The 446,080-nt window shown below is 67.2% G+C and carries 431 protein-coding genes, 8 tRNA genes, 1 other RNA gene and 2 riboswitches (2 of these 442 cut by a window edge); of the genes, 227 read left to right on the top strand and 213 right to left on the bottom strand.

Features of this window, described 5'->3' with window-relative positions; all coding sequences use genetic code 11:
• Nucleotides 1–1,279, bottom strand: the 5' portion of a protein-coding gene (gene murJ, locus KUV62_RS02690; RefSeq protein ID WP_222602126.1) for a murein biosynthesis integral membrane protein MurJ. The gene continues 269 nt to the left of window position 1, outside the view; 1,279 of the gene's 1,548 nt are visible here — the first part of the coding sequence; it begins with the start codon at nt 1,277–1,279; its stop codon lies off the left edge, out of view.
• Between the two features lie 294 nt (nt 1,280–1,573).
• Here murJ and xylB point away from each other — a divergent pair, with 294 nt between their 5' ends.
• From xylB to KUV62_RS02665, 5 genes are all read left to right on the top strand, one after another.
• The gene (xylB, locus tag KUV62_RS02685) at nt 1,574–3,025 is read left to right on the top strand and encodes a xylulokinase (protein WP_222602125.1); all 1,452 of its coding nucleotides are present in this window, start codon (nt 1,574–1,576) and stop codon (nt 3,023–3,025) included.
• Between the two features lie 729 nt (nt 3,026–3,754).
• A complete protein-coding gene (locus tag KUV62_RS02680) occupies nt 3,755–6,571 on the top strand; it encodes a xanthine dehydrogenase family protein molybdopterin-binding subunit (protein WP_222602124.1) in 2,817 nt (938 codons plus the stop codon).
• The gene (locus KUV62_RS02675; protein ID WP_222602123.1) at nt 6,568–7,089 is read left to right on the top strand and encodes a (2Fe-2S)-binding protein; all 522 of its coding nucleotides are present in this window, start codon (nt 6,568–6,570) and stop codon (nt 7,087–7,089) included. The genes KUV62_RS02680 and KUV62_RS02675 overlap by 4 nt, the downstream gene beginning before the upstream one ends.
• Nucleotides 7,086–8,066: a hypothetical protein gene (locus KUV62_RS02670; RefSeq protein ID WP_222602122.1), complete on the top strand. Its 981-nt coding sequence runs from the start codon at nt 7,086–7,088 to the stop codon at nt 8,064–8,066. The genes KUV62_RS02675 and KUV62_RS02670 overlap by 4 nt, the downstream gene beginning before the upstream one ends.
• A complete protein-coding gene (locus KUV62_RS02665; protein ID WP_222602121.1) occupies nt 8,066–8,803 on the top strand; it encodes a Crp/Fnr family transcriptional regulator in 738 nt (245 codons plus the stop codon). The genes KUV62_RS02670 and KUV62_RS02665 overlap by 1 nt, the downstream gene beginning before the upstream one ends.
• A 134-nt stretch (nt 8,804–8,937) precedes the next feature.
• Here the strand turns inward: KUV62_RS02665 and KUV62_RS02660 are convergent.
• Nucleotides 8,938–9,013, bottom strand: a tRNA-Ala gene (locus KUV62_RS02660).
• 101 nt (nt 9,014–9,114) lie between these two features.
• Nucleotides 9,115–9,435, bottom strand: coding sequence for a TIGR02300 family protein (locus KUV62_RS02655; protein WP_222602120.1), 321 nt, complete (start codon nt 9,433–9,435; stop codon nt 9,115–9,117).
• 107 nt (nt 9,436–9,542) lie between these two features.
• Between KUV62_RS02655 and KUV62_RS02650 the strand changes: the two genes are divergently transcribed.
• Together KUV62_RS02650 and KUV62_RS02645 are read left to right on the top strand one after the other, a co-directional pair.
• Nucleotides 9,543–10,235, top strand: coding sequence for a M48 family metallopeptidase (locus KUV62_RS02650; protein WP_222602119.1), 693 nt, complete (start codon nt 9,543–9,545; stop codon nt 10,233–10,235).
• 60 nt (nt 10,236–10,295) lie between these two features.
• The gene (locus KUV62_RS02645; protein ID WP_261395199.1) at nt 10,296–10,946 is read left to right on the top strand and encodes a GntR family transcriptional regulator; all 651 of its coding nucleotides are present in this window, start codon (nt 10,296–10,298) and stop codon (nt 10,944–10,946) included.
• Nucleotides 10,947–10,950: 4 nt separating this feature from the next.
• On the opposite strand, the gene KUV62_RS02640 is transcribed toward KUV62_RS02645, so the two are convergent.
• The 9 genes from KUV62_RS02640 to KUV62_RS02600 all read right to left on the bottom strand — a co-directional run bounded on the left by KUV62_RS02640 (nt 10,951) and on the right by KUV62_RS02600 (nt 22,331).
• Nucleotides 10,951–12,183 (bottom strand): efflux RND transporter periplasmic adaptor subunit, encoded by a 1,233-nt coding sequence (locus KUV62_RS02640; RefSeq protein WP_222602118.1) that lies wholly within the window; start codon nt 12,181–12,183, stop codon nt 10,951–10,953.
• A 4-nt stretch (nt 12,184–12,187) separates the two neighbouring features.
• Nucleotides 12,188–14,551 carry an ABC transporter permease gene (locus KUV62_RS02635; RefSeq protein ID WP_222602117.1) on the bottom strand — a complete coding sequence of 788 codons (2,364 nt, stop codon included), beginning with the start codon at nt 14,549–14,551 and terminating at the stop codon, nt 12,188–12,190.
• Nucleotides 14,545–15,252, bottom strand: coding sequence for an ABC transporter ATP-binding protein (locus KUV62_RS02630; protein WP_222602116.1), 708 nt, complete (start codon nt 15,250–15,252; stop codon nt 14,545–14,547). The genes KUV62_RS02635 and KUV62_RS02630 overlap by 7 nt, the downstream gene beginning before the upstream one ends.
• Before the next feature lie 59 nt (nt 15,253–15,311).
• Nucleotides 15,312–15,536: a formate dehydrogenase subunit delta gene (locus KUV62_RS02625; protein WP_222602115.1), complete on the bottom strand. Its 225-nt coding sequence runs from the start codon at nt 15,534–15,536 to the stop codon at nt 15,312–15,314.
• On the bottom strand, nt 15,526–16,344 hold the full coding sequence (fdhD, locus tag KUV62_RS02620) for a formate dehydrogenase accessory sulfurtransferase FdhD (RefSeq protein WP_222602114.1): 819 nt from the start codon (nt 16,342–16,344) through the stop codon (nt 15,526–15,528). The genes KUV62_RS02625 and fdhD overlap by 11 nt, the downstream gene beginning before the upstream one ends.
• On the bottom strand, nt 16,341–19,262 hold the full coding sequence (gene fdhF, locus KUV62_RS02615) for a formate dehydrogenase subunit alpha (protein WP_222602113.1): 2,922 nt from the start codon (nt 19,260–19,262) through the stop codon (nt 16,341–16,343). The genes fdhD and fdhF overlap by 4 nt, the downstream gene beginning before the upstream one ends.
• Nucleotides 19,263–19,362: 100 nt before the next feature.
• Nucleotides 19,363–20,883 (bottom strand): formate dehydrogenase beta subunit, encoded by a 1,521-nt coding sequence (locus KUV62_RS02610; protein WP_222602112.1) that lies wholly within the window; start codon nt 20,881–20,883, stop codon nt 19,363–19,365.
• Nucleotides 20,880–21,347, bottom strand: a complete 468-nt coding sequence (locus tag KUV62_RS02605) for a formate dehydrogenase subunit gamma (protein WP_222602111.1) — start codon at nt 21,345–21,347, stop codon at nt 20,880–20,882. The genes KUV62_RS02610 and KUV62_RS02605 overlap by 4 nt, the downstream gene beginning before the upstream one ends.
• A gap of 93 nt (nt 21,348–21,440) precedes the next feature.
• Nucleotides 21,441–22,331: a LysR family transcriptional regulator gene (locus KUV62_RS02600; RefSeq protein ID WP_222602110.1), complete on the bottom strand. Its 891-nt coding sequence runs from the start codon at nt 22,329–22,331 to the stop codon at nt 21,441–21,443.
• A 239-nt stretch (nt 22,332–22,570) separates the two neighbouring features.
• Between KUV62_RS02600 and KUV62_RS02595 the strand changes: the two genes are divergently transcribed.
• The 6 genes from KUV62_RS02595 to KUV62_RS02570 are packed head-to-tail and all read left to right on the top strand — an operon-like array spanning nt 22,571 to nt 28,635.
• Nucleotides 22,571–25,453, top strand: a complete 2,883-nt coding sequence (locus KUV62_RS02595) for a monovalent cation/H+ antiporter subunit A (protein ID WP_222602109.1) — start codon at nt 22,571–22,573, stop codon at nt 25,451–25,453.
• Between the two features lies 1 nt (nt 25,454).
• Nucleotides 25,455–25,802: a Na+/H+ antiporter subunit C gene (locus KUV62_RS02590; protein ID WP_222602108.1), complete on the top strand. Its 348-nt coding sequence runs from the start codon at nt 25,455–25,457 to the stop codon at nt 25,800–25,802.
• Nucleotides 25,799–27,472, top strand: coding sequence for a monovalent cation/H+ antiporter subunit D (locus KUV62_RS02585; RefSeq protein WP_222602107.1), 1,674 nt, complete (start codon nt 25,799–25,801; stop codon nt 27,470–27,472). Before KUV62_RS02590 ends, KUV62_RS02585 begins: the two co-directional genes overlap by 4 nt.
• 2 nt (nt 27,473–27,474) lie before the next feature.
• Complete coding sequence (locus tag KUV62_RS02580) at nt 27,475–27,966, top strand: Na+/H+ antiporter subunit E (RefSeq protein WP_222602106.1); 492 nt, start codon at nt 27,475–27,477, stop codon at nt 27,964–27,966.
• Nucleotides 27,966–28,235, top strand: a complete 270-nt coding sequence (locus KUV62_RS02575) for a K+/H+ antiporter subunit F (protein WP_222602367.1) — start codon at nt 27,966–27,968, stop codon at nt 28,233–28,235. The genes KUV62_RS02580 and KUV62_RS02575 overlap by 1 nt, the downstream gene beginning before the upstream one ends.
• Nucleotides 28,236–28,245: 10 nt before the next feature.
• The gene (locus KUV62_RS02570) at nt 28,246–28,635 is read left to right on the top strand and encodes a Na+/H+ antiporter subunit G (RefSeq protein ID WP_222602105.1); all 390 of its coding nucleotides are present in this window, start codon (nt 28,246–28,248) and stop codon (nt 28,633–28,635) included.
• Between the two features lie 36 nt (nt 28,636–28,671).
• On the opposite strand, the gene KUV62_RS02565 is transcribed toward KUV62_RS02570, so the two are convergent.
• The 8 genes from KUV62_RS02565 to ttcA form a co-directional block, all read right to left on the bottom strand.
• Nucleotides 28,672–29,172, bottom strand: a complete 501-nt coding sequence (locus tag KUV62_RS02565; protein WP_222602104.1) for a SixA phosphatase family protein — start codon at nt 29,170–29,172, stop codon at nt 28,672–28,674.
• Nucleotides 29,169–29,852 (bottom strand): ferredoxin, encoded by a 684-nt coding sequence (locus KUV62_RS02560; RefSeq protein ID WP_222602103.1) that lies wholly within the window; start codon nt 29,850–29,852, stop codon nt 29,169–29,171. The genes KUV62_RS02565 and KUV62_RS02560 overlap by 4 nt, the downstream gene beginning before the upstream one ends.
• Complete coding sequence (argB, locus tag KUV62_RS02555; RefSeq protein ID WP_222602102.1) at nt 29,849–30,742, bottom strand: acetylglutamate kinase; 894 nt, start codon at nt 30,740–30,742, stop codon at nt 29,849–29,851. The genes KUV62_RS02560 and argB overlap by 4 nt, the downstream gene beginning before the upstream one ends.
• A gap of 134 nt (nt 30,743–30,876) precedes the next feature.
• The gene (yihA, locus tag KUV62_RS02550) at nt 30,877–31,530 is read right to left on the bottom strand and encodes a ribosome biogenesis GTP-binding protein YihA/YsxC (RefSeq protein WP_222602101.1); all 654 of its coding nucleotides are present in this window, start codon (nt 31,528–31,530) and stop codon (nt 30,877–30,879) included.
• The gene (locus KUV62_RS02545; protein ID WP_222602100.1) at nt 31,527–32,267 is read right to left on the bottom strand and encodes an MOSC domain-containing protein; all 741 of its coding nucleotides are present in this window, start codon (nt 32,265–32,267) and stop codon (nt 31,527–31,529) included. The genes yihA and KUV62_RS02545 overlap by 4 nt, the downstream gene beginning before the upstream one ends.
• Entirely contained in the window at nt 32,264–34,099 is a 1,836-nt protein-coding gene (yidC, locus tag KUV62_RS02540; protein WP_222602099.1) for a membrane protein insertase YidC, read from the bottom strand. Before yidC ends, KUV62_RS02545 begins: the two co-directional genes overlap by 4 nt.
• A 123-nt stretch (nt 34,100–34,222) precedes the next feature.
• Nucleotides 34,223–35,770, bottom strand: a complete 1,548-nt coding sequence (locus tag KUV62_RS02535) for a GGDEF domain-containing phosphodiesterase (RefSeq protein ID WP_222602098.1) — start codon at nt 35,768–35,770, stop codon at nt 34,223–34,225.
• A gap of 63 nt (nt 35,771–35,833) precedes the next feature.
• The gene (ttcA, locus tag KUV62_RS02530) at nt 35,834–36,718 is read right to left on the bottom strand and encodes a tRNA 2-thiocytidine(32) synthetase TtcA (RefSeq protein WP_222602097.1); all 885 of its coding nucleotides are present in this window, start codon (nt 36,716–36,718) and stop codon (nt 35,834–35,836) included.
• 100 nt (nt 36,719–36,818) lie between these two features.
• Between ttcA and KUV62_RS02525 the strand changes: the two genes are divergently transcribed.
• Nucleotides 36,819–37,355 carry a superoxide dismutase family protein gene (locus tag KUV62_RS02525; RefSeq protein ID WP_222602096.1) on the top strand — a complete coding sequence of 179 codons (537 nt, stop codon included), beginning with the start codon at nt 36,819–36,821 and terminating at the stop codon, nt 37,353–37,355.
• Between the two features lie 4 nt (nt 37,356–37,359).
• Here the strand turns inward: KUV62_RS02525 and yidD are convergent, their stop codons facing one another.
• From yidD to rpmH, 3 genes are all read right to left on the bottom strand, one after another.
• Nucleotides 37,360–37,596 (bottom strand): membrane protein insertion efficiency factor YidD, encoded by a 237-nt coding sequence (gene yidD, locus KUV62_RS02520; protein ID WP_222602095.1) that lies wholly within the window; start codon nt 37,594–37,596, stop codon nt 37,360–37,362.
• Nucleotides 37,593–37,955, bottom strand: a complete 363-nt coding sequence (gene rnpA, locus KUV62_RS02515; protein ID WP_222602094.1) for a ribonuclease P protein component — start codon at nt 37,953–37,955, stop codon at nt 37,593–37,595. The genes yidD and rnpA overlap by 4 nt, the downstream gene beginning before the upstream one ends.
• A gap of 142 nt (nt 37,956–38,097) precedes the next feature.
• The gene (gene rpmH, locus KUV62_RS02510) at nt 38,098–38,232 is read right to left on the bottom strand and encodes a 50S ribosomal protein L34 (protein WP_076623372.1); all 135 of its coding nucleotides are present in this window, start codon (nt 38,230–38,232) and stop codon (nt 38,098–38,100) included.
• Between the two features lie 264 nt (nt 38,233–38,496).
• Here rpmH and KUV62_RS02505 point away from each other — a divergent pair, with 264 nt between their 5' ends.
• The 4 genes from KUV62_RS02505 to KUV62_RS02490 all read left to right on the top strand — a co-directional run bounded on the left by KUV62_RS02505 (nt 38,497) and on the right by KUV62_RS02490 (nt 42,223).
• Nucleotides 38,497–39,252 carry a TVP38/TMEM64 family protein gene (locus tag KUV62_RS02505; RefSeq protein ID WP_222602093.1) on the top strand — a complete coding sequence of 252 codons (756 nt, stop codon included), beginning with the start codon at nt 38,497–38,499 and terminating at the stop codon, nt 39,250–39,252.
• Between the two features lie 12 nt (nt 39,253–39,264).
• Nucleotides 39,265–40,671, top strand: a complete 1,407-nt coding sequence (locus KUV62_RS02500; RefSeq protein WP_222602092.1) for a dihydrolipoyl dehydrogenase family protein — start codon at nt 39,265–39,267, stop codon at nt 40,669–40,671.
• Nucleotides 40,672–40,691: 20 nt separating this feature from the next.
• Nucleotides 40,692–42,074, top strand: a complete 1,383-nt coding sequence (locus KUV62_RS02495; RefSeq protein WP_222602091.1) for a sensor histidine kinase — start codon at nt 40,692–40,694, stop codon at nt 42,072–42,074.
• A 72-nt stretch (nt 42,075–42,146) separates the two neighbouring features.
• A tRNA-Arg gene (locus tag KUV62_RS02490) sits at nt 42,147–42,223 on the top strand.
• Nucleotides 42,224–42,364: 141 nt separating this feature from the next.
• Here the strand turns inward: KUV62_RS02490 and nhaC are convergent.
• A complete protein-coding gene (nhaC, locus tag KUV62_RS02485) occupies nt 42,365–43,840 on the bottom strand; it encodes a Na+/H+ antiporter NhaC (RefSeq protein WP_222602090.1) in 1,476 nt (491 codons plus the stop codon).
• Between the two features lie 402 nt (nt 43,841–44,242).
• Between nhaC and KUV62_RS02480 the strand changes: the two genes are divergently transcribed.
• From KUV62_RS02480 to KUV62_RS02460, 5 genes are all read left to right on the top strand, one after another.
• Nucleotides 44,243–45,682 carry a YfcC family protein gene (locus tag KUV62_RS02480; protein WP_222602089.1) on the top strand — a complete coding sequence of 480 codons (1,440 nt, stop codon included), beginning with the start codon at nt 44,243–44,245 and terminating at the stop codon, nt 45,680–45,682.
• A 78-nt stretch (nt 45,683–45,760) separates the two neighbouring features.
• Nucleotides 45,761–46,984 carry an arginine deiminase gene (locus KUV62_RS02475; RefSeq protein WP_222602088.1) on the top strand — a complete coding sequence of 408 codons (1,224 nt, stop codon included), beginning with the start codon at nt 45,761–45,763 and terminating at the stop codon, nt 46,982–46,984.
• A gap of 66 nt (nt 46,985–47,050) precedes the next feature.
• Nucleotides 47,051–48,049: an ornithine carbamoyltransferase gene (locus KUV62_RS02470; RefSeq protein ID WP_222602087.1), complete on the top strand. Its 999-nt coding sequence runs from the start codon at nt 47,051–47,053 to the stop codon at nt 48,047–48,049.
• 2 nt (nt 48,050–48,051) lie between these two features.
• Nucleotides 48,052–48,987 carry a carbamate kinase gene (arcC, locus tag KUV62_RS02465; protein ID WP_222602086.1) on the top strand — a complete coding sequence of 312 codons (936 nt, stop codon included), beginning with the start codon at nt 48,052–48,054 and terminating at the stop codon, nt 48,985–48,987.
• A gap of 34 nt (nt 48,988–49,021) precedes the next feature.
• Entirely contained in the window at nt 49,022–51,769 is a 2,748-nt protein-coding gene (locus KUV62_RS02460; protein ID WP_222602085.1) for a cation-translocating P-type ATPase, read from the top strand.
• 77 nt (nt 51,770–51,846) lie between these two features.
• On the opposite strand, the gene gltS is transcribed toward KUV62_RS02460, so the two are convergent.
• The 5 genes from gltS to KUV62_RS02435 all read right to left on the bottom strand — a co-directional run bounded on the left by gltS (nt 51,847) and on the right by KUV62_RS02435 (nt 64,163).
• Nucleotides 51,847–53,046 carry a sodium/glutamate symporter gene (gltS, locus tag KUV62_RS02455; RefSeq protein WP_222602084.1) on the bottom strand — a complete coding sequence of 400 codons (1,200 nt, stop codon included), beginning with the start codon at nt 53,044–53,046 and terminating at the stop codon, nt 51,847–51,849.
• 28 nt (nt 53,047–53,074) lie between these two features.
• A complete protein-coding gene (locus tag KUV62_RS02450; RefSeq protein ID WP_222602083.1) occupies nt 53,075–56,182 on the bottom strand; it encodes an efflux RND transporter permease subunit in 3,108 nt (1,035 codons plus the stop codon).
• Entirely contained in the window at nt 56,179–57,309 is a 1,131-nt protein-coding gene (locus tag KUV62_RS02445) for an efflux RND transporter periplasmic adaptor subunit (RefSeq protein ID WP_222602082.1), read from the bottom strand. Before KUV62_RS02445 ends, KUV62_RS02450 begins: the two co-directional genes overlap by 4 nt.
• Nucleotides 57,310–57,561: 252 nt before the next feature.
• Nucleotides 57,562–62,355: a translocation/assembly module TamB domain-containing protein gene (locus KUV62_RS02440; protein WP_222602081.1), complete on the bottom strand. Its 4,794-nt coding sequence runs from the start codon at nt 62,353–62,355 to the stop codon at nt 57,562–57,564.
• Nucleotides 62,352–64,163, bottom strand: a complete 1,812-nt coding sequence (locus tag KUV62_RS02435; protein WP_222602080.1) for an autotransporter assembly complex protein TamA — start codon at nt 64,161–64,163, stop codon at nt 62,352–62,354. Before KUV62_RS02435 ends, KUV62_RS02440 begins: the two co-directional genes overlap by 4 nt.
• A gap of 249 nt (nt 64,164–64,412) precedes the next feature.
• Between KUV62_RS02435 and KUV62_RS02430 the strand changes: the two genes are divergently transcribed.
• Nucleotides 64,413–65,504: an NAD(P)/FAD-dependent oxidoreductase gene (locus KUV62_RS02430; protein ID WP_222602079.1), complete on the top strand. Its 1,092-nt coding sequence runs from the start codon at nt 64,413–64,415 to the stop codon at nt 65,502–65,504.
• A 10-nt stretch (nt 65,505–65,514) separates the two neighbouring features.
• Nucleotides 65,515–66,420, top strand: coding sequence for an NAD-dependent epimerase/dehydratase family protein (locus KUV62_RS02425; RefSeq protein ID WP_222602078.1), 906 nt, complete (start codon nt 65,515–65,517; stop codon nt 66,418–66,420).
• Nucleotides 66,421–67,043: 623 nt separating this feature from the next.
• On the opposite strand, the gene KUV62_RS02420 is transcribed toward KUV62_RS02425, so the two are convergent.
• The gene (locus KUV62_RS02420; RefSeq protein WP_222602077.1) at nt 67,044–68,804 is read right to left on the bottom strand and encodes a DNA polymerase III subunit gamma/tau; all 1,761 of its coding nucleotides are present in this window, start codon (nt 68,802–68,804) and stop codon (nt 67,044–67,046) included.
• Between the two features lie 169 nt (nt 68,805–68,973).
• Between KUV62_RS02420 and KUV62_RS02415 the strand changes: the two genes are divergently transcribed.
• Both KUV62_RS02415 and KUV62_RS02410 read left to right on the top strand, forming a co-directional pair.
• Entirely contained in the window at nt 68,974–69,810 is an 837-nt protein-coding gene (locus KUV62_RS02415; RefSeq protein WP_222602076.1) for a neutral zinc metallopeptidase, read from the top strand.
• A complete protein-coding gene (locus KUV62_RS02410) occupies nt 69,811–70,323 on the top strand; it encodes a protein-tyrosine phosphatase family protein (protein ID WP_222602075.1) in 513 nt (170 codons plus the stop codon).
• 191 nt (nt 70,324–70,514) lie between these two features.
• On the opposite strand, the gene ffs is transcribed toward KUV62_RS02410, so the two are convergent.
• Nucleotides 70,515–70,613, bottom strand: an RNA gene (gene ffs, locus KUV62_RS02405) — signal recognition particle sRNA small type.
• Nucleotides 70,614–70,683: 70 nt separating this feature from the next.
• Nucleotides 70,684–72,660 carry a bifunctional 2',3'-cyclic-nucleotide 2'-phosphodiesterase/3'-nucleotidase gene (locus KUV62_RS02400; RefSeq protein ID WP_222602074.1) on the bottom strand — a complete coding sequence of 659 codons (1,977 nt, stop codon included), beginning with the start codon at nt 72,658–72,660 and terminating at the stop codon, nt 70,684–70,686.
• A gap of 424 nt (nt 72,661–73,084) precedes the next feature.
• Here KUV62_RS02400 and nudC point away from each other — a divergent pair, with 424 nt between their 5' ends.
• A complete protein-coding gene (nudC, locus tag KUV62_RS02395; RefSeq protein ID WP_222602073.1) occupies nt 73,085–74,044 on the top strand; it encodes an NAD(+) diphosphatase in 960 nt (319 codons plus the stop codon).
• 50 nt (nt 74,045–74,094) lie between these two features.
• Complete coding sequence (locus tag KUV62_RS02390) at nt 74,095–74,565, top strand: SRPBCC family protein (RefSeq protein WP_222602072.1); 471 nt, start codon at nt 74,095–74,097, stop codon at nt 74,563–74,565.
• A 7-nt stretch (nt 74,566–74,572) separates the two neighbouring features.
• Here the strand turns inward: KUV62_RS02390 and KUV62_RS02385 are convergent, their stop codons facing one another.
• The 3 genes from KUV62_RS02385 to KUV62_RS02375 are packed head-to-tail and all read right to left on the bottom strand — an operon-like array spanning nt 74,573 to nt 78,095.
• Nucleotides 74,573–75,211 (bottom strand): ATP-binding cassette domain-containing protein, encoded by a 639-nt coding sequence (locus tag KUV62_RS02385; RefSeq protein ID WP_222602071.1) that lies wholly within the window; start codon nt 75,209–75,211, stop codon nt 74,573–74,575.
• On the bottom strand, nt 75,204–76,886 hold the full coding sequence (locus tag KUV62_RS02380) for an ABC transporter permease (RefSeq protein WP_222602070.1): 1,683 nt from the start codon (nt 76,884–76,886) through the stop codon (nt 75,204–75,206). The genes KUV62_RS02385 and KUV62_RS02380 overlap by 8 nt, the downstream gene beginning before the upstream one ends.
• Before the next feature lie 6 nt (nt 76,887–76,892).
• Nucleotides 76,893–78,095, bottom strand: a complete 1,203-nt coding sequence (locus KUV62_RS02375) for an ABC transporter substrate-binding protein (RefSeq protein WP_222602069.1) — start codon at nt 78,093–78,095, stop codon at nt 76,893–76,895.
• 167 nt (nt 78,096–78,262) lie between these two features.
• On the opposite strand from KUV62_RS02375, the gene KUV62_RS02370 reads away from it, so the two are divergent.
• Complete coding sequence (locus KUV62_RS02370) at nt 78,263–78,862, top strand: SAM-dependent methyltransferase (protein ID WP_222602068.1); 600 nt, start codon at nt 78,263–78,265, stop codon at nt 78,860–78,862.
• Nucleotides 78,863–78,890: 28 nt separating this feature from the next.
• Here the strand turns inward: KUV62_RS02370 and KUV62_RS02365 are convergent, their stop codons facing one another.
• From KUV62_RS02365 to KUV62_RS02315, 11 genes are all read right to left on the bottom strand, one after another.
• Nucleotides 78,891–79,583, bottom strand: a complete 693-nt coding sequence (locus KUV62_RS02365) for an HAD-IA family hydrolase (RefSeq protein WP_222602067.1) — start codon at nt 79,581–79,583, stop codon at nt 78,891–78,893.
• The gene (gph, locus tag KUV62_RS02360) at nt 79,580–80,269 is read right to left on the bottom strand and encodes a phosphoglycolate phosphatase (RefSeq protein ID WP_222602066.1); all 690 of its coding nucleotides are present in this window, start codon (nt 80,267–80,269) and stop codon (nt 79,580–79,582) included. The genes KUV62_RS02365 and gph overlap by 4 nt, the downstream gene beginning before the upstream one ends.
• A 43-nt stretch (nt 80,270–80,312) precedes the next feature.
• Nucleotides 80,313–80,867 (bottom strand): thioredoxin family protein, encoded by a 555-nt coding sequence (locus tag KUV62_RS02355; RefSeq protein ID WP_222602065.1) that lies wholly within the window; start codon nt 80,865–80,867, stop codon nt 80,313–80,315.
• 3 nt (nt 80,868–80,870) lie between these two features.
• Nucleotides 80,871–81,572, bottom strand: a complete 702-nt coding sequence (gene rpe / locus KUV62_RS02350) for a ribulose-phosphate 3-epimerase (protein WP_222602064.1) — start codon at nt 81,570–81,572, stop codon at nt 80,871–80,873.
• Nucleotides 81,569–82,501: a CbbX protein gene (cbbX, locus tag KUV62_RS02345; protein WP_222602063.1), complete on the bottom strand. Its 933-nt coding sequence runs from the start codon at nt 82,499–82,501 to the stop codon at nt 81,569–81,571. Before cbbX ends, rpe begins: the two co-directional genes overlap by 4 nt.
• 97 nt (nt 82,502–82,598) lie before the next feature.
• Nucleotides 82,599–83,018: a ribulose bisphosphate carboxylase small subunit gene (locus tag KUV62_RS02340; protein WP_222602062.1), complete on the bottom strand. Its 420-nt coding sequence runs from the start codon at nt 83,016–83,018 to the stop codon at nt 82,599–82,601.
• A gap of 78 nt (nt 83,019–83,096) precedes the next feature.
• Nucleotides 83,097–84,560 (bottom strand): form I ribulose bisphosphate carboxylase large subunit, encoded by a 1,464-nt coding sequence (locus KUV62_RS02335; RefSeq protein ID WP_222602061.1) that lies wholly within the window; start codon nt 84,558–84,560, stop codon nt 83,097–83,099.
• Between the two features lie 66 nt (nt 84,561–84,626).
• Entirely contained in the window at nt 84,627–85,706 is a 1,080-nt protein-coding gene (gene fba / locus KUV62_RS02330; protein WP_222602060.1) for a class II fructose-bisphosphate aldolase, read from the bottom strand.
• Between the two features lie 104 nt (nt 85,707–85,810).
• Complete coding sequence (tkt, locus tag KUV62_RS02325) at nt 85,811–87,796, bottom strand: transketolase (RefSeq protein ID WP_222602059.1); 1,986 nt, start codon at nt 87,794–87,796, stop codon at nt 85,811–85,813.
• Nucleotides 87,797–87,809: 13 nt separating this feature from the next.
• The gene (locus KUV62_RS02320; protein ID WP_222602058.1) at nt 87,810–88,682 is read right to left on the bottom strand and encodes a phosphoribulokinase; all 873 of its coding nucleotides are present in this window, start codon (nt 88,680–88,682) and stop codon (nt 87,810–87,812) included.
• 31 nt (nt 88,683–88,713) lie between these two features.
• Entirely contained in the window at nt 88,714–89,721 is a 1,008-nt protein-coding gene (locus KUV62_RS02315) for a class 1 fructose-bisphosphatase (protein WP_222602057.1), read from the bottom strand.
• A gap of 100 nt (nt 89,722–89,821) precedes the next feature.
• On the opposite strand from KUV62_RS02315, the gene cbbR reads away from it, so the two are divergent.
• Nucleotides 89,822–90,757: a LysR family regulator CbbR gene (gene cbbR / locus KUV62_RS02310; RefSeq protein WP_222602056.1), complete on the top strand. Its 936-nt coding sequence runs from the start codon at nt 89,822–89,824 to the stop codon at nt 90,755–90,757.
• 68 nt (nt 90,758–90,825) lie between these two features.
• Here cbbR and KUV62_RS02305 read toward each other — a convergent pair whose 3' ends face one another.
• The 4 genes from KUV62_RS02305 to KUV62_RS02290 form a co-directional block, all read right to left on the bottom strand.
• The gene (locus KUV62_RS02305; protein WP_222602055.1) at nt 90,826–92,139 is read right to left on the bottom strand and encodes a TRAP transporter large permease; all 1,314 of its coding nucleotides are present in this window, start codon (nt 92,137–92,139) and stop codon (nt 90,826–90,828) included.
• Between the two features lies 1 nt (nt 92,140).
• Entirely contained in the window at nt 92,141–92,671 is a 531-nt protein-coding gene (locus KUV62_RS02300; protein ID WP_222602054.1) for a TRAP transporter small permease, read from the bottom strand.
• Nucleotides 92,672–92,825: 154 nt separating this feature from the next.
• Nucleotides 92,826–93,797, bottom strand: coding sequence for a TRAP transporter substrate-binding protein (locus tag KUV62_RS02295; RefSeq protein ID WP_222602053.1), 972 nt, complete (start codon nt 93,795–93,797; stop codon nt 92,826–92,828).
• A 44-nt stretch (nt 93,798–93,841) separates the two neighbouring features.
• Nucleotides 93,842–95,083 (bottom strand): NAD(P)/FAD-dependent oxidoreductase, encoded by a 1,242-nt coding sequence (locus tag KUV62_RS02290; RefSeq protein ID WP_222602052.1) that lies wholly within the window; start codon nt 95,081–95,083, stop codon nt 93,842–93,844.
• Between the two features lie 165 nt (nt 95,084–95,248).
• On the opposite strand from KUV62_RS02290, the gene KUV62_RS02285 reads away from it, so the two are divergent.
• On the top strand, nt 95,249–95,944 hold the full coding sequence (locus KUV62_RS02285; RefSeq protein WP_222602051.1) for a fumarylacetoacetate hydrolase family protein: 696 nt from the start codon (nt 95,249–95,251) through the stop codon (nt 95,942–95,944).
• A gap of 290 nt (nt 95,945–96,234) precedes the next feature.
• On the opposite strand, the gene KUV62_RS02280 is transcribed toward KUV62_RS02285, so the two are convergent.
• A complete protein-coding gene (locus KUV62_RS02280; protein ID WP_222602050.1) occupies nt 96,235–96,717 on the bottom strand; it encodes a hypothetical protein in 483 nt (160 codons plus the stop codon).
• Between the two features lie 495 nt (nt 96,718–97,212).
• Here KUV62_RS02280 and KUV62_RS02275 point away from each other — a divergent pair, with 495 nt between their 5' ends.
• Genes KUV62_RS02275 through KUV62_RS02260 form a run of 4 tightly spaced genes read left to right on the top strand, consistent with a single transcriptional unit; the run spans nt 97,213 to nt 102,566 of the window.
• Nucleotides 97,213–98,838, top strand: a complete 1,626-nt coding sequence (locus KUV62_RS02275) for a peptide ABC transporter substrate-binding protein (RefSeq protein ID WP_222602049.1) — start codon at nt 97,213–97,215, stop codon at nt 98,836–98,838.
• A 57-nt stretch (nt 98,839–98,895) separates the two neighbouring features.
• Nucleotides 98,896–99,819: an oligopeptide ABC transporter permease OppB gene (gene oppB, locus KUV62_RS02270; RefSeq protein ID WP_222602048.1), complete on the top strand. Its 924-nt coding sequence runs from the start codon at nt 98,896–98,898 to the stop codon at nt 99,817–99,819.
• A 1-nt stretch (nt 99,820) separates the two neighbouring features.
• Nucleotides 99,821–100,756 carry an ABC transporter permease gene (locus KUV62_RS02265; protein ID WP_222602047.1) on the top strand — a complete coding sequence of 312 codons (936 nt, stop codon included), beginning with the start codon at nt 99,821–99,823 and terminating at the stop codon, nt 100,754–100,756.
• 1 nt (nt 100,757) lies between these two features.
• Complete coding sequence (locus tag KUV62_RS02260) at nt 100,758–102,566, top strand: dipeptide ABC transporter ATP-binding protein (RefSeq protein WP_222602046.1); 1,809 nt, start codon at nt 100,758–100,760, stop codon at nt 102,564–102,566.
• 262 nt (nt 102,567–102,828) lie between these two features.
• Here the strand turns inward: KUV62_RS02260 and KUV62_RS02255 are convergent, their stop codons facing one another.
• Entirely contained in the window at nt 102,829–103,470 is a 642-nt protein-coding gene (locus tag KUV62_RS02255; RefSeq protein WP_222602045.1) for a TetR/AcrR family transcriptional regulator, read from the bottom strand.
• 110 nt (nt 103,471–103,580) lie between these two features.
• On the opposite strand from KUV62_RS02255, the gene KUV62_RS02250 reads away from it, so the two are divergent.
• From KUV62_RS02250 to speB, 6 genes are all read left to right on the top strand, one after another.
• Nucleotides 103,581–104,630, top strand: a complete 1,050-nt coding sequence (locus tag KUV62_RS02250; RefSeq protein WP_222602044.1) for a spermidine/putrescine ABC transporter substrate-binding protein — start codon at nt 103,581–103,583, stop codon at nt 104,628–104,630.
• Between the two features lie 9 nt (nt 104,631–104,639).
• The gene (locus KUV62_RS02245; RefSeq protein WP_222602043.1) at nt 104,640–105,494 is read left to right on the top strand and encodes an ABC transporter permease; all 855 of its coding nucleotides are present in this window, start codon (nt 104,640–104,642) and stop codon (nt 105,492–105,494) included.
• Entirely contained in the window at nt 105,494–106,264 is a 771-nt protein-coding gene (locus tag KUV62_RS02240) for an ABC transporter permease (RefSeq protein ID WP_222602042.1), read from the top strand. The genes KUV62_RS02245 and KUV62_RS02240 overlap by 1 nt, the downstream gene beginning before the upstream one ends.
• Entirely contained in the window at nt 106,261–107,286 is a 1,026-nt protein-coding gene (locus tag KUV62_RS22855; RefSeq protein WP_222602041.1) for an ABC transporter ATP-binding protein, read from the top strand. Before KUV62_RS02240 ends, KUV62_RS22855 begins: the two co-directional genes overlap by 4 nt.
• The gene (locus KUV62_RS02230) at nt 107,283–108,011 is read left to right on the top strand and encodes an MBL fold metallo-hydrolase (protein WP_222602040.1); all 729 of its coding nucleotides are present in this window, start codon (nt 107,283–107,285) and stop codon (nt 108,009–108,011) included. The genes KUV62_RS22855 and KUV62_RS02230 overlap by 4 nt, the downstream gene beginning before the upstream one ends.
• A 103-nt stretch (nt 108,012–108,114) precedes the next feature.
• On the top strand, nt 108,115–109,029 hold the full coding sequence (speB, locus tag KUV62_RS02225) for an agmatinase (protein WP_222602366.1): 915 nt from the start codon (nt 108,115–108,117) through the stop codon (nt 109,027–109,029).
• Between the two features lie 198 nt (nt 109,030–109,227).
• Here speB and KUV62_RS02220 read toward each other — a convergent pair.
• Nucleotides 109,228–109,301, bottom strand: a tRNA-Cys gene (locus tag KUV62_RS02220).
• A 291-nt stretch (nt 109,302–109,592) separates the two neighbouring features.
• Between KUV62_RS02220 and KUV62_RS02215 the strand changes: the two genes are divergently transcribed.
• The 13 genes from KUV62_RS02215 (at nt 109,593) to KUV62_RS02155 (ending at nt 123,564) form a co-directional block, all read left to right on the top strand.
• The gene (locus KUV62_RS02215) at nt 109,593–109,916 is read left to right on the top strand and encodes a hypothetical protein (RefSeq protein WP_222602039.1); all 324 of its coding nucleotides are present in this window, start codon (nt 109,593–109,595) and stop codon (nt 109,914–109,916) included.
• Complete coding sequence (locus KUV62_RS02210; RefSeq protein ID WP_222602038.1) at nt 109,913–111,835, top strand: cellulose biosynthesis cyclic di-GMP-binding regulatory protein BcsB; 1,923 nt, start codon at nt 109,913–109,915, stop codon at nt 111,833–111,835. Before KUV62_RS02215 ends, KUV62_RS02210 begins: the two co-directional genes overlap by 4 nt.
• 3 nt (nt 111,836–111,838) lie before the next feature.
• Nucleotides 111,839–113,725, top strand: coding sequence for a glycosyltransferase family 2 protein (locus KUV62_RS02205; protein ID WP_222602037.1), 1,887 nt, complete (start codon nt 111,839–111,841; stop codon nt 113,723–113,725).
• A complete protein-coding gene (locus KUV62_RS02200; RefSeq protein WP_222602036.1) occupies nt 113,722–115,143 on the top strand; it encodes a hypothetical protein in 1,422 nt (473 codons plus the stop codon). Before KUV62_RS02205 ends, KUV62_RS02200 begins: the two co-directional genes overlap by 4 nt.
• Entirely contained in the window at nt 115,144–116,085 is a 942-nt protein-coding gene (locus tag KUV62_RS02195; RefSeq protein WP_222602035.1) for a response regulator, read from the top strand.
• A 13-nt stretch (nt 116,086–116,098) separates the two neighbouring features.
• On the top strand, nt 116,099–118,063 hold the full coding sequence (locus KUV62_RS02190; RefSeq protein ID WP_222602034.1) for an ATP-binding protein: 1,965 nt from the start codon (nt 116,099–116,101) through the stop codon (nt 118,061–118,063).
• On the top strand, nt 118,060–118,428 hold the full coding sequence (locus KUV62_RS02185) for a response regulator (protein ID WP_222602033.1): 369 nt from the start codon (nt 118,060–118,062) through the stop codon (nt 118,426–118,428). Before KUV62_RS02190 ends, KUV62_RS02185 begins: the two co-directional genes overlap by 4 nt.
• Nucleotides 118,421–119,098, top strand: a complete 678-nt coding sequence (locus tag KUV62_RS02180; RefSeq protein ID WP_222602032.1) for a hypothetical protein — start codon at nt 118,421–118,423, stop codon at nt 119,096–119,098. Before KUV62_RS02185 ends, KUV62_RS02180 begins: the two co-directional genes overlap by 8 nt.
• Before the next feature lie 114 nt (nt 119,099–119,212).
• Nucleotides 119,213–119,572: a YqjD family protein gene (locus KUV62_RS02175; protein WP_222602031.1), complete on the top strand. Its 360-nt coding sequence runs from the start codon at nt 119,213–119,215 to the stop codon at nt 119,570–119,572.
• A gap of 9 nt (nt 119,573–119,581) precedes the next feature.
• The gene (locus KUV62_RS02170) at nt 119,582–119,917 is read left to right on the top strand and encodes a phage holin family protein (protein WP_222602030.1); all 336 of its coding nucleotides are present in this window, start codon (nt 119,582–119,584) and stop codon (nt 119,915–119,917) included.
• Nucleotides 119,918–120,045: 128 nt separating this feature from the next.
• A complete protein-coding gene (locus KUV62_RS02165) occupies nt 120,046–120,696 on the top strand; it encodes a protein-L-isoaspartate O-methyltransferase family protein (protein ID WP_222602029.1) in 651 nt (216 codons plus the stop codon).
• 36 nt (nt 120,697–120,732) lie between these two features.
• Complete coding sequence (locus KUV62_RS02160) at nt 120,733–122,139, top strand: TolC family outer membrane protein (RefSeq protein WP_222602028.1); 1,407 nt, start codon at nt 120,733–120,735, stop codon at nt 122,137–122,139.
• A gap of 69 nt (nt 122,140–122,208) precedes the next feature.
• Nucleotides 122,209–123,564 (top strand): hypothetical protein, encoded by a 1,356-nt coding sequence (locus tag KUV62_RS02155; RefSeq protein ID WP_222602379.1) that lies wholly within the window; start codon nt 122,209–122,211, stop codon nt 123,562–123,564.
• A gap of 111 nt (nt 123,565–123,675) precedes the next feature.
• Here KUV62_RS02155 and KUV62_RS02150 read toward each other — a convergent pair whose 3' ends face one another.
• Nucleotides 123,676–124,005, bottom strand: coding sequence for a DUF6280 family protein (locus KUV62_RS02150; RefSeq protein ID WP_007797315.1), 330 nt, complete (start codon nt 124,003–124,005; stop codon nt 123,676–123,678).
• 235 nt (nt 124,006–124,240) lie between these two features.
• Between KUV62_RS02150 and efp the strand changes: the two genes are divergently transcribed.
• Nucleotides 124,241–124,804 (top strand): elongation factor P, encoded by a 564-nt coding sequence (gene efp / locus KUV62_RS02145; protein ID WP_222602027.1) that lies wholly within the window; start codon nt 124,241–124,243, stop codon nt 124,802–124,804.
• A 95-nt stretch (nt 124,805–124,899) separates the two neighbouring features.
• A complete protein-coding gene (locus KUV62_RS02140; RefSeq protein WP_261395187.1) occupies nt 124,900–125,367 on the top strand; it encodes a GNAT family N-acetyltransferase in 468 nt (155 codons plus the stop codon).
• 4 nt (nt 125,368–125,371) lie between these two features.
• On the opposite strand, the gene KUV62_RS02135 is transcribed toward KUV62_RS02140, so the two are convergent.
• The 4 genes from KUV62_RS02135 to KUV62_RS02120 form a co-directional block, all read right to left on the bottom strand.
• A complete protein-coding gene (locus tag KUV62_RS02135; RefSeq protein ID WP_222602025.1) occupies nt 125,372–126,169 on the bottom strand; it encodes a fructosamine kinase family protein in 798 nt (265 codons plus the stop codon).
• The gene (locus KUV62_RS02130) at nt 126,166–126,900 is read right to left on the bottom strand and encodes a YgfZ/GcvT domain-containing protein (protein WP_222602024.1); all 735 of its coding nucleotides are present in this window, start codon (nt 126,898–126,900) and stop codon (nt 126,166–126,168) included. The genes KUV62_RS02135 and KUV62_RS02130 overlap by 4 nt, the downstream gene beginning before the upstream one ends.
• Before the next feature lie 79 nt (nt 126,901–126,979).
• Complete coding sequence (locus KUV62_RS02125) at nt 126,980–128,728, bottom strand: ABC transporter ATP-binding protein (RefSeq protein WP_222602023.1); 1,749 nt, start codon at nt 128,726–128,728, stop codon at nt 126,980–126,982.
• Nucleotides 128,725–129,420, bottom strand: a complete 696-nt coding sequence (locus KUV62_RS02120; protein WP_222602022.1) for a fused DSP-PTPase phosphatase/NAD kinase-like protein — start codon at nt 129,418–129,420, stop codon at nt 128,725–128,727. Before KUV62_RS02120 ends, KUV62_RS02125 begins: the two co-directional genes overlap by 4 nt.
• Nucleotides 129,421–129,562: 142 nt before the next feature.
• Between KUV62_RS02120 and KUV62_RS02115 the strand changes: the two genes are divergently transcribed.
• Entirely contained in the window at nt 129,563–130,762 is a 1,200-nt protein-coding gene (locus KUV62_RS02115; RefSeq protein ID WP_222602021.1) for a pyridoxal-phosphate-dependent aminotransferase family protein, read from the top strand.
• A 16-nt stretch (nt 130,763–130,778) separates the two neighbouring features.
• Here the strand turns inward: KUV62_RS02115 and KUV62_RS02110 are convergent, their stop codons facing one another.
• The 4 genes from KUV62_RS02110 to KUV62_RS02095 form a co-directional block, all read right to left on the bottom strand.
• Nucleotides 130,779–130,967 (bottom strand): hypothetical protein, encoded by a 189-nt coding sequence (locus KUV62_RS02110; protein ID WP_007797338.1) that lies wholly within the window; start codon nt 130,965–130,967, stop codon nt 130,779–130,781.
• A gap of 117 nt (nt 130,968–131,084) precedes the next feature.
• Nucleotides 131,085–132,203, bottom strand: a complete 1,119-nt coding sequence (locus KUV62_RS02105) for a pyridoxal phosphate-dependent aminotransferase (RefSeq protein WP_222602020.1) — start codon at nt 132,201–132,203, stop codon at nt 131,085–131,087.
• Nucleotides 132,204–132,252: 49 nt separating this feature from the next.
• Entirely contained in the window at nt 132,253–132,582 is a 330-nt protein-coding gene (locus KUV62_RS02100) for a DUF1992 domain-containing protein (protein ID WP_222602019.1), read from the bottom strand.
• A 38-nt stretch (nt 132,583–132,620) separates the two neighbouring features.
• On the bottom strand, nt 132,621–133,253 hold the full coding sequence (locus tag KUV62_RS02095; protein WP_222602018.1) for an NAD(P)-dependent oxidoreductase: 633 nt from the start codon (nt 133,251–133,253) through the stop codon (nt 132,621–132,623).
• Between the two features lie 113 nt (nt 133,254–133,366).
• Between KUV62_RS02095 and KUV62_RS02090 the strand changes: the two genes are divergently transcribed.
• Both KUV62_RS02090 and KUV62_RS02085 read left to right on the top strand, forming a co-directional pair.
• Nucleotides 133,367–134,653 carry a lipoprotein-releasing ABC transporter permease subunit gene (locus tag KUV62_RS02090; RefSeq protein WP_222602017.1) on the top strand — a complete coding sequence of 429 codons (1,287 nt, stop codon included), beginning with the start codon at nt 133,367–133,369 and terminating at the stop codon, nt 134,651–134,653.
• Nucleotides 134,646–135,329, top strand: coding sequence for an ABC transporter ATP-binding protein (locus KUV62_RS02085; RefSeq protein WP_222602016.1), 684 nt, complete (start codon nt 134,646–134,648; stop codon nt 135,327–135,329). The genes KUV62_RS02090 and KUV62_RS02085 overlap by 8 nt, the downstream gene beginning before the upstream one ends.
• Nucleotides 135,330–135,343: 14 nt before the next feature.
• Here KUV62_RS02085 and KUV62_RS02080 read toward each other — a convergent pair whose 3' ends face one another.
• On the bottom strand, nt 135,344–135,778 hold the full coding sequence (locus tag KUV62_RS02080) for a DMT family transporter (protein ID WP_222602015.1): 435 nt from the start codon (nt 135,776–135,778) through the stop codon (nt 135,344–135,346).
• Nucleotides 135,779–135,928: 150 nt separating this feature from the next.
• Between KUV62_RS02080 and KUV62_RS02075 the strand changes: the two genes are divergently transcribed.
• The gene (locus KUV62_RS02075; protein ID WP_222602014.1) at nt 135,929–136,345 is read left to right on the top strand and encodes a c-type cytochrome; all 417 of its coding nucleotides are present in this window, start codon (nt 135,929–135,931) and stop codon (nt 136,343–136,345) included.
• 132 nt (nt 136,346–136,477) lie between these two features.
• Here KUV62_RS02075 and KUV62_RS02070 read toward each other — a convergent pair whose 3' ends face one another.
• Nucleotides 136,478–137,068, bottom strand: a complete 591-nt coding sequence (locus KUV62_RS02070) for a TetR/AcrR family transcriptional regulator (RefSeq protein ID WP_222602013.1) — start codon at nt 137,066–137,068, stop codon at nt 136,478–136,480.
• A gap of 98 nt (nt 137,069–137,166) precedes the next feature.
• Between KUV62_RS02070 and KUV62_RS02065 the strand changes: the two genes are divergently transcribed.
• The 3 genes from KUV62_RS02065 to KUV62_RS02055 all read left to right on the top strand — a co-directional run bounded on the left by KUV62_RS02065 (nt 137,167) and on the right by KUV62_RS02055 (nt 139,781).
• On the top strand, nt 137,167–137,457 hold the full coding sequence (locus tag KUV62_RS02065) for a hypothetical protein (protein ID WP_222602012.1): 291 nt from the start codon (nt 137,167–137,169) through the stop codon (nt 137,455–137,457).
• A 6-nt stretch (nt 137,458–137,463) separates the two neighbouring features.
• The gene (locus tag KUV62_RS02060; protein ID WP_222602011.1) at nt 137,464–138,357 is read left to right on the top strand and encodes a serine hydrolase domain-containing protein; all 894 of its coding nucleotides are present in this window, start codon (nt 137,464–137,466) and stop codon (nt 138,355–138,357) included.
• Nucleotides 138,358–138,494: 137 nt separating this feature from the next.
• On the top strand, nt 138,495–139,781 hold the full coding sequence (locus KUV62_RS02055) for a homoserine dehydrogenase (protein ID WP_222602010.1): 1,287 nt from the start codon (nt 138,495–138,497) through the stop codon (nt 139,779–139,781).
• A gap of 259 nt (nt 139,782–140,040) precedes the next feature.
• On the opposite strand, the gene KUV62_RS02050 is transcribed toward KUV62_RS02055, so the two are convergent.
• Nucleotides 140,041–141,213 (bottom strand): acetyl-CoA C-acyltransferase, encoded by a 1,173-nt coding sequence (locus KUV62_RS02050; protein WP_222602009.1) that lies wholly within the window; start codon nt 141,211–141,213, stop codon nt 140,041–140,043.
• A gap of 298 nt (nt 141,214–141,511) precedes the next feature.
• Here KUV62_RS02050 and KUV62_RS02045 point away from each other — a divergent pair, with 298 nt between their 5' ends.
• The 3 genes from KUV62_RS02045 (at nt 141,512) to KUV62_RS02035 (ending at nt 143,504) form a co-directional block, all read left to right on the top strand.
• Nucleotides 141,512–141,862 (top strand): STAS domain-containing protein, encoded by a 351-nt coding sequence (locus tag KUV62_RS02045; RefSeq protein ID WP_410000832.1) that lies wholly within the window; start codon nt 141,512–141,514, stop codon nt 141,860–141,862.
• Between the two features lie 24 nt (nt 141,863–141,886).
• Nucleotides 141,887–142,354, top strand: a complete 468-nt coding sequence (locus KUV62_RS02040) for an ATP-binding protein (RefSeq protein WP_222602007.1) — start codon at nt 141,887–141,889, stop codon at nt 142,352–142,354.
• Between the two features lie 586 nt (nt 142,355–142,940).
• On the top strand, nt 142,941–143,504 hold the full coding sequence (locus tag KUV62_RS02035) for a DUF805 domain-containing protein (RefSeq protein ID WP_222602006.1): 564 nt from the start codon (nt 142,941–142,943) through the stop codon (nt 143,502–143,504).
• Between the two features lie 74 nt (nt 143,505–143,578).
• On the opposite strand, the gene KUV62_RS02030 is transcribed toward KUV62_RS02035, so the two are convergent.
• The 3 genes from KUV62_RS02030 to KUV62_RS02020 form a co-directional block, all read right to left on the bottom strand.
• Nucleotides 143,579–144,949, bottom strand: a complete 1,371-nt coding sequence (locus tag KUV62_RS02030) for a glutamate--cysteine ligase (protein ID WP_222602005.1) — start codon at nt 144,947–144,949, stop codon at nt 143,579–143,581.
• A gap of 67 nt (nt 144,950–145,016) precedes the next feature.
• Complete coding sequence (locus KUV62_RS02025) at nt 145,017–145,541, bottom strand: hypothetical protein (RefSeq protein ID WP_222602004.1); 525 nt, start codon at nt 145,539–145,541, stop codon at nt 145,017–145,019.
• A complete protein-coding gene (locus KUV62_RS02020) occupies nt 145,538–146,260 on the bottom strand; it encodes a 16S rRNA (uracil(1498)-N(3))-methyltransferase (protein WP_222602003.1) in 723 nt (240 codons plus the stop codon). The genes KUV62_RS02025 and KUV62_RS02020 overlap by 4 nt, the downstream gene beginning before the upstream one ends.
• A gap of 12 nt (nt 146,261–146,272) precedes the next feature.
• On the opposite strand from KUV62_RS02020, the gene ubiA reads away from it, so the two are divergent.
• From ubiA to KUV62_RS01990, 6 genes are all read left to right on the top strand, one after another.
• Nucleotides 146,273–147,241 carry a 4-hydroxybenzoate octaprenyltransferase gene (ubiA, locus tag KUV62_RS02015; RefSeq protein ID WP_222602002.1) on the top strand — a complete coding sequence of 323 codons (969 nt, stop codon included), beginning with the start codon at nt 146,273–146,275 and terminating at the stop codon, nt 147,239–147,241.
• Nucleotides 147,242–147,305: 64 nt separating this feature from the next.
• Nucleotides 147,306–149,219, top strand: a complete 1,914-nt coding sequence (locus tag KUV62_RS02010; RefSeq protein WP_222602001.1) for an OmpA family protein — start codon at nt 147,306–147,308, stop codon at nt 149,217–149,219.
• Nucleotides 149,216–149,548 carry a hypothetical protein gene (locus tag KUV62_RS02005; protein ID WP_007797390.1) on the top strand — a complete coding sequence of 111 codons (333 nt, stop codon included), beginning with the start codon at nt 149,216–149,218 and terminating at the stop codon, nt 149,546–149,548. The genes KUV62_RS02010 and KUV62_RS02005 overlap by 4 nt, the downstream gene beginning before the upstream one ends.
• 283 nt (nt 149,549–149,831) lie before the next feature.
• Entirely contained in the window at nt 149,832–150,485 is a 654-nt protein-coding gene (locus KUV62_RS02000) for a histidine phosphatase family protein (RefSeq protein ID WP_222602000.1), read from the top strand.
• Nucleotides 150,486–150,547: 62 nt separating this feature from the next.
• Nucleotides 150,548–151,603 carry a saccharopine dehydrogenase gene (locus KUV62_RS01995; protein ID WP_222601999.1) on the top strand — a complete coding sequence of 352 codons (1,056 nt, stop codon included), beginning with the start codon at nt 150,548–150,550 and terminating at the stop codon, nt 151,601–151,603.
• Nucleotides 151,600–152,730, top strand: a complete 1,131-nt coding sequence (locus KUV62_RS01990) for a saccharopine dehydrogenase family protein (RefSeq protein ID WP_222601998.1) — start codon at nt 151,600–151,602, stop codon at nt 152,728–152,730. Before KUV62_RS01995 ends, KUV62_RS01990 begins: the two co-directional genes overlap by 4 nt.
• Before the next feature lie 146 nt (nt 152,731–152,876).
• On the opposite strand, the gene KUV62_RS01985 is transcribed toward KUV62_RS01990, so the two are convergent.
• The 5 genes from KUV62_RS01985 to coxB all read right to left on the bottom strand — a co-directional run bounded on the left by KUV62_RS01985 (nt 152,877) and on the right by coxB (nt 156,347).
• A complete protein-coding gene (locus tag KUV62_RS01985) occupies nt 152,877–153,677 on the bottom strand; it encodes a cytochrome c oxidase subunit 3 (RefSeq protein ID WP_222601997.1) in 801 nt (266 codons plus the stop codon).
• A gap of 25 nt (nt 153,678–153,702) precedes the next feature.
• Complete coding sequence (locus tag KUV62_RS01980; RefSeq protein WP_222601996.1) at nt 153,703–154,287, bottom strand: cytochrome c oxidase assembly protein; 585 nt, start codon at nt 154,285–154,287, stop codon at nt 153,703–153,705.
• The gene (locus tag KUV62_RS01975) at nt 154,277–154,453 is read right to left on the bottom strand and encodes a hypothetical protein (protein WP_222601995.1); all 177 of its coding nucleotides are present in this window, start codon (nt 154,451–154,453) and stop codon (nt 154,277–154,279) included. The genes KUV62_RS01980 and KUV62_RS01975 overlap by 11 nt, the downstream gene beginning before the upstream one ends.
• The gene (gene cyoE, locus KUV62_RS01970; protein WP_222601994.1) at nt 154,450–155,400 is read right to left on the bottom strand and encodes a heme o synthase; all 951 of its coding nucleotides are present in this window, start codon (nt 155,398–155,400) and stop codon (nt 154,450–154,452) included. The genes KUV62_RS01975 and cyoE overlap by 4 nt, the downstream gene beginning before the upstream one ends.
• Before the next feature lie 68 nt (nt 155,401–155,468).
• Nucleotides 155,469–156,347, bottom strand: a complete 879-nt coding sequence (gene coxB / locus KUV62_RS01965) for a cytochrome c oxidase subunit II (protein WP_222601993.1) — start codon at nt 156,345–156,347, stop codon at nt 155,469–155,471.
• A 187-nt stretch (nt 156,348–156,534) separates the two neighbouring features.
• On the opposite strand from coxB, the gene tldD reads away from it, so the two are divergent.
• From tldD to KUV62_RS01935, 6 genes are all read left to right on the top strand, one after another.
• Complete coding sequence (gene tldD / locus KUV62_RS01960; protein ID WP_222601992.1) at nt 156,535–157,956, top strand: metalloprotease TldD; 1,422 nt, start codon at nt 156,535–156,537, stop codon at nt 157,954–157,956.
• A gap of 102 nt (nt 157,957–158,058) precedes the next feature.
• Nucleotides 158,059–159,306 (top strand): DNA-processing protein DprA, encoded by a 1,248-nt coding sequence (dprA, locus tag KUV62_RS01955; protein ID WP_222601991.1) that lies wholly within the window; start codon nt 158,059–158,061, stop codon nt 159,304–159,306.
• A 147-nt stretch (nt 159,307–159,453) separates the two neighbouring features.
• Nucleotides 159,454–162,174 (top strand): type I DNA topoisomerase, encoded by a 2,721-nt coding sequence (gene topA, locus KUV62_RS01950; protein ID WP_222601990.1) that lies wholly within the window; start codon nt 159,454–159,456, stop codon nt 162,172–162,174.
• A 149-nt stretch (nt 162,175–162,323) separates the two neighbouring features.
• Nucleotides 162,324–162,884 carry a L,D-transpeptidase gene (locus KUV62_RS01945; RefSeq protein ID WP_222601989.1) on the top strand — a complete coding sequence of 187 codons (561 nt, stop codon included), beginning with the start codon at nt 162,324–162,326 and terminating at the stop codon, nt 162,882–162,884.
• A gap of 114 nt (nt 162,885–162,998) precedes the next feature.
• Nucleotides 162,999–163,703, top strand: a complete 705-nt coding sequence (locus KUV62_RS01940; RefSeq protein ID WP_222601988.1) for a CoA transferase subunit A — start codon at nt 162,999–163,001, stop codon at nt 163,701–163,703.
• Nucleotides 163,703–164,329 (top strand): 3-oxoacid CoA-transferase subunit B, encoded by a 627-nt coding sequence (locus tag KUV62_RS01935; protein WP_222601987.1) that lies wholly within the window; start codon nt 163,703–163,705, stop codon nt 164,327–164,329. Before KUV62_RS01940 ends, KUV62_RS01935 begins: the two co-directional genes overlap by 1 nt.
• A gap of 132 nt (nt 164,330–164,461) precedes the next feature.
• On the opposite strand, the gene KUV62_RS01930 is transcribed toward KUV62_RS01935, so the two are convergent.
• From KUV62_RS01930 to KUV62_RS01920, 3 genes are all read right to left on the bottom strand, one after another.
• Nucleotides 164,462–165,154 carry a phasin gene (locus KUV62_RS01930; RefSeq protein WP_222601986.1) on the bottom strand — a complete coding sequence of 231 codons (693 nt, stop codon included), beginning with the start codon at nt 165,152–165,154 and terminating at the stop codon, nt 164,462–164,464.
• Between the two features lie 281 nt (nt 165,155–165,435).
• A complete protein-coding gene (locus KUV62_RS01925) occupies nt 165,436–165,882 on the bottom strand; it encodes a phasin family protein (protein WP_222601985.1) in 447 nt (148 codons plus the stop codon).
• 131 nt (nt 165,883–166,013) lie between these two features.
• Nucleotides 166,014–167,807 carry a PHA/PHB synthase family protein gene (locus tag KUV62_RS01920; RefSeq protein WP_222601984.1) on the bottom strand — a complete coding sequence of 598 codons (1,794 nt, stop codon included), beginning with the start codon at nt 167,805–167,807 and terminating at the stop codon, nt 166,014–166,016.
• A 162-nt stretch (nt 167,808–167,969) separates the two neighbouring features.
• On the opposite strand from KUV62_RS01920, the gene phaZ reads away from it, so the two are divergent.
• The gene (phaZ, locus tag KUV62_RS01915) at nt 167,970–169,229 is read left to right on the top strand and encodes a polyhydroxyalkanoate depolymerase (protein WP_222601983.1); all 1,260 of its coding nucleotides are present in this window, start codon (nt 167,970–167,972) and stop codon (nt 169,227–169,229) included.
• A gap of 65 nt (nt 169,230–169,294) precedes the next feature.
• Here the strand turns inward: phaZ and KUV62_RS01910 are convergent, their stop codons facing one another.
• Nucleotides 169,295–169,834, bottom strand: coding sequence for an adenine phosphoribosyltransferase (locus KUV62_RS01910; protein WP_261395183.1), 540 nt, complete (start codon nt 169,832–169,834; stop codon nt 169,295–169,297).
• Nucleotides 169,835–169,841: 7 nt separating this feature from the next.
• The gene (locus KUV62_RS01905) at nt 169,842–170,465 is read right to left on the bottom strand and encodes a LysE family translocator (protein ID WP_222601982.1); all 624 of its coding nucleotides are present in this window, start codon (nt 170,463–170,465) and stop codon (nt 169,842–169,844) included.
• 388 nt (nt 170,466–170,853) lie between these two features.
• On the opposite strand from KUV62_RS01905, the gene KUV62_RS01900 reads away from it, so the two are divergent.
• A complete protein-coding gene (locus KUV62_RS01900) occupies nt 170,854–171,582 on the top strand; it encodes a hypothetical protein (RefSeq protein ID WP_222601981.1) in 729 nt (242 codons plus the stop codon).
• Between the two features lie 18 nt (nt 171,583–171,600).
• Here KUV62_RS01900 and KUV62_RS01895 read toward each other — a convergent pair whose 3' ends face one another.
• Nucleotides 171,601–172,476, bottom strand: coding sequence for an S-methyl-5'-thioadenosine phosphorylase (locus KUV62_RS01895; RefSeq protein WP_222601980.1), 876 nt, complete (start codon nt 172,474–172,476; stop codon nt 171,601–171,603).
• 256 nt (nt 172,477–172,732) lie between these two features.
• Between KUV62_RS01895 and KUV62_RS01890 the strand changes: the two genes are divergently transcribed.
• Nucleotides 172,733–174,361, top strand: coding sequence for a SulP family inorganic anion transporter (locus tag KUV62_RS01890; RefSeq protein WP_222601979.1), 1,629 nt, complete (start codon nt 172,733–172,735; stop codon nt 174,359–174,361).
• 325 nt (nt 174,362–174,686) lie between these two features.
• Here KUV62_RS01890 and KUV62_RS01885 read toward each other — a convergent pair whose 3' ends face one another.
• The gene (locus KUV62_RS01885) at nt 174,687–175,289 is read right to left on the bottom strand and encodes a flavin reductase family protein (protein WP_222601978.1); all 603 of its coding nucleotides are present in this window, start codon (nt 175,287–175,289) and stop codon (nt 174,687–174,689) included.
• A 28-nt stretch (nt 175,290–175,317) separates the two neighbouring features.
• Here KUV62_RS01885 and KUV62_RS01880 point away from each other — a divergent pair, with 28 nt between their 5' ends.
• Nucleotides 175,318–175,854: a GNAT family N-acetyltransferase gene (locus KUV62_RS01880; RefSeq protein WP_261395181.1), complete on the top strand. Its 537-nt coding sequence runs from the start codon at nt 175,318–175,320 to the stop codon at nt 175,852–175,854.
• Between the two features lie 50 nt (nt 175,855–175,904).
• Nucleotides 175,905–176,654, top strand: coding sequence for an EcsC family protein (locus KUV62_RS01875; RefSeq protein ID WP_222601977.1), 750 nt, complete (start codon nt 175,905–175,907; stop codon nt 176,652–176,654).
• Between the two features lie 423 nt (nt 176,655–177,077).
• Here the strand turns inward: KUV62_RS01875 and ptsP are convergent, their stop codons facing one another.
• The 9 genes from ptsP to KUV62_RS01830 all read right to left on the bottom strand — a co-directional run bounded on the left by ptsP (nt 177,078) and on the right by KUV62_RS01830 (nt 185,499).
• On the bottom strand, nt 177,078–179,312 hold the full coding sequence (ptsP, locus tag KUV62_RS01870) for a phosphoenolpyruvate--protein phosphotransferase (RefSeq protein WP_222601976.1): 2,235 nt from the start codon (nt 179,310–179,312) through the stop codon (nt 177,078–177,080).
• Between the two features lie 49 nt (nt 179,313–179,361).
• Nucleotides 179,362–180,600 carry an aspartate kinase gene (locus KUV62_RS01865; RefSeq protein WP_222601975.1) on the bottom strand — a complete coding sequence of 413 codons (1,239 nt, stop codon included), beginning with the start codon at nt 180,598–180,600 and terminating at the stop codon, nt 179,362–179,364.
• A 110-nt stretch (nt 180,601–180,710) separates the two neighbouring features.
• Nucleotides 180,711–181,169 carry an SgcJ/EcaC family oxidoreductase gene (locus tag KUV62_RS01860; protein ID WP_222601974.1) on the bottom strand — a complete coding sequence of 153 codons (459 nt, stop codon included), beginning with the start codon at nt 181,167–181,169 and terminating at the stop codon, nt 180,711–180,713.
• Nucleotides 181,147–181,791: an SDR family oxidoreductase gene (locus KUV62_RS01855; RefSeq protein WP_222601973.1), complete on the bottom strand. Its 645-nt coding sequence runs from the start codon at nt 181,789–181,791 to the stop codon at nt 181,147–181,149. Before KUV62_RS01855 ends, KUV62_RS01860 begins: the two co-directional genes overlap by 23 nt.
• Nucleotides 181,791–182,225 (bottom strand): DUF1178 family protein, encoded by a 435-nt coding sequence (locus KUV62_RS01850; protein ID WP_222601972.1) that lies wholly within the window; start codon nt 182,223–182,225, stop codon nt 181,791–181,793. Before KUV62_RS01850 ends, KUV62_RS01855 begins: the two co-directional genes overlap by 1 nt.
• 60 nt (nt 182,226–182,285) lie before the next feature.
• Nucleotides 182,286–182,747, bottom strand: a complete 462-nt coding sequence (locus tag KUV62_RS01845) for an NUDIX hydrolase (RefSeq protein WP_222601971.1) — start codon at nt 182,745–182,747, stop codon at nt 182,286–182,288.
• Between the two features lie 38 nt (nt 182,748–182,785).
• The gene (locus tag KUV62_RS01840) at nt 182,786–183,997 is read right to left on the bottom strand and encodes a 3-deoxy-D-manno-octulosonic acid transferase (RefSeq protein WP_222601970.1); all 1,212 of its coding nucleotides are present in this window, start codon (nt 183,995–183,997) and stop codon (nt 182,786–182,788) included.
• 87 nt (nt 183,998–184,084) lie between these two features.
• On the bottom strand, nt 184,085–184,669 hold the full coding sequence (locus KUV62_RS01835) for an HNH endonuclease (protein ID WP_222601969.1): 585 nt from the start codon (nt 184,667–184,669) through the stop codon (nt 184,085–184,087).
• A gap of 434 nt (nt 184,670–185,103) precedes the next feature.
• On the bottom strand, nt 185,104–185,499 hold the full coding sequence (locus KUV62_RS01830) for an excinuclease ABC subunit B (protein WP_222601968.1): 396 nt from the start codon (nt 185,497–185,499) through the stop codon (nt 185,104–185,106).
• Between the two features lie 329 nt (nt 185,500–185,828).
• On the opposite strand from KUV62_RS01830, the gene KUV62_RS01825 reads away from it, so the two are divergent.
• Nucleotides 185,829–186,098 carry an I78 family peptidase inhibitor gene (locus tag KUV62_RS01825; RefSeq protein WP_222601967.1) on the top strand — a complete coding sequence of 90 codons (270 nt, stop codon included), beginning with the start codon at nt 185,829–185,831 and terminating at the stop codon, nt 186,096–186,098.
• Nucleotides 186,099–186,282: 184 nt separating this feature from the next.
• Complete coding sequence (locus KUV62_RS01820) at nt 186,283–186,570, top strand: hypothetical protein (RefSeq protein WP_222601966.1); 288 nt, start codon at nt 186,283–186,285, stop codon at nt 186,568–186,570.
• Nucleotides 186,571–187,080: 510 nt separating this feature from the next.
• Here the strand turns inward: KUV62_RS01820 and uvrB are convergent.
• Entirely contained in the window at nt 187,081–189,279 is a 2,199-nt protein-coding gene (uvrB, locus tag KUV62_RS01815; protein ID WP_222601965.1) for an excinuclease ABC subunit UvrB, read from the bottom strand.
• Between the two features lie 428 nt (nt 189,280–189,707).
• Between uvrB and KUV62_RS01810 the strand changes: the two genes are divergently transcribed.
• The 4 genes from KUV62_RS01810 to KUV62_RS01795 all read left to right on the top strand — a co-directional run bounded on the left by KUV62_RS01810 (nt 189,708) and on the right by KUV62_RS01795 (nt 193,619).
• Nucleotides 189,708–190,019, top strand: coding sequence for an ETC complex I subunit (locus tag KUV62_RS01810; protein WP_222601964.1), 312 nt, complete (start codon nt 189,708–189,710; stop codon nt 190,017–190,019).
• A gap of 458 nt (nt 190,020–190,477) precedes the next feature.
• Nucleotides 190,478–191,494: a tRNA dihydrouridine(20/20a) synthase DusA gene (gene dusA / locus KUV62_RS01805; RefSeq protein WP_261395178.1), complete on the top strand. Its 1,017-nt coding sequence runs from the start codon at nt 190,478–190,480 to the stop codon at nt 191,492–191,494.
• A gap of 77 nt (nt 191,495–191,571) precedes the next feature.
• A complete protein-coding gene (locus tag KUV62_RS01800) occupies nt 191,572–192,393 on the top strand; it encodes a sulfite exporter TauE/SafE family protein (protein ID WP_222601963.1) in 822 nt (273 codons plus the stop codon).
• A 173-nt stretch (nt 192,394–192,566) separates the two neighbouring features.
• On the top strand, nt 192,567–193,619 hold the full coding sequence (locus KUV62_RS01795) for a calcium-binding protein (protein ID WP_222601962.1): 1,053 nt from the start codon (nt 192,567–192,569) through the stop codon (nt 193,617–193,619).
• Between the two features lie 3 nt (nt 193,620–193,622).
• Here KUV62_RS01795 and KUV62_RS01790 read toward each other — a convergent pair whose 3' ends face one another.
• From KUV62_RS01790 to ccmI, 3 genes are all read right to left on the bottom strand, one after another.
• The gene (locus KUV62_RS01790; RefSeq protein ID WP_222601961.1) at nt 193,623–193,850 is read right to left on the bottom strand and encodes a DUF1289 domain-containing protein; all 228 of its coding nucleotides are present in this window, start codon (nt 193,848–193,850) and stop codon (nt 193,623–193,625) included.
• On the bottom strand, nt 193,847–194,323 hold the full coding sequence (ruvX, locus tag KUV62_RS01785) for a Holliday junction resolvase RuvX (protein ID WP_222601960.1): 477 nt from the start codon (nt 194,321–194,323) through the stop codon (nt 193,847–193,849). Before ruvX ends, KUV62_RS01790 begins: the two co-directional genes overlap by 4 nt.
• A gap of 151 nt (nt 194,324–194,474) precedes the next feature.
• Entirely contained in the window at nt 194,475–195,713 is a 1,239-nt protein-coding gene (gene ccmI, locus KUV62_RS01780; RefSeq protein WP_222601959.1) for a c-type cytochrome biogenesis protein CcmI, read from the bottom strand.
• 182 nt (nt 195,714–195,895) lie between these two features.
• On the opposite strand from ccmI, the gene KUV62_RS01775 reads away from it, so the two are divergent.
• Nucleotides 195,896–197,140, top strand: a complete 1,245-nt coding sequence (locus tag KUV62_RS01775; RefSeq protein WP_222601958.1) for a sarcosine oxidase subunit beta family protein — start codon at nt 195,896–195,898, stop codon at nt 197,138–197,140.
• 29 nt (nt 197,141–197,169) lie between these two features.
• Here the strand turns inward: KUV62_RS01775 and KUV62_RS01770 are convergent, their stop codons facing one another.
• Nucleotides 197,170–197,586 carry a hypothetical protein gene (locus KUV62_RS01770; RefSeq protein WP_222601957.1) on the bottom strand — a complete coding sequence of 139 codons (417 nt, stop codon included), beginning with the start codon at nt 197,584–197,586 and terminating at the stop codon, nt 197,170–197,172.
• Nucleotides 197,587–197,810: 224 nt separating this feature from the next.
• On the opposite strand from KUV62_RS01770, the gene KUV62_RS01765 reads away from it, so the two are divergent.
• From KUV62_RS01765 to KUV62_RS01745, 5 genes are all read left to right on the top strand, one after another.
• Nucleotides 197,811–198,035 carry a hypothetical protein gene (locus KUV62_RS01765; RefSeq protein WP_222601956.1) on the top strand — a complete coding sequence of 75 codons (225 nt, stop codon included), beginning with the start codon at nt 197,811–197,813 and terminating at the stop codon, nt 198,033–198,035.
• Between the two features lie 54 nt (nt 198,036–198,089).
• Nucleotides 198,090–198,413, top strand: coding sequence for a sarcosine oxidase subunit delta (locus tag KUV62_RS01760; protein ID WP_222601955.1), 324 nt, complete (start codon nt 198,090–198,092; stop codon nt 198,411–198,413).
• A 100-nt stretch (nt 198,414–198,513) separates the two neighbouring features.
• Nucleotides 198,514–201,552, top strand: coding sequence for a sarcosine oxidase subunit alpha family protein (locus KUV62_RS01755; protein ID WP_222601954.1), 3,039 nt, complete (start codon nt 198,514–198,516; stop codon nt 201,550–201,552).
• A gap of 4 nt (nt 201,553–201,556) precedes the next feature.
• Nucleotides 201,557–202,114: a sarcosine oxidase subunit gamma gene (locus KUV62_RS01750; protein ID WP_261395177.1), complete on the top strand. Its 558-nt coding sequence runs from the start codon at nt 201,557–201,559 to the stop codon at nt 202,112–202,114.
• Nucleotides 202,115–202,228: 114 nt separating this feature from the next.
• Complete coding sequence (locus tag KUV62_RS01745; RefSeq protein WP_222601952.1) at nt 202,229–202,828, top strand: superoxide dismutase; 600 nt, start codon at nt 202,229–202,231, stop codon at nt 202,826–202,828.
• A gap of 204 nt (nt 202,829–203,032) precedes the next feature.
• Here the strand turns inward: KUV62_RS01745 and KUV62_RS01740 are convergent, their stop codons facing one another.
• Entirely contained in the window at nt 203,033–203,899 is an 867-nt protein-coding gene (locus KUV62_RS01740) for a DMT family transporter (RefSeq protein WP_222601951.1), read from the bottom strand.
• Nucleotides 203,899–204,570, bottom strand: a complete 672-nt coding sequence (gene mnmD, locus KUV62_RS01735; protein WP_222601950.1) for a tRNA (5-methylaminomethyl-2-thiouridine)(34)-methyltransferase MnmD — start codon at nt 204,568–204,570, stop codon at nt 203,899–203,901. The genes KUV62_RS01740 and mnmD overlap by 1 nt, the downstream gene beginning before the upstream one ends.
• Nucleotides 204,571–204,617: 47 nt before the next feature.
• Between mnmD and KUV62_RS01730 the strand changes: the two genes are divergently transcribed.
• On the top strand, nt 204,618–205,658 hold the full coding sequence (locus KUV62_RS01730; RefSeq protein ID WP_222601949.1) for an NAD(P)/FAD-dependent oxidoreductase: 1,041 nt from the start codon (nt 204,618–204,620) through the stop codon (nt 205,656–205,658).
• Between the two features lie 155 nt (nt 205,659–205,813).
• Here the strand turns inward: KUV62_RS01730 and KUV62_RS01725 are convergent, their stop codons facing one another.
• Entirely contained in the window at nt 205,814–207,469 is a 1,656-nt protein-coding gene (locus KUV62_RS01725; RefSeq protein ID WP_222601948.1) for an alpha/beta fold hydrolase, read from the bottom strand.
• A 206-nt stretch (nt 207,470–207,675) separates the two neighbouring features.
• Between KUV62_RS01725 and KUV62_RS01720 the strand changes: the two genes are divergently transcribed.
• The 3 genes from KUV62_RS01720 to KUV62_RS01710 are packed head-to-tail and all read left to right on the top strand — an operon-like array spanning nt 207,676 to nt 210,899.
• Complete coding sequence (locus tag KUV62_RS01720) at nt 207,676–208,476, top strand: hypothetical protein (protein ID WP_315901556.1); 801 nt, start codon at nt 207,676–207,678, stop codon at nt 208,474–208,476.
• 1 nt (nt 208,477) lies between these two features.
• Nucleotides 208,478–209,950: a vWA domain-containing protein gene (locus KUV62_RS01715; RefSeq protein ID WP_222601947.1), complete on the top strand. Its 1,473-nt coding sequence runs from the start codon at nt 208,478–208,480 to the stop codon at nt 209,948–209,950.
• 10 nt (nt 209,951–209,960) lie between these two features.
• Nucleotides 209,961–210,899: a hypothetical protein gene (locus KUV62_RS01710; RefSeq protein ID WP_222601946.1), complete on the top strand. Its 939-nt coding sequence runs from the start codon at nt 209,961–209,963 to the stop codon at nt 210,897–210,899.
• A gap of 194 nt (nt 210,900–211,093) precedes the next feature.
• Here the strand turns inward: KUV62_RS01710 and KUV62_RS01705 are convergent, their stop codons facing one another.
• From KUV62_RS01705 to KUV62_RS01695, 3 genes are read right to left on the bottom strand one after another with little or no spacing between them, the layout of a single operon-like run.
• The gene (locus tag KUV62_RS01705) at nt 211,094–211,735 is read right to left on the bottom strand and encodes a GntR family transcriptional regulator (protein ID WP_222601945.1); all 642 of its coding nucleotides are present in this window, start codon (nt 211,733–211,735) and stop codon (nt 211,094–211,096) included.
• Nucleotides 211,732–212,886 carry an acetylornithine deacetylase gene (argE, locus tag KUV62_RS01700; protein WP_222601944.1) on the bottom strand — a complete coding sequence of 385 codons (1,155 nt, stop codon included), beginning with the start codon at nt 212,884–212,886 and terminating at the stop codon, nt 211,732–211,734. The genes KUV62_RS01705 and argE overlap by 4 nt, the downstream gene beginning before the upstream one ends.
• A gap of 10 nt (nt 212,887–212,896) precedes the next feature.
• Nucleotides 212,897–214,093, bottom strand: a complete 1,197-nt coding sequence (locus KUV62_RS01695; RefSeq protein ID WP_222601943.1) for a M24 family metallopeptidase — start codon at nt 214,091–214,093, stop codon at nt 212,897–212,899.
• Nucleotides 214,094–214,514: 421 nt separating this feature from the next.
• On the opposite strand from KUV62_RS01695, the gene KUV62_RS01690 reads away from it, so the two are divergent.
• The 5 genes from KUV62_RS01690 (at nt 214,515) to KUV62_RS01670 (ending at nt 221,198) form a co-directional block, all read left to right on the top strand.
• Entirely contained in the window at nt 214,515–215,615 is a 1,101-nt protein-coding gene (locus KUV62_RS01690; protein WP_222601942.1) for an ABC transporter ATP-binding protein, read from the top strand.
• Nucleotides 215,616–215,737: 122 nt separating this feature from the next.
• Complete coding sequence (locus tag KUV62_RS01685; protein ID WP_222601941.1) at nt 215,738–216,844, top strand: extracellular solute-binding protein; 1,107 nt, start codon at nt 215,738–215,740, stop codon at nt 216,842–216,844.
• 103 nt (nt 216,845–216,947) lie between these two features.
• Nucleotides 216,948–218,636, top strand: a complete 1,689-nt coding sequence (locus KUV62_RS01680; protein ID WP_222601940.1) for an ABC transporter permease — start codon at nt 216,948–216,950, stop codon at nt 218,634–218,636.
• Nucleotides 218,637–218,640: 4 nt separating this feature from the next.
• Complete coding sequence (locus KUV62_RS01675) at nt 218,641–219,831, top strand: ABC transporter permease (RefSeq protein WP_222601939.1); 1,191 nt, start codon at nt 218,641–218,643, stop codon at nt 219,829–219,831.
• A gap of 119 nt (nt 219,832–219,950) precedes the next feature.
• Nucleotides 219,951–221,198 (top strand): PAS domain-containing protein, encoded by a 1,248-nt coding sequence (locus KUV62_RS01670; protein ID WP_222601938.1) that lies wholly within the window; start codon nt 219,951–219,953, stop codon nt 221,196–221,198.
• A 12-nt stretch (nt 221,199–221,210) separates the two neighbouring features.
• Here KUV62_RS01670 and KUV62_RS01665 read toward each other — a convergent pair whose 3' ends face one another.
• On the bottom strand, nt 221,211–221,687 hold the full coding sequence (locus KUV62_RS01665) for a lytic transglycosylase domain-containing protein (RefSeq protein ID WP_222601937.1): 477 nt from the start codon (nt 221,685–221,687) through the stop codon (nt 221,211–221,213).
• Between the two features lie 138 nt (nt 221,688–221,825).
• Between KUV62_RS01665 and KUV62_RS01660 the strand changes: the two genes are divergently transcribed.
• Nucleotides 221,826–222,689, top strand: coding sequence for an SDR family oxidoreductase (locus tag KUV62_RS01660; protein WP_222601936.1), 864 nt, complete (start codon nt 221,826–221,828; stop codon nt 222,687–222,689).
• A gap of 248 nt (nt 222,690–222,937) precedes the next feature.
• On the opposite strand, the gene KUV62_RS01655 is transcribed toward KUV62_RS01660, so the two are convergent.
• The 4 genes from KUV62_RS01655 to KUV62_RS01640 all read right to left on the bottom strand — a co-directional run bounded on the left by KUV62_RS01655 (nt 222,938) and on the right by KUV62_RS01640 (nt 226,501).
• Nucleotides 222,938–223,381, bottom strand: coding sequence for a MaoC family dehydratase (locus KUV62_RS01655; RefSeq protein ID WP_222601935.1), 444 nt, complete (start codon nt 223,379–223,381; stop codon nt 222,938–222,940).
• Between the two features lie 219 nt (nt 223,382–223,600).
• Complete coding sequence (locus KUV62_RS01650; protein WP_222601934.1) at nt 223,601–224,473, bottom strand: TIGR01459 family HAD-type hydrolase; 873 nt, start codon at nt 224,471–224,473, stop codon at nt 223,601–223,603.
• A 72-nt stretch (nt 224,474–224,545) separates the two neighbouring features.
• Nucleotides 224,546–225,418, bottom strand: coding sequence for an aldose 1-epimerase family protein (locus tag KUV62_RS01645; protein ID WP_222601933.1), 873 nt, complete (start codon nt 225,416–225,418; stop codon nt 224,546–224,548).
• Between the two features lie 162 nt (nt 225,419–225,580).
• The gene (locus KUV62_RS01640) at nt 225,581–226,501 is read right to left on the bottom strand and encodes a manganese-dependent inorganic pyrophosphatase (protein ID WP_222601932.1); all 921 of its coding nucleotides are present in this window, start codon (nt 226,499–226,501) and stop codon (nt 225,581–225,583) included.
• A gap of 175 nt (nt 226,502–226,676) precedes the next feature.
• Between KUV62_RS01640 and KUV62_RS01635 the strand changes: the two genes are divergently transcribed.
• Nucleotides 226,677–226,871, top strand: coding sequence for a DUF3072 domain-containing protein (locus KUV62_RS01635; RefSeq protein ID WP_222601931.1), 195 nt, complete (start codon nt 226,677–226,679; stop codon nt 226,869–226,871).
• A 187-nt stretch (nt 226,872–227,058) separates the two neighbouring features.
• Complete coding sequence (locus KUV62_RS01630) at nt 227,059–229,338, top strand: NADP-dependent malic enzyme (RefSeq protein ID WP_222601930.1); 2,280 nt, start codon at nt 227,059–227,061, stop codon at nt 229,336–229,338.
• Nucleotides 229,339–229,377: 39 nt separating this feature from the next.
• Here KUV62_RS01630 and KUV62_RS22660 read toward each other — a convergent pair whose 3' ends face one another.
• A complete protein-coding gene (locus KUV62_RS22660) occupies nt 229,378–230,661 on the bottom strand; it encodes a Hint domain-containing protein (protein ID WP_261395171.1) in 1,284 nt (427 codons plus the stop codon).
• Nucleotides 230,662–231,377: 716 nt separating this feature from the next.
• Between KUV62_RS22660 and KUV62_RS01620 the strand changes: the two genes are divergently transcribed.
• Complete coding sequence (locus tag KUV62_RS01620; RefSeq protein ID WP_222601929.1) at nt 231,378–233,279, top strand: propionyl-CoA synthetase; 1,902 nt, start codon at nt 231,378–231,380, stop codon at nt 233,277–233,279.
• Nucleotides 233,280–233,372: 93 nt separating this feature from the next.
• Here the strand turns inward: KUV62_RS01620 and KUV62_RS01615 are convergent, their stop codons facing one another.
• The 4 genes from KUV62_RS01615 to KUV62_RS01600 all read right to left on the bottom strand — a co-directional run bounded on the left by KUV62_RS01615 (nt 233,373) and on the right by KUV62_RS01600 (nt 235,847).
• The gene (locus KUV62_RS01615) at nt 233,373–234,224 is read right to left on the bottom strand and encodes a 2-keto-4-pentenoate hydratase (RefSeq protein ID WP_222601928.1); all 852 of its coding nucleotides are present in this window, start codon (nt 234,222–234,224) and stop codon (nt 233,373–233,375) included.
• Nucleotides 234,225–234,296: 72 nt separating this feature from the next.
• Nucleotides 234,297–234,680 carry a VOC family protein gene (locus KUV62_RS01610; protein WP_222601927.1) on the bottom strand — a complete coding sequence of 128 codons (384 nt, stop codon included), beginning with the start codon at nt 234,678–234,680 and terminating at the stop codon, nt 234,297–234,299.
• A gap of 114 nt (nt 234,681–234,794) precedes the next feature.
• The gene (locus tag KUV62_RS01605; protein ID WP_222601926.1) at nt 234,795–234,998 is read right to left on the bottom strand and encodes a CsbD family protein; all 204 of its coding nucleotides are present in this window, start codon (nt 234,996–234,998) and stop codon (nt 234,795–234,797) included.
• Nucleotides 234,999–235,085: 87 nt separating this feature from the next.
• Nucleotides 235,086–235,847 carry an NAD kinase gene (locus tag KUV62_RS01600; protein ID WP_222601925.1) on the bottom strand — a complete coding sequence of 254 codons (762 nt, stop codon included), beginning with the start codon at nt 235,845–235,847 and terminating at the stop codon, nt 235,086–235,088.
• A gap of 168 nt (nt 235,848–236,015) precedes the next feature.
• On the opposite strand from KUV62_RS01600, the gene glyA reads away from it, so the two are divergent.
• Nucleotides 236,016–237,311 carry a serine hydroxymethyltransferase gene (glyA, locus tag KUV62_RS01595; protein WP_222601924.1) on the top strand — a complete coding sequence of 432 codons (1,296 nt, stop codon included), beginning with the start codon at nt 236,016–236,018 and terminating at the stop codon, nt 237,309–237,311.
• Between the two features lie 95 nt (nt 237,312–237,406).
• Here the strand turns inward: glyA and KUV62_RS01590 are convergent, their stop codons facing one another.
• Both KUV62_RS01590 and KUV62_RS01585 read right to left on the bottom strand, forming a co-directional pair.
• A complete protein-coding gene (locus KUV62_RS01590) occupies nt 237,407–238,378 on the bottom strand; it encodes an esterase family protein (protein ID WP_222601923.1) in 972 nt (323 codons plus the stop codon).
• A gap of 223 nt (nt 238,379–238,601) precedes the next feature.
• Complete coding sequence (locus KUV62_RS01585; protein WP_222601922.1) at nt 238,602–239,255, bottom strand: redoxin domain-containing protein; 654 nt, start codon at nt 239,253–239,255, stop codon at nt 238,602–238,604.
• Between the two features lie 161 nt (nt 239,256–239,416).
• On the opposite strand from KUV62_RS01585, the gene KUV62_RS01580 reads away from it, so the two are divergent.
• Nucleotides 239,417–240,856, top strand: a complete 1,440-nt coding sequence (locus tag KUV62_RS01580; RefSeq protein ID WP_222601921.1) for an aldehyde dehydrogenase family protein — start codon at nt 239,417–239,419, stop codon at nt 240,854–240,856.
• 333 nt (nt 240,857–241,189) lie between these two features.
• On the opposite strand, the gene KUV62_RS01575 is transcribed toward KUV62_RS01580, so the two are convergent.
• Entirely contained in the window at nt 241,190–241,837 is a 648-nt protein-coding gene (locus tag KUV62_RS01575) for an RluA family pseudouridine synthase (protein WP_222601920.1), read from the bottom strand.
• Between the two features lie 178 nt (nt 241,838–242,015).
• Between KUV62_RS01575 and glpX the strand changes: the two genes are divergently transcribed.
• The 5 genes from glpX (at nt 242,016) to KUV62_RS01550 (ending at nt 247,617) form a co-directional block, all read left to right on the top strand.
• Nucleotides 242,016–242,981, top strand: a complete 966-nt coding sequence (glpX, locus tag KUV62_RS01570; protein WP_222601919.1) for a class II fructose-bisphosphatase — start codon at nt 242,016–242,018, stop codon at nt 242,979–242,981.
• Nucleotides 242,982–243,107: 126 nt separating this feature from the next.
• Complete coding sequence (gene recJ, locus KUV62_RS01565) at nt 243,108–244,853, top strand: single-stranded-DNA-specific exonuclease RecJ (RefSeq protein ID WP_222601918.1); 1,746 nt, start codon at nt 243,108–243,110, stop codon at nt 244,851–244,853.
• A 137-nt stretch (nt 244,854–244,990) separates the two neighbouring features.
• Nucleotides 244,991–245,065, top strand: a tRNA-Glu gene (locus tag KUV62_RS01560).
• Nucleotides 245,066–245,101: 36 nt separating this feature from the next.
• Nucleotides 245,102–245,176, top strand: a tRNA-Glu gene (locus KUV62_RS01555).
• Between the two features lie 152 nt (nt 245,177–245,328).
• Nucleotides 245,329–247,617, top strand: coding sequence for an arginine/lysine/ornithine decarboxylase (locus tag KUV62_RS01550; protein ID WP_222601917.1), 2,289 nt, complete (start codon nt 245,329–245,331; stop codon nt 247,615–247,617).
• Nucleotides 247,618–247,698: 81 nt separating this feature from the next.
• Here KUV62_RS01550 and KUV62_RS01545 read toward each other — a convergent pair whose 3' ends face one another.
• The gene (locus KUV62_RS01545; protein WP_222601916.1) at nt 247,699–248,814 is read right to left on the bottom strand and encodes an FUSC family protein; all 1,116 of its coding nucleotides are present in this window, start codon (nt 248,812–248,814) and stop codon (nt 247,699–247,701) included.
• Nucleotides 248,811–249,284 carry a MarR family winged helix-turn-helix transcriptional regulator gene (locus KUV62_RS01540; protein WP_222601915.1) on the bottom strand — a complete coding sequence of 158 codons (474 nt, stop codon included), beginning with the start codon at nt 249,282–249,284 and terminating at the stop codon, nt 248,811–248,813. Before KUV62_RS01540 ends, KUV62_RS01545 begins: the two co-directional genes overlap by 4 nt.
• 327 nt (nt 249,285–249,611) lie before the next feature.
• On the opposite strand from KUV62_RS01540, the gene KUV62_RS01535 reads away from it, so the two are divergent.
• On the top strand, nt 249,612–251,186 hold the full coding sequence (locus tag KUV62_RS01535) for a sensor histidine kinase (protein WP_222601914.1): 1,575 nt from the start codon (nt 249,612–249,614) through the stop codon (nt 251,184–251,186).
• Nucleotides 251,187–251,241: 55 nt separating this feature from the next.
• A complete protein-coding gene (locus tag KUV62_RS01530) occupies nt 251,242–252,228 on the top strand; it encodes a DNA topoisomerase IB (RefSeq protein WP_222601913.1) in 987 nt (328 codons plus the stop codon).
• A gap of 60 nt (nt 252,229–252,288) precedes the next feature.
• Here the strand turns inward: KUV62_RS01530 and KUV62_RS01525 are convergent, their stop codons facing one another.
• The 4 genes from KUV62_RS01525 to KUV62_RS01510 form a co-directional block, all read right to left on the bottom strand.
• Entirely contained in the window at nt 252,289–252,720 is a 432-nt protein-coding gene (locus KUV62_RS01525; protein ID WP_222601912.1) for a DsrE family protein, read from the bottom strand.
• Nucleotides 252,721–252,804: 84 nt separating this feature from the next.
• Nucleotides 252,805–253,833, bottom strand: coding sequence for a magnesium transporter (locus KUV62_RS01520; RefSeq protein WP_222601911.1), 1,029 nt, complete (start codon nt 253,831–253,833; stop codon nt 252,805–252,807).
• A 336-nt stretch (nt 253,834–254,169) separates the two neighbouring features.
• Entirely contained in the window at nt 254,170–256,929 is a 2,760-nt protein-coding gene (locus tag KUV62_RS01515; protein WP_261395165.1) for a [protein-PII] uridylyltransferase, read from the bottom strand.
• Nucleotides 256,930–256,936: 7 nt separating this feature from the next.
• Nucleotides 256,937–258,127, bottom strand: coding sequence for a penicillin-binding protein activator (locus tag KUV62_RS01510; protein ID WP_222601910.1), 1,191 nt, complete (start codon nt 258,125–258,127; stop codon nt 256,937–256,939).
• 88 nt (nt 258,128–258,215) lie between these two features.
• On the opposite strand from KUV62_RS01510, the gene rsmI reads away from it, so the two are divergent.
• From rsmI to KUV62_RS01490, 4 genes are all read left to right on the top strand, one after another.
• Complete coding sequence (rsmI, locus tag KUV62_RS01505; protein ID WP_222601909.1) at nt 258,216–259,091, top strand: 16S rRNA (cytidine(1402)-2'-O)-methyltransferase; 876 nt, start codon at nt 258,216–258,218, stop codon at nt 259,089–259,091.
• A 19-nt stretch (nt 259,092–259,110) separates the two neighbouring features.
• A complete protein-coding gene (locus tag KUV62_RS01500) occupies nt 259,111–259,566 on the top strand; it encodes a YraN family protein (protein ID WP_222601908.1) in 456 nt (151 codons plus the stop codon).
• Nucleotides 259,567–259,628: 62 nt separating this feature from the next.
• A complete protein-coding gene (gshB, locus tag KUV62_RS01495) occupies nt 259,629–260,564 on the top strand; it encodes a glutathione synthase (protein WP_222601907.1) in 936 nt (311 codons plus the stop codon).
• On the top strand, nt 260,561–261,460 hold the full coding sequence (locus KUV62_RS01490) for an alpha/beta hydrolase fold domain-containing protein (RefSeq protein ID WP_222601906.1): 900 nt from the start codon (nt 260,561–260,563) through the stop codon (nt 261,458–261,460). Before gshB ends, KUV62_RS01490 begins: the two co-directional genes overlap by 4 nt.
• On the opposite strand, the gene KUV62_RS01485 is transcribed toward KUV62_RS01490, so the two are convergent.
• Together KUV62_RS01485 and KUV62_RS01480 are read right to left on the bottom strand one after the other, a co-directional pair.
• Nucleotides 261,430–262,944, bottom strand: coding sequence for a YifB family Mg chelatase-like AAA ATPase (locus KUV62_RS01485; protein ID WP_222601905.1), 1,515 nt, complete (start codon nt 262,942–262,944; stop codon nt 261,430–261,432). The two genes, KUV62_RS01490 and KUV62_RS01485, sit on opposite strands and share 31 nt — an antisense overlap.
• A gap of 77 nt (nt 262,945–263,021) precedes the next feature.
• On the bottom strand, nt 263,022–263,900 hold the full coding sequence (locus KUV62_RS01480) for a glutathione S-transferase (RefSeq protein ID WP_222601904.1): 879 nt from the start codon (nt 263,898–263,900) through the stop codon (nt 263,022–263,024).
• 241 nt (nt 263,901–264,141) lie between these two features.
• Here KUV62_RS01480 and KUV62_RS01475 point away from each other — a divergent pair, with 241 nt between their 5' ends.
• The 6 genes from KUV62_RS01475 (at nt 264,142) to KUV62_RS01450 (ending at nt 270,927) form a co-directional block, all read left to right on the top strand.
• Nucleotides 264,142–265,020: an RNA polymerase factor sigma-32 gene (locus KUV62_RS01475; protein ID WP_222601903.1), complete on the top strand. Its 879-nt coding sequence runs from the start codon at nt 264,142–264,144 to the stop codon at nt 265,018–265,020.
• Nucleotides 265,017–265,853 (top strand): ChaN family lipoprotein, encoded by an 837-nt coding sequence (locus KUV62_RS01470; RefSeq protein ID WP_222601902.1) that lies wholly within the window; start codon nt 265,017–265,019, stop codon nt 265,851–265,853. The genes KUV62_RS01475 and KUV62_RS01470 overlap by 4 nt, the downstream gene beginning before the upstream one ends.
• Nucleotides 265,854–265,908: 55 nt before the next feature.
• The gene (gene coaBC, locus KUV62_RS01465; protein ID WP_222601901.1) at nt 265,909–267,105 is read left to right on the top strand and encodes a bifunctional phosphopantothenoylcysteine decarboxylase/phosphopantothenate--cysteine ligase CoaBC; all 1,197 of its coding nucleotides are present in this window, start codon (nt 265,909–265,911) and stop codon (nt 267,103–267,105) included.
• Nucleotides 267,106–267,198: 93 nt separating this feature from the next.
• A complete protein-coding gene (dut, locus tag KUV62_RS01460) occupies nt 267,199–267,636 on the top strand; it encodes a dUTP diphosphatase (protein ID WP_261395265.1) in 438 nt (145 codons plus the stop codon).
• Nucleotides 267,636–268,682 carry a HesA/MoeB/ThiF family protein gene (locus KUV62_RS01455; protein WP_222601899.1) on the top strand — a complete coding sequence of 349 codons (1,047 nt, stop codon included), beginning with the start codon at nt 267,636–267,638 and terminating at the stop codon, nt 268,680–268,682. The genes dut and KUV62_RS01455 overlap by 1 nt, the downstream gene beginning before the upstream one ends.
• A 223-nt stretch (nt 268,683–268,905) precedes the next feature.
• Nucleotides 268,906–270,927, top strand: a complete 2,022-nt coding sequence (locus tag KUV62_RS01450; protein ID WP_222601898.1) for a M3 family metallopeptidase — start codon at nt 268,906–268,908, stop codon at nt 270,925–270,927.
• 2 nt (nt 270,928–270,929) lie between these two features.
• Here the strand turns inward: KUV62_RS01450 and KUV62_RS01445 are convergent, their stop codons facing one another.
• On the bottom strand, nt 270,930–271,928 hold the full coding sequence (locus KUV62_RS01445; protein ID WP_222601897.1) for a TraB/GumN family protein: 999 nt from the start codon (nt 271,926–271,928) through the stop codon (nt 270,930–270,932).
• A gap of 100 nt (nt 271,929–272,028) precedes the next feature.
• Here KUV62_RS01445 and KUV62_RS01440 point away from each other — a divergent pair, with 100 nt between their 5' ends.
• Complete coding sequence (locus tag KUV62_RS01440) at nt 272,029–272,688, top strand: DUF2161 domain-containing phosphodiesterase (RefSeq protein ID WP_222601896.1); 660 nt, start codon at nt 272,029–272,031, stop codon at nt 272,686–272,688.
• Between the two features lies 1 nt (nt 272,689).
• On the opposite strand, the gene KUV62_RS01435 is transcribed toward KUV62_RS01440, so the two are convergent.
• The gene (locus KUV62_RS01435; RefSeq protein WP_222601895.1) at nt 272,690–273,670 is read right to left on the bottom strand and encodes a DMT family transporter; all 981 of its coding nucleotides are present in this window, start codon (nt 273,668–273,670) and stop codon (nt 272,690–272,692) included.
• Nucleotides 273,671–274,011: 341 nt separating this feature from the next.
• On the opposite strand from KUV62_RS01435, the gene KUV62_RS01430 reads away from it, so the two are divergent.
• The 6 genes from KUV62_RS01430 to KUV62_RS01405 all read left to right on the top strand — a co-directional run bounded on the left by KUV62_RS01430 (nt 274,012) and on the right by KUV62_RS01405 (nt 280,087).
• Entirely contained in the window at nt 274,012–274,305 is a 294-nt protein-coding gene (locus KUV62_RS01430) for a co-chaperone GroES (RefSeq protein WP_222601894.1), read from the top strand.
• A 69-nt stretch (nt 274,306–274,374) separates the two neighbouring features.
• Nucleotides 274,375–276,015 (top strand): chaperonin GroEL, encoded by a 1,641-nt coding sequence (groL, locus tag KUV62_RS01425; RefSeq protein ID WP_222601893.1) that lies wholly within the window; start codon nt 274,375–274,377, stop codon nt 276,013–276,015.
• A 210-nt stretch (nt 276,016–276,225) separates the two neighbouring features.
• The gene (locus KUV62_RS01420) at nt 276,226–277,350 is read left to right on the top strand and encodes a hypothetical protein (protein ID WP_261395160.1); all 1,125 of its coding nucleotides are present in this window, start codon (nt 276,226–276,228) and stop codon (nt 277,348–277,350) included.
• A gap of 107 nt (nt 277,351–277,457) precedes the next feature.
• A complete protein-coding gene (locus KUV62_RS01415) occupies nt 277,458–278,216 on the top strand; it encodes an SDR family NAD(P)-dependent oxidoreductase (RefSeq protein WP_222601892.1) in 759 nt (252 codons plus the stop codon).
• Nucleotides 278,217–278,237: 21 nt separating this feature from the next.
• A complete protein-coding gene (locus KUV62_RS01410; RefSeq protein ID WP_410000827.1) occupies nt 278,238–278,885 on the top strand; it encodes a ribonuclease HII in 648 nt (215 codons plus the stop codon).
• An 89-nt stretch (nt 278,886–278,974) separates the two neighbouring features.
• A complete protein-coding gene (locus KUV62_RS01405) occupies nt 278,975–280,087 on the top strand; it encodes a site-specific DNA-methyltransferase (RefSeq protein ID WP_222601891.1) in 1,113 nt (370 codons plus the stop codon).
• A gap of 120 nt (nt 280,088–280,207) precedes the next feature.
• On the opposite strand, the gene KUV62_RS01400 is transcribed toward KUV62_RS01405, so the two are convergent.
• The gene (locus KUV62_RS01400; protein ID WP_222601890.1) at nt 280,208–281,968 is read right to left on the bottom strand and encodes a vanadium-dependent haloperoxidase; all 1,761 of its coding nucleotides are present in this window, start codon (nt 281,966–281,968) and stop codon (nt 280,208–280,210) included.
• 151 nt (nt 281,969–282,119) lie between these two features.
• On the opposite strand from KUV62_RS01400, the gene KUV62_RS01395 reads away from it, so the two are divergent.
• Nucleotides 282,120–282,998: a DMT family transporter gene (locus tag KUV62_RS01395; protein WP_222601889.1), complete on the top strand. Its 879-nt coding sequence runs from the start codon at nt 282,120–282,122 to the stop codon at nt 282,996–282,998.
• A gap of 80 nt (nt 282,999–283,078) precedes the next feature.
• Complete coding sequence (locus KUV62_RS01390; protein ID WP_222601888.1) at nt 283,079–284,950, top strand: methyl-accepting chemotaxis protein; 1,872 nt, start codon at nt 283,079–283,081, stop codon at nt 284,948–284,950.
• A 94-nt stretch (nt 284,951–285,044) separates the two neighbouring features.
• Here KUV62_RS01390 and aroC read toward each other — a convergent pair whose 3' ends face one another.
• On the bottom strand, nt 285,045–286,145 hold the full coding sequence (gene aroC / locus KUV62_RS01385; protein WP_222601887.1) for a chorismate synthase: 1,101 nt from the start codon (nt 286,143–286,145) through the stop codon (nt 285,045–285,047).
• A gap of 94 nt (nt 286,146–286,239) precedes the next feature.
• Nucleotides 286,240–286,339, top strand: a riboswitch (TPP riboswitch).
• A gap of 37 nt (nt 286,340–286,376) precedes the next feature.
• On the opposite strand from aroC, the gene KUV62_RS01380 reads away from it, so the two are divergent.
• From KUV62_RS01380 to KUV62_RS01370, 3 genes are read left to right on the top strand one after another with little or no spacing between them, the layout of a single operon-like run.
• Complete coding sequence (locus KUV62_RS01380; protein ID WP_222601886.1) at nt 286,377–287,360, top strand: thiamine ABC transporter substrate binding subunit; 984 nt, start codon at nt 286,377–286,379, stop codon at nt 287,358–287,360.
• Nucleotides 287,336–288,877, top strand: coding sequence for a thiamine/thiamine pyrophosphate ABC transporter permease ThiP (locus tag KUV62_RS01375; protein ID WP_222601885.1), 1,542 nt, complete (start codon nt 287,336–287,338; stop codon nt 288,875–288,877). The genes KUV62_RS01380 and KUV62_RS01375 overlap by 25 nt, the downstream gene beginning before the upstream one ends.
• Entirely contained in the window at nt 288,864–289,562 is a 699-nt protein-coding gene (locus KUV62_RS01370; protein WP_222601884.1) for an ATP-binding cassette domain-containing protein, read from the top strand. The genes KUV62_RS01375 and KUV62_RS01370 overlap by 14 nt, the downstream gene beginning before the upstream one ends.
• Nucleotides 289,563–289,665: 103 nt before the next feature.
• On the opposite strand, the gene KUV62_RS01365 is transcribed toward KUV62_RS01370, so the two are convergent.
• From KUV62_RS01365 to petA, 3 genes are read right to left on the bottom strand one after another with little or no spacing between them, the layout of a single operon-like run.
• Nucleotides 289,666–290,454: a cytochrome c1 gene (locus KUV62_RS01365; protein ID WP_222601883.1), complete on the bottom strand. Its 789-nt coding sequence runs from the start codon at nt 290,452–290,454 to the stop codon at nt 289,666–289,668.
• 20 nt (nt 290,455–290,474) lie between these two features.
• A complete protein-coding gene (petB, locus tag KUV62_RS01360) occupies nt 290,475–291,818 on the bottom strand; it encodes a cytochrome b (RefSeq protein WP_222601882.1) in 1,344 nt (447 codons plus the stop codon).
• Nucleotides 291,819–291,831: 13 nt separating this feature from the next.
• Entirely contained in the window at nt 291,832–292,407 is a 576-nt protein-coding gene (gene petA, locus KUV62_RS01355) for a ubiquinol-cytochrome c reductase iron-sulfur subunit (protein ID WP_222601881.1), read from the bottom strand.
• 219 nt (nt 292,408–292,626) lie between these two features.
• Here petA and KUV62_RS01350 point away from each other — a divergent pair, with 219 nt between their 5' ends.
• Nucleotides 292,627–293,286, top strand: coding sequence for an outer membrane protein (locus KUV62_RS01350; protein ID WP_222601880.1), 660 nt, complete (start codon nt 292,627–292,629; stop codon nt 293,284–293,286).
• Nucleotides 293,287–293,384: 98 nt separating this feature from the next.
• On the opposite strand, the gene KUV62_RS01345 is transcribed toward KUV62_RS01350, so the two are convergent.
• From KUV62_RS01345 to KUV62_RS01320, 6 genes are all read right to left on the bottom strand, one after another.
• Nucleotides 293,385–293,681, bottom strand: a complete 297-nt coding sequence (locus KUV62_RS01345) for an alkylphosphonate utilization protein (protein WP_222601879.1) — start codon at nt 293,679–293,681, stop codon at nt 293,385–293,387.
• A gap of 15 nt (nt 293,682–293,696) precedes the next feature.
• Nucleotides 293,697–294,494 (bottom strand): CDP-diacylglycerol--serine O-phosphatidyltransferase, encoded by a 798-nt coding sequence (pssA, locus tag KUV62_RS01340; RefSeq protein ID WP_410000826.1) that lies wholly within the window; start codon nt 294,492–294,494, stop codon nt 293,697–293,699.
• Nucleotides 294,484–295,164, bottom strand: coding sequence for a phosphatidylserine decarboxylase (locus KUV62_RS01335; protein ID WP_222601878.1), 681 nt, complete (start codon nt 295,162–295,164; stop codon nt 294,484–294,486). The genes pssA and KUV62_RS01335 overlap by 11 nt, the downstream gene beginning before the upstream one ends.
• A 77-nt stretch (nt 295,165–295,241) precedes the next feature.
• The gene (locus KUV62_RS01330; RefSeq protein ID WP_222601877.1) at nt 295,242–295,847 is read right to left on the bottom strand and encodes a glutathione S-transferase; all 606 of its coding nucleotides are present in this window, start codon (nt 295,845–295,847) and stop codon (nt 295,242–295,244) included.
• Between the two features lie 119 nt (nt 295,848–295,966).
• Nucleotides 295,967–296,893, bottom strand: a complete 927-nt coding sequence (locus KUV62_RS01325; RefSeq protein ID WP_222601876.1) for a tyrosine recombinase XerC — start codon at nt 296,891–296,893, stop codon at nt 295,967–295,969.
• Complete coding sequence (locus KUV62_RS01320; RefSeq protein ID WP_222601875.1) at nt 296,890–297,603, bottom strand: DUF484 family protein; 714 nt, start codon at nt 297,601–297,603, stop codon at nt 296,890–296,892. Before KUV62_RS01320 ends, KUV62_RS01325 begins: the two co-directional genes overlap by 4 nt.
• 215 nt (nt 297,604–297,818) lie before the next feature.
• Here KUV62_RS01320 and KUV62_RS01315 point away from each other — a divergent pair, with 215 nt between their 5' ends.
• Nucleotides 297,819–298,154 carry an antibiotic biosynthesis monooxygenase family protein gene (locus KUV62_RS01315; RefSeq protein ID WP_222601874.1) on the top strand — a complete coding sequence of 112 codons (336 nt, stop codon included), beginning with the start codon at nt 297,819–297,821 and terminating at the stop codon, nt 298,152–298,154.
• A gap of 39 nt (nt 298,155–298,193) precedes the next feature.
• On the opposite strand, the gene KUV62_RS01310 is transcribed toward KUV62_RS01315, so the two are convergent.
• Nucleotides 298,194–298,889: a winged-helix domain-containing protein gene (locus tag KUV62_RS01310; protein WP_222601873.1), complete on the bottom strand. Its 696-nt coding sequence runs from the start codon at nt 298,887–298,889 to the stop codon at nt 298,194–298,196.
• 322 nt (nt 298,890–299,211) lie between these two features.
• Between KUV62_RS01310 and KUV62_RS01305 the strand changes: the two genes are divergently transcribed.
• Entirely contained in the window at nt 299,212–299,619 is a 408-nt protein-coding gene (locus KUV62_RS01305) for a universal stress protein (RefSeq protein ID WP_222601872.1), read from the top strand.
• Nucleotides 299,620–299,637: 18 nt separating this feature from the next.
• Here KUV62_RS01305 and KUV62_RS01300 read toward each other — a convergent pair whose 3' ends face one another.
• Nucleotides 299,638–300,318: a hypothetical protein gene (locus tag KUV62_RS01300; RefSeq protein WP_261395151.1), complete on the bottom strand. Its 681-nt coding sequence runs from the start codon at nt 300,316–300,318 to the stop codon at nt 299,638–299,640.
• Between the two features lie 75 nt (nt 300,319–300,393).
• On the opposite strand from KUV62_RS01300, the gene KUV62_RS01295 reads away from it, so the two are divergent.
• Both KUV62_RS01295 and tuf (KUV62_RS01290) read left to right on the top strand, forming a co-directional pair.
• Entirely contained in the window at nt 300,394–301,029 is a 636-nt protein-coding gene (locus KUV62_RS01295) for a hypothetical protein (protein ID WP_222601871.1), read from the top strand.
• Nucleotides 301,030–301,272: 243 nt separating this feature from the next.
• Complete coding sequence (tuf, locus tag KUV62_RS01290; RefSeq protein ID WP_222601856.1) at nt 301,273–302,448, top strand: elongation factor Tu; 1,176 nt, start codon at nt 301,273–301,275, stop codon at nt 302,446–302,448.
• Between the two features lie 331 nt (nt 302,449–302,779).
• Here tuf (KUV62_RS01290) and KUV62_RS01285 read toward each other — a convergent pair whose 3' ends face one another.
• Nucleotides 302,780–303,028, bottom strand: a complete 249-nt coding sequence (locus tag KUV62_RS01285; RefSeq protein ID WP_222601870.1) for a hypothetical protein — start codon at nt 303,026–303,028, stop codon at nt 302,780–302,782.
• A 376-nt stretch (nt 303,029–303,404) separates the two neighbouring features.
• Here KUV62_RS01285 and KUV62_RS01280 point away from each other — a divergent pair, with 376 nt between their 5' ends.
• Both KUV62_RS01280 and KUV62_RS01275 read left to right on the top strand, forming a co-directional pair.
• Nucleotides 303,405–304,397, top strand: a complete 993-nt coding sequence (locus KUV62_RS01280) for a zinc transporter ZntB (protein ID WP_222601869.1) — start codon at nt 303,405–303,407, stop codon at nt 304,395–304,397.
• 56 nt (nt 304,398–304,453) lie between these two features.
• Nucleotides 304,454–304,529: transfer RNA gene (locus KUV62_RS01275), tRNA-Trp, on the top strand.
• 180 nt (nt 304,530–304,709) lie between these two features.
• On the opposite strand, the gene KUV62_RS01270 is transcribed toward KUV62_RS01275, so the two are convergent.
• Entirely contained in the window at nt 304,710–305,267 is a 558-nt protein-coding gene (locus KUV62_RS01270) for a hypothetical protein (protein ID WP_222601868.1), read from the bottom strand.
• Between the two features lie 387 nt (nt 305,268–305,654).
• Between KUV62_RS01270 and secE the strand changes: the two genes are divergently transcribed.
• The 4 genes from secE to rplA all read left to right on the top strand — a co-directional run bounded on the left by secE (nt 305,655) and on the right by rplA (nt 307,897).
• Nucleotides 305,655–305,846 (top strand): preprotein translocase subunit SecE, encoded by a 192-nt coding sequence (gene secE, locus KUV62_RS01265; protein ID WP_222601867.1) that lies wholly within the window; start codon nt 305,655–305,657, stop codon nt 305,844–305,846.
• 221 nt (nt 305,847–306,067) lie between these two features.
• Nucleotides 306,068–306,601, top strand: a complete 534-nt coding sequence (gene nusG / locus KUV62_RS01260) for a transcription termination/antitermination protein NusG (RefSeq protein ID WP_222601866.1) — start codon at nt 306,068–306,070, stop codon at nt 306,599–306,601.
• 143 nt (nt 306,602–306,744) lie between these two features.
• On the top strand, nt 306,745–307,194 hold the full coding sequence (rplK, locus tag KUV62_RS01255) for a 50S ribosomal protein L11 (protein WP_007792844.1): 450 nt from the start codon (nt 306,745–306,747) through the stop codon (nt 307,192–307,194).
• Nucleotide 307,195: 1 nt separating this feature from the next.
• On the top strand, nt 307,196–307,897 hold the full coding sequence (gene rplA, locus KUV62_RS01250) for a 50S ribosomal protein L1 (protein ID WP_222601865.1): 702 nt from the start codon (nt 307,196–307,198) through the stop codon (nt 307,895–307,897).
• Nucleotides 307,898–308,011: 114 nt separating this feature from the next.
• Here the strand turns inward: rplA and KUV62_RS01245 are convergent, their stop codons facing one another.
• A complete protein-coding gene (locus tag KUV62_RS01245) occupies nt 308,012–308,272 on the bottom strand; it encodes a DUF2798 domain-containing protein (protein ID WP_222601864.1) in 261 nt (86 codons plus the stop codon).
• Nucleotides 308,273–308,769: 497 nt separating this feature from the next.
• Here KUV62_RS01245 and rplJ point away from each other — a divergent pair, with 497 nt between their 5' ends.
• The 5 genes from rplJ to KUV62_RS01220 all read left to right on the top strand — a co-directional run bounded on the left by rplJ (nt 308,770) and on the right by KUV62_RS01220 (nt 319,545).
• Nucleotides 308,770–309,288 carry a 50S ribosomal protein L10 gene (rplJ, locus tag KUV62_RS01240; RefSeq protein ID WP_222601863.1) on the top strand — a complete coding sequence of 173 codons (519 nt, stop codon included), beginning with the start codon at nt 308,770–308,772 and terminating at the stop codon, nt 309,286–309,288.
• 72 nt (nt 309,289–309,360) lie between these two features.
• A complete protein-coding gene (gene rplL / locus KUV62_RS01235; protein WP_076696776.1) occupies nt 309,361–309,741 on the top strand; it encodes a 50S ribosomal protein L7/L12 in 381 nt (126 codons plus the stop codon).
• Nucleotides 309,742–310,001: 260 nt separating this feature from the next.
• The gene (gene rpoB, locus KUV62_RS01230; protein ID WP_222601862.1) at nt 310,002–314,138 is read left to right on the top strand and encodes a DNA-directed RNA polymerase subunit beta; all 4,137 of its coding nucleotides are present in this window, start codon (nt 310,002–310,004) and stop codon (nt 314,136–314,138) included.
• A gap of 96 nt (nt 314,139–314,234) precedes the next feature.
• Nucleotides 314,235–318,491, top strand: coding sequence for a DNA-directed RNA polymerase subunit beta' (gene rpoC, locus KUV62_RS01225; protein ID WP_222601861.1), 4,257 nt, complete (start codon nt 314,235–314,237; stop codon nt 318,489–318,491).
• Between the two features lie 148 nt (nt 318,492–318,639).
• Nucleotides 318,640–319,545 carry a DMT family transporter gene (locus tag KUV62_RS01220; protein ID WP_222601860.1) on the top strand — a complete coding sequence of 302 codons (906 nt, stop codon included), beginning with the start codon at nt 318,640–318,642 and terminating at the stop codon, nt 319,543–319,545.
• Here KUV62_RS01220 and KUV62_RS01215 read toward each other — a convergent pair.
• A complete protein-coding gene (locus KUV62_RS01215; RefSeq protein ID WP_222601859.1) occupies nt 319,521–320,321 on the bottom strand; it encodes a glycosyltransferase in 801 nt (266 codons plus the stop codon). The two genes, KUV62_RS01220 and KUV62_RS01215, sit on opposite strands and share 25 nt — an antisense overlap.
• 369 nt (nt 320,322–320,690) lie before the next feature.
• On the opposite strand from KUV62_RS01215, the gene rpsL reads away from it, so the two are divergent.
• The 13 genes from rpsL to rplP all read left to right on the top strand — a co-directional run bounded on the left by rpsL (nt 320,691) and on the right by rplP (nt 330,233).
• The gene (rpsL, locus tag KUV62_RS01210) at nt 320,691–321,062 is read left to right on the top strand and encodes a 30S ribosomal protein S12 (protein WP_007118826.1); all 372 of its coding nucleotides are present in this window, start codon (nt 320,691–320,693) and stop codon (nt 321,060–321,062) included.
• Nucleotides 321,063–321,074: 12 nt separating this feature from the next.
• Nucleotides 321,075–321,545 (top strand): 30S ribosomal protein S7, encoded by a 471-nt coding sequence (rpsG, locus tag KUV62_RS01205; RefSeq protein WP_222601858.1) that lies wholly within the window; start codon nt 321,075–321,077, stop codon nt 321,543–321,545.
• Nucleotides 321,546–321,566: 21 nt separating this feature from the next.
• Nucleotides 321,567–323,690: an elongation factor G gene (gene fusA, locus KUV62_RS01200; protein WP_222601857.1), complete on the top strand. Its 2,124-nt coding sequence runs from the start codon at nt 321,567–321,569 to the stop codon at nt 323,688–323,690.
• Nucleotides 323,691–323,777: 87 nt separating this feature from the next.
• Nucleotides 323,778–324,953: an elongation factor Tu gene (gene tuf, locus KUV62_RS01195; protein ID WP_222601856.1), complete on the top strand. Its 1,176-nt coding sequence runs from the start codon at nt 323,778–323,780 to the stop codon at nt 324,951–324,953.
• Nucleotides 324,954–325,134: 181 nt separating this feature from the next.
• Nucleotides 325,135–325,443 (top strand): 30S ribosomal protein S10, encoded by a 309-nt coding sequence (gene rpsJ / locus KUV62_RS01190; RefSeq protein ID WP_007792792.1) that lies wholly within the window; start codon nt 325,135–325,137, stop codon nt 325,441–325,443.
• Nucleotides 325,444–325,455: 12 nt separating this feature from the next.
• Entirely contained in the window at nt 325,456–326,298 is an 843-nt protein-coding gene (rplC, locus tag KUV62_RS01185; RefSeq protein ID WP_222601855.1) for a 50S ribosomal protein L3, read from the top strand.
• On the top strand, nt 326,295–326,912 hold the full coding sequence (gene rplD / locus KUV62_RS01180) for a 50S ribosomal protein L4 (protein ID WP_222601854.1): 618 nt from the start codon (nt 326,295–326,297) through the stop codon (nt 326,910–326,912). The genes rplC and rplD overlap by 4 nt, the downstream gene beginning before the upstream one ends.
• On the top strand, nt 326,909–327,205 hold the full coding sequence (locus KUV62_RS01175; RefSeq protein ID WP_222601853.1) for a 50S ribosomal protein L23: 297 nt from the start codon (nt 326,909–326,911) through the stop codon (nt 327,203–327,205). Before rplD ends, KUV62_RS01175 begins: the two co-directional genes overlap by 4 nt.
• 382 nt (nt 327,206–327,587) lie before the next feature.
• Nucleotides 327,588–328,430: a 50S ribosomal protein L2 gene (rplB, locus tag KUV62_RS01170; protein ID WP_222601852.1), complete on the top strand. Its 843-nt coding sequence runs from the start codon at nt 327,588–327,590 to the stop codon at nt 328,428–328,430.
• 3 nt (nt 328,431–328,433) lie between these two features.
• Entirely contained in the window at nt 328,434–328,712 is a 279-nt protein-coding gene (gene rpsS, locus KUV62_RS01165) for a 30S ribosomal protein S19 (protein ID WP_008883583.1), read from the top strand.
• Nucleotides 328,713–328,715: 3 nt separating this feature from the next.
• Nucleotides 328,716–329,096, top strand: coding sequence for a 50S ribosomal protein L22 (gene rplV, locus KUV62_RS01160; RefSeq protein WP_007792768.1), 381 nt, complete (start codon nt 328,716–328,718; stop codon nt 329,094–329,096).
• Complete coding sequence (gene rpsC / locus KUV62_RS01155; protein WP_222601851.1) at nt 329,096–329,806, top strand: 30S ribosomal protein S3; 711 nt, start codon at nt 329,096–329,098, stop codon at nt 329,804–329,806. The genes rplV and rpsC overlap by 1 nt, the downstream gene beginning before the upstream one ends.
• A 13-nt stretch (nt 329,807–329,819) precedes the next feature.
• Nucleotides 329,820–330,233, top strand: coding sequence for a 50S ribosomal protein L16 (gene rplP / locus KUV62_RS01150; RefSeq protein ID WP_007792765.1), 414 nt, complete (start codon nt 329,820–329,822; stop codon nt 330,231–330,233).
• 95 nt (nt 330,234–330,328) lie between these two features.
• Here the strand turns inward: rplP and KUV62_RS01145 are convergent, their stop codons facing one another.
• Entirely contained in the window at nt 330,329–331,144 is an 816-nt protein-coding gene (locus KUV62_RS01145) for a hypothetical protein (RefSeq protein ID WP_261395149.1), read from the bottom strand.
• Between the two features lie 257 nt (nt 331,145–331,401).
• Here KUV62_RS01145 and KUV62_RS01140 point away from each other — a divergent pair, with 257 nt between their 5' ends.
• The gene (locus KUV62_RS01140) at nt 331,402–332,022 is read left to right on the top strand and encodes a TIGR02466 family protein (RefSeq protein WP_222601850.1); all 621 of its coding nucleotides are present in this window, start codon (nt 331,402–331,404) and stop codon (nt 332,020–332,022) included.
• A 6-nt stretch (nt 332,023–332,028) separates the two neighbouring features.
• On the opposite strand, the gene KUV62_RS01135 is transcribed toward KUV62_RS01140, so the two are convergent.
• On the bottom strand, nt 332,029–332,406 hold the full coding sequence (locus KUV62_RS01135) for a hypothetical protein (RefSeq protein WP_222601849.1): 378 nt from the start codon (nt 332,404–332,406) through the stop codon (nt 332,029–332,031).
• 283 nt (nt 332,407–332,689) lie between these two features.
• Here KUV62_RS01135 and rpmC point away from each other — a divergent pair, with 283 nt between their 5' ends.
• The 11 genes from rpmC (at nt 332,690) to rpmD (ending at nt 337,043) form a co-directional block, all read left to right on the top strand.
• Entirely contained in the window at nt 332,690–332,896 is a 207-nt protein-coding gene (gene rpmC / locus KUV62_RS01130) for a 50S ribosomal protein L29 (protein ID WP_007792750.1), read from the top strand.
• Nucleotides 332,897–332,908: 12 nt separating this feature from the next.
• Nucleotides 332,909–333,139, top strand: a complete 231-nt coding sequence (gene rpsQ / locus KUV62_RS01125; protein ID WP_222601848.1) for a 30S ribosomal protein S17 — start codon at nt 332,909–332,911, stop codon at nt 333,137–333,139.
• A 75-nt stretch (nt 333,140–333,214) separates the two neighbouring features.
• Nucleotides 333,215–333,583: a 50S ribosomal protein L14 gene (gene rplN / locus KUV62_RS01120; protein ID WP_023851005.1), complete on the top strand. Its 369-nt coding sequence runs from the start codon at nt 333,215–333,217 to the stop codon at nt 333,581–333,583.
• Complete coding sequence (gene rplX / locus KUV62_RS01115) at nt 333,583–333,894, top strand: 50S ribosomal protein L24 (protein ID WP_222601847.1); 312 nt, start codon at nt 333,583–333,585, stop codon at nt 333,892–333,894. Before rplN ends, rplX begins: the two co-directional genes overlap by 1 nt.
• Nucleotides 333,887–334,447, top strand: coding sequence for a 50S ribosomal protein L5 (gene rplE / locus KUV62_RS01110; protein ID WP_222601846.1), 561 nt, complete (start codon nt 333,887–333,889; stop codon nt 334,445–334,447). Before rplX ends, rplE begins: the two co-directional genes overlap by 8 nt.
• 11 nt (nt 334,448–334,458) lie before the next feature.
• Nucleotides 334,459–334,764 (top strand): 30S ribosomal protein S14, encoded by a 306-nt coding sequence (rpsN, locus tag KUV62_RS01105; RefSeq protein ID WP_222601845.1) that lies wholly within the window; start codon nt 334,459–334,461, stop codon nt 334,762–334,764.
• A gap of 12 nt (nt 334,765–334,776) precedes the next feature.
• Complete coding sequence (gene rpsH / locus KUV62_RS01100; protein ID WP_222601844.1) at nt 334,777–335,169, top strand: 30S ribosomal protein S8; 393 nt, start codon at nt 334,777–334,779, stop codon at nt 335,167–335,169.
• A gap of 10 nt (nt 335,170–335,179) precedes the next feature.
• Nucleotides 335,180–335,713, top strand: a complete 534-nt coding sequence (gene rplF, locus KUV62_RS01095; RefSeq protein WP_222601843.1) for a 50S ribosomal protein L6 — start codon at nt 335,180–335,182, stop codon at nt 335,711–335,713.
• A gap of 11 nt (nt 335,714–335,724) precedes the next feature.
• Nucleotides 335,725–336,084 (top strand): 50S ribosomal protein L18, encoded by a 360-nt coding sequence (gene rplR / locus KUV62_RS01090; RefSeq protein ID WP_222601842.1) that lies wholly within the window; start codon nt 335,725–335,727, stop codon nt 336,082–336,084.
• 186 nt (nt 336,085–336,270) lie between these two features.
• Nucleotides 336,271–336,849: a 30S ribosomal protein S5 gene (gene rpsE, locus KUV62_RS01085; protein ID WP_222601841.1), complete on the top strand. Its 579-nt coding sequence runs from the start codon at nt 336,271–336,273 to the stop codon at nt 336,847–336,849.
• A 5-nt stretch (nt 336,850–336,854) separates the two neighbouring features.
• Nucleotides 336,855–337,043, top strand: coding sequence for a 50S ribosomal protein L30 (gene rpmD, locus KUV62_RS01080; protein WP_222601840.1), 189 nt, complete (start codon nt 336,855–336,857; stop codon nt 337,041–337,043).
• A gap of 213 nt (nt 337,044–337,256) precedes the next feature.
• Here the strand turns inward: rpmD and KUV62_RS01075 are convergent, their stop codons facing one another.
• From KUV62_RS01075 to urtA, 18 genes are all read right to left on the bottom strand, one after another.
• Nucleotides 337,257–338,045 (bottom strand): amino acid ABC transporter ATP-binding protein, encoded by a 789-nt coding sequence (locus KUV62_RS01075; RefSeq protein WP_315901555.1) that lies wholly within the window; start codon nt 338,043–338,045, stop codon nt 337,257–337,259.
• Between the two features lie 12 nt (nt 338,046–338,057).
• Nucleotides 338,058–339,374, bottom strand: a complete 1,317-nt coding sequence (locus KUV62_RS01070; RefSeq protein WP_222601839.1) for an amino acid ABC transporter permease — start codon at nt 339,372–339,374, stop codon at nt 338,058–338,060.
• A gap of 1 nt (nt 339,375) precedes the next feature.
• Nucleotides 339,376–340,608 carry an amino acid ABC transporter permease gene (locus tag KUV62_RS01065; RefSeq protein ID WP_222601838.1) on the bottom strand — a complete coding sequence of 411 codons (1,233 nt, stop codon included), beginning with the start codon at nt 340,606–340,608 and terminating at the stop codon, nt 339,376–339,378.
• 171 nt (nt 340,609–340,779) lie between these two features.
• On the bottom strand, nt 340,780–341,799 hold the full coding sequence (locus KUV62_RS01060) for an amino acid ABC transporter substrate-binding protein (RefSeq protein ID WP_222601837.1): 1,020 nt from the start codon (nt 341,797–341,799) through the stop codon (nt 340,780–340,782).
• A 200-nt stretch (nt 341,800–341,999) separates the two neighbouring features.
• A complete protein-coding gene (locus KUV62_RS01055) occupies nt 342,000–342,713 on the bottom strand; it encodes an ATP12 family chaperone protein (protein WP_222601836.1) in 714 nt (237 codons plus the stop codon).
• Complete coding sequence (locus KUV62_RS01050) at nt 342,710–343,387, bottom strand: HAD-IA family hydrolase (RefSeq protein WP_222601835.1); 678 nt, start codon at nt 343,385–343,387, stop codon at nt 342,710–342,712. The genes KUV62_RS01055 and KUV62_RS01050 overlap by 4 nt, the downstream gene beginning before the upstream one ends.
• A 2-nt stretch (nt 343,388–343,389) precedes the next feature.
• Nucleotides 343,390–344,451, bottom strand: coding sequence for an RluA family pseudouridine synthase (locus KUV62_RS01045; RefSeq protein ID WP_222601834.1), 1,062 nt, complete (start codon nt 344,449–344,451; stop codon nt 343,390–343,392).
• Entirely contained in the window at nt 344,448–344,825 is a 378-nt protein-coding gene (crcB, locus tag KUV62_RS01040) for a fluoride efflux transporter CrcB (protein ID WP_222601833.1), read from the bottom strand. The genes KUV62_RS01045 and crcB overlap by 4 nt, the downstream gene beginning before the upstream one ends.
• A gap of 133 nt (nt 344,826–344,958) precedes the next feature.
• Complete coding sequence (locus KUV62_RS01035) at nt 344,959–345,984, bottom strand: ABC transporter ATP-binding protein (RefSeq protein ID WP_222601832.1); 1,026 nt, start codon at nt 345,982–345,984, stop codon at nt 344,959–344,961.
• An 11-nt stretch (nt 345,985–345,995) separates the two neighbouring features.
• Nucleotides 345,996–347,228: an MGH1-like glycoside hydrolase domain-containing protein gene (locus KUV62_RS01030; RefSeq protein ID WP_222601831.1), complete on the bottom strand. Its 1,233-nt coding sequence runs from the start codon at nt 347,226–347,228 to the stop codon at nt 345,996–345,998.
• The gene (locus KUV62_RS01025) at nt 347,225–348,448 is read right to left on the bottom strand and encodes a carbohydrate ABC transporter permease (protein WP_222601830.1); all 1,224 of its coding nucleotides are present in this window, start codon (nt 348,446–348,448) and stop codon (nt 347,225–347,227) included. Before KUV62_RS01025 ends, KUV62_RS01030 begins: the two co-directional genes overlap by 4 nt.
• Before the next feature lie 106 nt (nt 348,449–348,554).
• Nucleotides 348,555–349,796, bottom strand: a complete 1,242-nt coding sequence (locus KUV62_RS01020) for a carbohydrate ABC transporter permease (protein ID WP_222601829.1) — start codon at nt 349,794–349,796, stop codon at nt 348,555–348,557.
• Between the two features lie 62 nt (nt 349,797–349,858).
• Nucleotides 349,859–351,211: an ABC transporter substrate-binding protein gene (locus tag KUV62_RS01015; RefSeq protein WP_222601828.1), complete on the bottom strand. Its 1,353-nt coding sequence runs from the start codon at nt 351,209–351,211 to the stop codon at nt 349,859–349,861.
• A gap of 256 nt (nt 351,212–351,467) precedes the next feature.
• Nucleotides 351,468–352,163 (bottom strand): urea ABC transporter ATP-binding subunit UrtE, encoded by a 696-nt coding sequence (urtE, locus tag KUV62_RS01010; RefSeq protein ID WP_222601827.1) that lies wholly within the window; start codon nt 352,161–352,163, stop codon nt 351,468–351,470.
• A 100-nt stretch (nt 352,164–352,263) separates the two neighbouring features.
• The gene (gene urtD, locus KUV62_RS01005; protein ID WP_222601826.1) at nt 352,264–353,004 is read right to left on the bottom strand and encodes an urea ABC transporter ATP-binding protein UrtD; all 741 of its coding nucleotides are present in this window, start codon (nt 353,002–353,004) and stop codon (nt 352,264–352,266) included.
• Nucleotides 353,001–354,239 carry an urea ABC transporter permease subunit UrtC gene (gene urtC, locus KUV62_RS01000; protein WP_222601825.1) on the bottom strand — a complete coding sequence of 413 codons (1,239 nt, stop codon included), beginning with the start codon at nt 354,237–354,239 and terminating at the stop codon, nt 353,001–353,003. The genes urtD and urtC overlap by 4 nt, the downstream gene beginning before the upstream one ends.
• Before the next feature lie 193 nt (nt 354,240–354,432).
• Nucleotides 354,433–356,397 carry an urea ABC transporter permease subunit UrtB gene (gene urtB / locus KUV62_RS00995; protein ID WP_222601824.1) on the bottom strand — a complete coding sequence of 655 codons (1,965 nt, stop codon included), beginning with the start codon at nt 356,395–356,397 and terminating at the stop codon, nt 354,433–354,435.
• Between the two features lie 95 nt (nt 356,398–356,492).
• On the bottom strand, nt 356,493–357,782 hold the full coding sequence (gene urtA / locus KUV62_RS00990; protein WP_222601823.1) for an urea ABC transporter substrate-binding protein: 1,290 nt from the start codon (nt 357,780–357,782) through the stop codon (nt 356,493–356,495).
• 469 nt (nt 357,783–358,251) lie between these two features.
• Between urtA and KUV62_RS00985 the strand changes: the two genes are divergently transcribed.
• The 4 genes from KUV62_RS00985 to KUV62_RS00970 all read left to right on the top strand — a co-directional run bounded on the left by KUV62_RS00985 (nt 358,252) and on the right by KUV62_RS00970 (nt 362,271).
• A complete protein-coding gene (locus KUV62_RS00985) occupies nt 358,252–359,676 on the top strand; it encodes a circularly permuted type 2 ATP-grasp protein (RefSeq protein WP_261395148.1) in 1,425 nt (474 codons plus the stop codon).
• 7 nt (nt 359,677–359,683) lie between these two features.
• Entirely contained in the window at nt 359,684–360,637 is a 954-nt protein-coding gene (locus KUV62_RS00980; protein ID WP_222601822.1) for an alpha-E domain-containing protein, read from the top strand.
• Nucleotides 360,634–361,464 carry a transglutaminase domain-containing protein gene (locus tag KUV62_RS00975; RefSeq protein WP_222601821.1) on the top strand — a complete coding sequence of 277 codons (831 nt, stop codon included), beginning with the start codon at nt 360,634–360,636 and terminating at the stop codon, nt 361,462–361,464. Before KUV62_RS00980 ends, KUV62_RS00975 begins: the two co-directional genes overlap by 4 nt.
• A gap of 84 nt (nt 361,465–361,548) precedes the next feature.
• Nucleotides 361,549–362,271 carry a proteasome-type protease gene (locus KUV62_RS00970; protein WP_222601820.1) on the top strand — a complete coding sequence of 241 codons (723 nt, stop codon included), beginning with the start codon at nt 361,549–361,551 and terminating at the stop codon, nt 362,269–362,271.
• Between the two features lie 290 nt (nt 362,272–362,561).
• On the opposite strand, the gene KUV62_RS00965 is transcribed toward KUV62_RS00970, so the two are convergent.
• The 9 genes from KUV62_RS00965 to KUV62_RS00925 form a co-directional block, all read right to left on the bottom strand.
• Nucleotides 362,562–363,083 (bottom strand): chemotaxis protein CheD, encoded by a 522-nt coding sequence (locus KUV62_RS00965; RefSeq protein WP_222601819.1) that lies wholly within the window; start codon nt 363,081–363,083, stop codon nt 362,562–362,564.
• Nucleotides 363,080–364,135 (bottom strand): CheB methylesterase domain-containing protein, encoded by a 1,056-nt coding sequence (locus KUV62_RS00960; RefSeq protein WP_222601818.1) that lies wholly within the window; start codon nt 364,133–364,135, stop codon nt 363,080–363,082. The genes KUV62_RS00965 and KUV62_RS00960 overlap by 4 nt, the downstream gene beginning before the upstream one ends.
• Before the next feature lie 122 nt (nt 364,136–364,257).
• The gene (locus KUV62_RS00955; RefSeq protein WP_222601817.1) at nt 364,258–364,614 is read right to left on the bottom strand and encodes a chemotaxis protein; all 357 of its coding nucleotides are present in this window, start codon (nt 364,612–364,614) and stop codon (nt 364,258–364,260) included.
• A gap of 1 nt (nt 364,615) precedes the next feature.
• On the bottom strand, nt 364,616–365,002 hold the full coding sequence (locus tag KUV62_RS00950) for a response regulator (protein ID WP_222601816.1): 387 nt from the start codon (nt 365,000–365,002) through the stop codon (nt 364,616–364,618).
• A 9-nt stretch (nt 365,003–365,011) separates the two neighbouring features.
• Nucleotides 365,012–365,881, bottom strand: coding sequence for a CheR family methyltransferase (locus KUV62_RS00945; protein WP_222601815.1), 870 nt, complete (start codon nt 365,879–365,881; stop codon nt 365,012–365,014).
• The gene (locus KUV62_RS00940) at nt 365,878–366,342 is read right to left on the bottom strand and encodes a chemotaxis protein CheW (protein WP_222601814.1); all 465 of its coding nucleotides are present in this window, start codon (nt 366,340–366,342) and stop codon (nt 365,878–365,880) included. Before KUV62_RS00940 ends, KUV62_RS00945 begins: the two co-directional genes overlap by 4 nt.
• Nucleotides 366,335–368,479, bottom strand: coding sequence for a chemotaxis protein CheA (locus KUV62_RS00935; RefSeq protein WP_222601813.1), 2,145 nt, complete (start codon nt 368,477–368,479; stop codon nt 366,335–366,337). Before KUV62_RS00935 ends, KUV62_RS00940 begins: the two co-directional genes overlap by 8 nt.
• A 3-nt stretch (nt 368,480–368,482) precedes the next feature.
• A complete protein-coding gene (locus tag KUV62_RS00930) occupies nt 368,483–368,857 on the bottom strand; it encodes a response regulator (protein WP_222601812.1) in 375 nt (124 codons plus the stop codon).
• Nucleotides 368,854–369,075: an STAS domain-containing protein gene (locus KUV62_RS00925; RefSeq protein WP_315901554.1), complete on the bottom strand. Its 222-nt coding sequence runs from the start codon at nt 369,073–369,075 to the stop codon at nt 368,854–368,856. Before KUV62_RS00925 ends, KUV62_RS00930 begins: the two co-directional genes overlap by 4 nt.
• 251 nt (nt 369,076–369,326) lie before the next feature.
• Here KUV62_RS00925 and KUV62_RS00920 point away from each other — a divergent pair, with 251 nt between their 5' ends.
• Complete coding sequence (locus KUV62_RS00920; RefSeq protein WP_222601810.1) at nt 369,327–370,982, top strand: thiamine pyrophosphate-dependent enzyme; 1,656 nt, start codon at nt 369,327–369,329, stop codon at nt 370,980–370,982.
• Nucleotides 370,983–371,329: 347 nt separating this feature from the next.
• Here the strand turns inward: KUV62_RS00920 and KUV62_RS00915 are convergent, their stop codons facing one another.
• Nucleotides 371,330–371,974, bottom strand: coding sequence for a TetR/AcrR family transcriptional regulator (locus KUV62_RS00915; RefSeq protein ID WP_261395145.1), 645 nt, complete (start codon nt 371,972–371,974; stop codon nt 371,330–371,332).
• Nucleotides 371,975–372,094: 120 nt separating this feature from the next.
• Here KUV62_RS00915 and KUV62_RS00910 point away from each other — a divergent pair, with 120 nt between their 5' ends.
• Complete coding sequence (locus KUV62_RS00910) at nt 372,095–374,137, top strand: NADH:flavin oxidoreductase (protein WP_222601809.1); 2,043 nt, start codon at nt 372,095–372,097, stop codon at nt 374,135–374,137.
• Nucleotides 374,138–374,152: 15 nt separating this feature from the next.
• On the opposite strand, the gene KUV62_RS00905 is transcribed toward KUV62_RS00910, so the two are convergent.
• Both KUV62_RS00905 and KUV62_RS00900 read right to left on the bottom strand, forming a co-directional pair.
• Complete coding sequence (locus KUV62_RS00905) at nt 374,153–375,049, bottom strand: diguanylate cyclase (protein WP_222601808.1); 897 nt, start codon at nt 375,047–375,049, stop codon at nt 374,153–374,155.
• A gap of 130 nt (nt 375,050–375,179) precedes the next feature.
• Nucleotides 375,180–375,254: transfer RNA gene (locus KUV62_RS00900), tRNA-Thr, on the bottom strand.
• Nucleotides 375,255–375,354: 100 nt separating this feature from the next.
• On the opposite strand from KUV62_RS00900, the gene KUV62_RS00895 reads away from it, so the two are divergent.
• Genes KUV62_RS00895 through KUV62_RS00885 form a run of 3 tightly spaced genes read left to right on the top strand, consistent with a single transcriptional unit; the run spans nt 375,355 to nt 377,249 of the window.
• A complete protein-coding gene (locus KUV62_RS00895; protein ID WP_222601807.1) occupies nt 375,355–375,513 on the top strand; it encodes a hypothetical protein in 159 nt (52 codons plus the stop codon).
• A gap of 3 nt (nt 375,514–375,516) precedes the next feature.
• A complete protein-coding gene (gene murA, locus KUV62_RS00890; RefSeq protein WP_222601806.1) occupies nt 375,517–376,788 on the top strand; it encodes a UDP-N-acetylglucosamine 1-carboxyvinyltransferase in 1,272 nt (423 codons plus the stop codon).
• Nucleotides 376,785–377,249, top strand: coding sequence for a DUF2948 family protein (locus KUV62_RS00885; RefSeq protein ID WP_222601805.1), 465 nt, complete (start codon nt 376,785–376,787; stop codon nt 377,247–377,249). The genes murA and KUV62_RS00885 overlap by 4 nt, the downstream gene beginning before the upstream one ends.
• A 16-nt stretch (nt 377,250–377,265) precedes the next feature.
• Here KUV62_RS00885 and KUV62_RS00880 read toward each other — a convergent pair whose 3' ends face one another.
• Complete coding sequence (locus KUV62_RS00880; protein WP_222601804.1) at nt 377,266–377,664, bottom strand: c-type cytochrome; 399 nt, start codon at nt 377,662–377,664, stop codon at nt 377,266–377,268.
• Nucleotides 377,665–377,816: 152 nt separating this feature from the next.
• Between KUV62_RS00880 and hisD the strand changes: the two genes are divergently transcribed.
• The 11 genes from hisD to KUV62_RS00825 all read left to right on the top strand — a co-directional run bounded on the left by hisD (nt 377,817) and on the right by KUV62_RS00825 (nt 385,500).
• Nucleotides 377,817–379,118 carry a histidinol dehydrogenase gene (gene hisD, locus KUV62_RS00875; RefSeq protein ID WP_222601803.1) on the top strand — a complete coding sequence of 434 codons (1,302 nt, stop codon included), beginning with the start codon at nt 377,817–377,819 and terminating at the stop codon, nt 379,116–379,118.
• Between the two features lie 89 nt (nt 379,119–379,207).
• Entirely contained in the window at nt 379,208–379,687 is a 480-nt protein-coding gene (locus tag KUV62_RS00870; protein WP_222601802.1) for a UPF0262 family protein, read from the top strand.
• Between the two features lie 3 nt (nt 379,688–379,690).
• Nucleotides 379,691–380,137: a low molecular weight phosphatase family protein gene (locus KUV62_RS00865; protein WP_222601801.1), complete on the top strand. Its 447-nt coding sequence runs from the start codon at nt 379,691–379,693 to the stop codon at nt 380,135–380,137.
• On the top strand, nt 380,134–380,532 hold the full coding sequence (locus KUV62_RS00860; protein WP_261395141.1) for a ketosteroid isomerase-related protein: 399 nt from the start codon (nt 380,134–380,136) through the stop codon (nt 380,530–380,532). Before KUV62_RS00865 ends, KUV62_RS00860 begins: the two co-directional genes overlap by 4 nt.
• Entirely contained in the window at nt 380,532–381,116 is a 585-nt protein-coding gene (locus tag KUV62_RS00855; protein WP_222601799.1) for a GNAT family N-acetyltransferase, read from the top strand. Before KUV62_RS00860 ends, KUV62_RS00855 begins: the two co-directional genes overlap by 1 nt.
• 94 nt (nt 381,117–381,210) lie before the next feature.
• Nucleotides 381,211–382,095, top strand: coding sequence for a carbon-nitrogen hydrolase family protein (locus KUV62_RS00850; protein WP_222601798.1), 885 nt, complete (start codon nt 381,211–381,213; stop codon nt 382,093–382,095).
• A 96-nt stretch (nt 382,096–382,191) separates the two neighbouring features.
• Nucleotides 382,192–382,410, top strand: coding sequence for a translation initiation factor IF-1 (gene infA / locus KUV62_RS00845; protein WP_007792573.1), 219 nt, complete (start codon nt 382,192–382,194; stop codon nt 382,408–382,410).
• A 66-nt stretch (nt 382,411–382,476) separates the two neighbouring features.
• Nucleotides 382,477–383,055: a Maf family protein gene (locus tag KUV62_RS00840; protein WP_222601797.1), complete on the top strand. Its 579-nt coding sequence runs from the start codon at nt 382,477–382,479 to the stop codon at nt 383,053–383,055.
• A complete protein-coding gene (locus tag KUV62_RS00835; protein ID WP_222601796.1) occupies nt 383,052–384,068 on the top strand; it encodes a ribonuclease E/G in 1,017 nt (338 codons plus the stop codon). The genes KUV62_RS00840 and KUV62_RS00835 overlap by 4 nt, the downstream gene beginning before the upstream one ends.
• Nucleotides 384,065–384,253 (top strand): DNA gyrase inhibitor YacG, encoded by a 189-nt coding sequence (locus KUV62_RS00830; protein ID WP_222601795.1) that lies wholly within the window; start codon nt 384,065–384,067, stop codon nt 384,251–384,253. The genes KUV62_RS00835 and KUV62_RS00830 overlap by 4 nt, the downstream gene beginning before the upstream one ends.
• Nucleotides 384,250–385,500 (top strand): aminotransferase class V-fold PLP-dependent enzyme, encoded by a 1,251-nt coding sequence (locus KUV62_RS00825; protein ID WP_222601794.1) that lies wholly within the window; start codon nt 384,250–384,252, stop codon nt 385,498–385,500. Before KUV62_RS00830 ends, KUV62_RS00825 begins: the two co-directional genes overlap by 4 nt.
• A gap of 187 nt (nt 385,501–385,687) precedes the next feature.
• On the opposite strand, the gene KUV62_RS00820 is transcribed toward KUV62_RS00825, so the two are convergent.
• Nucleotides 385,688–387,076, bottom strand: a complete 1,389-nt coding sequence (locus KUV62_RS00820) for a trypsin-like peptidase domain-containing protein (protein WP_222601793.1) — start codon at nt 387,074–387,076, stop codon at nt 385,688–385,690.
• Between the two features lie 118 nt (nt 387,077–387,194).
• Between KUV62_RS00820 and KUV62_RS00815 the strand changes: the two genes are divergently transcribed.
• Nucleotides 387,195–387,395, top strand: a complete 201-nt coding sequence (locus tag KUV62_RS00815; RefSeq protein ID WP_222601792.1) for a hypothetical protein — start codon at nt 387,195–387,197, stop codon at nt 387,393–387,395.
• Between the two features lie 15 nt (nt 387,396–387,410).
• Nucleotides 387,411–387,866 carry a host attachment family protein gene (locus tag KUV62_RS00810; RefSeq protein ID WP_222601791.1) on the top strand — a complete coding sequence of 152 codons (456 nt, stop codon included), beginning with the start codon at nt 387,411–387,413 and terminating at the stop codon, nt 387,864–387,866.
• 88 nt (nt 387,867–387,954) lie between these two features.
• Here the strand turns inward: KUV62_RS00810 and rplQ are convergent, their stop codons facing one another.
• The 4 genes from rplQ to rpsM all read right to left on the bottom strand — a co-directional run bounded on the left by rplQ (nt 387,955) and on the right by rpsM (nt 390,444).
• Nucleotides 387,955–388,374 carry a 50S ribosomal protein L17 gene (rplQ, locus tag KUV62_RS00805; RefSeq protein WP_222601790.1) on the bottom strand — a complete coding sequence of 140 codons (420 nt, stop codon included), beginning with the start codon at nt 388,372–388,374 and terminating at the stop codon, nt 387,955–387,957.
• Between the two features lie 161 nt (nt 388,375–388,535).
• A complete protein-coding gene (locus KUV62_RS00800; RefSeq protein WP_222601789.1) occupies nt 388,536–389,552 on the bottom strand; it encodes a DNA-directed RNA polymerase subunit alpha in 1,017 nt (338 codons plus the stop codon).
• A gap of 115 nt (nt 389,553–389,667) precedes the next feature.
• Nucleotides 389,668–390,060 (bottom strand): 30S ribosomal protein S11, encoded by a 393-nt coding sequence (rpsK, locus tag KUV62_RS00795; RefSeq protein WP_076696689.1) that lies wholly within the window; start codon nt 390,058–390,060, stop codon nt 389,668–389,670.
• 15 nt (nt 390,061–390,075) lie between these two features.
• Nucleotides 390,076–390,444, bottom strand: coding sequence for a 30S ribosomal protein S13 (rpsM, locus tag KUV62_RS00790; RefSeq protein WP_222601788.1), 369 nt, complete (start codon nt 390,442–390,444; stop codon nt 390,076–390,078).
• Nucleotides 390,445–390,751: 307 nt separating this feature from the next.
• Between rpsM and KUV62_RS00785 the strand changes: the two genes are divergently transcribed.
• Complete coding sequence (locus KUV62_RS00785; protein WP_261395136.1) at nt 390,752–391,135, top strand: BLUF domain-containing protein; 384 nt, start codon at nt 390,752–390,754, stop codon at nt 391,133–391,135.
• A 78-nt stretch (nt 391,136–391,213) separates the two neighbouring features.
• Here the strand turns inward: KUV62_RS00785 and KUV62_RS00780 are convergent, their stop codons facing one another.
• From KUV62_RS00780 to KUV62_RS00765, 4 genes are all read right to left on the bottom strand, one after another.
• Nucleotides 391,214–391,792, bottom strand: coding sequence for an adenylate kinase (locus tag KUV62_RS00780; protein WP_222601786.1), 579 nt, complete (start codon nt 391,790–391,792; stop codon nt 391,214–391,216).
• On the bottom strand, nt 391,789–393,153 hold the full coding sequence (gene secY / locus KUV62_RS00775) for a preprotein translocase subunit SecY (protein WP_222601785.1): 1,365 nt from the start codon (nt 393,151–393,153) through the stop codon (nt 391,789–391,791). The genes KUV62_RS00780 and secY overlap by 4 nt, the downstream gene beginning before the upstream one ends.
• A 110-nt stretch (nt 393,154–393,263) precedes the next feature.
• Nucleotides 393,264–393,734, bottom strand: a complete 471-nt coding sequence (gene rplO / locus KUV62_RS00770) for a 50S ribosomal protein L15 (protein ID WP_222601784.1) — start codon at nt 393,732–393,734, stop codon at nt 393,264–393,266.
• 321 nt (nt 393,735–394,055) lie between these two features.
• Nucleotides 394,056–394,301: an accessory factor UbiK family protein gene (locus KUV62_RS00765; RefSeq protein ID WP_076696675.1), complete on the bottom strand. Its 246-nt coding sequence runs from the start codon at nt 394,299–394,301 to the stop codon at nt 394,056–394,058.
• 96 nt (nt 394,302–394,397) lie between these two features.
• Between KUV62_RS00765 and lgt the strand changes: the two genes are divergently transcribed.
• The 5 genes from lgt to KUV62_RS00740 all read left to right on the top strand — a co-directional run bounded on the left by lgt (nt 394,398) and on the right by KUV62_RS00740 (nt 398,410).
• Nucleotides 394,398–395,285, top strand: coding sequence for a prolipoprotein diacylglyceryl transferase (gene lgt / locus KUV62_RS00760; RefSeq protein ID WP_222601783.1), 888 nt, complete (start codon nt 394,398–394,400; stop codon nt 395,283–395,285).
• Nucleotides 395,282–396,352 carry a class I SAM-dependent methyltransferase gene (locus tag KUV62_RS00755; RefSeq protein ID WP_222601782.1) on the top strand — a complete coding sequence of 357 codons (1,071 nt, stop codon included), beginning with the start codon at nt 395,282–395,284 and terminating at the stop codon, nt 396,350–396,352. The genes lgt and KUV62_RS00755 overlap by 4 nt, the downstream gene beginning before the upstream one ends.
• Nucleotides 396,342–397,097, top strand: a complete 756-nt coding sequence (pgeF, locus tag KUV62_RS00750; RefSeq protein WP_222601781.1) for a peptidoglycan editing factor PgeF — start codon at nt 396,342–396,344, stop codon at nt 397,095–397,097. Before KUV62_RS00755 ends, pgeF begins: the two co-directional genes overlap by 11 nt.
• Nucleotides 397,098–397,242: 145 nt before the next feature.
• Complete coding sequence (locus tag KUV62_RS00745; protein ID WP_222601780.1) at nt 397,243–397,386, top strand: hypothetical protein; 144 nt, start codon at nt 397,243–397,245, stop codon at nt 397,384–397,386.
• Nucleotides 397,387–397,729: 343 nt separating this feature from the next.
• On the top strand, nt 397,730–398,410 hold the full coding sequence (locus tag KUV62_RS00740) for a Hint domain-containing protein (RefSeq protein WP_222601779.1): 681 nt from the start codon (nt 397,730–397,732) through the stop codon (nt 398,408–398,410).
• A 19-nt stretch (nt 398,411–398,429) separates the two neighbouring features.
• On the opposite strand, the gene KUV62_RS00735 is transcribed toward KUV62_RS00740, so the two are convergent.
• Nucleotides 398,430–398,930 carry an Lrp/AsnC family transcriptional regulator gene (locus KUV62_RS00735; RefSeq protein ID WP_222601778.1) on the bottom strand — a complete coding sequence of 167 codons (501 nt, stop codon included), beginning with the start codon at nt 398,928–398,930 and terminating at the stop codon, nt 398,430–398,432.
• Nucleotides 398,931–399,238: 308 nt separating this feature from the next.
• Between KUV62_RS00735 and trxB the strand changes: the two genes are divergently transcribed.
• The 4 genes from trxB to KUV62_RS00715 all read left to right on the top strand — a co-directional run bounded on the left by trxB (nt 399,239) and on the right by KUV62_RS00715 (nt 404,206).
• Nucleotides 399,239–400,243: a thioredoxin-disulfide reductase gene (gene trxB, locus KUV62_RS00730; protein WP_222601777.1), complete on the top strand. Its 1,005-nt coding sequence runs from the start codon at nt 399,239–399,241 to the stop codon at nt 400,241–400,243.
• Nucleotides 400,244–400,508: 265 nt separating this feature from the next.
• Nucleotides 400,509–402,587 carry a bifunctional sulfate adenylyltransferase/adenylylsulfate kinase gene (locus tag KUV62_RS00725; protein ID WP_222601776.1) on the top strand — a complete coding sequence of 693 codons (2,079 nt, stop codon included), beginning with the start codon at nt 400,509–400,511 and terminating at the stop codon, nt 402,585–402,587.
• A 143-nt stretch (nt 402,588–402,730) separates the two neighbouring features.
• A complete protein-coding gene (locus KUV62_RS00720; protein ID WP_222601775.1) occupies nt 402,731–403,033 on the top strand; it encodes a hypothetical protein in 303 nt (100 codons plus the stop codon).
• 120 nt (nt 403,034–403,153) lie between these two features.
• Nucleotides 403,154–404,206: a Hint domain-containing protein gene (locus KUV62_RS00715; protein WP_222601774.1), complete on the top strand. Its 1,053-nt coding sequence runs from the start codon at nt 403,154–403,156 to the stop codon at nt 404,204–404,206.
• Nucleotides 404,207–404,279: 73 nt separating this feature from the next.
• Here the strand turns inward: KUV62_RS00715 and KUV62_RS00710 are convergent, their stop codons facing one another.
• From KUV62_RS00710 to KUV62_RS00635, 16 genes are all read right to left on the bottom strand, one after another.
• Nucleotides 404,280–404,894, bottom strand: a complete 615-nt coding sequence (locus KUV62_RS00710) for a glutathione S-transferase family protein (RefSeq protein ID WP_222601773.1) — start codon at nt 404,892–404,894, stop codon at nt 404,280–404,282.
• Between the two features lie 163 nt (nt 404,895–405,057).
• Nucleotides 405,058–405,134: transfer RNA gene (locus KUV62_RS00705), tRNA-Met, on the bottom strand.
• A gap of 182 nt (nt 405,135–405,316) precedes the next feature.
• On the bottom strand, nt 405,317–406,627 hold the full coding sequence (locus tag KUV62_RS00700) for an ATPase (protein ID WP_222601772.1): 1,311 nt from the start codon (nt 406,625–406,627) through the stop codon (nt 405,317–405,319).
• Nucleotides 406,628–406,747: 120 nt separating this feature from the next.
• Nucleotides 406,748–407,437 carry an SGNH/GDSL hydrolase family protein gene (locus tag KUV62_RS00695; RefSeq protein ID WP_222601771.1) on the bottom strand — a complete coding sequence of 230 codons (690 nt, stop codon included), beginning with the start codon at nt 407,435–407,437 and terminating at the stop codon, nt 406,748–406,750.
• A 42-nt stretch (nt 407,438–407,479) separates the two neighbouring features.
• Entirely contained in the window at nt 407,480–407,977 is a 498-nt protein-coding gene (locus tag KUV62_RS00690; RefSeq protein ID WP_222601770.1) for a prepilin peptidase, read from the bottom strand.
• A 4-nt stretch (nt 407,978–407,981) separates the two neighbouring features.
• Nucleotides 407,982–408,842, bottom strand: a complete 861-nt coding sequence (locus KUV62_RS00685) for a tetratricopeptide repeat protein (RefSeq protein WP_222601769.1) — start codon at nt 408,840–408,842, stop codon at nt 407,982–407,984.
• A gap of 29 nt (nt 408,843–408,871) precedes the next feature.
• Nucleotides 408,872–409,429, bottom strand: coding sequence for a tetratricopeptide repeat protein (locus KUV62_RS00680; RefSeq protein WP_222601768.1), 558 nt, complete (start codon nt 409,427–409,429; stop codon nt 408,872–408,874).
• 20 nt (nt 409,430–409,449) lie between these two features.
• On the bottom strand, nt 409,450–410,421 hold the full coding sequence (locus KUV62_RS00675; RefSeq protein WP_222601767.1) for a type II secretion system F family protein: 972 nt from the start codon (nt 410,419–410,421) through the stop codon (nt 409,450–409,452).
• 13 nt (nt 410,422–410,434) lie between these two features.
• On the bottom strand, nt 410,435–411,400 hold the full coding sequence (locus KUV62_RS00670; protein WP_222601766.1) for a type II secretion system F family protein: 966 nt from the start codon (nt 411,398–411,400) through the stop codon (nt 410,435–410,437).
• A gap of 6 nt (nt 411,401–411,406) precedes the next feature.
• The gene (locus KUV62_RS00665; RefSeq protein WP_222601765.1) at nt 411,407–412,870 is read right to left on the bottom strand and encodes a CpaF family protein; all 1,464 of its coding nucleotides are present in this window, start codon (nt 412,868–412,870) and stop codon (nt 411,407–411,409) included.
• Nucleotides 412,871–412,885: 15 nt separating this feature from the next.
• Nucleotides 412,886–414,118, bottom strand: coding sequence for a CpaE family protein (locus tag KUV62_RS00660; RefSeq protein ID WP_222601764.1), 1,233 nt, complete (start codon nt 414,116–414,118; stop codon nt 412,886–412,888).
• Between the two features lie 210 nt (nt 414,119–414,328).
• A complete protein-coding gene (locus KUV62_RS00655; protein ID WP_222601763.1) occupies nt 414,329–414,994 on the bottom strand; it encodes an OmpA family protein in 666 nt (221 codons plus the stop codon).
• 16 nt (nt 414,995–415,010) lie between these two features.
• Entirely contained in the window at nt 415,011–416,426 is a 1,416-nt protein-coding gene (locus KUV62_RS00650; protein ID WP_222601762.1) for a type II and III secretion system protein family protein, read from the bottom strand.
• A gap of 205 nt (nt 416,427–416,631) precedes the next feature.
• A complete protein-coding gene (gene cpaB / locus KUV62_RS00645; RefSeq protein WP_222601761.1) occupies nt 416,632–417,489 on the bottom strand; it encodes a Flp pilus assembly protein CpaB in 858 nt (285 codons plus the stop codon).
• 214 nt (nt 417,490–417,703) lie between these two features.
• The gene (locus KUV62_RS00640; protein WP_222601760.1) at nt 417,704–417,895 is read right to left on the bottom strand and encodes a hypothetical protein; all 192 of its coding nucleotides are present in this window, start codon (nt 417,893–417,895) and stop codon (nt 417,704–417,706) included.
• Between the two features lie 100 nt (nt 417,896–417,995).
• On the bottom strand, nt 417,996–418,184 hold the full coding sequence (locus KUV62_RS00635) for a Flp family type IVb pilin (RefSeq protein WP_222601759.1): 189 nt from the start codon (nt 418,182–418,184) through the stop codon (nt 417,996–417,998).
• Nucleotides 418,185–418,538: 354 nt separating this feature from the next.
• On the opposite strand from KUV62_RS00635, the gene KUV62_RS00630 reads away from it, so the two are divergent.
• Complete coding sequence (locus KUV62_RS00630) at nt 418,539–419,363, top strand: lytic transglycosylase domain-containing protein (RefSeq protein WP_222601758.1); 825 nt, start codon at nt 418,539–418,541, stop codon at nt 419,361–419,363.
• Nucleotides 419,364–419,423: 60 nt separating this feature from the next.
• Here KUV62_RS00630 and KUV62_RS00625 read toward each other — a convergent pair whose 3' ends face one another.
• The 6 genes from KUV62_RS00625 to KUV62_RS00600 form a co-directional block, all read right to left on the bottom strand.
• Nucleotides 419,424–420,839 (bottom strand): FAD-binding oxidoreductase, encoded by a 1,416-nt coding sequence (locus KUV62_RS00625; RefSeq protein ID WP_222601757.1) that lies wholly within the window; start codon nt 420,837–420,839, stop codon nt 419,424–419,426.
• 119 nt (nt 420,840–420,958) lie between these two features.
• Complete coding sequence (locus KUV62_RS00620; RefSeq protein WP_222601756.1) at nt 420,959–421,786, bottom strand: MBL fold metallo-hydrolase; 828 nt, start codon at nt 421,784–421,786, stop codon at nt 420,959–420,961.
• A gap of 142 nt (nt 421,787–421,928) precedes the next feature.
• Complete coding sequence (locus KUV62_RS00615) at nt 421,929–422,513, bottom strand: GNAT family N-acetyltransferase (protein WP_222601755.1); 585 nt, start codon at nt 422,511–422,513, stop codon at nt 421,929–421,931.
• Nucleotides 422,513–423,775 (bottom strand): M16 family metallopeptidase, encoded by a 1,263-nt coding sequence (locus tag KUV62_RS00610; RefSeq protein ID WP_222601754.1) that lies wholly within the window; start codon nt 423,773–423,775, stop codon nt 422,513–422,515. Before KUV62_RS00610 ends, KUV62_RS00615 begins: the two co-directional genes overlap by 1 nt.
• Nucleotides 423,772–425,163 (bottom strand): threonine synthase, encoded by a 1,392-nt coding sequence (thrC, locus tag KUV62_RS00605; protein WP_222601753.1) that lies wholly within the window; start codon nt 425,161–425,163, stop codon nt 423,772–423,774. The genes KUV62_RS00610 and thrC overlap by 4 nt, the downstream gene beginning before the upstream one ends.
• A complete protein-coding gene (locus tag KUV62_RS00600; protein ID WP_222601752.1) occupies nt 425,163–425,840 on the bottom strand; it encodes an SURF1 family protein in 678 nt (225 codons plus the stop codon). The genes thrC and KUV62_RS00600 overlap by 1 nt, the downstream gene beginning before the upstream one ends.
• Before the next feature lie 172 nt (nt 425,841–426,012).
• Between KUV62_RS00600 and KUV62_RS00595 the strand changes: the two genes are divergently transcribed.
• Entirely contained in the window at nt 426,013–426,681 is a 669-nt protein-coding gene (locus KUV62_RS00595) for a thermonuclease family protein (protein WP_222601751.1), read from the top strand.
• A 154-nt stretch (nt 426,682–426,835) separates the two neighbouring features.
• Nucleotides 426,836–427,081 carry a YdcH family protein gene (locus KUV62_RS00590; RefSeq protein ID WP_222601750.1) on the top strand — a complete coding sequence of 82 codons (246 nt, stop codon included), beginning with the start codon at nt 426,836–426,838 and terminating at the stop codon, nt 427,079–427,081.
• A 4-nt stretch (nt 427,082–427,085) separates the two neighbouring features.
• On the opposite strand, the gene KUV62_RS00585 is transcribed toward KUV62_RS00590, so the two are convergent.
• Complete coding sequence (locus KUV62_RS00585; protein WP_222601749.1) at nt 427,086–427,601, bottom strand: glutathione peroxidase; 516 nt, start codon at nt 427,599–427,601, stop codon at nt 427,086–427,088.
• Between the two features lie 107 nt (nt 427,602–427,708).
• Here KUV62_RS00585 and KUV62_RS00580 point away from each other — a divergent pair, with 107 nt between their 5' ends.
• Nucleotides 427,709–427,978, top strand: coding sequence for a DksA/TraR family C4-type zinc finger protein (locus KUV62_RS00580; RefSeq protein ID WP_222601748.1), 270 nt, complete (start codon nt 427,709–427,711; stop codon nt 427,976–427,978).
• Between the two features lie 285 nt (nt 427,979–428,263).
• Here the strand turns inward: KUV62_RS00580 and KUV62_RS22655 are convergent, their stop codons facing one another.
• Nucleotides 428,264–428,614: a hypothetical protein gene (locus KUV62_RS22655; RefSeq protein ID WP_261395134.1), complete on the bottom strand. Its 351-nt coding sequence runs from the start codon at nt 428,612–428,614 to the stop codon at nt 428,264–428,266.
• Between the two features lie 18 nt (nt 428,615–428,632).
• The gene (locus KUV62_RS00570; protein ID WP_222601747.1) at nt 428,633–430,459 is read right to left on the bottom strand and encodes a M3 family oligoendopeptidase; all 1,827 of its coding nucleotides are present in this window, start codon (nt 430,457–430,459) and stop codon (nt 428,633–428,635) included.
• Between the two features lie 252 nt (nt 430,460–430,711).
• Here KUV62_RS00570 and KUV62_RS00565 point away from each other — a divergent pair, with 252 nt between their 5' ends.
• On the top strand, nt 430,712–431,716 hold the full coding sequence (locus tag KUV62_RS00565; protein ID WP_222601746.1) for a hypothetical protein: 1,005 nt from the start codon (nt 430,712–430,714) through the stop codon (nt 431,714–431,716).
• Between the two features lie 9 nt (nt 431,717–431,725).
• Here KUV62_RS00565 and KUV62_RS00560 read toward each other — a convergent pair whose 3' ends face one another.
• From KUV62_RS00560 to KUV62_RS00545, 4 genes are read right to left on the bottom strand one after another with little or no spacing between them, the layout of a single operon-like run.
• Complete coding sequence (locus KUV62_RS00560) at nt 431,726–433,318, bottom strand: ATP-dependent DNA ligase (protein WP_222601745.1); 1,593 nt, start codon at nt 433,316–433,318, stop codon at nt 431,726–431,728.
• Nucleotides 433,315–434,334: a ligase-associated DNA damage response exonuclease gene (locus tag KUV62_RS00555; protein ID WP_222601744.1), complete on the bottom strand. Its 1,020-nt coding sequence runs from the start codon at nt 434,332–434,334 to the stop codon at nt 433,315–433,317. The genes KUV62_RS00560 and KUV62_RS00555 overlap by 4 nt, the downstream gene beginning before the upstream one ends.
• 37 nt (nt 434,335–434,371) lie before the next feature.
• Nucleotides 434,372–435,343, bottom strand: a complete 972-nt coding sequence (locus tag KUV62_RS00550) for an alpha/beta fold hydrolase (protein ID WP_222601743.1) — start codon at nt 435,341–435,343, stop codon at nt 434,372–434,374.
• Between the two features lies 1 nt (nt 435,344).
• Nucleotides 435,345–435,635 carry an SCP2 sterol-binding domain-containing protein gene (locus KUV62_RS00545; RefSeq protein WP_222601742.1) on the bottom strand — a complete coding sequence of 97 codons (291 nt, stop codon included), beginning with the start codon at nt 435,633–435,635 and terminating at the stop codon, nt 435,345–435,347.
• 123 nt (nt 435,636–435,758) lie between these two features.
• On the opposite strand from KUV62_RS00545, the gene KUV62_RS00540 reads away from it, so the two are divergent.
• The 5 genes from KUV62_RS00540 (at nt 435,759) to KUV62_RS00520 (ending at nt 440,865) form a co-directional block, all read left to right on the top strand.
• The gene (locus KUV62_RS00540) at nt 435,759–436,268 is read left to right on the top strand and encodes a tetratricopeptide repeat protein (protein ID WP_222602351.1); all 510 of its coding nucleotides are present in this window, start codon (nt 435,759–435,761) and stop codon (nt 436,266–436,268) included.
• 29 nt (nt 436,269–436,297) lie between these two features.
• Nucleotides 436,298–439,279, top strand: coding sequence for a helicase-related protein (locus tag KUV62_RS00535; RefSeq protein ID WP_222601741.1), 2,982 nt, complete (start codon nt 436,298–436,300; stop codon nt 439,277–439,279).
• Complete coding sequence (locus KUV62_RS00530; RefSeq protein WP_222601740.1) at nt 439,280–439,654, top strand: RNA-binding S4 domain-containing protein; 375 nt, start codon at nt 439,280–439,282, stop codon at nt 439,652–439,654. It begins immediately after the preceding gene.
• Nucleotides 439,655–439,711: 57 nt separating this feature from the next.
• Nucleotides 439,712–440,050, top strand: a complete 339-nt coding sequence (fdxA, locus tag KUV62_RS00525; RefSeq protein WP_222601739.1) for a ferredoxin FdxA — start codon at nt 439,712–439,714, stop codon at nt 440,048–440,050.
• A gap of 305 nt (nt 440,051–440,355) precedes the next feature.
• Nucleotides 440,356–440,865, top strand: coding sequence for a CarD family transcriptional regulator (locus KUV62_RS00520; RefSeq protein WP_222601738.1), 510 nt, complete (start codon nt 440,356–440,358; stop codon nt 440,863–440,865).
• Between the two features lie 139 nt (nt 440,866–441,004).
• Here KUV62_RS00520 and KUV62_RS00515 read toward each other — a convergent pair whose 3' ends face one another.
• Entirely contained in the window at nt 441,005–442,876 is a 1,872-nt protein-coding gene (locus tag KUV62_RS00515) for a monovalent cation:proton antiporter-2 (CPA2) family protein (RefSeq protein ID WP_222601737.1), read from the bottom strand.
• Nucleotides 442,877–443,055: 179 nt separating this feature from the next.
• Nucleotides 443,056–443,133, top strand: a riboswitch (SAM riboswitch).
• Between the two features lie 62 nt (nt 443,134–443,195).
• Here KUV62_RS00515 and metZ point away from each other — a divergent pair.
• The 4 genes from metZ to KUV62_RS00495 form a co-directional block, all read left to right on the top strand.
• Entirely contained in the window at nt 443,196–444,374 is a 1,179-nt protein-coding gene (gene metZ, locus KUV62_RS00510; protein ID WP_222601736.1) for an O-succinylhomoserine sulfhydrylase, read from the top strand.
• Nucleotides 444,375–444,491: 117 nt separating this feature from the next.
• Nucleotides 444,492–445,583, top strand: a complete 1,092-nt coding sequence (gene folE2 / locus KUV62_RS00505; protein ID WP_222601735.1) for a GTP cyclohydrolase FolE2 — start codon at nt 444,492–444,494, stop codon at nt 445,581–445,583.
• A gap of 161 nt (nt 445,584–445,744) precedes the next feature.
• On the top strand, nt 445,745–445,972 hold the full coding sequence (locus KUV62_RS00500) for a hypothetical protein (protein WP_222601734.1): 228 nt from the start codon (nt 445,745–445,747) through the stop codon (nt 445,970–445,972).
• 96 nt (nt 445,973–446,068) lie between these two features.
• On the top strand, nt 446,069–446,080 hold the 5' portion of the coding sequence (locus KUV62_RS00495) for a TrkH family potassium uptake protein (RefSeq protein WP_222601733.1). Its footprint extends 1,437 nt past the window's final position; only the first 12 of its 1,449 coding nucleotides appear in the window; it begins with the start codon at nt 446,069–446,071; its stop codon lies beyond the right edge, outside the window.

Raw genomic sequence — 446,080 nt, 5'->3', positions numbered from 1 at the left:
CGATGCCCAGCATCAGCACCATGACCCAGCCGGCGACGGTGGTGGCGATGGCCGGGGCGATCCAGCCGATCAGCGGCGCCAGCCCGACCGCGATCACCGCGTTGACCGCCATCGACCACAGCGCGTAGCGAAACGGCGTGCGGGTGTCCTCGCGGGCGAAGAACAGCGGCTGCAGCACCTTCTGCAGCACGAAGGCCGGCAGGCCGAGCCCGTAGATCGCCACCGCCAGCGCGATGGCGGCGCTGTCATCGGCGGAGGTGGCGCCGCGCTCGAACAGCACCGAGACCATCGGCAGCGGGATCACCATCAGTGCCACGGCGGCCGGCACGGTCAGCGCCAGCGCCATCTCCCCGGCGCGGGAGAAGGCATGGCGCGCGCCGCCGTCATCCTCGGCCTTGAGCCGGCGCGACAGGTCGGGCAGCAGCACGATGCCCACCGCGATCCCGACGACGCCCAGCGGCAGTTGGTAGAGCCGGTCGGCGGCGTAGAGCCAGCCCACCGCCTTGTCGAACTGCGAGGCCACCTGCTGGCCGACCAGCAGGTTGATCTGCATGACGCCGCCGGCCAGCGCCGCGGGCACGGCGACGCGCACCAGCCGCTTCATGTCGGGGGTGAGCCGCGGCATCCCGGGGCGCACCTTCACCCCGGCGCGCTCGGCGGCGACCCAGACCAGCGCCAGCTGCGCGATGCCGGCAAACGGGATGGTCCAGACCAGCCACTGGATCACGTCGCCGCCGACCACCGCGCCCACGATCATGGCAATGATGACGAAGATGTTCAGCAGCACCGGCGCCGCAGCGGCGGCGGCAAAGTGGCCGGTAGCGTTCAGCGCGCCGGAAAACAGCGCCGAGAGCGAGATGAACAGGATGTAGGGAAAGATGATCCGGCCATAGCCCACGGTCAGCGCGAAGCGCTCATCGCCGGCGAAGCCGCCGGCAGTGGCCCAGACCAGCGCCGGCATAAAGATCAGCGCCAGCGCGCTCAGGATCAGCAGCACGAAGGCCAGCCCGTTCAGCGCATCGCGGGCAAACAGCAGCGGGTCTTCCTCGCCCTCGTATTTCTTCGAGAAGATCGGCACGAAGGCGGCGTTGAAGGCACCCTCGGCGAAGAAGCGGCGAAACATGTTGGGCAGGCGGAACGCCGCGACGAAGGCGTCCATCACCGGGCCGGGGCCGATATAGGCGAGGATCAGGATCTCGCGTGTGACGCCGAGCACCCGGCTGGCCAGCGTCCAGAAGCCGACGGTGAGGATGCCCGAGATCAGGCGGATGGGTTTCATGTCTGCTCGGGCCCTCGCATGGCCGTTCCTAGGTGTCGGCCTTTGCCAATGGGTAGCCGATCGCGCTGGGTGGAGGAAGGGGGCATCGCGGGATGCCGCCCGGAGATGCGGCAGCGGAGCGCCGGGCCGCCGCCACGCGCGCATCGCCGCTTGACCAGCGCTACCATCGGCGGGCAGAACTCCGCGGGACAACGGGCGCCGTCGTGGCGCGGGCATCAAGACCGGAGGAGGGGCAGGGCGGCGGCGCAAGGGCGCGCCGACCCGGCGGAGACCGTCCGGCGAAAGGGAGAGGTCATGGCTTATCTTGGTATCGATCTGGGGACCTCGGGGCTGCGCGCCCTGCTGGTGGACGAGCGCGGAGAGCCGCTCGGCTCGACCGAGCGCCATTACAGCGCGGCGCATCCGCGATCGGGCTGGTCGGAGCAGGATCCGGCCGACTGGGTTGCGGCGCTCGAGGGGGCGGCGGAGGAGCTGCGCGCGGCGCATCCAGAGTTCGCCGGCCTCAGGGGCATCGGCATCGCCGGGCACATGCACGGCGCCACGCTGCTCGATGCCTCCGGCGCGGTGATCCGGCCCTGCATCCTCTGGAACGACACCCGCAGCCACGAGGAGGCCGCTCGGCTCGATGCCACCGACGGCGTGCGCGCGCTCTCGGGCAATATCGTCTTCCCGGGCTTCACCGCGCCCAAGCTCGAATGGGTGCGTGCCCACGAGCCGGAGAATTTCGCCCGCATCGACAAGGTGCTGCTGCCCACCGCCTATCTCAACCTTTACCTGACCGGCGAGCATTTCGCCGACATGTCCGACAGCGCCGGCACCTCCTGGCTCGACACCGGCGCGCGCGACTGGTCCGAGGCGCTGCTCGCGGCGGGGCACATGCGCCGCGAGCAGATGCCGCGGCTGGTCGAGGGTTGCGAGGCGGGGGGCACGCTGCGCCCGGACCTGGCGGCGCGCTGGGGGGTGAGCCCCTCGGTGGTGGTCGCGGGCGGCGCCGGCGACAACGCCGCCGCGGCCTGTGGCATCGGCACGATGAACGAGGGGCAGGGCTTTGTCTCGCTCGGCACCTCGGGCGTGCTGCTGGCGGCGCGCGACGGCTATCACCCGGCGGCGGAGACGGCGCTGCACACCTTCTGCCACGCGGTGCCGGCGCGCTGGTACCAGATGGGGGTGATGCTCTCGGCCACCGACAGCTTGAACTGGCTGGCGCGCATCACCGGCGCCAAGCCCGCCGAGCTCACCGCGCCGCTGGGCGAGACCCTGCAGGCGCCGGGGCGGGTGCGCTTCCTGCCCTATCTCTCGGGCGAGCGCACCCCGCACAACGATGCCGAGATCCGCGGCAGCTTCACCGGGCTGGGCGCCGACACCAGCCGAGACGACATCGCCCGGGCGGTGCTCGAGGGCGTGGCCTTCGGGCTGCGCGACAGCCATAAGGCGCTGGCCGCCACCGGCCTGCGGCTCGAGCGCCTGATGGCGATCGGCGGCGGCGCGCGGTCGCGCTACTGGCTCAAGCTCATCGCCACGGCGCTCGACGTGACGCTGGAATTGCCCGCGGGCGGCGAGTTCGGCGCGGCGCTGGGCGCGGCGCGGCTTGGCATGGTGGCGTCGGGAGCGGCTGGCATCGATGAGGTGATGACCCCGCCGCAGGTCAGCGAGGAGATCGCCCCGGAGCCCGGGCTGGTCCCTGCCTTCGACGAGGCCTATGCGCGGTTCCGTGCCGCCTATGCCCCGATCCGCGCCATCCAGTGAGCGCGGGCGGTGCCCCTCGGAGCGATGGATCTGCCCCGACCCGGCACCGCGAAGCTCAACCGCGAGCGGATCGCGCGCCGTCCGGCGCTCTCGAAACCGCGCTAACATTATGCAAACCGCATATGTCAAGGCGCTGACATCTCGCGATAATTGCCGGTTCTCGAAGCGGGAGGGGCGTGTCACTGTGCCTGCATTGATGCTTGCCGCTCGGAAGGCTTCTGGGGTTCCTTCGAAAGTTGACCGGCAGGCGAGTTTGGCGGCGGCGCAGGAGTGTGTCGTGTTTCGGGCTGCGTCGCCGCCGACCTGCGCCCGGCCGTTGGCATGGTTTTTCGCCATCGGTGCGGATGAGGTGTGACCTGCAGCGTCGCCGCATGTTGCGGCTGCGGTCGGCGTGTGCCGGTGCTTTGGCATCGGATGCAGGAGTACGAGTGATGGGCCGTCGTGGCCTTCCGGGTCGGACGCGGTCGGTAACGCCCGCGTCCGGGCCGGTCCGTTTTGCGTCTCGGCCCGCTCTTTTGCGTAGCGGCGCAGCCTGTCCCTGCCGCAAAATGCCCTCCACTGTTTCCCTCAGCGCCCCTGTCGCCTCCTCCGTGCAAGGGATCCGTGTCACGTCACTTGACGGTTGAAAAAACACCCGGCAGGCTTCTTGCATGATCTGAACACGATTTACATGACCGCTCTGGATGGGCGGCTATGCGGGTCGTCGGGGTCGTGACGGGAGGAAGAAACATGCCAGCGTTGTCGGCCAGCGACGCGGCGCGGATTTCGCGTCGCAGCTTCCTGAAGACCGCAACAGGCGTGGTTGCGCTGCGCGTCCTCGGCCTGCCGTGCCCCGCCGCGGCGGCGGCGCCAGAGCGCCCTTCGGCGCTCGGACCGGTGCCCGGTGTCGCGGCGCAGCGCGTCGAGGGGCTGGCCAAGGTCACCGGGCAGAAGATCTATGCCCGCGACTTCCACGCGCGCGACATGGCGGGCTGGCCGGATCGGCAATGGCATGCGCTCTACATCCGGGCGCGCAGCACGCAGGAGGCCTTTCTCGGGCTCGACCTTGCGGCCCTACCGCCCGAGGCAACGCCCACGCGGGTGATCCTCGGCAGCGATCTCGATCCCGCGCTGTTTGACGCCGAGGTTCAGTTCAACCGTGATCTGCATGTCGACGACCTTCTGGCGAACAAGACCGAAGAACAGAAGAAGGCCGCCAAGGGCGGCAGCTTCAACCTGCCCGACGGGCTGAGCTTCGACCTGCTGGTGATGCCCGGAACGACGCCGAATTTTCTCGGGCAGGCGGTGGCGCTGCTGCTCTTCGACAGCCTCTCCGGCTATCGCGCGGCGCGAAGGTTTCTCGCCGGGGATGACGGCATCGTGCAGCGCTACGGGCCCGGCGCAGGCCCCGAGGGCACGCCGCTGCCGGATCAGCCGTTCGATCCGCGCACGCTCTACGTCAAGGCGCCGGGCTTCGATTATGCCGGCGTCGATGCCGAAACCTACACCCGCGAGGCCCCCGGCGTGCAGGCCCGCATCCGCAAGTCGCTCGACGCGGCGACCGGTTTGATCCGCCAACCGATCCGGGCCGAGATGCGGGCGATGGACCCGATGTTCATGGAACCCGAGGCGGGGCTCGCCTGGATCGACCCCTCGAGCAACGACATGCAGCTGGTGCTGGGCACCCAGTCGCCCGATGGCGACGTGCGCAACATCGGCAGCATGTTCGGCAGCGCGGGCTCTCCGATTCCGGACCTGCAGGGCGTGACCCTGCACAGCTGCTACCCCGGCGGAGGCTTCGGTGGGCGCGACAGCTCGCCCTTCTCGCTGATGCTGGCGCTGGCGGTGGCCTTCGCGGAGGGCAACCCGGTCCGGCTCGCCTATGACCGGTTCGAGCAGTTCCGCGTCGGACTCAAGCGCCACGCCACCAGCGCCCAAGGCACGCTCTATGCCCATGACGACATGCGGCTCGAGGCGGTGCAGCTTGAGATGAGTTTCGATGGCGGCGGGCGGCGCAACCTCTCGCCCTACGTGGCCTCGCTGGGGGCGCTCTGCGCTGGGGGCAGCTACCGGCTGCCGATGGCCGACATCCACGCCGAGGCACTGCACACCGAGAACATCTCGGGCGGCTCGCAGCGCGGCTTCGGCGGGCCGCAGGCCTATTTCGCCATCGAGACCGCGCTCGACGATCTCGCCGCCGCGCAGGGCTGGGACCCGTTGGCGCTGCGCCGCGCCAACCTGATCGCCGAGGGCGACACCACCGTGACCGGCGGCCCCATCGAGCAATCGCTGAGCCTGCCCGAAATGCTCGACATGGCCGAGGCCCACCCGCTCTGGGCCGAGCGCTCCGCCATCAAGGCCGCGCACGAGGCCGAGGGGCGGAGCTACGGCACCGGGCTCGCCATGTCGCTGCAGGCCTACGGCACCTCGGGCGACGGCATGGTCGCGGCGGTGCATCTGGAGCGCGATGGCACGCTGACGGTGCAATCGGACGCGGTCGACATGGGCAATGGTTCGGCCACCACGCTCGGGGTCACCATCGGGCCGATTCTCGGGGCCAACGCCGCCCGCGTCGAGATGGGCGGCTATAGGCTCTTCCCGCAGACCGGGCTGAGCGATGACAGCAGCAACCCGAAGCGCTGGCACGATCCGATGTGGACGCAGAAGGGCACCGGCTCCTCCTCGGCCTGCCTCACCGGGCTGCACCAGGTGAACACCGTGCAGCAGGTGGCGCAGGCGCTGCTCGGCGGCTCGCTGCTTGTCGCGGCGGCAAAGCTCTGGGGCAAGGGCCCGCTTAAGCCCGAGGATGTGGTCTGGGAACACGGGGCCCTGCGGCCGGTGGAGGGGCCAGGCGAGCCGCTGACGCTGGCGGGGCTGGCCGAGGTGATCCACGATCTGGGGCTGCCCACGGGCGCGCTGGGTCATGCCTATTTCCAGAACCAGTGGGTCGAGGCCGATTACGACACCCAAGGCGGCACGCTGCGCCTGCAGCTCGACGGGCTGGCCTATTACCACGGCAGCAAGACCGCGCCGCAGCCGATCCCGCGCGCCAATGGCCAGTATCCCGCGCCCGAGACGGCGCGCTATTCGCGCTATGTCTGGGCGCCCTGCGTCAACGTGGTGGGGCTGACGCTCGACCGCGCGACCGGGATCGTTCAGGTGGAGAACGTGCTGAGCGTGCTCAATGCCGGCCACATCCACGTGCCCGAGCTGGTCTCGGGGCAGAGTCAGGGCGGCGTGGCGATGGCGATCGGCTACAGCCTGCTCGAGGACATGCCGCCGGGCATGGAGGGCCCCGCCGACGGGCGTTGGAACCTCAACCGCTACCACGTATCTCGCGCTGGCGACGTGCCCTTGAAGACGCGCTACGCGCCGGGCGCGCGGGCGCAGGAGCTGATCATCTTGCCGCCGCCGCCGGGCAGTCCGCGAGTCGGTCGCGGCATCGCCGAGGCGGTGATGTGCTCGATCCCGCCGGCGATCTCCAACGCGCTGCGCGACGCGACGGGCCTGCGCTTCGCCTCGCTGCCGATCACCCCGGAGAAAATCCTCGAAGGGCTTTCGCCATGACCATCCGCCTGACTATCAACGGCATCGGCTTCGAGCTACCCGACAGCCGCGGCAGCGAGACGCTGCTCGATTTCCTGCATGGTGAGCTCAACCTCACCGGCACCAAGCTGTGCTGCGGCATCGGGGTCTGCCGGGCCTGCACCGTGCAGGTGGTCAAGCCGCCAAGCCTCGCGCCGACGCCGACGATCAGCTGCTCCACCGCGCTCTCGACGCTCGACGGCACCCAGGTTTCGACCATCGAGAGCGTCGCCCGCGACGGCCAGCCGGACGCGGTGCAGCAGGCCTTCCTCGACCACTTCGCCTTCCAGTGCGGCTATTGCGCTCCGGGCTTCGTCATGGCGGCGCGGATCTTCCTGTCCGGGCTGCAGGCGCAGCCGGTGCCGCCGGAGAAGCTGGAAGCGGCGATGATGGAGGCGATCGGCAGCCATATCTGCCGCTGCACCGGCTATGTGCGCTATTTCGAGGCGCTGCGCGGGCTGGCCGAGGCGGTCAACGCGGGGGAGGCGATCGAGCTATGAGAACCCTCTTCGTTGCCATCGGGATGGCGCTTTGCGCCCTCGCAGCCCCGGCAAACGCCCAGTCACCGCACGCGGTCTACGGCGCCGCCTGCGCGGCGGCCATCGCTCCGATCCCCGGCTTCGACTGCGCCGAGGGTGTCACCGTGCCGATCACCATCGACGGCATCGAGATCACCGACCGCGCGCCTGCGACCTGCGATCGCCCCGGCCTGCTCGACAACGGGCCGGGCTCGGACGGGCAATGCGTGCCGTTCTCGCGCATCCTGAACCTCTCGACCGAGACCGCGCAGGTCTCGGTGATGTGCCGGCAGAAGCGCTTCCGCAGCGTCGACAGCTCCGCCTTCGACGAGATCGACGTCATCGCCCACAACCCGGCCACCGGCGCGACCTGCTGGTTCCAGGCCAAGGGCGCGGAGGGCGCGCCGGTCAGCGGCGCTTCGGTGCCGTCGCCGACCGACCCGGCCAGCGAGGCTTTCTGGGCCGCGCCGGAGACCGTGGTCGCCGATGGCTGCGGGACGTGCCACGACAACGATCCGTTCATGTACTCGCCCTTCGTCGGGCAGGTCTGGGGCCACGTTCCAAGCAATCCCTTGGGGCCCTATGCCCATGTCGACGCGGGCTTCGGCTTCTCCGACTGGCCGACCCACGAGATGCTGCCGCGCGACAACACCTGCCTTGGCTGCCACCGCATCGGCACCGGGCTGCTGACCCCGCCCGATCCGGCGGCGGAAAAGCCCGGATCCTGCGGGCAGCTGGCCTCCCGGATGACCGGCGCGCCGGTCGCGGGTGCCGATCAGGCGGCGCAGAGCTATCCGCTCAGCCATGCCATGCCGCCCTATTTCGGCCTCTCGGAAGAGGCCTGGGGCGAGATCTATGGCGCGGCTTTGGGGGAGATCCGCTCGTGCTGCGCCGACCCCGTGCAGCCCGCCTGCAACGTCCGCGAGATCCGCGCCTATCTCGAGGGCGACGCGCGTTGATGAAGAATGCCGTGGCCTATCCGCACCTGCTGCGCGCGCCGCTGCTCGCAGACCTGCCGCAGGAGCTGCGCGCGGAGTTTCTCAACCGGTCCGAGCTGCGGATCTGCCAGGAGGTCGAGCTGTTTCTCGAGCAGGGGCAGATGTCGCCGGGGCTGTTCATGGTGGCGCATGGCCGCATCGACGTCGTGGTCTCCGGGCCGGGCGGCGAGCAGACGCGTGTTGCCCATTACGGGCCCGGCGGGATCGTGGGCGAGCTCGAGAGCCTCTCCGCGGAGCCCTGCATCGCCTCGTGCTTCGCGCAGCCCCTGACGACGCTGCTCTTCTGCCCGACCCCGGTGTTCAACGAGTTCATGCGGTTGCCGCTCTTCATCCGCAACCTCGCCTCGGTGTTCCGCGCGCGACTGGCCCATGACAACGCGGTCAAGGTGCTCGACCAGCACGGCTCACTCGAGGAGCGGCTGTTTCAGCGGCTGCGGATCATGTGCGACGGGCGCGACCGGGTGCGCGCCAACCAGGCAGAACTGGCCGAGATCCTCGGCTGCTCACGCCAGAGCGTGAACAAGGCGCTGGGCCGGTTGCGGGCCGAGGGAATCATCGATGTCGCGAAGGGGCAGGTGCGGATCCTGCAGCAGGAGCCCAGCCTCGCAGCGCTGGGCCGTGGCGCAGGCACCGCGCCGGAGATGCCGGAGGGGGCGCCCGAGACTCCGGACGGACAGGGCAAGCGACGGAGCGCCTGAGCCGGGAAGGGCAGGGCGTGGTGGTAGGCGATAGATTGCTGAACCCGTGTCTCACAGCGAACCCGGCAGGAGATCTTCCGGAGGCGTGGGCCTCTTGGCGAAAATGCTGCGGTTCGGTGGGAATACTGGGAATTTGGTGGAGCCTAGGGGGATCGAACCCCTGACCTCTTGCATGCCATGCAAGCGCTCTCCCAGCTGAGCTAAGGCCCCATCTTGTTTGACGCCCTCGGCGTCGTGCGGCGTGATCTACGCAAAGCCGCGGGCGGGTTCAAGGGAAAAAATCACCGCCCGCGACGAAAAATTTCAGAGCCTCAGCTCTCGTCGTCTTCGCTGGCCACATCGGTGATGTCGTCGAGCGAGACGTTGTCGTCATCGTCGTCCTCGAGCACATCATCATCGTCGAGATCGACCTCGACATCATCATCCAGCAGATCATCGCTGTCGTCGTTATCGGCGTCGGGCTTGCGCTTGGCGCCATCGGCCGCGTCCGCGACGAGCATCGCGCGCTTGCCGGTGTCCAGCTCGAGAACCTCGCCCGTGTAGGGGCTGACGATCGGGTCCTTGTTCAGGTCGTAGAAACGCTTGCCGGTGGTCGGGCACACGCGCTTCGTACCCCATTCTTCCTTGGGCATGGGAGATCCCTTTCATCCTGTCCGGTCATGTCGACAATCCGCGCCCTCTGCCATATCAGGGGAGCGGTGTCAAAGGCTTTGGCCGTATTGCATCCGAGGCAGAGCATATGGGGCAGATCACACTTCCTGGCAACCCGCCGATCGCGGTGACCCTGCGCCGTTCGGCGCAGGCGCGGCGCCTGTCGCTGCGGCTCAGCCAGATCGACGGGCGGGTGACGCTGACGCTGCCGCGCCGGGTGCCCGAGCGCGAGGCGGTGGGCTTCCTGCGCGAGAAGGAGGCATGGCTCCGGGGCCATCTCGAGGCGCGCGGCGATGACGCGCGAATCTGCCTCGGCGCGGTGCTGCCGATCGAGGGCGTGATGCGCGAGATCCGCCCCGGGACAGGGCGCGGCGTGGTTCTGGGCGAGACCCATGTCGAGGTGCCGGGCCCCGAAGAGCGGGTCGCCGCGCGGCTTCAGGGCTGGCTGCGCACGCTGGCGCGCGAGCGGTTGGCCGAGGCCTCGGACCGCTACGCCGCAAGGCTCGGGCGGCCCTATACGCGCCTGACCCTGCGCGACACCCGCTCGCGCTGGGGCTCCTGCACCTCCGAAGGCGCACTGATGTATTCCTGGCGGCTCATTCTCGCGCCCCGCGACGTGCTCGATTACGTCGCCGCCCACGAGGTCTCCCATCTTGCCGAGATGAACCACTCCAAGGCGTTCTGGGACACGGTCGAGGCGCTCTACGGCGATTGGCGCCCGCAGCGCCGCTGGCTGCATGACGAGGGCGGCAGCCTGCATCGCTACCGTTTCGGCGACTGAGCCCGTCGCGGCACGAGGGCGATTGACGGCGCCCCGATTTGTGATCACATTACGCGGATCATGAATCCAGCCACCCGCCCCACCGAAATCGTCTCCTCCGCCCATGACCGCGTCTACCGCGGCCTGCGCACCCGCATCATGCTGGGTCAGATCGCGCCTGGAGAGGCGCTGACCCTGCGCGGCATCGGCAAGGAGTTCGAGGTCTCGATGACGCCCGCGCGAGAGGCGGTGCGGCGGCTGGTGGCCGAGGGGGCGCTCAGCATGTCGTCTTCGGGCCGGGTGCAGACGCCGGAGCTGTCCAACGAGCGAATCGAGGAGCTGGCGGCGCTGCGCTCGCTGATCGAGGTCGAGCTGGCCTCGCGGGCGCTGCCACGTGCCCACATGGCACTGATCGACCGGCTGCAGACCATCAACGGCACCATCGCCGAGGTGGTGCGCGACCGCGACGCGGTCGGCTATATCCGCTCCAACCTCGAGTTCCACCGGACCCTCTATTTGCGCGCGCAGGCGCCGGCGATGCTGGCCATGGCCGAAACCGTCTGGCTGCAGCTCGGGCCGACAATGCGGGCGCTCTACGGCCGCCTGCGCCGCTCCGAGGCGCCGCAGTTTCACCGCCTGATCATCGCCGCCCTCAAGGCCGGGGACGAACCGGGGCTGCGGCTCGCGGTGCGCTCCGACGTGACGCAGGGTCTGAAGATGCTGGCGAGCTGAGCGCTCACTCGGCGGCGCGCGGCGCGATGCGCGCGCCGTCAGCGAGATCGGCGGCGGGGTAGAGCACCACGCGGTCGCCCTCTTCCAGCCCCGAAAGCACCTGCGCGGCGCTGCCGTTGCCGGGGCCGAGATCGACCGGCACCTGCTCGGCCCGGCCCTCGCGGGCGCGCAGCACCGCCCAGCCGCCATCCTGGCGGAACAGTGCGCTCTGCGGCACCTGCAGCGTGTCGGCCTCCTCCCAGACCACGATCCGCGTCACCACCCGGTAGCCATGCCCGAGCGCGGCGCGGTCCTCGGCGCTGCCGGTGAAGCGCACCGTGACCTCGACGCGCTGCTCCTCGACCCCCAGCGCCGAGACCTTGGTGCGACCCTGCGGCGCGATCCGAGTGACCTCGCCATCCAGAACCGCATCGCCGCCCCAATCGTCGATCATCACCCTGTCGCCGAGACCGACCTGCACCGCGTCCGAGGAGATCAGCTCGACCACGATCTCGAGATCGGTCTCGATATCGCCGATCTCGAGCACGGCGCTGCCGGCGCCGAGGATGGTCTCGCTCTGTTGCAGCACCCGCAGGATGCGCCCCGAGATCGGCGCCACCAGCGAGATGTCATTGGCGTGGTTGCCCGCCACCGCCGCGGCCAGCCCGAGATCCTCGAAGCTGATGAGCTGGGCGCGGGCATTGGCCAGTTCGGCCTCGCGCATCGCCACCGCCGCCTTGGCGGTCTCGAGCTGGGCCGCCGCCGCACGCGCTGCCGAGCGGGCGCGGTCGAGCGTCGCCGTGCTGACCGCGCCACGCGCCGCCAGCGCCTCGCTGCGCTGGAAGTCGGCCTCGGTGAGATCGGCATTGGCGGCGGCGGCGTTGACCTCGGCCTCGGCCACCTTGAGCGCGGCCCGGGCGGCGTCGAGCAGCGCCATCGCCTGCTCGCGGGTCCGGATATCGAGCGCGTCGGGGTTCACCGGGCGCATATGCGCCACGCTCTCGCCCTGCTCGACCGAGTCGCCCGCCACCGCGCCGACCCTGAGCAGGCGCCCCGCCACCGGGGTCGAGACGACATAGACGTCATGCACCTGCGTGCGGCCCTCCTCGTCGATGGTGACGGTGAGCGGCCCGCGCGTGACCGCGCCGAGATCGACCAGCGCCGGGCGCGGCCAGAATGCCGCCGTGAGCGCGCCGCCGAGCAGCAGCAGGATCAGGCTCCACAGGATCAGGCGGGTGCGGTTGCGGGTGTCTGCCATGTCATCAATCCCGTGTCTTGAGCGCTGCGACCAGATCGGCCCGGTCGACATCGCGTTTCACCAGAAGCCCCGAGACCAGCGCGCCGCCGATCACCACCAGCGCGGCGCTGCCGAAGGTGGTGGCGTGGAACACCACCGGGATGGTGTAGATCTCGGAGGAATAGGCCGCGGCCAGCAGGTAGGAGAGCCCGGCGCCGAGCGCCGCGCCGAACGGTAGGGCGAGCAGGGTGACGATGCCCAGCTCGCCCAGAAGCACATAGGCCGCCTCGCCGCGCGAGAAGCCGATCACCCGCAGCGAGGCGAGATCGCGCAGCCGCTCGGCCAAAGCGATGCGGGCGGCGTTATAGACGATGCCGAAGGTGATCACGAAGGCGATGGCCGACATGATGAACCGGGTCCAGCCGGCGCCCTGGTCCATCAGCTCCTCGAAGGCCTCGCGCGATTCATGCTTCAGGCTCACCCCGGCCACCGTCGGCAGGTCCTTGAGCCAGACATAGACCGCACCCGCCTCGGCCTCGTCGAGCAGCAGCGCCGCGCCCGAGACGCGGCCCGGCTCGCCGAGCGCGCGGTTGAGCCCGTCCAGCGCCATGTAGGCAGGCGCTCCCAGCACCGTGTCGGAGATCGCCGCGACCGGCAGCTGGAGCACCGGCTGCGCTCCCTCGCGCACCTCGACCGTGAGGCTCTGGCCCACCGCGAGATCGAGCTTGCTGGCCAGCGCCCGGCTTAGCACCAGACCCTCGTCGCGCATGGGAATCGGCGCGAGGCCCGGGGTGAGGGCGCGGTAGAGTACCGGGTCGTGGGGCAGGGCGGTGATGCTGCCGCGGTGGCTCTGCCGCCCGTTGCGCAGGATCACCGGGACGTCGCGGCGGCCCTCGACGCGGGTGATGCCGGGATGGCTTTGCAGCTCGAACAGCACCTTGTCGGAGACCGCGTGGGTGAAGGTGACCTGCGCCTCGGAGCGGTCCATCACCTCGAAGCTGAGCTCGATGGCATGGGCGAAACCGGCGTGGATGGTGATCATCCCGACCGAGAGCGCCATGCCGCAGGTGATGCCGACGATGGCACCGGCCATGCGGAAGGGGGTGCGGCTGAAGCGCCGCAGCACCATGCGCGAGGGCTGGTCGAGCCAGGCGGTCAGCCCGCGCCAGCGCCCGGCGCTGGCATAGTCGGCCGGGGTGGGCGGGCGCATCGCCTCGGCCGGGTCGAGGGCGAAGATCCGGCGCAGCACGATGGCGCCGCCGGCGGTGGCCGCCAGCACGCTCACCGCGATACCGATGGCGAAGGCCGCAGGTTCCAGCCGGAAGACAAGGAAGGGAAACTTGAAGAACTGCAGGTAGAGCCCGACCATGGCCCGCCCCGCCGCGACGCCCAGCAGGCAGCCCAGCAGCGCGCCCAGGAGCGCGATGGCGAGCACCAGCTTGAGGTAATGCAGCCCGATCTCGCCGGAGCGGTAGCCGAAGGCCTTTAACAGGCCGATCTCCTCGCGCTCGGCCTGCACCATGCGGGCGATGACGATGTTGAGCAGGAAGGCCGCCACCGCCATGAAGATCGGCGGGATGGCGCGGGCGCTGTCGCGCAGCCCGTCGATCTCTTCCGAGACGAAGCGGTTGGAGAACATGTCTTCGCGCCCGAAAGCGCCGGTCGCGCCGTAGCGGTCGAGCAGGTGGTCGAGCGCACCGAGCACTGGCTGCTCCTCGGCGCCGCGCGCCAGCCCGACCAGCGCCTGGTTGAAAGCGCCGCTCATGTCGAAGGCGGCCTCCATCGCGGCGGGCGACAGCCAGAGCACGCCGAAGCGGCTGTCATCGGGGACCATCTCGCCGGGGGCAGCGGTGTAGAGAAACTCCGGCGCGCGGGCGAGGCCGGTGATGCGGAATTCGCGCAGCGCGCCGTTCATCGTTGCGGTGAGCGTGTCGCCGGGCCTGAGCCCGTGGGCGGCGGCGAAGCTGTCGAGCAGCACCGCCTCGTCGGGGCGTCCGCGCTCGAAGAGTCGCCCGGCCTCGAGCCGGATGGCGTTGAGCGCGGTGTCGCCCTCGTAGGGCAGCGACAGCGCCTGCGCCTGCAGCGGCACCGCCTGCCCGGGTAGGTCGATCAGCGCCGCGCCGCTGACCCGTCCCTCGACGGCGCCGACGCCCTCGAGCGCCGCGATCTGGTGCAGAACGTGGTTCGGAGCGCGGGTCACCGGCGCCACCATGTCGGCCAGCCGGTAGCGCTCGTAATAGCCGCGCCGCGTCTCGTCGAGGGAGCTGACCAGCCCCGACATCATCACCTGCATCATCACGCCGAGCGCCATGACAACGGCGATGGCCAGCGCCTGTCCCTTCATCCGCCACAGGTCGCGGATCAGCTTGCGATCGAGCGGGCCTACCATTCGATCTCCTCCGCGCGGAGTTTGCTGGAGTTGGTCTCGACCGAGCGGATGGCGCCATCGGCGAAGCGGATCACCCGGTCAGCCATGGCGGCGGTGGCGGCGGCGTGGGTGACGATCAGCACCGTGGTGCCGAGGCTCTGGTTGAGATGCTGCAACACGCCCAGCACCTCGCGACCGGTGGTGCTGTCGAGCGCGCCGGTGGGCTCATCGCAGAGCAGCACGTCGGGCTGCTTGGCCACGGCGCGGGCGATGGCAACGCGCTGCTGCTCGCCGCCCGACATCTGGCTGGGGAAATGGCCGCGCCGACCTTCGAGACCCACCAGCGCCAGCGCCTCCGCCGGCGTCATCGGATTGCGGGCGATCTCGGTCACCAGCTCGACATTCTCCTCGGCGGTGAGCGAGGGCATGAGGTTGTAGAACTGGAAGATGAAGCCCAGGTGATCGCGCCGGTAGCGGGTGAGCTGGCGGTCGCTCATCGCGGTCAGCTCGTGCTCGCGAAACCACGCTTGCCCCGAGCTTGGCCGGTCGAGCCCGCCGAGGATGTTGAGAAGCGTGGACTTGCCGCTGCCCGAGGGGCCAAGCAGCACCACGACCTCGCCCGCGGGCAATTCGAGATCGACCCCGCGCAGCGCGTGCACCGCCGAGGCTCCCTCACCATAGGTGCGTGTCAGGGCGTCCGCGCGATACGCGAGATCGGCCATGGCTCTCCCTCCATGGCCGCGAGTCTAGCGGGTTCGCGCTGGCTGTGTCTTGCGCCGGATCAAGCTTTCTCGGCCGGTGCGCGGATTTCCGGCACGGCCTCGATGACCAGCTTGTGCAGCCCTGCGCCGCCGGTTTCCACGTAGTCGAGCAGCTGGGCGCGCATCCGCGGCTCCCAGAAATCGTTGATGTGGTCCGCCACGCCTGAGGCGCCGTCATCACCCGGCTGGGTGGCGAAGAAGGTGGCGATCTGGTTGGCCATCATGACCATCTTTTCAGGCGACATGGGATGCTCCATCGACGATGCGCTCGGGCGCGGCGTAAAGGTCGAAGCCGCCGCCACGGGCAAAGGCGGCCAGCGTGAGCCGGGCCTGCTCGGCCATGCTCAACGCCAGCGCCGTGGGGGCGGATACGGCGATCAGGATCGGACAGCGGGCCAGCACGGTCTTCTGCACCATGTCGACCGAGACGCGGCTGGTCAGAACCATGGCGCCCTCGGAGGCGTCGACATCCTGCCGCGCCAGCGCGCCGATCAGCTTATCGAGCGCGTTGTGCCGCCCGACATCCTCGCGCGCCATGACGATGCCCTTGCCGGGCAGCAGGAAGCCCGCCGCGTGCACCGCGCGGGTCTGGTCGTGCAGCGGCTGGTGGGCGCGCAGCTCATCCGTGGCGCGCGCCACCTCGGCGCGGGTGAGGCTGGGGCCGCCCTCGGGCAGCCGGGGCAGGGGGCGCAGCGCCTGATCGAGGCTGTCGATGCCACAAAGCCCGCAGCCCGTCGGCCCCATCATGGTGCGCTGGCGTTCCTTGAGCGCGCGCCCGCGCTCCTCTCGCAGCCAGAACCGCGCCTCGATGCCGCGCGCATGGGTCACCGCCTCGAACTCGGCCACCTCGCCCGGCTGCGCGATGATGCCCTCGCTCAGCGCAAAGCCATAGGCGAAATCGGCGATGTCGGCCGGGGTTGCCATCATGACGGCCTGCGTGGTGCCGTCGAACACCATCGCCACCGGCACCTCCTCGGGCAGGGAGCGCACGATCGAGCGCGTCCCCTCGCGATGCACCGCCACCCCGGGCCTGCTGGCGCTCAGCCGGCTCATTCCGCCGCCGGAAGGATGCGCCGCGAGCGCTCGGCCTGCGCGGCGTAATCCTCCTGCCAGTCGGTCGGGCCGTTGCTGGGCGAGACCTGCACCGCGGTCACCTTGTATTCCGGGCAGTTGGTGGCCCAGTCGGAATAGTCGGTGGTGACCACGTTGGCCTGCGTGTCGGGGTGGTGGAAGGTGGTATAGACCACGCCCGGGCTCATCTTGTCGGTGACCTTGGCCTTCAGCGTGGTCTCGCCCGAGCGGCTCGCCAGCTTGATCCAGTCGCCATCCTTGAGGCCGCGGTTCTCGGCATCGTGCGGATGGATCTCGAGCAGGTCCTGCTCGTGCCAGACGCTGTTGGCGGTGCGCCGTGTCTGGGCGCCCACGTTGTATTGCGACAGGATCCGACCTGTGGTCAGCAGCAGCGGGAAGCGCGGGCCCGAGCGTTCGTCGGTGGCCACGTATTCGGTGACGATAAAGCGCCCCTTGCCGCGCACGAAGCCATCCACGTGCATCATCGGCGTGCCCTCGGGATGCTCCTCGTTGCAGGGCCACTGCACCGAGCCCTTCTCCTCGAGGAGAGCGTAGGTCACGCCGGCAAAGCTCGGCGTGGTGGCGGCGATCTCGGCCATGATCTGCTCGGGATGGGTATAGGCCCAGCCGGCGCCCATGGCGTTGGCGAGCATCTGGGTCACTTCCCAGTCCTCATAGCCGTTCTTCGGGGCCATCACCTTGCGCACGCGGTTGATCCGGCGCTCGGCATTGGTGAAGGTGCCGTTCTTCTCGAGGAAGGACGAGCCCGGCAGAAAGACATGGGCGTAGTTCGCGGTCTCGTTGAGGAAGAGGTCATGCACGATGACACACTCCATCGCCGCGAGCCCGGCCGCCACGTGGCGCGTGTCGGGATCCGATTGCAGGATGTCCTCGCCCTGGCAGTAGAGCCCCTTGAAGGTGCCCTCGACCGCGGCGTCGAGCATGTTGGGGATGCGCAGGCCGGGCTCGGGGTCGATCTCCACGCCCCAGGCGTCTTCAAAGACTTTGCGGACCTCGGGCAGCTTGACATGGCGATAGCCCGGCAGCTCGTGCGGGAAGGAGCCCATGTCGCAGGAGCCCTGCACGTTGTTCTGACCGCGCAGCGGGTTCACCCCCACGCCTTCGCGACCGATATTGCCGGTCATCATCGCGAGGTTCGCCAGCGACATGACGGTGGTCGAGCCCTGGCTGTGCTCGGTGACGCCCAGCCCGTAATAGATCGCGCCGTTGCCGCCGGTGGCAAAGAGCCGCGCCGCCGCCCGCAGCTCCTGCGCGTTGACGCCGGTGAGCAGCGCGGTGCTCTCGGGGGCGTGGCGCTTGTCGGAGACGAACTCGGCAAAGGCCTGGAACTCGTCCCAGTCGCAGCGCTCGCGGATGAAGGCCTCGTCGTAGAGCCCTTCGGTGACGATGACATGGGCCAGCGCGGTGACCACGGCCACGTTGGTGCCCGGGGTCAGCGGCAGGTGATGCGCCGCCTCGATATGGGCGGATTTCACCATGTCGATGCGGCGCGGGTCGATGACGATCAGCTTGGCGCCCTGGCGCAGCCGCTTCTTCAGCCGGGAGGCGAAGACCGGGTGGCCATCGGTCGGGTTGGCGCCGATGACAAGCGCCACGTCGACCTTCTCGACGCTGTCGAAATCCTGCGTGCCGGCGGAGGTGCCGAAGGTCTGGCCGAGGCCGTAACCGGTCGGCGAATGGCACACCCGCGCGCAGGTGTCGGTGTTGTTGTTGAGGAAAACCGCCCGCGTGAGCTTCTGCACGAGGAAGGTCTCCTCGTTGGTGCAGCGGCTCGAGGTGATGACGCCGAGGCTGCGGCGGCCGTATTTTTCCCGGATGCCGGTCATCTTCTCGGCGGCGAAGGCCAGCGCCTCGGGCCAGCTGACCTCGCGCCAGGGCTCGTCGATGCTGTCGCGGATCATCGGGTTGAGGATGCGGTCCGGGTGCTCGGCATAGCCATAGGCGAAGCGGCCCTTGACGCAGGAATGCCCGCGGTTGGCCTTGCCGTGCTTCCACGGCGTCATGCGCACCAGCTGGTCGCCGTTGAGCTCGGCCTTGAACGAGCAGCCGACGCCGCAATAGGCGCAGGTGGTGACGACCTCGCGGTCGGGCGTGCCGAGCTCGGCAACGCTCTTCTCCTGTAGCGTGGCGGTCGGGCAGGCCTGCACGCAGGCGCCGCAGCTGACGCAGTCCGAGCTGAGGAAATCGTCGCCCGCCGCGCCGGCCGAGACCCGGCTCTCGAAGCCGCGGCCTTGAATCGTCAGCGCGAATGTCCCCTGCACTTCCTCGCAGGCCCGCACGCAGCGCGAGCAGACGATGCACTTGGAGGGATCGTAGGTGAAATACGGGTTGCTCTCGTCCTTCGGCATGTAGCGCGGGTTGGCCTCGCCCACGGGCATGCGCAGCCGCGCCTCCGCCTGGCTGCGGGCGCCGGTGCCGGAGGGATCGTAGTGGTTCTCGCCGGGCGTGTAGCGCACGTCGCGCAGGCCGACCATTCCGGCCATGTCCTGCAGCTCGCAATCGCCGTTGGCGGCGCAGGTCAGGCAGTCGAGCGGGTGATCCGAGACATAGAGCTCCATCACCCCCTTGCGGATCTTCTTCACCTTCGAGGACTGGGTGTGCACCTTCATCCCCGCCGCCACCGGCGTGGTGCAGGAGGCCGGCGTGCCGCGCCGCCCCTCGATCTCCACGACGCAGAGCCGGCAGGAGCCGAAGGCCTCCACCGAGTCGGTCGCGCAGAGCTTCGGGACCTTGACCCCGGCCTCCATCGCGGCGCGCATCACCGATGTCCCCGCGGGGACGGTGACGGAAATGCCGTCGATGGTCAGATGCACCGGCTTGCCCGATTTCGCGGGTGTGCCCATGTCCCGGTCGTCCCAGGGAATGATGAAGTCCTTCATCTCAACGCCTCCCGCATCTTCTTTGGTTCATAAATACCTCGGGGGGTTCGGGGGGCTGGCCCCCCGACCGGTCGCCTTGCCGCAGGCAAGGCGAAACACCTCATTCCGCCGCTTCCCTGACCGCCCCGAACTCCTCCGGGAACAGGCGCAGCGCCGACATCACCGGGTAGGGCGTGAAGCCTCCCAGCGCGCAGAGCGAGCCGTCCTGCATGGTCTCGCAGAGATCGGTGAGCAGCGGGATCGCGCTGGCGTCGCCGGCGGCGATGCGGTCCAGCGTCTCGACGCCGCGCACCGCGCCGATGCGGCAGGGCGTGCACTTGCCGCAGCTCTCCACGGCGCAGAATTCCATCGCGAAGCGCGCCATGCCCAGCATGTCGGCACTGTCGTCGAACACCACCAGCCCCGCATGGCCGATCAGCGCGCCCTGGCCGTCGAACTCCTCGTATCCGAAGGGCGTGTCGAACTGTTCCGGGCTCAGGTAGGCGCCCAGTGGGCCGCCGACCTGCACCGCCTTGACCGCGCGGCCCGAGGCGGTGCCGCCGCCGAGATCCTCGACGATCTGGCCGAGGCTCATGCCGAAGGCGGTCTCGAAGAGGCCGCCATGGCGGACATTGCCGGCGATCTGCAGCGGGATCGTGCCCTTGGAGCGCCCGAGCCCGAAATTGGCGTAATGCTCGGCGCCCTTCTCGAAGATCACCGGCACGGTGGCGAGCGAGATGACGTTGTTGACGACGGTGGGCTTGCCGAAGGCGCCCTCGAGCGCCGGCAGCGGCGGCTTGGCGCGGACCACGCCGCGTTTGCCCTCGAGCGAGTTCAAGAGCGAGGTCTCCTCGCCGCAGACATAGGCCCCGGCGCCGACGCGCACTTCCATGTCGAAGGCGTGGCCCGAGCCCAGCACGTCCGCGCCCAGCACGCCGGCGGCGCGGGCGATCTCGATGGCGCGGCCCAGCACCGCGATGGCGTCGGGATATTCCGAGCGCAGGTAGACGAAGCCCTTCTCGGCGTGGCAGCCGATGCCGGCGATCGCCATGCCCTCGATCAGGCAGAACGGGTCGCCCTCGATGATCATGCGATCGGCGAAGGTGCCGCTGTCGCCCTCGTCGGCGTTGCAGACGATATACTTGCGGTCCGCATGGGCCATGCGAACGGTGTCCCACTTGATGCCGGTCGGGAAGCCCGCCCCGCCGCGACCGCGCAGGCCGGAGAGCTTGACCTCGTCGATGATCTCCTCGGCCTTCATGCCGATGGCGCGGCGCAGGCCCGCGAGGCCGCCAAGGGCCTCGTACTGCGGGAGCGACAGCGGATCTGTGAGGCCGCAGCGGGCGAAGGTCAGCCGGGTCTGGCGCTTCATCCAGTCGAGCTCGTCGGTCAGCCCAAGCGCCTTCTCGTGGCCGTCCTCGAACAGCGCCGAGACATCCGCCGGGGTCATCGGACCGTAGGCCATGCGGCCCTCCGGCGTCTCGACCTCGACCAGCGGCTCGAGCCAGATCATCCCGCGCGAGCCGTTGCGCGCGATCTCGACCTCGACGCCGCGCGTCTCGGCCTCGGCACGGATCGCCGCGACCACCGCCTCGGCGCCGAGCGCCTTGGCGGCGCTGTCCATGGGAACCCAGATCTTCATGCGGCGCCCTCCAGCTCTGCGTCGATACGGGCGACATCGGCCCGGGCGATCAGGCGTTCGCCGACCATCGCGGCAGGCGCGCAGGCGCAGAGGCCGAGGCAATAGACCGCCTCTACCGTCACCCGCCCGTCCGGCGTTGTGCCACCCCAGCCGATGCCGAGCTTGTCGAGCACCGCCTCGGAGAGCGCATTTGCGCCCATCGACTGGCAGGCCTCGGCGCGGCAGATCTTGACCACGTGGCGGCCGGCGGGGGCCTTGCGGAAATCATGGTAGAACGACATCACCCCGTGCACCTCGGCGCGGCTCAGGTTCAGCGTCTCGGCGATCAGCGGCAGCGCCGCCTCGGGGACGTGCCCGCAGGCCTCCTGGATGGCGTGCAGGATCGGCAGCAGAGGCCCTTCGAGGTGCATCTGCGCGTCGATCAGGGCCTGCAGCTCTTCCGATGTCGGGTGTGAGTGGCGCATTCGGGCTTCTCCTCCCATGGATTTCATCGGTTTTGCCAGATCCATGATTTGTGAATCAATATCGCTGTTCCGTCAGTTGATAGTGTTTGGCTATCAAAATGCCGGCCGCGTCAGCCCTTCCGCCTCGTCCAGAAGCGCTTGCAGAACGGGGGTATAGGGCTCCTGATGCGGCGCGATCAGCCCGACGCCCGGCGCCGCGCCCTCGCTCTTGAGCGGCACCACCGCCAGCGGCTTGCCCTCGCAGAGAAACCGCGCGAGATCGTCGGGCAGGATGGTGACCCAGTCGCCGTGCAGGACATTGGCCACAAGCACCACCGTCGAGTTCGATTCGATCAGCGCCGCCGGGCCGATCCCGGCCTCCATGAAATGTCGGTTGATGATGCGGCGGTTCTGCATGTCCGGCGTCAGCAGGCAGAGCCGCGCCTCGCCGAGCGCCTTCCAGCCGATCGGGCCGCCTTGCGCAAAGGGATGATCGGGGCGGCAGACCAGCGTGTAGCTCTCGGCATAGAGCGGGCGGGTGGTCACCCGGCCCAAGGGCTCGTTGTCGAGATAGGTGATGCCGACGTCGATCTCGAGATCGTCGAGCAGCGACAGGATCTCGGCGGAGGCGCGCGACAGCACGGTGAAGCTGACATTCGGATGCCGCGCGGTGAATCCGGTGACCAGCCGCGAGGCCCATGTCAGCGCCGTGGGGATCACCGCCAGCCGCAGGTGGCCGGCAAGGCCCTCGCGCGAGGCGCGCATCTCGTCGCGCAGCCGCCGCGTGTCGCCGACGATCTGCCGGGCCCGGATCAGCGCCCGCTGGCCTTCGGGCGTCAGCCCGCCGAAGCGCGAGCCGCGGCTCACCAGCTTCACGCCGAGCTGTTCCTCGAGTTGGCGGATGCCGGTGGAGAGCGAGGGCTGGGTGATGCCGAGGCTTTCGGCGGCGCGGCCGAAATGCTGCTCGCGCGCGAGGGCGATGAGCATCTCGAGTTTTGCGATCATGTTTGTCTATCGAAAAGGCGCATGGCGATACCTTGCAGCAAATGGATGTGGCCGGCAATCACGGCATGGTGTGGTTCGTCAAGCGAAACAATCTCCAAATCCGGGTGCTGCAAGGGGCGATTTTTGTGCGCAAATATTGAATAGTGGGAAAGAATACATACTAAACATACGACAATAAACGCGAACGCACCCCGTCATCGGCCCGCAGAGGCCCCGGCGGAGAAGACGAAGGAACAGGGATGGTTTCAGGCAGCGGACTTTTGGCCGTCATGGTATTGTTGCCCTTCATCGGCGCCTTGGTGCCGGGGCTGATGATCCGTGCGGGGCGCGACGCATGCGCCACGTTCACCGCCGTTCCAACCCTGTTGGCGCTGGTCTTCCTCGGGGTGCTTGCGCCCGAGGTGATGCAGGGCGGCACCGTGACCGCCCGCATCGAGTGGCTTCCGATGCTCGGGCTGAACGCGAATTTCTTCCTCGACGGGCTGGGGCTGCTGTTTGCCGGGATGATCCTCGGCATGGGCCTGCTGATCACGCTCTACGCCCGGTTCTACCTCTCGGGCGACGATCCGATGGGCCAGTTCTATACCTACCTGCTGCTGTTCCAGGGCGCGATGCTCGGCATCTCGGTCTCGGATAACATCCTGATGCTACTGGTGTTCTGGGAGCTGACCTCGCTGTCCTCCTTCCTGCTGATCGGCTACTGGAAGCACCTGCCCGAGGGCCGGCAGGGTGCCCGCATGGCGCTGACGGTGACCGGCGCGGGCGGCCTCGCGATGATCGCGGGCATGCTGATCCTCGGCAATATCGTCGGCAGCTATGACCTCTCGGTGATCCTGCAGCACGGCGACGAGATCCGCGCCTCGGAATATTACCTGCCGGCGCTGATCCTGATCCTGCTCGGCGCCTTCACCAAGTCGGCGCAGTTCCCGTTCCACTTCTGGCTGCCGCACGCGATGGCGGCGCCGACGCCGGTCTCGGCCTACCTGCACTCGGCGACGATGGTGAAGGCGGGCGTGTTCCTGATGGCGCGCATGTGGCCCGCGCTCGCGGGCACCGATGCGTGGTTCTACATCGTCTCGACCGTCGGCCTCGTCACCATGGTGCTCGGGGCGCTGATCGCGCTCTTCAAGGACGATCTCAAGGCGCTGCTGGCCTTCTCGACGGTGAGCCATCTCGGCCTGCTGACCATGCTGCTGGGCTTCGGCACGCCGATGGCGGCGACGGTGGCAGTGTTCCACATCCTCAACCACCTGACCTTCAAGGCGGCGCTGTTCATGAGCGCGGGCATCGTCGATCACGAGGCCCATACCCGCGACATCAAGCGCCTCGGCGGGCTCGCCAGCCTGATGCCGGCCACCGCGCTGATCGCCGTGGTGGCGGCGCTGTCGATGGCGGGCATTCCGCCGCTCAACGGCTTCATGTCGAAGGAGCTGATGCTGGAAGAGGCGGCGCATACGAACTGGTGGGGCGGCGAGTGGCCGATCATCATCCTTGCCACCACCGGCGCGCTGCTCTCGGTGGCCTATTCGTTCCGCTTCATCGGCCACACTTTCTTTGGCCCGGTGCGCGATGACTACCCGCATCACCCGCACGACCCGCCCACCGGCATGCTGCTGGCCCCGGCCTTCCTCTCGGCGATGGTGGTGCTGATCGGCCTCTTCCCGATGGTCTTTGCCGGCCCCATCGTCGACGTCGCGAGCGCGGCTGTGACCGGGGGCAGGGCGGAGCACGTGCATCTCAAGCTCTGGCACGGCGTGACCCCGGCGCTGTTCATGTCGATCATCGCGGTGGCCGGCGGGGCCTTCCTGCTCTGGCTGCACCGCCCGCTCGACCGCGCCTGGCAGCGCACGCCGCGCCCCGAGGCCAAGGCAATGTTCGACAGCGTCGTTGCGCGCACCGTGCTGGGCGCGCGCTGGCTGATCGAGAGCACGCATAACGGCGCCATCTCGCGCTACCTGGCGATCTTCGTGGTGGCGACGGTGCTGCTGGGCTTCGCTGCCTTCCAGGGTGGCGGCACGCCGGAGCCGACGCGCGAGATGCTCCCTGTCCCGCCGCTGGTCGGCGTGGGCTTCGTGCTGACCATGCTGGCGACGCTGGCCACGGTCTTTGCCCACCGCAACCGCTTCCGCACCCTGATCCTTGTCAGCGTCGTGGGCCTCATGGTCTCGGCGGGCTTCGTCTATCTCTCGGCGCCCGACCTGGCGCTGACACAGATCTCGGTCGACACCGTGACGGTCATGCTGATGCTGCTGGCGCTGCACTTCCTGCCCAAGTACACGCCGCTTGAGAGCCCGCTCTCCATGCGCATCCGCGACGGCGTGATCGCGGTCATTGCCGGGGCCGCGGTGGCCTCGCTGGCCTACAGCTTCCTGCTCACCGACATCAGCCCGATCTCGGATTACCACCTCGCCAACTCCTACAAGGGCGGCGGCGGCACCAACGTGGTCAACGTCATCCTCGTCGACTTCCGGGGCTATGACACCTACGGCGAGATCGTCGTGCTCGGCATCGCCGGCCTGACGCTCTACGCGCTGATGGAGGCGCTGCTCAACGGGCCGGCCTCGCGCCGCCTGCGCAACTGGACCTTCCCGCCCGACCGCTCGCGCGACCGGCACCCGCTGATGATGGTGGTGGCGACCCGCGTGATGATGCCGATCGCGGCGCTGGTCGGCGTCTACATCTTCCTGCGCGGCCACAACCTGCCCGGCGGCGGCTTCGTCTCGGGGCTGGTGATCTCGATCGCGCTGCTGATGCAATACATGGCCTCTGGCTTCGCCTGGACCCAGGAGCGCAAGCGCTTCGAGTATCACGCGATGATCGGCTGGGGTGTCATCATCGCCGGGCTGACCGGCGCCGGCGCCTGGCTTGCCGGGGCGCCGTTCCTGACCAGCGCCTTCGGCTATTTCACCATTCCGCCCTTCGAGGAGTTCGAGCTGGCCACCGCCATGCTGTTTGATCTCGGCGTGTTCCTGACGGTGCTCGGGGCGGTGATGCTGATGCTCTACAGCCTGTCACGGATGGCGCGCTATGCCGGCGAGACGGTGAACCTGGAGCCGATGGACTACGACCCCTCGCGGCGCGTCGACGCTGCGATCGAGGCCGACAAGAAGGACGAGGCATAACATGGAACTTGTCGTGGCAACCACGATTGGCGGCCTGACCGCCGCCGGGGTCTACCTGATCCTGCGGCTGCGGGCCTTCCCCGTCATCCTCGGGCTGACGCTGCTGACCTATGCGGTCAACGTCTTCGTCTTCGCCACCGGCCGTCTGGCCGTGGGCGTGCCGCCGGTACTGAACGATGCCGCCTCCGCCTATACCGATCCGCTGCCGCAGGCGCTGGTGCTGACGGCGATCGTGATCTCATTCGGCATGACCGCCGTGCTGGTGCTGATCGCGCTCGGCGCGGCGCTGGAGACCGGCGACGACAAGGTCGACCTGACCGAGACGCCGCGCGGGGAGGGTGACACGTGAATCACTGGATCATCGCCCCCGTGGTGCTGCCGGCGCTGCTGGCGCCGGTCATTGCCTTCGTCATGCGCCACGACATCACCCTGCAGCGCGCCGCCTCGCTGGCGGGCGCGGTGATGCTGACCGCCATCGCCGCCGGGCTCTTCATGCTGTCGGCCGATGGCAGCGTGCATGTCTACCGCCTCGGCGCCTGGCCTGCGCCTTTCGGCATCGTTCTGGTGCTCGACCGGCTCTCGGCGCTGCTCATCCTGCTGACCTCGGTGCTGGGGCTGATCGTGCTGATGCATTCCGCTGCCAGCGGCTGGGACACGCGGGGGCGGCATTTCCATGCGCTGATGCAGTTCCAGCTGATGGGCATCTGCGGCGCCTTCCTGACCGGCGACGCCTTCAACCTCTTCGTGCTCTTCGAGATCCTGCTGATCGCGTCCTACGGTTTGGCGATCCACAGCGGCGGCAAGGCGCGGCTGAAATCGGGCCTGCAATACGTGATCATGAACCTCGCCGGCTCGAGCCTGTTCCTGATCGCGCTCGGCACACTCTATGCCACCACCGGCACGCTCAACATCGCCGACCTGTCGGTGAAGGTGCGCGAGATCCCGGTCGAGGAGGCGGCGCTGGTGCGCGTTGCGGCGATGCTGCTGATGATCGTCTTCGCGGTGAAGGCGGCGATGTTCCCGGTGCAGTTCTGGCTGCCGGGCACCTATGCCAACGCGCCCGCCCCAGTGGCGGCGCTGTTCGCGATCATGACCAAGGTCGGCGCCTATGCCATCCTGCGGATGCACACGGTGGTCTTCGGCCCCGACGCCGCCGCCATCGGCACGCTGTCGCAGGACTGGCTGCTGCCGGCGGCCCTGATCACCGTGGCCATCGGCGGCTTCGGCGTGCTGGGCTCGCGGCGGCTGATGCCGCTGATCGCCTTCGCGGTGCTGGGCTCGACCGGCACGCTGATGCTGGCGGTCTCGGCCTTCACGCCCTACGCGGCGACGGCGGCGCTCTACTACCTGCTGCACTCGACCATGGCGACCGCGGCGCTGTTCCTCGTGGCCGACCTGCTGCTGAGCCGGCGCCAAAGCGGCGACCTGCTCAAGGCGGCGCCCGCGACGGTGCAGAACGGCTTCCTCGCGGCGCTTTTCTTCGCCGCGGCCATCGGTATCGCCGGCATGCCGCCGCTGAGCGGCTTCCTCGGCAAGCTGCTGGTTCTCGATGCGCTGCGGGTCTCCGATTACACCTGGCTGGTCTGGACGGTGGTGCTGGTGGGCTCGCTGCTGACCATCGTGGGCTTCGCCCGCGCCGGCAGCCTGCTGTTCTGGAAATCCACCTCCGCCGAGTTCGTGGCGCCCGTGCTCGCGCCGGAGGACGACGAGGCGCAACCGCCGGCCAACACCATCGGCCCGATGCTGGCCGCGCCGAGCCTGCTGGCGCTGGCCTCGCTCGCCGGACTCACCATCTTCGCCGGTCCGGTCGCGCGCCACATGGAGGCCACCGCCGCGCAGCTCTTCGATCCCAGCGCCTATGTCACCGCGGTGCTGGTCGACCAGGAGGGCACCAAGGATCCCTCGTCGAAGAAATCCTACGACGACGAGACCGAGGGGGCGGCCTATGGTGAGGCTGGCGCAGAGGATGGCGCCGGTGACGACACAGAGCCCGGCACCGCATCCGAGGAGGGCCACTGACCATGCTGCGACGCGTCTTTCCGCACCCGATCCTGTCGCTGACGCTGGTGATCGTCTGGCTGATGCTGGTCAACAAGGTCACGCTGGGCAACCTGTTTCTCGGCGTGCTGTTTGGCGTCGTCATCCCGGTGATGACCGCGCCCTACTGGCCCAACCGCCCGAAGCTGCGCGCGCCGCTGATGGCCGTCGAATACGCGCTCGTGGTGCTCTGGGACATCATCGTCGCCAATTTTGAGGTCGCCGCGATCGTGCTCTTCAAGCGCAACGACCGGATCCGCTCGCAATGGGTCGTGGTGCCGCTCGAGCTGCGCTCGCCCGAGGCGATCACTGTGCTCGCGGGCACCATCACCATGACGCCGGGCACCGTCTCGGCGACGCTGGCCGCCGATGGCGGCAGCCTGCTGGTGCACGCGCTGCACACCGATGACCCGGATGCCGTTCGGGACGAGATCAAGACGCGCTACGAGCGCCGCCTGATGGAGATCTTCCGATGATCGTCACCTATGCCCTGATCTTCGCCTTCGCCTGTTTCGGCTTCGGCCTGCTCTCGACCATGTGGCGCATGCTGATCGGGCCGACCCAGGCCGACCGCATCCTCGCGCTCGACACCATGGTGATCAACTTCATCGCGCTGATCGTGCTCTACGGCATCTGGCAGGGCACCGCGCTCTACTTCGAAGCCTCGATGCTGATCGCGATGGTCGGCTTCGTCTCAACCGTCGCCCTGTGCCGCTTCGTGCTGCGCGGCGACATCATCGAGTGAGGAGGACCCGATGGACCAAGACCTGTCCCTGCTGGCCGAGCTTCTGGTGGCCTTTTTCCTCGTCATCGGCGGGTTCTTCGCGCTGGTGGGCTCGATCGGCCTGATCCGGCTGCAGAACACCCTGCAGCGCCTTCACGCCCCCACCAAGGCCACCACCGTCGGCGTCGGCGGTGCGCTGATCGGCTCGATGCTCTATTTCCTGCTGATCGAGAACCAGCTCTCGTTCCACGAGCTGCTGATCACGCTGTTCTTGTTCCTGACCGCGCCGATCACCGCGAATTTCATCGCCAAGACCTACATGCAGGACAAGGTGCGCCGGAAGGATCTGCCGGAATCGGGCCGCGACTATGGCTGGGCGCTCTACGATCACCCGCCGGAAATGACGGAAGAGGGCAAGTGAGCCCAGCCCCGGGCCTCCGCGCCCGGGCCACGAGGCTCAGGCCTCGCTTTCTTCGAGCAGCTCGCGCGGGATGACGAATGCCGCGGCACGCCCGGTGGCGGGCTGGAGCTGCGCCCAGTCGTCGATCTCGAACTCCGCCACCAGCGTGGCGCCGGTGGGGTAATCGGCGAAGCGGGGATGGCGTGGCGGCTCGGCCATCAGCTCGTCGGCGAACTCTGCGATGCCGGGATTGTGGCCGACCATGATCACCGTATCGCCCTCGGCCTCGTTCAGGCATTTGAGCATCGCCACCGGGCCGGCGTGATAGAGCCTGTCCTCGTGGCGCGTGGTGGCGTGCACATCGAGCAGGTCGAGCGTTTCGCGGGTGCGGGTGGCGCTCGAGCAGAGCGCCTGGTCCGGCACAAGACCCTGCGCACGCAGCCAGTCTCCCAGCGCCTTGGCGCTCTTGCGGCCGCGCTTGTTCAGCGGACGCTGGTGATCCGCCCCGCCGGACGACCAGTCGGACTTGGCGTGCCGCATGAGGATCAGTCGTTTCATGCGCTCTCTCCCTTGCTGTCGTCCCAGTTTCCCATGAAGGCGGCCATGTGAAAAGCTGCCTGTTGGTCGCGCCTTCGAAGGGGGTGAGACAGCGGGCAGGCGAGTCGGGCGCGGCAGCCCCGTTCGCGACAGCTCCGGCCTTCCACGCTGCGCAGGAAGCGCTGGCAGGCGGGGACATCGTAAGTCGCGCCGGCGCTCAGCGCGCCGACCGGGCAGGCGGTGGTGCAGGGGCGCGCGGTGCAGGTTTCGCAGGGGGAGGCCTGGCCTGCTGGAAGGGCGAGGCGGTCGGGAAGGGCGATGGCGCCGCGGTAGCTGATCATCAGCCCGACCTCGACGTGCGTGTAGAGCCCGATGGGGGAGGGGAAGGCCTCTCCCGTGCGTTCGGCCCAGTGCAGGAAGGGCGGCCAGGGCGGTCCGTCCGAGGGCAGGATGGCGGCGCCACCGAAGCGCTGCGCCAGCCCGCCCAGCACCCGCTCCGACCAGCGGTCGAGCGGGTCCGGAAGGCCGTCCTGGTATTCGGGAGAGCTTTCGAACCGTGTCCAGATGCCCGGCTCGTCGGGCCCGAGCAGCACCAGCGTGCCCGTGCCTTCGGGGGCGCGATCACCGGGATCGGGATGAAATGCCCCGCGCAGGGCGAGGCCGCAGGCGCGGGCCGTCCCGGAGAGCGCCGCGAGGCTCACTCGCGCTCGCGCACCGGCGGAAGGTCGGCGGAGCGGATCAGCGAGCCGGCGCCGTGCTCGGTAAAGAGCTCGAGCAGGCAGGCATTGGGCACGCGGCCGTCAAGGATCACCACCGCGCGCACGCCCTCCTCAATCGCCTTCAGCGCAGTCTCGGTCTTGGGGATCATGCCGCCGGCGATGGTGCCATCGGCGGTCATCGCGCGCACGTCCTCGGGGGTCATGGCGGTCACCACCTCGCCGCTGGCGTTCTTGACGCCCGAGACATCGGTGAGCAGCAGCAGCCGGTCGGCCTTGAGCGCGCCGGCAATTGCGCCGGCGGCGGTGTCGCCATTGACGTTGTAGGTTTCGGTGACCTCGGTACCGGTGGCCACGGGAGCGACGACCGGAATGATGCCGGCGTCGAAGAGATCGCGCAGCACCTGCACGTTCATCTCGATCGGGCGGCCGACGAAGCCCAGCTCGGGATCGTCGGGCTCGCAGACGATGAGATCGTCATCCTTGCCCGAGAGGCCGACCGCGCGTCCGCCCTCGTCCATGATGGCCTGCACGATGCGCTTGTTCACCAGCCCGGTGAGCACCATCTCGACGACCTCGACGGTGGCCTTGTCGGTGACCCGCTTGCCGCGCACGAAATGGCTCTCGATGTTGAGCCGCTTGAGCATGTCGTTGATCATCGGACCACCGCCATGCACGACGACCGGGTTCACGCCCACCTGGCGCATCAGCACGATATCCCGGGCGAACTCGGCCATGGCCTCGTCGTCGCCCATGGCATTGCCGCCGAACTTCACCACCACCACGGCGCCGGTATAGCGCTGCATGTAGGGGAGGGCTTCGTTGAGCGTGCGGGCTGTGGCGATCCAGTCTCGGTTCATCTTTTGCTGCTTCATGTCTAGAAGGCATCCTTCCGATGCGGTCGATTTGCCTTCCTGTGTCCGGGATGACCGCGCGGGACGCAAGATTTTTCGTACGAAAAATCTCTCCGCGCGGCGGGTGGGCGAAACCTCTTCGCGGAAGAGGTTTCTCAGTCGAGCCCTGCGATGATGGCGCGCAGAAGGGCGATGCCGTCGCCTTTCTCGGAACTGGTCAGCACCAGCTCGGGGAACGCCGCCGGGTGCTTGGCGAGCTTCTCGCGCACCTGCGCCAGAACCTTCTCGCGGTCCTTCTCCTTGACCTTGTCGGCCTTGGTCAGCACCGCCTGGAAGGTCACCGCCGAACGGTCGAGCAGGGTCATGATCTCCTCGTCGACCGCCTTCACGCCATGGCGCGCGTCGATCAGCACGAAGGCCCGTCGCAGCGAGACCCGGCCCGAGAGATATTGCTTGAGCAGGCGCTGCCATTTCTCGACCACCGAGACCGGTGCGTTGGCGAAGCCGTAGCCCGGCAGGTCGACGAGGTAGCGCTCGTCTCCCAGCGTGAAGAAGTTGATCTCCTGGGTGCGGCCCGGCGTGTTCGACGCCCGTGCCAGCCCCTTGCGGCCGGTGAGCGCGTTGATCAGGCTCGATTTGCCGACATTGGACCGGCCCGCGAAGCAGACCTCGACGCGGTCATCGGGCGGCAGACCGTCCATGGCGACCACGCCCTTGAGGAAATCGACCTCGCCGGCAAAGAGCTTGCGCGCCGCCTCAAGGGCGTCGTCATCGGGCTCTTCGGCGAGCGGGAAGGGGAGCGATGTCATATCGGGGTAACCTCGTTGCCTGTGGCGATCATGCCGCCCTTCGTGACCCGCGCATAGACCCCGAAATCGCGGTGGCCCCAGCCGGTATGCAGCGCCCGCACCGGCTCGGCATCGCGGGTGCCGGTCTCCGGGCTGGCCTCGGTGGCGCGGCAGCGCTCGATCCGCTCGGTGATTTCGAACTCAATATCGCCGATGCGCAGGCGCTGGCCGATCCAGTCGAACTCGGCCCAGGGGGCGAGCCCGTCGAGGATCAGGTTGCCGCGGAAGCGTTCGATCTGCAGCGCCCGGCCCATGCGCTCCTCGAGGGCGCGCAGGCTGGCAAGGCTGAGGATCGAGAGCTCGGCGCGGCCATTGTCGGCCATACCCTGCGGCGGGGCGGGGACGAGCAGGCGCGGCGCAGGGGCGGTGTCGGGCCAGAGCGGGCGCACCCAACTGGTCAGCGCCGGTCCGTCGCTGCCGGGGGCGATGGCGATATCGGGGCGGTCGGGATGGGAGAGCGCGATGCGGCCGTCGGTCTCGGTGCGGGCGCGGACCTGGGCCAGCGCCGGCCCGTTGGCGACCACGACGAAGTTCTTGCGTGGCAGCCAGCCGAGCTCTTCCGGGGCATGCACGTGCTGAAGCGCCCATGCCCGGTCTCCGGGCATGGGCGCATCCTTATCCAGGATCGCCGTCTCAAGGGGCTCAATGCCGATCCCCTTGATCGGGTAGCGCGCGATCTGGGCGAGCCTTGCGGTCATTTGCCCTTGGCGTCGCCGTCAGCCTTGGCCTTGCGCTTGAAGCCCGACTTGATGTTGCCGAAGACGTCGGGCTTGTAGCCCTGGCTGCGCATGATCAGGTACTGCTGGGTGAAGGTGATCGTGTTGTTGGTGATCCAGTAGACCACGAGCCCGCTGGCGAAGCCGCCGAGCATGAACATGAACACCCAGGGCATCCAGGCGAAGATCATCTTCTGGGTCGGGTCGGCGGGCGCCGGGTTCAGCTTCTGCTGCAGCCACATCGAGATGCCGAGCAGCAGCGGCAGGATGCCGATGAAGATCAGCGCCAGCGTGGTGCCCGGCTCGGGTGCCGCCCAGGGCAGCAGGCCGAACAGGTTGAACAGCGAGGTCGGGTCCGGGGTCGAGAGATCCTGGAACGGGCCGAACCAGGCCGCGTGACGCAGCTCGAAGGCCACGAAGATCACCTTGTAGAGCGAGAAGAAGATCGGGATCTGCAGCAGGATCGGCAGACAGCCCGAGGCCGGGTTGACCTTTTCCTTCTTGTAGAGCGCCATCATCTCCTGCTGGAGCTTCTGGCGGTCGTCGCCGGCCTTCTCCTTGAGCTTCTCCATCTCCGGCTGAAGCTCCTTCATCTTCGCCATCGAGACATAGGATTTGAAGGCCAGCGGGAACAGGATCGCCTTGATGATCAGGGTCAGGCCGATGATCGACCAGCCCATGTTGCCGATCAGCAGGTGCAGCTGGTGCAGCATCCAGAAGATCGGCTTGGTGAGGAAGAAGAACCAGCCCCAGTCGATCGAGTCGATGAAGCGCACGACGCCGGCATCCTCGTAATCGCGGATGGTCTCGTATTCCTTGGCACCGGCGAAGAGCTGGGTGGTGACCTCCTGGGTCTCGCCCGGGGCGAGGGTCATGGTCGGCAGCACCGCCTCGGTCTGGTAGATGTCGCGGCGCTCGTCATACTTCGCGGCCTGCTTGAACGGCGCGCCCTGCTGCGGGATGAGGGTGGTCATCCAGTAGTGGTCGGTGAAGCCGATCCAGCCGTTCTCAGTCACCTGTGTGACCTCGGCGCGGGCGCCCTCGTTCTGGTTGATGTCCATGTCGGGCATGTCGGAATAGCCGATTTCCGTCAGCTTGCCGTCGGCGATCGCAACGACACCCTCGTGCAGGACGAAGAAGTTCTTCTGGTCGGCCGGCTCGCCATGGCGGGCGATGATGCCGTAGGGTGCGGCGGAAACGGTGCCCTCGCTCGCGTTCTCGACCGACTGGGTGACCGAGAACATGAAATCCTCATCGACCGCGATGGTGCGGCGGAAGATCAGGCCCGCCGGGCTTTCCCAGCGCAGGGTGACCGGGCTGTCGGTGCCCAGCGTCTCGCCGGATTCGATCTGCCAGGCGGTGTTGGCGCCCGGCACATCCTCGAGGCCGAGGCCCGAGCCCGGGGCCCAGCCATAGAGCGCGTAATAGGGATTGCTGTCACCGACCGGTTCGAGGATCTGCACGTTGGGCGAGCCCTCGTCGAGGGTGACGGTGTAGTCCTTCAGGATCAGCTCGTCGATGCGACCGCCGGTCAGCGAGATCGAGCCGCCGAGGCGCGCGGTGTCGATCGCGAGGCGCGGGGCATCGACGGTCTCGGCCTGCGCGGGCGCCGCGGCGGTGTCGCTGCCGCCGGTGGTGGCCGAGGGCGCGGCGGCCGGGGTCGAGGCGGTGTCGCCCTCGACGGTCTCGACCGCGTTCGGGCCGGCCTGGTCCTGCAGCTGCTCTTCCGGGGGTGGGAAGAGCAGGAACCAGACGAGGATCACCACGAAGCTCAGACCGGTTGCGATGAGCAGGTTCTTGTTCTGATCGTCCATGCGAAGGCGCCGCCCTGTCCTTGGAAAAGTCACCGCCGGGTTCAACAGGCAGGACCCCCAAAGGTCAAGCCGATTCCGGGTCTGAGGCGGGTTTTGTGACCAGATACGCAACCGGCAAAGGCGCTAGGCGGTGCCGGTGCTGCGTCCGATGTTCTGCGCCGCAGCGACCCGCTCGGCATAGCCGCGGGCCCAGTCGGCGAGCTGGTCGGCGGGCATTGGCCGCGCGATGCCGAAGCCCTGCACGTGGTCGCAGCCGAGCTGCGCCAGCAGCGCGTGCTCGGAGACGCTCTCGACGCCTTCGGCCACCGTCTCGAGGCCGAGCCGGTCGGCGAGGCCGAGCACGGCGGCGAGCATGCGGCGCTGCTCCTCGTCGCGGTCGACCCGGGTGACGAAGCTGCGGTCGATCTTGAGCCGGTGGACGGCGAAGCGGCGCAGCGCGGTGATCGAGGCGTGGCCGGTGCCGAAATCGTCGAGGTCGATCTGGCAGCCGAGCTGCGACAGCGCGGTGATGTTGCGCGCGACAACGCCTTCGGGCGCGTCGGCGATCACCGTCTCGAGCACCTCGACGCCAAGCCGCGAGGCGGGAAGGCCGAAGCGGTCGAGCTCCCATTTCAGGCGGGTGACGAGGCGGGGATTGCGTAGCTCGACATCGGAAAAGTTCACGCTGACCCGGGGAATAGCGAGCCCGGCCTGATCCCAACCGCGCAGCGCCGAGAGGCTGTGATCGAGCATCACCTCGCTCAGCCGGTCGAGCTGGCCGGCCTCTTCGAGCGCGGTGAGGAACTCGTCGGGCGGGACGATGCCGCGTTCCGGGTGCAGCCAGCGCGCCAGTGCCTCGACGCCGCTGATCGCTCCCGTCGAGGTGCAGAGCTGGGGCTGGAACCAGGGCCGGATCTGGCCCTTGGCCAGCGCCCGCTCGACCTCTTCGAGCAGCGTCCTGCGGGCGCGGCGCTGGGTTCGCATGCTTTCTGACCAGGCCCTCACCGCCGAGGGGCCGTTGGCCAGGGCTTCGGTCAGCGCGGTGGCGGCGGCGTCGATCAGCTGGGCGCCGCCGGCATGGCCGCGCAGCCGTGTCGAGCTGCAAAAGCCGATGGCGACGGTGAGAAAATGGGTCCCGCCCTCGGTTTCGGCCGGCTCCTCGAGGGCGCGCTGCATCCGTTCGGCCATCGTCAGCAAGGCCTCGAGATCGAGCCGCAGCGACGGGCCGAGCAGCACCAGGAAGCGCGAGTCGCCGATGCGGGCGACCCGGTCGCCACGGCGCAGCTGCCCGCGCAGGCGCTGCAGCAGGCTCTCGCGCAGTTCCTGCACGGCGCCCTCGCCGGCGCGCCGGCGGATCGCGTCGAGCCCCTCGGCCTCGACCATGATGCAGGCGGTGGCGAGCTTGGCCGCGGTGGCGCGAGACAGCATGTGGTCGGCGAGGCCCTCGGCGGTGGGCGCATCGATGAGATCCGGCAGCGGCCGATCGAGATCGAGCCCGCCGGGCGCCTCCTGCCCGGCGACCGCGTAGAGCACGGGCAGCCCGATCGCGATGGCGATCAGCGAGATCTCACCGCCGATCCAGAACGCCGCCAGCGTCAGCGCCGGCAAGAAGGCCAGCATGTGATTGCCATGCAGCCACCGCGCGAGCCGGGCGTGGTGCCGCATCAGTGCGGCCCGCAGCATCGGTCTCATCGCCTGCCTCCTTCTTGCCGTGGTCGGCAGGGGCAGGACTAGCGCACGGAGGTAACTCCGGACTTAACGCAAATCGGGGATACCGTCGTCTTCGCCGCTTTTCGCAGCGACATCGCGCATCAGCCCGGTGAAATCGAAGAGCTTGGGGTCGAGCATGTGGGAGGGGCGGATGTTCATCAGCGAACGGAACATCACCTGGCGCCGGCCGGGGCTGTTCTTTTCCCATTGGTCGAGGATCTGTTTCACCTGCTGGCGCTGCAGACCGTCCTGGCTGCCGCAGAGATCGCAGGGAATGATCGGGTAGTTCATCGCGCGGGCGAACTTCTCGCAATCGACCTCGGCCACATGCGCCAGCGGGCGGTAGACGAAGAGATCGCCCTCCTCGTTGACCAGCTTCGGCGGCATGGTCGCGAGGCGGCCGCCGTGGAACAGGTTCATGAAGAAGGTTTCGAGGATGTCATCGCGGTGATGGCCCAGCACCACCGCCGAGCAGCCTTCCTCTCGGGCGATTCGGTAGAGATTGCCGCGCCGCAGCCGCGAGCAGAGCGCGCAGTAGGTCCGGCCCTGGGGCACCTTGTCGACGACGATCGAGTAGGTGTCCTGGTATTCGATCCGGTGCGGCACCTGCATGTCCTCGAGGAATTTCGGCAGCACCGTCGCCGGGAAGCCCGGCTGGCCCTGGTCGAGGTTGCAGGCCAGAAGCTCGACCGGCAGCAGCCCGCGCCATTTCAGCTCGTGCAGCACCGCGAGCAGGGTGTAGCTGTCCTTGCCGCCGGACAGGCAGACCAGCCATTTCGGCACGCTGCCATCCTCGCGGCGCTCGACCATGCCATATTGCTCCACCGCCTCGCGCGCGTGCTGCACGATGCGCTTGCGCAGCTTCTTGAACTCGGTGCTCTTGGGAGCGCCATAGAACAGCGGGTGGATATCGTCGGCATCATCGAACATGGGCTGGCAGATACGCGGGGAATGCGTCTCAGGCAAGAGCGCTGCTGGAACGCGGCGGGCCCGGGCGGCGTTGTGCGGGACATGAGCGAAGGAGGATCCCATGAAAACCGCAACCCTGCTGCTCGCAGCAGTCACCGCCACCGGCCTCGCCGCTGGCGCCCAGGCCCAGGACGCGATGGGCGGCGAGTCGCCCGGAGCGCTGGCCATGCTCAAGGACACCAACGGCGCGACCGTCGGCATGGCCGAGCTCTACGAGACCGCCGAGGGCGTCCTGATCCGCGTCGAGGCGGATGGGATCCCGGAAGGCTGGCACGGCTTCCACCTGCACGAGACCGGCGATTGCTCGGCGGCGGACTTTACCTCCGCCGGCGGTCACTACGCGCCGGAGGGCAAGGCGCATGGCCTGCTCTCGGGGGAAGCGCCGCATGCGGGCGACCTGCCCAACGTCTACGCGACGGCCGACGGCCATGTCGCGGCCGACATGGCAAGCACCGCGCTGACGCTTCAGGGCGGCGAGGCCCCGATCCTCGATTCGGACGGCTCGGCCTTCATCATCCATGAAGGCCCCGACAGCTACGGCGACGAGGCGGGGGCCGGGGCGCGCATTGCCTGCGGCATCGTCGAGGCGGCGTCCTGACGCGCTAGTCGCGCTTTCGCGGTTCGGGAACGTTGTCGATTCCCGAGCCGCCCCACGGGTGGCAGCGCAGGATGCGGCGCGCGGCAAGCAAGCTGCCCTTGAACGCACCGTGCTTTTCCAGCGCCTCCATCGCGTAGGCCGAGCAGGTCGGCTGAAAGCGGCAGCCGTGGCCGACCCAGGGCGAGAAGACCAGACGGTAGAACCGCACGGGTAGGGCCACGATATGGGCCAGCGGGCTCACTTCGACGGGCCGTGAATCTTGCGCAGGGCGTATTCCAGATCCTTGATCAGCAGTTCGAACGGGCGCTCGGCGGTGGCATCGCGGCGACCGATCAGCACGTAATCCCAGCCCGGAACGCCCTTCGCGGGCAGCGTCAGCCGCGCGACCTCGCGCATCCGGCGCTTGGCGCGGTTGCGGGCCACGGCATTGCCGACCTTCTTGGAACAGGTGAAGCCCACGCGCACCGTGTCGGAGCCGTCGCCACGCTCGCGCGCCTGCACCAGCATCGCGTTGGCTGGCTGGCGCCGGGCGCGCGCGGCGGCGAGGAACTCGGGCCGCTTGCACAGGGTCTCGATCTTGGCAGGGGTGTCTTCGCTCATTCCAGGGCTTTCAGGTCACGCGTTGCAGGCATTGCCATAGGATCACTGCCGACAGATCACGACGAAAAGCCGCTCCGGACGCATCCGAAGCGGCTTTTCTGTCGATCCATGCGTCCCGCTTCGCCAAGGCGAAGCGTGCGGCTCAGGCGCTGAGCTGCTTGCGACCGCGGGCGCGGCGCGCATTCAGGACCTTGCGGCCCGCCTTGGTTGCCATGCGGGCGCGGAAGCCGTGACGGCGCTTGCGAACCAGGTTCGACGGCTGAAAGGTGCGTTTCATCGCGCTCTACTCCGTTTCTCGGGCAGCCCGGGACGGATTCGCCGGGCCATGTCATTCGAAGCCCGTCCTATAGGGAGGTGAGGGCCGCATGTCAAACCTCTATCGTGCCGGTCTGCAACATTCGGGCGCGGGGCAGGGCGGGTGCCTCTCCATATGTTACAGTTTGGGCGCGGGGAGGTCAAAACCCCGGCTTTCCCGTCACCCGCGATCAAGGCGGCGTGAGAGGGCTGTTGCGATGCGACCGCCTGACGCATCTTGAAGGCCATGACCGACACGCACCAGACCCGAGAGGCTGACATGGCCGAGACGCCGAAGCGCAGCCTGACCCGCCACCTGCCGCTGGCGATTATCCTGATCGTCGCCGTCACCGGCTTCTTCACGCTGCGCGACTACCTCAGCTTCGACACGCTGAGCGACAATCGCGAGGCGCTGCTGGCCCTGCGAGACCAGCATTACCTGCTGATCGCGGGGGGATTCCTGCTCGCCTACATCGCCATCGTCGCCTTCTCGCTGCCCGGCGCGGCGGTGGCCTCGGTCACCGGCGGGTTCCTCTTCGGGCTCGCCGCCGGCACGGTGTTCAACGTGCTGGCCGCCACCGTTGGCGCGGTGCTGATCTTCCTCGCCGCCCGCGCCGGGCTCGGTGCGGCGCTGGCCGAGAAGATGGACGCCTCCGACGGCAAGCTCTCGCGGCTGCGCGAGCGGCTGCGCGAAAACGAGATCAGCGTGATGTTCCTCCTGCGGCTGGTGCCGGTGGTGCCGTTCTTCGTCGCCAACCTTCTGCCGGCGCTGGTGGGCGTGCAGTTCCGCAACTTCGTGCTGACCACCGCCCTGGGAATCATCCCCGGCGCGTTGGTCTTCACCTCGATCGGTGTCGGCGTGGGCGAGGTCTTCGACCGCGGCGAGGCGCCGGATCTGAGCCTGCTCTGGGCGCCGCAGATCCTCCTGCCGCTTTTGGGCCTTGCGGCCCTGGCGGCGCTGCCGATGCTGATCAAGGCCGCGCGCGGCAAGCCTGAGCTTTGAGGGAATAGAGTGATGAAGACGGATCTTCTGGTGATCGGCGCGGGCTCTGGCGGGCTTTCGGTGGCCGCGGGCGCGGCGCAGATGGGCGCCTCGGTGGTGCTGCTCGAGCGCGGCGAGATGGGAGGAGACTGCCTCAATTATGGCTGCGTGCCCTCGAAGGCGCTGATTGCCAGCGCCGCGCGGGCCTCCTCGATGGCCCATGCCGCGCCCTTCGGTGTGGCCAGCGTGACGCCGCAGGTGGATTACGCCGCCGCACAGACCCACGTGGCCGAGACCATCGCCCGGATCGAGCCGATGGACAGCCAGGAGCGATTCGAGGGCTTCGGCGTCACGGTCATCCGCGAGCATGGCCGCTTCATCTCGCCCACAGAGGTGCAGGCGGGCGCCCATGTCATCTCGGCCCGGCGCATCGTCATCGCGACCGGCTCCTCTCCCTTCGTGCCGCCGATTCCCGGGCTCTCTGACGTGCCCTACCTCACCAATGAGACGCTCTGGCAGCTGCGCGAGCAGCCCGAGCACCTCGTGATCATCGGCGGCGGGCCCATCGGGCTCGAGATGGCGCAGGCGCATCGCCGGCTCGGCAGCCGGGTGACGGTGATCGAGGCGCAGACCGCGCTTGGCCGTGAAGACCCGGAGATGGCCGCCATCGTGCTCGAGGAGCTGCGCGCCGAGGGCATCGAGATTCTTGAGGAGACGCAAGCGCAGCGGGTGCGCGGCAGCGCCGGCGCCATCGCGGTCGAGACCTCGGCAGGTGAGATCCACGGCTCGCACCTTCTGGTGGCGGTGGGGCGCAAGGCCAATCTCGCCGGGCTCGGCCTCGACAAGGCGGGGATCGAGACCACCAAGGCGGGCATCAAGATCGACGAGGGGCTGCGCACGACCAACCGGCGCGTCTATGCCATCGGCGACGCGGCGGGCGGGCTGCAGTTCACCCATGTGGCGGGCTATCACGGCGGGCTGATCGTGCGGAACGCGCTTTTCGGCCTGCCGATCAAGGTCAGGCCCGAGATCCTGCCGCGCGCCACCTACACCGCGCCCGAGCTGGCGCAGGTCGGGCTCACCGAGGCCGAGGCGCGGGTCGCATATGGCGACAGGCTCGAGGTCGTGCGGCTGCCCTACCAGCACAACGACCGCGCCATCGCGCAGCGCCAGACCACCGGGCTGCTCAAGGTGATGGTGGTGAAGGGGCGGCCGGTGGGCGCCTCGATTGCCGGTGCGCAGGCGGGCGAACTGATCGGGCTCTGGTCGCTCGCGATCGGCTCGAAGCTCAAGATGAGCGCCATTGCAGGCATGGTTGTGCCCTATCCCACCATCGCAGAGCTTAACAAACGCGTCGCGGGAACCTATTTCTCTCCCCGTCTGTTTGAAAACGAAACAGTGAAAAGAATTGTAAGACTGGTGCAGCGCTGGCTGCCCTGACGGGACAAGCAGTACTCTAGATGCTCAACTCTCTTTCCGGCCGCTTCCTGATTCTCACGACGGTGTTCGTGATGCTGGCCGAGGTGTTGATCTTCGTGCCCTCCGTCGCCCGCTTCCGCGCCGACTATCTCACCGACCGTCTCGAGCGGGCGCAGATCGCCTCGCTGGCGCTGCTGGCCGATGACATGCTCGACCCCGATCTCGAGCGCGAGCTGCTGGCCAATGCCGGGGTCTACAACGTCGCCCTGCAGCGCAATGCCACGCGCGAACTGATGCTGTCCTCGGAGGTCCCGGGGCCGGTGGCCGAGAGCTTCGACCTGCGCGAAGCAGGGCCGGTCGTGCTGATGCACGATGCCATCGCGCGGCTCCTGAGCCCCGAGCCCGAGGTGATCCGGGTTCTGGGCTACCCGTCGCGGCAGGCGGGCCAGCTCATCGAGATCACCATGGAGGCCGGGCCGCTGCGCAGCGCGATGCTCGATTACGGCCTGCGCATCCTGATGCTCTCGGCGGTGATCTCGGTGATCACCGCGCTGCTGCTGTTCCTCGCGGTGCGGCGGCTGCTGGTGCGCCCGATCAAGGGCGTCGTCGGTCACATGATCCGCTTCGCCGAGGCGCCGGAAGATGCGCGCCGGATCATCAAGCCCTCGGCCAGCGTCAAGGAGCTGCGCGAGGCCGAGGAGGCGCTGCAATCGCTGCAGACCCAACTCGCCGCCTCGCTGCGGCAGAAGGAGCGCCTGGCGCAGCTTGGCGGCGCGGTGGCGCGGGTCAGCCATGACCTGCGCAACATCCTGACCTCGGCGCAGCTCTTCACCGACCGCATCGAGATGTCGGAGGACCCGTCGGTTAAGCGCATGGCGCCGAAGCTGGTGGGCTCGATCACCCGCGCGGTCTCGCTCTGCGAGAACACGCTGGCCTTCGGCCGCGCCGAGGAGCCGGCGCCGGTGCTGACGCAGTTCAACCTCGCCGAGCTGGTCAACGAGGTGCTCGAGGCCGAGCGGCTGGCGATCGACGAGCACGACGTTTCGCTGTCGGAGGATATCCCCGCCACGTTGAAGATGCGCGGCGACCCGGAGCAGGTTTACCGCATCATCGGCAACCTCGTGCGCAACGCGCGGCAGGCGATCACCGGCACCGGCCAGCCGGGCGAGATCAACGTCGCGGCCTGGGCGGGCGATACCGAATGGGTGATCGAGGTGACCGATACCGGCCCCGGCCTGCCGCCGAAGGCGCGCGAGCACCTTTTCCAGCCGTTTCAGGGCGGCGTGCGCAAGGGCGGGGCGGGGCTGGGCCTCGCCATCGTCGCCGAGCTGGTGCGCAATCACGGCGGCCAGCTGCGGCTGGCGCGCTCGGACGAGACCGGAACCTGTTTCGAGATCCGTCTGCCGATGGGAGAAATGGGCTGAAGGAAATTTCTCAGAAAAACGCATTTCCCCCCCTTGCGCATCTTCGCGGGTAAGTCTAAACCCCGCCTCCACGGACCGATAGCTCAGCTGGATAGAGTACTTGACTACGAATCAAGGGGTCGGGGGTTCGAATCCTCCTCGGTCCGCCAGTTTCCGGAAAGCCCGCTGCATAGCGCAGCGGGCTTTCTTATTTTCCGGATGTGAAAATAATGACTTAGGCCGCTCTCGGGCGTTGGCGGAGCCGCTGTGAGCGGGCGGGCAGGGGCGTTGCCCTGCCGCGCCGCGGGCGCCTATTCCGCCGCGGCGGCCTTCGGGGTGTCGCTGCGCAGCATGCGCCAGCCCATGACCCCGAACAGGATCGTCACCAGCGGGTTGAGGATGTTGAAGAAGGCGAAGGGCAGGTAATTGACCGTCGCCACGCCCAGCGTCGCCGCCATGTAGGCGCCGCAGCTGTTCCACGGCACCAGCGCGCTGGTCACGGTGGCCGAGTCGCCCACCGCGCGCGACAGCACCACCGGCGCCAGCCCCATCTTGCGGAAGGCGCGCTGGAACAGCTTCCCGGGCAGCACGATGGCGATGTACTGGTCCGAGGCGAGGATGTTGGTCCCGAGCGCCGCCGCCACCAGCGCGCCGATCAGCTTGCCGGTGGTGTCGGCGGCCTTCAGCACCGGCGCCAGCACCCGGTCGAGCGCGCCGATCTTGTCGACCACGCCGCCGAACGACAGCGCGCTCAGAATCAGCCAGATGGTGATCAGCATGCTTTCCATGCCGCCCCGGCTCAGCAGCTGGTCGAGCCCGGGTGAGCCGGTGTCGGAGACGAAGCCCGAAGCCAGCGCCGTCCAGACGCCCTTGATCATCTGCAACGCGTGCGGGAGGCCAGTGTCGTCGGCCGCGGCGGCGACGCTGTCCGGGCTGATGATCACCGCGACGATGCCGCCCGCCAGCGCGCCGACGAAGATCGTCAGGAAGGGCGGCACCCGCGCCACGGCAAGGCCCAGCACGAGGATCAGCGGCACGAAGGGGATGAAGCCGACGTTGAAATTCGCCGCCAGCCCCTCGGTGATGGCGCTGGCATCGAACTCGCCCGGCGCCCCGAGAAGCCAGAACACCACGAGGCAGACCAGCAGGGTGGGGACCGAGGTCCAGAGCGTCTCTATGATGTGGTCGTAGAGCTTGGCCCCGGCGGCGGCGGTGGCGAGGTTGGTGGCATCCGAGAGCGGAGAGGACTTGTCGCCGAAATAGGCGCCCGAGATGATCGCCCCGGCGGTGATCGCCGGGTTCAGCCCCATCTGCGCGGCGACCCCCATGAGGCCGATGCCGATGGTGCCGGCCACCGTCCAGGAGCTGCCGATGACCAGCGCCGTGGCGGCGCAGATCAGCACCACGGTGAAGTAGAAATAGTCCGGCGACAGGATCTGCAGCCCCCAGTAGACCATCGCCACCAGCGTGCCGCTCATCGCCCAGGTGCCGATCAACGCTCCCACTGCCAGCAGGATGAACAGCGCCGTCAGCCCGGTGTTGACGCTGGCGATGGCAGCCTCGCGCATCTCGTCGAAGCTGTGGCCGCAGCGCAGCCCGACCATCGCGGCAATGACCGCCGCCAGCATCAGCGCAATCTGGTTCGCGCCGAGCGCTGCCTCGTCGCCGTAGAGCCCGTAGGCGGCCGCAAGCATGGCGACCAGTGCAACGATCGGGACCAGCGCCCAGAGCATCGTCGGCGCGCGGGGTTCAGGGCGTTCCGTGGCGGGCATCTGTGGGTCGGTCAAACTGTCGGTCTCCGTCTTGCATGGCCCTCCGCATCGCTGCGGACTGCGCCCCGGCGGCCCCGGAGCGCGGCGTCTGGGCGGCGCGGTTCAGAGCGGGTGGGTGTTGCGAATCTACCGACAGTTTCAACGCGCTGGCTATGGCCTCGATCAAATTTTGCGACCTCCAAGGCCCCGACGTGTCGGCGAGATAACGTCTTTTCCCGTTCGCGGTCAGCAAATTAGCGCGCTTGGCGCGGTTTTCGGTTACAACTTAAAGGAGATTCGAGTGTTTACGCTCAGTCAACTTTATATTTATCATGATAAATTGACCTGGATCATGTCGGTGTTCAGATTGGAGAGGTTAAATGCATTCAGAATTAATGATGATTCTATCCCCCAAGACACAACCAGAAAGGTAGGACGATGTCGAAGTTCCGGTTCCCCACCGCCTTCACCATTCTCTTCGTCCTGATCGCAGTTGTCGCAGCACTAACCTGGGTCATCCCCGCCGGTGAATATCTCCGTGAGATGAACGAGGGTCTCGGAGCCATGGCTCCCGTGCCCGGCACTTACGAACAGGTCGAACCCAACCCGCAAGGGATCATCTCCGTGATCCTTGCGCCCATTGCAGGCATGTACGATCCCGGCCTGCTCGGATCCGCCTCCAGCGCAGCCATCGACGTGGCCTTCTTCGTGCTGATCATCGGCGGCTTCCTGATGGTCGTCACCAAGACTGGCGCGATCGACGCCGGCATCGGTGCCCTGCTCAACAAGCTCGAGGGCAAAGAGCACCTGATGATCCCGATCCTGATGCTCGCCTTCGCCTTTGGCGGCACCAGCTACGGCATGGCCGAGGAAACCCTCGCCTTCTATGCCCTGATCATCCCCGTGTTCATCCGCGCAGGCTATGACTCGCTGACAGGTGTCGCCGTGATCATGCTGGGCGCCGGCATCGGGACGCTGGGCTCCACCTTCAACGCCTTCGCCACCGTGGTGGCCTCCCAGGGCGCCGGTATTCCCTTCACCTCGGGCATCGTGCTCCGCGTCGTGATCCTCGCCGCCTCGCTCGCCGCCGGTATCTTCTACGTGATGCGCTACGCCGCCCGCGTCAAAGCCGATCCCTCCAAGTCCGTGGTCGCAGACATGGCCGCCGTCAACCGCAGCCACTTCCTCAAGGCCTCCGCCGAGGGCGATGCCCTCCCGTCCCTGAGCGGTGTGCGCGCCGCGATCCTCGCCCTGTTCGGCCTGACCTTCGTGGTGATGATCTACGGCGTCGTCGCGCTCGACTGGTGGATGGGCGAAATGGCCGGCCTGTTCCTGGCAATGTCCATCGTCGTGTGGTTCGTGTCGAAGTTCGACAAGGGCACCTCCATGGACGAGAAGACCTTCGTCGACACCTTTGTCGAAGGCGCCCGTGACCTGCTTGGCGTTGCCCTGATCATCGGTGTGGCCCGCGGTGTCGTGGTCATCATGGATGCCGGCCGCATCACCGACACGATCCTGCACTCCGCGGAAGGCGTGGTCTCCGGTCTCAGCGAGTTCCTCTTCATCAACGTGATGTTTGGAATCCAGCTCCTGATGTCCTTCCTCGTCCCGTCCTCCTCCGGCCTTGCCACCCTGACCATGCCCATCATGGCCCCGATGGCAGACTTCGCAGGCGTCGGTCGTGACCTGGTCGTCACCGCCTACCAATCGGCAAACGGTCTCGTGAACCTGTTCAACCCGACCTTCGCCGTCGTCATGGGTGGCCTTGCCATCGGACGGGTCTCCTATGACCGCTGGCTGCGCTTCGTGCTGCCGCTAGTGATCGTCCTGGCCGTGATCATCATGGCTCTCCTCAGCGTCGGCGCCGTGATCAGCTGACCTGACCAGATCAACCCGGCGGCCGCGCCAGGCCGTGGCCGCCGACCCCGATCTTTCTAATTCTACGGAGAAATTAAGATGGAATTTGGTGTTCATTCCGAAGTTGGAAAACTCCGCAAGGTCATGGTCTCGCGCCCGTCGCTCGCCCATGAGCGTCTGACCCCCCGCAACTGCCAGGAACTTCTGTTCGACGATGTGCTCTGGGTCGAACAGGCCCGCATCGATCACGCCGATTTCGTCAGCAAGATGAAGGCCCGCGGCGTCGAGGTTTTCGACATCCAGGACGTGCTTGCCGAGGCTTTCGAACAGACCGACGACGCCCGCCCCTTCATCCTCGACCGCCTCATCACCCCCAACCTCTGCGGCCCGGGCCTGGCCCGCTACATGCGCCCCTGGCTGGAAGAGATGGCCCCGCGCGACCTCGCCCGCCAGCTGATGGGCGGCATCATCGTCGACGATCTGCCCGACTCGCAGGTGCGCCGCGATGCCCGCATCACCCTGGGCCACACGGACTTCATCATCCCCGCCGTGCCCAACGCCCAGTTCCAGCGCGATCCCTCCTGCTGGATCTACAACGGGGTCACGGTGAACCCGATGTTCTGGCCGGCCCGCCAGCCGGAAACCCTGTTCCAGCGCACGGTCTACAAATTCCACCCGATGTTCCGCGACGCGGATTTCAAGATCTGGTGGGGCGACAGCGACGAGAACTTCCAGGCCGCATCGGTCGAAGGCGGCGACGTCATGCCGATCGGCAACAAGACGGTCTTCATCGGCATGGGCGAGCGCACCACCCGCCAGGCGGTGACCCAACTGGCCCAGACCCTGTTCGACCAGGGCGCGGTGGAGCGCGTGGTGGCCTGCATCATGCCCAAGTCGCGCGCCGCGATGCACCTCGACACGGTGTTCTCCTGCCTCGACGTCGACAAGGTCACGGCATTCATGGAGGTGGCAAGCCAGATCCGCTGCTTCTCCGGCCGGCCCGGAAATGACGGCAAGACCGTCATCTCGGAGGAAAGCGGCTCGATCTTCGATGTCTACAAGGACGTGATGGGCGTCGAGGACCTGCAGATCGTGGCCACCGGTGGTGACGATTTCCAGGCCGAACGCGAGCAATGGGACGATGGCAACAACGTCGTCGCGCTCGAGCCCGGTGTCGTGGTCGGCTACTCGCGCAACACCTTCACCAACAAGAAGCTGCGCGCCGCCGGTGTCGAAGTCATCGAGATCAACGGCCAGGAGCTTGGCCGCGGTCGTGGGGGTGGTCACTGCATGACCTGCCCGCTGCTCCGCGATCCGGTCTGAACCAACCTTCCCAATCCCAATTCCTCAAACGCGAAAACCGCAATTCTCATATTTCAGGAGGCCGACATGGCTCTTAATCTCAGAGGCCGCAGCTATCTCAACATCGCAGACTTCTCGCAGCGCGAAATGCTCTACCTGCTCGATCTCGCCCGCGACCTGAAACGCGCCAAGTATTCCCGCTCCGAGAAGAAGGCGCTGAACGACAAGAACATCTGCCTGATCTTCGAAAAGACCTCCACACGCACCCGCTGCGCCTTCGAGGTGGCCGCTCACGACCAGGGCGCGCACATCACCTATCTCGATCCGTCGGGCAGCCAGATCGGCCACAAGGAATCGATGAAGGACACCGCCCGCGTGCTCGGTCGGATGTTCGACGCCATCGAGTTCCGCGGCTCCGGCCAGGACATGGTGCAGCAGCTCTCCGACTACTCGGGCGTGCCGGTCTATAACGGCCTGACCGACGACTGGCACCCGACCCAGATGCTCGCCGACATGCTGACCATGGTCGAGAACTCCGACAAGCCGCGCAGCCAGATCGCCTATGCCTACCTGGGCGACGCCCGCAACAACATGGGCAACTCGCTGCTGCTGCTGGGCGCCATGATGGGCATGGACGTGCGGATGATCGCTCCGAAGGACAACCAGAACGAGCCCGAGATCATCAAGATGGCGGAAGAGTGGGCCGAGCAGACCGGCGCCCGCATCACCATCACCGATGACGTCAACGCCGTCGAGGGCGTGGACTTCATCCACACCGATGTCTGGGTGTCGATGGGCGAGCCTGCCGAGGTCTGGGAAGAGCGCATCAAGCTGCTCAAGCCCTACCAGGTCAACATGGACCTGATCAAAAAGGCCAAGAACAAGCAGGTCAAGTTCATGCACTGCCTGCCGGCCTTCCACAACACCGAGACCAAGGTTGGCGCCAGCATCGCCGAGAAGTTCGGTATCACCGAGCTGGAGGTGACCGAGGAAGTGTTCGAGAGCCCGATGAACATCGCGTTCGAGCAGGCCGAGAACCGCATGCACACCATCAAGGCCATTCTGGTGGCCACGCTGGGGGCATGACCATGAGGATCGTTGTCGCTCTTGGGGGCAACGCGCTTCTTCGCCGTGGGCAGGCGCTCACGGCGGAGAACCAACGCGAGAATGTCCGCATCGCCGCCGAGGCCCTGGCCCCGCTGGCAGATGGAAACGATCTGGTCGTTACCCACGGCAATGGCCCGCAGGTCGGCCTCCTGGCCCTTCAGGAAGCCGCCTATACCGAGGTCGACGAGTATCCGCTCGACGTCCTCGTCGGCGAGACCATGGGCATGATCGGCTACATGATCGAGCAGGAAATGGGCAACCTTCTGCCCTTCGAAACTCCGCTCGCCACCGTGCTGACCATGGTCGAGGTTGATGCCGAGGATCCGGCCTTCAAGGACCCGACCAAGTTCATCGGTCCGGTCTATTCGGAAGAGGAGGCCAAGAAGAACGCCGCCGAGAAGGGCTGGTCGATCAAGCCCGACGGCGACAAGTGGCGCCGCGTGGTGCCGTCGCCGGCGCCGAAGCGGATCTTCGAGGTGCGCCCGATCCGCTGGATGCTCGACAATGGCGCGGTGGTGATCGCCGCCGGCGGTGGCGGCATCCCCACGGTCTATGACCGCGAGGGCCATCTCACCGGGGTCGAATGCGTCATCGACAAGGATTTCTGCTCGGCCTTGCTGGCCTCGGAGATCGATGCCGACGTGTTCGTGGTCGCCACCGATGCGGATGCGGTCTTCCTCGACTGGGGAACGCCCGATCAGACGGCAATCCGGCGGGCCACCCCCGACCAGATGGACGCTTATGACTTCCCGGCAGGCTCGATGGGGCCGAAGGTGGAGGCGGCGCAGAATTTCGTCCGCGCCAGCGGCAAGCGTGCCGTGATCTGTGCTCTCAAGGATGTCGCCGCCGCGCTGCGGGGCGAGACCGGAACAACCATCGACCCGGAGGTCGCCGACGTTGAACTGGTCCGCGCGTAAGCGCGGGCCACCCACATTTTAGAAAGATACGAACATGAAAGACCAGACCGCCCAGATTGTTCCCGCCCAAGAGGCCGGCGCCGGAACCGCTGTGCCCTGGACGCGCAGCGGCGAAGACGTCGCGGCCGTCCTGCGCAGTGATGCCGGTACCGGTCTTTCGACGTCGGAGGCGAAGCAGAGGCTCGACCAGCACGGGCCCAACAAGCTTGCCGAGGGCAAGCAGACCTCGCCCCTGATGCTCTTCCTCGTCCAGTTCAAGAACCCGCTGCTGATCATCCTGATGATCGGCGCGGTGATTTCGCTGGCGACCGGCCACCTCGTCGATGCCATCGCCATCGCGGTGATCGTGGTGCTGAACGCGGTGATCAGCTTCTACCAGGAATTCAGCGCTGCCCGCTCGCTCGCCGCCCTGCGCGAGATGGCCGCGCCGCTGGCCTTCGTCAAACGCGACGGCGAATGGGCCGAGATCCCGGCCGCCGACATCGTCCCGGGCGATTTCCTGCGCTTCAAGGCCGGTGACATCATCGCCGCCGACGTGCGCTTCATCGAGGCGGCGCGGCTGGCGGTCGACGAGGCCGCGCTGACCGGCGAATCCGAGCCCGTCGACAAGCACACGCTGGCCATCGACGATCCAGAGCTGACGCTGGCCGACCGGCTCAACATGGGCTTCATGTCGACCAAGGTGACCAACGGCACCGGCATCGGCATCGCCACCTCGACCGGGATGCAGACCGAGGTCGGCCACATCGCCCACATGATGGCCACCACCGAAGAGCCCAAGACCCCGCTGCAGGAGCGCATCGAGAAGCTCTCCAAGGTGCTCATCGCCGCCGCGCTGGGCGTGGTGGCCGTGGTCATCGGCATCGGCATCTTCCACGGCATGAGCCTGTCCGAGATGCTCACCACCGGGATCTCGCTCTCGGTCGCCGCCATCCCCGAGGGTCTGCCGACGGTCGTCACCATCGTGCTGACGCTGGGCTCGCAGCGCATGGTCCAGAACAACGCGCTGGCGCGCAAGCTCTCCGCCGTGGAGACGCTGGGCACCACCTCGGTGATCTGCTCCGACAAGACCGGCACACTGACCCAGAACCAGATGCAGGTGATGCGGCTCTGGGCCGGTGGCAAGACCTGGGAGCTGAGCGGCGAGGGCTTCGACCCCAACGGTGACTTCCTCGACGCCGAGGGCAACGCCGCCGTCATCGCGGACGAGCAGGATCTGGCGCGGATGCTCGAGGTGTCGGTCTACTGCAACGAGGCCGAGCTGATGGTGAAGGACGGCCGCCATGCGGTGCAGGGCAACCCCACCGAGGGGGCGCTGGTCGTCGCGGGGGCAAAGGTCGGCATCAACCGCGATGCGCTGAAGCAGGATCACTATGACATCCTGCAATCCTTCCCCTTTGACAGCACCCGCAAGATGATGAGCATGCATGTGCGCATGCCCGACGGCCGCAAGGTTCTGGTCGCCAAGGGGGCGCCCGACGTCATCATGTCGCGCGCCAAGGGCATCCTGCTCAACGGCGTGATCCAGCCGCTCGACGATGGCATCCGGGCGCAGGTCGAAGAGGTGATCGCCGAGTTCGGCGGCCGTGCGCTGCGCACGCTGGCGGTGGCCTTCCGCTATGCCGAGGACGGCACCTTCGATCCCGAGGATCCCGAGCACGACATCGTGCTGCTCGGCATCCACGGCATCATGGATCCGCCGCGCCCCGAGGTGAAGGTTGCCGTGGCCGATGCCACCTCCGCCGGCATCCGCACGGTGATGATCACCGGCGACCACGCGGTCACCGCGCAGGCCATCGCCGAGCAGATCGGCATCCGCACCTCCGAGGCGCAGACCGTTCATACCGGCCAGGAGATCGACGGCATGGACGACACGCAATTGGCCGAGGTCGCGAAGAACGCCGCCGTCTTTGCCCGCGTGACACCCGAGCACAAGCTGCGCATCGTCAAGGCGATGCAGGCCAATGGCGAGGTCGCCGCGATGACCGGCGACGGGGTCAACGACGCGCCGGCGCTGCGCACCGCCGATATCGGCGTGGCGATGGGCATCACCGGCACCTCGGTGGCCAAGGACAGCGCCGCGCTGGTGCTGCTCGATGACAACTTCTCGACCATCGTCAGCGCCGTGCGCGAGGGCCGCCGGATCTATGACAACCTGCTCAAGTTCGTGCGCCAGGCCCTGACCTCGAACGTCGCCGAGGTCTCGACCATCCTCTTCGCCTTCCTGCTCATGGGCAACGAGCCGCTGATCCCGCTCGCCCCGCTGATGATTCTCTGGGTAAACCTCGTCTCCGACGGGATCCCGGCGCTGGCGCTGGGCTTCGAGGAGGCCGAGCCGGACGTGATGGAGCGCGCCCCGCGCACCCGCGATCACGACCTGTTCTCGGACGGCATGAAGGAGCGCATCCTGATCCGCGGCCTCGCGGTGGGCGGCATCAGCTACTACACCTTCTCGCAGGGGCTGGCGATGGAGCTCGGCTTCGAGATGGCGCAGACCATGGCCTTCGTGACCATCATGTTCGCGCAGCTGTGGCATGTCTTCGATGCCCGCACGACCACGACGCTGTTCCGCAAGTCGCCCTTCGGCAATCCCAAGCTGCTGATGGCGGTGGGGATCTCGCTGGTGCTCTCGGCCATCGCCGTCTACTCGCCCTTCGGCCACTACGTGCTGGGCACGGCGAGCCTGCCGATGCCGATCCTGCTGGCCTGCGGCTTCATCGCGGCGCTGCCGACCTTCATCCTGTCGGGGATCAAGGAGATCTTCGGGTTCAAGTTCCTCTGAGCAGCCGCCCGAACCAAGACAACCAGACCCGGCGCCTCACGCGCCGGGTCTTTTCGTCTCGGGGGGCGAGGGCGCGTCTAGAGCGAGACGAAGAGCTGGATCACCAGCGCATTGGCGAGATCGACGAAGAAAGCCGAGATCAGCGGCAGCACGATGAAGGCCAGCGGCGCCGCACCGTAGCGCTTGGTCACCGACGACATGTTGGCGATGGCGGTGGGGGTGGCGCCCAGCGTGAACCCAACGAAGCCCGCCGAGAGCACGGCGGCGGTATAGTCGCGCCCCATCAGCGGGAAGAACACGAAGAGCACGCCGACCACCGTCGCCAGCACCTGCACCAGCAGCACCGTGGCCAGCGGTCCTCCGAGCCCGGCCAGCGTCCAGAGCTGCATGCTCATCAGGGACATGGCGAGAAACAGCGACAGGCTGAAATCCGACAGCACCGCGAGGGCCGGCGTGCGCGCCGGCCAGGGCAGCTTGGGGCGCAGCAGCGGCACGGTGTTCGACAGCAGGATGCCGGCCATCAGGCAGGGTACGAAGAGCGGCAGGTCGAGCCCGATGGCGGTGAACTCGGCATGAAGCAGGTAGCCGATCATGATCGCGATATGCGCCACGAGGATCGAGCGCATCAGGTTGACGTGGTTCACCGCTTCGGCGGGCTCTGCCTCGTCATCGAATTCGAGACCGACCATCGGGGCGGCATCATGCGGGCCCTCGAGCCGGTTGCGCTCGATGAGGATTTTGGCCACCGGCCCGCCGAGAAGCGCCGCCAGCACCAGCCCCAGCGTCGCGGTGGCGAGCCCCATCTCGGCCATGCCCGCAACGCCTGTCAGCTCGGTGATATAGGGGCCCCAGGCGATCGCGGTGCCATGCCCGCCGATCAGCGCCGCCGAGCCCAGCAGCACCGAGGCGGGCAGGGGCAGGCCGAAAAGCGCCGCACCCGCCAGCCCGACGGCGTTCTGGATCACCAGGAAGGCGACGGTGATCAGGGCGAGGTAGAAAAGCACCTTGCCGGCGCTCATCAGATCCGAGAGCCGGGCGTTGAGCCCGATGGTCGAGAAGAACACCAGCAGCAGGTAATCGCGCCCGCTCAGGTCGAAGTCGATCTCGGTCCCGGTGAACAGGTGATGGAGCAGCGTCAGCAGTGACACGGCCAGCCCGCCGGAGACCGGCTCGGGAATGTTGAAATCGCGCAGGAAAGCGATCTTCTCGGTCAGCCGCACGCCGATGAAATAGACCAGCATGCCGATGGTGGCGGAGAGGAAGGCGGGCACGATCATGTTGCGAATTCCCTTGTCTGGCGATGCCTCACGCTGCCGCGCGGCGCTCGCTGCGGCGGTCGCGCAGCACCAGCATGGAGGGCGTCAGCACCAGTGTCAGCACGGTTGCGAAGATCAGCCCGCCGGCGATGGCGCTCGACAGCTCGGTCCACCATTGCGACGAGGGCGCGCCGACGAGGATCTCTCGGGAGAAGACGTCGAGCGTCACCCCCAGCACCATCGGCATCAGCCCCAGCGCCGTGGTCAGCGAGGTCAGCACCACCGGCCGCAGGCGCTGGGCGCCGGCGCGCAGCGCTGCCTCGCGGGCGGAAGCGCCAGCCGCGCGGATCTCGTTGTAGGTGTCGATCAGAACGATGTTGTTGTTCACCACGATGCCCGCCAGCGCGATCACCCCGATGCCTCCCATGACAATGCCGAAGGGCCGCCCGATGATGATGAGCCCGAGTAGAACGCCGGCCACCGAGAACACGATGGCGCTCAGCACCACGAAGACCTGGTAGAAATTGTTCATCTGGATCAGCAGGATCGCGAACATCAGCGCGATGGCCGCGACGAAGGCGAGCACGAGGAAGGACGACGCCTCGGCCTGCTCCTCGGCCTCGCCGCCCAGCTCGAAGCTGGCACCGCCGGGCAAGGGATCGTCTTCCAGCGCGGCGGTGAGCAGCAGCATCTGGTCGTTGACCAGCAGGCCGGGGGCCACGTCGGCCTCGATGGTCAGGACCCGGCGCTCGTCGGTGCGGCGGATGGTGCCGATGCGGTCGACCGGCGCGAAGCTGACGAAGTTCGACACCGGCGCCTGTCCGGCCGAGGTCAGCACCCGCAGGTTGGTGAGTTCGGAGAGGTTGCGGCTCTCCCGCGGGAAGCGCACGCGGATGTCGTATTCGTCGCTGCTCGCCGGTGGGCGGTAGGTCGAGACGTCGACGCCGCGCGTGAGCAACTGCACCGCCTGTCCCAGCAGCGCGACGCTGGCGCCGTAGCGCGCGGCTTCGGCGCGGTCGACATTGATCGCGAGCTCGACGCCTGGCAGGCTGCGGTCGTCCTCGACATCGCTGAATCCGCCAATGCGCTCCATGACCTCGCGGATATGGCTGACGGCGGCGCTCTGCGCCTCCGGGTCGGACGCGAGCACCCGGATCTCGACCGGCTTGCCCTGCGTGGGGCCGTTTGCCTGGCTCTGCACCTGGATCTCGACCCCGGCGATATCGGCCAGCGCCTCGCGGATCTCGGCGGCGATGACATCGGCCTTGCGGCGCTCCTGCCAGTCGGCCAGCTCGAGATTGATGGTGCCGATCACCTCCTCGTTGCCGAGCTGTGAGTTGAGCGCCGAGCGGGCGTAGATGCCATTGATCTCGTCGAAGCCGAAGAGCCGCCGCTCGACCTGCCGCACCAGTGCATCGCGCTCGTGGATCGAGAAGCTGTCGCGGGCGCGCACCTCGACCTGCAGCGCCTCGGGCTCGACGGCGGGGAAATAGGTGACGCCGCGCCCGAACAGCCCGTAGAGCTGGAACGCACCGAGCAGCACCGCAACCGCGATCAGCAGCGTCACGCCGGGCGCGCGGACCGCGCGGTCGAGCAGGCGGGCATAGGCGCCGGTGAAGCCGGAAAGCGCGCGCGGATCGCCATGCTCGGAGGCGGAAAGCGCGGCCTTGGCGGAAGCGCTGCGCGGCTGGCGCCGTCCGATCAGCCCGCCCAGCACCGGCACGAAGATCAGCGCCATGAACAGCGAGGCGATCAGCGTCAGGATCACCGTGGCGGGCAGGTATTTCATGAACTCGCCCATGATTCCGCTCCAGAACAGCAGCGGGAAGAACACCGAGAGCGTGGTCGCGGTCGAGGCGATGATCGGCCAAGCCATGCGCTTCGCGGCATCGGCATAAGCCTGTTTCGGCGGCGCGCCCTCATGCAGGCGGCGGTCGGCGAGGTCGGTGGTGACGATGGCGCCGTCGACCAGCATGCCGACCACGAGGATCAGCGCAAAGAGCACGATGATGTTGAGCGTGTAGCCGATCAGCCAGATCGTCGCGACGCCAACGAGGAAAGAGCCCGGGATCGCCACCCCCACCAGCACCGCCGAGCGCAGCCCGAGCGCGTAGACGATGACGATCATCACCAGCACCACGGCGGCGATCACGCTGGCCTCGAGCTCGGAAAGCATGGTCTTGATCTGCTCGGACTGATCGGACTGGTAGGTGACCTGCACGCTCTCGGGCCAGCCCTCGCGCGCCGCCTCGACGCGGTCCATGACCTGATCGACGATCTCGATCACGTTGGCCCCCGAGCGCTTGGTGACCTCGAGCGACAGCGCCGGCTGGCCGTTGAAGCGCACGAAGCCCTCCGGGTCCTCGAAGGCCTGCCGGATGGTGGCGATGTCGCCAAGGCTGACCACGGTGCCGTCGCGCACCTTGACCGGCATCGCTTGCAGGTCCGGCAGGGTGGTGATCAGGCCGGGCACCTTGAGCGCCATGCGGCCGCGGCCGATATCCATCGCGCCGGCGGCGATCAGGCGGTTGTTGGCCTGCACCTGCCCGAGCAGCTCGTCGAAGGTCAGCCCGTAGGTCTGGAACACCGTCGGGTCGATCAGGATCTCGAGGAACTCCTCGCGCTCGCCGCCGATCTCGGCCTCGAGCACGCCGTTGATCTTCTCGATCTCGGTCTGAAGCTCTTCGGCCATCCGGCTCAGCGTGCGCTCGGGCACCGGGCCGCTGAGGATGATCGACAGGATCGGGAACATTTCGGTGTTGATCTCGATGAGCTCCACCGTGGTGGCGCTGTCGGGGAGATCGGCATTGGCGCGGTCTCGGGCATCGCGGAGCCGGCCGAGCGCGTCGTCGGCATCGGTGCCGGGCTCGAACTCCAGAAGGACCAGTGCGGCGCTCTCCATCGCCACGCTGCGCATGGTCTTCAGCCCGTCGACCGAGGAGAACTCGCGCTCGAGCGGCTGCAGCAACAGCGCCTCGCCATCCTCGGGTGAGATGCCTTCGACCGCGGTGGTGGCGATGAAATAGGGCAGGGGCACCTCGGGGGCGGCCTCCTTGGGGATGGTGAGATAGGCGTAGCTGCCGAAGCCGATCAGCATCAGCAGCGCGAGCAACACCGCGCGGCTGCGCGAGAAGGCCGCGTCGATGAGGGTGTTCATTGCCCGGGCTCCTCTGCGGGCACCGGCGTCACCTCCTCGCCCTCGACCACGAAGCCCTGCCCGACGACGATGATTTCCGCCGGGTCGGGCAGGCCGGTGGCCCAGACGCCGTCGAGCTCGGAGCTGACCACCTGCACCGGGTGGAAGGCGACGCGGTTGTCCCCGGTCACGGTCTTGACCCCTAGCGTGCCGTCGATGTCGAGCGAGAGGTCGGCACCGGAGAGGAAATGCGCCTCGGTTTCGCCGGTGGGGATGCGCACCCGCGCCGAGATCCCCGAGGGGATCGCGCCGTCAGCGTTGGGCACGGTGATCTCGACGGTGAAGGTCCGGGTCTGGGCCTGTGCGGCGGTGCCCACGAAGCTCACCTCTCCTTCACGGCTCTCGCCGGTGAGGAAACTGACCTCGGCCAGTTGCCCGGTGCGAATGCGGCGCAGCGATTGCTGCGGAACCTCGACGCTGACGGTCAGCGGGTCGTGGTCGATGATGCGCCCGACCTCCATGCCGACCGAGACCACCTCGCCGAGCTCGAGCCCGAGATATTCGATCCGCCCGGCGAAGGGGGCGACGATGTCGGTCTGGTCGCGCGCCTCCCGCGCCGCGGCAAGCTGCGCCTCGGCGGCAGCCAGCGCCGCCTGCGCCTGTGTCACCCGGTCGAGCGTGGCGACGCCGCGGTCGAGCAGGGTGGCGGCATTGTCGTATTCGCGCCGTGCCCGCTCGAACTCGCGCTCAGCGGAGACCAGATTGGCCTGCGCTCGCTCGGTCGAGAGCCGCACCAGCAGCGCGCCCTCGGCAACATCGGTTCCGGGCTCCACGAGGATCTCCTCGACCGTGCCCGACGCCTCGGAGCGGATCATCGTGTCGCGCTTGGGAAGGGCCTGCCCCTCGGCGTGAAAGTAGAGCGTCACCGGCCCCGCCTGCGAGCGCTGCACGGCGACCGAGGGGATGCCGGGCGCGGGCATGGGCTGATCCTCGCCGGTCTGCGCGGGCCGGAAGACCCCGCTCAGCATCCAGAGCGTCAACCCGACGATGATGGCGAGCGCGATCAGCCAGGCGCGGCCGGCCCCGGGATCGTCCTCGAAGCTGAGCTCGGTGCGGGGCGGCGTCTTGGCAGAGGGCGAGGATGTCATCTGAGCGTCGAAGGTCTGGGAAAAGGGCAAAAGAAATGGCGCGGAGCGCTGGCCGGAAGCTTACGCACTGTCTCTGACGGAACCAAGACGCGATGCCCGGCCCGGACGATTTGGCGCAAGCCGGGCAGGAGATTGGCGTGGAGGCGGGGAGGGGGGCTGCAGCGCCCGCGTTGCTTCCGGCTGCTCAAGGGGGCAGACGCGCGGTGCGGCCCGGAAACGAGCGGGGCGGATCCGAAGATCCGCCCCGTGCAATCAGTAGTCTTTCTCGAAATAGATCCCGAGGCCGCTGTCGCCGCCGCTGTCGGCGCTGGCGCGGGCCTTCACGTTTCGATTGATCTGGTAGTTCAGGTTGATCGTCGTCTCGCCGCCGGAATCGACCTCGACGTCGGTGTAGAGATCATCGCTGATATACTTGCCCAGCCGCAGACCAGCATTGCCTTCATCATCGGTGGTGACGTCGAAATCATCGAGACCGAAGCCCTTGCGCAGGTTGCCGACGATGCCTTCGCCGCCCTTGCCCGCCAGCGTATTGACCGCCGCCGCGATGCGCAGCGCCTGCAGCGCCGAGAGGTCGGTCACGTCGCGGCCGAAGAGCAACAGCGCCAGCACCTCTTCCTCGGGGCGCGAGGGGGTCGAGCTGAAGGTCACCTCCGGCTCGGTGGCCTCGCCCTCGATCGACACCGTCACCACGGTGCTCTCGCGCTCGGCGGTGGCCTCGACCTCGATGGTCGGGACGAAATCGCCGGTCAGGCGCAGGATCGCCGTGTCGAGCGTCAGGCGCTGGCCAAGGATGTCGAGCCGACCGCGGATCAGGTCGAACCGGCCGACCGGCACGATGTCCTGTGTGGTGCCAGTGATCCTCAGCGAGCCGCCAAGCTCGGCGTCGAGGCCGCGGCCGCGCACGAAGATGCGCGAGGGAGCCCGGATGTCGAGGTCGAGCGGCAGCGTGTAGGACGAGCCGCCGCCGGAGCTCCGGGTCTCGATCAGGCCGGCGCGAGCGCGGGTCTGCCGCACCGGTCCGGGTTCGGCGAGGTGGGTGAGGGTGAAGCTGCGGCTGCCCGGCCCGAGGCCGGTTTCCGGGATCCGCAGCTCGGCCTGCTCGATGTCGATGCGTCCGCCGATGGTCGGGCCGGTGAGCAGGGGGCCCTGCACGGTGACGCGCCCGCTGGCGGTGGCCTGGTAGAGCCGGCGATCCTCGAGCAGCAGCTCACGCATCCGCACAGTCAGGTCAGCGCTGTAGGGGGCGTTTAGCCCGATCGTGCCGGTGGTCTCGAGCCGTCCGCCGGTGGCCAGCTGGCCGGTGACGTCGAGCCGGACTTGGCCGCCACCGAGGTTGGCGCTGAGGTTGATGCCGTTGAGCGAGATCCCCGGCCCCGGCAGCACCACCTCGGCGCCGCTCACCGTGACGCTGCCCGAGAGCGAAGAGGGCGCCAGCGGCCCGTTCAGGCGCAGGTTCAGCCGCGCCATGCCGGAGAGCAGGTTGGGCTCGGCAATGCGGTTGGCGAGCGACAGCGGCGCATTGCCGTCGATGGCGAGATTGGCGCTGTCGAAGCTCTGCGCCAGCGTGCCCGAGACCGTCGCCTGCGTCCCGCCGGGCGCGTTGATCCGGGTGTCGACCTGCCACGGCCCGTCGCCGCTGCCGCCGATCGTGCCGCTGGCGGTGGCGCGGCCCGGAAGCTGCGGCACGATCACGCCGAGATTGTTCAGCGCCACGTCGAAGCTCAGCGCGCTGGCACCGGACTGGCTCAGCGTGCCGTTCATCGTGGCGGTGATCTGCGAGGTGGTCACGTCGAGCTCTTCGACGGTGATGTTGCCGTCGTCGTCGCGCCGTGCCGAGACCACGGCGCTGCCGCTGCCGCCGACCAGCCTGTCGGCGATTTCGATGCCGGTCGCGAGGTCGCGGGAGTTGAGCGTGCCGTCGGCGCTGAAGGCACCGGTCGCCAGCGTGTAGGCGCCGGAGCCGTCGAAGCTCACCGAGCCGCGCAGGTTCTGCCCGGTGAGCGGCGCATAGGCGGCGAGCGAGCCCACCGAGGCGGTGCCGTCGAAGCCCACGGTGCCGATCTGGCCATCCTCGGTCTTGGTGGCGGTGACGATGCCGCCGGCCAGGGTCTGGCCGGGGCCCCGGGCGGTAAAGTCGAGCGTGTAGGCCTCGGCGCTTTCCTGCAGGTCGCCCGAAACCGAGACGCTGCCCGACATGCCGGGCGCGACCGGGCTGAGGTCGGGCAGGGTGAGGTTGAAGGTGGCGGTGCTGCCATCGCCAACGAGGTTGCCGCTGGCGGTGAGCTGGATGCCCGGACCGTCGACATCGGCACGGCGGATGGTGATGCCCTCGGCGTTGCGCGAGGCGTCGATCTCGGCCCGGGTGGTGCCTTCCAGCAGCCCGTCGACCTGCTGGATGCCGATGGCGAGATCGTTGGTCACCAGCGTGCCGTCGGCGTCGAAATAGCCGGTCTCGAGGGCGTAGGAGCCCTCGCCGTCGAAGCTGAAGGAACCGTCGAGCTCGCGGCCTACAAGATCGGCGAAGGCCGAGAGGTCGCCGCCGGCTGCGGTGCCGTCGAAGCTCACCGTGGCGATGCCGCCGTCGGGGGCCTTGGTGGCGGTCACATCACCGTCGATCTGGGTCTGGGCGGGGCCTGTGGCCGCGATGTTCAGCAGGTAGGCCTCGGCGCTTTCCTCGAGCGTGCCGCGCAGGCTGGCGCGGCCCGAGAGACCCTCGGCGCGCAGGCGCGCGAGGTCGGGCAGGGTGATGTCGAAGCTGGCCGAACTGCCGGCGTCGAGCAGCGTGCCGGTGGCGGTCATTTCGATGCCGGGGCCGTCGACCTCGGCGCGGCGGATGGTGATGCCATCGGCGTCGCGGGTGACGTTGACCTCGGCGTCAGTGGTGCCTTCCAGCAGACCGTCGACCGCGTCGATGCCGATTTCCACATCGCGGGTTTGCAAGCTGCCGTCGGCGTCGAAATAGCCGGTTTCAAGCGTGTAGGCGCCGCTGCCCTGGAAGCTTGCCGCGCCATCCAGCGGACGGCCCGCAATGGCGGCGAAGGCGGCGAGATCGCCCGCCGAGGCGTCGCCGGTGAAGCCCACCGAGACGATGCTGCCTTCCTCGCCCTTGCCGGCGGTGACGACGCCGTCAAACTGGGTGTTGCCCGGGCCCTCGGCCACGAGGTCGAGCGCGTAGGCGTCCTCGCCTTCGTCGAGCGTGCCGGTCAGCGTGGCCGCGCCGCTCATCGACGGATCGACCAGCGACAGGTCGGGCAGGGTGAGATCGAACTTGCCGCTGCTGGCGCCGGTCTGGAGCTGTGCGTCGGCGGTGATGACGATGCCGGGGCCGTCGAGATCTAGATTGCGTAGGAAGGTGCCCTGCTCGGTCCGCGCGGCGGTGGCGTCGAGCGTCAGGTTGCCGGCCAGCAGCCCATCGACCTGCGGAATGCCGGCGGCGAGATCGGTGGCGTTGCCTTCCACGGTGAGATCGAAGCGGCCGGAGACCGGCTCTGCCCGGCCCGTCACGCGCACATCGGCGTCGCCGCCAAGCTCGCGCCCGGCGAGGCCGGAGAAGCGTGCGAGGTCCTGCGCGCGGATCTGCAGATCCGGCTCGATGGCCGGGTCGGCGCCCTGCGTCAGGCCCGAGAGCACCACGTCACCCTGCACGTCGATGCCGGCGCCGGTCAGGTCGATGCCGGTGATCTCGAGCGGCGAGCCTTCCTGCCAGTCGAATTGCAGCGCGCCGGTCATGGCGTCGCCGGTGGCCTCGGCCAGCGAGGCATCGGAGAAGGCCAGCCCCGCCACGTCGAGATTGAGCTGACCGCGCACCGCGCCGGGCAGGCTGCTGGTCTCGTTCTGGGCGATGACGCCGGCGCCGGAGAGCTGGGCGCTCTCGAGCGACATCTCGGGGCGGTCGAGCCCTTCGAGGGCAAGCTCGAGGGTGAACTCGTCGCCGATTGAGGCGTCGTAGAACAGCGACAACGTCGCCTGTTCGAGCAGCGTCTCGTCCTGCGCGAAGGCCAGACGCACCGGGCTGCCGTCTTCCGAAGCGATGCGCCCGGAGAGCCGCAGCCGCTCGGGCCAGCCCTCGGCGCCGATGCGCGCCTCGCCGCTCAGCGAGACCGCGGCGGTCTCGAGCGTCAGCTCGTCGAGCGCGATGGCGCCACCCGTTTCGAGCATGCCGCTGGTGCGCAGAAGCTGGTTGTTACCGAGAAAGGCGCGCTGCTCGACGGGCAGCAGCGGGCGCAGATCGCCCTCGAGATTGGCGGCAAAGCGGTGACCCTGCGCCTCGATGCCTTCAAGCGTGACCTGACCGGCGAAGCGGTCCTCGCCATCGGTGGCGAGCGAGAGATCGGCGGTGAAATCGTCGACCACGCCCTCGCCCTGCACCGCAAGGCGGATTGGCGGCGCGCCGGGCAGGCCCATCTTGGTGGTCAGAAGGCCGCCGGAGCCTTCCTCGAGCACCAGATCGACCAGCAGTTCGCGGCTGTCATTGGCGTAGCTGCCGGTGAAGTTCAGCGCGTCGGTGGGGCCGTCCTGCCGCACCACGGCAAGCTCCACGTTGCCCTCGCCATCGGCAAGCTGCGCCGCGCCCTCGACATTGAGCGTCACCGCCTCGCCCATGATCGGCGCTCCAAGCTCGACGGCGTCGATGGCGAAACGGCCGACATTGACCGAGACCGGCAGGTCGGGCAGCGCGAAGCTGCCGCCGCTGGCCTCGGGGGCCGGCGCGGAGGAGCCGGAGGCGGGCAGGCGGGTCACTTCCAGCCGCTCGGCGCTCAGTTCGTCGACTTGCAGGCGGCCGCGCAGCAATGCCAGGCGGCTCCAGTCGAGCTCGGCATTCTCCAGCGTCAGCCAGATGCCCTGCGCGTCGGCGATGGTCATGCGCTCCATCGTGGCCTGCGAGCTCAGCGCGCCGCGGAAGCCGCGCACCGTCACGCTGGTGCCGTCCGACGAAAGCGCGTTCTCGATCAGGCGTTCAAGCCGGGTGCCCTCGTCATCCTCCTGCGCCGTCGCGGGCAGGGACAGTCCGAGAAGCAGGGAGAGGAGGAGGAGAAAGCGTTTCAAAATGCCTGACCTATGCCGATGTAAAGCTGCACCCCGTCGCCGGTATCGCCCGAGACCGGGCTGGCGAGATCGACCCGGAGCGGGCCGATCGGGGTCGAGTATCGCACGCCGAGGCCGGCGCCCGCGTGCCAGTCGCCCTCGGTGCCGGGGGTGCTGGCCTCGCTGATGTAGCCCGCGTCGGCAAAGGCGACCACGCCCCAGGTGTCGTTGATGTCCTGGCGCAGTTCGGTCGAGAGGCCGAGGAAGCTGCGGCCGCCGGTCTCGTCGCCGTCGAGATCGACGGTGAGTGACTGGTAGGGCTGGCCGCGCACGGTGCCGGCGCCGCCGGAGTAGAACAGGAATTCGGGCTGGGTGTCTTCCAGCTCCGCGCCGACGACCGAGCCAAGCTGAAGCCGGCCCGCGAGCACGGTGCTCTTGCTCTCGCCGAAGCCGTAATAGCCGCGCAGGTCGGTGTAGAGCCGGGCGCCGTGGCCCTCGCCGTCGAGATTGTAGAACGGGGTCAGCTCGGCATCGAGATACCAGCCAGAGGTCGGGTCGAGATCGATGTCGCGCTTGTCCCAGGTCAGCGAGAGCGGCAGCGTGAACAGCAGGAACTCGCGCTCGCCGAGATCATCCTCGGTCTCGGAATAGAGCAGGCCGACCCCGATCTCGCCGGTGAGATCCTCGTTGAAGCGCCGGGTCAGACCGGCCGTCAGCTCGGCGGTGTTGGCCGAGTAGGTCGGCTCGTTCAGGGTCGAGAGCGATGCCTCAAAGAAGGCGTCGGTGTTGGGGCCGAGCTCGGCGATGGCGGCGGGAATCTCGAGCCGCGCGGTGATGCTCGCGTCGAGCGCGTCGCTGCCGGAGGCGCCAATATCGGTGACCTCGCCGTCGATGCGCAGGCGCTCGGCGCCGCCCCAGAGGTTGCGATGCAGCCAGAAGGCGGTGAGGCTCAGCCCCTCGAGCGACGAGATCTCGGCACCGAAGCCGAAACGGCGGGGCTTGTTGTCGACCACGCGCAGCTCGACATCGAGTGTGCCGTCGGGGTTCGGTTCCTCCGCCTCTCGCAGGGTGACGCTGGTGAAGGCGCCGGTCCGGGTCAGGCGGCGCTCGACCTCCTCGAGCTCGTCGGGATCGAAGCGCTCGCCGTTGGGGAAGCCGGCAATGCGGCGCTGCGCGGCGGTGCGCACGGCGCTGTCGTTGACGGTGATCAGCCGTCCGAAGCGCAGCTCGCGGCCGGGGGCGATGCGCATCTCGACATCGAGCTCGCTGTTGCGGTGATCGGCGACCACGTTCTGGTAGGAGATCTCGGCCTTGGCATGGCCGATCTGGCGCCAGCCGTCGATCCCTGCATCGGCGGCATCGCCCACCAGCGAGGCCTCGGCAGTCTCGCCGCGCTTGAAGCCCTCGGGCAGCTCTGTCTCCGGGGCGAGCGGCGCGATCTCGGCGCGACCGAAGGTGAAGGCGGGGCCGCTCTGCACGCTGACCACGACGGTGTCGACGCGGTCCGGGGTCTGCAGGAGCGGGATATCCGCGGCCTCGCGACCGTCGATCCGGATGCTGATGACGCCGCCATAGTAGCCGTTTGCGTAAAGCGTCTCGAGCAGGATGCCATAGTCCGACAGCGCCGCGGCGAGCACGTCCTGCCCGGTCGGCGGCGCATCCTCTGCTTCGGCCTCGACCGAGGCGAGCGCCGAGTTGTTGCGCATTTGCGCGCGGAGGTCCTCGTCCATGCCGGGGGTCGAGAAGTTCAGGTTCTCGAGCGCGAAGGCAGGGGTGGATGCGAGGCAAAGGGCGGTGCCGGAAGCGGCAGCAAAGCGCCGGATGGTCACTGAGGAATTCCTTTCTCGGGCCATGGGGCTGTTCGCCCTTGGGGCGAGATCGATCCACAGTAACCCAGTGCAATCGTGGACGCTAGGGAAGGCAATCGCATCTTACGCCCTCCGCCGCGCTTCTCGCGTGGAACAGGCGGGGAAGCGCCGGGTGTGTGTCTCCTCTGCATCGCTTGCCCCGTCCCCTCGGGCTGTCTATCCCGTTGAGAGGCAAGCTAGTGCTGCAAGACGCAACGTGAAGGAGACGACATGCCCGACATCATCGTGATCGGCGGCGGCATGGCCGGGGTGAGTGCCGCGGCGGCGCTGGCCGCGGACGCCGAGGTCCTGCTGCTCGAGGCCGAGCCGGGAACCGGGCGGCACTCCACCGCGCGCTCCGCGGCGATCTTCATCCGCAATTACGGCAACGCCGCCCTGCGTGCGCTGAACGACCGGGCGGCGGGCTTCTTCGAGGCACCCGACATCGATGTCGAGGCGCCGCTGCTGACGCCGCGCGGCGAGCTGCTGCTCGCCACCGGCGAGGAGCTCGATCTGCTCGAGGAGTATGCCGCCGGCAGCGCCGGGCTCGACCGGCTGAGCGCCGCCGAGGCCGAGCGGCTGGTGCCGATCCTGAAACCCGGTCATTTCGCCGGCGCGGTGCTGGAGCCCGAGGCCCGCGACATCGACGTCGACGCCATGCTGCAGGGCTACCTGCGCAAGTTCCGGGCGCGCGGCGGCGCGCTGCGCTGCAAGGCGCCGGTCTCGGCGCTGAGCCGCGAGGCGGGGCTGTGGCAGATCGTGGCGGGCGGCGAGACCCACGCAGCGCCGGTGGTGATCAACGCCGCCGGTGCCTGGGCGGGCGAGGTCGCGCGCATGGCGGGCGCGCAGCCGATCCCGATCCAGCCCTGCCGGCGCTCTGCCGCGGTGTTGCCGGCGCCTGACGCCCATGAGGTGGGCCTCTGGCCGCTCTTCGGCTCGATCGCCGAGACCTGGTATGCCAAGCCGATGGGCGGCCAGCTCATGGTAAGCCCCGCCGATGCCGACCCGGTGCCGCCGCAGGATGCCTGGCCCGACGACATGGTGCTGGCGGAGGGGCTGCACCGCTACGAAAGCGCGGTGACGGTGCCTGTCACCCGCATGGTCTCGAGCTGGGCGGGGCTGCGCAGCTTCGCGCCGGACAAGACCCCGGTCTGCGGCTTCGACGGCGCCGCGGAGGGCTTCTTCTGGCTCGCCGGGCAGGGTGGCCACGGCATCCAGACCGCCCCGGCGCTGGCCGAGCTGACCGCGGCGCTGGTGGCCGGGCGCGAGGCGTCGGTCGGCGCCGAGAGCCGCGCCGCGCTGTCGCCGGCGCGATTTGCCTGAGGGGGCCGCCATGCGCATCTACGTCACCGGCAGCTCCGGCGTTCTGGGCTGCGAGATCCTCTACCACCTGCGGGCCGCTGGCCATGACGCCACCGGGGTCGCACGGCGTGCCCTGCCGCGGCAGGCGGCGGGGTTGCCGCAGATCTCGACCGCCGATGTGCTCTCGCCCGGCTGGCTGCCGGAGCGCGACACACACGCGAGCATCGTGCATTGTGCCGGGCTCGCCAGCCCACGGGTGCCGTTCGAGAGCTATGCCGATCTCAGTCGCCGCGAGATCGAGCCGCAGGCGCGCTTCGTCGAGGCCCTGCTGGCGCGCGGCTGGCGTGGCCACATGGTCTACGTCTCCTCCGCCGGGGTCTATGGCGACACCGATGCGCTGCCCATCCCAGAAGACGCGCCGCTTAACCCCAAGTCCTACTATGCGCTGCAGAAGATGGCGGTGGAGCAGGCGCTGGTGATGCTCGCCAACCGGCACGGCTTCCGGCTGACCATCCTACGGCTCGCCAATGCCTACGGCTCGCCGCTGGCGGGGCCGGGCTATGGCGTGGTGACGATCCTGCTCAACGCGCTGGCGACGGGCACGCCGTTCAAGCTCTTCGGCACCGGCGAGAGCCTGCGCGATTACATTCACGTCTCGGATTTCTGCGCCGCCGTGGCGCGGGCCTGCGTCGTAGAGTTGCCCGAGCGGGTGACGACGCTCAACATCGGCACCGGTCAGGGCACCTCGCTGGCGGATCTCGTGGCGCTGGTACAGCGGGTGACCGGTCAGGCGCTGGCGCTGGAGCGCGCGCCGCTGGAGAGCGAGCTGAAGTCGAGCGTGCTCGATATCTCGCGGGCCGGGCGGCTGCTCGGGTGGCAGCCGGTCGTGGGCATCGAGGAAGGGCTGCGGCGGACGGTGGAGGTGATGGGCGGCTGAAAGGTGTCTCGCGCCGCCGTGCATCAGTCATGCTGAAAGCACACCTTTGGCAATTCTCACCCTTCGGGCGGGCAGTCTGGTGACGCCAGCACCTAGCTTAAGGGGTTCGGACTTGTCTTGAATCTACGGAGGAGGCCGAACGCAGGACGACCGGTCTGCCGCCTGCCGATCCGAAAACTATGGTCTACGCATCAGCCTCGGAATTTTGGTGATCGATTATATCCTATCGAAGGGTCGTTTGACTGCTCAGATACAATCAATTCCAGCTCCCTAATTGCCACTTCCCGCTTGTCATCACTTTCGAAGAGGATCTCTCGTCGGATCCTAAAATCCATCAGTTCCTCCTTCGTGAATTCAGCTTCGACCGCTCTCTGATCCCAGCTCCCGAAGTATCGGATAGAGTGCCCGTCACCGCCGACATCTTTTCCGATGTAGATCTTCTTGTTTGGAAAAGTGATCCTGTAGACGACGTAGCGAGACTTCTTCGTACCGAGATTTGCATTTGAATTAGTCAAGATCGCGATACACCTAACGATATAGATTTGGCTTTCCCGACATAGCAAACCACCCGGTATAGGCCTACCAGGAAGTGAAGTGCCGATCGGGCATGTGCCCTGCGCCCCTCACTCTTCCTCGAACGGGTCCCACTCGTCCTCAACCTCCGGCAGCGCTTCGGCGGTGGCCTCCTGCGCGGCGGCCTCGGGGGTACGGATCTCGACGATCTCGGCCTTCGGGAAGACGGCCAGTGCGGCCTGGATCAGCGGGTGCTCCGCCGCCTCGGCCTTCATCGCCAGCTCGGCGGCGTGGGCCTGCTCCCAGATCGTTGCCGTGTCGCAGCCATTGACCAGCGACACGCCCCAGCGATTGCCTGTCCAGCGCTGCAGCGCGCTGCCCAAGCGCTGGGCGAGATCGCCGCGGGCGTTGTCGGTGGGGGTGAACTCGATGCGGCCGGGCTGGTAGGCGGCGAGCCGCACGCAGCGCTCGACCTCCATCAGCAGCGTCATGTCACGGTTGGCACGGATCAGCTCGACCACGTGCTCGAAGGTCGGGAAGCGGGCCAGCGCGTGATCCGCCGCCACCGCCAGCACCGCGTTGCCCTGCGTCGCGACCGGGCCAGAAGGCGCCGGATGCGTGGGCTGGACGTGGCCGCCGGTCGCCTGGGCGCCGCCAGCGGCGGGCGCGTGGGCATAGCCGCCACCGGGGCCCGACGGCGGCGGGGGCGGGGTGTCCTGCAGCTTGCGCAGAAGCTCTTCGGGCGAGGGTAGCTCGGCCACGTGGGTCAGCCGGATCACCGCCATCTCGGCGGCCATCATGGCGTTGGGCGCCTGCGCCACCTCGTCGAGCGCCTTGAGCAGCATCTGCCACATGCGGGTCAGCGCGCGCATCCCGAGATTGGCAGCCATGGTCTCGCCGCGGGCGCGCTCGTCGGGCGAAATCGTCGGATCCTCGGCGGCCTCCGGGGTGATCTTCACCACCGACGTCCAGTGGGTGATCTCGGCCAAGTCGCGCAGCACCGCCAGCGGGTCGGCGCCATCGGCGTATTGCTCCGACAGTTCGGTCAGCGCGCCGGGGGCGTCGCCGTACATGATCTTCTCGAACAGGTCCATCACCCGGCCCCGGTCGGCGAGGCCCAGCATGGCGCGGACCTGCTCGGCGGTGGTCTCGCCGGCGCCGTGGCTGATCGCCTGATCGAGCAGCGAGGTGGCATCACGGGCCGAGCCCTCGGCGGCGCGGGTGACCAGCGCCAGCGCGTCGTCGGTGATCTCGGCGCCCTCGGAGCCGGCGATCTTGCGCAGCAACGCGATCATCACCTCGGGCTCGATGCGGCGCAGGTCGAAGCGCTGGCAGCGCGACAGCACCGTCACCGGCACCTTGCGGATCTCGGTGGTGGCGAAGATGAATTTCACATGGGCCGGTGGCTCCTCCAGCGTCTTGAGCAGCGCGTTGAAGGCGCTGTTCGAGAGCATGTGGACCTCGTCGATGATGTAGATCTTGTAGCGCGCCGAGGCCGCCCGGTAGTGCACGCTGTCGATAATCTCGCGGATATCGCCGACGCCGGTGTTGGAGGCGGCGTCCATCTCGATGACGTCGACATGGCGGCCCTCCATGATCGCTTTGCAATGCTCGCACTCACCGCAGGGCTCGGTGGTGGGGCCGCCCTCGCCGTCGGGGCCGATGCAGTTCATGCCCTTGGCGATGATCCGGGCGGTGGTGGTCTTGCCGGTGCCGCGGATGCCGGTCATGATGAAGGCCTGCGCGATGCGCCCGGCCTTGAAGGCGTTCTTGAGCGTGCGCACCATGGCGTCCTGGCCGACCAGATCGGCGAAGGTCTCGGGGCGGTACTTGCGGGCGAGAACCTGGTACTTGGGCGATTGCTCGGACATCTGGGGCCTTCCGGGTGACGGGACCTGCACAAGGTATGCGCGCCGCCGCCAGAGGTAAACCGGGCGCGGCGCGGAAAAGCGGGGTGAACCAAACCGCATCGGCAGGCGTTGAGCGAGTATGGCTCACGGTGGCGTGATGGTCGCGCCACGCCAGTCGGAGGATCGGCCCATGCGGCTCAGGGGTGTCAGACGCAGCAGCAATATCGAGGATCGGCGCGGCAGGGGCGGTGGCGGCATCGCGATCGGCGGGCTCGGGGGGGTCGGCGTGCTGCTGGTACTGGCGATCGGCTATTTCACCGGCATCGACGTGACGCCGATCCTCGAGGGCAGCACGCAGAGCAGCACCCAGCGCGAGATCACCCCGCAGGAAGAGGCGGCGGCGGAGTTTTCCTCGCAGGTGCTCGCGACCACAGAGGAGGTCTGGAGCGAGATCTTCCCCCGCGAGGTGGGTGCGCCCTACGAGCCGCCGGTGCTGGTGCTGTTCTCGGGCACGACCTCGTCGCCCTGCGGCGGCGCCAGCGGCGCGACCGGGCCGTTCTACTGCCCGCTCGACCGCAAGGCCTATCTCGATACCCAGTTCTTCGCGACGCTGTCGCAGCGGCTCGGGGCCGAAGGCGATTTCGCCGCCGCCTACGTGATCGCGCACGAGGTCGCGCATCACGTGCAGGACGAACTCGGCATCCTCGATCAGGTCAACTCGGTGCGTCAGCGCGCCGGCGAGGCGCAGGCCAACGCCATCACCGTGCGGCTCGAACTGCAGGCGGATTGCCTCGCCGGGGTCTGGGCGCATCACGTTGACGGGCTGCTCGAGCCGGGCGACATGGCCGAGGCGCTGAACGCGGCGCGGATGATCGGCGATGATCACCTGCAACGCAGTGCCGGGCGGGTGCCGCAGCCGCATACCTTCACCCACGGCACCTCGGAGCAGCGCGAAAGCTGGTTCGCAAGAGGCTACGAATCGGGCAGCATTGGCGGATGTGACACGTTCAACGCATCGAGCCTCTGAATGACCATCCTCCACGCGCTTCGGGTTCTGGACGGAATTCTCGCCATCTCGCCCCTTCCCGGGGCGAGCGGGGATCTCGTGGGAGACCTGCAGCACGTGGCCGACTGGCGGCCGTCGCTGGTCATCTCGCTGGTCAGTGCCGCCGAGTTCGAGGCCGCGGGCTCCGGCTCGGTGGGCGGCTTCGTCGCGGATCATGGCGCGCGATGGGAGCATCTGCCGATCGTGGATTTCGACGTGCCCTGCGCGCTGTTCGAGGAGCGCTGGCCCGAGGTCAGCCGTGCGGCGCTGCACGCGTTGCAGGGCGGCGGGCGGGTGCTGGTGCATTGCCGGGGGGGCTGCGGGCGCTCGGGCATGGTGGCTCTGCGGCTGATGATCGAGGCGGGCGAGGCGCCCGACGAGGCGCTGGCGCGGCTGCGGAGCGTGCGGCCCTGCGCGGTCGAGACCGAGGCGCAGATGGGCTGGGCGCTGGCGGCCGAGCGCGAAGCGGCGGTGTTCCACCGGCACGGCGACTGAGCCAGGCCAAGAAAATTAGACTGATTTTCTCGGGACCCGCGGCACCTTTTCGCGCAGCGGGATCGTCACGAGGGCGGATCCCGCCTCGCACCGCTAGCGGCGGGCCTGTCTGGGGAAAGATGGCTCGAACCGCCTGCGCGGCGCGCCGCCCCCGGCATGCCTTGCGACATGTTTATCTTGCTCGAGGGCTGAAGTGAGAGGCTGGACAACGACCCAAGCGGGGCTCGTTACGGCTGCTTCCTTCCGGACCTGACCGGGTTGGCGAGGCGCCTGCCCGCGCCAACCTCTCAAGGCGTCATCTAGGATCTTTGTCATGGATTCGCAACCCCGGCCCGCAAAGACCGGGCCGGGGCAGGCGGATCAGAGCGCGATGCGAAACAGCGCGAAGCCCTGTTCGGTGTCGCCGGCATCCTCGAGGTTCAGCCCCGGCACGCTGTCGGCATAGGCGCGGGCGGCGGGGCCGGTCTCGAACAGCACCGTGGTGTCGGGCATCGGCGCAAAGGACCAGTTGCCGTCGGCGCTGGGATTGATCGTGCCCTGCTCGACGATGTAGCGCACGATGACGTCGCGGTTGGTGTCGGGGCCCTCGAAGATGATGGTGTCGCCGGTGCCCGGAAAGCTGCCGCCGCCGGAGGCGCGGTAGTTGTTGGTGGCGATGACGAATTCCATGTCGTCGGTGACCGGTGCGCCGTCGAAGGTCAGGTCCTTGATGCGGTTGGCGTCGTGGGCCTCGAGCTCGCCCTTGGGGCCGAATTTCGACGGCTGCGACAGGTCGATCCTGTAGCTCACCCCGTCGATCACGTCGAAATTGTAGCTCGGAAAATCGGGGTTCAGCAGCGTCGCATCCTGCGCGCCGGGCGCGATTTGGTTGAACATCCCCGCCGAGCGCTCAAGCCAGTCCTTGAGCTGTGCCCCGGTCACCTTCACCGCGCGCACGGTGTTGGGGTAGAGGTAGAGATCGGCGACGTTCTTGATCGCGATGTCGCCCTCAGGCACGTCGGTGTAATACTCCGGCCCGCCGCGCCCGCCAGCCTTGAACGGCGCCGCCGCCGAGAGGATCGGCAGCCCCTCGTGTTCGGTGCCTGCGAGCATCTGCGCGATATACCAGGTCTGGGCGTTCGACACGATCTGCACCGAAGGGTCATCCGCCACCAGCGCGAAATAGCTGTAGAGCGGCGCCGAGGTCTTGCCCACGGCGCGGCGCACATAGGCCAGCGTCTCCTCATGCGCCTGTTCGACGGAGGCCAGCACCTCTGGCGCATCCTCGACCAGCGCGGTGACCGAGCGATCCTCGTTGCGCTGCGAGATCGGGCGCGCCTCGGTGGTGGCCGAGACCACGCGCCAGCCGTTGCCGTCGCGCTCGAGCAGCAGGTCGATCAGGCCCATATGCGAGCCCCAGAAGCCGCCCATCACCGCCGGCTTGCCGTGGATCGTGCCGGCGCCGGCGTCGACGGCGGCGTAATCGGCATAGGTCGGCGAGGGGAAGACGAGGTGGCTGTGCCCGGTCATCACCGCGTCGATCCCGTCGACGCCGGCCAGCGGCACCGAGGCGTTCTCCATGCCGTCCTCGTGATCGGCCGAGCCGATGCCGGAATGGCTCAGCGCGATGACGATGTCGGCCCCCTCCTCGACGATCTGCGGCACCCAGGCGCGGGCGGTTTCGACGATGTCGCGGGCCATCACGTTGCCCTCGAGATGCTTGCGGTCCCAGTTCATCACCTGCGGCGGGGTGAAGCCGATCACGCCGACCTTGATGGGGTGGGCATTGCCGGCCCCGTCGGTGAGCTCGCGCTCGAGGATGACATAGGGCTTGTAGAGCGTCTCGTCCTCGCGCGGGTTGGCGCCGAGGCTCTTCGAGACATTGGCCAGCACGATGGGAAACTGCGCCCCGGCGGTGGATTTCATCAGGAACTCGAGCCCGTAGTTGAACTCGTGGTTGCCGATGGTGCCGGCGTCGAAGCCCACGGCGTTCATCGCGTCGATCACCGGGTGGGTGTCGCCCTCCTTCATGCCGCGCTCGTAGGCGACGTAATCGCCCATCGGGTTGCCCTGCAGGAAATCTCCGTTGTCGAGCAGCATCGAATTGGTGGCCTCGGCCCGCACGCCGTTGATCAGCGTCGCCGTGCGCGACAGGCCCACCGTGTCGACCGGTTTGTCGGAGTAATAGTCATAGGGCATCACGTGCACGTGCAGATCGGTGGTCTCCATGATCCGCAGATGCGCCTGGTTCGCGGCGGCTCTGGCGGAATATGGGTGCAGTGCGATCAAGGCGGAGCCCGCGGCTGTGCCCGCCAGGAACGAACGGCGGGTGAGTTCGGAAGGGGTGAAGCGGGTCATGGGCGGCTCTCCTGCTGATGCGCGATTCGCTTGTGGACCAGTTTTCCAACAGCGAGATCACACGAGAAGACAAAACCATCGCGCTCAACCTTCGGGAGATGAGTTCCGTTGCGGAAGCCCGCCTCCGGAAACAGGTTTGCCACGCCGGGGCGGGCGTGTCATGGGATTTGGTGGGCCGGTCTGGCCGGTCGGGCTGGATCGCCACGGGGACGCCGTGGGAAAGCCTGGGCCGGTTCGGGCGGTCGGTCTGGCTTTTCGGGGGTGCGCCGTGGGACAGCTTGGGTCGCATCGGGCGGTCAGGCTGGAGTTGCGCGGGAACGCCGTCGGAAAGTCTGGGCCGGTTCGGGCGGTCGGAAAGGTTTGCCGGGAGAGAGCGATGGGATCTCTTGGGCGGACGCAACACAGAACAGGGGCAGGGACGATCATGCGACATGCGGAAGAGGTGACATTCGGCGGATCCGGGCTCGACCGGGCGGCGGAACTTCGCGGCGACATTCCGGCGCTGGCGGCGCTGATGCAGGCGCCCGAGACGCGCACGATCGTGCTCTGGCGTGGCAAGGTGCTGATGCAGTCGGACGGGTCCGGCCTCTGCCGCCTGCCGCTCGACCATCCCGTCCTCGGCGAGGCGCGCGGCGAGCCGCTGTTTCTCGGGCGCGATGAGAGCGGTGCCATCTTCTCCCATGACATCTCGGGCTGGGCGCCCGAGGGCGAGGCGCCGGGCGAGGCCGGCTTCCTCGACAGCTCCGAGCAGGTCCACCCGGCCTGTGAAGGCGCGCATTTCGTCGAGCTGCGCGCGCTGCTGACCCAGCTCACCCCGCGCGATGCCGAGCTTGGCGCCACCGCCCGCGCGCTGTTCGGCTGGCACCAGAGCCACGGCTTCTGCGCCCGGTGCGGCACCAGGAGCGATGTCTTCATGGCGGGCTGGCAGCGCATCTGCCCGTCCTGCGGCGCCCATCATTTCCCACGCACCGACCCGGTGGTGATCATGCTGATCACCCGCGGCAATGCCTGCCTGCTGGGCCGCTCGCCGGGCTGGCCGGAGGGGATGTTCTCCTGCCTCGCGGGCTTTGTCGAGCCGGGCGAGACGCTGGAAGCGGCGGTGCGCCGCGAGGTGGTCGAGGAGGCAGGCATCAAGGTCGGCTCGGTGCGCTACCTCGCCAGCCAGCCCTGGCCCTTCCCGGCCTCGCTGATGATCGGCTGCCACGGCGAGGCCGAGAGCGACGCCATCGAGATCGACCCGAACGAGATCGAGACCGCGCGCTGGGTCAGCCGCGAGGAACTGGCGGCGTCCTTCGACGGCTCGAACCCGGCGCTGCAACCGGCAAGGCGCGGGTCCATCGCGAATTTCCTGCTGCGCAACTGGCTTGCGGACCGTCTGGATTGAGGCAAGACTGACCGCCAACACACCCACATTCAGAACGGGGCAGAGGGCAGATGGAATTCACCACCCGCGAGGATATCGAGGCGCCGCTCGAGCAGGTCTTTGCACAGCTCACCAATTTCGAGCAGATCGAGCGCCAGATCATGCGTCGCGGCATCGACGTGCAACGGACCTCTGAGGGCGGCGCCGGAACGCCGCGTGGCATGAGCTGGCAGGCGAGCTTCGCGTTCCGCGGCAAGAGCCGGACCGTCGACGTGACGCTGGCGGAGTACGATGCGCCGAACGCGATCACCTACCACGCGGTGTCGGGCGGGCTCGAGACCGTCACCAAGGTGGATTTCGTGGCGCTCTCGCGCAGCCGGACGCGGGTTGGCATGAGCGTCGAGCTGCAGCCCAAGACGCTGTCGGCGCGGCTCATGGTGCAATCGCTGAAGCTTGGGAAATCGAACCTCGAGAAACGCTTCCGGGTGAAGATGGCAGAGTTTGCCAAGGAGCTCGAGGATCGGCTGAAGCGCGTCTCCTGAGGGCGCTCTAGGCGCCGAGCTCGATCACCCCTCCGCCTGCGGCGCTTGCATCCTCGCGATCATGGGTCACCAGCAGCACCGGCAGGCGCTGGGCTTTCGCGCGGGCGAAGACAAGCTCGCGGATCTGACCGCGCCGCGCCGCATCGAGCCGGGAGAACGGCTCGTCGAGCAGCAGCGCGCGGGGCTCGGCCAGCAAGCTGCGCATCAGCGCCACGCGGGCCTTCTGGCCGCCGGAGAGCGTCGCCGGGTCGCGGTTGGCGAAGCCTTCCAGCCCGATCTCCGTGAGGGCTGCGTCGATGCGGGCGCGCCGGGCGGCGCGGCCGCGCATCGAGGGCGGCAGCCCGAAGGCGAGGTTGCCGCCGACCGAGAGATGCGGAAACAGCAGCTCGTCCTGAAACAGGATGCCGATGCGCCGGCGCTCGGTCGGGAGGTGCGTCACGTCCTCGCCGTCGAGCAGGACGCGCCCCGAGAGACGAAAGGCCGGGTCGAGCGCGCCGGTGATTGCCGCCAGCAGCGTCGACTTGCCCGAGCCCGAGGGCCCCATCACGGTCAGCACCTCTCCCGGCGCGACGCGGGCGTCGAGCGCCATCATTGTCTGGCCGTCGAGCGTGATCGCGAGGTTTTCGAGCCTGAGCCCCTCAGCCATGACGAAGCCCTTTCCGGTTGCGCCAGACCAGCGCCGGGACCAGCAGCGCCAGTGCGAAGGGCAGGAAGGCGGCGGCCGTCTGGGCCAGCGCGGTGACGCCGATCACCCGCCGCGCCCCGCCCGAGGCCAGCGCCACCGCCTCGGTGGTCAGGGTCTGCACCCGTCCGCCGCCGAGCAGCAGCGTTGGCAGGAACTGCCCCACCGAGACCGCGCAGCCCACGGCGGCGGCGGTCAGCACCGGGCGCAGCAGCATCGGCAGGCGCAGGCGCCAGAACACCCGCGCGGCGCTGGCGCCGAGGGCGTGGCCGACGAGGGCGTTGCGCCGGTCCCATCCGCGGTAGGGATCGGCCAGCGACAGGAAGACGTACGGCAGTACGAAGATCACATGCGCCGCGATCACCGCCGCCAGCGTGCCGTCGATCCCGCTCACCAGCGCGAGGATCTGCAGCCCCGGCAGGAAGGCGATCTGTGGCACGATGAGCGGCAGGTAGAGCAGCCAGAGCGCCCGCGCCGAGGGCCGCAGGCCGAAGCGATGCTCGGCCTCGAGGCAAGCCAGCACCAGCGCCAGCGCCACGCCGGTGGCAATGAGCGCGATCAGCGCGGTGTCGCCGGCCGGGGCAAGCAACTGTGGTCCCTGTTTCATCCAGCTCTTGGCGGTGAAGGCATCCGGCAGCATTGCCGGAAAGCCCCAGAAAGCCGCCACCGACCACACGCCGAGCGCCACGAGCCCGAGGAGGATCGCCAATGCCGAGAGCGCGCCGGCGCCGATGGCGAGTGCCCGCACGGGGGCGTCATGGGAGCCACGCGCACCGGTCTCGATCCACGCGCGGCCCATCCGTGCCACCGCGATCTCGCCCAGGCGCCAGATCCCCAGCGCGGCCAGCGTCAGCGCCAGTTGCAGCAGCGCCCCGGCCGCGCCGCGGAGGCGCAGCGCGAGGTCGGGATCGTTCATCCAGCGCAGCACCTGCACGGCGAGCGTCGGCGGCGTGTTGGGGCCGAGGATCATCGCGACGTCGACCACGCTCATCGAGAAGGCCAGCACCGCGTAGACCGGCAGGCGGATCTGCGGGTAGAGCCGGGGAAACACCGTCTTGAGCCAGCCGGCGCTGCGCCCGTATCCGAGGCTGCGCGCGGTGGCGAGGCTCTGGCCCGGACGTAGGGCGGGCAGGGCGGCCAGCGTCATCAAAAGCAGGAAGGGCATCTCCTTGACCACCAGCCCGGCGGTCAGCGACAGGCCCCACGGGTCCTGCAGGATCAAGAGGTCCGGCGGACGCTCCCAGCCGAGAAGCGGCGCCAGCGCGCGGGCGATCCAGCCGGAGGGCGCGATCAGGAAGGCGAGGCCGAAGGCGGCGGCGGCATGCGGCACCGAAAGCAGCGGCGAGAGCGCGCGCTCGAGCCAACGAAAGGACCGCGTGCCCTGCCAGCCGGCGCAGATCAGCACGGTGAGCGCCAGCGCCAGCAGGGTCGCGCCGAGCCCGGTGCCGAGGCTCAGCGCCACGGCACGCGGCAGGCCGGGCCATGCGGCGAGCTCGGAGAACGGCATCAGCCCCGGCTCGACCCGCCCCAGCGCCGGCAGGATGCCGAAGGCGGGCAGGAGCGTGCCCGCCAGCCCGGCGAAGACCGGGCCGAGCATCACCAGCAGCGTCAGGGCCGGGGCGCGCCGGAGCAGGGACATGGGCCTTTACTGCGCGACGCCGTAGCGCGCGGTCCAGTCTTCCTCGAGCTTCACCATCCACGACGGGTGCGGCTCGGGCAGGGTCTCGCCGAGGTCCTCGGGCTTGAGCGTCGCGGGGCCAAATTCGATGCGGTCGAAGAGCAGCAGCTGCTCGGGTTCGAGCGAGGCCACGTCGAGCACGGTGCCGAGCCCCCAGACCTCCGGGTCGGCCATGCGGGCCTGTGCCTCGGGCGAGAGCAGGATATCGGCCACCACCATGGCGCCGGCCTTGGCATTGGCGTTGTAGGGGATGGCGACGAAGCTTGCGTTGCCCAAGGTGCCGCCCTCGTGCACGTGGCTGCGCACGGTGTCGGGCAACTGGCCGTTGGCGATGGCGTTGGAGGCGGCGTTGGGGTTGAAATCGAAGCCGATGTCGATCTCGTTGTCGGCCATCAGCTGCACCAGCCGCGCGCCGTTCTGCGGGTAGGCGCGGCCCTGCCTCCAGAGATTGGGTGTCAGCTCGTCCATGAAGGCCCAGAGCGGCGCGGTGGTGGCCTCGTAATCGGCATCCTCGACCGGGCCTTCGAGGGCCATCATGTCGGGCGAGAACTCGATCAGCGCCTGTTTCAGGAAGGTCGCGCCGAGGAAATCCGGCGGCTGCGGAAAGGTGAAGCGGCCGGGATTGGCCTGCGCCCAGGCCAGCAACGTGGACATGCTGCGCGGTGGCTCTGCGAGGCGGGCGCTGTCATGGAAGAACACCAGCTGCGCCATGCCCCACGGGCTTTCCATGCCCTCGGTCGGGACGGTGAAATCCGCCGTCAGCGCGGTGTTCTCGGGATCGGTCAGGGCGCGGTTTGGCAGCGCTTCGGCCCATGGACCGAAGAGCAGCCCGCCTTCCTTCATCGAGGCGAAGTTCTCGCCGTTGATCCAGATGAGGTCGATGCCGCCGCCGTCGTCCTTGCCGGCGCTCTTCTCGGCCAGCACCCGGCTCACCGCCTCGGCGGTGTCGGTGAGCTTCACATGCTCGAGCGTCACGCCCTGCTCCGCAGCCTGCTCTCCGATCCAGGCGATGAAGTCATTGATCACGTCTGAGCCGCCCCAGGCGTTCCAGTAGACGGTCTGGCCCTCGGCCTCGGCGGTCACCGCGTCCCAGTCGGTCGGGTCGGGATCGGCCAGGGCCGGCATGGCGAGCGTGGCCGCAAGGGTTGCGGCGGCAAGCATGGATTTCATCTGGGATCCTCCCCGGTCGTGCGGTGTTTTTCCAAATTTTCCATAGCTTATGGCAATGGCGCGTTGCTGGCGTCAAATGACTTTCCGGTGGGGAAGGTTACAGTGTCGCGCTTGCAAGGGCGCGCGGGTCGGCTACCTTTTCGGCAGGCCAAGCGGGAGAGGCAAGCATGTGGGAAGAGCGTTTCAACACCGAGGATTACGTCTTTGGCCGCGCCCCGGCGGCCTTCCTGCGCAAGCACGAGGATTGGCTGACGCCCGGCGCAAGCGCGCTCTCGGTTGCCGATGGCGAGGGCCGCAACTCGGTCTTTCTCGCGCAGAAGGGGCTTTCGGTCATCGCGTGGGACGGCGCACCCTCGGCCATCGCCAAGGCGCGCAAGCTGGCACAGGAGGCCGGGGTCGAGGTGGCCTACGAGGTGGCCGATCTAGAAGCGTGGGACTGGCCCGAGGCCGCCTATGATCTCGTGCTCGGGGTGTTCATCCAGTTCGTCGGCCCCGAGGCGCGGGCACGGCTCTTTGCCCGCATGGTGCGGGCGCTGCGGCCCGCCGGCGTGCTGATGCTGCACGGCTACACGCCCAAGCAGCTGGTCTATGGCACCGGTGGGCCGAAGGCGGTGGAGAACCTCTATACCGAGGCACTGCTGCGCGAGGCGTTTGCGGATCTCGAGATCCGGGTGCTCGAAAGCTACGAGGCCGAGCTTGACGAGGGCCACGGACACAAGGGCCTCTCGGCGCTTATCGATCTCGTGGCGGTCAAGCCTGCGGGCTGAGGGCGGCCACACCGGGCGGTCAGGCACCCTAGCAAAGCGCCGCGCGGACCCGGAGCGGCAGATCCGTCGGGGCCAGCGAGGGGACCAGGTCCGCGCCGGCAAAATCCTCGCCCTCGGTATAGACCGACGGCGTCACCAACACGGCGATCCCCGCGGCCTGTGCCGACAGCACGCCGTTGCGGCTGTCCTCCAGCGCCAGGGTCTCTTCTGCGGCCAAGCCCAGCCGCCTCAGTGCCAGCGTGTAGACATCCGGCGCGGGCTTCTTCGCCGCCACCTCGTCGCCCGCCGCGATGACGTCGAAGAGCTCCGCCGCCTCCTTGCCCCAGCAGCAGCGACAGAGCGCCTCGACATTGGGCCGGCTGGTGGTGGTGGCGATGGCCAGCCGAATGCCGCGCGCGCGTGCCGCCGCCATCAGCGCCGCGACCCCGTCGCGCAGGGCAAGCCCGCCCTTCTCTAGGATCTCGACGTAACGCGCCGTCTTCGCCGCGTGCAGCGCCGCGATATCGTAGCCTTCGCCGCTCTGCCCGGTCTCGGCGATAAAGGCGCGCATCCGCTCCTTGCCGCCGGTGGTCTTGAGAAGCCGGCGATAGTCTTCGCGGCTCCAGTGCCATCCCAGCCTTTCGCGCGCGAAGATGTCATTGAAGGCCTGCCGGTGCGCCTCTTCGGTCTCGGCCAGCGTGCCGTCGACGTCGAAGATCAGCGCCCGGAGCGGCGCGCTCATGCCTCGACGGATGCGCCGTGGCGCGCGACGATTTCCGGCAACTGGTCAAAATGGTCGAAGAGATAGGTGTGGTAGAGCTGCTCGACGGGGGTCTTGCGATAGCCCTCGGTATAGAGCGCGATGGGCAGGCCGGCGCGCTGGGCGGTCTCGGCGTCGACCTCGCTGTCGCCCACGTAGAGCGCGGGGCCGCCTCCCAGCGCGTTCACCACGTGGCGCAGCGGCGCCGGGTCGGGCTTGCGCTCGGGCAGGGTGTCGGCGCTCGCAACCGCCTGCATGAAGCGCTCGAGCCCGAAATGGCGCAGCGCGATGCGGGTGGGCGCGCCGGGCTTGTTGGTGCAGAGCCCCATCGGATATCCCGCCGCCTCGAGCCGGGCCAGCGCGTCGACAACACCAGGATAAAGCACGGTGTTGGCGGGCTCACCCTCGTAATGCGCCATGAACTTGGCCAGCAGCCGCGCGTGCTCTTGCCCATCATCGCCTAGCCCCACCGCCTCCATCACCCGGCTGATGAGCACTGCCGCGCCCTTGCCGATGAAGCTGCGCGCCTGCTCGAAGGTGATCTCGGGCAGCCCCTCGTCGCGCAAGACGAGATTGGCGGCGAGGTGCAGGTCGGGGGCGCTGTCGATCAGCGTGCCGTCGAGGTCGAAGACGATCCTGGTGACGGGCGCGGTGGTGGGGGCGGTCATGGGCACTCCTTCCGGCTTGCGTTCTTGCGCTGAGGCGCGCCGGTCAGGCGGGCTTCCACTTGATCGAACATCCCATCGAGGGGATCTGTTCCTTCGGGCCATGCCCGGTCTCGGCGACCTGCTGCATCGCCTCGTAGAGATCGCGGCGCAGGTCGGCGGGGCCGGCCTCCTTGCGCGAGGCGTCGAGCCGGCCGCGATATTGCAGCCCGCCGCCGGCGTCGTAGCCGAAGAAATCCGGCGTGCAGGCGGCTCCATAGGCGCGGGCAACACCCTGGCCCTCGTCGTAGAGATAGGGGAAGGGAAAGCCCTTCTGTTCCGCCATCGTCTTCATGTTGGCGAAGCTGTCCTGCGGGTAGGCCTCGGCGTCGTTGGCGCTGATCGCCACCACGCCGATGCCCAGCGCCTGCAGATCGCGCGCGTCGCGGATGATCCGGTCGAGCACCGCGAGCACGTAGGGGCAGTGGTTGCAGATGAACATCACCAGCGTGCCCTTCGGCCCCGCGATGTCGCGGAACGTGTGGCTGCGGCCGTCCGTGCCGGGCAGCGAGAAGCCCGGCGCGGGCCGGCCGAAATCGCAGACGGGCGGGACGACCGGCATGGCTCAGGCCGCCTTGGCGCGGGCGCCCTCGGCGGCCTCGCGGATGGCGCGCATGTTGGCGCCGTAGACCTCGGGCGTATCGACCGAGCCGCCCTTGAACACGGCGGAGCCCGCGACCAGCACGTCGGCTCCCGCCTCGACCACCAGCGGCGCGGTCTCGGGGGTGATGCCGCCGTCGATCTGGATGTGGATCGGCCGGTCGCCGATCATCTGGCGCACCTTGCGGGTCTTCTCGACGCCGGAATGGATGAATTTCTGCCCGCCGAAGCCGGGGTTCACCGTCATGATCAGCACCATGTCGCAGAGATCGAGCACGTCGGCAACAGCCTCCGCCGGGGTGCCGGGGTTCAGGACCACGCCCGCCTTCACGCCCTGGGCGCGGATCGCCTGCAGGGTGCGGTGGATATGCGGGCCCGCCTCGATATGGGCGGTGATCATGTCGGCGCCGGCCTCGGCATAAGCCTCGATATAGGGGTCCACCGGGGCGATCATCAGGTGCACGTCCATGAAGGTCTTCACATGCGGACGGAACGCCTTCACCGCCGGCGGGCCGAAGGTCAGGTTGGGCACGAAATGCCCGTCCATGACGTCCACGTGCACCCAGTCGGCGCCCTGCGCCTCGATGGCCCGGATCTCGGCACCGAAATTGGCGAAATCGGCCGACAGGATCGACGGGGCGATCTTGATCGAACGGTCGAAGCTCATGCGCATGTCTCCCTTTGCGCGCGGTCCACCTCGAGCCCGCCCCGGAAGACGCGGCTGGCGCGGATGTCCGCCTCCGTGATGGTGCTCAGCGCCGTGGCGTCGAGCGGGCCGTCCGAGGTCTCGAACAGCCGGTTGGCCTGCCGCAGCCGCGCCCGGTCGAGCGCATTGCGGATCGAGCGCGCATTGGCGAAGTGCGGCTGCACGCGTCGCTGCCCGATATACTCCTCCATCGCACGCTTGCCACCCTCGTCAAAGACGTAATTCTGCTCCGCCAGCATGATCTCGGCGATGCTCTCGAGCTCGGTATCGCTGTAATCGGGGAATTCGATGTGATGCGCGATGCGCGAGCGGAAGCCCGGGTTCGATTCGAAGAACCGGTCCATGCGGTCGGCATAGCCCGCCAGGACCACCACGAGATCGTCGCGGTTGTTCTCCATCACCTGCAGCAGGATCTCGATCGCCTCCTGGCCGTAATCGCGCTCGTTCTCGGGGCGGTAGAGGTAATAGGCCTCGTCGATGAACAGCACGCCGCCCATCGCCTTCTTCAGCACTTCCTTGGTCTTGGGCGCGGTGTGGCCGATATACTGCCCCACCAGGTCGTCGCGCGTCACCGTGACCAGATGGCCCTTCCGCACGTATCCCAGGCGATGCAGCAGGTCGGCGATCTTAAGTGCCACCGTGGTCTTGCCGGTGCCGGGATTGCCGGTGAAGCTCATGTGCAGGGTGGGCGTCTCGGTGGCCAGCCCCATCTCGCGCCGCGCCTTGTCGACCAGCAGCAGCGCCGCGGTCTCCTTGATGCGCTGTTTGACCGGCGCAAGCCCGATCAGTGTCTCGTCGAGCTCGCGCAGTACGTCCTTCACGCCCGACTCCTCGTAAGAGGCGGCAAGGTCCACGCTTTGCGGTGTCATCCCCTTGGCTTCGGCATTCATGGGCGGATCCCCTGTCTTCTTCTGGCTGAAAATATCCTGCGGGGGGTCCGGGGGGCGCAAAGCCCCCCGGTCCGGCGTCGGTCATCCCGCACCGGGCTCAGGCGTAGCGCGCGCCCTCGGGTTCGCGCATGGCGTAGCTCTCGATGGTGTAGCGGATCTTGCGGCCCTCGCCCTCCTGCCGCACCACGCGGAAGCCCGGCTCCTCTGCGGGGCGGTTGACGATGAAGCTCATGCGGATCGATTCCCAGCCGGCGCTGGCGTCGAAGGCCAGCACGCGGATGTATTTCGAGCCGTGCTCCTTGCGGCACTCGTTGACCTCGAAGACCACTGCCGCGGCGTCGGGATTGTCGAACATCGGGTGGCCCCACATCTCCCAGTAGCTGTTCCGCGGGTGCGGATCGTCGGTGTATTCCACCGAGACCGCCCAGCCATTGTCGATGGCGTATTGCGCCTGGGTGCGGATGTCGTCGTCGGTGAGGTCCGGGAGAAAGCTGAACTGGCCCTGTCTCAGTCGCATGTCATGTCCTTTCAGGTGATCGGGCTGTTGCCCGTGAAACGCTAGGGGGAGGGGGCGCGGCTGCGCCCCCGCGCGGGCTCACATCGAGACTTCCGGCGTCGGCGCGAAGTCCGGCGCGTCGGTCGAGGCGTAGTCGAAGGTGACGTCCTTCCAGGTGTCGAGCGCCTGCTTCAGCGGCGTGCAGGTACGGGCCGCATCGCGCAGGATGTCCTCGCCCTCGTTCCAGATGTCGCGCCCGGCATTGCGGGCGAAGACCATCGCCTCGAGCGCCACCCGGTTGGCCGTGGCGCCGGCCTGGATGCCGTGCGGGTGGCCGATGGTGCCGCCGCCGAACTGCAGCACCACGTCCTCGCCCAGGTAGGTGAGCAGCTGGTGCATCTGGCCGGCATGGATGCCGCCCGAGGCCACCGGCATCATCTTGTTGAGCGAGGCCCAGTCCTGGTCGAAGAAGATGCCATTCTCCAGCGCCATCGGGTTATATTCCTCGCGGAAGATGTCGTAATAGCCCTTGGTTGTCGCCGGATCGCCCTCGAGCTTGCCGACGACGGTGCCGGCGTGCAGGTGGTCCACGCCGGCAAGCCGCATCCACTTGGCGATGACCCGGAACGACACCCCGTGCGAGCGCTGGCGGGTGTAGGTCGAGTGGCCGGCGCGGTGCAGGTGCAGGATCATGTCATTGTCGCGCGCCCACTTGGCCATCGACTGGATCGCGGTGTAGCCGATCACCAGGTCGATCATGATGATCACCGAGCCCAGCGACTTGGCGAACTCGGCACGCTCGTACATCTCCTCCATGGTGGCGGCGGTGACGTTGAGATAGGTGCCCTTGACCTCGCCGGTGGCGGCGGAGGCGCGGTTCACCGCCTCCATGCAGTAGAGGAACCGGTCGCGCCAGTGCATGAAGGGCTGGCTGTTGATGTTCTCGTCATCCTTGGTGAAATCGAGCCCGCCCTTCAGCGCCTCATAGACCACGCGGCCATAGTTGCGCCCCGAAAGGCCGAGCTTGGGTTTGACCGTGGCGCCGAGCAGCGGGCGGCCATAGACGTTGAGGCGCTCGCGCTCGACGACGATGCCGGTGGCCGGACCCTGGAAGGTCTTCACGTAGGCGGTGGGCAGGCGCATGTCCTCGAGGCGCAGCGCCTTGAGCGGCTTGAAGCCGAAGACGTTGCCGATGATCGAGGCGGTCAGGTTGGCGATCGAGCCGCCCTCGAACAGGTCGAGATCATAGGCGATATAGGCAAAGTACTCGCCCTCGCTGTTGGGCACCGGATCGACCCGGTAGGCCTTGGCGCGGTACTTGTCGCAGGCGGTGAGCCGGTCGGTCCAGACCACGGTCCAGGTGGCGGTGGAGCTCTCGCCCGCGACGGCGGCGGCGGCCTCGACCGCATCCACGCCATCCTGAGGGGTGATCCGGAACAGCGCGATGACGTCGGTGTCCTTGGGGGTGTAATCCGGCTCCCAGTAGCCCATCTGGGCATATTTCATCACGCCCGCGCTGTAGCGCTTCTTGGCGTCGGTGACGGTCTTTGCGTTGTCCAGCATGGTCATCTCCTCCTCTGGATGTCGTCTGTCGGGTGGCGTCTGTGGGTTGGCGCCTGTCAGGGGGCGTCAGGCGGCGTTGGCCGCGGCGATCTGCGGGTCGAGCGCGCCGCTGGCGTAGCGGCTTGCCATCTCGTCGAGCGAGACGGGACGGATCTTCGAGGCCTGCCCGGCGGTGCCGAAGCGCTCGAAGCGGTCGCGGCAGAGCGCGCGCAGTTCCTCCATTGCCGGCGCGTTGAACTTGCGCGGGTCGAATTCCTCGGGCTTTTCCTGCGCGATGCGGCGGTACTGGCCTGTCATCGCCATGCGGCAATCGGTGTCGATATTGACCTTGCGCACGCCCATGCTGATCCCGCGCTCGATCTCCTCGACCGGCACGCCGTAGGTCTGCGGCATATGCCCGCCATTGGCGTTGATCAGGTCCTGCAGCGCCTGCGGCACCGAGCTCGAGCCGTGCATCACCAGGTGGGTGTTGGGCAGCTTCTCGTTGATCCGGCGGATGGTCTCCATCGACAGAATGTCGCCATCGGGCTTGCGGGTGAACTTGTAGGCACCGTGCGAGGTGCCGCAGGCGATGGCCAGCGCGTCGCACTTGGTGGCCATGACGAACTCCACCGCCTGATCGGGATCGGTCAGCAACTGGTCGTGGCTGAGCTTGCCCTCGGCGCCCGAGCCGTCCTCGGCGGCGGCCTCGCCGGTCTCGAGGCTGCCCAGCACACCGAGCTCGCCCTCGACCGAGGCGCCGACCGCGTGGGCGGCCTTGGTGACGCGGCGTGTGATCTCCACGTTGTAGTCGTACGACGCCGGGGTCTTCATGTCCTCCTCGAGCGAGCCGTCCATCATCACGCTGGTGAAGCCGTGGCGGATCGCCGAGAGGCAGGTGGCGTCGTTGTTGCCGTGATCCTGGTGCATCACGATGTGATTGGAGGGAAACATCTCCGCCAACGCCTGCACCATGTGGCGCAGCATGATGTCGCCGGCATAGCTCCGCGCCCCGCGCGAGGCCTGCAGGATGACCGGCGCGTCGCAGGCCTCGGCCGCCTCCATGATCGCGAGGCCCTGCTCCATGTTGTTGATGTTGAAGGCGGGCACGCCGTAGCCGTTCTCGGCGGCGTGATCGAGCAGTTGTCTCAGGGTGATGAGCGCCATGATGTCCTCCCTCTGGTGGCTCTGTGGCCCGATGTCGGGCAAGTCTCCTCCGGCCCGGCGCGGAGGGCACCGGGGCTGTCTGTCTGGTCTGCGGGCGGGGCGCGTCAGGTCATGTCGCGCGCCAGTCTTGCCACTGCTTCGGCGGTGATGCCGAAATGGCGGTAGAGATCGGGGGCCGGGGCCGAAGCGCCGAAACCGGTCATGCCGACAAAGCCGTCCTCGGGCCGCAGCATCAGCTCCCAGCCCTGACGGATCGCAGCCTCGATGCCGATGCGCGGGGCATCGCCAAGCAGCTCGGCGCGGGCCTCAGGAGACGCTTCGGCGAAGAGCTCGAAGCAGGGCGCCGAGACCACGGCCGCCCTGAGGCCGTCGGCCTCCAGCAGCTCGGCGGCGGCAAGCGCGACCTCGACCTCTGAGCCGGTTGCGATCAGCGTCACGTCGCGCTTGCCCGGGTCGCGCAGCAGGTAGGCACCGCGGGCGCTGAGGTTGGCGTCGGTGTGGCGGGTGCGCACCGTGGGCAGCCCCTGACGCGACAGCGCCAGCGTGCTCGGGCGATTGGTCTCGGTAATGGCGAGCTGCCACACCTCGGCGGTCTCGACCGCATCGGCGGGGCGGAACACGAGGTGGTTGGGCATGGCGCGCAGCGAGGCGATGGTCTCGACCGGCTGGTGGGTCGGGCCGTCCTCGCCGAGGCCGATGCTGTCATGGGTCATGACATAGACCACCGGCACCCCCATCAGCGACGACAACCGCATCGCGGGCCGGCAGTAATCGGCGAAGGCGAGGAAGGTGCCGCCATATGGCTTCAGCCCGCCATGCAGCGCGAGGCCGTTCATCGCCGCCGCCATGCCATGCTCGCGGATGCCGTAATGGATGTAGCTGCCGGCATAGTCGCCCGGTGTGACCGGGCGCTGCACCTTGGTCTTCGTGTTGTTCGAGCCGGTGAGGTCGGCGGAGCCGCCCACTGTGTTGGGCAGCGTGCCGTTGATCACCTCGAGCGCCATCTCGCTGGCCTTGCGGGTCGCGACCTTGGGGGCGTCGGTCGAGAGCCGGTGCTTGTAGGCGCAGATCGCGGCGTCGAGGGCCGCGGCATCGGCTGGGCCGTGCGCGGCGCGGAAGGTTTCGGCATTCGGGCTTGCGCTGAGCCGCCGGCGCCACTCCTCGCGGGCGGCGCCGCCGCGGGCCGCCACCGCGCGCCAGCCGTCGCGGACCTCGGCGGGGATCTCGAAGGGCGGGTGCGGCCAGCCAAGCGCCTCGCGGGTGGCGGCGATCTCGTCGGCGCCGAGCGGTGAGCCGTGCACGTTGTGCGTGCCCTGCATGTTGGGCGCGCCGAAGCCGATGATCGTTTTGCAGGCGATCATCGATGGGCGCGGATCGCTGCGGGCGGTCTCGATCGCCGCCGCGACCGCCTCCTTGTCATGCCCATCGACGGAGGCAACGTGCCATCCGGCCGCCGCGAAGCGCGCCGTCTGGTCAGTGGAGGTCGAGAGGTCGGTGCCCCCGTCGATGGTGATCCCATTGTCGTCCCAGAGGACGATCAGGCGGGAGAGATCCAGGTGTCCGGCGAGGTCGATCGCCTCGTGGCTGATGCCTTCCATCAGGCAGCCGTCGCCGGCGATGACATAGGTGAAGTGATCGACCAGATCATTGCCGAAGCGGGCATTCATCATGCGCTCGGCCAGCGCCATGCCGACGGCGGTCGAGATGCCCTGGCCGAGCGGGCCCGTGGTGGTCTCGATGCCCTTGGCGTGGCCGTATTCCGGGTGTCCGGCGGTGCGGCTGCCGAGCTGGCGGAAGCGCCTGAGCTGGTCGAGCGGCATGTCGTCATAGCCCAGCAGGTGATTGATCGCGTAGACCAGCATCGAGCCGTGCCCGGCACTCATCACGAAGCGGTCGCGGTCGGGCCAGGTGTCGTCTCTCGGGTCGACGGTCATGAACCGGTTGAACAGCACGGTGGCGACGTCGGCCATGCCCATCGGCGCGCCGGGATGGCCCGAGTTCGCCGCCTGCACCGCATCCATGGCGAGGGCGCGGATGGCGTTGGCCATGAAGTCCTCGGTGGTGGTGGGGATCGCTTGCTGAATGGTCATCGAAAGGGCTCCTTCAGGCACGCTTGGAATCATGGACGAGGCGCTGCACCATCGGCGTGAAGATCAGCTGCATGGCGAGGTCCATCTTGCCGCCCGGGATGACGATCGAGTTGGCCCGGCTCATCCATGAGTTCTGGATCATCGAGGTCAGGTAGGGGAAATCGATGCCCCGCGGGTTCTTGAAGCGGATCACCACGAGGCTCTCGTCGGCGGTGGGGATCCAGCGGGCGATGAACGGGTCGGAGGTATCGACCACCGGCACGCGCTGGAAATTGACATCGGTCTCGACGAATTGCGGGCAGATGCAGTGCACGTAGGCGTGCATCCGGCGCAGGATGGTGTCGGTCACCGCCTCGGTGGTGTAGCCGCGGCTGGCCTTGTCACGGTGGATCTTCTGGATCCACTCGAGATTGATCACCGGCACCACGCCAATCTTGAGATCGGCCAGCGCCGAGAGGTTGACCTCGTCGTTCTTCACCGCGCCGTGCAGGCCCTCGTAGAACAGCAGGTCGCTGTCATCGGCGAAGGGCTTCCAGTCGGTGAAATGGCCCGGGGGCGTGCCGTGGCGCTCGGCCTCCTTGTCGTCGTGGATGTAGTGGCGGGTGCGGCCGGTGCCGGTCTCGCCATAGGTGTGGAAGATGCTCTCGAGTTCGCCGAGCTCGTTGGCGTCGTAGGAGAAATGCGAGAAGGTCTCGTCGCCAGCGGCCTTGCGGCCATCGAGCTCGGCCTTCATGTCGGCGCGGTTGTAGCGGTGGAAGGCGTCGCCCTCGATCGACACCGCCTCGATGCCCTCGCGGCGGAAGATCTGGTCGAAGGTGGCCTTGACCGTGGTGGTGCCTGCGCCCGAGGAGCCGGTGACCGAGATGATGGGGTGTTTCTTGCTCATGTGTTTTTCCTGCGGTCTTTCCTGACGGGTCTCAGACGCGGAACAGACCGCGATGGCCGAAGAGGGCGGAGACTTCCTGCTCGGGCAGGTCGTGATAGGCGGTGACGCGGTCGACCTTGGTGGCCGAGCCGAAGACGAAGGGCGTGCGGGCGTGCAGGCTCAGGGGGGTCTTGTCGAGGATGCGGGTGGTGGCGTCGGTGGCGCGGCCCTGCGCCTGCTCGACCAGCATGGCGATGGGGGCGCATTCGTAGACCATGCGCAGGCGGCCCTCGGCATAGCCCGGGCGGTCGTCGCGCGGGTAGAGGAACAGCCCGCCGCGAACGAGGATGCGGTGGGTCTCGGCCACCAGCGAGGCAATCCAGCGCATGTTGAAGTTCTTGGCGCGGGGGCCCTCGCTGCCGGCGAGGCAATCGTCGATATAGGCGCGCACGGGCTTCGACCAGTGGCGGTAGTTCGAGGCGTTGATGGCGAACTCGGCGCTCTCGTCGGGGATGGTGAGGCGGGTGTTGATCAGGGTGAAGAGCCCGGTCTCGAGGTCGAGCACGTAATCCTGCACGCCGTCGCCGAAGGTCACCACCATCATGCATTGCGGACCGTAGATGATGTAGCCGGCGGCGATCTGCTCGTGGCCGGGGCGCAGGAAGCTGGGCTCGCCTGCCTCGCCTGCCTCGCGGATCGAGAAGATCGTGCCGATCGAGACGTTGGTCTCGATGTTGGACGAGCCGTCGAGCGGGTCGATGGCCAGCGCCAGACGACCGGCGGGATCGAGCTCGATGACCCGGTCCTGCTCCTCGGAGGCGTACCAGCGGATGCCGGTGCCACGCAGCGCCGCGGCGAAGGCCGTGTCGGCCATGACGTCGAGCGCCTTCTGCTCGTCGCCATCGGCATTGTCGCCCACGGCGGCGGCGAGCTGGCCGGCGAGCGGGCCGCGGGCGATGTGCCTGGCGAGATCGCGGCCGACCCGGCCGATGGCTTCCATGGCGGGGCGCAGGCGGGCCGGGATCGGCGCGTCGGCGGAATAGGGGTTGCGGTCGGTCATCAAGGCCTCCTCCTCCTCGACGGGTGACTGAGACTTGATCTTCCCGATTAGCGCTTGTTAGAAAATTTAAAACTTTTGATCCTGTTTTAGGAAAACCTGAATGCGCAGATTGGCATCGCTGACCTTCAAACAGCTCCGCGCTCTGGAAGCCGTTGATAGAACAGGATCAATTTCACGCGCGGCGGAGGAGCTCGGGCTCAGCGCCCCGGCGGTGCACAGCCAGCTCAAGGCGCTGGAGCAGACCTTTGGCTGTGCCATGCTGTCGCGGGAGGGGGCCGGGCCTTTCTCTGCGACGCCGGAAGGGGAGGCGCTTTTGCTCGCCCATGAGCGCGCCGATGCGGGCTTCCGCCTCGCCCTGCGCCGAATCGATGCGTTGCAGAAGGGCATGGCCGGGACGGTGGTTCTGGGCGTGGTCTCGACGGGGAAGTATTTTGCGCCTGCCATCGTGGCGCGGCTGCGCAAGGCCTGCCCCGAGATCGAGGTGTTGCTGCAGATCGGCAACCGCGATGCCATCATCGGAGCGCTGCAGGACGGCGCGCTGGATCTGGCGATCATGGGCCGCCCGCCGCGCGAGCCGGTGCTCGACGCGCTGTCGCTGGGCGATCACCCGCATGTGCTGATCGCGCCGCCGGACCACCCGCTGGCGGGGGTGCGCGAGATCACGCCGGACGCGCTTCTGCGAGAGACCATCCTGATGCGGGAGCAGGGCTCGGGCACGCGCATCCTCGCCACGCGCTTTCTCGACCGGATCGGCGAGGGCAAGACCTACGAGCGCGCCGAGATGGGCACCAACGAGACCATCAAGCAGGCGGTGATCGCGGGATTGGGGGTGGCGCTGATTTCCTATCACACGGTGGTGGAGGAGCTGCGCAGCGGGCGTCTGGTGACGCTGGACCTGCCGGGGCTGCCGATCATGCGGCACTGGTTCCTGCTGCACCCGGCCGAGGCACCGCTCAGCGGGGCGGCGCGCACGGTCTGGCAGTTCATCGCGACCGAGAAGGACCGCTTCCTGCCGCACTGGCCGCCGGAGGGGTGACCCCCAGGATTTTTCGTACGAAAAATCCTGGGGCCAAGAATTTTAGCTAAAATTCTTGGGCGCGCCGGTCAGCCGGCGGGCCCCTTGCGGATGTTGTCGGGCAGCCAGGTGGCCAACTCCGGGAAGGCGATCAGCACGAAGACCATGACCACCATGATCAGGAACATCGGGATTGCCGCCTTGGCGATGAAGTTCATCTCGTGGCCGGTCATGCCTTGAAGCACGAAGAGGTTGAAGCCGATCGGAGGGGTGATCTGCGCCATCTCGACCACCACCACGATGAAGATGCCGAACCAGATGATGTCGATGCCCTGCGCCCGGATCATCGGCTCGACCACCGCCATGGTCAGCACCACTGAGGAGATGCCATCGAGGAACATGCCGAGAATGATGTAGAACACCAGAAGCGCCATCAGCAGCTCGAATTTCGACAGGTTCCAGCTGGCGATCAGGTCGGCAAGGCCGCGCGGGATGCCGGTGAAGCCCATTGACAGCGACAGGAACGAGGCACCGGCGAGGATCAGCGCGATCATCGCCGAGGTCCGCACCGCGCCCATCAGGCTTTCGCTGAAGCTCGACCAGCTCAGAGAGCCCTGCGTCGCGGCAAGGATCAGCGAGCCGATGACGCCGAAGGCCGCAGCCTCGGTGGCGGTGGCGATGCCCATGTACATGGAGCCGATCACCACGAGGATCAGGCAGATCACCGGGATCAGGAAGCGCGAGTTCTTGAGCTTTTCGACGAAGCTCATCTTCGGCTCGGGATCGGGATTGAAGCCCCTGGAGACGAAGGACATCACCGCCACGTAGCCCATGAACATCAGGGCCAGCACAAGGCCGGGGAAGACCCCCGCCATGAAAAGCTTGGTGACGCTCTCGTTGATGGTGACGCCGTAGACGATCAGCGTCAGTGAGGGCGGGATCATCAGGCCGAGCGTGGCCGCGCCGGCAAGCGTGCCGATCACCATGGTCTCGGGGTAGTTGCGCTTGCGCAGCTCGGGGATCGACATCTTGCCCACCGTGGTCAGCGTCGCTGCCGAGGAACCGGAGACCGCGGCAAACACCGTGCAGCCGACGATGTTGGTGTGCACGAGGCCGCCGGGGAGGCGCGCCATCCACGGGCTGAGGCCGCGGAACATGTCTTCCGACAATCGCGTTCGATAGAGGATCTCGCCCATCCAGATGAAGAGGGGCAGGGCGGTCAGCGTCCAGCTCGAGGACGAGGCCCAGACCTTGGTGATCATGGCGTCGCCCGCGGGGCGCGAGGTGAAGAGCTCCATCCCGACATAGGCCACGCCCATGAGCGCGAGGCCGACCCAGACGCCGGAGCCCAGCAGCAGGAACAGCACGAAGAGGAAGATGGCGATGGGGATCATCTGTTCCATGTCATTCTCCCTGGCTCTGGTCGACGAGATCGGTGGTGATGCCGTGCGATCCGGTGAAGATCAGCCGCACGAGATGATCCCAGAAGGCGATGGCCAGCAGCACCGTGCCGATCGACATCGACAGCTGCGGGATCCAGATCGGCGTGGCGTCGAGCCCCTGGCTGAGCTCGTTCCAGCGGTGCGAGATCTGGTTGCCGCGGATGGCGTACCAGGCGAACCACGTCGAGATCGCGGTGCCCATGCCGAAGCACCAGAGCTCGCCCCACCAGCGGAATCGCCCGAGCGCCGAGAGGAACAGCGACACGCGGATATGGGCGCCGTGGTTCAGCGCGTAGGCGAAGGCGAAGAACGAGGCCGCCGCCATGCAGTAGCCGGCATAGGAGGTGGCGCCGGGAAACACCTGCCCGGTCCAACGCGCCAGCATCTGCAGCACGATGATCGAAAGGATCGCGATCAGGAAGAGCGAGGCGACGATGCCTCCGATGAGATAGAGCGTGTCTAGGATGCGCCTGAGCGCCTTTGCGGCGGCCATGTCCTGTCCCTCACTGTTGGTCGCGGCGCTTTTTTGTCCTGCCGGGGCAGGGATGCGCCTTTGTCTGTCGGGAAGGCCCCTCGGTGGGGGCCGGAACGCACAGGCCCGCGCCGGGGCGGGCCTGTGACCTGTCTTGGCGCTGTCGCGCGCGGGCCTACTCGCCCTTGTAGGCGTCGACGATGGCCTTGCCGTCCTCGCCCGCGGCCTCGAGCCAGTCATTGGTCATGGTGGCGCCAAGCTCCTGCAGTTGGCCCATCAGGTGCTCGGAGGCGCGCTCGACGGTCATGCCGTTCTTCTTCAGCTCGCCAAGCGTGAAGCTGGTATAGTCCTTCGACTTGGCGAGGCCGTCGGCAGCGGCCGTGCTGGCGCAGTCCTCCATCACGGCCTTGGTCTCGTCGGAGAGGTCGTTCCAGGCGTCCATGTTGACGAAGACCGCGTTGCGCGGCAGCCAGGCGTCGACCTCGTAGAAATGCGACAGGTGCTCCCAGACGCCGCGGTCATAGCCGGTGGCGCCCGACGAGATGAAGCTCTCGGCGACGCCGGTGGCCAGCGCCTGGCTCAGCTCGGCCGCCTCGACCTGTACCGGCAGCATGCCGGTCAGCTCGGCCATGCGGGCGGTGGCGGTGGAGTAGGAGCGGAACTTGACGCCCTTGAGGTCGGCGATGTCCTCGATCGCCATGTTGGTGTAGAGGCCCTGCGGCGGCCACGGCACCGAGTAGAGGTAGTGCAGGTTGTCTTCCTCGAGCGCCGAGGCGACGTAGGGCGAGGCGATCTCCCAGAGCTTCTCGTGCTCGTCGAAGGAGGAGACGAGGAAGGGGATCGAGTCGACGCCGTAGAGCGCGTTCTCGTTCTGGTGGGCCGAGAGCAGACGCTCGCCGATATTGGCCTGGCCGGTCATCACCGCGCGCTTGATCTCGGCGCCGCCGAACAGCGAGCCCGACGGGTGGGTGACGATCTCGAGATCGCCGCCGGTGCCCTCGGTCACGCAGGAGGCGAAGGAGGCGCCGACCTCGGAGTGGAAGTTGGTGGCGGCATAGGCCATCGGCATGTCCCACTTCTCGGCCTGCGCGGCAGCGCCGATCCCGGCCAGCGCGGTGGCGGCGAGCAATGTGTTGATGGTCTTCATATTCGGACTCCCTGTTGTTTGTGTTCTAATGTTTTTCTGTGCCTTCAGTGAAACCGATCGGGGGCGTATGGCGCAAGGTTGATGTTCGGTGTGGTGCCAGAGATCAGCTGAGATAGGATGCGCCCGGTCTTCGGACCGCCCGTCAAACCGACATGATCGTGGCCAAATCCCATGTAAGCGCCGCTCACCACGGGGGATTCCCCGATCACCGGCAAGGAATCGGACATCGAGGGCCGGTGGCCCATCCACTCGACGGTCTTTTTCCAGGTCAGGCCGGGGATGGCGGCGCGGATCTGTTTTTCCAGCAGCGCGAAGGGCGCGCGCGAGGGTGGCAGGTCGAGCCCGCCGAGCTCGACGATCCCCGCGAGCCGAAGCCGGCCCTCCATCGGGGTGGCCACGAACTTGCCCGAGGCGATCATCACCGGCGAGCGCGGCATGACCGAAGGCTCGTAGAGCTCGAGATGGTAGCCGCGCTCGGATTCGAGCGGCGGCTTGACGCCGAGCTTGGCGGCAAGCGGGCCCGACCAGACCCCGGTGGTCAGCACCGCGGCGTCGCAGGCGATGGTTTCGCCGCCGATGCGCACGCCGGTGACCGCGCCCTTCTCGCGCGCGATGTCGCTCACCTCGCCGATGATCAGCCGTCCGCCCTGCGACTGCACGTGACCGGCCAAGTCCTTCACGTACTGGCCCGGATCCGCGATCCGGCCGTGATCGGGGAAGCGCGCGGCGCAAGTCATCTGCGGGCCCCAGATCGGATCGTAGTCGCGGAAGGCCTGATCCTCCAGCAGTTCCCAATCGAAGCCGTTCTCCTTGCGCACCGAGAAGCCGAAGGCATCGGCCTCGTAATCGGCGCGGGTGTTGTAGATGAAGACGTAATCACTCGGAACGACCCATTTCTCCGCTCCGGTGCCGGTGGCGAGGGCGAGGTGGTCCGACAGGCTGTCGCCGATGATCGAGGTCGCGGCGGCGGCGCGGCGGCGGGCGCTGTCGGCATTGGCGTGGCTCATGTATTTCATCAGCCACGGCATCAGCCTGGGCAGGTAGGACCACTTGAGAAACAGCGGCTGGTTCGGGTCGAGCAGCATCTTCGGCGCCTTGGTCCACAGCCCGGGGCCGGGCACCGGCATCACCGAGCACGAGGCCAGAACGCCGCCATTGCCGTGGCTTGTGCCCTCGCCGGGGCCGGCCTTGTCGATCAGGATCACGTCATGCCCGTCGCGCTGCAGCCAGATCGCGGTCGAGACCCCCACGATGCCGGCGCCGATCACTGCCACTGTCTTCTTCATCTTGCACCCTCTTGCGGCGACCGTCCCGGCGCCGTCCTTTCCTGTTGCCGGGATCAAGCGCCCCTTCACCGCCCCTGTCAATCTGGGGGCGCGGGGAAAGGGGCTGGTATCCGGAGCCGCTCCGGGCGTAAGCCTTTAGAAACAGCACGAGACACGGGAGTTCGCATGAGCTTTGTCATCCCCCCGATGGAAACAGCCTCCGTCGCCGTTTCCGGCAGCGAAGACCGCTTCCCGGTCCGCCGCATCTTCTGCGTCGGGCGCAACTACGCCGCCCATGCCCGCGAGATGGGGCGCGACCCGGACCGCGAGCCGCCGTTCTTCTTCACCAAGCCCGCCGACGCCGTGGTGGACGATGGCGCGACGATCCCCTACCCGCCGCAGACCGAGAACCTGCATTACGAGGCCGAGCTGGTGGTCGCCATCGGCGCCGGCGGCCGAGACATCGCCGCGGACCGGGCGCTCGAGCATGTCTGGGGCTACGGCGTGGGCAACGATCTCACGCGGCGCGACATGCAGAATGCCGCCAAGGAGCTGCGCCGCCCGTGGGACCTGTCGAAGGGCTTCGACCGCTCGGCGGTGATCGGGCCGCTGGTTCCGGCCAGCGAGATCGGCCATCCCTCGAAGGGGCGCATCAGCCTGTCGGTGAACGGCGAGATGAAGCAGGACGGCGATCTGGCCGAGATGATCTGGCCGGTGCAGGACGTGGTGGCCTTCCTGTCGCAGAGCGTCGCCCTGAAACCGGGAGACCTGATCATGACCGGCACGCCGGCTGGCGTCGGGGCGCTGGTGCCGGGCGACCGTTGCGATGTCGTCATCGAAGGGGTCGGGGAGATCACCACGCTCATCGGTCCGCGCGGCTGACCTGCCGCCTTGGTCGGCGCTTCCCGGCGGCCCGGCCCTTGCGCAAACGGCACGGTCGGACGCCTCCGGCGGGAGTATTTTTGACGAAGAGAAGCCAGGGGCGCCGCGCCCTCGTCTTCTCTGGTTTCAAAATACCTCGGGGGTGAATTGGCGCGCAGCGCCAAGAGGGGGCTGGCCCCCTGACATCCCGGCGGCGGGCCGGAGGGGCGCGGCTCTTGTCTGCGGAAAGGGCGTTCTTCCGGGACGGACCGCGACGCCTTGTGGAAGCGCCGCGATCCGTGGAGCGCGGGTCAGGCCTGCACGCCCTTGCCCGCCGGGGTCTCAGAGCCGGCGTTGCGCGCGGCCGCGTAGCTTTCTGCTCCACGGCTCGGGGTCGCGGCCAGCTCGGTCGCAGGGCCCTCGGCCTCGCCGTTCATGCTGGCAACCAGCAGGCTCTTCATGAAGCTGTCCTGCGCGGCGATGGCCTGGGCGCGGGACGAGGCGAGCGAGTCGGCGCTCTGCTCTTCGCTGTCGGCCTGCGTGGTCTGGGCCGGGCTGGCGGTCTGGGCCGGCGCGTCGGCGCTGGCGGCGCGTTGCGCCCGGCTCGGGGCGGGGCTTTCGCTTGCGCTCGTGCCGGCGCTTTCGGACGCGCCGGTCTCCGGCGCCTCTGCGGTGGGGGTGGTCGTCGAAACGGCGTCAAGCGCGCTGTCTTCGGTCTGGGCAGGCTTCGCTGCCAGCTGCGCCGAAGGGCTGGAGAGGAGGCCCGACGCGGCACCCGATATCATACCTAGCATTCCATAAACCTTTCTGATCGGAACGCTTTTTGCCTGCGGGTGAAGGATGAAAAAAGTTGGGCGACAGATAGACCTTTAGACGCCTCGATCGTTTTTATGCCAACAATCTCGCAGATGCAGCATGATTGTGGGTCAAAAGAGGGCTTTGCGCCGGGTGGGTGCGGGAAAGTTCTCCACCGACGCGCGTTAGGCGTGTGTTGCTAACCGCCTGCCGCGTGCTCCCGTCCGCGAGCCTGAAATCGCGGGAGCAATGGCGGCAAGGACTCGCGCAAAGCGGTTCGAATTTCGTGCTCTGCGCGATTACGTCGCGTTGCCACCCCTTGTCTGCGGGAGCGAAATCGGATGTTGGTCCGCCCCATGTCATCGAGAGTGCAGAATCCTTGGATGCGCTGCTTGCGGCGCGTTTCACGTAATGATTGCTGCATCTTGAATTCAATATACCTTGGCGAGAAGAGGGCGCGGCGCCCTCGACCCCAGAACAGGGAGGCATATGCCATGACGCGATTGACCCGATTGACCCTGACCACGTTCCTCAGCGCCGGCCTCGCCGCCGGCGCCGTGGCGCAGGAGACCCATCCCGAAACCGGCGAGGCGCTGGCCGCGGACCAGACCTTCACCTACCGCATCCTCGACAACATCTCCTCGATCGACCCGCAGATCGTCGAGGACACCGACGGCTCCGACGTGGTGCGCGACCTTTTCGAGGGCCTGCTGAACCAGGACGAGAACGGCGAGTTGGTGCCCGGCGTGGCGACCGACTGGGAACTCTCCGACGACAAGATGACCTACACCTTCCACCTGCGTGACAATGCCAAGTGGTCGAACGGCGATCCGGTGACCGCGGGTGACTTCGTCTATGCCTGGCGCCGCGCCGCCGATCCCGCCACCGCCTCGCCCTACCAGTGGTTCATCTCGCTGATGAAGCTCGAGAACGGCGATGCCGTCGTCGCCGGCGACATGGCCCCCGAGGAGCTCGGCGTCGAGGCGATCGACGACACCACGCTCGAAGTGCGCCTGACCACGCCGCTCCCGTACTTCCCGCAGATGGTGGTGCACTCGACCACCTTCCCTTCGCCGCAGAGCGTCATCGAGGAGCATGGTTCGGCCTGGACCAGCCCCGAGAACTTCGTCGGCAACGGCGCCTACGTGCTGACCCAGATGAACCCGGGCGAATCCATCGTGCGCGAGAAGAGCGAGACCTACTGGGATGCCGAGAACGTCATCCTCGACAAGTCGGTGGCGCTGATCATCAACGACGAGAACGTGGCGCTGACCCGCTACCGCGCCGGCGAGATCGACATGACCGACATCCCCGCCGGCCAGTTCCCGCGCCTGCGTGACGAGTATGGCGAGGAGGCGCACAGCTTCCCGAAGCTCTGCAACTACTATTACAGCTTCAACCTGTCCGAGAGCGGCCCCGAGGCCTTCAAGGATCCCAACGTGCGCAAGGCGCTGGCGCTGGCGGTGGACCGCGATATCATCGTCAACAACGTGATGGCCGGCGGCCAGCCCCCGGCCTACGTATTCACCCCCGAGGCCACCGCGGGCTTCGATGCGCCCGCGACCGAGATGGCCGGGATGACCCAGGCGGAGCGTGACGCCAAGGCCAAGGAACTGCTGGCCGAGGCCGGCTATGGCGAGGACAACCCGCTCAGCTTCAACATGGTCTACAACACCTCCGAGGCGCACCAGAAGGTGGCCGTGGTGCTGTCGCAGATGTGGAAGCAGAAGCTCGGCGTGCAGGCGCAGCTGTCCAACATGGAGTGGAAGGTGTTCCTCGAGGAGCGCGGCAACCAGAACTTCGAGCTGGCGCGCGGTGCATGGTGCGGCGACTACAACGAGGCCTCGACCTTCCTCGACCTGCTGCAGTCCGACTCGGGCTACAATGACGGCAAGTATTCCAACCCCGAGTATGATCAGCTGCTCGCCGAGGCGCTGACCGCCGACGACACCGCGCCGCTCTACACCAAGGCGGAAGAGATCCTCGCCGAGGACATGCCGGTGATCCCGCTCTACCACTACGCCGGCGTCTACATGATCGACGACTCGCTGAAGAACTTCCCGGTGAACAACATCCAGTTCAACTGGTACTCGAAGGACCTCTACAAGGCCGCCGAGTAAACCGACCCGAGCGCCCCTCCCATGCGGCGGGGCGCTCACCCACAGGGACATCCCGACATGCTGATCTACATTCTCCGGCGGCTTCTGGTCGCCATTCCGACCATTGCGCTGCTGGTCATCGCCGCCTTCTGCATGATGCACCTCGCGCCCGGCGGCCCCTTCACCTCCGAACGCCCGCTGCCGCCCGACGTGCTGGCCAATATCGAGGCCCGTTACGGGCTCGACCAGCCGCTGTGGAAGCAGCTCTGGGATTACTTCGCCAACATCGTGCTGCATTTCGATTTCGGTCCGTCCTTCGTCTACAAGGACCGCGACGTGAACGACATCATCGCGACCGGCTTCCCGATCTCGCTGACCTACGGCTCGCTGGCCTTCCTCGCGGCCACGCTGGTGGGCGTCGCGCTGGGGATCGCCGCCGCCATCCGCCACAACACCTGGGTCGACTATTTCGCCGTGAGTCTCGGCATCGCGGCGCAGGCCCTGCCCAACTTCATCATGGGCCCGATCCTGATCCTGACCTTCACGCTCTGGCTCGGCTGGCTGCCCGGCGGCGGCTGGAACGGCGGCCAGTGGCAGTATCTCATCATGCCGGTGATCGCCCTCTCGACCTCTTACATGGGCTCGATCGCGCGCATCACGCGCTCCTCCATGCTCGAGGTGATGAACGCCAACTTCATCCGCACCGCGCGGGCCAAGGGCCTGCCGCAGCGCTCGATCATCTGGCGCCACGCGATGAAGCCGACGCTGCTGCCGGTGATCTCCTATCTCGGCCCGGTCTTCGTCTACGTGCTGACCGGTTCGGTCTTCGTCGACCTGTATTTCTCCACCGGCGGCCTCGGCCAAGCCTATGTGAACTCCGCCCTGACCCGCGATTACGCGGTGCTGCTGGGCGTGACGATCCTCTACGGCGCCCTGACCGTCATCGTGAACCTGCTGACCGACCTCGCCTATGCGTGGTTCGATCCCAAGATCCGGTACTGACATGGCATTCTTCGGAACTTCCCCCAAAGCCGCGGCGCTGGCGGACGAGATCACCGATTTCACCGCCGTGCGGGGCCGGTCGCTGTTTCGCGACGCGCTCAACCGCTTCCTGCGCAACAAGGCCGCCATGGCGAGCCTCCTGATCCTCCTGCTGATCGTCTGCTTCGTGATCTTCGGGCCGTTCTTCTCGCAATGGTCGAATGAGGAGATCGACTGGGTCGTGATGGGCGACGTGAAGGGCATGGGCGGCCCGTCGCTCGAGACCGGGCACTATTTCGGCGTCGACGACCTTGGCCGCGATCTTTTCGCCCGCACCATCCAGGCCACACGGACCTCGCTTCTGGTGGGGCTGATCGGCGCCGCGATGGCGCTGCTTGTCGGCACCTTCTGGGGCGTCGTGGCGGGCTATTACGGCGGCAAGCTCGACAGCATCATGATGCGCTTCGTCGACATCCTGCTGGCGATCCCGCTGACGCTGGTCCTGATCCTGATCCTCGTGGTCGCGGGGCGCAGCTTCACGGCGCTGTTCCTCGGGCTCGGCGCGGTCTCGTGGCTGACCATGAGCCGCATCGTGCGCGGCCAGACGCTGGCGCTGAAGAGCCGGGAGTTCATCGAGGCGGCCCGTGCGACGGGCGTCTCGGAAGGGACCATCATCTGGCGCCACATCCTGCCCAACCTCGCCGGCGTGGTGATCGTCTACGCCTCGCTGCTGGTGCCCGAGATGATCCTCGCAGAGTCCTTCATCTCCTTCCTCGGCCTCGGCATCTCCGAGCCCAACACCTCGCTTGGCCGGCTGATCGCCGAAGGGGCGGGGACGATGGCCTACGGCACGCTCTGGCAGCTGCTCTTCCCGCTCTTCTTCTACGTCGCGCTGATCATCGCGATGTTCTTCGTGGGCGACGGCCTGCGCGACGCGCTCGACCCGAAGGATCGCTGACATGACCGTTCTTTCCGTAAAAGACCTCAAGGTCTCCTTCGACACGCCCGATGGCAAAATCGACGCCGTGAAGGGCGTCTCCTTCGACATCGCGCCGGGTGAATGCCTCGGCATCGTCGGTGAGAGCGGCTCGGGCAAGAGCCAGAGCTTCATGGCCGCGATGGGGCTGATGCCGCCCAACGGGCGCGCCACCGGCTCCGTTCAGCTTGCCGGCAAGGAGATCCTCAACCTGCCCATCGGCAAGCTCAACGCAATCCGCGGGGCGGATGTGGGCATGATCTTCCAGGATCCGCTCACCGCGCTGACGCCGCATCTCAAGATCGGCGCGCAGATGGCCGAGGTGCTGCGGGTCCACAAGGGGCTGCGCGGGGCGGAGGCGCGGGCACACTGCCTCGACTGGCTGAACCGGGTGCAGATCCCCGAGGCGGAGCGACGGCTCGACCAGTATCCGCACGAGCTCTCGGGCGGGATGCGCCAGCGGGTGATGATCGCGCAGGCGATGCTCTGCGAGCCCAAGCTGCTGATCGCCGACGAGCCGACCACCGCGCTCGACGTGACGGTGCAGGCCGAGGTGCTCGACCTGATGGCGCGGCTTCAGCACGAGCTGGGCACGGCGATTGCGCTGATCACCCACGACATGGGCGTGGTGGCGCGGATGTGCGACCGGGTGAAGGTCATGCGCAAGGGCGCCTTCGTCGAGGAGGGGCCGGTGGAGCGCATCTTTGCCGCGCCCGAGCACGAGTACACCCGCAAGCTTCTGGCCGCGATGCCGCGCATCGATGCCGGCGACGCGCCGGGGCAGGTGAGCGGAAAGACGATCCTCGATGTGCAGGATCTGAAGGTGCATTTCGACATCCAGCAGAAGGGCGGGCTGTTCGGGCGCAAGGTGCCGCTGAAGGCGGTCAACGGCGTGAGCTTCTCGCTGCGCGAGGGCGAGACGCTGGGCATCGTGGGCGAATCGGGCTGTGGCAAGTCCACGCTGGCGCGCGCCGTGCTGCAGCTGATCGAGCCTTCTGCGGGCGCGGTCTCGTGGCTCGGCAAGCCCTTGAACAAGATGGACCGCAAGGCGCTGACACGCGAGCGCAAGGATCTGCAGATCGTGTTTCAGGATCCGCTGGCGAGCCTCGATCCACGTCTGACGATCTCCGATTCCATCGCCGAGCCGCTCAAGACCCACCGCCCCGAGATGACCGGGCGCGAGCGCCGCGAGGCGGTGGTGGCGATGATGCAGCGGGTCGGGCTCGATCCGATCATGTACAACCGCTACCCGCACGAGCTCTCGGGCGGCCAGAACCAGCGGGTGGGCATAGCGCGGGCGATGATCACCAAGCCGCGGCTGATCATCTGCGACGAGGCAGTGAGCGCGCTCGACGTCTCGATCCAGGCGCAGATCGTGCAGCTTCTGAAGGAGCTGCAGGCGGAGTTCGGCATGTCGATGCTGTTCATCAGCCACGACCTGTCGGTGGTACGGGCGATCTCGAACCGGATTATGGTGCTCTATCTCGGGCGCGTCGTCGAGCTGGGCGATGCCGGTACGATCTGCGATGCGCCGCGCCATCCCTATACGCAGGCGCTGATCTCTGCGGTGCCGATCCCCGATCCCGAGGCCGAGCGGGCGCGGGCCCGGATCCGCATCCCCGGTGAGCTGCCCTCGCCACTCGATCCCCGCGCCGCGCTGCGCTTCCTGCCGTCGCGGCTGAAGGACGGCGAGGCGGCGGTCTACGTGCCGCGCCTGGATGATGTGGGCGGCGGGCATCTGGTGGCCGAGCACGACCCGCTCGAGCGGCTGCTGGGGCGGGCTGCTGGCTGAGATCAGAGGCCTCGTCGAGAGGCGGGGTCTTCGCCTATAGACGGTCGATCGGTACCCTCGCGCGGAATCAAGGCCGAAGGGCGCCGCGCCATCGCCGGCCCGCCCCCCGGGCTGGCGATTTGGTGACGTTGGCGCTTTGTGTCGAGGTCCTTCGGATCTGGCCGGGATAAATCGAGAGGTTCTGAGCGACGGATCCCCATCCCGCGGGCCGGCGATGGCGCGGCTTGCGCTCAGTTCGAGCGTGCAAGCAGGGCAGGGGCCTTTAGCGCACCGCTTCCTCCGGCAGCTCCGGCACCGCCACCAGCTCCGTCAGCGCCGCCACCTTGTGGAACATTGCCGCCTTCAGCGCGTCGAGGCTCATGTCCTCCGACACCGTGTAGAGGGTGAAAAGCCCGTTCAGCGCGAGGAAGATCACCTCGCCAAGAGCCCGCGCGTCTGCCGCCTCATCGATCAGCCCGTCGCCCTGCAACCGCTGCATCAGCGCCACCACCTGCTCCGAGAGCGCCTGATCAAGCGCGTGATACCGGCGTGAGAACTTGGTGTCGGCGCTCTGGATCGAGAACGCCATCGCCGTGCGCCACATTTCCTTGGTCAGGTAGACCAGCGAGTGATCGTAATAGGTCGCGATCAGGGCGCAGATCGCCTCCCGTGCGCTGCCGGGCGGGGCGGTGACCACGCTTTCGCCCTGATGCAACACCTCCTCGACCTCCATCGACACGATGGCCAGCAGCAGGTCGGCCTTGTGGGCGTAGTAGTTGTAGAGCGTCCCCACCGAGACCTCGGCGCTCTCGGCGATGGCCTCGATCCGGGCCGCCTCGTACCCGTTCTGCTTAAAAAGCGTGCTTGCCGCTTCCAGAATGGCGCGATTGCGTTTCGCTTTCTGTCTTTCGCGAAGTCCGGCCATGAGCGCTCCTGTTGGTCTTCAAAATTAGTATTGACTGTAAAAATGAATGCGCTCAACTTTTTTATGTCACGCGGCCGCCAAGCGCCGCCAAAAACCACAGGAGAGGGTAAATGCTCATCAAACAGACCTGCTCGGTGCTGGCCGTCATGGCCGGCCTCGCCTCCACGGCGCAGGCCGAGGATCTCAACGCGCTGATCTGGTGCGACCATGCCGACCCCGAGCTGCTGCAGCCGTTCGAGGAAGCGCATGACGTGCGCGTCAACGTGAAGGAATACGAGGGCACAGCCGCCGGCCTCACCCTGCTCGAGCAATCGCGCCCCGGCGACTGGGACGTGATGGTGATCGACGCGGTCGATGTCGGCCGCGCGGTGGAGCGGGGCCTGCTGGCGCCGCTGCCGACGGAAGGTCTTTCGACCGACAGCTACTTCCCCGAAGCGGTGCTCGCCGATCACACCACGATCGATGGCACGACCTACGCGGTGACCGAGAAGTTTGGCTACAACACCATCGCCTACAACAAGGCGGCGGTGGATCCCGCCGACATGGAGAGTCTCGATGCGCTGTGGTCGGGCAAGTATGACGGCCGCATCGCCATCTATGACTATTACCTGCCGGTGCTGGGGCTGGTGGGCCTCGAGGCGGGCGTCGCCACCGCCGATCTCGACGCCGCAGCGCTCGAGACCCTGCGCGAGCCGCTGATGAAGCTGGGCGCCGCCTCCAAGCAGGTCTCGGACGTGGTCAGCAGCCAGACCGCGCTCGCCACCGGCGAGGTCGACGTGCTGATCGGCGGCGGCGAGTGGCTGACCGCAGTGCTCAATGCCGAGAACCCCGATCTCGACTGGACCATCCCCGAGGAAGGCGGCCTGCTCTGGGCGCAGTCGCTGGCCATCGTCGAGGGCACCGAGAAGCCCGAGCTGGCGCTCGAGTTCATCAAATACGTGACCTCGCCCGAGGGGCAGGCGCGTCTTGCGACCTCGTCCTGCTACTGGGGGATGCCCGCCAACCAGGCCGCCGGCGACGTGATGAGCGACGAGCAGAAGGCGATCCTGCGCTGGGACGATCAGGCCGATTACCTCGCCCGCGCCCAGCTCTACCCGGTGCCCGATGCCGAGACCGACACGGCGATGCAGGACCTCTGGACCGACATGCTCCAGAACTAAGGCAAGGCCATGAGCATCGAGAGACAGGAAAGACAGCAGGGAGCGGCCTTGGTCGCTCCCGCGCTGCTGTGGACGCTGGCGTTCTTCGTGGTGCCCTTTGCGGCGATGGTGATGATGAGCCTCGCCCATATGGAGGGGCGCGACATCGTGCAGGGGCATGACCTCGGCAACTACCTGAAGATCTTCACCGATCCGTCGCTGCGCCGGGGCATCTTCGTGTCGCTGGAGATCACCGTCGTGGTGACCCTGATCTCGGTGCTCCTCGCCTGGCCGCTGGCCTGGATCATCGCCACGCGGGTACCGCCGCGTTGGCGGCGCATTGCGCTCTTGCTTGCGGTGCTGCCGTTCTGGACCTCTTACGTGGTGCGCTCCTATTCCTGGGCGCTGGTGCTGGGCGAGAAGGGCGTGGTGATGAACGCGCTGGTGGGGCTGGGGCTCTTGGCCGAGCCGGTGCAGATCATGGCGACCCGTGCCGCCACCATCATCGGCTTCGTGCATTTCTTCGTCATGCTGCTGACGCTGACGATCTATTCCAACCTGGTCCAGCTCTCGCCCAACTACGCCCGCGCCGCAGAAGACCTCGGCGCCTCGCGGTGGCAGGTGATCCGGCTGGTGATCCTGCCGCTGACGCTGCCCGGCGTGATGACCGGCGCCTTCCTGACCTTCGTGCTCTGCATCGGCGATTACATCACGCCGCAGATCCTTGGCGGCAACAACGAGCTCAGCCTGCCGCAGTTGATCATGCTGCAGCTCGGGCGGCGGGGGGATTTCCCCATGGCCTCGGCGCTCTCGGTGGTGCTCATGGTGATCGTGACGCTGGCCTATGCCGGCTGCGCCCGCTGGCTCAAGATGGAGCGGCTTTGATGCGCATTCTTTCCTGGGCCTACCTGCTGGCGCTCTTCGCCTTCATCCTGCTGCCGGTGGTGACGCTGGTGATCTTCTCCTTCCAGGACGGACGCCTGCCGGTGCCGCCCTTCAAGGGCGCGACGCTCGACTGGTATCGGGAGATCCTCACCGACCGGGCGCTGATGGAGGCGCTAGGCAATTCGCTGATCGTGGCGCTGCTGTCGTCGCTGGTGGCGCTGGTGCTGGGCTTTCTCGCGGCCTCCGGCCTCGCCCGCGTGTTGCTGCCGGGCACGGTGGTGATGCGCGGGCTGCTGATCGCGCCGATGACCGTGAGCTACCTGATCATCGCGCTGGGGCTCTTGCAGATGTTCAACAAGGTGGGGATCCGGCCCTCGCTGCTGGCCACCGGCATTGGCCACGTGGTGATTAACCTGCCGCTCTGCTTCGCCATCCTCTACGCCGCCATCGGCGAGCACCAGAAGAGCGCGCTGAAAGCGGCGCGCGATCTCGGCGCGAAGGAGTGGCAGGTGCTGTGGTTCGTCGCCGCGCCGATGCTGACCCCGGGGCTGGCCGCCGCATTCTTCCTCGCATTCACCTTCAGCTGGGACGAGTTCATCATCGCCTTCCTGCTGACCCGCTTCGATGTCACCCTGCCGGTCGAGATCTGGTCGATGCTGCGCTCGGGCCTGTCGCCCGCCACCAACGCGGTGGGATCGCTGGTCTTCCTTGTCTCGGTCATCGTGGTGGTGGCGCTCGAACTTACGCTTTTCCGGAAGGGATCGAAATGACCGCGGATGTTCACATCAAGGCCGTCGAGCACCGGTTCAACAGCTTCACCGCGCTGCACCGGGTCGATCTGCAGATCGCGGCGGGCGAGTTCATCGTGCTGCTTGGGCCGTCTGGTTGCGGCAAGACCACGCTCTTGTCGATCATCGGCGGCTTCCTCACGCCTTCGGAAGGGCAGGTGCTGATCGGCGGGCGCGACATGACCCACGTGGCGCCCAAGGACCGTCCCACCACCACGATGTTCCAGGATTACGCGCTCTTCCCGCACATGTCGCTGCGCGACAACGTGGGGTTCGGCCTGCGCATGCGCGGCGTCGGGCGCGCCGCGCGCAACGCCAAGGCGCTGGAGATGCTCGAGATGGTGGGGCTGGCCGACAAGGCGGCGCGCCGTCCGCACGAGCTTTCCGGCGGGCAGCGGCAACGCGTGGCGCTGGCCCGGGCGCTCGCGGTGGAGCCGGATGTGCTGCTGCTCGACGAGCCGCTCGGCGCGCTCGACCTGAAGCTGCGGCGGCAGATGCAGGAGGAGCTGAAGGCGATCCAGCGCCGCGTCGGCACCACCTTCGTGCATGTCACTCACGATCAGGAAGAGGCCATGGCCATCGCCGATCGCATCGTGGTGATGAACCACGGCAAGGTCGAGCATTGCGGCACGCCGGAGGAGGTCTACCTGCGGCCCCGCACGATGTTTTCGGCCGATTTCATGGGCGAGACCAACCGCGTGCCGGTGACGCCGTCCGGCAGCGGCGTCAACTCGCCGCTCGGGCCGCTTGCCATCGCGCCCGCCAAGGGGATGCTCTGCCTGCGCCCCGAGAGCCTCGGCCTTGCGGAGGGCTTCAGCCTCGGCCGCGCCACGCTGGTCGAGGCGGCGTTCTACGGCTCCTATCACCGCTGCCATTTCCGCCCGCTCGCCGCGCCCGACATGCTGCTCACCGCGCACTTGCCGCAGGGCGCGCACCCGGGCTTCGGCGAGGAGGTCGAGCTCTTCGGGCGCAACCCGGTGGTTCTCGCCCCGGAGGCCGCATGACCCGCATCCCGCCCAAGGACTGGTATCGCCAGCGCAAGCTCGACGACGGCATCACCTGGATCGACGAGCCCTACATCCAGGAGTTCTACCGCTGCAACATCTGGCACGTGCGCGGCCGCGACCGCGACCTGATGGTCGACAGCGGCATGGGGGTGGTGTCCCTGCGTGAGTGGGTGCCGCTGGTCTCCGAGCGTCCGCTCGACGCGGTGGCGAGCCATACCCATTTCGACCATATCGGCTGCCATCACGAGTTTCCCTGCCGGCTCTGTCATTCCGCCGAGGCTGAAATCCTCGCCAACCCGACCCGCGCCAGCACGCTGGCCGATCCCTACGTCACCGACGAGATCTTCGACGCGCTTCCCGACGTCCCCTACAGCTCGACCAGCTATGCGGTGAAGGGCGCGCCGGCAACGCGGCTCTTGGAGGATGGCGACATGATCGATCTCGGTGACCGCCGCTTCGAGGTCATCCACACGCCGGGCCACAGCCCCGGCGGCATCGCGCTCTGGGAGGCCGCCTCGGGCGTGCTGATCTCGGGCGATATCGTCTATGACGGGCCGCTGATCGAGGATGCCTATCACGCCGATGCCGAAGCCTACGTGCGCTCGATGCGCCGCTTGGCAGAGCTGCCGGTGCGGGTGGTGCATGGCGGCCATTTCCCGTCCTTCTCGGGCGAGCGCCTGCGCGAGATCGTCACCGGCTGGCTGCGCGAGAAGGGCCTCTGAGCGCGCCCTGAGAACACCCACGGGCAGGCAAGGCGCCGGCCCGACAAGCAAGGAGAATGCGTTGACCGAGCGCAGCCTGAACCAGCCCCTCGGGGGCAACCAGATGCCCCGCACCGGCGGCCCCGCCACCATGATGCGGCTGCCCGCCGCCGAGACCGCCGCGGGGCTCGACGCCTGTTTCATTGGCATCCCGATGGATATCGGCACCTCGAACCGCCCCGGCACCCGGCTTGGCCCGCGCCAGATCCGCGACGAGAGCCGGATGATCCGGCCCTACAACATGGCCACCGGCGCCGCCCCCTTCGAGCACCTGCAGGTGGCCGATATCGGCGACGTGCCGATCAACCTCTTCGATTTGAAGAAATCCGTCGACATCATCACCAAGCATTACCGCGGCATCCTCTCCCAAGGCGCGATCCCGCTGACGCTTGGCGGCGATCACACGCTGACCTGGCCGATCCTGCGTGCGATCAAGGAGCGCCACGGCCCCGTCGCGCTGATCCACGTGGATGCGCATTCCGACACCAACGAGGAGATGTTCGGCGAGACCGTCGCGCATGGCTGCCCGTTCCGCCGGGCCTGGGAGGATGGCTGCCTGATCAACGACAAGGTGTTCCAGATCGGCCTGCGCGGCACCGGCTATGCGGCGGATGATTTCGACTGGGGCCGCAAGCAGGGCTGGACCTGCATCCAGGCGGAGGAATGCTGGTACAAGTCGCTGGCGCCGCTGATGGCCGAGATCCGCGGCAAGATCGGCGATGCGCCGGTCTATCTGACCTACGACATCGACAGCCTCGACCCGGCCTTCGCGCCGGGCACCGGGACGGTCGAGGTTGGCGGGCTGACCACCATGCAGGGGCTCGAGATCATCCGCGGCTGCGCCGGATTGAACCTCGTGGGCTGCGATCTGGTCGAGGTCTCTCCGCCCTACGATCCCGCGGGGAACACCGCCGTGATCGCGGCGAATTTCCTCTACGAGATGCTCTGCGCCCTGCCGGGCGTGCCGCAGGGGCGCTGAGGCTGCTGAAAATATTTGCGGGTCGGGCGGATGTCCGGCTCGCGCGTATTTCCGCATGATGACAGGGGTTTGAGGGAGGGGCAGGGTAGGATGCCTCTGCTGAGGTCTCGGCCTTTCCTGCGTTTCCAGATGTCCGGAAACGCCAAAACCCGCTCGCTTTGCATGCAAAGCAAGGGGTTCAAAACCATCAGGAAGGGATGGAGGCGAGTACCGGAATCGAACCGGTGTACACGGATTTGCAATCCGCTGCGTCACCACTCCGCCAACTCGCCAGAGTGATGCACTCTCTAGGGCCCCGTCGCGGGGGCGTCAAGCGGTTATGGCAGGGGGCACAAGATTCCTCTTCAGGCTGCATTCGCCCTTCACCTGTCCCGCGCTCTGGGGTTAGGCTTCGCTATCGAGTGCCGTGATCAGTCCAAATTTTCCGAAGGCCCGCCCGTCGCGCCAGACCTCTCGTTGCGTCAGTCAAGATTGTGGCGAAAAAAAGAATGTGGAAAACGGTCTAGGGTTGATCTAACCCTTGATCGAAAAGGTTTTTTGCCTGTCGCGAGGAGAGAGCAAGCGTGAGTGATGCATATTCGGCAACGTTGAAACTGCTGCAGGGCAGGTTCATCGAAACGCTTCCCGAGATGCTACGCCCGGTCAAGGAAACGCTGGGCAAGGAAGCCGTCGATCTGTCCGAGATCCACGATCTGCACCGCATTCTGCACGAAGCGGCGGGCAATGCCGGGATGCTCGGTTTCAACGACCTGCACCTGCTGCTCAAGGATGCCCTGAAGATGCTGGAGACGGCGGAAGCCGAGAACCGCACCCTGACCGAAGCCGAGCGCAACGCCCTGATCGTGGCGCTGGCCGGGATCATGCGGGCGCGGGAGGCGGCTCTTTGAGGACCGCTCTCTGTCTGCTCTCCGGGCTGGCCGTCGCACAGATCGGCTCGGCGCTGCCGACGCTGGCGCAGAACGCCTCGGAAGCCACCGCCGCCGCCCCGCGGGCGACCGAAACCCTGCGCCGCATCGTCCGCTTCGACGAGATCGGCTTCGAAACGGGTCTCGAGTTCCGCCAGCTCTCCGGCGACGCGACATTCTTCCTTCCGGCGGCGCGCCCCGAGGCGATCGAGGGTGCGGTGCTGCGCATCGAGCTCGAGCATGGCGAGAGCATGGAGACCGAACGCTTCGTCTCGGTCGCGCTGGCCGATCGCGTGGTCAAGGTGGCGCCGCTCGAGGGCAGCTCCGGGCGCATGACCGTCGAGGTGCCGGTGCCCGAGGGCGCGATCACCGGGGGCTTTCTCAAGGTCACGCTGGCATATTCCGGCGCCCATTCCGAGCAGCTCTGCATCGATGAGCGGGCATCCGGGGATTTCGTTTTCATCCGTCCGAGCTCCGCGCTCGAGCTCTACGTGCGCGGCGGCGAGCTGGAGAGCCCGCTCGACGTTGCCCGGCTGATGCCGCGCGACAAGCGGCTGGTGCTCGACGGGGAGGGGGCGGCGATGCTGCCCTTCGCGATGATGGCCGGTGCGGCCTATGACGCCGAGTTCGGATCGGTGAAGCTTGGCGGCAGCGATGCCGGTGGCCGCGAGTGGACCAGCGGCGCGCTGCTGGCGCTGCCGGACGGGGCGCGCGGCGGCAGTGTCGAGGTCAGCGTGCTCGACGGTCGTCCGGCGCTCGCGTTCGGCGGCAGCGATCCTGCGCTCGGGCTGGCGCTGCTGGAAAGCGAGTGGCAGGATCTGGCGGCGATCGACCGGATCGCGCCGGTCTCTCTCGGCGGCGCGGAAGCGGCACGCTCGCAGATCACCTTCGCAGAGCTCGGCGCGCCGCAGCTGCGTCAGAACGTGGTCGGCAGCTCCACCTTCAGCTTCACCTTTGCCGCCGATGCGCTGCCGGCGGGCACGCTGCCTGAGCGGCTCGAGCTGCTGGTCGCGGCGGCCAATTCCGCTTCCGGGCGCGGGGTTGCGGTGAGCGTCTTTGTCAATGATGCGATGATCGGCTCGCGGCCGCTCGACAGCGCCGAGCCGGAATGGATGGATTTCGCCCTGCCGGCCGGGCTCATCGGCCGCGACAACCAGGTCGACATCCTGGTGCAGCGTCAGGTCGAGGGCGGCGGCTGCCGCTTCGCGCCGCAGGGCTACCCGGCCGAGATCCTGCCGCAGAGCCGGCTGCTCTTGGGCGACGGCAATGCGCCGGGTGACGATTTCTTCATGATGCGGCAGACCTTCCGCGATGGCGTGACGGTGGTGGCCGATCCCGGGGTAACGCAGGAGGCCTGGCCCCTGCTGGTGCCGCTTGCCGGTGCGCTGATCCCCGACACCGCGACGGTGACCGGCGCGGCACAGCTTTCGCAGGTCGACGGGCCGTTCATCTATGTCGGTGCGACCCCGCCTGAGGGCAGCGATCCCGCGCTGCGCTTCGATCAGGGCACGGTCGAGATCCTCGACGGCAGCGGCGAGGTGATGTTCGCGGGCGCCGGGCTCGAGGCGCTGAGCTTCGTGCAGGTCGTCGAAACCGTGCAGGGGCCGGGCATCTGGATCCGCCCCGGCAACGGCCCTGCACCGGAGCCGTCGCGCACGCTGCCGCTGCAGTTCGACCGTGGGCAGCTGGCGATCCTCGACGAGGACGGGCTGGTGCTTTCGGTGGCGCGCAGCCGCGCCGACCTGCTGCAGATCCGCTATCCCGATCAGACCGATCTGCTCCAGCTTCTCGCAAAGTACCGGCCGTGGATCGTCGGGGCCGCGTGGCTGGCGCTGACCCTGCTTCTGATCCGCTTCCTCCAGGGCGTCTACCGGAAGCGCCGGGACAGCTCCGAGGGCTGATCGGTGGCGCTCGACGCGGAAAGCGAGGCCATCGGCAACCTGCTCTACGATCGGGGTATCCTGACCGACGCGCAGCTCGACGAGGCCGAGGACCTGGCAGAGGCCTGGGATCTCGGGCTCGTTGAAGTGCTCCTGGGCAAGCGCTGGCTGAAGGCCGCCACGATCTACCGCGAGCTGGCCTATTACTACGACCTGCCGCTGCTAGATCTCTCGGAGACGCCCGCCGACACCGCCTTGCTGCGCCGCTACGATGTCACCGAGATGACCGAAGCGCAGGTGATCCCGTTCCGCGAGGAGGGCGGCCGGCTCACGGTGGCGACCTCGCGCCCGGGCCCGCTCACCCTGATCCGGATCATCGAGATCTTCGGCAGCGACGTAGACATCGCCGTGGCGACGCGGCTCGACATCTCGCTGGCGCTGCAGACCGCCTTCCGCGAGGAGCAATCGCACGAGGCGGTGTTCGGACTGGCCGAGACCGACCCGGTGATGTCGGCCTCCAAGGTGATCCTGCCGGCGCAGGTGGTGGTGCTCTATGGCCTTGCCAGCCTTTTCCTGCTCGGGCTGGCCTTCAAGCCGGTGCCGACGCTGATCGCGCTGAACCTCGCGATGACGGTGTTCTACCTCGGCAACTTCCTGTTCAAGGCGACGCTGGTCTGGGTCGGCAGCGAGGCGCAGGAGCGCATGTCGCAATCGATCGCCGCGGAGGCGGCGCTGCTGCATGATGACGAGCTGCCGGTCTATACCGTGCTGGTGCCGATGTTCCGCGAGCCCGAGGTGCTGCCGATCCTCACCAACGCGCTGCGCAACCTGGATTATCCACTGGCCAAGCTCGACATCAAGATCGTGCTCGAGGAGAGCGATCACGATACCATCGAGGCGGCGCGCTCGCTCGATCTCGAGGGCGTGTTCGAGATCGTGCTGGTGCCGGCCTCGCACCCGCAGACCAAGCCCAAGGCCTGCAACTACGCGCTGCAGTATTCCCGTGGCGATTTCCTGGTGATCTTCGATGCCGAGGACAAGCCCGAGCCCGACCAGCTCAAGAAGGTGATCGCCACCTTCCGCCAGTCGCCGCCAAATACCGCCTGCGTGCAGTGCCGCCTGAACTATTACAACGCGCAGGAAAACTGGCTGACGCGGATGTTCACGCTCGACTATTCGCTGTGGTTCGACCTGATGCTGCCCGGGCTGCAGCGCCTCGGTGTGCCGATCCCGCTGGGTGGCACCTCGAACCACTTCCGCATGGACGTGCTGCGCCAGCTCAAGGCCTGGGATCCGCACAATGTCACCGAGGATGCCGACCTCGGCATCCGCCTGACCCAGAAGGGCTACCGGGTGGGGGTGATCGACTCGACCACCTTCGAGGAAGCCAACGTCTCGATCCCGAACTGGATCCGGCAGCGCTCGCGTTGGATCAAGGGCTACATGCAGACTTTCCTGGTGCACACCCGGCGTCCGATCCACTTGGCGCGCACCGTGGGGCTCTCGGGCCTGATCGGCTTCGTGTTCTTCATTGGCGGGACGTTCCTTTCGGGCCTGCTGAACCCGATCTTCTGGGGCATCTTCGTGCTCTGGATGATCTTCGGGGCCGATGTCATCGAGCCCTATTTCCCGCCCACCATCCTCTACCTGTCGCTGATCAACCTGCTCGCGGGAAACGCGCTGCTGATCTACCTGACGATGGTCGCCCCGTTCCGCCGGCGCTGGACCTATCTCGCGCCCTGGGGGGTGACGGTCGTGGGCTACTGGGTGCTGATGACCATCGCCTCCTACAAGGCGCTGAAGCAGCTGGTGTCGAACCCGTTCTACTGGGAAAAGACCCAGCATGGCCTGTCGAAGCATACCGCCGCGGAGCTCAAGGCGGCCGGCGACGAGGGTGAGGCCGCGGCATGAGGGCGCTGGTCTGGAAGGTCTCGATCTGGCTGCTGGTGAGCGCGGCGATGCTGGTGCCCATCGCCTGGGTCGAGGCGAACGGCTTCCTGTCCTCCGCGACCATCCAGATGTGGGCCAAGGCCATCGTGATGACCGACGGTCCGGCGGCCTTCAGGGCCACCGATGCCTTCTATCCGCCGCTGCCCTTCTCCGTCGCGCTGGTGATGCAATCGCTGAGCGGTGGCACCGGGATCCCGCTGCCGCACGTGCTGAGCGCGGCGCTGGGCGGGTTGCTGGCGGTAGCCTGGTATTACAACCTGCTCAATCGCGCGGCCTATGACCGGCTGTCGGCGGTGCTCGTGGTGCTGCTGCTGGTGCTGAACCCGATCTTCCTACGCTGTCTGAGCGAGGGGCCGAGCATCATGTTCCTGATCCTCGGGTCCTGGCTCTATTTCCGCGGCCTAGTCAACATCCGCCTGTTCGGCACCGCGCCGGACATGATGAAGGTGGCGCTCGGCCTGCTTGTCGCGACGATGTCGCACGAGCTCGGCGTGCTCTTCGCGCTGGCCTCGCTGCCGGCGCTGGTCCTCGCGGCGCGCCCCAGCCTGCTGGTGGTCTCGCCCACGGGATACCTCGTGTCGATGTTCTTCCCGGTGGCCGCGGCGGTGCTGTCGCTGTTCTTCGTCAGCGCGGTGCTGAAGACCAATTTCTTCGCGGTCCAGCTGCTCTCGCCCGACAGCAGCTGGGCCGGCGCGACCTTCCTGGCGCTCCTCTGCCTGCTGCCGGTGCCGTTGATGGTGATCTTCAGGCTCTTCGTGCAGCCGCGCTTCTCCATGCCGCTCGGCGGGGTGATCCTCACCCTTGTCGGCATGGCGCTACTCAACCGGGTCTATCCGGTCGAGCCCGATCCGATCCTCGTGGCGGCGCCGGCGCTGGGCGCGGCCCCGGTGGCGGCGCGCTGGTGGACGCGCACCTCGCTGCGCTCGACCCCGCTGGCGGCGCTGACGCTGCTCTCGGCGCTGCTCGGGTTCTGGGCGCTGGGGGCGCTGGGCGGGCAGGAGAGCCGGGCCTGGCTGCAAGCCGCAACCGGACGCCCGGTGCCTAACCCTGTGGCAGAGGCGGCACAGGTTGCGGCCTTCCTGCGCGATCAAGACGGCGTCCTGGCGGATGTCGAACGCCATCCCGATCTTGTCGCGGCGATGGGAAATGCAAGGAATTTCATCGCTGCAGGTGATCCGGCCTACGATCGTGTGCTGTTTGGCGGGCGCCCGGCTGGAAACTTCGTTGTCATCGAGGTGGAAGAAAATGCTCCAGTTGTCCGGGATCGCCTGTTGCGAGCGCTACCGGGACTCAAGAATAACAACGATTCGAGATTCGAACTCGTATATGATTCGGGTGGCTGGATGGTCTATCGTCTCAACAGAGCAGGAGACACATAAGTGCGAAAGTTTATCGCGGTCGACGACTCAGAGATCGCGCGCGAACTGATCAAGGCGACGCTGGCTGATTTCGGCTATCACGATGTTTCTTCCTTCGGAAATCCGAAGGAGGCGCTTGAAAGCATGGCCGCGTCCGACGCGGCGGCCGATCTGGTCCTGCTCGACGTGATGATGCCGGAAATGGACGGGGTCGAGCTCTGCGCCCGGATCCGGGCGCTGGAGAAATGGCGCGACGTGCCGATCGTCATGCTCACCAGCCGCGAGGACAAGAGTACCCTGTCGCGTGCCTTCATGGCCGGCGCCAATGATTACCTGACCAAGCCGTTCGACCGCATCGAATTCCAGGCCCGCCTGCGGGCCCAGCTGCGCCTGAAGGCCGAGCTCGACCGGCGCAAGTCGGGGCCGCGCAGCAGCCGTGGCACCCGCCGCGCCCGCGCGCAGTTCTCGCTGCCCGGGCTGCTTGCAGATCGCGACTCCCTTCAGGACGCGCTGGGCCAGATCAGCGAAGACCGGATCGACGCGCTCGGCGTGTTCGCGCTCTCGGTCGATGCCACGGCCCGCAACACGGTGGATTTCAGTTCGCGCGAGCGGCAGGCGATCCTCGCCTCGGTGGCCGAAGCGCTGGCGCAGGTGCGGATGCCGGCCGGCAACATGTTGGCGCATTGGGAAGGCGACACGTTCTGCGGCGTGTCTCTGGTGCATGACGACGATGCCCTGCTGGCCGATGTGCGCGATCTGGCGATGTCGGTGAAGCGCACGCTCGAGGCGATGCCGGGAAAGCTCAAGGGGGCGCTTCCGGGCGTCAGTGTGGGCGTCACCCTGCCGGGGACGGCCGGCACGGTCTCGGAAGCGCTGGGCAAGGCCTTCGGGGCGCTCGAGGAGCAGGGGCAACGCGGCGGCAACGGCATCCGGGTCGCCGGTGCCAGCAGACGCAACCACTAGGGAGAGCCTGCAGATGCCACATCGACTTGCACGCGGTTTCCGGAGCGGCTTCGTCGCTCTCGTTCTGGCGAGCGGTGCGCTTCTGCTGTTCTTCCTGCACTACGACTACCAGCGCACGATGCGCGAGGGCGAGGTGCACCTGACGCATGTTGCCGAGCTCTTCAACGAACACTTCCTGGGCTCTCTCGAGCTGGCGACGCTGCGCGCCGAGACGATGACCAACCGCCTGGCAGGGTTCAATCTCTACCGGGTGCCCGCGCTCGAGGCGGAGCATGGCGAGGGGCTGCGCAGCTTCGTCGAGAATGTCGAACAGATCGCGGCGATGGTGGTGATCGACCACGAAGGCGCGGTGCGCTGGTCCTCGATCGATGGGGTGCTGGGCCTCTACCTCAACGACAGGGATTATTTCCAGGGCACGCTCGAAGGAGGCGGCAACGGCTATATCGTCGGCGCGCCGCTGGATTCCCCGATCACCGGGATGCGGGTGACGCCGATCGCCTGGCCGATCCGCGCCGAGGATGGCTCGGTGCTGGGGGTGATGGCCTCGTCGCTCGAGGCGAGTTATTTCCGGCGCCTCCTCGAAGAGACCCGTTTCGACCCCGCCATGTCGCTCGACATCCGCGCCGAGGACGGCACCGCGGCGTTCATTTCCGAGGGGGCGGAGGTGAGCCAGGAAGGCCGGCTGATCTCGGTTTCGGCGCCGATCCCGGGCACCGGGCTCAAGACCGTTCTGGCGCTGCCGCGGCCGGTGGTGATCCGCAGTTTCGTGCTGCGCGCCGTCGCCTTCACCGCGGTTTTCGCGCTGATCTCCGGTCTTGCGCTCTACGCCGCACTGCTCGCGCACCGCCGGATGCTGGCCCTGCGCAGCAGCCTTGCCCAGATCGAGAGGGAGGCGTGGAAGTCCAAGCGCGCCGCGAAGCAATTCCAGGCGATCTTCCAGAACGTCGATGACGGCATCATCGTGTTCGATGCGCTGGGCGAGTTCCGCACCTCGAACCGCCGGGCGCAGGAGCTCTTCGGGGTCGACAGTGCCGGCGCCGCGGTCGAGCGCTTCCGCGCCAGCGCGCCGATGGAGCTCGACAAGCTCGTCGACAGCACCTCGTTCATCTTCGTGCCCGATGCCGGTGGTCGTGCCGGGGTGATCGGCCGCGAGATCCGCTGCCGCGTCAGCTTCGTCGAAGAGGTCGAGGGCCATACGCTCTACTGCGTGCTCACCGATGTCTCGGCGGAAGAGCGGCTGATCCGGGCCCGCACCGCCTTCGTCGAGACGGTCAACCACGAGCTGCGCACGCCGCTGACCTCGCTCAACGGCGCCATGCGGCTGCTGACCTCGCGCTTCGGGGCCGATCTGCCGCCGAAGGCGCGGCAGCTTCTGGACCTCGCCGAGCGCAATGCCAGCCGGCTGCTGATGCTGGTCAACGATATCCTGACGCTGCAGGCGATGGACCAGGGCCGTCTCGACGTCACGCTCGAGACAATCCGCGCGAACGATATCGCCCGCGAGGCGGTGACCAACATGCAGGGCTATGCCGATGGCTTCGGCGTCGGCCTGATGCTCGAGCTGCAAAACACCGGCGCCTCGGTTCAGGTCGATCCGATCCGCATGCAGCAGGTGATGGACAACCTGATCTCCAACGCCGTCAAATACTCGCCGAAGGGCGAAAGCGTCGAGGTCTCCAGCGTGCTCGACGAGGGCGAGGTGGTGATCAGGGTGCGCGATCACGGCCCCGGCATTCCGGCGGCCGCGCAGAGCGCGATCTTCGAGCGTTTTGCCAAGCCCGTGCACGGCCCGGACACGCAGGCGAGCGGAACCGGTCTCGGACTGGCGATTTCCCGCGAACTCGTGGAGCGCATGGGTGGGACTTTGTCGCTCGAAAGCATACATCAGGATGAAGCCGGTGGTGACCGGGCGCACGGGTCGACCTTCATCGTGCGCCTGCCGCTGGCCCAGATGGATCAACGGAGTGCCGCGGAATGAAAGTTCTGTTTGTCGACAACGAGCCCGATATCGTCACCCTCGTCGAGCTTGCGCTCGATGGCGAAGACGACATCGACCTGACCGCGGTCACCTCCGGCGAGGCCGCGATGAAGGAGATCGCCAGCGGCAGCTTCGACATGTTCGTCTTCGACCTGATGATGCCGCCGCCGGACGGGCGCCAGCTGTTGCGGGCGGTCCGCAGCGATCCGGCCAATGCCGAGACGCCGGTGGTGATGTGCACGGCGAAATCCGACGCCGTCGCCAGTGACGACCTGCGGGATGCCGGCGCCACCGAGGTCCTGCCCAAGCCGTTCGATCCGCTGTCGCTTGCCGACGTGCTGCGCGAAATGCACGCGGATGGCTGAGCTTCGGCGCGGCGCTGTGCCCCTTGCGCTGGGTCTTCTGCTGTTTCCGGCAGCGCAGGCGCAGGCGGCGGCATGGCCGCGTCCGGAGGGGAAATCCTTCCTGTCCTATTCCTACCAGTTCCAGATCAACGAGACGACCGACCGCAACTACTCGTCGCTGTTCTACGAATACGGCGTGACCGACCGTCTGACCTTCGGCATCGATGCCGGGCGCAGCGACGGGTCGGGCGACCTGACGGGGCTGCTCTTCCTGCGCACGCCGGTGGTCTCGACCGATGCCGGCACCTGGATCTCGGTCGAGCTCGGCATCGGGGCTATCGAGATCGAGGACGAGACCTTCGGCGTGCTGCGCCCGGGGATTTCCTGGGGGCGCGGCTTCCAGACGAGGTTCGGCAATGCCTGGGCAGGGATCGAGACCTCCTACGCCTTCCGGGGCGATGGTTCGGAGGAGGGCAAGATCGACACGACCCTCGGCATCAACCATGCCTCGGGCTCGCTGTCGCTGGTGCAGTTCCAATATTCCGCCCCGACCGGCGGCGATGACGGCTTCTCGATCGCGCCGTCGCATGTCATCAAGCTCGATAACGGCTTCTTTCTCGAGCTTGGCGGGGCCTACAAGTTGACCAACGAGGCGGCATCGCTGAAGATCGGGCTCTGGCGCGAGTTCTGAGGCGGCATCCCGCGCCCCAAACTGACGACCCCGTTTGCCGCCATATGTCGGAACCTTTGGCCGGGACTGATCGTTGGCTTGTCAAAGGACACACCGATCAAAGGAGCCAGACCGATGGCCAACACGACGGCAAACACCCCGACCAGCACCGGAGCCTCGACCAGCATGAGCAGCAAGGACCGTGACCTCGACGCCCTGAGCGATCAGATCGCCACCCTCCGCAAGGACCTGTCCTCGCTGACCGAGATGGTCGGCGATATCGGCACCCGCCGCGGCCGCGAGGCCAAAGCCAAGGCGCGCGCCAAGGCCGAGGATGTGCGCGGGCAGGGCGAAGAGATGCTGCGCGACGCCGGTCGCCGCGTCGCCGAGTTCGAAGATCAGGCCATCGGCCAGATCCGCGCCACGCCGCTGCAGGCCGTGGGCATCGCGGCGGCTGCCGGCTTCCTGCTGGGCTACCTGAACTCCCGGAGGTAAGATCAGCTCATGTTCTACGCGCTCGAGCTTCGGCTGCGTCTTCTTATCCGCCGGATCGTCTTTGGAGCGCTTGCGCTGATCTGCGTCATCGTCTCTGCGGTCTACTTCACCCAAGCCGCGCTGGTTGCGCTGGCAGCCCGGTATGACCCGCAAATGGCCCTGCTGATCGTCGGCGGGGGCTATCTCGCGCTGGCCCTGATCCTCGTGCTCATGGCCAGCCGCCGTAAGGTGCCGGCTCCGCCGCCACCGCCGGCAACCAGCCTCGCCAGCCTGCTGGAAGCCTTCCTCGCAGGGCGCGCGGCAGGCACCGCCGCTGGCCGGCGCAGCGATGACGACGACGATTGATGACCAGGCGGGCGCCCCATGCGGGCGCCCGTTTCCGTTGCGACAAATGTGACATCTTCCGACATTGCGACACCCCGGATAGTGTGGCAGAACCTTAAGGGACCCTACTGAACGGAAGAGTTTAGCGGATGACCGATTTCGCCACGCGCCGCCGCATGATGGTGGATACGCAGGTCCGGCCCTCGGACGTTACCAAGTTCCCGATCATCGATGCCATGCTGCGGATCCCGCGCGAGGTCTTCGTGCCGGATTCCGAGAAGGAGGCGGCCTATGCCGGCCGCAACGTCCGGCTCGACCAGAACCGCGTGGTGCTCGAGCCGCGCACGCTGGCCAAGATGCTCGACGCGGTGAACATCGACAATGACGACCTCGTGCTCGATATCGGCGCCGGGCTTGGCTATTCTTCGGCGGTGATCGCGCGCATTGCCGAGGCCGTGGTGGCCGTCGAGGAGGACGAGAGCTTCACCTCCGACGCGCAGCGCCTGCTGATCGAGCACGCCGACAACGTGGTGCTGCACGAGGGCGCTCTTGCCGCCGGCGCCGCCGAGCACGGCCCCTATGACGCCATCGTCATCGAGGGCGGGGTGGCGCAGCTTCCCGAAGCGATCACCGATCAGCTCAAGGATGGCGGGCGCATCGTCTGCCTGTTCATGGAAGGGGCGCTCGGCACCGTGCGGGTCGGCTGGAAGATCGACGGCGCGATCACCTGGCGCTTCGCCTTCAACGCGAGCGCGCCGGTGCTGCCGGGATTCGAGAAGCAGGACGCCTTCGCCCTCTGAAGCGCGGCGTCTAACGCGTCGACAGGGAGGAGGCGGATGGTGCGCAGATCGGTACGAGGGGTCTTGACCGGGCTCTGCCTCGCTCTGGCGGGTGCGGTTCCCGCAAGCGCCGAAACCCTCGCGAGCGCGCTCTCCCGCGCCTACATCACCAGCGGCCTCTTGGATCAGAACCGGGCGGTGCTGCGCGCCGCCGACGAGGATGTCGCGCAGGCGGTCGCGGCGCTGCGCCCGGTGATCGGCTGGACCGGAAGCGTCACCCGCAGCTTCGGCGCGCAGAACGCCGCCTCGACGGCGGGCGTTTGGGTCGACTTCGCCAGCACCACCGCAAGCGCCAACCTGGTGGCCACCCTCGTGCTCTATGCCGGCGGCGCGCGGGTGCTGGGGCTTGATGCTGCGCGCGAGGCGGTGCTCGCGACGCGTGCGGGCCTTGTCGGCGTCGAGCAGCAGGTGCTCTACAACGGCGTCTCCGCCTTCATGGAGGTGCGCCGGTCGCTCGAGACGGTGCAGCTGCGCCGCAACAACGTCCGCGTCATCGGCGAGGAACTGCGCGCGGCCGAGGATCGCTTTGAGGTCGGCGAGGTCACCCGGACCGACGTGGCCACCGCCGAGGCCCGGCTGGCGGCGGCGCGCGGCCTTCTGGCGGCCGCCGAGGGCCAGCTCGCGGTCAATCGGGAGATCTACAACGCGGTGGTCGGCAGCTTCCCCGACAACCCGGTGCCGCCGCAGGGGCTGCCCCGCATCCCCGCGGACGTGGCCACCGCCAAGGCGCAAGCGCTGCGCCAGCATCCCGACATCGTGCAGCTGCGTCACGTTGTGGCCGGCAGCGACATCGCCATCGCCATCGCCAAGGCGCAGATGAAGCCGACGGTGAACCTCGAGGGGCGATGGGGCATGAGCGGCACCTTCGACTCGCGGGATGCCTCGCAGGGCGGTTCGGTCACGCTCGGGCTCAGCGGGCCGATCTATCAGGGCGGCGGGCTGTCCTCCGGGGTGCGGCAGGCGATGGCCAACCGCGATTCCGCGCGGGCGCAGCTCTACACCGCCGGTCAGCAGATCGAGCAATCGGTGGGTAGCGCCTATGCGCAGCTGCGCATCGCGCAGGCCTCGATCGTTTCGACGCAGGAGCAGGTCCGCGCCGCCCGTGTCGCCTTCGAGGGGATTCGCGAAGAGGCCACGCTGGGCGCCCGGACGACGCTCGACGTGCTCGATGCCGAGCAGGAGCTGCTCGACGCGTTGGCGGCGCAGATCTCGGCCGAGGTCGACCAGACCCTCGCGGCCTACGCGGTGCTCGCCTCGATCGGGGAACTGACCGCCGAGCGGCTCGCCCTCGACGTGCCGCGCTACGATCCGGCCGCCTATTACGACCTCGTCAAGACCGCTCCAGCCTCGTCCAGACAGGGCGAAGAGCTCGACCGTGTCCTCCGTGCCCTCGGAAAAAACTAGGCTCTCCGCATCGGTTGTCTGGAATCGCGGAGCGCGGTAGAGTTTTCGCGAGGCAAGAGTGGAAGTTGAATGTCCGACCCCGTCACGAATGTGGAAATCGAGGATGTGCTGTCCTCCATCCGGCGCCTTGTCGCCGATGACGCGCGTCCCAAGGCGGCGCCCGAGGCCGCGCGCGGAAAGCCCGAGCGGCTTCTCCTGACGCCGGCGCAGCGGGTCCCTGACGATCTTCCCAAGCCGGCGGAGCCGCGCAGCCGACCAGCGTCGAGGCCGGCGGCGGAGGTGCCCGCGTCGCAGCCGCAGGCAAGCGCGTCGAGCGACAGCGCCGCCTTTCCGTTCCGCCCGCACCGCGAAGGCCGCCCCGCGCTCGAGCGGCGGGAAAGCCTGACACCGGCATCCGACGCTTCCGATGCCGGCAAGACCGGCCCTGCCGCCGCCGCGCGCCGGCTGACCCTCGGGCTGGCCGCCTCGGATGACGAATTCGAAGAGATCTACGACGACACCGGCGATGCGCCCTCCTTCGATGCGTCCACCTTGCTCGGCAAGCTGGTTGAGGAGGAGCTGGCCCGCGCCTTGGCGTCGCCCGCCACTGAGCCCACTTCCGAGCCCGCCTCCGAGCCGGCGCAAACCGCCGCCACGGAGCCTGAGCCCGCCGAACCGGAGACGGATGCGCTGCTGAGCCGCATCGCCGAGATCGCGGCCCCGGAGCAGCAAGCCGCGCCGCGCGGGCAAGCGCACGAGGCGTTCGACGACGGCATCCCGACCGCAGATGTCCCGCTGCCCGAGCCGGAGCTTCCGGAGATGGTGCTGCCGGAGCCCGAGGCGTCGCCCGAGGTCGAGCCCGATGGTGGCCTGGCAGGCAAGATCGCGGCGCTCGAGGCGATGATCGCGCGCCACAAGGGGCTCGATTCGCCGGTGGCTGACGAGGCAGTGGCCCCGGAGCCCGCCGCAGAGATCACACTGGAGCCCTCTGCAGGGCTGCCGGAAGAGCCCGCGTCGAGCGAGGAACCGCCGCGTGCCGCCTTCGTCCACCGTCCGCAGCGCCCGCTGGAATGGCAGGATCACGTGGCCGAAGAGCCGCAGGATATCGCGCCGGAGCAGCCCGAATGGGCCCAGGCCGCCGTGTTCGAGGAGGTCGCGCCGGGGGGCAAGCCCGAGGCGCTCGTGCTCGAAGGTCCGGTCTGGAAGGGGGCTCCGCGCTCCGAGATCCCGGATATGCCCGGGCTGCCCGATGTCGCCGCCGCCGAGAGCAGCGATGCGCTGCCGGCGCCGGTCGAGCTGTTCGACGAGGACATGCTGCGCGAGCTGGTTTCCGACCTGATCCGGCAGGAGCTTCAGGGCGCGCTTGGCGAGCGCATCACGCGCAACGTGCGCAAGATGGTCCGGCGCGAGATCCACCGCATGGTGACCAGCGAGCATTTCGACTGACGGGGCGTCCGCGCCCCGACCCGCGCCGCAATTCGCATCTCCGAAAAAACCGAAAGGCGCTCCCTTTTCAGGGAGCGCCTTTCGTTCAACGTGCCGAGGGATCGGCAGATATTAGGCTGCTTCGGCGCGATCCGCCGCTGCTGCGGCGTTGCGGCGCTCGCTCTCCTCGCGCGACAGCGCGACCGAGGTGCGAATGCCCTTGCCGACAAATTCCATCAGGCCCTGAACAACACGTTCGTTCGGGTCGATGCCGGCACAGCTCAGAACTTCACGGCCGTCGCGCGACCGCGCCCAGCGGGCGATCTGCTCCGGGCCATTGCCGTATTTCTTGTCGTCGGCGATCGCGTCGTCGAGCGCAGCCAGAACCACGGCCGCAAAAAGCTTGCGTGCGCGGTTGCCCTGTTCGGCATTGAAGGCTGTGCTATCCACGAAATCTTTCATATTTCGACCTTTGATTATTGCTCTTGTCTTTTCCGGCGTGCGTGGCGTTATGAACCATTCCGTTCGATTCGGATACACCACAAACGCATGGCTGACATGCGCTCACATCATTGCTTATTTCTTACGCACTCGACATTCCGCTCCCGGCCGCGCGCGTCGTCTTGCATGGTCGGGACTGGGCAGATATAGGACCGGCCAGACAATCATCAACCTTTGGTCAAGGTCCAGCCTACCCATGCCCAAGATTAACGGTAACGAAATCCGCCCCGGCAACGTGCTGGAACACAACGATGGCCTGTGGGCTGCCGTGAAGGTGGACCATGTGAAGCCCGGCAAAGGCGGTGCTTTCGCTCAGGTCGAGCTGAAGAACCTGCGCAACGGCTCCAAGCTCAACGAGCGCTTCCGCTCCGCCGACAAGGTCGAGCGTGTGCGTCTCGAGCAGAAGGATATGCAGTTCCTCTACGAGGATGACGGCATGCTCATCTTCATGGACACCGAGACCTACGACCAAGTGCAGCTGCCCGCCGACATCCTCGGCGAGCGTCGCCCGTTCCTGCAGGACGGCATGACCATCGTGGTCGAATTCTACGATGCCGAGGCGCTGAACGCCACGCTGCCGCAGAAGGTGGTCTGCAAGATCGCCGAGACCGAGCCGGTGGTGAAGGGCCAGACGGCCGCCAACAGCTTCAAGCCCGCGGTGCTCGACAACGGCGTGCGCATCTCGGTCCCGCCCTTCGTCGGGCAGGACGAGGACATCGTCGTGAACACCGAAACCATGGAGTATTCGGAACGCGCATAACCCGCGCGCCGACCACTCTTGTCCCCGTGCGATCCGGGGGCAGACATGACGAGATGACCAAAGGCCTCCGGCGCAAAGCCCAGGAGGCCTTTTTCATGATCGACCATCTTCTTCAGACGGACCTGCCGCAGGTGGCCAGCCTGCTGAGCGGGCTCAACGCCCTGCATGTCCAGCGGGTGCCGCATCGGTTCCACGCCGAGGCCGACGAGCCGGCCTTGGCTGGGATGCTGGCCCACGAGCTCGATACCGGCGCGGAGGCGCTGGTCTACCGTGCCGAGGGGGTGGCGCGAGGCTACCTGCTCTGGCGGCCGCGAGAGGTGGCCGTGAGCGCCGTGGAGCGCCCGCGAAAGCTTGCCGTGCTCGATCACATCGCGGTGGCGCCGTCGTGGCGGCGGCGCGGCATCGCGCGGCGGCTGGTGGTCGGGTTCGAGGCCGAAATCGCGGCGCGCGGCTGCGACGGCTGGATCGCCAGCGTGCACAGCTTCAACGCGCCGTCGCGCGGGCTGATGCAGCGCGCCGGCGCAGAGCGGGCGGTGGAGGTCTATGAGAAGCGGCTGGGGTGAGGGCTCAGACGCCGGCGGCGTCGAGGCAGCGCGCCACCAGCCCGCGATAGCCCGCGCCGAAGAGCCGCAGATGCACGAGGGCGGGGAAGAGCTGGTAGATCGGACGCCGCTCGGCGCGGCCCGGCGCGGTGCCGCCATAGCCGCTCCAGAACAGCTCGGGCGGGGTGCCGAAGAGCTCGAGCATGGCGAGGTCGACCTCGCCGTCGCCGTGGTAGCAGGCCGGGTCGATCATCCACGCCGTGGCCTCGCCGAAAACCGCGTTGCCGGTCCAGAGATCGCCGTGGAGCAGGGCAGGGGGCGGGGCCTCGGGCAGGCGCTCGGGCAGCGCGGTGGCGAGCGCCTCGACACGGCGGGCGAGATCGGCGGGCAGGTGGGGCAGGAAGGGCAGCAGCCGGCGCTCGGCCCAGAAGGCGGGCCAGCTCTGCGCCGGGCCGTTCTCGATCGGGAGCGGACCGAAGGCATATTCCTCGGGCCAGCCATAGCCTGCGCCGCAATGCTCGTGCAAAGCCACCAGCCCGGCGCCGAGCGCCTCCCAGCCCGCAGGCGAGGGGCGGACGTCCTCAAGCCATTCGAGACAGAGCAGCTCTCCGGCCTGGTGCAGCACCCCGGGCACCGGCGCGCCGGCGGTGGCCATGGCGGCCAGCATCCGCGCCTCGGTATCGACCCGCGCGCCACGCTTCACCGCCATCACCCGGCCATCGCCAAGCGTGACCTTCAGCACTTCCGAGAGATCGCCGCCCTGCAGCGGCTGCGCCGAGGCAACTGTGGCGCCGAAGACCGGTTCGAGCGCCGCGAGGCTCATGGGGCGTAGCGCACCGTTGCGCCGTCAGCCGTCATCTCGCCCTTGGCCCGGTCGAAGCGCAGATAGGCGATGCCATGCCCCTCGGCCTGGGTGTAGAGCGTCCCGGCGGCTTTCTCGCCGGCGAGGATCTCACTGCCCACGGGGGCGCTGCCGCTGACGTCGACCTGCGCCAGCCCCTTGCGCAGCTCGGTCTTGTGTTTCATCCGCGCGGTGACCTCCTGACCGACATAGCAGCCCTTGCGGAAATCGACGCCGTTCAGGCGCTCGAACCCGGCTTCCAGGATGAAGGTGTCCGGCGTCAGCTCGACGCCGCTCTCGGGCACGCAGGCGGCGACGCGCAGGGCATCCCAGTCGGCGTCTTGCCCTGCCTGGCCATCATAGCCGCGCCAGCCCATGCGCGGATCGCGCGGATCGACGAAGGCGCCCTCCGGTTCGGCGCCGGTGCCGCGCGTCACGGCGATGTCGGTCTCGCTGATCGCGACCTTGGATCGCAGCTTGTACATGCTCAGCATGCGCATCAGGTCCGGCGCCAGCGCCGCATCGACATCGATCAGGATGTCGTCACCCTTGGGCACGAGGAAGAAATCGGCGCGGTACTTGCCCTGCGGCGTCAGCAGCGCGGCATAGACCAGCCCGTCCTTCAGCCGGGCGACATCATTGGTCACCAGCCCTTGCAGGAAATGCCCCGCCTCCGGGCCGCTCACCCGCAGCACCTTGCGTTCGCTCGTCATCGCGCTCTCCCGATCTGTCCGTCGCGTCGTCTGCCCGGCAATCTAGGGTGCCTTGGCGGCGGGTGCGAGGGGGTGTGGCTCAGGTTTCCGAGAACTGCATCGCGTGCAGCCGCGCGAAGGCGCCGCCGCGGGCGAGAAGCTCGTCATGGGTGCCTTCCTCGACCACGCGGCCCTGATCCATCACCACGATCTTGTCGGCGTGGCGCACGGTCGAGAGCCGGTGCGCGATGACCAGCGTCGTGCGCCCCTTGGCGAGATCGTCGAGCGCCGCCTGCACAACCGCCTCGGACTGCACGTCGAGCGCCGAGGTGGCCTCGTCCAGGAGCAGGATGGGGGTGTCGCGCAGGATGGCGCGGGCGATCGCCACGCGCTGGCGCTGGCCACCCGAGAGCGACGAGCCGCGCGGCCCAACCTGGGCGTCGAGCCCACCCTCGAGACGGGGCAGGAAATCGGCCACGTGGGCCGCCTCGAGCACCTCCTGCAGGCGCGCCTCGGAGACATCCTTGCGGCCGAGCAGGATGTTCTCGCGCAGCGACTCGTCGAAAAGCAGCGCTTCCTGGCTGACCACCGAGAACAGGCCGCGCAGCTCGGTGAGCTTCATCTCGGAGACCGCGGTGCCGCCGATCTCGACGCGGCCCTGCGCGGGATCGACGAGTCGGGTCAGCACGTTGAAAATGGTCGACTTGCCGGCGCCCGAGGCGCCGACCAGCGCGGTGGTCTTGCCGGCCTCGGCGGTGAAGCTGGTGCCGCGCAGCACCGGCGCGTCGCCATAAGAGAGGTGCACGTCATCGAGCACGATGCCCGGAACACCCTCCGGCGCGGGCTTGGGCTGGTCCGGGTCGCGCAGCGCCGGGACCATGTCCATCAACTCCTTCAGGCGCTCGATGGAGGCGGCGGCGATCTGCCAGGTGCCGCTGACCGCGCCGAGCCGGCGCAGCGGTTCGAAGGCCAGCGCGATGGCGGTGAAGAAGGCCATGAAATCGCCCACGGTCTTTTCGCCCGAGAGGATCTCGCTGCCGCCGTAGAACAGCACGCCCATGAAGCCGATGCCCGACATGATGTCGATCAGGCCGGGGATCGAGGCCTCGCCCAGAGTGGCGCGCACCTCGGTGCGAATGCGCTTGTCGGTGAGCTTGCGGTAGCGGTTGGCCTGGTATTCTTCGAGCCGGTTGAGCTTGACCGGCACGATGCCGTGGAAGATCTCGTTGAGGCGTGTCGAGAGCTTGGCCGAGATGTCGCGCGCCTTGCGAGCGTTGCCGCGCACGTAGCGCTGCGCGAAGACCGAGGGCAGCACCATGATTGGAGCGCCAATCAGCGCCACCAGCGTCCAGCGCCAGTCGATCCCCAGCGCCACGCCAAAGAGCGAGATCAGCGCGACCACATCGCGGCCGGCGCCGGTGATGATAATGCGCCAGACCTTCGAGATGCTGCCGACATCGCCCTCGATGCGCTGCATCAGGTAGCCCGGGCCGTAGGCCTGGTGAAAGCTGCCGTCGAGGCTCATGAGATGGGTCACGAGATCGTTGCGGATCGCTCCGACGGTGAGCTGCGAGACCCGCGACATCACCACCTTCTGCACGATGCTGGCGATGGCGCGCAGCAGGAAGCTGCCGAAGATCACCAGCCCGACCCACCAGATCGCGCTGCTGTTGCCGCCGACGAAGACGTTGTCGAACATCGGCTTCATCATGTAGCTGAGCAGGCCGAACATGGCGCCTTCGATGCTCATGAAGATCAGCGCGACGACCAGCAGCCAGCGGTGTTTCCAGAGGTAGTTCCACCACAGCCAGCTGAACAGCTTGCCGGAATTCTCCGTCCGCCCGGTCACGCCAGCTCTTCCGGCGGGCGCTTGGCGTCGAACCCGGCCTGAACCGGCTTGCTGTCATACTCCGTCGCGATCCACTCTTCGAAAGCGATCGGCGCGCGCCGGTTGCGGGCGGCGTAGACGTCGAGGATGTAGCCCTGGATGCCGGTGCGGGTGAACTCGAGATGGACGTATTTCAGCCCGAGCTGCTTGCGCGCCTCTTCCACCGGCACGCCCTCGAACACCATGAGATACACCGCCGAGGCAAAGCCCGCGCGGTCGGCGCCGGACTTGCAGTGAAACATCATCGGCTTTTCGGCGCTGCGCATGGTCTCGATGAGGGTGAGGATGCGCTCGCGCTTGGGCGCCATGCGGGCCCAGAGCTTGGCGTGCAGCAGCGTCAGGCCGAGATTCTCGCAGCTCTCCTTCTCGAAAAGATAGTGCGAGTACTTCTCTTCGCCGCGCAGCGTGATGACGCTTTTGATGCCCATCTTGGCGTATTTCTCGAACCGCCTGTGGGTCGGGTGGTTCGAGCGCCACACGCCGGGGGCGATCTGCCAGAAATTGGTCCAGAAGCTGCGCAGCCAGGCATGGTCGAAGAGGTTGTAGTGCAACGTCGACAGCGCCCGGGAGCCCGGGGTCGAGATGTCCTTGCCGAAGGAGCGGCGGAAGCGGCGCTCGGCGGTTTCGATCTTTTCCCAGAGTTGGGTGAGCATGTATGGCGTCCCGATGGTCTTGCGGCGGTTTAGTGGCCTTGGCCGCGCGTGGCAAGCGGCGGGGCGGATTGACGCCGCCGCGCCCGCGTTTAGGTTGGCGCCGACCCCGGAATTTCAAGGGGTGCTTTTACGGAGAAAACCCATGTCCCTTGCCCACGGTCGCCCGTACCTGGCCATTCCCGGTCCGTCGGTCATGCCCGACGCGGTGCTGCGCGCGATGCATCGCGCATCGCCCAATATCTACGAGGGTGAGCTTGTCGACATGGTGGCCGCGATGATCCCCGACCTGTGCTACGTGGCGCAGACCGAGGGCAATGTGGCGATCTACATCTCCAACGGCCACGGCGCATGGGAGGCGGCGCTGTCGAACGTCGTGGCCGAGGGCGAGAAGGTGCTGGTGCCGGCCACCGGGCGCTTCGGTCACGGCTGGGCTGACATGGCGGTGGGGCTCGGGGCAGAGCCGCAGATCATCGATTTCGGCCGCAAGACCCCGCTCGACGTAGCCCGGGTCGCCGAGGCGCTCGCGGCTGACAAGGCCCACGAGCTGAAAGCTGTGCTGGTCACTCATGTCGACACCGCGAGCTCGGTGCGCAACGACGTGGCGGCGGTGCGCCGCGCGCTCGACGATCTCGGCCACCCGGCGCTGCTGATAATCGACTGCATCGCCTCGCTGGCCTGTGACGAATTCCAGATGGACGCGTGGGGCGCAGACGTGATGGTGGCGGGCTCGCAAAAGGGCCTGATGGTGCCGCCGGGGCTGAGCTTCGTGTTCTTCAACGACCGCGCCGCCGCGCGCAGGGTCGAGATGAAGCGTGTAAGCCGCTACTGGGACTGGACGCCGCGTGCCAACCCCGAGTTCTTCTACCAGTATTTCGGCGGCACCGCGCCGGCGCATCACCTCTACGGCCTGCGCGCCGCGCTCGACATCATCCGCGCCGAGGGCATGGAGGCGATCTGGAAGCGCCACGCCACGCTGGCCCGCGCGATCTGGGCCGCGGCGGATGTCTGGGGATCGGATGGGCCGCTGTCGATGAATGTCGAGGATCCGACGGTGCGCAGCCACGCCGTCACCGCGCTGCGCGTCGGCGCCCCCTACGGCGCCGAGCTGCGCAAGTGGACCGACACCACGGCGGGCCTGACGCTGGGCATCGGGCTGGGCATGTCAGAGCCGGACGACCCGATGGGCACCGGCTTCTTCCGCATTGGCCACATGGGGCACGTCAACGCTCACATGGTGCTTGGTGCGCTGGGTGTGATCGAGGCGGGGCTGCATGCGGTCGGCATTCCGCACGGGCGTGGTGGTGTCGTGGCCGCGGCCGAGGTGATCGGCAACGCCGTCTGATCGCGGGCGGTGCGGCTCAGGCCGCGCCGTTCAGCCGCCGGTCGAGCAGGGTGATGAGGTGGTTGACCGCGACTCCTGCCAGCGCCACCGCGCCAAGGCCCCAGCTCACCCAGATCACGCCGAAGATCCACAGCATGTTGATGAACAGGAAGAACAGCGCGGATGAGGTGTAATCCGGTGCCGGCTGGCGGGTGCGGTTGTCCATGGGCAGATCCTCAGATGTCGGCGCGGGCCACCAGCATAGCACAGGTGACACCGCGACTTTGGGATCGAACCCTTTACGCAAGGTAATGGTTCCGTGATCGGGCGGGGCGGAGCCGGCTCAGCACACGGTTTCGCGCGCCTCTGCCAACGCCTTGGGCAGCTCTTCGGCGAGGATGTCGAGATCGGCCTCGGTGCCGGCACTGATCCTGATGCAACGATTCTGCGGTGCCACGAAGGGCATTCGGACAAACACGCCGCGTTGCGCCAGCCCCTCGAGCACTGCGCGGGCGAAGGCGCCGTCGCCGCCGCAATCGACCGCCACGAAATTGGTGGCGGAGGGCAGGGCGCTCAGCCCGTTGGCCACGGCGATGGCGGTGATGCGATCGCGGGCGGTGCCCACGAGATCGCGGACCTCGTCCAGCCACGCGTCATCGAGCAGCGCCGCCAGCGCGCCGGCCTGCGCCGCGCGGTTCATCGCGAAGTGGTTGCGGATCTTGTCGAAGGCCTTGATCAGCGGCTCGGCACCGAAGGCAAAGCCCACCCGCGCCCCCGCCATGCCATAAGCCTTTGAGAAGGTGCGGAAGCGGATCACCCGGGGATCCTCCGGGTCGATCTTCGGCGCGGTGCCCTCGGGGGCAAACTCGATATAGGCCTCGTCGAGCGCCAGCACCGTGCCCTCGGGCAGAGCGCCGAGCGCAGCCTCGATGGTGGCGCCATCGATCCAGCTGCCCATCGGGTTGTCGGGGTTGGCGAGGTAGACGATCTTGGCATCGACCTCGGCCGCCTTGGCCATCAGCGCCGCGATGTCCTCGGCGTCGTCGCGATAGGGCACAGTGTGCAGCACGCCGCCATAGGCGTTCACGTGGTAGTTGAAGGTTGGGTAGGCGCCCTCGGAGGTCACCACCGCGTCGCCGGGCGCGACCAGCAGCCGGACGAGATAGCCGAGGCAGCCGTCGATGCCTTCGCCGAAGACGATGTTGCCATGGCCGCAGCCGAGGCGCTTGGACAGCTCTTCCTTCAGCTCGAAATGGCTCGGATCGGCATATTTCCAGATATCCCCATCCGCTGCTTGCAGCGCGGCGATGGCCTTGGGCGAGGGGCCGAACACGCTTTCGTTGGCACCGAGGCGGGCGCGGAAGACGTGGCCGCTGGCGCGCTCCTGCTCCTCCGGGCCAACGAAGGGCACGGTGGCGGGAAGGCGGGCGATGAGGTCGGGAAATCTGGGTCCGTGGGTCATGGCGGCGATTTACGGCCTGCCGTGGTTCGCGGTCAAGCGGATGCGCGCCCTAGCGCAGGAACTTGCGGCGCGCGTCGCGAGCGATCTCGTAGCGCATCTGCAGATCTGCGATGCGGCCCATGTGGCGGCGCTTGTCGGCCTCGGTGGTCGCGGCCTGCCAGTCGGCACGGGCGGCGTCGAGCTGCGCCTTGAGGCGGATTTCCTCGGGCAGCGCACCGGCCTCGGCCATGATACGGTAGCCTGCCGCGTCACCGGCATCGATCAGCGCATCGCCCGGGCGATCGGGAAGGCGCTTGCCCTCTCCGGCAAGGCCCGAGAGGGTGCCCTCGGCTTCCGCCTTGCGGATTTGCGCTTCGGTGAGTCGGTGCCAGCTTGCCATGACCGCAGTCTGCGCGTCTCGGGGCGCTTCGGCCAGAGCTAGCGCACCAGCACCGGCGCCTTGCCGATCATCGTATCGTCTCCGGCGGCGCGAACGAGGAAATCGGCCACCGCGCGGCGGCTGACGAGCCCCATGCGCCATTCTTCCGGCTCGACCAGCACCTTGTAATGCCCGACGCCGCCATTGGTCAGGATCGTCGGGCGCACCAGCGTCCAGTCGAGCCCTGAGGCGCGGATCATCTCTTCCTGAATGTCCTTGTCGGCATAGGCGCGTCCCAGCAGCGCCTTGTGGGTCATCCGCTCGGTCCAGGACAGCGCCGAGCGCGAGTCGCCGGTGCCGATACCGGTCACCGCGATCAGGCGGCGGACACCGGCCTTCTGCATCGCCGGAAGCAGCGCCGCGGTGGCCTCGGAGAACAGCTTGGTTCGCGTCCAGATGATCGAGCCGTCACGCGGCAGGCCAAGCGTCATGGCGACCGCGTCGACCCCCTCGACCGCCTCGGCAAGGCAGGCGGGGTCAGTGGCGTCTCCGGGCACCGGCTCGAGCCCTGGCTGCAACTCCATCTCGCCGGCGCTGCGGGCCAGCGCCCGGACCATGTGGCCCTTCGCCAGCGCGGTTTCGACCGTCGCGGCGCCGATGCCGCGGCTGGCTCCGATCACGAGAAGTTTCATGCGCCGTGCTCCCTCCTGTTTGAGGGCCAACGCAGGTGCGCTTGACCCCGTTCCGGCAAAAGGCCACTTTCCGGCCCGAGCAGCCCCGGCCCCCTTCCGCACAGAAAGAGAACATGGCAACCACCCCAGCCCCCTTCGCCCCGTACGAATGGATGATCGCCTGGCGCTACCTGCGCGCCCGCCGCGCCGAGGGCGGGGTCAGCGTCATGACCTGGATCAGCCTCGTCGGCATCACGCTGGCGGTGTTCGCCCTGATCGCCACGCTGGCGGTGCGCTCGGGCTTCCGGGCGGAGTTCGTTGACACCATCCTCGGCTCCAACGCCCATGTCACGGTCTATGCCAGCCAGCGGCTCGACGAGTATGACCGCCCGGTGCGCACCTTTGACAATTACGCCGAGCGCGCCGAGCGCGTGGCCGAGGTCCCCGGTGTCATCCGCGTGGCGCCCCTCGTGAAGGGGCAGGTCATGGGGACGTCGAACGGCCGCAATGCCGGGGTCGAGGTGTTCGGCATCGCCGAGGACGATCTCAAGGGCATCCCGCGCATCGCCGATCCAGAGACCGGGCAGGGCGATATCGACGCCTTCGGGCAGGGCATCGCCATCGGTTCGGGCGTGGCGCGCGAGCTGGGCCTCAGCGTCGGCGACCAGCTCAAGCTGATCTCGCCCGATGGCGTGAAGACGGCCTTCGGCGTCAGCCCGCGGGTCAAGCTCTATGACGTGGTCTACATCTTCACCGCCGGGCGCTACGACATCGACCGCACGCGGGTCTACATGCCCTTCGAGGAGGCGCAGCTCTATTTCAACCGTGAGGGCGTGGCCGACGAGCTCGAGGTGATGATCGACGATCCCGAGCGGGTCGAGCGGCTAGCGCTGCCGGTGCTTCAGGCAGCGGGCGAGGGCGCGCTGATCTGGACGTGGCAGGATGCGTCGGGGGCCTTCCTGCGCGCGCTCGAGGTCGAGGACAACGTGATGTTCGTGATCCTCTCGGTGCTGGTGCTGATCGCCACGATGAACATCGTCTCGGGCCTCATCATGCTGGTCAAGAACAAGGGCCGCGACATCGGCATCCTGCGCACCATGGGGCTCACCGAGGGCGCGGTGCTGCGGGTGTTCTTCATCTGCGGCGCCTTCACCGGGGTGATCGGCACGCTGATGGGGGTGGTGCTGGGCTGCCTCTTCGCGATCTATATCGACCCGATCTTCTCCTTCGTGAACTACGTCGCTGGCGGCGGGGTCTGGGACCCGGCGGTGCGCGGCATCTACGCGCTGCCCGCCAAGCTGCAGATGGGCGACGTGCTCAGCGCGATGGCGCTGTCGCTCGGCCTGTCCTTCGTCGTCACGATCTTTCCCGCCCGCCGGGCGGCTCGCATGAACCCGGTGGAGGCCCTGCGCTATGAGTGATCCGGTCCTGCACCTTCAGGGTATCGAGAAGCGCTACAATGCCGGACATCCCAACGAGATCGCGGTGCTGCGCGGCGCCGACCTCGCGGTCGCGCGAGGCGAAGTGGTGGCGCTGGTGGCGCCCTCCGGCGCCGGCAAGTCGACGCTGCTGCACATCGCGGGCCTGCTCGACACCGCCGATCGTGGCGACGTCTCGATCGCCGGCGAGACGGTGACCGGCGCCTCGGACCGCCGCCGTACCATCCTGCGCCGGCAGGAGGTGGGCTTCGTCTACCAGTTCCACCACCTGCTGCCCGAGTTCACTGCGGCCGAGAACATCGTCCTGCCGCAGCTCGCCAACGGTGTCGCCAAGGCCGAGGCCGAGGCGCGGGCGCAGGAGCTTCTGGAGAGCGTGGGAATCGGCGAGCGCGCCGCGCACCGCCCCGCCGCCATGTCGGGCGGCGAGCAGCAGCGGGTGGCGTTCTGCCGGGCGATGGCCAACGGGCCGAAGCTGCTGCTGGCGGATGAGCCCACCGGCAACCTCGATCCCGCCACCTCGGACACGGTATTCGGCGCGCTGGTGCGGCTGGTGCGCGAGACCGGGCTCTCGGCACTGATCGCGACGCACAACCTCGAGCTCGCCGCCCGCATGGATCGCCGGGTGCGGCTCGAGGAGGGGCGGCTGGTCGAGGGCTGAGCCCCGCCGCTGGCCTAGCCGCGCTGGGCCAGCCAGACCCCGAGCCCCATCAGCACGATGCCGCCGGCGCGAGAGGCCGAGAGCGGCACTTCGCGGGCGCCGAACAGGCCGAAATGGTCGACGACGGCGGCGCTGACGAGCTGTCCGATCAGCACGAAGAAGATCGCCCGTCCGACACCGAAGCTCGGCGCGACATAGGTGATGCTCAGCACGTAGAAGGCCACGAAGAGCCCGGCGAGGAAAAGGTGCTTCGGCGCGCCCGTGGCGCGGGCCACCGGACGCGGATCGGTGACGAACATCACCACCGTCGCCGCCGACAGCGCCACGATGAACAGGATGAAGGCCGCCGCCGCGGGCGAGCCGATATAGCCCCCGAGCCGCGCGTTCAGCGCCGCGAGGACGGGGATGCCGATGCCGGCGGCGAGCATGGTGAGCGCGTGGATGGGCATGGGGTCTCCTTCGGGTGCGGACAGCGGTGTTGCGGCACCATGCGGCGGCGCGGCAGGGCTGTCATCCGGAAAAGGGCAGAGTCTTTGACTTGATCTGCCGGGCGTGTCAGGCGAGACAGAAGAAAAGGCAGAACAGGGAGGGCATCGGGCATGAAACGGGTGCTGATCGGAACATGGCTCGCGGCAGGGCTGGCAATCGCGGCCTGTACGCCCGAGGAGATGCCGCAGGCGGCCGACGGGCGCGGGATCTACATGGAGTATTGCTCGGTCTGCCACGGCCCCGATGGCAAGGGCGACGGCGAGATGGCCCGCGCCATGACCGTGGCGCCGAAGAACCTCACGCTGATCGCGCTGCGTCACGGTGATGAATTCCCCCGCGCCAAGGTGCTGTCGATGATCGACGGCTACGCGCGCTCGGATCTCGACGGGCCGGCGATGCCGGAATTCGGCGAACTGCTCAAGGGCGATCTGGTGCCGCTCGACACCGGCGACGGGGTGCTGACGCCGACGCCGCGCAAGATGGTGGCGCTGCTGGAATATCTCGAATCGATCCAGGCGACGCGCTGAACCTCGCCGGGTCCGGGTACGGTTTCGCGAAGGGCCCGGCTTCGAGGAGAGGCCGGGGTCGCGTGGGTTGATGTTCGGGGGGAAGCTGGTTGAGGGGCGGAGCCGGTCGAGCCTCGGGTCCGGTTGCGGGCCTCAGCCCGCCGAGACCGACTTGCGCACCATGTCCCAGTAGATATCGGCGACCTCTTCGATGGAGAGCCGCCCGCCAGCGCGATACCAGGTGTTGACCCCGGTCAGCATGGCGATGAGCGCGTAGGAGGCCAGCCTTGTGTCGGGCACCGAGAAGGCGTCGGCCGCCTGTCCGTCGCGCAGGATGGCTTCCAGCGCGCCCTCGTAGACCTTGCGCTGCGCCTCGATCACCGCGAAATTCTCCGGCGCGAGATTGCGCAGCTCCATGTAGGAGATGAAGATCGCCTCGGGCCGGTCGAGATTGAAGCGGATGTGGAAGCGCACGAAGGCCTCGAGCCGGTCGCGCGGGCCGTCGGGGCGGGGCTCTGCCTCCCAGGTCGCCAAGAGCTCGTCCATATGGCCCTTGAGCAGCGAGAACAGCAGCGCCTGCTTGTCGGGGGTGTAATTGTAGAGCGCCCCCACCTGCACCCCGACCTCGCGGGCGATCTGGCGCATCGACACGGCGGCATAGCCGTGCTGGGCGAACAGCCGCAGCGCGGTCTCGCGGACCTTGGGGCCTGTGATGTCGGAATGCGATCCTTGTGTGCGCGCCATGCTGCCCAGATTAACTGAACATGCGTTCAGAACAAGGTCTCGTGCTTGCCCCGCGCGCGTTGGTGCGGCAAGAGGGTGACAGACCAGACGGATCCGCCATGCGCCTCTCGCCTCTCCTGCTTTTGCTGCCGCTTGCCCTGACGGGGTGCGCCAGCTTTCCCGACCTCGACGCCGCGCGCACGCCGGGTGTCGAGCGGGCGCCGTTTCCGGCGCTGTTGCCGCTCGACGATCTGACCCGCGCACCGCTGACGCGCGCCACGCCGGAGCTGCGCGAGGGCATCGAGGACCGTGCCGAGGGGCTCAGGGCCCGCGCCGCGCGACTGCAGGGGCCCGTGGTCTCGGAGGGCGACAGGGCGCGGATGGATGGCGGCGTCGCTCTGGACGACTAGGCGGCCATGACCGGTGCGCCGCCCCTCCACGCCTGTGGCCTCTACGAGGATGGCACCTGCGACGTGGTCGGCAATCCTGCGCTGCTGTTCCCCTGGTGGAGCGTCACCAAGACCGCCATCGTGATCTGCGCGCTGCGATTGGCGGAGCGCGGGGCGCTGGAGCTCGACGCGCCGCTGCCCGGTGAGCCCTTTACCCTGCATCAGCTTCTGACCCACCGCGCAGGTTTGCCGGATTACGGCAGCCTGCCGGCCTATCACGCGGCGGTGCGCGGGGATGAGGAACCTTGGCCGCGCGACGTGTTGCTTGAGGCGGCGCTGGCGCAGGGGCGGCCCTTCCCGCCAGGGCAGGGTTGGCGCTATTCCAATGTCGGCTACCTCTTGGCGCGGGAGCGGATCGAGGCGGTGGCCGGGCAGGGGCTCGGGGTTCTGGTGCGGGAGCACATCGCGGGGCCGCTCGGGCTCGGGAGTGTGGAATTGGCGGAAACGCGGGCGCAGTTTGCCCGGACCGCGTGGCCCGCAGCACGGCGCTATCATCCGGGCTGGGTCTATCACGGCTGCCTGATCGGCACCGCGCGCGACGCGGCTGCGATGATGCAGGGGCTCTTTGCGGGGCGGCTCCTGGGCCCCAAGAGCCTTGTGCGGATGCGAGAGACGCTGCGGCTGGGCGGGGGCCTGCCGGGGCGTCCCTGGACCGAGCACGGCTACGCGATGGGGCTGATGAGCGGGGCGGTCGGGACGGCGGGGCGCGCCATCGGGCATTCCGGCGCCGGGCCGTTCTGTGTCAACGCGGTCTACCACTTCCCCGATCTGCCCCGCCCGGTGACCTTCGCCACCTTTACCAAGGGTCATGACGAGGGCGTGGCCGAGCGCGAGGCGGTGCGGCTGGCGGTCTCCGGTTGAGCTCCGAGCCCCGTTGCGCAGCGCTTTCGCCGCAGCGCGGGCCGAATCCCGTAAGCGCGCCGTTGCACCGGCGCGGGCTTGGCGATAATGCGGGCCGAACACCTGCGACAGCGTCAACAGCAAGAAGGAGCGCTCCCATGTCTGACCCCCTCCGTCTCGGAATCGCGGGCCTGGGCACCGTGGGTGCCGGCGTGGTCAAGATTGTCCGCCAGAAATCCGTTCTGCTGGAAGCGCGCACCGGTCGCGGCATTGCCATCTCGGCGGTCTCGGCCCGCAACCGCGAGAAGGATCGCGGCGTGCCGCTGGGCGATTACGGCTGGGAAGACGATCCGGTGACCCTCGCCACGCGCGACGATGTCGATGTCTTCGTCGAGCTTGTCGGCGGCTCGGATGGCCCCGCCAAGGCGGCGGTCGAGGCGGCGCTGAAGGCCGGCAAGGACGTGGTCACCGCCAACAAGGCACTCTTGGCCCATCACGGGCAGGCGCTGGCGCAGCTGGCCGAGGACAATGGCTGCGTGCTGCGCTTCGAGGCGGCGGTCGCAGGCGGCATCCCGGTCATCAAGGCGCTGACCGAGGGGCTTGCCGCCAACGACATCACCCGGGTGATGGGCGTGATGAACGGCACCTGCAACTACATCCTGACGCGCATGGAAAGCGGCGGGCTGAGCTATGCCGAGGCCTTCGCCGAAGCCGACGGTCTGGGCTACCTCGAGGCCGATCCGGAGCTCGACGTGGGCGGCATCGACGCCGGCCACAAGCTGTCGCTGCTGTCGGCCATCGCCTATGGCACGCAGGTCTCCTTCGACGCGGTGGAGCTGGAGGGCATCGGTCGGGTCAGCATCGACGACATCCGGCAGGCCTCGGACATGGGCTACAAGATCAAGCTGTTGGGCGTGTGCCGGATGACCGGGCGCGGGCTCGAACAGTCGATGTCGCCCTGCCTGGTGCCGGCGTCTTCGCCGCTGGGCCAGCTCGACGGCGGCACCAACATGGTGGTGATCGAGGGCGACCAGGTCGGCCAGATCGTGATGCGCGGCGCCGGCGCGGGCGAGGGCCCGACGGCGAGCGCGGTGATGGGCGACGTGGTCGACATCGCGCGCGGCACGCGTCTGACGACCTTCGGCGCGCCGGCGAGCAAGCTGGTGAAGGCGACGCCCGCCAAGGCCGCGACGCCGGCGCCGTATTACCTGCGCATGAACCTCGCCGACAAGCCGGGCGCGCTGGCCAAGGTGGCCTCGGCGCTGGGCGAGGCCGGGGTCTCGATCCACCGGATGCGCCAGTACGATCATATCGACAACGCTGCGCCGGTGCTGATCGTGACCCACAAGACCACCCGCGCGGCGCTGGATGCGGCGCTGGACGCGATCCCCGCCACCGGCGTGGTGCAGGGCGACCCGGTGGCGCTGCGCATCGAAGAGGTCTGAGGCGGATCTCGCGGTGCGCCCCTGGCGGGGCGCGCAGGTCTTGCATCGCCCCGCCTTAGCGGGCCGATGCGGTGAGGGGACGCTGCCCCCCTGTCGCACCAAAGGTGCGCCCTGAGCAGGAAAGAGGGGGCGCTGCCCCCTGTCGCACCGCAGGTGCGCCCTGAGAAGGAAAGGGGGGGCGCTGCCCCCTCTTGGCCCGTTGGGCCAATTCACCCCCGAGGTATTTTGAAACCAGAGAAGGGGCGGGCGCTTTCCGGGGTCAGGGGCGCTCGATGGCGATGGCGGTGCCTTCGCCGCCGCCGATGCAGATCGCGGCGATGCCGCGCTTGAGGCCGCGGCGTTCGAGGGCGTTCAGCAGCGTGACGATGATGCGGGCACCGCTGGCGCCGATCGGGTGACCGAGCGCGCAGGCGCCGCCATGAACGTTGACGATGTCGCGCGGCAGGCCCATCTCCTTCATGAAGGCCATCGGCACCACCGCGAAGGCCTCGTTCACCTCCCAGAGATCGACATCGGTCTTCTTCCAGCCGAGCCGGTCGAGCAGCTTCTGCGCCGCCGGGATCGGGGCGGTGGGGAAGAGGCTTGGCGCCTGCGCGTGGCTGGCATGGCCGAGGATGCGGGCGCGGGGCGTGGCACCGGCGGCCTCGGCTCCGGCGGAGGTGGTCAGGACGAGGGCGGCGGCGCCATCGGAGATCGACGAGGAATTGGCCGCGGTCACCGTGCCGTCCTTGCGGAAGGCGGGCTTGAGCTGCGGGATCTTCTCCGGCCGGGCGCGGCCGGGCTGTTCGTCGCGGGTGATGATCTCCTCGCCGGTGCGGGCATGAACGCTGACCGGGGTGATCTCGGCTTCGAAGGCGCCGGAGCGCTCGGCGTCGAGCGCGTTGTCGAGCGAGGCGATGGCATACTGGTCCTGGGCCTCGCGGGTGAACTGGAACGCCTCGGCGCAATCCTCGGCAAAGGTGCCCATCAGGCGGCCCTTGTCATAGGCATCCTCGAGCCCGTCGAGGAACATGTGGTCGATCACCTGGCCGTGGCCGATGCGGGCTCCGCCGCGCATCTTGGGCAGCAGGTAGGGGGCGTTGGTCATGCTCTCCATGCCACCGGCAATCATCGTGGTGGCGTGGCCGAGGGCGATCTGGTCATAGGCGAACATCGCCGCCTTCATTCCCGAGCCGCACATCTTGTTGAGCGTGGTGGCGGGAACACCCTCACCGAGCCCGGCATGGAACCCCGCCTGGCGCGCCGGCGCCTGGCCCTGGCCGGCGGGCAGGACGCAGCCCATCAGAAGCTCGTCGATCTCGGGGCTGCCGGCCTCGGCGCGCGCCGCACGGATCGCGGCCCCACCGAGATCGGCCGCGCCGAGATCCGAAAACATGCCTTGAAACCCGCCCATCGCGCTGCGCGCGGCGCCTGTGATCACAACATCCGTCATGCGTAGTCCTCCCTCTCTCCCGCACATCCTTACCGAATGGTAAGGAATGCCGTCTAGCCTTGGCGGCGAAAACCGTAGCGGGGCCGGGAAGATGCAGCTCACCGTCGTGCAGATCAGCGCAGGTTCAGGGCAAAACGGCGCCGGGCAAGAGGGCGCCGGCGACAGCAGCGATGCGCGAAGTGGTGCCGTGCAGGAGGCTTCGGACAGGGGGTCTCCGGATAGATCTGCTGCGTCGGATGGGCTGCCGCCAGCGGCTTTGGGACCGGAGCAGCCGGGGCTTTCGGCTGCGCAGCGGCCCGTGGATGCGGATGGCGCCGCAGGGGCGGACCTTCCCGGCGCGGTGCAGGTGATCCGGGTGGAGGAGGATCGCATCGATTCGGTCGTCGCCATCCAGTTCAAGGACGCGGTGCGCGCCTTAATCGATCCGCGGGTGAGCCGGGTGATCCTGGATCTCGAGCGGGTCGCCTTCATCGATTCGAGCGGGCTCGGGGCGATCATCGCCGCGATGAAGGGCCTGGATCCCGGCCAGCAGCTCGAGCTCGCGGCGCTAAGCCCGGTGGTCGACAAGGTGTTCCGGATGACCCGGATGGACACGATCTTCACGATCCACGAAGCGGTGCCGTCCGCCCGCGCCGCTTTTCACCCCTGAGCGGATCGGCCGGGGCGCGCTGCGATGGAACCCACGCAGGACAGGACGCCGCCCCTCATCCTGGATGTCTGGATCCGTGCCGAGCCGGCCGAGGTGCGCGAGGGCCTGTCCCGCTCCAGGCGGGCCTTGGCGCGGATCGGTTTCGATCCGGAGCGTGGCGAGGAGGCTGAGCTGATGCTCGCCGAGGCGCTGAACAACGTCGTCGAACACGCCTATGACGGCCGGGAGGATGGCCGCATCCACCTGCAGATCCAGGCGGATGCCGGGCTTGCGCTGTTCCGGATCTGCGATTTTGGCTGCGAGATGCCGGGCGGCCACGCGCCATCCGGGCGAATCGCAAGCGCGCCGGAGCGCGCGGCGCTGGCGGAGGGCGGCTACGGCTGGCATCTGATCCGACGGCTTGCCGATACTGTGTGCTATCGCCGCTGTGGCAGCTCCAATTGCCTCGAGCTGCGGCTTCGTGGCGCGAGCCGGCAAGATGCCGAAGATTGAAACCGCCCTTCACGAAACCGCCCTGATCCGATCTCATTGGCGCCCAGAAACCCCGCGATACAGAAAGGGTAGCTGCTTAGAGCTTCCCTCGGCGTCGCGCCGTTTCAGCCCCCACCCAGTGCGCGGCGCCGAGGTCTTTCCCCCGAACTTCATCAGTAACTTGCCCCCGGTCGTGCTCGCGCCCGGCGGCGGCTGAGCGATCGCTCGGCCGAGATGCAGCGCCGCATCGCGCGCCGGCCAGCGTATGGCGGGCCGGGCCACTGCAATTCCATCATCGGATCATATTTCCGCCCGAATGAAGGGCGACAACGGCAGGGTAGCTGCTAAAGGCTTCCCTCGGCGTCGCGCCGTTTCAGCCCCCACCCAGTGCGTGGCGCCGAGGTACTTCCCCCAATTCGCAATGTTTTAAGCGCTTTGCCGAACGCTTGCGCTTTGGCGCAGCGGTCGGCAACGGCGCGCGGGTTGGGACGCGCGCGACAGTCACGCAAACACGCATAGCGCGAATTTTCCCATTTGCTGCCGCAATTCGGCCCTCTCGCCGGGCAAACTCTCGGATAATGAGATTTTTTGACTTGGAGCACACGTGATGTTCGGCCCGATTTCCGCCCTCGAATCCTATATTTTCAACGCATTCCGCCTGAACGGTCGGGCCACGCGCTCGGAATATCTCTGGCCGGCCCTGATCTACACGCTGCTCTTCATCCTCGCGGCGGTGATCGACGGCATGACGGTCGCGCGGGCGACGCAGCAGGGCGGCGTGCCGCCGTTCAATCCGCTCGCCTACTGGACCGTTCCGCTCTTCCTGCTCTGCGCGATCCCGAATTTCACCATCGCGATCCGCCGCCTGCACGACAGCGGAAAGTCCGGCGCCTGGCTGCTGGTCACCTTCGTGCCAATGGTTGGCGGGATCATCTTCATCATCCTGATGCTGTTGCCCTCGCAGGATCGCGAGAACGCCTGGGGCCAGCCGCGCGACATCTCCCGCGAAACCGGCGCAAAGCGCTCCCTCGACCAGAAGACCAGCGCGCTCGATTCCTACGCGCTGCTGCTGCAGACCGACGCCCAGCCCTCGCCGGAGGAGGTCGCCCGCCGCAAGCAGGAAGTGCATGAGTATTTCGTCCGCAATGTCTCGCGCCGCGCCGCGTCCTGATCCGGGCCGGAACGCAGAAGGGCGGCCCCGAGGCCGCCCTTGTCAGACACGGATCTCCGACATGGATCGGGTGATCAGTAGCTGAACTGCGAATAGATCCGGCTGAGATCGCCGTTCCAATCGCCATTGTAATGCTCGAGAAGCTCGTCTGCCGGCACCTTGCCGGTCTCGACGCTCTCCTTCAGCGCATTCAGGAAATGCGTCTCGTCGGGCAGCATGCCGCCGGCGCCGGTGCAGGCGCGCGCCTTGAGCCCGGCCTCGGCGATCTCCAGCGTGCGGGCCGCGAGATCGTGCATCCGGATGCCCTCGACCTCCGCCGCGAGCGCATCGTCGGCGGCGGCAACGCGCAGCGCCTGCCGCGTCGGCGCATCCCAGCCCTTCACCAGATCCCAGGCCGCATCCAGCGCGCCGGCATCGTAGGTCAGCCCGACCCAGAAGGCGGGCAGGGCGCAAAGCCGGCGCCACGGGCCACCATCTGCGCCGCGCATCTCGATGAATTTCTTCAGCCGCGCCTCGGGGAAGATCGTCGTGAGGTGATCGGCCCAGTCCGATAGCGTCGGCACCTCGCCGGGCAGCGCCGGCAGTTGTCCTTTCATGAAATCGCGGAACGACATGCCGAGCGCGTCGATATATTTGCCGTCGCGGTAGACGAAATACATCGGCACATCGAGCGCGTAATCGACATAGCGATCGAAGCCGAACCCGTCCTCGAAAACGAAGGGCAGCATGCCGGTGCGGTCGGCATCGAGGTGCCGCCAGACCCAGGAGCGGTAGCTCTTCATGCCGTTGGGCTTGCCCTCGAAGAACGGCGAGTTGGCAAACAGCGCGGTGGCGACCGGCTGCAGCGCCAGCGCCACGCGCATCTTCTTGACCATGTCGGCCTCGGAGCCGAAATCGAGATTCACCTGCACGGTGCAGGTCCTGCGCATCATGGTGGTGCCGCTGGTGCCGACGCGATGCATGTAGGCATCCATCAGCTTGTAGCGCCCCTTGGGCATCAGCGGCACGTCGTCATGCATCCATTCCGGCGCGGCGCCGAGCCCGATGAAGCCGACACCGATCTCGTCGGCGATGCTCTTCACTTCGCGCAGGTGCTCGTTCACCTCGTCGCAGGTCTGGTGGATGGTCTCGAGCGGGGCGCCCGACAGCTCCAGCGCGCCGCCCGGCTCGAGCGAGACATTGGCGCCGTCCTTGGTCAGCCCGATGAGCTTGCCGCCCTCCTCGACCGGGTCCCAGCCATAGCGGTCGCGCAGCCCTTCCAGCACGGCGCGGATCGAGCGCGGCCCGTCATAGGGCAAGGGCGCGTGGGTGTCGGTCAGGTAACCGAATTTCTCGTGTTCGGTACCGATACGCCAGTCGCTCTCGGGCTTGCAGCCGGCCTCGAGATATTCCGCGAGCTGTGCGTGGCTCTCGATCGGGCCGCCGCCGGATTGGGGGATGGACATGAGGGCGCTCCGAATTGTCTGGCCGTATCGCTTTGAAGGTCAGGCATGGGCGGTCTGCCCAAGCTTGTCAATGCAGACGGAGGTGTGTGGATTTGCACGATGCCTTCCGCCAGATCTCCACCGGGCGCGTGCCGTCGCGGCGCATTTCCGCCAGCATCCGCTCGGTCTGCAGGCCCGGCAGGGTGGCAAAGGCATCGAAAAGCGCGTCGGCGCCCTCGGCGTTGAGCGGAATGGCGAGCGGCTCCTGACCGGGCTGGTGCAGCATCCAGTGCGGCGGCTTGCCGGTCGGATCGAGGCTCAGCGCGCTCAGCGCATCGAGGTCCGCGACGCCACCCGACAATGGGCCGAAATAGGTGATGCGACCCTCCAGCACGTGCACGATGCCGGGCCCGCCGCTGCCGATGCGGAAGCGCCCGCGCTGGATGCCGGCGATGATCAGGAGGGCCCCGGCGATGGCGACCGCGTAGCCGATCCAGTGCAGCAGCCCGCCGCCGGTGAAAAAGCCCCAGTAGAGACCCAGCGCCAGCACGCCGAGCCCCACCAGCGCCTCGCGCCATTGTGACAGCGCCGCCTTCGCTTCGGGCCGGATCACGCCCAGTCCCCGCTCTGCGCCTGCCACAGGGTCAGCGCCGCCACCGCCGCCGTGTCGGCGCGCAGGATGCGCGGCCCAAGGGCGATCACGCGGGTCTGCTCCATGCGGCCCAGCCGCGCGCGCTCGGCATCCGAAAAGCCTCCCTCCGGGCCGATCAGAACGGCGGCAGGGGCGAGGACGCCCGCAAGGGCGGAGGAGCGGCTGCCCGCCTCCGCCTCGTCGCAGAACAGCAGCCCTCGCTGCTCCGGCCATTCGGAAAGAAGCCGGTCCAGCCGCGTCAGCTCGGCCACCTCGGGCACGTAGAGCGCGCCGCATTGTTCCGCTGCCTCGAGCGCGTGGGCCTGCAACCGGTCCTGCCGGATGCGCTCGGAATTGGTGAACTGCGTCTGCACCGGCAGGATACGCCGCACGCCCAGCTCCACCGCCTTCTCGACGATGAAATCGGTGCGCGCCTTCTTGATCGGCGCGAACAGCAGCCACAGGTCCGGCGGCATCACCTGCGCCCGGGTCTGCGCGGCGCAGACCGCTTCTCCGGCCTTCTTGCCGGCCTGCGCGATCTCGGCCCGCCACTCGCCATCCCGGCCGTTGAACAGAAGAATCTCTCCGCCCGTGGCCATGCGCATCACGGAAAAAAGATAGTGAGCCTGCTCCCGTGTCAGCGGGACAGGTTGTCCCGCGCCCAGCGGGTGCTCTACAAACAGGCGAACCTTCGCAGTCATGAGGCGCACCATATGAGCCAACCGGAACCAACGCCAGAGGCAGACGGACAGGTCTCCGACGCCGTGCGCGGCAACTGGGTGGATCACTACGCCCCGGCCTGGACAAGGCCCTACCTGCGGCTGTCGCGCGCCGACCGCCCCATCGGCACATGGCTGCTGCTACTGCCTTGCTGGTGGGGGCTTCTGCTGTCGATGGTGCATGACGGGCAGGCCTCGCTCTTCGACCTCTGGATCTTCGTCGGCTGCGCCATCGGCGCCTTCCTGATGCGCGGCGCCGGCTGCACCTGGAACGACATCACCGACCGCAAGATCGACGGCTCGGTGGCACGCACCGCCTCGCGCCCGATTCCCTCGGGCCAGGTCAGCACCAAACAGGCGCTGGGCTGGGCAGTGCTGCAGTCGCTGGTGGCCTTCGCCATCCTCGTGACCTTCCCGCCGATGGCCATCGCGCTCGGCGTGCTGTCGCTGGCGCCGGTGGCGATCTACCCCTTCGCCAAGCGTTTCACCTGGTGGCCGCAGGTCTTTCTCGGCATCGCCTTCAACTGGGGCGCGCTGCTGGCTTGGACCGCGCATTCCGGACGCCTCGAGCTGCCCGCGGTGCTGCTTTACCTCTCGGGCATGGCCTGGACGCTGTTCTACGACACCATCTACGCCCACCAAGACAAGGAAGACGACGCGCTGATCGGGGTGAAATCCACCGCCCGGCTCTTCGGTGATGCCGCCACGCCGAAATGGCTGGCGGGCTTCCTGGTGGTCACCGTCTCGCTCATGGGGCTCGCCATCGTCGCGGCGGTGCCGCGCGGCGAGATCCTGCAGCTGGTGATCCTGATCGGCGGGCCCTGGGCGATGGGCTGGCACATGCTCTGGCAGATGCGCCGGCTCGAGGTCAACGACCACGACCGCCTGCTCATGCTGTTCCGCTCCAACCGCGACGCGGGCCTTGTGCCTGTGCTGTTTTTCGCCGTCGCCCTGCTGGCTTGATTGCACGCTCGAAGGGCGGGGCGTATCACCCTGCCAAGAGCAAGAACAAAAGGAAGGAAGGCCGATGCGCCTGTCCAGGATTGCCATCCCCGCCGCTGCGCTGCTGATCGCGGCCGTGCTCTGCGTGATCACCGCCGTCTTCGCGCTGCACCTTGTCGAAGACAGCTCGCGGAATGGCGTGGAAGAGGCGCTCGACACCGCCGAGCTCGACTGGGCCGATGTCGATGTGAACGGGCTTCAGGTCTTCCTGATCGGCGAGGCGCCGGACGAAGCGGCGCGCTTTCAGGCGGTGACGGCGGCGGGCACAGTGGTGGATTCGGCCCGGGTCATCGACCAGATGCTGATCGCCGAGGCCGAGGACATCCGCCCGCCCGACTTCTCGGTCGAGATCCTGCGCAACGACGATGGCATCTCGGTGATTGGCCTGATCCCGGCCAGCACCGACCGCGAGGACATGCTGTCGCGCTTCGAGGACATTGCCGGCCGCAACGGCGAGGTGGCCGACCTGCTTGAAGTAGCCGACTTCCCGGCGCCGTCGGGCTGGGAGCCCGCCCTGAGCTACGCCCTGCGCAACCTCGGCGACCTGCCGCGCTCCAAGGTCTCGGTCTCGGCCGACGGGGTCGCGATCAAGGCGATGACCGAGAGCGAAACCGACCGGCGCCGCCTGCTCTCCAACCTCGAGCGCCGCGCTCCCGAGGGGCTCGAGCTGGCGCTCGATCTCTCGGCGCCGCGCCCGGTGATCACGCCGTTCACCCTGCGTTTCCTGATCGACGAGGAGGGCGGCGCCCGGTTCGATGCCTGCTCGGCCGATACCGAGGCCAGCCGCGACGCCATTCTCGCCGCCGCGCGCAGTGTCGGCGCGTCCGAGGACGAGACCTGTCGGCTCGGGCTCGGGGTGCCGAGCCGCCGCTGGTCGGAGGCCGCGATCCAGGCGATCTCGGCGATCAAGGAGCTGGGCGGCGGCTCGGTCACCTTCTCCAACGCCGACATCGCGCTGCTGGCGCTCGAAGGCACCGACCAGGCGCTCTTCGACCGCGTCGTGGGCGAGCTCGAGACCGGCTTGCCGGAGGTCTTCGCGCTGAAGGCCGTGCTGCCCGAGACGCCCGACGCCAAGGACGAGGGCCCGCGCGAGTTCACCGCGACGCTGAGCCCCGAGGGCTCGGTGCAGCTGCGCGGCCGGGTGCGCTCGGAGATCGCCCGCCAGACCGCCGACAGTCTCGCCCGCGCGCTCTTCACCTCGGCCTCGGTCTACACCGCCGCCCGCATCGACGAGACCCTGCCTGCGACCTGGTCGCCCCGCGTGTTGGCCGGGCTCGAGGCTCTGAGCGGCTTGTCGAACGGGGTGGTCCGCGTCACCGCGGACCGGGTCAGCCTGTCGGGCAACACCGGCAACCCGGATGCCGAGGACGAGATCTCGGGCCTGCTGGCCGACAAGCTCGGCGAGACCGGCGAGTTCGAGATCAGCGTCACCTACCAGGAAAAGCTCGATCCGACGCTCGGCATCCCGACGCCGGAGGAATGCGAGGCGCAGATCGTCGAGATCATCGGCGACCGCAAGATCAACTTCGAGCCCGGCTCGGCCAATCTCGACGCCTCGGCCAAGGACGTGATGGATGACATCGCCGAGCTCCTGAAGCTCTGCGGCGACATCCCGCTAGAGATCCAGGGCCACACCGACAGCCAGGGCCGCGAATCGATGAACGAGCAGCTCAGCCAGGATCGCGCCCAAGCGGTGCTCGACGCGCTGCGCAATCGCCGCGTGCTGACCGCATCCTACCGGGTCAAGGGCTATGGCGAGACCCAGCCGATCGCCGACAACGGTACCGAGGAAGGCCGCGAGGCCAACCGCCGCATCGCCTTCCGCCTGATCCGCCCGGAACCGGTCGAAGAGGAAAAGACTGCGCTGGAAGAGCTTGAAGAAGAGGCCGGGGAAGGCGATACGGAAGCCCCAGAGGCGGAACAAGGGACGGGTGAATGAACAGGGCCGAATTCGTGATCGCCACGGCGATCATTCTCTTCGTGGCCTTCTGCATGGGCTGGTTCGCCAACTGGCTCGTGCACCGGTTCAAGCGGGTGAGCCAGTCGGATGTCGACCAGCTCGAGCGCATGAGCCAGGAGCTGCACGAGGCCGAGGAGACCCGCGACCAGGCCATCACCTACCTGCAGCAGCGTGAGGCCGAGCTGACCAACCAGCTCGCCCAGACCGAGGCAGAACTCTCGGCGGCCATGGAAGGCCTGCGCGAGGCGCGCCACGAGGCCGAGGAGATGCGCGGCTGGATCGAGCGCAACAAGGGCGGTGCCGCCTGACTTCCTGATCGCCGCCGGTCTCTGATCGCCGCCGGTCTCTGATCGGGCCGCTGGCGCGGCGCAGGTTGAGCCACGCCCCGCCTGCGGCGGGACGTGGCGGCGGGCGCTGCTGGGGCTGGTGCGGCTTTTGCCTTGGGCTTGCTCCGATGGCGCCGGGGCGGTTTTGAGTATTTGGGACGTAGAGAAGATCTGGGCATTGGTGCGCTTGCCCTGGGCTGCGTGGGCGGGTGGGTTTCCATTTTCGGCGCGGGCTCGTAAGAGGCTTGGGAAAGGAAGGTGTCCGATGTCCCATGTCACGCTTGTGCGCCACGGCCAGGCCAACACCACCGCGCGCGACGAGATCTCCTATGACAGGCTGAGCGATCTCGGGCGGCAGCAGGCGCGCTGGCTCGGCGAGCACATGCGCGGCACCGGCGAGCGCTTCGCCCGCGCCTATAGCGGCACCCTCACCCGCCATCGCGAGACCGCCGAGGAGATGGCGCTGGGGCTCGAGGTGTTGGCCGATGCACGGCTCAACGAGCTTGAGTATTTCACCATGGCACAGCTTTGCGCCGCTCAGCATGGTGTGGCGGTGCCCGAGAGCCGGGAGGCGTTCATCCTGCACCTGCCTCGGCTCTTCACCATCTGGCGCGAGGGCGGCCTCGAGGGCGCGCCGGAGAGCTTCGAGAGCTTCGAGACTCGCGTCGGCGAGGCGCTGCACGAGATCGCCGGCGGCGAGGGGCGCGCGGTGGTGGTGACCTCCGGTGGCCTCATCGGCATGGCGATGCGGGTGACCATGGGGCTCGGGATGGGGGCGCTGGCGCATGCCTGCCTCGCCATCGAGAACAGCTCGGTGCACCGCTTCCAGCCGCTGGCCACCGGGCTCGCGCTGACCCAGTTCAACGCCGTGCCGCATCTCGAGGCGCCGGGCCGGGCCTACGCGCGCACCCATCTCTGAGCTGCGCCTTTCACTCCGGGGTGCGCTGGGATAGTTTGCGCGCAAACGGACGGAGCAGACACATGACACATCTCTGGGTGCGCGCCGAACAGCGCCCGAACGAGGAACGGGTGGGCATCACCCCCGAGGGCGTGGCGGCGCTGATCGCGCAAGGGATGCGCGTCACCGTCGAGGACAGCGCCACGCGGATCATCCCGACGCAGGCCTATCGCGAGGCCGGGGCCGAGATCGCGCCCGAGGGCGGCTGGCCGGAAGCACCCGCCGACGCGCTGGTCTTCGGGCTCAAGGAGCTGCCCGAGGATGGCACGCCGCTGAGACATCGCCACATCATGTTCGGCCATGCCTACAAGGGCCAGCCGTCGGGGCAGGTGCTGCTGCAGCGCTTTGCCGCCGGCGGCGGGACGCTCTACGATCTCGAGTATCTCGTCGAGCCCGACGGCCGGCGCGTCGCCGCCTTCGGCTACTGGGCCGGCTACGCCGGGGCCGCCGTCTCGCTCTATGCCTGGGCGGCGCAGCAGGGCGGGGAGCTTTGTGCGCCGGTCTCGACCTGGGGCGATGCCGAGGCGATGGAGGCGGAGCTGCTGGCGGCGCTCGACGCGACCGGCGCGGCGCGGCCGAATGCCATCGTCATCGGCGCGCTCGGCCGGGTCGGCACCGGGGCGAGCGATCTGTGCGAGAAGATGGGCGTCTCGGTCACCCGCTGGGACATGGCCGAGACCGCGAGCGGCGGGCCGTTTCCGGAGGTGCTCGACCACGCGCTCTTCCTCAACTGCATCCTCGCGCGCCCGGGCACGCCGGTCTTCGTGCCGGCCTCGGCGCCGACCGACCCCCGCAAGCTCGCGGTGATCGGCGATATCGCCTGCGATCCCGACAGTGATTTCTCGCCCGTGAAGGTCTATGACCGGGCGACCAGCTGGGCGGCCCCGGTGCTGCGCGTCCACGACGCGCCGGCGCTCGACGTCATGGCGATCGACAACCTTCCCTCGCTGCTGCCGCTGGAAAGCAGCCACGACTTCGCCGGGCAGCTGCTGCCCTGGCTGAAGCAGCTGGACGCGCTCGACGCGGGCGTCTGGGGCCGGGCGGAAGATTTCTTCAACACTCACAAACCGGAGGCATGAGCATGATTCACTGGTGTGGAACGGGGCTCTCGGCGGTCCCAGGGCTGCGACGCCTGATCGAGAACGGCCACGATGTCATGGTGTGGAACCGCACCGAGACCAAGGCGCGCGAAGCGGTGGGCGACCTGACCAACCGCATCCTTGCCTTCGCCCCCGAGGCGGTGGAAGCGGCGGTTCAGCCGGGCGATGTGGTGGTCTCGATGCTGCCCGCCGACTGGCACGTGCCGCTGGCCAAGATCGCCATCGCCAAGGGCGCGCATTTCGTCTCGTCGAGCTATATCTCGCCGGAGATGCGGGCGCTCGAGGACGAAGCCAAGGCCGCCGGCGTGGCGCTGGTCAACGAGGTCGGGCTCGATCCGGGGATCGACCACCTGATGGCGCATGACCTGGTGCGGGCCTACCGCGAGTCCGATGCCTTCGATCCCGACAACGCGCTGAGCTTCCTGAGCTATTGCGGCGGGGTCCCGAAGAATGCCAACGCCTTTCGCTACAAATTCTCCTGGGCGCCGGTCGGCGTGCTGAAGGCGCTGCGCTCGCCGTCGCGCTCGATCCGGCAATTCTCGGAGCTTAATGTGTCGCGGCCCTGGGATGCGCTCGGACGCTACGACGCGCCGCTCGATCCGCCCGAGACCTTCGAGGTCTATCCCAACCGCGACTCGATCCCCTTCATGGAAGAGTACGGCTTCGAGGACGGCTGGAAGGTGAAGGATTTCGTGCGCGGCACGCTGCGCCTGAACGGCTGGGCCGATGCGTGGAAGGATATCTTCGCGACGGTCGAGACGGCGGATGACGCCGAGCTGGCCAAGCTTGCCGACGACCTGCTCAAGGAGAACGCCTACGAGGAGGGCGAGCCCGACCGCGTGGTGCTCTGCGTCTCGCTCAAGGCCGAGAAGGACGGCGAGCCCGTCTGGCACAAGACCTGGGTGATGGACGCCTGGGGCGACGAGCGCGGGCTTGCGATGGGCCGTCTGGTCTCGGTGCCGGTGTCGCTGGCCATCGAGGCGGTGCTCAACCGCGAGATCGCGCCGGGTGTCTCGGCGGCGCCCTCGGATCCGAAGCTGGTGAATCGCTGGCTCGACGAGGTGCAGGTGCTGGCGCAGCGGCTGATGCGGGTCGATCTGGTCTGATCGCCTGAGCATGACATTGAGAGGGCCGGGGCGCTGGGAAGCGCTCCGGCCTCTTTCGTTGCGCGGGGGAGGGGGCTGCCCGGCGGGCAAAAGAAAAGCGGACCCGAAGGCCCGCTTTCCGAAGCGTTTCGCGTGAGAGCCCTGGCTCAGCCGCCCCAGACGTAGACGGCGCAGAACAGGAACAGCCAGACCACGTCGACGAAGTGCCAGTACCAGGCGGCGGCCTCGAAGCCGATATGCTTGGTCGGGGTGAAATCACCCTTCATCAGGCGCAGCAGGCAGACGAACAGGAAGATCGTGCCGATGATCACGTGCGCGCCGTGGAAGCCGGTCGCCATGAAGAAGTTGGCGCCGTAGATGTTGCCCGAGAAGCCGAAGGCGGCGTGGCTGTACTCGTAGGCCTGGAAGATGGAGAAGATCACACCCAGAACGATGGCGATGATCAGGCCCCACTTCATGTCCTGGCGGTTGTTCTCGTGCACCAGCGCGTGGTGCGCCCAGGTCGCGGCGCAGCCCGAGCAGAGCAGGATCATGGTGTTGATCAGCGGCAGGTGCCAGGGATCGAAGGTCTCGATGCCGGCGGGCGGCCAGACGCCATCGACGGCCGGCGAGAGCGGGCCCATCGGGTACATGGCGTGTTTGAAGAACGACCAGAACCAGGCAAAGAAGAACATCACCTCGGACATGATGAAGAGGATGAAGCCGTATTTCAGGCCGATCTGCACCACCGGGGTGTGGTCGCCCACGCGGCTCTCCGCGATCACGTCGGACCACCAGCCGAACATCACGTAGAGCACGCCGACGAAGCCCGCGAGGAAGATCCAGGGGCCGCTGCCGTGCATCCAGAGCACCGCGCCGAACAGCATGACGAAGGCCGCAATGGAGGCCACGAAGGGCCATACGGAGGGGTTCAGAATGTGGTAGTCGTGGTTCTTAGCGTGCGCCATCTCGTTTCCCTCGTTGGATCGGCGTTCAGTTCACGGAGTTTGCATCCGCGTTCTTGGTATCGAGCGCGGCCTGCACGTCTTCCGGCAGGTCGATCTCGTAGAAAGTATAGCTGAGCGTGATGTGGTTGATGTGCTTGGCATCGGGATCGTCGACGATCTCGGGGTCGACGAAGAAGTTCACCGGCATCTGCACCCGCTCGCCGGGCATCAGCACCTGCTCGGTGAAGCAGAAACACTCGATCTTGTTGAAATATCCGCCCGCCTCGTAGGGGTAGACATTGTAGGACGCCTGACCGGCGATCGGCTTGTCGGTCGGGTTGTAGGCCTCGTAGAAGGCCAGACCGTCCTCGCCGATCTTCATCGTCATCTCGGTCTGGACCGGCTTGAATTCCCACGGGAAGCCGCGCGCCTTGGAGCCGTCGAAGCGGATCTTGATCTCGCGATCGAGCACCGTGCCGGTGGTGGCCTCGGCCACGTTGGTGGTGCCGCCGAAGCCGGTGACTCGGCAGAACCAGTTGTAGAACGGCACCGAGGCCCAGGCCATGGCGCCCATGAAGACCACCACGCCGACCAACTGCAGCAGCGTCTTGTTCTTGCCGTCAGCCGCCATTCTGCACCTCCCTGTCGCCCTGCAGCGCGCCGGAGATGTCGCCGCCGGTGACCTTGACCATTGTCATGCCGAACACGATGACGATGAACGCCACCAGCAGCAGGCCAACGCCCACGTTGCGGCCGAAGCGGCGCTTGTGCAGGTCATGCTGCTTGGAAATGCTCATGCCCATCCTCCCAGGCCGAACCGTGCGAGGCCGGCCTCGAGCAGGATGGCACCGAAATGTGCGAAGAGATAGAGCAGGGAAAGCTTGAAGAAGGCTTTCTCGGTCTTGAAGTTATCCGCCTCGGAGGCGTCCTCGTCGCGGCGGAAGATCTCCCAAGCGCCCTTGAGGAACAGCCCGTTCAGCACCACCGCCACGGCGAGGTAGACCGGGCCGCCGATCGAGGTGAAGCCGGTGCCGATGGCCAGCGCGGCGAGCAGCACGGTGTAGACGAGGATGTGCACGCGGGTCGAACGGCGACCGTGGGTCACGGTCAGCATCGGCACGCCGGCATCGTCGTAATCGGAGCGCATGAACAGGGCCAGCGCCCAGAAGTGCGGCGGGGTCCACATGAAGGTCAGGCAGAACATCAGCACCGCCTCGATGCCGACCGATCCGGTCGCTGCGGCCCAGCCGATCATCGGGGGGAAGGCCCCGGCGGCGCCGCCGATGACGATGTTCTGCGGCGTCGAGCGCTTCAGCCACATGGTGTAGATCACCACGTAGAAGAAGATCGTGAAGGCGAGGAGGGCACCGGCGAGCCAGTTGGTCGCCAGCCCGAGAAAGACGCAGGAGAAGGCCGAGAGCGCGAGGCCGAGCGCCAGCGCCTCGCCGGGTTCGACCCGGCCGGCGGGGATCGGGCGCTTCGAGGTGCGCTTCATCACCATGTCGATATCGGCATCCCACCACATGTTCAGCGCGCCCGAGGCGCCGCCGCCCACGGCGATGAACAGGATGGCACAGAAGCCGATGAACGGATGCACCGGCACCGGTGCCGCCAGCAGACCGACCAGGGCCGTGAACACCACAAGCGTCATCACCCGGGGCTTCAGCAGGGCGAAATAATCGCCGAACTGCGCCTCGCCGGGCTGCGTGGTCTTGAGGGGGCTGTTGGTGCTGAGATCGGTCATCTGGGTCTTGTGCTGGGTCAGTCAGTCAGGACACCGGCGCCCCGCCTCCGGGGCGCCGGTCATTTGGATCAGGAGTTGGCCAGGAACTGGCGCACGTCGACATAGCCGCCTTCTTCCTGTGCCGCCGCGAACCAGGCGTCATAGGCTTCCTGGCTGACCACCTTGACGGTGATCGGCATGTAGGCGTGGCTGATGCCGCAGAGCTCGGAGCACTGGCCGAAATACACGCCCTCGCGTTCGGCGTTGAACCACAGCTCGGCGATGCGGCCCGGAACGGCGTCCTGCTTCACGCCGAAGGCGGGGATGGTCCAGGAGTGGATCACGTCGGCGCCGGTCACCTGCATCACCACGGTGGCGCCCACGGGCACGACCACGGAGGTGTCGGTGGCAAGCAGCCAGTCTTCGCGGCTGTAGCCGGCTTCGACGAGCTGCGCCTCTACCTCGTCGTTGAGGCGGTTGTCGCCGCCGGTGGCCGGGGCGCCGATCATGTAGCCGTCATAGGCCAGGTCGGTGCCGACATATTCATAGCCCCAGTACCACTGGTAGCCGGTCACCTTGATGACCACGTCGCCCTCGGGGATCTCCTGCTGCTTGAACAGCACCGGCAGCGAGAACGCGCCGATCACCACGAGGATCAGGATCGGGCCGATGGTCCAGGCCACCTCGATCGGGGTGTGGTGGGTGAAGCTCGCCGGCGTCGGGTTGGCGCGGCGGTTGAAGCGGATGATCGCATAGACCAGCAGACCCGCCACGAAGAGCGAGATCACGGTAATGATGACGAGAAGCATCCCGTCGAGCCATTGCAGGTCGCGCGCCAGTTCGGTGGCGGCGGGCTGAAAGCCGATGCCCCCCTGCTGCGGGCGGCCGACCACTTCCAGGTCCTGGGCGATGGCGGGGGCGGCCAGAAGGCTGGACATGAGGCCCGTAAGCATCGAAATCTTGCGCATGAGTCACCTGATCCGGTTGTCGTTCTTGTTCGTTCGCAGGAGGATGCAATCCGGGCGTCGCGCCCTGGAACAGTCCTCCTCCCTCTTGTTCCGCTCTTTAAAAAGCACAGATCGTGCATCAAATAAACCAGGTCGCTTGCGGCAAAAAGGCGCTTTTTTGATCTGGATCAAATAATACGAGGAAAACATGACCGAACTCCCCTTCCGCCCCTTTGAAACAGCGCTTGACCTCGACCGGTCCCTGGTGCAACTGCGCGCCGCGCTGGACGGGGCAGAGGATGGAGAGCTGTTTGTCGAGCGCCGCCGCGCCGAGGCGCTGGTGCTGGATGACGGGCGAATCAAGACCGCGAGCTACGATGCCTCGGAGGGATTCGGTCTGCGCGCGGTGAATGGCGAGGTCACCGGATACGCCCATTCCACCGAGCTTTCCGAAGCGGCCATCCAGCGCGCGGCCGAGACCGCCCGGCTGGCGGTGGGGGATGGCGGCGGCGTGCTGGCCCCGGCGCCGGCGGGCACCAACCGCACGCTCTACACCGATGCCGACCCGATCGCCGGGCAGTCCTTTCCGGTGAAGGTCGATACCCTGCGCGAGATCGATGCCTATGCCCGCGGGCTGGATTCCCGCGTCGTGCAGGTCACCGCCACCATCGCGGCGAGCTGCCAAGAGGTGGCGATCCTGCGCCCCGACGGCGCACTGGTGACCGATACCCGCCCGATGACCCGCGTCACCGTGAGCGTCATCGTCGAGGAGAATGGCCGCCGCGAGCAGGGCAGCGCCTCGGGAGGGGGCCGCTATCTGCTCGACGGGCTGATGACGCCGGACTCGTGGCAGGGCAAGGCGCGCGAGGCGCTGCGCATCGCGCTGGTCAATCTCGAGGCCGAAGCGGCGCCGGCCGGCGTCATGGACATCGTGCTCGGGCCGGGCTGGCCGGGCATCCTGCTGCACGAGGCGGTGGGCCACGGGCTCGAGGGTGATTTCAACCGCAAGGGCTCCTCGGCCTTCGCCGGCCTCATGGGCCAGCGCGTCGCCGCGCCCGGCGTCACGGTGCTTGATGACGGGACCATCCCCGACCGCCGTGGCTCGATTACCGTCGATGACGAGGGCACGCCCGGGGCGAAGAACGTGCTGATCGAGGACGGCGTGCTGGTGGGCTACATGCAGGACCGGCAGAACGCCCGGCTGATGGGTGTCAAACCAACCGGCAATGGCCGCCGCGAAAGCTATGCCCACGCGCCGATGCCGCGCATGACCAACACCTACATGCTGGGCGGCGACGCCGATCCCGCCGACATCGTCGCCGACCTGAAAGACGGCATCTGGGCGGTGGGCTTCGGCGGCGGCCAGGTCGACATCACCAACGGCAAGTTCGTGTTCTCCTGCACCGAGGCCTACCGGGTGAAGAACGGCAAGGTCGGCGCGCCGGTGAAGGGCGCGACGCTGATCGGCGACGGCGCGACGGCGCTGCAGCATATCCGCGCGCTCGGCAACGACATGGCGCTCGATCCGGGCATGGGCAATTGCGGCAAGCAGGGGCAGTGGGTGCCGGTGGGCGTCGGCCAGCCCACGGTGATGATCGGCGGGCTCACGGTGGGCGGCTCGGGCAGCTGATCCGGGCCTTTCGACGCCTGCCGCGGAGAAATCGGTTTTCGGTTTACCGCTGATTAAGGATGAGTGCGCTACACCGTGCCCTGCAAGCAGACGGGGCACGGGATGACCGAGGACAGCAACAGCTCATCTTCCACTCACCCCCCACTCCCACCACCCACGGAAGAGGATCGGTTCGAGCGGCTCCGTCTCTTGCGCTCCCGTCGCGTGGGCGTCGCGACCTATTGGCGGCTGCTGGCCGAGCATGGCTCGGCGGCCGCAGCGCTCGAGGCGCTGCCCGGCGTGGCCGCGGCCGCCGGGGTCGAGAATTACAGCATCTGCCCGGAGCGCGTGGTGCAGTCCGAAATCACGGCGGCGCGGCGGCACGGTGCGCGCTTGGTCTGCCTTGGCGAGTTGGGCTACCCGCCGCTTCTGGCCGCCCTTCCCGATCCGCCCCCCTTCCTCTGGGTCGCAGGCGAGCTTGACGCCCTGATGCGCCCCGCGGTGGCGCTGGTCGGCGCGCGCAACGCCTCCTCGCTCGGGACTCGTATGGCGCGGGCTCTGGCGAAAGGGCTCGGGGCCGAAGGGCGCGTGGTGGTATCGGGGCTGGCGCGCGGCGTCGACGCCGCCGCGCATGAGGCCGCGCTGGAGACAGGCACCGTGGCGGTGATGGCCGGTGGGGTCGATATCCTCTACCCGTCCGAGAATATTCGCCTCGGGGAAGAGATCCGCGCCCGGGGCGGCGCGCTGGTCTCAGAGCATGCGATGGGGCTGCATCCGCAGGCGCGGCACTTCCCGGCGCGCAACCGCATCGTCTCGGGCATCTCGGCGGCCATCGTGGTGGTCGAGGCGGCGGCCAAGTCCGGCTCGCTGATCACCGCGCGCTGCGCCCTCGATCAGGGGCGCGAGGTGCTCGCGGTGCCCGGCCACCCGCTTGATGCCCGCGCCGCTGGCTGCAACATGCTGATCCGCGATGGCGCGCGGCTGGTGCGCCATGCCGAGGATGTGGCCGAGGCGCTGGGGCCGCTGCCACCAGCGGAAGCCCGCCAGCAGAGCCTGCCCCTGGAAGAGCCGCCCGCGCAGGGCCAGAGCCCGGCACCCGAGACACGTCGCGGCGCCGGCGAGCGCCCCGCACCTGGTGTCCAGCAGGCCCCGCCGCAGATCCCCGCGCCGCCGCCTAAGACCCGCTCGCTGGCGGAGACCGCGCTTCTCCACCGCCAGATCCTCGACCGGCTCGGCCCGGCGCCGCTGGCCGAGGATCAGCTGATCCGCGATCTCGCCGCGCCCTCCGACGCGGTCGCCCCGGCGCTCACCGATCTCGAGATCGATGGTCGCATACGGCGCCAGCCCGGAGGGTTGCTCTCGCTCGTCTGATTGGCATCTCTTGCCGCAACACTGGTGCGGAAGGCCCGCGTCATCTGGCCCCGCATTGACATTTCCCCCTTGCACCCCACATCTTCCGCCGCCATACGCCCTCCGCGCTCAGCCTGTGGACGTATTTCCAGGAAAGGTGGTCATTTCATGCCCGTTGTCGTCGTCGAATCCCCTGCCAAGGCCAAGACAATCAACAAGTATCTGGGGTCCGACTACACCGTTCTCGCCTCCTACGGCCACGTGCGCGACCTGCCCCCAAAAGACGGTTCGGTAGATCCCGAACATGATTTCTCGATGAAATGGGAGATCGGAAACGACTCCCGCAAGCACGTCGCCGCCATCGCCGAAGCGCTGAAGACCGACAACGAACTGATCCTCGCGACCGACCCCGACCGCGAGGGCGAGGCGATTTCGTGGCACCTGAAGGAGGCGCTGACCAAGCGCCGCTCGATCAAGAAGGACACCGATGTCCGCCGGGTGACCTTCAACGCCATCACCAAGGCCGCCGTCACCGAGGCGATGCAGAACCCGCGCGAGATCGACGCGCCGCTGGTCGAGGCCTATCTGGCCCGCCGCGCGCTCGACTACCTCGTTGGCTTCAACCTCAGCCCGGTGCTCTGGCGCAAGCTGCCGGGCGCGCGCTCGGCGGGCCGGGTGCAATCGGTCTGCCTGCGCCTCATCGTCGAGCGCGAGATGGAGATCGAGGCCTTCCGGCCGCGCGAATACTGGCAGGTCAAGGCGCTGCTCAGCACCCCGCGCGGGCAGGATTACGAGGCCCGCCTGACCATGCTGGCGGGCAAGAAGCTCGACCGCTTCGACATCGAGAACGCCACCCAGGCGGAGATGGCGGTACAGGCGGTGTCCTCGCGCAAGCTCGAGATCGCCAGCGTCGAGGCCAAGCCCAGCTCTCGCAACCCCTCGGCCCCGTTCATGACCTCGACCCTGCAGCAGGAAGCCAGCCGCAAGTTCGGCATGGGCGCGCGGGCCTGCATGAGCGCAGCGCAGCGCCTCTACGAGGCCGGCCACATCACCTACATGCGGACCGACGGCATCGACATGGCCCCCGAGGCGGTCGCCGCCTGCCGCGACGCCATCGCCGACCGTTTCGGCAAGGATTACGTGCCCGGCAGTCCGCGGATCTACAAGAACAAGGCCAAGAACGCGCAGGAAGCGCACGAGTGCATCCGCCCCACCGACATGACCAAGGACGCCGCCAGCCTCAAGCTGCGCGAGGACGACCAGCGCAAGCTCTACGACCTGATCTGGAAGCGCACGCTGGCCTGCCAGATGGAGGCCGCCCGGCTCGAGCGCACCACGGTCGAGATCGCCAGCCCCGACGGCCAGGTCGGCCTGCGCGCCACGGGTCAGGTGGTGCTCTTCGACGGCTTCCTGCGGGTCTACGAAGAGGGCCGCGACGACGTCGCCGACGATGACGACAAGCGCCTGCCGCAGATCATGCAGGGCGAGGCCGCGAATTTCGCCAAGGCCGGCCTGCGCGACCAGTATGCCAAGGCCTCGGAAAAGGCCGATCCGGCCGCCGGCCCCGCGGCGATGATCTCCGGCAACGACGCGGTGCTCGGCACCCAGAGCTTCACCCAGCCGCCGCCGCGCTACACCGAGGCGACGCTGGTCAAGAAGATGGAAGAGCTCGGCATCGGCCGGCCCTCGACCTATGCCAGCGTGATCGGCACGATCCAGGATCGCGAATATGTCCGCAAGGAGCAGAACCGCCTGATCCCCGAGGACAAGGGCCGGATCGTTACCATCTTCCTGCTGAACTTCTTCCGCACCTATGTCGGCTACGAGTTCACCGCCGAGCTCGAGAACGAGCTCGACGAGGTCTCGGCCGGCGAGATGGATTACAAGGCGCTGCTCGGCAAGTTCTGGCGCGATTTCTCGGCCGCGATCTCGGAGACCTCCGAGCTGCGCATCTCCGAGGTGCTCGATGTGCTCGACGAGGCGCTGGCGCCGCAGCTCTACCCGCCGCGCGAGGATGGCTCGGATCCGCGCATCTGCCCGAAATGCGGGCAGGGGCGTCTGCATCTCAAGACCTCGCGCACCGGCGGGTTCGTCGGCTGCGGCAACTACCCCGAATGCACCTACACCCGCCCGATCGCGGGCGAGGGGGCCGAGGGCGAGGAGAAGATGCTCGGCCTCGACGGCGAGGACGAGATCTGGCTCAAGGCCGGCCGTTTCGGGCCCTATGTCCAGCGCGGCGAGCCGACGCCGGAGAACAAGAAACCGCCGCGCGCGTCGCTGCCCAAGGCGCGTGGCAATTTCCTGCCCGGCTGGGCGCCCGATGACATGACGCTGGAAAAGGCGCTGACGCTGTTGACGCTGCCGCGCGAGATCGGCATGCATCCCGATGGCGGGGTGATCAAGTCGAACCTCGGGCGCTTTGGCCCCTACATCATGCACCAGGCCCCCGACGAGGAGAAGCCGGTCTATGTCAACCTCAAGGAATTCCAGGAGGTTTTCGAGATCGGCATGAACCACGCGGTGGAGCTTCTGGCCGAGAAGCGGGCCAACCCGGGCCGTGGGCGGGGCGGTGCCGCCAAGGTTCTCAAGGAGCTGGGCGAGCACCCGGATGGCGGCAAGATCGCGGTTTATGAGGGGCGCTACGGGCCCTACGTGAAGTGGGAAAAGATCAACGCCACCCTGCCGAAAGAGACCGAACCGGGCGATGCCACGCTCGAGCAGGCGCTTGAACTGATCGCAGAGAAGGCGTCGAAGAAGGGCGGCAAGAAGAATGCCGCGCCGAAGAAGGCCGCCACCAAGAAGACGACCGCGAAGAAACCGGCGGCGAAAAAGCCCGCCGCGAAGAAGACCGCTGCCAAGAAGCCGGCAGCGAAAGACGCCGGGGAGTGATCCCCGGCGCTCGGTCGTCCGGGCGAGCCATCGGCGGGAGATTGCCTGTCACGCGTTCGTGGTAGAGATGCAAATATATGTGATTGGCAATGTGTTGGCCGGAGCGCCATCCTGCAGCGGAACCGATCACAGATAGCGAAAGCCTTGTCATGACCGACACGCCCGTCACACGACGTGCCCTTCTTGGCGCCGCCGGCGCCGCGCTGGTGCTGCCCATGCTGCCCGCGCAGGCCCGCGCCCAGGCCGTCATCCGCAACAACATCTCGAGCTTCGAGATGCAGGACTGGCGCGATCACTTCGACACGCTGGGCGTGTCCAGCATCGTGGCCGACACCACCTCGCGCGCGCTGCATTACTGGAACGCCGATGGCAGCGATTACCGCGTATACCCGACCTCGGTGCCGAAGACCGATGAGCTGACCAAGCGTGGCTACACCGAGATCGTGCGCAAGAAGGTGGGCCCGAGCTGGACCCCGACCCCCTCGCAGCTCGAACGCTATCCCGACTGGGAACCGATCGGCCCGGGGCCGGACAACCCGCTGGGAACACACGCAATGTATCTCAGCTGGCCGGCCTATATCATCCACGGCACCCACGATACCCGCAAGATCGGGCGGCGTTCCTCGGATGGCTGCATCGGCCTCTACAACGAGAAGATCGCGGAGCTGTTCGAACTTTGCCCGGTTGGGACCCAAGTTCGGGTGATCTGAGCAGGCATCTCTCGTGTTAGCGCCGAAGGCGGTTCCATCCGGGGCCGCCTTCGTTGACTCTGGCTCTGCAGCGCGGCACAACCCGTGCGAACAGCTTCAGGAGGGGAGAATTCCATGAAGAAAGTCTATGGCTCCGCAGCGGAGGCCCTCGACGGGCTGCTGCGAGACGACATGCTGATCGCAGCGGGCGGGTTCGGCCTGTGCGGCATTCCCGAGCTGCTGATCGACGCCATCGTCGAGAGCGGTGTCAAGAACCTGACCATCGCGTCGAACAATTGCGGCGTCGACGGCTTCGGCCTCGGCAAGCTGCTCGACACCAAGCAGATCAAGAAGATGATGTCGTCCTACGTGGGCGAGAACGCCGAGTTCATGCGCCAGTACCTCTCGGGCGAGCTCGAGCTGGAATTCAACCCGCAGGGCACGCTTGCCGAGCGCATGCGCGCCGGCGGCTGCGGCATCCCGGGCTTCTACACCAAGACCGGCGTCGGCACCGTCATCGCCGAGGGCAAGGACGTGAAGACCTGGGACGGCCAGGACTACATCCTCGAAGAGGGCATCTTCGCCGACCTGTCGATCGTCAAGGCGTGGAAGGCCGACACCACCGGCAACTGCGTATTCCGCAAGACCGCGCGCAACTTCAACCCGCCGGCGGCCATGTGCGGCAAGATCTGCGTGATGGAAGTGGAAGAGATCGTCGAACCCGGCGAGCTCGACCCCGACCACATTCACCTGCCCGGCATCTACGTGCACCGCATCATCAAGGGCGAGCACGAGAAGCGGATCGAACAGCGCACCGTGCGCAAGCGGGAGGAAGCATAATGCCCTGGGATCGCAATCAGATGGCCGCACGCGCGGCCGAGGAACTCGAAGACGGCATGTACGTGAACCTCGGGATCGGCATCCCGACGCTGGTCGCCAACTATGTCGGCGACAAGGAGATCACGCTGCAATCCGAGAACGGCATGCTGGGCATGGGCCCGTTCCCCTTCGAGGGTGACGAGGATCCGGACCTGATCAACGCCGGCAAGCAGACGATCACCGAGCTTCCCAAGACGGCCTATTTCGATAGCGCCATGAGCTTCGGCATGATCCGTGGCGGCAAGATCGCCGCGGCGATCCTCGGCGCCATGGAAGTGGCCGAGAACGGCGACCTGGCGAACTGGATGATCCCGGGCAAGCTGGTCAAGGGCATGGGCGGCGCGATGGATCTCGTGGCCGGCGTCGGCCGCGTCATCGTGGTCATGGACCACACCAACAAGCATGGCGACAGCAAGCTGCTGAAGGAATGCACCCTGCCGCTGACCGGCAAGGGCGTGGTCGACCGCATCATCACGAATTTCGGCGTGCTCGACGTGGTCGAGGGCGGCCTCAAGATCGTGCAGTTGGCCGATGGCGTGACCGAGGACGAGCTGCGCGCCGCGACCGAGGCGACCATCGTCAACTGAGCGCCCTCGCGGCTCTGAACGGATTGGCGCGGCCCTTCGGGGCCGCGTTTTTCGTTTTCGGAAGGGCAGGGGCGGAAAGAAAAAACGCGGCCCGAGGGCCGCGTTTCCAGATCAGGCGCTGACCGGGGCAGATCAGCTCTTGCCGTCGTCCGATGCCGGCGACGTCTTGGGCGCGATGGATGCCGCGGGTGCGGGTGCGGCAGGCGCCTCTTCGGCGGCCTTTTTCACCGGCTCGGCCGCGGGCGCCGGGGCCGGAGCAGCGGCTGTGGTCGCCGCCTTGGTCGCGGCGGTCGTCGTCTTTTTCGCGGCCGTGGTGCTGCGCTTCGCGGCGGTGGTGGTGGTGCGCTTGGCAGCGGTCGTCGCGCGCTTGGCGGTCGTCGTCGCGGCAGAGGCGGCCTTGGTTGCGGCCTTCTCGGTGGCCTTGGCGGTGGTTGCCGTGGTCGCGGTCACGTCATCGGCGACGTCCTGGCCAACCGACATCATCAGCGCCATCGCATCGCTCTGGGCCGACTTGGCGACATCGCCATACGCCGTCAGGTGCTCGCTCACGCTCTGCATCTGGGCGGTGGCGAAATCGGTCATCGCCTGGGCGTAATCCATCGGCGCGGGCTTGGCCTTGGCGAGATCGCCGATGCGGGTCAGGGTTTCCATCGTCCAGCCGACCGAGATGTCGGCGGTCTTGCCGGCGGCGTCGAGCGCGATCGCCGAGGCCTTTTCGCTGATCCCGGCAGAATTCTTCCAGGCGTCTTCGAAGGCGGCCATATCCATCGGGAAGGCGCCCATCATGTCTTTCATTGCGGCGGTGAAATCTTGCGTCGCGGCCATTGTGTCTCTCCTCCTTGGCAGGGTGATCTGGCGGAGAATCCGCCTTGGCTTACGCTCAGACAACATCGTTGCTGCGCTGCAGCATTGCAAGGGTTCAGTGGTGTATTTCAGAGAAAATTCCCTCGATGGGCGAGCCCTTGCCGGCCCGGGAATTCGTCAATTTCCTGAAGAAAAACGAAAAAAGGGCGGGTTCCGAAAGGAACCCGCCCCACGTCATTGCGCCGGTTTGGGAGGAGAGGGGCGCAATTCCGGTCCGGCGCCCAGAGGCGCCGGAAGATCGATCACTTCACGGTTGCCTTCTTGGCAGCCGCGGTCATGTCGTCGGTGGCCTTCTTCATGGCGGCGGTGGCGTCTTCGGAGAAGTCCTTGCCAGCGGCCATCATCAGTTCCACGGTGTCCATCTGGACCTTCTTCGCGATCTCGGCGAAGGCGGCCATGTTCTCGGCGGCCACTTCGGCCTGAGCGGAGGCGAAATCGGTCATCGCCTTGGCGTAGTCGGCCGGCTCTTTCTTGACCTTGGACATGTCGGACAGCTTGGTCAGCGTGTCCTTGGTCCACTTGGCCGAGATCTCGGTCGACTTCTCGGCGGCTTCCAGAGCCACTGCCGAGAGCTTCTCGTTCAGGGTCGCGGTGGTCTTGAACGCTTCGTCCATGGCTTTGGTGTCCACGGGGAAGGCGCCCATCATGTCTTTCATCATGGCGGTGAAGTCTTGCGTCTTGGCGGCCATTTCAAAATTCCTGTCTGTCTGCCTCGGGGGCCCACCCCCCGCATTCATCGGCTGACAACAATATGCATGCTGCGGCGCAGCATTTCAAGGGGAATTTCTGCAATGCAGCATAAACCAGCAGTTGTGGCCACTTACTGGTTGGCTTTGACCCGCACATAGGTGCCCGGCGCGTCGCAGAGCGGTGGATGCTCCGAATCGCCGACCTCGCGCGCCAGCACCATCTTGCCCGAGCGCTTGCGCAACCACTCGTCCCAGACCGGCCACCAGCTGCCCTCGTGATACTCCGCACTCTCCTGCCATTCGGGCGCGGAGAGCTTGAGGTCGGGGTTCAGGTAGTGGCCATATTTCTTCTTGCTGGGCGGGTTCACGATCCCGGCGATGTGGCCCGATTCCGAGAGCACGAAGGTCTTGGAGCGCGAGCCCATCTTCTGCACGCCCCGGTAACAATCCTTCCAGGCGGCGATGTGATCGGTCTCGGCGGTGATCGCCATCAGCGGCACGTCGACATCCCGAACGTCGAGCGTCTCGCCCATCAGCTCGAACCGCCCTTCGGCAAACTCGTTGCGCTGGCAGAGCCCGCGCAGGTACTGCATCGTCATCCGCCCGGGAAGGTTGGCGCCGTCGCCGTTCCAGTAGAGCAGGTCGAAGGCGGGGGGCGTCTCGCCCATCATGTAGGAGCGGATCGCGGGGGTGTAGATCAGGTCGGTCGAGCGCAGGAACGAGAAGGTGCGCGACATGATGAAACTCTTGAGGATGCCGCTGGCCTCGATCTCCTTCTCGATGCCGTCGACGAAATCGTTCTGCAGGAACGGCACGAACTCGCCCTGATCGCTGAAATCGGTGAGCGCGGTGAAGAAGGTGGCCGACTTGATCTGCTTGTCGCCGCGCTTCTTCAGCAGCGACAGCGTCAGCGCCAGCGTGGTGCCGGCGATGCAGTAGCCCACCACGTTGAGCCGGTCGACGCCGCAGATTTCGCGCACGACGCGCATGGCGGTGAGGTAGCCGTCCTCGATGTAGTCCTCGAGCCCGACATCGCGGTAGCTCTCGTCGGCATTGACCCAGCTCACCACGAAGAGCGTGTAACCCTGATCGACGATGTAGCGGATCAGGCTGTTCTGCGGCTTCAGGTCGAGGATGTAGTATTTGTTGATCCAGGGCGGGAAGATCACCAGCGGCGTCTCGCGCACCTGATCGGTACTGGGCGAGTACTGGATCAGTTCCATCATGCGGTTGCGCCAGACCACCTTGCCCTCGGCAGTCGCGATGTTGCCGCCGACCTCGAAAGCCTCCTCGTCGACCAGCCGCACCACCAGTTCGCCATTGTTGGCCTCGAGATCGGCAACCAGGTTCTCGAGCCCCTTCACCAGGCTGTCGCCCTCGGTCTCGACGGCCTTCTGCAGCGCGTCCGGATTGGTGGCGAAGAAGTTGGTCGGCGCCATCATGTCGGTGATCTGCTGCGCGAAGTAGCGCAGGCGGCGCTTCTCCTGCGGATCCATCTCCTCGATCTCGTCGACCGCGTTGCGGATGGCGTCGGAGTTGATCAGGTATTGCTGCTTGATGAAGTTGAAGTAGGGGTGGCTGTCCCAGAGCGGGTTCTTGAAGCGCTTGTCGGTGGGGCCGGTATCCTCGGGCGGGGCGAGGCGGCCCTCGCTCAGCGCCTTCTGGGCTTCGAGGAAATGGCTCAGCGACTTGCCCCAGTAGCCGACCTGCTGCTCGAATACCTTGGCAGGATTGTTCATCCAGTCCTGCCAGTAGGCCTGCATGGCCTGGGCGTAGAGCAGGGGCTCGGGGCCGTGCAGCGCGGCGTTGATCGGTTTGCGCTGTGCCAGCGCTTCGATCAGGCGCTGTGACAGTTCCTCGATCTTCACGAGATTGTTGTCGAGCTTCTCGCGTTCGGCGCTGAGAACGGTGGCTTTTGTTGTCATGCGCTCGAATCCCCCCTATCTTCCTAACCAAGAACGATAACGGCGCTGCAGCCGATGGCAAAGCGGCGAATTCATTTGACGTCGAAGCGGTCCGGGTTGCAAAGGAGGGGGCAGCCGGGGCTCTGAACGCTTGGGCGTGTCACGAGACAGGAGACTTCGCTCATGCGATTCATGGCGACCTACGACCTGATGGAATCCCTTCGCAACACGAACCAGTGGCTTGGTGCGACCGCCAAGGCGATGGCATCCTACCCGGCTTTCGCCGCGATGCCGAACCCGGCGCTGACCTGGATGGCGGCGTGGGGTGAAGTGGCGGAACGCAGCTTCGAGCGCATGGTCGTGAAGCCCAGCTGGGGCATCCGCACCATCACCTGCAACGACGGCAAGGATCACCTCGTCCAGAAGGAGACGGTGCTCGAGAAGCCCTTCGGCAACCTCATTCACTTCAACGTACTGGGCCGCGAGGAGAAGGCACGCAAGATCCTGCTGGTCGCGCCGATGTCGGGCCACTACGCGACGCTGCTGCGCTCGACGGTGATCTCGTTGATCCCCGATGCCGAGGTCTACGTGACCGACTGGAAGAATGCCCGCGACATCCCGGTGAGCTGCGGCAAGTTCGACATCGAGGACTACACCCTCTACCTGATGGAATTCATGCGCCACATGGGCCCCGAGACCAATGTCATCGCGGTCTGCCAGCCGGCGCCGCTGACCCTGGCCGCGACCGCCTACCTGGCCGAGCTCGACCCCAAGGCGCAGCCGCGCACGCTGACCCTGATCGGTGGGCCGATCGATCCCAACGCGACCCCCACCGAGGTGACCGATTTCGGCCACCGCGTGACCATGGGCCAGCTCGAGGAATCGATGATCCAACGCGTCGGCTTCAAGTACAAGGGCGTGGGGCGCCTGGTCTATCCGGGCCTGCTGCAGCTGACCTCGTTCATGGCGATGAATGCCGAGCGGCACTCGAAAGCCTTCAACGACCAGATCATGCGCGTGACCCGCGGCGAGGCCTCGGATCACGATGCCCACAATCGCTTCTACGACGAATATCTCGCGGTGATGGACATGCCGGCGGAGTTCTACCTCTCGACGGTGGAGCGGATCTTCAAGAACGGCGAGATCGCCGAGAACCGTTTCGTCGTCGATGGCCACCAAGTCGATATCGGAAAGATCACCGATGTCGCGGTGAAGACCGTCGAGGGCGCCAATGACGACATCTCGGCCCCGGGCCAATGCGTCGCGGCGCTAGATCTCTGCACCGGCCTTCCGGATTCGAAGAAGGCGGCGCATCTCGAGCCGGGCGCGGGCCATTACGGCATCTTCGCCGGCAAGAGTTGGCGCAACAACATCCGCCCGCTGGTGCTCGAGTTCATCGACGCCAATGCCGGCAAGCCGCGCAGCGCCGCCAACGCGGCCTGATCTTCTCTACGTTCCAAGTACTCAAAAATGGCGGGCCGCCGGCCAAGGGGCGGATGGCCCTTAAATCAGAGACCCTCGAAAGCACAGAGCGCGTGCACGTCCATGCCCATGGCGTCGAGCCGGGCGCGGCCGCCGAGATCCGGCAGGTCGATGATGAAGGCGCAGCCGATGATCTCGCCGCCCAGCCGTTCCACCAGCTTGATGCCGGCCTCGGCCGTGCCGCCTGTGGCGAGCAGGTCGTCGACCAGAAGGATGCGCTCGCCCGGTGCGATGGCGTCATCGTGGATCTCGACCACCGCCTCACCGTATTCCAGCGTGTAGGCCTCGGAGATCACCGCGCCCGGGAGCTTGCCCTTCTTGCGGATCGGCACGAAGCCGGCGGAGAGCTGGTGCGCCACCGCGCCGCCGAGGATGAAGCCGCGCGCCTCGAGCCCGACCACCTTGTCGAAGCGCATGCCCGCGTAGGGGTGCAGCAGTTGGTCGACCGCCATGCGGAAGCCGCGTGGATCGGCGAAGAGCGTCGTCACGTCGCGGAAGATGATGCCCTCGTGAGGAAAATCGACGATGGAGCGGATGTAGTCCTGGACCTGTTTTTGCTGGATCATGTCTCTCTCAGGCGCTGCGGCGGAGGGTGGCGGTGAGGAGCCCCATGCCGATCAGCGCGGCGCCTCCGGCGCGGGTCAGCCAGGCGATGACGGAGGGGCGGTCGATGGCGGCGCGCAGCCGGTCGGCGGCAAAGGCGTAGGCCAGCGCGTTGAGCGTGGCGAGGGTGACGAAGGTCGCCACGAGGATCGCGAATTGCGGCAGCAGCGGCGCCGTGGGCGTCAGGAACTGCGGCACGAAGGCGATGAAGAAGGCGATGCTCTTGGGGTTGAGCGCGGTGACCGCCGCAGCATGAGCGAAGACGCCTCTCGCGGTGACCTCGGTGCTGGGCAGGGCAAGTCCATCCCTAGGGGCGGAGCGCAGGAGCTTGATGCCGAGCCAGACGAGATAGACCGCGCCGATCCATTTCAGCGCGGTGAAAAGCGTCGCAGAGGCCATCACCAGCGCGCCGAGCCCGGCGAGCGACAGCGACATGGCGGTGAGGTCGCCGAGTGCCACGCCGGTGGCGGAGGCCACGGCGACGGAGCGGCCCTTGGAGAGCGCGTAGGACAGCACCAGCAGCACCGTCGGACCGGGGATCAGCAGCAGGGCGGTGGAGGCGACGACGAAGGTCAGCCAGAGATCTAAGGGCATGGAAACTCCTTGGTTTCGGGCAGAATGTCGCCTCTCCCGCGTGCTGACAACCGCGCTGTGCAGTGACGGTGGATTTTGCCGCGAGGGGGCGGCTCCGGCGGCCGGCGGATCCACAGTGGAATGCCTCTGAGTTGAGCGAGTCGCAAGATTGTGCTATTTTATGGGGTATTGCGACGAAGATTGCCTTTTTTCACATTTGGAGAATTGACCATGACGTGCATTTTCCGCGCCGGTCTCCTTTCGGTCTTGCTGGTTGCCGGAGCCGTGCTCGCGGCTGGAGCCCAGCCCTCGCCGATCCCGGCCCCGCTGCCTGCACCGACCCTGTGCCCCGCCAGCCATTACGAATGTGGCCCCGGCGTGTGCTGCCCGAAGCTCGGGGGATGAGCCGATGTTCAAGCCCGTGATGACCGCCATCGGCCTATGCGCCGTGATGGTGGTGTGCTTCGCCCTGCTGACCGGGGTCAGCAAGATGGATGTCTCGATCAAGAACGAGATGCAGCGCCACCTCGGCAACGATCCTCTCGAGGCCGGCGATATCGTCGCGCTGTCGCCGGACGGGACGCGGATCGAGTCGCTGCTCTGCTCGGTCGACCTGACGCCGGACCAGTCGCCCAACAGCGAGATCCGCTCGCGCTATTACAACGTGCTCGATGCCGCGCAGGACAATGTCTTCGCCTTTGCAGATCGCGCGAAAGGCCTCTTCGGGCTGGAACGGGGCGAGCCGCCGGTCGTGAGGGCCTCGCTGAACGGCCTGTCCTTTACCGGCGAGGTGAGCCGGATCGAGGGCAGCCCGCAGAGCCGGATCCGCAGCGATTGCTTCTGCGACGTGGTCACCGCGGTGGTGGAACGCAAGAAGACCGCCTGCATCGTCATCAAGTCGCTGGTGGAGACGCGGCTGCGCGACGATGGCAGTTTCAGCCGCAATACGGTGGGCGTGAGCTTCCAGTCCGATCCGATTCTCTTCAGCGAGCCGGAGCGCTTCGGCGAGGCCTGCCCGGATCTGAACCGCGGCGCCATCGCGCCGACCGGGGGCAGCTGCGAGGGGGCGAGCGGGTTCACCTTCGACGTCGTGGCGCGGTCCAAGGTCGGGTTGATCCGCGAGGTGCCGCTGCCCTGAGCGGGCATGCGTGCGGCTCTAGCCGAGCACCCGCCCCGCGACCGCATCGAGCTTGGCCAGAAGCGCAGGATCCCGGCGCGCCGGGGCGGTGAGCATGGCGTGGTCGAGCGCGCGGTCGCAGCCATGCGGGCAGGGCGGGCGGTCGGGGCCGAGGAGGGCGGGCAAGCGGCCGACGAGGCGTCGCGCCTTCTCGGCATTGCCGGTGAGCACGCGGACGATGTCGGAGACCTCGACGGCGCCGTGCTCCGGGTGCCAGCTGTCATAATCGGTGACCATGGCGACGGAGGCGTAGCAGAGCTCGGCTTCGCGGGCGAGCTTGGCCTCTGGCATGTTGGTCATGCCGATCACGTCGGCGCCCCAGCTGTCGCGATACATGCGCGACTCCGCCAGCGTTGAGAATTGCGGGCCTTCCATCGCCAGGTAGGTGCCGCCCTCGTGCACGGTGATGCCGGCGGCGCGCGCGGCGCTCAGGCAGGCCGCACCGAGCCGCGGGCAGGTCGGGTGGGCAAGGGAGACATGGGCGACGCAGCCCGTCCCGAAGAAGCTCTTCTCGCGCGCGAAGGTGCGGTCGATGAACTGGTCGACGATGACGAAATCCCCCGGCGCCATCTCCTCGCGGAACGAGCCGCAGGCCGAGACCGAGATCACATCGGTGACGCCGAGCCGTTTCAGCGCGTCGATATTGGCGCGGTAGGGCACCGAGGACGGGCTATGGACATGGCCGCGGCCGTGGCGCGGCAGGAAGGCCATGGCAACGCCGTCGAGCGTTCCGGTCAGGATCTCGTCCGAGGGCGTCCCCCAGGGCGTCTTGACCGCCTGCCAGCGCTTGTCTTCCAGCGTGTCGAGATCGTAGACCCCGGATCCGCCGATCACGCCGATCATGGTCTTGGTCATGGCTGGGTCTCCGGTCCGGTGGGGCTCTGGGTGTCTGTCAGCGGGCAGGTTGCACGGACCAGAGGCGAAAGGGAAGACCAGAGCGGCGGGCCTGTGCCGCGCTGCGCGCGAGGCCGGTGGGGCGGTCTTTCGACAGGCAGAAACCGCGCGTTTCCGGCTGCGGATGCCATGTCCGGGCCCGAAAGGCTGGCAATTCGCGACGCAACGCAGTATCCGCGCAGGCGCGCAGCCCAAACCAACCGAACAGGACAGACACATGGCAAAGGCCCTCCTGGCACGTTACGCCAGACGCATCTCGATGCCCGATCTCAGCATCGCGCCCACCACCCGGCTGACCCCTGGCCAGGTCAAGACCGACGTGCTCTCCGGTCTGACCGTGGCGCTCGCCCTCGTGCCGGAGGCCGTGGCCTTTGCCTTCGTCGCCGGCGTGCACCCGTTGGTCGGCCTCTATGCCGCCTTCATGGTCGGGCTGATCACCGCCGTCATCGGCGGCCGTCCGGGAATGATCTCGGGCGCAACCGGCGCACTCGCGGTGGTCATGGTGGCGCTGGTGGCCGAGCATGGCGTCGAGTATCTCTTCGCCACCGTGGTCTTGATGGGCATCCTGCAGGTCTTTGCGGGGGTGATGCACTGGGGCAAGTTCATCCGGCTGGTGCCGCACCCGGTGATGCTGGGCTTCGTGAACGGCCTCGCCATCGTCATCTTCATGGCGCAGCTCACCCAGTTCAAGGTGCCAGGCACCGCCGAGGCCGCGGGCCACGGCCCGGGCGGCGGCGAATGGCTGAGCGGCATGCCGCTGGCGCTGATGCTGGGGCTGGTGGCGCTGACCATGGCGGTGATCTGGCTGCTGCCCAAGGTCACCAAGATCATCCCCGCGCCGCTGGCGGGCATCGCGATCACCGCGATCGTGGTGATCGGCTTCGGGCTCGACACGCCGCGGGTCGGTGACATGGCCTCGATCGAGGGCGGCCTGCCGGCCTTCCACATCCCCGCCGTGCCGCTCAACTGGGAAACGCTGGAGATCATCCTGCCCTACGCGGTGATCCTGGCCGCCATCGGCCTGATCGAAAGCCTGCTGACGCTGAACCTCGTGGGCGAGATGACCGGCCAGCGCGGCGGCGCCAGCCAGGAATGCATCGCCCAGGGCACCGCCAACGTGGTCACCGGCTTCTTCGGCGGCATGGGCGGCTGCGCGATGATCGGCCAGTCGATGATCAACGTGAATTCCGGAGGCCGCACCCGCATCGCCGGCGTAGTGGCGGCGCTGTTCCTGCTCAGCTTCATCCTCTTCGCCTCACCGCTGATCGAGCTCATTCCGCTGGCCGCACTTGTGGGCGTGATGTTCATGGTGGTGATCGGCACCTTCGCCTGGAACTCCCTGCGCATCCTGTTCCGCGTTCCGCTCACCGATGCCTTCGTCATCGTGCTGGTGACCGTGGTGACGGTCTACGAGGACCTCGCGGTGGCGGTGGTCGTGGGGGTGATCGTCTCGGCGCTGGCCTATGCCTGGAACAACGCCCGCCGCATCCACGCGCGCAGCTACGTGACGCCGGAAGGCGCAAAGGTCTACCAGGTGCAGGGGCCGCTGTTCTTCGGCTCGGCGGAGGGCTTTGCCGAGATCTTCAACGTCTCGGAGGATCCGCAGTCGGTGATCGTCGATTTCGCCGACAGCCGGGTGGTGGACCAGTCGGCGCTGCAGGCGATCGAGGCGGTGGCGGCGAAATACGAGGCCGCGGGCAAGCGCCTGCAGCTGCGCCATCTCTCTCGCGATTGCCACCGGCTGCTGAGCAAGGCCGGGCACCTGATGGTCGACAGCGATGACGACCCCGATTACGCGCTGGCGGTGGATTACCACGTGCGCACCGGGATTCTCGGCGGGCACTGATCGCGGCATCGTCCGGGAGGGATTGCGCCGCGGGCTTTGCCCGCGTCGCCCGAGGGGCGCGCACCTTGCGGTGCGCGCCCCTCTTTCCGTGTCTGTGCGAGATATGTCTCCGGGGCGTGATGGCCGAGGGGGAGTGGGGGCGCTGCCCCCGTCCGCGCCATGCGCGGACTCCCCCGAGGTAGTTTGGAACCAGAGAAGCCGGGGGCGGCTCTCTGCAACGGCAGGGGGCTCGCAGAGGGTGCACGCGCCGGGGTGTGGGGCGGGGAGGCGAAGCCGGCATGTGCCTTTGCTGCCGGGTAGGGGCGCGCGCTCCGTTGCGGTGAGCTTACTCGCCGGGGCGCTTGAGCTCAAAGACCTCGCGGATCACCGAGTAGTCACGGTAGCCCATGCGGGTCAGCGGCTGGAAGGTGGTCACGTCGAAGCGGCCGTCGACGAGACAGTCGTCGCGGATATGCACGCCGGTCACTTCGCCGAAGGTGGCGTAATTGGCCTCGCCCGGCAGCTTGACGATCTCGACCACGCGGCATTCCAGCGCCGCCGGTGCGGCGGCCACGCGCGGGCAGTCGATGGTCTCGCACTCGGCCTTCTCGAGACCCGCCAGCGCGAACTCGTCCTTGCCCGCCTCCCATGGCCCCGAGGTCAGGTTCATCGCGTCGCGCATGGCGAACTCGACGATGTTGACGCAGAACGTGCCGGTCTCGCGCAGCTGGGCGACGCTGTCCTTGGTGTCGCCGCGATCGGGCTTCACCGAGGTCGACGAGAACATCACCTGCGGCGGCACGTAGGCCACCGCGTTGAAGAAACTGTAGGGCGCGAGGTTGTCGCCCATCGCGCCACGGGTCGAGATCCAGCCGATCGGGCGCGGGCTCACGATGGCGTTGAACGGGTTGTGCGGCAGGCCGTGGCCATCCTCGGGGCGGTAGAACATTGCTGTCCTCTCAACTGTTTGCAGCTATATGCTGAAACAGATAGGCCGGATCGCGGATGATTGCACGGGAGAAGCGGCGCTGTTCACGCTGTCACAGGAAAAGCCGGGGGACTGGTGGGAGGTCGAGGCGCTCTACGACCTGAGCTTTGCCCCGGGGCGGACGCTGCTTTCGTCCTACCGCCTGCGCGACGAGGTGCCGCCGGTGGCAGAGCTGTGCCGGGTGGCGCGTGACGAGACCGGCATCCTCGGCGGGGCGATCCGCTACTGGCCGGTGCGCATCGGCGACTGGCACGCGCTGCTGCTCGGGCCGGTGGCCGTCCACCCCACGGCGCAGGGCGAGGGGCTGGGCGCGGCGCTGATCCGCGACACGGTCGAACGCGCCCGGGCGCTGGAGTGGTCGCGGGTGCTGCTGGTGGGCGACGAGCCCTATTACAGGCGCTTCGGATTCGCCCATCTCGAGGGGGTCGAGATGCCAGCGCCGACCAACCCCGAGCGCATTCTCGGGCTCGAGCTGATGCCCGGCGCCTGGCAGGGCGTGGCCGGCGAGGTCACCCGCTACGCTTGATTTCCGGCGCCGAGCACCGATCTTTTCAAGAGTGGAAGGAAAGGGCCGCCATGACCGGAACGGAGCTTGTCGCCGTGGACACCAGCAAGGAGATCGCCGCGCTCGCGCGCCGCTACCGCTCGGCGGGCGGCGTCGGGCTGCAGGTGCTCAACATCATCGGCGGGCAGGCCGAGAACCTGCTCGAGCGGCTGCCGGACAAGGTCAAGGACCGGCTCGAGACGGCCACCGAGCGGGCGCTCGAAACGGCGATGCGCGCCGCCGCCGGCTCGCGCGGGGTGGTGCCGGACCAGAAGAGCTGGCTCAACACCGCGCTGACCACCGCGATGGGCGCGGCGGGCGGCGCGGGCGGCCTGCCGACGGCCTTGGCGGAGCTGCCGGTGACCACCACGGTACTGCTGCGCGCCATACAGGGCATCGCCGCCGAGCACGGCTTCAATCCCGACGATCCCGAGATCCGGCGCGAATGCCTGGCGGTGTTCGGCGCTGCGGGGCCGCTCGAGCATGACGACGGCGCCGACATGGGCTTCCTCTCGGCGCGGGTCACGCTGACCGGCACAACGGTGCACGGGCTGATCCGCAGCGTCTCGCCGAAGCTGGCGACGGTGCTGGGCCAGAAGCTCGCGGCGCAGACCGTGCCGATCCTCGGGGCGGCGGCGGGGGCGGCGACCAACTTCGCCTACACGAGCTATTACCAGCAGATGGCCTTCGTGCATTTCGGCCTGCTGAAGCTGGCGCGCGACAGCGGCCAGGAGCGGGCGGCGCTGGTCGCGGCGCTCAGGGCTGAAATGAGCCGGCGTTAACCAATCTTTTGGGGGTTCCGGCGTATCACCCTCCCGTGGGGCGGCGAAGCCGTCCCGCTCGGTTCCCGGGTGACGGTGCGGGCTGCGGGATGTTCAGCCGGTGCCGATGGTCTTGCCGACCGCGCTCGCCCGTCAGGGCCGTTCCTGCGTAGAAGGCGCGGGAAGTGTCTGTGGCCAGAACGGCGCATGGCGCGCGTATGATCGAGGGGGCGTCCGACCAGAGGGATCGTCTGGTTGGGCGCTTTTTCCGAAACCCCGCCGCGAGGGGTGGGGGAGGAGATGTGTAGCGAAGGCAGGCGCGATTGCGGGGTGAAGGACGCGCTCGGCGCAACGCGCGCTCGGCAAGAAGGGGATTCTTGAGGCAATAGACGCGCCTTGAGGAAGAGGGGGGCTCATCGCTCGGGAAAGGGTGGCTGTCCCGGCTCAGCCGTTCCAGCGCAGGTATTCGAGCACCGACTCGCGCACAGATTGCTCACCGCGCTCGCGCGCGTCGCAGATCACGTCGTAGAGCGCATCGAGATCGGTGCGCATGATCAGGCTCTTCACCGGCCCGATCGAGGCTGGGCGCATCGACAGGCGGTGCAGGCCGATGGCGGCGAGGCAGACCGCCTCAATCGGCCGGCCGGCATCCTCGCCGCAGAAGCTCAGCGGCGTTCCGGTTTCCGAGCAGCGCTGCACGATCTGCTCGAGGAAGGTCAAGAAGCTGACGTTGAGCGTGTCGTAACGCCGGCGCACCCGCTCGTTCTCGCGGTCGGCGGCGAAGAAGAACTGCTTGAGATCGTTGCCGCCGATCGAGATGAACTCGACATCCTCGAAGAATTTCTTCGAGGCATAGGCCAGGCTCGGGGTCTCGAGCATGGTGCCGATAGTGACCTTCTCGGGCACCGCGTGGCCGAGCTTGCGCTCGATCGCGAGAGCCTTCTCGATCTCGGCGCGCGCGGCACGGAATTCCTCGTACTGGGCGACGAAGGGGAACATCACCGACAGCGGCCGCCCCTCGGCAGCGCGCAGCAGGGCCTGGATCTGCATCCGCATGACGCCGGGCTTGTCGAGACCGACGCGGATCGCCCGCCAGCCGAGCGCCGGGTTGGGCTCGTCGGTGGGCTTCATGTAGGGCAGCACCTTGTCCGAGCCGATATCGAGCGTGCGGAACACCACCGGCTTGTCACCGGCGGAATCCATTACCCGCTTGTAGACCTCGACCAGCTCGGTGCGGCGCGGCATCTGGTTGCGGATCAGGAATTGCAGCTCGGTGCGAAACAGGCCGACCCCCTCGGCACCGGAGGTCGGCAGCGAGGGCAGGTCGGCCAGCAGGCCGGCATTCATCAGCAGGTGCACGCGCTTGCCGCAAAGCGAGGTCGCGGGCTTCTTGCGGATCGAGGCATAGCGCTCCTGCGCCTGCGCCTGCATCGCGATCTTGTCACGGAACGCGGCGACGACACTGTCGTCTGGGCGCAGGTGGACCAGCCCCTGATCGCCGTCGACCATGATGTGATCCCCGTTCAGTGCCTCGTTGGTGATGCGGGTGGCATGGATCACCAGCGGGATCGCCAGCGCCCGCGCCACGATCGCCGCGTGGCTGCCGACCGAGCCCTCCTCGAGCACCAGCCCCTTGAGGCTGCGGCCATAGTCGAGAAGCTCGCCCGGTCCGATATTGCGCGCCACGAGGATCGGGTCGGCGGGCATCTCGGCGCCGGTCTCGCGGCCCTGCCCGGTGAGAATGCGCAGCAGCCGGTTCGACAGGTCGTCGAGATCGTGCAGGCGCTCGCGCAGGTAGGGGTCGGCGACCTGGCTCATGCGGGCGCGGGCCACCGATTGCTCCTTCTCGACCGCCGCCTCGGCGGAGAGGCCACGGTCGATGTCTTCCTCCATGCGGGCCCGCCACCCCTTGGAATTGGCAAACATGCGATAGGCCTCGAGCACCTCGAGCTGCTCGCCGCTGGCGCCCTCGAGCATCTCGTCGACGCTGACGCGCAGCGCCTCGATGGCGGCCTCGAGCCGGTCGCGCTCGCGCTGGGGGTCGTCGGTGACGAGGTTGGTGACCACCACGCGCGGCTCGTGCAGCCAGACATGGCCCTCTGCGGTGCCCTCCTGCCCGGTGATGCCGCGGATCATCGCAGGCTGGGTATGCCGCGCCTTGAGCGCCGCGCCCTCGCCGATGAAGGCGCCGAGCTCGGCCATTTCGGCCAGCACCATTGCCACCACCTCGAGAGCGTAGATCTCGTCGGCGGTGAACTCGCGCTTGGTCTTGGTCTGCACCACCAGCACGCCGAGCTTTTCGCCGAGCCGTTGGATCGGCAGGCCGAGGAAGCTCGAATAGATCTCCTCGCCGGTCTCGGGCATGTAGCGGAAGCCGCGCTCGGAGGGGGCGTCGGCGGTGTTGACCATCTTGCCGGTGCGCGCGACGCGGCCGACGAGGCCCTCGCCGAGCTTCATCCGTGTGTGGTGCACCGCCTCCTGCTTGAGGCCCTCCGTGGCGCAGAGCTCGAGCGTCTGCTCGTCACGGAACAGGTAGACGGAACACACCTCGGTGCCCATCGAATCCGCCGTCAGATGCGTGATCTTGTCCAGCCGCTCCTGCCCGGCCGCTTCTTCGGCCATGGTGTCGCGGAGCCGGCCAAGCAGCTTGCGGCTTTCGCTTTCCGTGCCGTCCGGCATGGTGATCAGACCTGTCCCCGTCGCATTGTCCGGGCGACCCGGGTTTATCTCAGGCCGCCTTCTCGAGTTCGAAGGCATCATGCAGCGCCTGAACCGCGAGTTCCATGTATTTCCGGTCGATTAGGACAGAAATCTTGATCTCGGAGGTTGTAATGACGCGGATGTTGATACCCTCATCGGACAGCACCTTGAACATCTTCGCGGCGACGCCCGTATGCGAGCGCATCCCGATGCCCACCACCGAGATCTTGCAGACATCGGTGTCGGCCACGAGGTCGTGGAAATTGATGTCGCCGGCCTCTTTCGACTTCTTCAGCGCCTCTTCCGCGCGCGCCACCTGGTTGGTGGGGCAGGAGAAGGTCATGTCGGTGCGGCCATCTTCCGAGATGTTCTGCACGATCATGTCGACATTCACGCCGGCCTCGGAGAGCGGCGTGAAGATGGCGGCGGCGATGCCCGGACGGTCGGCGACCGAGATCAGGGTCATCTTGGCTTCATCGCGGGAATGGGCGACCCCGGAGACAACGTTCAGTTCCATGATTTCCTCCTCGTCGCAGACCAGCGTGCCGGCCTCGTCGGATTGTTCCTCGAAGCTCGAGAGCACCCGCAGCTTCACATTGTAGCGCATCGCCAGCTCGACCGAGCGGGTTTGCAGAACCTTGGCCCCGAGCGAGGCCAGCTCGAGCATCTCCTCGAAGGCGATGCGGTCGAGCTTGCGGGCCTTGTCGCAGATCCGCGGGTCGGTGGTGTAGACCCCGTCGACATCGGTATAGATGTCGCAGCGCTCTGCCTCGAAGGCGGCGGCGAAGGCGACGGCGGTGGTGTCGGAGCCGCCGCGGCCCAGCGTGGTGATGCGGCCCTCGGGCGAGATGCCCTGGAAGCCCGCGACCACGGCCACCTTCATGCCCTCGCCGAACTTGCGATTGATGTTGTCGGTGGGGATGTCGACGATGCGCGCGGCGCTGTGGGCGCTGGTGGTGTTGAGCGGCACCTGCCAGCCCTGCCAGCTGCGCGCCGGAACGTCCATCTCCTGCAGGGTCAGCGCCATCAGGCCGGCGGTGACGTTCTCGCCCGAGCTCACCACGGCGTCGTATTCGCGCGCGTCGAACAGCGGCGAGGTCTCTTCGACATAGCCCACGAGCTTGTTGGTCTCGCCGGACATGGCCGAGACGATCACGATCACGTCGTAGCCCTTGGCCACCTCGACACCGACGCGTTTGGCCGCGCGCCGGATACGGTCGAGCGTTGCCACGGACGTGCCGCCGAATTTCATCACGAGAACGGGCATGGGAGTTTCCCCGGATGGCCTTGAATCAGGCGCGGTTTACGCGGCTGTCGCGTTTCGCGCAAGAGGCTCAAGCGCTTGGGGCTGGGGTGCCCGGGCACCGCGCGCAGGCCTCACGGGCGGCGGTAGTCGACCGCGCTGAGCCCGTCATCGTTGACGTGGGTCTCCTTGCCCGGCGCCACGTCGGTGTTCTGCGCCGTCACCGCGCGCCAGCCTTCGGGGCCGCGGGCGAGCACGAAGACGAGGATGGTCTGACGCGGGCCAGCCGTACCGCCGCCCGGGAGCGTCTGACCGGTGAGGGTGAAGCGGCCGCGGACCACCGCGTGCTCGGCCCCGAGCAGGCGGGTCTCGATACGGCCGGGGCGCAGCTCGGTCTCGGCGAAGAAGCTGTTCAGTGCGTAGTCGTGGGGTTTGGCAATGGCGTCGCGGCCGGTCCACCAGAGCCCGGTGACGTTGACGAAATCCGCATCCTCGGTGAACAGCGCCGCGATCTCGGCGCCGCTGCGGCTGGCCCAGGCGCGGGCGAAGGCGGCCGGAAACGCCTGCGGCTCAGTAGGGATGGGCGCGGCCATCCCAGGTCTCGAAGCAGCCGGTTGTCTCAATGCTCAGCGCCTGCAGCCGGTCGGCAAGGCCGCTGGCGGCCTCGGCGGGGGTGATCTCGGCGGCAGTGCCGCCCATGTCGGTCTGCACCCAGCCGGGATGGTAGATGCCCACCGCGATGCCTTCGGGCTTCAGATCGGCGGCGAGATTGCGGCCGAGGTTCAGCGCCGCCGCCTTGGAGGCGCGGTAGATGTAGCTGCCGCCGGGGGCGCGGGTGTGCGACGCCATCTGCGACGAGATGATCATGATGCGCGGAGCGGCACCACAGCGCAGGTGCGGCAGCAGCGCCTGCACGGTCAGGAAGACGCCGGTGACGTTGGCGGCGAAGGTCTCGGCCCACATGGCGGCGGGATAGCCGCCCTCGAGCGGCTGGCCCTTGTCGAGATAGACGCCGGCATTGCAGACCAGCGCCTCGAGCGCGACGCCGTCGAGACGCTCGGCGAGGGCACCGACGGAGGCCGGATCGGTCACGTCCAGCCGCTCGAGCCCGTCGCTGTTGCGGGCGGTGCCGATGACATCGCATCCGCGCGCCGCCAGCTCGAAGGAGAGCGCCGCGCCAATGCCGCGGTTGGCGCCGGTGATCAAGGCGCGCATCAGTTCGATTTCCGTGTCGGCAGGAAGGGCAGGGGCGCGACGGGCACGCCCTCTTCGATCAACTTCTTCGCCTCGTCGCCGCGGGTCTCGCCCCAGATCGAGCGCGCCGGCGCCTCACCGGAATGCATGGCGCGGGCCTCGCGGGCGAAATCGCGACCGACATAATCGGAGTTTTTCTCGATCTCCTTGCGCAGTTCGCGCAGCGCCTGCTCCGCCGGGCTTGCCGGGGCCGAGAGCGGCGCCTCGGGGGCCGCCTTGGGCTTTTCGTGGCCTGCGTTCACGCGCGGCGCCATCAGGTCTTTCTCCACCTCCGTCGAGCCGCAAACCGCGCAGCTCACCATGCCTGCGGCGCGCAGCTTGTCGAAGGCGCTTGCGGACTGGAACCAGCTGTCGAAGCGATGGTCCTGCGCGCATCTGAGAGAATACTGGATCATCTGATTTTTCCGGGATTATCGGATGAGATCTAGTGGTTTGGGCCGAAATATCAAGCGGCTTTAGCGGCCGAGCGCCGCCGGGTCGAAGCGCTCCAGAAGCTGTGCCAGCTCCTTTTCCTTGACCATCGAGGCGGCCTTGCGGCGGCTCACCCAGCGCCGCTTGCGCTCACCGCGCTCGGGGAAGCGCTTTTCGAGCTTGCGCACGTGGACCGGGAAGACCAGCGCGAAATGCGGCTGCGGGTTGGCGCGCTTGCGATAGGCGAAGCCGCCGATGCAGTTGTCGGTGGCCTTGCCGCGCACGCCGGCCTCTTCCCAGGCCTCGCGGGCTGCGGTCTCTTCCGGCTTGCGGCCGCTCATCGGCCAGCCCTTGGGGATCGTCCAGCGGTGGCCGCTATGGCTGGTGATCATCAGGATCTGCACCTTGCCGCCATTGAGCCGATAGCAGAGCGCCGCGTATTGCAGGCGGCGGATCTTCTTGATGCGGGGGGTCTTCAGGACCTTGCGGACGGAAGCATTGGGCATGATCGGTCTTCTTTCGAGTCTCCCCGACCATGCATCCGCTAACCGGGCGGGTCCAGCCGTTGCGTGATCGCCGCGACGAGTTCCTCGAGATCGGTCTCGGGCCGGAGGGTTTCCTGGGCGGCCTGTCCCAGCGCCTCCTGCGCGTCGCGGGCGGCAAGCCGGTTGAGCGCCTCGGCCAGCGCGGGCGCATCGGCCACCTCGATGGCGGCGCGGGCGGCGCTAAGCCGTGCGAAGGGGGCGGCGTGGTTCGCGACGTCGGGGCCGTGCAGCAGGGCGGTGGCATAGGCGGCGGGCTCGAAAGGCGTGTGGCCGCCGCGATCGGTCAGCGTGCCGCCGATGAAGAGCCGCCCCGCCAGCGGGTAGAGCAGCCCCATCTCGCCCAGCGTATCGGCGAGATAGACCTCGGCGCCCTCCGCTGCCTCACCCCGGCTGCGACGAGCGCAGCTCAGCCCCGCCTCGAGGATCAACTGCTCGACCGCATCGCCACGGCGCGGATGGCGCGGCGCGAGGATCAGCCGCAACGTAGGCTCCTGCGCGCGCGCCAGCTTGTGCGCCGCCAGCACGGTCTCTTCCTCGCCCTCGTGGGTCGAGGCGGCGAGCCATGTCTGCGCCCGGTCGAACGCGGCGGCCAGCGTGGCGTCGCGCCGGGGATCGGGGGCGTAGAATTCCTTGAGGTTCAGCACCGGCCCGGCGGCGGCCTCCGGCAGACCGGCGGCCCGGTAGCGCCCTAGCGAGCCCGCATCCTGCGCCGAGACATAGCGCAGCCGCCCGAGCACCCGCGGCAGCAGACCGTCGAACAGCCGCCAGCCCTTCGCCGTGCCCTCGCTCAGCCGTCCGCCGATCACGAAGACCGGTCCGGGGCAGGTCCGGACGCGGTTGGGCCAGAGCTCGGACTCGAGCGTGATGTGTGCGCGCACGTTCCAGTCGCGATGCATCCGGCGGGCGACGCGCGCGAGGTCCAGCGGCGCCAGACGCGCGGGCAGCCCCCAGCTCTCGGCCAGTGCCACCCCGCCTTCGGAATTGCAGGTGACGAGCAGCGCGAGGTCGGGCCGGGCCTCCTGCAGCGCGGTGATCAGGGGCTTGGCCGAGGCGAGCTCACCATTCGAGGCGGCGTGCAGCCACAGATGCGGGCCGGGCCGGGCGGGGCTCCGGGCGAGCCGCTGGCGCAGGGCCGCCCAGTCGCGAAGCAGCGCGAGGCGTGCCAGCACGACGGCGGCAAAGATCGAGACGATCAGGCGATAGAGCAGCATGGCACCCCTTTCCGGCGCCCGGCGGCGCCCGCGCGGGGCTTAGGACGGGCGGCGCCGCGAGGCAAGCGGCAGAGGCCTGGGGAGCGCTCAGGCCTCGAGCTCGGCATCCCAGTAGAGGAAATCGATCCAGCTGTCATGGAGGTGGTTGGGCGGGAACTTGCGCCCGACATTCATCAGCTCCGAGGCGCCCGGCTGACGCGGGATCTTGCGCAGCGACATGTTGGCCTTGCGCAGCGATTTCGAGCCTTTGCGCAGGTTGCAGGGGGCGCAGGCGGCGACGACGTTTTCCCAGCTGGTGACGCCCCCGGCGGCGCGCGGCACCACGTGATCGAAGGTCAGTTCGCCCTTCGAGCCGCAATACTGGCAGCAGAATTCGTCCCTCAGAAAAAGATTGAAGCGCGTGAATGCCACGCGCTTCCTCGGTTTCACGTAATCTTTCAGCACCACGACGCTCGGGATCTTGAGCGTCATCGAGGGGCTTCGGACCTCCTCGTCATACTCGGCGATGATGTCCACCCTGTCGAGGAAGGCCGCCTTCACCGCTTCCTGCCAGGGCCAAAGCGACAGAGGGTAGTAGGAGAGGGGGCGGTAATCCGCGTTGAGCACCAGCGCCGGATGCTGCTTCAGCGCCGATGGTTCCCTGACGAAATGCGTTCTGAAATTGCCGTCCATGGAGTGACTCGTTCCCTGCCCTGACTGCCTTAGAAGCACCAGAGCGGGACAGCCCGCCCCAGTCTTGAACCACTATATCTCGCGTTTGCCCTCTGGCAAGCCTCGCAATATGCGGTGTCGGGCTCTTGGCTACCCTGTTTTCGTAAAGCTCATATGACAGGCAGTTGGGGCCGGGGGCGGGGCCGTCGCACAGGCGTTTCCGCACCGAAACGGGGCCGCCAGACGCACGGAGCCGAATGCGGCACGGAGCAGGCGCGCGTGGCCGGTGCGGAGGCCATGCTTCCGAGACCAGCGCTCCAATAGGCCTCTGGCGAATTTCCGGGGAGATGGCGAAGCAACCGCCGAAGGGCGAACCCGTCCCGGACGAGATCAATCGGGGCGAGGGGCACTGACCGCTCAGCGGTGCCCGCTCCAGATCGGGCCGGCAAGCGCCCTCAGCCGGGCGGTGTGGACTCTTCGGGATAGGTGGCCTGGCATTGCCTGACATCCGCTTCGGCGGCGCTGCGCAGCGCGGGGATGGCGGCGGCAAGCTCGGCATCCCGGGCCCGCAGGGCCTCCGCGTCGACCGGGATCCGGCGTGTCACGGGCTGGGTGTCGGTGGTCCAGCAGGGATAGAGCGCCGCGCCGTTGCGGCACCATCTCTGGCGCTCGACGCGCTCGAACTCGGTCTTGAAGGTATAGCCCCGGGCCAGGTCCTGCGCGATCCTCTCGCGCTCGGCCACGGCGCCACGCCAGGGAGCGGCAGCGTCGCGAATGCAGGCCTCGCGCGGGGTCGCGCAGGCCGTCAGGGCAAGCAGCCCGATCAGCGGAATGGCGGTCGTGAGTCTCATGGCCACAGCTTAACCGGAAACGCGCGCGCGTCGATTGTCTCAGATCAAACGATCACGCCCCCGTGCTGCCGCCCCGGTGCCTCGGCGGCGCCGCTCTGGATCGCTAGTGATTGCGGGGCTGATCCGAATGTGCCCTGCGCAGCGACGGGACGGCGCGCCGCCTGCGTTTCATCCTCGACGCGCCGCCGCGCGCCGCGATAGGACTTGAGTGCGGGGCAGTGGCTCGATGCTGCAGCGGCGGCGCCACCGCCGGCCAGGATCGGAGCCGAACCAGCGCCCGCGCCTGCCGCCACGGCAGGGGCTCGGCCGCAGGAACAAGGAGAAGACCGATGAAACATATCGCCCTCATGGCACTCGCGGCGCTGCCGCTGACGGCTTGCATGGCCGAGGAACCGCTTGCCACCGATGCCGAGGACACCTGCGGAATGGCAGCCTATAGCGACCTTGTCGGAACCAACGTGGCCGCCGTGACCCTGCCCGCCGACGCGCAGATCCGCGTGCTGAAGCAGGGCCAGCCGATGACGTTGGAATTCCTGGCCGAGCGGCTGAACATCGAGACCGACGATGACGGCGTGATCCTCAGGCTGTTCTGCGGCTGACGACCGCCGAGTCGACACCTGCAGCAGGGGAGGCGGCAGTTCCCCGAGTCGGGGCGCTTCGGCGCAATCGCGCCGTTCCCCGCCGTCAGGCGCGGGAACCAAACGCCGTCATGGCGGGTTGTCTGGTCAATAACAGGGGCGTGAGCGCCTCGCGGAAAAGAGACCAGACAGAAGGACATCCGATATGAGAACCGGACCCGTTATCGCCATTGCCGCCGTTGCCGTCGCCGTGATCGCCATCGGCTCCTACATGATTGATTTCGACGTGACCGAAGAGGGCTCGCTGCCCGACGTGGACGTCGCCGTCGAGGGCGGTGAGCTGCCCGAGGTCGATGCCGAAGTGGGCACGATCGAGACCGGCACCACCACCGAGACCGTGGAAGTCCCGGATGTCGACGTCGATGTCGACACCAAGGAAGCGCAAATCGAGCTGCCGACCGTCGAAGTGAACCCGCCGGAAGACGACGGCTGATACCGCGTCCCTCAAGGACGTAAGGCACGCAAAGGCCCTCTCCGCCGTTCGGCGGAGGGGGCTTTTTGCTGGACGGCCTGGAAACGGGCTCTTGTTAGCCACCTGTTTGCCATCATCGCAGCATCCTGCCGCGAGGAGGGTGAGCCGATGCACACGGTTGACGAGCTTCACCATCTGCGCTTCGAGATCGCGAAGATGACGCGGCGGGACAACGTGTTGCGACAGGAGCTGCTCGCGCCTGGTGCTCCGCGGCGGAGCAATGCCATGAGCTCCGGATCACCACGTCGCAGCAGCGCGTCTTCCAAAAGGAGCGGCTGCCGCCGGAGTTCTCGATGACGCTCGTTTCTGGTCCGTAAGCCGTTCCCCGACGCTGCGGGTGGTCGCCATCGAGGGCGGCCCCACCCCGAGCGCGCACGATCCCGTTCCCAGCCCAAGAGCGCGCGATCCCGGCCACGCCCCGAGCCGGCCCGAGGCCGACGATTTTGACGTCATAGAGCCCTGGAGCGCCCCTTAGCGCTTCCGTCGCTTCACGTTGCCGCCGCGCTGGCCGGGGCGGCCGGCGGTCGAGCGGCCCGCCGCCTTGGTCGCCTCTTCCGAGGCGCGCTCCACCGCCTGCTGGCGCGCCAGCGGGTCGTCGGCCACCGCGAGGTCGACCGCCTCGAGCCGCTTGATCTCGTCGCGCAGCCGCGCCGCCTCCTCGAACTCGAGGTTCTCGGCCGCCTTGCGCATGTCGGTCCGCAGCCCGTTCAGCACCGCCTCGAGATTGCCGCCCTGGCGCTTGGGATCGACCGTGGCGGTGACGCGGTTCATGTCGACATCGCCCTGGTAGAGCCCGGCGAGGATGTCGTCGACGTTCTTCTTGACCGTCTCCGGCGTGATGCCGTGTTCCTCGTTATAGGCGATCTGCTTCTGGCGGCGGCGGTCGGTCTCGGCCAGCGCGCGTTCCATCGAGCCGGTGATCCGGTCGGCATACATGATCACGCGGCCCTCGGCGTTGCGCGCGGCGCGCCCGATGGTCTGGATCAGCGAGGTCTCGGAGCGCAGGAAGCCCTCCTTGTCGGCATCGAGGATTGCCACCAGCCCGCATTCGGGGATGTCGAGGCCCTCGCGCAGCAGGTTGATGCCGATCAGAACGTCGAAGGCCCCGAGCCGCAGGTCGCGCAGGATCTCGATGCGCTCGATCGTGTCGATGTCGGAGTGCATGTAGCGCACCTTGATGCCCTGCTCGTGCAGATACTCGGTCAGGTCCTCGGCCATGCGCTTGGTCAGCACGGTGCAGAGCGTGCGGTAGCCGTCCTGCGTCACCTTGCGGATCTCGTCGAGCAGATCGTCGACCTGCATCTCCACCGGGCGGATCTCGACCTGCGGGTCGAGCAGGCCGGTGGGGCGGATCACCTGCTCGGTGAAGACACCGCCCGACTCCTCCAGCTCCCAGGCCGCCGGCGTCGCCGAGACGAAGATCGATTGCGGACGCATCGCGTCCCATTCCTCGAACTTGAGCGGGCGGTTGTCCATGCAGGAGGGCAGGCGGAAGCCGTGCTCCGCGAGGGTGAACTTGCGCCGGTAGTCGCCGCGATACATGCCGCCGATCTGCGGCACCGAGACGTGGCTCTCATCGGCGAAGACGATGGCGTTGTCGGGGATGAACTCGAACAACGTGGGGGGCGGCTCGCCCGGTGCGCGGCCGGTGAGATAGCGGGAATAGTTCTCGATGCCGTTGCACACGCCGGTGGCCTCGAGCATCTCGATGTCGAAATTGGTGCGCTGCTCGAGCCGCTGCGCCTCCAGCAGCTTGCCTTCGCTCACCAGCTGGTCGAGCCGCTGCCGCAGCTCCTTCTTGATCTGGATGACGGCCTGATTCATCGTCGGCTTCGGCGTCACGTAGTGCGAGTTCGCATAGACGCGGATGCGCTCGAAGCTGCCGGTCTTCTGCCCGGTGAGCGGGTCGAACTCGGTGATCGCCTCCAGCTCCTCGCCGAAGAAGGACAGCCGCCACGCGCGGTCCTCGAGGTGGGCGGGCCAGATCTCGAGGCTGTCGCCGCGGACCCGGAATGAGCCGCGCTGAAAGGCCTGATCGTTGCGGCGGTACTGCTGCGCCACCAGGTCCGCCATCACCTTGCGCATCTCGTATTCGCTGCCCGCGTGCAGATCCTGCGTCATGGCGCCGTAGGTCTCGACCGAGCCGATGCCGTAGATGCACGACACCGAGGCCACGATGATCACGTCGTCGCGCTCGAGCAGGGCGCGGGTGGCCGAGTGGCGCATCCGGTCGATCTGCTCGTTGATCTGGGATTCCTTCTCGATATAGGTGTCCGAGCGCGGCACGTAGGCCTCGGGCTGGTAGTAATCGTAGTAGGAGACGAAATACTCGACCGAGTTGTCCGGGAAGAAGCCCTTGAACTCGCCGTAGAGCTGCGCCGCGAGCGTCTTGTTGGGGGCGAGGATGATCGCCGGGCGCTGGGTCTCTTCGATCACCTTGGCCATGGTGAAGGTCTTGCCGGTGCCGGTGGCGCCGAGCAGCACCTGGTTGCGCTCGCCCTCGTCGATCCCCGCCGAGAGCTCGGCGATGGCGGTCGGCTGGTCGCCGGCGGCCTTGAATTCCGTATGCATGACGAAGCGCTTGCCGCCCTCGAGCTTCTCGCGCTCGCGCACGTCCGGGGCAGGGGCGTGCAGCATCGGCTGGGACTTGTCGGAATGGGCGTAGGGCATCGGGTGCGGCTCCTCGGGCGGACGGAGAGAAGAATTGATGCCGCGGGGGCGAGATTCAAGGGGGTGGGGCAAGGTGCCGTCAAAACGGGCAGATCGGCAGGCCCGGGCGGTACCCGGGCTAACGGGTTGAGCTGCCGGTATTTTGCCGGACGGCGGGCCGAAAAGCTCGGAATTACGCCGGGCACGACACACTTTTTCGTTGTAAAATTCCGACCTCGAAACTTACCTTTCAATGGCAAGCAGCCGGCCCGGCCCGCCAGAGGTCACGATACCCACCCCTCGCTCCCCCTGTGCCCTTAGGTCGGACCAGCCGCTGTTTGCACCAAATTCGCCGCCAGGTGCCAACGATTTGACGACAAAGCGGTGCTGATCTCTTGCCCTGATCGGCCAAATTCCGGATAACGCTGGTGATCTTCAGGAGGGATTCCATGCGTGCACGGATCTACCAGCCGGCCCGGACGGCCATGTCCTCGGGCCAAGGCAAGACGAAACACTGGGTGCTCGAATTCGCCGCCAGCGCGCCGCGCGAGGTCGATCCGCTGATGGGCTGGACCTCGTCTTCCGACACCCAGAGCCAGGTCCGGCTGCGCTTCGACAGCAAGGAAGCCGCGCTCGACTATGCCAAGGAGCACGGGCTCGAGGTAACGGTGACAGAGCCGAACAAGCGCAAGCCCAACGTGCGCGCCCGCGGCTACGCCGAGAATTTCGCCGTTGATCGCCGGGGTGCTTGGACGCACTGACGCTTTGCCTTCGCGGGGTGCGGCGCGGAATTGCGGAAGTCCCCGCACCTTGCAGACCTGTCCTGAATTCGGGGCGCCCAAGCGGGCGCCCTTTGTCGTTTGCAGTATTGTTCGCCGGACCGATGCATGGGCGCCCGGCCGGGTGGTCGTGCCTCTCGGTGTCGTCGGGCATCTCCCGGCCTTCGGAGCGGATGTTGTCCAGTGTCGCGGGCGCGCTGACAGGGAGACGCGTCACCGCTTGGTCCATGCGGGTCAGGGCCCTTCGCTGAGATGGGGAAGCCGACCAGCGGCATGTCGTCGCTGCCTTCTGCCAAGGACAGCATCACGACGGTTCGCGGCGCCCGCCAACGGGGCGATGCGTGGATCCTCAGGCGGGCGCCTTGGGCAACAATTTGTTGCACTGCCCCTGGGAACGGGGGCAGAAGGCTCCCAAATCGAGGTAAACAGGTCAGGTGACCATGAGCGCAGAGACAGGGAACATCGGGCGATCCGACCTCCAGATGGCGGCGCGGCTCAGTGTCGCCCCGATGATGGACTGGACCGACCGGCACTGCCGCTACCTGCACCGGCTGCTGTCGCGTCGGGCGCTGCTCTATACCGAGATGGTGACGGCGCCTGCGTTGGTGCGCGGCGGGGCGTTGCATCTGCTCGACTACAATCCCGAGGAACACCCCGTGGCGCTGCAACTCGGCGGCTCGGACCCGGATGAGCTCGCGCAGGCGGCGAAGCTCGGCGAGCAGGCGGGCTATGACCAGATCGACCTGAACTGCGGTTGCCCCTCGGACCGGGTGCAGTCGGGCACCTTCGGCGCGGTGCTGATGCGCACGCCCGGGCTGGTGGCGGACTGCGTCGCCGCGATGCGCGAGGCAGTGGAGATCGACGTCACCGTGAAATGCCGCATCGGGGTCGACGAGCAGGAGCCGCGCGAGGTGCTGCCCGACTTCCTCGAGAAGATCTCGGATGCCGGCTGCGATCGCGTGGTGATCCACGCCCGCAAGGCTTGGCTGCAGGGGTTGAGCCCCAAGGAAAACCGCGACATCCCGCCGCTCGATTATGAGCTGGTGCGCGAGATGAAGCGGGCCTTCCCGCAACTGCACATTTCGATCAATGGCGGCATCGCCGATCTCGACAGTGCCGAGGCGCTGCTGGCCGATGGGCTCGACGGCGTGATGATCGGGCGCGCCGCCTATCACCAGCCGTGGGACATCCTCGCCGCGGCGGATGCGCGGATCTATGGCGAGACGAGCCAGCCGGTCTCGCCGGAAGACGCGGTGCAGGCGATGCTGCCCTATATCGAGCGTCACCTCGCGAGCGGCGGTCGGCTGCACCAGATCACCCGTCACATGCTGGGCCTCTTCGCCGGGCGTCCCGGGGCAAGGCAGTGGCGCCGGGTGCTCTCCGAGGGCGCGACGCGTGACGGCGCCGGGCCGGAGCTTGTCGAAGAGGCGCTCTCGCGGGTGCCGGCGGCAGCCTGATCACCGCAACCGGCGCAAGGCTTGCGTGTCGGCCGGAGGGGGACTAAGCCGCTGGTATACCAGCTCAAGGATCTCCCATGCCGGACATCGCCACGCTGCTGCCCCTCGTCGGGCTGCTTGTCGTCACCAGCGCCTTTGCCGGGCTGATCGCGGGGCTTCTGGGCGTCGGCGGCGGCATCGTGCTGGTGCCGGCCTTTCTCTTCACCTTCGAGACCATCGGCTACGGCAGCCCGCAGGTCATGCAGACCTGCCTGGCAACCTCGCTGGCGACGATCATCGTGACCTCGATCCGATCGGTGCTGTCGCACAACAAGAAGGGGGCGGTGGAGTGGGGCATCCTGCGGACCTGGGCCCCGGGTATCGCCATCGGAGCGCTGATCGGCGTGCTGACCGCGGCGCGGCTGCGCTCGGATTTCCTGCAGGCGCTGTTTGGCTGCATCGCCATCTTCATCGGCCTGTATTTCGCCTTCGGGCGCCGCGACTGGCGGCTCTCGGATGAAATGCCGGGCGGCGGGATGCGGGCACTGCTGTCGCCGGTGGTGGGCTTCCTGTCGGTGCTTATGGGGATCGGCGGCGGCAGCTTCGGGGTGCCGATGATGACCCTCTGCTCGGTGCCGATCCACCGCGCCGTGGCCACCGCCGCGGGCTTCGGCTTGCTGATCGCGCTGCCCTCGGTGCTGGCCTTCTTCTTCGTGCCGGTGCCGGCCGAGGTGCGCCCGCCGCTGACAGTGGGCTCGGTCAATCTCGGGGCCTTCCTCATCGCCATCTCGATGACGCTGATCACCGCGCCGCTGGGCGCGAAGCTGGCCCACGCGGTCGACGAGAAGACCCTGCGGCGCGCCTTCGCGCTCTTCATCCTCGTGGTCGCGGCCAACATGCTGCGCAAGTCGTTCTTCTGATCTTCGCTCCCAGGTGCCAACGCCGCGTCATCGCGGCGCTCGCGCGATCCGGCCATTTGCGGACGATTGTGCCGCAGGCTGAAACAGCGTTCTGAAAAATCTGGAAAAACGTTGAAGCCTGCCGCTATCCTGACGGTCGGCGGCCGGGGCGCGGCGGGACTGAAGGTACGATTATGTTTGAAGTTATTTTGCTCCTCTCGCTTGGGGCGCTTGGGATTTCACTTGTCGGCGGCGGTGATGGCGGTGGCGATGACAGCGATGACCCGCTGGGGCAGCCCGCGGTCGGAACCCTCGGCGACGGCGATGACGATGCCGCGCTGACGGAGAACGCCGACACCGTCGAAGGCGGGCTCGGCGATGACATCATCGATGCGCTGGGCGGCGACGACTGGCTGCGTGGCAATGACGGCAACGATACGCTTTTCGGGGGCACGGGCAGTGATTTCCTCGCAGGCAACGCGGGAGACGATTCGCTTGACGGTCAGGACGGCGATGACACGCTGCGCGGCGGCGTACGGGACGACCGTATCGAGGGCGGTCCTGGTGACGACGTGCTCGAATCCGGCACTGGCAGCGATCGGCTCTGGGGCGGAGATGGCGACGACATCCTCGTGCTGACCGACGAAACCGTCGAGCGACTGCCCTACGAGGAGGCCTATGGCGGCGCCGGCAACGACCTGATCATCGTCGGCAACACCGCCGGGCTGGTCTCCGGCGACGAGGGCAATGACACCATCTCCATCGACCTCGAGCAGAGCGATGCCTATATCGACGCGCTGGGCGGCGAGGGCGACGATCTGATCGTCGCGAGCCGATCCGGCGCAGGCGGCACGATCTATGCCTCGGGCGGCGAGGGCAACGACACCATCGATGCGGGGCCGGGCAGCTTCGTCAGCGGCGATGCGGGCGATGACCTGATCCTTGCGGAGGGCATCGAGATCTATGGCGGCGCCGGCCACGACCTCTTCGTCGGTGACATGACCTCGGAGCGCAGCCTGTCGGGGGTGGTGCTGGATTTCACGCCCGGCGAGGATCTCATTCTGTTCGACGTGCCGGAAGAGGATGCGGAGGAGGCCGAGCTGACCATCGGTGATCCGGTCTTCGATGCCTTCTACGGTGTGGAACTGACCGAGGTGGCGCTGAGCGCCGGCGGCCAGACCTACTCGATCTTCGTCCAGAGCGCCGCAGGCATCGACCCCTCGGACATCGCGGTGCAGTTTTCCTGAGGCTCAGCCGCGGCGCCCCTCGCGGCCGCCGCGACGCTTGGCGATGCGCGGGGCGCGCGAGGGAAGCTCCTGCATCACCGCGCGGCGCGCATCCGGACTCATCCGCGACCAGGCGGTGATCTCTTCGATGCTGCGCAGACAGCCGGTGCAGAGCCGGCTTTCCGGGTGAATGACGCAGATCTTGATGCAGGGGCTCTCGATCTCGTCGCGCTTCCAGACGTCGTCGCTCATCCGTTGGCCCTCAGGTGGCGCAGCCGGTCGAGCGCACCCTGCAGGATGTAGGAGGCGGCGACATGGTCGATCAGCTCGGCGCGCTTGGCGCGCGAGGTGTCGGCCTCGAGCAGGGCGCGCTCCGCCGCGACCGTCGAGAGGCGCTCGTCCCAGAAGGTGATCGGGCCATCCCAGAGCCGCGAGAAATTGCGCGCGAAGGCGCGGGTCGACTGGCAGCGCGGACCCTCGGAGCCGTCCATGTTGCGCGGCAGCCCGAGCACCACGCCGCCGATCTCGCGCTTGGCGAGGATCTCGAGCAGGCGCTCGGCGTCGAGGGTGAACTTCTTGCGCTTGACCGTCTCGACCGGGGTGGCGACGGTCAGCAGCCGGTCGGAGAGCGCTACGCCGATGGTCTTGGTGCCGAGGTCGAGCCCGGCGAGCGCGCGGTCGCGGGGCAGGGCGGCGGCGAAGTCTTCGATCTCTTCTTGGATCATCGCGAGAGGCCTTCGTTGGAGCGGTGGGGGCTGGGCAGGGCGAGACCTCCCGGCGCTTCGATGCGCGGTGACGCCGCGCAGTGGGGGCGCTGCCCCCGTCGCCCGGGGGCGACTCCCCCGAGGTATTTTTGTACCAGAGAAGGGGCGGGCGTCATTCGGCGACACCGGCGCGGGCGGCCCCGGCGCGGACGATGGCGAGGGCATCGGGCTGGCCGGCGAACACCGCCTGGGCCTCCTGCCAGATCTCGGCGGCTTCCGCGCCGCGTCCGAGCACACCGAGCGCGCCCAGCAGCTGGCCCCATTCCTGCGGCGAGCCACCTTCTTCGGCGAGGCGGGCGCCCAGCCGGTCGACCATGCCCTCGATCATCTGCTGGCGGTCCTCGGCGCTGAGCTCGGAGGCAGCCTCGACATCGGCGGCGCCGGGGCCGGCGAGGGCAGGGGCGCCGGGGGGCGCGGGCAGCTCGTAATCATTGACGCCGGCGGCATAGGCGAGATCGGCGATCTGCTCGCGGATCGGCTCGGCCCAGGGCGCGTCGGCCGGGCCCTCGCGCAGTAACTTGTCCCAGATCCGGAAGGCGGTGTCGGGGCGGCCGGTCTGGGCCATCATCAGCCCGCCGTAATAGCGCGCCACGCCGTTCTCGGGATCGCGGCGCATCACCTCGTCGAGCGCGCGCTCGGCCTCGGGGGAGACGTAGCCGCCGGCGGCCAGCACCAGCATGTCGGCGAGATCGGCGTAATCCTTGGCGCTGGCGCTCTCCCCCTTGAGCTCAATCAGCCGACGCTGGGCCGCGTAGGCCTGAGCGTAATTGCCGAGTGCCGCCTCGGAGCGGGCAAGCAGCACATGGCCCTGGATGTCGTCGGGGCGTTCGGTGACCGCCTCGCGAAGACGCTCGACCAGCGCGAGGTAATCCTCGGGCGCTTCGACCGGCGGCTGCGCCGGGAGCTGCGCCTCGGCCTCGGCCTGCGAGGGGCGGTTGGCCCGCGCCTCCTGCGCCGCCGAGATTCGGGCCTGCAGCCCGAGATCGCCGTAGCCCGGCGCGCCGAGCCGCAGGTAGAGCAGGGCGCTGCCGCCGAGCAGGGCGAGCACGATCAGCGCCGCCATCACCAGGCTCGGGCCGCGGCCCCGGGTGGCCCGGGCGGGGCCCGCCTGCATCCGCGCATCGGCGGCGAGGATCCGGCGCGACACCTCGGTCTTCAGGCGCTCGGCCTCCTCCGGGGCGATGGTCCCGCGGGCGGCATCGCGCTCGATCTCGCGCAGCTGGTCGCGATAGACCTGCAGGTCATAGGCCTCGGCCGGCCCGGTCGCGCGCTCGCCGCGCAGAAGTGCCAGTACCAGCAGAGCTGCTACCACGAGCACCACCGCGCCCGCCACGATCCAGAAGAGGGTCAATGCTGTCTCCGTCCCTGTGTCCGCTCCCCATGTATAGGCAGCAGGCGCCGGAAAAAAGGCCCCAGGGGCGCGACGCATTGCCGGTGCGATCTCACGAAGGCGTGGATGCGGTTGCCCTCGGGGCATATCCCGTGCTGATCTTGTCCCCGAAGGGCCTCCGCGCGCCCCGGATTCGAGGATTGATGAAACGTTATTCCGCATTCGCCATCGCCCGAGAGGCGGCCCGCTACCACACCGGCTGGGGCCGGGCCTGGGGCAAGCCGAAACCCAAGACCCATTATGACGTCATCATCGTGGGCGCCGGCGGGCACGGGCTGGCAACGGCCTATTACCTCGGCAAGAATTTCGGCATCCGCAACATCGCCATCCTCGAGAAGGGCTGGCTGGGCGGCGGCAATACCGGGCGCAACACCACCATCATCCGCTCCAACTACCTGCAGGATCCCTCGGCCGCGCTCTACGAGAAGGCGCGCTCGCTCTACGAGGGGCTGAGCCAGGATCTCAACTACAACGTCATGTTCTCGCCCCGCGGGGTGATGATGCTGGCCCAGACCGAGCACGAGCTGCGCGGCTACCAGCGCACCGCGCATGCCAACCGGCTGCAGGGCATCGACACCGAGATGATCTCGCCGCGCGAGGTCAAACGGCTGTGCCCGATCATGAATATCGACGGGCCCCGCTACCCGGTGCTGGGCGCGCTCTGGCAGGCCCGCGCCGGCACCGCGCGCCACGATGCGGTGGCCTGGGGCTATGCCCGGGCCTGCTCCGACATGGGCATGGACATCCTGCAGGGCTGCGAGGTCACTTCCGTGCAACAGACCGGCGGCAAGGTCACCGGGGTCGGGACCACGCTGGGCGAGATCTCCTGCAACAAGCTCGGCATCGTGGTGGCGGGGCACTCCGGCGTCCTGGCGGAGATGGCGGGCTTCCGGCTGCCGCTGGAGAGCGTGGCGCTGCAGGCGCTGGTCAGCGAGCCGATCAAGCCCTGCATGGACGTGGTCGTCATGGCCAACACGGTGCACGGCTACATGAGCCAGTCCGACAAGGGCGAGATGGTGATCGGCGGCGGCACCGACGGCTACATCAACTACACCCAGCGCGGCAGTTTCCAGCATATCGAAGAGACCGTGCGGGCGCTGGTCGAGACCTTCCCGATGATCTCGCGGCTGAAGATGCTGCGGCAATGGGCCGGCATCGTCGACGTCACCGGCGACCGCTCGCCGATCCTGTCGAAGACGCCGCTCGAGGGCTGTTTCATCAATTGCGGCTGGGGCACCGGCGGGTTCAAGGCGATCCCGGGCTCGGGCTGGGGCTTTGCCGAGCTGATGGCCAAGGGACACTCGCCACTGACCGAGGCCTTCGGCCTCGAGCGCTTCCGCGAGGGACGCTTCATCGACGAGAGCGTGGCGGCGGGGGTGGCGCATTGACCGCCCCGCGCGATCCTCTCAGCGGCGGTTCACTTGCCGACCATCGCCCGCTTCATGCGGAACGGCGCCGGCGCCGCGAGGCCCGCGAGCCCGGCCAGCGCACCGTGGCCGTCATTGCAGGGCGGGTGCCAGCTGTGGATGAACTCGGCGGCGATCATCGCCCGGTCCTCGGGGCGCGCCAGTGCCAGCCCGCCGATGGCGTCGAAGCCGAGCGCCTCGGCGCGCTCCCACGCCCCGCCGGGACGGCGGTCTTCTGCAAGCTGCGCCTCCAGCGCCTCGGTCTCGCCGACATAGAACACCTGCACCTGCCGCGAGCGTCCCTCGGGAAGCTTCAGGTAGAGATAGACCGCGCCGGTTTGGGTGAACGCGGTGTCGGGAGAAAACAGCTCGACCGGGTAATCCCGGCCGCGATGGCTCGTGAGTGTGAGAGTGGTCAGCCTGCTCATGGGTTTGCCCGTTCTTGTTGCCGTAGGACCAATCTAGGCGTGCACCGGGAAAACAATGTGATCGGGGCCCGGATCGCTCTGTGCCAGCAGCGAATTCCGCGCGTTTGCCTTCCTTTTGCGCAGTTGCCGCGGGAATGGGCGGAAGATGCGGCGCCAGCGAGACGGAACGCCGCCTGCTGCCCGGGCGTTGATCTGGCAGACAGCCCGCCGAAAGGAGCGCCCGCATGTCCGAACATCCCGCCCCGCGGCGCGCCCCGGGCCGCCGCCTCGCGCCCGTGCTCTTCGCCACCGTGCTCGCGGTGGTGCTTGCCGTCCTGCTCTACACGCTGCTCGCACCCGGTTCGACCGGATCGACGGGCATCGGGGTCCGCGTCCCGGTGCCGACCGAAGGCGGCGCCTCGGTGCTCGACAACGCCGCCAACGCGCTGGAAAATCTCGACGACCGCTAGGGCAGGGGCCAGGGTGCCGCTGTCGTCCGGCGTCGCCGCACAAGGAACCCTGCCATGCTGATCCTCCATTGCCCCTGCTGCGGCATCGATGCCGCCGAGATCGAGCTCGCGCCCGGCGGCGAGGCGCATCTGAAGCGGGAGGGTCCCGGCAGCTCCGACGCCGCGCTCGAGACCTATCTCTTCACCCGCGACAACCCGCGCGGCGTGGTGCTGGAACGCTGGCGCCACGCCTATGGCTGCGGCAAGTGGTTCCTCGCTGCGCGCGACAGCGTCACCCAGGAGGTCTACGGCACCTACGCCGCCCAGACCCACGCGCCGCCGCAGGAGATCGTCGACCGCATCACCGCCCGCCACCCCGGCTGGACCGGGGCGCACTGATGCTTCTTCTGGCCGAAAATATCCTCGGGGGGAGCGCGCCCCGGCGCGCGAGGGGGCAGACAGCCCCCGCCCCCGCTCGCAACCTCTCGGGAGCTTGGGCATGAGCACGCGTCTCGCCACGGGCGGCCGCTTCACCGATCGCGGCAAACAGATCGGCTTTACCTTCAACGGCCGCCGCTTCACCGGCTTCCAGGGCGACACGCTGGCCTCGGCCCTGCTCGCCGGCGATCAGCTTCTGGTGGGCCGGAGCTTCAAGTATCACCGCCCGCGCGGCATCGTCGCCTCCGGCGCCGAGGAACCCAACGCGCTGGTGGGCCTCGGCCAGGGCGCGCGCTTCGAGCCTGACCAGCGCGCCACCACCACCGAGCTCTTCGACGGGCTGGTGGCCGAGAGCCAGAACCATTGGCCGAGCCTCGCCTTCGATGTCGGCGAGATCAACGCCAAGCTCGCCCGCTTCCTGCCGGCCGGCTTCTACTACAAGACCTTCCTCTGGCCGCGGGCGTTCTGGAAGCATCTCTACGAGCCGGTGATCCGGCGCTCCGCCGGTCTCGGCAAGGCGCCGCACCCGGAGGTGCGCGACGCCGACCGTTACGAGCATTTCCATGTCCATACCGAGGTGCTGGTCGTCGGCGGCGGCATCGCCGGTCTGCAGGCGGCGCGCAACGCCGCGCGCGCCGGGGCGCAGGTGCTGCTGATCGAGGAAACCGCCCATTGGGGCGGCCGCACTCCGGTCGATGGCGGGCGGATCGACGGGCGCGAGCCCGAGGCCTGGGTCGCCGAAACCGTGGCCGAGCTCGAGGCGATGGACAATGTCCGCCTGCGGCTGCGCTGCATGGGCGCAGGCGTCTACGATCACGGCTATGTGCTCGGCTACGAGCGGCTCACCGATCACAAGCCCGGCGCGCCGGGCCCGCGGCATCGGCTGTGGCGCATCCGCGCCCGGCAGGTCGTCACCGCCACCGGCGCCATCGAGCGCCCGCTCAGCTTCGCCGGCAATGATGTGCCCGGCGTGATGCTGGCCTCTGCCATGCGCGATTACGTGGTCAATTACGGCGTCGCCCCCGGCGACCGCACCGTGGTGGTGACCAACAATGACGATGCCTACCGCACCGCGATCCTGCTCAAGAAGAGCGGCCTCGACGTGCCGGCGATCCTCGACGCCCGCCCGATGGGCGGTGGCGCGCTGATGCAGGAGGCCCGCGATCTCGGCATCCGGGTCGAGCCGGCGCGCGGCATCTCCAAGGTGCTGGGCGGCGCGCGGGTCACAGGCGTCGCGATCTGCGACCAGGCCGGCGGCGGCTCGATGCTCGAGGAGATCGCCTGCGACGCGGTGGCGATGTCCGGCGGCTGGTCGCCGGTGGTGCATCTCTGGTCCCATTGCGGCGGCAAGCTGACCTGGGACGCCGATGGCGCCTTCTTCCGCCCCGATCCCTCCCGCGCTCCCACCGGCGCCGATGGCAAGCCTTTCCTCATCGCGGCGGGCTCCGCCAATGGTCATCTCGGACTGCAGGAGGCGCTGGCCTGCGCCGATGGCGCCGGCAAGGCCGCCGTCGAGGCGCTGGGCCGTGGCTTCGAGGAAAGCCCGGTGCCGCGTGCCGAGACCACCGAGGAGGCCCCGCTGCTGCCGGTTTGGCTGATGCCGCAGGGCGCCCGCGCCGATCTGCGCATGAAGGCCTTCCTCGATTACCAGAACGACGTGAAGGTCTCCGACATCCAGCTCGCCGCGCGCGAGGGCTACGAGAGCGTCGAGCACGCCAAGCGCTACACCACGCTCGGCATGGCCACCGATCAGGGCAAGCTCAGCAACATCAACGGTCTGGCGATCCTGTCCGATGCGCTGGGTGCGCCGATCCCGCAGACCGGAACCACCACCTTCCGCCCGCCCTACACGCCGATCAGCTTCGGCGCCATCGCCGGCGAGGCGCGTGATGCGGTGTTCCAGCCGCTGCGCCGCACCCCGATGCAGGACTGGCACGAGGCCAGCAATGCGGCGTGGGAGATCGTCGGCCAGTGGCGTCGGCCCTATTGCTACCCGCGTCCGGGTGAGAGCCGCCGCGCCGCGGTCAACCGCGAGATCACCGCCACCCGCGAGAGCCTCGGCCTGCTCGACGCCTCGACGCTGGGCAAGATCCTCGTCAAGGGCCCGGATGCCGGCCGCTTCCTCGACATGATGTACACCAACATGATGTCGACCCTGCCGGTGGGCAAATGCCGCTATGGGCTGATGTGCAACGAGAACGGCTTCCTGATGGATGACGGCGTCGTGGTGCGGCTCTCCGAGGACAGCTGGCTCTGCCACACCACCTCTGGCGGCGCCGATCACGTCCATGCCCACATGGAAGACTGGCTGCAATGCGAGTGGTGGGACTGGAAGGTCTACACCGCCAACCTCACCGAGCAATACGCCCAGATCGCCGTGGTCGGCCCCAATGCCCGCAAGCTTCTGGAAAAGCTCGGCGGCATGGATGTCTCGAAGGAGGCGCTGCCGTTCATGACCTGGGCCGAGGGTACGCTGGCCGACACGCCGGCGCGGGTCTACCGCATCTCCTTCTCGGGCGAACTTTCCTACGAGATCGCGGTGCCGGCCAATCGCGGCCGCGCCTTCTGGGGCAAGCTGCTCGACGCCGGGGCGGAGTGGAACATCACGCCTTACGGTACCGAGGCGCTGCACGTGATGCGGGCCGAGAAGGGCTTCATCATGATCGGCGACGAGAGCGACGGCACGGTGATCCCGCAGGATCTTGGCCTGCACTGGGCGATCTCCAAGAAAAAGGAGGACTTCCTCGGCAAGCGCGCGCAACAGCGCCCCGACATGGCGCGCGGAGACCGCTGGCAGCTCGTCGGGCTCGAGACCCTCGACGGCTCGGTGCTGCCGGATGGCGCCTATGCCATCGCGCCGGGCAAGAACGCCAACGGCCAGCGCAACACCCAGGGCCGCGTGACCTCGACCTACTATTCGCCGACGCTCGGCAAGGGCATCGCCATGGGGCTGGTCATTCACGGCCCCGACCGCATGGGCGAGGTGATCTCCTTCACCGCCGAGGCGCAGGACGAGACCCGCGACGAACTCACCACCGTCGAGGCGAAGATCGTCAGCCCGGTGTTCTTTGATCCGAAAGGGGAGAAACAGGATGTCTGATGTGATGGCACCGATGGCAGATGCCCGCTCCGACGGGCTGATCTCGGTCGAGGCGCTGCCGCCGCAGGGCCAGATCTCCCTACGCTGCGAGCTCTCCGACGATTACCGCACCAAGCTCGGCGCGCTGCTGGGCCTCGAGCTTCCCGAGCCGCTTGGCGCGACCCGCGAGGGCGACCGGGCGCTGCTCTGGATGGCGCGCGACGAGCTTCTGCTGCTGCTGCCCTATGAGCAGGTGCCGGAGATGCTCGAGCGGCTGGGCAGCACGTTTGAAGGCTGGTTTATCGCCATCACCGATGTCTCCGACGCCCGCGCCCAGTTCCGCCTGAGCGGCCCGCATCTGCGCGACGTGCTCGCCAAGGTGACGCCCGCAGACATGTCACCGGATGCCTTCACCCCGGGTATGGTGCGGCGCTCGCGGCTGGCGCAGGTGGCGGCGGGCTATTGGCTGCAAAGCGACACCGAGGCTCAAGTGTTCGTGTTCCGCTCGGTGGGCGAGTATGCCTTCCAGGTCTTGTCGCTCGCGGCGGAGCCCGGCGGCGAGGTGAGCTACCACGAGGCGTGAGCGATTTCGGAACATGGAGCGTCATCGCACGTTTAAACCCTGACACTCCTTGACCTCGCTGAACGTGGGTCTAGGAATGGTATACAAATTCACTCGGACCAAGAGGGTAACACCATGGCTTTCGAACTTCCCGATCTCCCCTACGCACACGACGCGCTTGCCTCCAAGGGCATGTCCAAGGAGACGCTGGAGTACCACCACGACATCCACCACAACACCTACGTCACCACGCTGAACAAGCTGATCGACGGCACCGAGTGGGCGGACAAGTCGCTGGAAGAGATCGTGAAAGGCACCTATGAAGCTGGCGCCGTGGCGCAGTCGGGCCTGTTCAACAACGCTTCGCAGCACTGGAACCACACCCAGTTCTGGGAAATGATGGGCGCCGGCGACAACGCCATGCCGTCGGAGCTGGAAGCGGCCCTGAAAGAGAGCTTCGGCTCGGTCGACAAGTTCAAGGAAGACTTCTCGGCAGCCGGCGCCGGCCAGTTCGGCTCGGGGTGGGCATGGCTGGTCAAGGACGCCGATGGCGGCCTGAAGATCACCAAGAGCGAGAATGGTGTGAACCCGCTGTGCTTCGGCCAGACCGCGCTGCTGGGCTGCGACGTGTGGGAGCACTCCTACTACATCGACTTCCGCAACAAGCGCCCGGCCTACCTGGCCAACTTCCTCGACAACCTGGTGAACTGGGAAAACGTCGCCTCGCGCATGTGATCGCGATCGACCTGTTCCAGACAGGACGAAGCCCCGCGCAGCGCGCGGGGCTTTTCTTTTGTCCGGTGGAGAGGCGCGGTTGTCGGGGACCGCGCCGGGGAGGGCACTGGGCACGCCCGGCGCTCATCGCGTCCGAACGAGCCGCCGAATGTCAGGGTCCTCGTTTCTGGGTGTCCGCAAGGCTGTGGGTCAGCTCTCGGAGCCTCAGCGCTTCACCCGCTCGCGCCAGAGCGTGAACAGCCCCGCCGCCACGATGATCACCGCGCCCATCGCCACGTTGGGTCGCAGGGTCTCGTTGAACACCGTCATGCCGAGGGCCGAAGCGAAGACCAGCTGAAGGTAGGCAAAGGGCTGCACCGCCGAGGCCTCGGCCACCTCGTAGCACTTGATCAGCGTGTAATGCCCGCTGGCGCCGGTGATGCAGAGCAGCGCCATCCAGCCCCAGTCGGGGGCCGACATCGGCTCCCAGAACCACATCCCCACCAGCGTCGCCGTCACCGCGCCCGAAACGCCGGTCCAGAAGAACGAGGTCGCCGCGGTGTCGCGCCGTGCCACGTAGCGTGTCAGCAGGCCGTAGAGTGCGAACATCAGGGCGGCGACCAGCGGCACGGCGGCGTGGGGCGAGAAAACCCCGCCCGAAGGCTGCAGGATGATGATGACCCCGATGAAGCCAACGCCGATGGCCGACCAGCGCCGCCAGCCGACCTTCTCGCCGAGGATCGGCCCCGACAGCGCCGCCACCAGCAGCGGGTAGGCCGTGAAGACAGCGTGGCTTTCGGTCAGGCCGAGCAGCACGAATGCGGTGATCATCACCCAGATCTCGGCCACAAGCAGCACGCCGCGGAAGATCTGCAGCCAGGGCTGCGTGGTCGCGGCAGCGGATCTCAGCCCGCCCGCCTGCCGCCCGGCGATGGCCATCACGAAGGCGGCGAAGAACCAGTAGCGAATCATCACCACCATGTAGACGTTGTAGGCGTCCGACAGGTGCCGCGAGATGCCGTCCTGCAGGGCAAAGACGAAGGTCGTCAGGACCATCAGCCAGATGCCGAATTTGGTGTTCTGTTCCGCCATCAGTAAAGCTCCGCGCGCGTCATGTGCCGCTTGCGCCCATATCCGGGCACGCGGGCGACTGCAAACCCCGCCGCCTCGAGCGCGCGGCGCACATGGCCGGCGGCGGTATAGGTGGCAATGGTGCCGCCTGGCGCGGTGTGGCGGGCGACCGCGCGCATCAGGTCCTCGCCCCAGAGCTCAGGGTTCTTGGCCGGCGAGAAGCCATCGAGAAACCACGCATCTGCTGCGCCGTCCCATGCCGGCAGGGTGGCGCGGGCGTCGCCTTCGACCATGCGGAAACGCAGGTCCGGCAGGTCGATCTCGCGGGCAGCTTCGCGCCAGAAGGGCGCGAGCTCTTCGGCGATCGTCGACAGCTCGGGAAAGGCCGTCTGGGCGCGGATCATGTCGTCTCCGAGCATCGGGAAGGCCTCGAAGCTGGTGAACCGGAGCTGGCCGGGCGTGCTGCTCTCGCGCCAGAGTTGCAGCGTGGCGAGCAGGTTGAGCCCGGTGCCGAAGCCCAGCTCGGCGACGTGGAACCCGTCGCGGAAGCGGTCGGGCAGGTCATTGCCGGTGAGGAAGGTGTGGCGGGTCTCGGCAAGGCCGTTTTCGAGCGAGAAATACGGATCGTCGAAGCGCGGCGACACCGGTACCTCGCCGTCGCGCCAGAGAGGGGCGTCGGGCTGGTTCGTCATGATGGTCTGTCCTAGAACTGGCGCGACCATGACCGGAGGGCTGACGAATGGCAAGCATCGACGTGACAGTGCGCGGGGCGGGGATCTTCGGCCTCTCGATCGCCTGGGCCTGCGCCCGGGCGGGGGCGAAGGTGCAGGTGATCGACCCCTATGGGCCGGGGGCGGGATCGAGCGGCGGCATCGTCGGCGCGCTGGCGCCGCACGTGCCGGAGAACTGGAACGCCAAGAAGGCCTTCCAGCTCGAGAGCCTGCTGATGGCTGAGACCTCCTGGGCCGAGGTCGAGGCGGTGGGGGGCGTCTCGCCCGACTATGCCCGCAGCGGACGGCTGCAGCCGGTGGCCGACGAGGCCGGTCTGGCGCTGGCGCGCGGGCGCGAGCAGACCGCGCGGGAGCTCTGGGGCGAGGCGGCGGTCTGGGAGGTGATCCGGGCGGAGGAGGCCGGCCCCTTCGCGCCGCTGACGCCCACGGGCTGGCTGATCCGCGACACGCTCAGCGCCCGCATGTCGCCGCGCCGCGCCTGCGCCGCGCTGGTGGCCGCGCTGGCCGCGATGGGCGTCGAGGTGGTGGCCGAGGCGGAGGATGCCGGGCAGGTGGTCTGGGCCAGCGGCTGGCAGGGGCTGCTGGCGCTGTCGGAGGCGCTGGACAAGCGTGTGGGCGCGGGGGTGAAGGGCCAGTCGGCGCTTCTGCGCTTCGATGCCGGGGCGGCGCCGCAGGTCTTTGCCGGCGGGCTCCACATCGTCCCGCATCACGACGGCACGGTGGCCATCGGCTCGACCTCGGAGCGCGAGTTCGACGATCCCGCCTCCTGCGACGCGCAATGCGACGCGCTGGTCGAGCGCGCCGTCGCGGCGATGCCGCTGCTGCACGGCGCCGAGGTGGTCGAGCGCTGGGCCGGGGTGCGCCCGAGGGCGCGGAGCCGGGCGCCGATGCTGGGGGCTTGGCCCGGGCGGGAGGGGCATTTCATCGCCAATGGTGGCTTCAAGATCGGCTTCGGGATGGCGCCGAAGGTGTCAGAGGTGATGGCGGCGCTGCTGCTGCAGGGCCAGGACGGGATCCCGGAAGGGTTTCGGGTCGAGGATTCGCTGTAGGTTGGTGGCCTCGTGTTGAGGGGGCTGGCGGCGCGCCGGGTTTGGGGGCGCTGCCCCCGTCGCAGCGAAGCTGCGACTCCCCCGAGGTATTTCTGAACCAGAGAAGACTGGGGGCGCGCTTTTGCTTGGGTGGCGCTCAGGGTGGGTGACGGGGGCTAGTCTGCGGCGGCGCAGACGCGGGAGAGAAGGGCGGTCCAGTGGCTGTAGGGCAGGGCGTGGCCGGCACCCTCGACCACCTGGAGATTCGCATCGCATTCCCGGGCAAAGGCCCTGAGCCAGGGCAGGGGCACGATCGCGTCGGCGGCGCCATGCAGCAGGCCAAGCGGCACCGACAGGGGGCGGAGGTGGCGGCTCCAGTCCGAGGCGATCAGGCGGCAATCGTTGATGAAGCCGTCATTGCCGGAGGCGACGTGGAAGAAATGCCCGGTCCAGAGCAGCTCGAGCAACGCCTCGTCGCGGCAGGCGGCGAGATCGGCGGGTGAGCCGCCAAACACCGTCTCCGCGAAGGCCGCGCGGCCTTCGGCGCGCAGCTTGCGGTCCCCGACCAGGGAGAGGAAGCGCAGCAGCGGCAGCGAGCTGCGGGCAGCGAGCGCGAGGCAGGCCTGCTGGCGCGGCGCGGCGGCAAAATCGCGCAGCCCGCGCATTGGCGGCGTGGCGCTGACGAGGAGGATATCGCGGATGGAGCCCGCTTGCAGTGCGGCGCCGGCGCAGAGGGCGAGCGCGGCGCCGGCATCGTAGCCGACGAGGGTCACGTCGCTGAGGCCGAGCTCGGCGATCAGCGTGGCGAGGTCATCGGCATAGGCCGACGGGTCGTGGAGCAGCGCCTCGAAGCCGCTGCTCTCGCCATGCCAGGGCCGTGCCGGGGCGATCCAGCGCAGCCCGCGCGCCCGCAGCTCGGCGTCGGCGGGCGCCGGCAGCCGATTGCCGCCGAGGCAGCCATGCAGGTAGATCACCGGCCGCCCGTGGGGGGCGCCCTGTTCGGTCACATGCATGACCCGGCCGTTGCCCAGGGGCAGGACGCGCTGCGGGGCGTCGGCCGCTGCGGCGGGCGGCCCGGCGCTCGACAGGGCGACGGCGCGTCCGACATGGGCCAGCTCGGCGAGGCCGGCGGCGTCGGTCTTGGACAGCATCGTTCGGACCTGCTGGCGGATGGTCTCGACCGAGCGCCCCCGGCGCGCCGCCGCGTCCTGCGGGCTGTGACCGCTGGCGAGCAGGCCGAGCACCTCGGCCTCGGAGGGCGTCAGCCCGTAGAGCGCCTGCACGGCGGCGCCGGCGCGCGGGTGCCAGACCGCGTCCATGCCGGTGAAGCGGAGCGCCCCGTCTTGCCCACGGCGCTCAGCGACCAGAAGTGCCGCCTTGCCGGTATCGCGGCGCAGCAGCCGGAGCACCGGCGCATGGGCGCTCCGGCCGGCGCGATAGCGGGCGAGCTCGAGATCCAGCTCGGGAGCGAGATGCGCGAGCCTGTCGCCGTCGGAGAGCGCGAAGAGCGCGACGGCCACGCTGTTGGGATCCTCGATCCGGCCCCGGGCGGAGACCGTGAAGGCGGGCCGGATCTCGGGCGCCATCGGCGTGCCGGGCAGCGCCGCGAGCAGCGCCTCGGCCTTCTTCACGTGGCGCTCGCACTCGCTGCGGATCTCTTCGAAACTGCGCCGGGTCGTGTCGTCCGACAGTCCGCTCTCGGCAAGATCGAGAAGCCGGGTGAAGGCGGTCGGATCGACCGCGGCCTCGTAGAGGGATCCGATCAGCGAGGACCATTCGGCGCTGCCGTTCTGCCCGCCCGGGGCGCCGCTGTCGGGCGGCCGCTCAGCCATGGCCCGCCGGCGCGGAAGCCGTCCGGCGCCATGCGCGGCGGCGATTGGCAGGCTTTGCGCAGGGGCCAGGTGTCATGCTCTTGCCTCCCGTAAGATCGTCCTGGGCAGAAAATCGGCACCATATAACCAATTCTGGTCATGTCCGGAAAGCACGAAAGCGGTAGGTCAATACCATTGCCGCGTGACGTGTGATTTCAGGAGTGCCCGTGCAGAAGACGCCCATTGCCAACGTGTTGATCGGAGCGGCCCTCCTGCCCGGCCTGCTCGCGGCGCAGGAGTGCCCCCCGCCAACCATTTCCATCGCCGCCGATGGCAGCGCCGAATTCCGGGTTCCGGATGCGGAGGCGCTGGCGGCGCGCGACGCCGCCCACGGCGCGGCGCCGGGCTCGGATCATGCCCTCCTGATCCGCGGCGACGAAGCCTACTGGATCGGGCGAGACGACTTGGGCGCTGCGCGGGTGGCGCTTGGGGAAGCGGTCGGGCGGCTTCGCTACGTGGGGCCGGATCATTGCGCGCCCCGGGGGCTCGGGATCGAGATCGCCGAGACATCGGAGGCGGCGCCCGGCGGCGGCATCCAGCCGCTGAGCGGGGTGTGGTCGCTCGAGGTCAGGCCGCTGAGCTTCGAGGGCTGCCCCGCGGTGATCCGGGACGGGTTTCCCGTCGACATGGCGGCGCTGCCGGTGGAGGCGCGCGAGGCTCAGTCGCTGGTCTTCGAGGTGCCATTTCACCCGGGGCAGCTGCGCATGAGCCGCGAGGTCTCGACCGATTGGCAGGCGCAGGGCGAGAACCGCTGGCAGACCAGCGCCATGGAGGAGGTCTTCGCGCAGGCGCCGAGCCATGGCGGTCGGCGCTCGGAGCTGCTCTGGACGCTGACGGTCGAGAGCCCGGGTCGGATAACCCACCGTTCGGAAATGCACGTCGTACTGCCGCCGGAGGCGGCGTCGCTCTTCGGGACGACCGATTGCTCTGGGGTCACGACCGCGGTCTGGACCCGGGTGGGAGACTGAGATGAACGCCGTTGCCTCCCTGTCCCGGGTTGCGGCCCTTCTGCTGTCGCTCGCGCCCTGTGCCGCAGCCGAGCCCGCGCGCACCACGCTGGTGCTCGACGCCTCCGGCTCGATGTGGGGCCAGATCGACGGCGTCGCCAAGATCACCATCGCGCAGGGCGCGGTCAAGACGCTGCTGGGCGCGCTGCCCGAGGATCTGGCGCTCGGGCTGACAGTCTACGGCCATCGCCGCAAAGGGGATTGCGGCGATATCGAGGAACTCATTGCGCCGGCGCCAGGCAGCCTCGCGGCCATCGCCGAGGCAGTGGACGGGTTGTCTCCGAAGGGCAAGACGCCGCTGAGCGCGGCGGTTCTGCAGGCGGCGGACGGGCTGCGCCATACCGAGGAGGCGGCCACGGTGATCCTCGTCTCCGACGGCACCGAGACCTGCGATCTCGATCCTTGCGCGGTGGGGCAGGCGCTCGAGGAGAGCGGTGTCGACTTCACCCTGCATGCCATCGGCTTCGCCATTGCCGACCGCGAGACCCGGGCGCAGCTGCAATGCCTGGCGCGGCTGACCGGCGGCAGCTACCGCGCCGCCGAGGATGCCGAGAGCCTGGCGGCGGCGCTGACCGAGGTCGCGGTGGCGCCGCCTGCCGAGCCGGAGCCTCAGCCCGCGCCCGAGCCGGCCCGGGAGCCCGCCAGCGCGGCGCTGTCGCTGCCGGCCACCGCGCGGGCCGGCGATCCTCTGCCGGTGCAGTGGGAGGGGCCCGCCGAGGAGGGTGACTGGGTCGGCGCCGTGGTACCGGGCGACGGGCCGGGGGAGTTCGCCTCGCGGATCGGCATCGAGCATGGCAACCCCGCGCCGCTGCCGGCGCCGATCACCGCCGGGCGCTACGAGGTCATCTATACTCGCGCCCTGACCGGCGAGGTGCTGGCGCGGGAGCCGCTCGAGGTCACCCCGGTTGGCGCCACGCTCTCCGCGCCCGACGCCGCGCGCACCGGCGGCACGGTGCCGGTGCAATGGACCGGGCGCGGCTCGGAGAGTGATTTCATCGGCATCGCGCCGCTGGCCGAGGGCTTCCCCGCGACCAGCTTCTATTTCGAGACCGTGGGCGAGACGGTTCAGCCGTTGCAGATGCCGTCAATGCCGGGCGCCTACGAGATCGTCTACATCGCCACCACCGATCCATGGGAGGTGCTGGCACGCCGCCCGATCACCCTGCGCGACCCGGAGCTGACGCTCAGCGCGCCCGACACGGTCCCTGCCGGGGGCGAGATCGCGGTTCTGTGGACAGGCTTTCCGCCCAACCCGGCCGATTACATCGCAGTGGCCAAGGCCGGGGACGCGCTGCCGCACCTGGTTCACTACGCGCATACCGAGAGCCAGATGGTGCGCCTGCCGGCCCCCGAGGCGCCCGGACGCTACGAGCTGCGCTTCTTCTACGCCAATGGCGATCGCATCGTCGCTCAGCGCGACCTCACGGTGGAATAGGGAGCGCGAGATGGAGGTCGTGAGCAGATTGCTGCGCCTGTTCGGGACCCGGGCGGGCCGGATCGGGGGGATGATCCGCGCCGCGCTCTCGGTGCTGGGAACGGACATGAAGGTGTTCCTGCCGTTCCTGATCCTCTTCGTGCTGAAGGCGGGGCGCGGCCTGCTGTCGCTGGCGCTGCTCTACATGGGCTTTGTCACACAGGACTGGGAGCGGGCGTTTCCGCTGATGCTGGTCTTCATGGTCTATCTGCCGGTGGAGATCGTGGTGCAGACCCTGCTGCAGGCGGCGATGAGCCAGATGGCGCGCGATGCGCTGGTCGAGGGCCGGCCGGTCTGGTCGCGGGTCGCGGTCACGCTGCTGCGCAACCTGCTGCCGCTGCTCTTCATCGGCGCGATCACCTACCTCGTGCGGCGGGCGCGTGGCGTCGAGCAGGGCGGCATCTTAGGCTTTGTCATGGCGCTGCTGGTTTTCGTGGTGGCCGAGGTCTGGGACCTGGTGTCGAATTTCGGCATCTCGGCGATCGTGGTGGAGAATGCCGGCCTCAAGACCCTTGTCGCCCGGCTGAAACAGCTGCGCGGCCATGTGCCGGAAACGCTGGTGGGCGTGCTCGGCATCGATCTTGCCGGGGGCGTCGGTCAGGCGCTGTTCGCCGGCGGGGTCGTCACCGGGCTCTTCGGGGGCGGCGCGCTGGGCTATGTCTTTGCCGACAGCCTACCGGAGATGTTCCTGGCACGGTTTGGCGAGGTTGATGTCAACGTGCTGCCGCCGCTGGGGCTGCTGGCGCTGAGCTTCACTGTCTCGGCGGCGATTTCGGCAGCGACGGTGCTGGCCAAGAGCCTCTATTTCACCAGCCTCTACCTCTTCGCGTTGCGGCCCGACGACCTGCCCGAAGATCGGCGAAAGGCACTCGAGGCAGGGCTGGTGAGCGGCGCGGGGCTGCGGGCGTGAGGTCGGTCATCGCGTGCCGGGGCGTGCGAGGAGGTGCGGTGCGAGGGGCGTCTTCTGCACTGCGTGGCCGCGCGGGATGGGGGCTCTGCCCCCGTCGCAGCGGAGCTGCGACTCCCCCGAGGTTTTTTTGAACCAGAGAAGATTTGGGGCAGGGGGGAGCTCCGTGACCGGGCCAGCGCCGGGCGCTGGTCGGGTCAGCGGGGCATGCGGTGGACGCTCATCGAGATATGGGCGCGGCGGATCAGGGCGGCGGCGGCGGTGTCGCCGGCAGCGAGGGCGGTCTCGGTCTCGCGCATCTCGCCGAGGAATATGGCGCATTCGGAGGCCAGGTCCATGCGCGGGATGGAGGTCAGCCAGATCCGCGCGGTGAGGTAGTAGAGCCGGGCGGCGGTCTCGCGCAGGGGGGCGTTGCCGGTCAGCGACAGGCCGAAATCGTGGTAGGCGCTGTTGAGCTCTGCGAAGACGCGCGGGTCGGGGCTGGCGAGCAGCGCTTCGCCGCGGGTGACGAAGGCGCGGATCTCGGCCATCCGCGCCGGCGTCACCGGTTGCGGGTCGAGTTGCCCCACCAGCGCCGCCAGGTGCAGGCGCAGATCGTAGACCTGCGCCATCAGCGCCATGTCGACATCGGTCACCAGCGTGCCGATGCCGTGGCGGCTTTCCACCAGTCCCTCGTCTTCGAGCCGCGCCAGCACCCGGCGCAGCGGCGTGCGCGAGGTGCCGAACTCGGCCGCCAGCGCCTCTTCCGAGAGCTTCGTGCCCGGCGGGTAATCCAGCAGGCAGATGCGCTGGCGCAGCTCCGCGTGCAGGCGCTGGTGGCGCGCCGCGGCGCTGCTCACGCGGCGACGCTCCGCCCGATGCCCTCCAGCATGGTCAGGCATTGCGACAGCTGCTGGCGCGAGACGAACTCGTCGGGCTTGTGGGCCTGCGCGATCGAGCCGGGGCCGCAGATCACCACCGACATGCCCATCTCCTGGAACAGCCCGCCCTCGGTGCTGAACGGCACCACGCCGCAGGTCGCATCGCCGGTGAGCTGGGCCACCAGGTCGCGGGCGGCGTTGTCGGACATCGGCTCGAGCCCGGCGACCTCGCCGATCACCTGGGTCTCGACGCGGGCCTCCGGGTTGACCTTGCGCATCGCCGGCAGCAGCTCGGTCTCGACGTAGGCTTCCAGCGCGTCCTTGACGAACTGCGCGTCGCCCGACTGCACCGGGCGCATCTCCCAGTCGACCTCGGCGAGACCGGGGATGACGTTATGCGCGACGCCACCGTGGAGCCGGCCCACGTTGACCGTGGTCCAGGGCGGATCGAAGCGCGAATTGGCCGGCACCCGGGTCTTGAGCTGTTCGGCCAGGCTCATCAGGCGGGTGACGTAGCGCACCGCGTATTCCACCGCGTTGACGCCGCGCTCGGGGGCCGAGCCGTGGCCCTCGAGCCCGTGGAAGCGGCAGGTGTATTCGCAGCAGCCCTTGTGGCCCTCGATGATCTTCATGTCGGTGGGCTCGCCCACGATCGCCATGCGCGGGGCGTAGCCGCGGCGCTCGAGCTCGGGCACCAGCGCGCGGGCCCCCATGCAGCCGACCTCCTCGTCATGGGTGAAGCACAGGTGCACCGGCCGCTTCAGCGGCGTCTTGGAGAGCGGATCGGCCATGGCGATGGCGGCGGCGATGAAGCCCTTCATGTCGCAGGCGCCGCGGCCCAGCAGCAGATCGTCGCGCTCGGTCAGGTGGAACGGGTTCGAATGCCAGAGCTGGTCGGTCACTGGCACCACGTCGGAATGGCCCGAGAGCACCACGCCGCCGGGCACATCGGGGCCGATGGTGGCGAACATGTTGGCCTTCGCGCCGCTGGCATCGGCGAAGAGTTCGACCTTTGCGCCGTGATGTTCGAGCCAGTTGGCCATCCAGGCCATCATGTCGAGATTGCTGTCGCTCGACACGGTGGGGAAGGAGATGAGGTCGGCGAGAATCGCTTCGGTCTCTTTCAGCATGGTTGGCTCCTCAGGGTTTGACGAACATCTGGCGGGGACGGTCGCAGAAGCATTCCGCCGCCCCGTCTTCGGTGATCAGGATCGATTCGGTGATTTCCAACCCCCAGTCCGACATCCACAGGCCGGGCATGAAGTGGAAGGTCATGCCGGGCTGCAGGACGGTCTCGTCCTCGGCGCGCAGCGAGATGGTGCGCTCGCCCCAGTCCGGCGGGTAGCTGAGGCCGATCGGGTAGCCGCAGCGGGCGCCGCGCTCGATCCCGGCGCGCTCCAGCGGCGCGGCCAGCGCGTTGGCGATGTCGCAGGCGCGGTTGCCGGCGCGGGCGGCCTGGAGCCCGGCCTCGAGCCCCTCGACCAGCGCGTCCTCGGCGGCGAGGAACAGGTCGGGCGGCTGGCCGAGAAAGATCGTGCGGCAGAACGGCGCGTGGTAGCGGCGGTAGCAGCCGGAGATCTCGAAGAAGGTGGCCTCGCCCTTCTTGAAGGGGCGGCCATCCCACGTGAGGTGCGGCGCGGCGGCGTCGGAGCCCGAGGGCAGCAGCGGCACGATGGAGGCGTAATCGCCCCAGTCCTCGCCGACGCCGAGAATCGCGTCGCGCTGGATCTCGGCCACCACCTCGTTCTTCGGCACGCCGGGCTCGACCCGCTCGAGCAGGCCGTCGACGATCTTCTCGGAGATTCGCGCCGCCTTGCGCATGAAGGCGATCTCTTCGGCCGACTTGATGTTGCGCTGCCAGTTCACCAGTGCCGTGGCATCGACGATGGTGGCGCCGGGCAGGCTGTCGGCCAGGGCCATGAAGGCCTTGGCGGAGAAGTAGTAATTCTCCATCTCGACGCCGAGCCGCGCGCCCTCGAGCCCCATGCCGATCAGGCGCTGGGCGAGGTCTTCCATCGGGTGGCGCTCGGTCGATTGAACGTAGTTGTCGGCGTAGCCGATGACCCGGTCATCGCCCATCCACACGGTGCGCACGGCGCCGTTGCTGTCCTGGTTGCGGCCCCACCAGATCGGGTCTGCGTCGTGGAACACCAGCACCCCCTGGTGAACGTAGAACGACCAGCCGTCATAGGCGGTGAGCCAGGCCATGTTCGACGGGTCGGTGACCAGCAGAACCTCGACGCCGGCCTTGTCCATGGCGGCGCGGGTCTTGGCCAGACGTCGTTCATACTCGGCCTCGGAGAAGGGCAGGTCTTTTTGGAATCGGTGCTGTCGCATGGGGCTCTCCGGGGGTGGTCTTCGCCCCAGCTAGACAGTTGTGCACAACTGTGGCTGTCAAAAACCGACATGCCGCGTCGCTCATGGAATGGTCGCGCTGAAAAACCGCGCGGGTGATCAGAAGTTGTGCAACTGTGGGCGCTAACCGCTTCGAAATCGCGGAAAAAGCCGGAGGGCGCGGCTGGTTTGAATGGGGTGCCGTAGCGTCAAGCAGTCCGAATCTGAAAGTCGAATGTCCCGAATGGAGTGCGTCCGGTGGCGGTTTTGGCTGCGAAGTGCCGCTTTCGGGATCAGATCTCCCGTGTTGAGGGGGGTAGGCTTTCTCTCGCGTCTATGCGGTTGCAAGACGTGGTCGGACGCGGTTTAGTTTGACCCACAAGACAGCGGGGACAATCCGCGAGACATCAACGGGGAGCCGGATTTGCCAGATACCGGGACAAGCGACGCCTTCGTCGCCTTCGAACGCGTTCAGAAAAGCTATGATGGCGAGACACTCGTCGTCAAAGACCTGAACCTCAACATGCCCAAGGGCGAGTTCCTGACCATGCTCGGGCCGTCCGGATCGGGCAAGACCACCTGCCTGATGATGCTGGCAGGGTTCGAGACCGCCACCCATGGCGAGATCAAGCTCGACGGGGTCAGCATCAACAACATCCCGCCCCACAAGCGCGGCATCGGGATGGTCTTCCAGAACTACGCGCTCTTCCCCCACATGACCGTCGCCGAGAACCTGTCCTTCCCGCTGGAAGTGCGCAAGATCGGCAAGTCCGAGCGGGAGAAGAAGGTGATGCGCGCGCTCGACATGGTCGAGATGGGCGCCTTCGGCGGACGCCGTCCGGCGCAGCTCTCGGGCGGTCAGCAGCAGCGGATCGCTCTGGCGCGCGCGCTGGTCTTCGAGCCCGAGCTGGTTCTGATGGACGAGCCGCTCGGCGCGCTCGACAAGCAGCTGCGCGAGAAGATGCAGTTCGAGATCACCGATCTCGCGCACCGTCTGGGCATCACCGTGGTCTACGTGACCCACGACCAGACCGAGGCGCTGACCATGTCGGACCGCGTCGCGGTGTTCGACGATGGCCGCATCCAGCAGCTGGCGCCGCCGGACGAGCTCTACGAGGCGCCGCAGAACAGCTTCGTGGCGCAGTTCATCGGCGAGAACAACACGCTTGAGGGCGTGGTGAAGGAGATCAGCGGCAGCCGCTGCACCGTGCAGCTCGACGGTGGCGAAGTCATCGACGCGATGCCGGTCAATGTCAGCAAGGTCGGCGAGCGCACCCGCGTCTCGATCCGCCCGGAGCGCGTCGAGGTCAATCCCGATCTCGGCGAAGGCGCCCATACCCTCAAGGCAAAGGTGAAGGAATTCATCTACATGGGGGATATCTTCCGGACCCGCCTCAGCGTTGCGGGCAACGAGGATTTCATCATCAAGACGCGCAACCGCCCCGACCAGGTGCGGCTCTCGCCCGGCGACGAGGTCACCATCGGATGGCTGCCCGAGGATTGCCGGGCGCTCGACGCGCAGTAGATTTGTGATTTGCCGGAACCGGCGGATCTTCGGATCTTCGCCGGTACGGCAACCACCACGAGGCCGGTACCGAAACCCGGGGGCCGTCCTTTCAATACGACGGGTTGAAAAGGGAGTAACCTATGAAACTGACCAAGACCCTTATGGCCTCGACGGCGCTGACCGTCGCTGCCGGTGCAGTGGCCGCACAGGACATGGCGGACAGCATGACGCTCGTGTCCTGGGGGGGCGCCTACCAGGCGAGCCAGGACAATGCCTATGCCAAGCCCTATGCTGAGATGCACCCCGAGGTGAGCATCGCGTGGGACGAGAGCTCGAACGAGGCCGTGGCCAAGCTGCGCGCCATGAACGAAGCCGGCAACATCACCTGGGATCTCGTCGACGTCGTGGCCGCAGACGCCATGCGTCTCTGCGACGAAGGCCTGGCGATGGAATACGATCCCGATGACCTGCTCGCCGAAGCGCCCGACGGCACCTCGGCCGAGGATGATTTCGGCGACATGATCGTCTCCGACTGCTTCATCCCGCAGATCGTCTACTCGACCACCGTGGGCTACCGCACCGACCTCGTCGGCGACACCGCCCCGACCGACATCTGCGCGATCTTCGATCTCGAAGCCTACCCGGGCAAGCGTTCGCTCGAGAAGCGCCCGATCAACAACATGGAGTGGGCCCTGTACTGCGACGGCGTCGCCAAGGACGAGATCTACGATGTGCTCGAGACCCCCGAGGGCCAGGACCAGGCGCTCGCCAAGCTCGACACCATCAAGGACAACGTCGTCTGGTGGTCGGCCGGTGCCGACACCCCGCAGCTGCTCGCCGATGGCGAGGTTGTCATGGGCTCGACCTATAACGGCCGCCTGTTCTCGGTGATCGAGGAGCAGGACCAGCCGGTTGGCATGCTCTGGGACATGCAGGTGTTCGACCTCGACGGCTGGATCATCCCGACCGGTCTGCCGGAAGATCGCCTGGCCCGCGTGAAGGACTTCGTGAAGTTCGCTACCGACACCCAGCGTCTGGCCGACCAGGCCAAGTACATCTCCTACGGTCCCGCCCGTCAGTCCTCCGCGCCGCTCGTCGGTCAGCACGAGGAGCTGGGCATCGACATGGCACCGCACATGCCGACCGACCCGGAGAACGCTGCCAACACGCTGCTCTACAACTACGAGTTCTGGGCCGACTACCGCGACGACATCGACGCGAAGTTCCAGGCCTGGCTTGCGCAATAAGCGCCTGAGCTGAGTGACAGGGAAGGGGGCCGCGCGGCCCCCTTCCACCCTAGAAAAATCAAATGCGCATCAAAGACGCAGATCCAACGGGGACCACATCCGCATGAGCGACGCCACTGGGCCAGATACATTCGACGGGCCGACGCCAGACAACGCGCTGCGTCAGGCAAAAAAGACCTCCGGCCCGATGCTGGCCGCCGACGGGACGCCCCTGAAGAAGAGCCTCTCGCGGGCCCTGCGGCGGCAGAAGATGCGGGCGCTGATGCTGATCGCGCCGCTGCTGCTCTTCGTGCTGGTCACCTTCATCGCGCCGATAGCGGACATGCTGTTCCGCTCGGTCGAGAACCAGATCGTCTCCGAGACGCTGCCGCTCACCACCGAGGAGCTGGGCAACTGGGACGGGCAGGGCATGCCGCCCGAGGCCGCCTTCGAGGCCGCCTACTACGACATTTTCCTCGCCGCCGAGCGCAAGCAGCACACCCGCCTCGGCACGCGACTGAACTACGAGCTGACCGGCGCATCGTCGCTGTTCCGCAAGTCGGGCCGCGGGCTCGACGATATCGGCGAAGTCTACCAGGACCAGTTCGAGGATCTCGACGAGAACTGGGACGAGGCGCTGCCCTGGCTTGAGCTGATGGGCGATCCCGACTGGCTCGCCGAGCAGCAGGAATGGGCCGCCGACGAAGACGGCCGCCAGCCGCGTTTCGAGCTGCGCGACGGGATCGAGGAGATCCTGCCCACCACCGCCCGCGAATTTGCCGCCTTCGCCCGCTTCCAGCAGGTCGAAGATCAGAAGAACCTGCTCGAGGAGGAGCCGTGGTCGGCGGTGCACACCGCGCTCTACACCGATCTCGCCGCCGGCGACATGTCGTCCTACAGCGGGCCGCGCGCCGACATGCTGCAGGCTGCCGATGCCCTGGTCGCGAGCCCCGAGTTCGAGACGGTCTCCTTCCTCGACGGCTTCGAGGAGATCGACGAAGACTGGATGGAGCCGCCGATCTGGCAGACCATCAAGCTCTACAGCCCCAACTACACCTCGGGCTACTTCCTGAACTCGGTCGACATGCAGCTGACCCCGGAGGGCGCCGAGGCGCGGCCGGACAACGAACGCATCTACATGCTGCTGTTCAAGCGCACGCTGTTCATGTCGATGGTCATCACCTTCAGCTGCATCCTGCTGGGCTACCCGGTGGCCTACATCCTGTCGAACCTGCCGATGCGCAGCGCCAACCTGCTGATGATCCTGGTGCTGCTGCCGTTCTGGACCTCCCTGCTGGTGCGGACCTCGGCCTGGAAGGTGATGCTGCAGCAGCAGGGCGTCATCAACGACGTGCTGGTCTGGATCGGGCTGGTCGCGGACGACTCGCGCCTGACCATGATCAACAACCAGTTCGGCACCATCGTGGCGATGACCCACATCCTGCTGCCGTTCATGATCCTGCCGATGTACTCGGTGATGTCGACGATCCCGCCTTCCTACGTGCGGGCCGCGAAATCGCTCGGCGCGACCAACTGGACGACCTTCTGGCGGGTGTATTTCCCGCAGTCGATCCCCGGGATCGGCGCCGGCTCGATCCTCGTCTTCATCCTGTCGATCGGCTATTACATCACCCCCGAGATCGTCGGTGGCACCACCGGTACCTTCATCTCGAACCGGATCGCCTACCACATCTCGTCGTCGCTCAACTGGGGCCTCGCGGCCGCGCTGGGGACGATCCTGCTGGCGGTGGTGCTGATCCTCTACTGGGCCTACGACCGCATCGTCGGCATCGACAACGTGAAGCTGGGGTAAGGCAATGAACGACGTGATCCTCACACCCGTGGAAGAGAAACCCCTCTCCTTCACCCTGCCGGTGCTCGCCGCCGCAGGCGCCTTCGCCGGCATCTTCGTCGGCGCGGCCAACGGCTCGAGCCTGCTGGGCATCGTCGCCGGCGCCATCATCATGGCGGCGATCGGCTTCCTGACCGTCTCGGTGCTTGGCAAGGGCAAGGAAAAGCTTGCCCGCTGGGGCCTGATCGCGGTCTTCGCCGCGGTGGGCTTCCTGCTCGGGGCGCTGCCCGGCCTCGTGGTCGGGGCGCTGTTCGGCTGGTTCTTCGGTTGGTTCTCCTACTGGATCGGCTTCGGCCGCTACCGCGAGAAGCTGGTGCCCTACCTCACCCCGGGGCAGGTGCTGTGGCACTATGCCTTCCGGGTGATCTGCGGCGCGATCTTCGTGTTCCTGATCACCCCGATCATCGTGGTGATGCCGCTCTCGTTCAACGCCGAGGACTTCTTCACCTTCACCCCCGAGATGCTGCGCTTCGACCCGGAGGGCTACTCGCTGAAGCATTACCGCGACTTCCTGACCAACCCGGAATGGACCCGCGCGGTGAAGAACTCGCTGCTGATCGCACCCGTGGCGACGCTGCTCTCGGTGTCGCTCGGCACGCTGGCGGCCATCGGCCTGAGCCAGAGCCACGTGCCCGGCAAGCGCGCCATCATGGCGATCCTGATCTCGCCGATGATCGTGCCGCTGATCATCTCGGCCACCGGCATGTATTTCTTCTACTCGAAGATCGGCATCGTCGGCACCTACTGGGGAGTCGTGCTGGCGCACGCCGTGCTGGGCATTCCCTTCGTGATCATCACCGTGACCGCGACGCTGGTGGGCTTCGACCGCTCGCTGACCCGCGCCGCGGCCAACATGGGCGCCGATCCGGTCACCACCTTCTTCCGGGTGCAGATGCCGCTGATCCTGCCCGGCGTGATCTCGGGCGGCCTGTTCGCCTTCATCACCTCCTTCGACGAGGTCGTGGTGGTGCTGTTCATCGGCTCGGCCGAGCTGCAGACCTTGCCGTGGCAGATGTTCACCGGCCTGCGCGAGCAGATCTCGCCGACCATCCTCGCCGCGGCGACGATCCTCGTCGGCATCTCGATCCTGCTGCTAAGCGCGGTCGAGCTGCTGCGTCGGCGCTCCGAGCGTCTGCGGGGCATGAGCCCGGGCTGACCCCGGCGACAGCGACGGAAAAATGCGGAACGCGGGCGTCAAAAGCGCCCGCGTTCAGCTTTTGGAAAGGCGGCTGCGTGCATGGTCGGGGCGATTGCGTCCTGAGGCACGAGGCACCGATGACCCAGCATGATTCCCAGCTCGTCACCCAAAGCCGGAGCGGCATGGGCGAGGTGCCGTTCGAGGCTTCGTGCATGTTCTACTCTCGCACCGATGAGCGCGGGGTGATCATCGAGGGCAACAGCATCTTCCGCCGCATCTCGGGCTTCGGCTGGGAGGAGCTGAAAGGCGCGCCGCACAAGCTGGTGCGCCACCCCGACATGCCGAAGGGCGTCTTCCATCTCTACTGGGAGCGGCTGAAATCCGGCAAGCAGGTCGCCGCCTACGTCAAGAACAAGTCCAAGGACGGGCGCTATTACTGGGTGCTCGCGGTGGCCTGGCCGATCCCCGGCGGCTATCTCTCCGTGCGGATCAAGCCGCATACGGAGCTGTTTTCCACGATGAAGGAGGTCTACGCGGATCTGCGCCGCGCCGAGCTCGAGGAGGGCGTCTCGGCGGCGCGCAGCGCCGAGACCCTGCTCGCCCGGCTGCCCGAGCTCGGCTACGAGGATTACGATGCCTACATGTCGGCGGCGCTCTCGCTCGAGCTCGAGGATCGCGCCAAGCGCAGCGGGCTGACGCTGGATCCGCAGCAAAGCCGCTTCCTGACCATGGTGCGCACCATCGCCCAGATCCGCGAGGAGACCGACCGGATGACCGAGATCATAAAGATGATCCGGACCGTGCCGATGAACATGCGCATCCTCGCCTCGCGGCTCGAGAATGCCGGCGGCCCGATCAGCGCGATCTCGGTCAATTACGGCTCCATGCTCGACGAGATGGCGAGCTGGGTGAAGGGCTTCGTCGAGGGCAAGGACAGCACCTATGTCCGCATGCGCGAGACCATCGAGCGCGGCCAGTTCCTCGTCTGCGCCGCGATCATGCAGCGCGAGATGTCGTCGCTCTTCGAAGAAGACATGAAATCTGCCCCTGATATCACCGCGCTCATCGAGGATCGCGATACCCTGCAGGCCGAGGCCAAGATGTTCCGCAAGAGCGCCGGAGAGGCGCTGAAGGTGGTCGAGAGCGAAGCGACCCGGCTGGGCCGCAGCGTGCTCGACATGAAGCGTTATGTCACCGGCCTCAGCTCGACGCGGATGATGTGCAAGATCGAGAGCGCTGCGCTGAACGGATCAGGCGACTCGCTCTCGGGCATCGTCGATCAGCTGGATGCGGGGCAGGACGAGATCGAGGCGCGGCTGGCGCGGATCGTCGAGCTGAACACCATCATCCAGTCCAACACCGCGATGCTGCGGGCGGTGACGTGAGCGCTGCGCGGATCAGGCAGGGCGCAGCCCTGTCTCGACCAGCATGCCGCGGCGCTTGGCCTCGTAATAATAGCCGCGCGCATACCAGCCGATGGCAGCATCGTGGCTGCCATCGGACAGAAGCCACGCGCCGCGCAGGTATTTCACCCCGAATTGCAGATTGGTGTCCGCGTTCAGCAGGTCCGAGGGCGCGCCCCGAAAACCCATGGTGCGGGCGGTCTGGGGCAGGATCTGCAGCAGGCCGTAATAGGGGCCGTTGCGCGCCGCCGGATTGTGGGTGCTCTCGCGGATCGCGAGCCGGTGCACCAGCTCGCGCGGGACCTCGTAGTGATCCGACCAGCGGTTGATCTGACTGCGCAGCTGCGGCGTCTCGTTGGGATAGAGCGGTGGGTTGTGATTCCGGGACACCGGCTCGTCGCGGCGGACACCGCAGGCGGCAAGCCCCCCGAAGAGCAGCGCCAGACTCGCGCGGCGGGACAGACTCGGCATGGAACACCTCTTGTGAACGGCCTCGGCCCTGAATAGCGAGTCACGCCTGCGCTGCCTATCCTCTGGGCGGGGCATGGGCGGGGCGCCGCTCACCGCTCCGCGCTTGCATATTTCGCCGGCAGATCTCACCTTGGATGCATGACAAAAAGACTCCTCTCGCTCGGACATGGCTATTCGGCCCAGGCATTGGCGCGGCAGCTCCTGCCGCAGGGCTGGACGGTGATCGGAACCACGCGTGATCCGGCGAAGGCGGAGCGCTTGCGGGCAGAGGGCATCGTGCCCTTGCTCTGGGACCGGATGGCCGTGGAGGAGGCGCTGGGGCGCGTCACCCATGTTCTGGTTTCCGCCGGTCCCGACAGCGACGGTGACCCGTCGCTGCGGCTCTGCGGCCCGGCCATCGCCGAGCGCGCGGCGGAGCTCGAGTGGCTCGGCTATCTTTCGACCACGGGGGTCTATGGCGATCATGGCGGCGGCTGGGTCGATGAAGACACGCCGCTCACGCCCAGCACGCGGCGCGGCGCGATGCGGCTGGCCGCCGAGGAGGCGTGGCGTGCCATCCCCGATCTGCCCCTGCACATCTTCCGCCTCGCCGGTATCTACGGACCCGGGCGCGGGCCTTTCGCCAAGGTGCGGGCGGGCACCGCGCGGCGCATCGTGAAGCCGGGGCAGGTGTTTTCGCGCATCCACGTGGATGATATCGCGCAGGTGCTCGAGGCCTCGATCCGCCAGCCCGATCCAGGCGCGGTCTACAATCTCTGCGATGACGATCCCGCCCCGCCGCAGGAGGTCATCCTTCATGCCGCCGAGCTGCTGGGGCTCGAGCCGCCGCCGGAGGAGCCGTTCGAGCGCGCCGAGATGGGGGCGATGGCGCGCAGCTTCTACGCCGAGAACAAGCGGGTCTCGAACCGGCGCATCAAGGACGCGCTCGGGGTGACGCTGCTCTACCCGGATTATCGCGCCGGGCTCGCGGCGCTGCTGGAGGCGGAAGACGGGGCGGGCTGAGCGCTGTCCCGATGTTCCGCGCCGGTGAGGGGGAGGGGGGGGGCCAGCCCCCTCTTGGCCTGCGGCCAATTCACCCCCGAGGTATTTGCCGAACCAGAGAAGACAGGGGACGGGACGGTCGCCGCTGCGCGGTCTGACGAAGACGGGCCGGGGGGCGATGGGTGCATCCGGGGACTGCGCGCCGGTGGCTGCGGCGCGCGTGGGGAATGACTTGGCGAAAGTGTCGGCAGTGCCGAGATCGGGCCGGCTCAGTCGAACTTGCGCGAGGGCGCGAGCACCTTGGCTTCGCCGGCAAGCACTTTCTTGCCATCGACGGAGCAGTGGCAGTCGAGCGTCACGCGACGCTTCGAGTGATCGATATCGACCACCTTCACCTCGGCATGGACCGTGTCGCCCGGGCGCACGGGGGCGAGGAACTTCAGCGTCTGGCCGAGATAGATCGTGCCGTGACCGGGAAGCTGCTCGCCGATCACCGCCGAGATCAGCCCGGCGGTCAGCATGCCGTGGGCGATGCGGCCCTCGAAGATGGTGTCATGGGCGTAGGCATCGTCGAGATGTACCGGGTTGCGGTCGGTGGAGACCTCGGCAAAGAGCTCGATGTCGCGATCGGTCACCTGTTTGCGCAGGTGGCGGGTCATCCCCATCTCGATATCCTCGATGCAGATGGTTCCGCGCGGGAAGTTATCGAACATCTCAGCCTCCATGATCCTCGGCCTAGTAACAAAACTGCGGCGAAATCCGCCGCTAGGGTAACTTTATTACTTTGCGGGCGCAGAAAATCAAGAGCGTTTCGCCGGGCTTCGACCAAAGAACCGTGCGGCGGACAGCAGCCTGCGGCTGGCGCATGGCAAAAGGGCGCGCCGTGGAATTGCGGCGCGCCCTTCTGTGTCAGGCCGGAAAGACCTAGGAGCTCAGCGCAGGAAGCCGATCGAGTAGGTCGGGGTCATGCCTTCCTTGGCGAGGAAGTCGAGCAGCGCCTCGGCGTGAGGCTGGCTCTCTGTGCGGGTTTCTTCCGCCGCGAGCCCGCCAGTGATGAACAGCGAATCGATGTCCTCGCCCTGCGCGCCCTGGATGTCGGTGCGCACGCCGTCGCCGATGGCGAGGATGGCGCTGTCACCGATCTCGGGGGCGATCTCGTGCAGGCGGCGGCGGGCGAGATCGTAGATCGGCGGGTGCGGCTTGCCGAAGTAGAGGCTCTCGCCCCCCATCTCGGTATAGAGCGCCGCCAGCGCGCCGGCGCACCATTCACGGCGGTGGCCGCGATCGACGACGATGTCGGGGTTGGCGCAGAGCAGCTTGAGGCCCTTCTGCTTGGCGTAGAGGAACTGCGGCCGCATCTCGGCGGGATCGGCGCTGGCATCGAACAGGCCGGTGCAGACGATGCCCTCGGCCTCCTCGAGCGGTACGCAGGTGACCTCGACCGGATCCTTGATAAGGTGCAGCGGCTCGAAGAAGGTCTTCTCTTCCTCGATGCCGATGAAATAGACCTTGTTGCCCACCGTGCCCTGGAACATCGCGGCGCGGGCGCTGTCACCGGAGGTGGCGATGGTGTCCCAGGCATCGTCGGGCACGCCGAACTTCACCAGCTGCTTGGCCACCTCGACGCGGGCGCGGGGCGAGTTGGTCACCAAGACCACGATGCCTCCGGCCTTGCGGTAGGCCTGCAGCGCGGCGCAGGCCTCTGGATAGGCGGCGACGCCGTTGTGGACGCAGCCCCAGAGGTCGACGAACAGCGCCTCGTAATTCTGCGAGACGTCGGACAGGGCTTCGATGATCTGCGACATGGGTCACCTTCTGTGCTCGGGTCGCGCCCTAGGTAGGGCGCGGGGGCGCGCTTGGCCAGCCCCGATGGGCGGTCAGATCCGGGCCGTGACGCTGTAGCCGAAGCGGGCGGTCTCCCGCGGTGGCAGGGTGAGGCTGAACGGGCGCTCGGCGATCTGCGGCGAGGCGGCATGCTCGGCCGCCATGCCGTGCCAGGGTTCGATGCAGAGGAACGGCGCGCCGGGCGGCTGCCAGAGCGCGAGGTTGGGCAGGTTGTCGAAGGTGAAGGCCAGCTCGGGGCCGCCGGGCACGCCGTAGCTCAGGCCGGGGCCCGCGCCTTCGGGGAAGATCATCGCGTCGGCCTCGAACTGGTCGGGATCGAGCGTCAGGTGGCCGTTGCGGAAGGGCGAGGGTTGGCGTTCGGGAGGCAGCAGCCCGTCGCGCAGGCGGGCCAGCGCCGGCTCGGCGCCGTTGTCGAGGCGGATCTCGTGCGGCGTGCCCTCGGCGCCGGGCAGGGGCCAGGCGAAGGCCGGGTGGAAGCCGAAGCCGAAAGGCATGGGCTTCGCGTCACGGTTGCTGATCTCGACGCTGACCGTGAGCGTGGCGCCCTCGAGCGCGTGGGTCACGGCGATCTCGAAGGCGAAGGGATAGAGCGCGCGGGTCTCGGCGCTGTCCTGCAGGACATGGCGGCAATCGGACGGGCCCTGGCTCGCGAGGGTGAAGGCGCTGCGGCGGGCGAAGCCGTGCTGGCGCATCTGGGCTTCGTGGTCGCCCACGGCGATGCGGTCGCCCGGGGCCTTGCCGACGATCGGGAAGAGGATCGGGGCGCGGCCGCTCCACCATTTCGGATCGCCATGCCAGAGCAGGTCGGCCCCGCCGCTGGTGCGCAGGCTCTGCATCTCGGCGCCGAGCGGCGCGATGGTGGCGGTCAGGGCGTCGCTGTCGATCTGGATCGTATCGTGGCTCATCCGGGGCTCATCCTGGGGGCGTCTTGCGGTCGTGCCGAGCTTGTCGCAGCCGGCGGGGATTGACCAGAGCCTGTGGCAGAGTTCCGTGGCAAGCCGATGACAGGGCACGAAAAAGGGGCGCCCCGCCGGGCGCCCCTTTCGATCCGTTCCGGGAAAGGTCGATCAGACCTTGAGGTTCGGGATGATCTGCTTCTTGCGGCTCATGATGCCGGGCAGCACCACGGTGTCGCCCTCGACGGTGGCGCCGAAGCTCTTCTCGGCCACGGTCTTCACCAGGTCGTTGGGGACCAGCAGCGTGGCCTCTTCCTTGATGATGTCGACCACGAAGAGCAGCACCTGATCGACGCCATCCTCGGCGGCGACGGTCTTGAAGCTCTCCATCAGGCTGTCCTTGCGGTCGAGCGGGATCTCGGGCGCGGTGGTCTCGAGCACGGAAACGCGGAACTTCGTGCCGTCGACGGCATATTCCTTGCTGTCCATGCGGATCAGCTCGGCATCGGAGAAGGCCGAGACGTCGGACTTGGCGGCAAACATCTTGGCGGCGAACTCGGAGATGTCGAGGCCGAGATCGGCGGCCAGGGTCTCGGCCACGGCGCGGTCATGGGCGGTGGTGGTGGGCGAGCGGAATTCCAGCGTGTCCGACAGGATGCAGGTCAGCGCGGCGCCCTTGATGGCGTCGGGCATCTTCGCCACGTCGGCGCCCATCAGGTCGACCATGATGGTCGCGGTGCAGGCCAGCGGGCGCACGGTGATGTCGATCGGGCCCTTGGTCTCGAGGCCGCCGACCAGCTTGTGGTGGTCGATGATCGCGGTGATGTCGGCGTCGTTGATCGAGGCGGGCAGCTCGGCCGGGTTGTTGGTGTCGACGATGACGACCGGCGCGTCGGCCTCGACATCCGCGATGATCTCGGGCTTCTCGAAGCCCCAGTGCTCGAGCATGAAGGCCGCTTCGGTGTTGGGCTCGCCCAGAAGCACGGGCTTGGCCGCAACGCCCTTCACCTCGTTCAGGTACCACGACCAGATGATCGGGCTGCCGGTGCTGTCGGTGTCGGGGGATTTGTGGCCGAAAACCAGGGTGGTCATGAAAATAGCTCCTTGGGTGAGGATCGGAATTTGGCGCGGGTTATAGGTGGCGAGGGCGGCCTTGTCACCTGTGGAAATGCCGCGCCTGCAAAGGGTGAGCGCTAGCAGTGGCGCGGCTGTCGGAACCCGGGGCAGGGGGTGCGTGTTGACACTGCAAACGAGAGGATATGATCAAATGAACGCGATGACCCGTCCCGCCCAGATCGACGCCGCCCTCGACGTGCCGCCGGACCCGCGACAGCCGATGAGTGCCACCCAGGAAGCCCGCCTGCGCGAGCTTTCGGAGCGCGCCGGAGAGCCGGTCTATACCGACCTGACCGTGCAGCAGGCGGAGCACCGGATCGAGCTGCTGGAAGCGGTGGTCTACTGATCCGACCCCGGCGCCATGCGCCGCCCGAGCGCTGTTCGGGGGGGGCGTCTGCGTCGGCCTTAGGCCGCCTTTCGGCAAGAGCCCGCCCGGCCCCGGGGGCGATTTTCGTTTACGCCTTGCCGGACTCCTGCTATCCCGCCAGCGACTGATTGTTCAGTGTTGAACTATTTCGGGAGCGCTGCGGGTCATGAGCGATACCACCCAGGAAAGCCTGCGCCAGGCGGCGCTGTTCTACCACGAGAACCCCAAGCCGGGTAAGCTCGAGATCCGGGCGACCAAGCCGCTGGCCAACGGCCGCGACCTGAGCCGCGCCTACTCGCCCGGCGTCGCCGAGGCCTGTCTCGAGATCAAGGCCGACCCGGCCAATGCCGCGCGCTACACCGCCCGCGGCAACCTCGTCGCGGTGGTGTCGAACGGCACCGCGGTGCTGGGTCTGGGCAATATCGGCCCGCTGGCCTCGAAGCCGGTGATGGAAGGCAAGGCCGTCCTGTTCAAGAAATTCGCCAATATCGACTGCTTCGATATCGAGCTGAACCAGCCCGATCCCGAGAAGCTGGCGGAGATCGTCTGCGCGATGGAGCCGACCTTCGGGGCGATCAACCTTGAGGACATCAAGGCCCCCGACTGCTTCATCGTCGAGAAGATCTGCCGTGAGAGGATGAACATCCCCGTCTTCCACGATGACCAGCACGGCACGGCCATCGTGGTCGGCGCCGCGGCGATGAACGCGCTGCACGTCGCCGGCAAGAAGTTCGAGGACATCAAGATCGTCTCCACCGGCGGCGGTGCGGCGGGCATCGCCTGCCTCAACATGCTGCTCAAGCTCGGGGTGAAACGCGAGAACGTCTGGCTCTGCGACATCCACGGCCTCGTCTACGAGGGCCGCGAGGAAGACATGAACCCGCAGAAGGCGGCGTTCGCGCAAGCCAGCGACAAGCGCACGCTCGACGACGTGATCGACGGCGCCGACATGTTCCTTGGCCTGTCGGGCCCTGGCGTGCTCAAGCCCGAGCACGTGGAGCGCATGACGGCGCAGCCCATCGTCTTCGGCCTCGCCAACCCGACGCCCGAGATCATGCCCGACGCGGTGCGCGCCGTGGCCCCCGACGCGATCATCGCGACCGGTCGCAGCGATTTCCCGAACCAGGTCAACAACGTCCTGTGTTTCCCGTTTATCTTCCGCGGCGCGCTCGACGTGGGCGCGACCGAGATCAACGATGACATGGCGGTGGCCTGCGTCGAGGGCATCGCGGCGCTGGCCCGCGCCACGACCTCGGCCGAGGCGGCGGCGGCCTACCACGGCGAGCAGCTGACCTTCGGGCGCGATTACTTGATTCCCAAGCCCTTCGACCCGCGGCTCTCGAGCGTGGTCTCGTCGGCGGTGGCCAAGGCCGCGATGGAGTCGGGCGTGGCGACGCGTCCGCTCGAGGATCTGCAGGCCTACAAGGATCGCCTCAACGCCTCGGTGTTCAAGTCGGCGCTGCTCATGCGCCCGGTCTTCGAGGCCGCCCGCACAGCCTCGCGCTCCATCGTCTTCTCGGAAGGCGAGGACGAGCGCGTCCTACGTGCCGCGCAGGCCATTCTTGAAGAGACCACCGAGCAGCCGATCCTCATCGGCCGCCCCGACGTGCTCGAGACCCGCTGCGAGCGCATGGGGCTCGAGATCCGTCCGGGCCGCGATTTCCACGTCGTCGACCCCAACAACGATCCGCGCTACCGCGAGTACTGGGAAACCTATCACCGGCTCATGGCGCGCCGTGGCGTGACGCCCGACCTGGCCCGCGCCATCCTGCGGACCAACACCACCGCGATCGCCGCCATCATGGTGCAGCGCGGCGAGGCCGACAGCATGATCTGCGGCACCTTCGGCGAATACCGCTGGCATCTAAACTACATCAACCAGGTGCTCGGCAATGAAGGCCACGTGCCGCAGGGCGCGCTGTCGATGATGATCCTCGAGGACGGGCCGCTGTTCCTCGCCGACACCCAGGTCTGGACCGAGCCCTCGCCCGAGCAGATCGCCCACACGGTGATCGGCGCCGCGCGCCACGTGCGCCGCTTCGGCCTGACGCCGAAGATCGCGCTGTGCTCGCGCTCGCAGTTCGGTAACCAGTCGGACGGCTCGGGGCCGCGCATCCGCGCCGCGCTCGAGATCCTCGACAGTCAGCCGCGCGATTTCATGTACGAGGGCGAGATGCACGTGGACAGCGCGCTCGACCCCGAGCTGCGCGATCGCCTGATGCCGGAAAACCGGCTCGAGGGCGCGGCCAACGTGCTGATCTTCGCGCAGGCCGATGCGGCCAGCGGCGTGCGCAACATCCTGCGACTCAAGGCGGGCGGTCTGGAAGTGGGGCCGATCCTGATGGGGCTCGGCAACCGGGCGCATATCGTGACGCCCTCGATCACCTCGCGCGGCCTGCTCAACATGGCCGCCATCGCCGGCACGCCGGTCGCCAGTTACGGCTGAAGCTGAGACGCGCGCCCCGGTCGGGGGCGGGGCGCGCGCTCAGTGATCTACCAGCATCTTGCGGTTCTTCGAGATCCGCTCCGAGAGCTTGCGGGCGCGTCGGCCGGAGACCAGCGGGCGCGCCGAAAGATACTGCTCTATGTCGGGAAACAGGGTCAGGATCTCGCGACGCGCCTCCGCCGGCAGCGCCTTGATCGACTCGCTTCCGAGATAGAGGCTTTCCGTGGCGGCCCCGTTCGAGAAGACGATCTGGTGCTGATCGAAGAAGAAGTGCCAGTAGGTGACCGAGGTAATCTCCTCGGCGATATTGATGCCGTCGAGGGACAGCAGGTGCTTGGCGGCGACCAAAACCTCCTTCTGGCCGAACATGCGCTCGGCGATGGCGTTCGAGACAAGCACGCGGTGCTGGGGCGAGACCACGATGTCGCGTTCGGGCCGCCCCTTTCCCAGGGCATTTGCTCGGATCCGGATGGGGCGCAGTTCGGGATTGCGCTCCAGATCCTCCTCCGCGAGATGGCGGCACCCGACCCAGCGGATCGGTTGATAGCCGTTGTCCATGGTCAGGACGCGATGCCCGACGCGGAGGTTTTCCACCGCAACATCGCCCGCCAGCGTGGCAACGGGTGTTCCAGTGGTCAGGCAGGCCAAGGCCACGCCTGGGAAGGTGAAGGTGTCGCCGTCGAGCAGCGTGGCCTGGTTGCTGAAGAAGTCCGAGGCCTCGTCGGCCGTCATCGGGACGTCGATATTGACGCTCTGGGTCAGCAGGCCGCCATCGACCGTCAGGTGCAGCACGCTGCCGTCATAGGCGCTGCTGGGATCGCCCGGGGTCGATTCGTCGAGCTCGATGGTGCGTCCGCTGACGATGAACTGGTCGGTGGCCTGCATCCCGGTGGTTTCGAAGTTCACCGGCTGGATGCCGAGCACCGAGAGCACCGGCGGATCATAGGTGAAGGTGCCGGTGCCGTAGGGGCCGGAATAGGCGACATCATAGGTGTCGAGCAGCCCGTTCAGAACGGCGAGGCTCAGGGTCGAGGCATCCAGCGTCATGGCGCTGTTGTCGAACACCTCGAAGGTGAAGCTGCTCAGCGCCGAGGCGTCGAGCAGACCGTTGTCGATCGTCAGGTCGCCGCCGTTGATGGTGCGGAAGGTCGGGGCGGCGCCGAGGTTGATGCCGGCAATCGAGGTGATCGTCAGGCTGACGCCGTCGACGATCAGAAGGCTGTCGCCGAGCGCGGTGATCTGGACGGTATCGCCGTCGGCAGAGTTGCCGCTGTCATAGGTGTGGGTCGAGTTGGCGAGCAGGTCGATGGACAGAACGGCCATGTCGGTCAGGCCTCGCCGCTCTTGCCAGCCGCGCTGTCACGGGTCGGGCGGTGCTCTGCGTGGTCTCCCAGCGGTTGGCGGGGGTCGGGACGGACCCCCGCCGTGAGTGGTGCGCGGGGAAGGGAGGCCTGTAGAAGCGTGGTCTGTGCCATGTCTTTCTCTCCTGATGTCCGGCCTGTTGCGGGGGCCGGACTGAGTTCCTGCGGAGAGTCTTGGCGGGTTGTGCCGCTCTAGCGCCTCTCACCCTTCCTAGTGAGCGACTCAATTGTGATATCAATTTGATATAGCGTTGATGAATCTATCATTTTGAGAATAGCCATTGTTTTAAAATGATATTTTTTCGGTTTTTTTGGCGTATCGGTACTTAATAAGAGGTTTGCGATGCATCTTTTCCGAGCGTCCAGAGGGAAATATGGCGATTTCGCCATAATTCCGCGGAATGCGCCGATTCTGAAATAGGTCAGAGGTGCTTCCCAAGTGATCACAATGATATTTATTTGCCTGCGAATGATTTGCAGACCTGGAAATTTGCAAATTCGCGCTGACTTCGCAGGCCGAGAGCGGATTTTTGCGTATTTGCAAATTGTGTGAGCCGATCACGCCGGATTTTTGCAAATCGCCTGCGGTTTTGTGTCATGCTCGGCGGTAACATACTTGCTCCACGCAAATCGCGTGCCTAATCAAAATACCCAAAGGCGAGAGGAGGAGCTTTCCCCATGGGCTACAAGGACGTGTACGAGGCCTGGAAATCCGACCCCGAGGGGTTCTGGATGGAGGCCGCCGAGGCGATCGACTGGGACAAGAAGCCGTCGAAGGCGCTCTTCGACAAGGGCGGCGACATGTACGAGTGGTTTGCCGACGGCATGGTCAACACCTGCTGGAACGCGGTCGACCGCCATGTCGAGGCCGGGCGCGGCGACGAGATCGCCATCATGCACGAGAGCCCGATCACCCATTCCAGCAAGGGCATCACCTATTCCGAGCTGCGCGATCGGGTCGCCTCGCTCGCCGGCGCGCTGAAGATGCGCGGCGTCGAGAAGGGCGACCGGGTCATCATCTACATGCCGATGATCCCCGAGGCGCTCGAGGCGATGCTGGCTTGCGCCCGTCTCGGCGCGGTGCACTCGGTGGTGTTCGGCGGCTTCGCGGCGCATGAGCTGGCGGTGCGGATCGACGATTGCACGCCCAAGGCGATCATCGCGGCAAGCTGCGGCCTCGAGCCGGGCCGCGTGGTGCATTACAAGCCGCTGCTCGACGAGGCCATCGAGCTCTCCGAGCACAAGCCCGAGTTCTGCGTCGTGTTCCAGCGCGAGCAGGAGGTGGCCAAGCTGATCGAAGGGCGCGACTTCTCGTGGCACGGCTTCCAGTACGGCGTGAAGCCAGCCGAGTGCGTGCCGGTCGAGGGTAACCATCCGGCCTATATCCTCTACACCTCCGGCACCACCGGCCAGCCCAAGGGCGTGGTGCGCTCCACCGCCGGGCACCTCGTCGCCCTGCAATGGACGATGAAGAACATCTATAACATCGAGGCCGGCGACCGCTTCTGGGCGGCCTCGGACGTGGGCTGGGTCGTGGGGCATTCCTACATCTGCTACGGCCCGCTGATCACCGGGGCGCAGACCATCGTCTTCGAGGGCAAGCCCATCGGCACGCCGCACGCGGGGGTGTTCTGGCGCATCATCCAGAACCACCGGGTGAAGAGCTTTTTCACCGCGCCCACCGCGCTGCGCGCCATCCGCCGCGCCGATCCCGACGGCGAGTGGATCAAGCGCTACAAGCTGCACGACCTGCAGGCGCTGTTCCTTGCCGGCGAGCGCGCCGATCCCAGCACCATCGAATGGGCGCAGAAGCATCTGAACGTGCCGGTGATCGACCACTGGTGGCAGACCGAGACCGGCTGGGGCATCGCCGCCAACCCGATCGGCATCGAGGAGCTTCCGGTCAAGCTCGGATCGCCATCGGTCGCCATGCCGGGCTATGACGTGCGCATCCTCGACGAGGGCGGCCACGAGCTGGCCCCGGGCGAGCTTGGCGCCATCGCCATCAAGCTGCCGCTGCCCCCGGGCACGCTGCAGACGCTATGGAAGGCCGAGGCGCGGTTCAAGAAATCCTACCTCACCCAGTTCCCCGGCTATTACGAGACCGGCGATGCGGGGATGAAGGACGAGGACGGCTACCTCTACATCATGTCGCGCACCGACGACGTCATCAACGTCGCCGGGCACCGCCTGTCAACCGGCGCGATGGAAGAGGTGCTGGCCTCGCATCCCGATGTCGCCGAATGCGCGGTGATCGGCGTCTCCGACGAGCTCAAGGGCCAGATGCCGATGGGGTTCATCTGCCTCAGCTCCGGCGTCGATCGCGACCATGCCGAGGTCTGCAAGGAATGCGTCAAGCTGGTGCGCGACCAGATCGGCCCGGTCGCGGCCTTCAAGCTCTGCACGGTGGTGGATCGCCTGCCCAAGACCCGCTCGGGCAAGATCCTGCGCGCCACGATGGTCAAGATCGCCGATGGCGAGGAATTCAAGATGCCGGCGACGATCGATGACCCTGTGATCCTAGACGAGATCCGCGTCGCACTCGAGGGGCTGGGCTACGCCAAGAAGGTGCCAGCCTGACGGCGACGCTTTCCTGAGAGCCTGACAAGAACGCCCGCTGTGCTGCAGCGGGCGTTCTTGCGTTCGGTTGGCCTCGATGGGCGCGGGTGAACCCTACTGCGTGAAGCGCACCGAAACGCTGGGATCGCCCGGCAGCCCCGTATAGGTCGCCGTTGCGCCGCCGCCGGCCTTGGCGGCGGGCATCAGCGGGCCGATGGAGCCGACGCTGACGATATCACCGGCCTTCAGGGTGATCCCGGCCGAGACCAGCCACAGCACCGAATTGACCGGGTTGCCAAGCACCACCGAGCCCGGCGCCTCGGCCAGCAAGGTCCCGTCACTCGCGGTGAGCGTGACGCTCATCGCCTCGAGCGCCGCGAGCATGGCCGCGGGATCGTCGACCGGAAGGCCCGCGCCCATGACACCCAGCCGCGGCGCCACGCCCATCGCGGTCAGGGTCTCGCCGGTGATCGGCTCGCCCTTTGCGGCCATCGGGTCGGGCAGCTCGATGAACGGGCGGACCTCCGAGATATGGGAGATCGCCTCCTCGGGCGAGCTTGCCGTGTTGATCGCGTCGCTGCCGATGACGAGCAGAAGATCGGCCTCGAGCATCGGGATGGCGCCGAACGCCGTCGGCACCTCGGCCCCATCCTCGAGCAGCATGTCGCGGTAGAGCACGCCGTGCAGCGGCGCATCGACCTTGAAGCGCTCCTGCATCGCGGCGCTGGTCAATGCCGCCTTGTAGCCGACCACGGGGCCGAGATGCGGGCTCAGCGCCTCGACCAGCTTGGCCTGCGTGCAGAGCGCATCCTCCATCGTGCCCCCGGCGCCGAGCGCCTTGGCGGGTGTCTTGGCCAGGTAGCTGTCCACGAAGGCGGTGATCTCGGCCTCGCTTGCGCATTCGGCAAAGGCGGCGCCGCCGACTGCGCAGGACAGGGCGGCAGTCATCAGGAATTGACGGTACATCGGGTCCCTCCTCCCCATACCAGAGCCATCAGCATGGCAGGCAGGGGTGAGTCCGGCAATCAAATCCGCGCCTCAGCCCTCGTAGAGCTCGAGCGGCAGCCCGTCTGGATCGGCAAAGAAGGTGAAGCGCTTTCCGGTCAGCGCGTCGGTGCGGATCGGCTCGACCATCACGTCGAGTCCCTCGAGCCGGCGCTTGGCCGCCTCCACGTCCGGGACCGTAAAGGCGAGGTGGCGCAGCCCCTTGGCCTCGGGCCGGGTGGCGCGGTCGGGCGGGGCGGGGAAGCTGAAAAGCTCGATCTGGCCGCCACCCGGCAGCGCGAGGTCGAGCTTCCAGCTGTCGCGCGCCTCACGGTACGTCTCGGCGATGATCTCGAGCCCGAGGATCTCGGTGTAGAACGCCTTGCTGCGGGCGTAGTCGCCGCAGATCACGGCCACGTGGTGAAATCCGGTCAGCATGGGTCCGTCGGGCTCCAAGGGCAGGGGACTCCCAGAGCTACCAGACCGCCGCGCAAAAGAAAGACCCCGGGGGAGGGAACCCCGGGGCCTTCTACGTGCCTTGCCTGTGAGGGATCAGGCGGCGTGCTTGTTGTAGAACGCGTCGACCTCGCGCTCGGCCTCGTCCTTGGCGAGGCCATAGCGCTCCTGAATGACGCCCACGAGCTTGTCGCGGTTGCCTTCGGCGCGGTCGAGATCGTCATCGGTGAGCTTGCCCCACTGGACCTGGGCTTCACCCTTCAGCTGTTTCCATTTGCCTTGGATCACATCCCAATTCATCGGGTTTCTCCTTTGTCTCGGCTTGGTCCCGCCTCGTCGCGGGGTTCGGACAAGAAACGCCGTTAGCGCCTGCGGAGTTCCACCGGATCAGACAAATTGTTCGCGGATCAGACGCTCCTCGAGACCATGCCCCGGATCGAAGAGCACGCGGTGCGCGACCTTGGGTTCCGAGCGGATCTCGACCCGCAGCACATCGCGCACCGACTGGCTGTCGGCCTCGGCCATGACCGGGCGTTTCTCCGGCTCGAGCACCTCGAAGGTGACCTCGGCGGTCTTCGGCAGCAGGGCGCCGCGCCAGCGCCGGGGGCGGAAGGCGGCGACGGCGGTGAGCGCCAGAACGTCGGCGCCGATCGGCAGGATCGGTCCGTGGGCGGAATAGTTGTAGGCGGTCGAGCCCGCGGGCGTGGCCAGCAGCGCGCCGTCGCAGACCAGCTCGGGCATGCGCAGCTTGCCGTCCACGTAGATCGCCAGCCGCGCCGCCTGCGGCCCGGCGCGCAGCAGTGAGACCTCGTTGATCGCCAGCGCCCGGTGCTCGCTGCCATCGGCGCGGTGGGCGCGCATCGAGAGCGGGTTGATCACCGCTTCCTCGGCGGCGGCCAGCCGTTCCTCGAAGGCGTGTTCGGAATACTCGTTCATCAGGAAGCCGACGGTGCCGCGGTTCATGCCGTAGACCGGCACGGCCAGCGCCTCGGTGCGGTGCAGCGTGTGCAGCATGAAGCCGTCGCCGCCAAGCGCCACGATGACATCGGCGCCGTCCTCGGCATGGTTGCCGTAGCGGCGTGTCAGCCCGGCCAGCGCGGCCTGTGCGATGGGCGCGTTGGACGCGCAGAAGGCAATTTTCAGCGACATGGGTTTCCTTGGACTGTCACGCCGTTCCGAAACAATCACAACTTCCCCGCACCCGCCAGTACCGTCGCCCCTCTACCGGAACAATGCCGCTTTGATCCCTTTGCGCGCGGCCCGCTTTCCTTTACGTAGGCGCCACGTGACGAATCCATGACACCGGAGACCTGCCTCATGAACGCCCCGCACCGCGATGACGGCTTCTTCACCCAGTCGCTGTCCGACCGCGACCCCGAGCTCTTCGCCTCGATCACCGGCGAACTCGGACGTCAGCGCGACGAGATCGAACTGATCGCATCCGAGAACATCGTCTCCCGCGCCGTTATGGAAGCGCAGGGCTCGGTGATGACCAACAAGTATGCCGAAGGCTACCCGGGTCGCCGCTACTACGGTGGCTGTGACTGGGTCGACGTGGCCGAGAACCTCGCCATCGACCGCGCCAAGCAGCTCTTCGGCTGCGAGTTCGCCAACGTGCAGCCGAACTCCGGCAGCCAGGCCAACCAGGGTGTCTTCACCGCGCTGATCCAGCCCGGCGACACCATCCTCGGCATGTCGCTCGACGCCGGCGGCCACCTGACCCACGGCGCCCGCCCGAACCAGTCGGGCAAGTGGTTCAACGCCGTGCAATACGGCGTGCGCCAGCAGGACAACATGCTCGATTACGACCAGGTCCAGGAGCTGGCCAACGAGCACAAGCCCAAGCTGATCATCGCCGGCGGCTCGGCCATCCCGCGCCAGATCGATTTCGCCAAGATGCGCGAGATCGCCGACAGCGTGGGTGCCTACCTGCATGTCGACATGGCGCACTTCGCCGGGCTCGTGGCCGCGGGCGAGCACCCCTCGCCGTTCCCGCACGCCCACGTGGTGACCACCACCACCCACAAGACCCTGCGTGGCCCGCGTGGCGGCATGATCCTGACCAATGACGAGGCCATCGCCAAGAAGGTCAACTCGGCGATCTTCCCGGGCATCCAGGGCGGTCCGCTGATGCATGTCATCGCCGGCAAGGCCGTGGCCTTCGGCGAGGCGCTGAAGCCCGAGTTCAAGACCTATGCCAAGCAGGTCATCGCCAACGCACAGGCGCTGTCGGACCAGCTGATCAAGGGCGGTCTCGACACCGTGACCCACGGCACCGACACCCACGTGGTGCTGGTCGACCTGCGCCCCAAGGGCGTCAAGGGCAACGCCACCGAGAAAGCTCTGGGCCGCGCCCACATCACCTGCAACAAGAACGGCGTGCCGTTCGACCCGGAAAAGCCGACCGTGACCTCGGGTATCCGCCTGGGCTCGCCCGCCGGCACCACCCGCGGCTTCGGCGAGGCCGAGTTCCGCCAGATCGCCGACTGGATCATCGAGGTGGTCGACGGCCTCGCGGCCAATGGCGAAGAGGGCAATGCCGAGGTCGAGGCCAAGGTGCGCGGTGAGGTGACTGAGTTCCTCAAGCGCTTCCCGATCTACCCGACGCTCTGAGCCTGAGCGTCCGGTCGCCACGGCGGCCGGGATGAAATCGACGACGCCCCCGTGAAAGTTCGCGGGGGCGTTTGCATGTCCTGAGGGGGGGGCGCTCAGGCGTCTCTCCGATCCGCGCTGTTCCCCCCGGCGGGCGGCTGCGCGGCTTCGGTGGGCGGCGCCTGCCTCGCGGCGAGACGCGGCGCGAGCCCGATCTGCCGCGCCAGCCGGTCGGCGGGAATGTTGCTCCGCCGCGCCGCAAAGCCCTCGAGCGCGCGCCGCGCCAGCGCGCCGTGCCCCTGCGCAACGGCTCGCGACAGAACCTCCCTGACATAGCTCTTGTGATCCCGTCGCACCCGGATCATGCGCAGGAACGCCTCGTCGCTGAGGGTGTCGTCGATGGCGCCCCGGACCACTGTCCCCAGCAGCCCCCAGAAGGCGAGGTAGCGCGGGATCTTGTGGCCGAGGAAGGGGCAGGGCAGGTGGACGACGCCCGGCGCCGCGAGCCGGTCCGCATGGGCGCGATCTTCGGCCATGTAGGGATCGTAAAACACCAGCGCCTTGCGCAGCGCCCGCGTGGTCTCGGCGGCATCGGCATAGCGCGGCTCGCTCCAGTCGCCCCGCAACCGCGCGTTTTCGTAGCGCCGCTCCCATGGCACCAGCTCGGGCGACAGCGTGCTCTGCGGCGAGAACGCGATGGCCCGGGCGCGCGGGCAGGCGCTGGCATAGGTGAGCGCGCCGTAGCCGCCCATCGAGCTGCCATAGAACACCACGTCGTCGAAGCGGTCGAAGAAGCCGCTGTCGCGAAGCTCGTCGAAGAAATCGCAGAGCTGGCGGTGGCGGAACCAGTCGTTGCGCCGCTTCATCATGATGCCGAGATGCGAGTGGCCCTGCTTCGCGACGAACTGATGCGCCCACGGGTAGCGCGGTACCGGCATGTCGCGGCTCTTCATGTTGTCAAAGGTGACGATCAGTGTCTCGCCACGCTGGAAATGCACCGCCGAATGCCGGTCGAAATCTCGAAAGAAGCCGCCGGTCGTCGCCGTGGCCTCGATCGCCGCGCGGCGGAACTTGCGGGGAAGCGGCATCCCGACCGTGCCTTCCTGTCTGCCGACTGCTCGAAACGCCCGCCTTTGCGGCGCGCCAGAAGGCCCGCCGGGCGGTTTGGCGGCAGGCTAGCATCGGAGGTCGGGGAAAGGCCCGAGGGGGCCGTAACGCGGCGCGCGAGGTGTTGCCGGAATGTCAGATTCCGAGAGCTGTGGCGCGAAGGGCTACCGCGACACGTGTGCCGCGGCAGCCGGTCGGTTCGGCTTAGGCCGGGTCTTTGGCGTAGCGCAGGTAGGGCAGCTTAATGTCCAGCTCGCCGTATTTCTCGGCCGCCGCCGCGTCATCGAGCGACAGCGCCACGATCACGTCCTTGCCGGTTTCCCAGTTGGCGGGGACGGCGAGCGGCTGCTCGTAGGTACGCTGCAGGCCGTCGAGGGCACGCAGCACCTCGGCGAAGTTGCGGCCCACCGACATCGGGTAGGTCATCATCAGCTGCACCTTCTTGTTCGGCGCGATGATGAAGACCGAGCGCACGGTGGCGCTGTCGGCGGGGGTGCGGCCATCGGGCAGGTAGGCATCGGCGGGCAGCATGTCGAGCGCCTTGGCCAGTTTCAGGTCATCGTCGGCCACGATCGGAAAGCCCGCGGGCGCGCCGGAGGTGGACTCGATGTCGCCCTTCCACTTCTTGTGCTCCTCGACGCCGTCGACCGAGATGCCCATCACCTTGGTGCCACGCTTGGCCCATTCGTCGGCCAGCTGCGCCACGGCGCCGAACTCGGTGGTGCAGACCGGGGTGAAGTCCTTGGGGTGCGAGAACAGGATCGCCCAGCTGTCGCCGATCCAGTCGTGCAGGTCGTATTCGCCGAGGTCGGTGACGACGTGGAGGTTCGGAATCTCGTCGTTGATGCGCAGTGCCATGGGAAGCTCCTTCCAGGTCAGAGTCAGTTCGCGCTGTCGGTGCGCAATGTAGGTACATCCTCGATGCACGATGTAAAGACCCCGGCTTGCGGAGGGCAGGGCCGCGTGACAGAGTGTCGCCACGGGGAAATTTGATCAAATCTCAACGAAGGAAGACTCCCATGATCGAGAAGCGTCAGTTCTATATCGACGGCGCGTGGACCGAGGCGCTTGACGGGCGCGACCACGAGGTGATCGATCCGGCGACCGAAGAGCCCTGCGCGATCATCGCGCTGGGTGGGCAGGCCGACACCGATGCCGCCGTGGCTGCCGCCAAGCGCGCGCTGCCGGGCTGGATGGCCACGCCCGCCGCAGAGCGTATCGCGCTCGTGCAGAAGCTGCTGGCGGTCTACAAGTCCCGCGCCGAGGAACTGGCGCAGGCGATGAGCCTCGAGATGGGCGCCCCGATCGCGCTGTCGCGCGCCAACCAGGTCGGCGCCGGGCTCTACCACCTGCAGAATTTCATCGACGCCGCCACGGCATTCGACTTCGAGGCGCCGTTCTCCGACGCGCATCCCGATACCCAGATGATCCACGAGGCGATCGGTGTCTGCGCGCTGATCACGCCGTGGAACTGGCCGATGAACCAGATCACGCTGAAGGTCGGCGCGGCGGCGATCGCCGGCTGCACCATGGTGCTGAAGCCCTCCGAGGAGAGCCCGCTCTCGGCGCTGCTCTTCGCCGAGTTCATGGACGAGGCCGGCTTCCCGAAGGGGGTGTTCAACCTGGTCAACGGCGACGGCGTGGGCGTCGGCACACAGCTCTCGGGCCATCCGGATGTCGACATGGTGAGCTTCACGGGCTCGACCCGCGCCGGCCGGGCGATCTCCAAGACCGCCGCCGAGACGCTGAAGCGCGTGCACCTGGAGCTCGGTGGTAAGGGCGCCAACCTGGTCTTCGCCGATGCCGATGACGCGGCGGTGAAGCGCGGCGTGCAGCACATGATGCAGAACTCGGGCCAGAGCTGCAACGCGCCGTCGCGGATGATGGTGGAGGCGCCGATCTACGACCGCGTGGTCGAGGAGGCCGCGGCGGTGGCGCAGAGCGTCAAGGTCGGTGCGCCGTCGGAAGAGGGCAAGCATATCGGCCCGGTGGTAAACGCCACGCAATACGAGAAGATCCAAGGTTTGATCGAGACCGGGATCAAGGAAGGCGCCCGCCTCGTCGCTGGCGGGCCGGGGCGTCCCGAGGGCTTCAACAAGGGCTTCTACGTCCGCCCGACGGTGTTCGCCGACGTGACCCCGGAGATGACCATCGCCCGCGAAGAGATCTTCGGGCCGGTGCTGTCGATCATGAAGTTCGAAACCGAGGCCGAGGCGGTCGAGGTTGCCAATGACACCCCCTACGGACTGACCAACTACGTCCAGAGCCAGGATGCCGAGCGCCGTCACCGCCTGGCGCGGCAGCTGCGCTCGGGCATGGTCGAGATGAACGGCAAGAGCCGCGCCCCGGGCGCGCCGTTCGGCGGCATGAAGCAGTCGGGCAATGGCCGCGAGGGCGGCATGCTCGGCATCCACGACTTCCTCGAGATCAAGGCCGTCAGCGGCTGGGCCGCGGAATAACACGCGCCGCGGGGCGGCAGCACCACGCCGCCGCCCCGACTTTTCTACGTTCCAAAACGATCATGGCGCCGCGCCCCCGCCGCCGGGCGCATCGCTCGAGAAGACAGCCCCCCATAACCGCGCCACTCCGCACGAGCCCACCGCTCAAGCGCCACCCCTGTCTTCTCTACGTCGACAAATACTCACGGCGCCGCGCCCCCGCCGGGCGCACCGCCCCAGAAGACAGCCCTCGTAATCGCGCCACTCCGCAAGAGCCCACCGCTCAAGCGCCGCCCCTGTCTTCTCTACGTCGAGAAATACTCACGGCCCGCCCGCACCACCGGGCGCAGGGCTTCAAAACGGGGCCTTGGCGCGAAATTTCACCCCGATCCCGCTCTCCGGGTGATGCAGCCGCAGTTCCTCCGCGTGCAGCATCATGCGCGGATACTGCGCCGCGGTCTCGGGCGCGTAGAGCGGGTCGCCGATGATCGGGTGGCCGAGCGCCAGCATGTGGACCCGCAGTTGGTGGCTCCGCCCGGTCAGCGGGTGCAGGCGTACGCGGCTCTCGGAATCGTCGGATTTCGTCACCTTGTACTCGGTCAGCGCCGGCTTGCCGGTGTCAAAGCAGACCTTCTGCAGCGGGCGGTTGGGCCAGTCGACGATCAGCGGCAGATCCACGCTGCCGGTCTTCGGCTCGAGCCGACCGGCGACGCGGGCGATATAGGTCTTGCGGGTCTTGCGGGTCTCGAACTGCTGGCCGAGATGGCGCTGGGCATGGGCGGTGAGCGCGAAAACCATGACGCCGGAGGTGTCGCGGTCGAGCCGGTGCACCAGCCGCACGGTCGGGAAGGCACGCTCGAGCCGCGCGATCAGGCAGTCGGCCAATTCCGGCCCCTTGCCGGGCACCGACAGCAGGCCGGCGGGCTTGTCGACGACGAGAAGGTCGCTGTCCTCGTGCAGGATCGGGATCTCGCCCTGGGGCGGGGAATAGACATCGCTCATGCTGTCCCATGTGGCGCAGCCGCGCCGCCGCCGCAAGACTCGTGACGCCCGACGTTGCCCGGATGCCCCGCCTCTGATCGCAGCGGCGCGTCCCGCCCCCTGTTAGCGCCTGTGGGCTTGCCACTCGTCTTGCCTGCGCGCTACACCCGCTGGGACAGTCATTTCAAAGGACCTCTCCATGTCGATCCCCACGGATTTCAATGACCGCATGTTGTCTCTGGGCTTGGCCCGCGTGGCCGAGCAGGCCGCGATCGCGTCGGCCAAGCTGATCGGTCATGGCGACGAGAAGGCCGCCGACCAGGCCGCCGTCAACGCCATGCGCGACCAGCTCAACAAGCTCGACATCAAGGGCGTCGTGGTGATCGGCGAGGGCGAGCGCGACGAGGCGCCGATGCTCTATATCGGCGAAGAGGTCGGCACCGGCGAGGGCCCGGGCGTGGACATCGCGCTCGACCCGCTGGAAGGCACCACCCTGACCGCCAAGGACATGCCCAACGCGCTCACCGTGATCGCCATGGGTCCGCGCGGCTCGATGCTGCATGCGCCCGATGTCTACATGGACAAGCTGGCCATCGGCCCGGGCTACGCGGAAGACGTCGTCACCCTCGACATGACGCCGACCGAGCGCGTCGAGGCGCTGGCCGCGGCCAAGGGCTGCAAGAACACCGACATCACCTGCTGCATCCTCGAGCGTCCGCGCCACGAGGAGATCATCGCAGAGGTGCGCGCCACCGGCGCGGCGATCCGCCTGATCACCGATGGCGACGTGGCGGGTGTCATGCATTGCGCCGAGGCGCACCTGACCGGCATCGACATGTACATGGGCTCGGGCGGCGCGCCGGAAGGCGTTCTGGCGGCGGCGGCGCTCAAGTGCATGGGCGGCCAGATGTATGGCCGTCTGATGTTCCGCAACGATGACGAGCGCGGCCGCGCCGCCAAGGCCGGGATCACCGATCTCGACAAGATCTACAAGCGCGACGAGATGGTCACCGCCGACGTGATCTTCGCCGCAACCGGCGTCACCAACGGCTCGATCCTGTCGGGCATCAAGCGCGAGCCAGGCTGGATCACCACCGAGACGATCCTGATGCGCTCGAAGACCGGCTCCGTCCGCCGGGTGATCTACCGCAACCCGTTCGAGTGAGGCCGCTCCCGGCCGCGATGCCGTGATGTGAGTATTTGCAAACATGAAGAAGCAGGGGGCGGCGTTCCGTTCCCTGCTTTTTCGCTTTATGGCAGGGGGGAGTCGGGCAGAGGGGATCGATTGGGCATGAGCTATCTCGGGGTCGAGGCATCGCTGACCGGGCGCCGCTGGGTCGGGCCGGGGGTCGAGCAGGAACGGCAGGCGGAGGCGCTGGCGCAGCAGAGCAACCTGCCGCGTGGGCTGTGCCAGGTGCTGGCGCGGCTCGGAGTGGAGGCGCCGGAGGTGGCAGGCTATCTCGCGCCGACGCTGCGCGACCTGCTGCCCGATCCGCGCTCGCTGCGGGACATGCAGGCAGCGGCCGAGCGGGTGCTTGCGGCGGTGAAGCGGCGCGAGCGCATCGCGGTGTTTGCCGATTATGACGTCGATGGCGGCGCCTCCGCGGCGCTCCTGCTCGACTGGCTGCACCAGCTCGGGCTCGGCGCCACGCTCTACATCCCAGACCGCATCGACGAGGGCTACGGCCCCAACGAGCCGGCGATGGAGAAGCTCGCCGCGACCCACGACCTGATCATCTGCGTCGATTGCGGCACGCTCTCGCACGGGCCGATCGCGGCGGCGAAGGGCGCCGACGTGGTGGTGCTCGACCACCACCTCGGCGGCGAGACGCTGCCCGACTGCGTCGCGGTGGTGAACCCCAACCGGCAGGACGAGGATGGCGCGCTGGCGCATCTCTGCGCCGCCGCGGTGGTGTTCCTGATGCTGGTGGAATGCGGCCGGCAGATGCGCGAGGCAGGCCAGCGCGGGCCGGACCTGATGGCGATGCTCGACCTGGTGGCGCTGGCCACGGTGGCCGACGTGGCGCCGCTCAAGGGCGTCAACCGCGCGCTGGTGCGGCAGGGGCTCGCGGTGATGGCCCGGCGCGAACGGCCGGGATTGGTCGCGCTGTCGGATGTGGCCCGGCTCGACACCGCACCGTCCTCCTACCACCTGGGCTACGTGCTCGGGCCGCGGGTCAATGCCGGTGGACGCATCGGGCAGGCCGACATTGGCGCCCGTCTTCTGGCCAGCCGCGACCGGCACGAGAGCGAGGCGCTGGCGGCCCGGCTTGACCAGCTCAACACAGAGCGCCGCGAGGTCGAGGAGGCGGTGCGTGCTGCCGCCCTGGCGCAGGCGGAGGCGCGCGGGCTCGACGCGCCGCTGGTCTGGGCGGCGGGCGAGGGCTGGCACCCGGGCGTCGTCGGCATCGTCGCCTCGCGGCTCAAGGAGCTGACCAACCGCCCTGCGGTGGTGATCGGGCTCGACGGCGACGAGGGCAAGGGCTCGGGCCGCTCGGTTTCGGGCGTCGATCTCGGCGCCAGCATCCAGCGGCTGGCGGCGGACGGGCTGCTGCTGAAGGGCGGCGGGCATAAGATGGCCGCCGGCCTCACCGTGGCGCGCGACGGGCTCGAGGCGGCGATGGCGCGGCTCTCGGAGCTTTTGGCCAAGCAGGGCGCGGGGCAGGGCGGGGCGGCGGACCTGAAGCTCGACGGGCTCCTGATGCCCGGCGCGGCCAATATCGAGCTCTGCGAGCAGATGGAGCAGGCCGGGCCCTTCGGCGCCGGCGCGCCGGCACCGCGCTTTGCCATGCCCGACGTGCAGGTGGGCTTTGCCAAGCAGGTCGGCTCTGGCCATCTCAAGGTCTCCTTCGGTGACGGGCTGGGGGCGAAGATCGACGCGATCTGCTTCGGTGCCTTCGACGGCCCGCTGGGGCAGGCGCTCTGCGATCACCGGGGGCGGCGATTCCACGTCGCCGGTCGGCTCGAGATCAACGAGTGGAACGGGCGGCGCACGGTGCAGATGCGGCTGGAGGATGCGGCCCCGGCGGAAGGCTGAGCCGGACCGGCTTAAGAGCCTGAAATGCCTATCGATATTTCGCCCGAGGTGGGGCGGAAGACATGTGAGAAAAATATGAAAATTAGGCTTGCGGGTCCGCACGCAATTCCCTAAAACCCGCGTCACGCTTCGGCTCTGGCCCGTTCGTCTATCGGTTAGGACGCCAGGTTTTCAACCTGGAAAGAGGGGTTCGATTCCCCTACGGGCTGCCAGCGAAGCGGATACCGACGATCTCATCGTCGCAGAGTGGCCCGTTCGTCTATCGGTTAGGACGCCAGGTTTTCAACCTGGAAAGAGGGGTTCGATTCCCCTACGGGCTGCCACTGCTTCCAGACATTTTGCTTCCCTGCCGCGCGTCCAGCTGCGCCGTCACCCTGCCGTGACCGGCCGCGTTCCGTCCGTGCAAGCCCTTGACGGGGCGGGCAGGGGCGGAAACAACGAGGGCAAAGACCCTGCCGGCCGAAAGGAGAGGCTGATGAAGTTCCGATTCCCCATCGTGATCATCGACGAGGATTTCCGCTCCGAGAACACTTCGGGTCTGGGCATCCGCGCCCTGGCCGACGCCATCGAGCGCGAGGGCTTCGAGGTGCTGGGCGTCACCGGCTACAGCGACCTGAGCCAGTTTGCCCAGCAGCAGAGCCGGGCCAGCGCCTTCGTGCTGTCGATCGACGACGAGGAATTCACCCCGGGCCCGGATCTCGACCCGGCGGTGCTCAACCTGCGCACCTTCATCGAGGAGGTGCGCTGGAAGAACGCCGACGTTCCGATCTACGTCTACGGCGAGACCAAGACCTCGCGCCACCTGCCCAACGACATCCTGCGCGAGTTGCACGGCTTCATCCACATGTTCGAGGACACGCCGGAATTCGTCGCGCGGCACATCATCCGCGAGGCCAAGGGCTATCTAGAGGGCATCCAGCCGCCGTTCTTCAAGGAGCTGCTGGACTACGCCGAGGACGGCTCCTACTCGTGGCACTGCCCCGGCCACTCGGGCGGCGTCGCCTTCCTGAAATCGCCGATCGGCCAGATGTATCACCAGTTCTACGGTGAGAACATGCTGCGCGCCGATGTCTGCAACGCGGTCGAGGAGCTGGGACAACTGCTCGACCACAACGGCGCCATCGGGGCCTCCGAGCGCAACGCGGCACGGATCTTCAACGCCGATCACTGCTTCTTCGTCACCAACGGCACCTCGACCTCGAACAAGATGGTCTGGCACCACACCGTGGCGCCGGGCGATGTGGTGGTGGTCGACCGCAATTGCCACAAGTCGATCCTGCACTCGATCATCATGACCGGCGCGATCCCGGTCTTCCTGCGCCCGACGCGGAACCACTGGGGCATCATCGGCCCGATCCCGCATTCCGAGTTCGAGCCGGAGACCATCAAGGCCAAGATCCGCGACAACCCGCTGCTCGAGGGCTACGACGCCGAGGCGGTGACGCCGCGCATCATGACGCTGACCCAGTCGACCTATGACGGGGTGCTCTACAACACCGAAGAGATCAAGCGCCTGCTCGACGGCTGGATCGAGAACCTGCATTTCGACGAGGCCTGGCTGCCGCACGCGGCCTTCCACCCGTTCTATGGCACCTATCACGCCATGGGCCGCAAGCGCGGCCGGACCGAGAAATCGGTGACCTACGCCACCCAGTCGGTGCACAAGCTCCTGGCCGGGATCAGCCAGGCCAGCCACGTGCTGGTGCAGGATTCCCAGACCACCAAGCTCGACCGGCATCTCTTCAACGAGAGCTACCTGATGCACACCTCGACGAGCCCGCAATACTCGATCATCGCGAGCTGCGACGTGGCGGCGGCGATGATGGAGCCGCCGGGCGGCACCGCGCTGGTGGAAGAGAGCCTCGACGAGGCGCTCGATTTCCGCCGGGCCATGCGCAAGGTCGACGAGGAATACGGCGACGACGAATGGTGGTTCAAGGTCTGGGGGCCGGACGAGCTGGCCGAGGAAGGCATCGGGCGCACCCGTGACTGGGAGCTCAAGAAGACCGACGCGGAAGGGCTCGAGAGCGGCGGCGGCGACAGCTGGCACGGCTTCGGCGACATGGCGCGCGGCTTCAACATGCTCGACCCGATCAAGGCGACGATCATCACGCCGGGGCTCGATATCGACGGCAATTTCGGCGACACCGGCATCCCGGCCTCGATCGTTTCGAAATACCTCACCGAGCATGGCGTGGTTGTCGAGAAGACCGGGCTCTACAGCTTCTTCATCATGTTCACCATCGGCATCACCAAGGGCCGGTGGAACACGCTCCTTGCGGCGCTGCAGCAGTTCAAGGACGATTACGACAAGAACCAGCCGCTCTGGCGGGTGATGCCGGAATTCTGCGCCAAGCAGCCGCGCTACGAGAAGATGGGGCTTCGCGACCTGAGCCAGCACGTGCACGCGCTCTACGCCAAGTACGACGTGGCGCGGCTCTCGACGGAGATCTATCTCAGCGATCACCGCCCGGCGATGACGCCCTCCGAGGCGTTCTCGCATATCGCGCGGCGCAAGACAGACCGGGTGGGGATCGACGATCTCGAGGGCCGGATCACCACCAGCCTCGTGACGCCTTACCCGCCGGGCATTCCGCTGCTGATCCCGGGCGAAGTGTTCAACGCCAAGATCGTCGATTACCTGCAGTTCAACCGGGAGTTTGCCCGCGAGTGCCCGGGCTTCGAGACCGACATTCACGGCCTCGTGGCAGAGAAGGGCGAGGATGGTCAGACCCATTACTTCGCCGATTGCGTCGCCGAGTGAGCCACGCGCCCCAAGATTTTTCGTACGAAAAATCTTGGGGCTAAGAAAATTCGCAGAATTTTCTTGGCGCCTGGCTGCGGATCAGCCGGGCCGGCGCCGTGCCGCGACGTGGTGGCGATCGTCCAGCGTCGACAGCAGGATCGCGACGACGATGCCGACGCTGGCGCCCAGCAGCGTGTCGAGCACCCGCTCGGGCGCCATTGCGACCCCGGCAACATCAGGCGCCGCGAGGTGGCTCATCAGCAGCGCCATCGGCGTGACGAAGACCTGCCCTAGCCCGTAATTCGAGCCGATCACCAGCTCGGTCGCGAATTGCAGCACGAAGAGCAGCGCGATGATGGTCCAGACCGAAGGATCCTGCACAAGGATCAGCCAGGCCAGCGTCGCCCCCACGACGGCCCCGGCCATGCGCTGCAATGCGCGGTGGATGTTGATGTGCAGAAACGGCCCCTGCAGCACCGCAAGCGCACCCATCGCCGCCCAGACCGGGTGGTCGGCGCCGAATGCGTGGCTGACCAGCAGCGCGATGAAGGCGCCCAGCACGATGCGCAGGGACGCGGTGAGGCGATGGTCGAGCGGGCGGGCCGGCTCGCTCGGGAAGCGCCGTGTCTCGTCGGGCAGGTGGCGCAGCCGCTCGGTCAGGCCGCAGATCGCCCAGGCCAGCAGCGCCACCGCACCGGTGGCCGCGCCGCGCGCCAGCACCTCCGCGCCCGAGCCGACCGGGGCCAGCGCAGCGCCGGCGGCGAAGACGAAGATCAGCGCGCCCGGCGGGCCGAAGCGGCCGCTGACGGTGATGAAGAAATACACCCCGCAGACCAGCGCCAACAGCGCGAGCTCGAGCAGCGGCGTCAGTCCGAGCCAGCCCGCCGTCGACATCACCAGCACCGCCGAGACCTGGCAGAGCGCGGCCAGAAGAACGAGCCGGCTGCGCCCCCTGCGCGGCTCGAAGCGCCCGAAGAGCGCCACCAGTGCGCCGAGCGCGGCAAAGCCGATCAGGTGGGCAAAGGGAGAGAGGTGAAACAGGGGCAGGGCGATGGCCACGGTCAGCGCCGCCTGGAACCCGGCCAAGCAGGAATTCCGCAGGGAGGGCTGCGGCGCGAAGGCCAGGCTGCCGCGCAGCGCGTCCGCGCGCAGCACGTGACGGGCCACCTCGCTGCGGCGGGCGAGGGGGGCGAGCGAGGGGTCGGTCGCGCTCATGGGTCTGTCTCCTGTATATCGTCCGCCTGCCGCGCCGCGATGCGGGCTTCGATCTTGGCGAATTGCGCCAGCAGGGTCTCGATCTCGGCATCGCTCAGATCGGCCAGCAACTCTTCCTCGGCGCGGGCCAGCTCGGCGCGGATCTCGGCAACCCGCCGGGTTCCTGCTGCGGTGAGATGAATGAGGCGAGCGCGCCCGTCATTGGGATCGGGGCGGCGCTCGATGAGCCCGTCGCGCACGTGGATGTCGAGCACGCGCACGAGGCTCGACCCGTCGACCCCGACGAGGGCCGCGAGGGCCTTCTGCGGGATCCCGCCGCCGGTCTCGGCGAGGTGCACGAGCGGCACCCAGGTGGCGTCGGTCAGGCCGTTGCCGGCCAGATGGGCATCGAGCGCGCGGCGCCAGCGTCGGGCCAGCAGCGAAAAGCGGATGCCGAGTCGGTAGCGCGGGGAGAGGGGCGGCGTGGTCATCACGGAGATGTAGCACAGATGAATTGATTTGCAATTCAATCTAAATGAATCGCTGTTGATATTTTCAGCGTTTCTACGCCGGACCACTCGCGCGTGAGATGCATCGGGGCACAACCGGCCTACCTGGCGCTTATCAGCCCCGCGCGCGTCTCGATCTGAACACCGAAACCGTTTGCAAGGACAGCGGCTTCTCCCTATCGTTCTAGCCCAGCCATGCCACCGCATGGCGGCAAAGGTCCGGCACCGGATCAGACCCTGGAGTACTTGTTGCTACGCCGTCAGTCTCCGAACTTTGACAAGAATTCCTTCCTCTCCGGGCCAAGCGAGATGGCCCGCCGCATCCGCGAGTTCGACTGGTCAGGGCATCCGCTCGGTCCGTCCGAAGACTGGCCGGCGGCGCTGCGCTCGGCACTGAGTATCGCGCTGAACTCGGCCTTCCCGACCTGCATCTACTGGGGGCCGGAGCTGCGCCTGCTCTACAATGACAGCTGGTCGCACATCCCCGGCCCGCGCCATCCCGGCTGCCTCGGAGAGCCCGCGGCCGAGGTCTGGTCGGATATCTGGCACATCATCGAGCCGCAGTTCACCCAGGCGATCAGCACCGGCGAAGGGGTCTATTTCCGCGACCAGATGCTGCCAATGCGCCGCTTCGGGCTCGAGGAAGAGACCTACTGGACCTACAATTTCACCCCGATCCGGGATGATGACGGCTCCATCGGCGGCGTGTTCAACTCCGGCAACGAGACCACGCGGCAGGTGCTGCAGCAGGGGAACACCCGGTTCCTGCTCGACCTCAGCGACGTGTTCCGCAACGTGACCGATCTCGTCGAGCTTCGGCGGCGCTCGATCGCCATGCTGGGCGCGCATCTCGGCGCCGACCGGGTCGGCCTGCGCGAACGGGTGCAGGACGGGCTGCGCGCCAAGCTGCCGGTGATCGAACAATGGGCCGCGGAGGGCGTGCCGCCGGTGGCCTCCGGCGTCGCCAAGGCGCCGATCCTCGATCCTGCCTGGCAGCAATTGCTCGACGGCCGCGTGATGCGGCTCGACGGCACCGATCCGAGCCGCGCCGACATCGACCGGACGGTGCTCGAGACCCTCGATTGCGAGGCCGCGCTGGCGGTGCCGTGGGTCGAGGACGGGCTGACCCAGGCCATTCTTTTCGTGCATTCCTGCAGCGCGCGGCACTGGACCGATCTCGAGGTCGAGACCGTCGAACAGGTGCTGACGCGGATGATGGCGCTGATGGACCGCGCCCGCGCCGCCGAGCGCGAGCGGCTGATGTCGGACGAGATCAATCACCGCTCGCGCAACCTGCTGGCGGTGGTGCAGGCGATCGTCCGGCTTGCGCGGCCCGAGGAGCCCGAGGTGATGCGCGCCAAGCTGCTCGACCGGCTGAGCGCGCTGGCGCAGAACCACTCGCTGCTCGCCGATCAGCGCTGGGAGCCGGTGGCGCTGACCAAGCTGCTGTCGCAGGAGCTCTCGCCCTATGCCGGCGACGGCGAGATCCGGGTGAGCATGAGCGGGCCCGCAGTGGTGCTGAGCTCCGAGGAATGCCAGACGCTCGGCATGGTGGTGCACGAGCTGGTGACCAATGCCGCGAAGCACGGCGCGCTGAAGGATGCCGGCGGTGCGCTCGACGTGCGCTGGGATGTCACTGAGGGCCGGCTGCATCTGGAATGGATCGAAACGGTCGCAGGGGCGCTGAAGACCGAGGGGTTCGAAGTGCCGGGCTTCGGCTCGAGCCTTCTGAGGCTGATGATCGAGCTGCAACTCGAAGGCAAGCTGGTGCGCGAGCTGACCCCGACCGGGCTGCATTGCGTCATCGACGTGCCCTGGGCCAAGCGCGATGCCTCCCAGCGCGAGCCCGCTGACCGCGAGGTGGAAAGCATCGCGATGAAGTGAGCCGCGCCGCGGCGGGGCCGGGGAACCGGCGCGTACCGCCCGGCGTTTTCGGCGCATGATAACCGTGCCCGATCTCGTCTACTATCCCGATGACCGCCCCGGCATTTCCCGCCGGCGCTGCGGGCGCGGCTTTTCCTACATCGCCCCCGACGGCACCCGCATCGAGCGCGGTCCGGAGCGACGCCGCATCGAGGCGCTGGCGGTGCCGCCGGCCTACGAGAAGGTGTGGATCTGCCCACGCGACAACGGCCACCTGCAGGCGACCGGCCGCGACGCGCGCGCCCGCAAGCAATACCGCTATCACCCCGACTGGACCGAGCACCGCGCGCGGCAGAAATTCGAGCATCTGGCCGAGTTCGGCCATGCTCTGCCGGGGCTGCGGCGGCGCATCCTCGAGGATCTGCGCGGCCGCGATCCCGGTGATCGGGCCTTCGCGCTTGCGGCGGTGCTGGCGCTGCTCGACCGCGCCGGGATCCGTGTCGGCAATGCCGATTATGCCAAGCAGAACCGCAGCTATGGCGCCACCACCCTGCGCGGCACGCACATGTCGCTCGATGGCGGCGAGCTAAAGCTGAGCTTCACCGGCAAGGGCGGCAACAAGGTCGAAAGCGTGCTGCGCGACCGCACGCTGGAACGGGTGATGACCGGGCTGCACGACCTGCCGGGGCGCGAGCTGATCACCTGGCTCGACGCAGACGGCGCGCCGCACTCGGTGCGCTCGGAAGAGGTCAACGCCTTCCTTGCCGACCGCACCGGCAACAGCGCCCTGACCGCCAAGACCTTCCGGACCTGGAACGGTACGGCGGCGGCGCTGAAATGCGCGCTCGATGCCGAGCGGGTGACGATCAAGGCGATGTCGGAGGCGGCCTCGGAACGGCTGCACAACACGCCCGCCATCGCCCGCAAGTCCTACATCCATCCCGACGTCATCGCGCTCGCCGAGAGCGAGCCGGACGAGCGGGCGGCGCTGACGCGCGAGGCGCCGGAGATCGGCGGGCTGCGCCGGGCCGAGGCGCAGCTGCTTCACCTGCTGGAGCGCTGATACGCCAGCCCCGCCGCGCCGGACCGCGAAGGGGCTGGGCGCCGCGGGCGGTGTCAGGTGTCAGGGGCGGATGTAGGAATAGCCCTCTTCCTGCAACTCCACGAGCCGCGCCACGCCGGAGGTCACGACCTGCGCCTCCTCGAGCAGGGTCACCGGCGCGCCGGTCTTCTTCTCGATGCCGGCGATGGTGTTGCCGCAGGCCGAGAAGGTGATCGGCAGTTCGAGCGACAGGGTTTCGATGCGGTCCTTCACCGGGCTCTTGCCCTCGATCAGCATGTGCAGGCCAGGCCCGTAGGCGACCATCTCGATCTTCACCTCGTCGCCCTGCTCAGTGTAATACTCGGTCAGGTTCTTCGCGTTGTTGAGCGCCATGTTCAGCACGTGGGGATCGTTTTGATCCACGTGGAACGCCACGTGATGGGTCTTGCCCTCGGCCAGCAGGGCCAAGGGCGCCGCCGCCAGAAGAGCGGCGAGTGCCACGGTCTTGATCATCTCTGTCTCCTCCCTCAGAGACCGCGATGGTAGCGCAAAATGCAGCGCCCGTGGCAAGGGTTTTAAACGCAGGGCGTGTGGCGCTCAAATTGCCAGCAACCATGTGGTGATGCCGAAATAGAGCAGCAGCCCGGTCAGGTCGACGATCGTGGTCAACGCCGGCCCCGAGACAACCGCCGGATCCTGCCGCAGCGCCACGGCGGCGACCGGCAGGATCGCCCCGATCAGCGTGGCACTCACCACCTGCGCCGAGATGGCAATGGCAATGACCAGGCCGATCTGGTTGAGGCTCATGCCCGCCGGCACATCGCCGCCATTGGAGAGGAACAGCACCTTGAGCCAGGCGAAGAGGAACAGCACACCGGCAAGCATCAGGGCCACCCGCGTCTCGCGCCAAAGGATGCGCGCCGCATCGCGCAGCTCGACCTCGCCATAGCTGATGGCGCGGGTCACGAGGCTGGCCGACTGGGTGCCGACATTGCCGCCGGTATCGGCCACCATCGGCATGTAGAGCGCCAGGATCACCAGCGCGTCGAGGGCGCTCTCGTAGACATGCACCACGTAGCCCGCCGCCAGCCCGACGATGGCCAGCCCCAGCACCCAGGGGATGCGGCGGCGAAAATCATGCCAGACGGGAAGGTCGAAATACTCCTCGTCGTAATCACCGGTCAGCTTGGCGAAGATGTCGGTATCGTCGTCGATCTTGTCGAGCAGGTAGCGGTGCGCGCCGAGCACCGAGACCGCGCCGGCAAAGCGCCCCTCGGCGTCGAGCACCGCGAGGCCAGAGAGCTCCTCGTCCACCACGGTCTGCGCCGCTTCCTCGGCGCTCCAGCTCAGATCGGCATGGAGGCGCGCCGGGCGCAGCACGTCGCGGATGCGCGTTCCGGGCGCCGCCTTGCCGCATTCGGCAAAGCGCACCACGCCGAGGAAGCGCTGATCCGCATCAACGACGAAGGCCAGCAACTCGGTGCCCTCGCGGGTGGACTGGGCGAAGTGGCGGATGGTCTGGGCGCAGGTCATGTCGGGCGAGACCAGCAGCGGCGCGGGGGCGAGCACCGCGTCGATCGGATCGAAGGGCGAGAGGGTGTCCGGGGTGAGCTCGGTCGCGGTCATGGCGTGCGCCCTCAGGTCATGGGAATGGTCCGGTTAGACGTCTGGAAGGTAACAGATCCGTGACGGATCGCCGTGTCCACGGAATCCGGGGCACGGGCGCTGCTTCACACGACTTTCGGCTGATTTTCCACGCGCGACATTGTCGCAAGCCGGGCCCGCACCGCAGCGGCCACGAAAATTCGTGCGAATTTTCTTGTGCGCGCCGCAACCTGAGCGGCACCTGCGGTCGGGACCCGCGCGCGTCCGGGCGCTGCGCCGGCGTCAACACGCTGGGCGGGCGTCAAAGCGCTGCGCGGGCGGGGAGGAAAATTCGCAGAATTTTCCTCCCCGCCGGGGTCAGTTCCCGGCGATCCGCGCCGCGCCGTCCTCGATCGCCGCGCGCAGGCGGCGCTCGAGGGTCTTCTGCTTCGAGGGCGTGTAGAACTTCAGCCCGAACATGTCCTTGACGTAGAACGTGTCGACCACCTGCTCGCCATAGGTCGCGATCACCGCCGAGGAGATGTAGACATTGCTCTCCGAAAGCGTCCGCGCCAGATCGTAGAGCAGGCCGGGGCGGTCGCGGGTGTCGACCTCGATGATGGTGTAGATCTCCGAGCCCTCGTTGTCGAAGGCGATGGAGGTCGGCACGTTGAATGCCTTCTCGCGCTTCTTGAGCTTGCCGCGCGACAGGATCGCCTCGCGCGGCTTGACCTCGCCCATCAGCGTCTTGCGGATGGTGTCGCGCAGGCGCGGGATGCGGCTTTCCTCGTAGGGCGAGCCCTCGGCATCCTGGATCCAGAACGCCGCCGTGGCGTAGCCGTCCTTGGAGGTGAAGGTGCGCGCGTCGACCACGTTGGCGCCCACCAGCGATAGCGCGCCCGCGAGCCGGGCGAAGATCCCCGGGTGATCGGCCAGCGCAAAGCAGACCCGCGTCGCGTCGCGATCCTCGTCGGGATGGATGTCGATGCGGATCTCGGTATCGCCGATATCGCGCAGCAGCCGGGCAAACACCGCGTGGGCGGTGACATGCAGCCCCTGCCAGTAGGGATCGTAATGCCGCGAGGTCTCGGCTCGCAGGTCCTTGGCATCCCAGTCGGCCAGCTCCTCGCGCAGGGCCTTCTTGGCCTCGGCGCCGCGGTTCTCGCGATTGAGCGCCTCCATTCCGTCCTCGAGCGCCCGCCGGGTCTGCCGGTAGAGCGCGCGCAGCAGCGCTGCCTTCCAGTTGTTCCAGACGCCCGGCCCGACGCCGCGGATGTCGCAGACCGTCAGCACGGTGAGCAGGTCGAGCCGCTCCTTGGTCTGCACCGCCTTGGCGAAGTCGCGCACCGTTCGCGGATCGGCGATGTCGCGCTTCTGCGCCATGTCCGACATCAGCAGGTGATAGCGCACCAGCCATTCGACCGTGGCGCATTCCGCCTTGGTCAGCCCCAGCCGCGGCGCCACCTTGCGGGCGATGCGGGCGCCGACCACCGAGTGATCCTCGTCGCGGCCCTTGCCGATATCGTGCAGCAGCAGCGCCACGTAGAGCACCTTGCGGTTGACGCCTTCCTTCAGGATCGTCGAGGCGACCGGCAACTCCTCGACAAGGTCGCCATGCTCGATTTCGCTGAGGTTCGCGATGCACTGGATGGTGTGCTCGTCGACCGTGTAGGCGTGATACATGTTGAACTGCATCATCGCCACGATGGGCTCGAACTCGGGGATGAAGGCGCCAATCACGCCCAGCTCGTTCATCCGCCGCAGCGAACGCTCCGGGTTGCCGTGCTTCAGCAGCAGGTCGAGGAACAGCCGCCGCGCCTCCTTGTCGGCGCGCAGCTCGTCGTCGATCAGGTGCAGGTTGGCCTTGATCAGCCGCATGCCGTGCGGGTGCAGCAGCAGGCCGGTGCGCAGCCCCTCCTCGAAATAGCGCAGCAGGTTGAGCTTGTCGGCGAGGAAGGCCTCGTCATCGGCGATGGCGAGGCGGTTGTTGACCACCGCATAGCCATCCTTGACCTGCGGACCGCGCTTGAACATGCGCAGCAGCAGCGGGGCATCCTTCTGATGCTCGGATTCGAGCGCGGTCAGGAAGATCCGCGTCAGGTCGCCCACCGCGGTGGCGTGGCGGAAGTAATCCTGCATGAACCACTCGACGGCGCGGCGCCCGCCGCGATCGACATAGCCCATGCGGTCGGCGACCTCGACCTGCATGTCGAAGGTGAGCTGCTCGACAGCGCGCCCGGCGGCGAGATGCAGGTGGCAGCGCACCGCCCAGAGAAACTCCTCGGCGCGCATGAAGAGGTTGTACTCCTCGCGCCGGAACACGCCGATGCGCACCAGTTCCTCGGCATCGTCGGTGTGGTGGATGTACTTGGTGATCCAGTAGAGAGACTGCAGGTCGCGCAGCCCGCCCTTGCCTTCCTTGACGTTGGGCTCGACCACGTAGCGCAGGCCCTGCTTGCGGTGACGGGTGTCGCGTTCCTCGAGCTTGGCGGCTACGAAGGCGCGCTCGGAGCCCTTGAAGAGGTCTTCCCAGAGCCGGCTCTCGAGCTCGCGCGCCAAGGGCTCGTGGCCGATGATGAAGCGGGTCTCGAGCATCGCGGTGCGGATGGTGAAATCCTCGCCGCCGAGACGGATGCAGTCCTTCACCGTGCGCGAGGCATGGCCGACCTTCAGCTTCAGGTCCCAGAGGATGTAGAGCATCGACTCGATGACGCTCTCGGCCCAGGGGGTGATCTTCCAGGGCGTCAGGAACAGCAGGTCGACATCGGAATCCGGTGCCATCTCGCCGCGGCCATAGCCGCCCACCGCCATCACCGTCAGGCGTTCGCCCTCGGTCGGCGCATTGAGCGGATGCAGCCGGATCGTCGCCAGCTCGAAGACCAGCCGGACGATGCCGTCGGTCAGCCAGGCATAGGCCTCGGTGGTCGGGAAGGCGGCACGGGGATTGGCGGCGAAGGCCTGCGCGATGACCGCGCGGCCCTGGTCGCGCGCGGCGGACAGGAGCTTGACCGCGATGGCGCGCACCTGGGCCTCGGTTTCGGCCTCCGCGACCTTGGTGAAGAGTTCGGCGCGGAGGGCGGGAAGGTCGAAGATCTCCGATGCCGGGGCGATCAGGTCGTCCGGCATCGGGGCTTGCATGAGGTCTTCAGAAACCTGCGCCGGAGAAGCTGGAGGGGGCAGGGTCAAGGATCACCATCTGGTTGTTGCGCACGGTCGCGACGGCGAGCCCACGCTCGTTGGTGCCATCGCTTTTCAGGCGGAATACACCGCCCGTGCCTTGGAAACCAGCGGATTGCGTCAGCGCGCGGCCGGTCAGGGCGTCGCCGCGGCCCTGTTTCACCAGCGCGCCGATGGCGGCGATGCCGTCAAAGGCGAGGCCGGCCAGCGGGTGCGGGTTCTCGCCATAGGCGGCGCTGTAGCGGGCGGTGAAACTGCGCTGCATATTCTGGTTCGGCAGGGCGAACCAGGCGCCGTTGGCACCCGGATAGGCGAAGAGTTCGGGCTTCACGTCCCAGCGGGTCAGGCCGACATACTGGAATTCCGACGGGCTCAAGCCGTTCTCGGGCATCACCTGCAGCAGCAGCGGCATGGCGGCGTTGGTGGCATCGGTGGTGATGAAGACCGAGTCCGCCCCCGAGTTGCGGGCGATGTCGCCCATCGACTGCGCGGTGCTGGTCACGCCCTCGACGCTGAGCGGGTAGGGCTGGACGGTGGCGACGCGCACACCGTTCTGCGAGGCGGCCTGCTGGATGGCGTTGCGACCGAACTGGCCCGGAACGTCCTCGGAATGCAGGATCGCGATGCTCGACAGGCCATTGCGGCGACCATATTGCATCAGCCGGTCGGCTGTGTTCTCGAAGGTCGGTCCGAGCACGAAGAGGTTGCCGCCCGCGATCGAGGGGTTGTTCGAGAAAGACAGCACGTTGACGCCCTCGTCGGCGACCACCTTGCTGGCCTCGACGGCGACCTCGCCACGCAGCGGGCCGAGGATGATCTTGGCGCCCTCGTCGACCGCGCGCTGGGCCTGCGCCGCGGCGGTGGCGCCGGAGCCGGCGGTGTCATAGACCGCGAGGTCGATATTGACCCCGTCGAGATCGGCGATGGCGAGCCGGGCGGCATTCTCGAGGTCGCGGGCGATGCTGGCGGCGCCGGAATCGCTCTGCGGGACCAGCAGCGCGACGCGCACGCTCTCGTTGGGGTTGATTCGCGGGCCGCCGCTATTCGATGCCCCGAGATCGGTCATCGTGGAGACGTCGCAGGCGGTGACGAGGCCTGCGCCCGCCACGACGGCAGCGGTGCAGAGCGCCTTGCGGGCGCGGGACAAAACGGCGAACATGGTGGTGAACTCCCTCGATCATTAGCGCGGGTTGAAGCCCGCGTGGGTTTACGAGGGATCATAGTCCAGCAAGGGGATGGGTCCAGAAATGAATCCGGAAAGGCGCGGATTGGCGCCGGGGCTGTACATGGTGGCGGTCCCGATCGGCAACGCGCGCGACATCACGTTGCGGGCGCTCGACATTCTGCGTGAGGCCGATGTGCTGGCCGCCGAGGACACCCGCAGCCTGCGCCGCCTGCTCGAGATCCACGGCGTGGCGCTGGGCGATCGCACGGTGCTCGCCTACCACGATCACAACGGCGCCAGGATGCGCCCGAAGCTGCTCGAGGCGCTGGCCGAGGGCCGCTCGGTGGCCTACGCCTCCGAGGCCGGCACGCCGATGATCTCCGACCCGGGGTTCGACCTGGTGCGCGCGGCCCGCGAGGAGGGCCTGCCGGTGACCACGGCACCGGGCGCCTCCGCGGTGATCGCGGCGCTGACCATCGCCGGCCTGCCGACCGACCGGTTCCTGTTCGGGGGCTTCCTGCCCAATGCCTCGGGCGCGCGCCGCAAGGCGCTCGAGGAGCTGCGCACCGTGCCGGCGACGCTGGCCTTCTACGAGTCGCCCAAGCGCGTGGGCGCGATGCTGGCGGATGCGGCGGCGGCGCTCGGACCGGACCGTCCGGCCGCGGTCTGCCGCGAGCTCACCAAGCGCTTCGAGGAATGCCGCGAGGGCAGCCTCTCCGAGCTCGCCGAGCACTACGCGGAGGCAACGCCCAAGGGCGAGATCGTGGTGCTGATCGGCAAAAGCGATTCAGAGGATGTTAGCGATTCCGACCTAGACCGCTCCCTGACCGAGGCGCTGCTGACGATGTCGGTGCGCGATGCCGCCGATGCGGTCTCGGGCATGTATGGCGTGAAACGGCGCCCGGTCTATCAGCGCGCCATGGCGCTGGCGAAGGAGCGGGCCGAAGGCGGGGAGTGATCCCCGGAAAGGGGCTCCCATGTCGATGATGGGCCAGCAGCTCAGTTTCGATTTCCGCAATCCTGCGCCTGCCGCGCCGTCGCGTGAGCAGGCACATGAAGACGGGCGCCGCGCCCGCGTCGAGCGCGGGGCGCTGGGCCATCGCGCCGGGCTCTCCGCCGAGGCCCGCGTGGCGCAGGATTACGAGCGCCGCGGCTACCGGGTAGCGCGGCGGCGCTGGCGTGGCCGCTGCGGCGAGATCGATCTGATCCTGCACGATGGCGCGGGGCTGATCTTCGTCGAGGTGAAGAAGAGCCGCAGCTTCGATCGCGCCTTGCAGCGCCTGTCCTCCCGGCAGATCGCGCGCCTGCTCCGGGCCGGTGAGGAATTCGCCGGAACCCAGCCGTTGGGCTCGCTCACCGAGATGCGTTTCGACGTGGCGCTGATGAACGAGCAGGGCATGATCCGGGTGATGGAGAACGCGCTTGGCCCCTGAGGGGGCATTGCCAGTCCCCGGTCTGTGGGCCATGTATGGCGAAAGCCAGAGCGGGAGAGCCCATGAAAATCGCCTTTCAGATGGACCCGATCGGTCCGATCGACATCAACGCAGACAGCACGTTTCGACTGGCCGAGGAAGCGCAGGCGCGCGGGCACGAGCTGTATTACTACCTGCCCGATCACCTCTCCTTCCAGGAAGGCCGGATCATGGCGCGGGCGCGCACGCTCAAGGTGCAGCGCGTGCAGGGCGATCATGCCGAGCTCGGGCCGCTGCAGCTGATCGACCTATCCGAGGTCGACGTGGTCTGGCTGCGGCAGGACCCGCCCTTCGACATGCATTACATTACCACCACCCACCTGCTCGAGCGGCTGATGCCCGGCACGCTGGTGGTCAACGATCCGTTCTGGGTGCGCAACTCGCCGGAAAAGCTGCTGGTGCTGAACTTCCCCGAGCTGACGCCGCCCACCACCATCGCCCGCGATCTCGAGACCATCCGCGAGTTCAAGGCCAAGCATGGCGACATCATCCTCAAGCCGCTCTACGGCAATGGCGGTGCCGGCGTGTTCCGCCTCGACGAGAACGACCGCAATCTCAGCTCGCTCTACGAGCTCTTCACCGGCTTCTCGCGTGAGCCGTTGATCGTGCAGAAATACCTCCCGGCGGTGACCAAGGGCGACAAGCGGGTGATCCTCGTCGACGGCGAGCCGGTGGGCGCGATCAACCGCGTGCCGGCAGCCAACGAGGTGCGCTCCAACATGCATGTGGGCGGCCGCCCCGAGAAGGTCGAGCTGACCGAGCGCGACCGCGAGATCTGCGCCAAGATCGGTCCGGTGCTGCGCGAGAAGGGGCAGGTCTTCGTCGGCATCGACGTGATCGGCGACTGGCTGACCGAGATCAACGTGACCTCGCCGACCGGCATCCAGGAGCTCGAGCGCTTCGACGGCGTCAACGTCGCCGAGAAGATCTGGCAGGCGATCGAAGCCAAGCGGGGATGAGCCGGCGGCTCGCCGCGCTCAACCTCGTCCTGCGCGTCGCGGTCAAGCCGCGGCTGGCGCGGACCTCGGGGCCGGGCGCGGCGGAGCGCGACTTTCGCCGCCTCGGGGCGCTGGCCCTGCGCCAGCCGCACTACCTGCGCCGGATCGAACGACCGGGCGGGCTGCACTGGATCAGCGCCGGCCCCTGCGCGCCGGGCAGGATGATCCTTTACTTCCATGGCGGCGGCTACATCTCCGGCAGCCCCGCCACCCACCAGGGCCTGATCGCGCGGCTCTCGAAACTGTCCCGCATCGAAGCCTGCGCGCCGGACTATCCGCTCGCCCAGGACGCCCCCGTGCCCGCCGCCTTCGATGCCGCCCTCGCGGCCTGGCGCCGCTGCCTGGCGCTGGGCTACGCGCCGGAGCGCATCCTGCTGGCGGGGGACTCCGCCGGCGGCGGGCTGGCGCTGGCGCTGCTGGCGCGGCTCTGCACCGAGGGCACGCCGCCCGCCGGTGTCATCGCCTTCTCGCCCTGGACCGACCTCGCCATGACCGGCGCGAGCCTGCGGGCGAATGCCGGGCGGGATCGCTTCCTGCCGGTCGCCCGCATCGCGGAGCTCTGCGAGATCGTGCTCGGCGGCACCGACCCGCATGATCCGCGCATCTCGCCCCTCTACGGCGCCTTTCCCGGCTGCCCGCCGGTGCTGATCTGCCATTCCGGCACCGAGATCCTCGCCGATGACGCGCGCAACATGGCGGCCCGGCTGCGCGCCGAGGGCGGCGCGGTCACGCTGCACGAGGAGCCCGACGCGCCGCATGCCTGGCCGGTCTTCGACGGCTGGATCCCCGAGGCGCGCCAGACCCTGCGCCTCGCGGCGCGCTTCGCTCAGTCCTGCCTCGCGGCGACCAGCCGGTAGCTCAGCGCCTCGGCTACATGCGGGCGACGCAGCGCATCGTCGCCGGCGAGATCGGCGATGGTGCGCGCCACCCGCAGGATGCGGTGATAGCCGCGCGCCGAGAGACCGAAGCGGTCGGCGGCGCGGAGAAGAAGCTCGCGGCTCTCGGGGTCCGGTTCGGCGATCTCCTCGAGGCGCTGCCCTTCGGCATCGGCATTGGTGCGCAGCCCTGGATGCCCGACGAAGCGCTCGGCCTGCCGCGAGCGCGCCGCAGCGACCCGCGCGGCGACGGTGGCGGAGCTGTCGCCGGAGGCGGGCAGGTCGAGATCGGTGAACGCCACTGGCGGCACCTCGATGCGCAGGTCGAAGCGGTCCATCAGCGGCCCCGAGATGCGGCCGAGATACTCCTCGCCGCAGGCCGGCGCCCGCGAACAGGCGCGGGCCGGGTCGGTGAGATGGCCGCAGCGGCAGGGGTTGGCGGCGGCGATCAGCAGGAAGCGGCAGGGGTAGCTGACATGAGCATTGGCGCGCGACACCATGACCTCGCCGCTCTCGATCGGCTGGCGCAGGGTTTCGAGCACGGTGCGGGCAAACTCGGGAAACTCGTCGAGGAACAGCACGCCGTTATGGGCGAGGCTGACCTCGCCGGGGCTGGCCCGCCGTCCGCCGCCGATGATTGCCGCCATCGAGGCGGTGTGGTGCGGCGCGCGGTAGGGCCGCGTCCGCGAGATGCCGCCCTCGTCGAGCAGCCCCGCGAGCGAGTGGATCATCGAGGTCTCGAGCGCCTCGGTCGCGGTGAGCGGCGGCAGGATGCCCGGCATGCGCGCGGCCAGCATCGATTTGCCGGATCCGGGAGTGCCGACGAGGATCAGGTGGTGGCGCCCGGCAGCGGCGATCTCGAGTGCGCGCTTGGCGCGCTCCTGCCCCTTGACGTCGCGCAGGTCGCGCTGGGCGGGGGTGGCGGGCAACTCGCCGGGCTCCGCCGGCGCGATGGGCGCCGCGCCGCTGTAGTGGCGCACCACCTCGGCCAGGCTTCGCGCGCCGAGCACCCGGCAGGCGCCGACCCAGGCTGCCTCCGGGCCGGAGCCGAGCGGGCAGAGCAGGCTGCGCTCTTCCTCGGCGGCGGTCATTGCCGCGGGCAGGGCGCCCGGAACCGCCACCAGCGTGCCGTCGAGCGCCAGCTCGCCCAGCGCCATGGTCCGCGCAATCTCGTCACGCGGCAGGATCTCGAGCGCCGCGAGCAGGCCGAGCGCGATGGGGAGATCGAAATGCGAGCCCTCCTTGGGCATGTCGGCGGGCGAGAGATTGACGGTGATGCGCTTCGAGGGCAGCGCGATGGCCATCGCGGTGAGCGCCGCCCGCACCCGCTCGCGTGCCTCCGACACCGCCTTGTCGGGCAGGCCGACGATGGCGAAGGCGGGCACCCCCGCCGTCACCGCGCATTGCACCTCGACCGTGCGCGCCTCGACGCCTTCGAAAGCGACCGTGTAGGCATGTGCGATCACCCGCGCCCCCCCCTTTTCCTGTCGCCCGAGCCTGAGGGGCGGATGGTTAGGAAAGGGTTAAGGCGCGACCGGCCCTGTTAAGCGCGTGTCTGGAGCAGCGCGGCGAAGGCGGGCCATGCCTCGGGGTCGCGCAGGGTCTTGTCGCGGCAGAAGGCGTTGCAGAAGCCGAAGACGCGCCCATCGATTTCTAGGAATTCCGTGACCGGATCGCCGGAATAGGGGCAGAGCGCGTTCTCCGACGGGCCGCTCGGCACGGCGCGGGCCGGACGCGGCGCCGGGCCGGGCCAGGGGGCGGGCGTGTAATCGCGGTCGTACCAGGGCAGGTGCTCGTTGCGGGCGAGCCCCATGGCGCGCCAGCGCCGGAAGGCCGGGTCGGCCAAATGCGCGGCGACATAGGCGCGCGCCTCGCTGCCGAGCGCGAGCCCGTATCCCGCGATGCGCGCCGCCACCGGGGCAAAGAAGGCGTCCGCCGCGCTGTAAGTGCCGAAAAGCCATGGGCCGTTGCCGCCGAAGCGCTCACGTGCGAGCGACCAGAGCGCCTCGATCCGGGCGAGGTCGGCGCGGGTCTCGGGCGAGGGCTCGAAGCCGCGATAGGCGGTCGAGAGGTTCATCGGGCACTGCTCGCGCAGCGCGCCGTAGCTCGAATGCATCTCGGCGCACATGCTGCGGGCGCTCGCGCGGGCCCGCGGTTCGGCGGGCCAGATCCCGGCATCGGGGTAGCGGCTGGCCAGTTCCTCGGCGATGGCGAGGCTGTCCCAGACCAGCGCGCCGTCCTCGGTGAGCAGGCAGGGCACGGTCCGCGCCGGGGCGATCTCGGAAAGTTGATCGGCGACCGGGCCGTCGAGGAAACTGATCCGGGTGACGGAGACGGGCAGGCCGAAGCGTTCGAACAGCAGCCAGCCGCGCAGCGACCAGCTGGAATAGGTGTAATCCCCAAGAAACAAGCGGTTGGTCATCTCTCGCCTCGTGCTGAAAACGCTCTAGATGCAGCGATACAGCCGATCCGCGGAGCGCGGAAATTCCGATTTGTGCGCCAGCACATCATCGCAGGGAATGGCTGCTCCGGGCGGGCTTTCGCCGAGCCCCGAGAAAAATGTGCCCCAGCGCGAAACTATTCGCGTCCCTGTCGCGTTGCTCAGGAACAAGACTGTGCGAGAAGGCGGGATCTCCCGTCCAATAAATCGATGGGGAACGCAAATGACACCTGAGGCCTTCAACGATCAGACCCTCTCCCGCAAGGCCATGAAGGCCGAGCTTCTCGACGCAGAGACCGAGTTGCAACTGGCCTATGCCTGGCGCGATCACCGCGACGAGGCAGCGCTGCACCGGTTGATCACCGCCTACATGCGGCTGGCGATCTCGATGGCCGCCAAGTTCAAGCGTTACGGCGCCCCGATGGGCGACCTGATCCAGGAGGCCGGGCTCGGCCTGATGAAGGCGGCCGACAAGTTCGACCCCGACCGCGGCGTCCGCTTCTCGACCTACGCGGTGTGGTGGATCAAGGCCAGCATTCAGGACTACGTGATGCGCAACTGGTCGATGGTGCGCACCGGCTCGACCTCCTCGCAGAAATCCCTGTTCTTCAACATGCGCCGCGTTCAGGCCCGTCTCGAGCGCGAAGCCGCCGCCGAGGGCCGTTCGCTCGAGCGCCACACGCTGCACGCGGCCATCGCCAAGGAAGTGGGCGTGCCGCTGCATGACGTGGAGATGATGGACGGGCGCCTCTCGGGCTCAGATTTCTCGCTCAACGCCACCCAGTCCACCGACGAGGACGGGCGCGAGTGGATCGACACGCTCGAGGATGACGGCGAGCAGAGCTCGTCGCTGGTCGAGGGCAAGCTCGACAATGACCAGCTGCGCGAGTGGCTGGTGGTGGCGCTGACCTCGCTCAACGACCGCGAGCGCTTCATTGTCCGGGAGCGCAAGCTGCGCGACGAGACCCGCACGCTGGAAAGCCTCGGGCAGGAGCTTGGCCTCTCGAAGGAGCGGGTGCGGCAGCTCGAGGCCGCCGCTTTCATGAAAATGCGCAAGTCGCTTGAAGCCCAGTCGCGAGAGGTGGCACAGTTCCTCGCATGATGCGACCTGTCCAGCTCTGTGCCCCGCTGCTCTCCCTGACCCTGGCTGCTTCCGCGGCGTTTGCTCAGGAGGATGATGACGCGCGCAGGCTGGAAGAGGCGCAGCTGGTGTTTCTGGGCGAGGTGCATGACAACCCCGCCCATCATGCCCGCCAGGCCGAGCTGGTGGCCGAGATCAAGCCGGTGGCGCTGGTCTTCGAGATGCTGACCAACGAGCAGGCGGCACAGATCCATCCCGAACATCTGGACGACCAGGAGGCTCTTGCCGAGCTTCTCGACTGGGAAGCGTCGGGCTGGCCCGATTTCTCGATGTATTACCCGATTTTCCAGGCGGCCGGCGAGGCCGCCATCTTCGGTGCCGCGATGCCCCGCGAGGAGGCCCGCCGCGTGCGCGACGAGCCGCTCGACAAGGTCTTCGGCCCGAGCTCCGGCTTCTACGGGCTCGACGAGGCTCTGCCCGCCGAGGAGCAGGCCGAGCGCGAGGCCCTGCAAATGGCCGCCCATTGCGACGCGCTGCCCGCCGAGATGCTGCCGGTGATGGTCGGCATCCAGCGCCTGCGCGATGCGCGGCTGGCCGAGACCGCGCTCGAGGCGCTGTCGATGCATGGCGCGCCGGTGGTCGTCATCACCGGCAACGGCCACGCCCGCACCGACTGGGGCGCGCCTGCGCTGGTGAGGATGGCCGCCCCCGAGGTGCCGGTGGCAGCGCTCGGGCAGGGCGAGACCGGGCGTGGCGCGCCGGACGGCCGCTTCGATCTGCTGGAAGAGGCGGAAGCCGTGGAGCGCGACGATCCCTGCGCCGCCTTCGAGAGCCCCGAGCCTCCGGCCAATTGAGTTTTCCTCGCCCGCGCCTTAACAGGAGAGGTAACGGGCAAGGGAGTGGCGCGGGATGCTGTCGGGCAAGCGAATTCTTCTCATCATCAGCGGCGGCATCGCGGCCTACAAGGCGCTCGAGCTGATCCGCCGCCTGCGCGAGCGCGGCGCCGCGGTCACCCCGGTTCTGACGCCCTCGGCGCGGGAATTCGTCACGCCGCTCTCGGTGAGCGCGCTGGCGGGCGAGAAGGTCTATGGCGATCTATTCGATCTGACCGACGAGGCCGAGATGGGCCATATCCAGCTGTCGCGGGTGGCGGATCTGGTGCTGGTCGCCCCGGCCACCGCCGACCTGATGGCCAAGATGGCGCAGGGGCTCGCGGGCGATCTCGCCTCGACGCTGCTGCTGGCCACCGACACGCCGGTGATGATCGCCCCCGCGATGAACGTGCGGATGTGGCAGCACCCCGCCACGCAGCGCAATCTTGAGACCCTGAAGGGCGACGGCGTCAGCGTCGTCGGCCCCGACGAGGGCGACATGGCCTGCGGCGAATACGGGCCGGGGCGGCTGGTCGAGGTGCCGCAGATCGTGGCGGCGGTGGAGCGCGCGCTGGCCGACGGACCACTCAAGGGCCGCCGGGTGCTGGTCACCTCCGGCCCCACCCACGAGCCCATCGACCCGGTGCGCTACATCGCCAACCGTTCTTCCGGCGCGCAGGGCACGGCGATCGCCGAGGCGCTGCGCGATCTCGGCGCCGAGGTGGTCTTCGTCACCGGACCGGCCGAGATCGCCCGGCCCACGGGGGTCGAGGTGATCGAGGTCGAGAGCGCGCTGGAGATGCGCGCGGCGGTTCTGGGCGCGCTGCCGGTCGCGGCCGGGGTGTTTGCCGCCGCGGTCGCCGACTGGCGCGTGGCGCAGGCCTCGGGCTCGAAGATCAAGAAGCAGGCCGGCCGTCTGCCGGTGCTGGAATTCTCCGAGAATCCCGACATCCTCGCCGAGGTCTCGGCGCTCGGAGACGACCGCCCGGGGCTCGTCGTGGGCTTTGCCGCCGAGACCGATGACGTGGTCGACAACGCCACCGCCAAGCGGCTGCGCAAGGGCTGCGACTGGATCGTCGCCAATGACGTCAGCCCGGCAACGGGGATCATGGGCGGCAGCGAGAACGCGGTGGTGCTGATTTCCGACGCGGGCGCCGAGGCGTGGCCGCGCATGGGCAAGCGCGCGGTGGCGGAGCGGCTGGCGGCGCGGATCGCCGAGGCGCTGGGCGCCTGAACGCGTCCCCGCGGGGACGGAACCGATCCTGAACACGTCCCCGCGGGGACAGAACGATCAAGAGGACATGCGGACGTGGTGACGATTGCAGTGATGTGGGACGAGGGCGCCGACCAGGAGCTGGGGCTGCCGAGCTATGAGACCTCCGGGGCGGCCGGCGCGGATCTGCGCGCCAACCTGCCGGACCGGGGCGAGATCGTGCTGGCGCCGGGGGCGCGGGCGCTGGTGCCCACCGGGCTGCGGCTGGCGATCCCCGAGGGCTGGGAGGTGCAGATCCGGCCGCGCTCGGGGCTGGCGCTGAAGCATGGCATCACCCTGCCCAACAGCCCCGGCACCATCGACAGCGATTACCGCGGCCCGCTCGGGGTCATCGTGATGAACGCGGGCGAGGCGGCCTTCACCATCGCCCATGGCGACCGCATCGCGCAGATGGTGGCCGCGCCCGTGGTGCAGGCGGGCTTCGACCTGGTCGAGACCCTGCCCGAGACCGTGCGCGGTACCGGCGGTTTCGGCTCGACGGGCGTCTCCTGATGCTGCTGGTCCTCGTCCTCGCGGCGGCGATCTGGGGCGTGGGCCGGCTGATGGGGGCCTCGCGGCAGGCGCGGCTCTACATGCTGGGGCTGCTCTACGTCGCGGTGCTGGCGCTGCACCTGGTGCTGCCCGACGGGCATCCGCTGCGCATGGCGACGGGCGAGAGCCCGGCCTTCTGGGCGATCCTCGGCGGCTTCGGCGCGCTGGCTCTGGCCTACGGGCTGGTGCTGCGCCGGGTGAAGGCGCGGGCGGTGGCGCAGGAGGCGGCGCGGGCCCCGGAGGTGCCGGAGCGGCGCGGGCGCTTCGGCGAGGCGGAACTCGAGCGCTACGCCCGCCACATCGTGCTGCGCGAGCTCGGCGGGCCGGGGCAGAAGGCGCTGCGCGAGGCCAAGGTGCTGGTGATCGGCGCCGGCGGGCTCGGCGCGCCGGCGCTGCAATATCTCGCCGCCGCCGGCGTCGGCACCATCGGGTTGATCGACGACGACGTGGTCGAGAACGCCAACCTGCAGCGTCAGGTGATCCACAGCGATGACCGCATCGGCATGCCCAAGGTGTTCTCTGCGCAGGCGGCGATGCAGGCGCAGAACCCCTATGTCGAGGTGCGGCCCTATCACCGGCGGCTCGACGCGGAGAGCGCGGAGCTGCTCTTTGCCGAGTATGACGTGATCCTCGACGGCACCGACAATTTCGACACCCGCTACCTCGCCAACCGCTTCGCGGTGGCCGCCGGCAAGCCGCTGATCTCCGGCGCGCTGAGCCAGTGGGAGGGGCAGCTCTCGGTCTTCGATCCCGGCAAGGGCACGCCCTGCTACCAGTGTCTCTTCCCCGAGGCGCCGGCGCCGGGGCTGGCGCCGTCCTGCGCCGAGGCTGGGGTGCTGGGGCCGCTGCCGGGCGTCGTTGGTGCGATGATGGCGGTGGAGACCGTCAAGCTGATCGTCGGGGCGGGGCAGCCGCTGCTGGGCGAGATGCTGATCTACGATGCGCTCTGGGGAGAGACCCGGAAGATCGCGCTGAAGCGGCGCGAGGGCTGCCCGGTCTGCGGCTGAGCTCCCGGCGCCGCGCTCCTCCAGCCCTTGCGGGCTGTCCTCGCGGGTTTGGGGGTGTTGCGCGTTCTGGCAGGCACCGCGCGGGTGGCGGGGCGGATGCCTCCGGCGGGAGTATTTTTGACGAAGAGAAGATGGGGCGTTTGGCGGGGGTGCTGAATTCGTGTCGCTGCCATTGTCGTGCGGGCGGGGCGGGCTTAGCTTTGGGGCAAAAGGAGTCTCATACATGACCAACCCGCTGCTTGCCGACTGGGACACGCCGTTCCGGATCGCGCCCTTCGACCGCATTTCCGATGACGATTTCGCCCCGGCCTTCGAACAGGCGCTGGCCGAGCACCTGGCCGAGATCGAGGCCATTGCCGACAACCCCGAGCCCGCCAGCTTCGACAACACGATCCTGGCGATGGAAGGGGCCGGCGACGCGCTCGACAAGGTGCTCTCGGTGTTCTTCTCGGTGGCGGGCGCCGACAGCAACGACGCGCGGCAGGGCTTGCAGCGGGAATTCTCTCCCAAGCTCGCGGCGCACAGCTCGGCGATCTATGCCAACGCGCGGCTCTTCGGGCGGGTGGCCGATCTCTGGGCGCGGCGCGAGGCGCTGGGGCTGTCGGACGAGGAAGCCCGCGTGCTCTACCTCACCCATCGCGGTTTCGTCCGGGCCGGCGCGGCGCTCGAGGGCGATGCGGCGGAGCGCATGAAGGCGGTCAAGTCGCGGTTGGCGGTGCTGGGGACGGAGTTTACCCAGAACCTGCTGAAGGACGAGGCCGAGTGGTTCATGCCGCTTTCCGAGGCCGATCTCGAGGGGCTGCCGGGCTTCGTGGTGGATGCGGCGCGTTCCGCCGGCGAGGCGCTGGGGCAGGGCGGGCCGGTGGTGACGCTGTCGCGCTCGCTGATCGTGCCGTTCCTGCAATTCTCGCCGCGAAGGGATCTGCGGCAAAAGGCCTTCGAGGCCTGGGCGGCGCGCGGCGCCAATGGCGGGGAGACCGACAATCGCGGCATCGCCGCCGAGGTCCTGGCGCTGCGCGAGGAGCGGGCCAAGCTGCTGGGCTACGCCGATTTTGCCTCCTACAAGCTCGAGACCGAGATGGCGGGCACACCCGACCGGGTGCGCGAGCTCCTGATGCAGGTCTGGGAGCCGGCCCGGGCGCAGGCGCTGCGCGATGCCGCCGATATGGAGGAGATGCTGCGCGAAGATGGCATCAACGACGCGCTGCAGCCCTGGGACTGGCGCTACTACGCCGAGAAGCGCCGCAAGGCCCTCCACGATCTCGACGAGGCCGAGCTCAAGCCCTACCTGCAGCTCGAGCGCATGATCGAGGCCGCCTTCACCTGCGCCACCCGGCTCTTCGGCCTCGCGTTCAAGCCGCTCGACGTGGCGCTCTACCACCCGGATTGCCGGGCCTGGGAGGTGACCCGCAACGGCGAGCATCTCGCGGTGTTCATCGGCGATTACTTCGCGCGGGCGTCAAAACGCTCGGGGGCCTGGTGTTCGGCGATGCGTAGCCAGGCCAAGCGGCCGAAGGTCGAGACGCCGATCGTGGTCAACGTCTGCAACTTCGCCAAGCCGCCCAAGGGCAAGCCGGCGCTCCTCTCCTATGACGACGCGCGCACGCTGTTCCACGAGTTCGGCCACGCGCTGCACCAGATGCTCTCGGACGTGGAGTTCGGCTCGGTCTCGGGCACCTCGGTGGCGCGCGACTTCGTAGAGCTGCCGAGCCAGCTTTACGAGCACTGGCTCGAGGTGCCGCAGGTGCTCAAGGAGTTCGCCACTCATGCCGAGACCGGCGCGCCGATGCCCAAGGCGCTGCTCGACAAGGTGCTGGCGGCGGCAACCTTCGACATGGGTTTCCAGACGGTGGAATACGTGGCCTCGGCGCTGGTCGACCTGGAGTTCCACTCCGGCGCGGCCCCGGGCGATCCGATGGCGCGGCAGGCCGAGATCCTGCGCGGGATCGGCATGCCGCAGGCAATCACCATGCGCCACGCGACGCCGCATTTCGCCCATGTCTTCGCCGGCGATGGCTATTCCAGCGGCTATTACAGCTACATGTGGTCCGAGGTCATGGATGCGGATGCCTTCGCCGCCTTCGAGGAGGCGGGCGACGCCTTTGACCCGGCGACGGCGGAGAAGCTCGAGAGTTTCATCCTCTCGAAGGGCGGCTCGCAGGAGGCGGAGGATCTCTACACCGCCTTCCGGGGCCGGATGCCCGGCGTCGAGGCGCTGCTCAGGGGGCGCGGGCTCGCCGCCTGACCTCAGAAGGGTTCGCGCGTCAGCGTGAACCCGTCTTCCTCCAGCAGCCGCGCCACGCCCTCGGGCCCCGGCAGGTGGGCGGCGCCGAAGGCGGCGATGACCGGGCCTTCAGTGGTCGCGGCGGCCTCGAGGATCACCGGCAGCCAGGCGCGGTTGCGGCTGGCCAGCAGCGCCTCGTTGGTCTCTGCGATCAGCGCTTCGGCCTCGCCGGGGGCAAAGCCGCCGCTGCGCTTCATCAGGATGCCGGAGAGCGCCCACATCTCGCCGGGGCGCTCGTCGAAATAGGCGGCCACGGTGGTGGCCATGCCGTCCTCGCCCTGATCCTCGGTGGCCAGCGCCATCGACATCATCTCGATCTGCTCCTCGAGCGGGGCGGCGTTGAAGATGCCGAAGGCGGTGTCGAAAGGCTCCAGCGGCAGGGTGGGCACGCCGGCCTCATCGGCCAGCGCCTCGAGGCGCACGTCGAGCCCGTTCTGCTCCTGCATCGCGGCCTGGGCGCAGGCCGGCAGGGCCAGCATCATCGACAGATACCAGGGCCGGAACTTGGCCGCCATGACGCCGGGGATGCCGCGCGCCTTGGCCGCCGCGACCAGCGCCTGCCAGTCGTCTTCCGGCATCAGTTCGGGCAGGGTGGTGTCGGTCAGCAGCAGCAGCTCCGGGCGGTCGGACATTGCGCCGATCAGTTTCGCCTGCTCGGCCTGTGGCATCTCGAGCAGCAGCGCGCCGGCCTCGGCAATCACCGGGCGCAGACGGTCGACCGGGCCGTCGAGCCGCGGGTCGCTGAGGTGCATGGTGCCGACGAGGTGGATGACCTCGCCATCCTTCTCGGCGCGCCAGTGATTGCCGGTGGCGTAGGGCATGTCGGCGATGAGGGCGTCGAGCTCGGCGCGTTCGCCGGCGCTCAGGGTCTGGCGCAGGTCGGTGCCCTCGCAGGCGGCTTGAGCGGTGGCGGCGGGCGCGAGGGAGAGGCCCAGCAGGGCGGCAAGGATCAGGCGGCGCATCGGGTCTTTCTCGCTGGTCGGGCAACGGGGCGGCAACAGGTCGGGCGCAGGCTAGGGCAGGGGATGGACAGCGGCAAGCGGCGGGGTCACTCTCCGCGCCATGCAGCGGGAAAGTGAACTCTACGCGCCGGTCAAGGCGCTGCTCATGGGGCAGGGGTATGAGGTGAAGGGCGAGGTCGGTGCCGCCGATCTGGTGGCGATGCGTGGCGAGGAACCGCCGGTGATCGTCGAGCTGAAGCTGAAGATCTCGCTGGCGCTGTTTCACCAGGCGGTGGCGCGGCTGGCGCTGAGCGATGCGGTCTATATCGCGGTGCCGAAGCCCACTGGACGAACCGCGAGGCGGGCGCTGAAGGACAACCTCGCGCTCTGCCGCCGGCTGGGGCTCGGCTTCATCGTGGTGAAGGAGGGGCGGGCCGAGGTGCTGTGCGATCCGGGGCCTTACGCGCCGCGCAAGAACAAGCGCAGGCAGGCGCGGCTCCTGCGGGAATTCCAGCGCATCGAGGGCGATCCGAACGCCGGCGGCGCGACCCGGCACGGCATCGTGACGGGCTACCGGCAGGACGCGCTGCGCTGCGCCGCGCACCTGGCCGAGCACGGCGCCTGCCGCGGCCGCGACGTGGTGGCGGCGACCGGCGTCAAGGAGGCGACGCGGATCATGCGTGACAACCATTACGGCTGGTTCGACAAGGTCGCGACCGGGGTTTACGCGATCAGCGCCGAGGGCCGCGCCGGGCTCACCCACTGGGCCTATAGCTGGTAGCTCAGATCTCTTCCGCGCGGGCGGCGGCTTCGGCGGCATTGGCCGCCTCGGCCCGGGCGATGTTGCGCTGGCGCTTGGCGACGACGCGCTCGCGGTTGAGGGTGTAGAGTCCCGAGGCCACGATGATGGCGCAGCCGAGCAGCGTCCAGAGGTCGGGCAGGTCGGAGAACAGCAGGAAGCCGTAGAGCGTGCTCCACAGGATCATCGAGTATTGCATCGGCGCGACGACCACCGCCTGCGCCACGTCGAGCGCGCGGATGATGAAGATCTCGCCGGTGGCGGCGCAGAGCGCCATGCCGGCGGCGACGAGCCAGATCCAGCCCTCGGCCGGCATCTCCCAGACGAATGGCATGGGTAGCGTCAGCAGCAGCGTCGATGTGATCGAGGTATAGGCCACCGTGGTGGCGATGGTGTCGTCGCCGCTGAGCATGCGCGAGAGGATCTGGCGGGCGGCAAAGGCGGTGGCGGCGGCGACGGTGATGAAGATCGCCGGGTGGAACACCCCCATGCCTGGGCGGATCACCACCATCATGCCAAAGAAGCCCACCGCCACGGCGGCCCAGCGGCGCCAGCCCACCGGCTCTTTCAGGAACAGCCCGCCGATCGCGGTGACGATGAACGGCGCGATGAAGGTCACGGCGGTGGCGTCGGCCAGCGGCACGTGCTGCACGGCGATGATGAAGAGCCCCGCCGAGCAGGTCGCGAGCACCCCGCGCGAGATCTGCACCACCGGGTGGCGGGTGCGCATCACGTGCAGGCCGCGCATCGCCAGCATGACGATGACGCCGGAGAACAGCCCGAGCTGGCGCATCCAGACGACCTGCAGCGCCGGCAGCTCGGTGGTCAGCAGCTTGGCCATCGCGTCGGTCGCGCCGAAGAAGACGAAGCCCAGCGTAATCAGCAGGATACCCTTCATGTTGTCGGGGGCAGGGCGGGCGGAAGCGTGCGGCACCACGACGGAGGCAGCGGGATGGGTGGGCATGTCTGGCTCTTGGGCTGGGGCGGCGCGGGAGGGCGCCTTCTTGGTATACCATTTCACGGATTGCCGCCGGGCGCCATGCCTTTCGCGCCGCTTGTCGCCGTTCCAGAAACCCCGGGCAGGGGCGATCGGCATATTTGCGCCCAGCGGGTTTTGATCTGCGAAATCGTTCTTAGGTGAGGGCTGCGAGGCGCTGGGGAGGAGTGAATTTTTTCGGGATCCTCCCGTTGACACGACTCGCAGCGGTCCCTAGCTATGCGCCATTAGCACTCAGAAGAGGTGAGTGCTAACGGCCCCGCAAGGGGCTGTTACTGGGACAAACTTTGAGCCAGGAGTACTCGAAGATGGCATTCAAACCGCTTCATGACCGCGTGCTGGTCCGCCGCGTTGAGAGCGACGAGAAGACCAAAGGTGGTCTGATCATCCCCGACAGCGCCAAGGAAAAGCCCGCAGAGGGCGTCGTGGTCGCATGTGGCGAAGGCGCACGCAAGGACAGCGGCGAACTGATCGACATGGCCGTGAAGGCCGGTGATCGCGTCCTGTTCGGCAAGTGGTCGGGCACCGAGGTTTCGATCGACGGCGAAGAGCTGCTGATCATGAAGGAATCGGACATTCTCGGCATCACCGAAGCCGCCTGAGACCCGTTTCCCAGAACTGACCGGCGGGTGCGCCCGCCTATTCCCAACAGAATTCAGGAGAACTGACAGATGTCTGCAAAGGACGTGAAGTTCGATACCGACGCCCGCACGCGCATGCTCAAGGGTGTGAACATCCTCGCCGACGCGGTGAAGGTGACCCTCGGCCCGAAAGGCCGCAACGTTGTGCTCGACAAGTCCTTCGGCGCCCCGCGCATCACCAAGGACGGTGTTTCGGTCGCCAAGGAAATCGAACTGGAAGACAAGTTCGAGAACATGGGCGCCCAGATGGTGAAGGAAGTTGCTTCCCGCACCAACGACGAAGCGGGTGACGGCACCACCACCGCCACCGTGCTGGCCCAGGCCATCGTCAAGGAAGGCATGAAGTCGGTCGCAGCGGGCATGAACCCGATGGACCTCAAGCGCGGCATCGACCTGGCCACCGCCAAGGTCGTCGACGCCATCAAGGCGGCTGCCCGCCCGGTGAACGACTCCAACGAAGTTGCCCAGGTCGGCACCATCTCCGCCAACGGCGAAGAGGAAATTGGCCGCCAGATTGCTGACGCGATGCAGAAGGTCGGCAACGAGGGTGTCATCACCGTCGAAGAGAACAAGGGCCTCGAGACCGAGACCGACGTCGTCGAAGGCATGCAGTTCGACCGCGGCTACCTGTCGCCCTACTTCGTGACCAACGCCGACAAGATGATTGCAGAGCTCGACGACTGCATGATCCTGCTGCACGAGAAGAAGCTCTCGTCGCTGCAGCCGCTCGTGCCGCTGCTCGAGCAGGTCATCCAGTCGCAGAAGCCGCTGCTGATCATCGCGGAAGACGTCGAGGGCGAAGCCCTGGCGACCCTCGTGGTCAACAAGCTGCGCGGCGGCCTCAAGATCGCAGCCGTCAAGGCACCGGGCTTCGGCGACCGCCGCAAGGCCATGCTGCAGGACATCGCGATCCTGACCGGCGGCCAGGTGATCTCGGAAGATCTCGGCATGAAGCTCGAGTCCGTGACCATGGACATGCTCGGCACCGCCAAGACCGTCACCATCACCAAGGACGAGACCACCATCGTGGACGGCCATGGCGAGAAGGCGGAGATCGAGGCTCGCGTGTCGCAGATCCGCACCCAGATCGAGGAAACCTCCTCGGACTACGACCGTGAGAAGCTGCAGGAACGCGTTGCCAAGCTGGCAGGCGGTGTGGCTGTCATCCGCGTCGGCGGCATGACCGAAGTCGAAGTGAAAGAGCGCAAGGACCGCGTCGATGACGCCCTGAACGCGACCCGCGCGGCCGTTCAGGAAGGCATCGTGGTCGGCGGCGGCGTTGCCCTGGTTCAGGGTGCCAAGGCCCTCGACGGCCTGGAAGGCGCCAACAGCGACCAGAACGCCGGCATCACCATCGTTCGCAAGGCCCTGGAAGCACCGCTGCGCCAGATCGCCCAGAACGCCGGTGTCGACGGCTCGGTCGTCGCAGGCAAGGTCCGCGAGTCCGACGATCTCAAGTTCGGCTACAACGCCCAGACCGACCAGTACGGCGACATGTTCTCGTTCGGCGTGATCGACCCCGCGAAGGTCGTCCGCACCGCGCTGGAAGATGCAGCTTCGGTTGCCGGCCTGCTCATCACCACCGAGGCGATGGTTGCAGACAAGCCGCAGAAAGACGCCCCCGCAATGCCCGACATGGGCGGCATGGGCGGCATGGGCGGCATGATGTGATCCGGCGGGCCTCCCTCGGGAGGCCGCCGCGACCATCCTGGTTGCTTGTGCCACGAGGCACGCAAAGGGCTCCTTCGGGGGCCCTTTGTCATGTCTGGCGGTTCGCAGGGATCGCCGTTTGGTTGCAGGAAGCCGAATTTGATCCTGCGTAAGGTGCCCGGTCTGCGCCGGTGCTAGCCTTCCCCTCGATCCAAACCGAGGGGGAGTGAGATGTTCAGGCTTTTTCATCTGTTGTTTTTGCTGCTCCTGCTGCCCGCCCTGCCGGCGCTGGCGCAGGAGAAGACCGAAAGTTTCGACCTCGGCGGTGACCGGTTCATCGCCGGTCGCACCGCCACCATGGCGGAGCCCGGACGCGCCGACGTGTTCCTCGCCGGCGAGCGGGTGGCGCTTGAGGCGGAGATCTCCGGAGCCGCGCATATGGCGGGGCGCTGGGTGAGCGTGACGGAGCCGGTGGGGCAGGGGCTCTACGCCGCGGGCCAGGAGGTGCGCGTCGCGGGTGCTGTTTCCGGCAATGCCACGCTGGCGGGCCAGCGCGTCGACGTGACCGCGCCGATCGCCGGCAACCTGCGGGTCTTCGGCTCCGAGATCACCCTCTCGGCGCCGATCGAAGGCACGCTGCTGGCGGGCGGCGAGTTCGTCGAGATCGACGGGCCGGTGGCGGGCGACATCGCGCTCAGCGCCCGCGAGCTGCGTTTCGGGCCCGACGCGGTGATCGAGGGCACGCTGACGCTCTACGAGGACGATCCGGGCGAGATCGCGGTGCCGGAGAGCGTCATCCCGGCCGACCGCGTGCAACGCGAGGAGATCAGCGAGTGGGAGCCGATCCGCGAGGGCGGCTTCTGGCCCGGCGTGAAGGCTGTCATCAGCTTTGCCATCGGCGTGCTGATCGTGGCGCTGGTGGCGGCGGTGGCCGCGGCGCTGATGCCGGTGAAGTTCGCCGCGATGCGGACGCAGCTGCTTGGCCACCCGTTCCGCACCCTGCTCACCGGCTTCATCGCGCAATCGACGCTGATCGGGGCCGGCATCCTGCTGGCGCTGACCCTGATCGGCCTGCTGCTGACCCCGGCAGCGCTGTTCTTCGCCGTGGTGGCGGGGCTCATGGGCTATATCGTCGGCGCCTATGCGCTCGGCGTGGGCGCGCTGAAGCTCGCCGGGCGGGGCTATCCGCAGGAGGCCAAGCATCGGGCGTTGGCGGCGCTTGCGGGCGCCGTCATCGCGGCGCTGGTGGCGCTGATCCCGCTGGTCGGCTGGATCGCCATCATGGCGCTGTCGCTGGCCGGGCTCGGGGCGGTGACGCGGACGGCCTTCCCGAAACGGTTCCAGACCGCCGGCTGAGGGAGGGCCCGGGCGCCATGCAATCGCTGCATGGCGCCTTCGCGCCCGGAACGAAGCTCCGGGCGCCCCCGTTGTCTTTCCAAAGGATTGAAAGGAAAGGCAACTTGATGACTCGTTTTGAAAACAAGACCGTGATCGTCACCGGCGCAAGCTCCGGCATCGGCGCCGCCACCGCCCGCCGCTTCGGCCGGGAGGGCGCCAACGTCGTGCTGATCTCCCGCACCCAGTCGAAGCTCGACGCCGTCGCGCAAGACATCCCCTCAGCCAAGGTGGTGCCCGCGGATCTCTCGACGAAGGAAGGCGTCGCGACCGCCGCCAAGGCCGCGCGCGAGGCGTTTGGCCGGGTCGACGTTCTGGTCAACAATGCCGGCACCGCGGTGATGGGCAGCATCGAGGATGTCGACGAGGACGGCTTCGCCGAGGTCATGGAGACCGACGTCACCGGCGTCTGGCGGCTGACCAAGGCGCTGTGGTCCGATCTCAAGGCCAGCAAGGGCAACGTGGTGATGACCTCGTCGGTCTCTGGCATCGGCGGCGACTGGAACATGCACGCCTACAACACCGCCAAGGGCGCGGTGACCAACCTCACCCGCGCTCTGGCGCTCGACGCGCGCAACAGCGGCGTGCGGGTCAACGCGGTCAACCCGAGCTTCACCAAGAGCGAGCTGACCGCCGACATGCTCGACAACGAGGAGCTGGTGGCGAAGTTCATGGAGCGCATCCCGTTGGGCCGCCCCGCCGAGCCGGAAGACATCGCCGACGTGATCGCCTTCCTCGCCTCCGACGACGCGCGCTTCGTCAACGGGGTGAACCTGCCGGTGGATGGCGGGCTTTCTGCCTCGAACGGCCAGCCGCCGCAGGCCTGAGCCCTTGATCCCGTGCCGTCCATGGTCTTTCTGGGCGGCATGACTGGACCTGACGACTCGTTCGAGACGCCCCTGTGGGGAGAAAACCTGCGCGTGGCCGGGGTCGACGAGGTCGGCCGCGGCCCGCTGGCGGGCCCGGTGGTGGCCGCCGCCGTGGTGCTCGACCCGCTCTGCATCCCGCCGGGGCTCAACGATTCAAAGAAGCTCAGCGCCAAGCGGCGGGCCCGGCTCTCGGCCTGGCTGCACGAATGCGCCGAGGTCAGCATCGGCGTGGCCTCGGTCGAGGAGATCGATGAGCTCAACATCCTGCAGGCTTCGCTGCTCGCCATGCACCGCGCGGTAACGGGCCTCGAGGTTCCGGTGCAGCACGCGCTGGTGGACGGGCGTTTCATCCCGCCGCAGCTGCCCTGCCATGCCACGCCGATCATCAAGGGGGACGGGCGCTCGGTCAGCATCGCTGCCGCCTCGGTTGTCGCAAAATGCTACCGCGATCGCCTGATGCGGGACTTGGCGCAACAGCATCCGGGCTACGGCTGGGAGACCAACGCCGGCTACGGGTCGAAAAAGCACAAGGATGCCCTCCAAAATCTGGGAGTGACCCCTCACCATAGGCGATCCTTCAAGCCGATACACAATATCTTGTGGCAAGCTAATTTCACAAGTGACTGATTCAAAAAAGAAATTGACCGCGAATCACCTTTGACTCAAAATTAGGGCCAACCAACGAGTGCAAAAGCACCATAGGGCTTGAGGCAGAGATGAACGCGATGACCAAACCGAAGAGCGCGGAAGCGCTCCCTATCAACACGATTCTGGCCGGGGACTGCATCGACATGATGAACAGTCTGCCGGCGGAGTCCGTCGATCTGATATTTGCGGATCCGCCCTATAACCTTCAGCTGAAGGGCGAATTGCACCGTCCGGACAACAGCCGCGTCGATGCGGTGGATGACCACTGGGACCAGTTCGCCTCCTTCGCGGCCTATGACAAGTTCACCCGCGAGTGGCTGGCGGCGGCGAAGCGTCTGCTCAAGCCCAACGGTGCGATCTGGGTCATCGGTTCCTATCACAACATTTTCCGCGTTGGCGCGGCGCTTCAGGATGCCGGCTACTGGATCCTGAATGACGTCATCTGGCGCAAGTCGAACCCGATGCCGAACTTCCGTGGCAAGCGCTTCACTAACGCCCACGAGACGATGATCTGGGCGTCGAAGGGCGAGGGCGCGAAATACACCTTCAATTACGAGGCGCTGAAGGCGCTCAACGAGGGCATCCAGATGCGCTCGGACTGGGTCTTGCCGATCTGCAACGGCGGCGAGCGCCTGAAGGACGCCAATGGCGACAAGGCGCACCCGACCCAGAAGCCGGCGAGCCTGCTGCATCGCGTCCTGGTGGGCTCCACCAACCCGGGCGACGTCGTGCTCGACCCGTTCTTCGGCACCGGCACCACCGGCGCCGTGGCCAAGATGCTCGGCCGCGACTGGATCGGCATCGAGCGCGAGGCGGCCTATCGCGAGGTGGCCGAGCGCCGCATCGCCGATGTGCGCGCCTATGACCGCTCGTCGCTCGAGGTCACGCGTGCCAAGCGCGCCGAGCCGCGCGTGCCCTTCGGCCAGCTGGTCGAGCGTGGCCTTCTGCGCCCGGGCGAGATGCTGGTCTCGGCCAATGGCAAGGTCGCCAAGGTGCGGGCCGACGGCACGCTGGTGGGCGACGATGTGAAGGGCTCGATCCACCAGGTCGGCGCGCATCTCGAGGGTGCGCCCTCGTGCAACGGCTGGACCTACTGGCATTTCCGCAAGGACGGCAAGGTCGTCCCGATCGACGTGCTGCGCCAGCAGATCCGCGCCGAGATGGCCGCCCGCCCGAACTGAGGCTAACGGACAACCACAAGAACACCGCCGGTGCCTGCGCTTGCAGGCGCTGACTGGCCCCGTCTGCGCTCGCAGCCGGGGCCATTTTTTCGCGGTTCCGGCTGTCTCGCCGCGATGCGCTCAGCGCGCGCCGATGCGGACGCAATCGCCGTCGAAACTCGCCAGCGAGAACACCACCTGGTCGGTCGGGTAGCACATGGCCTGCTCCTCGAGCATTCCGATGGCGATCTGCTCGCCCATGCGCAGGCTGTCGTAATAGTCGGAGAAATAGTGCACCCCGGCCATGTTGCGCCCGATCGAGATATTGGCGGCCAGCTTGTTGAGCTCGCCCTCGAGGGTCAGCGGGCAGCGGATCTTGTGCGGCTCCAGCGTCTCGCAGCCCTTGCCGGGCGCGAAGAACAGCGGCGTCTCGATGTCGTGGTAGAAGCCCGGCTGGCCGGCGTGGCAGCTGCCCTTGTCGGCGTTGATGCCGAACACCGTGCCGGTGTCGAAGAACGCCTTGAGGATGGTGACGCAGGCCCCCGCCACCGTGGCGTGGCCGGCGCCGTAGGTCGGGTGCATCGGCGAGCCCTCGGCGAAGGCCATCGGCAGCAGCGCGGTGCCGGTGGGGTTGAAGCTCTCGACCGCCTTGACGGTGTCGCCGATCTGCTCGCGCATCTCGGAGAAGCAGCCGCAAAGCGCCGGGAAGGTCTTGTCGATCTCCGCCGCCTTCTCCATTCGCGCCGCCAGCGCCTCCGGGCGCAGCCGCAGGTGGGTGTTGAACTTCTGGAAGCGCACCGCCTTGAGCGCCCGCGTCGCCACCTCGGTCACCAGCGTCAGGATGTGCGGCCCGCCATAGAGCGCGAAGCCGCCGGTGTTCTGCGGCGTGCCGGTCGGCTGGTTGAGCGGATTGTACATCTCGCGCATGCCGGAGAGCTTGCCGATGCCGGAGTCGAAGGGCGTCCCCATGCCGAGCAGGATCAGCGCGGCGTTGAGATAGGCCTGGTAGAGCGCGTCGAAATGCACGTAGGTGGCGAGATCGCGCGGCGTGCAGATGAAGCGGCGCTTGCCCGACAGGTTCTGGCCGGGGCTGCACTTGTTGACGTCGAACCCCTGCTGGACATCGTACCAGCTCTGCCAGTCCTGCATGTAGTCGTCGCCCGGCTCGGCGACGAGGACGCGCTGGTCGATGCCCTGTGCGCCATAGGTGATGACGCCGTCGGCGACGCCGCTGCTGCCGGCCTGGTTGCCGCTGCCGATCCACATGAACTGCGACAGGTAGGGGCCTTTCTCGACGCCTGGCGCCGAGCCGCGGAAGATGGTCTGGCGGGTCAGGCTGCCACCTGCGGTCATGCGCGGGCGCGAGGGGAAGCCGGCGCCGGCATAGGGCAGGGCCGAGAGCCGCGCGATGGCGTCGTCGATCTGGCCGTCGCCGGGGCCGCCATCCTGGTCGAAGCTCTGGAACGGCACGTCGCGCAGCAGCGCCAGCTCGTAGACCTCGGCCATCTCGAAGGCCAGCTCGTCGCTGCACAGCGCCGGGGCCGGCGGCATGGTGACGGCCTGCGCGTCGGGCCCCTCGAGATCGTAGGCGGTGCCGGCGGTCGGCGCTTCCCACTTGCGACGCGCGCAGTCTTCGGAAAGCGGCACCGGCACGCGCGCGGTGAAGGCCTCGATCCAGCCCTCGTCGATACAGTTGCGGAAGGCCTCGAAATGGCGCTTCTCGGCGACGAGCCCGAGCCCGAAATCATGGTCGAGCCCCTTGGTGAAACTCATCGGGTAATGGGCGGCGGAGTAGCGCTCCTCGTCGCCATTGCTGACATGGCGGGGATGGGGGCGATGATGGGCAGCCTTTGCCGCATCGATACGAATGCGCAACGCGCTCTCGGCACGGTTCTGAGTCATGATTGAAATCCCTAAATAAAATCTGAACGCCGAAATGAATGGCGATTTCAGTTTCATGAAAGGGCCCCAGGGTGGTCAAGTAAGGAGTTCCAGACCTTCGGATTGACCCCGTCGCGCGCTCAGGTCATTGGTGCGCAAACGGAGTATGTTCATGGATCTGCGCGCGATCTTCATGGGGCTGGGCTTTGCGCTCATGTGGTCCTCGGCCTTCACCTCGGCCCGCATCATCGTCAGTGCCGCCCCGCCGATGGGCTCGCTGGCGCTGCGGTTTCTGATCTCCGGGCTGCTGGCGGTGGCGCTGGCCCGGATCATGGGCCAGAGCTGGCGCCTGACGCGGGCGCAATGGCGCGCGACGATCATCTTCGGGATCTGCCAGAACGCCTTGTATCTCGGGCTGAATTTCGTCGCCATGCAGACCGTAGAGGCGTCTTTGGCCTCGATCGTTGCCTCCACCATGCCGCTGATCGTGGCGCTGGCCAGCTGGCTCTGGCTCGGCGAGCGGCTGCGCCCGGTGGGTTATGGCGGACTGCTGGCCGGGGTGCTCGGCGTGACGCTGATCATGGGCGCGCGGCTGCAGGGCGGGGCGGATCCGTTCGGGGTGATGCTCTGCGTGCTGGGCGTGCTGTCGCTGGCGGTGGCGACGCTGTCGGTGCGCGGCGCCATCGGCGGCGGCAACGTGATGATGATCGTCGGGCTGCAGATGCTGGTGGGCAGCGCGCTGCTCTGGCCGATGGCGCTGGCCTTCGAGCAGCCCGAGGTGAGCTGGTCGTGGGAGCTGATCGCGGCCTTCGCCTACACCGTGCTGATTCCCGGTGTCGCGGCGACCTTCGTCTGGGTGCTGCTGGTCGAGCGCATCGGGGCGACGCGGGCGGCGACCTTCCACTTCCTCAACCCGTTCTTCGGCGTCGCCATCGCGGCGCTGCTGCTGGGCGAACCGATGGGCCGCATGGACGTGGTCGGTGTTGCGATCATCACCGCCGGGATCCTCGCGGTGCAGCTGTCGCGGATGCCCGCGCGGCCGGCGCGTTAGAAGGGTTTGTTTACACCTGTCTGCTAGCTCACGGCACGGCGCATAGGGTGCGCGGTCGGAACAGGAGCAAAGCGGCGGTGATGAGACGGTTTTCCATCAGGATCCAGATCCTGGCCCTTGGCATGGTGTTCGTGCTGCTGCTGGCGGCCAGCGGCGTGCTGTCGTGGAACATGCAGAGCAAGGTCGCGCGCGACGTGCATTTCACCTTCGACGTGGCCAAGCAGAACGAGCTGATCGCCTGGGTGCGCGAGGATCTCGAGCAGGCCCGCGCCGATCTGTTGCGGACGGCGCGCGGCGAGGGCGGTGCCTATGCCAGCATGATGGGCAACCTGCAGGAGGTGATCCGCGACATCGGCGAGCACGAGGGCGTGTTCAATGATACCGCCTCGCAGCGCGCCCGGCGCGATGATTTCCACGAAATCTTCGAGGCCGTCAGCTTCGAGGTGTCCGACCTGTCCCAGAGTATCGCGGAATGGGCCGGGGACGGGGAGGAACGGGCGTTTCAGGGCACGGATATCGGCTGGCTCTACACCAGGCTGGTCAAGATCATCGCGGATGTGGACGGGGTGCAGGAGGTCGTGCGCACGCTCACGGCGGTGACCGAAGACAAGACCGTTGCGGCGGTCGAACGCAGCCAGACGCTTCTCGCGCTGTCCCTGGCCGGGGTGACGGGGGTCTCCTTCGTCCTGGTGATGGTCTTCGGCCGATTGCTGTCGGTCCCCTTCAAGACCGCGGCGGATTCGGTCAGCCGCTTGGCCGAGGGAGATTACGACACCGAAATCGGCGGCACCGGCTATGGCGACGAGGCGGGCATGATCGCGAGCAACCTCGAGAACCTGCGCGACCGGCTGCGCGCGGGCGATGAGGATGCGGCGCGCGAACGGGTCGCCAATGAACGCCGCATCGCGCTGTTCTCCGCGCTCGGCGCCGCGATGGGCGGGCTGTCGCAGGGGCGTATCGACAGCCGTCTCGACACATCCGAATGGACGGATCTCGGCGAAAGCTACGAGGCGATCTGCCGCGATTTCAACGAGCTGTCGGAGCAGATCGGCGATCTGATCGCCTCGCTGCGCGATTCCGCCGAGATGGTGCAGCGCAACTCGCAGGAGCTGTCCTCGATGTCGACGGAGATGTCGCGGCGCTCCGAAGTGCAGGCCGCCACGCTCGAGGAATCCGCCGCGGCGCTCGAAGAGATGTCAGGCAGCGTGCGGGCCGCTGCGGAGCGTGCCGAAGAGGCGGATGAGCGCGCCGGCGCCGGTCGGCGCCGCGCCGAAGAAGGCGGCGCGGTGATGGAGCGGGCGCTGGCGGCGATGAGCTCGATCGCCGCGTCCTCCGATCAGATCACCCAGATCATCGGGGTGATCGACGACATCGCCTTCCAGACCAACCTGCTGGCGCTCAACGCCGGGGTCGAGGCGGCCCGCGCCGGAGAAAGCGGCAAGGGCTTCTCGGTGGTCGCCTCCGAGGTCCGCTCCCTGGCCCAGCGCGCCTCTGAATCGGCGCGCGAGATCAAGGCCCTTGTGTCGAACAGCTCGCAGCAGGTGAAGGATGGCGGCCAGCTCGTCGAACAGACCGGCGAGACCCTGGGAGACATCGTGCGCTACGTGACGGAAGTCTCCGACATGGTGGGCGATATCGCCTCCGCAGCCAAGGAGCAGGCCGCCGGTCTGCAGGAGATCAACGTGGGCGTGGCCGAGCTCGACAAGGTCACCCAGCAGAACGCCGCCATGGTCGGCGAGACCAGCTCGGCCAGTCAGCAGCTCAGTAGCGAAGCAGACCGCCTGACGGCGCAGCTCAACCGCTTCATGGGCGGCGAGCCCGGGCAGCTCGAAGAGGTGACACCGGTCTCCGTCCCGGTCGAGGAACTGGCGGTGCCACCCGCCCCGGTCGCGAGCGAGACGCCGATGAAACGTGCTTCCGGAGACGATGTCACCATGTGGGAGGATTTCTGAGCCCGGCGGTTGGGCAAGCGGCGCCTGGAGGGCTGGCGCGCGTGGCCTGACAGACAATATGACACCGCGGCAAGAGGATGCCGCGGCGACGGGGTCAGCCTATCTTGCCGCGGTTCTCACCGACCTGGCCGCGATGCAGAAGCAGGTGATCGAGCAGCACGCAGGCCACCATTGCCTCGCCCACCGGCACCGCCCGAATGCCGACGCAGGGATCGTGACGGCCCTTGGTGATGATCTCCGCCTCCTCGCCCGACTTGGTGATCGTGCGTCGCGGTGTCAGGATCGAGGAGGTCGGCTTGACCGCGAAGCGCAGCACGATGTCCTGCCCGGTGGAGATCCCGCCAAGGATGCCGCCGGCGTGGTTCGAGCTGTAGACCGGGCCATCCGGCCCCATGCTGATCTCGTCGGCATTCTCCGAGCCGCGCAGTGCCGCCGAGGCCATGCCCTCGCCGATCTCCACCGCCTTCACCGCGTTGATCGACATTGCCGCCGCGGCGAGATCGGTGTCGAGCTTGCCGTAGACCGGGGCACCAAGGCCCGCCGGCACGCCGCGCGCCACCACCTCGATCACCGCGCCGACGCTGTCGCCGGACTTGCGTAGATCGTCGAGATAGCCGGCCCAGGTCACGGCCGCCGTCGCATCCGGGGTCCAGAACGGGTTCTGCGGGATCTGCGCGAAATCGACATTGCCGCGGTCGATCTGGTGCGGGCCGACCTGCACCATGTAGCCGGTGACCTCGATGCCCGGCGCCAGCGTGTCGAGCGCCGCGCGCGCCAGCCCGCCGGCGGCCACGCGGGCCGCCGTCTCGCGTGCAGAGGAGCGCCCGCCGCCGCGATAATCGCGGATGCCGTATTTCTGCCAATAGGTGATGTCGGCATGGCCGGGCCGGAACTTCTCGGCGATGTCGCCATAATCTTTCGAGCGCTGGTCGGTGTTCTCGATCATCAGCTGCACCGGCGTACCGGTGGTCTGGCCCTCGAACACGCCCGACAGGATGCGCACCGCGTCGGGCTCGCGCCGCTGCGTGGTGAACTTGTTCTGCCCCGGCTTGCGCTTGTCGAGCCAGTGCTGGAGCATCGCCTCGTCCACCGCCACGCCCGGCGGGCAGCCATCGACCGTCGCGCCGAGCGCGGGCCCGTGGCTTTCGCCCCATGTGGTGACGCGGAACAGGTGGCCGAATGTGTTCATGCTCATGCGCGATCTCCTTTGTCCCGGCTTCCTGTAGGGCAGGGGCGGCGGCGTCTCAAGGGATTTCACCTTGCAAGGCCCCCCGCGCAAGATTAGGTCTTGCGATACCTCGGGGTGCCCGCACGGGCTGAGATGCATGACGCGAACCCGTTGAACCTGAACCGGTTGATACCGGCGGAGGGAAGGTGACGGCATCCTGCCCAGTCTTGCCCTCTCGCCGCAAGTCTGGAGGACGCCATGAAGGCCACCACCACTTTTGCAGCGGGACTTCTGACCGCCAGCGCCGCGCTGGCCGAGACCCCTGTCCTGACCGTCTACGCGGGCGATTACATCGTCTCGGAATGGGGCCCGGGCCCAAAGATCGAGGAGATGTTCGAGGCCGAGTGCGACTGCGACCTGCAGTTCAAGCCCGGCGACCTGCTGCCGCGGATCCTGCTCGAGGGCGAGCGCACCGAGGCCGATATCGTCTTCGGGCTCAACACCGACGTCACCAAGAAGGCGCGCGAGAGCGGCCTCTTCGCGTCGCACAACGTTGACCTCGCGCCGCTGACCCTGCCGATCGAGTGGGAGGACGAGATCTTCCTGCCTTATAATTACGGCCACACCGCCTTCATCTACAACACCGAGCGGCTGGCCGAGCCGCCGGCGAGCTTCGATGCGCTGCTCGAGGCGCCCGACGATCTGAAGATCGTGATCCAGGACCCGCGCAGCTCGATCTCCGGGCTGGCGACGGTGCTGTGGGTGCAGTCGGTCTATGGCGAGGGCGCCGAGGCGGCCTGGGAGAAGCTGGCGCCGAAGATCCTCACTGTGACCAAGGGGTGGTCGGAGAGCTATGGCCTTTTCACCGACGGCGAGGCCGACATGGTGATGAGCTACACCACCTCCCCGGCCTATCACATCATCGCCGAGGACGATCGCACCAAGAAGGCCGCGATCTTCCCGGAGGGGCACTACTTCATGGTTGAACTCGCCGCGAAAGTGGCGAGCACGGATCAGCCGGAGCTGGCGGATGACTTCCTGGCGTTTACCATGAGTGAACCGTTTCAGGAGATGATCGCCACGGGCAACTGGTCGTTCCCGGCGGCGCTGCCGCGCGAAAAATGGCCTGAGGGGTTCAAGGAGCTCGAGCTGCCTGAAAAGGTGCTGTTCTACTCCGAGGATGAGGCGGCGGCGCTGCGCGACGAGGCGGTCGAGGCATGGCGCCGCGCGCTGTCGCGCTGAGCCGGGGCTCTGCGGCGGCCTGGGCCGCCGGCCTGGCGGTGGCGGCGCTGACGCTGGGGCCGGTGGCGGCGGTGCTGCTGCGGGCCGGTGGCTGGGGCGATCTCGGCCCTGGCGACTGGCAGGCGCTGCGCTTCACGCTGCTGCAGGCGCTGGCCTCGGCGGGCGCCAGCGTGGCGCTTGCCGTGCCGGTGGCGCGCGCACTGGCGCGGCGGCGCTTTCGCGGGCGGGGGGCGCTGGTGGCCCTGATGGGGGCGCCGTTTATCCTGCCGGTCATCGTCGCCGTGCTCGGGCTGATCGCGGTGTTCGGGCAGAACGGGCTGGCGAACGGCGCGCTGCGGGCGCTGGGGCTGCCGGAGATGACGATCTACGGCATGCACGGGGTGATCCTCGCGCATGTGTTCTTCAACCTGCCGCTGGCGGTGCGGCTGCTGCTGCAGGGCTGGCTGGCGATCCCGGCCGAGCGCTTCCGGCTTGCCGCTTCGCTCGGGTTGTCGCCTTGGGCGATGTTCCGGGCGCTCGAGGCGCCGATGCTGCTGCGCATCGCGCCGGGGGCTTTCGCGGTGATCTTCGTCATCTGCCTGTCGAGCTTCGCGGTGGCGCTGACGCTGGGTGGCGGGCCAAGGGCCACCACGGTGGAGCTGGCGATCTACCAGGCGGTGCGGTTTGACTTCGATCTGGGCCGGGCGGCGCTCCTGTCGGTGATCCAGCTCGCGCTGGCGCTCGCCGCCGGGCTGGTGGCGCTGCGGCTGGGCGCCGGGAGCGGCTTTGGCGCCGGGCTCGACCGGGCGCATCGGCGCTGGGACGGCCAGGGGCCTGTCGCGCGCGTGCTCGACGGGCTCTGGATCTCGCTGGCGGCGGCGTTCCTGCTGACGCCGCTCGGCATGGTGGCGCTGCGTGGCCTGCCGGGGCTGGCGGCGCTGGGGCCCGGGACCTGGGAGGCGGCGGTGAATTCGATCACCGTGGCGCTGGTCTCGACCGCGCTCTGCATCGCCTGGGCGCTGCCCTTGGCGACGCGGGGCGGCGAGCTGGTGGGGCTTGCGGGCATCGCGCTCTCGCCGCTGGTGCTGGGCACCGGCTTGTTCCTGATCGTGCGGCCTTATGTGAACCCGTTTGCGCTGGCGCTGCCGGTCACCATGGTGGTGAACGCGCTGGTGGCGCTGCCCTTTGCGCTGCGCATCCTGCGCCCGGAGGCCGAGGCAGTGCGGGCGGAGTACGGCTGTCTGGCGCTGGCGCTCGGGCTGAGCCGCTGGGCCTGGCTGCGGCTGGTCTTCCTGCCGCGGCTGCGGCGACCGCTGGGCTTTGCCGCGGGGCTGACCGCGGCGCTGTCGATGGGCGATCTCGGCGTCATCGCGCTGTTTGCCGATCCCGACCGGGCGACACTGCCCTTGCAGGTCTACCGGCTGATGGGCTCCTACCAGATGCAGGCGGCGGCCGGCGCGGCGCTGCTCCTGCTGCTGCTGAGCTTCGGGGCGTTTTGGATCTTCGACCGGGGAGGGCGGGTCAATGCTGACGCTTGAAAAGGTCCGCTACGGCGATGGAGGGTTCTCGCTCGAGGCGGATCTGAGCCTCGCGCCGGGGCGGCGGGTCGCGATCATCGGGCCATCGGGGGCGGGCAAGTCGACGCTGCTCGACCTGATTGCCGGGTTCCGGCGGCCGGAAGAGGGCCGGGTGCTCTGGCAGGGGCGCGACATCACCGACACGGCGCCCGACCGGCGTCCGGTGGCGATGCTGTTCCAGGAGAACAACCTGTTTCCGCATCTCGACCTCGCGCGCAATCTCGGGCTGGCGCTGCGGCCCGAAGGCGGGCGGCTCTGGGCGGATGAGCGCCGCGAGGTCGAGCGGGCGCTCGACCGGGTCGGCCTGAAGGGCTATGCAAATCGCAAGCCCGGGGCGCTCTCGGGCGGTCAGCAGAGCCGGGCGGCGCTGGCGCGGGTGCTGCTGCAGGCGCGGCCGATCATTGCGCTCGACGAGCCCTTCGCGGCGCTGGGACCGGCGCTCAAGGGCGAGATGCTGGAGCTGGTGCGCGGCGTGGCAGGCGAGCTCGGTGCGCTGGTGCTGATGGTCAGCCACGATCCCGAGGACGCCAAGCGCTTCGCCGACGAGGTGGTGCTGGTGGATGCGGGCGTCGCAGCGGCGCCGGTCGCCACGCGGCGGCTGTTTGCCGATCCGCCGGAGGCGCTGAGGCGCTATCTCGGGAGCTGAGCGGCGCGCTCCTCAAGCCCTTGCGGGCTTTCCTCGCAAGCCACCGGATCAACAAAAAAGCCCCGCGCGATGCGCGGGGCTTTGTCGTTTGCGGCGGGCGCGATCAGTCGTGCTTGTGCTTGATCGGGCGCCAGATGCGCTTGTTGGTGAGGTAGAGCAGCACCGAGAGCACGGCGAGGAAGATCACGCCGGCGAAACCGGCCTGCTTGCGCGCCATCATCTTGGGCTCTGCGGTCCACATCAGGAAGGCCGCCACGTCCTGCGCCTCGTGGTGCAGGGAGTTCGGGTGGCCGCCATTGTACTCGACATCCTCACCCGCCAGCGGCGGGGCCATCGAGATCCAGCCGCCCGGGAAGGCGTGGTTCTCGTAGAAGGTGGTGCCGGCCTCGACCTTCTCCTCGCCGGTGTAGCCGGTCAGGATCGAGGCGATGTACTCGGCGCCGCCCATGCCGTTGAAGAGCTGGCTCAGGCCGGTGCCGTAGGGGCCGTGGAAGCCCGCGCGCGCCTTGGCCATCAGCGACAGGTCGGGGGCGCCGACGCCGTCATTGACCGGGAAGTGATCGGTCGGGATCGCCGGGCGAAAATCCTCGAGCTCCTCGTCGTAGACCTCGAAGTTCTGTGCCGCGTAGGCGCGCACTTCATCTTCCGAGAAGTGCGGGCCGCCCTCGTCGCCGAGGGTGCGGAACGGCACGTAGCGCAGGCCGTGGCAGGCCGAGCAGACCTCGGTATAGACCTGCAGGCCGCGCTGCAGCTGGTCCTGGTCGAAGGCGCCGAACGGGCCTTCGAAGGAGAAGCTGTAATCCTCGACATGGCCCATGTCGCCGGCGGCAAAGGCGCCACCGGTGGCCAGGCCGAGGGCCATCGCGGTCGAAAGGGCAAGTTTCTTGAACATGGTCATCTGTCCTTTCTGTCTCACTCGGCCGGGGTCGTGGCGGAGGAGCCGGTTTCCGAGGTCTTGCCGTAATGGGCCTCGAAATCTTCCTCGATGGTCGCGGGCTGCGGCAGCGGCTTCTCGAACACGCCGAGCAGCGGCAGGATCACGAAGAAATAGCCGAACCAGTAGGCCGAGCCGATCAGCGAGAAGCTCGCATACGGCTCTTCCGCGGGCATGGCACCGAGCCACATCAGGGCGATGAAGTCGATCACCAGCAGCCAGAACCACCACTTGAACTGCGGGCGGTACTTGCCCGAGCGCACCGAGGAGGTGTCGAGCCAGGGCGCCAGCGCCATGGCGATGATGGCACCGAACATGGCCAGCACGCCGAAGAACTTGGCGTCGATGATGCCGCCGGTCAGGAACGAGGCGATCTGCACCACCCAGACTTCCGAGGTGAAAGCGCGCAGGATGGCGTAGAACGGCAGGAAGTACCATTCCGGCACGATGTGCGCGGGCGTCGAGAGCGGGTTGGCCTCGATGTAGTTGTCGGGGTGGCCGAGGTAGTTCGGCATGAAGCCGACGATGGCCCAGAACACCGCGAGGATCACCGCCAGGGCGAAGAGATCCTTGATGACGTAGTAGGGCCAGAACGGAACGGTGTCCTTCTCGGCCTCGGCCTTGGAACCGCGACGGACGTCAACACCGGTGGGGTTGTTGTTGCCGGTCGAGTGGAAGGCCCAGATGTGCACCGCCACCAGCGCCGCGATGACGAAGGGCAGCAGGTAGTGCAGCGAGAAGAAGCGGTTCAGCGTGGCGTTGTCGACCGCCGGGCCGCCGAGCAGCCAGGTCTGGATCGGCTCGCCGATGAACGGGATCGCGCCGAACAGGCCGGTGATCACCGTGGCGCCCCAGAAAGACATCTGGCCCCAGGGCAGAACGTAGCCCATGAACGCCGTGCCCATCATGCACAGGTAGATGAGCATGCCGATGATCCAGGTGACCTCGCGCGGGCTCTTGTAGGAGCCGTAGTAGAGGCCGCGGAAGATGTGCAGGTAGACCGCGACGAAGAACAGCGAGGCGCCGTTCATGTGCAGGTAGCGGATCATGAAGCCGCCGTTCACGTCGCGCATGATGTGCTCGATCGAGGCGAAGGCCATGTCCACGTGCGGCGTGTAGTGCATGACCAGCACGATGCCGGTGATGATCTGCAGCGCCAGGCAGAAGGTGAGCACGATGCCCCAGATCCACATCCAGTTCAGGTTCTTGGGCGTGGGGATCATGATGGTGTCGTAGAGAAGTCCGACGATCGGCAGGCGCTTGTGCAGCCAGCGCTCGGGGCCGGTCTTCGGTTCGTAATGGTCGTGCGGAATACCCGACATCTAGATGCCTCCCTTATCCCAGCAGAATGGTGGTTTCTTCGACGAATTCCGCCGTGGGAACCGGCAGGTTCTGCGGGGCGGGGCCTTTGCGGATGCGGCCGGCCGTATCGTAGTGCGAGCCGTGGCAGGGGCAGAACCAGCCGCCGACGCCGCCGGCGGTGTATTCGCCGGCATTGCCGAGCGGGACGCAGCCGAGGTGGGTGCAGACACCCATCATCACCAGCCACTCGCCGGTCTCGTCGAGGGTGCGGTTGGCATCGCTGGCATCGGCGCCAGCTGCGACGTTGGCGTTGCGCGCGTCCGAGTCGACCAGTTCGCTCATCTCGACGCCGCGCGCGGCCTCGATCTCGGTCTCGGTGCGGCGGCGGATGAAGACCGGCTTGCCGAGCCACTTGACCGTGAGCTGGGTGCCGGTCTCGACGCCGGAGACGTCGACGCGGATGGTGCTGAGCGCCCGCACGTCGGCGGACGGGTTCATCTGGTTGACCAGAGGCCAGACGGCTGCGCCGGCGGTGACGACGCCTGCACCGGCGGTGGCATAAAAGAGGAAGTCCCTCCGAGTGCCTTCGTGATCTTCTGCTTGTGTCACGGGGTAATCTCCATTCCTCACGGCCTTTTGAATGGCCATAATAGCTAGACAGCCGCGTCCCGGTACGGCTATTCCGCTCGCGTGTTTAGCGATCTGTCATGTGTCCGTAAAGCAATCATGAAGTCACTTTCCCCCAAAGTGCGCATCTGTCGCAATTGAAACGCTCCGTCCCGCGAACTATGTAGCGCTGAAGCCATGCAGAGCGCCCGGAGCAATCCCATGAAAGCACTGATTCTCACAGCGACCGTCTCGGTCGCCGCGATGGCGGCGTCCCAAGCCGCTGCGCAGGATTTCGAACTGTCGATCTATACCGGCTGGCAGACCGCGCCGCACAGCCGCGTTTCGGGCGACTATCCCGGCGGCGGCGATTACGACGCGCTCATCGGCTGGGATGGCAAGAGCTTCGAGATGCCGCCCTACTATGGTCTGCGCGGCACCTGGTGGCGCTCGGAAACCTTTGGCGTGGCGCTCGAATTCACCCATGCCAAGGTCTACGCCCCCGAGGATGAGCGCGAGGCGATCGGCTTCGACCGGATGGAATTCACCGACGGCCATAACCTGCTGACGCTGAACGCGATGAAGCGCTGGCCTGACCAGTGGGGCAGCATGACCCCCTATGCCGGCGCGGGCCTCGGCATCGCCTTCCCGCATGTGGATGTCGAGACCACCGGTGGCGACAAGACCTATGGCTACCAGCTGACCGGCCCCGCGGTGCGCCTGCTGGCGGGCGTCAGCTACCCGATCAACGACCGGGTGTCGGTGTTTGGTGAATACCAGTTCACCTATTCGACCAACGAGGCCGATCTCGATGGCGGCGGCTCGCTCGAGACCGACATCAAGACCAACGCGATCAATGTCGGCCTGTCGCTGAATTTCTGATCCCGGCCTCTGCCGGAAACGCAAAAGCGCCCCTCGGGGCGCTTTTTTCGTTACTGAGCGTCTCGGGCTGACGCTTTTGGGAAAGATGGCGCCGCGGCTCAGCGCTTGCGGACGAACTCGGTGCGCAGCACGAGGCCCTTGATGGTGTCGTGGCGGCAGTCGATCTCGTCGGGATTGTCGGTCAGGCGGATGCTGCGGATCACCGTGCCCTGCTTCAGCGTCTGGCCCGCGCCCTTCACCTTCAGGTCCTTCACCAGAACCACGGAATCGCCGTCTGCCAGCAGGTTGCCGGCGGCATCGCGGATCTCGACCGCGCTCTCCGCGGCGACCTCGGAGGCCGGGCGCCATTCGCCGCTGGCCTCGTCATAGACCCATTCTTCTTCCTGATCGGTCATGTCCTGTCCTTCCTGTCAGTCGCCCGCGCCGAAGCGCGGCTTGCGCGGCAGCATGACGATCACGGTGGCGATGTAGCCGATGCAGAATAGCACCAGCGTGATCCACGCATAGCTCACCGCGGCGGCCAGTGCGAAGGCCACGGCCACGAGGAAGAACTTGGCGTTCTTGCGCGGGATGCGGGTGGTCTTGAAAGACCATGTCGGGATGCGGCTGATCATCAGCAGGCCCATCGCCACCATCCACAGCGCAAGCACGAAATCCGGCAGGAACGGGCCCGAGCCGAGCGCGAAGCTAAGGAACATCGGCAGCATCACCAGCAGCGCCCCGGCAGGGGAGGGGACGCCTGTGAAATAGGCGTTGTCGTGGCTCTTGTCCTCGGACTTGCGCTGCACGTTGAAGCGCGCGAGCCGCACCACGGCGCAGACCGCGAAGACCAGCACCGCGAGCCAGCCGAAGCCGCGGCTGTCTTCCAGCGCCCAGGTGTAGAGAAGCAGGCCCGGCGCGACGCCGAAATTGAGGAAATCCGCGAGGCTGTCGAGCTCGGCGCCCATGCCGCTCTCGGATTTCAGCGCGCGGGCGAGGCGGCCGTCCATGCCGTCGAGCACGGCGGCCAGCAGGATCAGCTGCACCGCGAAGGTATAGGAGCCCTGAAGGCCGAGCTTGATCGCCGTCAGGCCGGCGCAGATCGCCACCACGGTCAGCATGTTGGGCAGCAGCTGGATGATCGTCAGCTTCTCGGCGCCGGGCTCGCGCGGCGCCTCCTGCGGCGCCTCGGCAGAGACGTCGGGGGCGGTCTCGGGATCAGTGCTCATCGCCGGCCCCGCTGGTCAGGTCGGCGATCACCGTCTCGCCCGCCACCATGGTCTGGCCGATGCGGACCTGCGGCGCGACCCCGTCGGGCAGGTAGACGTCGAGCCGCGAGCCGAAGCGGATCAGGCCGAAGCGCTCGCCGCGGTCGAGCCAGTCGCCCTCCTTCTTCCACCACATGATGCGACGCGCCACGAGGCCGGCGATCTGCACCACCGCGATCTCGCGGCCATCCTCCATGCGCAGGCGCAGGGCGTTGCGCTCGTTGTCCTCGGAGGCCTTGTCGAGCGAGGCATTGAGGAACTTGCCGGGGCGGTAGGCGAGCTTGACCAGTTCGCCGGCGACGGGGGCGCGGTTCACGTGGCAGTTGAACACCGACATGAAGACCGAGACCCGGGTCAGCGCCTCGGGGCCCATGCCGAGCTCGGCCGGCGGCACCGCGGGCTCGATCAGCGAGACCACGCCATCGGCGGGGCTGATGACGAGGCCGGGGCGCACCGGTGTGACGCGATCGGGATCGCGGAAGAAATAGTAGCACCAGACCGTAAGCCCGACGCCGATCCAGCCGAACGGCTCCCAGATCAGGAACAGGATCAGGGTGATCGCGGCGAAGATCGCGACGAACTTGCGCCCCTCGGGGTGCATGGGCTTGATGAAGGTGTCGCGCATCCGCATGGCTGGGATCCTCCCGCGTGTCTTGGAAACTGCCGTGGCTTACGGAGCATCGCGGGCCGTTGCAAGCCCGCGCGGCATCACGTCTCCGGTTCCGTGGCGGTCATCGAGGGCCGGGTGGCGAAGCCCGCATGCCATTCCGCCAGCGCATCGCGCCCGGTGCGCCACTTGCGCGCATCGTGGCGGAAATCGAGATAGCTGAGCGCGCAGGCCATGCCGATGTGGCCGATATCCATGCGCCCGTGCAGGTGGCTCATCCAGCGGGTGCTGACCGCATCGAGTGCGCGTGAGACCTTGGCCCATTGCCCCTCGATCCACTCCATCGAGACCTTCTCGGCCGGGCGGAAGCGCTCTTCGTAGACGATCAGCACGGCGGCATCCATGATGCCGTCGGCGGTGGCCTCGAGGGTCAGCGTGTCGAAGGGCCGGGTCTCGGGATAGAGCCCGGCCTGGGCGCGGTGGTCGAGGAAACGGCAGATGACGCGGCTGTCATAGAGGGTCGGGCCGTCATCGCGGATCAGCGCCGGGATCTTGCCGACCGGGTTGGCGGCGATCAGGTTGGGATCGGGGGCCAGCGGCGAGGCGGTGACCTGCACCTGTTCGACCTCGTCGTATTGGCCGGTTTCATGCAAGGTGACGAGCACCTTGCGGACAAAGGGCGACGGGCCGGCCTTCAGCAGTTTCATGGCTCTGCTCCTTGCTGTGCCCCGGGGCGCGGCCCGGGGGATGGTTCGTCGCGAAACCTAGGCAGCGGCGGGTATAGGAGCAAATCTTTTCGAAAAGATATGCGTCAGCCCGCGTGGGCTCAGCCGGCCTTGGGGTGGGTCGCCTCGTAGACCTTCATCAGGTGGACCTCGTCGACCGAGGTATAGGCCTGCGTGGTCGAGAGCGAGGCGTGGCCCAGCAGCTCCTGGATCGCCCGCAGGTCGCCGCCGGCGGCGAGCAGGTGGGTGGCGAAGCTGTGGCGCATGGCGTGCGGGGTCGCGGTGGCGGGCAGGCCGAGCTGAAGCCGCGCCGCCTCGGTCACCTTCTGGATCAGCCGCGGGTTCAGCGCGCCGCCGCGCTTGCCGCGAAACACCGGCGCATCGGGCTCGAGCTCATAGGGGCAGAGCCGCAGGTAGGTCTCGACCGCGCGGCGCGCCACCGGCAGTACCGGCACGATGCGCTCCTTGCCGCCCTTGCCGACGATCCGCAGGCTCTCGCCCAGCGGCAGGTCGCGGCCCTTGAGCCCCAGCGCCTCGGAGATCCGCAGGCCGCAGCCGTAGAGCAGGGTGACCACCGCCGCGTCGCGGGCGCCGACCCAGCTGTCGGCGGCCTGCATCTCGACGGTGTCGATCATCGCCTTCGCGGCATCCTCGGCCAGCGGGCGGGGGAGCTTCTTCTGGAACTTTGGGGCACGGGCCATCATCACCGCGGTGGGCTCGAAGCCCTCGCGCTCGGCGAGCCAGCGGTAGAAGCTCTTCACCGCCGAGAGCTTGCGCGCCATCGTCCGCGAGCCGATGCCCTGGCCGCGCAGGTGCGCGAGGAAGGCGCGCATGTCGGGGGTGGTGACGCGGGCCAACGGCGCCAGCCCCTGCGGCTCGGCGTGATGCGACGTCAGGAAGACGATGAACTCGAGCACATCGGTGCGATAGGCGGTGACGGTGTTCTCGGAATTGCCCTTCAGCGCGCGCGCCGCCGTGAGCCAGCCCTCCAGCGCGTCGCGCGCTGCCGGAGAGATCTCGAGCGTCACGCCAGCCAGCGCCGCATGGCGCGTTCGAACACCCCGGCGAAGAAAGCCAGCAGGTCGGTGCCCTGTTGCGGGGTGAAGAGATGCGGATCCTCGGAGCCCATGACCAGCAGGCCGGGCAGCCGGCCGGCGCCGAAATCGAGCCGCAGGCAGGCTTCCGAGCGCATCCACGAGGCGCTCTCGCCGTAGATCGCCGGATCGCCCTCGTTCATCTGGCGCAGGGTGACCTGCCGCTTCGGCGCGTGGTTGCGGCCATCGGCAAGGAAGGCATCGATGAAGCCGGGCTCGGCCACCGAGAGCACGTCGCCCAGCCGCCGGATCGCCGGATCGTTGTCGTTCTGCACCGACTCGAGCACCAGCTTGACGCTGTCGACGCGCAGGATGTCGGCCACCTCGCCGCCGAGGTCGCGCAGGAAGGGCTCGAATTCCAGCGGGTCGAGCATGCGCAGGATGGCGCGGTGGATCTGGTTGGTGCCAGCGAGGTTCTCATAGGCCGCGGCGATGACGCTGCGATGGGTGTCCTCGAGCCGGTCGAGCCGGGCCTCGAGCCGGTCCATGGCGATGCCGCGCAGGTCGACGATATTGCCGCCCATCGCGCGCTCGTTGGCGGCGATCAGCGCCTGCATCAGGTCTCGGTCGTCAAGGATCATGTCGGGGCGCGAGATGATCTCCTCGCGCAGCGTCTCGTCGATGGTCTGGGACTGTCTGCTCATGCCCGCCTCTGTGTTGTTTGCCGGTAACCTAGCAGGGCAGGTGGCGGATTGCGCGCGATTTCTTGCGCGCAAGGCGCGGGTTTCGCGCGGCTGTTGCGCATCGGTCGGGCGCCGCCCGCGACGGGCGAGCCCCGGGCGGGAATTCCGTTTGTTCTGGAAAGCTTTGGCGACAGGCCCGGTTCCGTGCAAGACTGGGGCAGGAACGGAGGAGACCCATGCCAAATCATACTGGGCCAAACATCACCAGCCCGAGCCCCTGCCAGACCGTCATCACCACATTCGAGACCTCGCCCGGCACCTGCCAGGATCTGCTCGACGCGCTGCAGGATGCCTATGCGGGCTTCATCTCGAAACAGCCGGGCTTCATCGCCGCGGGGCTGCATGTAAATGATGCCCAGACCCGCATCGCCAACTACTCGCAATGGGAGAAGCGCGAGGATTTTCAGGCCATGCTGCGCAGCGAGGAGATGCGCGCGCACAACCGGCGCTTCCATGCGCTGTGCCGCAGTTTCGAGCCGGTGCTGTATGACGTGGCGGCGAGCTACGGCTGACGCCGAGGCGTCAGCCGCAGTTTTCATGCCCGGCGGGGGTCAGGCCGCGAGCGGGCGCGCCTCCTTGCGGCGCTCGCTGACCTCGAGCCGATAGCCCGAGCCGCGCACCGTCTCGATCTTGAGCGCGGCGCCCACGCTGCCGAGATGCGAGCGCAGGTTGCACATGTAGACGTCGAAGACCCGCGGCGCCGGCTCGTTCTCGAAGCCGTAGACATGGCCGAGCAGCGCCTCGCGGGCCGCGAGCCGGCCGGGGCGCAGGGCGAGGAACTCGAGGATCTCGTAGAGCTTGGGCGAGAGCGACAGGGTGACATCGCCGAGATGCGCCCGCCGGCGCTCGAGGTCGAGCAGAAGCGGCCCGCGCTCGACCAGCGGATGGGCGATGCCGTGGGCGCGCCGCGCCACGGCGGCGAGCCGGGCGAGCATCTCGGGCAGGGGGGTGCTGTCTTCCATGACGACGTCTGCGCCGGCCATCAGCCAGGAGGCGATGCGTTCGGGGGCGGGGCTTGCGGCGACGAGACAGATCGGGATGTCGGGCCGCAGGGCGCGCAGGTCCGCGAGGCTGACATCGCGCCCGAGCAGCGCCGCGTCGAGCACCAGCAGGTCGTGCTGCCCCATCGAGTGGAAATCGGCGAGCTCCTCGCCGGCCTCGCAGCGCGTCAGAAGCAGCCCGCTTTCGGCCACCGCCTTGGACAGGCTAACCATCTTCCAGTTCGTTTCGCCAATCAGGTAGCGCATCTCGGGCTCTCCTCGCTCCGTGTCATTCGGGATCATCGTCCGGGATCGTCTTTCGGGATCGGTCCGGGAACGGTCGGCACGGCGGGATGAGGCGGCCGTGCTGCGGGGCATCTGTCACGGCCGGGCGGCGGATCTGGCGGTTCGGAAGATCTGGCGCCGCGGCTCTGTCGATGTGGCGCGTTCTGCGGCCTGCAGGAGGAGGCTAGGATCAGATTGCGACCGAATTGTGATCGGAAGCGGGCAGGGGGAGGGTGATATGGATCAAGGCATAGCCCCTTCGGATAGCGCAATCTGCGTGCAGATTCTTTGAAGGAGGCCGCGCATGTACAACAATATCCTGGTCCCGATCGCATTCGACAGCGACGCCAAGGCCGAGGCGGCGGTGGCCGTCGCCCGTCAGCTGGCCGGCGAGGGCAGCACCATCACCCTGCTTCACGTCATGGAGCATATCCCGGGCTACGCGATCAGCTACATGCCCCCCGACTACCTCGCGCAATCGCGGGCGGCGGTGCAGAACGAACTCGACGCCATGGCGGCGCGGGTGGGCCATGCCTCGGGGATCGTGGTCGAGGGCCATTCCGGCCGCACCATCCTCGATTATGCCGAGGAGAACGGCTCCGACCTGATCGTCATCGCCTCGCATCGTCCGGGCATGGGTGACATGCTCATGGGCTCGACCGCCACGCAGGTGGTGCGTCACGCCAAATGCGCGGTGCACGTTCTGCGCTGAGCCCATGCGGCGGCGCGGTCAGCGCGCCGCCAGCAGCGCCCGCTTGCGGGCAAAGACTTCCTGTCGCGGCAGCCACGGGTAGGCGTCGTCCTCGGTGACGGCGCCCCAGTAGAGCTGGCCGCCATTGCGCCACGGATCGAGCACGATGCCCTCGTACATGCTGTCGCCCGGCGCGGTGACGATGACGGTGCTGTGCTCAATGCGGATGGCGCTCTGCGAGTTGGCAATGGCACGCTGCAGCTCGAGGGTCTGGAACCCCTCCTGCGCCAGTCGTGCCTGCAGATCGTCGGCCCACTGGTAGCACAGGCCCCGCGGCTTGAGCCCCTGGTTGACCTTCATGTTGTGAATGATCGGCGGATCCTCGACCTGATACTCAACGGCGAGCCGCAGCGGGTATTCATAGGCGATCGCCGCCGCCCGCGCCGCCTCGCCGGCATCGATGCCGGGGTCGAGCGCGTGGATCTCGTCGGCCAGCGCCGCGATCTGGGCCTCCGTGGGGCGCGGCAGATCCTCGGGGCGCGGCGTCGAACAGGCGGCCACGAAGAGGGTGAAGCTCAGGAAAAGGAGCGCGGTCAGTCGTCTGGAGAGGGGCAATGTGGGGCCGGATCGTTGCTGAAGTCGCGCCAGAGTGTCCGCAAAGCCGCGCGGGATGGCAAGCCGCGCCGTGGCCACGATGACGCGGCCGTGATCGCGCTGCATCGGGGCGCCGCGATTGCGCGTGCAGCCCCGCTGCGCTAAGCCGGTCCGACCTGACGCGACGACCGGAGCCCCTTCATGTTTCGCCTGATCCCCGCCCTCGGCCTGGTGCTTGGCCTCGCGGCCTGCGCCAACGGACAGTCCCAGCTCGACGAGCCTGTGGAGCCGATCGGGGATTTCAAGCTGGGCCATGCCGCCGTGGTGGCGCCGAACCTCGTCGAGGGGCCGGTGTCGCGCAATGCCACCGATGAGGAGTGGATCGCGTCGGTCGACGCCGCCATCGAAGAGCGCTTTCGCCGCTACGAGGGCGAGAAGTTCTACCACCTGGGCATCAGCGTCGAGGGCTTCGTGCTGGCGCAGCCCGGCGTGCCGCTGGTGTTCAGCCCGAAATCGGCGCTGATCCTGCGGGTGACCGCGTGGGACGATGCCACCCAGAGCAAGCTCAACGCCGAGCCCGAGCAGTTCACCGTGCTCGAAAGCTTCACTGCCGAGACGGTGGTGGGCTCCGGCGTGACCCAGACCAAGGCGCAGCAGATGCGCAACCTCTCGGCCAACGCGGCGCTGCAGATCGAGAAATGGATGCGGCGCATGCAGGAAGAGGAGGGCTGGTTCGGCGGCCCCGAGGCCAACCTGCGCGCGGCCAAGCCCGTCGCGGAGGCCGGTGCCGAGGCGGCGGATTCGCCGCAGGAAACCGGGGCCGGGGCCGCGTCCTGAGCCCGCACCGCGCCGTGGCAAGGCGCCGCGCGGCAGGCTTTGTCCGCCCCTGCTCGATCCGCTCTCGATCACAAGGGCTTGAGCGTCCGGCCCGCGCAGCCGTGTCGCACGGGGCGCGGCGGGGTCAGCCTGGGCTGCGCCATGCATGAACGGCTTGATTTTCCCTCTGCAAGCCAATAAACGGCCCGCGATGCGAAACCGGGTCGTTTGGGGCCCCTGGAAAAGGCGAGGCGTCTTAGAAAGATGGCAAAGGAAAAGTTTGAGCGCGGCAAACCGCACTGCAACATCGGCACGATCGGTCACGTCGACCACGGCAAGACGACGCTGACGGCGGCGATCACCAAGTATTTCGGTGACTTCAAGGCGTACGACCAGATCGACGGCGCACCGGAAGAGAAAGCCCGCGGCATCACGATCTCGACCGCGCACGTGGAGTACGAGACCGAGGCGCGTCACTACGCCCACGTCGACTGCCCCGGCCACGCCGACTACGTGAAGAACATGATCACCGGTGCTGCGCAGATGGACGGCGCGATCCTGGTTGTGAACGCAGCTGACGGCCCGATGCCGCAGACCCGCGAGCACATCCTGCTGGGCCGCCAGGTGGGCATCCCCGCCATGGTCGTGTTCCTGAACAAGGTCGACCAGGTGGACGACGAGGAGCTCCTCGAGCTCGTCGAGATGGAAGTCCGCGAGCTGCTCTCCGAGTACGACTTCCCGGGCGACGACATTCCGATCATCGCGGGCTCGGCGCTTGCGGCGATGGAAGGCCGTGATCCGGAAATCGGCGAGAACAAGATCAAGGAACTGATGGCTGCCGTGGACGAGTACATCCCGCAGCCGGAGCGCGCTGTCGACCAGCCGTTCCTGATGCCGATCGAAGACGTGTTCTCGATCTCGGGTCGCGGCACCGTTGTGACCGGCCGTGTCGAGCGTGGCGTGATCAACGTTGGCGACGAGATCGAGATCGTCGGCATCCGCGACACCAAGAAAACCACCTGCACCGGTGTCGAGATGTTCCGCAAGCTGCTCGATCGCGGCGAAGCCGGCGACAACATCGGCGCACTGCTGCGCGGTGTGGACCGTGAGGGCGTCGAGCGTGGCCAGGTTCTCTGCAAGCCGGGCTCCGTGACCCCGCACACCAAGTTCGAAGCCGAGGTCTACATCCTGACCAAGGAAGAAGGTGGCCGTCACACGCCGTTCTTCGCGAACTACCGTCCGCAGTTCTACTTCCGGACCACCGACGTGACCGGCACCGTGACCCTCCCCGAGGGTACCGAGATGGTCATGCCCGGCGACAACCTGAAGTTCGTGGTCGAGCTGATCGCCCCGATCGCCATGGAAGACGGCCTCCGCTTCGCCATCCGCGAAGGCGGCCGCACTGTCGGCTCCGGCGTCGTCTCCAAGATCGTCGAGTGATGTCAGGACCGGTCGCGCCCGTCGGCGCGACCACACCGACTTGAATGAAAGGGCGCCCTGCGGGGCGCCCTTTTTTCATGCCTGGGGCTCTGGAGGGAGGACTGCACCGCCGCCTTCGGAGAGGCGTTGCGCGCGTGTCGCGGAATGCCTGCGCTTGGTGCTGAGGACTGCGCGTCGGGCAGGGCTGGGGGATCGTGCGAGCTTGCCGCGCCGGTGGAGGCGCGTCGGCGGCCCTCCGGACACATTAAAGGGGCGCCCCTTTTGCATGTCAGGGCTCAGGCCCTGTCCGGGAGGGGGCGCGATGTGCGGGCTCCCTCCCGGTGGTCACAACTCACTGGTACGAGTTGATGACGGCCTTTGCGCGGGCCTTCTGGTCTGCGGTGCTGTCTTCGTCCTGCACCAGCTGGTAGGCGGCAACGGCCTGTGCGTTGGTCAGCGCGGCAACGTTGGCGTTGGGTGCGAGGCGCTCGAGAGCGGCGCGGGCATTGTCGCCGGTGTTGTAGGCTTGAGCCGATGCGGCGCCGGTCAGGGCTGCGACGGTGGTGATGGCTGCGGCGGTGAGAGTGATGAAGCGTTTCATTTGAGTTTCCTTTGGTTCTCTAGTGCACATGTTGTGCGGTTTGTCGTGTTGTCCGTGCTTCGGATGAGTTGGATATCGGATGAAACCCCGGCAGTTTCAAATCACGCGATGGCTCACGCACGCTCGCGAAATCGTGGGCTTGAAAGTGACTTCCGGCCGCCCAATGCAGGGTGGAAGGCTCTGAAAGATCAACGTTTCATGACAAATCCGAGGCCCGCTCACTCACGTCCTCGACGAGAGCTGCGTGAACCGTGAACGGAAATGATCCGGCGCCGACCGATGCGATAGGTGTTGTGAGAAAATGCACATAATGGAAAGGCCCGGTTTGGAGTGCCAGAATGCTTGCCTGCAAGGGGGGAGACGCTAATTTTCAGCCATGAACGAGCTTGTCCCACGCACCGATGATGTCATCCATTCGGCCTTTGTCCTGGCGGGCGACCGCCATGGCCGCGAACTTTCGGCGGCCGAGATGCCGGAGGTCTTGCGCAGCGACGAGCTCGGCTGGGTGCACCTGCGGGCGCAGCATCCCGACACCCCGGCCTGGATCGTCGAGAATCTCTCCTATCTCGATCCGACGATCATCGACGCGCTGGTCGCGGAAGAGACCCGCCCGCGCGTGACACGCGTCGGCGACGGGCTCATCGTCATCCTGCGCGGTATCAACACGATCGAGGGCGAAGATCCCGAGGACATGGTCTCGGTGCGTCTCTGGATCGATCCCTACCGGATCGTCAGCCTCGCCCGGCGCAAGGTGCGGGCTGTCGAGGAGATCGCTTCGGAGCTCGCGCATGGCCGTGGCCCCTGCGACTGCGCCGAGTTCCTGGTGACCCTGATCGAGCGACTCACGCAGCGTATCGAGCGCCACTGGAACGGCATCGACGATCTGGCCGACGATCTCGAGGAGGCCGTGCTCGACGAGGCCGGCCCGGAAATCCGGGCGCAGCTCGTCGACCTGCGTCGGCAGGCGATCATCCTGCGACGCTACCTGCAGCCGCAACGCGACGCTCTGCGCAGCTTGCAATACGGTCAGCCCGATTGGCTCGAAAGCGACGACCAGCGCCACCTCGCGGAAGAGCTCGATGCGCTGGAGCGGGTGGTGGAAGACGCCGACGCGATGCGCGAGCGCATGGCGCTGGTGCGCGACGAACTTAACGGCCAGGCCTCGGAGCGGCTGAACCGCAACATGTATCTGTTGTCGATTCTCTCGGCGGTGTTCCTGCCGCTGGGATTCCTCACCGGTTTGTTCGGAATCAACGTCGCCGGACTGCCCGGAACCGGCGAGCCGCTGGCCTTCTGGATCTTCGTTGGCGCGCTGGTGATCGTGGCTGCGCTGCAACTGGCGGTGCTGCGCAGATTGCGGTGGATCTGAAGCGTTTTTCCCGCTTGCAAAGCCGTGGAGCCTCTCGTAAACGGGAGCCCGGCCTTAGGGGTATAGCTCAGCTGGTAGAGCGACGGTCTCCAAAACCGTAGGTCGCGGGTTCGAACCCTGCTGCCCCTGCCACTCTCCACAAATGATGATGGATCGATTGCTTCAGGCATGTGCCTGTCGGGCGGTGATGCGCCTCGCGCCGATCGCTTGGCGGGCCGCGCGGCGAGCGGACGCCGTCACGCATGAAAGCCCTCGCGCATGAAAAAAGGGCCGCGCAAACTGCGCGGCCCCTATTCATCGGCTGCTGTCGGATCACGACAGGGCGTCTTCGATCACCGAGCGCTTCTCGGTGTCTTCGTCGGAGCCGTAGATGGCGGCTCGGATCTTGTTCACCTGCTCAGTGGTGAGTACGGTCAGGTCGGCGCTCGGAACGATGTCCTTCACGGCCTGCATTTCACCGGTGGTCAGGTTCGGCGCAGCGCTTTCCATGTCCTTCAGGAGCTGGATGCGCACGTTGTCCGGGTTCTCGTCCTTGTTCACCAGAGCGACCACTTCACGCTTCTCGGCGTCGGTCATCTCGTTCAGGCGCCATTCCGGCACGTAGGCGGTCAGGTCCATGTCCGATACGTCAGCGGAGGCCGGGCTCGGGTTGTCCATCGCGGCGATGGCCTCAATCTCGGTGCGCTTCTCGGTGTCTGACTTGCCGCTGTTCGCGACGGCGAACATTTCGGTGACCTGGTCATCCGAGAGCACCGAGAAGTTGGCGTCCGGGTAGTACATGGTGATGGCCGCTTCTTCAGCGTCCGAAGCTGCAAAAGCCGAGGTGGCCATGGTTGCGGCGAGGGCGGTGGCGGTAAGAAGGCGTTTCATGATATGATCCTTTCGTCTTCAACGTATAATCTTGCGTGTGGCAGTGCGTGGTGCCCTGCGTTTCGTCCTGCAGAGCGTGGTGCCCTGCGATTGTGATCCAACAACCGCCGCCGATCCGGATTGGTTCCGATCCGGGATTTGCGAAAAAAATCTCTTCAAACCCCTGTCGGAGCGAGATTTTCTGCAACGGGCGCGCAAACGCGCGGCGAGTTGAAAAGTTGCGTTCGAAAAACGCCCTATCCTTCAGCTTTTCGTGAGGGAAGCGCGCCGAGCCGTGATCTTCGGCGGGCGCCACGGACGGGCGCCGGTCGTGCCCGCAACCCTTGCCAGCGGGGCGTGAGACTCGTATATGCCCCGAAACCGCAAGGAAACGGAAAGCACGCCGCGATGGCCAACCCCATTCAGTTCATTCAGCAGACCCGGGCCGAGGTCGCCAAGATCGTCTGGCCGACCCGCCGCGAGGTGCTGCTCACCACCGTCACCGTCTTCATCATGGCGGCGCTGACCGCGAGCTTCTTTGCTCTGGTCGACATCCTGATCCGCAGCGGGCTGCAGGGCCTTCTGTCGTTCTTCGGCTGAGGCCGGGGCGAAACCGCCAGCCGGGCCTTGAAATCGGCCGGGCAGGGAGGTAGGGGACGGGACACTTTCCTCAGGCGGGCGTGCAGCGATTCGAGTTGCACGCCGGTTTTTGTTTGGGGCGAGGCCGTTCCGAGGCGCAAACGCCTCGCGAGAAAGACGGTCGCGTAGACGCGAAAGACTGCCGGCAGAGATGACCGGCGCAAGGTTGGAAGAGGGGCCCTATGGCGAAGCGGTGGTATTCGGTCAGTGTTCTGTCGAACTTCGAGAAGAAGATCGCGGAGCAGATCCGTCAGTCTGTCGAAGAGCAGGGGCTCGAGGACCAGATCGACGAGGTCCTGGTTCCGACCGAGGAAGTCATCGAGGTGCGTCGCGGCAAGAAGGTGACCACCGAGCGGCGCTTCATGCCCGGCTACGTGCTGGTGCACATGGAGATGTCGGACCAGGGATACCACCTGGTGAACTCGATCAACCGCGTCACCGGCTTCCTTGGCCCACAGGGCCGTCCGATGCCGATGCGCGATGCAGAGGTCGAGGCGATCCTTGGCCGCGTGCAGGAAAGCGACGAGGCACCGCGCACCCTCATCCACTTCGAGGTGGGTGAGAAGGTCAAGGTCAACGACGGCCCGTTCGAGGGCTTCGACGGTATGGTCGAGGGGGTCGACGACGACAACCAGCGCCTGCGCGTGTCGGTGTCGATCTTCGGACGGGAGACCCCGGTCGAGCTGGAATTCACTCAGGTCTCGAAGCAGGGCTGAGGATCGGTGGCGGGCTTGCCCGCCGCCCGCGGCAGAGATGCCGCTTCACCGTGGGAGGCGAGGTCATCGCGATGACCGGACCAGACCACGCAACGCAGTAGCCCCGAGGACGCGTCTGACGGGTGTTGTAAAGGAGAACGACAATGGCCAAGAAGCTTGCCGGCGTCATGAAGCTGCAGATCCCTGCAGGTAAAGCCAACCCGTCGCCGCCCGTGGGCCCCGCCCTCGGTCAGCGTGGCATCAACATCATGGAATTCTGCAAGGCGTTCAACGCCAAGACGCAGGAAATGGAGCCCGGCGCGCCGTGCCCGACCGTGATCACCTACTATCAGGACAAGTCCTTCACCATGGACATCAAGACGCCGCCCGCGTCTTACTACCTGAAGAAGGCGGCTGGCCTGAAGCCGGTCGGCAAGCGGAACCGTCCGCGTGGTGCCGAGAACCCGGGCCGCGAGACCGTTGCGACCGTGACCACCAAGCAGGTGCGCGAGATCGCCGAGGCCAAGATGAAGGACCTCAGCGCGAACGACGTCGAAGCGGCAATGCAGATCATCCTTGGCTCCGCCAAGTCCATGGGCATCGAGGTGAAGTAAGATGGCAAAGCTCGGAAAACGCACCCGTACCGCCCGTGAAGCCTTTGCAGGCAAGGAAGACGTGACCGTCGAAGAGGCCGTCGCCCTGATCAAGTCCAGCGCCAGCGCGAAGTTCGACGAGACCGTCGAGATCGCGATGAACCTCGGCGTCGACACCCGTCACGCAGACCAGATGGTCCGTGGCGTGATCGGCCTGCCGAACGGCACCGGCAAGACCATGCGCGTCGCCGTGTTCGCACGTGGCCCGAAGGCTGAAGAAGCCCAGGCCGCCGGCGCCGACATCGTGGGCGCCGAAGACCTGATGGAGACCATCCAGGGCGGCACCATCGAGTTCGATCGCTGCATCGCGACCCCGGACATGATGCCGATCGTCGGCCGTCTCGGTAAGATCCTCGGCCCGCGCAACCTGATGCCGAACCCGAAGGTCGGCACCGTGACCATGGATGTCGCCCAGGCCGTCAAGGACGCCAAGGGCGGCCAGGTCCAGTTCCGCGCTGAAAAGGGCGGTGTGGTCCATGCCGGTGTTGGCAAGGCTTCGTTCGACGAAGCTCAGCTGGTCGAGAACATCCGCGCCTTCGTGAGCGCGGTTGCCAAGGCCAAGCCGACCGGCGCCAAGGGCACCTACATGAAGAAGATCTCGCTCAGCTCCACCATGGGCCCGGGCGTCACCGTCGACGTGGCAAACGCTGCCAGCGCCGAGTGATCTTCGGATCGATCTGATCGGAAAGGGCGGGCCTTCGGGTCCGCCCTTTTTCTTTGGGCTGGTGTCGTGCTGCGGATCGGGCGCCACCGGAGCTCGGCGGCGCCCGGCCCGGGATCAGCCTCGCGCGGTCGCCACCAGGTGCTGCGTCTGGCGCGCCAGCCAGAAGGACAGCGGCCCCACCGCCATCGACAGCACGAAGGCGATCGGCCAGGCCACCGCGAACCGGCTCAGCCAGATGGCGACCCAGCCCGGCGCGAGGGCCGTGGGGATGGCGGTGAAGATGCAGGTCATCAGGAAGGCCATGATGCAGGAGATGAACACCTGCGCTAGGATCACGGTGGACTTCAAGGGCGGGGTGTGGGTCGGGTCGGTCATGCTTGCGCTCCGCAATGGGGAAGGGGGCGCGCGGGATCATCCGTCCTGGCGGCACGCGCACCCCGGGTGAGGGTTGCGCCGCGGGTTCGGGAATCGACTAACTCTCGCGGATCTGCGAGGACCGGGATAACCGAACCGGCCAGACGTTTTTCGGCCCTAGCGAGGTAGTCGCAGAGGGAGGCATCGTCAAGCGCGGGGAAACGGTCACGGCAGCGTGACGGAACCTTTTTGCCCGGGCCCCTTGGCAGGGCGGGGCAAAACCGCTATCCAGCCGGTGTTGAGGGCATCCGCGCGATTCGTGGGCGCCCTCGATTTCGTCCGAGACGGTGGGTTGGAGGCATCCAATAAATCCTGCCTGAGACGGGAAGAGACATACGAACCGGATCTCCAAGTGTTCCGGCGACGCGATGCGACGACCCGAATCGGACCTTCTTGGCCAGGGAAACCTGGCTTGAACGAGCCGGAGGGGTCTCCCCTCCATCAACTGGAGTGAAACTGTGGATAGAGCCCAGAAAGAGAAAGTGGTCGAGGAACTCGGCCAGATCTTCGCAAGCTCTGGCGTCGTGGTGGTATCCCGCTACGAGGGTCTCACGGTTGCCGAGATGACGGATCTTCGGGCGCGCGCAAGCGCGGCTGAAACTTCGGTCCGCGTCGCCAAGAACAGGCTCGCCAAGATCGCCCTTCAGGGCACCGAATGCGAAAGCATCTCGGGCTTCCTGGAAGGCATGACCGTTCTGACCTATTCCGAAGATCCCGTGGCGGCAGCCAAGGTGGTCGAGGACTTCGCCAAGGAAAACAAGAAGTTTGAAATTCTTGGCGGCGCAATGGGCGGAACGGCTCTGGACCGGGCCGGTGTCGAGGCCGTGTCGAAAATGCCGTCGCGCGAGGAGCTCATCGCTTCCATCGTCGGCTGCATCGGCGCGCCCGCTTCGAACATCGCCGGCGCCATTGGCGCACCTGCTTCGAACATCGCTTCGATCCTTTCCACCATCGAGGAAAAGGCCGAGGCGGCGTAACGCGCAGTCACGAGAACCCGTGGGGTTGAACACCCGCACGTTGGAACACATCTAAAGATACGGAAAAGCAAAATGGCTGATCTTAAAGCACTTGCAGAGCAAATCGTCGGTCTGACCCTGCTCGAAGCACAAGAACTGAAAACCATCCTCAAGGACGAGTACGGCATCGAGCCCGCAGCTGGCGGCGCTGTCATGATGGCTGGTCCGGCTGCCGGCGGCGAAGCTGCTGCAGAAGAGGAAAAGACCGAGTTCGACGTGATCCTCAAGTCGGCTGGCGACAAGAAGATCAACGTGATCAAGGAAGTCCGCGGCATCACCGGCCTCGGCCTCAAGGAAGCCAAAGAGCTGGTGGAAGCCGGCGGCAAGGCTGTCAAAGAGGGCGTGTCCAAGGACGAAGCCGAAGAAATCAAGAAGAAGCTCGAAGAAGCAGGCGCCGAAATCGAGCTCAAGTAATCACGCATGGTGCATCCGCACCGCATGTGATCACGACTTCAGGCTGGGTCCGGGGTTCTCCCGGGCCCAGCCGAACCCGTCTCAGAGAGGCCCCTTGCCGGCGTGCGGGGGAGGGGCTTTTCTCAGACGAGTTCACCGATCGGGAGGCCCTTGGTGGGACAGGGGCCAGGAATGGATCAGAACCGTCGTCTCGGATGGACGTGCCGCTGGTGCCCGACAGCGCGCGCGACCGGTGAGAAGCTGAAAAGGTGACAAACCTCATGGCGCAAAGTTTCCTTGGCCAGAAACGTCTTCGCAAATATTTCGGTAAAATTCGTGAGGTTCTGGAGATGCCGAACCTCATCGAGGTTCAGAAAAGCTCCTACGAACTCTTCCTGAAATCCGGTGACCAGCCCCAGCCGACCGACGGCGAGGGGATCAAAGGCGTGTTCCAGTCGGTCTTCCCGATCAAGGATTTCAACGAGACCGCGGTCCTCGAATTCGTCAGCTACGAGCTGGAGAAGCCGAAATACGACGTCGAAGAGTGCATGCAGCGCGACATGACCTACAGCGCCCCGCTGAAGGTCACCCTGCGCCTGATCGTGTTCGATATCGACGAGGACACCGGCGCCAAGTCGGTGAAGGACATCAAGGAACAGGACGTGTTCATGGGCGACATGCCGCTCATGACGCCGAACGGCACGTTCATCGTGAACGGCACCGAGCGCGTGATCGTGTCTCAGATGCACCGTTCGCCGGGCGTGTTCTTCGACCATGACAAGGGCAAGACGCACAGCTCGGGCAAGCTGCTCTTCGCCTGCCGCATCATCCCCTACCGCGGCTCGTGGCTCGACTTCGAATTCGACGCCAAGGACATCGTGTTCGCCCGCATCGACCGCCGCCGCAAGCTGCCGGTCACGACCCTGCTCTACGCCCTCGGGCTGGATCAGGAGGCGATCATGGACGCCTACTACAAGACCGTCACCTACAACCTGCGCCGCGGCGAAGGCTGGGTGACCAAGTTCTTCCCCGAGCGGGTGCGCGGCACGCGCCCGACCTATGATCTCGTGGATGCGGACAGCGGCGAAATCATCGCCGAGGCCACCAAGAAGGTGACCCCGCGCGCGGTCAAGAAGCTGATCGACGAAGGCTCGGTGCAGAATCTGCTGGTGCCGTTCGAGCAGATCGTCGGAAAGTTCGTCTCGAAGGACATCATCAACGAGGAAACCGGCGCGATCTATGTCGAGGCCGGCGACGAGCTGACCTGGACCGTCGACAAGGACGGCGACGTGACCGGCGGCACCCTCAAGGAGCTGGTCGACGCGGGCATCACCGAGATCCCGGTCCTCGACATCGACAACGTCACCGTCGGTCCGTACATGCGCAACACCATGGCGCAGGACAAGAACATGGACCGCAACAGCGCGCTCATGGACATCTACCGCGTCATGCGCCCGGGCGAGCCGCCCACCGTCGAGGCCGCCTCGGCGCTGTTCGACACCCTGTTCTTCGACAGCGAGCGCTACGACCTCTCCGCCGTGGGCCGCGTGAAGATGAACATGCGCCTCGCGCTCGAGAAGCCCGATACCCAGCGCACGCTGGACCGCGACGATATCGTCAAGTGCATCAAGGCGCTGGTCGAGCTGCGTGACGGCAAGGGCGAGGTCGACGACATCGACCACCTCGGCAACCGTCGTGTCCGCTCCGTCGGCGAGCTGATGGAAAACCAGTACCGCGTCGGTCTGCTGCGCATGGAGCGCGCCATCAAGGAGCGCATGTCGTCGGTCGAGATCGACACCGTCATGCCGCAGGACCTGATCAACGCGAAGCCCGCCGCGGCTGCCGTGCGCGAGTTCTTCGGCTCGTCGCAGCTGTCGCAGTTCATGGACCAGACCAACCCGCTCTCCGAAGTGACGCACAAGCGGCGTCTCTCGGCGCTTGGACCGGGCGGTCTGACCCGCGAGCGTGCCGGCTTCGAGGTCCGCGACGTGCACCCGACCCACTACGGCCGGATGTGCCCGATCGAGACGCCGGAAGGCCCGAACATCGGTCTGATCAACTCGCTGGCCACCTTCGCCCGCGTCAACAAGTATGGCTTCATCGAGACCCCGTACCGGGTGGTGAAGGACAAGCAGGTGACCGACGAGGTCCACTACATGTCCGCCACCGAGGAGATGCGCCACACGGTTGCACAGGCGAACGCCAACATCGACGAGAACGGCCAGTTCATCAACGAGATGGTCAACACCCGCCAGTCCGGTGACTACACGCTCGCGCCGGCGGAAAGCGTCGACCTGATCGACGTGTCGCCGAAGCAGCTGGTCTCGGTCGGTGCCTCGCTGATCCCGTTCCTCGAGAACGACGACGCAAACCGCGCCCTGATGGGTGCGAACATGCAACGTCAGGCCGTTCCGACCCTGCGCTCGGAAGCGCCGCTGGTCGGCACCGGCATCGAGGGCAAGGTCGCCATCGACTCCGGCGCCGCCATCCAGGCGCACCGCGCCGGCATCGTCGACCAGGTCGATGCACAGCGGATCGTGATCCGCGCAACCGAGGATCTCGAGCTTGGCGATGCCGGCGTCGACATCTACCGGATGCGCAAGTTCCAGCGCTCGAACCAGAACACCTGCATCAACCAGCGTCCGCTGATCAAGGTGGGTGACAAGGTCGGCAAGGGCGAGGTCATCGCGGATGGTCCGTCGACGGACATGGGGGAACTGGCGCTCGGCAAGAACGTCATCGTCGCCTTCATGCCGTGGAACGGCTACAACTACGAGGACTCGATCCTGATCTCCGAGCGCATCGCGCGTGACGACGTCTTCACCTCGATCCACATCGAGGAATTCGAAGTCGCCGCCCGTGACACCAAGCTCGGGCCGGAAGAGATCACCCGCGACATCCCGAACGTCGGCGAGGAAGCCCTGCGCAACCTCGACGAGGCCGGCATCGTCTATATCGGCGCCGACGTGGAGCCGGGCGACATTCTCGTTGGCAAGATCACCCCGAAGGGCGAGAGCCCGATGACGCCGGAAGAAAAGCTTCTGCGCGCCATCTTCGGTGAAAAGGCCTCCGACGTGCGCGACACCTCGCTGCGGGTGAAGCCGGGCGACTACGGCACCGTCGTGGAAGTGCGGGTCTTCAACCGTCACGGCGTCGAAAAGGACGAACGTGCGCTGCAGATCGAGCGCGAGGAAGTCGAGCAGCTGGCCCGTGACCGGGATGACGAGCTCGCCATCCTCGATCGCAACATCTATGCCCGTCTCGGCGACCTGATCCTCGGCAAGACCGCGGTGAAGGGCCCGAAAGGCGTGAAGCCGAACTCGGAGATCACTTCCGAGCTGCTTGAGACGCTCAGCCGCGGCCAGTGGTGGCAGCTGGCGCTCGCCGAAGAGCAGGACGCGCAGATCGTCGAGGCGCTGCACGAGCAGTACGAGGCGCAGAAGCGCGCCCTCGATGCCCGTTTCGAGGACAAGGTCGAGAAGGTCCGCCGTGGCGACGACCTGCCGCCGGGCGTGATGAAGATGGTCAAGGTGTTCGTGGCGGTGAAGCGCAAGCTTCAGCCGGGCGACAAGATGGCCGGCCGTCACGGCAACAAGGGTGTGATCTCCCGCGTTGTTCCGATGGAGGACATGCCGTTCCTGGAGGACGGCACCCCGGTCGACTTCTGCCTCAACCCGCTGGGCGTGCCGTCGCGCATGAACGTCGGTCAGATCCTTGAAACCCACATGGGCTGGGCCTCGCGCGGCCTGGGCATCAAGATCGACGACGCGCTTGCCGACTACCGCCGCTCGGGCGACCTGACGCCGGTCCGCGAAGCCATGCGCATCGCCTATGGCGACGAGGTCTACGAAGAGGGCATCGCCGACATGGACGAGGATCTGCTGGTGGAAGCCGCAGGCAACGTCACCCGTGGTGTGCCGATCGCGACCCCGGTCTTCGACGGCGCCAAGGAGGCGGATGTCAACGACGCGCTGAGCCGTGCCGGCTTCGACACCTCCGGCCAGTCGCGCCTGTTCGACGGCCGCACCGGTGAGGAGTTCGCGCGGAAAGTCACGGTGGGTGTGAAGTACCTGCTGAAGCTGCACCACCTTGTCGACGACAAGATCCACGCACGTTCGACCGGCCCGTACTCGCTCGTCACGCAGCAGCCGCTGGGTGGTAAGGCGCAGTTCGGTGGCCAGCGTTTCGGGGAGATGGAGGTCTGGGCTCTGGAAGCTTACGGCGCCGCCTACACCCTGCAGGAAATGCTGACCGTGAAGTCGGACGACGTGGCGGGCCGGACCAAGGTCTACGAAAGCATCGTCAAGGGCGAGGACAATTACGAGGCGGGCGTTCCCGAGAGCTTCAACGTGCTCGTGAAGGAAGTCCGCGGCCTCGGCCTGAACATGGAACTCCTGGACGCAGACGGGGAGGAGTGACGAAGAATTTTCCTCCGAAAATTCTTCCGCCCAAGATTTTTCCTCCGAAAAATCTTGGGCCCTCTCCCGACGCAGCCATGACACAAAGGTTTTGACATGAACCAGGAACTGACGAACAACCCGTTCAACCCGCTGACCCCGCCCAAGGTCTTCGACGAGATCAAGGTGTCGCTCGCTTCGCCCGAGCGGATCCTCTCGTGGTCCTACGGCGAGATCAAGAAGCCCGAGACGATCAACTACCGTACGTTCAAGCCCGAGCGTGACGGCCTCTTCTGCGCGCGTATCTTCGGCCCGATCAAGGACTACGAGTGCCTGTGCGGCAAGTACAAGCGCATGAAGTATCGCGGCGTCGTCTGCGAAAAATGCGGCGTCGAGGTCACCCTCCAGAAGGTGCGCCGCGAGCGCATGGGCCACATCGAGCTGGCCGCGCCCTGCGCCCACATCTGGTTCCTGAAGTCGCTGCCGTCGCGCATCGGTCTTATGCTGGACATGACCCTGCGTGACCTCGAGCGCGTGCTCTACTTCGAGAACTACGTGGTGATCGAGCCCGGTCTCACCGACCTGACCTATGGCCAGATGCTCACCGAGGACGAATTCCTCGATGCGCAGGACGCCTATGGCATGGACGCCTTCACCGCCAATATCGGCGCCGAGGCGATCCGTGAGATGCTGGCCCAGATCGACCTCGAGGCCGAGGCCGAGCAGCTGCGCGCCGACCTCAAGGAAGCCACCGGCGAGCTGAAGCCGAAGAAGATCATCAAGCGCCTGAAGGTGGTTGAGAGCTTCCTCGAGTCCGGCAACCGCCCGGAATGGATGATCCTTACGGTGATCCCGGTCATCCCGCCGGAACTGCGTCCGCTGGTGCCGCTGGACGGTGGCCGCTTCGCGACCTCCGACCTCAACGACCTGTATCGCCGCGTGATTAACCGGAACAACCGCCTCAAGCGGCTGATCGAGCTCCGCGCTCCGGACATCATCGTCCGCAACGAGAAGCGGATGCTGCAGGAAGCCGTCGACGCGCTGTTCGACAACGGCCGCCGCGGTCGTGTCATCACCGGCGCCAACAAGCGTCCGCTGAAGTCGCTCTCCGACATGCTCAAGGGCAAGCAGGGCCGCTTCCGTCAGAACCTTCTCGGCAAGCGCGTCGACTTCTCGGGCCGTTCGGTCATCGTGACCGGCCCCGAGCTCAAGCTGCACCAGTGCGGCCTGCCCAAGAAGATGGCGCTCGAGCTGTTCAAGCCGTTCATCTACTCGCGGCTCGAGGCCAAGGGCCTGTCGAGCACCGTGAAGCAGGCGAAGAAGCTGGTTGAGAAAGAGCGCCCCGAGGTCTGGGACATTCTCGACGAGGTGATCCGCGAGCACCCGGTCCTGCTGAACCGTGCGCCGACGCTGCACCGTCTCGGCATCCAGGCGTTCGAGCCCCAGCTCATCGAGGGCAAGGCGATCCAGCTGCACCCGCTCGTGTGTTCGGCCTTCAACGCCGACTTCGACGGTGACCAGATGGCCGTTCACGTGCCGCTGTCGCTGGAAGCGCAGCTCGAGGCGCGCGTCCTGATGATGTCCACGAACAACGTGCTGTCGCCCGCAAACGGCAGCCCGATCATCGTGCCGTCGCAGGACATGATCCTCGGCCTCTACTACCTCACCATCATGCGCGAAGGCATGAAGGGCGAGGGCATGGTGTTCTCGAACATCGAAGAGGTCGAGCACGCGCTCACCGCCGGCGAAGTGCACCTGCACGCCAAGATCACCTGCCGCGTCAAGCAGATCGACGAGACCGGCCAGGAGATCGTCAAGCGCTACGAGACCACCCCCGGTCGCGTGCGCCTCGGCGCGCTGCTGCCGATGAACGCCAAGGCACCGTTCGATCTCGTCAACGACCTGCTGCGGAAGAAAGACGTGCAGCGCGTCATCGACACCGTCTACCGCTACTGCGGTCAGAAGGAGTCGGTCATCTTCTGTGACCAGATCATGTCGATGGGCTTCAAGGAGGCCTTCAAGGCGGGCATCTCGTTCGGCAAGGACGACATGGTCATCCCCGACAACAAGTGGGATCTGGTCGAGGAAACCCGCGACCAGGTGAAGGACTTCGAGCAGCAGTACATGGACGGCCTGATCACCCAGGGTGAAAAGTACAACAAGGTCGTGGACGCCTGGTCGAAGTGTAACGACAAGGTCACCGACGCCATGATGAATACCATCTCCGCCGCCAAGCGCGCCGAGGATGGCTCCGAGATGGAACCCAACTCGGTTTACATGATGGCGCACTCCGGTGCCCGTGGCTCGGTCACGCAGATGAAGCAGCTGGGCGGGATGCGCGGCCTGATGGCGAAGCCGAACGGCGACATCATCGAGACCCCGATCATCTCGAACTTCAAGGAAGGCCTGACCGTTCTCGAGTACTTCAACTCGACCCACGGCGCCCGTAAAGGTCTGTCGGACACCGCTCTGAAGACGGCAAACTCCGGCTACCTGACTCGTCGTCTGGTGGACGTGGCGCAGGACTGCATCGTGCGCATGCGCGATTGCGGCACCGACCGTGCGATCACCGCGGAAGCGGCGGTCAACGACGGTGAGGTCGTGTCGAGCATCGGTGAGCGTATCCTGGGCCGCGTCGCGGCGGAGGACATCATGCGCCCCGGCACCGAAGAGGTGCTGGTCCGCGATGGGCAGCTCATCGACGAGCGCATGGCCGATGCCATCGAAAGCGCCGCGGTGCAGACCGCACGCATTCGTTCGCCGCTCACCTGTGAGGCGGAAGAGGGCGTCTGCGCCATGTGCTACGGTCGCGACCTTGCACGCGGCACGATGGTCAACATCGGCGAGGCCGTGGGCATCATCGCGGCGCAGTCGATCGGTGAACCGGGCACCCAGCTGACGATGCGGACCTTCCACATCGGCGGCGTTGCACAGGGTGGTCAGCAGTCGTTCCTCGAGGCGAGCCAGGAAGGCATCATCGTCTTCGAGAACGCCTCGACGCTCGAGAACACCTCCGGCGAAACGCTGGTGATGGGCCGCAACATGAAGCTCATCATCCAGGGCGAGGACGGGGCTGAGCGCGCCAGCCACAAGCTGGGCTACGGCACCAAGCTCTTCGTCAAGGAAGGCGAGACCGTGTCGCGCGGCACCAAGCTGTTCGAGTGGGACCCCTACACCCTGCCGATCATCGCGGAAGCCGATGGTGTGGCCCGTCACGTCGACCTCGTGAACGGCCTTGCCGTGCGCGACGAGACCGACGAAGCCACCGGCATGACCCAGAAGATCGTGATCGACTGGCGTGCCGCTCCGAAGGGCAACGAGCTCAAGCCTGAGATCATCCTGATGGATGGCGACGGCGAGCCCGTCCGCAACGCGGCCGGCAACCCGATCACCTACCCGATGTCGGTGGACGCGATCCTGTCCTGCGAAGACGGGCAGGAGGTCAAGGCCGGTGACGTCGTGGCGCGTATCCCGCGCGAAGGTGCGAAGACGAAGGACATCACCGGTGGTCTGCCGCGTGTGGCCGAACTCTTCGAGGCACGCCGTCCGAAGGACCACGCGATCATCGCCGAGATCGACGGCTACGTGCGCTTTGGCAAGGACTACAAGAACAAGCGCCGTATCGCGATCGAGCCCGTCGACGAAACGCTCGACACCAAGGAATACATGATCCCGAAAGGGAAGCACATTCCCGTGGTCGAGGGCGACTACGTCCAGAAGGGCGACTACATCATGGACGGCAACCCGGCGCCGCACGACATCCTCGCCATCATGGGGATCGAGGCGCTGGCGAACTACATGATCGACGAGGTGCAGGACGTGTATCGACTGCAGGGCGTGAAGATCAACGACAAGCACGTCGAGGTCATCGTCCGGCAGATGCTGCAGAAGTGGGAAATCACCGACAGCGGCGACACCACCCTTCTCAAGGGCGAGCACGTGGACAAGGCCGAGTTCGACGCGGCCAACGCCAAGATCGAGAAGAAGGGCGGCCGTCCGGCACAGGGCGAACCGATCCTTCTCGGCATCACCAAGGCGTCGCTCCAGACCCGCTCCTTCATCTCGGCGGCCTCCTTCCAGGAGACCACCCGGGTCCTCACCGAAGCCTCGGTGCAGGGCAAGAAGGACAAGCTCGTGGGCCTCAAGGAGAACGTCATCGTGGGCCGCCTGATCCCGGCGGGCACCGGTGGCGCGACCCAGCGGGTGCGCAAGATCGCGACCGACCGCGACGGCAAGGTGATCGAGGTCAAGAAGGCCGAGGCGGAAGCCGCGGCAGCCCTCGCCGCACCGGACGCCGACTTCTCGGGCAGCGACGTGATCGGTGGCGACGAGTTCGACAACCTGGTCGTGGATACGCCGGAGAGCCGCGAGTAAGCCTCGCCTCTTCCCGAACTGAGAAAGCCCCCGCCGTGCGCGGGGGCTTTTTCGTATTCTCGGGGCGCATTCCGGGGCCCGCGGAAATCGTACGTGGTCGAACGGATTCCCCTTGGCGGAACGCTGCGACGGGTCTACCGATCAAGCCATGGCACAGCTTTCCGACAACACCCGCGGCGCGCTCCTGATGATGGCCTCGATGGCGGCTTTCACGCTGGGCGATACCTGCGTGAAGGCGATCGGCGAGGCGATCTCGCTGTCCCAGCTGCTGGTGATCCGGGGCTTCTTCGCGAGCATCTTCATCGCGCTGATGGCGTGGCGCCTGAACGCGCTGCGCTTCGACCTGCCGCGGCGCGACTGGGCCTTGGTGCTGACCCGCGCGATGGCCGAGGTCGGCTCGACCTACTTCTTCCTCACCGCGCTGCGCCACATGCCGCTGGCCAACGTCACCGCGCTTCTGCAGATGCTGCCGCTCACGCTGACCCTGGGCTCGGCGGTGTTCTTCGCCGAGAAGGTGGGCTGGCGGCGCTGGCTCGCCATCGCGGCGGGCTTCGCGGGCATGCTGCTGATCGTGCGGCCGGGCACCGAGGGCTTCAACCTCTACTCGATCTTCGCGCTGGTGGCGGTCGCCTTCGTAACACTGAGGGATCTCGTCACCCGGCGGATGTCGGCGGCGGTGCCGTCGCTGACCGTCACGTTGGTCTCGTCGGTTGCGGTGTTCCTCTTCGCGCTGACCATGTCGCTGGGGCAGGACTGGGCGCCGATCACGCCGCGGCTGGGCCTGCTGCTGACCGGGGCGACGCTGTTCATCATCGCCGGCTACAGCCTGTCGGTGATCGTCATGCGGGTGGGCGAGATGAGCTTCGTCGCGCCATTCCGCTACACCGGGCTGCTGATCGCGCTGGTCGTCGGGCTGCTGGTTTTCGGCGACTGGCCGGTGCCGCTCACCCTGCTGGGCGCGGCGATCATCGTGGCCACCGGCAGCTTCAACCTCTGGCGCGAGGGCCAGCTGCGCCGCCGCGCCTTGGCTCAGGCGAAGATCCGGCGCACCTGATCGGCGTCGATGGCAAAGCGCTCGCGGAAGAGCGCTTCGCCGGCCGCGTCGAGCCGGGGCAGGGCGACGGGTTTGACGTGCTTCTTCTGCCGCGAGTCGTTGTGATCGTTGTGGCCGCGCACATACATCGGCCGGTCGGTGAAGGTCACCGTGGGCATGAAGCGCATGATCTTGTTGTGGCCGAAATTCATCGTGCTCTGCTTGACGCCCGGCGCCACCGCCATCGCCTCGGCCACGCCCCAATAGGGCGTCACCGTTTCCTCGGCGGAGATCCCCTGCGCGTCGGGCCGGGCGACATAGCCGCGATTCCAGTCGAACCCCACCAGCCGGTGCCTGGCGCGCAGCGACGCCACGTCCTGCGCCGCCTCGCGCAGGGTGGCGACGAAATCCACCGCCACCGCGTCGTCGTCATCGTGGCGGAATTGCAGGCAGGGCAGGGCCATTTCGCGGGCGGCGTTGATCACCTCCTGACAGACCGCCCGGTGCGGCCCCGGTGGTCGAGCCACGATGCGGGCCTGCGGGAAACCGGAGAGCAGCGCCTCGAGCCGCGCGCGCGCCTCGGGGGGCAGGGAGGTGCCCACCAGCACGAGGAAGGTGAAGTCGGGATCGCTCTGGGCCTTCAGCCCCGGCAGGCAGATCGCCTCGAAGTGCCGGAAGCGCTCCTCGAGCCGGGCCGGGGCGAAGAGATAGGCCTCACGGGCGGCGGTATCGTCGTGCTCGACCTGGAAGCCGCCCTCGGCCGGATAGGAAAACCGGCACAGCCCGATCACTTGCATCGCCCTCGCTCCTCTGAAACAAGCCCCGGACCTGCATCGCATCGCCGCTTTGTCCTGACAAGGTGCGGCTCATGTTGACAAGGTCCGCGACTCCCCCTATACGCGCCTCAATTCGCCGGAGGCATCAGTGCGTCCGGTGCGTTCTACAGTACTGAAGCGGTCACGATCCGGGCCTCGGCCCCGATCCTCTGGACACCCACCGCGTCGTTCCCTTACGGGAGCGGATGCGGTGCTTTGCGTCGTCTCTGACTGTCAGGTCAGGGGAGATGTATCGCCGGTGACCTGCGGACGCGCAGGGCGCCTTGAATGATGAACCGCACGGGACGCCCCGTGCAGCACATATGTGAGAAACACGGGGAAGATACCCAAATGCCCACGATCCAGCAGCTGATCCGCAAGCCGCGGCAGCCCAAAGTCAAACGTTCCAAGTCGATGCACCTGCAGGAATGCCCGCAAAAGCGTGGCGTCTGCACCCGCGTCTACACCACCACCCCCAAGAAGCCGAACTCCGCCATGCGGAAAGTGGCCAAGGTGCGCCTGACCAACGGCTTCGAGGTGATCAGCTATATCCCGGGCGAGAGCCACAACCTGCAAGAGCACTCCGTTGTGCTCATCCGTGGCGGCCGTGTGAAAGACCTTCCCGGTGTGCGTTACCACATCCTGCGCGGTGTGCTGGATACCCAGGGTGTCAAGGACCGGAAGCAGCGTCGCTCGAAGTACGGCGCGAAGCGTCCCAAGTAAGAGGATACGGAAATGTCTCGTCGTCACGCTGCAGAGAAGCGCGAAGTCCTGCCCGACGCCAAGTATGGCGATGTCGTGCTGACCAAGTTCATGAACAACCTGATGATCGACGGTAAGAAGTCGGTCGCAGAAAAGATCGTCTACAACGCGCTCGACCGCGTCGAAGGCAAGGTGAAGCGCGCGCCGGTGGAAGTGTTCCACGAAGCGCTCGACAACATCAAACCGTCGGTCGAGGTTCGTTCGCGCCGCGTCGGTGGTGCCACCTATCAGGTGCCCGTCGAAGTGCGCCCCGAGCGCCGCGAAGCGCTCGCCATCCGCTGGCTGATCAACGCCTCGCGTTCGCGCAACGAGAACACCATGGAAGAGCGCCTCGCAGGTGAGCTTCTGGACGCTGTGCAATCTCGCGGTTCGGCCGTGAAGAAGCGCGAAGACACTCACAAGATGGCCGACGCGAACAAGGCGTTCAGCCACTACCGCTGGTAAATCCAGGAAAGGCAGTCCATCATGGCACGCGATTATCCGCTGGAGCGTTACCGTAACTTCGGGATCATGGCCCACATCGATGCGGGCAAGACCACGACGACGGAACGCATTCTCTACTACACCGGCCGCTCCCACAAGATCGGCGAAGTCCACGACGGCGCAGCCACGATGGACTGGATGGAGCAGGAGCAGGAACGCGGGATCACCATCACTTCCGCCGCCACCACCACCTTCTGGCAGTGGCAGGAAGATCCGACCGCCGAAGGCACGTCGGATACCAAGTTCCGCTACAACATCATCGACACCCCCGGTCACGTCGACTTCACCATCGAGGTGGAGCGTTCGCTGGCGGTTCTCGACGGTGCCATCTGCCTTCTGGACGGTAACGCCGGCGTCGAGCCGCAGACCGAGACCGTCTGGCGCCAGGCCGACCGCTACAAGGTTCCGCGCATCGTGTTCGTCAACAAGATGGACAAGATCGGTGCCGACTTCTTCAACTGCGTGAAGATGATCAAGGACCGCACCGGCGCGACGCCCGTTCCGGTCAACTTCCCGATCGGCGCCGAGGACAAGCTGGAAGGCATCGTCGACCTCGTCACCATGGAAGAGTGGGTTTGGCAGGGTGAAGACCTGGGCGCCTCCTGGGTGCGCCAGCCGATCCGCGACGAGCTCAAGGACCTGGCCGACGAGTGGCGCTCGCACATGATCGAGAACGCCGTCGAGCAGGACGACGACGCGATGGAAGCCTATCTCGAGGGCGAAGAGCCGTCGATCGACAAGCTGCGCGAGCTGATCCGCAAGGGCACCCTGTCGCTGTCCTTCGTGCCGGTTCTCGGTGGTTCGGCGTTCAAGAACAAGGGCGTCCAGCCGCTGCTCAACGCCGTGGTCGACTTCCTGCCCGGTCCGCTCGACGTGCCGCCCTACATGGGCTTCTCGCCGGACGACGAGTCGGAAGAGCGCAACATCGCCCGCCACGCGGACGACAGCGAGCCGTTCTCCGGCCTCGCGTTCAAGATCATGAACGACCCGTTCGTGGGCTCCCTGACCTTCACCCGGATCTACTCGGGCGTGATGAACAAGGGTGACTCGATCCTGAACTCGACCAAGGGCAAGAAAGAGCGCATCGGTCGTATGATGATGATGCACTCGAACAACCGCGAAGAGATCGAAGAGGCCTTCGCAGGCGACATCATCGCGCTGGCCGGTCTGAAAGAGACCACCACCGGTGACACGCTCTGCGCCCAGTCCTCGCCGGTCGTGCTCGAAACCATGACCTTCCCCGATCCGGTCATCGAGATCGCGGTCGAGCCGAAGACCAAGAACGACCAGGAGAAGATGTCCCAGGGTCTGGCCCGTCTGGCCGCCGAAGACCCGTCCTTCCGCGTCGAGACCGACCTCGAGTCCGGTCAGACCATCATGAAGGGCATGGGCGAACTTCACCTCGACATTCTGGTCGACCGCCTCAAGCGCGAGTTCAAGGTGGAAGCCAACATCGGTGCCCCGCAGGTGGCCTATCGCGAGACCATCGGTCACGAGATCGAGCACACCTACACCCACAAGAAGCAGTCGGGTGGTTCGGGTCAGTTCGCCGAGGTCAAGCTGGTCATCAGCCCCACAGAGCCGGGCGAAGGCTACTCGTTCGAGAGCAAGATCGTCGGCGGTGCGGTTCCGAAGGAATACATCCCGGGTGTCGAAAAGGGCATCAAGTCGGTGATGGACTCCGGTCCGCTCGCGGGCTTCCCGGTGATCGACTTCAAGGTCGCCCTGATCGATGGTAAGTTCCACGACGTGGACTCCTCGGTCCTGGCCTTCGAAATCGCGGCACGGATGGCAATGCGCGAAGGTCTGCGCAAGGCCGGTGCGAAGCTGCTCGAGCCGATGATGAAGGTCGAGGTCGTGACCCCGGAAGAGTACACCGGTTCGATCATCGGTGACCTCACCTCCCGTCGCGGTCAGGTGTCGGGTCAGGAGCCGCGCGGCAACGCCGTGGCGATCCAGGCCTTCGTGCCGCTGGCCAACATGTTCGGCTACATCAACAACCTGCGCTCCATGTCCTCGGGGCGCGCGCAGTTCACGATGCAGTTCGACCACTACGATCCGGTTCCGCAGAACATCTCTGACGAGATCCAGTCGAAGTACGCATAAGCCGGGTGGCGGGGTCGGTCCCCGCCCTACCCACCACCGTAGGGTGGGCTATGTGCCCACCACCTGACAGAAAAAGGAGCCTTTCGCATGGCAAAGGAAAAGTTTGAGCGCGGCAAACCGCACTGCAACATCGGCACGATCGGTCACGTCGACCACGGCAAGACGACGCTGACGGCGGCGATCACCAAGTATTTCGGTGACTTCAAGGCGTACGACCAGATCGACGGCGCACCGGAAGAGAAAGCCCGCGGCATCACGATCTCGACCGCGCACGTGGAGTACGAGACCGAGGCGCGTCACTACGCCCACGTCGACTGCCCCGGCCACGCCGACTACGTGAAGAACATGATCACCGGTGCTGCGCAGATGGACGGCGCGATCCTGGTTGTGAACGCAGCTGACGGCCCGATGCCGCAGACCCGCGAGCACATCCTGCTGGGCCGCCAGGTGGGCATCCCCGCCATGGTCGTGTTCCTGAACAAGGTCGACCAGGTGGACGACGAGGAGCTCCTCGAGCTCGTCGAGATGGAAGTCCGCGAGCTGCTCTCCGAGTACGACTTCCCGGGCGACGACATTCCGATCATCGCGGGCTCGGCGCTTGCGGCGATGGAAGGCCGTGATCCGGAAATCGGCGAGAACAAGATCAAGGAACTGATGGCTGCCGTGGACGAGTACATCCCGCAGCCGGAGCGCGCTGTCGACCAGCCGTTCCTGATGCCGATCGAAGACGTGTTCTCGATCTCGGGTCGCGGCACCGTTGTGACCGGCCGTGTCGAGCGTGGCGTGATCAACGTTGGCGACGAGATCGAGATCGTCGGCATCCGCGACACCAAGAAAACCACCTGCACCGGTGTCGAGATGTTCCGCAAGCTGCTCGATCGCGGCGAAGCCGGCGACAACATCGGCGCACTGCTGCGCGGTGTGGACCGTGAGGGCGTCGAGCGTGGCCAGGTTCTCTGCAAGCCGGGCTCCGTGACCCCGCACACCAAGTTCGAAGCCGAGGTCTACATCCTGACCAAGGAAGAAGGTGGCCGTCACACGCCGTTCTTCGCGAACTACCGTCCGCAGTTCTACTTCCGGACCACCGACGTGACCGGCACCGTGACCCTCCCCGAGGGTACCGAGATGGTCATGCCCGGCGACAACCTGAAGTTCGTGGTCGAGCTGATCGCCCCGATCGCCATGGAAGACGGCCTCCGCTTCGCCATCCGCGAAGGCGGCCGCACCGTCGGCTCCGGCGTCGTCTCCAAGATCGTCGAGTGATCTTGACAGCAGGCGCGTCCGGCCTTATCCGGCGCGCCAGCTTGGAATACTGATGGGTGCTTCGGCACCCATCATGTCTTAGGGCAGGGGCCTCGGCCGCGCCCGAACGGGTTCGAAGAGGGGGCGGGATGGTCCTGTCTCCTCCTCTCAACTCTCACGCCTATGAAAAGGCAGACCGAACATGCAAAGCCAGAACATTCGCATCCGGCTCAAGGCGTTCGATTACCGCGTCCTCGATGCTTCGACGCAGGAAATCGTGAACACCGCCAAGCGGACGGGCGCGCAGGTGCGCGGGCCGATCCCGCTGCCGAACAAGATCGAGAAATTCACCGTTCTGCGTGGCCCCCACGTGAACAAGAAATCCCGCGACCAGTTCGAGATCCGCACCCACAAGCGGCTGCTCGACATCGTCGATCCGACCCCGCAGACGGTGGACGCGCTCATGAAGCTCGACCTCGCCGCCGGCGTGGATGTCGAGATCAAGGTGTAAGGAGAGCAACTGATGATGCGCTCTGGAGTGATCGCAAAGAAAGTCGGCATGACCCGGCTTTTCCTGGAAGACGGCAAGCAGGTTCCTGTGACCGTTCTCCAACTCGACGGCTGCCAGGTCGTTGCCCAGCGGACCAGCGACAAGGACGGCTACACCGCCGTTCAGCTCGGCGCGGGCTCGATCAAGGCGAAGAACGTCTCCAAGCCGATGCGCGGCCATTTCGCCGTTGCCAAGGTGGAGCCGAAGCGGAAGATCGCGGAATTCCGCGTCGATGCCGAGAACCTGATCGGCGTCGGTGAGGAAATCACCGCTGATCATTACTTCGAAGGCCAGTACGTGGACGTGTCCGGCACGACCATCGGTAAGGGTTTCGCCGGTGCCATGAAGCGGCACAACTTCGGCGGCCTTCGCGCCACGCACGGTGTGTCGATCTCGCACCGTTCGCACGGTTCGACCGGTCAGTGTCAGGATCCGGGCAAGGTCTTCAAAGGCAAGAAGATGGCCGGCCACATGGGTGCCGTCCGTGTCACCACGCAGAACCTGCAGGTTGTGAAGACCGACGCATCGCGCGGCATCATCATGATCAAGGGCGCGGTTCCGGGCTCGAAAGGTGGCTGGGTGACGATCAAGGACGCGGTCAAGAAGCCGTTCCCCGAGAACGCAATCCTGCCCGCCGCCCTGAAGTCCGCCGCTGAGGAAGCCGCGAAAGCCGCCGAGGAAGCCGCCGCACAGGCCGCCGCCGAGGAAGCCGCAGCAGCCGAAGCAGCCGCCGCAGAGCAGGCAGCAGCCGAAGCAGAGGCCCTGAAAGCCGCTGAAGCGGAAATCGCGGCCGAGAAGAAGGAAGGCGACGAATGAAACTCGACGTGATCAAACTCGACGGCGGTGCCGCGGGCGAAGTCGAGCTGACGGACGAGATCTTCGATCTCGAGCCGCGCGCCGACATCCTGCACCGCGTGGTCCGCTGGCAGCGCAACAAGGCGCAGGCCGGTACCCACAAGGTCAAGACCCGCTCGGAAGTGAGCTACTCGACCAAGAAGATCTATCGCCAGAAGGGCACCGGCGGCGCACGCCACGGCTCCCGCAAGGCGCCGATCTTCCGCAAGGGTGGTATCTACAAGGGTCCGACCCCGCGCAGCCACGCCCACGACCTTCCCAAGAAGGTTCGTCAGCTGGGTCTCAAGCTCGCACTGTCCGCCAAGGCGAAAGCCGGCAGCCTCGTGATCATCGAGAACGCCGACGCCGACGGCAAGACCAAGACCCTCGCAAGCCAGGTCAAGAACCTCGGCTGGAAGCGGGCCCTGGTCATCGACGGTGCCGAGGTCAACGAGAACTTCGCCCGCGCCGCGGCGAACATCGAAGGCCTCGACGTGCTGCCCAGCATGGGTGCCAACGTGTATGACATCCTCAAGCGTGACACCCTGGTGCTCACCAAAGCGGGTGTCGAAGCTCTGGAGGCTCGACTGAAATGAGTGCGAAGCCCGAACATTACGACGTGATCCGCAAGCCGATCATCACCGAGAAGTCGACCATGGCGTCCGAGAACGGCGCGGTTGTCTTCGAAGTGTCGATCGACGCGACCAAACCCCAGGTGAAAGAGGCCGTCGAGGCGCTCTTCGGTGTCAAGGTCAAGGCCGTGAACACCACCATCACCAAGGGCAAGGTGAAGCGCTTCCGTGGCCAGCTCGGCCGCCGGAACGACGTGAAGAAGGCCTACGTGACCCTCGAAGAGGGCAACTCGATCGACGTGTCGACCGGCCTCTGATCGTCTCACAGCGATTGCACGACATTCGAGGAGCCCCCGGGAGACCGGGGGCTTTTCGCGTTCTCGGCGGCGCGTGGATCGGGCCTTCCGAGCCGCGGGGCAGGGGGGCTGGCAGGCTTCCCGATGCTGTCTGGATGCGGTCTCGCGACGGGCCTTGACCTCTCGCGGTGGATCACCTAAACGACCCCATCCGCTACGGCCCCGGATTCGTCCGGGGCTTCGCGTTTTGCCCACGCCGATCCGTTCCACGTATTTGCCGGGCATCGAACCGGGCACCTTCGGGGGCCTATACCATCGGCCACCTGCGGATCCATCCGGGATCGAGGGGGCTCACACATAGGGTGGACCCGTTTCACCCGTTCTGCAAACGGAAGACAGAAGCATGGCACTCAAGTCGTACAAACCGACGACGCCGGGCCAGCGCGGGCTGGTGCTGATCGACCGTTCGGAGCTGTACAAAGGACGTCCCGTCAAGGCCCTCACCGAGGGTCTGACCAAGTCGGGCGGCCGGAACAACACCGGACGGATCACTGCACGCCGCCGTGGCGGTGGCGCGAAGCGTCTCTACCGGATCGTCGATTTCAAGCGCAACAAGTTTGACGTGAACGGCATCGTCGTTCGCATCGAATACGACCCCAACCGGACCGCGTTCATCGCCCTCATCCAGTATGATGACGGTGAGCAGGCCTACATCCTGGCGCCGCAGCGTCTGGCCATCGGCGACAAGGTCGTCGCTTCGGCCAAGGCTGACATCAAGCCGGGCAACGCGATGCCGTTCTCGGGCCTCCCGATCGGTACCATCGTGCACAACATCGAGCTGAAGCCGGGCAAGGGCGGTCAGATCGCACGCGCCGCGGGCACCTACGCCCAGTTCGTCGGCCGTGACGGTGGCTACGCCCAGATCCGCCTGTCCTCGGGCGAGCTGCGCATGGTGCGTCAGGAATGCATGGCCACCGTCGGTGCCGTGTCGAACCCCGACAACAGCAACCAGAACCTCGGTAAAGCCGGCCGCGTCCGCCACATGGGCAAGCGTCCGAGCGTCCGCGGCGTCGTGATGAACCCGATCGACCACCCGCACGGTGGTGGTGAAGGCCGGACCTCCGGTGGTCGTCACCCGGTGACGCCCTGGGGCAAGCCGACCAAGGGCAAGCGGACCCGCGACACCAACAAGGCGTCGCAGAAGCTCATCATCCGCTCGCGTCACGCCAAGAAGAAGGGTCGCTAACACATGTCGCGCTCTGTTTGGAAAGGCCCTTTCGTTGATGCCTACGTCCTGAAGAAGGCCGAGAAGGTACGCGAAAGCGGCAAGAACGAAGTCATCAAAATCTGGTCGCGCCGCTCGACGATCCTGCCCCAGTTCGTGGGTCTGACGTTTGGCGTCTACAACGGCCAGAAGCATGTTCCGGTCAACGTGTCGGAAGACATGATCGGTCAGAAATTCGGTGAATACGCGCCGACCCGTACCTATTACGGTCACGCTGCCGACAAGAAAGCCAAGAGGAAGTAAGCCATGGGCAAGGATAAGAATCCCCGCCGCGTGGCGGACAACGAGGCAATGGCGAAGCTGCGCATGCTGCGTACGTCGCCGCAGAAGCTGAACCTGGTGGCCGCGCTGATCCGTGGCAAGAAGGTGGAAAAGGCCCTCACGGACCTGACCTTCTCGAAGAAGCGGATCGCCGTGGACGTGAAGAAGTGCCTTCAGTCCGCTATCGCGAACGCCGAGAACAACCACGGTCTGGACGTTGACGAGCTCGTCGTCGCCGAGGCCTATGTGGGCAAGAACCTTGTGATGAAGCGCGGTCGTCCCCGTGCCCGTGGCCGCTTTGGCCGCATCAACAAGCCGTTCTCGGAACTCACCATCAAGGTGCGTCAGATCGAGGAGCAAGCCTAATGGGTAACAAGACCAATCCGATCGGCATGCGTCTTCAGGTCAACCGCACCTGGGACAGCCGTTGGTACGCTGACACCAAGGATTACGGCGACCTGCTTCTGGAAGACATCGCGATCCGCGAGTTCATCCACGAAGAGTGCAAGCAGGCCGGCGTTGCGCGCGTGATCATCGAGCGTCCGCACAAGAAGTGCCGCGTGACCGTTCACACCGCACGCCCGGGTGTCATCATCGGCAAGAAAGGCGCGGACATCGAAGTCCTGCGCAAGAAGCTGGCGAAGATGACCGACAGCGAGCTGCACCTCAACATCGTCGAGGTCCGCAAGCCCGAGCTTGACGCCCGCCTCGTGGGTGAGAGCATCGCGCAGCAGCTCGAGCGTCGTGTGTCGTTCCGCCGTGCCATGAAGCGCGCGGTCCAGAACGCCATGCGCATGGGTGCCCTCGGCATCCGTGTGAACGTCGCTGGTCGTCTCGGCGGTGCCGAGATCGCCCGTACCGAATGGTATCGCGAAGGCCGTGTGCCGCTGCACACCCTGCGCGCCGACATCGATTACTCGCACGTCGAAGCCACGACCCCCTATGGTATCATCGGGATCAAGGTCTGGATCTTCAAAGGCGAGATCATGGAGCACGACCCGGCTGCCCGCGATCGCAAGTCGCAGGAAATCCAGGACGGTCCGGCTCCGCGCGGCGCCATGGGCGGCCGTCGCTGAGGGAGTTTGACTGATGCTGCAACCGAAACGCACAAAATTCCGCAAGATGTTCAAGGGCCGGATCAAGGGTGAAGCCAAGGGCGGCTCTGATCTGAACTTTGGTCACTACGGTCTCAAGGCTCTTCAGCCCGAGCGCGTCACCGCGCGCCAGATCGAGGCAGCCCGTCGTGCCATGACGCGTCACATGAAGCGTCAGGGTCGCGTCTGGATCCGGATCTTCCCGGATACCCCGGTCACCTCGAAGCCCACCGAAGTCCGGATGGGTAAAGGTAAGGGCTCGGTCGATTACTGGGCCTGCAAGGTCAAGCCGGGCCGCGTGATGTTCGAGATCGACGGCGTTGCCGAAGATGTCGCACGCGAAGCTCTGCGCCTTGCCGCGATGAAGCTGCCGATCAAGACCCGCGTCGTCGTTCGCGAAGACTGGTAAGATCGGGCGCTTCCGCGCTTGAGAACAAGATCGAGCCCCCCGCCAGGCGACTGGCGGGGGTCTTTTCTTTTTGCCCCGCAAGGCGGGGGAGGACGCTAGTCCGGCAGCACGCGAGACACTTCCCGTTCGAACCGCGCCCAGCTCATGGTGGCCTTGTTGCCGGCATAGCCGTGGTAATGCGAGCGACCGCTGGAGGTCGGCAGGCCGGCCCAGATCTGCGCGAGGTTGTTCATGAACTGCGTACGGGTGAGGGTTTCCGCCTGAAGCTCGCCCAGCCCGGCGTCGAGCAGCAGCAGGTCTGCGAGCCGGTCCTGGACCTGCGGCGAAAACCGGGTGTTGCGTGGCAGGCCGGCGCGGTGGACGAGCCGGCGCAGCGTGTCGGGGATGAACTGGTAGCGCCCGATGGCGTGGGGCTGGCCGGGGGTGTCGGCGATCCACTGGAAGATCTGCGCCAGAGTCAGGCGTGTGGGCGCCCGGGGTGGCCTAATGCGGGCGCCGTGCTGCACGGCGTCATAGCCGGCGGGGCCGGCCTCCGCGAGCGCGATGATGTTGCGCAGATGAGCAGCGGGGCCGGTGAGGGGGCCAAGCAGCAGGGGCACGGCACGGGGCGCGACGGGGGCAAAGAGCCCGCCGGCGCGACGACCGGCAAAGAGGCTCGCCGGCCCGAGGCTTGCAAGCTCGGCCTTCCGGGAGGTGCTCCCCGGCGCATACGATGAGGGCCCGTCCCCCGGGCTCTCCTGCTCTCGACGCGGCGCGGAGGACCCGAAGAGTGACTGCCTTTGTTGCAGGAGCGGTTGTCCGCCCCCCTGCAGAGGTAAAAATGCCGCGGCAAGACCCGGCAGGGGGGCGATCAGGATCGATAGCGCCAGAAGCGCGCGCAGGAGGGCCATTTTGACCTCGTCCGGGTTCATCGGCCAAGGTCATTGGCCTGCTTCGCCGCCGAGGGGCGGCGAAGGGGTTCGTGAGCGGTGGCCGAGCCGTTCTGGCCGCCCGGCCGTCGAGAGAGCGGCCGCAGCAGACATGGAGCCATCGAGAGGCAAGCCGGGAGGGCGACGCCTCGGTTTGCAGGCCGTGAGTGGCATCTGGGACCTGTCTTGAAGCATCGCACAGAGCTCTTAACAAAAGCTTGCCTCTCGCCAGTTTCCACGACTCGCGCTATGAGCGGGGCATGACCCAGATCCGCTCCCTCTTCGCGACCCGCCTGTACCGCGCCCCGCTCTCCGAGCAGGCGCCCGCCATCGATTTTGACGAGCTGGAGGCCTCCTGCTGGTCTATCGCCGAGGATGACGAGGCCGGGCAGGAATGGTGCGACGAAAACAACTACCCGGGCTACACCTCCTATGCCTCGCTGACCGACCTGCCGTGGCGCTTCCCGATCTTCGCGGCGCTGGTCGAGGCGATCGACAAGCATGTCGCGGCCTTTGCCGAGGATCTCGAGTTCGATCTCGGCAACAAGAAGCTGGTGGTCGAGGATATCTGGATCAACATCCTGCCCGAGGGCGGGACGCACAGCTCGCATATCCACCCGCACTCGGTGATCTCGGGGACGACCTATGTCTCGATGCCCGACGGCACTTCGGCGCTGAAGCTCGAGGACCCGCGGCTGGGCTTCATGATGGCCGCGCCGGCGCGCCGCAAGGGCTGCCGCGAGGAGCTCAAGACCTTCGTCTACGAGGCGCCGGCGGTGGGCGACATCCTGCTCTGGGAATCCTGGCTGCGCCACGAGGTGCCGCCCAACACGGCGGAAGATGAGCGCATCTCGGTGAGCTTCAACTACAAGTGGGAGTGAGCCCGCTCAAACCGGTTCTATCGCCGAGAGGCATTGCTCCGACATCGTGACGCCGTCGCCGCCGAGGCTTTGCCACCGGCTCTGCAACGTCTCGACGGCGGCGGTCTCTGTGGGCGACCACGGACGGGTTTCCTCACTGGTCATGAGGACCGCCATCAGGCGCATCGAGGTGCCGGCGAATTCGAGCTCCCTCGCCGAGCAGGCCTGACGGGCTTGCGGGGTGGCAAGGGCGCCCATTTCGGCGGCAAGTTCGGAGCGGACCTCGGAGGGCAGTGGCAGGCCGCGCAGATCCGGGTTTGACGAACCGGGTGTCGGCTGTGGGCTGGCGGTGCAGGCCGCAAGCAGGCTCGCGGTGGCGATGGACATGATCTGCTGGCGCGACATAGGGATCCTCCTCCGGGGCGCGGCGCCCCGTGTGGATAATATAGTGCCGCAGGAATGTGAGCGCTTTGAGATGCCGCAAGGCGGGTCGGAGCCACGGGATGGAGGCTGAAGCCGGCAGCGGATTGGAGGCGGGGGAGGCGGGCAGGGCGCAACAGGCCCCAAAGCCCTTGCCTTATGCGCGATCCCGGCCTATAGAGCGCGCTCATCCACCTCCACCGGGAATCAGGGTGACCCGCATAACGACGGGGCTCTCCGGTGATGTTGCAACAAAGGAGCGACCGCTATGGACGCCAAAGAGCTTAGCTCGAAGACCCCGGACCAGCTCCGGGACGAGCTCGTGGCCCTGAAGAAGGAGGCCTTCAACCTCCGCTTCCAGAAGGCCACCGGAGCCATCGAAAACACCGCACGCATCCGCCAGGTCCGTCGTGACGTGGCGCGCGTGAAGACCGTGCTGAACCAGAAAGCCGCTGCCGCGGCTTCGGCGGAATAAGGAGTTAACCCCATGCCCAAGCGTATCCTGCAAGGCACCGTGACCTCCACCGCCAACGCTCAGACCGTCACGGTCCAGGTGGTCCGCCGCTTCAAGCACCCCGTGCTGCAGAAGACCATCAAGAAGTCGAAGAAGTACCGCGCTCACGACGAGGCGGAAAAGTTCGCAGTCGGCGACAGCGTCCGCATCATCGAATGCGCGCCGAAGTCGAAGACGAAGCGCTGGGAAGTGATCGCGGAATAATCCGCCCACAGCCCAGTTTGATCGAAACCCTGGGGGGTAGACCTAGAACAACCCCCAAAGGTCGGGAGAAACCACATGATCCAGATGCAGACCAATCTGGATGTCGCTGACAACTCCGGTGCCCGGAAAGTTCAGTGCATCAAGGTCCTCGGCGGCTCGCATCGCCGCTACGCATCGGTCGGCGACATCATCGTCGTCTCGGTGAAAGAGGCCATTCCGCGCGGCCGCGTGAAGAAGGGTGACGTCCGCAAGGCCGTCGTCGTGCGCACCGCCAAGGAAGTCCGCCGTGAAGACGGCACGTCCATCCGCTTCGACCGCAACGCGGCCGTCATCCTGAACAACGCGGGCGAGCCGGTCGGCACCCGTATCTTCGGGCCGGTCGTTCGCGAGCTGCGCGCGAAGAACTTCATGAAGATCATCTCGCTCGCGCCGGAGGTGCTCTGATGGCTGCCAAGCTGAAAAAAGGTGACAAGGTCATCGTTCTTGCCGGCAAGGACAAGGGCAAGACCGGGACCATCGAATCCGTCGATCCGAAGGCTGGCAAGGCCATCGTCGGCGGCGTGAACATGGCGATCCGTCACACCCGCCAGTCGCAGGACTCGCAGGGCGGCCGTCTGCCGCAGGCGATGCCCCTCGACCTGTCGAACCTCGCCATCGTCGATGCCAACGGCAAACCGACCCGCGTTGGCTTCCGCATGGAAGGCGACAAGAAGGTCCGTTACGCCAAGACCACGGGGGACGTGATCGATGCTTGATACCGCGACCTATACCCCGCGTCTCAAGACGCAGTTCCGCGACACGATCAAGGCCGCTCTCAAAGAAGAGTTCGGCTACACCAACGACATGCAGATCCCGCGTCTGGACAAGATCGTCCTGAACATCGGCTGCGGTGCCGAGGCCGTGCGCGACTCCAAGAAGGCGAAATCGGCTCAGGAAGACCTGACCAAGATCGCCGGCCAGATGGCCGTCACCACGAAAGCCAAGAAGTCGATCGCCGGCTTCCGCGTTCGTGAGGACATGCCGCTGGGTGCCAAGGTGACCCTGCGTGGTGACCGTATGTACGATTTCCTTGACCGCCTGGTGAACATCGCGATGCCCCGCATCCGCGACTTCCGCGGCGTGAAACCGTCGTTCGACGGCCGTGGCAACTTCGCCATGGGCATCAAGGAGCACATCGTGTTCCCGGAGATCGAGTTCGACAAGGTCGACGAGGTCTGGGGCATCGACGTCATCATCACCACCACCGCGGCAACCGACGCGGAAGCCAAGGCGCTGTTGAAGCATTTCAACATGCCCTTCAACGCCTGAGGAGCGAACACATGGCCAAAAAATCCATGATCGAACGCGAAAAGAAGCGCCAGGCGCTGGTGGAGAAGTACGCCGCCAAGCGCGCTGAGCTCAAAGAGATCGCGAACGACGAAAGCAAACCGATGGAAGAGCGCTTCAAGGCCCGCCTGAAGCTGGCGAAACTGCCGCGCAATTCCTCGCCGACCCGTCTGCACAACCGTTGCCAACTGACGGGCCGTCCCCACGCCTACTACCGCAAGCTCAAGATCAGCCGTATCGCCCTGCGCGACCTCGGCTCGAACGGCCAGCTTCCCGGTGTCGTGAAATCGAGCTGGTAAGGAGGGTATGAGATGAACGATCCTATCGGCGATATGCTCACCCGTATCCGCAACGCCCAGCTTCGCGGCAAGTCGGTCGTGTCGACCCCCGCCTCGAAGCTGCGCGGCTGGGTTCTCGACGTGCTGGCGGACGAAGGCTACATCCGCGGCTACGAGTCCGGGACCGACAAGAACGGTCACCCGACGCTCGAGATCAGCCTCAAGTACTACGATGGCACCCCGGTCATCCGCGAACTGCAGCGGGTCTCCAAGCCCGGCCGTCGCGTGTACATGGGTGTGAAGGACATCCCCTCGGTCCGTCAGGGCCTGGGTGTGTCGATTGTCAGCACGCCGAAGGGCGTGATGTCGGACGCAAACGCCCGCGCTGCCAATGTCGGCGGCGAGGTGCTCTGCACGGTATTCTAAGGAGGGACGCATGTCTCGTATTGGGAAAAAGCCGGTCGAGCTGCCCTCGGGTGTTTCCGCATCCGTCAGCGGCCAGACCGTTGAAGTGAAGGGCCCGAAAGGCGCCCAGACCTTCACCGCCACCGACGACGTGACCATCGCGGTCGAGGACAACACCATCACCGTGACGCCGCGCGGCAATTCCAAGCGCGCCCGTCAGCAGTGGGGCATGTCCCGGACCGTCGTTGCGAACATGGTCTACGGCGTCCAGAACACCTTCAAGAAAGAGCTCGAGATCCAGGGCGTGGGTTACCGCGCTCAGGTCCAGGGTTCGACCCTGAAGCTGAACCTGGGCTACAGCCACGATGTGAACTTCGACATTCCGCAGGGCATCACGGTCACTACGCCGAAGCCGACGGAAATCATCGTCGAGGGCCACAACGCCCAAGAGGTCGGTCAGGTTGCGGCAAACATCCGCGACTGGCGCCGTCCGGAGCCGTACAAGGGGAAGGGTATTCGCTACAAAGGTGAGTACATCTTCGCCAAGGAAGGCAAGAAGAAGTAAGGACGCGGACAATGGCAAACAGCAAACTGCAACTGTTCCAGAAGCGCCGCCTGCGCGTCCGGAACAAGCTTCGCAAGGTCAACGCCGGCCGCGTGCGCCTGTCGGTGCACCGTTCGAACAAGAACATCAGCGTCCAGCTGATCGACGACGTTCGCGGTGTGACCCTCGCCTCGGCCTCCTCGATGGAGAAGGACCTGGGCGTGGTCGGCAAGGGCAACGTGGAAGCGGCCCAGAAAGTGGGCGCCCTGATCGCCGAGCGTGCCAAGGCCGCCGGTGTGGAAGAAGCCTATTTCGACCGTGGCGGCTTCCTCTATCACGGTCGCGTCAAGGCTCTGGCCGACGCAGCCCGCGAGGGTGGCCTGAAGATCTGATCTGTCGCGGCGGGGCCTGTCCCCGCCCGGCGATCCCTTTCGGGGCAGCCTCGGTTGCCCCGTTCTTGTAGGCGGAAACGCCTCGATGATCCGGGAGACGCCTTCTGCGCCTCACCTGGATTGCCTCAACCCGGTGGCTCCGGTCAGACGACCGTAGCGCGCCGACCCTGAACAAAGGAATGCCTGATGGCAGAACGTGAGAACCGCCGCGGGAACCGTCGCGAACGCGAGGAAGCCCCGGAATTCGCCGATCGCCTCGTTGCGATCAACCGTGTGTCCAAGACCGTGAAGGGCGGTAAGCGCTTCGGCTTCGCCGCGCTCGTCGTCGTCGGCGACCAAAAGGGCCGCGTCGGCTTTGGCAAGGGCAAGGCCAAGGAGGTCCCCGAGGCCATCCGCAAGGCCACCGAGCAAGCCAAGCGCAAGATGATCCGCGTGCCGCTGCGCGAAGGCCGCACTCTGCACCACGATATCGAAGGCCGCCACGGCGCTGGCCGTGTTGTGATGCGCACCGCACCGCAAGGTACCGGTATCATCGCCGGTGGTCCGATGCGTGCCGTGTTCGAGATGCTGGGCGTGCACGACGTGGTCGCCAAGTCGATCGGCTCGCAGAACCCCTACAACATGATCCGCGCCACCCTGGCCGGCCTCGAGCGCGAGCAGTCGCCGCGCAACGTCGCCCAGCGTCGCGGCAAGAAAGTGGCCGACATTCTGCCCAAGCGCGACGACGCGCCGGCCGAGTCGAGCCAAGTCGCTGAGGAGGCCTGAGATCCATGGCTAAAACCATCGTCGTGAAGCAGATCGGCTCGCCGATCCGCCGCCCCGAAGTCCAGCGCAAGACCCTCATCGGTCTGGGCCTGAACAAGATGCACAAGACCCGCGAGCTCGAGGACACCCCCTCGGTGCGCGGCATGGTCGCGAAGATCCCGCACCTCGTCGAGATCATCGAAGAGCGCGGCTGACGCCTCCCGCGTCTACAGCATTGAGACACGCCCCGGAGAGTCTTCTCCGGGGCGTGTTTCGTTTTGGGGAGGCGGTAGATTTTTCGTACGAAAAATCTTGGCCCAAGAATTTTAGCTAAAATTCTTGGGCACCCGGGAACGCCGGGCACGAAAAAAGCCCGTCCGATCTGGACGGGCTTTTGCGATGATGTCTCTGCCCGTAGGGTAGGGGGCTCAGTGGCCGAGGATCTGGCTGAGGAACAGCTTGGTGCGCTCGTGCTGCGGGTTGTTGAAGAACGCCTTGGGCTCGTTCTGCTCGACGATCTGGCCCGCATCCATGAAGATCACCCGGTTTGCCACCGCCTGCGCGAAGCCCATCTCATGGGTCACGCAGAGCATGGTCATGCCTTCTTCGGCAAGGCTTACCATGGTGTCGAGCACTTCCTTGATCATCTCCGGATCGAGCGCCGAGGTGGGCTCGTCAAAGAGCATGATACGCGGCTTCATGCAGAGCGAGCGGGCGATCGCCACGCGCTGCTGCTGGCCGCCGGAGAGCTGGCCCGGATACTTGTGCGCCTGCTCCGGGATCTTGACCTTCTCGAGGAAGTGCATGGCCGTGGCCTCGGCTTCCTTCTTCGGCACTTTGCGGACCCAGATCGGGGCGAGGGTGCAGTTCTCGAGGATGGTCAGGTGCGGGAACAGGTTGAAGTGCTGGAACACCATGCCGACTTCGGAGCGGATCTTGTCGATGTTCTTCAGGTCCGAGCCGAGCTCGGTCCCGTCGACCACGATCTGGCCGGCCTGGTGCTCTTCCAGACGGTTGATGCAGCGGATCATCGTCGACTTACCGGAGCCCGAAGGCCCGGCGATGACGATGCGCTCGCCCCGGTGGACCGTGAGGTCGATGTCGCGCAGCACGTGGAAATTGCCGTACCACTTGTTCATCTTGGTGATCTGAATCGCCACCTCGTCGGAGACGGTCATGTGGCTGCGGTCGACGGTATCGGTCGCTTGTTGTTGCATGATCAGGTCTCCTTAGCGGTGCTCACGACGGAGCTTTTTCTCGAGGAAGAGGGAGTAGCGGCCCATGCTGAAGCAGAAGATGAAGAAGCAGAGGCCGATGAAGACGAAGAGTTCCCAGTAAATGCCGTTCCAGTCGGTGCTGGCGCGGATGGCGTTCGACAGGCCGATGGGGTCGAGCAGGCCGATGAAGACCACCAGCGTGGTGTCCTTGAACAGGCCGATGAAGGTGTTGACGATGCCCGGGATCGAGATCTTGAGCGCCTGCGGCAGGATGATCAGCCGCATCGACTTCCAGTAGTCGAGCCCGAGTGCGTCGGCCGCCTCGTACTGGCCCTTGGGAAGCGCCGCGAGACCGCCGCGCACCACCTCGGCGATATAGGCCGAGGAGAACAGCGTCACCATGATGATGACCCGCAGCATGAGGTCGAAATTGGTACCCGGCGGCAGGAAGTAGTTCAGCAGCAGCGAGGCGGTGAACAGCCAGACGATCAGCGGCACGCCGCGGATCACCTCGATGAAGAACACCGAGCACTTGTTGATGATGAACAGGTCCGATTGTCGCCCCAGCGCCAGCACGATGCCCAGCGGCAGTGACAGCGCGATGCCCGAGACGCCGATGATCATCGCCAGCATGAAGCCGCCCATGTCATTGGAGCGCACGTTGACCAGCTCGAGCGGGATCACCGCGTTGAGCGCGCCGGCCAGCGGACCGGAGATCAGGAACCAGTAGAGCAGGGGGACGAGGATCGCCAGAAGGACGCCCGCGAGCGCGCCGAGGGCAGGGGCCGCGAAGCGCATCACCACGGCGCCGAGGGCGAAACCCGCGGCCACGGCGATCGGGCCCCAGAGCGAGCCGCCCCAGAGCAGCCAGTAGAGCACGAAGGGCGCTGCGGCGGAGAACCACAGCATCTTGCGCGGCACCGAGGCGAAGAGCACCGGCGCGATGGCGGCGAGGAACAGCACGAAGGCCAGGACCGGGCGCCAGTAGAGTTCGGGCGGGTAGAAGCCGAAGAGAAGCTGGTTCCAGCGCTCAGAGATCACCGCCCAGCAGGCCACCGAGGCATCGGCGCCGTAGAGCTGATCGCGGATCTCGCGGCACTGGGCGAGGCTGTCGGCGTCCCAGATGCCCATCACCGCCCAGGGCAGCACGTGGCTCAGCACGGTCCAGATCACGAACAGCGACACCACCGTCAGGATGACATTGAGCGGGGTCGAGAACATGTTCTCGTGGATCCACTTGTAGGCGCCGGACTGCGACAGCGGCGGCTCCTTCTGTTCGACCATGGTTTCGCGGACATAGGCGACGGTCTGTGCGTGTGTATCGCTCATCTCAGCGCTCCTTCAGCTTCACGGAGGCGTTGTAGACGTTCATCACGCCCGAGATCAGCAGGCTGAGCACGAGGTAGAACAGCCCGAGCAGCAGCATGCCCTCGAGCTCGCGTCCGGTCTGGTTGATGGTGATGCCGCCAAGGGTGGAGCGGACGTCCATGTAGCCCACGGCGATGGCCAGCGAGCTGTTCTTGGTGAGGTTGAGGAACTGCGAGATCAGCGGCGGGATGATGACCCGGAGCGCCTGCGGCAGGATCACCAGGTTCATCGTGGTGCTGGGGCGGATTCCGAGCGCGTAGGCGGCCTCGGTCTGGCCCTTGTTGACCGCGAGGATGCCGCCGCGGACGATCTCGGCGATGAAGGCGCCGGTGTAGAGCGACAGGGCCAGCCACAGCGCGATCAGCGAGTTTCGCAGGTGCACGCCGCCGCCGAAGTTGAAGCCCTGCAGCGAGGGCATGTCGAGGAAGGCGCCCATCAGCAGCATCAGCAGGCCGGTGGGCACGATCAGCAGGCCGAGGATCAGGTACCAGGTCGTCGGTCGGTCGCCGGTGGCTTCCTGCTTCTCGGTGGCCCAGTGTCGCAGGCGGCTGATGGCGAAGATCGAGGCGCCCAGCACCGCGAGGATCAGCAGCCAGTTGAACAGGCCGTTGGTGAAGAAGGGCGAGGCGAAATGGATCGCCGGGATATAGACGCCGCGGTTGGTGATCGCGACGGCGTCGAACAGCATCGAGGCATCGGGCGTATCGCCGCGGAAGGCACGCGGGGCCGGGGTGCTCTCGGTCATCAGCGCGAAGATCAGAACGATCCAGAGCAGCAGCGGGACGTTGCGGAAGCCCTCGACATAGACCGCCATCAGGCGCGAGACGAGCCAGTTGTTCGACAGGCGCAGAACGCCGGCGATCACGCCGAGCACGGTGGCCAGTGCGCATCCGAGGACGGCGACGAGCAGGGTGTTGAGGATGCCGACGACGGCCGCGCGCCCGTGGGTCGACTGGCTGTCATACTCGATCAGGCGCTGGTTGATGTCGTAGCCCGATGGCTGGGTCAGGAAGCCGAAATCGAAATCCTTGCCGAGCGTCTGGAGGTTGTGGATGGTGTTCGACACCAGCCACGAGAACAGGAGCATCAGCACGATCATCGCCACGACCTGGATCGTGAGCGAGCGGTAGCGTGTGTCGTAAATAAGCTGCGACAGCCGGAAGCCCTGCCCCGGCGGGTCTGTCATCGTCGTCATGTCGTCTCCCCGGTGGTTCCCGTTCTTTCCAAGGCATCGCGCCGGTTTTTCCGGCATCCAGCCCCTCTCCGGGAACTCAGTTTGGTCGTTTCGACCTATAGTCTGATTTGTTCGTCGTCAGTTAGGAAGGGCGCGGGAATGTCTCCCCGCGCCCCGTCGTTTTCCGTCCGATCAGCGGAACGGCGGGCTGTACATCAGGCCGCCCTCGGTCCACTGCGCGTTCAGGCCGCGCGACAGGCCGATCGGGGTGTTTTCGCCGATGGTCTTCTCGAAGATCTCGCCGTAGTTGCCGTTGGCCATGATCGCCTTCTTGGCCCAGTCGGCCTCGAGGCCGATCATCGCGCCGAGCTCGCCTTCGGTGCCGAGCAGGCGGTTGATCTCGGGGTTGTCGGTCGCTGCCGAGGAGAGTTCCTCGATATTGGCCGAGGTCACGCCGTATTCTTCGGCCGCGATCAGGGCGTTGAGGCTCCAGCGCACGATGTCGCCCCACTCGCTGTCGCCGTGGCGAACCAGCGGGCCGAGCGGCTCTTTCGAGATGATTTCCGGCAGGATCACGTGATCGCCCGGCGCTTCGAAGGAGGCGCGGGTGGCGGCGAGGCCCGAGGCGTCGGTGGTGTAGACGTCGCAGGCACCGGCAAGGTACTGCTGCTGCGCTTCGGCGTTGGTCTCGATCGGAACCGGCTCGTAACTGATGTTGTTCACACGGAAGAAGTCCGCGAGGTTGAGCTCGGTGGTGGTGCCGGTCTGGATGCAGACGGTGGCGCCGTCGAGTTCCTTGGCCGAGGACACGCCCAGCTCCTTCGGAACCATGAAGCCCTGGCCATCATAGTAGTTTACGCCGACGAATTCGAACTTGAGGTCGTTGTCGCGCGAGAAGGTCCAGGTGGTGTTGCGGGCCAGCATGTCGATCTCGCCCGATGCCAGCGCGGTGAAGCGGGTCTGGCCGGTGGTGGAGACGAACTCGACCGCCATCGGGTCGCCGAGGACAGCGGCTGCAACGGCACGGCAGACGGCGACGTCAAAGCCCTGCCAGACGCCGTTTGCGTCGGGGGCCGAGAAGCCGGTCAGGCCGGTGGACACGCCGCAGTTCAGATTGCCACGTGCCTTGACGTCGTCGAGCGTCGCGGCGCTTGCGGCGCCAGCGGCGAGACCGGCAACGGTCAGCGCGCCAAGGATTACGGTGTTCTTCATGTTAACCTCTTCCTGTTTTCCAGCCCCTGTCGGGCCGGTTCATTGGCCCCATATGGGCCGTCATAACCTAGGATGGGTGCTCCCCCCCTCTGGTGTTGGCGAGTTTGGGAGGATTCCTTCTGAGAGGTCAAGCCGTTCTGCCTGAGAAATCACCCTTACGTGCCGCCTAATTGAGCAGTCAATCGGTTCGCGCGGCCTGATTAATCAGCCTTGCACAGGCTGTAAAACCTATGCGCGTGCAGGAAGGCCTGACGCTTTCGTTCCGCGACTTCGCTCGCCTCTTCGTCGACGCCCCAGAGCTCTTCCTGCCAGCTCTCGTCGAGCCGCGACAGCGCCCAAAGCGCCTCGGGATCGTGCTCGGGATCGGTGGCCGCGAGGCCCAGGACCAACGAGCCGGTGAGCGAGACGAGGTCGTGGAAGGCGGCGAGCTGGAAGGCGTCGAGCGCGTGCGCCTCGCGGGCCAGCGCGTCGAGCGCCTGCGCCTCCTGCGGCGCGTGGATCACCCCGGCGCGGGGCGCGAGCCGGGCGCCGAAGCGCGCGGCGGCCCAGTCGAGCAGCGGATCCCAGCGCTCGGACTGGCGCTGCACCAGCTCCTCGGGCTGGTCGGCGCGGTAGCAGAGCAGGTCGCTGTCGCCGTAATCGGCCAGCATCTGCGCCACCGCCTCGCGCTGCGGCGCAACCTTCTCGATGGCGCTGTTGGCGGTGCGGGTGAAGGGCATGGTGTTGGGGTCGATCTTCTCGCCCTGCGCCTGCCACTCTGCGGCGATGGCCTCGGCCAGCCCGAGGGTCGGCACCACCAGCGGCGACTTGCCCGGCGTCATCACCCGGCGGCCGTCCAGCGCGACGCCGTGGCCGCCCTCGACTTCGGTGGCGGTGGCGGTCTCGTAGAAGCGGCGGGGGGCCCATTCGCTCATGCGGTCTGCTCCCAGATCTGTGTCAGAAGGCCGGGCAGCAGGCGGATATCGTCGATGACGAGATGCGCGTCGCGCAGCCGCTCGGCGTCGTGGTAGCCCCAGGTGACGCCGATCGCGAGGATGCCGGCGGAGCGGGCCATGTCCATGTCGTAGCTGGTATCGCCGATCATCACGGCGCGATGCGCCTCGACCCCGGTCTCCGAGAGCGCCGCCTCGATCATCGAGGGGTGCGGCTTGGAGGGGTGGTCGTCGGCGCATTGCTGGGTGACGAAGAGCTGGCGCATGTCGTGGCCATCGACCAGCTTGTCGAGACCGCGGCGCGACTTGCCGGTGGCGAGGCCCAGCAGCGTGTCGGGCTCGGCGTGCAGCTGGGTCAGCACCTTGCGCACATGCGGGTAGAGCGGCGAGCTCTCCGGCGTGCCCTTCTCGGCGCGCAGGGCGAGATAGGCGGATTTATAGGCCGCGACCATCTCGGCGCGGGCCGCCTTGTCGGCCTTGGGGGCGAGCTTGGCCATCGCCTGCGGCAGCGACAGCCCTACAATGGCGAGGATCTCCTCGCGCGGGGGCACCGCGAGGCCGATGGCCCCGAAGGCCGCCTGCATCGAGGCGAGGATGTCGGCCTGGCTGTCGACGAGCGTGCCGTCGACGTCGAAGATCACGAGGCGCAGCGACATGCTCAGTGCAGCTCCGCGAAGGGATCGTCGGCGGCGATGTCCTCGGCCCAGCCGAGTGTCTCCCAGGTGTGCGCCATGTGCGTGGGCAGGGAGGCCGTCACGGTGACCGGCTTCTTGGTCACCGGGTGCAGGAAGGTCATCGAGCGGGCGTGCAGGTGCAGCTTCTTGGAGATCACCCCGCCGAGCTGGGCGCCCCAGCCGTCGCCGAGGTTTTCCTGCCCCGAGCCGCCATACTTGCCGTCGCCGATGATCGGGTGGCCGATCTCGGCCATGTGGGCGCGCAGCTGGTGGGTGCGGCCGGTGATCGGCTCGAGCGCCACCCACGAGGCACGTCCCGCGACGCGGTAGAGCGTGGCGTAGAGCGTATGGGCGCGCTTGGCGCCGGGGGTGCGGTCCATCTCGCGTGGGTGCACGCAGATCATCTTCTCGCCCTCGCCGGACTTGCCGTGGCCGGGGGCCTTGACGAGTCCGTAGCGGATCTCGCCGAGATAGGGCGTCGGCACGCCGGCGACGACCGCCCAGTAGATCTTGCGGGTCTGCTTGTGGCGGATCGCGGCGGTGAGCGCCTGGGCGATCTCGCGGGTGCGGGCCAGGAGCAGCACGCCGGAGGTGTCCTTGTCGAGCCGGTGCACCAGGCGCGGCTTCTCGTCATAGTCGAAGCGCAGCGCCTCGGAGAGGCCATCGACATGGCGCTCCTGTTTGCTGCCGCCCTGCACCGGCAGGCCCGGGGGCTTGTTGAGCGCGATGATGTGGTCGTCGCGGTAGATCACCGCGTCCCGGATCATCTTGGCGTCGGCATCGCTGACCTTGGGCTGGCGCGGCTTGGCCGCGGCCGCGGCGGCCGCCGCCTCGTCGGGCTCGGGCAGGGGCGGGACGCGCACCTGCTGGCCGACCTCGAGGCGGGTCGCGGCCTTGCAGCGGCCGCCATCGACGCGCAGCTCGCCCTTGCGGCACATCTTCTCGATGCGGCCCTGCTGGAGATGCGGGAAATGGCGCTTGAGCCAGCGGTCGAGGCGCTGGTCGCCGTCGCCGGGGCCCACGGTGATGGTCTGCACGCGGCTCATGCGAAGATACTCCGGGTCAGCAGCAGGCCGGCGAAAAGCGCGGCGATGGACAGGATCAGCGAGGCGGTGACGTAGCTCGCGGCGAGCACGACCTCGCCGCGTTCGTAGAGCGTCACCACGTCGAGCGAGAAGCTCGAGAAGGTGGTGAAGCCGCCGAGAAGCCCCACGGTGAGGAAGGGAGCGAAGCGGGTGGCGGAGAAATTCGCCAGCACCACCACCAGCACGCCCATCAGGAAGGAGCCGACGATATTGACCGTCAGCGTGCCCCACGGGTAGCCGCGCCCCATCAGTGCGGTCATGCCGACGCCGGTGAGATAGCGCCCGCTGGCACCCAGTGCGCCGCCCGCGGCGACCTGTAGAAGCGTGTAAAACATGGGCGCGATGTGTCCTGCGGCGGCCCGCTTGTCAAGGTCGTGCCGTTCGGGGGCGCTGCCCCCGCCCGCGCGGGACGCGCGGACTCCCCCGAGGTATTTGGGAACCAGAGAAGGGCGGGGCCGCGCGCGAGGGTCAGCGCAGCGCGAGGCCGGAGGCACCGAAGAGATGGGTCTGGCCGGGCTCGAAGATCAGGCCGCAGGGCTGACCGGGCTTGAGGCCGGTGTCGCCGTGGGTGCGGACGGTGAGCTTCCCGGCGGCGCCGCAATCGACGATCACGTAGGTGTCGGCGCCGAGATATTCCATCACGTCGACGGTGCCGTCGATCTGGCCACTGCCCGGCGCGCCGAGGGAGATGTGCTCGGGGCGGATGCCGAAATGCTCGGCCTCGGAGGGCAGGGGGGCATCGAGCGTCAGCCCTGCCGTGGTGGCGGGGAAGACGTTCATCTTGGGCGAGCCGATGAACTGCGCCACGAAGAGGTTGCCCGGGCGCTCGTAGAGTTCGCGCGGGGAGCCGACCTGGCTGACGCGGCCGGCCTCCAGCACCACGATGCGGTCGGCCAGCGTCATGGCCTCGACCTGGTCATGGGTGACATAGATCATCGTCGCATCCAGCGTCTGGTGCAGCTTGGCGATCTCGTAGCGCATCTCGACGCGCAGCGCGGCATCGAGGTTGGAGAGCGGCTCGTCGAACAGGAAAGCTGTCGGGTCGCGCACGATCGAGCGGCCGATCGCCACCCGCTGGCGCTGGCCGCCCGAGAGATCCTTGGGCCGGCGCTCGAGCAGCGGCTCGAGCTTGAGGACGCGCGCGGCCTCGTCGACCTTGGCGTCCATCTCGGATTTCGCAACCCCCGCGGCCTTTAGCGAGAAGCCCATGTTCTCGCGCACCGACATGTGGGGATAGAGCGCGTAGCTCTGGAACACCATGGCGAGCCCGCGCCGCGCGGGGGGCTCGGCGGTGGCGTCGCGCCCGCTGATCAGGATCTGGCCGCGCGAGGTCTCTTCCAGCCCCGCGATCATCCGCAGCAGGGTGGACTTGCCGCAGCCCGAGGGCCCGACGAAGATCACGAACTCGCCCTCCTCGATGGCGAGGTCCACGCCCTTGATGACCTGCGCCTCGCCGTACCATTTCTCGACGCTTCTCAGCTCGATGCTTGCCATGTCTGTTGTCCTTACCTTCCGGCCCAGGCCAGCCAAACCGCGGCGGTCCAGGTGAAATTGTCGCCGCCACAGGGGGCGGCATCCAGCGGGTCGAAATATTCGCGGAAGCCCGCGCGCTCGATCAGCGCGGCGGTTTCCTCGCGCAGCCGCGCCTCGTCCCAGTCGCGCCCGGCGCTGGCGAGCCCGAGCCCGATCAGCGCGTTCATCTGCGGCCAGACCGGCCCGCGCCAGTAGCGCTTGCGCTCGAAGCTCGGCGCCTCCGGGTCCGACGACGGCAGGCCGTAGGCCACCGCGTCCCACATGCGGGCGAGATGCGCCTCCATCTCCGGCGTCTCGCAGCGCGCCAGCCAGCAGAGCAGCGCGCCCGAGCCGATCACCCCGGCCCATCTACCACTGCGCAGGTCCTTGGCGTCGTAGCTCTGCAGCTCCGGGTTCCAGAGCGTCTGCACGCCCGCGCGCAGATGCGCCGCCCAGCCCTCGATCTCGCGCACATCCTCTCCCAGCGCCCGGCCGAGGGCTGCGAGATCGTGATGGGCGCGGATCAGGATGAAGGTGATGCCGGGATCGGTCATCAGGAACGGGCACTCCGCGACGATGGTCTGCTGGTTCCAGCCGCACTCCTTGCCGAAGCGCACCAGCGCGAGGTAGCGGTCGTATTCGAGCTTGGTCGGGCGCTGTGCGCCGTCGACCTCCGCCTCGTCGCGGCGGGCGTAGTCGCCGGCGCCGGAGCCGTCGACATTGGCGAGACCCACGTCCCAGTCGGGGCAATTGTCTCGCCCCGATTCCCACGGGTGGCACACCGCCACCGCGCCACTGGCGCAGCGGGTCTGCATCCACCAGCGGTGCCACGCGAGCAGTCTGGGGTAGAGCGCCCGCAGCCGCGCGGTGCCCGCCTCCGGATCGGCCTCCCAGACCGCGCGCATGAGCGTGGCCGCGACGGGCGGCTGGCTGATGCCCGAGGTTGGCACGTCGCCGCCCGCGCCCCAGACATCGGGGCCGGGGAAATAGCCCGGCGCCTCGTCGTGGAACACCATGTGCGGCACCATGCCATCCGCCCATTGCGCGGCGAAAAGCGTCTCGAACTCGCGCCAGGCGCGGTCGCTGTCGAAGGTGGAGAAGCCCCAGGCGGCAAAGGCGCTGTCCCAGTTCCACTGGAATGGGTAGAGCATGTCGGTGGGCACGGTGTAGGCGCCCCGGTCGTTGCCGCGCAGGATGGCGCGGGCCTGATCGTCGCGCCGCGTCATCCCTTCACCGACCCGGCGGTGAGCCCCTTGGTCATGAAGCGCTCGAGCCCGAGGAACAGCACCATGATCGGCACCGTGGCGATCACCGATCCCGCCATCAGGTGCTGACGCGGCACCTCCGAGGAGTTCAGCGAGGCGATGCCGCGGGTCAGGGTGTATTTCGACGGATCGTCGAGCAGCATGAAGGCCAGCAGGAACTCGTTCCACGCGATCATGAAGACGTAGAGCGAGACGCTGGCCAGCGCCGGGAGCGACAGCGGCAGGGTGATCTGCCAGATCACCTTGAGCCGGCTCAGACCGTCCATCAGCCCGGCCTCCTCGATCTCCGCCGGCAGGCCGCGGAAGTAGCCCTGCAGCATGTAGAGCGCCACCGGGATCGTGGTCACCGGGTAGATCATCACGATGCCGAAGATGGTGTTGCGCAGCCCGGTCATGGAGAACGCGATGTAGATCGGCAGCGCCAGAACGATCATCGGCACCATGTAAATGAGCAGGATCGAGCGCGAGAACAGCGCCTGTCCCTTGAAGCGCAGCCGCGCCACCGCGTAGGCGCCGGGGATGGCGAAGGCCAGCGTGATCAGCACGGTCAGCACGGAGACGTAGAAGCTGGTCCACAGGTAGCGACCAAAGCTGTATTGCGTCATCAGCTCGGAATAGCTGCGGAACAGCTCGGCGCCGCGGCTCAGGTCGATGGTGAAATCGAGCGGGTTGGCCATCAGCTCGGACTGGTTCTTCAGGCTGGTCATCACCATGACGTAGAACGGGATAAGCACGATGGCGGTGAAGAAGATATAGCCGAAGCCGGTAAGGAAGCGGATCACCGCCTCCTCGAACTCGTGCCGGGTAAGGGCGCCCGGGCGCAGTTCCTCGAGGATCAGCCAGAGCCCGAGCCCGGTGAAGCCGATCGTCGCCACGCGCCCGGTCCAGGCGGCCAGCGGTGCGCTGCCCTCGCCGATCTCGAGCGGGCCGATGCCCGCCACCGCGCTCAGCGCCAGCAGAGCGAGCGCCACCGCAAGCGGTGCCAGCAGCCGCTGCCGCCCGCCGAAGCGCAGGCAGGCCAGCCCCAGCGCCACGCCGGCGATCAGCCCGCCCCAGAGCGTCGGACGGAAGGCGTCACCGGTGAACAGGCTCATCGCCACCGCCACCGTCGTGGCCACCACCAGCGACCACAGCGCCCCCAAAATGGGCCCGGTCAGATATCCATGCCGCAGGAGTTTCATGCCGCCCCCCTGATCTTCTCTGGTTCAAAAATACCTCGGGGTGAATGCCGGCCCCCGGGCGGCAGAGGGGCAGCGCCCCTCAACACCCTCACCACCTGCGCCACGCTCACAGCCCTTCCTCCCGGCTCATCACCCGGAAGAAGAACACCGAGAACAGCAGCAGGCAGCAGAAGATCACCACCGCGACCGCCGCGCCTGCGCCGATATTCGACAGCGCGAAGGCCTGCTCATAGACGTTCACCGTCAGCACCCGCGTGCCGGCGTTGCCGCCGGTGAGCAGGAAGATGTCGTCGAACTTGTTGAAGGTCCAGATGAAGCGCAGCAGGAACAGCACCGACAGGATGCCCAAAAGCTGCGGAAGCGACAGGTACCAGAATTTCTGGAACGGCGAGGCACCGTCCATGTCGGCGGCCTCGTACATGTCGTGATCGATCGACTGCATCCGGGCCAGGATGAACAGGAAGCTGAGAGGGAAATAGCGCCAGATCTCGAACAGCGTCACCATGATCAGCGCCAGGGGGCGCTCGCCGAAGAAATTGATCGCCTGCGTGGTCACGCCCATCTGCAAGAGCAGGGCGTTGGCCGAGCCCGAGAACGGATCGAAGAGCAGGATCCAGGCAAAGGCCACCGCGATCACCGGCGCGACATAGGGAAACAGGTAAAGCCCGCGCAGGATGCCCTGTCCCTTGAAGGACTTGTTGAGCAGCATGGCAGCGAAGAGCCCCATCACCAGTGCGCCCAGCGTGCCGAAGATGGTGTAGAACAGCGTCACTCCCAGCACCGACCAGAACTCGTCGCCGTCGAAGATGCGGACGAAATTTTCGACGGTGAAGTCGAAGCTGGTCAGCACGTTGGTGGCGCTGCCGCTCATTTCGGGGGCACTGTCGGTTGCCGGAGGGCCGGCGAGATAGGTCTCGCTCGCGGTCACCGGGATCTGCAGGGTGACCCGCTGGCCACCCTCCCAGTCGCCGAAATCGCAGTCCAGCCGGCCGTCCGCGATGGCGCAGGCCGGGTCGAGCTCGCCGGCCTCGAGCCCCTCGGGCCAGGCGTCGCTCAGCGTCACCCCGAGGATCGGCTGATCCTGCGAGGAGTTGCGCAGCCGATAGCGCAGCGTGGCCTCGTCACCCGGCGCCTCGAGATCGCCGCGGATGTCCTCGCGCACGATCGGCGTGGGCGGGCGCAGGTCGGCCAGGGTCACCGGCTTGAAGCTGATCCAGAACACCGCCAGCAGCGGCAGGATTACCACCAGCGACACCGCCGCCAGCGTCGGGAACAGCAGGCCCCAGGCCAGCCGCGCCTCGCGCTTCGCCAGCGGGCCGGTGCCAATGGGAGGGGTGGCGTCGGTCATCTCGCCCTCGTCTGTCGAATGCGGAGCCCTCTCCGGCGGCGCGCCGGGGAGGGCGGGGCGCCTTACTGGATGGCGCTGAGCTCGCTGTTGAGCTTCTCGACCGCCGCGCTGGCGTCGATCTGGCCGTCGATATACTCGCGCACCACGCGGTTCAGCGCCTGGCTGCCGATCATCTTCGAGGCCAGCGCAAGCTGGCCGTCCTCGACGCCCCAGCGCTGGGCCACGTCGAGCCCGGCGACGATCTCGTCGATCATCTCCTGCGGGTAGAGATCGCTCAGCGCCGCCTTGCGGTCGACGCCCACCGGCAGTTCGGACCAGGCGTTGACGAAGGCCTCGGCATCGTCGGCGTTGCCGCGGCGGATCGGGAACTTGCCCTCGGGCGCGATGGCCAGCGTGTCGACATAGCCCTCGTCCATCGAGTATTTCACGAACTCGATGGCGGCGTCGGTCTGGGCGTCGCCGGTGATGCCGAACATGTTGATCGAGGCCCAGGCGGCACCATCCTGGTTCGACGGGCCGGAAAAGTTGGTCACGATGCCGGTCATCGAGGCCAGCTCGGTCGAGGTCGGGTCATCGTTGATGGTGGGCGGGGCGCTGTCGCGCAGGCCAGCCAGCTCGTCGAGGATGAAGGGCGACCAGATGATCATCGCGGCGTTGCCCGAGAAGTAGAGCGTACGCGACTGGTCCCAGTAGAGATCGCCCGGAGGCGAGGCCTCGGCGATGGCCTTGTAGAACTCCAGCACCTCGGTGGTGGCGGCCTCGTCGAGCGGCGCGAAGCCGTCTGCGCCGACGGGACTGACGCCATTGGCAAGGAAGACATGCTCGAGCACCTGGCTCATGAACGACTCGTCGACCTTGGTGGCGGCGACGAAGCCATACATTTCCGGCGGGTTGTGCAGCGCTTCCAGCGCGGTCTCGACGGCGGCGTAGGAAGTCGGCGGCTCCAGGCCGGCTTCCTCGAAGAGATCGGCGCGGTAGACGATCATCTGGGTCCAGCCATCGGCGGGGACCGAGGCCCAGCTGCCGTCGTCGAAGCGTGCCATCTCGAGCGCGCCGGAGGCGAAGGTCTCGGGGTCGAGATCCTCGATCACGTCGGTCGCAGCGTCAGGGTCGAGAATGCCGGCCTCGGCCCAGGGCAGGGCCAGCGCAAGCGGGTGGTAGATCACGTCCGGAAGATCGCCGGCGGCATAGGCGGCGGTGGCACGGGTGCCGAGCTCGCTCTCGGTCACCGGGATGACCTCGACGGTGTGACCCGAGGCCTCGCCGAATTCCTGGGCCATCGCCTCCTGCCGCGCGAGGCGCTCGGGCTGCTCCTCGGTGGTCCAGAAGCGGATGGTCTCCGCCCCGGCGGCGCCGGCGCTCAGCGCCAGGGCCATCGCGACGCTGCCGAGCAGCGGTTTGCGCATGGATGTCATGGGGTCCTCCTGTGAACGTGCAAGACAATCGGTAAAACAACGGGCGCGCCGCCCGGGGCCGGGCAACGACGGACTGTCAAAATTCGGGTTGGGGTGAACTTACGCGCCACGCGGTATCGCGCGGGCCGTGTCTCGCCTCTCATTCTGTTTGCCGATAGCAGCATGCAAACAACTCTCCCGTGCCGGAGAGTTGTCTCTCAAAGCGATTTGGGCAAGGGAAAAATCTGCCGCAGTGCGGCAAGTTAGCGATAAACCGTCAGATCGACACCTTGGCCAGCAATGCCTCGCGGTCGATCTCGCCCGCTCTACCGGAGAGCGCAACCTCTCCCCGCGTCACCGCGACGAAGCTGTCGGCCAGCCCCCACATGAAATCGAAATACTGCTCCACGAGGATGATCGCCATGTCGCCCTGGTCGCGCAGCTGCGAGATCACCCGGCCGATCTGCTGGATGATGTTGGGCTGGATGCCCTCGGTCGGTTCGTCGAGCAGCAGCACCCGTGGCCGCGAGATCAGCGCCCGCGCGATGGCGAGCTGCTGCTGCTGGCCGCCCGAGAGGTCGCCGCCGCGGCGATGCAGGAAATCCTTGAGGATCGGGAACAGCTCGAAGATGTGCTCGGGCACCTTGTGCTCGGAGCGCGGCAGGCAGGCGAAGCCGGTCTCAAGGTTCTCCTGCACGGTCAGCAGCGGGAACACCTCGCGCCCCTGCGGCACGTAGGCGATGCCGGCGCGTCCGGCCTGAAAGGCGGTGAGGTGGTTGAGCGGCTTGCCGTCGAGCGTGATGGTGCCGCCCGAATAGGGGTGACGCCCGGCGATGGCCTTCAGAAGCGAGGTCTTACCCACGCCATTGGTGCCGGTCACCGCGGTGACCTTGCCGGGCTCGGCGGTGAGCGAGATGCCGTGCAGGATCTGGCTCTGGCCGTAATGCAGGGTGAGGTTCTCGACGCTCAGCATGTTCTGTCTCCTGCCCGTCCGGGTCTTGATCGGCGCCGCGCCCCAGCCGCCTCGGGCGAGGGCTGCGGGGGCGTGCGGAAGGATCTGGCGGGCGCCACGTTCAGCGCCCGAGATAGACTTCGATGACCTCGGGGTTCGAGGTCACGTGATCGAGCGAGCCCTCGGCCAGCACCGAGCCCTCGCAGAGCACCGTCACCCGGCAGTCGAGTCGGCGGATGAACTCCATGTCGTGCTCGACCACGACCACCGCATGCTTCTCGGCGGCGCGCTTGAGAAGATCGGTGGTGTGCTCGCGCTCGGCGGGCGTCATGCCGGCGGCAGGCTCATCGACCAGCAGCAGGCGCGGGTCCTGGGCCAGCAGCATGCCGATCTCGAGCCATTGCTTCTGACCGTGGCTCAGCTCACCGGCGACGCGGGGCAGGGCGTCGGTCAGGCCGATGATCTCGGCCAGTTCCTCGATGCGCTCGGCGCCGCGCCTGGTCTTCCGGTAGAGCAAGACATCGAACGGCCCGCGCTTGTTCTTCAGCGCCATGGCGAGGTTCTCGCGCACGGTCTGGGCCTCGAACACGGTGGGTTTCTGGAACTTGCGCCCGACGCCGGCCATCGCGATCTGGCTTTCCGACATCTTCAGCAGCGAGATCGATTTCTCGCCGTAGATCACCGTGCCCTCGTCGGGCCGGGTCTTGCCGGTGATGATGTCCATGAAGGTGGTCTTGCCGGCGCCGTTGGGGCCGATAATGGCGCGCAGCTCGGGCTCGCCGATGCGGAAGCTCAGGTTGTTGATCGCCTTAAACCCGTCGAAGCTCACCGACACGCCGGACATTTCGAGAAGCGTCTTCATTTCTCTTCCTCCCCCTCGACGGTGCGGCGCGCGCCCTTGTCGGGCCCGAAATCGCCGATCCGCTCGGGCACCGGGTGGCGCGTGGTGACGAGATCGAACAGCCCGCCGATACCCTTGGGCGCCAGCAGCGTCACCGCGACGAAGCTTACGCCGAGCAGCACCAGCCACCAGTCGGTCCACTGGATGGTGTAGAAGCCGAGCGGCACCGAGGGCACCGCACCGGAGGTGAACCAGCTCGACAGCAGCGACACGAAGGCCGCGCCGAGCGCCGCGCCGTAGAGCCGACCCCGCCCGCCGATGGCGACCCAGACCGCGAGGTAGATCGAGGCGATGGGGGCGATCTCGTTCGGGTTGATGATGCCGGCCTGCGGGTAGTAGAGCGCGCCGGCGATGCCTGCGACGATGCCGGTCAGGGTGAAGACGAAGAGCTTGTAGCCCTCGACATGGTAGCCGAGGAAGCGCACCCGACTCTCGTTGTCGCGGATGCCGCGGATCACCGAGCCAAACTTGCCCGAGGTGACCCAGGCAAAGAGCACATAGCCCAGCCCAAGCGCCACGGCCGAGGCCCAGAAGAAGGCGATCGACAGCGTCGCCTGCGGCACGTCGTCGAGCCCGGGCAGGTTCTGCAGGCCCGAAAGGCCGTTGTTGCCGCGCAGCCCGCTCTCGTTCTGGAACAGGTAGAGCGACAGCGCCAGCGTCATCGCCTGAGTCAGGATCGAGAGATAGACGCCGGTGACCCGGCTGCGGAAGGCGAGCCAGCCGAAGACCAGCGCCAGCAGGCCGGGGACCAGCACGACCATGGCAATCTGCAGCCAGAAGCTGTGGGCGAAGATCCATACCGCGGGGAATTCCGAGCTGCCCACCACGCCGAAGATCTGTGTGCCGATGGAGTCGTGGATTTCCTGCGGGGTCGGCGGGATGGCGGCGGCGAGCAGGCTCTCGGTGACGATGATCTCGGTGCGGGCATACATCAGCCACATGCCGATCATGTAGCCGCCAAGCCCGAAGAAGGCCATGTGGCCGAGGCTGAGGATGCCAGTGTAGCCCCAGACCACGTCCATCGCCACGGCGACGAGCATCAGGCAGAGCGTCTTGCCGAGCGTCTTGACGAAGCTCGTCGAGATCATGCCGTTGCCGGCGGCCTCGGAAAGCACGGTGACGATCAGGGCGAAGATCCCCAGCGCCAGCAGGAACCAGAACACCGAGCGGTTCTGCGTCAGGAAGGTTCGGGTCATGCGAGGGCCCTTTCGCTGGTCAGGGAGGGGGCGCTGCCCCCTTCGCGCGCCGGGGCGCGCTCACCCCCGGGATATTTTCGGCCAGAAGAAATCAGGGGCGCGGCCTGCAGCTTCTTCTGGCTGCAAATATCCCCGCCGGAGGCAGGCCGGATTTCGCGGCCGGGTGCGGTGTTCGGGACAGATGCGCGCATGCTCAGTCTCCCGCCGCACGGCCCTTGAGGGCGACGATGCCCTTGGGGCGGAACTGGATGAACAGGATGATGAAGAGGATCATGTAGGTCTGCGCCGCCAGCGTGTTGGACGGGTTGAAGAACTCGATGCCCTTCTGGAGGATGCCGATCAGCCCGGCGCCGGCGAGCGTGCCCCAGACATTGCCGACGCCGCCCACGACCACGGTCATGAAGCTCTGCACGATGTAGTCGGCGCCCATCTCGGAGGTGACCTTGGCGTAGAGCCCGATGGCGACGCCGGCGATGCCGGCGATGCCTGAGCCGAGGCCGAAGGTCAGCATGTTGATCTTGTCGGGGTTGATGCCCATCGAGGCGGCCATGCCGGGGTTCTGCGTCACCGCGCGGACCTCAAGGCCGAGACGGGTCTTGTTCAGCACGAAGAGGATCAGCCCGAGGAAGATCAGCGCCAGCACAAAGATCGCGATGCGTATATTGGCGATCGAGACCACGTCGTTGATCACCCAGGCGCCGTCGAGCCAGGAGGGCGAGGTCAGCGGGCGGGCCTGCGTGCCGAAGATGTTCTTCGCCAGCTGCTGCAGCGCGATGGAGATGCCGAAGGTGGCGAGCAGGGTCTCGAGCGGGCGGTGGTAGAGCCAGCGGATCACCAGCCGCTCCATCGCCACGCCGGCGCCGAAGGTCACCGCGAAGGCCAGCGGCAACGCCACGATCAGGCTCAGGGTGTAATCGGGGATGATCTGCTGCACCACGTAGCCGGTATAGGCGCCCATCATGATGAACTCGCCATGGGCCATGTTGATCACCCCCATCACCCCGAAGGTGATGGCGAGGCCGATGGCGGCGAGGAAATAGATCGAGGCCAGCGACAGCGCGTCGAGCCCGAGATCCAGCGCCTGGTTCAGCGCCACGCGGGTCTCGATCTCGTCGAGCGCTTCGCGCGCGGCGTCGGTGATCGCGGAGTCGCTTTCGGTGTATTCCTCGTAGAACACGTGCGAGGCGAGGGCTGTCTCGACATCGTCCTCGGTCACCCGCGCTGGCACGGTGCCGGCGTCGGCAAGGGCGGCATAGGCACGATCGCGCCCGGCCTCGGTTGCGAGCTGACCGATGGGGACGCCGCCGACGCTGCCGCCGTCGATGTTGTCGGTCAGCGCGGCCTTGATCTGGGCCGGCGTCTGGGCGGCGGGGGCGAGCCCGGCCTCGACCAGCTGGGCATAGGCTTCGGCCTCGGTCAGATCGTCCCCGGGGGTGAGGGTGCGGGCGATGTTGGCGCCCTCGGGCAGTTCGGCTGCGACGCCCGGTCGGGTGGTCAGGATCTGGTTCAGCACCGCGCGCACATCGACGGCGATGGCATCGGAGAGCGCCTCGATGGCGGCGATGCGCGCCTCTTGCGTGTCGCCGTAGCGCGCCGCGAGCATGCCCACGAGCCGCTCCTTGCGGGCCAGCAGCCCGGCATCGGTCTCGCCCTCGATCGAGTTGCGCAGCGGCTCGAGCTGGTCGGCCTCGGGGCTGCGGGAGATGGCATCGAGCGCGGCGGTGCGGCGGGCGATGTCGGGATCGGAGAGCTGGAACTGCACCAGTGCGGTGCCGATGACCCGGCGCACGCCGCCGTTGGGGCGGATCTCGGTCATCTCGGAGGCTGGCGCGGTGCCGGCGGCTTCGCCGGTGGCGATGTCGGAGAGCGCATACTCGTTGCCCTGCTTCTCGGCGTAGTAGAACAGCCCGTCGCCGCTGCGCTGGTAGACGCTGCGGTCGGCCCAGCGTTCGAGGAACAGCGGCACCCCGGGCAGGCCGGAGGCGGTGAGGGCGTCGATCACCGTGCCGACGCTGCGGCGGCCGGGGCTGGCGACCTCCTCGGCGTGGGTCTGGAGGATCGCCTGCAGATCCTGTCCGGCATCCTGCGCCACGGCCCGCGAGGCGGGCAGGCACAGGCCGAGGATCAGCGCGAGGGCGAGGAAGAGCGCGCGCAGCATGGGCAGCCTTTGCGAAAGGTCTTGGAAATTCGAGGAAACTCGGGCGGCGGGCGCCATGAAGGAGCGCCCGCCGCTAACGCTGTCAGAGCGTCAGATCAGTAGTTCGACTTGAGCTGGACGCAGGTCGAGGTCTCGGTGTTGTACATGCCGCACTCGAGCTCCTTCCAGTCCGACTTGAGCGGAGCGGATTCCGGCAGGTAGTCGGTCCATGCATCGCCCGGGACCGGCTCGGTCGAGGAGATGATGTCGAACATGCCGTCGGCACGGATCTCGCCGATCAGCACCGGCTTGGAGAGGTGATGGTTCACGCCCATTACGGCGGTGCCGCCGGTCAGGTTCGGGAACTCCTGGCCCCACATCGCTTCGCGCACCGCGTCGACATCGGTGGTGCCGGCCGCTTCGACCGCGTTCACCCACATGTTGAAGCCGATGTAATGGGCTTCCATCGGGTCGTTGGTCACGCGGGCCTCGTCGCCGATGAATTCGTGCCATGCGGCGATGAACTCGTCATTGGCTTCGGACTCGGCGGTCATGAAGTAGTTCCACGCGGCGAGGTGGCCGACGAGGTTCGAGGTGTCGAGGCCCGAGAGCTCTTCCTCACCGACCGAGAAGGCCACGACGGGGATGTCGTCGGCGGAGATGCCCTGCGCCGCGAGTTCCTTGTAGAAGCCGATGTTGGCGTCGCCGTTGATCGTCGAGATCACGCCGACCTGCTTGCCGTCCTCACCCAGCGCCACGACGTCGGAGACGATGGTCGACCAGTCGGAGTGACCGAAGGGGGTGTAGTTGACGAAGATGTCTTCCTCGGCGATGCCCTTCGACTTCAGGTAGGACTCGAGGATGTTGTTCGTGGTGCGCGGGTAGACGTAGTCGGTGCCGAGCAGGGCGAACTTCTCGACGCCGAGTTCGTCGAGGAAATAGTCGGTGGCCGGGATCGCCTGCTGGTTCGGGGCGGCGCCGGTGTAGAACACGTTCTTCGAGCTCTCCTCGCCCTCGTACTGGACCGGGTAGAAATACAGCGCGTTCAGCTCTTCGAGAACCGGCAGCACGGCCTTGCGGCTGGCCGAGGTCCAGGAGCCGAAGGTCACGTCGACCTCGTCGTTCGAGATCAGCTCGCGCGCCTTCTCGGCGAAGAGCGGCCAGTCGGAGGCCGGATCCTTGACCACGGCTTCGAGCTCGCAGCCGAGCAGGCCGCCATCGGCGTTCTGCTTTTCGATCAGCATCAGCATGGTGTCTTTCAGAGTGGTCTCCGAGATCGCCATGGTGCCGGACAGGGAGTGCAGCACGCCCACCTTGATGGGGCATTCCACGTCCTGGGCGTTGGCTGCGCCTGCGGCGATCAGGGCCGCAGCGGCCACACCCGAGAGTTTCAATGTCTTGATCATTAAGGTCACTTCCCTTGTACGCGGCGCGATCCTCCCGTACCCGCCCGACGCATTGCCGGGCGGAGCAGAAATTGACTGCTCGCCGCTTCGTTTTTGTAAGCCAGGGCGGGTGTCGGGCTTGAGCCTCTTGCCGCCGTGGCATCCCCGTTGTTCACGCCCCGTCTGGAGCGCGGTAACTGCTTAGCCGGGGGTTCCCCGGTCGCCACGTCAATTTGCCCCGGTGTTTCCCGATCGCGGCGTGGCGCGCAATTTGTAGGCGAAAATTCCTGCGTTTGCATAATAATGGTGCGAAAAATTGCGGCAATTTGGTCCGATCCATGCGTTTAGGTGGTTATCCTATGCAAAACGCCGAATCCGGCAGCGCTCAAGAATTGGGCGAGAATTGGCGAACTGGACAAATTTTTTTACCTGAGGCCTTTCACTTGCGGCAGATTAGTTGGACGTTGAAGCGCAGAGCGAAGGGAAGACAATGAGCGCCAAGCAAGCCCCGATCTTCAACGAGATGATGAACGGCGCGGACGTCCGCGCCGCCTACCAGAGCCTCGAGCAGTGGTATCGGTCGATGCCCTCCGAGCTCCGCAGCCTGAAACAATCCGAAGCCGAGGACCTGTTCCGCCGCGTCGGCATCACCTTCGCGGTCTATGGCGAGGGCGGTGATCCGGAACGGCTGATCCCGTTCGACATGTTCCCGCGCGTGCTGACCGCCTCGGAATGGCGCAAGCTCGACCGCGGCATCCGCCAGCGCGCCGCCGCGCTCAACGCGTTTCTCTGCGATGTCTACGGGCGCCGCGAGATCATCCGCGCCGGGCGCATCCCTGAGCATCTCGTGACCAACAACGAAGCCTACGAGAAGGCGGCGATCGGCTTCATGCCGCCGGGCGGGGTGTTCAGCCACATCGTCGGCGTCGACCTCGTGCGTACCGGCCCCGATCAGTTCTACGTGCTCGAGGACAACTGTCGCACGCCCTCGGGCGTCAGCTACATGCTGCAGAACCGCGAGATCATGATGCGCATGTTCCCGCAGCTCTTCATGGAGAACCGCATCGCGCCGGTCGACGGCTATGCCGGGCTGCTGAAAAAGACGCTGGCCTCGGTGGCGCCGAAGAAGTGCCAGAACGAGCCCAATATCGTCATCCTGACGCCGGGCCAGTTCAACTCGGCCTATTATGAGCACTCCTTCCTGGCCGACCTCATGGGGGTCGAGCTGGTCGAGGGGCAGGATCTCTTCGTCGAGGGCGATTTCGTCTGGATGAAGACCACCGAGGGCCCCAAGAAGGTCGACGTGATCTATCGCCGGATCGACGACAGCTTCCTCGACCCGCTGTGCTTCCGCCCCGACTCGATGCTGGGCGTGCCGGGGCTGATGAACGTATACCGCTCCGGCGGCGTAACGATCTGCTCGGCACCGGGCGCGGGCGTTGCCGACGACAAGGCGATCTACACCTACGTGCCCGAGATGGTGCGCTTCTACCTCGGCGAGGAGCCGGTGCTCGAGAACGTGCCGACATGGCAATGCGCCAAGAAGGACGATTGCAAATACGTGCTCGAGCACCTGCCGGAGCTGGTGGTGAAGGAGGTGCACGGCTCGGGCGGATACGGTATGTTGGTCGGGCCGAAGGCCGACAAGTCCACCATCGAGGCCTTCGAGGCCAAGATCCGCGCCAAGCCCGAGAACTACATCGCGCAGCCGACGCTGGCGCTCTCGGCCTGTCCGACCTTCGTGGAGGAGGGGATCGCGCCGCGCCATGTCGACCTGCGACCCTACTGCCTCGTGGGAGAAAAGATCGAACTGGTGCCCGGGGGGCTGACCCGCGTGGCACTGACCGAAGGGTCGCTGGTGGTGAACTCGTCGCAGGGCGGCGGGGTGAAAGACACCTGGGTCCTGGCGGAGTAAGAAGACCATGCTGAGCCGTACCGCAGATCACCTCTACTGGATGGCCCGTTATCTCGAGCGGGCCGAAACCACCGGCCGCCTGCTTGAGGTGGGGGCCCGCAACGCGCTGCTGCCCGATCCCTCGGGCGGCTATCGCAACGACTGGGAGGCCGTGCTTCAGGCTAAGGGCGCGCTCGAGCCCTTCCTCGACAAATATGGCGAGCCCAACCAGCGCAACATCGAGACCTACCTGTTCTTCGATGCCGACAACCCGTCCTCGGTGCTGTCCTGCATCAACGCCGCGCGCGAGAACGGCCGGGTGGTGCGCACGGCGCTGACCTCGCCGGTCTGGGACGCGCTCAACGGCGCCTACCAGGAGCTCAAGCAGCTGCAGCGCGTCGAGCGCAGCAAGCTGATGACCAGCGAGCTGACAGACTGGACGATGCGCACCTGCTATCTCGTCCGGGGCTGCCTGCAGGCCACGCAGCTGCGCAATGACGGCTATGACTTCATGGGCATCGGCACCGCCATCGAGCGCGCCGACAACACCGCGCGTCTGATCGACGTGAAGTACTACGTGCTGCTGCCGTCGCTGTCCTACGTGGGCTCCGGGCTCGACCAGAGCCAATGGGCGCTGCTCCTGCAATCGATGACCGCGCAGCGCGCCTTCAACTGGACCTATACCGGCGAGATCACCGCGCAGAAGATCGCCCACCTGCTGATCCTCAACCGCAAGTTCCCGCGTTCGCTGCTGTCCTGCGTGCAGTGGACCTGCGATCACCTCGACAACATCGCGGCGAATTACCAGACCGGCTCGCGGGCGCAGGACGCCGCGCACCAGCTGCTCGACGATCTGCACAACATCACCGTCGACGACATCTTCGACGAGGGCCTGCACGAGTTCCTCGGGCGCTTCATGGCCCGCAACGCCGGGCTCGCGACCACGGTTCAGGACGTCTATCTTCACGGGATACCGGCATGAAACTGAGTGTCAGACATACCACCCGCTACAAGTTCGACCATCCGGTGCGCGGCGTGGTGCAATCGCTGCGGCTGTGGCCGGCGGATTGCGCCTCGCAGAAGGTTCTGTCCTGGGAGGTGAAGACCGAAGGTGCCATGCGCGGCGCCGAGTTCACCGACGGGGCGGGCGACCGCACCGCGCTGGCGAGCTGGCGCGGCCCGCTCGAGACGCTGACCGTCGAGGTCATCGGCGAGGTCGAGACCGTCGATCTCTTCGGGGTGCTCCGCGACCACCGTGAGAAGGGGCCGGCCTCGCTCTACCTGCGCTCGACCCGGCAGGTGCGCCCGGATCAGGATCTCAAGGATCTCTCTGCCTCGGCGCTCGGGGGCATGACCGGCGCCAGCGATCTCGACCGCGCCCACGCGCTCGCCAAGGCGGTGACGGAGGCGATCGAATACGCGCCGGGCGAGACCAAGGCCCACACCACCGCCGCCGAGGCGCTTTCGGGCGGCAAGGGCGTGTGCCAGGATCACGCCCACGCGCTGATCGCCGTGGCCCATGCGGCCGGCATCCCGGCGCGTTACGTCACCGGCTACCTGCAGGCGGATGAAGACGGCCAGCAGCACGAGGCCAGCCACGCCTGGGCCGAGCTCTTCGTGCCGGAACTCGGCTGGGTCGGCTTCGATGCAGCCAATCGTTGCTGCCCGGACGAGCGCTATATCCGCCTTGGGTCGGGATATGACGCGCAGGACGCGGCACCGATCCGTGGCGTGGTGCAGGGCAGCACGCCGGAAGAGCATCTCGAGGTCGAGGTGGTGGTCGCCACCGGGCAGCAGCAACAGCAGTAACCACGCCGGCGCGCGGCCATTGCCCGAACCGGGCAACGGCAGTAAGACGCCAGTCGGGGCACGGTGCCCCAAGAGGATTCGGCCATGACCTATTGCGTGGGATTGCTTCTCGACGCGGGCATTGTCCTGCTGTCGGACACCCGCACCAATGCCGGTCTCGACAACATCGCGACCTATCGCAAGATGTTCCTGTTCGAGCAGCCGGGCGAGCGCGCCATCGGCATCATGACCGCCGGTTCCCTGTCGATCACCCAGACCACCATGGCGCGGCTCACTGATGCCATCGAAGAGCCCGACAACGAACGCTCGATCCTGCGCGCGCCGACCATGCTGCAGGTGGCCGAGATCGTCGGCGCGACCCTGTCTGACGTGACCTCGGAAGTCTCCGCCAAGATGGAGCGGATGAGCCAGAACGCCACCGCCTCGATGATCGTCGCCGGGCAGCGCAAGGGCGGCCCGATGCGCATGTTCCTGATCTATCCCGAGGGCAATTTCATCGAGGCCACCGCCGACACGCCGTTCCTGCAGATCGGCGAGCACAAATACGGCAAGCCGATCCTCGACCGGGTCATCGAGCCGGGAACGTCGCTCGCCGATGCCGAGAAGGCCGTGCTGCTGTCGATGGATTCGACCCTGCGCTCGAATCTCAGCGTCGGCATGCCGCTGGATTTCACGGTGATCGAGGCCGACGCTTTCGAGATCGGCCGCACCCGCCGGATCGAGGCCGATGACGAGGGCTTCGCCCGCATGAGCGCCGCCTGGTCCGAGGCGCTGCGCAACGCGTTCCAGGAAATCGATCCGATCTGAGGCGCGAGGGCGCCATCGCCCGGCGCCGGACGCATTCGTCTCAGCACGCATCGTCATGGGCGTGCGCGCTGTCGCAGGTCTGCCTGCGCACGCCATGTCGTGTCGGTCCGCGCAGCGCGCCAGGACCAAAACGCTGCGTGAAGGCTGTCGGCCCGCTGGGTTCTTGTCTCCAAGCTGCTTTGGCGGGCGGCGCTGCGGCCTGCGCTGGCCATCTGCCGTGTCTGCGGCTCTCGAAGGGCAACACGATGCCTCCTCTCTGTCTGGTTGGGGGCTTGGAGGTTGGTCGCGTCTCAGAATAGCGTGATTTCTCCGACCGAAGGCGCCGGCGGAGGCGCTGGCGGGGCGACACGTTCCACCGCGCCGGGGACGACAAATTGCTTCACCCGGCCATCTGCAGGCCAGAAGCGAATGCGCCGCGCGGCGTTTCCGCCGGTGCTTTCCGAGGCGATGGGGATGCCCTCGTTCTGCAGGAACTCGCGTGCGAAGGCGACGTTGGAATCGCCGATGTCCCGCAGGTGGCTCAACATCTTGGCACCACCGAAGAGCTTGGCGACCATGCGGTTCTTGCGCGCGCCGCGCTTGAGCATGCCGTTGATCAGCAACTCCATCGAGTAGGCTCCGTAGCGCACATCTTCGGCGCGGCCGGCCCGATGCGGGAGCAGGAAGTGGTTCATGCCGCCGATGCCCTGCGAGGGGTCCGTCAGGCAGACCGCCGCGCAGCTGCCCAGCACGGTGGACATGACGCAATCCGGTTCGGAGGAGATGTGATACTCCCCTTGGACAACATTCACCAATTTCTCACCCGGGGTCATCGCATCGCCGTCCTTTGGTTGATCTCTGCGGCATCGGTCTGGCAGGCCTCGAGGATCTCCGGCCCGATGCGGGGCAGGGGCAGGGCGCGCTGGGCGGCACCGATCTCCATCGCCGCGCGCGGCATGCCATAGACCGTGCTTGTCGCTTCATCCTGCGCGAAGGTCGTGGCGCCGGCCTCGCGCAGCGCCTTCAGCCCTGCCGCCCCGTCGCGGCCCATGCCGGTCAGAAGCGCGGCGACGGCGCGCTTGGCTCCTGGGACCGCGGACTGAAACATCGCGTCAACCGAGGGCATATGTCCGGAAATGGGGCCGCCGGCCTGCAGGGTGATGCGCATCGGTTTGCCGCCGGCCAGGCGCATATGGGCCCGGCTGCCGGCGGCGAGGACGATCTCGCCGTGCGTGACTTGATCGCCGTCGCGCGCCGGGCGGACCTGAGCGCGGCACTGCCGGTCGAGCAGGCGGGTCAGGCTTTCGCCGAAGCCGCCGCCGGTATGCTGGACGATGAAGGTCGGCGGGCAATCCGCCGGAAAATTTGACAAGACGGTGAGCAAGGCGTCGACCCCGCCGGTGGAGGCGCCGATCAGGATGAAGCGGTTGCTGCGGGGGCGGCTCAACCCCTCCTCCGGCCTTGCTGGCGCGGGCGTCCTCGGCAGGGCGGCGGGGCCGGCGCGGCGGGCGGTGCGGGTCAGGCTGCGCAGCCGCTCGATCAGCGGCTCGGCGGAGATGTCAGCCGGCACCGCGAACAGGTCTGAGCTGCGCCCCCAGGGCGCGGATGCGACCCGATTGCCGCTATCGGGTTCGTCTGAAATGACGATCCAGCGGACATCCAGCGCCGCGAACAGCGCGCGCATCACCTCGAACTCTTCGGCCCGCGCAAGACTGCCATCAATGATGACGGCCATCGGCTGGCGCTCTTCGACCTCGGCGAAGGTGGTCATGAGGTCGGGCGTCTCGGCGACGATCTCGACCAGCGGTGATCCGTCAATGCTTTGCGAGACCCGACGCCGGCGGGTCCGGTCGGCTATGGCGATGATCAGCGAGATCGGATTCATCGGATCCCCTTTCGAAAACGGAACCCCGCGTCGGGTTTGTTTGCGGTCGGGAGGGCTGGGCGCCCTCTTTCAGCGCGGGACCGCGCTGCTGGCCTATATGTGATGGGCGCGGGATCGCGCCGTCAGAAGAGCTCGGGCGCGTTCGCGGTCAGATCGTCATGTGTGATGCCGCTCAGCCGTTGCCCGAGGGCCCGCAGAGGGATCGCGGAGACCTCGCGGGTCAGGTCGATTTCAGTGCGGTCCTCGAGCCGGCGCGAGAGCTTCTCTGAATAGGCGGCGAGCGCGTCGGTGGATTGCGCCAGCATGTCGAGCTCCTGAAGTGCCGTCACGGCGACCGAGCCAAGCGGTTCGCCGTTACAGGCATAGACATGCTCGATGCCATGTTCGAGACGCGCCAGCCGGTGATGCAGATGCCGGATCTCTTCAGAAAGCATGCGCATCGCCTCGCTCGGGGACAGGCGGACTTCATCGACACTCATCTCACAGTTTTCCCACCACGCTCTCGATGCATTGCTTCATTGCGATCGAGGTGAATGGCTTCTTGATCATATTGTTCAGGCCCCATTTCTTGGCGGTCGCGACCATGTCCGGGGTCGGTTTGCCTGTCACGAGGATGAAGCCCATGCGTTGCGTCGCCTTATTCTGGCGCACCGCTTGGAGCAGGCCGAGCCCATCCATGTTGGGCATGTTGTAGTCCGACAGAACGAGGTGCACGGGGTTGGCCGAGAGACGGGCAAGGGCCTGCTGACCGTCATTCTCGGTCAGGTAGTTCTTGATGCCGATCTCATCGAGCGCCTGGGTGATCAGGCCACGGCTGGTGGCCATGTCATCGACCACCATGATGCGCAGGGAGTCCTTCAGGCTCATTCTTGTCTCCTATGGAGCCACAGCGGGCTTGCGCGCGGCGGTTTTGCGATAGGTGGTGACGCCGGCGGTCTGCAGATCATCGAGAGCTGGGCCGGAGACCCGTTCGGAATGGCCGATGAACAGGAAACCACCGTCGCGCAGAAGGCTGGTGAACCGGGCCCAGAGCCGGCGTTGGGTTTCGTGATCGAAGTAGATCGCGACGTTGCGGCAGAAGATGGCGTCGAACGGACCTTGGAAGGGCCAGGCTTCGATCAGGTTGAGCTCGCCGAAGGTGACGAGGCGGCGCACCGGATCGCTCAGTTCGAAACAGGCGTGTTCGTCGCTGGACGGCCGTGTGCCGGACTTCTGCAGGTCGATCGGAATGGTGGTCAGGTCCTCGTTGGGGTAGCGCGCCTCGTTGGCGCGCCGGATCATCGCGGGATCGATGTCGGTTGCGAGAATTCGGGCATTGCGCAGCGCCGGTTCGGGCAAGCTGCTGATCAAGGTCATCGCGATGGAAAACGGCTCCTGTCCGGAAGAGCATCCGGCAGACCAGATCCGAATGCGCGGCTGCCGGGCAAGTTGCGGGATCAGTTCCTTACGCAATGTCTCGAAATGGTGCTTCTCGCGGAAGAAGCTGGTGACATTCGTGGTCAGCGCCGAGATCAGCTCAAGCCGCTCTTCCGCTTCGCCTGTGGTCTTCAGCAAGGCCATGTAGCTCGAGAAATCGTCGATTTTGCGGGCGCGCAGCCGCCGGGCGATGCGCGAATAGACCAGTGGCTTCTTGCTCTCGGCAAGAGCGAGGCCAAACTCGGCATGGGCCAGCTGGGCAAGTGCTTTGAAATCCTCGTCGGTGAAACGGAAATCCCCAGATCCCCCGACCGTCGCCGCAGAGATCATACCGAGCTCCCCTCGGTGTCGAGAACGGCATCGAGATTGACCACGCGCACCATGTTTTCGCCAACGGAGATGACCCCGAGGATGGCTTGCCGGGCCGCTTCCGACTTGATGTCGGGGGTTTCCTGAATCGCGGATTTTGCCACCGACAGGATTTCCGAGACGGATTCCACCAGCAGGCCGATGGTGGTGCCACCGCCGGCGGCGACGATCACCACGTTGCGCTCATTGTCGACGGTCTCGCCGAGGCCGAAGCGGGCGGAAAGATCGAAGATCGGGATGACCGCCCCGCGCAGGTTCATCACGCCGAGAACATCGTCCGGAGTGTGGGGCAGCTTGGTGACCGGGGTCCAGCGGCGGATCTCACGGATCTGGGTGATCTCGAGGCAAAAGCTCTGGTCTCCGGCGGAGAAGGTGATGAATTCGAACTGGGCCTCGGTTGGGGCTTCGGTGACGTCAAGCATGGCGCAGCTCCGGTTTGGGTGGTGGGGCGGGCGGCAGGAAGAGCGCCGCTGGGGTGAGTTTCACGAGTTCGTCCGGGTCGAGGATCAGGGCGATCTTGCCGTCGCCGAGGATCGTGGCCGCAGAGACGCCGGCAATCGCGCCGTAATTGCTCTCGAGGCTCTTGATCACCACCTGGCGCTGATCGTGGATGGCACCCACGCGGAGCGCCGTGAGCCCCTGGCCTTCGGTGCTGACGAGAAGCAGCACGCCGCTGCTGTCGGCCCCTTCTCCGGAGAGGCCGAGGTTGCGGGCGACATCCACGATGGGCACATAGGCGCCGCGCACCGAGATCACTTCGCCGTCGGTGCCGATGCAGTGCAGGTCGCGCGGGTTCGGGCGGATGGTCTCGATGATCGAGGCGATCGGGATCACCATGGTCTGGTCGGCGATCGAGATCACGAACCCGTCCATAACAGCCAGCGTGAGCGGCAGGACGATGGTGAAGGTCGTGCCCATGCCGGGGGTCGAGGCAATTGAGACGCGGCCCCCGAGCGCCGCGACCGCATTCTTGACCACGTCCATTCCGACACCGCGGCCCGAAAGGTTGGAGACCTCGGATGCGGTTGAAAACCCGGGCAGGAACAAGAGATTGTCGATCTCCTGCTCGGAGAGCTCGGCCTCCGGCGAGACCAGCCCCTTCTCGATCGCCTTCTCGAGGATGCGGGTCCGGTTGAGCCCGGCGCCGTCATCGGCGATTTCGATGAAGACGCTTCCTGAGCGGTGAGAGGCCGATAGCCGAATGGACCCGGCGGGATCCTTGCCAAGCTCGCTGCGCTTGTCCGGGCGTTCGAGCCCGTGATCAACCGCGTTGCGCACCATGTGGGTGAGCGGATCGGCCAGACGCTCGATAACCGTCTTGTCGACCTCGGTCGAGTCGCCGACGGTCACCAGCTTGACCTTCTTGCCCGTCGCCTCCGCGGCCTCGCGCACGATGCGCGACATGCGCTGGAAGAGCGGTTTCACCGGCTGGGCGCGGATCGCCATGACCCCTTCCTGGATATCACGGGCGAGCAGTTTGTAGGCCTCGAGCTCGTTGGTGAGATGCGCGACCGCCGGCAGCTCGAGCTCTTCGATGCGCTGCGAAATCATCGCCTGGTTGATGATCAGCTCGCCGACCGTGTTGATCAGCCGATCCACCCGGTCGAGATCGACCCGCAGGGTCGGGCGCGGGCCGCGCGGCTCGTCGCGCGGCGGGCTCTGCTTGGCGGGTTTCTGGGCGGGCCCCTGTGGCTCGGTCGTCAGGGCCGCGGGCACGGCGGGATCCGGGGGCGGAGGTGCGGCAGCGATCGGGTCGGCGGGCTCGGGTAGATCTGCCGGCAGGCTCTCGGCAGGCTCTTCGGAGACCTCGATCTCGAGCTCGCACAAGGCATCGACGAACTCGAACACCTCGTGCAGCACCGTTTCATCTTCGGAGGTCTGCAGCGTGAGCCGCCAGTCGATGACGGCATCCTCCGGATCGAACGAGTCGAACTCGGGCAGCCGCGAGAGATCGGCGATGACCGAAAGCGTGCCGAGCTCGGCCAGCGCGTCGAACAGCAGCAGCGGCTCGTGGCCGTTGGCATAGAGCGCCGGGCTGGGGCGGAAGCGAATGTCGAAGCGTCGCTGCTCGGGCTCGCCGGGCGGCTCGGCCTCGGCCTCCGGCAGATCGATTGCCATCGGCGCCGCATCGAAGGCGAGGGGCGCGGCATCGAAGGCCAGCTCTTCCTCGTTTTCGGCATCGTCGAGATAGGCGCCGAGCTCCTTCAATATGGCGGCCTCGGATTCGGCATTGGGCTCTCGCCCGTCGCGCGCCGCCTCGACCAGATCGGCGAGCTGGTCGCCGGAGCGATGGAACAGCATCATGAGCTGCTCATCGACATCGAGCTGCTTGGAGCGGACCTTGTCCATCACCGTCTCGAAGGTGTGGGCGAAGTTCACCAGGCGGTCGAGCGCGAAGGCCCCGGCGCCACCCTTGATTGAGTGCACGGCGCGGAACACCGCGTTGACCACCTCCATGTCGGAGGCGTTCTCCTCCATTGCGGCGAGCCCCTCGACGAGGGCCTCGAGAAGCTCCTCGCATTCCTCGAAGAACGTATCGCGGATCGAGCTGTTGGACATGGCTTACACCACGTGCCCGGTGAGCCGGCGCAGGACCGAGACCAGCGACGCATCGTCGAACGGCTTCACGATCCAGCCCGTGGCCCCGGCCTCGCGTGCGCGAGCCTTGAGATCCGGCCCGCTTTCGGTGGTCAGCACGATGATCGGCACGGTGGTGCGGTTGGGGCCGCTGCGCAGGTTCTCGATGACGCCGAACCCGTCCATGTTGGGCATGTTGATATCGGTGATCACCACGTCGGGCTCGACCTCGGAGAACTGCTCCACCCCTTCGACCCCGTCGCAGGCCGAGTGGTATTCGAAACCCGCGCCCTCGAGCGAGACACGCAACAGGTTTCGGATGGTGCGGGAATCGTCGATCGCGAGGACTTTGGTGCTCATGAGGTCTGGTCCTTGTCGAAATGATCGGGGGCGAGGCCGAGCCGTTCGAGGCCGGCGCGAAAACTGTCATTCACCTCGGTGACGCGGAACGGCAGCTGCTCGCGCTGCCATTGCTTGCGGGCCACCAGCAGGATCTGCAGGCGGTGCGCATCGAGCCGGGCGACATCGCGCGCCGAGATCGTGACCGGCGCATGCCGGGCGCCAAGAAGGAAGGGCACCAGAGCGTCTTCGCCATTGCGGTTCCGCACGGGTTCCAGGACGTGGAGATGTGGGTCGGACATCGTCTGCTCGGTGCCTCTGCCAGCCTCGGGTCGGGGGACCCGCGCCGCGGCCGCGCCGCCCGGGGTCTGGCATGAGACATACGGTCGGTGTCTTAACAAAGCGTTCTGGCGTGTCGGTTTTCGCAGCCCGCTTGCAGCCGCCGGGGCATCCCCTACAAGTGAGGCGACAAAGCAAAGGGAGAATGTCGATGGCGCGCAATGGTGGACAGCTGGTGGTGGAATGCCTCGTGGCCCTCGGGGCGCGCCGCGCTTTCGGGGTGCCGGGCGAGAGCTACCTCGCGGTGCTCGATGCGATGCACGACACCGGCGGCCAGCTCGATTTCGTCAATTGCCGGCAGGAGGGCGGGGCGGCCTTCATGGCGGCGGCGCATGGCAAGCTGACCGGCCAGCCCGGCATCTGCATGGTGACCCGCGGCCCCGGCGCGACCAACGCCTCGATCGGGGTGCACACCGCGATGCAGGACAGCGCGCCGATGATCCTGCTGGTGGGCCAGATCGGCACCGAGATGCGCGAGCGCGAGGCCTTCCAGGAAGTCAATTACCGCGCCGTCTTCGGCACCATGGCCAAGTGGGTGACCGAGATCGACGATGTCGCGCGCATCCCCGAGATCCTGTCGCGCGCCTGGACCACGGCGACCACCGGCCGCCCCGGCCCGGTGGTCATCGCGCTGCCCGAGGATATGCTGATGGCCGAGACGGAGGCGGCGCCGGTCTCGGGGCCGGTTCCCGTCTTCCCGCCGGAGCCGGCGCCGGCGGCGGTGGCCGAGGCGATGGGGATGTTGGTGCGCGCCGAGCGGCCGCTGATCATCGTCGGCGGCGCGCCGTGGGATCGCGACGCGCAGGATGCGCTGAAGCGCTTTGCCGAGGGCTCGGACATCCCAGTGATCAGTTCGTTCCGCTACCAGGACCAGTTCGACAACGGCTCCGACTGCTTCTGCGGCGACGCGGGCGTGGGCATGAGCGCGGCGACCAAGGCGCTGCTCGGACAGGCGGACGTGATCCTCGCGCTGGGCACGCGTTTCGGCGAGAACATGACCGACGGGTACACGCTCCTCGAGGTGCCGGACCCGGTGCAGAAGATCATCCATGTGATGGCCTCGGACCGCGAGATCGGCAAGGTCTACCGCCCGGCGCTGGGCATCCACGCCTGTCCGCAGCGCTTCGCGCTAGCGCTGGGCGAGACGGTGCAGGGCGGCTGGGCCGATTGGCGCCGCAAGGCGCGCGAGGCCTATCTTGGCTTCATCGACAACGCGCCGGCGCAGCCCGGCCCGGTCGATATGGTGGCGGTCTGCGCGCATCTGCGCGACCGGCTCGCGGGGCAGGATCTGGTGCTCACCAACGGTGCTGGCAATTTCACCGCCTGGCCGACGCGCTTCTTCCGCTTCCGCCCCGGAATGCGGCTTCTGGGGCCGCAGTCTGGCGCGATGGGCTACGGTCTGCCGGCGGCGGTCGCCGCCAAGATCGAGCGCCCCGAGGCCACGGTGATCTGCTTTGCCGGTGATGGCGACATCCAGATGACGATGCAGGAGCTTGCCACCGCCCGTCAGGCGGGGGCCGCGGTGATCGTGATCGTCGTGAACAACGGCACCTACGGCACCATACGCGCGCATCAGGAGCGCGAATTCCCCACCCGCGTCTCGGGCACCGAGTTGGTGAACCCGGATTTCGCGGTTCTGGCGCAATCGTGCGGCCTGCATGGCGAGGTGGTCTCCGAGACGGCAGGGTTCGCCGAGGCCTTCGAGCGGGCGCTGGCCTCGCCCACCGGCGCGCTGCTGGAGCTGATCGTCGACAAGGAGGCGCTGACGCCCTACCGCACGCTTAGCCAGATCCGCAGCGGGAGTTGAGAGGGGCCCCTGGCGACATCACGTAGCGGATCCAGGGGCTGGCCCTGAACCCGGGTCTCACGCCTTGAGGCTGCGTCTGGCTAAGTCGGGGCGACATCGGGAGAGCTGCGCCATCGCTGGCCCGCTGTGGGGCAATCCGTGGTTTTAAAGCCCTTGTCTTATCCTGATCACGTCCGAAGGGCCTCGACAGCCGGCGCTCGGCGCCACCAAATTGCCAGCTCGTCCGGGCGGGCCGGCGCCGGCGCGGAGGCTTCGCCTAGTTTCCGCGCTGTCGCATCGCTTTGACTCCGCGCCGGCCATCGCTCGAATCTATGTCGGGCGTCTTCGGGTTGGCGCGGGTGTTCTGGTCAGGCTTCAGAAACGAGTTCAAAACGCGCCCGGAACCGCGCCAGCTCGCGCGGCGCGGCGCGCTGGCCTGAGAAGATCGCGACGTAGTCCTCGATCCGCGCCAGCCGCACGTCCAGCGTCTCCTGGACCTGCATCGAGACATAGCCCATCTGCGTCAGGTAGACTGTCCGCGCCCGCACATCCGCCTCCGACGCGGCGAGCCCGAAGCGGGCAAACATCTGCCGGATCGCCGTCAGCCGTGCCTCGTCGGCGGCATGCACCCGGGCCGCGACCGCCTCATCCGCATGCGCCCAGCCGCGCACCGCGAAATCGAAGCGCGGCTCGAAGGCGCGCGGGTCGAGGAACACCGCGATCAGCGACAGCACCGCCTCGGGCAGGGTCTCGGAATAGGCCGCGCAGCTGGCCTGGATGGCGCCAGTGTTGCGTGCCTCCCAATGCTCGAGCAGCGCCGCGAGCAGCGCCTTCCGGTCCTTGAAGAACCAGTAGAAGCTGGTGCGCGAAAGGTTCAGCCGCGCGCCCAGAGGCTGGATCTTCACCGCCTCGAGCCCGCCCTCGACAAACGCTTCCTTGGCCGCGTCGAGCCAAAGCTCGCGCGAGCCGCGCCAGCCGGCGGGTTTCTCGCCATCCATCGCTTCATTGCTCATGCCGCAAACCTAGCCGCCGACAACGCGGCTCACAATGAAAAATGGACAGGGGTGAACTCAAACTTGACAGGTGTGAACATTTTGGCGCAGCGTTCGTCCCAGCCAACAGGGAGAGCGCCCATGTCCCCAACCTCCGATCCGCTGCTGCAACCCTTCCAGCTCAAGCATCTCACGCTGAAGAACCGGCTGATGCTGTCCTCGCACGAGCCCGCCTATGCCGAGGACGGCATGCCCAAGGCGCGCTACCGCGCCTACCATGCCGAGCGCGCGCGGGCCGGGATCGGCCTTACCATGACCGCGGGCTCCGCCAGCGTCTCGCGCGACAGCCCGCCGGCCTTCAACAACATCCTTGCCTGGAAGGACGAGGTCGTCGGCTGGATGCGCGAGCTCACCGACGAGTGCCACGATCATGGCTGCGCGGTGATGATCCAGCTCACGCACCTCGGCCGCCGCACCCGCTGGGACAAGGGGGACTGGCTGCCCTCGCTCTCCGCCGGGCACGAGCGCGAGGTGGCGCACCGGGCCTTTCCGAAAAAGGTCGAGGACTGGGACATCGCCCGGCTGATCGCGGATTACGCCGATGCCGCCGAGCGCATGCAGGCGGCGGGGCTCGACGGCATCGAGATCGAATCCTACGGCCACCTGATGGACCAGTTCTGGACCCCGCTGGTCAACGAGCTCGACGCCCCCTGGGGCGGCACGCTGGAGAACCGGATGCGCTTTGCCATGGAGGTGCTGGGGGCGATCCGCAAGCGCGTCGGCGAGGAGTTCATCGTCGGCATCCGCTACTCGGCGGATGAATGCGCCAAGGGAGGGATCACGCAAGATGAGGGCTTCGAGATCACCCGCAGGCTCAAGGCCAGCGGGCTTGTTGATTTCCTCAACGTGATCCGTGGCCGCATCGACACCGACGCGGCGCTGACCGATGTCATCCCGGTGCAGGGCATGCGCAGCGCGCCGCATCTCGACTTCGCCGGCGAGATCCGCGCCGAGACCGCGCTGCCCACCTTCCACGCCGCCAAGATCCAGGATGTCGCCACCGCGCGTCACGCCATCGCCAGCGGCAAGCTCGACATGGTCGGCATGACCCGCGCCCACATGGCCGATCCGCATATCGTCGCCAAGATCCTGCGCGGCGAGGAAGACCGTATCCGGCCCTGCGTCGGCGCCAATTACTGCCTGGACCGCATCTACATGGGCGGCGGCGCGCTTTGCCTGCACAACCCCTCGACCGGGCGCGAACTCGAGATGCCGCACGAGATCGCACCCGCTGCGACGCGCCGAAAGGTGGTGATCGTGGGGGCAGGGCCGGCCGGGCTCGAGGCGGCGCGGGTGGCGGCGCTGCGCGGCCACGAGGTGGTGGTGTTCGAGGCGGCGAGCGATCCCGGCGGGCAGGTGCGTCTCACCGCGCGCACGCCACGACGGGCCGAGATGATGTCGTTGATCGACTGGCGCTTCGCCGAGTGCGAGCGCATGGGGGTGCGCTTCCGGTTCAACAGCTTCGCCGAGGCCGAGACGGTGCTGGAGGAGGCCCCCGACATGGCGATCATCGCCACCGGCGGGCTGCCCCACGCGGAGGGGCTCGAGAGTGGCGATGGGCTGGTGGTGTCGGCCTGGGACATCCTCTCGGGCGATGCGCAGCCGGGCAGCAACGCATTGATCTGGGATGATGCCGGCGATTTCGCCGCGCTGCAGGCGGCAGAGCTGCTCTCGGAGGCGGGCGCGTCGGTCGAGATCGTCACCCGCGACCGCAACATTTCGAGCGAGGTCATGTCGATGTCGCTGACCCCGGCGATGCGGGCGCTGCAGGGGCGCGACGTGCGCTTCACCGTGACACGGCGGCTCGACGCCGTGCGGCGCGAGGGCAATCAGCTTGTCGCCACGCTGGGCAGCGATTTCAGCACCGCGACGGCGGAGCGGCGGGTCGATCAGGTTGTGGTCAATCGCGGCACGCGGCCGCTCGACGATCTCTATTTCGAGCTCCGCCCTGGCTCGCTGAATCTCGGCGAGGTGGATTACGAGGCGCTGATCGCGCTGCGCCCGCAGGAGATCCGCCGCAATCCGGAGGGGGGCTACCAGCTCTTCCGCATCGGTGACGCGGTCTCTGCCCGCAACACCCACGCGGCGATCTACGACGCGCTGCGCCTGCTGCGCACGGTTTGAGCCGGGGCAGGGCGGTCAGACTGCCCGCAACACCCGATCGTGAGCGAAGGCGAAGGGCTCCCCGTCCGCCTTCTCGCAGCGTTCGACGACCCGATTTCGGCCGCCGTTCTTGGCGGCGTAGAGCGCAGCGTCGGCGCGGGCAATGACCGCCTCGCGCCGATCCTCGGCGTCGCAGAGGGCCAGTCCGATTGAGGCCGTCACGGGCTGCTCGGCCACCCGGACGCTGCCGGCGATGGCCAGGCGCAGGCGTTCGCCCGCGTTCCACGCGGCGTCTCGCGTGGCACCGGGGAGCCAGATCACGAATTCCTCGCCGCCGAATCGTGCCACCACATCGTCGCGCCGCAGCTCGCCAGAGATCACCTTCGCGGCCTGGCACAGAACATCGTCGCCGATGGCATGACCATAGGTGTCGTTCACCTTTTTGAAATGATCGAGGTCCAGAAATAGGATGGCCCCGGGCGCCTGCCGGGGCACGCGCGCATCGAATCCTCGCCGGTTGGGCAGCCCGGTCAGCGGGTCTGTCTGCGCCGCGGTCTGCGCCTGTTGCTGGCGTCTCAGCATGCTGTCGGCCATCAGGTTGGTGAGTCGCATGAGCGCGCCGACCTCGTCGCGATGGCGATCGGGCAGGGGCGGGATCGAATCGCCGCGTTCGAGCGATTCGATGGCGCCGTTCATTCGGCGCACCGGCGCGAGCAGGGCCCAGAGGCCGGCAAGTGTCCCGCCGCAGCCTGTCAGGGTCGCGGCGAGCAGCAGGGCAAGCACGTCGAGATGGGCCGCGATGCCGCCGGTCTGGATCAGTGCATAGAGCACCACGGCGATCAGCGGGACGTGCGTGCCGAGGAAGGCGACGGCGAAAACCTTGACTGGAAAACTCCTAGGGAAGGCCCGATCGAGCCAGACATAAAATGACATTCCATCCACTCGCGTCCAAACCACTGGATGCGCAGGATCGGGCAGTTTCGTTTATGCTCTGTTAAGAAACACGCGCAAACGGTGCAGCACGGGCGCTGGTTTCCAACTCTTTGATATTGTTTGGGAAGAGTGGTGCTGCTGGAGAGAATTGAACTCTCGACCTCTCCCTTACCAAGGGAGTGCTCTACCTCTGAGCTACAGCAGCGCCGGTGCGCCTTGGTGGCGTGGCGGCGTCTCTAAAGGCAATTTCAGACGGGCGCAAGCGCAATCTGGACGCTTTTTTGCCCCTGCTTTAAAGAAGTGTCATGGAGCGCAAGACAGGCAGCACTAAAACCAAGGCAGAAGAGCGTGATGCGCGGCTGAAAGCGGCGCTGAAGGCGAATCTCGCCCGGCGAAAACAGCAGGCCAAGGCCCGCAGCGCGGAGAGCACCGCGCGCGACCAGAGCAGTGAAAAGGACACGTAGGACATGGATTCGATCATCGTCACAGGGAACGGGCCGCTGTCCGGCCAGATCCCCATCGCGGGCGCGAAGAATGCCTGTCTCACGCTGATGCCGGCGACGCTGCTCTCGGACGAGCCGCTGACGCTGACCAACGCGCCGCGCCTCTCCGACATCCGCACCATGACGACGCTGCTGCAGTCGCTGGGCGCCGAGGTGCAGGCGCTCAACGAGGGCCAGGTGCTGGCGCTGTCGAGCCACGCGCTGACCTCGACCCGCGCCGAGTATGACATCGTGCGCAAGATGCGTGCCTCGATTCTGGTGCTGGGCCCGCTGCTCGCGAAGCACGGCCATGCCGAGGTCTCGTTGCCCGGCGGTTGCGCCATCGGCGCCCGCCCGGTCGACCTGCACCTGCGCGCGCTCGAGGCGATGGGCGCGGAGCTCGACCTGCGCGAGGGCTATGTCCATGCCAAGGCGCCGGCGGGCGGCCTGAAGGGCGGGATCGTCGATTTTCCGCTGGTCTCGGTCGGGGCGACCGAGAATGCGCTGATGGCGGCGACGCTGGCCAAGGGCACCACGCTGATCAAGAACGCCGCGCGCGAGCCGGAGATCGTCGATCTCGCGCGCTGCCTGCAGAAGATGGGCGCGCAGATCTCGGGCGAGGGCACCAGCACCATCGAGGTGCAGGGCGTCGAGACCCTTGGCGGCGCCACCCACCGCGTGGTCACCGACCGCATCGAGCTTGGCACCTACATGCTGGCGCCTGCCATTGCCGGCGGCGAGGTCGAGTGCCTCGGCGGCACCATCGAGCTGGTCCAGAGCTTCTGCGAGACGCTCGATGCCGCGGGGATCTCGGTCGAGGAAACCCCCACCGGGCTCAAGGTCAGCCGCAAGAATGGCCGGGTGCGCGCGGTCGACGTCACCACCGAGCCGTTCCCCGGTTTCCCGACCGACCTGCAGGCGCAGATGATGGCGCTGCTCTGCACCGCCGAGGGCACCTCGGTGCTCGAGGAGAAGATCTTCGAGAATCGCTTCATGCACGCGCCCGAGCTGATGCGCATGGGCGCGCAGATCGATGTCCATGGCGGCACCGCGAAGGTCACCGGGGTCGACAAGCTCAAGGGCGCGCCGGTGATGGCCACCGATCTGCGCGCCAGCGTCTCGCTGATCCTCGCGGGGCTTGCCGCCGAGGGCGAAACCGTGGTCAACCGGGTCTACCATCTCGACCGCGGCTATGAACACGTGGTGCGCAAGCTCTCGGGCGTGGGCGCCAAGATTGAACGGGTGAGAAACGAGTGACAGACGCACGCTTTGAAGACGCCGCCGGTGCGCCGCTGAACCTCGGCGCCATGGACCCCGAGGACCTGCAGGTGCTCTCGGCGCTGCTGCAGGACGCGGTGCTGACCGTGGGCGATGTCGCCTGGCAGAAACGGCACCAGCGGCTGACCCTGCTGGTCAACCGCCTGCGCCGCGAGGATGGCGTGCACGTCTCACCGCCCGAGCGGGTGCGTGCGCTGCTCGCGGTCGAAAACGTCATCGGCGTCTCGAGCCAGGGCGTCTCGCGCGACGATCCGGAGATGGTGCTGTCGATCCTGGCGGTGAGCTTCGAGCCGACCGAGGAGGGCGCGGGCCACGTGGTCTTCACCCTCGCCGGCGACGGTGCGCTGCGCGCGCAGGTCGAAGCGCTCGAGCTTCGCCTGCGCGACGTCACCCGCCCCTACCAGGCCGTCTCCGGCAAGACGCCGGATCACGAACTGTAAGACGGCTCCGGGCCGATCACTCGGCCTGGATCGACTCGAGGTAATAGGCCAGCGACAGGATGCGTCCGCGCACCACGATCTCGCTGGCATAGGCGCCGATGTCGCCCTCGATCTCGCTCTTGAAGCGCTTGCCCCAGACCGGCATCGGGTAGCCGTGGCCACGGATGCCGGTGCGCCCGTCGACCACCTGGATCATGTCGAGCAGCGGGAACACGCCGTCATTCTGCGCCGAGACCTGCGTCAGGTCGGGCACCGGTACGGTCATCAGCTCGGCCAATGGCCCGTCGCCCATGCCGCTCTCGCCGTGACAGGCGGCGCAGTGGTTCATGTATTCGATCTCGCCGGCCTCGTCCGCAGACGCCGTGAACGGCAGTGCAAGCGCCAGCACGCCGGCGATTGTTGCAAGGGTCTTCATGGGTTTCCTCCTCCCCAAAGTGACACACTCCCCGTCTTTCGAATGTTAGCGCGCGCGTCCTTGCAGGGCCTTGACCGGGATCAAGGCGGCAGGCGCTTGAGGCGGGGGCGGGCAGCGGGTAAGAGGCGCAGGACAGCGAAAAGGACCGCGCCATGCCCGTTTTCCTCGACACCACAGACCCGGATTTCGAGATCGAGTTCTCCCGCCTGCTGACGGCCAAGCGCGAGGACAGCCCCGATGTCGACGACACGGTCGCGGCGATCATCGCCGAGGTGCGGGCGCGCGGCGATGCCGCGCTGATCGACTACACCGCGAAATTCGACCGGCTCGAGCTGACGCCCGAGCGGCTGGCTTTCACCCCGGAGGAGATCGAGGCGGAATGCGCCCGCGTTCCCGACGATGAACGCGCCGCTCTGGAAAAGGCAGCCGAACGGATCCGCGCCTACCACGTGCGCCAGATGCCGGAAGACGCGCTCTGGACCGATCCCGACGGCGCCACCCTCGGCTGGCGCTGGACACCGGTGGCCGCCGCCGGGCTCTACGTGCCGGGCGGGCTTGCCAGCTATCCGTCCTCGGTTCTTATGAACGCCATCCCGGCCAAGGTCGCGGGCGTCGAGCGGCTCTGCATCACCGTGCCGACGCCCGACGGCGTGGTGAACCCGCTGGTGCTGCTGGCCGCGCGCATCGCAGGCGTCGACGAGATCTACCGCCTCGGCGGCGCGCAGGCGATCGCGGCTCTGGCCTACGGCACCGAGACCGTGGCGCCGGTCGACAAGATCACCGGCCCGGGCAACGCGTTCGTCGCCGCCGCCAAGCGCCGGGTCTTCGGCAAGGTCGGCATCGACATGATCGCCGGCCCCTCCGAGATCCTCGTCATCGCCGATGCCGAGAACGATGCCGAGTTCATCGCTCTCGACCTGATGAGCCAGGCCGAGCACGACGAGAGCGCCCAGTCGATCCTCGTCACCACCGACGCCGCCTTCGGGCAGGCGGTCGCCGCCGAGGTCGAGCGCCAGATCGAGGTGCTCGAGCGCGGCGCCATCGCCGGTGCCAGCTGGCGCGATTTCGGAGCCATCATCGTGGCGCGCGATCTCGACGAGGCGGTGGCGCTCTCCGACCGGGTGGCGCCCGAGCACCTCGAACTCTGCGTCGCCGACCCGCTGGCGCTGTCGGAAAAGATCCGCCACGCCGGCGCGATCTTCCTCGGCCAGTGGACGCCCGAGGCCATCGGCGACTATGTCGGCGGCCCGAACCACGTCCTGCCCACGGCGCGCTCGGCGCGGTTCTCCTCAGGGCTCTCGGCGCTGGATTTTCTCAAGCGCACCACGCTGGCGCAGATGTCGCCGCAGGCGCTGCGCGCCATCGGCCCCGCCGCCGAGATTCTGGCCAACTCGGAGAGCCTTCAGGCCCACGGGCTCAGCGTGACCGCGCGGCTGCGCAAGATGAACGACTGAGCGCGGCCGGCGCGCTGCGGCGCTTCTGGCGCATTGCAGTGGGATCGCGGCCGCGCTAAGCCTTTCGGGCCCGGTGAAGGACAGTGCTCATGAGCCACATCTCGCAGATCGATCTTGACGACGCCAACCTGCCGCCGCCGACGCCGGAGATCGAGCAGGAGCGCCGCGTCGCCATGTTCGACCTCATGGAGGAGAACTCCTTCACGCTGCCCGCGCGCGACGGCCGCGAGGTGCCCGCCGGGCCCTACAAGCTGGGCCTCGCGATCCGCGAGAAGCGGCTGGTCTTCGACATCGCCACCGAGGCCGACGAGAAGGCGGCGGAGTTCCACCTCTCGCTGTCGCCGTTCCGGCAGGTGGTGAAAGACTATTTCCAGATCTGCAAAAGCTATTTCGACGCCGTGAAGACGGCGGCTCCGAGCCAGATCGAGACCATCGACATGGCCCGCCGCGGCATTCACAACGAGGGCGCGCGCATCCTGCAGGAGCGGCTCGAGGGCAAGGCCGAGGTCGATGACGACACCGCGCGCCGGCTCTTCACCCTCATCTGCGTGCTGCATTTCGGAGGCTGAGGCTTGGCCGGACTGCCGCAATCGGTGCTGTTCTGCTGCGATCACAACGCAGTGCGCTCGCCCATGGCCGAAGGGATCATGAAGAAGCTCTACGGCTTCGACACCTACGTGCAATCGGTGGGCGTGGTGAACGATCTCGACATCGATGGCTTCGCCATCGCGGTCTGCCGCGAGATCGGCGTCGAGCTCGACAAGCACCGCTCGCGCAGCTTCGAGGAGCTTGAGGAGATAGGCGAGGCGCTGTCGGGCTTCGACCTGATCGTCGCCATGTCGCCGGCCTCGCAGCGCGCCGCGCTCGATCTCACGCGATATTACCACCTGACCGTCGAATACTGGCCGGTCATGGATCCGACCGGGCTGGGCGAGACCCGCGAGATGAAGCTCAACGCCTATCGCCAGACCCGAGACCAGATCACCGACAAGCTGAAGAGCAGATGGGGAGCCACATGAGCGCAACCGACACCATCCGGCGCTATTTCGACGCCTTCAACGCCAAGGACACCGAGGCCATGCTGGCCTGCCTCGACGCCGATGTGGCGCATCACGTCAACGAGGGGCAGGTGCGCACCGGCAAGACCAAGTTCGCCGAGTTCTGTGCCCACATGTCCCACTGCTACGACGAAACCCTGACCGACATGGTGGTGTTCGAGGCCGAGGGCGGCACCCGCGCCGCCGCCGAATACATCGTCAACGGCACCTATCTCGTGACCGATTCCGGCCTGCCCGAGGCCAACGGCCAGAATTACCGCCTGCCGGCGGGCTCGTTCTTCACCCTGAAGGACGACAAGATCACCCGCGTGGTGACCTATTACAACCTCGCGGACTGGATCCGGCAGGTCGGCTGATGCGGGTCGAGGTGCTGACCGGCGCGGCGCTCGACGCCGCGCTCGACGATGTGGCGCGGCTGCGCATCGCGGTGTTCCGCGACTGGCCCTATCTCTATGACGGCGATCTCGCCTACGAACGCGCCTACCTGCAGACCTACCGCGACAGCCCCGGCGCGGTCCTCGTCGGCGCCTTCGACGGCGACAGGCTCGTCGGCGCCGCCACCGGCACGCCGATGGAAGACCATTCCGACGACTTCGCGAGCGCCTTCGCCGAAACCGGCCTCGACCTCTCCAGGATCTTCTACTGCGCCGAATCCGTGCTGCTGCCCGGCTATCGCGGCCGCGGCGTCGGTCACCGCTTCTTCGACCTGCGCGAGGCCCATGCCCGCGCACTGGGCCGCACCTGCTCCGCCTTCTGCGCCGTTCAGCGCCCCGCCGATCACCCGCTCCGCCCGGCGGATTACGCTCCGCTCGACCCGTTCTGGCGCAAGCGCGGCTACGAGCCGCTCGACGGCGCTCCTGCACATTTCCGATGGAAAGACATCGATCAGCCCACGGAAACCGACCATTCCTTGCAGTTCTGGATTAAATCCCTCACCTGACCGCCAACTGGCCGCCCCCGGGCTTCTTCTGGCCGAAAATATCCCGGGGTCCGGGGCAGCGCCCCGGTCCGCCCCCACTAAAAGGACCGCCGCCATGAAACTCGCCACCGCCGCCTACAAGATGGATTTCCTCGACAGCTGGGAGACCTACGCCGCGAAGCTCACCGCCTGGGTCGAAGACGCGGCCGGGCAGGGGGCCGACCTGCTGGTGTTTCCGGAATACGGCGCGATGGAGCTGGCGACGCTTGCAGGCAAAGAGGCCGCCGCCGATCTCGAGGCCTCGCTGCACGCGGTCTCCGAGCGCATCCCGCAGGTCGACGCGCTGCATGCCGAGCTCGCGAGACGCCACGGCGTCCACATCCTCGCCGCCTCCGCCCCGGTGTTTGACCCCGCGATCGGCCCCCGCCCGGTCAACCGCGCGCGCTTCTTCGCCCCCTCCGGCGCCATGGGGCACCAGGACAAGCAGATCATGACCCGCTTCGAGCGCGAGGACTGGGGCGTCGTGGGCGGCGGGCCGCTGCATCTCTTCGACACAAGCCTCGGCAAGATCGGCATCCTGATCTGCTACGACAGCGAATACCCGCTGCTGGCCCGCGCAATGATGGAGGCCGACCTGATTCTCGTCCCCTCCTGCACCGAGGCCGCGCATGGCTACAACCGGGTGCGCATCGGCGCCATGGCGCGCGCGCTCGAGCAGCAATGCGTGACGGTGATGTCCTCCACCGTGGGCGATTGCGACTGGTCCGAGGCGGTCGACACCAATTGCGGCATGGGCGGCATCTTCGGCCCGCCCGACACCGGCTTTCCCGCCGATGGCGTGCTGGCGCAGGGGCAGATGAACCAGCCCGGATGGACCTATGCCACGCTCGAACTTGACGCCGTCAGCCGGGTCCGCAAGGATGGTGTCGTGCTCAACCGCGCCCACTGGGCAGAGCAGGCCGGGCGTGACAGCCCCGCCGTCTTGCGGAGCCTTTCCTGATTTCCGGGCCAATGCGCCCTTGAATTACGCGCGAATTGAGCGCATATCCTTGTGCGTTCCGCGAACTAGGGCGGGATTGCAATCACAGGAGTGACCATGGCCAAGGAAGACATTCTCGAATTCCCCGGCGTCGTGAAGGAACTCCTGCCCAACGCGACATTCCGGGTCGAGCTCGAGAACGGCCATGAGATCATCGCGCACACGGCAGGCAAGATGCGTAAGAACCGCATCCGTGTTCTGGCTGGCGACCGCGTCCAGGTGGAAATGACCCCGTACGATCTGACCAAAGGTCGGATCAACTACCGCTTCAAGTAAGCCTCGCATGGGCCTGAAGATACTGGCGAACCCCGCAATGCGGGCAGCGCCCGCTCGGGCCCGCGCATGAAGCTCGTTCTGGGCTCCGGATCTCCGCGCCGGCGTGAGCTGCTGGCGCATCTTGGCATCGTGCCTGCGGACATCCGCCCCCCCGACATCGACGAAGATCCCCGTCGCGGCGAGCTGCCGCGGCCCTATTGCGTGCGCCTTGCCCGCGAGAAGGCCGAGGCGATCCCCGCCGGGGATGACGAGATCGTGCTCTCCGCCGACACCACTGTCGCGCTGGGGCGGCGAATCCTCGGCAAGCCGGAAGATGAGAAGGAGGCCGCTTCCTTCCTCACCGCGCTGTCTGGCCGCCGCCACCGGGTGATCACCGCCGTCGCGGTGCGCCGCGGCGACAGGGTCTGGGAGCGCGACGTGGTCACGCAGGTGAAGATGAAGAGCCTCTCCAACGAGGAGCTCAACGCCTATCTGCAAAGCGGCGACTGGCGCGGCAAGGCCGGGGGCTACGGCATACAAGGTATGGCCGGTGCCTTCATCCCGTGGATCGGCGGCTCCTTTACCGCCGTGGTGGGCCTGCCGCTCGCAGAGACCGCGAATCTGCTTCAAGCCGCCGGGTTCCCGCTCTACAAGTCGGCCCCATGAAGGGACGAACCATCGCATTGGACGAGCTCGACGGGACGGAGGCCGCTGCGCTGATCGTCGACGGACAGCTCCAAGATCTGCTCATCGACAGCGACCATCCGCGTCCGGGCACGATCTATCGCGCCGTGGCCCTGCGCCCGGTCAAGGGGCAGGGCGGCATGTTCCTGCGCACCCCCGACGGCAACGCCTTCCTGCGGCAGGTCAAGGGGCTCGCCCCCGGCGACGCGCTGCTGGTGCAGGTCACCGGCTTCGCCGAGCCCGGCAAGGCCATCCCGGTGACCACGCGGCTGCTGTTCAAGTCGCGCTACGCCATCGTCACCCCGGGCGCGCCGGGCATCAACGTCTCGCGCCAGATCAAGGATGACGACCTGCGCGACGAGCTTCTGGGCATCGCCCACGAGGTGATGGAGGGCGATCACGGGCTGATCCTGCGCTCCTCCTGCGCTTCGGGCGATGCCGACGACATCGCCGAGGACATCGCCGCCATGGTGCAGCTCGCGGCGCAGGTCATGGCCGACGCCACCGGCGAGGCCGAGACGCTGGTCGAGGGCGATGGCCCGCACGCGCTGGCCTGGCGCGAGTGGGAAAGCGAAGACGTCGATGCCGAGCCCGGCAGCTTCGAGCGTCACGGCGTGCTCGACGCGCTCGAGGAACTGCGCTCGCCGCTGGTGGCGCTCCCGGGCGGCGGCTCGATGTGCATCGAACCCACCCGCGCGCTGGTCGCCATCGACATCAACACCGGCAACGACACCTCGCCCGCCGCCGGCCTCAAGGCCAACATGGCGGCTCTACGCGAGCTGCCGCGCCAGCTGCGGCTGCGCGGGCTGGGCGGGCAGATCCTCGTCGATGCCGCCCCCGCCCCCAAGAAGGACCGCCGCCAGATGGAGCAGGTGCTCCGCGCCGCCCTCAAGCAGGACGCCACCGAGACCATCCTCGCCGGCTGGACCCAGCTCGGCCTGATGGAGCTGCAGCGCAAGCGCGAGCGCATGCCGCTGCGCGAGGTGCTGAAATGAGCTGTCCGATCTGCGGCAAGCCGACCGAGACGAAATACCGTCCGTTCTGCTCCAAGCGCTGCGCCGATATCGACCTCGCGAAATGGGTCTCGGGCAGCTACGCCATCCCGTCCACCGATCCCGAGGATATCGAGGAGGCCATCGAGGCCGCCGAGAAGGCCCGGCAAGAGGAAACCAAGCATTGACGACGATCACCCCCGAGCTGCTCACCGAGATCCGGTCGAAATTCGCCCATGTGGAGGAATGCCCCTTCACCGGCCCTCGGGTGTTCTTCGAGAATGCCGGCGGCGCGCTGACGCTGAATTCCGTGGTCGAGACCACCGCCCGCTTCGCCGCGATCCCCGACAACCAGGGCCGCGACAACCCGGCCTCCGCCGCGCTCGGCGAGATCATCGCCAAGGCGCGCGAGGATGCGGCGAGTTTCTTCAACGCGCCGGGCGGCAAGGTGTTCGTGGGCGAGAGCGGCACCGAGCTGCTGTTCCGCCTGATCGCCGATGCCTGCCTCGGCACGCCCGAGGGCATCGTGCTGGGCTCGACCGTCGAACATCCGGCCTCGCGCAGCGCCTGCGCCCGCTGGGCCGAGGTCGCCGGCAAGCGTCACGTGCTGATCGCCCATGACGACGCCACCGGCGTGGTCACGGCCGAGGCCTATGCGGCGGAGGTCACCGAAGACACCCGCGTGGCGACGATCCTACACACCTCTCCGGTGACCGGCATGGGCATGGATGTGGCCGCGATCGCCAAGGCGATCCGCGCCAAGGCGCCCGAGGCACTGATCATCGTCGACGGCATCCAGCATGCCTGTCACGGCGGCATCGACATTGCGTCCTACGATGTCGATGGCTACGTGATCTCGCCCTACAAGGTGTTCTCGCGCCACGGCTACGGCATCGCCTGGGCCTCGGACCGGCTGAGCGCGCTGCAGCACGACGCGCTTGTGGGCGGCCCCGAGGGCAACTGGGAGCTCGGCACGCGCGACACCGGCGCCTATGCCACCTTCTCGGACGTGGTCGATTATTTCGAATGGCTCGGCAGCCGCGTCTCCGACGCCACCGACCCGCGCGCGCGCATCGAGGCGGCGGGCCGCGTGATCCATGATCACGAGGCGGCGCTGACCAACGCCATGCTGCACGGCACCGGCAATCTGCCGGGGCTCGCGGAGATGGAGGGCGTGGTCATCGTCGGCGGTACCGACAATCCGGCGCGCGAGGGTCTGGTGAGCTTCTACGTCGCCGGCCGTCCGTCGCCTGAGCTGGTCTCGGCGCTGTCGGAGCTCGGCATCCGCACCCACACCCGCAAGGCCGACCACTACTCGGGCAACATCCTCACGCCGCTCGGCCAGCCCGACTGCGTGCGGGTGTCGCTGGCGCATTACAACTCCGAGGCCGAGGTCGCGGCCTTTTTGTCGGCGGTGAAGCGAATCCTCGGCTGAGCGCTGGCTCCACGGTCGGATGGGGGCGCTGCCCCCGCCCGCGTGCCGCGGACTCCCCCGAGGTATTTGAAAACCAGAGAAGGGCAGGAGCACCGCGCCCCTGTCTTCTCTTCGTCAAAAATACTCCCGCCGGAGGCATCTGCCTTTGACGTTCGCGCCGCCGCCTGGCGAGGGCGATGCGCCGGGCTCAGGTTCGGAAGCGCAGGATGACCCGGCGGTTGCCGCGCAGCGCCTCGATCTCGACACGCGGGGCGGCGCGGCGCAGGAGGCGGTCGACCCCGCCCGGATCGCTGACGGCGCGGCCGTCGATCTTCCGCAGGATATCGCCCTGACGCAGGCCGATGCGCGCAGCATAGGGCCCGGGATCGGTGACCGCGACGCCGTCGGCCGCCATTGGCAGGCCGAGCTCGGTGGCGACGGCGGGGTTCACGCGCGCGAGCGACAGGCCTGGCAGAACGGCGCGCTCATTGAGCGTGACAGCGTCGCGGGGCGGATCCTCGGGGGCGGCGATCATCTCGACATCGGCCTCGCGCTCCTCCCCGTCCTGCAGGTAGCGAATGCGGGCCACGTGGCCGAGCCCGGCCACCGACATACGGTAGATCATCTCGGGCGGCGTGTTGACCGGCTGGCCGTCCACCGCCAGCACCACGTCGCCGACCCCGAGCCCGGCGGTGGCGAAGGGGCTCGCCGGGTGGATGGCCGAGATCAGCACGCCGCCGGGCAGGCCGAGCCCGAGGCTCTCCGACAGGTCCGCATCCACAGGCTGGCCCGACATCCCGGCCCAGGGCCGGGCGAAGTCCTCGTTGCCGGCGCGGGCCTGCTCGACGAACTGCGCCACCAGCGCCGAGGGGATGGCGAAGCCGATGCCGTTGGAGCCGCCCGAGCGGGTCAGGATCGAGGTGTTGACCCCGATCAGGTCGCCGTTCACGTCGATCAACGCGCCGCCGGAATTGCCCGGGTTGATCGGCGCGTCGGTCTGGATGAAGTAGCCGCGTGCATTGCCGGTGGCGGTGCCGGAGCGCGCCAGCCCCGACACGATCCCCGAGGTCACCGTCTGGCCGACGCCGAACGGGTTGCCGATCGCCAGCACCAGCTCGCCGACCTCGACGGTGTCGCTGTCGCGCAAGGCCAGGTGCGGCATGTCGGAGGCGCCGTCGAGCTTGAGGATGGCGAGGTCGGATTCCTCGTCTCCGAGCAACACGGTGGCGGCGTATTCTTCGCCGGTATTCAGCACCACGCGGATGTCGGTCGCCTGTCCGACCACGTGGTAGTTGGACACCACGATGCCGTCCTCCGACAGGATCACCCCGGAGCCCAGCGAGTTCTGCACCCGAGGCCGGCCGCCGAAGTCTCGGAAGAGGTTGCCGAAGAGCGGGTCGCCGGCAAAGGGGCTTCGGGTCTCGACGGTGCGGCGGGCGTAGATGTTGACGACAGCCGGCGTCGCCTGCTTCACCAGCGGCACGAAGCTGAGCGAGATCTCGGCCTGGCTCTGCGGCACGCGGCTCTCGGCGAGGGCGGGCAGGGGGACGAGGACAAGGATGGAAAGGGTGAGCGCGACAACGGCGTTGCGAAGCATGGTGCGATCCTCCTGTGCCCCAGCGATATGCCCGTGCGAGGGGGCGGAATCAAGACGGGCGAAGGAACGTGGACGTGAGGCTCGGCGTTGAGGGTGCACAGACTGAAAGGAGGCTCCCATGCCAGAGCGTCAGAGATCCGAGGACGGCCGCCGCGAGACGGAGGCCTATACCGACAGCACCGATACCCCCGACCAGCAGGGCCGCGCCGGCGGCGCGACCGAGCGGCAGGTGGGGACGCGCGATCTTCTCAAGCGGGCCGAACAGGACCGCCCGGGCGTCACGCGGGTGCGCAAATCCGAAGAGAAGCAGGACGGCTGAGGAGAGGAGACCGAGATGACCGAGTTGAAGCAAGGCACATGGGTTGTTGTCACCGACAGCGAGAAGGCGCTGTTCCTGCGCAACCTGACCGACCACGAGAACCCTAATCTCGAGATGTTCGACGAGGAGGAGCAGGAGAACCCCTCCGACCGCGAGCAGGGGGCCAACCGCCCCGGGCGCATGCACGATACCGGGGTAGGGCAGCGCTCGTCGCTGGATGACACCGACTGGCATGAGCTGCAGAAGGAGCGCTTCGCGGCGGACCTCGCCGACCAGCTCTATGCCGAGGCTCACAAGGGCGCCTTCGAACACCTGGTCTTGGTGGCCTCGCCGCAGGTTCTGGGTGATCTGCGCCGGGAGATGCACAAGGAGGTGGCCGACAAGGTGGTCGCCGAGGTGCCCAAGACTCTGACCAACCACCCGATCGACAAGATCGAGACGCTGGTCAAGAAAGAGCTCGACGCCGCCTGAGCGCCTCCCGTCGGGCTCTAGAACCGGGCAAGAAAAAAGGCGCCGCAGAACCCTGCGGCGCCTTTCGTTTGGTCGCGGGTCGAGAGGATTACTCCTCTGCGGCCTCGAGCTCTGCGAGGCGGGCCTTGTCGGCTGCGCCCTTGGCGTCGACGTCGCGGTCGACCAGCTCGATGATCGCCATCGGCGCCATGTCACCGTAACGGAAGCCGGCCTTCAGCACGCGGCAGTAGCCGCCCGAACGCTCTGCGTAGCGCGGGCCAAGCACTTCGAACAGCTTCGCGACGTGGATGTCCTGCTTGAGCTGGGCGGCGGCCTGACGGCGGGCGTGCACGTCGCCGCGCTTGCCGAGGGTGATCAGCTTGTCGATGACGCGCTTGAGTTCCTTGGCCTTGGGCAGGGTGGTCTTGATCTGCTCGTGCTCGATCAGCGAGCCGGCCATGTTTGCCCACAGTGCTTTGCGGTGCTCGTGGGTGCGATTGAGGCGGCGGTAGCCTTTTGCGTGACGCATGTCTCTTTACTCCGGTTTGCCCTCTACGGGCGGTTTTGCTTTGTCAGGCGGCCCATGCGTTGCGGACCGCTCACCTTGGGGCAGGATGCCCGGGGTTCCCCCGAGAGGGAGAAGGAAACGGGGCGCCCTCTCACCGCGCCCCGCTCCTTGTCTCTAAGCTCTTAGAACTGGTCTTCGAGCTTCTTGGCGAGATCTTCGATGTTGTCCGGCGGCCAGTCCTCGACATCCATGCCGAGGTGCAGACCCATGGAGGACAGCACTTCCTTGATCTCGTTCAGCGACTTGCGGCCGAAGTTCGGGGTGCGAAGCATCTCGGCTTCGGTCTTCTGGATCAGGTCGCCGATATAGACGATGTTGTCGTTCTTCAGGCAGTTCGCCGAACGCACCGACAGTTCGAGCTCGTCGACCTTCTTGAGAAGGAGCGGGTTGAACTCGAGGCCATCGTCCTCGTCCTGGCGACCAGCCGCTTCGGGCTCGTCGAAGTTGACGAAGATCGACAGCTGGTCCTGCAGGATGCGCGCTGCGAAGGCGATCGCGTCCTCGGGGGTGACCGAGCCATCGGTCTCGACCTTCATGGTCAGCTTGTCGTAATCGAGAACCTGGCCCTCACGGGTCGGCTGCACCTCGTAGGCGACCTTCTTGACCGGCGAGTAGATCGCGTCGATCGGGATCAGGCCGATGGGCGCGTCTTCCGGCTTGTTCTTGTCGGCAGAGACATAGCCCTTGCCGGTGTTGACGGTCAGCTCGACATAGAGATCGGCGCCATCGTCGAGGTGGCAGATCACGTGATCCTTGTTGAGCACCTCGATGCCGGCGGTCTCGGCGATGTCACCCGCGGTGACGGCGCCCGGGCCGGTGGCGTTGATCGACAGGCGCTTCGGCCCTTCGACTTCCATGCGCAGCGAGACGCCCTTCAGGTTCAGGACGATGTCGGTCACGTCTTCGCGGACACCCGCGACGGAGGAGAATTCGTGCAGCACGTTGTCGATCTGCACGCTGGTGATGGCCGCACCCTGAAGGCTCGACAGCAGCACCCGGCGCAGCGCGTTGCCGAGGGTCAGACCGAAGCCGCGCTCGAGCGGCTCGGCGACGACGGTGGCCACGCGGCTCGGGTCGGCGCCGGGGCGAACCTCCAGCTGGGTCGGCTTGATCAGTTCAGCCCAGTTCTTGTGGATCATGCGTCCCTCCATTCCTGTCCGTGCCCCATGTCCAAAGGCTCAGACGCCCGAGGTTGAAATGACGTAAGGTGGGGCCCCGCACAATGGCAGGGCCCCACCTTGGTGTAGCGAAAGATCAGACGCGGCGGCGCTTCGGCGGGCGGCAGCCGTTGTGCGCGATCGGCGTCACGTCGCGGATCGACGTGATGTTGAAGCCGACGGCGGCCAGCGCACGGAGCGCCGACTCACGGCCCGAGCCGGGGCCCTGGACTTCGACTTCCAGCGTCTTCACGCCGTGTTCCTGCGCTTTCTTGCCGGCATCTTCTGCGGCCAGCTGAGCGGCGTAGGGGGTCGATTTCCGCGAGCCCTTGAAGCCCATGGTGCCGGCGGACGACCAGGAGATCGCATTGCCTTGCACGTCCGAGATCAGGATCTTGGTGTTGTTGAACGACGAGTTCACATGCGCCACGCCAGCGGCGATGTTCTTGGAGACCTTCTTCTTGCCTCCGCGACGGGTATCACGTGCCATATCGAGTAGCCTCCCTTACTTCTTCTTGCCGGCGATCGGCTTTGCCGGGCCCTTGCGGGTGCGGGCGTTGGTGTGCGTACGCTGACCGCGCACGGGGAGGTTGCGACGGTGACGCAGGCCGCGGTAGCAGCCGAGGTCCATCAGGCGCTTGACGTTCATTTGAACTTCACGGCGCAGGTCGCCTTCGACGGTGTAGTTGGCGTCGATGTGCTCGCGGATCGCGAGAACTTCGGCGTCGGACAGCTCGTTGACCCGGCGGGCGGCGTCAATGTTGACGGCGTCGCAGATGGCCTTGGCCGAGGTGTGGCCGATACCGGTGATGTAGGTGAGGGCGATAGGCACCCGTTTGTTGGTCGGGATGTTGACGCCGGCGATACGTGCCAAATCTCTGTTCCTTTTCGTTGCGGTTCCGTAGTGCCAGAACCTTTTTTCACAACATGAGCCCGAGGCGCGATCGCCGTCGGGCTGTCCGCTGATGAGGTGATCTGCGGTAGGGGTGCGACCCGCCCCGCAAACATCGATTCTCTGATAGAGATGCGGGTGGGTATGAGGATTCGGGACAGGCGTCAACCCCATATGGGGAACCTTGTCCCGGCGCGGCGCGTTTGTCCCGACATGATGATCGAGAACAACATCTCCCGCCAGAGCCCGGCACGCGGAAAGCGCGCCTGATCCCCATATGATCACTCAGATGCTCTATACAAGCCTGTCGCGCCATCCGCGAGGGCATTCGTCGGATTTCGACATCCTTCAACACGCGATGCAGAACAATCGCGACCGGGGCGTGACGGGATACCTGCTGCGCGATACCGACCGGTTCTGCCAGGTTCTCGAGGGTCCGAGGGAGGTGCTCGAAAGCCTCTATGAACGGATCCATCTCGATCCGCGGCACTACCAGATCGTCCTGCGGATGCAGCGCGACGTCGCCGAGCGCAGCTTTCTCGGCTGGTCGATGGGGTATGCCACCCTGTCCTCGTCCGACGCTGCGATCCTGTCGCGATGCTTTGCCGGCCCGCCGCGCGCGGTGCTTCTGGCCTTCGACCGGGTCGGCCGGATCGCCGGCGTGTCTGGGTGACGGGGCAGGGGCCGTCGTGCCGGAAACGAAAAAGGCGGACCCGAAGGTCCGCCTTTTGTCTTGTCCGAAGCGCCGGGATCAGCCGTCGAGCTTCGCCGCCAGCGCGGCCTTGACCTCGTCCATCGAGGCCATGCCGTCGACGCGCGAATACATGCCCTTGGCATAGTAGTAGCCGATCAGCGGCGAGGTCTGCTTGTAATATTCCATCAGACGCTTCTTGAGGCTCTCGGCGTTGTCGTCGGCGCGCGGCTTGTCGCCCGCGGCAACCGCCGCCTCGGCGCGGCCGACGATCCGGCCCACGAGGGCCTCGTCATTGACGCGCAGCTCGATCACCGCGTCGAGGCTCTGCCCCATCTCGTCGAGCAGCTCACCCAGCGCGTCCGCCTGCTTCAGCGTGCGCGGGAAGCCGTCGAAGATGAAGCCGGCCGACTTCGTGCCCTGCAGCTTCTCGCGGATCAGGCCGATGACGATCTCGTCGGTGACCAGCTCGCCGGCATCCATGATTGCGGCAACCCGCTTGCCCATCTCGCTGCCCGAGGCCTTGGCCTCGCGCAGCATGTCGCCGGTGGAAAGCTGCACCATGCCGCGCTCCTCGACGAGGAATCCGGCCTGTGTGCCTTTGCCGGCGCCCGGCGGTCCAAGAAGAATGATGTTCATCGGCGTGCAGGTCCCCTCCGCTTGCGGGTCTTACTCTTACCGCGGAGCTGCGACTTCTGAATAAGACCTTCGTATTGATGTGCCAGCAGATGGCTCTGGATCTGCTGAATGGTGTCCATCGTGACCGATACCACGATGAGAACAGAGGTGCCGCCGAAATAGAACGGGATCGCGTATTGAGAGCGCAGGATCTCGGGCAGCAGGCAGACCGCCGCCAGATAGGCCGAGCCCAGCACCAGGATCCGGTTGACCACGTATTCGAGGTGGTCGGCGGTACGCTTGCCGGGGCGGATGCCCGGGATGAAGCCGTTCTGGTTCTTCAGGTTGTCGGCCACGTCATCGGGTTTGAACGACACGTTGAAGGTGTAGAAATACGCGAAGAACACGATCATCGCGGCGAAGAACAGCAGGTAGAGCGGCTGTCCGGGGCCGAAATAGGCGAGGATCGTCGACATCACCGGACCGCTCGAGCCGGCCTGGCTGAAGGTCGCGATGGTGGTCGGCAGCAGCAGCAGCGAGGAGGCGAAGATCGCCGGGATGACGCCCGCCGGGTTGACCTTGACGGGCAGGTGCGACTGCTGCGCCTCGGTCATCTTCATGCCGACCTGGCGGCGCGGGTACTGGATGGTGATCTTGCGCAGGGCGCGTTCCATGAACACCACGAACATGATCACCGCGATGACCATGACGATAACGCCGACGATGATCGCCGGGCTCATGGCGCCGGAGCGGCCGGAGGCGAAGAACTGCGCCAGCGCGGCCGGAATCTCGGCGACGATGCCGACGAAGATGATCAGCGAGATGCCGTTGCCGACGCCGCGGGCGGTGATCTGCTCGCCGAGCCACATCAGGAACATGGTGCCGCCGACCAGCGTGATGACCACGGCGGCGCGGAAATACCAGCCCGCCTCGTGGGCCAGATCGCCGGCCTCGAGCGAGACCGCGAGACCGTAGGCCTGGAACAGCGCCAGCGCGACGGTGCCGTAGCGGGTGTACTGGTTGATCTTCTTGCGGCCCTGCTCGCCCTCTTTCTTGAGCTGCTCGAGCGCCGGCACCATGGCCGCGAGGAGCTGCACGATGATCGAGGCCGAGATGTAGGGCATGATCCCGAGGGCAAAGATGCCCATGCGTCCCAGCGCGCCGCCGGTGAACATGGAGACCATGCCGCCGATGCCCTGGCCGGCCTGCTCCATGAAGTCGCGGAGCGCGCCGCCGTCGATGCCGGGGACGGGGATGAAGGTGCCCAGCCGGTAGACGATCAGAAGGCCGAGGGTGAATAGGATGCGGTTGCGAAGGTCAGTGGCCTTCCCAAGCGCCGCCCAACTGGTGTTGGCGGCCATTTGTTCCACAGCGGATGCCATGCGGGTCCTCTCGAAGGCAGAACGCCGCCGGAAGCGCTTTCCGGCTCCGGCGGCGTTCGTGGAAAACGTGGGGTCCTATGTAAGCGGCTGTCTCACCGCTCACAACCCGCTTATTCTGCGGCTGCCGCAGCCGTGACCTTGAGTGCGCCGCCGGCCTTCTCGACCGCCTCGACGGCCGATTTCGACGCGCCGGTGGTCTCGATGGTCAGCGCGGTGGTCACCTCGCCCTTGGCGAGCACGCGGATGCCGTCGAGCTTGCGGCGCACGAGGCCCGACGCCACCAGGCTGTCCTCGGTGATCGAGCCGGCGTCGAGCTTGCCGGCGTCGACGAATTTCTGGATCAGGCCCAGGTTGACGACAGCGTAGCTCTTGCGGTTCGGCTTGTTGAAGCCGCGCTTTGGCAGACGCTGGTAGAGCGGCATCTGGCCGCCTTCGTAGCCGTTGATGGCCACACCCGAACGCGATTTCTGACCCTTGATACCACGGCCACCCATCTTGCCCTTGCCCGAACCCGGGCCACGGCCGATGCGCTTTTTGGACCGGGTGGCACCCGGGTTGTCGCGAAGTTCATTCAGTTTCATGTCGCTTCTCCATTGCCGGATGTGACCCCGAAGCGAACGGGCCAACCACGGCGTTTCTTGGTTTTCTGAATCAGTGGCGCGAGGCCACCGGGGGCCTGTAACGCAGTGTCCCCGCCAAAGCAAGGGCGCGGCTCGGCGGTGCCCTATCCGATGGGCAGCGCGACGTCACGGATCGGCCTGCCTCCGGCGGGAGTATTTTTCACGAAGAGAAGCCAGGGGCGCCGTGCTCCCGCCTTCTCTGGTTTCAAAATACCTCGGGGGTGAATTGGCGCACAGCGCCAAGAGGGGGCAGCGCCCCCTTGCCACGCCGAGGCCGGGCAATCACTCGGCGCCTTTCTCCAGCGCGTCGAGACGGGCCTTCAGCGCCTCGTTCTCCTCGCGGGCCTTCTGTGCCATGGCGCGCACCGCGTCGAACTCCTCGCGGGTGACGAAATCGCGATCGGCCAGCCAGCGGTCGATCATCGACTTCATCGCGGTCTCGGCCTCGTCCTTGGCGCCCTGCGCCACGCCCATGGCGTTGGTCATCAGCTGCGAGATGTCGTCGAATACCTTGTTGCGGGTCTGCATGGGCTGCTCCTGATACGATGTTGGCCTCAATATGGGACCTGCGGGCGCCGGCCTCAAGGTTGACTTCGCCCGTAAAGCGACGGCACTCATGCCGGCATGAAAGCTGCCCTGCAATTCCCCTCGCTCTCGCCCGAACTGTTCTCGATCTCGCTCGGCGGTTTCGAGTTCGCCCTGCGCTGGTACGCGCTGGCCTATATCGCCGGCATCTTGATCGGCTGGCAGCTCGCCGCCGCGGCGCTGCGCCGGACGCGGCTCTGGCGCGACGACACCCCGCCGATGAGCACCGAGCAACTCGAACAACTGCTCACCTGGGTGATCCTCGGCATCATCCTCGGCGGGCGACTGGGCTTCGTGCTGTTCTACCAGCCGGCCTATTACCTCGCCAATCCCGGCGAGATCCTGATGATCTGGCACGGCGGCATGTCGTTTCACGGCGGACTCCTGGGGGTGATTCTGGCAGCACTGGCCTTCTGCCTGAAGCACGGCATCCGGCTGATGCCCACCGCCGACCTGATGGCGCTCGCTGTGCCGCCGGGGCTGCTGCTCGGACGGATCGCCAATTTTGTCAACGCCGAGCTCTGGGGCCGACCCACCGATCTGCCCTGGGGGGTGATCTTCCCCGGTCAGGCGGCGCAGGCCTGCGGGCAGGCGGCGGGGGAGCTCTGCGCGCGCCACCCCTCGCAGCTCTACGAGGCCGGGCTCGAAGGGCTGATCCTCGGCGCGGTGCTGGTCTGGCTGGCCTTCGCCCGTGGCGCGCTGACGCGGCCGGGCGTCGTCGCCGGGACATTTTTCGCGGGCTACGGGCTCGCGCGCTTCGTCGTCGAGTTCGTCCGTCAGCCCGATGCGCAGTTCGTCGCGCCGGGCAATCCGCTGGGGCTTGCGCTGCAGGTGGGCGGCTATGGTCTGACCATGGGGCAGATCCTGTCGCTGCCGATGATTCTCATCGGGGTTGCGCTGCTGGTCACGGCGAGGCGGCGGGCATGAGCCCGCTCGAGGACATCCTGCACCGGCGCATCGCCGCCGAGGGGCCGATGACCATCGCCGAATACATGGCGACCTGTCTCGGCCATCCGCAGCACGGCTATTACCAGATTCGTGATCCGCTGGGGGCGGCGGGCGATTTCACCACCGCGCCCGAGATCAGCCAGATGTTCGGCGAACTGCTTGGGCTCTGCCTCGCGCAATGCTGGCTGGAGCAGGGGCGGCCGAGCGCGTTCGTTCTGGCCGAGCTAGGGCCCGGCCGCGGCACGCTGATGGCCGACGCCACCCGCGCCATGCGCGGCGTGCCGGGGATGCTCGAGGCGGCGCATCTGCATCTCGTCGAGACCTCGCCGCGCCTGCGCGACGAGCAGCACCGCCGGCTCGCGCCGCTGATGCCGGTCTGGCATGACAGCATTGAGAAGCTGCCCGAGGCACCGCTCTTCCTGCTTGCCAACGAGTTCTTCGACGCGCTGCCGATCCGCCAGTTCCTCCGCAAAGGCGATGCGTGGTGCGAGCGCGTGGTCGGCTTCGAGGACGGCGCGCTCGCCTTCGGCCTGACCGAGCCGGCGCCGCGCGGCGATCTCGAATCCCGGTTGGCCGACACGCAGGAGGGCGACCTGGTCGAGACCTGCGCCCCCGCCGCCGGCATCGCCGAGGAGATCGGCCGCCGCCTTCAGGCGCATGGCGGCGCGGCTCTGATCGTCGATTACGGCAGCGCGCGAAGCCTCGGCGATACGTTTCAGGCGGTGCGGCGGCACGACAAGGTCTCGCCGCTCTCCGCGCCGGGCAGCGCCGACCTCACCGCGCATGTGGATTTCGGCGCGCTCGCCGCCGCCACGCCCTGCGCCACCAGCGCGCTCACGCCGCAGGGCGTTTTCCTCGAGCGCCTCGGCATCACCGATCGGGCGCGCGCGCTTGCCGCACGGCTCAGCGGAGCGCAGCTCGACAGCCACGTCGCCGCACATCGCCGGTTGACGCACCCCGAGGAAATGGGTTCGCTGTTCAAGACGCTCGGGGCCTTCCCCGAGGGCGCTGCCCCTCCGCCCGGACTGCTGACACATGACGCTTGAGATCATCACCTCGGAAAGCCTCGCCCCCCTTCGGCACGGCTTCTTCACCCGCAAGGGAGGCGCCTCGTCGGGCGTGTTCTCCGGGCTGAACTGCGGCAACGGCTCCTCGGACCAGTCCGAGATCGTGGCAATCAATCGCGCCCGGGTCGCGGCGGCGATGGAGGTGCCGGTCGAGCGGCTGGTCAACGTGCACCAGACCCATTCCGCCAAGGTGCTGGTGGTCGACGGCCCGCACGAAGGCCCGACGCCCGAGGCCGATGGCCTTGTGACGGCAACGCCGGGTCTGGCGATCGCGGTGCTCACCGCGGATTGTCAGCCTGTTCTCTTCGCCGATGCCGAGGCCGGCGTCGTGGGGGCCGCCCATGCGGGCTGGCGCGGCGCCATCGACGGGGTTCTGGAAGAGACCGTTGCCGCGATGGTCGGGCTCGGCGCGGCGCGCGAGCGCATCCGCGCGGTGATCGGGCCGAGCATCAGCCAGCGCGCCTACGAGGTTGGCCCCGAGTTTTTCGACGCCTTCATGAGCGAAGACGCGGTGAACGGCCGCTTCTTCGCCGGCGGCGAGGGCGACCGGATGCAATTCGACCTGCCGGGCTTCGGCCTGCACAAGCTGCGCGAGGCCGGGGTCGAGGCGGAATGGACCCGCCACTGCACCTATTCCGACCCGCAGCGCTTCTTCTCCTTCCGGCGTTCGGTGCATGAGCGCGAGGCGGATTACGGCCGGTTGATCTCGTCGATCCGGATCTGATCGCGAGATCGGAAACAAACCTGCCGCGCCCCTGAAATTGTCCGCGCTTTGTCAAAAAGGCGCCCCAATTGCCCGGCAATGTCCCGGCAAGGCCGCAGGCAGGCACCTGCGGAAACAGGCAAGAAAATCGAGCAGGAGCAGTGAAATGAAAAAGCAGAGCCGGTTCATCAAGTCGGTCGTCGCGACCTCCAAGTCGGCAGAGATGGAGCTTCCCTGGGCGCGCGGCACGCGTCGGGAAGCCGCCATCGCGCGCAGGAAGGGGCAGGCGCTCATTCTCAAGCGGGCCTGATTTCGATCCCGATTCGCCGTGCTTTCGGCACGATCCGGCGGATTGGGGTCAAATATGGTGACAATCCTTCGTCACGCGCCGGATTGATCGCGCCAGATCGGTCAAATCCGGTTAAATTTTGACAGACCGGGGGCATTGTGCCCTACCTGTCATCATTCGTTTTACAACAGTCCTTCTGTTGTTGTTGGTGGGGGCCAACACGGTTGTGACCAGTCCTTTAAGGGGTGTTCACGTGTCTAGTCTTAACCAGTCTCACTCTGCCGTCGCACGCAGGGTTTCTCTCCAGATTCCGCGCAAGCCCGCGCCGCTTCGGGCCGAGCGCCCGCGCCGCAGCTCGGCGCTGATGCGCAAATACGAAGCGTCCGCGCTGATGCCGGACCTCTCGATCTCCTTCAAGAGCCACATCGCTCCGGCCAGCCCGCTGTTCGAGGAAGCCTGCACCGCCTTCGCGCGCGGCACGCTGATTCCCACGGTGCGCGGCCCGATCGCCGTCGAGGATCTGCTGCCCGGCGATTACGTCCAGAGCAGCCACGGCGCCCAGCCGGTGACCTGGATCGGCTCGACCACCTATGTTCCCGGCATTCCCGACGATGCGACGACCCTCGCCTCGCTGTCGCGCATCACCTCAGACAGCTTCGGCCCCGGCCGCCCGATGGTCGACGTGCTGGTCGGCCCGGCGGCGCATATGGTGATGCGGCGCGACCGTCTGAAATCGCTGATTGGCAGCGAAGCCGTGCTGGTGCCGGTGTCGGATTTCGCCGATGGCGACCGCATCGTCGAGGTGACGCCGGTGGGTTCGGTGCAGCTCTACCACTTCATGCTCGGCCGTCACGCGACCGTGCAGATCGGCGGCATCGAGATGGAAAGCTATCACCCCGGCAAGGCCGTGACTCGCCCGATGGGCGAGGCGGCGGCCGCGCTGTTCCTGTCGATGTTCCCGAATATCGAGCGGCTTCAGGATTTCGGCGAGCTCAGCCTCACGCGCAGCTCGCGCGAGGTGATCGACAGCCTGACCTCTCTCTGAAGCCCGGAGGCGGGCGGCCTCAGGCGGAGCGGCTCAGCCGCTCCTCCAGAACGTCGAACGGCACGCCCGGCTCGTCCTTGGCGCCGCGGATCACCAGCGAGGTCTTCACGCTGCCGACATTCTCGGCGGTGAGCAGCTCTCCGGTCAGGAAGCTCTGGAAGGTCGAGAGATCTGGCGCCACGCATTTCAGGATGAAATCGACCTCGCCGTTGAGCATGTGGCACTCGCGCACGAGCGGCCAGTTGCGGCAGCGCTCTTCGAAGGCGCGCAGATCGACCTCGGCCTGGCTCTGGAGCCCGACCGACGCGAAGACCTGAACCTCAAAGCCCAGTTCGCGCGGATCGACATCGGCATGGTAGCCGCGGATGAAGCCCTGTTCCTCGAGCGTGCGCACTCGGCGCAGGCAGGGCGGGGCGGAGATCCCGACACGTTTGGCGAGCTCGACATTGGTCATGCGACCATCGGCCTGCAGCTCCGCCAGAATCTTGCGGTCGATCGGATCGAGCCGGTTCCCGGGCATCGTCATACCTCTTTTGATTTCGCGATTGTTATAGCATCCCGACAGGCTGGCGCAATAAAGTTTCACTCTGGCGAAAGAATATTAAGATCTGCTGCGCCGAAGCGCCGTTTTTCGCATCATGACACTGTATGGTTGAAGCCGTCATCCGCTCCGGTCCGTACGTCTCGCTCTGGGCAGGCGCGTCCCGGTCCGGATCGCGCGACTTATGCCGCGCTGCGGCGGAAACGGCAAGCGCTTCGGGGCAGGGCTTTCGCTGCGCTGGCAAGGCGACTATATGAGCGCGAAACGCTTTGTCCGAGGATTGCCCAATGTCCGATACCCGCCACACCAAGGTCCTGATCATCGGCTCCGGCCCGGCCGGCTACACCGCCGGTGTCTACGCCTCGCGCGCCATGCTCGAGCCGATCCTCGTGCAGGGGCTCGAGCCGGGCGGTCAGCTGACCACCACCACCGAGGTCGAGAACTGGCCCGGCCACACCGAGGTGCAGGGCCCCGAGCTGATGGTCAACATGGAGGCCCATGCCCGCGCCATGGGTACCGAGATCATCGGCGACATCATCACCAAGCTCGAGCTCGACAAGCGCCCGTTCGTGGCGCATGGCGACAGCGGCACCACCTACACCGCCGACGCGGTGATCCTCGCCACCGGCGCGCGCGCCAAGTGGCTGGGTCTCGAGTCCGAGGAGGCCTACAAGGGCTTCGGCGTCTCTGCCTGCGCCACCTGTGACGGCTTCTTCTACCGCGGCCAGGAGATCGTTGTGGTCGGCGGCGGCAACACCGCCGTGGAAGAGGCGCTCTTCCTCACCAACTTCGCAAGCAAGGTGACGCTGATCCACCGCCGCGACGAGCTGCGCGCCGAGAAGATCCTGCAGGACCGGCTGCTCAAGCACGAGAAGATCGTGCCGCTCTGGCATCACGCGCTTGAGGAAGTGGTGGGCGAGGACAGCCCCAAGGGCGTCACCGCGGTGCGGGCCAAGAACGTGCAGACCGGCGAAATCACCGAGATCCCCTGCAAGGGCGTGTTCATCGCCATCGGCCACGCGCCGGCCAACGAGCTGGTCAAGGACGTGCTCGAGACCCACATGGGCGGCTATGTGAAGACCCAGCCCGACAGCACAGCGACCTCGATCCCGGGCGTCTTCGCCGCTGGCGACCTGACCGACCACAAGTACCGGCAGGCGGTGACCAGCGCTGGCATGGGCTGCATGGCAGCGCTCGAGGCCGAGCGTTGGCTGGCCGAGCAGGGCATCGACGAGGGCAAGGACACCTCCGAGCCGCTGGGCTACGGTGCCGAGAACCCGGTCGCCGGTTAAGGCCGCGACTGGGCGCGATTTTGCGCGAGTTTTTTTCGGGGGCGTGCCACTGGCGCGCCCCTTTCTCGTTGTAGTGCAGAATCGGGGCCGACTTGGGCCGTTGACGCAGCGGCGACAATCATTGGTTGAGGCGAAGGTCTGCCGCATCTTCGCAACTCTGAGCTCGCGGCAGGCGCGAATTATGCGCCTGCAGCAATTTTTCCTTCCCTGAGCCGATCGTCTGTGCAATGCGTTCACTCGTGAACACACTTTGAGTCGTCCATTTATGTCCGCGCCTGGTGCAAAACCGATTACCGATGAGGAAGGCCCGCTGTTTCGGCTTCTGCGTCAGCTCGATCTGTCGCCGGATGCGTCGCAGCGGGAGATCTCCTCGGCCATCGGGGTGTCGCTCGGGGGTCTCAATGCACAGCTTCGGGCCGCAGCCGAAGCCGGGTTCATCACCATCCGCGAACGTTCGGGGCCCGACCGGCGCCAGCGTTTCGCCTATTCCCTGACTTCGCGCGGCGCGGCTGAAAAGGCCCGGCTCACGGACCGCTTTCTGGCGCGGAAGTTCCTCGAGTACCAGGCGCTTCATGCCGAATTGACCGGGACCGCCATCGGCTACGTTCCCACCACTAACAGGACCAGATTTATGCAGAACAATCTCGCTCCCATTCCCGAGCTCTACGTCTCGTATGACAGCGCGCAGAAACTGAAGGTCGAAGCCGGCGAGCTGACTTCGCACGATCTCTCGCCGCGCCAGATCTGCGACCTCGAGCTGCTGATGAACGGCGGCTTCTACCCGCTGAAGGGCTTCCTGTCGGAAGAGGATTATGACGGCGTCGTCGACAACATGCGTCTGGCCGACGGCACGCTCTGGCCGATGCCGATCACCCTCGACGTCAAGGAAGACTTCGCCGACAGCATCGAGATCGGTCAGGACATCGCCCTGCGCGACCAGGAAGGCGTGATCCTCGCCACCATGACCGTCACCGACAAGTGGGCGCCGAACAAGTCGAAGGAAGCCGAGAAGGTCTTCGGTGCCGATGACGATGCGCACCCGGCGGTCAACTACCTGCACAACCACGCCGGCAAGATCTATCTCGGCGGCCCGGTGACCGGCATCCAGCAGCCGGTGCACTACGATTTCCGCGCCCGCCGCGACACGCCGAACGAGCTGCGCGCCTATTTCCGTAAGCTCGGCTGGCGCAAGGTGGTGGCGTTCCAGACTCGCAACCCGCTGCACCGCGCCCACCAGGAGCTGACCTTCCGCGCCGCCCGTGAATCGCAGGCCAACCTGCTGATCCACCCGGTCGTCGGCATGACCAAGCCGGGCGACGTCGATCACTTCACCCGCGTGCGCTGCTACGAGGCCGTCCTCGACAAGTACCCGGCCGCCACCACCTCGATGTCGCTGCTGCCGCTCGCCATGCGCATGGCCGGCCCCCGCGAGGCGGTCTGGCACGGCCTGATCCGCAAGAACTACGGCGTGACCCACTTCATCGTCGGCCGCGACCACGCCGGCCCCGGCAAGAACTCCGCCGGCGAGGATTTCTACGGCCCCTACGACGCGCAGGAGCTGTTCAAGGCGCATGAGGAAGAAATGGGCATCGAGATGGTGCCGTTCAAACACATGGTTTATGTGGAGGAGCGCGCCCAGTACGAGCCCGCCGACGAGATCGCCGACAAGGACAGCGTCAACATCCTGAACATCTCGGGCACCGAGCTGCGTCGCCGTCTGCAGGAAGGCCTCGAGATCCCCGAGTGGTTCTCCTTCCCCGAGGTGGTCGCCGAGCTGCGCAAGACCAAGCCGCCGCGCTCGAAGCAGGGCTTCACCGTGTTCTTCACCGGCTTCTCTGGCTCGGGCAAGTCGACCATCGCCAACGCTCTGATGACCAAGCTGATGGAGCTGGGCGGCCGCCCGGTGACGCTGCTCGACGGCGATATCGTCCGCAAGAACCTCAGCTCCGAGCTGGGCTTCTCCAAGGAGCACCGCGATCTCAACATCCGCCGCATCGGCTATGTGGCCTCCGAGATCACCAAGAACGGCGGCATCGCGATCTGCGCGCCCATCGCGCCCTACGCGACCACCCGCCGCGCGGTGCGCGAGGACATCGAGCAGTTCGGCGCCTTCATCGAGGTGCATGTCGCGACCTCGATCGAGGAGTGCGAGCGCCGTGACCGCAAGGGCCTCTACAAGCTGGCCCGCGAAGGCAAGATCAAGGAGTTCACCGGCATCTCCGATCCCTACGACGTTCCGGCCAACCCGGAGCTGCGGGTCGAGACCGAGGGCACCGATGTCGACAACTGCGCGCACCAGGTGATCCTGAAGCTCGAGAGCATGGGCCTGATCGCCGGCCACTGAGCCGCGACCACGCTCGAAACAGGGGCCACGCGCGACACCGCGCGTGGCCTTTTTGCATTGCGTCGGCGGGGCCGCGCGGGCGCGTTTGCCCCGGCGCCGCGATGGGCTATCCTCGGGCCACATGCAGGAAAGGCAGTTTGGCCATGAAACTCTTCATCATTCTCCTTGCCGCCGCGGTGACGGTGGCCGGTGTCGCCCAGGCGGCGCGAGGGGCGCCCGAGAGCCGCGAGGAGGCACGCAGCGACGCGGGCGAGCGCCTTGCGATGAGCATGGGCCGGCCCAATGCGCTGACGGACGGCGAACAGCAGCAGGTGGTCTTCCTGCTGCCGGGGACCGACCCGGCCAGCATCCCGCCCGAGAAATGGGGCCGGGTTCGCACCATCCTCTACGGAAACTTCAGCGATGCCGACAAGAAGACCCGGCTGAGAAACCTCCTCCGACGCTGACGCATCGTCTTCGGCAGGCCCAGCACTGTCTCCGGGGCAGAGCAGGGCAAAGCAGCCGTTAACCTTAGCCTCACCTTAAGCTCCTAGTCTCGTGACAACGCGGAACAGGCGTGGGGCGCCATGGTCGATGTCACCACCTGGGGCTGGTACCAGTCGGGAATCTATCCTGGCTGGGACCCGCTCAACCAGAACAATCTCGATGCCCGGCTGAACGGCACCTCGATCGATCCCGCCGGATACATCATCTTCACCATGCGCGATGCCGATGGCGACGGGGTGATCCGCGATTTCGACAGTGGTGACGGGTCGGCGGGCGATCTCGGCGAATACGTGATCGGCCCCTCGACGATCCTATATCCGGCCGAGATCGCGCTCTATACCGGCTCGACGATGGTGGCGGATGGCCAGGTCTTTACCGGGCTCGATATCGAGGTGACGCTGTTCACCGACGGCAGCTGGGGCGCGCGGCTGATGGATTATTCCATCCCGCCCAACATCTTCCCGAACGAGGTCAGCTCGGTCACGCTCGGCACGTGGAATGGCGTCGAGTATAGCGGCATCTACACCGCCGGGGTCGACCAGCCGCTGTGCTTTGCCGCCGAGGCGCAGCTCTGCACCGAGCGCGGGCCGCGACCGGCGGTGCAGCTGCAGCCCGGCGACCGGGTCTGGACGCTCGATGCAGGATGGCAGGCGCTGGTCTGGGTCGGCCATGTGCGGGCATCGGGGCAGGGCGGGCATCGGGCGCCGGTCCTGGTGCCGCCGGGGGTGCTGGGCGCAAGCGCCCCGTTGCGGCTCTCGGCGCGGCACCTGGTGCTGCTGCGATCGCCCCGGGCGGAGCTGCTCTTCGGCACATCCGAGGTGCTGCTGCCGGCCGCGGCGCTCTGCGGTGTCGCCGGGGTGCGGCGTGCGCCCTGCACGCGGGTGACCTGGGTGCATCTGATGACCGGGGAGCACCAGCTTCTCAGCGCAAGCGGTGTTTTGTGCGAAAGCTACCGCCCGGCGCCGCGGGCGCAGGCCAGTCTGACGCGCGGCCAGTGGGACGGGCTGCGCAAGGTCTGGGATGGCAGGGCGATGCCGGCGGCCCGCCCGGTGCTGCGGCGCTGGCAGGCGCGGGCGCTTCTGGCGGAGAACGACACGCTGATCGGGGCCCCCGCGCTGCGCGATGCAGGCTGAGGCCATGCCGGCGCAAGTGGCCCGGATCGCGCCGTCGCGTGCTTTGCGCTGCTGCGTCGGGAGCGGGGCGGCGCTACGTGGGGAAGAAGGCGTCCGGTGTCTTCATTCCGGTCAGCGCGCCCATGTCCGCCCGCCAGCCGGCCATGGCGGGGGAGGGGGCAACCCCTGCCGCCTCTAGCCACTGGACGTAGCCCCAGACCGCGCAGTCGCCGATGCCCGGCGCATCGCCATGAAGGAAGCGGGCGTCGCCCAGCAGCCGGTCGAAATTCTGTCGGTCGATCTCGTAGCGCGCGGTCAGCCAGGCGATCACCTCCGCCGGTAGCCCGCCGTTGCCGGGGCGCCGCGCTTCCTTGAGCTGCGGCAGGCACATGCCGATGCGGTTGGCCTCCCACATCAGGATCTCGCGCCCCCGCCGGAGCCCCTCCGGCGTGTCGCCGCCCAGCACCGCGAAGCGCTGCGCCAGCTCCATCAGGATCGCGCCGGACTGGAACACCGCGGTGCCGTCGATGAGCAGGACCGGCACCTCGGCGAAGGGGCTGACGGCGAGGAACGCCGGGGGCCGGCTTTCCGGCGCCGCCCAGATGTCGATCCGGGTTGTCTGGTGCGCGAGACCGGCCAGCGAAAGCGCCAGGGCGACCTTGCAGGCATGGCCGCTGTCGGGGTGTCCGTAGAGGTGAAGGTCGGGCATGGGGAGCTCCTCGGGTCTATGCCACCAAGGTGCGGGCGGTGCGCCGCTTGTCAATGCGATGCTGCGCACGCGCGGCCTCTCCACGCATCCACAAGACCAAGCCTGCCCGATGCTCGAATGCCGTGCGCAAGCCAGTGGCTGTATTCAGAACTGAGGGGGGATTTGGTAGCGGAGGAGGGACTTGAACCCCCGACACGCGGATTATGATTCCGCTGCTCTAACCAACTGAGCTACTCCGCCAAACCGTGGAGCGGTGGGTATGACAGGGGCGCTGACTCGTCAAGCGGAAAAGACGCGATTTTTCGCGGTTTCTGAAATTGAACGCGCCGCCTCAATCCGACGCGCCGCAATGGCCGGGGCAGGACGCAAAACGCCGCCCCGAAAGGGCGGCGTGCGAGGCGGTGGAGGGCCCTTGCGGGGGCTCATTTCACGATGGTCTCATCCTTCACGAACATGTTGGCCCAGGCGCGATCGACCAACTCCTTGGTCATGCGGTAGGGCCAGCCCTCGAAGTTGCAGATCGCGATCATCTGGTCGATCAGGAAGACCGGCTGGTAGTTGGCGTAGACGTTCTGGATCGTCGGGTACTTGTTCTTCAACAGGTAGACCAGGGCGCCCTCGTCGAGCTCCAGCTTCTTCTTGCGCGCAACCAATGCGAAGATCTTCAGGAAGTCCTGCTGGTTGGGGCCGTCGATCTTGATCTTGAAGAAGATCCGGCGCAGCGCCGCCTTGTCGAAGATCTCGTTGGGGTGGAAGTTGGTCGAGAAGATCACCAGCGTGTCGAAGGGCACCTCGAACTTCTCGCCCGACTGCAGGGCGAGGATGTCCTTCGATTCCTCCAGCGGCACGATCCAGCGGTTGACCAGCGCCTGCGGCGGCTCGGCCTGGCGGCCGAGGTCGTCGACGATGAAGATGCCACCCGTCGACTTGAGCTGCAGCGGCGCCTGGTAGGTGCGCGCGGTGGGGTTGTAGACGAGGTCGAGCATGTTGAGCGACAGCTCGCCGCCGGTGATCACCGTGGGGCGCTCGCAGAGCACGTAGCGGGTGTCGAAGCGGTTGGTGCGTCGCAGGGCGGTGGGGTCGTCCTCGGCGGTCTCGGCGGCGTTGTGCACGATCGGATCGTAGACCGAGATCACCTGGCCGGAATACTCGATGGCCCGCGGCACGTAGATCTTGTCGCCCATGGCGTCGCGGATGCCGTTGGAGATCGAGGACTTGCCGTTGCCCGGCGGGCCATACATCAGGATCGAGCGCCCGGAGCCGACCGCCGGCCCAAGATGCGAGATCAGCTGTTCGGGCAGCACGAGATGGCCCATCGCGCGCATGAGCTGGTCGCGGGTGATCTGGATATTGCGGATCGACTGGCGCTTGACCTGCTGGCGGTAGATCTCGAGCGGCACCGGCATGGCGCCGAAATATTCCGACTGCGACAGCGCGTCGAGAGCGCGGGCCTTGCCGGAATCGGTGAGCTGGTAGCCCATCTCCCCGCCGCTGCTGCTGGCGCTCAAGGTGCCCATCGCCTCGACGAGGTTCTGCGAGCGGGCGAGGTCGATCAGCTCCTGGGTGATGCCGATCGGCAGGCAGAGCGCCTTCGCCAGCGCGGTGACGGTATTGGCGTTCTTGCGGAACAGGGTCTTGATCGCGATGTCACGCATGAAGACCGTCGACAGGCTCATCTCGTCCAGACGCTTGGGCGCCGGCGGAGCCATGACGGAGCTCGATTCCATGTTCATTGGCGGGGGTCCCGTAGAAAGTGTTGCCGATGAGGAAACGGTAGCTTTGTGGCAACAGCTTGACCGGGCTTGGGAATTGCAGCGGCGCCTCGAGGCAGGGCGCAGCAAGGGCGGGCAGGCTCAGGGGGGCGGCGCTGCCTCGATCGCGTCGGCGATGCGCCGGGCGATGGCCCGGCTGCCCTTGGGGGAGGGGTGGATCAGGTCGGGGCCGTGGAACGAGCGGTCGCCCTCGGGCACCAGGTCGGCCAGCGACACGAAGCTGACCCCGGGGTCGCGCTCCGCGAGCCTCGCGAGGCGGCTCTCGAAACGGCCCCCGATCTCGCGGCAGCCATCGATCAGCGACCAGCGCCCGGGGCTGCGCAGATAGCCGGGATAGACCACGCGGGCGCCGCCGGCGCGCAGCTTGGTCACGAGATCGGGGATCACGCCGCTGCTGCCATCCTCCGAGATCATCCGGTCGAGGCGGGCGTCGCAGAGCGCACAGGCGCAGCCGAAGAGCAGATCGTTGCCGCCGCCGTTGAGCACCACCCAGTCCCAGTCATGGGCGCGGTATTGCGCCTGAATCCGCAGACCCGCGCTGCCGCTGATCGGAAAGACATAGATCATCCGGGCGCCCGGCACCGAGCGGTCGATGACCGGCTGGCCGAGCAGCGCCTCGAGCCCGTCGCCCACCGACTGCCCGGTGCCGCGATGGGTGGCGAGCATCGAGTCGCCCATCATCAGGATGCGGGCATCGCTGTCGGGGGCAACACGCTCGCCACAGGCAGCCAGCAGGCCGAGCGCGGCGACGCAGAGCAGGCGCAGGAACATGGCGGCCCTCCTTGCGGCGGGCGCCGGCCGATCCCGCGCCCGTCAGGTGCCGTAGAGTATGCCGAGGATCAGGTATATGGCCAGTGTCCCGCCGAGCGCCACGCCCATCGGGAATCGCTTGCCGCTCGACCAGCTCTTCCACTCGGGCGCCAGCCTGCGCAGCGGGGTCAGCTTGGCGATGCGGTGGGCAAGGAAGGCAGCGAGCGTCACGGCGGCGCCGAGCGCCATCAGGAAGCGCAGGTCGCCGACGTGGATGAAGGGCGCCGCTGCGGCGATGAACTTGGCATCTCCCGCGCCCATGATGCCGCCTGCATTGAGCGCGATGCCGGCCACAAGCGCGACGCCGAAATGGGCGTAGCGCCAGAGATAGGCGTCGAAGGGCAGCACGAAGGCCCCAATGAGCGCAAAGACCAGCAGCAGCGCCAGGTTGGCCTGGTTGGTGATCCGCATCTCGCGCATGTCGGTGAAGCAGACATAGAGACAGATCGGCAGCACGAACGGCGCGAACCAGGTCGCGGCGGCGGCGGAAATCGACAGCATCGGCTCAGTTCGTAAGGCCGGGGTCCAGCGCCGCCAGCGCCGTGGCTGCGGCATCGAAATGCTGCGGATGGGTCTCGATCGCGTCTTCCAGCAGGCCCTTCCCGATGCGCACATCGCCGCGCTTGATCGCCGAGAGGCCCATCGTGTGCAGCAGCTCGGCGCGCTCGACTTGGGTCATCTGCATCACCGGCAGGGCATAGTTGCCCTGAGCACCGCGCGACAGCACGAGGTTGTTCTTCGCAGTGAACATCGACGGATCGTGGCGCAGGGTCTCGTAGAACAGCTTTTCCGCGCCCTCGTAGTCGCCGCGGCTGAGCTTGGAATAGCCCCAGTTGTTCAGGACCGAGGCCGGCTTGGTGGTCAGGCCCACCGCGGTCTCGTAGAAGCTGTCGGCCTTGTCCCAGTTCTGGTTGGCGTCGGCGATCATCGCCTCGAGCCGGTAGCGCTTGTAGGTTTCGTGGGTCGGCGGGATCGAGTTCAGCGTCTGCTCGGCGCGCTCCCAGTCATTGTTGCGGATCAGCGCATCGGCCAGCGCCACGCGGTCATCGCTGGTGCTGTCGGCGTGATCGACGACCTTGGCCCAGGCGATGGTGGCTTCCTGGCTGCGCTTGGCGCGCACCAGCGAGGCGGCGAGGCCGCGCATCAGGTCGATGCGGCCCGGGTCCATGCTGTCGGCGCGCTGGAAATAGACCACCGCCTCGGCCGGATCGGCCGCCTTGAGCATGACATCGTTGAGGCCGGTCCCGTCGATGGCGTTCACACCGGTGAACTCGCGGTCGACGGCGTCCTTGTCGATGGTCTTGTCACATGCGGAGAGTCCGAACACCCCTGCCGCGCAGAGGGTCGCAAGGATGGGGTGGCGCATGTTTGCGTCCTTTTGCTGCTCTTGCCTCGTCAGTCGATCGACCGGATGAGGTAGCTGCCGCTGCCCCGGCGGACCAACTTGTAGTCTTCTTGCCTGGGCTCACCATATCCCGAAGTTTCCATTTTTGCGAGCGCCAACCGCAGATTGTCGCGAATTGCGTCACTTTCGCCATTGTCGAGCGCGTAGGCGCGGCGGAAGACCTCGGAGGCCTCGGAGGTTTCGCCGCGTTCCATCAGCACGACACCGAGATTGTTCCAAGCCTCGGCCCAGTCGGGCTCTTCCTCGACGGCGCGGCGCAGCAGCGCTTCCGACTGGTTGAGGCGCCCGAGCCCGAGATTGGCGGTGCCGAGCGAGCTCAGCACCTCGCCGGTGAGGCCGTGGGTGCCGGCAGCGCGGGTGAAGGCCTCGAGCGCGAGCTCGTACTGGCCCGCCTCCATCAGCCGGTGGCCGACGATCAGACCGTCGACCGCCTCGCCGCCGGGATCGAGGGCAGGGGCATAGACCTGGTCTTCGGGCAAGACTTGGCCGCCTGAAGAACAGGCGGCCAGCAGCAGTAGGGTCAGGCAGGCGATCAGGCCTCGGAGCATGGCGGTCTTACATGGCGCTGCTAGAAGCCGAGGCTCCCGAGCTTGGTGATGTTCACGACCGACGGGCCGACCAGGATGATCAGCAGCGGCGGCACGGTGAGCATCATAGTGGTGAGCGTCATCTTTGTCGGCAGCTTGTTTGCCTTTTCCTCGGCGCGCATGACTCTTTTGTCACGCATCTCGCTGGCATAGATGCGCAGCGCGTCGGCGATCGAGGTGCCGAAGGTCGAGGCCTGGTTGAGCACCGTGACGAAGGACGAGACATCGGCCACGCCGCAGCGCTCGCCCATGTCGTTGAGCACCGCCGACTTGTCCTTGCCGGCCTTCATTTCGTGGCTGATGATCTCGAACTCGTCGGCCAGCGCCGCGTAGGAGGCGCGGATTTCCTTCGAGACGCGCACGATCGACTGGTCGAGCGACTGGCCTGCCTCGACGCAGACCAGCATCATGTCGAGCGCATCGGGGAAGCCTTCCTCGATCTGCTTCTTGCGCTCCTCGACCCGCTTGGTGATCCAGTATTTCGGCGCCAGGTAGCCGAGCGCGCCGGGCAGGATGATGTACATCAGTTTCTGCTGCATCGTGCTTTCGGGGCCGTCGATGAACATCAGGTAATAGGCAAGGCCCGCGGCCAGCAGGCCGAGCCCCATGACCATCTGTGCGAGGTAGTAGAGCCGCACCGCATCGCGGGTGCGATAGCCCGCCTGCAGCAGCTTCATGCGCACCTCGCCGAGCTCCTCGGCGCTCTTCGGCTCGAGATACTGGGCGTATTTGTTGAGCTTGGCGTTCTTGCCCTTCTCGCGGAGGATGGCCTTGGTCTCGGCGTCGACGCGGTCGCGGCCGGACTTGGCCAGCTTGTCGAGCGGATCGGGCTTCTGGCTGAGCATCAGCGGGATCGCCGCGACGATGAGCAGGAAGGCGAGGCCGGCGACCACCATCAGCGGACCCGCCGGGCCCAGCATGTCGGTCACCATGGTGTTGAGCGTTTCGATCATCGGGGAGCCCCTCTCAGACCTTGATGTTCACGAGCATGCGCATGACGATGAGGTTCAGCGCCAGAAAGATCGCGACGATGAAGCAGGCGGGGATGAACCACGGGTGGTCCAGAACCTCGTCATAGTAATTCGGGTCGGTCAGCTGGATCACCAGCAGCACCGCAACGGGGAAACCCGACAGGAACTTGCCCGACCATTGCGCCTCGGCGGTGATCGCCTTGACGCGGCGGAACAGCCGGAAGCGGGCGCGGATCACCTTGGCCAGACCCTCGAGGATCTCGGCGAGGTTGCCGCCGGATTGCTGCTGGATCGAGACGGCCACCGCGAGGAAGCGCAGGTCCTGCATGTCGAGCCGCTCGGCCATGTGCTTGAGGCTCTCGCCGATATCGCGGCCATAGGTGGACTCGTCCGCGATGACGCCGAACTCGGTGGCGAGCGGATCCTTGATCTCCTTCGAGACCACGGAGATCGCCGAGCTGAACGGGTGGCCGACGCGCAGCGAGCGCACCATCAGCTCGACCGCATCAGGGAGCTGCTCCTCGATCAGCGCGAGGCGCTTCTTGGCCTTGCCGTTGACCCACATGAAGACCCCGCCGACGCCCATGCCGATGGCGATCACCACCCGCACGCCAAGGCCGGCCTCGGTGCCCATGGTGAGGCCGAAGAAGGCGAAGGCGCTGACGCCCACCATCATCATGATGAGCTGGTTCGGGGTGAAGGCCAGCGCCGCCTTCTGGGCCCGGTCGGCCAGCAGCGAGTAGAGCGGCAGGCCGCGGCTCTTCATGTGCTGGTCCATCTCCTTGCGGAGCTTGGCCAGGACCTCCTCGCGGTTGGCGTGCTTGTCGAGCATCTCGAGCCGGCGATTGACCTTGCTGTTGAGGCTGATCGATTTGCCGAAGGCCACGAGGTAGACGCCTTCGACGAGGATCAGAACGCCGACGAAGATCAGGCCGTAGATAATCAGTTCTGCGGAAAACATCGCGGGTTACTCCGGACGGAAGGGTTCGTAGATCGACGGCGGGACATCGTAGCCCCACATCTTGAAGCGCTCGGAGAAGTGGCTACGCACGCCCGTCGCGGTGAAATGGCCGATGATCTTGTTGTCGGGGGTCAGGCCGACGCGCTGGTAGCGGAAGATCTCCTGCATGGAGATGACGTCGCCCTCCATGCCGGTGATCTCGCTGATCGAGGTCATCCGGCGCGAGCCGTCCTGCAGGCGCGAGGCCTGCACGATGAGGTTGACCGCAGAGGAGATCTGGCTGCGCATCGCCTTGAGCGGCATTTCCACGCCGGCCATCGCGATCATGTTCTCGAGCCGAGAGATGCCGTCGCGCGGGTTGTTGGCGTGGATCGTGGTCATCGAGCCGTCATGGCCGGTGTTCATGGCCTGAAGCATGTCGATCACCTCCTCGCCGCGGGTCTCGCCGACGATGATGCGGTCGGGGCGCATCCGCAGCGCGTTCTTGAGGCAGTCGCGCGGGGTGACGGCGCCCTTGCCCTCGACGTTGGGCGGACGACTTTCCATGCGTCCCACATGGCTCTGCTGAAGCTGGAGTTCCGCAGTGTCCTCGATGGTCAGGATGCGCTCGCTGTCATCAATGAACGACGACAGCGCGTTGAGCGTGGTGGTCTTGCCCGAGCCGGTGCCACCGGAGACGATGACGTTGAGCCGGGTGGCGACGGCGGCCTGAAGGTAGACGGCCATCTCCTCGGTGAAGGCGCCGAACTGGATCAGGTCGTCGATCGACAGCTTGTCCTTCTTGAATTTCCGGATCGAGACCAGCGAGCCGTCGACGGCGATCGGCGGCACCATGGCGTTGAAACGCGAGCCGTCGGCGAGACGGGCGTCGACATAGGGGTTCGACTCGTCGACCCGGCGGCCCACCGCCGAGACGATCTTGTCGATGATCCGCATGAGGTGCCGCTCGTCCTTGAAGACGATGTCCGACATCTGGAGCTTGCCGGCGCGCTCGACGAAGATCTGGTGCGGGCCGTTGACGAGAATATCGGACACCGTGTCGTCCTGCAGCAGCGCCTCGAGCGGTCCGAGCCCCTTGACCTCGTCATAGAGCTCCTGGTTGAGGGCCTGCCGGTCCTCGCGGTTCAGCACGATGCCCTTGTCCTGCAGGGTCTCGGCGACGATGGCGCTGATTTCCTCGCGCAGTTCCTTCTCGCTGGCCTGGTCGATGGCCGCGAGGTTGAGGTTGTCGAGCAGCACCCGGTGCATCTCGAGCTTGATGTCGCCGAGGCGCTCCTTGCGCTTCTTCTCGCGGTCCTGCGGGCTGACCTCGGCAGGCTTGCTGCGCGGCTTGCGCATGTTGGCCGGGGTCGGCTTGGGGGTGGCCTTGGGCTGCTGCGGGGCAGGGGCCTTGGCCGCTGCCTGGCCCTCCGCCAGCGCGACGACAGGTTCGGCACTCTTGGCCGAAGGCTTCTTGTAGCGGGAGAACATCCGTCAGGCTCCTTCTCAGGCCGCTTGCGCGTCGGACTGGCCGATGCTGTGCAGCTCGGCCGCCAGCTTCGCGATTTCCTTGCGCAGAGGATTCTTCGGCGCGTGCTGCGCCAGCGGCATGCCGTGATCGTTGGCCTGCCCGACCAGGCGCCCGCCATCCGAAAGCTGCAGGTCGATGCTGATGCCGAGGCTTTCCGCCATCCGGCGCACCCGGCTCTTGCCCTGCAGGTCGGTGAATTTCGGAGCATGGTTGAGCGTGAAGCGCATTTTCTCGAACGGCAGTTCCTCGGCCTGCATCGCGCGCTTCAGGCGCAACGTGTTCTGGGCCGAGCGCATGTCGAGCTCGAGCAGAGCGAAATAGACCTGGGCCTCGGTCAGCACGGTGTCGGTCCACTGCACCAGCGTTGAGGGCATGTCGACGACGACGTAATCGAAATGCTCGCGGGCGACGTCGAGGATCTGCTTCACCTCCTCGGGGCCGATCAGGTCGAGCGGCACGAGGTCGGCGGGCGAGGTCAGCACCTGCAGCTTGTCCTCGAAGCTCACCAGTGCCTGGCCGAAGCTCTCGCCATCCATCGACTCGACGTCGCTCAGCATCTCGAGCACTGCCTCGCGGCGGGGCAGGTCGAGATAGGTGGCGACGGATCCGAATTGCAGGCTGAAATCGAGCAGGCAGACCCGCGGGGGGCGATCCTTGGTGACGTTGGCCAGCTCCCAGGCGAGGTTGACTGCGAAGTTTGTGACACCGCACCCGCCGCACATGCCCTGCACGGCGATCAGCACGCCATCGCCATCGCCCGACAGCTTGACGCCCTGCGGGTCTGCCGCGGCGGTGACGGTCTCGCGCCGCATGCGGTCGACGGCCGAGGCGAGCTCGCCCTCGGGAAGCGGGTAGGGGACGAACTCGTCGGCGCCCCGGCGCAGCAGCTGGTGCAGTGCCGCCGGGGTGACATCCTCGGCGATCAGCACGACCTTGATGTTGCGTTCCTTGGCGGCGCCGATGACTTCGGAGATCAGGGCGAGATTGTCCTCGTCCTCCTCGTCGATGGCCATCGCGACGAACTCGAGCTCGGCGGCGTCAGGCTGGCCGAGGAAGGCCAGCGCCTCGCCAAAGCCGAGATCGCCCCAACCCTCGCCGAGCAGTGCTTCCATGTCCTCGATGAGAAGATCGAAATTCTGCACGTTGCGGCTGATCGTGCAGGCGACGATCGGGCTCGGGTCGTTCTGAACAGCAGTGATACTCGTCATTTGCCTGTCATCCTTTGCCTTCTTGGGGACGCACCCGGCGAGGCGTGGAAAGACAGCACACATATCTTTTCCCGTCGCCGGGATGCTGTACCGAGTCGCTCGGCACAACTGTCCCTTTGACGGTAAATTCACTCAGAAACTGGGCGACATTTGGGCCGAAAAACCGAAATTGTACGGTAAAGCTGGACGATCAGTGGCCGCGCGCCGCAATTAGCTATCGGTTGAGAGCTCTGCGCCGGAGATGCCCGTCAGGCCGGTGGCCGGCTCTGCGGAGCGGATGTATTCGCGGTAGATGACCTCGGCATATTTGCCGTCGAGCACCATCGGATGCGAGCCCACGAAGCCCGAGACCTCGGTCACGGTGCGGCGGTTGCGGCGCTCGCGATCGCTGGTGACGATCAGCGGCTGCGTCTCGCCGTAGGAGACCACCGCCTCGAGCCGCGCGCGGGAGATGCCCAGCGAGGCAAGATAGCCGACGACGGCCTGCGCGCGGGCCATGCCAAGGCGCTTGTTGTAGGCGGCGGAGCCAACGAGGTCGGTATGGCCGTAGACGCGGAAACGCACCTCGGGGAACTGGCGGATCCAGTTGGCCTGCTCGCGCAGGGTGGCACGGGCGCCGTTGTCGAGCTGAGAGCTGTTGAACGCGAAGGTGACCATGGTCGGCACCTCCTCGGCGAAGCGCGAGCCAAGGTCGATGACGTAATTGCGTTCGCCGTTCTGGAACTGGGTGTTGTTCATCGTGGCGTTGCCGAAGCTGCCGTTGTCGACAACCCGTCCGGCTTCCTGCCCCCACTGGCTGGAGGCGCCGCAGGCGGCGAGGAGGGAGAGTCCGAGCCCCGCGAGGCCGATCCTGATCATCTTGCTGCGCCCGGTCATCTCGCCAGTCCTCATCTCAGTCCATCACATAGCCGTAGGAGCCGGTGAAATCCTGCTTCGCGACTTCCGCCGCGCCGCCGGATTGCGGCCGCCGGCTATCCGAAGCGGTCCGGCCATAGAGGAACAGGTCCTTCTCGGTGGGCGGACGCACGCGGTCCGTCGGCAGCGCCAGCACCTCGCCCCGAGTCGGAGACACCAGGTGCGGGGTCACGATGATGACCAGTTCGGATTGCTCGCGGGCATATTCGGCGCTGCGGAACAGCGCCCCCAGCACCGGGATGTCGCCGAGCCACGGCACCTGGCCGTTGAGGTCGGTGAAATCGTCCTGCAGCAGGCCCGCGATCGCAAAGCTCTCGCCGTCGCGCATCTCGACCGTGGTCGAGGTCTCGCGGCGCCGGAAGGCATCGATGGTGATCTCGCCGCTGCTGATGCCGTTGGCGGCATCGATCGACGACACCGCCGCCTCGAGCTCGAGATTGATCAGCTCGCCGTCGATGACGCGCGGAATGAAGTTCAGCTCGACCCCGAACGGCTTGTAGGTGACCGTGGTGGTGCCCTCGTCCTGGGACACCGGCACGGGATATTCGCCGCCGGCGAGGAAGCGCGCTTCCTGGCCCGACAGGGCGGTCAGGTTGGGCTCAGCGAGCGTGCGCGAGATGCCCTTGGCCTCGAGCGCCTCGAGCAGGATGCCGACCTCGAGGCCGCCGGAATTGAAACCGAGGAGGAAGGCGCCCTCGGTGTCGTCGCTGACGTTGACGCCGCTGCCTCCGCCCTGTCCGATCAGGGTGCCGGTCTGGGAGGCCAGTGAGGTCTCGTCATTGCCGAAAAGGGTGCCGGTGACCGAAAGCGAGGAGCGCAGGGACTTGGCGACCGAGCGCTGCATCTCGGCAAAGCGCACCTTCAGCATCACCTGCTGCACGCCGCCCACCGTCATCAGGTTCGAGACCCGTTCGGGCGCGTAGCGCTCCGCCAGGTCGAGGGCGCGCTGCAGCTTCTGTGAGCTCGAGATGGTGCCCGATAGCACGATGCCGTCATTGGCGGTGCGCACCTCGATGGGCTCGTTGGGCAGGATCTGACGCAGCCGTTCCTTGAACTCGGTCACGTCCGCGGCGACGCGCACGTCGACATTGGTGATCAGCTGCCCGTTGGCATCGAGGATGGTGAGCGTGGTGGTGCCGGGGGTCTTGCCCAGGACGTAGATCGTCCGGTCCGACAGCGACGAGATGTCGGCGATGGCGGGGTTGGCGATAGAGAGCTCGGCAAAAGGGCTCTCGCTCTCGACGACCACCGCGCGGTTCATCGGAACGCTGAGCACGCTTTCGGTGCCGGTCTGGACCACGCGCAGAGTGTCCGCCCAGCTCGCCTGCGCAACCGGACTCGCGGCCAGGGCCAGCCCGACGAGGGCCGCCTTGAGGGTCTTATCGATGTTCATGTGACCTGCCTTTCGATCACGCCTCGGGTGCGGGTCTTTTCTGCCCACTTTGCGGGTGACTGTGCGCCAGTTTCGGTTTTCATGCAAGAATCAATGATTTCAGTGCCGTCGCTCATGTGGGGTGTGGGCAACAGGGCGCGCTGTCGGCACCGGGCCAAAACAAAGGGGCACCCGGAGGCGCCCCTGTTCAAGCTCTTGAAAAGGCTCAGTTCGTGCAGGGGATCGGGATCGTGACCACCTCGGAGCCGCGCCGCACCCGGGTGCTGCAGGTTTCCGGTGCCGCCTGCGCCGTCTCGCGCTTTTGCTCGACGATGCCGAGCAGGGCGCGCTGGTCGATCTCGATATTCTCGGCGACGCTCTCATCGTTCACCGCGAGCAGCGAGAGCGATAGCCGGCCGGTGCTCTGGGCCTGCGCCAGCCCGGCGACCTGCTGCGGCGTGACGGCGACCGTCACGGTGCGGGCGATGGTGGCATCGGCGGCGGCGGAATCCGCCGTCTGGTCGACGGCGATCAGGCGGACGCCGGTCTCGATCAGCTTGGTGACGTCGCCCTGCGGCTGGTTCGGGTTGTTCGAGGCGACGCGGCCGGTCCAGTAGACATCGACGCGGTCGCCGGGGCGCAGGAAGCCCGACACGCCGGTGGCCACGTCGACGCGCAGCGCGAAGGCGCGCTCGCCGCGCTCGAGCTGCGAGGTCAGGCCGGCATCGCCGCCCGGCTCGCTGACGCGCGAGCTCAGCACCGCTTCGAACTTGTCCATCGCGCGGGTTACGACGCGCGGGGCATCGCCCTCGACAAAGAGCGGGCGCTCCTCGGCAAAGACGCCTTCGGGCATGATTTCCATCGGCCAGGGCGCGAGCTTCACGGCGTCTTCGGTGAGCACCTCGCCGCGCGCGATCGGCTTGACCGTGACGTAGATGTGATGCGTCGGCACGGCTTCGACGGCCTTGCTTCGTTCCTGCTCAAGAGCGGTCTGATAGGCGCCGAATTGCTTCTGGGCCAGATGCACGGCGAAACCCGCCAGGGCGAGGCCCGCCACAAGCACAAGTCCAAATACCAATCGCATGGTTTTACCTCTCGAGTTCTCGCCCTGTCCGAGACGGCATCGGGCCGTCCAAAAGGGGCGTTAACGCGTACGTTAATCGTCAAATATGGCCAGACTTGGCCATGGGTGTATCGCTTTCCGGGCGGGAAGCGGGGGGCTGGGCGAGGGGCCGAAGCATTGGAAAAGCCGCCTCTCGGGAAGGCGGCTTGCACAAGCTCCCGGCCTGTCGCGCCGGTCAGTCGGGGAAGAGGCGGGCCTGCTCGTCGGCGACGGCGTTGCCTGCAGCACTCTCGAGATTCGCGCTGTTGTCGCGGATCTGGTAGAAGGAGATTGCGGCCATCGCGACGACCGAGGCGGTCAGAACGACCCAGTCAACGGTGATGGCGCCGCTTTCGTCGCTCAGAAAATCCTGGAAACGTTGCAACATCGAGACCCTCCAAGGGAAAACTGATCAAAACGAAAACGTGGGTGGATCTGCCCACCGGTCGTCTGGCCGACCGGTGGGCAAGAAATCCGGATCGTTCGACTTAGTTGAACAGGTTGGTCTGTTCTGCGGCGATAGCGTTGCCAGCCGCGCCGATCATGTTGTCCGAGTTGTTCTTGATGGTGGTGTAGGCACCGATCGCCATCGCGACCACGGCTGCGGTCAGCACGACCCAGTCAACCGTCACGGCACCGTCTTCGTCTGCGCGGAAGTTCTTGATGAAGTTAAGCATGTCTCTCTCCGTAATGTAATACTGGTCTCAGTTCACTCACTCACCGCGCCGGTGCCTCGAGGCCTCTCTCTCATGCCCCGTCCGTTGCGGTATGGGCATATATAGCCCCCGGAATCGGGCACGAATTTGGCGCAATTGGTTTGTTTTCAGGAGGTGGAAGGAAACATTCTGGCAGCGTCACCTTAATGAAATCACAACGAAATCAATGGGATATCTTTTCTCGCTCCTCTTGTCTTCTTGCATCGCCGGCGAAAATGGCACGGCGCGAGACCGATTCCCCCGGGCCGTCTTGGTCGATTTGCCATTGCGTGAGAGACTCCCGCAAAAGAGCAGAGACCAGAGGCAGGTCCAAAAATGTTTCGCATGATGGCAGCCGCGGTTTTCGTGGCCATGGCAAGCGCGCCTGCGCTCATCGCAGAGCAGCCGGCGCCGTTCCCGGAATTCTCCGCCAAGCGGGTGACCCCGCCGAAGCCCGGCACCAAGCGTCGGATCACCGTTCAGATCGCGCCCGCCCCGATGAAGCCGAGGCCGCTGCCGGCACCGGAGGCCGCGGTGGCGGTGCCCTCCGGGCGCACCGGCGGCCCGGGCTCCTATGGCTGGTTCTGGGAGGCGGTCTCGCCGGCGCTGGCCGATAGCGGGCCGGGGCGGCTCGAGCCGACGCTGATCAAGCTCTCGACCCCGCCGCAGGGATACGGCGTTGCCGCGCCGCGACTGCAGGATCTGCAGACCATGGCGGCGTCCTGGGGCGTCGAGCTGCTGACCGCCACGGTCGGGACGCGGGTGTCGCCGGCGCTGGCGCTCGCGGTTATGGCGATCGAATCCGCGGGCCGCGCGGATGCCGTGAGCGGCGCCGGCGCGCAGGGGCTGATGCAGCTGATGCCCGCCACCGCCGCGCGCTTCGGGGTCGCGAATTCGCTGGACCCGGTGCAGAACATCCGGGGCGGCGTGGCCTTCCTCGATTTCCTGATGGAGACCTTCGACGGCGATCCGATCATGGTTCTGGCGGGCTACAATGCCGGCGAGAACTCCATTCCGAAGCACAAGGGCGTGCCCCCCTATGCCGAGACCCGCGATTACGTGCCGAAGGTGCTGGCGGCGTTCAGCGTGGCGCGGGGCCTGTGCCTGACCCCGCCCGAGCTGATCTCGGATGGCTGCGTGTTCCGGGTGTCGGCCAACTGAAGCCCGCCCAAGATTTTTCGTACGAAAAATCTTTCGGCGGCGACCGAGGCGCAGCAGGTCTCAGCCGCGCAGGACTGCGCCGGGATTCATGATGCCGTTCGGATCGAGCGCCGCCTTGATCGCCCGCATCGCCGCGAGCTTCGCCGGATCGCCGTAGCGCTCCAGATCGTCGACCTTGAGCCGCCCGATGCCATGCTCGGCGCTGACCGAGCCGCCCATCTCGTGCACCAGGTCATGCACCGTGCGCTTGATCTCCTCGCGCTGGTGAACGTGTTCGTCCTTGCTGTGACCGGGCAGGGGGAAGACATTGTAGTGCAGGTTGCCATCGCCGAGATGGCCAAAGCAGTTGATGCGGAAATCGCCCACCTTCGCCAGCCGTGGCGCCCCGCGCTCGATGAACTCCGGCACCAGCCCGAGCGGCAGCGAGATGTCATGCGACGAGATAGCGCCGATCGCCTTGTTGCCCTCGGGGATGCGCTCGCGGATGGCCCAGAACTCCGCGCGCTGCTGCTCGGATTGCGCTACCAGCCCGTCACTGACCAGACCCGCCTCGAGCGCGTTGCCGAAGAGCGTTTCCAGCGCCGCCTCGGGGTCGAGCCCCCGCGACAGGCCGAGCTCGACCAGGACGCACCATTCCGGGGCCTCTGGCCAGGGCTGGCGCACGTCCGGCAGTTTCTCGGTCAGGAAGGCGAGCCCCTGCCGCGAGATCAGCTCGAAGGCGCTGATGCCCTCGCCAAGCTGGTCGCGCGCCATGGCGAGCAGGTCGAGCGCCGCGGCGGGGCTTGCCACCGTGAAGAGCGCGGTGCCGGTGGCGGCGGGCACCGGCGAGAGCTTGAGCGCAGCGGCGGTGATCAGCCCCAGCGTGCCCTCGGCCCCCATCAGCAGGTGGCGCAGGTCGTAGCCGGTGTTGTCCTTGCGCAGCCGTTTCAGCCCGTGCCAGATCGTGCCGTCGGGCAGCACCGCCTCGAGCCCAAGCACCTGCTCGCGGGCATTGCCGTAGCGCAGCACGTTGACCCCGCCGGCATTGGTCGAGAGCAGCCCGCCGATCCGAGCGGTGCCCTCCGAGGCGAGCGACAGGGCAAAGAGCCGGGTTTCCTCGCGCGCCGCTGCCTGCACGTCGGCCAGCACCGCGCCGGCCTCGGCGATCAGCACGTTCTCGCGCGGGTAGACGGCGCGGATCGCGGACATGCGCTCCATCGAGATCAAGAGCGGCGCTGGCCCGTCCTGCGCCACCTGTCCACCCACCAGCCCGGTCCCGCCGCCATAGGGCACCACTCCCACGCGGGCTTCGTTGCAGGCGCGCAGAATGATCGCGGCCTCCTCGGCGCTGCGTGGCAGCGCGACCCACCCCGAGCTGCCCTGCCAGCGGCCGCGCGGCTCCTCGAGATAGCGCGGCTCGGCGCGGCGCAGGGTGGCCTCGGGCAAGCGGGCGGCAAGGGTCTCGGCGAAGCGGTCGTCGGCGGGCGTGAGCGTCATGGGGGCTCCTTTCGGCGCCGACTGTGCCGATTTTCCGCCCGAAGCCAAGGGGCGGTCAGGGGCGGGCGCGGGCAAATCTTTCGAAGAAAGATTTGGGGCCCCTGTGCGGGATCGCGCCGCTAGTCCCTGAGGGGCATCGGTTGCAGAACCACCACCGTGGGGCGCGAGGGCAGGTCGCGCAGGCTGACCACCATCTCCGGCCCGGAGCGGCGGTCGATCACGAAGCGGTCTGAGACCCCCTCGATGAAGGCATTGAGCGAATAACCCGAGAACCAGTGCATCGGGATGATGATCGAGCTCTTCAGCCGGTCGACCACCTCGATCATCGTGTCGAGGCGCATCGTGTAGCCGCCATCCACCGGCACCATCAGCACGTCGAGCCGCCCGAGGGCCGCGTATTGCGCATCGTTGGGCTCGTGGTGCAGGTGGCCGAGATGGCCGATGCAGAGCCCCTCGGCCTCGAAGACGAAGATCGAGTTGCCGCGCTCCTCGGTGCCGCCCATCGCCGAGCGGATATCGGTCGAGACGTTGCGCACCAGCATCTCGCCAAGGTCGAGGTGGTGCTCGATGCCCTCGCCGAACGGCCCCCAGCCGGGCAGCACATGTGGGATCGCCGGATCGGGGGTGGCGGTCCAGTGAGAGGAGTGGGCGTGGTTCATGGTGACGATGTCGGGCACCAAATCCGTGTTGCCGATGAAGCCGGTGTAATCGGTGACCGCCTCGAGCCCGCCGACGGTCTGGATCAGGAAGCTGGCATGCGACAGGTAGCGGATGCGCACGGAGTACTCCGGCACCGGATCGGTCCAGGCGGCCTTGTGGAGATACTGGAGCCCCGGCGCGGCATCGGCGATGGCGATGCAATGCGAGGGCTGGCGGGCCTGCTGGGCCTGCAGCGCCGGGGCGGCGGTGAAGAGGGCAAGTCCGAGGGCGAGCGCGTGGCGCAGCATGGGCGGGTCTCCTTGTTGCGTGAGACCAGCCTAGCAGGGAAGCCGCGCCTGCCACCTGACATTTCCGTAGGGTCAGGCTTTCGGCACATCCCGGGGCGACAGCGCCCAAAGCGCGGGCAGGGCAGAGAGGGCTCGGGCGTGATCAGCCGACCTGTGTCTTGCCGCGCCGGTCGCCGCGCAGCGCGGCATAGAGCACATGGGTGCGCCAGCGGCCATTGATCTGCAGGTAGCTCTGCGCCACGCCCTCGTATTTGAATCCCGAACGCTCGAGCAGACCGCGCGAGGCGACATTCTCCGGCAGGCAGGCGGCCTCGATGCGGCTCAAGTCGAGGCGCTCGAAGGCGTGGTGCACCAGCGCCGCGATGGTCTCGCGCATGTAGCCGTGGCGGGCGAAGGGCTGGCCGGTCCAGTAGCCCAGCACCCCCGATTGCGCCGGACCGCGGCGGATGTTGTCGAGGGTGATGGCGCCCAGCAGCTGCTCGTCCTCGCGGCGAAACAGGAACAACGGCACCGCGGTGCCGGCGGCGATCGAGCGGTTGGCCCAGTAGACGCGGTTGGTGAAGGCGCGGCGGGTCAGGTGATCGGGCGCCCAGGACGGCTCCCAGGGCGTCAGGTAGGCTTCGCTCTCGACGCGCAGCGAGACCCAGGCGTTGAAGTCGCCATGCTGCGGCGGCCGCAGCACCAGCCGCTCGGTGTCGAGCCGGAACCTGCGCCGCCGTCCGAGCATCAGGCGGCTCGACGTGCCTGCAGCGCGGCGAGGTCGGGCGCCTTGCCTACCGGCCCGTAGAGCGCCAGTGCCGCCGGGGCGCTGGCCGCCATCTGCTCGGCGAAGAGCCGGACATCGCCGGTGGTGACATTGTCGATCCGGGCGACGGTGTCCTCGATGGGAGGCACCTTGCCCCAGATCTGCACCATGCGCGCCATACGCTCGGCCCGTGACGACGAACTCTCCAGCCCCATCAGCAGCCCGGCCTTCATCTGGGCGCGGGCGCGGGCGATCTCTTCCGGCGACATGTCGTCGGCGGCGCGCTTCATCTCGTCGATGGTGAGATGGGCGAGGTCGGCCAGCTCGTCGCCGCTGGTGCCGGCATAAACCGTCATCAGCCCGGTATCCTCGTAGGCCCCGCTCTGGGCGAAGATCGTGTAGCACAGGCCGCGCTTCTCGCGGATCTCCTGGAACAGCCGAGAGGACATGCCGCCGCCAAGCGCGATGGAATAGATCTGCGAGGTGTAGAAGCCGGGATCACGATAGCCGGGGCCCTCGAAGGCGAGCGCGAAATGCGCCTGCTCCAGCTCCTTCTCGCGGCGGATCTCGCCGCCGGTGAAGCGCGCGGTCTCGGGCTCCTTGGCCTTGCGCGAGCCCATGTCGCCAAAGAGCGCCTCGGCCTGCTCGACCAGCGCCTCGTGATCGACGGAGCCCGCCGCCGAGATGATCAGCTGCTCGGGGCCGTAATGCTCGTCGACGAAGGTCTCGAGATCGCCTTTGCCGAAGCCGCGCACATTGGCGGCCTCGCCGAGGATGGTGCGGCCCAGCGGCTGCTGCTGGTAGGCGCGCTCCTGCAGCCAGTCGAAGATCACGTCGTCGGGCGTGTCGAGCGCCTGGCCGATCTCCTGCAGGATGACGTGGCGCTCGGTCTCGATCTCGCGCTCGTCGAAGACCGGGTTGCGCAGGATGTCGGCGATCACGTCGAGCGCCAGCTTGGTGTCGTTTTCCAGCACGCGGGCGTAATAGGCCGTGACCTCGCGCGAGGTATAGGCGTTGATATAGCCGCCCACATCCTCGATCGCCTCGGCGATCTGCAGGGCCGAGCGGGTCTTGGTGCCCTTGAAGGCCATGTGCTCGAGGAAGTGCGCCACACCGTTCTGCTCGATGCGCTCGTTGCGGCCACCGGCGGTGACCCAGACTCCGATCGAGGCGGATTGCAGCCCGTCCATGCGCTCGCTGACGATGCGCAGGCCGTTCTTCAGGGTGGTCAGTTCGACAGTCACTTGTTGATACGCTCCCGGATCAGGGTTTCGAGGGCGGAGAGATCGTTGGCCACGCGGGTCACGCGCTCGGGCCGGTCGAAGAGATCGGCCATGCGCTCGGGCAGGGGCGGGCGGATGCCGCTGGCGGTCTCCACCGCGTCGGGGAATTTCGCCGGATGGGCGGTGGCGAGCGTGACCATCGGCGTTGCCGGGTCGCGGTGCTCGTCGGCCACCTTCACGCCGATGGCGGAGTGCGGGCAGAGCAGCTCGCCCATGCTGTCATGGGCCTTCCGGATCGTCGCCAGCGTCTCTTCCTCGGAGGCGCGACCGCTCTCGAAATGCTCGCGCAGCGCCTGCAGCGCGCCTTGGCTGACGTGGAAGCCGCCGCCGGATTTGAGCTCGTCCATCAGCTGCGCCACGGCGCTGCCGTCGCGGCCATAGGCATCGAACAGCGCGCGCTCGAAATTCGAGCTGACCTGGATGTCCATCGAGGGCGAGATCGACGGGAAGACCTCGGAGGTCTGGTAATCGCCCGAGGACAGGCAGCGGTGCAGGATGTCGTTCTGGTTGGTGGCAACCACCAGCCGGTCGATCGGCAGGCCCATCTTCTTGGCGATGTAGCCGGCGAAGATGTCACCGAAATTGCCGGTGGGCACGGTGAAGCTCACCTTGCGGTCGGGCGCGCCGAGCGAAACGGCGGCGGAGAAGTAGTAGACGACCTGCGCCAGCACCCGTGCCCAGTTGATCGAGTTGACGCCTGCGAGCCGCACCTCGTCGCGGAAGGCGAAGTCGTTGAACATGTCCTTGAGCTTGGCCTGGCAGTCGTCGAAATGGCCGTCGAGCGCGAGGGCGTGGACGTTGGCCTCGCTCGGCGTCGTCATCTGGCGGCGCTGCACCTCCGAGACGCGGCCATGCGGGAACAGGATGAACACGTCGACTGCGTCGAGCCCCTTGAAGGCCTCGATGGCCGCAGAGCCGGTGTCGCCCGAGGTCGCGCCGACGATGGTCACGCGCTCGCCGCGCCGGGTCAGCGCCTCCTCGAAGAGCTGACCGATCAGCTGCATCGCGAAGTCCTTGAAGGCCAGCGTCGGGCCGTGGAACAGTTCGAGCAGGAAATGCCCCGGCGCCAGCTGCACCATCGGCGCGCGGGCGTTGTGGCCGAAATTGGCATAGGCCTTCGAGATCAGGTCGCCGAAGGTCTCGTCGGTGAAGCCGTCGCCGACGAAAGGCCGCATCACGCGAAACGCGGTTTCCTCGTAGCTCAGCCCGTGCAGCGCGCGGATGTCGTCCGGCGACATGGTCGGCACCGTTTCGGGCACGTAGAGCCCGCCGTCGCGGGCGAGGCCCGACAGCATGGCTTCTTCGAAACTCAGCGCGGGCGCCTGTCCGCGGGTGGAGATGTAGCGCATCAGGTCTCTCCGGTCTTTTTCAGCCGCACGATGTAATAGGCGGTCATGACGAGCCACACCACGGCCAGCGAGAACCATGTGAGGGCATATTGCAGGTGATCGTTGGGAATGCCGCTGGTGTCCACCGGCAGCGGCTCGATTTGCGGGTCGCCGGGCGAAATCTCGCGGGCGATGACCAGAAGCGGCTCGGTCTGCAGCGTCTCGGCCAGCGCGCCGATATCGCGGGCGAACCAGATATTGGCGGCCACGTCGTTCTCGGGGGTCGAGGAATTGCGGTCGTCGGGCCAGTGCAGGTTGCCGGTGATCTCGGCCGGGCCGGTATAGCGCGCGGCGTCCTTGTTGGCGTCACCGGTGAAGCCGCGGTCGAGCAGGACCAGTCGGCCACCGTCCGTGCGGAACGGCGAGACGATGCGGTAGCCGGCGCCGATCATCTTGCGGCTGACCAGCACGCGGGCCTCTCCGGGCAGGATCTCGCCGCTGAGTGCCACCGGCTGGTAGCGCTGCTCGGTGGGCGAGACCATGACGGGAAGCGGCTCGGGATCGGCGGCGATGCGGGCCTCGATATCGGCCAGCACGCCGAGCTTCCAGTCCAGCCGCTGCAGCTGCCACAGGCCGAGGCCGACAAGAATGCCGGCGCCGATCAGGCCGAAGAGCAGGGGGGCGAGGTAGCGGGTCACGCGGGCTCCGAAGCGGATTGCAATGCCGCCTGCTTTATCGCGCCCGGGCAGGGTGGTGCAAGACGGGATGCCGGGGGCGTTCGCGGCGGGTCTCTGCCTGTGCCGTGGCGGTCTCTCGGGGGTTTGGCGCAACTGCCCGAGTTTCGCCTGAATTGCCCGCTAGGTCGGCAGGATGAGACAGATTTTTTCCAGTATTCTCCTGATGCTGGCCGGGGCCGCGGCGGCGGCCGGGCCGTCTGGGCAGGTGCATGTGGTCGATGGCGATACGCTCGACGTGGGCGGCACGCGGGTGCGGCTGCACGGCATAGACGCGCCCGAGGTCAAGCAAATGTGCGGCGGCGAGGGCGCGCCGACATGGGCGTGCGGCGCGTGGGTGTCGCAGGAGGCCCGCAACCGCTACGAGGGCCGGCTGGCGCGCTGCGAGACGCTCGACACCGACCGCTACGGCCGCGTGGTGGCGCGCTGCGAGGTCGGTGGCCGCGATATCGGCCGCGAGATGGTCCGCGGCGGGCTGGCCTTCGCCTACAGGCGATACTCGATGGCCTATGATCTCGACGAGAAGCGCGCGGCGGTGCGCGAACTCGGGCTGCACGGCACCGGGGTTCAGGCGCCGGCGGCGTTCCGGGCAGATGCCCGCAAGGGGCGCGAGGTGGCCAACGGCGCCGGTGCGCCGCAGGGCTGCGCCATCAAGGGCAACATCTCGAGCAAGGGCGTGAGGATCTACCACGTCCCGGGGCAGGAGCATTACGGCGCCACGCGGATCAGCCCCGGCAAGGGCGAGCGGTGGTTCTGCTCCGAGGCCGAGGCCCGCGCTGCCGGCTGGCGCCGGGCAAAGCGCTAGCGAAACAATGTCGCGAAAACAGCGGGCGGTTTGATCCGGGTCAAGGCCGGCGCGTCGCGGCGCGTGCCAGCTTGGGCTCCCGCGCCGGTCTCATGACGGCGCCGGGCGGGCGAACGGCCCGAAGACGACGACCCGAAGAAGGAGGAGACAGAGCATGTCCCACGTCCCGCACGACCTCGCCAAGGAATTTCCCGACCTCGCCGACCGGATCTCGGAGCTCAAAGCTTCCGACAAGCGCTTTGCCCATCTCGCGGCGCGCTATCACGAGGTGAACCGCGAGGTGCACCGGGTCGAGACCTTCGTGCAGCCGATGGACAGCCTGGCCGAGAACGACCTGCGCAAGGAACGTGCGCTGCTGAAGGACGAGCTCTATGCGCTGCTGACCCGAGAGGCCGCCTGAGCGGTCACTCGAGCAGCGATTCCACCCGCGACGTGATCGCCGCGGACATGGGGCGCGTGGGCGCGCCCCAGCCCTCGACGAAACTGCCGTCGGGGGCAATCAACGCCTTGTTGAAATTCCAGGACGGTGAAAACCCCTGCTGGGCCAGCCAGCGGTAGAACGGGTGGGCCTGCGAGCCCGTTACGTGAGTGATGGTGGTCATCGGCAGGTCGAGATCGAAGTTAAGCTCGCAGAAATCCTTGACCTCGGCCTCACTGCCGAGTTCCTGCCGAAAGTCGTTGGAGGGCACCGCCAGAACCACCAGTCCGCGATCGCGGTAGGTGTCGTAGAGCTCCTGTAGCCCGTCATATTGCGGGGTGAAGCCGCAGCGCGAGGCGGTGTTGACCACCAGCACGGGCTGGCCGCGATAGCTCTCGAGGTTGAGCTCGCCGCCATCGATATTGCCGAAGCTGAAGCCCTGCGCCGCAAGCGCGGGGAGGGCTAGGATCAGGGCGGCGAGGGTGGCGAGAACGCGGAACATGCGGGCACTCCTTTGAGCAGGCAAGATAGGGCGGCGCGGGCGAAGTCAATGGGGCTGGTCAGAGGGCGTGCGCGGGCCTATCTTTTTTCCCGGAAAGGGAGTGTGCCATGGCCGGAGGCTGGAGCCGCGACGGGGCGGTGAGTGAACAGATCGAGGCGTCGATCTCGGAGGAGCTGGAGCGCATGCGAGCACGCCGTGCGCCGGTGGGCGAAAGCCTGACCGAATGTGCCGAATGTGGCGAGGAGATCCCGGAGAAGCGCCGGCTGGCGCTGCCCGGGGTCAAGCTCTGCATCGATTGCCAGCAGGAGCGCGACGGGGCGCAGCGGGCGCGCGGCGGCATCAACCGGCGCGGCTCGAAGGATTCCCAGCTCAAATGACCTTGACGCGGAGCTGATCTGGCGGAGCGGGCGCAGGGCGCCCGCGCAGGTCGTCTCGTCCCCGGCCCTTCGGGCCGGGACCTCGGGTTGGCGCCGGTGGGGCGGGTCTTGCGGACATCTTGGCGTGGGGCCCGTTGGCGGGCTTGTCCGTCTGCGGAGAGGCGTCTGAGAGGCAGGTCTGCGCTCAGAGCGCCTTTGCGAGTCTGGGGGCGAGTCGCTGTCGCCTCAAGGACGCCTGCGCCGCCGCGCGCGGTGGCCTGCGGCCATCCTTGACCCGCCGGAGACTCACCGGGGATCAGGATCGCTGTCGGTCAGCGGCGGGGGATCGGTATCGCTCGGGCGCAGAGGATCGATATCCGTTGGGTGCAGGGCATCGGTGTCGGTGGGCGTGTCGAGTCCGGCGCGGCGTAGGCCGGCGCGGTAGAGCGGCACGAGGTCGAGCATCGCCACCGCGAAGCCAAGCGGGATCATCCAGAAGCCGAGGATCGGCAGGAAGCCGAGGATGCCGCCGCCGATCAGCAAGAGCCCCAGCACCAGCCGCAGCCCCGGCGGCACCCGGCGCCGGACATGCACCTGAAAGCGGCGTGTCCGGCCCTTGAGCGAGCGCTTGGTGCGGCGGGGCTGGGGCTCTTGCATGGGGTGCGGGGAGGGCGCTCAGCCCTCCATCGCCTCCAGCTCGTCGATGAAGCCCTCGATCATCGACAGGCCCTTGTCCCAGAACTTGGGATCCGAGGCGTCGAGCCCGAAGGGCGCCAGCAGCGCCTTGTGGTGCTTCGAGCCACCGGCCTTCAGCATGTCGAAATACTTGTCCTCGAAGCCCGCCGGATCCTCCTGGTAGACCGCGTAAAGCGCGTTCACGAGGCCGTCGCCGAACGCGTAGGCGTAGACGTAGAAGGGCGAGTGCACGAAATGCGGGATATAGGCCCAGAAGCTCTCGTAGCCTTCCATGAACTCGAAGCACGGCCCGAGGCTCTCGGCCTGCACCGACATCCACAGCGCGTTGATGTCGTCCGGGGTCAGCTCGCCGCAGCGGCGCGCCTCGTGCAGCTTGCACTCGAAATCGTAGAACGCGATCTGCCGCACCACGGTGTTGATCATGTCCTCGACCTTGCCGGCGAGCAGCACCTTGCGCTCCTTCGGGTCGGTGGCCTTGTCGAGCATGGCGCGGAAGGTCAGCATCTCGCCGAAGACCGAGGCGGTCTCGGCGAGCGTCAGCGGCGTCGAGGCCAGCATCTCGCCCTGTCCGGCGGCCAGCACCTGGTGCACGCCGTGGCCGAGCTCGTGTGCCAGGGTCATCACGTCGCGCGGTTTGCCGAGATAGTTCAGCATCACGTAGGGGTGCACGTCGGTGACCGTGGGGTGGGCGAAGGCGCCCGGCGCCTTGCCGGGCTTCACGCCGGCATCGATCCAGCCCTTGGTGAAGAACGGCTCGGCGATCTCGGCCATGCGCGGATCGAACCCCGCATAGGCCTGCATCACCGTGTCGCGCGCCTCGTCCCAGCCGACGATGCGCGTGCTCTCCATCGGCAGCGGCGCGTTGCGGTCCCAGACCTGCATGGTGTCGAGGCCGAGCCACTTGCGCTTAAGCTCGTAATAGCGGTGCGACAGGCGCGGGTAGGCCGCGACCACCGCGTCACGCAGCGCCTCGACCACCTCGGGCTCGACATCGTTGGAGAGGTGACGGCCCATCTGCGCCGAGGGCATGCCGCGCCAGCGGTCCATGACCTCCTTCTCCTTGGCCTGCGTGTTGTGCACGCGGGCGAAGGTGCGGATGTTCTCGCCGAAGACGCGGGCCAGCTCGCGGGCGGCGGCCTCGCGCTTGGAGCGATCCTGCTCGGTCAGGAAATTGAGCGCCGCCTCGATCGACATCTCCTCGTCGTCGATGGTGAAGGTCAGCCCGGCGATGGTCTCGTCGAAGAGCTTCATCCACGCGTCGCCCACCACGCCCATGTCGTGCAGGAAGCGCTCGAGCTCGTCGGAGAGCTGGTAGGGTTTCATGGCGCGGATGCGGTCGAAGGCGGGCTTGTAGCGCGCCAGCTCGTCATTGGCCTCGAAGAGCGCGGCATAGGCGTCATCCTCGATGGTGTTGAGCTCGAGGGTGAAGAACACCAGCGGCGTGGTGTAGATCGTCACCTTCTCCTGCAGGTCGGAGAGGAACTTGGCGCGCTCGCTGTCCATGGTGTTCTGGTAGTAGCGCAGCCCGGCGAAGGACATCAGCCGACCGCCCACCGCCTCGATCTTCTCGTGGCGCTGGACCATCTCGAGGAAGCCCGGGGCGTCGAGTCCGGCGATCTTGCCCTCGAAATCCTGCGCGAAGCGGGCGCAGGCGTCTTCCAGCCAGTCGAGATCGCGCTTCAGCGCGGGTGCGTCCTCGCTCTCGTAGAGATCGCTCAGGTCCCATTCCGGCAGCTTGCCGAGGTCGCGGCCCCCGGAAGCGTTGGCGTCGAAGACGGGGCGGGGATGGGAAAAGGCGTTCGTCATGGAGTCCTCATCAGAAGTTTCCCTCTGACATAGGGTCGGGGGTGGGCAGAAGGCAATGGGCGCGGCCGGGAAAGCGCGACGGAGGCGTGCCTGCGCCGGCGCCTGCCGACAGGCCGCGCGGCGTTGCGACCTATGTATCGCCGCCCGGGTAAGGAAATTCGTAGATCAAGGGCGGTATTGGTCTAAACTCGGCACCGGGTCCGCCTTGGAGGGGGCGGGCCTGCATTTCAGAGTATGGGAGGGAATTTACGTATGTCACAGAAACCAATCATTTACGGCGCGGTGGGGATCGTTCTGGGCTTTCTCGGCGGTGTCGCCGCCGGCAGCGCCATCAACGGCAGCAAGATCACCGACGCGGTGGGCCGCGCCATGGGGCCGGCGCAGGAGGCGGCCAGCAAGGCGGCCTCGGACCAGCAGGCGGCGCTTGACGGGCTCTCGGAGCGCATCGCGGCGCTCGAGTCGGCGATGTCGGAGGATGAGGGCGGCGAGGATCTCTCCGCCGCGCTGGGCGAGCGGCTCGACGCGATGAAATCCGAGATGCAGAGCCGGCTCGAGGACCTTTCGGCGCGGGCCGAGTCGCAGGCCGAGGCGATGCGCGGGGCGCTCTCCGAGCTGTCTGGCGGCATGCAGGAGGCGGCGCAGATGGCCGCTGCGGCGGTCGCGGCGCGGGCCACGGGCGACGAGAGCGCCAGCGCCGAGGGTATGATGGTGACCGATCCGCTGGGTGTCGGCGAGACGGCGCTGTTTGCCGACGGGCAGGTGCGGGTCTTCGTCTCGCGGGTCGATCCGGCGGGCGGCTCAGTACGCCTGATGGTCAACGGCGAGGCCGCGGCGCTGGGCGCAGGCGGCACCACGCAGGCCACGCTGGGCGAGGGCACCTGCACCGTCGCGGTGATGGGGCTCGACGCCGGCAAGGCGACTCTCGGTTCGGACTGCGGGGCAGCGGCCGAGGAGGGCTCGCAAGAGGCCGAGGAGGGCGCGGAACAGGCGGGCGAGAGCGCCGCGGCGTCGACCGGGGCGCCCGAGGATGGCTACCGCGCCGGAGAGGTGGCGATGCTGGCCGACGGCAAGCTGCGGGTCTTCGTCTCGGGGCTGGCGGAGGACGGATCGGCGGCGCGCATCGCCGTCAACGGCGTGCAGACGCAGGCAGTTGGCGCGGGCGAGAGCGTCGAGGTCGAGACCGACGGGGGCGCCTGCTCGGTGACCGTGACCGGCGTCGGCAATGGCATGGTCGGGCTCGAGGCGTCCTGCGGCTGAGGTCGGGCCTCAGCCATAGGCCGCCAGAAGCGCCTGGAGGTCGGCCAGCGTGTTGGCCTCCTGCACCGGTTTGTCGTGGCGCCAGCGCGCCATGCGTGGAAAGCGCAGGGCGAGCCCCGACTTGTGGCGCGGGCTCGGCTGGATGCCCTCGAAGGCGATCTCGAAGACCAGCTCGGGCTTGACCTGCCGCACCGGACCGAAGCGCTGCAGCGTGTTGCGGCGCACCCATGAGGTGATCTTGTTGAACTCCGCGTCGGTGAGGCCGGAATAGGCCTTGGTGAAGGGGACCAGATCGTTGCCGTCCCAGGCGGCGAAGGTGAAGTCGGTGAACAGGTTGGCGCGCCGCCCGTGGCCCTGCTGGGCATAGATCATCACCGCGTCGACGCTGAGCGGGTCGAGCTTCCACTTCCACCAATCGCCCTTCTTCCGCCCCGCAAGGTAGGGCGCGCCCAGCCGCTTCAGCATCAGCCCCTCGGCGCGGCGCTCGCGGGCGGTGGCGCGGGTCTCGGCCAGCCCCTCCCATGTCTCGAACGTGAGGCGCGGCGAGGGGCGGATCGGGGCATCCGGCGGCAGGTCGGCGAGCAGCGCGTCGAGCCGGGCGCGGCGCCGGGCCAGGGGCGTGTCGCGCAGATCCTGCCCATCCGCTTCGAGCAGGTCATAGGCCAGCAGGATGACCGGCGCCTCCTTCAACAGCTTTTTCGGCACGGTCTTGCGTCCGATGCGCTGTTGCAGCGTGTTGAACGGCTGGGGCTGCGCACCGTCCCACGCCACGATCTCGCCGTCGAAGACATGGCCGGGCGGGATGAAATCCGCCGCCCGCGCCAGCTCGGGGAAGCGGTCGGTCATCAGCTCCTCGCCGCGCGACCAGACGTGATGCGATCCGCCGCGCAGGATGAGCTGGCCGCGGATGCCGTCCCATTTCCATTCCGCCAGCCAATCCTCCGGCGGCCCGAGGCTCTCGGGGCCGTCGTCGAGCTGGTAGGCGAGGTAGAACGGGTAGGGGCGGCTCTCGTTCTCCTCCGGGTCGGGCGACTCGACCAGCGCGTGCCAGCTGGTGCTCTGCGGCGTCCAGTCGCCCATCAGCCGCAGCGCCAGTGCTGCCTCGTCCTGCCCGGTGGCCTGCGCCAGCGCGCGGGTCATCAGCTTGCGGCTCACGCCGATGCGGAAGCCGCCGGTGATCAGCTTGTTGAACAGGAAACGCCCGGTCTCGTCGAGCTGGTCCCACGCCTCGAGGATGAAGCGCTTGCGCTCGTCCAGATCGCGGTTCGGCATGTCGGAGAGCGCCGCGAGCCATTGGCTGAGGCTCTGATCCGAGTCGCGGCTCGCCGGTGGCAGCAGCAGCGCGATGGTCTCGGCCAGATCGCCGACGATGGGATAGCTCTCCTCGAGCAGCCAGAGCGGCAGCTCCGCGCGCTCGGCGGCCCATCCGCGCAGCTGCGTGGTGGTGACGGCGCGCTTCGGGCGGCGGCCGGAGAAAAGCGCGATGGTCCAGAGCCGGTCGTCATCCGGCGCAGTGCGGAAATATTCCGCCAGCGCGGCGGTTTTGACCGTGGTCTTGGTGCTCTGGTCGACGGCGGTGAAGAGCGCGGCAAAGGCCTTCATGCGGCATCCTCCGCAGCGTCTGCCGCGTCTTCTTCGCCGCCAAACTCGGTGGGCACCACCTCGGCCTGATAGCCTTGGGTGTTGAGCCAGCGGGCGAAGATCTCGGTGTAGCCGTGGGTGGCGAAGATGCGCTCGGCGCCGGTCTCGCGGATCGCCTCGTGCAGCTCCGGCCAGTCGGCATGGTCGGAGAGCACGAAGCCCCGGTCCGCCCCGCGCCGCCTGCGCACCCCGCGCATCCGCATCCAGCCCGAAGCCATGCCGGTGGAGGCGCGCCCGAAGCGCCGCGCCCAGGTGCTGCCGAGCGCCGAAGGCGGCGCGATGACCAGCGCGCCGGGATGCGCCTTGATGTCGAGATCGGGCGTCACGTGATGCGTATCGGGCAGGGCATATCCTTGCGCGCGCAGCACCGCGTTGGTGTTTTCCACCGCGCCGTGGGTGAGGATCGGGCCGATCTCGGGATCGAGCAGCGCCAGCAGCCGCTGCGCCTTGCCAAGCGAGTAGGCGCCCAGCAGGCAGTACCGGCCCTCGGCGGCGGTCGAGGCCCACCAGTCGTTGATCTCGGCGGCGATCTCGTGCTGCGGGCGCCAGGTGAAGACCGGCAGCCCGAAGGTGCACTCGGTGATGAAGGCGTGGCAGCGCACCGGCTCGAAGGTCTCGCAGAGCCCGTCCGGCGCCAGCTTGTAATCGCCCGAGGCGACCCAGACCTCGCCGCCGACCTCGACGCGGATCTGCGCCGAGCCGGGGATATGGCCGGCGGGGTGGAAGCTCACCGTGGCCCGACCGATCTGCCGGCGCTCGCCGAAGCGGATGGTGTCGAGGGGGATGTCGCCCAGCCGGTGGCGGATCACCGGTGCGGCGGCCTCGGTGGCGAGATAGGCGCCGTGGCCCGGGCGGGCGTGGTCTGAATGGCCGTGGGTGATCAGCGCGCGCGCGACCGGGCGCCACGGGTCGATGTGGAAATCGCCCGCCGGGCAGTAGATGCCGCGTTCGGTGAAGCTGAGGACCGGCTCTGTCATGCGCCAGAGGGTAGCGCGGCGCAGGCCGCGGGCCAGATTATGCCGAGCGGCTGGCGGAGCTGCCGTGTTTGCGCGAGGTCGAGAAGAGGTCGGCCATGCGGGTGACGATCTGGCCGCGGGTGATCGCGTCTTCCATCAGCACCTCGTGGCGGCCACCCTCGATGATCTCGAGCTGGCCGCCGGGCCAGGCCGCCATGCGCGCGGCGATGCGCGGCACGTCGACGATGCGCTCGTCGCTGCCGACGAAGGCGAGGGCGGGGACCGTCGGCGAGGGCAGGCGGGCCAGCGTCAGGCATTCGTTGAGCGCCTGGTGCAGCCAGCGCAGCGACGGCCCGCCGAGCTGCAGCTCGGGCATGTCGTGGACCTGGCGCTGCATGTACTCCCAGCTGTCGCGGTCGCGGGTCAGCAGGTTGTCCTCGAAGACCACGGTGGCGACGTAGCTGTCGGGGCCCGTCGAGGGCGCGTAGACATGGCCGATGCCCATCTGCGTGCTGCCCCAGCCTAGCGCCCAGGCGGCGGGGCGCAGGGCGGCGGCCATGCGGATGCCCCACATCGGCCCGGTGAAGGCGGCGGCCTCGACCGGCAGCCCCTCGATCAGGGCGCGCAGCCCGATGCAACCGCCCATCGAATGCGCCAGCAGGTAGAAGGGCCGGGGCAGGCCCAGCTCCTCCGCGGCTTCGAGCATGGCGGTGACGTCGAACTGGTAGTCCTGGAACAGCGTGACGTGACCGGCGCGTGGATCGCGGTGCATGCGGTCGGCAAGGCCCTGTCCACGCCAGTCGACGCTCAGCGTATGATAGCCCAGATCAGCAAATTCGCCGGCGACGCGCCCGTATTTCTCGACATATTCCGTGCGGCCGGGAAACAGCAGCACGGTGCCCTGCGCCGCCTCGGGGCCCGGGTAATGGGCCAGGCGGATGCGCAGGTTGTCTTCGGTCCGAGCCCAGAACGCGCGGGCCCCTGCGGGACCCTCGGCCAAGTCGGCGTGAAAGGGCGCGTCGAGCATCATCTCAGGACAGAACTCCTCCGAGGCGCATCGCGGCGCCCATGTCCCCGTCGATGGCGAGCTTGCCCGACATGAAGGCCGAGGTCGGGTTGAGGTCGCCCTCGAGAATCTGCTGGAAGGTCTCGGTATCGGCGGAGAGCGTCACATCGGCGTCGTCGTCACCGGCGCGGGCGCCGTTTTCGTCGATGATGATGCTGCCTTCGTCTTCGATGACGAACTTGGCGGTGCCGTCGAACCCTTCTCCGTCCAGCTTCTTGTTCAGCGCGTCGACCGCTGCGGTGATGACTTCGCTCATTCTGATCCCTTCCTTCACGAAAACCTGTGCTGGCAATCCAGCATCTTCGGGTTACACTCGGAATCTATGAGCATGGGCCTACGCAAGAGCAAACGTATCGTGGCGGCACTTTCCGTCACAGTCATGTTTTCCCTACCCGTCGCGGCACTCGCGCAGGCGGCCTCGGGAGATCTGCTGGAAGAGCTTGGCGCGGCAGAAAGCGCCGCCGAGGCCGACCGCATCGAGAAGGCGATCTATCTCGAATGGTCGAAATCCGGCTCTGCCGCGATGGACCTGCTTCTGAAGCGTGGCCGCGACGCGCTCGAGGTCAACGAGACCGCATCCGCCATCGAGCACCTGACCGCGCTCACCGATCACGCGCCGCAGTTTGCCGAAGGCTGGCACGCGCTGGCACTGGCCTACTACCAGGCCGAGATGTTCGGTCCGGCGATGGATGCCCTGGAACATGTCCTTGCGGAAAACCCTCAGCATTTCGGCGCCTTGCGCGGCGTTGCTGCGATCCACGAGCAGCTCGGCAACGAGGCGCTTGCATATGACGCCTACACGCGGGTACTGGAACTCAGACCGTTTGACGAAGAGGTGACCGGTGCTTTGGAGCGGCTTGCGGGCCAGGTCCAGGGCATCGAGATCTGAACCTCTGAGGGAAGGAACAGGGCGGCACCATGCCCCAACGCGCACGGATCGCGGCCGTTCTCGGCCCGACCAACACTGGCAAGACCCATTACGCCATCGAACGCATGCTCGGTCACCGCACCGGCATGATCGGCCTGCCGCTGCGGCTGCTGGCCCGAGAGGTCTATGACAAGGTCGTGGCGGCGCGGGGCCCGGGCGTGGTGGCGCTGGTCACCGGCGAGGAGCGCATCGTGCCGCCGCGAGCGCAGTACTGGATTTGCACCGTCGAGGCGATGCCCGAGGGTATGGGCTGCGATTTCGTCGCCATCGACGAGATCCAGCTCTGCGCCGATCCCGAGCGCGGCCATGTCTTCACCGACCGCCTGCTCCGCATGCGCGGCCTACACGAGACCCTGTTTCTCGGCTCCGACACCATGCGCGGGCCGATCAACGCGCTGGTCAGGGGTTGCGAGTTCATCCGCCGCGAGCGGATGAGCCAATTGGGCTATCTTGGTTCGAAAAAGATAAGCCGGATGCCGGCACGCTCGGCCATCGTCGGGTTCTCGGTGGATAATGTCTATGCCATCGCCGAGCTGATCCGCCGCACCAAGGGCGGTGCCGCGGTGGTGATGGGGGCGCTGAGCCCGCGCACCCGCAACGCGCAGGTCGATCTCTACCAGAATGGCGAGGTCGATTACCTCGTCGCAACCGATGCGATCGGCATGGGGCTCAACCTCGACATCGATCACGTCGCCTTTTCCAGCCTGACCAAGTTTGACGGCCGCCGCATGCGCCCCCTGCAGCCCAACGAGCTGGCGCAGATCGCCGGGCGGGCGGGGCGCGGCATGAAGCCCGGCACCTTCGGTACCACCGGCGATGCCGGCCAGATCCCCGACGACTGGGTCGAGGCGATCACCAGCCACAGCTTCACGCCGCTGCGCAAGCTCAACTGGCGCAACCCGAAGCTCAATTTCGGCTCGATCCAGGGGCTGGTGCATTCGCTCGAGCTCAGCCCCAATGACGAGTGGCTCGCCAAGGCCCGCGAGGCTGACGACCTGATGGTGCTGAAATCGCTCGGGCAGGAGGCGGAGGTGCAGGCGCGCGCCAGCAACCCGCGCTCCGTTCAGCTTCTCTGGGATGTCTGCCGGATCCCCGATTTCCGGGGAATCAGCCACGCGGAACATGCGGGCCTCTTGCAAGTTATCTTCCAGCATCTGCACGAGCGCGGCGAGATCCCGAGGGACTTCATGGCCCGTCAGATCAAGCGGATCGACCGCACCGATGGCGATATCGACACATTGTCGAAGCGATTGGCGTTTATCCGCACATGGACCTACGTGGCGCAGCGCCGCGGCTGGGTCGATGACGAAAGCCATTGGCGCGAGGCGACCCGCGCTGTAGAAGACGCACTGTCCGACGCCCTGCACGAGCGTCTGACTCAGAGATTTGTTGACCGGCGGACAAGCGTATTGCTCCGGCGGTTGAAGCAGAAGGAGGCCCTTTTGGCCGAGGTGAATGACAAGGGTGAGGTGACCGTCGAAGGAGAATTCGTCGGTCGTCTGGAAGGGTTCCGGTTCCGTCAGGACCAGGGTGCGACGGGCCAGGAGGCCAAGACGCTGAAACAGGCGTCGCTTCAGGCGCTCGCGCCGCATTTCCACCTGCGGGCGGATCGGTTCTACAATGCGCCGGATACCGAGATCGATTTCACCGAGCAGGGTGGCCTGATGTGGGGCGACCAGGCGGTGGGCAAGCTCGCCAAGGGCGACGATCCGCTGAAGCCGCGCGTCGTCGCCTTCGTCGACGACACCGCCGGCCCGGATGTGATCCAGAAGGTCGAGCGCCGTCTGCAGCACTTCATCGACCGCAAGATCGCGGCGCTTTTCGAGCCGCTGCTCAACATGCAGCGCGACGAGACCCTGACCGGTCTCGCCCGTGGCTTCGCCTTCCGCATGGTCGAGGCGATGGGCATCCTGCCGCGCCAGCTCGTGTCCGACGAGGTCAAGCAACTCGACCAGGACGCCCGCGGTGCGCTGCGCAAGCACGGCATGCGCTTTGGCCAGTACACCATCTTCATGCCGCTGCTGCTCAAGCCCGCGCCGACGCGCCTGCGGCTGGTGCTGTGGTCGCTGTTCAACGATCTCGACACCTTCCCCGAGGCGCCGCCGCCGGGGCTCGTCACCGTGCCGAACATCCGCGACGTTCCGATGCAGCATTACTCGCTGGCGGGCTACCGCCCGGCGGGTGAGCGTGCAATCCGCATCGACATGCTTGAGCGCCTCGCCGACCTGCTGCGCGCACAGGACAGCCGCGGCGGCTTCGAGGCCAACGCCGACATGCTGTCGATCACCGGCATGACGCTCGAGCAGTTCGCCGACCTGATGCAGGGCCTGGGCTACCGCGGCGAGAAGGGCGAGCGCGAGAAGGTGCGCCGCGCCGACCAGATCCTGACCGAGACCTCCGAGCCGTCGGGCGAGCCCGGCGAGAACGAGCCGGTCTTCGACGCCGCCCGCGAGGAAGAGGCGACCCCGGCCGCGATGGCCGATCCGTCCGCCACGCCGCCGGCCGCCGATGTGGTGACCGGCTCCGAGTCCATCGATGACGAGGGTTTCGCCCCGATCAACGAGGATCCCGAGGCGGTCGAGGTCGACGATCACATCGCCGAGACGCCGGAAGAAGAGCTGCTGCCTGGCACCGCGCCCGACGAGGCGCTGGCGGGCCCCGAGACCGAGGTGTTCTACACCTTCACCTGGGCCGGCAACCGCAACAACCGCGGCCCGCGCCGCGAGGGTGGCCAGCGCGACGGCGGTCATCGCGAGCGCGACGGCGGCGGCCGCGATGGCCAGAAGGGCGCCCGCGGCAAGGGCGGCGCACCGCGTGGCAAGGGCGGCCCCGGCGGCAAGAAGGGCAAGGGCGGCAAGCCGCAGGGCGACAAGGGCCCCAAGTCCTACGAGTCGCGCCCCCGCAAGGAGCAGAAGATCGACCCCGACAACCCCTTCGCTGCGGCGCTCATGGGGTTTAAGGGCAAGTCCTGAGTGTCGGAGCCGGCGACCAAGCTGCGCATCGACAAGTGGCTGTGGCAGGCCCGCTTCTTCAAGACGCGGAGCCTCGCCGCCAAGATCGTCACGGGCGGTCTGCGGGTCAACGGTCAGCCGATCGCCAAACCCGCCTTCTCGGTGGGGGCGGGCGATGTCCTGACCTTCTCGCAGGGGCGCGATGTGCGGGTGATCAAGGTGATCGCCCTCGGCACGAGGCGCGGCCCGGCCCCCGAGGCCCAGGCGCTCTACGAAGACCTCGATCCTCCGGCGCCGCGGGCGCCGGAGCCCCAGACCCCGCGCTTCGACGGCGGCGGGCGGCCCACCAAGAGGGACCGGCGCCAGCTCGACAAGCATCGGGATATGCTTGAATGATCCCGCGACGTGGTCTAGCTAGACCACTGATCGTGAGACCCTGACGGATGATTGCCCATGACTTACGTGGTCACTGAAAACTGTATCGCCTGCAAATACACCGACTGCGTCGAAGTGTGCCCGGTGGATTGCTTCTACGAGGGCGAGAACACTCTGGTGATTCATCCCGACGAATGCATCGACTGCGGCGTCTGTGAACCGGAATGCCCGGCCGACGCCATCCGGCCCGATACCGAGCCGGACATGGAAAAGTGGGTCGAGTTCAACCGCAAGTACTCCGAGCTCTGGCCGGTCATCATTTCCAAGAAGGATCCGATGCCCGATGCCGAGGAGCGCGATGGCGAGCCGGGCAAGATGGAGAAATACTTCTCCGAGGCGCCGGGCGAGGGCGGCTGAGCGGCGATTCGCCGTTTCCCAGTCAAAGCGGTTTCAAAAGCCTTGCTGGATTTGCGCAAATCCCTGATTTTGCGCGAATTCTGTGTTTCTGCCAAGAATCTGGGAAAGAGGCGCCGTTTGTGCTATAGTATGACGCACACATGACGAAGCCACGCAGACATGATCAGGTCGGGAACCGGCCGGGGGAATAATCGAAGACGTGACGTTTTCAGGCGAACGGGTTGCTTTGCACATCCGTCCGTCTTTTTGTCGCCACGTCATCTTGTCGTGATGAGCCGTGGCTTGGCTGCTAAGGACCCTGTTGTATGACCAAGAGCAAGAAAAACGAATTCCGCCCCAACGATTACGTGGTCTATCCCGCCCATGGCGTGGGTCAGATCATGTCGATCGAGGAGCAGGAAGTCGCCGGCATGAAGCTGGAACTGTTTGTGATCTCTTTCGAAAAGGACAAGATGACCCTCCGGGTGCCGACCCATAAGGCAACCGAGATCGGCATGCGCTCGCTCTCCTCGCCCGACGTGGTGAGCCAGGCGATGAAGACGCTGAAGGGCAAGGCCAAGGTCAAGCGCGCGATGTGGTCGCGCCGCGCTCAGGAGTATGAGCAGAAGATCAACTCGGGCGACCTGATCGCCATCGCAGAAGTGGTGCGCGACCTGCACCGGGCCGACGATCAGCGCGAGCAGAGCTACTCCGAGCGTCAGCTCTACGAGGCCGCGCTCGAGCGTCTGACCCGCGAAGTGGCTGCCGTCTCCGGTGGCGACGAAGTGGCCGCCGCGCGCCAGGTCGACGAGGTTCTGGGGCTGCGCGCCGCCTGATCCTCATCGGACACGAATATTCGGGAAAAGCGGGCCTTCAGGTCCGCTTTTTTCGTCTGGGGGTGGGCCGTTGGGGCAGGGCGCTCCCGCTGCTGTCCGAGCCCCGCGCCTGCGCGCAGCCGAGCCCGCGCAGATCGCCTCAGGCCGCGTCCTCGCGCCCTTCCATCAGGGCGGTGTAGAGCGCCGTCTCCAGCTCCTTCTCGAGCTCGCGGGCGCGCTTGATATAGGCCTCGTTCTCGGCCGAGGGCACATCGGGATCCCAGAGCTGCGCCAGCTCCTGCACCGTCTCGCGGTCGTGGTGATAGAACGTCTCCTGCGCGATCGCCGCCTCGTACTCGGTCATCCCGACCTCCTCGAGCACGTAGCGCCCGGCGCGCAGCGAGCTGTCGAACATCTCGCGGACGATCTTGTCGGCGCCGGCCTGGTAGAGCTCGTAGACATGGGTCCGGTCATGGGCGCGGGCGACGATGAACACGTCCTCGCGGATGCGCCGGGCGAAACGCACGAGCTTGGTCGTGGCCTTGGGATCGTCGAGCCCCGCCACCAGCACCTTGGCATCCTTGATGCCAGCCGCGTGCAGCAGCTCCGGCCGGGTCGGGTCGCCGAAGAAGCCGCGATGGCCGAAGCGGCGCATCAGCTCGATGGTCTTCATGTCGTGGTCGATCACCACGGTGCGATAGCCCGAGCTGCCCACCAGCCGGTTGACGATCTGCCCGAAGCGCCCGATCCCGGCGATGATGATCGGACCGTCCGCCTCGATGGTGTCTTCCTGCTGTGCCTCGCGGGCCTCCTCGAGCCGGGTCGAGAGCCAGTCGTAGAGGATGAAGAGCAGGGGGGTGATCAGCATCGACAGTGCCACCACCAGCAGCAGCCGTTGGCCGAGCGCGTTGCTGAAGATGTTGAGCTGCAGCGCGAAGGAGATCAGCACGAAGCCGAATTCCCCGGCCTGCGCCAGCGACAGGGTGAACAGCCAGCGTGCCCGGGTGTGCAGCTTGAAGATCCTCGCCAGCAGCATCAGGATCGCGCCCTTCAGCAGCATCAGTCCGAGCGCGAGGCCGAGGATCACGAAGGGTTCGCGCAGGAAGGCGAGGATGTCGATGCCGGCGCCCACGGTGATGAAGAACAGCCCCAGCAGCAGCCCCTTGAAGGGCTCGATATCCGACTCGAGCTGGTGGCGGAATTCCGAGTTCGCCAGCACCACGCCGGCGAGGAAGGTGCCGAGCGCCGGTGACAGGCCCACCAGCTCCATGAGGAAGGCGATGCCGACCACGATGAGCAGCGCCACGGCGGTGAACATCTCGGGCAGGCGGGCGGAATGGATATGGCGGAACAGCGGGCGCGCGCCGTAGATGCCCGCCACGATGATCAGCGCGATGGCGGCCAGCGTCACCAGCGCCACGCCCCAGCCCGGCAGCCCCTCGACGATCGACATCTCGTGATGGCCGTTGTCGCCGCCGTGGCCCAGGTCGATCGAGCCGTCGGGCGAGATGCGCGCCACGCCCGGCAGCGCCAGCAGCGGCAGCACCACCAGCATCGGGATCACCGCGATGTCCTGCGTGAGCAGCACCGAGAAGGCCGAGCGGCCGCCGGTCGACTGCATCAGCCCCTTCTCGTTGAGCGTCTGCAGTACGATGGCGGTCGACGAGAGCGCGAAGACCATGCCGCAGGCCAGCGCCGGGGCCCAGCTCACTCCGAGCGCCATGGCGCCGCCCATCACCGCGAGCATGGTGATGGCGATCTGCGACCCGCCCAGGCCCACCAGCCGGTGGCGCATGTCCCAGAGCGTGCGCGGCTCAAGCTCGAGCCCGATGATGAACAGCATCATCACCACGCCGAACTCGGCGAAATGGCGCAGGTCCTCGGTGGCGGCGACCAGATGCAGGACCGGGCCGATGACGATGCCGGCGAGGAGGTAGCCCAGCACAGAGCCGAGCCCCAGCCGCGCCGCGATCGGCACCGCGATCACCGCCGCCATCAGGTAGATCGATGCCTGAAAGAGAAATCCGTCCATAGTCGTCTCGCTGCCTCTGCCCACGACATGATGGGGCAGGGCGGGCGGCAATGACAACCGCCCTCGGCGCCGGCCAGCGCGCTTCGCCGCACAAATCGCGCGCATTCGATGCAAAGACCGGCGGGCACGCGCCGGCTGTCACAACCGGAATGCTTGACGCAAGGGCGCGAGAGGCGTAATGCGCGGCCCGTGGCGCTTTGTTACCGGATTGCGGGCCACGTTAAACATGCCGCTAAAGAGGTCAGACGAAAGCCCCTTTCGCTTGACCGCGACGGGGCTTTTTTCAATTGCGGCGAGGGGTGCCGCGAAAGGATACGACATGACCAGCAAGGGATCTCGCACGAACGCGGTTCACGGCGGCACCAAGCGCAGCCAGTGGGGCGAGCTCAGCGAAGCGATTTTTCTCACCCAGGGCTTCGCCTATGACAGCGCCGAGCAGGCCGAGGCGCGGTTTCTGAAGTCCGGCCCGGACGAGTTCATCTACGCCCGCTACGGCAACCCGACCGTGGCGATGTTCGAGGAGCGCATCGCGCTGCTCGAGGGCGCCGAGGATGCCTTCGCCGCCGCCTCCGGCATGGCTGCCGTCAACGGCGCGCTGACCTCTTGTCTCAAGGCCGGCGACCGCGTGGTGGCCGCGAAGGCGCTGTTCGGTTCCTGCCTCTACATCCTCGAGAGCATCCTGCCGCGCTTTGGCGTCGAGGTGGTGTTCATCGACGGCGCCGATCTTTCGGCCTGGGAGGAGGCGCTCAAGCCCGGCGCGCAGGCGGTCTTCTTCGAAAGCATGTCGAACCCGACGCTCGAGATCGTCGATATTGAAGGCGTCTCGAAGCTGGCCCATGCCGCCGGTGCCATCGTCATCGTCGACAACGTGTTCTCGACCCCGGTCTACTCGAACGCCATCGCGCAGGGCGCTGATGTGGTTGTCTATTCCGCCACCAAGCACATCGATGGTCAGGGCCGCGCGCTCGGCGGCGTCATCCTCGGCACGCGCGAGTTCATCCGCGGGACGGTCGAGCCCTACATGAAGCATACCGGCGGCTCGATGAGCCCGTTCACCGCGTGGATCATGCTCAAGGGCATCGAGACCATCGACCTGCGGGTGCGGGCGCAGACCGCATCGGCCAAGGCCATCGCCGAGGCGGTGAGCGGCCATGCCAAGGTGAGCAAGGTCAGCTATCCGGGGCTCGAGAGCCACGCCCAGTTCGCGCTGGCGCAGCGTCAGCTCGGGGCGGGGGGCACGATGGTGGCCTTCGAGATCGCGGGCGGCAAGGAGGCGGCCTTCCGCTTCTGCAACGCGCTCGAGATCATCCTGATCTCCAACAATCTCGGCGACGCCAAGACCATCGCGACGCATCCGGCGACGACGACGCACCAGCGCCTGTCGCCCGAGCAGCGCGCCGATCTCGGCATCTCCGACGGGCTGATCCGCCTGTCGGTCGGAATCGAGGATACCGACGATCTGGTGGCCGATCTGCTGCAGGCGCTTGATGCCGTTTAGCATCACATGCGTGTGATTTCCGGGCGTTACTCGCCCGGAAGCAGGAAAAAGTTGGAAAACGTTTCATGCGCGACCTATCTCTGGGGCGGTAGGAGAGACGCCCCGAGGAATATCAAGATGAACGTCCACACGCCGGAAATCGACAGCAAGCCCAGCAGTGACGAGGCGCGCGCCGCGCTCGAAGTGCTGCGCCGTTTCGCCGACAAGGCGCAAGATACCGAAATCGACGCTGTCGATCCGGCCCTCGCGCTGCTTCGAGACGGGGCCGGATATCCGGACCTGTCGCGTATCTTTCCGCAAGATTTCAAGGTCGACTCGGCCTACCGCGATACCCTGCCGGACCTGCAGAACGGCCCATCTTCGCTGATCCGGGGCGAAAACCGCGCGATCCAGCATGTTGGTATTTCCAACTTCCGGCTGCCGATTAAGTTCCATACGCGCGACAATGGCGATCTGACCCTGGAGACCTCGGTCACCGGCACCGTCAGCCTCGATGCCGACAAGAAGGGCATCAACATGTCGCGCATCATGCGCAGCTTCTATGTTCATGCCGACAAAACCTTCTCCTTCGAGGTGATCGAGGCCGCGCTGGACGACTACAAGAGCGATCTCGAGAGCTTTGACGCCCGCATCGAGTTGGCTTTTTCCTTCCCGGTGAAGGTAGAATCCCTGCGCTCCGGCCTCTGGGGCTTTCAGTATTACGACATCGCGCTCGAACTGGTGGAAACCGCCGGAGTGCGTCGCAAGATCCTGCATCTCGACTATGTCTACAGCTCGACCTGCCCGTGCTCGCTGGAGCTCTCCGAGCACGCCCGGCGCGAGCGCAACCAGCTCGCGACGCCGCATTCGCAGCGCTCGGTCGCGCGGCTGTCGGTGGAGCTGAAGGATGGCGAGTGCCTGTGGTTCGAGGACCTGATCGACCTCTGCCGCGCCGCCGTTCCGACCGAGACGCAGGTCATGGTCAAGCGCGAGGACGAGCAGGCCTTCGCCGAGCTCAACGCCGCCAACCCGATCTTCGTGGAAGACGCCGCGCGGCTCTTCGCCGAGCAGCTACAGGCGGATCCGCGCATCGGCGACTATCGCGTGCTGGCCAGCCACCAGGAAAGCCTGCACTCGCATGATGCGGTGTCGGTCCTGACCGAAGGCACCACATTTGCGCATGACAGCCTCGGTCCGAAGCTGTTTCCGACGCTGATCCACAGCCACTGACCTACGATCCGCGATGGATTTGAATGCGCCGCCCCGAGGGGAGGCGCATTTCTTATGCAACATGCTGCATTGCAGCAATTCGTGATCGCCGGGTTCGGGAAAGCGCAGGGCTTTGGCCTAACTATGAAGCCGGGAGGAAGCCAACAGACGGAGGTTTCCGGATGCACGCCGATACCGTTCAGATCGCCATGGGCCGCGGCTCTCTGAAGCAGAAGATCGATCTCTACTTCGCCAATCTCGGGCTGGGGCTGAACCCTTACGGCCTACGCAAGGCACGGATGCGCGAGATCATCCATCTCGAGATGAAGAGCGACGACCAGCTCGCCCGCATGGGGCTGAGCCGCGACGACATTCTCCCACACGTGTTCCGCGATCTGCTGACCGCCTGAGCGGCGCGATGCCGCGGGCGTGGCGGGCTTGCCGGGAGGCGGATTTTGCCCGCCGCGCCGCTTGACTAATATCGCGGGGCAGGCCAACGCTGCGCCATGTTCGACCTC

Source organism: Salipiger bermudensis (genome assembly GCF_019801965.1).
Classification (GTDB): domain Bacteria; phylum Pseudomonadota; class Alphaproteobacteria; order Rhodobacterales; family Rhodobacteraceae; genus Salipiger; species Salipiger bermudensis_A.
The sequence above is the reverse complement of the archived record's forward strand: the minus strand, read 5'-3'. Positions and strand labels throughout refer to the sequence as shown.

Coding starts and splice junctions, on each gene's coding strand:
- KUV62_RS02610 (WP_222602112.1), bottom strand. CDS start 20,883: ATGAAGATCTGGGTTCCCATGGACAGCGCCGCCAAGGCGCTCGGCGCC.
- KUV62_RS01605 (WP_222601926.1), bottom strand. CDS start 234,998: ATGAATTGGGATGTGATCCAAGGCAAATGGAAACAGCTGAAGGGTGAA.
- KUV62_RS01450 (WP_222601898.1), top strand. CDS start 268,906: ATGACCAACCCGCTGCTTGCCGACTGGGACACGCCGTTCCGGATCGCG.
- KUV62_RS02535 (WP_222602098.1), bottom strand. CDS start 35,770: ATGAGACCGATGCTGCGGGCCGCACTGATGCGGCACCACGCCCGGCTC.
- KUV62_RS00640 (WP_222601760.1), bottom strand. CDS start 417,895: ATGTTGCAACGTTTCCAGGATTTTCTGAGCGACGAAAGCGGCGCCATC.
- KUV62_RS01500 (WP_222601908.1), top strand. CDS start 259,111: ATGTCGATGATGGGCCAGCAGCTCAGTTTCGATTTCCGCAATCCTGCG.
- KUV62_RS01345 (WP_222601879.1), bottom strand. CDS start 293,681: ATGACCGATCAGGAAGAAGAATGGGTCTATGACGAGGCCAGCGGCGAA.
- KUV62_RS00595 (WP_222601751.1), top strand. CDS start 426,013: ATGAGACAGATTTTTTCCAGTATTCTCCTGATGCTGGCCGGGGCCGCG.
- KUV62_RS22855 (WP_222602041.1), top strand. CDS start 106,261: ATGACCGCGGATGTTCACATCAAGGCCGTCGAGCACCGGTTCAACAGC.
- KUV62_RS01820 (WP_222601966.1), top strand. CDS start 186,283: ATGAGAACCGGACCCGTTATCGCCATTGCCGCCGTTGCCGTCGCCGTG.
- murA (WP_222601806.1), top strand. CDS start 375,517: ATGGATTCGATCATCGTCACAGGGAACGGGCCGCTGTCCGGCCAGATC.
- cyoE (WP_222601994.1), bottom strand. CDS start 155,400: ATGACCGATCTCAGCACCAACAGCCCCCTCAAGACCACGCAGCCCGGC.
- KUV62_RS01435 (WP_222601895.1), bottom strand. CDS start 273,670: ATGCCCACCCATCCCGCTGCCTCCGTCGTGGTGCCGCACGCTTCCGCC.
- KUV62_RS01455 (WP_222601899.1), top strand. CDS start 267,636: ATGCTGCTGGTCCTCGTCCTCGCGGCGGCGATCTGGGGCGTGGGCCGG.
- mnmD (WP_222601950.1), bottom strand. CDS start 204,570: ATGACGAACCAGCCCGACGCCCCTCTCTGGCGCGACGGCGAGGTACCG.
- KUV62_RS01330 (WP_222601877.1), bottom strand. CDS start 295,847: ATGAAACTGCTGAAGGCCGGCCCGTCGCCCTTTGTCCGCAAGGTGCTC.
- KUV62_RS01935 (WP_222601987.1), top strand. CDS start 163,703: ATGCCCTGGGATCGCAATCAGATGGCCGCACGCGCGGCCGAGGAACTC.
- KUV62_RS01520 (WP_222601911.1), bottom strand. CDS start 253,833: ATGACCGCGACCGAGCTCACCCCGGACACCCTCTCGCCCTTCGATCCG.
- KUV62_RS00690 (WP_222601770.1), bottom strand. CDS start 407,977: ATGCTGTCGATTTCCGCCGCCGCCGCGACCTGGTTCGCGCCGTTCGTG.
- KUV62_RS01895 (WP_222601980.1), bottom strand. CDS start 172,476: ATGACCAAGACCATGATCGGCGTGATCGGCGGATCCGGGGTCTACGAT.
- KUV62_RS01400 (WP_222601890.1), bottom strand. CDS start 281,968: ATGACTCAGAACCGTGCCGAGAGCGCGTTGCGCATTCGTATCGATGCG.
- KUV62_RS02035 (WP_222602006.1), top strand. CDS start 142,941: ATGTTCGGCCCGATTTCCGCCCTCGAATCCTATATTTTCAACGCATTC.
- KUV62_RS02190 (WP_222602034.1), top strand. CDS start 116,099: ATGCCACATCGACTTGCACGCGGTTTCCGGAGCGGCTTCGTCGCTCTC.
- rplR (WP_222601842.1), top strand. CDS start 335,725: ATGGCAAACAGCAAACTGCAACTGTTCCAGAAGCGCCGCCTGCGCGTC.
- KUV62_RS00935 (WP_222601813.1), bottom strand. CDS start 368,479: ATGTCCAACAGCTCGATCCGCGATACGTTCTTCGAGGAATGCGAGGAG.
- KUV62_RS00855 (WP_222601799.1), top strand. CDS start 380,532: ATGCGGGTCGAGGTGCTGACCGGCGCGGCGCTCGACGCCGCGCTCGAC.
- KUV62_RS01795 (WP_222601962.1), top strand. CDS start 192,567: ATGTTTGAAGTTATTTTGCTCCTCTCGCTTGGGGCGCTTGGGATTTCA.
- rplP (WP_007792765.1), top strand. CDS start 329,820: ATGCTGCAACCGAAACGCACAAAATTCCGCAAGATGTTCAAGGGCCGG.
- KUV62_RS01515 (WP_261395165.1), bottom strand. CDS start 256,929: ATGCAAGCCCCGATGCCGGACGACCTGATCGCCCCGGCATCGGAGATC.
- KUV62_RS00685 (WP_222601769.1), bottom strand. CDS start 408,842: ATGCGCCACCCCATCCTTGCGACCCTCTGCGCGGCAGGGGTGTTCGGA.
- rpsC (WP_222601851.1), top strand. CDS start 329,096: ATGGGTAACAAGACCAATCCGATCGGCATGCGTCTTCAGGTCAACCGC.
- gshB (WP_222601907.1), top strand. CDS start 259,629: ATGAAAATCGCCTTTCAGATGGACCCGATCGGTCCGATCGACATCAAC.
- KUV62_RS01675 (WP_222601939.1), top strand. CDS start 218,641: ATGAACGACGTGATCCTCACACCCGTGGAAGAGAAACCCCTCTCCTTC.
- KUV62_RS01580 (WP_222601921.1), top strand. CDS start 239,417: ATGATCGAGAAGCGTCAGTTCTATATCGACGGCGCGTGGACCGAGGCG.
- KUV62_RS00720 (WP_222601775.1), top strand. CDS start 402,731: ATGAAACTCTTCATCATTCTCCTTGCCGCCGCGGTGACGGTGGCCGGT.
- KUV62_RS00545 (WP_222601742.1), bottom strand. CDS start 435,635: ATGAGCGAAGTCATCACCGCAGCGGTCGACGCGCTGAACAAGAAGCTG.
- KUV62_RS01490 (WP_222601906.1), top strand. CDS start 260,561: ATGAGCCGGCGGCTCGCCGCGCTCAACCTCGTCCTGCGCGTCGCGGTC.
- yidC (WP_222602099.1), bottom strand. CDS start 34,099: ATGGACGATCAGAACAAGAACCTGCTCATCGCAACCGGTCTGAGCTTC.
- KUV62_RS01670 (WP_222601938.1), top strand. CDS start 219,951: ATGACCCAGCATGATTCCCAGCTCGTCACCCAAAGCCGGAGCGGCATG.
- KUV62_RS01940 (WP_222601988.1), top strand. CDS start 162,999: ATGAAGAAAGTCTATGGCTCCGCAGCGGAGGCCCTCGACGGGCTGCTG.
- KUV62_RS01830 (WP_222601968.1), bottom strand. CDS start 185,499: ATGAGACTCACGACCGCCATTCCGCTGATCGGGCTGCTTGCCCTGACG.
- rplF (WP_222601843.1), top strand. CDS start 335,180: ATGTCTCGTATTGGGAAAAAGCCGGTCGAGCTGCCCTCGGGTGTTTCC.
- aroC (WP_222601887.1), bottom strand. CDS start 286,145: ATGAGCATGAACACATTCGGCCACCTGTTCCGCGTCACCACATGGGGC.
- KUV62_RS01585 (WP_222601922.1), bottom strand. CDS start 239,255: ATGGCACTGCGCATCAACGACGAGATTCCGAACCTCCACGTCGTCACC.
- fdhD (WP_222602114.1), bottom strand. CDS start 16,344: ATGAGCCGGCTGAGCGCCAGCAGGCCCGGGGTGGCGGTGCATCGCGAG.
- KUV62_RS02665 (WP_222602121.1), top strand. CDS start 8,066: ATGAAGAATGCCGTGGCCTATCCGCACCTGCTGCGCGCGCCGCTGCTC.
- cbbR (WP_222602056.1), top strand. CDS start 89,822: ATGCGCAGATTGGCATCGCTGACCTTCAAACAGCTCCGCGCTCTGGAA.
- KUV62_RS01025 (WP_222601830.1), bottom strand. CDS start 348,448: ATGAAACTCCTGCGGCATGGATATCTGACCGGGCCCATTTTGGGGGCG.
- KUV62_RS02075 (WP_222602014.1), top strand. CDS start 135,929: ATGAAACGGGTGCTGATCGGAACATGGCTCGCGGCAGGGCTGGCAATC.
- KUV62_RS00540 (WP_222602351.1), top strand. CDS start 435,759: ATGTTTTCCCTACCCGTCGCGGCACTCGCGCAGGCGGCCTCGGGAGAT.
- KUV62_RS01615 (WP_222601928.1), bottom strand. CDS start 234,224: ATGTACCGTCAATTCCTGATGACTGCCGCCCTGTCCTGCGCAGTCGGC.
- KUV62_RS01280 (WP_222601869.1), top strand. CDS start 303,405: ATGAACGAGCTTGTCCCACGCACCGATGATGTCATCCATTCGGCCTTT.
- KUV62_RS01630 (WP_222601930.1), top strand. CDS start 227,059: ATGAGCGATACCACCCAGGAAAGCCTGCGCCAGGCGGCGCTGTTCTAC.
- secE (WP_222601867.1), top strand. CDS start 305,655: ATGGCCAACCCCATTCAGTTCATTCAGCAGACCCGGGCCGAGGTCGCC.
- KUV62_RS01175 (WP_222601853.1), top strand. CDS start 326,909: ATGAGTGCGAAGCCCGAACATTACGACGTGATCCGCAAGCCGATCATC.
- KUV62_RS01430 (WP_222601894.1), top strand. CDS start 274,012: ATGGCATTCAAACCGCTTCATGACCGCGTGCTGGTCCGCCGCGTTGAG.
- KUV62_RS00695 (WP_222601771.1), bottom strand. CDS start 407,437: ATGTTCCTGCGCCTGCTCTGCGTCGCCGCGCTCGGCCTGCTGGCTGCC.
- urtB (WP_222601824.1), bottom strand. CDS start 356,397: ATGCTGCGCGCGCTCTTCCTCGCCCTCGCGCTGATCCTCGGCCTGTGC.
- KUV62_RS01480 (WP_222601904.1), bottom strand. CDS start 263,900: ATGACCAACCGCTTGTTTCTTGGGGATTACACCTATTCCAGCTGGTCG.
- KUV62_RS02165 (WP_222602029.1), top strand. CDS start 120,046: ATGACCGATTTCGCCACGCGCCGCCGCATGATGGTGGATACGCAGGTC.
- yihA (WP_222602101.1), bottom strand. CDS start 31,530: ATGACATCGCTCCCCTTCCCGCTCGCCGAAGAGCCCGATGACGACGCC.
- glyA (WP_222601924.1), top strand. CDS start 236,016: ATGAACGCCCCGCACCGCGATGACGGCTTCTTCACCCAGTCGCTGTCC.
- KUV62_RS01620 (WP_222601929.1), top strand. CDS start 231,378: ATGGGCTACAAGGACGTGTACGAGGCCTGGAAATCCGACCCCGAGGGG.
- speB (WP_222602366.1), top strand. CDS start 108,115: ATGCCCCGCACCGGCGGCCCCGCCACCATGATGCGGCTGCCCGCCGCC.
- rpsS (WP_008883583.1), top strand. CDS start 328,434: ATGTCGCGCTCTGTTTGGAAAGGCCCTTTCGTTGATGCCTACGTCCTG.
- KUV62_RS01925 (WP_222601985.1), bottom strand. CDS start 165,882: ATGGCCGCCAAGACGCAAGACTTCACCGCCATGATGAAAGACATGATG.
- KUV62_RS01415 (WP_222601892.1), top strand. CDS start 277,458: ATGACTCGTTTTGAAAACAAGACCGTGATCGTCACCGGCGCAAGCTCC.
- KUV62_RS01885 (WP_222601978.1), bottom strand. CDS start 175,289: ATGTTCTACCGCCCCGAGGATGGCCACGGCCTGCCGCACAACCCGTTC.
- KUV62_RS02590 (WP_222602108.1), top strand. CDS start 25,455: ATGGAACTTGTCGTGGCAACCACGATTGGCGGCCTGACCGCCGCCGGG.
- fdxA (WP_222601739.1), top strand. CDS start 439,712: ATGACTTACGTGGTCACTGAAAACTGTATCGCCTGCAAATACACCGAC.
- KUV62_RS00500 (WP_222601734.1), top strand. CDS start 445,745: ATGCACGCCGATACCGTTCAGATCGCCATGGGCCGCGGCTCTCTGAAG.
- KUV62_RS00665 (WP_222601765.1), bottom strand. CDS start 412,870: ATGTTCTCCCGCTACAAGAAGCCTTCGGCCAAGAGTGCCGAACCTGTC.
- KUV62_RS00950 (WP_222601816.1), bottom strand. CDS start 365,002: ATGAGCCTGAAGGACTCCCTGCGCATCATGGTGGTCGATGACATGGCC.
- KUV62_RS02450 (WP_222602083.1), bottom strand. CDS start 56,182: ATGAACACCCTCATCGACGCGGCCTTCTCGCGCAGCCGCGCGGTGTTG.
- rpsH (WP_222601844.1), top strand. CDS start 334,777: ATGAACGATCCTATCGGCGATATGCTCACCCGTATCCGCAACGCCCAG.
- KUV62_RS00880 (WP_222601804.1), bottom strand. CDS start 377,664: ATGAAGACCCTTGCAACAATCGCCGGCGTGCTGGCGCTTGCACTGCCG.
- KUV62_RS00660 (WP_222601764.1), bottom strand. CDS start 414,118: ATGACGAGTATCACTGCTGTTCAGAACGACCCGAGCCCGATCGTCGCC.
- KUV62_RS00635 (WP_222601759.1), bottom strand. CDS start 418,184: ATGCTTAACTTCATCAAGAACTTCCGCGCAGACGAAGACGGTGCCGTG.
- rpsG (WP_222601858.1), top strand. CDS start 321,075: ATGTCTCGTCGTCACGCTGCAGAGAAGCGCGAAGTCCTGCCCGACGCC.
- KUV62_RS00810 (WP_222601791.1), top strand. CDS start 387,411: ATGACCGAGTTGAAGCAAGGCACATGGGTTGTTGTCACCGACAGCGAG.
- KUV62_RS00700 (WP_222601772.1), bottom strand. CDS start 406,627: ATGAACATGGAATCGAGCTCCGTCATGGCTCCGCCGGCGCCCAAGCGT.
- KUV62_RS00745 (WP_222601780.1), top strand. CDS start 397,243: ATGAAAAAGCAGAGCCGGTTCATCAAGTCGGTCGTCGCGACCTCCAAG.
- KUV62_RS01650 (WP_222601934.1), bottom strand. CDS start 224,473: ATGTCGCAGATCATCGAAGCCCTGTCCGACGTCTCGCAGAATTACGAG.
- KUV62_RS02680 (WP_222602124.1), top strand. CDS start 3,755: ATGCCAGCGTTGTCGGCCAGCGACGCGGCGCGGATTTCGCGTCGCAGC.
- ruvX (WP_222601960.1), bottom strand. CDS start 194,323: ATGATCCAAGAAGAGATCGAAGACTTCGCCGCCGCCCTGCCCCGCGAC.
- rplC (WP_222601855.1), top strand. CDS start 325,456: ATGATGCGCTCTGGAGTGATCGCAAAGAAAGTCGGCATGACCCGGCTT.
- KUV62_RS01900 (WP_222601981.1), top strand. CDS start 170,854: ATGTTCAAGCCCGTGATGACCGCCATCGGCCTATGCGCCGTGATGGTG.
- KUV62_RS01810 (WP_222601964.1), top strand. CDS start 189,708: ATGCGTGCACGGATCTACCAGCCGGCCCGGACGGCCATGTCCTCGGGC.
- KUV62_RS02095 (WP_222602018.1), bottom strand. CDS start 133,253: ATGAAACTTCTCGTGATCGGAGCCAGCCGCGGCATCGGCGCCGCGACG.
- rpsN (WP_222601845.1), top strand. CDS start 334,459: ATGGCCAAAAAATCCATGATCGAACGCGAAAAGAAGCGCCAGGCGCTG.
- phaZ (WP_222601983.1), top strand. CDS start 167,970: ATGCGATTCATGGCGACCTACGACCTGATGGAATCCCTTCGCAACACG.
- KUV62_RS02425 (WP_222602078.1), top strand. CDS start 65,515: ATGCGCATCTACGTCACCGGCAGCTCCGGCGTTCTGGGCTGCGAGATC.
- KUV62_RS01725 (WP_222601948.1), bottom strand. CDS start 207,469: ATGGCTGAGCGGCCGCCCGACAGCGGCGCCCCGGGCGGGCAGAACGGC.
- KUV62_RS01300 (WP_261395151.1), bottom strand. CDS start 300,318: ATGCAGCGCGATCACGGCCGCGTCATCGTGGCCACGGCGCGGCTTGCC.
- rnpA (WP_222602094.1), bottom strand. CDS start 37,955: ATGAGCGAAGACACCCCTGCCAAGATCGAGACCCTGTGCAAGCGGCCC.
- KUV62_RS01405 (WP_222601891.1), top strand. CDS start 278,975: ATGAACGCGATGACCAAACCGAAGAGCGCGGAAGCGCTCCCTATCAAC.
- KUV62_RS02275 (WP_222602049.1), top strand. CDS start 97,213: ATGACGCGATTGACCCGATTGACCCTGACCACGTTCCTCAGCGCCGGC.
- KUV62_RS02110 (WP_007797338.1), bottom strand. CDS start 130,967: ATGGACAACCGCACCCGCCAGCCGGCACCGGATTACACCTCATCCGCG.
- KUV62_RS01030 (WP_222601831.1), bottom strand. CDS start 347,228: ATGACGCGGCGCGACGATCAGGCCCGCGCCATCCTGCGCGGCAACGAC.
- KUV62_RS01835 (WP_222601969.1), bottom strand. CDS start 184,669: ATGGACGGCAATTTCAGAACGCATTTCGTCAGGGAACCATCGGCGCTG.
- KUV62_RS02375 (WP_222602069.1), bottom strand. CDS start 78,095: ATGAAATCCATGCTTGCCGCCGCAACCCTTGCGGCCACGCTCGCCATG.
- groL (WP_222601893.1), top strand. CDS start 274,375: ATGTCTGCAAAGGACGTGAAGTTCGATACCGACGCCCGCACGCGCATG.
- KUV62_RS00955 (WP_222601817.1), bottom strand. CDS start 364,614: ATGAGTGTCGATGAAGTCCGCCTGTCCCCGAGCGAGGCGATGCGCATG.
- tldD (WP_222601992.1), top strand. CDS start 156,535: ATGACCGAACTCCCCTTCCGCCCCTTTGAAACAGCGCTTGACCTCGAC.
- KUV62_RS02645 (WP_261395199.1), top strand. CDS start 10,296: ATGAATCCAGCCACCCGCCCCACCGAAATCGTCTCCTCCGCCCATGAC.
- KUV62_RS01445 (WP_222601897.1), bottom strand. CDS start 271,928: ATGCGCCGCCTGATCCTTGCCGCCCTGCTGGGCCTCTCCCTCGCGCCC.
- rpsQ (WP_222601848.1), top strand. CDS start 332,909: ATGCCCAAGCGTATCCTGCAAGGCACCGTGACCTCCACCGCCAACGCT.
- KUV62_RS02010 (WP_222602001.1), top strand. CDS start 147,306: ATGCGCCTGTCCAGGATTGCCATCCCCGCCGCTGCGCTGCTGATCGCG.
- pgeF (WP_222601781.1), top strand. CDS start 396,342: ATGACGCTTGAGATCATCACCTCGGAAAGCCTCGCCCCCCTTCGGCAC.
- arcC (WP_222602086.1), top strand. CDS start 48,052: ATGAGGATCGTTGTCGCTCTTGGGGGCAACGCGCTTCTTCGCCGTGGG.
- KUV62_RS02500 (WP_222602092.1), top strand. CDS start 39,265: ATGAAGACGGATCTTCTGGTGATCGGCGCGGGCTCTGGCGGGCTTTCG.
- fusA (WP_222601857.1), top strand. CDS start 321,567: ATGGCACGCGATTATCCGCTGGAGCGTTACCGTAACTTCGGGATCATG.
- rplD (WP_222601854.1), top strand. CDS start 326,295: ATGAAACTCGACGTGATCAAACTCGACGGCGGTGCCGCGGGCGAAGTC.
- fdhF (WP_222602113.1), bottom strand. CDS start 19,262: ATGAAGGACTTCATCATTCCCTGGGACGACCGGGACATGGGCACACCC.
- KUV62_RS01410 (WP_410000827.1), top strand. CDS start 278,238: ATGGTCTTTCTGGGCGGCATGACTGGACCTGACGACTCGTTCGAGACG.
- KUV62_RS01905 (WP_222601982.1), bottom strand. CDS start 170,465: ATGCCCTTAGATCTCTGGCTGACCTTCGTCGTCGCCTCCACCGCCCTG.
- rpe (WP_222602064.1), bottom strand. CDS start 81,572: ATGAGCTTCGACCGTTCGATCAAGATCGCCCCGTCGATCCTGTCGGCC.
- KUV62_RS02120 (WP_222602022.1), bottom strand. CDS start 129,420: ATGCTCACCCAACTCTGGGAAAAGATCGAAACCGCCGAGCGCCGCTTC.
- urtA (WP_222601823.1), bottom strand. CDS start 357,782: ATGATCAAGACATTGAAACTCTCGGGTGTGGCCGCTGCGGCCCTGATC.
- coaBC (WP_222601901.1), top strand. CDS start 265,909: ATGCTGTCGGGCAAGCGAATTCTTCTCATCATCAGCGGCGGCATCGCG.
- KUV62_RS01035 (WP_222601832.1), bottom strand. CDS start 345,984: ATGGCAAGCATCGAGCTGAGAAGCGTCGAGAAATGGTACGGCGAGGCG.
- KUV62_RS00670 (WP_222601766.1), bottom strand. CDS start 411,400: ATGTTTTCCGCAGAACTGATTATCTACGGCCTGATCTTCGTCGGCGTT.
- KUV62_RS02635 (WP_222602117.1), bottom strand. CDS start 14,551: ATGGTAGGCCCGCTCGATCGCAAGCTGATCCGCGACCTGTGGCGGATG.
- KUV62_RS02625 (WP_222602115.1), bottom strand. CDS start 15,536: ATGTCGCCTGAAAAGATGGTCATGATGGCCAACCAGATCGCCACCTTC.
- rpoB (WP_222601862.1), top strand. CDS start 310,002: ATGGCGCAAAGTTTCCTTGGCCAGAAACGTCTTCGCAAATATTTCGGT.
- KUV62_RS00550 (WP_222601743.1), bottom strand. CDS start 435,343: ATGATGCTCGACGCGCCCTTTCACGCCGACTTGGCCGAGGGTCCCGCA.
- folE2 (WP_222601735.1), top strand. CDS start 444,492: ATGAACGTCCACACGCCGGAAATCGACAGCAAGCCCAGCAGTGACGAG.
- KUV62_RS02295 (WP_222602053.1), bottom strand. CDS start 93,797: ATGAAGACCATCAACACATTGCTCGCCGCCACCGCGCTGGCCGGGATC.
- cbbX (WP_222602063.1), bottom strand. CDS start 82,501: ATGAATGCCGAAGCCAAGGGGATGACACCGCAAAGCGTGGACCTTGCC.
- rplO (WP_222601784.1), bottom strand. CDS start 393,734: ATGAAACTGAATGAACTTCGCGACAACCCGGGTGCCACCCGGTCCAAA.
- ttcA (WP_222602097.1), bottom strand. CDS start 36,718: ATGTTCGATGATGCCGACGATATCCACCCGCTGTTCTATGGCGCTCCC.
- KUV62_RS02070 (WP_222602013.1), bottom strand. CDS start 137,068: ATGGCGCGCACACAAGGATCGCATTCCGACATCACAGGCCCCAAGGTC.
- rplK (WP_007792844.1), top strand. CDS start 306,745: ATGGCCAAGAAGCTTGCCGGCGTCATGAAGCTGCAGATCCCTGCAGGT.
- KUV62_RS02230 (WP_222602040.1), top strand. CDS start 107,283: ATGACCCGCATCCCGCCCAAGGACTGGTATCGCCAGCGCAAGCTCGAC.
- KUV62_RS00735 (WP_222601778.1), bottom strand. CDS start 398,930: ATGCCCGGGAACCGGCTCGATCCGATCGACCGCAAGATTCTGGCGGAG.
- KUV62_RS02385 (WP_222602071.1), bottom strand. CDS start 75,211: ATGGCTGAGGGGCTCAGGCTCGAAAACCTCGCGATCACGCTCGACGGC.
- KUV62_RS02370 (WP_222602068.1), top strand. CDS start 78,263: ATGTGGGAAGAGCGTTTCAACACCGAGGATTACGTCTTTGGCCGCGCC.
- fba (WP_222602060.1), bottom strand. CDS start 85,706: ATGGCGCTCATCACCCTGAGACAACTGCTCGATCACGCCGCCGAGAAC.
- KUV62_RS01015 (WP_222601828.1), bottom strand. CDS start 351,211: ATGACATCCATGCGCAAACCGCTGCTCGGCAGCGTCGCGATGGCCCTG.
- KUV62_RS01865 (WP_222601975.1), bottom strand. CDS start 180,600: ATGCCCGTTCTCGTGATGAAATTCGGCGGCACGTCCGTGGCAACGCTC.
- KUV62_RS01020 (WP_222601829.1), bottom strand. CDS start 349,796: ATGACCGACGCCACCCCTCCCATTGGCACCGGCCCGCTGGCGAAGCGC.
- KUV62_RS01715 (WP_222601947.1), top strand. CDS start 208,478: ATGAACGCCGTTGCCTCCCTGTCCCGGGTTGCGGCCCTTCTGCTGTCG.
- KUV62_RS02200 (WP_222602036.1), top strand. CDS start 113,722: ATGAGGGCGCTGGTCTGGAAGGTCTCGATCTGGCTGCTGGTGAGCGCG.
- KUV62_RS00710 (WP_222601773.1), bottom strand. CDS start 404,894: ATGCCCGACCTTCACCTCTACGGACACCCCGACAGCGGCCATGCCTGC.
- KUV62_RS00655 (WP_222601763.1), bottom strand. CDS start 414,994: ATGACCGGGCGCAGCAAGATGATCAGGATCGGCCTCGCGGGGCTCGGA.
- KUV62_RS02250 (WP_222602044.1), top strand. CDS start 103,581: ATGCTCATCAAACAGACCTGCTCGGTGCTGGCCGTCATGGCCGGCCTC.
- KUV62_RS01245 (WP_222601864.1), bottom strand. CDS start 308,272: ATGACCGACCCGACCCACACCCCGCCCTTGAAGTCCACCGTGATCCTA.
- KUV62_RS01665 (WP_222601937.1), bottom strand. CDS start 221,687: ATGCCGAGTCTGTCCCGCCGCGCGAGTCTGGCGCTGCTCTTCGGGGGG.
- KUV62_RS02130 (WP_222602024.1), bottom strand. CDS start 126,900: ATGACGAGCGAACGCAAGGTGCTGCGGGTGAGCGGCCCGGAGGCGGGG.
- pssA (WP_410000826.1), bottom strand. CDS start 294,494: ATGAGCACTGATCCCGAGACCGCCCCCGACGTCTCTGCCGAGGCGCCG.
- dut (WP_261395265.1), top strand. CDS start 267,199: ATGTGGGACGAGGGCGCCGACCAGGAGCTGGGGCTGCCGAGCTATGAG.
- KUV62_RS01910 (WP_261395183.1), bottom strand. CDS start 169,834: ATGATCCAGCAAAAACAGGTCCAGGACTACATCCGCTCCATCGTCGAT.
- KUV62_RS01860 (WP_222601974.1), bottom strand. CDS start 181,169: ATGGCCGCGCCCATCCCTACTGAGCCGCAGGCGTTTCCGGCCGCCTTC.
- KUV62_RS01875 (WP_222601977.1), top strand. CDS start 175,905: ATGACCGGAACGGAGCTTGTCGCCGTGGACACCAGCAAGGAGATCGCC.
- KUV62_RS02320 (WP_222602058.1), bottom strand. CDS start 88,682: ATGAGCAAGAAACACCCCATCATCTCGGTCACCGGCTCCTCGGGCGCA.
- KUV62_RS02460 (WP_222602085.1), top strand. CDS start 49,022: ATGAAAGACCAGACCGCCCAGATTGTTCCCGCCCAAGAGGCCGGCGCC.
- KUV62_RS01510 (WP_222601910.1), bottom strand. CDS start 258,127: ATGTTCGCCGTTTTGTCCCGCGCCCGCAAGGCGCTCTGCACCGCTGCC.
- KUV62_RS01270 (WP_222601868.1), bottom strand. CDS start 305,267: ATGAAACGCCTTCTTACCGCCACCGCCCTCGCCGCAACCATGGCCACC.
- rpmH (WP_076623372.1), bottom strand. CDS start 38,232: ATGAAACGCACCTTTCAGCCGTCGAACCTGGTTCGCAAGCGCCGTCAC.
- KUV62_RS00830 (WP_222601795.1), top strand. CDS start 384,065: ATGAGCTGTCCGATCTGCGGCAAGCCGACCGAGACGAAATACCGTCCG.
- KUV62_RS00920 (WP_222601810.1), top strand. CDS start 369,327: ATGGCGCGCAATGGTGGACAGCTGGTGGTGGAATGCCTCGTGGCCCTC.
- KUV62_RS01760 (WP_222601955.1), top strand. CDS start 198,090: ATGCTGATCCTCCATTGCCCCTGCTGCGGCATCGATGCCGCCGAGATC.
- KUV62_RS02285 (WP_222602051.1), top strand. CDS start 95,249: ATGAGCTTTGTCATCCCCCCGATGGAAACAGCCTCCGTCGCCGTTTCC.
- KUV62_RS01075 (WP_315901555.1), bottom strand. CDS start 338,045: ATGCAACAACAAGCGACCGATACCGTCGACCGCAGCCACATGACCGTC.
- KUV62_RS00910 (WP_222601809.1), top strand. CDS start 372,095: ATGTCCCCAACCTCCGATCCGCTGCTGCAACCCTTCCAGCTCAAGCAT.
- crcB (WP_222601833.1), bottom strand. CDS start 344,825: ATGTTTTACACGCTTCTACAGGTCGCCGCGGGCGGCGCACTGGGTGCC.
- KUV62_RS01475 (WP_222601903.1), top strand. CDS start 264,142: ATGACACCTGAGGCCTTCAACGATCAGACCCTCTCCCGCAAGGCCATG.
- ubiA (WP_222602002.1), top strand. CDS start 146,273: ATGAGCCAACCGGAACCAACGCCAGAGGCAGACGGACAGGTCTCCGAC.
- KUV62_RS02365 (WP_222602067.1), bottom strand. CDS start 79,583: ATGAGCGCGCCGCTCCGGGCGCTGATCTTCGACGTCGACGGCACGCTG.
- KUV62_RS01640 (WP_222601932.1), bottom strand. CDS start 226,501: ATGACCACCCTGGTTTTCGGCCACAAATCCCCCGACACCGACAGCACC.
- KUV62_RS01610 (WP_222601927.1), bottom strand. CDS start 234,680: ATGCTGACCGGATTTCACCACGTGGCCGTGATCTGCGGCGACTACGCC.
- KUV62_RS01790 (WP_222601961.1), bottom strand. CDS start 193,850: ATGAGCGACGACGTCTGGAAGCGCGACGAGATCGAGAGCCCCTGCATC.
- KUV62_RS01420 (WP_261395160.1), top strand. CDS start 276,226: ATGTTCAGGCTTTTTCATCTGTTGTTTTTGCTGCTCCTGCTGCCCGCC.
- KUV62_RS02495 (WP_222602091.1), top strand. CDS start 40,692: ATGCTCAACTCTCTTTCCGGCCGCTTCCTGATTCTCACGACGGTGTTC.
- KUV62_RS02630 (WP_222602116.1), bottom strand. CDS start 15,252: ATGGCCGATCTCGCGTATCGCGCGGACGCCCTGACACGCACCTATGGT.
- KUV62_RS02055 (WP_222602010.1), top strand. CDS start 138,495: ATGTCTGACCCCCTCCGTCTCGGAATCGCGGGCCTGGGCACCGTGGGT.
- rpsL (WP_007118826.1), top strand. CDS start 320,691: ATGCCCACGATCCAGCAGCTGATCCGCAAGCCGCGGCAGCCCAAAGTC.
- KUV62_RS02525 (WP_222602096.1), top strand. CDS start 36,819: ATGAAAACCGCAACCCTGCTGCTCGCAGCAGTCACCGCCACCGGCCTC.
- KUV62_RS02335 (WP_222602061.1), bottom strand. CDS start 84,560: ATGCTGGACAACGCAAAGACCGTCACCGACGCCAAGAAGCGCTACAGC.
- rpsJ (WP_007792792.1), top strand. CDS start 325,135: ATGCAAAGCCAGAACATTCGCATCCGGCTCAAGGCGTTCGATTACCGC.
- KUV62_RS00585 (WP_222601749.1), bottom strand. CDS start 427,601: ATGTTCCGCGTTCTCGCCACCCTCGCCGCCCTGATCCTAGCCCTCCCC.
- nudC (WP_222602073.1), top strand. CDS start 73,085: ATGCGACATGCGGAAGAGGTGACATTCGGCGGATCCGGGCTCGACCGG.
- KUV62_RS01930 (WP_222601986.1), bottom strand. CDS start 165,154: ATGGCCGCGACGCAAGATTTCACCGCCGCAATGAAAGACATGATGGGC.
- KUV62_RS01730 (WP_222601949.1), top strand. CDS start 204,618: ATGGCAAGCATCGACGTGACAGTGCGCGGGGCGGGGATCTTCGGCCTC.
- KUV62_RS02240 (WP_222602042.1), top strand. CDS start 105,494: ATGCGCATTCTTTCCTGGGCCTACCTGCTGGCGCTCTTCGCCTTCATC.
- KUV62_RS02670 (WP_222602122.1), top strand. CDS start 7,086: ATGAGAACCCTCTTCGTTGCCATCGGGATGGCGCTTTGCGCCCTCGCA.
- KUV62_RS22660 (WP_261395171.1), bottom strand. CDS start 230,661: ATGGCCGTTCTGTCCATCGACCTGCTCGCCAACTCGACCCACACCTAT.
- rplV (WP_007792768.1), top strand. CDS start 328,716: ATGGGCAAGGATAAGAATCCCCGCCGCGTGGCGGACAACGAGGCAATG.
- KUV62_RS02115 (WP_222602021.1), top strand. CDS start 129,563: ATGTCCCTTGCCCACGGTCGCCCGTACCTGGCCATTCCCGGTCCGTCG.
- KUV62_RS00555 (WP_222601744.1), bottom strand. CDS start 434,334: ATGACAGAGCCGGTCCTCAGCTTCACCGAACGCGGCATCTACTGCCCG.
- KUV62_RS01850 (WP_222601972.1), bottom strand. CDS start 182,225: ATGATCCAGTATTCTCTCAGATGCGCGCAGGACCATCGCTTCGACAGC.
- KUV62_RS00570 (WP_222601747.1), bottom strand. CDS start 430,459: ATGACGAACGCCTTTTCCCATCCCCGCCCCGTCTTCGACGCCAACGCT.
- KUV62_RS01335 (WP_222601878.1), bottom strand. CDS start 295,164: ATGCGGATGCGCGACACCTTCATCAAGCCCATGCACCCCGAGGGGCGC.
- KUV62_RS01575 (WP_222601920.1), bottom strand. CDS start 241,837: ATGAGCGATGTCTATTCCCCGCCCCAGGGCGAGATCCCGATCCTGCAC.
- rpmC (WP_007792750.1), top strand. CDS start 332,690: ATGGACGCCAAAGAGCTTAGCTCGAAGACCCCGGACCAGCTCCGGGAC.
- rsmI (WP_222601909.1), top strand. CDS start 258,216: ATGAATCCGGAAAGGCGCGGATTGGCGCCGGGGCTGTACATGGTGGCG.
- rpmD (WP_222601840.1), top strand. CDS start 336,855: ATGGCTAAAACCATCGTCGTGAAGCAGATCGGCTCGCCGATCCGCCGC.
- KUV62_RS02390 (WP_222602072.1), top strand. CDS start 74,095: ATGGAATTCACCACCCGCGAGGATATCGAGGCGCCGCTCGAGCAGGTC.
- urtE (WP_222601827.1), bottom strand. CDS start 352,163: ATGCTGAGCGTCGAGAACCTCACCCTGCATTACGGCCAGAGCCAGATC.
- KUV62_RS02655 (WP_222602120.1), bottom strand. CDS start 9,435: ATGCCCAAGGAAGAATGGGGTACGAAGCGCGTGTGCCCGACCACCGGC.
- KUV62_RS02470 (WP_222602087.1), top strand. CDS start 47,051: ATGGCTCTTAATCTCAGAGGCCGCAGCTATCTCAACATCGCAGACTTC.
- KUV62_RS01305 (WP_222601872.1), top strand. CDS start 299,212: ATGTACAACAATATCCTGGTCCCGATCGCATTCGACAGCGACGCCAAG.
- KUV62_RS02085 (WP_222602016.1), top strand. CDS start 134,646: ATGAGTGATCCGGTCCTGCACCTTCAGGGTATCGAGAAGCGCTACAAT.
- KUV62_RS01220 (WP_222601860.1), top strand. CDS start 318,640: ATGGCACAGCTTTCCGACAACACCCGCGGCGCGCTCCTGATGATGGCC.
- KUV62_RS02060 (WP_222602011.1), top strand. CDS start 137,464: ATGACCGGTGCGCCGCCCCTCCACGCCTGTGGCCTCTACGAGGATGGC.
- KUV62_RS00870 (WP_222601802.1), top strand. CDS start 379,208: ATGAGCCACATCTCGCAGATCGATCTTGACGACGCCAACCTGCCGCCG.
- KUV62_RS01985 (WP_222601997.1), bottom strand. CDS start 153,677: ATGGCGCACGCTAAGAACCACGACTACCACATTCTGAACCCCTCCGTA.
- KUV62_RS01685 (WP_222601941.1), top strand. CDS start 215,738: ATGAAACTGACCAAGACCCTTATGGCCTCGACGGCGCTGACCGTCGCT.
- metZ (WP_222601736.1), top strand. CDS start 443,196: ATGACCAGCAAGGGATCTCGCACGAACGCGGTTCACGGCGGCACCAAG.
- KUV62_RS00970 (WP_222601820.1), top strand. CDS start 361,549: ATGACCTATTGCGTGGGATTGCTTCTCGACGCGGGCATTGTCCTGCTG.
- KUV62_RS02260 (WP_222602046.1), top strand. CDS start 100,758: ATGACCGTTCTTTCCGTAAAAGACCTCAAGGTCTCCTTCGACACGCCC.
- KUV62_RS01600 (WP_222601925.1), bottom strand. CDS start 235,847: ATGTCGCTGAAAATTGCCTTCTGCGCGTCCAACGCGCCCATCGCACAG.
- KUV62_RS01395 (WP_222601889.1), top strand. CDS start 282,120: ATGGATCTGCGCGCGATCTTCATGGGGCTGGGCTTTGCGCTCATGTGG.
- KUV62_RS01470 (WP_222601902.1), top strand. CDS start 265,017: ATGATGCGACCTGTCCAGCTCTGTGCCCCGCTGCTCTCCCTGACCCTG.
- KUV62_RS00650 (WP_222601762.1), bottom strand. CDS start 416,426: ATGAACATCGATAAGACCCTCAAGGCGGCCCTCGTCGGGCTGGCCCTG.
- KUV62_RS01060 (WP_222601837.1), bottom strand. CDS start 341,799: ATGAAGAACACCGTAATCCTTGGCGCGCTGACCGTTGCCGGTCTCGCC.
- KUV62_RS02100 (WP_222602019.1), bottom strand. CDS start 132,582: ATGGCAAGCTGGCACCGACTCACCGAAGCGCAAATCCGCAAGGCGGAA.
- KUV62_RS02180 (WP_222602032.1), top strand. CDS start 118,421: ATGGCTGAGCTTCGGCGCGGCGCTGTGCCCCTTGCGCTGGGTCTTCTG.
- coxB (WP_222601993.1), bottom strand. CDS start 156,347: ATGCGCAAGATTTCGATGCTTACGGGCCTCATGTCCAGCCTTCTGGCC.
- KUV62_RS00800 (WP_222601789.1), bottom strand. CDS start 389,552: ATGATCCACAAGAACTGGGCTGAACTGATCAAGCCGACCCAGCTGGAG.
- KUV62_RS00820 (WP_222601793.1), bottom strand. CDS start 387,076: ATGCTTCGCAACGCCGTTGTCGCGCTCACCCTTTCCATCCTTGTCCTC.
- KUV62_RS01800 (WP_222601963.1), top strand. CDS start 191,572: ATGCCGGACATCGCCACGCTGCTGCCCCTCGTCGGGCTGCTTGTCGTC.
- KUV62_RS01745 (WP_222601952.1), top strand. CDS start 202,229: ATGGCTTTCGAACTTCCCGATCTCCCCTACGCACACGACGCGCTTGCC.
- KUV62_RS00840 (WP_222601797.1), top strand. CDS start 382,477: ATGAAGCTCGTTCTGGGCTCCGGATCTCCGCGCCGGCGTGAGCTGCTG.
- nusG (WP_222601866.1), top strand. CDS start 306,068: ATGGCGAAGCGGTGGTATTCGGTCAGTGTTCTGTCGAACTTCGAGAAG.
- KUV62_RS00835 (WP_222601796.1), top strand. CDS start 383,052: ATGAAGGGACGAACCATCGCATTGGACGAGCTCGACGGGACGGAGGCC.
- KUV62_RS01050 (WP_222601835.1), bottom strand. CDS start 343,387: ATGTCGCTGCGCCTCGTGATCTTCGACGTCGACGGCACGCTCGTCGAC.
- KUV62_RS00755 (WP_222601782.1), top strand. CDS start 395,282: ATGAGCCCGCTCGAGGACATCCTGCACCGGCGCATCGCCGCCGAGGGG.
- KUV62_RS02170 (WP_222602030.1), top strand. CDS start 119,582: ATGTTCTACGCGCTCGAGCTTCGGCTGCGTCTTCTTATCCGCCGGATC.
- KUV62_RS02650 (WP_222602119.1), top strand. CDS start 9,543: ATGGGGCAGATCACACTTCCTGGCAACCCGCCGATCGCGGTGACCCTG.
- gph (WP_222602066.1), bottom strand. CDS start 80,269: ATGACCGCCCCCACCACCGCGCCCGTCACCAGGATCGTCTTCGACCTC.
- KUV62_RS01440 (WP_222601896.1), top strand. CDS start 272,029: ATGCAGCGGGAAAGTGAACTCTACGCGCCGGTCAAGGCGCTGCTCATG.
- KUV62_RS01740 (WP_222601951.1), bottom strand. CDS start 203,899: ATGGCGGAACAGAACACCAAATTCGGCATCTGGCTGATGGTCCTGACG.
- KUV62_RS02160 (WP_222602028.1), top strand. CDS start 120,733: ATGGTGCGCAGATCGGTACGAGGGGTCTTGACCGGGCTCTGCCTCGCT.
- KUV62_RS00715 (WP_222601774.1), top strand. CDS start 403,154: ATGGTCGATGTCACCACCTGGGGCTGGTACCAGTCGGGAATCTATCCT.
- KUV62_RS01920 (WP_222601984.1), bottom strand. CDS start 167,807: ATGACAACAAAAGCCACCGTTCTCAGCGCCGAACGCGAGAAGCTCGAC.
- KUV62_RS02595 (WP_222602109.1), top strand. CDS start 22,571: ATGGTTTCAGGCAGCGGACTTTTGGCCGTCATGGTATTGTTGCCCTTC.
- KUV62_RS01380 (WP_222601886.1), top strand. CDS start 286,377: ATGAAGGCCACCACCACTTTTGCAGCGGGACTTCTGACCGCCAGCGCC.
- KUV62_RS01145 (WP_261395149.1), bottom strand. CDS start 331,144: ATGAACCCGGACGAGGTCAAAATGGCCCTCCTGCGCGCGCTTCTGGCG.
- KUV62_RS02150 (WP_007797315.1), bottom strand. CDS start 124,005: ATGAAAGATTTCGTGGATAGCACAGCCTTCAATGCCGAACAGGGCAAC.
- rplN (WP_023851005.1), top strand. CDS start 333,215: ATGATCCAGATGCAGACCAATCTGGATGTCGCTGACAACTCCGGTGCC.
- KUV62_RS00965 (WP_222601819.1), bottom strand. CDS start 363,083: ATGACCCCGGGTGAGAAATTGGTGAATGTTGTCCAAGGGGAGTATCAC.
- KUV62_RS00520 (WP_222601738.1), top strand. CDS start 440,356: ATGACCAAGAGCAAGAAAAACGAATTCCGCCCCAACGATTACGTGGTC.
- argE (WP_222601944.1), bottom strand. CDS start 212,886: ATGCTGAAAGAGACCGAAGCGATTCTCGCCGACCTCATCTCCTTCCCC.
- KUV62_RS01750 (WP_261395177.1), top strand. CDS start 201,557: ATGGCACCGATGGCAGATGCCCGCTCCGACGGGCTGATCTCGGTCGAG.
- KUV62_RS02265 (WP_222602047.1), top strand. CDS start 99,821: ATGGCATTCTTCGGAACTTCCCCCAAAGCCGCGGCGCTGGCGGACGAG.
- KUV62_RS00630 (WP_222601758.1), top strand. CDS start 418,539: ATGTTTCGCATGATGGCAGCCGCGGTTTTCGTGGCCATGGCAAGCGCG.
- KUV62_RS01645 (WP_222601933.1), bottom strand. CDS start 225,418: ATGAGCCACGATACGATCCAGATCGACAGCGACGCCCTGACCGCCACC.
- KUV62_RS01350 (WP_222601880.1), top strand. CDS start 292,627: ATGAAAGCACTGATTCTCACAGCGACCGTCTCGGTCGCCGCGATGGCG.
- trxB (WP_222601777.1), top strand. CDS start 399,239: ATGTCCGATACCCGCCACACCAAGGTCCTGATCATCGGCTCCGGCCCG.
- KUV62_RS02300 (WP_222602054.1), bottom strand. CDS start 92,671: ATGGCCGCCGCAAAGGCGCTCAGGCGCATCCTAGACACGCTCTATCTC.
- KUV62_RS01070 (WP_222601839.1), bottom strand. CDS start 339,374: ATGAGCGATACACACGCACAGACCGTCGCCTATGTCCGCGAAACCATG.
- rplX (WP_222601847.1), top strand. CDS start 333,583: ATGGCTGCCAAGCTGAAAAAAGGTGACAAGGTCATCGTTCTTGCCGGC.
- KUV62_RS01975 (WP_222601995.1), bottom strand. CDS start 154,453: ATGAGCATTTCCAAGCAGCATGACCTGCACAAGCGCCGCTTCGGCCGC.
- KUV62_RS02420 (WP_222602077.1), bottom strand. CDS start 68,804: ATGTCCGAGCAATCGCCCAAGTACCAGGTTCTCGCCCGCAAGTACCGC.
- rpsK (WP_076696689.1), bottom strand. CDS start 390,060: ATGGCACGTGATACCCGTCGCGGAGGCAAGAAGAAGGTCTCCAAGAAC.
- KUV62_RS02340 (WP_222602062.1), bottom strand. CDS start 83,018: ATGCGACTGAGACAGGGCCAGTTCAGCTTTCTCCCGGACCTCACCGAC.
- KUV62_RS01550 (WP_222601917.1), top strand. CDS start 245,329: ATGAAGTTCCGATTCCCCATCGTGATCATCGACGAGGATTTCCGCTCC.
- KUV62_RS01215 (WP_222601859.1), bottom strand. CDS start 320,321: ATGCAAGTGATCGGGCTGTGCCGGTTTTCCTATCCGGCCGAGGGCGGC.
- KUV62_RS01890 (WP_222601979.1), top strand. CDS start 172,733: ATGGCAAAGGCCCTCCTGGCACGTTACGCCAGACGCATCTCGATGCCC.
- KUV62_RS02280 (WP_222602050.1), bottom strand. CDS start 96,717: ATGCTAGGTATGATATCGGGTGCCGCGTCGGGCCTCCTCTCCAGCCCT.
- KUV62_RS02445 (WP_222602082.1), bottom strand. CDS start 57,309: ATGACATCCTCGCCCTCTGCCAAGACGCCGCCCCGCACCGAGCTCAGC.
- petB (WP_222601882.1), bottom strand. CDS start 291,818: ATGTCGGGTATTCCGCACGACCATTACGAACCGAAGACCGGCCCCGAG.
- KUV62_RS01530 (WP_222601913.1), top strand. CDS start 251,242: ATGATAACCGTGCCCGATCTCGTCTACTATCCCGATGACCGCCCCGGC.
- KUV62_RS01755 (WP_222601954.1), top strand. CDS start 198,514: ATGAGCACGCGTCTCGCCACGGGCGGCCGCTTCACCGATCGCGGCAAA.
- KUV62_RS02185 (WP_222602033.1), top strand. CDS start 118,060: ATGAAAGTTCTGTTTGTCGACAACGAGCCCGATATCGTCACCCTCGTC.
- KUV62_RS02580 (WP_222602106.1), top strand. CDS start 27,475: ATGCTGCGACGCGTCTTTCCGCACCCGATCCTGTCGCTGACGCTGGTG.
- rplQ (WP_222601790.1), bottom strand. CDS start 388,374: ATGCGTCACGCAAAAGGCTACCGCCGCCTCAATCGCACCCACGAGCAC.
- KUV62_RS00560 (WP_222601745.1), bottom strand. CDS start 433,318: ATGAAGGCCTTTGCCGCGCTCTTCACCGCCGTCGACCAGAGCACCAAG.
- efp (WP_222602027.1), top strand. CDS start 124,241: ATGCCCAAGATTAACGGTAACGAAATCCGCCCCGGCAACGTGCTGGAA.
- thrC (WP_222601753.1), bottom strand. CDS start 425,163: ATGCGCTACATCTCCACCCGCGGACAGGCGCCCGCGCTGAGTTTCGAA.
- KUV62_RS02430 (WP_222602079.1), top strand. CDS start 64,413: ATGCCCGACATCATCGTGATCGGCGGCGGCATGGCCGGGGTGAGTGCC.
- KUV62_RS01285 (WP_222601870.1), bottom strand. CDS start 303,028: ATGAAACGCTTCATCACTCTCACCGCCGCAGCCATCACCACCGTCGCA.
- KUV62_RS02105 (WP_222602020.1), bottom strand. CDS start 132,203: ATGACCCACGGACCCAGATTTCCCGACCTCATCGCCCGCCTTCCCGCC.
- KUV62_RS00615 (WP_222601755.1), bottom strand. CDS start 422,513: ATGCTCGGACGGCGGCGCAGGTTCCGGCTCGACACCGAGCGGCTGGTG.
- KUV62_RS02415 (WP_222602076.1), top strand. CDS start 68,974: ATGCGGCTCAGGGGTGTCAGACGCAGCAGCAATATCGAGGATCGGCGC.
- oppB (WP_222602048.1), top strand. CDS start 98,896: ATGCTGATCTACATTCTCCGGCGGCTTCTGGTCGCCATTCCGACCATT.
- KUV62_RS01980 (WP_222601996.1), bottom strand. CDS start 154,287: ATGGCGGCTGACGGCAAGAACAAGACGCTGCTGCAGTTGGTCGGCGTG.
- KUV62_RS01945 (WP_222601989.1), top strand. CDS start 162,324: ATGACCGACACGCCCGTCACACGACGTGCCCTTCTTGGCGCCGCCGGC.
- KUV62_RS00725 (WP_222601776.1), top strand. CDS start 400,509: ATGTCCGCGCCTGGTGCAAAACCGATTACCGATGAGGAAGGCCCGCTG.
- KUV62_RS00815 (WP_222601792.1), top strand. CDS start 387,195: ATGCCAGAGCGTCAGAGATCCGAGGACGGCCGCCGCGAGACGGAGGCC.
- KUV62_RS01525 (WP_222601912.1), bottom strand. CDS start 252,720: ATGATCAAGACCGTGGCACTCGCCGCTCTTCTGGCGGCGGCGCCCTTG.
- KUV62_RS01375 (WP_222601885.1), top strand. CDS start 287,336: ATGGCGCCGCGCGCTGTCGCGCTGAGCCGGGGCTCTGCGGCGGCCTGG.
- dusA (WP_261395178.1), top strand. CDS start 190,478: ATGAGCGCAGAGACAGGGAACATCGGGCGATCCGACCTCCAGATGGCG.
- rplB (WP_222601852.1), top strand. CDS start 327,588: ATGGCACTCAAGTCGTACAAACCGACGACGCCGGGCCAGCGCGGGCTG.
- KUV62_RS01065 (WP_222601838.1), bottom strand. CDS start 340,608: ATGACGACGATGACAGACCCGCCGGGGCAGGGCTTCCGGCTGTCGCAG.
- KUV62_RS02135 (WP_222602025.1), bottom strand. CDS start 126,169: ATGAGCCTCGCGGCGCTCGAACCGGTCTTCGGCGCCACAGTTGCCTCG.
- KUV62_RS01055 (WP_222601836.1), bottom strand. CDS start 342,713: ATGAGCGAATGGGCCCCCCGCCGCTTCTACGAGACCGCCACCGCCACC.
- urtC (WP_222601825.1), bottom strand. CDS start 354,239: ATGACCCGAACCTTCCTGACGCAGAACCGCTCGGTGTTCTGGTTCCTG.
- KUV62_RS00980 (WP_222601822.1), top strand. CDS start 359,684: ATGCTGAGCCGTACCGCAGATCACCTCTACTGGATGGCCCGTTATCTC.
- rplE (WP_222601846.1), top strand. CDS start 333,887: ATGCTTGATACCGCGACCTATACCCCGCGTCTCAAGACGCAGTTCCGC.
- glpX (WP_222601919.1), top strand. CDS start 242,016: ATGTCGATCCCCACGGATTTCAATGACCGCATGTTGTCTCTGGGCTTG.
- topA (WP_222601990.1), top strand. CDS start 159,454: ATGCCCGTTGTCGTCGTCGAATCCCCTGCCAAGGCCAAGACAATCAAC.
- KUV62_RS00940 (WP_222601814.1), bottom strand. CDS start 366,342: ATGCTTGACGTCACCGAAGCCCCAACCGAGGCCCAGTTCGAATTCATC.
- KUV62_RS01660 (WP_222601936.1), top strand. CDS start 221,826: ATGACAAAAAGACTCCTCTCGCTCGGACATGGCTATTCGGCCCAGGCA.
- KUV62_RS02090 (WP_222602017.1), top strand. CDS start 133,367: ATGGCAACCACCCCAGCCCCCTTCGCCCCGTACGAATGGATGATCGCC.
- KUV62_RS02675 (WP_222602123.1), top strand. CDS start 6,568: ATGACCATCCGCCTGACTATCAACGGCATCGGCTTCGAGCTACCCGAC.
- KUV62_RS01855 (WP_222601973.1), bottom strand. CDS start 181,791: ATGCGCGCCTTGATCACCGGCGCCAACCGCGGCATTGGCGCGGCGCTC.
- KUV62_RS02640 (WP_222602118.1), bottom strand. CDS start 12,183: ATGGCAGACACCCGCAACCGCACCCGCCTGATCCTGTGGAGCCTGATC.
- KUV62_RS02040 (WP_222602007.1), top strand. CDS start 141,887: ATGGAACCCACGCAGGACAGGACGCCGCCCCTCATCCTGGATGTCTGG.
- KUV62_RS01315 (WP_222601874.1), top strand. CDS start 297,819: ATGCCAAATCATACTGGGCCAAACATCACCAGCCCGAGCCCCTGCCAG.
- KUV62_RS02245 (WP_222602043.1), top strand. CDS start 104,640: ATGAGCATCGAGAGACAGGAAAGACAGCAGGGAGCGGCCTTGGTCGCT.
- KUV62_RS01880 (WP_261395181.1), top strand. CDS start 175,318: ATGCTGAAACAGATAGGCCGGATCGCGGATGATTGCACGGGAGAAGCG.
- KUV62_RS02080 (WP_222602015.1), bottom strand. CDS start 135,778: ATGCCCATCCACGCGCTCACCATGCTCGCCGCCGGCATCGGCATCCCC.
- KUV62_RS01680 (WP_222601940.1), top strand. CDS start 216,948: ATGAGCGACGCCACTGGGCCAGATACATTCGACGGGCCGACGCCAGAC.
- KUV62_RS01365 (WP_222601883.1), bottom strand. CDS start 290,454: ATGTTCAAGAAACTTGCCCTTTCGACCGCGATGGCCCTCGGCCTGGCC.
- KUV62_RS02050 (WP_222602009.1), bottom strand. CDS start 141,213: ATGACGGATGTTGTGATCACAGGCGCCGCGCGCAGCGCGATGGGCGGG.
- KUV62_RS01775 (WP_222601958.1), top strand. CDS start 195,896: ATGAAACGTTATTCCGCATTCGCCATCGCCCGAGAGGCGGCCCGCTAC.
- KUV62_RS00620 (WP_222601756.1), bottom strand. CDS start 421,786: ATGCTGCGCCACGCGCTCGCCCTCGGACTTGCCCTCTTCACCGCCGCC.
- KUV62_RS00915 (WP_261395145.1), bottom strand. CDS start 371,974: ATGAGCAATGAAGCGATGGATGGCGAGAAACCCGCCGGCTGGCGCGGC.
- KUV62_RS00535 (WP_222601741.1), top strand. CDS start 436,298: ATGCCCCAACGCGCACGGATCGCGGCCGTTCTCGGCCCGACCAACACT.
- infA (WP_007792573.1), top strand. CDS start 382,192: ATGGCCAAGGAAGACATTCTCGAATTCCCCGGCGTCGTGAAGGAACTC.
- KUV62_RS02475 (WP_222602088.1), top strand. CDS start 45,761: ATGGAATTTGGTGTTCATTCCGAAGTTGGAAAACTCCGCAAGGTCATG.
- urtD (WP_222601826.1), bottom strand. CDS start 353,004: ATGAAGACGCTTCTCGAAATGTCCGGCGTGTCGGTGAGCTTCGACGGG.
- hisD (WP_222601803.1), top strand. CDS start 377,817: ATGCCCGTTTTCCTCGACACCACAGACCCGGATTTCGAGATCGAGTTC.
- KUV62_RS01845 (WP_222601971.1), bottom strand. CDS start 182,747: ATGCCCAATGCTTCCGTCCGCAAGGTCCTGAAGACCCCCCGCATCAAG.
- KUV62_RS00765 (WP_076696675.1), bottom strand. CDS start 394,301: ATGCAGACCCGCAACAAGGTATTCGACGACATCTCGCAGCTGATGACC.
- recJ (WP_222601918.1), top strand. CDS start 243,108: ATGAGCTATCTCGGGGTCGAGGCATCGCTGACCGGGCGCCGCTGGGTC.
- KUV62_RS01545 (WP_222601916.1), bottom strand. CDS start 248,814: ATGAGCGCGACCGACCCCTCGCTCGCCCCCCTCGCCCGCCGCAGCGAG.
- KUV62_RS02600 (WP_222602110.1), bottom strand. CDS start 22,331: ATGATCGCAAAACTCGAGATGCTCATCGCCCTCGCGCGCGAGCAGCAT.
- KUV62_RS01135 (WP_222601849.1), bottom strand. CDS start 332,406: ATGTCGCGCCAGCAGATCATGTCCATCGCCACCGCGAGCCTGCTTGCG.
- KUV62_RS22655 (WP_261395134.1), bottom strand. CDS start 428,614: ATGCAAGAGCCCCAGCCCCGCCGCACCAAGCGCTCGCTCAAGGGCCGG.
- rpsE (WP_222601841.1), top strand. CDS start 336,271: ATGGCAGAACGTGAGAACCGCCGCGGGAACCGTCGCGAACGCGAGGAA.
- KUV62_RS01045 (WP_222601834.1), bottom strand. CDS start 344,451: ATGAGCCGCGTGCAGACCATCACCGTGGGCCCCGGCGACGGCGACCAG.
- KUV62_RS01540 (WP_222601915.1), bottom strand. CDS start 249,284: ATGACCACGCCGCCCCTCTCCCCGCGCTACCGACTCGGCATCCGCTTT.
- rplL (WP_076696776.1), top strand. CDS start 309,361: ATGGCTGATCTTAAAGCACTTGCAGAGCAAATCGTCGGTCTGACCCTG.
- KUV62_RS01995 (WP_222601999.1), top strand. CDS start 150,548: ATGACACATCTCTGGGTGCGCGCCGAACAGCGCCCGAACGAGGAACGG.
- ptsP (WP_222601976.1), bottom strand. CDS start 179,312: ATGCCGGACGGCACGGAAAGCGAAAGCCGCAAGCTGCTTGGCCGGCTC.
- KUV62_RS02505 (WP_222602093.1), top strand. CDS start 38,497: ATGACCGACACGCACCAGACCCGAGAGGCTGACATGGCCGAGACGCCG.
- KUV62_RS01140 (WP_222601850.1), top strand. CDS start 331,402: ATGACCCAGATCCGCTCCCTCTTCGCGACCCGCCTGTACCGCGCCCCG.
- cpaB (WP_222601761.1), bottom strand. CDS start 417,489: ATGCGATTGGTATTTGGACTTGTGCTTGTGGCGGGCCTCGCCCTGGCG.
- secY (WP_222601785.1), bottom strand. CDS start 393,153: ATGGCATCCGCTGTGGAACAAATGGCCGCCAACACCAGTTGGGCGGCG.
- KUV62_RS00680 (WP_222601768.1), bottom strand. CDS start 409,429: ATGCTCCGAGGCCTGATCGCCTGCCTGACCCTACTGCTGCTGGCCGCC.
- KUV62_RS00945 (WP_222601815.1), bottom strand. CDS start 365,881: ATGATCTCTGCGGCGACGGTCGGGGGATCTGGGGATTTCCGTTTCACC.
- KUV62_RS01390 (WP_222601888.1), top strand. CDS start 283,079: ATGAGACGGTTTTCCATCAGGATCCAGATCCTGGCCCTTGGCATGGTG.
- KUV62_RS00785 (WP_261395136.1), top strand. CDS start 390,752: ATGCTCTATACAAGCCTGTCGCGCCATCCGCGAGGGCATTCGTCGGAT.
- KUV62_RS01825 (WP_222601967.1), top strand. CDS start 185,829: ATGAAACATATCGCCCTCATGGCACTCGCGGCGCTGCCGCTGACGGCT.
- KUV62_RS02305 (WP_222602055.1), bottom strand. CDS start 92,139: ATGGAACAGATGATCCCCATCGCCATCTTCCTCTTCGTGCTGTTCCTG.
- KUV62_RS01840 (WP_222601970.1), bottom strand. CDS start 183,997: ATGCTGCTCTATCGCCTGATCGTCTCGATCTTTGCCGCCGTCGTGCTG.
- tkt (WP_222602059.1), bottom strand. CDS start 87,796: ATGACCATTCAGCAAGCGATCCCCACCACCACCGAGGACTTCATGGCC.
- KUV62_RS00580 (WP_222601748.1), top strand. CDS start 427,709: ATGGCCGGAGGCTGGAGCCGCGACGGGGCGGTGAGTGAACAGATCGAG.
- KUV62_RS00985 (WP_261395148.1), top strand. CDS start 358,252: ATGAGCGCCAAGCAAGCCCCGATCTTCAACGAGATGATGAACGGCGCG.
- KUV62_RS00905 (WP_222601808.1), bottom strand. CDS start 375,049: ATGTCATTTTATGTCTGGCTCGATCGGGCCTTCCCTAGGAGTTTTCCA.
- KUV62_RS02545 (WP_222602100.1), bottom strand. CDS start 32,267: ATGACCGCAAGGCTCGCCCAGATCGCGCGCTACCCGATCAAGGGGATC.
- KUV62_RS00565 (WP_222601746.1), top strand. CDS start 430,712: ATGTCACAGAAACCAATCATTTACGGCGCGGTGGGGATCGTTCTGGGC.
- KUV62_RS02030 (WP_222602005.1), bottom strand. CDS start 144,949: ATGTCCATCCCCCAATCCGGCGGCGGCCCGATCGAGAGCCACGCACAG.
- KUV62_RS01655 (WP_222601935.1), bottom strand. CDS start 223,381: ATGTTCGATAACTTCCCGCGCGGAACCATCTGCATCGAGGATATCGAG.
- KUV62_RS01770 (WP_222601957.1), bottom strand. CDS start 197,586: ATGAGCAGGCTGACCACTCTCACACTCACGAGCCATCGCGGCCGGGAT.
- KUV62_RS01635 (WP_222601931.1), top strand. CDS start 226,677: ATGAACGCGATGACCCGTCCCGCCCAGATCGACGCCGCCCTCGACGTG.
- KUV62_RS00975 (WP_222601821.1), top strand. CDS start 360,634: ATGAAACTGAGTGTCAGACATACCACCCGCTACAAGTTCGACCATCCG.
- KUV62_RS02605 (WP_222602111.1), bottom strand. CDS start 21,347: ATGCGCCACTCACACCCGACATCGGAAGAGCTGCAGGCCCTGATCGAC.
- uvrB (WP_222601965.1), bottom strand. CDS start 189,279: ATGCCCTACGCCCATTCCGACAAGTCCCAGCCGATGCTGCACGCCCCT.
- KUV62_RS02480 (WP_222602089.1), top strand. CDS start 44,243: ATGTCGAAGTTCCGGTTCCCCACCGCCTTCACCATTCTCTTCGTCCTG.
- rplA (WP_222601865.1), top strand. CDS start 307,196: ATGGCAAAGCTCGGAAAACGCACCCGTACCGCCCGTGAAGCCTTTGCA.
- KUV62_RS02565 (WP_222602104.1), bottom strand. CDS start 29,172: ATGAAACGACTGATCCTCATGCGGCACGCCAAGTCCGACTGGTCGTCC.
- KUV62_RS02155 (WP_222602379.1), top strand. CDS start 122,209: ATGTCCGACCCCGTCACGAATGTGGAAATCGAGGATGTGCTGTCCTCC.
- KUV62_RS01710 (WP_222601946.1), top strand. CDS start 209,961: ATGGAGGTCGTGAGCAGATTGCTGCGCCTGTTCGGGACCCGGGCGGGC.
- tuf (WP_222601856.1), top strand. CDS start 301,273: ATGGCAAAGGAAAAGTTTGAGCGCGGCAAACCGCACTGCAACATCGGC.
- KUV62_RS02355 (WP_222602065.1), bottom strand. CDS start 80,867: ATGCCGGTCGTCCCGCCCGTCTGCGATTTCGGCCGGCCCGCGCCGGGC.
- rpoC (WP_222601861.1), top strand. CDS start 314,235: ATGAACCAGGAACTGACGAACAACCCGTTCAACCCGCTGACCCCGCCC.
- KUV62_RS01590 (WP_222601923.1), bottom strand. CDS start 238,378: ATGCCGCTTCCCCGCAAGTTCCGCCGCGCGGCGATCGAGGCCACGGCG.
- KUV62_RS02255 (WP_222602045.1), bottom strand. CDS start 103,470: ATGGCCGGACTTCGCGAAAGACAGAAAGCGAAACGCAATCGCGCCATT.
- argB (WP_222602102.1), bottom strand. CDS start 30,742: ATGAAGCAGCAAAAGATGAACCGAGACTGGATCGCCACAGCCCGCACG.
- KUV62_RS02315 (WP_222602057.1), bottom strand. CDS start 89,721: ATGACCGACCGCAACCCCTATTCCGCCGACGCGCCGATCCCGGCCCGC.
- KUV62_RS01990 (WP_222601998.1), top strand. CDS start 151,600: ATGAGCATGATTCACTGGTGTGGAACGGGGCTCTCGGCGGTCCCAGGG.
- KUV62_RS00625 (WP_222601757.1), bottom strand. CDS start 420,839: ATGACGCTCACGCCCGCCGACGACCGCTTCGCCGAGACCCTTGCCGCC.
- KUV62_RS02290 (WP_222602052.1), bottom strand. CDS start 95,083: ATGAAGAAGACAGTGGCAGTGATCGGCGCCGGCATCGTGGGGGTCTCG.
- KUV62_RS01295 (WP_222601871.1), top strand. CDS start 300,394: ATGTTTCGCCTGATCCCCGCCCTCGGCCTGGTGCTTGGCCTCGCGGCC.
- KUV62_RS02400 (WP_222602074.1), bottom strand. CDS start 72,660: ATGACCCGCTTCACCCCTTCCGAACTCACCCGCCGTTCGTTCCTGGCG.
- KUV62_RS00895 (WP_222601807.1), top strand. CDS start 375,355: ATGGAGCGCAAGACAGGCAGCACTAAAACCAAGGCAGAAGAGCGTGAT.
- KUV62_RS00740 (WP_222601779.1), top strand. CDS start 397,730: ATGCGCAAATACGAAGCGTCCGCGCTGATGCCGGACCTCTCGATCTCC.
- KUV62_RS00860 (WP_261395141.1), top strand. CDS start 380,134: ATGAGCGCAACCGACACCATCCGGCGCTATTTCGACGCCTTCAACGCC.
- KUV62_RS02005 (WP_007797390.1), top strand. CDS start 149,216: ATGAACAGGGCCGAATTCGTGATCGCCACGGCGATCATTCTCTTCGTG.
- KUV62_RS02410 (WP_222602075.1), top strand. CDS start 69,811: ATGACCATCCTCCACGCGCTTCGGGTTCTGGACGGAATTCTCGCCATC.
- KUV62_RS01765 (WP_222601956.1), top strand. CDS start 197,811: ATGTCCGAACATCCCGCCCCGCGGCGCGCCCCGGGCCGCCGCCTCGCG.
- KUV62_RS01695 (WP_222601943.1), bottom strand. CDS start 214,093: ATGCGACAGCACCGATTCCAAAAAGACCTGCCCTTCTCCGAGGCCGAG.
- xylB (WP_222602125.1), top strand. CDS start 1,574: ATGGCTTATCTTGGTATCGATCTGGGGACCTCGGGGCTGCGCGCCCTG.
- KUV62_RS02380 (WP_222602070.1), bottom strand. CDS start 76,886: ATGTCCCTGCTCCGGCGCGCCCCGGCCCTGACGCTGCTGGTGATGCTC.
- KUV62_RS01320 (WP_222601875.1), bottom strand. CDS start 297,603: ATGAGCAGACAGTCCCAGACCATCGACGAGACGCTGCGCGAGGAGATC.
- KUV62_RS02000 (WP_222602000.1), top strand. CDS start 149,832: ATGTCCCATGTCACGCTTGTGCGCCACGGCCAGGCCAACACCACCGCG.
- KUV62_RS02020 (WP_222602003.1), bottom strand. CDS start 146,260: ATGACTGCGAAGGTTCGCCTGTTTGTAGAGCACCCGCTGGGCGCGGGA.
- gltS (WP_222602084.1), bottom strand. CDS start 53,046: ATGATCGTGCCCGCCTTCCTCTCCGCCACCATCGGCATGCTGGTCTAT.
- KUV62_RS02175 (WP_222602031.1), top strand. CDS start 119,213: ATGGCCAACACGACGGCAAACACCCCGACCAGCACCGGAGCCTCGACC.
- KUV62_RS01310 (WP_222601873.1), bottom strand. CDS start 298,889: ATGCGCTACCTGATTGGCGAAACGAACTGGAAGATGGTTAGCCTGTCC.
- tuf (WP_222601856.1), top strand. CDS start 323,778: ATGGCAAAGGAAAAGTTTGAGCGCGGCAAACCGCACTGCAACATCGGC.
- KUV62_RS00850 (WP_222601798.1), top strand. CDS start 381,211: ATGAAACTCGCCACCGCCGCCTACAAGATGGATTTCCTCGACAGCTGG.
- lgt (WP_222601783.1), top strand. CDS start 394,398: ATGAAAGCTGCCCTGCAATTCCCCTCGCTCTCGCCCGAACTGTTCTCG.
- KUV62_RS00675 (WP_222601767.1), bottom strand. CDS start 410,421: ATGATCGAAACGCTCAACACCATGGTGACCGACATGCTGGGCCCGGCG.
- KUV62_RS00515 (WP_222601737.1), bottom strand. CDS start 442,876: ATGGACGGATTTCTCTTTCAGGCATCGATCTACCTGATGGCGGCGGTG.
- dprA (WP_222601991.1), top strand. CDS start 158,059: ATGACCGAGGACAGCAACAGCTCATCTTCCACTCACCCCCCACTCCCA.
- KUV62_RS01535 (WP_222601914.1), top strand. CDS start 249,612: ATGGCCCGCCGCATCCGCGAGTTCGACTGGTCAGGGCATCCGCTCGGT.
- KUV62_RS02065 (WP_222602012.1), top strand. CDS start 137,167: ATGCGCCTCTCGCCTCTCCTGCTTTTGCTGCCGCTTGCCCTGACGGGG.
- KUV62_RS00590 (WP_222601750.1), top strand. CDS start 426,836: ATGTCCCACGTCCCGCACGACCTCGCCAAGGAATTTCCCGACCTCGCC.
- KUV62_RS01370 (WP_222601884.1), top strand. CDS start 288,864: ATGCTGACGCTTGAAAAGGTCCGCTACGGCGATGGAGGGTTCTCGCTC.
- KUV62_RS00930 (WP_222601812.1), bottom strand. CDS start 368,857: ATGAGCACCAAAGTCCTCGCGATCGACGATTCCCGCACCATCCGAAAC.
- KUV62_RS00780 (WP_222601786.1), bottom strand. CDS start 391,792: ATGAACATCATTCTTCTTGGACCGCCGGGCGCCGGCAAAGGCACACAG.
- KUV62_RS02570 (WP_222602105.1), top strand. CDS start 28,246: ATGGACCAAGACCTGTCCCTGCTGGCCGAGCTTCTGGTGGCCTTTTTC.
- KUV62_RS02140 (WP_261395187.1), top strand. CDS start 124,900: ATGATCGACCATCTTCTTCAGACGGACCTGCCGCAGGTGGCCAGCCTG.
- KUV62_RS00960 (WP_222601818.1), bottom strand. CDS start 364,135: ATGAATCCGATCTCGCTGATCATCGCCATAGCCGACCGGACCCGCCGG.